Origin of the sequence: Bacillus sp. FSL K6-0255 (genome assembly GCF_045040725.1) — a bacterium.
GTDB classification, from domain to species: domain Bacteria; phylum Bacillota; class Bacilli; order Bacillales; family Bacillaceae; genus Bacillus; species Bacillus subtilis.
In genome coordinates this window covers 751,739-1,213,111 of the sequence record NZ_CP150278.1, presented here as the reverse complement: position 1 = coordinate 1,213,111, position 461,373 = coordinate 751,739, and the positions used below count along the sequence as shown (strand labels likewise).

Sequence of the window (461,373 nt, the reverse complement as noted above, 5' to 3'; positions counted from 1 at the left end):
ACAGCGCTTAATGCAGCTGTCTTGACAGTAGCTCTCACCTCCATTGCAGATGGCGTTATTGCTGAATTAGTCGCACAAGATTTATTGCAGCTTACAGCTAACAAGCAAGTAAACCGCCAGAAACTTCTTATCGAATGCTCCCGCGGCGTAAACGTCACAACAGTAGATGCCGATATCGCAACCCTTGTCTCTACAGCTACAAACGTTCTGATCGCTGTCCTAGTCATCACTCTTGTCCTCTAGAACCTAAAAGCAGAGCTAAAAACGCTCTGCTTTTTCTTATTTTCCAAGCATATGATGAATATATAGACGTTCACCCACACCAAGTGGGGCACGGGTACATATGTTGTTAAGGACTAAAGTCAAATACCCTATAAAGAAGGAGCTGAAATCAATGAGCTGCGGAAAAACCCATGGCCGGCATGAGAACTGTGTATGCGATGCAGTGGAAAAGATTTTAGCAGAGCAGGAGGCAGTTGAGGAACAGTGTCCGACTGGCTGCTATACAAACCTTTTGAATCCGACAATTGCAGGTAAAGACACAATTCCGTTTCTCTTGTTTGATAAAAAAGGCGGATTGTTCTCCACATTCGGAAACGTGGGGGGATTTGTGGATGATATGCAATGCTTTGAATCCATTTTCTTCCGCGTTGAAAAATTATGTGATTGCTGCGCAACACTGTCTATTTTACGCCCTGTCGATGTTAAAGGCGATACCTTAAGTGTTTGCCATCCTTGCGACCCGGATTTCTTCGGGCTAGAAAAAACAGATTTCTGCATTGAAGTGGATCTCGGATGCTTCTGCGCGATTCAGTGCCTGTCACCAGAGCTAGTTGACAGAACATCGCCTCATAAAGATAAAAAGCATCATCACAATGGATAAACACTTGTAAAGAGGAATCCCCTTCCAAACTCTATTACAGGTGCAAATCATTCAGCTGCTTCCTGCGTGAGGCAGCTGACTCTCCATCATTTCGCCAGTCTCAAATTTATAAGGCAGGAGGGATAATATGAGCCAGAAAACATCAAGCTGCGTGCGTGAAGCTGTAGAAAATATTGAAGATCTGCAAAACGCTGTTGAAGAAGACTGCCCGACCGGCTGCCACTCTAAGCTTTTATCTGTAAGCCATTCGTTAGGCGACACAGTGCCTTTTGCAATATTTACATCAAAATCAACGCCATTAGTCGCCTTCGGAAATGTCGGCGAACTCGATAACGGCCCTTGCTTTAATACAGTATTTTTCAGGGTCGAAAGAGTGCATGGAAGCTGCGCAACACTGTCATTATTAATCGCATTTGACGAACACAAACACATTTTGGACTTCACCGATAAAGATACGGTGTGTGAAGTGTTCCGACTCGAAAAAACGAACTACTGTATTGAAGTTGACTTAGACTGCTTCTGCGCAATCAACTGCTTAAATCCTCGATTAATCAATCGTACACATCATCATCATTAATCATAAGCTGGAAAAGCTTGCAGGCCTGCAGGCTTTTCTCTATGTAAAAAAGCTGTCCGGCAACATCAGCCGGGCAGCTTTTTTCTTTTTCGTTAAAAACCGAGCGGGTGCAAAGAGGTAATATCATCGATTGCCAGTTCGGTTGGGGCTCCGTTTCCGGTTGTTCGAAGCAGGACGGAATCATTTCTTCTTCCGACAATCACGCCCCTGTACGTTCTTCCATTGGCTTCAATCAAACAAAGCGCTCTCGGCATGTTATGAGGCAGCTTTGTTAAAAAATCAATTTTTTCGTGGATCGTCATCTTGCTCATCGGTTTTTTCACTTTTCGTGCCGGCGGTGCTTTTTCCTCCGCTTTATCAGCACTATGGACAGCTTCCGGTTCTTTCTCAGGCTTCCGGGCCTCAAGTGCAGGCTCTTCCTTTTTTTCTGCTTTCGGGGGCTCGTGTTCGACGGTTTCTTCTACGGCCTGCGGCTCTGCTTTCTGTTCCTCTTGGCTTTTTATGTTCTCTGGCTCTCTCACCTCTTGTATTTGCTGACTCACTGGTTCGGCTGCAGGCTTTTGGTCTTCTTGCAGGACATCCTGTGCCACAGCTTCCTCCTGCTGCTTCTCATGGTAAGCCGGCTTTTCCTCAGCTTTTGGCGGAGCGGGTTTGTCGGCCTTTCTTTTGATGACAATCTCCTGCATGGATGACCTTGTAGTTTCTGCATAATCCGGCTGAACAATATACATGAGCGGTTTTTTATCCGCGTTTCTTTTCTTATTAGACATCTTCATCCCTCCGATTGTGTCATATTCTATCTATATGACAGAAAGCTGAAAATCAGAAGAAATAAAAAAGCAATCCCTATTCGGGATTGCTTGAAATAGATCCTGCTTAGCGGGCAGTGATATGGAAACCTGAATCAACGTGAAGATTTTCACCTGTAATCCCGCGGGACATATCGCTGAACAAGAACGCAGCTGTATCGCCCACTTCTTCAGGTGTTGTCGTGCGGCGAAGCGGTGCACGCTCTTCGATGTCTTTTAAGATAGAGTTGAAATCGCTGATGCCTTTAGCAGATAATGTTCTGATCGGGCCGGCAGAAATGCTGTTAACGCGGATATTTTCTTTTCCTAAGTCAGCAGCTAAATATTTCACACTTGCATCAAGAGAAGCTTTTGCTACACCCATGACGTTGTAGTTTGGCATCACAAGCTCTCCGCCAAGGTACGTCAAAGTGACAATGCTTCCGCCTTCAGTCATCATCGGACGTGCCGCTTTGACAACAGCAGTCAGAGAATATGAGCTGATGTTATGAGCCAAAAGGAAGCCGTCACGATTTGTGTTTAAGTATTCGCCGACAAGCTCTTCCTTGTTGGCAAACGCGATACAATGCGCGATACCGTGGATTACACCGACCTGCTCCTTAATGCTTGCGAAGCAAGTTTCGATTTCTGCGTCGTTTGTAACATCGCAAGGAAGGATGATGGAATCGTTGCGGTCTAATGTTCCAGCAAGCTCGTGAACGGATTTCTCCAGGCGTTCACCAGCGTATGTGAAAATCAAACGTGCACCCGCTTCATGTAAAGAACGCGCAATGCCCCAGGCGATGCTGCGTTTGTTGGCTACCCCCATCACAACAATGTTGCGGCCTTCAAGTGAAAAATTCATATGTATAAAGCCTCCTATATTTAATAAAGACATAGTATTAGTACCTGATCTTAATTCCTATCATATCATAACCTTGTCCAGATGAAAAGCGCATACCGTAGCAAACGCAAAAGAGATCACCATCAGCTGGTGATCTCATCGGCTTGTATTTAAGCTGTTTCGTTTAAAAGCGAAATGGTTTGTCGGCCCGTGTCCCGACCCGATGCCGAGCGTATTTTCCACCGCTTCACGGACAAAGTTGGCCGCAACCTCAAATGCCTGATGGATGCTGTCTCCTTTAGCCGTTTGGGCCGTTAAAGCCGCAGCAAAGGTGCAGCCTGTGCCATGCGTATGCTTCGTATTGATATAAGGATGGGTGATTTGCATAAACATGCTGCCATCAAAAAGAAGGTCAGTAATGTGATTGTCCTCAGGCTGGTGCCCGCCTTTGATAATGACATGCTGCGCACCCATCTTGACGAGCTGCTCCGCTGCTTTTTTCCGGTCATCCAGCGAGCTGATTGTCATTCCTGTCAGCGTTTCTGCTTCCGGGACATTCGGCGTAATCGCGTAGCTTCTTGGAATGAGCAACTCCTTTAAGGTGGCAACTGACTCATCACGCAGCAAGGATGCCCCGCCCTTTGCGATCATAACCGGATCAACAATTACACGATTGAATCCGTACTCGTCAATTTTTCTTGCCACTTCTTCAATCATGTCGGCATTCCAGAGCATTCCCGTTTTGACTGCATCCGGTCTCAAATCCTCAGCAACAGCGTCAATTTGCTGTCTCAACGCCTCTACAGTCAGCGGATGCACCCCATGAACGCCAAGCGTATTTTGAGCGGTTACCGCTGTAATCGCAGACATTCCGAATACATCAAGCTCCTGCAAGGTTTTAATATCAGCCTGTATCCCTGCGCCGCCGCCTGAATCTGATCCGGCGATTGTCAATGCTTTATATATACTCATTACACTACACTCCTTTTATTACCCGATCCATTTATGATAAATGGATTTTGCCCGGGCAATATCATTTGTTCCATGGATCAAAGCTCTGCCGTCCCGGAACAGCACCATTTTCATATCATCCGAGCGGCAGGAAATTAAATACGGGTTCGCAGCTACTTCAAGCCCGGCCTGCCTCAGCTGACCGGCAAGCGCTTCAAGATCCGCTTCTTTCGTAATAGATGATCTGATCTGCACCGTGTTCCTGCCGCACAATACAGCCGCTTTTGTTTGATTTTCATATGACAAAAACGGAAAATCCTTTGTGCCGCAGCTTGGGCATGCGTCATGTTTGAGACTGGCCGCTCTCACTTCTGACCGCTCATTTTTCCACAAATCAAAGGAGCGCAGCACCGGCTCGCACTCCTCTCCCGTCAGCAGCTTCAGTGCATCTGTTACCTGAAAGACTGCTACCTGCAAAACAGCCGGACTGATGATGCCGGCTGTGTCACATGTTGCTCCGCCAATCGGAAGTGTATCGAGCAAGCAATGCAGGCAAGGGGTAGATCCCGGCACCACGGTAAAGGTGAGGCCGTAGCTCCCTACACAGGCACCGTAAAGAAAAGGAATCCCTTCCTTTACCGCAGCATCATTTACGATCAGGCGGGTTTCAAAATTATCAGCCGCATCCACAATAATCGATGCATCCCTAATCAGCTCGAAGATATTTTCTGCTGTCACATCCATGACAAGTCCGGTCACATCAACATCGCTGTTAATCGAACGGAGACGGCGCTCCGCAGCGGCTGCTTTCGGCATTTCTTTTTTGACATCATCTTCTGTATAAAGCTGCTGGCGCTGGAGGTTGCTCCATTCAACATAATCTCTGTCGGCAATTTTCACAGAGCCGACTCCCGCTCTCACCAGCATTTCTGCACTGGCTGTTCCGAGCGCGCCGGCGCCGATAATCACGGCGCGCGCTTCTTTCAATTTTTTCTGGCCGAATGGGCCGATCGGAGCAAACAGCTCCTGCCTTGAATACCTGCCTGTCATACAGGAAGACCTTCTCCCGGACTGCTTGCCGTTCCGTATTGCTTAAGCGGGATGCGGCCCGCCTCATAAGAAAGGCGTCCTGCTTCCACTGCGAGCTTCATGGCACGAGCCATTTTCACAGGATCGTCAGCGCCCGATACAGCCGTATTGAGCAGTACGCCATCCGCTCCAAGCTCCATTGCGTATGCCGCATCTTTAGGCGAGCCGATTCCCGCATCCACGATGACCGGCACTTTCGCCTGTTCAATAATAAATGACAGATTCAAAGGATTTAAGATTCCTTGTCCTGATCCAATCGGAGATGCACCCGGCATGATGGCATGAACGCCGAGCTCTTCCAGCTTTCTCGCCAGCACAACGTCATCCGACGTGTACGGGAGCACAATAAAGCCTTCTTCAAGAAGCTGTTCAGACGCTTTTAATGTCTCAACAGGGTCAGGCAGCAAGGAACGGCTGCATCCGATGACTTCAACTTTAATCATGTCACAAAGGCCTGACGCTTTTGCCAGCCTTGCAATCCGAACCGCTTCTTCAGCACTGCTGGCGCCCGCTGTATTCGGCAAAAGCGTATATTTGGATAAATCAAGCTGTTCCAGAAAATTCGGCTGAGATGCTTCAAAGATGTTCATTCTCCGCACAGCAAAGGTTAAAATATCAGACTCGGAAACAGCTACTGCTTCCTTTTGAATGTCAAACGATGGGTATTTCCCCGTGCCCAGCAGCAATCTTGATTGAAATGATTTTCCGCCAATTGTTAACATGCTCATCCGCCTCCTACAAAATGGACAATTTCAATGACATCACGATCACAAAGCTCAACCTCGTGATAGCGTTCTTTCCCGATTATTTCTTTATTTCTTTCCACGATAACAATTTTATTTTCAAGCTGATAAGACGCCAGCAGGTCTTGAATTGTACCTGTGTCTTTTTCCCACTTCACGTCTTTACCGTTCAGCTGTAGCATCATATCTGAACCGCCTCCTTGCGATCAATTCGGAATGCGTGCAGCCAGTCTTGGTTGACCTCTTTATTCATGATGAGATCACTGATCAAAGCGCCCGTTGCGGGAGCAAGCAGGATCCCATTTCTGAAATGGCCCGCCGCAAATAAAATACGGCTGTCCTCAGGATGTCTGCCGATGTACGGTTTTCCATCCTTTGTTCCCGGCCGGAGTCCCGCCCAAAAACGATCCACCTTCATATTCTGTATAGCCGGCAGCATCGTTTTTGCTTTTTTCATAACCGATTCCAATCCGCCAAGATCCGGTGTTTCACTCCAGTCCCCCGGCTTCATTGTCGCGCCGACAACCAGTTTGCCGCTTTTTCTCGGTACGATATAGCAGTGATCATGGTAAAGCGTTTTTGTCAGCGGGATATCATCATTCCAAACGGACAGGCACTCCCCTTTTACAGGGAGAAAAGCATTGTTCAGTCCAAGCTGTTTAAAAAACATTCCGCTCCACACCCCGCTGGCAACGACAACATGATTAGCCCATACGTCTCCGCTAGGGGTCTTGATGGACAGGGCTTCACCGTCACGTTCGACATGCAGGACGGGCGTATGCTCAAAAATCTCCGCCCCAAGCATTTTTGCTGCTTTCACATATGCCTTGCAAACAAAATAAGGCTCCACATGCACATCATCCTGAATAAAAGATGCACCAAAGATGTCACCAGACGCATACGGCTCTTTTTCTAACACCTCTTCTTTTGAATACCAGCTGACAGAGTCCAAATCGTCCATCTGTCTCAGCTGCAGCACATCTTCTTCAGAAAATGCAAGTTTAAACATACCGCCGTTATGCTGCCTGATATCCACACCGGATAATGCATAAAGCTCTTCTCCAAGACCTTTGTACAGACGCTGGCTGTGCATGGCGAAATCAAAAAACGCGTCACGTTCCTCGCATTCGGCATGGGCGCCCAGCATTCCGGCAGCGGCACTTGTCGTTCTGCCGCCCATTGTTCCGCTTTCAAACAATGCGGTGTTTTTGTTTTCCTTTGCCAAATAATAAGCAATTGCGGAACCGATAATTCCGCCTCCAATCACCACTGCTTCATAATGCCTTTTCATAGCGCATCTCCTTTAGCTTGCGGGAATATCGTCTGGCTGCTTCCAAAGGTTCAGCGGAAGAGAAAATTCCTGACATAACAGCAATGCCGTCTGCCCCTGCTTGTTTTACGTCTCTTAACCTGTCCGGCATCATCCCCCCGATGGCTATAACCGGGATGGAAATCCGCTGTTTGATATCTGACAGCAAAGATACTCCTCTGCCTTCAAGACCCTTTTTGCAATCCGTTTCAAACACATGGCCGAACAGCACGTAGTCCGCGTCTTCCTTTTCTGCTTGAACCGCTTCCTCCAGTGAATGCACCGACCTCCCGATATGAAGGTGTGGAAATCTGGCTCTGATCTGCTTCGGTGAAAAGCTGCCGCTTGGCAGCTGCACGCGGTGAATAGTAGAGAAAAGTGCAATATCCACGCGCCCGTTCATCACCAATTTTCGTTTATCTATACCGCCTTCAAAAATAAGATCGAGCAGTTTCAAAATATCCGCCGCCGATTTTGAGCGTTCCCGAATGTGAATAAAATCAACTTCATTCTGAATCGTAATGATGATTCTCGCTAGCTCTTCTACCGGCTTGCTGTCATCCGTTATGGCGTGAAGCTCCACATTCCTCCACCTCTTTTATGGCGCTGTCAGACCAGCCTTCTTTTCGATAGGCCATTCCCCAAAATTGATATTCATAGTAGCTGGAGATGACAAAATTCTCTTTCATCTTGGCACGCACTTCCTCCGTGCTGTTTTCCGCCAGCTCATCAAAGCGGTTGATTTGCTCCTCGACCTGTTGTCTAAACCAATCACCGCCATATGTGCCAATCCACTTCTGATAAATTGGATGCCCCGGATCACAATGCAGCAATTTCTCACCAACCTCGTAATAGAGCCAATAGCATGGCAGCAGGGCCGCTAAGATTTCTGCGAAATTCCCGCTCAAAACCGAACGGTACATATGGGATGTATAAGAGTACGCCGTAGGAGACGGCTTAAACGCCTTACGCTCTTCCTCGCTGATTTCCAACAGCTCGGCAAACTCGCGATGAAGCGCCATTTCCGCCTCATATGTACCTTGGGCATGGCTTGCCATCCGCCCCGTTGTATAAAGATCCTTCGCATAAGCGGCACCAAATGACTGCACCTTTGCAAAATGCGTTAAATAATAGGAATCCTGAAGTACGTAGTATTTAAAACGGTCAATCGGAAGCGTTCCGTCACCGATTCCTTGAACGAACGGATGGACAAAGCTCCCCTCCCACCATTCTGCGGCTGCACTGCGGCATTCTTCTGAAAACTTCACAAATCATTCCCCCTCTGAAAATAAAAAAACCACTTTCCCGCAAGGAAAAGTGGTTTGGAATTGGCATAGTAAAATAACACAAATACCGCTCCACTTCCCTACGCAGGTCTGAACCTGTTCAAGTTATGAGGGTCTAAAAGTCACACTTTTATCTCAGCCCTTATGAAGGACACCCCTAGTGGTTAAACGAATACATATTGAATTGTTCTGCACCTCTATATTAACACGAATCCTTATTTGGTCAAGATTTATCCTTCCAATGTTTTCTTAAGATCCGTTACGTACCCCCGAGATCCGGTGACAATTAAACGGTCTCCAAGTTTCAGCCTCGTATCCCCATGAGGAACGATGCTGTCCACACCTCTGAAGATCCTGACAAAGATGACGTCACCTGTTAAAGGGAATTCCCGTAAAATGACACCATCATATTTACTGTTCTCCATATTAATTTGATACAGCGAAGACTCTTGGTTCGTGAGCAGCTTCATGACGCCAGGCGCTTCAATCAGTGCGCGAAGCAGCGTTTTTGTCGACAGCAGAATAGAAAAGATGCTGATTCCCTGCTCCTTCAGAGCTGCTTCATGCTCCGGTGATCCTACGCTTGCAATGACTCTTTCTGTGCCTTTATCTTTTGCAAGTAATGCAATGTCTGCATTCATATCTTCATTTCCTGTCGCCACAACGAGGATATCCGTTTCAAAAATGCCGAGTGATTCAAGCGTCTCGTGTTCATAGTCAGAAATTGTTTCAACAGCAAACACTGATTCTGACAGCTTTTCCTCCGCATTCTCTTGGTAGACGTGTACAACACGCACGTCATACTCTTCCTCTGGCAATTCGAGTGTGACAGGCAAAGTCATTTGATTGGCGCCAATGAACGTAATCGTCTTTTTCTCCTCCGGCTGCTCTTCCCGTTTGTATAATTTTTTAAAACAGATCGGCGTAAAAATACTTGCAATGACGGCTACTAAAATTAGCGCTCCTGACATATTTGTACTGATCACGTGAAGCTGCTGGCCGATTGTTGCAGCAGCAATCACGAGCGAAAGCGTTGATGTCAGCAGGAAACCAGACGCGAAAATGGTTCGGTTATCATACCACTTCTTTAAGTACATGACAGGAATGATTTTGCTGACTAACAGCGCAAGCAGCAGGAGCGGAATCATGATTAAAATTGTTTTATCCTGGAAAAGAGTCCAAATATCAAGCTTCACACCGACCATCACGAAGAAAATCGGTATTAAGAACCCATAACCGAATGAGTCCAGCTGCTGAACAAGTTCTTTGTTTGGCGAAAGCAGGGAAACAAGAACCCCCGCTAAGAAAGCGCCGAGAATATTTTCCGCCCCAAGTGATTCAGACAGGGCAACGAGTACAATGATTAACGTAAAAATGGCACGCGTCCCGATCTGGATCGTCCCTTTTGACATGGATTGAACAAAAGAGCGATGTTTGAAGACCCGGCCGAAAAAGTAAAGCACCACTCCGGCCGCAAACAGAATCATCAGGAGCCACATGTTTCCGCTGTCCTCTCCGTATAAAGAAGAAAAAACAGCAAGAAGAATCATCGTGGCCAAATCAGCAATAACAGCAACAAGCAAAATAATCTGCCCGATATTCGAATTCATGATCCGTTCTTCTTTTAATGTTGGAACGACAACGCCTAATGAAATCGTTGAAATAATCAGGGTCATCAAAAATGCATTTTGGATAAATCCGGCCAAGACGAACCCATAGGACAAGAGCAATGATAAAATAAAAATACCGACGAAAATAACAGATGCCGCAGCAAACGTATTCGGCGCTTCCTTGCCATTCGGCAGGAACTGCTTTTTCTTTCCTTTCTCAAACGACGAAAAATCAATTTCAAGCCCGCTTAAAAACATTAAAAAGATAAATCCGAGCATAGAGAGTGTCTGGAGCCAGGTGTCACCCTCCACAACTAAATTAAGGCCGCTTTTCCCAATTATCAGCCCCATAATGATTTCAGCAACAACAACCGGGATGCTGAGTTTAAACCGATGCAAAAGGATGGGTGTCAAAAATGCAACGATAAGTACAACAACTAAAGATGCGACAGATGTATGCGCCATAATCAGAACCTCCTTTTTAAGTCAGGGTTATGCTAGTTCTCACTCAGAGAACAAAACCTCATTTTTAAAAAACATAACGCGATTTTAACAAGGGTGATGATGAAAAATAAAGTGATAAGGTCTTAATCCTGTTTAGAAAATGATTCTTCTTCTATAATTTGCACATAAAAGCTTGTGATGACTCACAACACTTTGCTTCATAATAAATAAAACAATCGGTAAGGAGGAGACCGCATGGCTTACGATATCATCAGCGATATTCATGGCTGCTATGACGAAATGACTGCATTAATCCAAAAGCTTGGCTATACAATCAAAAATGGAGTACCTGTCCATGAAGAAGGCAGGGTGCTTGTTTTTGCCGGAGATTTAACTGACAGAGGGCCCAAATCGATAGAGGTCATCCGATTTGTAGCCGGCGCTTACGAAAAAGGCGCTGTGCGTTATGTCCCGGGAAACCATTGCAATAAATTATATCGTTACTTAAAAGGAAATCCGGTAAAAGTGATGCATGGTCTCGAAACAACAGCGGCAGAGCTTGAGGAACTTTCCAAAGATGAGAAAAAATCAGTCAGCGAACAGTTTATGAAGCTGTACGAAACAGCGCCGCTTTACGACATCTTACATAATGGAGAATTAGTTGTCGCCCATGCTGGCATAAGAGCTGACGATATCGGCAAATATACCCGCAGAGTGAAGGACTTTGTGCTTTACGGTGACGTGACGGGTGAAACATATCCGGACGGCAGACCCGTCAGACGTGATTGGGCGGCAGCCTATAACGGAAAGGCTTGGGTGGTATACGGTCATACACCTGTGAAAGAGCCTCGAAAGGTCAATCGCACCATCAACATTGATACAGGCTGCGTGTTCGGAAATCAACTGACAGGCTTTCGCTTTCCAGAAATAGAAACCGTCTCTGTTCCAAGCTCCTTGCCTTACGACGAATCAAGATTTCGCCCCATATAAAAAAGGAGAGAATCAATGATTCTCTCCTTTTATCAGTTTTCTCATGTCCTGAGGCAGTGGAGCATGAAACGTCATGTTCTTCTGTGTCAGCGGATGGATAAAAGAAAGATGCTCGCTGTGCAGAGCCTGCCGGCCAATTTCCTGTCTCGTACCGCCGTACAGTGTATCGCCGCACAACGGGTGCCCGAGATAACTCATATGAACACGAATTTGATGGGTTCGTCCAGTCTCAAGCTGCAATGCCACCGAGGTCATGTCGTCATTTGCACATGTGACGTAAAAATGAGTAACAGCCTTCTGGCCGTCTGGCGTTACCGTCCGTTCAATAATACTGTCAGGATGTCTGCCAATCGGAGCATCGACTGTTCCCTCCATCTGTGCCATCCGCCCGTGAACCACTGCTGCATACCGGCGTTTCACAAGGCCGTTTTTTTGCGCAGACGATAAAATGGAGTGGGCAAATCGATGCTTGGCAACAAGCATGACACCTGATGTATCCCGGTCTAGCCGGGTGACAAGATGTACTGTCGCCCTCACTCCGGTTGTTTGATAATGATCAATAATTCCATTGGCAATGCTGCCGGAGGGGTGCTCTCTCGAAGGGATTGATGACACATACGGCTGCTTGTTTATCACAAGCACATGTTCATCCTCATAAAGGATATCGAGCGGAACAGGCTCTGCCAGCAGCGTCTCGCTCACCTGTTCCTCAGGAAACTTCACGATAAGAAGATCTCCCTCTTTCAAAACGTATTTGACCGTCACATGCTCACCGTTAATCTGCAGGTCTCCCCCGCCAAACTTAATATCGGTCAGCAGACGTTTCGAAATTCCCATTTCACCGGCATATTCTTTTACAGTCATCCCGTCCTCAGCGGAAGTAATGTTCTTTCTGATAAAAAAATGCTCCACGATATGTCCTCTTTCTATTCACCTTTTCCAATAAACGAATCCTGGACTCTTTTCCAAAATGGAAACGGACGGAATCTCGCAAACCGCACTTTTTCGGATGCAACTTGGCAGCGGATCGACTTTACATCCTTATGGAGAAGGGTTAAATGGTCAATCGTCACTTGAAAGTCAACTTCGTTTCTCGGCTTAATCATGCAATCATGATGGGATGGGAGAAGCAGAGGTGACCCGACCGTACGGAACACGCGGTTATTAATTGAAGCCATTTCCGCAAGCTGGATCGCCCTGATAGACGGATGGATAATCGCTCCGCCCAGCGCCTTATTGTAGGCTGTGCTGCCTGATGGAGTTGACAGGCAGAGGCCGTCGCCCCGGAAGGTTTCAAAGAGCTGCCCTTTGATTTCCACATCAGCAACAAGGCTTCCTTCGATGCTTTTAATCGTACATTCATTCAAAGCTAAGTATCTTTCTTCCCGCTCGTTTTCGTGATAGGTCACAATGACTTCGAGAAGCGGGTATTCGACTGTATGATACGGCGTTTTCGCGATGGCAAGAACAAGTTTTTCAATTTCATGAGGAACCCAGTCGGCATAAAAACCCAGATGACCTGTGTGAACGCCGACAAATGCTGTTTTGTCCAAGCGGTCGCTGTATCTGTGAAAAGCATACAAAAGCGTTCCGTCGCCTCCGACTGAAATAACGATTTCCGGTTCATTTTCATCCAGTTCCATATCAAAATCCAATAAATACGCCTGTATTTTGCTTTTCAGCGTATCAGAAACTTGATCTCCTTTTGATGATACGGCAAATTTCATGCTCTTCTTCCCCTTTACCTATTGTTGCTCGCTTCCTTTTTTCTTTCTTGAAAAGGCAGCTTGAGCTTCCTGTACTTCACCCCTGATCTCCGACATCTCTTCATCAAGCCGGGAAGCCGCTTCAGAAGCGCGCTGAAGCCTTAGTTTTACTTTTTCAGGAATGTTTCCGCTGTATTTATAATTCAATGAATGTTCAATGGTCGCCCAAAAATTCATCGCCAGTGTACGGATCTGTATTTCTACGAGAACATGCTTTTCTCCGGATACCGTCTGCAAAGGGTACAGCACAACAAGATGGTATGATCGGTATCCGCTCTCTTTATGTTCCGCAATATAATCCCTCTGATCCACAACGGTGAAATCTTTTCTGGCAAAAAGCATCTCTTTTACGATTTGGATGTCATCGACAAATTGGCACATGATTCTAAGGCCAGCAATGTCCTGCATGGTTTCAATTTCATGCAGCGGTATGCTTTTCCGTCTCGCTTTTTCAAGTATGCTCGCCACAGGCTTGACGCGTCCGGTCACAAATTCGATCGGTGAATGGTCGTCCTCGTATTCATATAGTGTGCGGATCCCCTTGAGCTTCACTTTCAACTCTTCGACAGCCTGGCGGTACGGCACTAAAAAACGCTCCCATTGTTTGTCATCCATCATACATCCCCCAATTCCGAACCAGTTTCTATAAAAACACGCGTTTCACTTTTTCTTCCATTTCTTCTCCATAGTTTGCATTATCTTTTATATTTTCTAAAAGATATTCCAGCTCCTCATGCAGGCCTGCCAGTTCAATTGTTTGGTCTCCTGCCTCTAAAACAACCGGTATTTTTTGTGCATGGGCCTGCTTCAGTTCCGGCCATACATGTTCCTTTATAATGACATATTCAAAAGAATCAGCTAATTCAAGTATGTATACAAAAGCAAAGTGGTCAGAATCAACAAGCATTTGACCTGACGGCTTGCGTTCCGCTTCGTTTCCTTCTGTCTGACAGGCAAGGCGAAGCTGATCATCCGATAATGTTGCATTCAAAATTTCGATTCTGTTTTGCATAATGCTCTCCTTTTTTAAACAAAGTACAGATTCATTTTATCATATCGAGCTCGATATTGATAAACCTAACATCTAAAGAGATAATAGTAAAAATAAGATTTACAGGGCGGAAAGGAAGAGCATCATGAGCCAAGAGATTGAAATCGAATTTAAAAACATGCTGACCAAACAAGAATTCAAAAACATAGCATCGGCACTCCAGCTGACAGAAAAAGATTTTACAGATCAAAAGAATCATTATTTTGATACAGACAGCTTCGCGCTGAAACAAAAACATGCTGCGCTTCGTATCCGCAGAAAAAACGGAAAGTATGTCCTTACATTAAAGGAGCCGGCTGATGTGGGGCTTCTGGAAACGCACCAGCAGCTTTCAGAGGTATCAGATCTCGCTGGATTTTCAGTTCCCGAGGGCCCTGTGAAGGACCAGCTGCACAAGCTTCAGATCGATACGGATGCCATACAATACTTTGGATCTTTAGCAACAAACCGTGCGGAAAAAGAAACAGAAAAAGGCTTAATAGTTTTAGACCACAGCCGATATTTAAATAAAGAGGACTATGAAATTGAATTTGAGGCGGCGGATTGGCATGAGGGCAGACAAGCCTTCGAAAAGCTGCTTCAGCAATTCAGCATTCCTCAGCGCGAAACCAAAAATAAAATTCTGCGTTTTTATGAAGAAAAACGAAAGTCTATATAAGGTGGAATGACATCGTGAATGTAACGAATTGGGCAGCATTACTTCAGCTTCAGGCATTACAGTCCATATCTAATGCACGCAGCAGCTCGGACACTCAGAATACGGAAAGCCCGCTTTCAAGTTTCAGTTCTTTGCTCAGCCAATATACAAACGGTCTGACATCTCAGCAATCAGCACCTTCTTCATCGCCAAGCCCGCTCAGCATGCTGAACAGCGCGAATACAACAGCGCCGTCACTGCTTTCAGCGTATGGGCTTAACTCATATACGAGCAGCAATTCAGGTTCAGTCACAAAAGCGGCAGAAAGCACTGAAACAGCTGTTGCAGATTCAGCTTCAAACAAACATGAAGCAAATCAGATCCGTTCGGGAGACTTCTCTATTGACAGTGCGATTAAAAAAGCCGCTGATAAATATGGCGTTGATGAAAAACTGATCCGCGCCGTCATCAAACAGGAATCAGGCTTTAATGCAAAAGCGGTCAGCGGAGCAGGTGCGATGGGCCTCATGCAGCTGATGCCGTCAACAGCAAGCTCACTTGGCGTTTCCAATCCGCTTGATCCGCAGCAAAATGTGGAGGGCGGAACGAAATATTTAAAACAAATGCTGGATAAATACGACGGCAATGTGTCTATGGCATTAGCGGCTTACAACGCCGGACCGGGGAATGTTGACCGATACGGAGGCATTCCTCCTTTCCAAGAAACGCAAAACTATGTAAAAAAAATAACTTCAGTTTATTACGCGTAACCAGAGGTGCTCTTTCCCTCTGGTTTTTTTGCGAAGTGAAATCTTACGCATTCCTGATTTTTATGTGATATGATATGAAATACAAACCCCGGCTGTCAGCCGAAATGAGTCATCAAACGCATAAAAGGCAGTTTGTTTGTAGAAATGATGCCTTGTTGCTAAAATAAATCTAGATGAAACAATGAAATACAGAAAATTACTTTTTGCAATAGGATTTATGATTCCTATTAGCCATATTTAAAGGAGTAGTCAACATGGGACAATCGTTTAACGCACCTTATGAAGCGATTGGAGAGGAACTTCTATCGCAACTTGTTGATACTTTTTATGAGCGTGTCGCGTCTCATCCTTTGCTGAAGCCGATTTTTCCAAGCGATTTGACAGAAACCGCCAGGAAACAGAAGCAATTCTTAACTCAGTATTTAGGCGGGCCTCCTCTTTATACTGAGGAACACGGCCATCCTATGCTCAGAGCAAGGCATCTTCCCTTTCCAATTACAAACGAGAGAGCTGATGCGTGGCTCAGCTGTATGAAGGACGCAATGGACCATGTAGGGCTGGAGGGCGAAATTCGTGAGTTTTTGTTTGGCCGGCTGGAGTTGACAGCAAGGCATATGGTGAATCAAACGGAAGCGGAGGATCGATCATCTTGACAAACTATCAGCATGAGCTATACTTCGCCCATTGCCACGGTCATCCAAAAAAACCGCTTGAAATTTATATGTTTGTAGACCCTTTATGTCCTGAATGCTGGTCCTTAGAGCCCGTCATCAAAAAGCTGAAAATCAGATACGGACGTTTTTTCACCTTACGCATTATCGCTTCCGCAAGCCTTACCGCTTTAAATAAAAAGCGAAAAAAGCATCTTCTCGCAGAAGCATGGGAAAAGATCGCGAGCCGCTCTGGCATGTCATGTGACGGCAATGTCTGGTTCGAACAGGATCAGCCGCTTTCATCGCCTTATATGGCTGCTCTCGCTTTTAAAGCAGCCGAACTGCAAGGACGAAAAGCCGGCATGCAATTTCTCAGAAATATGCAGGAGAGCCTATTTGTTTCAAAGAAAAATATTACGGATGAAAACGTGCTTTTGGAGATTGCTGAAAATACAAGTCTCGATCTTGAAGAATTCAAAAAAGATCTGCATTCTCAAAGCGCGGTCAAGGCGCTTCAATGTGACATGAAAATTGCTGCCGAGATGGATGTTTCTGTTAATCCGACACTGACGTTTTTTAATACGCAGCATGAGGATGAAGGGCTTAAAGTTCCTGGCAGCTACTCATATGATGTATATGAAGAAATTTTATTTGAGATGCTTGGCGACGAGCCGAAGCCGTCGGAAACACCGCCTTTAGAATGTTTTATTGAATATTTCCGCTTCGTTGCCTCGAAGGAAATTGCTCTTGTATATGACCTGAGCCTTGAAGAGGTAGAAAAAGAAATGAAAAAACTGGCGTTTGCTAAAAAGGTTGCCAAAGTGGAAGCCAAACACGGAATGTTTTGGAAGTCTCTCAGCACTTATTCTGATGAATATCAATCATGTGAAAAATAGCCGCAGGCGTGCATATGCTTGAGGCTGTTTTTTTATGCCATAACCAAACGTACGTTCCATTTTTAGCACTAAAGAAACCGCGCCGGGATAAGCGCGGTTTCATATGTCTTAACGACAACAAAGGGGATGGGAGAAATTTTTCACGGTCAAACAAAGGGGTAATGTTTGTTTGTGATCAATTTCACATCCTTATGATAACAAAAGATGTCGACTTTTGACAACCTCTATGCTTAATGTTCATATTTTTGTCACAAAACATAACGAAGTGCATTCACTCATATCCTTATAAGGAAAAAGGACGAGGAGGACCGCCATGATGTCTACTTTGATCTCAATTGTGTGCATTGCTGTTTTTTTCTGCTTGAATATCTTAGGCATGATGCATATGCTGCCGCTTTATATTACCTCTCCTCTGCTGTTTCTGTCTATTTTGTTTACCCTCTACCGCTTGAATCACCGGAAAACCTTTAAAGGGTTTTAAAAAAGCCTGTGCGTCATTTCCGCACAGGCTTACTTTTTTAAGACTGCTTGACTTTCATCAGCAGCTCTTCCATTTCATCAAGTTTTTCTTCAAACATTTTGCACGCGGCTTCGATTGGCTCTGGAGACGTCATATCAACACCCGCTTTTTTCAGGACATCAATCGGGTATTGTGAGCTTCCCGCTTTCAGGAAGTCAATATAACGGTCAACCGCCGGCTTTCCTTCCTTCAAAATCTGGCTGCTTAATGCTTGGGCAGCGCTGTAACCTGTCGCATACTGATACACATAGTAATTGTAATAGAAGTGCGGAATACGCGACCATTCAAGGCCGATTTCCTTATCAATCACCATGCCGTCTCCAAAATACTTTTTATTCAGGTCGTAATAGACATTTGTCAGAAGCTCAGGTGTAAGCGGCTCGCCTTCTTGCGCCTTTGTATGAATCAGATGTTCAAATTCAGCGAACATCGTTTGTCTGAAGACCGTTCCCCTGAAGCCCTCAAGCATATGGTTGAGAATATATAAGCGCTGTTTTTCATCCTCTAAATTGTTCAGCAAATATTCGCCAAGGAGCGCTTCATTTGTCGTAGAGGCAACTTCCGCGACAAAGATGCTGTAATTGCCGTATGGATAAGGCTGGTGCTTTCTCGTATAGTAGCTGTGTACGGAATGTCCAAACTCGTGCACGAGCGTAAAGAGATTATTGACGTTATTATGCCAGTTCATCAAAATATACGGATTCGTGCCGTAAGCTCCTGATGAATAAGCCCCATTGCGTTTGCCTTTATTTTCGTAAACGTCCACCCAGCGGTTTTCCAGTCCTTCTTTTAGGATAGAGGCATATTCTTCCCCTAAAGGTGCGAGGCCTTTCAGCATGTAATCTTTGGCTTCCTCGTATGTCACCTTCATCCCAGCATCTTTCACAAGCGGTGTATACAGGTCATAGATATGCACTTCATCAAGCTCAAGCACTTTCTTTCTTAGCGCAATATAGCGGTGCAGGAGCGGCAAATGCTTATTAATCGTCTTAACAAGGTTATCGTATACTTCCTCAGGAATACTGTTGTTAGAAAGCGCAGCCTCACGCGCGGACTTGTACTTTTTCACTCTCGCGTAGAAGTTGTCCTTTTTCACAGTGCCGCTTAGCGTCGTGGCCATTGTGTTTTTATATTGTCCGTACGTTTTATACACTGCGTCAAACGCATTTTTGCGGACTTCACGGTTTTCACTTTCCAAGAAATTAATAAAGTTGCCGTGAGTGATCTGTTTTTCATTCCCATCTTCGTCTTTAATGGATGGAAACGTTATATCTGCGTTATTTAACACGCTGAATGTATTTGAAGATGACCCCAGTACCTCGGAGGCTTCAGCAAGCAGCGCCTCTTCCTTCTCGCTCAGCACATGCGGACGTTCCTTTGTAATCTCCTCAATCGCATGAGAGTACAGCTTCAATTCTTCTTTTTCAAGAATGAACTGCTGCAGTTTGTCTTCTTCTATGGATAAAATCTCCGGAACCAAATAAGCTGTCGCGCTTGCGGCCTGTGTATACAGGTTTCCCGCCTTGTCATTCAGCCCCTGGTAAAAGGAGTTCCCAGTATCCTGGTCAGAGCGCATATGCGCATATGTGTACAGCCTACCTAGCCGCTCCATCACTTTATCTTGATACGTAAGAGCCTCGTATAAATGATCAGCTGAATCTGCCAGCTTTCCTTTATACTTAGATAAATTCGGAATTAATTCTTTTACAGCTTGAAATTCTTTATTCCAGGCCTCATCACTAGGAAAAATATCCTCAAGTCTCCATGTGTCTTCTGCCTTTACCTCACTTCTGTCAGGCAGTTGGTTTGCTTTTTTTTCCTCAGCCATGGTGATCCCCCTCGTCTTCTTTGATTCAAGCCAATTGAAAAAACAGCTGTTTCTCAATAAACTTGTGTTGTGAATATCTTCCGGTTTTTCACTGCCTTTTGTCAAATCATATGCAGTAATGAAGAGAACGAATGCCAAAAAAGCAGTAAAAACACGAAAAACCTTTCCTTTTGTGCCTTTCACAGCCTGCCCACCACCTTTGTCTTAGGGTGAGCCAAATAAGACAAACTCATTCTATAAAACAGCTGCGGTCTCTTTCTATGAGATCCTGCATGGAGTGTATGCCTCCTGCAGGCTGATTCAGCACATATACTTCTTTCTGAGTCTCCCTTAAAAATCCCTTCTTGCACAAAAAATCAATATACTGTTTAACCGCTTCTGAAAGACACTCTTCGCTGCATTCGGACCTGAGTGCAATGTTCTTATTATGAATGTGCAGTTTGCACTGCTGCAAAACGGCTGAAAAACGAATTGGCGCACGTTTACCTCCAAGATCCGTCATAAACAAATAAAGAAACCCCTGCCACACAAAAACCGGACTCTTAAAAACTGCCCCTTTTCTAACAGGAACAAACACTTCAGTCGGCAGAAAAGAAAAAGGCGTCTGTCGTTTCTCATAAAACAGCAGCCTAAGGCGATTTGTTTCCTTTGAGTTAAACCGATGGGGTTTATGGCGAAAACGGTGAATCGCTTTCGTCCAGCCTGAATATTGAATTGAGGGTTTCGGTTCAGTGAAAAAAAGATCGCCTGCACCTGCCCGATGGATAGGGATCGTTTGGACTGAGGAATAAGAATGGTTTGTGTAGAATGGAATGATGTGGCTGAGCCGGAGAAAAGAACGCCTTTCAGGACAATAACATATCAGTTCTCTGTATGGACTTGCATTGATAAACTGCCAATGAAAAGTTGAAAGCTGATAAAAGGACGAAGCAGTCCGTTTTAAGCGGCTGTATCCCATAATCCACTGCGGGATGATTCCTTCTTGTTTGAAGCCCTCTGTCCGCTTTTGAAAGACATCTGGAGCGATAGTGGCGCATTGATATTCAACAGCAAGCATATGCTCCTTGATTCTTGCCATGACGTCCGGTCTTTGGTTGATTGTCCTTATATACGGCTCCAATATTGGTGAAGCCCGTTGCGTTTTCAGCCATACATACAGCTGTCTTTTTCCTTCTAAGTGGTAGGCGCTTTCCGGCTCGATGTCTATGGCGCAGGACTTGTTCTGTTTATGGGCAAAATGCGGCGCTTTTTGAAGTCCGAGCTTCACAGCTAGCTCTCCCCCGCATACCGGACAGAAGAACCGTCTCCGCTTTAATTTCTGGTTTTGCTGAGCGCCTAGAAGGTGAAACATTTGGCCGTCTTCAGTCACAGCACTAAACAATTGTCATCTCTCCTTTCCAGATGAAGTATACTTTCTGGAAAAGATGATCAACTCCTGTTCGCTGTATTTTCTGCTTGTCTATATGTTTTTGATTTTTCACATCTCTAAAATGGCATTTTCGTGCATAAAAAAAACCGATTTCCGGAAGGAAATCGGTTTGCTATGATGCAAAGTGTTTTTTTATCGTTTCTAGAGCATGCTCTGAAATAATCAGCTTGCCGTACTCTTCAAGACGGTGTATGCTGATTGAGGATTCAGTTGCGTACTCCAGCAGGATGCTTAGCTGATTTTCAACCTCTTCATCAGTCATATTGCAAAAATCTACATATAAATAATATCGGTTCTCAAACGAATATAAAGTCGTTTTGCTTCCGTTAACGTTCAATTTAGATAGAGAAATAACATCCTCAAAATCGCCAAATCGCAAGACAAATTGAAGCTTTTGCTCCTTCTCTTCCTGATTGACGGCTTGCTCTTCTTTCTGGAAATCATCCAGCAAGGCGTCAAGATCCTCAGATGCTGGTTCTTGCTTTTTATCCTCAGGAATCGGCAGTTCGAGCTTTTGTCCGTCTTTGGAAAGCTGGGCTTTTGTGACGATGATTTCTAATCCTTTGTCCAGTGCCTGAACTTGAATCCAAAGTGGGCCTTCCACAGCGAATTCCTCTTCTTCATGAACTTCATCCATGACTTCCCAGAAAAGTTCTTCACTGCGCTCACGGTTATACCAAATTTCTTCTCTGTCAAAACCGCGATCTTCAATATCTCCGTAAGACATATAAAATTTTACTGTATGCTCGTTAATTCTTTCAATTTCCATTTGCCAACCTTCCCTTCTATATAAGATGTTGAAGGGACATCTAAGCTCCCGATTAATTGTACTTTACTACACTTTACCCATTCCGTCCACATCTTAACCTTAACCAAGGCCAGTGTGAATTCCTTTGTATTTCTATTTTATGATAAAACAGTCACAAAAGAAATAAAAATGCACCTTTGCCTAAAAAACGGCAGATCAGGCGGCTGATATCATAAAATATGACCTGTCTCATATAGTAGTAGTACAAGCGAAGGACTGAAAGCGAGGTGCCGCTTCATGGAGCATGACTATCTGATTTCTCTGCTCGTCATTGTTGGGATTGACCTGATCCTCGGCGGAGATAACGCGGTTGTTATTGCCATGGCCAGCAGACATTTGCCGGACAAGCAAAGACAGCAAGCCATTATTCTCGGAACATTTATTGCCGTTGCCATGAGAATCGGATTAACAAGTGCAGCAGTATATCTTTTGAACATTCCGTTCTTGCAGTGCGCCGGCGGAATTTTCCTGCTGTATTTAGGATATCAGCTGCTGATTGAAAAAAAAGACACGAAACACATTAAAAGCAGCACCTCCCTGTGGAGAGCGATACGAACGATTGTGCTTGCAGATCTCTTTATGTCGCTGGACAACGTCATCGCAGTTGCGGGAGCTTCACACGGTGAGTTTTCTCTCGTTGTTATAGGATTGTGTGTATCGGTTCCGGTTATTATTTGGGGCAGCAAACTCATCCATATTGCACTAGAGAAAATACCGCTTCTGATTTACGCGGGAAGCGGGCTGCTTGCTTATACTGGCGGAGAAATGATTGTCAGAGACAAAAAGCTGTCTCTTTTTATGGCGCAGCACGGCACAGTTGAAACGCTCCTCCCCATTTTGACGGTTGCGTTTGTCATCCTTGCGAGCATTTATTACCAGCAGGTTGAAAAATAAAAGAAGGCTGATGACTCAGCCTTCTTTTGATGATACGATCTATTAGTTTGCCAAACGCTGTGCTTCTCTTAATTGGAAAGAGCGAACTTTTCTTGGCAGGAAACGTCTGATTTCGTCTTCGTTATATCCGACCTGCAAACGTTTTTCGTCAATGATGATCGGACGGCGAAGCAACCCTGGATGCTCGTTGATCAAGCGGTACAAATCTTGCAGCGGCATAGATTCAACGTTCACATTCAGTTTTTGGAATACTTTTGAACGGGTTGAGATGATTTCATCTGTACCATCCTCAGTCATTCGAAGAATTTGTTTTATTTCATCAATTGATAAAGGTTCAGAGAAAATATTTCTTTCTACAAATGGAATATCGTGCTCCTCGAGCCACGCTCTCGCCTTTCTGCATGAAGTACAGCTTGGTGATGTGTATAGTGTAACCATTTATCTTCACTCCTCTAATTAGTAGGATGAACATCTATTTTATTCTTAAATTGAAATTACTCTAAAAAAGGAATCTTTACAGGTATTATACTATAAAAAAGTAAGTGTGAACAGTATCCTAAGAAAAAAATGTGTCAATCCAGCAAATTTTTAATGTTCATGATATGTTCTAATTCTCAATTAGCTTAACTGATCGAAAATATTTTTTTGTTTTTCTTCATCAATGAGTTTCAGGACTTCATCCGTTTTTTCGTACGATTCCCCGTACCATTTCTCGTCTTTATAAGTATGAATGTTTTCATATGTTTGTTTCATGGCTTCAAGAATTTCTTCTTCTGATTCTGTTTTTGGTGACCAGTACAGAATCTCCATCTTGTTTACTTCATTCGTAGCCAATGACCGGCGCCGGTACCCAATTGACTGAGCATGCTTGAAATGCTCTCTTTGATAAAACCTCAGGCGTTTTTCTGTATCAGTATCATCTTCATCCACAGGTTCCACCTCGAGCAATATGGGCTTATTTTTCTTTTTCAGCTTCGCGATCAATTTGCCGCCAAGCCCCTGCCCTCTTGCATCCTTAGACACATACAGATAATCAACGAAGATAAAAGAATCGAACTCCGCAAACATTAAAATATGATGTTTGCCTTCATCTTTATGATAAATATCGCTTCGCTCTTTCAGAAGAGCTTCCATATGCGCTTTTGATTTCATTTCTTCAATTGGAAAGTACTCGCTAAGCTTTTCATACCAGTTCATTGATTTGCTCCTTATGAGTTCGTTGTCTTCATACTTTTAGATATACCCCATTTCTTCTTGTTTAAACAGCCTTACATCTATAAAGACGTGCGAACTTCCGCCATGGTTTCATTTTTTTTTCAGCAAAAACCGAGCCAGCTGCTCCGTTCATTTTGAAGTGTATCTCATTGAACTCGATTTTCTCGCCTGTAATGAACCAGGCGGGGCTGCGCCAGTGCAATCAGAAATGTCATGATATATAATGCAGCAGCCGCGATAAAAGCTATTTTCGCACCAGCAGCATCAGCCACTAGCCCCATAATGGAGTAGGTGACGCCTGACCAAAGAGTCAAAATCGCATTTTTTGCAGCCATGATTCCGATTCGTTTCTGCTCGGGAATAACCTCCTGCAGCATGGTTTCCTGGCAAATATCACGCACCTGATAAAAAGGCCCCATTGCAGCACAAGCCAGAGCGCATAAAAATGGGACTGGAGAAAATGAAAACAAAAGGGTCAGCGCCGACATTACAAGCGAGCTGAACATAATGGCATAGCCCATATTCCGCTCAAAAAAAGAAGAAAAACGAATGGCAATCACACTGCCGACAATTGCGCCTATAAAATAGGAAGCGTTAAACATCCCCCACCACACCTCTGTTTCATGCAAAACAGCCGCAGTAAATGCGAGGAGAATAGCAGATGACCATACGGAACCCGCCAAAGCTTCTATCATGTCCATTACAGTAATGTCTCTTACAATAGGGATGATCATTAAATCCTTCCATATACTTCTGGCAGATGCTGTTTCAGCAGTTCCTACAGCCTCTTCTTCATTTACATGCAGCACACTGATGGAAGCTCCCGATAGAACAAACAGGCAAATAGCAGCGCCGACAATGAGTTCAAAAGGGACGGCGTACGTCAGAAGGCCTCCAAGGCCCCAGCCTGCTGTTAAGAATAATTGATTCGAGAGAGAGATCACACCATTCGCTTTTACATATTGCTTCTTTGGAACAATAATCGGCAGCAGCGCAAATCTTGCCGGCTGAAAAAAAGCGCCCGCGAAGGAAAAACAAAACACAAACAGCAGCGAAATCCAAAAGAATGCCTGTCCGTGATGAGTGACGCTGTATGCCATCAGGATTGTAAAGACCGCTCTCAGCAGATTCGCTCCCACAAGCACCTTTTTAAAACCGAGAATGCGAAGCACCGGAGAGACGCAAAAGCTTGCTGCTATACTCGCAAACGACATGAACGATAAAATAAGGCCCGCCAAAAAAACAGAGTCAGTCATTTGATAGACCCGGACCATTAAAACGATTGTGACGAGGACTCCTGCTAAAGATTGAAAAGATTGAGACAGCAATAGTGCAAAAACATTTTTGTTATGCAGAAATTGAATCGTATTTCGCCTCCGTTTTTTTCCTCTAATTGTAAATGTTATCATTCTCACTTTCTATGAGGACGCAAAAAAACCCTTCAAGAGAAATCTCTTGAAGGATTGATGAATCATGAAAAAGCTTTAAATTCGGCTTCCGTGCACATCACAAAATGTCCCGGTTTGACTTCACGGAATTCCATCGTTTCCCCATCCTTTAATTGATGGACGGACGGATCATATTTCTGGCGAACGCGATTTCTCTCATAGTCTGGATCTGGAAGCGGAATCGCAGAAAGCAATGATTTTGTATATGGGTGAAGCGGATTTTCATAAAGCTCATCTGCCGGCGCAAGCTCAACCAGTTTCCCGAAATACATGACGCCAATGCGGTCACTGATGTATTTGACCATCGATAAATCGTGGGCAATAAACAGGTATGTGAGCCCTTTTTCTTTTTGCAGTTCTTTCATTAAATTCACGACCTGCGCTTGAATGGATACATCCAAAGCGGAAATCGGCTCATCCGCGATAATGAATTCCGGATCAACAGCAAGAGCTCTGGCAATCCCGATTCTTTGGCGCTGGCCGCCGGAAAATTCATGCGGATAGCGGTTCGCGTGTTCCTTGTTTAAACCAACTGTTTCCAATAGTTCATGAACCCTCTGCATCCGCTCTTTTTTCGTTTTTGCCAGCTTATGAATATCAAGACCTTCAGCAATAATATCAGCAACTGTCATTCTCGGATTCAGGGATGCATAGGGGTCTTGGAAAATCATCTGCATTTTGCGGTTGAATTCCAGCAGCTTTTTCCGCGATTTTCTCCCGTGCACATTTTCACCGTTAAACAGCACCTCACCATCGGTTGCTTCGTACAGCCGGATAATGCTTCGGCCTGTTGTCGATTTACCGCAGCCAGATTCACCAACCAGCCCTAATGTTTCACCTTTATAGATATCAAATGATAAATCATCTACAGCCTTAACCGTTCCCCTCGGCGTGACAAAGTGCTGTTTTAAATGTTTGATTTCTAATAGTTTTTCAGTCAATTCATTCACCTTCTCTCACTAAGACAGGTTTTTCAAACGTGTTTGCCAGTTTACGCATTTTCGCTTTTACCGCTTCTGGCGGCTCTACCTTTGGCGCGTCGGGATGAAGCAGCCACGATTTGACATAATGAGTATCAGATACCTTAAACATTGGCGGCTCCTGTTCAAAATCGATTTTCATCGCATAAGGGCTCCGCAGGGCAAAAGCATCTCCTTTTGGCGGGTTTGTCAAATCAGGCGGTGTGCCCGGAATGGCAGTCAGCTCTTCCTCTCCTGAACTTTCCAGTGTCGGCATGGATGCAAGAAGCCCCCAAGTGTACGGATGTCTCGGATCGTAGAAGATTTCGTCTACCGTACCGGTTTCTACAATCTGTCCCGCGTACATGACAGCGACCCGGTCAGCAACGTTAGCCACAACACCAAGATCGTGTGTGATAAAGATGATGGACGTGTCAATTTTCTTTTGCAAATCCTTCATTAATTCCAAAATTTGCGCTTGAATCGTTACATCAAGAGCAGTTGTCGGCTCATCGGCGATCAGAAGCTTCGGATTCGCTGCAAGCGCCATGGCAATGACAACCCTCTGTCTCATCCCGCCTGAAAATTCATGCGGAAATTGGTTCACCCGCTTTTCCGGCATTGGGATACCGACTAATTCCAGCAGTTCAACCGCGCGTTTTTTAGCCGCTTCATTCGAGATCTTTTCGTGTTTAAAAAGCACTTCCGTAATTTGTTTACCGACCTTCATCGTTGGATTTAAAGAGGTCATCGGATCTTGGAATATCATGCCGATCTCTTTTCCCCGGACATTTTGCATTTCTTTTTCGGACAGCGGCACCAGATCCTTTCCTTCAAACAGGATCTCACCGCGTTTGAAATAACCCGGAGGCATTGGAATCAGCTTCATAATCGCTTGAGAGGTTACACTTTTTCCGGAACCTGATTCTCCAACAATGGCCAGCGTCTCCCCTTTATCCAGATGGAAATTCACTCCGCGGATCGCCTGGACCTCTCCGCCATATGTTTTAAATGAAATTGCTAAATCTTTTACTTCTAATAGGCGTGTCACCCGTATCACTCCCTTATTTACGTAACTTAGGATCCAATGCATCTCTTAATCCGTCGCCGACAACGTTAAAGCCAAACATTGTAACGCAGATAAATCCGGCAGGGAAGAATAAACGCCACGGATAATAGGTCAATGCAGGCAATCCGTCAGAAGCCATCGTTCCCCAGCTTGCCAGCGGAGCCGGAACACCGAGTCCCAAATAGCTTAAAAAGGCTTCTGTGAAAATCGCAGTAGGAACTGTCAATGTCATCGTGACCAAAATGGAACCCATTGCGTTTGGCACGATATGTTTAAAAAGCAGACGGGATGTTTTTGCACCCAGTGTCTGTGAAGCAAGCACATACTCTTGATTCTTCAGCTGCAGCACTTGTCCACGCACGATTCTGGCCATGTTAATCCAGCCCGTAATCGTCATGGCAATAATAATCGTAAATAGCCCTTTCGGAAGAACAACCATCAGTAAGATAACCATTAATAATGAAGGAACTGCCCAAAGGATGTCAGCGATACGCATCATGATTTCATCTGTTCTTCCTCCGCGGAAGCCTGAAATGCTCCCCCAAATGACACCGATCAGCAAATCAAGAACAGCGGCTGCAACACCGATAAAGATTGAGATTCGCGCCCCTACCCATGTACGGACGAAAATGTCCCGTCCAAGATCATCTGTTCCGAACCAGTGATCTTTTGAAGGCGGCTTATCCGCATTTAAGAGATTAGTAGTTGAATAATCATACCTTGAGAACATCGGCGCAAAAATTGCCATAAGGATAATAAGTACGATAATGATAAGCCCGACCATTGCAAGCTTATTGCTGCGGAAGCGAAGCATCGCATCTTTCCAGAGGGAAAGGCTCTTTTTACTTATTTTTTCTGCATCGCCGGCATTCGCTGCGGCTGGTTCAAACATGTTTTTTGGAATGTTCTGCATGGCCTAGGCTCCTTTCTTTGCTTTGGAAAGCTTGATTCTTGGATCAATAATGCCGTATAACACATCTACGATTAATACACACAATAGCAGGATGACACTGAAGAACACCGTTACACCCATAATGACCGTATAATCACGGTTTGTAATACTGTTGACGAAGTGTGCACCAAGCCCCGGGATCCCAAAAATGGTTTCAATAATGAAGCTCCCCGTTAAGACCTGTGCGGCCATCGGGCCCATATATGTAACAACCGGCAAAAGTGCGTTTCGAATGGCGTGCCGCACTGTAACCGCTGGGCGGGACAGCCCTTTCGCTTTCGCTGTGCGGATATAATCACTGTTTAACACTTCGATCATGCTTGAACGGGAAAGTCTGGCAATAAACGCCATCGGCATGGAAGCAAGTGCGATTGAAGGCAAAAAGGTGTATGCCCAGGAATCCCACCCCGCGACCGGAAACAGCCCAAGCTTCATGGAGAACACATATTGCAGAACAGCCGCCATGATAAAGCTCGGAACCGAAATACCAAATATCGTTAAAATCGCGACGGTATAATCCTGCCACTTATTATGGTAAAGGGCTGCAATGACCCCAAACAATACACCTAACGCTAAAGCGAGGAGAATAGCTTCTGCTCCAAGAGTAAATGAAACGGGGAAACCTGAACTGATCAGGTCGTTAACACTCTGACCTTTATATTTAAATGACGGTCCGAAATCCCACATTGCAACTGATTTCAAATAACTGACATATTGTACAAACAGCGGCTTGTCCAAGCCATAATGCGCATTTAAATTTGCTTCAATTTCAGGCGGAAGCTTTTTCTCACCTGAAAATGGCCCGCCCGGTGCTGCTTGCATTAAGAAGAATGTCACAGTTACAATCACAAATAGTGTGATAATCATATAGACTAAGCGTCTTCCGATATATTTTAGCAAGGGGGAACACCTCCATGGTTTTTACATTTTTATACTCCATCAGTAAGAAAGGTATATGGGGCTTTTCTCCCCATATACCTTGAGGTCTTTTATTTTCAGACGTAGCCTTATTTAAAATATGCGTTTCTGAAATAAACCTCACCAGTACCTGGCATGATAACACCTTTTAGGTTTTCATCCTGTACCCAAGTATCAGTATAGAAATAGATTGGGGCAACCGGCATTTCATCAATGAAAATACCTTCTGCTTTTTTCAGCAGCTCTGCACGTTTTGTTTTATCTGTTTCAGTTTGTGACTGATTCAGAAGCTTTTTGAATTCTGGATTTTCCCAGCCTGTATCGTTATTTCCTCCGTTTTTGTCACGGAACAATTCAAGGAAGTTGATAGGATCATTGAAGTCGCCGAGCCAGCCCATACGGCCGATTTGATAATCTTGGCTATGGAGCTTATCAATATAGACATTCCACTCTGAGTTATCAAGCTCAACATCAACGCCTAAATTTTTCTTCCACATTTCTTGTACTGCTTGAGCGATTTTCGCGTGTGCGTCATCAGTGTTGTAAGACAATTTGATTTTCGGCAAATCAGATGCCTTGCTTAAGCCCATTTCTTTTAGGCCTTTTTCAAGGTATTCTTTTGCTGTTTTGACATCATTGTCTTTGAAGTATCCTTCTTTGTTATCCTCAAATCCCTTCATTGTAGGCGGCACTGCAGCCATTGCCGGGATTTGCTCTCCTTGCGTAACGTTTTTAACAATCGACTGACGGTCAAGCGAATATGTTAAAGCTTTACGGATATTGACGTTGTCTAATGGCTTAGCTTCAGTGTTGAATTTGTACCAATACACTCCTGCAATCGGCTCAACATGTAAAGAACCGTCTTTTTTCAGGGTCGGCAGGGATTCTGTCGGAAGCTGTCCGAGCGGCATACCGGCCCAATCAAGTTCGCCAGCTTGGAATTTTTTTAGTTCCGTATTGTTATTGTTGATCATAACCATATCGATTTTCTTCAGTTTGACTTTGTCTTTATCCCAATACTGGTCATTTTTTTCGAGAGTAATAGAGCCGCTGTGTTTCCATGCCGTCATTTTGAACGGCCCGTTTGATACATAATCATCTCCGGCATTTGTATTCCACTTTTTATTTTTCTCTGCAATTTTCTTATTGATCGGCATATACGTATAGAACGCAGTTAATTCAGTGAAATATGGAGTCGGGTTATTTAATTCAACCTTCAGCGTTTTGTCATTCACAGCTTTTACTGCCACATCGTCTAGGCTGCCTTTTCCGGTATTCGCCGCTTCAGCACCTTTTATGTAGTAGAGCTGGTAAGCGTATTGTGATTCGTTATTAGGGTCAAGCGCCCATTTCCAAGCATATTCAAAATCTTGTGCAGTTACAGGGTCTCCATTAGACCATTTCACACCATCACGAATGGTAAATGTATATGTCTTTCCGTCCTTGCTCGTTTCAATCTTAGAAGCCATGCCTTCTTCAGGCTCACCATCTGCATTGATACGTGTCAATCCTTCAAAAGTCTGACGGATAACACCGCCTGATACTGAATCATTTGCCAATCCCGGATGTAAGGAGAACGGCTCAGTTTTAATATTAATGTTAAGTGTCGTCTTTCCTTTACTGTCCTTTTTCCCTTCACCGTTTGATCCGCTGCCGCCAAAGCCGCACGCGCTCAGCACGAGAGTGAAAATGAGCATCAACGTGACAATCGACCAACGTTTTTTCATATTCGCAAACCCCCTAATAATAATTTTTCAGCTCCTTACGGCTAAATCCTCAGAAATATCAGACAAATGAACCTGAGTTTCCACAACTTTTATTCTGTTCCGTCTTTTCTGATTATTTTTGTAAAAAAGCTGTAACAATAGAGTGAACAAGTTCATTATAATGAAACAAATAATTTATTGCAATATTATTTTATCAATTTAAAATATTTAAACTTCGTTAGTTTTTCTTCCATGAACATAATATCCTTCTACCATTTAAAGCATAAATTGATTAAAAACTTTTTCATGTGTTTTCTGCCCATATTGCTTTTTACATATAATATCTGCCTGTTTTTACGCTGATAGCAGTTATCATTTAAGGATTTTACAGCACTCGTGTTATTTATATTATTACAATTTTACTGGAAAAAAGAATGTTTTTTCATGATGACAATTGGTTATAATTGATTTATAATGAAGCAATCAAAAGAAAAGCTTGCTATGAAAAAGAGTAGTACACGTTTCACCTGTTTGAAGAGAGTCTGCGGTGCTGGGAGCAGATAACGGGCAATGTGGAATGGACTTTGGAGCAGCTGACCGAACTGGAAAAAAGTAGGCTCAGCCGGAGCAGTCTCCGTTACAAACGTCAGAGTGATTTCATTTTAATGGAATAATCAGGGTGGTACCACGGTTCATTCGTCCCTTTTTTACAGGGGAAGAATGAGCCTTTTTTATTATGTTTTAAGAAATGAGGTTGATGTTTTCATGAAACAAACGATTTTTTCAGGCATTCAGCCAAGCGGCTCAGTGACGCTCGGCAACTATATCGGTGCAATGAAGCAGTTTGTCGAACTGCAGCATGATTATAACAGCTATTTTTGCATCGTGGACCAGCATGCGATAACTGTTCCTCAAGACCGGCTTGAGCTTAGAAAGAATATCCGCAATCTCGCGGCGCTTTACTTAGCTGTCGGACTTGATCCAGAAAAAGCAACATTGTTTATTCAGTCAGAGGTCCCCGCGCATGCGCAGGCCGGATGGATGATGCAGTGTGTCGCCTATATCGGCGAGCTTGAGCGGATGACTCAATTTAAGGACAAATCCAAAGGCAATGAAGCTGTCGTCTCCGGCCTGTTAACGTATCCGCCGCTGATGGCCGCTGATATTCTGCTGTACGGAACGGATCTTGTACCTGTCGGCGAGGATCAAAAGCAGCACCTTGAACTGACGCGGAATCTTGCAGAACGCTTCAACAAAAAATACAACGACATCTTTACGATTCCGGAAGTGAAAATTCCAAAAGTCGGTGCACGCATCATGTCTCTGAATGATCCGCTGAAGAAAATGAGCAAATCTGATCCAAATCAGAAAGCTTATATTACCCTGCTGGATGAACCGAAGCTTCTTGAAAAGAAAATCAAAAGCGCTGTGACAGATTCTGAAGGCATTGTGAAATTTGACAAAGAAAACAAACCGGGCGTTTCCAACCTTCTTACAATTTATTCAATCCTCGGCAATACGACAATTGAAGAGCTTGAAGCAAAGTACGAAGGAAAAGGCTACGGCGAGTTTAAAGGTGATTTGGCAGAAGTCGTGGTGAACGCATTAAAACCGATCCAGGACCGCTATTATGAGCTGATAGAATCTGAAGAATTAGACCGGATTCTTGATGAAGGCGCGGAACGGGCGAACCGGACAGCAAACAAAATGCTGAAAAAAATGGAGAATGCCATGGGTCTTGGAAGAAAAAGACGCTGATCAAAAAACCGCTCTTTGCAAAGAGCGGTTTTTTTCAGTTGACCTTTGATTCGTTTTCCATTTCCCAAAGCTTTTCGAAAAAAGGCTGTCCTTTTATTAGGTTTTCGCAAAAAGCTAGGTGTTTGTCCGACCAGCCTTCAATTGTTTCGTTATACAGCATGTCCCAAATCTCTTCAAAGCTCATCCTTTTGATTTGTTCATACATATGCGGATTCCACTCTGTGTACCAGTAGCCGATTTCAGCCCGGTTTTTCAGCCCTTTTAATTGGTCAAGCGCCATAAACATCAGCTGCTTAATTTGCCGTTCTTTTCTAGTCAGTCCTCTGACATGTTCTGGTGCTAATGATAAGATGTGATATTCCTTAGAGGATTCCAGCTTCTTTGGCTCAAATTCATATGTTTCAGGCTCTACATCTTTTACCATTTCATAAACGAGCTGCTCCTGTCTTGGGATCAGACGGCTTTTTCTGACAGGGATCGTGTAGCCGATCGTGTCGACAGCTAAAATGCCGATTCCGTCTGTTACGACAAAACAATACTCAAGCTTTGTCCGCTCATGATTTTTCCGAATGTACGATTTCTGATGTACGTCTTCAAGCAAACCTTTCGGAAGCTCTGACAAATCGTTTTCTATGTAATGAAACAGTACTGACGGCACCCTTAACAGCGGCACCTGATCCAAAAGCTCAACCGTATCTTCCTTGCGCCATTCGTGAAAGTGGCATACATTGTAGCCATTTTCTTCCCCTTCAAACCAATTGACCCACACATCATGAAGAAATAACATCTCTAACCCCTCACTTTTATAAAAACTGTTGTCCACAGTATAGGCAAGGGATAGAGAAATTATTCCAAAGAGATTGAGGAAATCTGGAATCACTGGATTTATGTAAGAATCACAAAAAGCAGATCTCTTTGTATATTTTCTGACAAAAGGAGACCTGCTTTTTTTCTGATTTGGTGATATTTTATTACAGATATTATATTCATTTTTATTTAATATTTTTCGGGTCAAGCGCATCCCGCAGGCCATCACCGACAAAGTTGAAGCATAAAACGGTCATTAAAATAAATAGCCCGGGAAATAACGGGTACCACCATGCTTGAATCATTACTGTGAAATTCTGTGCGTCTTGAAGCATGTTCCCCCAGCTAGCGATTGGCGGCTGGATTCCAAAGCCCAAGTAGCTTAGCGCCGATTCAGCTAGAATAACAGACCCTACTTTCAGCGTAGCTGACACGATAATCGGCCCTAACGCATTGGGCAGGATATGAGAAAAAATAATTTTGTGCGTTTTTGTTCCAATTGTTTTAGCAGCAAGAACATATTCCCTTGAACGGAGCGACAAGAATTCTCCCCTTACTAATCGTGCTGTTGTGGTCCATCCTGTGAGACAGAAAATTAAAATCAGTTTGTCCACACCCGGCTTGAAGATGGTGACCAGCGTGATCAACAAGAAAATATCAGGAATGGATAACACAATGTCAACTACACGCATAATGACAGCATCCACTATTCCTCTGAAATATCCGGCTAATGCTCCTAAAACCGTTCCGATCAAAATTGAACCGACTACGGACGCAAATCCAACCAATAAAGAGACACGCGCTCCATATAGGATCCGGCTGAAAATATCACGTCCAAATTTATCCGTTCCCATCAGATGTTCAAGGCCCGGCGCCTTATATTTATCAAGCAGGCTTTGCTGCTCTTGGGGATAAGGTGCAATTAAAGGGGCGAAAACAGCCGACATAATAATGATAAAAAGAATAACGGCACCTAAAATGGCCAGTTTGTTTTTCGAGAATTTTTCCCAGAAAATCTTTGTCATTGTTTCTGGCTTTTTCGAAATATTTTCTTTCAGCCTGATCTCCGGCGAGGGAGTTGTTTGCAGCTCTGACATCTCTGTTTCCCTCCTTTTAATATTCGATCCGCGGATCAACAATCGCGTAAAGGATGTCTGCAATGAGGTTTCCGACAACGACAAGAACCGCCGAGATCACAGTCATTGCCATGATAACCGGATAATCGCGCTGGAATGCTGAATCGACAAACAGCTTTCCTAATCCCGGCCAAGTGAAAATTTGTTCGACAACGACAGATCCGCCGATAAATGAAGGAATCATCAAACCGAAAATTGTAATGACGGGTAATAATGCATTCCTCAATCCATGTTTAAATAGCACTCTGTTCTCTTTAAATCCTTTTGCTCTCGCTGTGCGAATATAATCTTGATTTAATACATCAAGCATATTGGATCTCGTGTATCTCGTCAGTCCGGCCATGTCAGCTGTAGCTAGAACGAATGCAGGCAGAATTAAATGATGAATCCGGTCAAATATATTGAATTCGGTATTCAGTGTCTCGACACCCCCAGTTGGAAACCAGCCGAGATTTACCGATAACACCATAATCAAAATTAATCCAAACCAAAAGTTTGGAATAGCCAGGCCTATAAACGAGGTAAATGTAATGCCATAGTCGATTTTTGAATACGGCCGCTTTGCCGACAGGACACCGAACGGAATAGAAATCATAAGAGCCAAAATCGTTGAAACCAGCATCAGCAGGAGCGTATTGGGTAGTCTTGCCATAATCAATTCTGAAACAGGCGTTCCTTTTCTGACAATAGACGTTCCGAAATCACCCTGCACCATGTTGCCTAGCCACTTTAAATATTGAACGTACTGAGGATCATTCAGACCGTATTTTTCAATAAACTGCTCTCTGTCAGCCTGGCTGATTTTCGGGTCCATCATTAATGTCATCGGATCTCCGGGCGCGGCTTTCATGATAACAAATGATAAAATCGTAATTCCCAATAAAATCGGGATAGACATTAAGGTTCTTCTGATAATATATGCAGCCATATACTTGTCCCCCTTTACTTTCCTTATTAAAAACAGAAGAGGGAGAAAACGCTCTCCCTCCCCTTTAAGGGAAATTTATTTTGCAAGCCACCATTTTTCAATATTATACAAATCACGTTTCGGATGATATTTGTATCCTTCAAGATTTTCCGGCATTGCCATATGGTTGTTAGGATAATACAAGAACGTATACGGCTGATCTTCCGCAATTTTTTGATAGATTTGCTCATATTCTTTTGAATACTGCTTTCTGTCACTGATTGATTTTGCATCTTTCATGAGTTTATCCGCTTCGGCATTTTTATACCAAACGTAGTTCAAACCCTTTTTAATCTGGCTTGAATGGAAAATATCATATTGATCCGGGAATGTGGATAAACTCCATCCCATGACCATTGCATCAAAATCCCAATTCGGAGGATTCATTTGTTCAACGAGAGCGCTCCATTCAACGATCTGGGTTTTCACTTCAATGCCGATTTTTTTCAGCTGTTCCTGAACGACGACAGCGATGTCTTCACGGACTTTGTTTCCTTGGTTCGTTTTAAGGGTAAACGAGAATTTCTTTCCGTCTTTATCCAGAATGCCGTCACCGTTCGTATCTTTCCAGCCGGCTTCTGCAAGCATCTGTTTCGCTTTTTTCTCGTTGTACTCAAATTTCGGAACATCTATATCTTTAGGATAGTTCCAAGATAAAGGGCTTTCCGGAATGTAAGCTACCTCGCCGTCTCCATCTAATACTTGGCTGACGATTGACTCGCGGTCAAGAGCGGTTGTTAGCGCTTGACGAACCTTTTTATCCTTGAATAATTCATTTTTTTCATTCCACCCGATGTACACATAACTTAATGCCAAATCAGTAACGATTTTTAGGTTGTTGAATTTTTCAGCCGTTTTGTAGTCAGTGGCGGGCACATTAAAGAAATTAATATCGCCTGCCTGCAGCTGAGCAACGGCAGCATTTGCGTCAGGAATGACTTTATACGTCACAGTATCTAAATACGGTCTTCCTTCAAAGTAATCATCATTCGCTTCGAGCTTAATATATTGGCCCTGCTTCCATTCCTTAAACTTAAATGGTCCTGAACCGATTGGTTTCTTTCTGTTAAACTCATTTTCTTCTAAATCAGCAATCGGAACATTACCGAGAATATGTTTCGGCAGAATAGCTGTGCTGTCTAACGCATTGTTGTAGAAATTACCGTCTTTATATTTCAGCTTAAACAAGACTTCGTAATCGCCTTTTTTTTCTACGGATTTCAGCATTTCATATGTTGAACCGCGTTCTCCCTTGTAATCTTTGCTTAAAGGGACACTGTACGTAAATACGACGTCGTCTGCAGTCAGTTCTTTTCCGTCATGAAACTTAACGCCTTTTTTAATTTTCACATCATATGCAAGGCCGCCGTCTAATTCTTTAATGCTTTCAGCGAGTGACAATTTCACATTTAGTTTTTCATCCGTTTTCGTTAAAAAGCTGTACAGCATATTTTCAATATCCGTACTTGCGTCATCGGTAGAATACAGAGAGTTAAAAAGTGTGGGTTCTCCGATTGAACCAACAACCAAATCCCCGCCTTGCTGCGGTTTGCCTGCTGATTTTTTCGCGCTGCTGTTGCTTGATTTTGATCCCGAGCAGGCTGATAAAAAGATGGCCAGAACCATCAATACACTTAGCATCATCAGTGCGGTTTTCCGTCTTTTCATTAGATATTCCCCCTCTTGAAATGTTCGTTCTTCTCAGCTGTTGTTTATGTAGTGTGCATACCCCCTCTCAAAGCTGTGCGGGCAACATTAGCTATAAAGGTGACAAGCCACAAAGTGGCTGGGAGCAGCTTCTTTAAATTCTGGTATTTGTTCCTTGCATATCGGTTTTGCAACAGGACATCTTGTGTGGAATACGCAGCCTTTTGGCGGGTTGGCCGGACTAGGCAGTTCTCCCTTCAGGACAATGCGTTCACGTTTGACAGATCCTCTTTTTCTTGTAACCGGAACGGAGGATAAAAGCGCTTGGGTATATGGGTGAAGCGGGTTGTCATAAAGCTCATGCTTGCCGGTCAGTTCCATCATTTTGCCAAGATACATTACTCCGACTCTGTCGCTGATATGGCGTACGACACTCAGATCATGAGAGATAAATAGATACGTAAGATTAAATTCTTCCTGTAATTCCTCCATCAAGTTAATCACTTGGGCCTGAATGGATACATCAAGTGCGGAAACCGGCTCATCTGCAATGATCAGCTCTGGATTCAAAGTGAGTGCTCTGGCAATGCCGATCCGCTGGCGCTGGCCGCCTGAAAACTCATGGGGATAACGGCCGGCAAACGACGGGTGAAGCCCTACTCTTGCAAGCAGCTCTTCAACTTTTTCGTTTCGTTCACGCATGGTATACATGTTGTGCGTATTAAACGGCTCCTTTATGATGGAACGCAGGGTCTTTCTCGGGTTTAACGAAGCAAATGGATCTTGGAAAACCATTTGAATATTTTTGCGGACACTCTTCCGCAGCTTCTCCTCTGACAGATTTGAAATATCCTGCCCTTTAAAAAGAATTTGGCCCTCTGTCGGTTTGTACAGTCTGATCATCGTTCTGCCGGCAGTCGATTTTCCGCAGCCCGACTCTCCAACGATTCCGAGTGTTTCTCCTTTTTTTAACGAAAATGAAACACTATCCACCGCTTTTACATCACCGACTTTTCTTTGAAAAAGGCCTGACCGGATCGGAAAGTATTTTTTTACGTCACAAAGCTCTAAGATTGTTTCTTGATTAGCTGCTGTCATGATTGTTCGGCACCCTCTTCCTCATATAAAAAGCATCTCACCGTTCTTCCGCTTTTGTGTGTCAAAAGCGAAGGCTGATTTGTCCAGCACTTATCCATAGCTTTCGGGCACCTTGGGGCAAAACGGCACCCCGGCGGCAGATTATCCGGTGTAGGCACACTGCCTTTAATCGCATTTAATTTATCAATCTCTCCATCTATAACAGGAATTGACGTAAGCAGGCCTTCTGTATACGGATGAAGCGGTTCTAAAAATAAGTCATCAACAGTGGCGTTTTCTACGACTTGTCCGCAGTACATGACAATCACTCTATCGGCAGCCTCAGACACGACACCTAAATCGTGTGTGATGAGAAGAATTGATGTATTGAACTTCTGACAGAGATCTTTCATGAGCTCCAGCACCTGGGCTTGTATTGTCACGTCCAGCGCTGTCGTTGGTTCATCGGCAATGAGCAGTTTAGGATTACAGCTCAGTGCGATGGCAATCATCACCCTCTGTCTCATACCGCCGGACAGCCGATGCGGGTACTCCTTCATAATTTGCTCCGCCCGGGAGAAACCGACCATCTGCAAGAGTTCAACAGCTCGTTGACGGGCTTCTTTTTTCTTCATGTTTTTATGGTAAATCAGCACTTCGGTAATTTGTTCTCCGATTGTTAACACCGGATTAAGGGAGGTCATTGGTTCCTGAAAGATCATGGATACTTCGTTACCGCGGATTTTGCAATAATCGTTTTCAGTGAATGAGGTGAGGTCTTTGTCTTCGAGTTTAATAGAGCCGTCCATGATTTTTCCGCCTGAGCTTTGGACGAGGCCCATAATTGATAAAGAAGTAATGCTTTTTCCGGAGCCCGATTCACCTACAAGCGCGACGGTTTCGCCTTTGCTGATGTGAAAATCGACTCCGTCAACCGCAGGGATCGGCTCCTTTTTCCTGAAAAAATATGTCTTTAAATTATTCACTTCTAAAAGTGTGCTCATGCTAGCTCCCCTTTCCCCCCTCTTGTTGTCAAACGTTTTCAAGAGAAAGCAATCCCCTTATTCAGAAATAATAAATAATATTGAATTATCGAAAAATTTTATAGTTGTATATTATTACAATCATTTTGCAAAATCAAGAATTTTTTAGGATAAATGTAATATTATTAATGAAATTCCATTATTTTATCCTTTTAAAGCATTGCATCCAAAAAGGTCTCAGCAGGAATGGACAGCCCGTCTGCGGCGCTTACCTTGCTGGCAGTTAAATATTTTTTTACAATATTGAATCCAACTGCGTATCCAAGCATTTTTGGCTGATATCCTTTGCCGAATAACAGCTGGGGAAATAATCGATTATCCCGTTTGATATCCCGATGGGGCGCAATCTTTTTTTCATATAAAGCCTGAAGCTGCTCCGGTGTATACCAAGTCGTCCACTCAGCCGTTTGACTTCGGCCAAACCTCTCATAAACAGCATATTCCGCCAGCCCTTCCATGATGATTGTATCAAGTAATGTGACATCCTTTTCCTCTTTTGTCAGATGACCTAACCGGCAAACGTGATGATACTCATGCGTCATAAGGGCAGATACTGACCCAAAATCTAAATCTGACGAAAGAAAAAGGAACATTTTGTCTTGAAAGGCGAGTCCTGATTTTGATCCGAACTCTAAACGGATTCTCCTGTTTCGTTCATCAACCGGCAGCGTAACAATTGGTACATCAGGACCTTGCCATTTGTTTTTGAGGTACTGTTCTTCCTTTTGAATATGTCCGTAAAAACCTTTTTCCTTCAGCTTGGAAACCGTCTGAATACCCTCTTTTATGTTTTTAAACATCCCATGATGCTGAAGGTGTCCCAGAATGCCCTTCCAGTTCTTTTTCTCCGCACCTGAAAAAAGCGGGATAATGTAGTGCGCCAAATCATCTATTGAACCGGCCTTCCTGAGCCAGCTATATGTTTGTTCTACACTCATGTGATCGCCTCCTCTTTTAATCCTATGCACACAAAAAAAACCGGCTACCCTTTAAGGGCAGCCGGTTTGGCTTGATTATGATTGATATTTCTTAAAGATTAATGTTGCGTTGTGTCCGCCGAATCCTAATGAGTTGCTGAGAACATAATTAAGTTCCTGTCTGCGGGCTTCATCAGGCACATAATCCAAATCACATTCTTCGTCAGGTGTTTGAATATTGATTGTCGGCGGAATCACGCCTTCTTTAATGGCAAGGATAGAGAAAATGGCTTCAATACCGCCGGCTGCTCCTAAGAGGTGGCCTGTCATCGATTTTGTAGAGCTTACCGCAAGTTTATGCGCATGCTCGCCAAAAACGGTCTTAATCGCCATTGTTTCGTATTTGTCGTTGTAATACGTGCTTGTCCCGTGAGCATTGATGTAATCAATTTCCTCAGGTGCAATGCCTGCATCTTTAATGGCTTCTTGCATCGCTCTCGCTCCGCCTTCACCGTCTTGGGCCGGCGCTGTGATATGATAAGCGTCTCCGGTTGAGCCGTAGCCGACAATTTCTCCGTAAATTTTAGCGCCGCGGGCCAGGGCATGCTCAAGTTCTTCAAGAACGATAATCCCTGCACCTTCCCCCATGACAAAGCCATCACGGTTTTTATCAAACGGGCGGCTCGCTGTTTTCGGATCTGGATTAGTAGACAGCGCTTTGTTGGCACTAAAGCCGGCGAATGACATTCTTGTCAGCGGCGCTTCTGTTCCGCCTGTGACCATCACGTCTGCATCACCGCGCTGAATAACCTTAAACGCGTCACCGATGGAGTTCGTTCCTGTAGCACATGCTGTAACCGTACAAGAGTTCACCCCTTTTGCTCCTAATGCAATAGAAATCTGGCCTGTCGCCATGTCAGGAATCATCATTGGCACGAAAAACGGGCTTACCCGTCTTGGGCCTTTTGTTAAGAAGATTTCAAATTGAGACTCTAGTGTTTCAAGTCCTCCGATACCGGAGCCTACCCAAACACCGACTCTCGGCGCGATCTCATCGGTAATGTTAAGATCTGCATCTTCAACCGCCATTTTCGCAGCCACAACCGCATATTGTGTAAAGCGGTCCATTTTTCTGGCTTCTTTTTTATCCATATAATCTTCAACATTAAAATCTTTTAATTCAGCGGCAACTTTTGCCGGATATTCTTCAGCGTCAACACGAGTGATCGGACCGATTCCGGACACACCGTTGATTGCGTTATTCCAACTTGTATCGACGTCGTTGCCAAGTGGAGATAATGCTCCAAGTCCTGTAACAACTACTCTTTTTTTAGTCATCTTGTGTGCACCTCACCTTTTTTTATCGGCCCCAGCGGATTGCAATGGCGCCCCATGTTAGTCCTCCGCCGAACCCTACCATAACGACCACATCGCCGTCTTTGATTTTACCGGCTTCCAATTCTTCTACAAGAGAGATCGGAATGGATGCGGCAGAAGTATTTCCATATTTATGAACAGTTTTAGACATCTTTTCGACAGGAAGCTCTAAACGCTCGCGAGCAGCTTCCATGATGCGGATGTTCGCCTGATGCGGAATCAAAAAGTCGACATCCTCTTTTGAAAGTCCGGCTTTTTCAATGACATTTACGCATGATTCTCCCATTTGGCGGACTGCAAATTTGAAAACTTCTCGTCCATTCATGATTGTATGTCGTTTTTCATTCAGATACAAGTGCTGACCGCCTGTGCCGTCGGCTCCTAGTTCAAATGAAAGGATTCCTCTGTCATCACTGACTGGCCCGACTACCGCAGCGCCTGCTCCGTCTCCAAACAGAACGGCTGTATTGCGGTCTTCCCAGTCGGTAATGCTTGAGAGCTTCTCTACACCGACAACTAGAACATGCTTGTAGGTTCCGGATTCAATAAATTGTTTACCGGTTACAACCCCGTACATGAAGCCCGCACAAGCCGCGCTGATATCCATAGCACACGCTTTCTTCGCGCCGAGCTGTTCTTGAATCATACAAGAGACCGTAGGAAATGACTGATCAGGTGTAACAGTTGCAACCAAGATCATATCCAGATCCTCAGCAGCCACTTCAGCTTGTTCCAGCGCATTTTTCGCTGCTGCAACAGCCATATGTGATGAAAACACATCATCTGCTGCGATTCTTCTTTCTTCTATTCCTGTTCTTGTACGAATCCACTCGTCAGAAGTTTCAACCATTTTTTCAAGATCATGATTTGTTAAAACCTTCTCAGGAATGTAACGTCCAACACCAAGTATTCCAGCTTTCATAAGGGAAGACTCCTTTATATCTTAAATTTAGAAGATCAATCAGGTTGTGATCAATTATTAGTATCAGGTACTAATTCTATCCTATTTTTTTTCACATGGCAATATATTCGTCTAAACTATCAGTTCATCTTACTCATAGAGTATGGTATATGGAAAGGAGGCGTATGCAGTTGGATGTGTTTTCAAGAATGATGTTCGGCGATGCAGCAAAACCAACAGAAGAGAAGGAGGAGGAACAGCAAGAGGAAGTTTCTCAGGTTTCTCAGACAAACGACGAAGAGACGATTAATTACATGCATATTATGGACCAAATCGGTTCAATTATGAACTCTCTTGATCAAATCAAGCCTGCTTTAAAGGAGCTTGCGCCCATGCTCTCCGCTATTAAAAAGAAAATCATGTGAAAAGCCACTTTCAAAAAAGTGGCTTCTTCTTATTCTGTTTCAGATTTAGCGTCAGACTTGCCAAGCTCATAAGCTTCCGCCATTACCGTTGTAAATAGATTCATAAACGGCTGGATGGCCTCCATTGAGAGCTCAATGCCTGATTTCTCAAGCTGTTCTTTCGCTTCAGGGAGATATTTCATGGCAATTTGCAAGAATTCAAGTGATTTTTCGTGCTGCATGTGACGTCACTCCATTACTCGTTTTTTGGCAGCTCGCCTGTTTTGTTGTATGTTTTGATCAGCTTGGCGATTCTTTGCTGAAAGTCTTTGTCGACGAGCGGGCTGAATGTTCCCATCTCAACGACTCCCGTATTCAGGTCGTAGTAATGATCGCCGCCCTCAAGGTTGCCTTTATTAAATTGTTCAGCAATGATTTCATAGGCCTTGTCCACATTTTGCACCGTGCTGGTTAATACGGTATTCTCGCCCAGATCCGATTGATCTGTGACGTAGCCAATGGCATAAAGACCGTCTTTTTTGATTTGCTGAATAACAGGAACATTATACCCGTCTCCGGCGGGATACACAACATCCGCGCCTTCGTTCTTCATTTTCTGATAAAGCTTTACTGCTGTTGTATCATCATCCCAATGATCCGTATATTTCGTATTTACCTCTATATCCGGATTTTCATACTTGGCCCCTTTGATAAAACCGTCAACCTCAGGCTGCCACGTAAAGGAAGCAATTACACCGACCTGATTCGTTTTCGACATATGGGCAGCAGTCATTCCTCCAAAAAAGCCCATTGCTTCCCCGCTAAAATGGACACTCGTTACATTATCAGCTTTCGCTTTCGCATTGGAAATGACGAATTCCATATCTGGATAATCTTCGCCGACCAAGTTAAACACCTCAGCATATTCACTCCCATGGCCGTAGAGCAGATTGACGCCCCTCTTATGAAAATCCTCAATCGCATTTATGATATCTTCTTCTGTTTTAACGCCTTCTTTATAATAGACGTCCACATTGTATTTGGATTGTATATTCAGTAATCCTTTATACCCTTTTGTGCCCCATACGAGGTCATTAATCGTATCAGGAAAGAGCATGCCGACCTTCTCAATTTTTCCTTTGAACGGAGTTTGTCCACATCCACTCAATAAAAGGAGGACAGAAAAGATCATGACAAGCCTTGTGATCAAGTCATGTTCAACTCCTTTTGACAAGCTATAACATGTTTATTTTTATACGTTTATTGTATCTAGAAAACTCGAAACATGGAAGGTTTTTCTTAATATTTGTCGAAAATTGATGAAAATTGTCTTTTCCACTCGATAATTTTTGTTTTTGCTTCTTCTTTTGAGATTTTCTCTGTGACTTGCAATTCAAAAAGCTGATCTTTGCTATGACGGCTTGGTTCTAACAGGAATCTCAGCAACTCGTCAGCGACGTCGTTTGTGTAATAGCCGTCTTCCTCTGTTTCTTCTTTCCATGGCCCATACATTTTCGGCAGGATCACGGTTTTTTCCGAGCCTGTTTTTTCACGTTTTTCCCATTCTTTGCGGTCTTCTTCATATACTAAAATATAAGGAGAATCACATTGGTCTAAAGGCAAAAAACTTCCGAACTGGATACAAATTGTATCATACTTTTGATCTCCAATGTGTTCAAGCTGGCGAAAGAGTTCATTTCTCCCAAGCCACATGAGTCTTTCTTCTAAGTACATTTGTCTCATTTTATCTTCTGTTTCCGCCAGAACAACGTCAACATGTATGCCTTCATCCATCATTCGCTCACATAATGAAAGGCCGAAAAATTCGTCCGCACCTACAATCAGCGTTGATTCCATTGCATCTGCCGCCCTTCCGGTTTTTCATTTCCCAAAACAAAACAGCCTCCGCAAAAGAGAAGGCTGTTGTCATTATATTCTCTATAATTCTTTTTCATGACTGTGAAAGAATTTGCAAATTGATGCATAAATTCTGCTTGGATGCTCAAATAAATGAAATGTCATGTCGACCGGTGAGCCTTGCTTTTGCTGTTTTTCCTTGAAAACTTCTGCATGTACACTGTAGGGATATGGAGCTCCGGTCATACGCTGCCATATATGAACCGGTACGCCGCTCGGGTAGCTTTGAATTGTTTTATAACGAAGCGCTTCCGCTTCTTTTTCAGAAATTCCGTAGCTTTTCGAAACTTCTTTCAAAAATTGCTTATAGAAAAATTTATTTTCTTTTTCCGATTCATAATGTGCCTGAAGATCGAGACAAGGATTCAACATTGCGGCTGAGCGGATATGATCCGGGGAAAAACGAAGCAGTTCATCGGCCACGAGAGCACCCATGCCTTCTGCTAAAATATGAATCTTCGGATTGAGGATTTCCTGCTTCAGCACAGAATGTATCAGCTGTTTGGCATAGGTGACTGCTTTTTCCGCCCCCCAATGCCTTCCGAACAGATTGCTGTTAAAAAGAGTATATCCTTCATTCATCAACATGCTCAGAAGCTGATTTCTGCCATAATGCTGCTGCCAAAAGCTTGAATCATGTCCGACAAAGTGGGTTCTGTCCCCCAAGATAAAGATGCCGAAGCCGTTCGGGCGATAGGGCAGATGAATGACATTATGCTCCGTTCCCAGTTGAAAGTATCTTTCCGTTATTCCCATCGCTTGCCCGCCTCCTTTCACACTTCATCTCACGCTATCTTATGTAAACAGAAAAGAAACGAATAAGGTAAAGTCCTAGCCTTTTACATTTTTGGCTATTATACTGATTGACGTTTTATATTTTACCATTAAAGTGTGACGAATCAGACTCTTTTGTCACCTCACTTTCTGCTAAAATTGGATTCCCCCTTCGCTTTTTGTATGGTATGATAACTTTTAGAATAGAATGAGAAGGACGAGGTGGAAACGTGCGATATATTATTGCCTTTATTTGGACGTTCCTTTTATCACATATGGCATGCTACTTGGTTGCAAGCATGAACAGCGTTACGTATAATTTCAAAACATCATCTGTCATTGCTGTTGTACTGTATGTCTTAATCATTGTTTTAGCAGAAATCATGCCTATGAACAAAAATGCAAGCCAGCATTAAAAAGCCAAAAACCCAAAACATTTATTGTTTTGGGTTTTTTAGTGGTCACGGCTTTCTTTTGTAGGTCCACAGCCGGTTGTGGTTTGATGTTTCGGGGAACATTTCCCCTGCTGACAGATGGACCTTTTGAGGGTTTTTAACCATGCTCCCTGTCTCGCCGATTTCTACGTAGACACCGTTATTAGGCGCTTTCTGTCCGGGCCGGAATTGGTGCTGCTGTCCCACTGTTTTTCCTCCTTTTCCTTTTTGCTGTAGTATGCGCCTAAGCGGCTGTGAATATGTTCCCATCAAAAAAACTGCTGAGTTTGGCTCAGCAGTTTTTTGATGATTCCCCTTTGTATAAAATGGCCTTCAGCAATGCTTTTTGCACATGAAGACGGTTTTCCGCCTGCTGGAACACTGCAGAGTTCGGCCCGTCAATAATCTCCGCAGTCACTTCTTCCTCGCGATGCGCAGGGAGACAATGTAAAAATGTATAGTCAGGCTTGGCATGGCTGACCAGCGCCGCATTCACCTGATAAGGCGCAAAGACAGCAAGACGTTCTTGCTCTTCCGCTTCCTGCCCCATGCTTGTAAACACATCAGAATAAATTACGTCCGCGTCTTTTACAGCTTCAATCGGATCATCTGTCAGCGTGATAGAAGATCCGGATTGAAGTGCATATGTTTTTGCCGCTTCAGCTGCTTCATCTAACACTTCATATCCCTTTGGCGAAGCGATCGAGATATCACAGCCCATTTTCGCGCAGCCGATCATCAAGGAGTGCGCCACGTTATTTCCGTCACCGATGTATGCGACTTTTACGCCTTTAAGCTTCCCTTTTATCTCCTTAATCGTCAAGAGATCCGCCAGCGCCTGGCATGGGTGGTATTTATCGGTAAGTCCATTGATCACCGGAATGTCAGCTTCTTTGGCAAGTTCCTCCACCTTTTCATGTTCAAAGGTCCGGATCATGATGGCATCCACATAGCCTGACAGCACTTTTGCCGTATCAGCGACAGTCTCACCGCGCCCCAGCTGCAGATCTTTCTGGCTTAGAAAGAGGGCGTTCCCGCCGAGCTGCGCCATGCCCGCTTCAAATGAAACACGGGTCCGCGTTGATGATTTTTCAAAAATCATCGCCAAGGTTTTGCCATGGAATATAGGCTGAATTTTGTTTTGTTTCAGCTCACCGGCTTCTGCGAGCAAGGCGTTTATATCCTCTTCACTAAGGTCCTTTAACGTTAATAAATCTTTTCCGTATAAACTGGTTTGCGTCACTGTGTGCATGTTGCCACTTCCTTTTTATAGAGGTCTTTGAGAGATACAGGCTGCGGATGGCCTGAACCGCTTTGTAAAAACGCCCGCACAGTTTCTTCTTCTGTAAAGACGGGGATGCCGTGCGTCATGGCTTCCAAACGTTCTTTGCGTGCTTCTTCAGAACCGCTCAGATTGATGTGGAGCGATTTCCCTTCCTGTTCCATCCAAGAGGCAAATGCCCCTTCATGAACGGTAAAACCTGCGTTTTCTGCTAACTCCTGCACATCTTCCGGAACGTTTTGCAAATAAATGCTTCCTTTTTGACTCCAGACTCTTGTATAGATTTTTTTCAAGGCGCTGTTAGAATCATATGCGACACACATGCCTTCTCCCGTTGATTTCATTTCCGGCCCAAGCTTGATATCCACATCCTGGATCGCATGAGAAGAAAAAACAGGGAACTTCACGGCAACTCCATGATGATTTTGAACTGCCGGATTTAGATCTTTTAAGGACGCTCCCGCCAGCAGTCGTGTGGCGAGCGGAATCATCGGAACGCCCATTACTTTGCTGACGACAGGAACCGTGCGGCTCGCTCTCGGATTCACTTCAAGAACGAGTATGTTTCCATTGTCGATCACAAATTGAATGTTCATGATGCCTTTAAATGAAAGTTTTCGGGCAATTTTTTGTGCCGCATCTTTCATGCCCTGCTGCAGCCCGCTCGTGATGGACGGCCCGGGAAGAATGGCAAAGCTGTCCCCTGAATGGACACCTGCCCGTTCAATATGCTCGGTATATGTCGGGATAAAGACATCCTCGCCGTCGGAAATCAAATCAATTTCGACTTCCTTTCCAGACACATACTGATCAATCAAAATCGGATATGGCATGCTGTCCTCATCATTCAGCAGCTGAGAAAGCTGGGCTTGCGAGTCAACAATGATCATGCCCATTCCGCCGATAACGTAAGATGGGCGGATTAACACCGGATAGCCGATCTCACTCGCTTTTGAAGCGGCTTCTTCTTTTGTATAAGCAATTTCTCCTTTTGCGTGCTTCAATCCCAGCTCGTCAAGAAGCTGATAGAATTGATCCCGATCCTCTAACACGTCGAGCGTTTGAAATGATGTGCCAAGAAGAGTAATGCCGGCTTTTTCGAGCGCTTCAGCAGCATTGATTGCAGTTTGGCCGCCGAATTGCACAATTGCAAAATCAATATTTTCCTGCTCCGCCACGTTTACAATATGCTCCGTTGTCATTGGTTCAAAATACAGGCGGTCCGCAATTTCATAATCGGTGCTGACCGTTTCCGGGTTATTGTTAATCATGATGGTTTCGAATCCAAGCTCTTGCAGTGTCAGCACACCGTGAACAGCACTGTAATCAAATTCAACGCCTTGGCCGATCCGAATCGGGCCTGATCCGATAATGAGCGCGCGTTTTTTCTCTTTGCGGCTGATGTCTCCATCGGTTTCTCCGAAATATGTGGAGTAAAAATAGTTTGTTTTCGCATCAAACTCTGCCGCGCATGTATCTACGATTTTAAAGGAAGGCGTAATGCCCATCTCCTTGCGAAGCGCGCGCACCTCTTCCTCTGTTTTGCCGATCAGTGAGGCAATCGTTGCGTCTGAGAATCCCTTTTCCTTTGCTTTCTTCAATAATTCAAAAGAGAGATCGCTCCCTGCTTCCATCAGGCGGTTTTCCAATTTGATGATGTTGTCAAAGGTATGAAGGAAAAACGGATCAATTTTTGTTTTTTCATGGATGTCATCAATCGAGACGCTGCGGCTCAACAGCTCCATGACAACGAAAAATCTGCGGTCATCCGGAGTGATTGCCAAATCCCATAGCGTACCAATTGACAACCCGCTGAGCTCTGGAAGGTGTGTCCCGATATTTTTTAATTCAAGCGACGCGGCTGCCTTTTGTATCGCTGCTTCTAAATTCCGTTCAATCGCCATCACTTCACCGGTGGCTTTCATTTTTGTGCCAAGCTTGCGGTCTGCGTTTTTGAATTTATCAAACGGCCAGCGCGGAAATTTGACGATCACATAGTCCAGTGCCGGTTCAAAGCTTGCGTAAGTCGACCCTGTGAGCGGATTTTTCAGCTCGTCAAGGGTGTATCCGACTGCCAGTTTCGCGGCCATCTTCGCAATCGGATAACCGGTCGCTTTAGACGCGAGAGCCGATGACCGGCTTACACGCGGATTCACTTCAATGACGTAATATTGCTTGCTGAATGGATCAAGCGCGAATTGAATGTTGCAGCCGCCTACAACATCAAGTGCTGAGATGATCGTCAGACTTGCTGTCCGCAGCATTTGATAGTCTTCGTCTGTCAATGTTTGTGACGGCGCCACAACAATAGAGTCACCTGTATGCACGCCGACCGGATCGATATTTTCCATATTGCAGACGGTAATGCATGTGTTATTGCTGTCACGCATGACTTCATATTCAATTTCTTTAAAGCCGGCAATGCTTTTTTCGACAAGGCATTGATTGATCGGGCTTGCTAATAGCGCCTGCTTAATCATAGCTGTAAAGGCTTCTTTATCAGGGGCGATTCCTCCGCCCTTTCCGCCTAATGTGTAAGCCGGTCTGATAATAACAGGAAAACCGATGGATTCCGCAAAATGGAGGGCATCGGCCTCGTTATCAACAATTTCACTCTCCGGCACGGGCTGTTTTAATTCATTCATTAACGAACGGAATTTTTCCCGGTCTTCTCCTTTTTGTATCGTTTCAACGGATGTGCCGAGGAGTTTGACGCCGTGCTCTTTTAAAACACCCGTTTCTTCAAGCTCCACCGCTAAATTCAATGCGGTCTGACCGCCTAAATTGGCAAGAAGCCCATCAGGCCGTTCTTTCTTAATGATGGCTGTCAGGCTTTCTGCTGTCAGAGGTTCAAAATAAATTTCATCAGCGAAGGCTTCATCGGTCATAATTGTCGCCGGATTGCTGTTGACGAGAATCACCCGGTAGCCCTCCTCCTTCAGCGCGATGCACCCTTGAGTGCCTGAATAATCAAATTCTGCCGCCTGCCCGATAATGATCGGGCCTGAGCCGATTACTAATATGCTTGAAATACTGGTGTCTTTAGGCATGCGCGATTTCTCTCCTTGCTGGTATCACATTCTTTAAATAATCATCAAAAATCCATTCGCTTTCCGCAGGTCCGGGATGGGCTTCCGGGTGGAATTGAACACTCATGACAGGCAGTTTTTTATGGGCAAGCCCTTCAACTGACGTATCATTGACATGATGAAACCTGATCGTGAGCTCTTCTTCATTAATCGACTGTTCATCAACCACATAGCTGTGGTTTTGGCTTGTCATAAAGACCCGTTTCGTCTCACGGTCGATGACCGGATGATTAGCTCCCCTGTGTCCGAATGGCAGCTTAAAAGTATTCCCTCCGAACGCGAGCGCGATCAGCTGATGTCCGAGACAAATGCCGAGAGTCGGAAAGCGGCTGATGATGCTTTTGATCTTTCCTAAATATGGCTGGATTGCTTTCGGATCTCCAGGTCCGTTCGATAGCACAATGCCATCGGGTTTGATGTTGTATACGGCCTCCATTTGCTGGTATGGCACCACGGTAACCTTGCAGCCTCGTTTGACAAGTGATGATGCGATTGACTTTTTATAGCCAAAATCAATGAGAGCGATATGTTTATTCCCGTCGCCGAATGTGCTGATTTCCTGGGCGGAAGCCTGCTCTGCCACATTCTCTGGTTGAAGAGCAATCTCAGCTCCTTCTTTAGAGGCTGTGACTGTCGCACCCATCGTCCCGTTTGCCCGGATTTTCTTCACGACAGCCCTCGTATCAACATGGGTTAACAGCGGAATATTCCATTTCTGTAGATACTCCTTGAGGCTGTATACCGCTTCATAATGAGAAAAGTGATCACACGCCTCATAGACAACCGCGGCTTTTACTTGCGGTTTCTTGCTTTCAAAATCCTTTTCATTTATGCCGTAGTTGCCAATCAGCGGGTAGGTAAATACAATAATCTGTCCCTTATATGATGGATCTGTCAGCACTTCCTGGTAGCCTGTCATTCCTGTGAAAAAAACAGCTTCTCCCGTGCAGTTTTCATGACCGTCCAGCTCGCCGCTGAACGATGTCCCATCTTCTAACACTAAATAACCTTCCATCTAACAGCCCACCTCTTGATGAATAATTAATTATAAAAATGAATTTTTATGCCTTTATATCGAAAAAAAATCACTGGTTTACAGCGGAATGATGAGCGATTGCCTGTTTCAGCTTGCTGACGGCTTCTGCTATTTCATCCTTAGTCACGGTGAGCGGCGGCAGCAGCCGAATCACGTTCGGGCCGGCCGGCAATACAAGCAAGCCTAATGTCTGCAATTCAGCAATAATGTCAGCAACCGGGCCATCACACTCAATTCCAAGCATTAATCCTTTACCTCGGATTTGTTTAACAAAAGGGCTCTTTAGCTCTGCCTCAAGCTGTTCTTTTAAAAACGCCCCTTTGTCAGCAGCCTCTTGCAAAAAGTCAGGCTGGAATACAATTTGCAATGTGGCATTCACAGCAGCCATCGCCAGCATGTTTCCTCCGAAAGTCGTTCCGTGAGAACCAGGGTTAAACGCTTCTCCAAGCTGTTTCTTTCCGATGACAGCGCCGACCGGAAAGCCGTTTCCCAATCCTTTGGCGACTGTGATGATATCCGGTGAGAGTCCGAAGTGCTCATATGCGAAGCCTTTTCCCGTCCGTCCGATGCCGGTCTGGATTTCATCAATGATGAGAAGGGCTTGCTTTTCCTTGCAAAACGACTGTACGGCTGATAAAAATTCAGCACTCGCCGGATTGACTCCTCCTTCTCCCTGCACTGTTTCAAGCATCACCGCGGCAATATCGCCTTCCTCCCCAAGAGCTTTAAAAGCAGAAGGATCATTGTATGGCAGGTAGTGAAAGCCTTCAAGCATCGGGCCGAAGCCTGTTTTGATTTTATCCTGTCCGGTCGCAGCCATCCCTGCATACGTGCGGCCATGGAACGACTGAAGAAAAGTGATGATTTTTGTTTTTCCAGTTGCTTTTCGGGCAAGCTTTATCGCACCTTCATTCGCCTCCGCGCCGCTGTTGCAGAAAAAGACAAGATCTCCTGCACTATGCGCTGCCAGCTTCTGCGCCGCTTGCTCTTGGAGACTGTTTTGAAACAGGTTTGATACGTGCCATACGCTGTCAAGCTGTTTTTTGACTGCCTCTGTCACCGCTTCATGGCAGTGTCCTAGATTTGATACCGCAATCCCCTGAATGAAATCAAGGTACGTTTTGCCGTTTTTATCCTCAACGTACGTTCCTTTTGCTTTTTTGAGGTCAATATCCCAACGGCCGTAGGTTTGAAACAAGCTGCTCATGAAACAGCCTCCTTTGCTTTGACGATTTTTGTCCCTTGAAAGGTTTGTTCTGCGAAGAATGATCCTTTTCCGTTTACGATCATGACTTCAGACACCTGATCTGATAAAGCTGACAAGGCTGAATTGACCTTCGGGATCATCCCTCCTGTGATCACTTCCTGCTTGATCAGCATCTGAATCTCCTTAGGGGTCAGGACGTTCAGACGCTGCTTTTCCTTCATGATTCCATCGACATCCGTGACGAACATAAGCTTATCGGCTTCAAGCGCTCCGGCGACTGCTGAAGCAGCCAGATCAGCATTTACATTCAGCGTTTTACAGTCGCTTGTCATAGACAGCGGCGCAATAACGGGGATGATGCCATTTTCCATCAGCGCGTTCACCATGGACGCATCGACTTTTTTGATTTCTCCCACTTCTCCGTATGTTTCCGGATCTAGATAATCAGCCTCCAAAAGACCGCCATCCTTACCAGAAATGCCCGCGGCTCGCAGTCCGTGTTTGGCAAGCTCAGCAACGAAAAATTTATTGACAGAACCGGATAAAACCATTTCCGCTACTTCCAGCACCGGCTTCGTTGTTTTCCTCTGTCCGCCCGAAAACTCTGTCTTGATATTTAACCGTTTCAGCATATTTGTGATTTCCGGTCCCCCGCCATGTACGATCGCCAGCTTCCAGCCTGACGCCATCAGCTCTTTCAGATTTTGAAAAAATTCTTCCGACAGCTCACGGATTACACTTCCCCCGCATTTAAAAACGATTGTCTTCTTCATTTCGCTCCCCTTATTACGTGCGATAGCTCGCGTTAATTTTGATATAGTCATAGGTCAGGTCACAGCCCCACGCTCTCCCGTTTCCGTCCCCTTCATCCATCTTGATGACAATGGTGATTTCATCTCCTTCAAGGTATTCCTTAGCGAGAGATTCAGAGAATGGCTGAGGTTCGTTATTCTTAAACAGGCATTGGCCGCCAAGATAAACCTCTACTTCTTCTGCCGTCACCTGTGCTGCGGAGTGTCCGATGGCTCCGATGATCCGCCCCCAGTTGGCATCTGTTCCGTATACTGCCGTTTTTACAAGATTTGAGCCGACAATCTTTTTGGCAATGACGTTTGCATCAAGATTGTTTTTCGCTCCCTGTACTTGGGCTTCAATTAGTTTTGTCGCGCCTTCTCCGTCTCTGGCAATCTCTTTAGCCAGATCCTCACAAGTGAGCAAGAGCGCTTTTTTAAAGACCGGCCAGTCTGGATGGTCTTCTGTCAGGCACTCGTTTTCGGCGCAGCCATTCGCCATAACTAATACCATATCGTTCGTGGATGTTTCTCCGTCAACTGTGATTTGGTTAAATGAAACGTCAGTGATTTCCCGAAGCGCCTTTTGCAGCGCTTTTTCTTCGATTGCCGCGTCAGTTGTCACAAATCCCAGCATCGTGGCCATGTTCGGGTGTATCATCCCAGAGCCTTTGGCCGCTCCGCCGATCGTGACTGTTTTGCCGCCGATTGCCAGCTCATAGCACGTCTGCTTAATCACCGTATCAGTTGTTAAAATCGCTTCCTCAAAATCGCCTGATCCCGCAGGTGTTTCTTTCAGAAACTCGATCCCCGCGTGGATTTTTTCCATGTCTAAATGCTCGCCGATGACACCCGTTGATGAAACAGCGACAAGCTCCGGCTCAATGCCAAGCTGTGAAGCAAAGCTCTCCCGCATTGTGTATGCGTCCTTTAAGCCCTGTTCTCCCGTGCAGGCGTTGGCAATGGCGCTGTTGACGATGACGGCTATCAGTGTCGGTCCGTGCTTTAAGCTGTCTTGTGTCACTTTGATCGGAGCAGCCTGAAAGTGGCTTTGGGTATAAACCGCTGCGCTCACGGCCGGTGTCTCGCTGATAATGACGCCGAGGTCTTTTTTTGAGTAACGCAGCCCGCAATGCACACCCTTTGCCTGAAATCCTTTTGGCGAGGATACATCACCTGTTACTTTTACAATTTGATCTTCACTTAACTGAATCATGGTTCGATTCTCTCCCGTTCTATGGATAAATTGGCGTGATGGTGAGTCCAGTTTCTTCATTCCAGCCATTCATCAAATTAAAGTTTTGCACTGCCTGACCGGCGGCACCCTTCATTAAATTATCGATTACCGAGACGATCGTGACTCTGTTCGTTCTCTCATCGAGGGTCACGGCGATATCACAGAAATTGCTGCCGTACACTTCTTTCGTTTGCGGGTACTGACCTTTTGGCCTCACTCTCACAAAATATGAATCTTGGTAAAATTCCGAATATAAATCATGCAGGTCATCTGCGGATAGATCACAGGTTAATCTGGTATACATCGTCGCCATGATGCCCCTTGTCATCGGAACCAAGTGAGCCGAAAATGTAATGGGCTCGAGGCCTGGCTGCCATTCATTCAGCGCCTGCTCAATTTCCGGCGTGTGCTGATGTTCATTGACTTTGTAAATTTTAAAATTGCCGTTCAGCTCAGAAAAATGGGTTCCCATGGATGCTTTTCTTCCCGCTCCGGAAACACCCGTCTTCGCGTCAACGATAACGAAAGATTCATCGAGCAGTTTCTTTTGAGCCAATGGCGCGAGGCCAAGCAAAACAGCTGTTGGAAAACAGCCTGGATTGGCAATGAGTTTCGCCTGTTGAATTTGCAGTTGATTCAGTTCTGCCAGACCGTATACCGCCTCTTGAATCACCGCCTTCGGTGCCGCTGTCCGTTTATACCATTTTTCATATTCAGCCGATTCTTGTATCCTCAGATCACCTGACAGATCAATAACCGGAATTCCCGCGTCTGCCAGCTTTGGAGTCAATTCACTTGATACTCCGGGCGGCGCAGCGAGAAACATGATATCTATTTCGTGTTTGATCGTATTCATATCAATCGGCTTCAGCTGCTGATCCGCTAAGCCGGTAAGATGAGGATAACCCTCGCTATAGACATTCCCTTCTCCGCTGGATGAATAAAGTATGCATTCCTCTGCATGAGGATGATGCGAAAGAATCCTGACAAGTTCGGTGCCTCCATATCCTGTAGCACCTACAATTCCTATTTTCAAAACAAGTTCACCCTCTTGGTCTTTGTGAAATTATTTAACATTATAACATGAATAAAAATTAATTCAATCGTATATTTAATATTTTTATTCATTTATAAATTTTCTGTTCAATGGAAATTCCGCTCAAAAAAATCAGCACGACTCCAGCACAAAAACGTTGATGCGGTGCCGCATTTCAGCCGCATAAAAAAACAGGCTGACCGCGTCAGCCTGTTTTCATCATCATCAATCCACTCAAAAAATATAGAATAGAGCTTGCATAAAAAATCATTTGCACTGTGAAAAAGTCAGCGAGAAAGCCCCCGAGCATAATGGCTGCTGCTGAAAAGACAGCTGTCCAAAAATGGTAATTCCCAATCTTCTTTCCACGCTCTCCGCTGTCTGTAAAATTAGCGATCAGCACTTTTTCTCCATGCTTTTGCATCGCTCCAAAGAGCCCTAACAGCACTTGGACGATATACACTTGAACGACGCTTCCGATATGCGGGACATATAAAAGCAGAACAGCCATCCCCCACGAGTTCAGAAGCAGAAAATAACGGCTGTCAAACCTTTCAGACAGCCGTCCGAGGAGCGGGTAAATGAGCGCTCCGCTCAACCCAAACAATCCGTAGGAAAAACCGAACTGTGTGTAGCTTGAGCCTATATTTTTCACAAACAGAATATAAAACGGAAAGATTAAGCTGCTTGCGAAAAACACGCTGCTTTGTGATAATGTCAGCCATTTTAATTTGTTTTTCCCCATTATTTATACCTCTGATAAAAGTAATTCATAAAGCGCTCATCCGGGTCATAGGTTCGTTTTTTCTGAAAAAACGCTTCACTTTTCGGATATGCCTGTCTCATTTGCTCTTTTGTCTGGTAGGTCATATAAGGCAGATAATAGCTGCCGCCGTGCTTGATGGCAACGTCTGTCATGCGCCTGATGATTCGGGCAGTATCTGCCTGGTCTTCTTTTGAAAAGCCCTCGTTTATTAATAGCACGAGCGAAAACATATCGTCCTTCGCATAGGAAAGGTCGGCCTTTTCATTTTTCTGCACGTAGCGGATCGTAATGTTCAGCAGGTTCAGATCTTCGTCCGACAGCGTTTGTCTCAGGTCATCAATATAGGACCCATACTCCTTCACGGGCACAAAGTATTCTTGCAAAACATCTGTGTTGTCATTGTTTTCATACTCAAGAAACTTTGATTCGGACCGCATGACGTTATTGCGTGAAATCTCTGTGCCGTTTTGGCTCAGGAAATAGGATTGCTGTGTGTCCCACAGCCAATTCCTGCCCCATTCATACCGTCTTGACAAACCGAGTGCAAACTTTGTGGCTCCCGTATACTCATCTTCTTTGAGATCGCTGTATGATGGCAGCTGATCCTGATGATCAGCCAATACGTAATTTGTGACATACATGTCTTTCAGAAATCCTTTTTTCGCTGTTGAAATTCGCGCCAGATGCATTCGGACATCTGGATTTCCTTTTACATGCTTTGAAAAATAGTCTGAGTATGTGCTGTAATTCATTTTTTCTGTCTTCATGACATACAGCTCATCATCTGTCAGCTCAAGCGTTACATCAAGAATCACGCCAAAAAGGCCGTACCCTCCGATGACCGCCGTAAACAAATCATCTTTTGGAGTGACAGTGATAATCGTCCCGTCAGCTTTTAAAAGCCGGAATGATTTGACTGTATCAATCAGCGAGCCGTAGCGAATATCACGTCCGTGTGCATTTGCGCTGAGAGATCCGCCGATTGTAAAAATGTTTTGTGACTGCATGACTTTTACCGCGAGTCCGTATGGATTCACGTATTTCTGGATATCATTCCACGTTGCACCGCTTTGCACCCTGATGGTTTTCTTCTCTTGATCGAGTGACAGGATTTTGTTGTAGCCCGTCATGTCGAGAACGATGCCGTCCTCATAATATGTATGGCCGCCCATGGAGTGCTGGGCCCCGGCGATTGAAATTTTTATGTTTTTTCGATTTGCCTCTTTGACTGTGTCAATGAGCGTTTCCTCTTCCTGCCCTTTCACTGTCTGCTTTATTTTTACAGGCATCAGGCGGCTGACATCCGTCATCTCGCTTGTGTCTGTTTTTTGCTCTGAGTGCACAGAGTACGCAAACAGGGCCGCATACGCGCCAGTACAAAGCGCGAATGCAAGCAATTTCTTTTTCATAGTGCTCTCCCTGCTGTTTTTATGACCATTATACCATGACTGCGTCCTCATTTTTCCAAATTATCTTCTTGCCCGTTTTTCGGCACGGCGGTCTGCGACGATAAAGCAGGCGTGAATCGCGCCCGGCAGCCAAAAGATACAGGTCAATATGAGATTCAGCAAGGCCTGAAACGGTTTTCCCGAAAACAAAACAGCAAGCGGCGGGCATAAAACTGCCAGCAGGTACATCATTCCCTTTCACTCCTTTCAGCTGTAAAAAAGGACAGCCTCACATATCAGGCTGTCCTCTTTTGTTTTATTGAATGCCAAGCGCAATTTTTGCGTATCTGGACATTTTATCCCTAGTCCAAGGCGGATTCCATACAATGTGAACCTCTGTGTCTTTCACTTCAGGAAGGTCCGCTAATGCTTTTTTCACCTCATCCACGATAATCGGCGCTAAAGGGCATCCCATTGATGTTAGCGTCATGGTGATGTGCGTCAAGCCATCTTCATCCATATCAACGTCATATACCAAGCCGAGGTTCACGATATCAACGCCAAGCTCAGGATCGACAACCTGTTCCAGGGCGCCCATGATGTTTTCTTTTAATGCTTCTTCCACGTTCCCTCACTCCTTTTTTCTACAGTATAACGTAAATTCAGCTCTTGTTAATAACTTAGTGCTTTATAAGTACGTTTCAAACCATTCAATCGTTTTTAACACAGCTGCCCGCGGGACTTTATGGTCAGCGTTTTCATCTCCGATAAATTGCAGGCGTTCCGGCTGCTCGCTGTAATGGGATTTGATCGTGTCATAAAATTTCCGGGTCGGCGCGTAAGGCACAACCTTATCTTTTGCGCCGTGCCAAAATAAAAGCGGGCGCTGTTGCAGTTTCTCCGGCTGAAGGCTGAGATCCCGCAATTCGAGACGTTTCATCAGCTGCTGCACCTTCTCTTCCGGCACATCGATTTCAATGCCCTGAGATTGAATATGGTCAATCTGCTGCTGAAACAGCTCCACGTAATTCGGGCTTCCCATCAGGCTGACGCCGGCTTTTATCCAATCATATGCAGTCAAAGCGCCAAGCGTTGTGATGCCGCCCATTGACGTGCCTGCGAGACCGATGCGGCCGCCGTCTATCAGGCCCTCTTTTTCAAAATGGTTTTTAAGTACGCCGATCTCTTCAATCTCGTTTAGGACGATATCCCAAAAATGCCCCGCCAGCTCTTCGACAGCCATTTCTTCTCCCCGTACCCCATGGTGCAAAGCATCCGGCAGAACGGCTCTAAAACCCTTCTCCGCAAGCAGATAAGCAATATGAAGGTTGTGTTCCTTCGCGCTTGTAAAACCATGTATAAAGATCACGAGAGGAACAGCGCGGTGCCTGTTCTCTTCCTTTACAATATGTAAAAACGGAATACCGGAAACGGTTTGATTCTCAATTTGTATCACAATGTGCCCCTCCTTAGGATAACCATAATCATAAGTGTAACATGTAGACAATAAAGATGGTAAAAAGCTACACTGTAAGTAAGGAAAAACAAGCAAAATCTAAGGTTAAAGGAGCTTTTCATGGAGACAAAACCCTATTTAATCGCATTAGATTTAGATGGAACATTATTAAAGGATGATAAAACCATATCTGAAAACACCCTTCAGACGATACAGCGCCTAAAAGATGACGGGCATTATGTCTGCATCTCAACAGGCCGTCCGTATCGTTCAAGTTCCATGTACTACCAGCAGATGGAGCTGACAACGCCAATTGTCAATTTTAACGGAGCATTTGTCCATCACCCGCAAGACGACAGCTGGGGACGGTATCATACGTCACTGCCGCTTGATGTTGTCAAACAGCTCGTGGATATCAGCGAAAGTTACAACGTACATAACGTGCTTGCTGAAGTGATTGACGACGTATACTTTCATTACCATGATGAGCACCTGATAGATGCCTTTAATATGAACACAACAAATGTAACGGTCGGAGACTTGCGGGAAAATCTTGGTGAAGATGTGACGTCTGTACTCATACATGCAAAAGAAGAGGATGTGCCGGCAATACGCTCATATTTATCGGATGTGCATGCCGAGGTAATCGACCATAGAAGATGGGCCGCACCGTGGCATGTCATTGAAATTATCAAAAGCGGCATGAATAAAGCGGTCGGCCTGCAGAAAATCAGCGATTATTACGGCGTGCCGAGGGAGCGGATCATTGCTTTCGGGGATGAGGATAACGATTTGGAAATGCTTGAATTTGCAGGCTGCGGCGTTGCAATGGGAAATGGAATTGACGCGGTCAAGCAGATTGCCAACCGAACAACGGCTACAAATGAAGAGGACGGCGTTGCAAGATTTTTGAAAGAATATTTCTCATTTTAAAGAAGGTCCGTATTAATTTTTCCCACTCATAAACCTTACTTTGCCCCACCATACTATTGAAGACGACTCATCTCGTCAAAGTATGGAAGGGGGCAGTCTCAAAATGGGTAAACGAAGCAAATCCAGAAGGTTTATTCAGCAGGGTAAAGACTCCATCGGGCTACACGCCGCAAGATTTCCATATCGGTCTACTTTAGAAGAAGCTCACCAGCATGCCGCGGCACGAGACTCGGCCGAAAGCCAGGTTGAATATTAAATGAGAAATGAACTGTTTCAGCAGGCAAAATCATTTGTTCAACAGGCGGTCATGGTGACAAACGGCTTTGAGGAAGGCGATCAGGAGCAAGCGATTCTGAGAGCCAAAAATGCTGTATCTTCTGCGTATGCCAATTCGACAGATGCGGAACGTCAACAGCTGCATCAATTTCAAAATCAGCTGGACAAACTCCAATAAAAAAAGGCTATGGCGACTCGCCATAGCCTCTTATTTGACTTCAAACTGCTGAACAGCCTGAACCTGCTTGAGATTTTCCGCCCTGCCCTTAAATGTCACCTTTACCTCATAGGTTCCGGGCTCCGGGACTTCCTTCCACACATCAGAGAAATCATATGTTTCTCCAGATTCAAGCGTCAGGTTTTGAAAAGCCTGCGTAAACATTTTGTCTTTCGAATAACGGTATCTTTCTTTGTGCTCAGAATCATACACGACAAGTTCAAATTTTTGCCCTGTGCTGAATTGAAACTCAATAGCACGTTCGCTTTGGTTCTTCAGCGACATGTTAAACTTGATTTGTTCAGGCTCCTGAATTGCGTCAATAGATAAAACAACCTCTTGATTCTCCATTCCGCCTGATACCTCCTTATCGGGTTCTGTCTGCTCATCTTTCCCGCAGCCTATCAAAAGCAGCACGGGGAGGAGCATCACAAGCAGCCGTTTCACGACTTCCACCTGCTTTCGTCAGTCTTTTCTAAAGAAACCAAAAATCCCTGTCGTTTGAACGATGTTCGTAAATGCTTTCGGATCAACTTCTTTGACGATCTTTTCTAAATCGTACAGTTCATACCTCGTGATGACGATAATCATCATTTCTTTCTGTTCGTTCGTAAAAGCTCCTTTTGCCGGAACAGTTGTGATGCCGCGCACCATTTTTCCGTAAATGGCTTCCTTGATTTCGTCCGCTTTTTTCGTCACAATCATTGCCGTAAGCTTCATGTGGCGAGTGTGAATGGCGTCGATCACCCTCGTTGTCACATATAGTGTAACCAGGGTATATAATGCTTTCTCCCAACCTTGCAATAATCCTGCCGTCAAGATGATAATCCCGTTCAGAATGAAGAAATACGTGCCGACGGGTTTATCCTTCCACTTTGCAAGCACCATGGCGACGATATCAAGCCCGCCTGTCGAAGCTCCGTATTTTAATGTTAAGCCGATACCGACTGCGGAAATGACGCCGCCGAACACCGCGTTCAGCAAAATGTCATGTGACAGGCTTGTTTCCGGCAGGATCCCCATAAACAGAGTAGTGAGTGCGACACTTAAAATGCTGTACACTGTAAACGATTTGCCGACCTTCAGCCATCCTAAAATACCGACTGGAATGTTTAAGAGGAACAAGAGCGTTCCCGTCGATATGTAAAAGGGGGCATATTGATCAACGACGCTTGATAAAAGCTGGGCAACACCTGTAAATCCGCTGGCATATACATCTGCAGGTATCAAAAATAAGTTCAGCCCGGCAGCATTGAGTAAAGCGCCGATGATGACGATGAGTAATTTTTTTGTTTGATCTAGTACCATGGCATGTTCCTCCGCTCTTTCTTCTTTATTATGTTTTCCCTTAAAACAAATATTTGAACACGATTTTGGCAAATTAATATGATATAGTTGGCTTAACTCTCATGATAACGAGCGATAACGGAAAGAAGGGAAGCAATATGACAGTTCATCTCATCGCTGACAGCGCCACTGATTTGCCTCGTTCTTATTTTGAAGAAAAAGGCATTGGCTTTATTCCGCTCAGGGTTTCTCTCGGCGATAAAGAATTCGAAGATGCAGTCACAATTCATGCGGATCAAATATTTGAAGCGATGCAAAATGGAGAAACGCCTAAGACATCCCAAGCCTCACCGCAAACAATTAAAAATGTGTTTTTGCAATATGCCGAAACAGGTGATCCCGCTCTTTACATTGCCTTTTCCTCAGGTCTCTCCGGCACGTATCAGACAGCTGTAATGATCGCCAATGAAGTGAAGGAGGAATTCCCCGATTTCGATTTGCGGGTCATTGATTCCAAATGCGCTTCATTAGGATACGGTCTGGCTGTCCGGCATGCTGCCGATCTCTGTATCAACGGGAATACAATACAAGAAATTGAAACGTCTGTAAAGAACTTTTGCAGCCAGCTTGAACACATTTTTACCGTTGATGATTTAACATATCTCGCGAGGGGCGGCCGGATATCCAAAACGTCCGCTTTTGTCGGCGGCCTGTTGAATATTAAACCGCTGCTTCAGATGGAGGACGGCAAGCTTGTGCCTCTGGAAAAAATCCGCGGACAGAAGAAACTTTTCAAACGGATCATCGAGCTTATGAAAGAGCGCGGGGATGATTGGAGCAATCAAACCGTCGGGATTAGCTACGCCGCGAACAAAGAAAAAGCCACGGACATGAAACACCTGATTGAGGAAGCGTTCAAGCCGAAAGAAATCATTATGCATCCAATCAGTTCAGCAATCGGCTCGCATGCCGGCCCAGGTACATTGGCGATATTCTTTTTAAGAAAATGAGCAAACAAAAACAGTCAGACTCTGTGTCCTGACTGTTTTTGTTTGCTCATAGAATGCCGACAGCCTCATACGCCTTTTCGACTGAAACTGATTGCTTTGAGCCTTCACCGTATAAATCATTGGCAGCTTCAATCGCCGCTTGCTTCATCATGCTGAAATCTGTAGATGCCGTTACATAATATGTTAAAGCCCGATAGTAAATTTGTTCACTTGCTTCACGCCCAATCCCTTCAACCTGTACACCGTGGTGCACGCCTCCTTCTGCAAGAAGATAAGCTGCTTTATTGTGAATGGACGAATTGATATGGACTCCGCCATAATCCTCTGTTCCTGTGTAGCGGTTCGAGTAATGATCTGGATTTCCCTGCTTAGATGGGTCCTCCAATGACCGCAATGAATCTCCTGCAATACCAGGAGTATAGACATCTTCGCCGATCTCCCAATCATCACGGTCAGCCATCGCGCCCATAATGTCAGAAATGGACTCATTTAATGCACCGGGTTCTCCTTGATATAAAAGACCGGCGGAATACTGTGTGACTGCGTGTGTGATTTCATGCGCGACAATGTCGAGCGATCCAGACAGCGGCTTAAATTTCGAACCGTCTCCATCCCCGTATACCATCTGGACACCGTTCCACGCAGCATTGTTCCATTGTTTGCCGACATGCACGGTAGACGTAATCCTTGCTCCGTTTTGATCAAAAGAATCACGGCCAAATGTCTTGCTGTAATAATCGTAAACGGCTTGCGCATTTGCGTGTGCGTCTACAGCCGCAGGTTCATTAAATACGGACGTGCTGCTGACTATTTCTTTGCCCGTATACCCGATCAGTTGAGACAAAAGCGTAAACAAGGTTTCGTTCAGGTTCTTCGCATCAAATGTATTGATCCCTTTTCCCCTTGTTTCGTCAGCCAAATAAAAGCGCCCATTTTGTTCTCTGACGTCAAAGCTTTTTTCATCACCTGATACGCCGATTCCTGTACCTGCCGTTTCATGAATGGCATTAAAGGACTCAATGACCTTTCCGTTTTTGGCATCGATGAAATAATGCCAATAGCCAGGCTCAGGTTCAGATGTCGAGAGTCTCACAAGGTAGGCGAGATCATATTCACCGTCGTGTGGATAGATATATAATTCGCCTTTTGGTTCCCCATCAAGATATTCGATTTTTCCAATGGAAGCCTCGAGCTCACGCCTTGCTGCATGTATTGCTTTTTTCTCAGAAATAGACGGTGTGATGGAGACGTCCTTGATTTGCGGATGCACCTTTCCAAAGAAACTTTTCACTTGTTTGTTTTCCTTCATCGCGACCGCTTGTTCAAAGCCGTAAATCGGAATTCCTTTGTAAACCTCCGTTAATTTAAAAAACGTTTGTTTTGTCTTTGGATCCTTTATGGTTTTCGAAACACGAAAATGGCTGTTCGCATTCCCTTTGAGCTTAAACTGCGTTTGATGCTTGTCAAGATAGGAAAATAGCGATTCTTTCTGGGTTGTGTTTTGTACCGGCTTCTGCGGTGACTTTTCGATGATGTATGAAGGGGTTTGATACGTATGGTCGTATTTGATGCTTTGATCAGCTGAGGCATGTGTTACAAAAACCATTTGGGCCGCCGTGCATAAGCCGGCCAGTAATAGAGATGTCTTGGTCAGGTTGCGCAAAACACCACATCCTTCCTATTTTGGAATCTACCATTTTTCTTCATCCTATCAAAAATACAAAAACTTGTATGTGGTGCTTCGTTCTTATTTTCCCAAAAAAGAAGGGCAGAGATATTTCGCTCTGCCCTTCTTTTTCTACTCTACTAATTTTTTATTGACATAAATAATAACCCCTGCTCCATATGCCAGTATAAGCGGAGGTATGAGCTGCTCCTGACCTTGAAATGAGATAAAACTATTCAGCAAAATGAACAAACCGGAATTCAAGAAAAAGTAGCCTGCTATTCTGGCCAGCCGGTCTTTATCCCGTATACGCGCCTCGTTAAACCCAGCCAGCATCCAGGTTTGTTTTTTGATTCCGACAAAATAGGCAACCACAAAGAATAAAAGCGCGATGACAATTAATAGATAATTGATGCTGATTTCCATCTTACAGCCTCCTACAAGATTACTTGATGTTAAGAAAAAGAAAAAAAGCGGCGCAGCTTACTGCAATCAGCAGCAGGACGACAAGCGCATTGAGGAACGGGCTCAAAAGAAGCACCACTGCTAAAAACAGCAGATAAACCGCACCGACTCGCGAAATCGTAACAATCTCCTTTTGAGAGCGCATTTTGTTTTTTCTGACACCTGCAAACATCATCAATTTTTTCCGCTTCCATACATATCCGGCGAGCACCATTAAATAAACAGCCAGCGGCAGATGTCTGAAGTCGGACGGCAGCAGCGGCAGGGCGATAATCGTGACAATGAGAAGGACCGAAAGCCAGCTTTTGCCCAATAAAGACCTCCTCCTTTTCGTCTCTCCCCCATCACCCATCATCAATTCGGCAAGCTCCTTCGGATGAGAAAATTCAGATTCAACAGCTTCCTGCAGTTCCTCTTCACTAAGGCCGGCTTTGATTCTGTCTTGAACGAAAGCGGTGATATGCCCCTTTAATTCGTCGATAGCGTTTTCTCTCTCTACATCAGGCATATTCGCCAGCTCTGCATTTAGTTCCTCCATGTATCGGTCAATGATAAGCTGTCCATTCATAGCAAATCCCCCGATAAAGACAGTAAGGCTTGATGGGTTTCCAGGTATTTCTCCAGCCGTTCTTTTAACATTTCTTCTCCTTTTTGCGTCATTTTGTAATACTTTCTTTTCGGGCCGTCCAGTGAATCTTCCCAAAAAAATTCGATCCATCCCTTCTCGGTCATACGTTTCAGAATCGGATAAATCGCTCCCTCTGAAATAGCCAGCGCCGAGGTGGTTTTTAAGGATGACGTCAGCTCATAACCGTACATCGGTTTAGAACGCAGTAGGGATAGGATGGCCAGCTCGAAAATCCCTTTTCGAAATTGAACAATCCAGCGGTCATTAACTTGATTCGTTTTCATGGTTTAAATATATCGAAAAAAACACTATATATCAATCACATATAGCAGTGTAAAATGTCCTGTTTTTCCTTTTAACAAAAATGGAATTTCTCATACTTTTTAACCTTTTTATTACATAAATGTTTTTATATTATGAAAAGTGTAAAAACGATTCTTCAGGTTAAAAGGAGCAGTCGAATGCAGAAATCGATATCATTTTTTGTCATTTTTTCAATCCTTTGGGGTTCGCTATTTCTGTTTTCTATTATTGGCAGCTTAGGGACAACCCCGATTCCGCTGACAAAGGACTCCAAATTTCTCATGTCCAGCATCCTCCCTCAGGGCTGGGGCTTTTTCAGCAAAAATCCGCGTGATACTGCAATCGGCTTATATGAGGCTGAAAATGCCAGCGCCAAGGTCAGATGGCCCAATATGAGGGCTGACAACCTATTCGGCCTATATCGGTATGGGCGGTCACAAGGCGTTGAAATGGGCGTGATCTACAGCCAAGTCGGCAAGGAACAGTGGACAGCATGTAAAGAAAAGGACCTCGGCGCATGCAAAAGCAAAGCCAAAACCGTGCAATTAAAAACACCCGCTCCCCGCCCGCTGCTTTGTGGCAGCTACTATTTGACGAAAGAGGATATTGTTCCTTGGAGCTATTCTAAATACACCCCTTCGTCTTATCAGGTAAAAAGCATAGTCAAGGTTGTGATCTCATGCTCGAAAACATAAAACAGACCATCACCAGATGGGACGAAAGAAACCCGTGGACAAATGTATACGGCCTCGCGCGAAGCATCATTGCGCTATCCAGCCTGCTGACGCTGCTCATCAATCACCCGAGCCTCATTATGAAGCCAGCCAGCGGGATCAGCAGCTATCCAGCTTGTAAAATGAATCTCAGTCTCTTTTGCCTCGGCGAAAATAACTATATGATGTTAAATCTTTTCAGATGGGTCTGCATTGCCATTCTGGTGCTTGTTGTCATTGGCTGGCGCCCCAGAATCACCGGGGTTCTGCATTGGTATGTCAGTTACAGCCTGCAGTCATCGCTGATCGTCATCGACGGAGGCGAGCAGGCAGCAGCCGTCATGACCTTTTTATTGCTTCCCATCACGCTGACCGATCCGAGAAAATGGCATTGGAGCACGAGACCTGTAGAGGGCAAAAGAACACTTGGAAAAATAACAGCTTTTATTTCTTATTTTGTGATCAGAATCCAAGTGGCGGTGCTTTATTTTCACTCTACCGTCGCTAAGCTGTCTCAGCAGGAATGGGTGGACGGAACGGCCGTCTATTATTTCGCCCAGGAAAAAACCATTGGCTTTAACGGCTTTTTTCAGGCGTTAACGAAGCCAATTGTAACAAGTCCGTTCGTGGTGATTCCGACATGGGGGACGCTGCTGGTTCAAATTGTCATTTTCGCGGCGCTGTTTGCGCCGAAGAAGCATTGGAGATTGATTTTGATCATCGCTGTTTTTATGCATGAGATTTTTGCAGTCATGCTGGGCCTCATCAGTTTTTCGATTATCATGGCCGGCATTTTGATATTGTATCTCACTCCTATCGATTCCACGATTCAATTTACATATATTCGCAGACTGTTGTGGAATAAAAAACACAAGAAGGGAGAGGTTTCAGTTTGAAGAAGGCGTTTCTAGTATTTTTGTCGGTTGTATTGGTGACGACTGTGTTTTTGGTAAAGCAGCAAGAAAGTGTGGCACAGGCAAAGCAGCTTGAGTATTCAGGTGAGGAAATTTTTAAAGGCTTTGTGTTTGCCCAAGGGGAAGTTGGCAAACAGCTTCCAGAGGTCTTTAATAAAGCGATGACAGACAAACTCAACACAAAACAGGCAAAGGCTTTTGCCAATCAGGTTGTCGCTGATATTAAAAAAGAGGATGCTGACTTTTTTGATAACCTGAAGAAAGCTGTTTACAGCAAAGATGCATTGAAAGTGGATGAACTGCTGAAAAAAGCAGGTCAAATCGTTGAAGAAAAAGTAGAAGCTGCAAAGGAAATCGCCGCTTCTAAGGATGATACATCCAGAGTTCAGGCCGAGCTTGTCAACACTGTTGATACCGCTAACTATTTCTATTATGTTTCTTATGTTGCTGCAGCAGGTGCCCTGATTCTGATCATTCTCGCCATTGATATTACGCCGATTGCGATTTCAGACAATGTGGATCGCGAAATGGCAATCAGAACGCTGGTTGATGAATTAAACTAGACATAAAAAAACGGCTCGCTCCGCAGTCTGCTGCAGGCGAGCCGTTTTCATGCTATTTTTTCTCGTATGTCCATCCATTTTCCTGATACACTTTTCCGTTTTTCATCAAATGGCCCAGCGCGCGTTTAAAGGCGGCTTTGCTCATATTAAAACGTTCTCTGATATCGTCAGGCTGGCTTTTGTCACTGTATGGCATGGCACCGTTTCTCATTCTCATATACGTTAGAATGCACTCAGCATCAACTGACATTGCATCCTGTTTTCTTGGAAGCAGCGACAAGTTGACTGAACCGTCTTCTTTCACTTGAATCACCCGGCCTGTGACTCTTGAACCGAGTCTTGGCTCCTCTTTTCTTTCTGACGGGTGAATAAAACAGCGGATACCGTCATCCGTGATCACGAATGAACCCGATGCGATCAGCCTGTACACCGTACCTGTCAGCTCTTTATTCATCAGATCTTCTGAAGCGTCGGTAAACAGTTCGCTGATGATATCTTCCGGCGCTGGTTTCGCAAACATGCGCCCCCGGTTCGTCACCTTCAGCATACAGTAAAGTTTGTCCCCTTTTTGCGGCCAGACATCTTCGTACGGCGGCAAATGCTCAGTTGCGACTAGTGCGTCCTTCGATAAACCGACATCAACGAAAACGCCCATATCTTCCACTTTATCCACCACTTCAACCCAGCCATATTCATCCGCGCTGATGATCGGAATTTTCATCGTGGCCGCAAGCCTTTCCTGCTGGTCTACGTATATAAAGACTTCTACTTCGTCTCTGTCCTCGATATCCTCAGTCATTTCACTGTTATGTAAGAGAATCGTATCTTCCCCATCGGTTAAAAAGTAACCGAAGTCGGTTTGGTGATCTATACTCAAGGTTAATTGCTGCCCTGGTCTCATGCTATCGTCCTTCCTGTTCCGCTTATTCTCTGCGGATTTTGTTAACATTTTTTCCAATCATCACAAATTGATTCTTTGTTCTGTTGGAAGTTTCTCTTTATTCTACTATAATCAACACATAAGTTAAATGTTATGGAGGTTTTCATATGGCAAAAGAAAGCTCATTTGATATTGTATCCAAGGTAGAATTGCCTGAAGTGCAAAACGCAATCCAAATCGCACTGAAGGAAATCAGTACCCGATATGACTTTAAAGGCAGCAAAAGCGACATTTCTTTAGATAAAGAGGAGCTGGTCCTCGTTTCCGATGACGAATTCAAATTAAGCCAGCTGAAAGATGTGCTGGTCAGCAAATTGATTAAACGAAACGTACCGACAAAAAACATTGAGTACGGCAAGGTTGAAAACGCGTCAGGCGGAACGGTACGCCAGCGTGCAAAGCTTGTTCAAGGCATTGACAAGGACAACGCAAAAAAAATCAATACGATCATCAAAAACTCCGGACTGAAAGTAAAGTCTCAGGTGCAGGATGATCAAGTGCGTGTCACCGGAAAAAACAAAGATGACCTGCAGCAGATTATCTCAGCTGTGCGGGGAGCAGACCTGCCAATTGACGTTCAATTTATAAATTTCAGATAAATTTTCTGATTCCTATTGATTATTGTCTTTATTTTCGGTAAATTTGGAGAAAGGGAAAAACGCCAGGTATCTTTTGGCACTTCCTGACACGAAAATTTCATATCCGTTCTTATCAAGAGAAGCAGAGGGACTGGCCCGACGAAGCTTCAGCAACCGGTGTAATGGCGATCAGCCATGACCAAGGTGCTAAATCCAGCAAGCTCGAACAGCTTGGAAGATAAGAAGAGACAAAATCACTGACAAAGTCTTCTTCTTAAGAGGACTTTTTTTATTTCTCTTTTTTCCTTGCTGATGTGAATAAAGGAGGCAGACAATGGGACTTTTAGAAGATTTGCAAAGACAGGTGTTAATCGGTGACGGCGCCATGGGGACGCTCCTCTACTCCTATGGCATTGACAGGTGTTTTGAGGAGCTCAATATTTCAAAGCCGGAGGAAATTCAGCGCATACATAAAGCGTACGTTGAAGCGGGAGCCAACATTATTCAAACGAATACGTACGGGGCCAACTATATTAAATTATCCAGACACGGTCTTGAGGATGACATCAAAAAAATGAATCAGGAGGCCGTAAAGATCGCGCGGGCTTCAGCAGGCGATGCATACGTGCTTGGAACGATGGGCGGCATACGGACATTTAATAAAAATGCGTACAGTCTTGACGAAATTAAGCGCAGCTTCCGCGAGCAGTTGTATCTGCTGCTGCATGAAGAGCCGGATGGCTTACTGTTAGAAACATATTATGATTTGGAAGAAGCCCGTGAAGTGCTGAAAATCGCGCGCAAAGAGACTGATCTTCCGATTATGCTCAATGTCTCCATGCACGAGCAAGGCGTATTGCAGGACGGAACGCCGCTTTCTGACGCATTGCGCTCGATTGCGGATCTCGGAGCTGATATTGTCGGCATTAACTGCCGCCTCGGCCCTTATCACATGATTGAAGCGCTCAGCGAAGTGCCGATTTTTGATGACGTATTCTTATCCGTTTATCCGAACAGCAGCCTTCCTTCGCTTGAAGAGGGACGGCTCGTCTATGAAACAGACGACACGTATTTTCAAAACAGCGCGTCAGAATTCCGTAAGCAAGGCGCGCGGATTATCGGCGGCTGCTGCGGCACAACGCCGAATCACATCAGGGCGATGGCGGAAGCGGTTGGCGGGCTGGCTCCGATTACGGAAAAAGAAGTCAAAACCCGGGCAAAAGAATTCATTTCTGTTCATCACGAGCGAACCGAGCCCGGCCTGGATGAGATCGCGGCGAAAAAACGCTCTATTATCGTAGAACTGGACCCGCCGAAAAAACTAAGCTTTGACAAATTTCTATCGGCGGCTGCTGAATTAAAAGAAGCGGGAATCGATGCCCTGACACTCGCCGACAATTCTCTGGCGACCCCGCGGATCAGCAATGTTGCCTGCGGCGCTCTTGTCAAGCAGCAGCTCGATATGCGTTCCCTTGTCCATATTACGTGCCGTGACCGTAACATTATCGGCTTACAGTCACATTTAATGGGCCTTGATACGTTAGGGCTGAATGACGTGCTTGCGATTACAGGCGACCCTTCTAAAATCGGGGATTTTCCTGGTGCGACGTCTGTATATGATTTAACATCTTTTGATTTAATCAGGCTGATCAAACAATTCAATGAAGGTCTGTCTCTATCTGGAAAACCGCTCGGCAAGAAAACGAATTTCTCAGTTGCCGCCGCATTTAATCCTAACGTCCGCCATCTGGATAAAGCGGTAAAACGGCTTGAGAAAAAAATAGATTGCGGCGCAGATTATTTTGTTTCTCAGCCTGTCTATTCCGAGCAGCAGCTTGTCGATATCCATAACGAAACAAAACATCTGAAGACGCCGGTCTATATCGGCATCATGCCGCTGACAAGCAGCCGGAATGCCGAATTCATCCATAATGAAATTCCCGGCATTAAGCTGTCTGATACGATTCGCGAAAAAATGGCCCGTGCCGGTGAAGATAAAGAAAAGCAAAAGGCGGAAGGCCTTGCGATTGCCCGCTCCCTGCTGGATACGGCATGCGAGCTGTTTAACGGCATCTACTTGATAACGCCTTTCCTCAGATCTGACTTAACCGCTGAGCTTACTTCATATATTCAGCAAAAAGATGAGCAGCGCCAAAATATCTTTTTGCATTAATCCCTTAAAAGACTGTCTGATCCAATCGGGCGGTCTTTTTCAACGGGATTCGTGTTACGATATAGAAAAACAGTCATGAGGAGGAACATTATGCTCGAAGTCAAAACCATTTCCGCGGAAGATACATATGAAATCCGGCACCGCATTCTGCGTCCCCATCAATCCATTGAAGAATGCAAATATGAAGAGGATCATGCAAAAGGCTCCTTTCATCTCGGCGCATTTTTTGAAGGGAAGCTGATCAGCATCGCTTCTTTTTCCCCGCAAAATCAGCCATTAATAACAGAATCCCCAGCATATCGGCTGAGAGGCATGGCAACGCTTGAAGGGTATCGCGATCAAAAAGGCGGTAGCACGCTGATCAAACACGCGGAGCAGAAACTGGCAAAGAACGGCGTTCAGGCAGTCTGGTGCAATGCCAGAAGCCATGTGAAAGGCTACTATTCAAAGCTTGGCTGGGAAGAACTCGGCGAACCGTTTGAGATTCCCGGCATAGGCACACATATCATCATGTATAAAAAACTCGAAACAAGCAGGTGATCTGTATGAGGGTAATCGATGAGCTGATTAAGCTTCATGAAGAACATATCCCTAGTCTATTGCGGCTTTGCAGGCAAGCCGGGTGGCCGGATTACGGCGAACAAGAGCTGGCACTGCTTGTCCAGCAAGGACACTTTTTCGGCTATCAAAATGTCAGCGGTGATATTATTTCCTGCATCGGCTTGTTTTTGTTTGGCCGTCTTGCTTCTATCGGCCTCGTGATCGTGGACAAAGAATATCAACGGCTCGGTCTCGGCCGGCGTATGGTAAACGCCTGTATCACCCAAACAGATGAAAACACCGCCATCAGACTTTGCGCCACAAAAGAAGGTTTGCCGCTTTATGAAAAAGCAGGTTTTCATACGGCAGGTTCAGTGCGAAAGTACAGCTGTCACAGTTTTCAACCTTATACAAAAAAGCTTGATGCTGAACTGACATCCTTTAGAGAACAAGACTTTCACGACTTAACCGCGGCGGATCTGGCTGCCTTTGGCGGAGATCGATCAAACCTTTTGCAGCAGCTTATTTCTGCTTCATGCGAATGTATCATCGCCCGAAATCAGGACGGACAGCTCATTGGCTACGGACTTTCTGTACAGACACCGGCCAATTTGAAATTCGGCCCCATCATCGCTCCATCATCAGATGTTGCAGCACAGATAATTAACAGGCTGGCGGCCGGCAAACAAGGGCCGATGCGAATCGATATACCGAGTGAACACACGTCTCTGCATGACAGCCTGATAGAAATGGGATTTCGTAAAGATGATGAACCTCCGCTTTTGTTCTATCAGAAAAAAGCGCCTATTCAAAATGGACACATATATGCTTTGATTTCACAGGCTCTCGGTTAACCCTCTTTTTTCCCGAACAGGTATCTTCTGTTCGGTTTTTTGCTGTCTGATCGCTGAATAAACGAAGCCATCAGGGACATTCTAAGCAGAAGAAAAGGAGTGTGCTCTGAGATGGAATCATCAAAACAAAATAACGGAATGACGATTGTAGCAATCGGTTCAATCCCTTTAATATTAACCCTAGGAAACTCGATGCTTATTCCGATTTTGCCAAAAATGAAATCTGAACTTCATTTATCACAATTTCAAGTCAGTCTCGTGATCACAGTATTTTCCTTGATTGCAGCATTTGCGATTCCGATTGTCGGTTATCTCGCAGACCGATTCTCAAGGAAAGTCATCATTATTCCCTGCTTAATTTTGTATGGTGCCGGCGGTTTGTTAGCCGGGTTTGCGGCAGGTTTTTTTGACAATGCCTACCCTTGGGTCATGGCAGGACGAGCGTTACAGGGAATCGGGGCAGCCGGAACCGGCCCAATTGCCATGGCACTGACGGGAGATCTGTTTAAAGGCGCCCAGGAGAGCAAGGTGCTCGGCCTTGTTGAAGCTTCAAACGGCATGGGGAAAGTGCTATCGCCGATCATTGGCTCGCTGATCGCCCTGCTTGTCTGGTATGGCGCGTTTTTTGCCTTTCCTGTGTTTTGTATCATTTCGATCGTACTGACTTGGATTTTTATTAAAGAAAAGAAAAAGGAAAAAGAACCGCCACCAATCGGAAAATATGCAAAAGGGCTGTTAAGTGTCTTTAAACATGAAGGCAGATGGCTGTTTACCGCTTATTTAGCCGGTGCGACCTGTTTGTTTACTTTATTCGGCATCCTGTTTTATCTCTCAGATGTTCTTGAAAAAACATACGACACCGACGGCGTGAAAAAAGGCTTAATTTTAGCGATCCCGCTTTTGGTTATGTGTGTGACGTCCTACACAACAGGAAGCAAAATCGGGCAAAAGCAATCGTTAATGAAAAAGCTGATCGTACTTGGATTGGCGTTCATGACCGTATCCTACGCGGCACTGTCATTCATTGAAAATCTTGTCCTTTTTATCAGTGTTCTTGTACTGAGCAGTATAGGCTCAGGTCTTGTCCTTCCTTGTGTGAACAGTTTCATTACCGGGGCTGTCGGCAAAGAAAGACGGGGATTTGTCACCTCGCTGTACGGCTCTGTACGTTTCTTAGGGGTAGCGATCGGTCCTCCGATTTTCGGCCGCCTGATGCAATGGTCCAGACCCGGCATGTTTTTAAGCATCGCGGGATTGACTCTCGTTGTCGGGATTCTTGTGATGATGCTCATCCATGTGAAGCAAAACAATGAAGAAACAAAAGAAAAAGAAGACCCTAAAATGGCTGGCAATCGGCTCCAGCCCGCTGAGGAAAGGTAGCACCCAGTGTGAAAATTGTACGGATTGAAACCTTTCCGCTATTTCACCGATTAGATAATCCATACGGAGATGCCAATGGGTTTAAACGATATCGGACTTGTTATCTCATCAGGATTATCACCGAAAGCGGGATAGACGGCTGGGGAGAATGCGTTGATTGGCTCCCTGCTCTCCATGTCGGTTTTACGAAGCGGATCATCCCATTTCTATTAGGAAAACAGGCTGGCAGCCGCCTGTCATTAGTGCGCACGATTCAAAAATGGCACCAGCGGGCGGCCTCCGCTGTAAGCATGGCGCTGACAGAGATTGCAGCCAAAGCTGCGGATTGTTCGGTTTGCGAATTATGGGGCGGGCGATACAGAGAGGAGATTCCTGTGTACGCGTCTTTTCAATCGTACTCAGACTCCCCGCAATGGATCAGCCGCTCAGTCTCCAATGTTGAAGCCCAGTTGAAAAAAGGTTTTGAGCAAATCAAAGTCAAAATTGGCGGGACTTCATTCAAGGAGGATGTCCGGCACATCAATGCGCTGCAGCATACAGCAGGCAGCTCCATTACGATGATTCTGGACGCAAACCAAAGCTACGATGCCGCTGCGGCTTTTAAATGGGAGCGCTATTTCTCCGAATGGACGAACATTGGCTGGCTTGAGGAGCCTTTGCCCTTTGATCAGCCGCAGGATTACGCTATGATTCGAAGCCGTTTGTCTGTTCCTGTTGCCGGCGGAGAAAACATGAAAGGCCCGGCGCAATATGTGCCTCTCCTTTCACAGCGCTGTTTGGATATCATTCAGCCCGATGTCATGCATGTCAACGGAATTGATGAGTTTCGGGACTGCCTCCAGCTCGCGCGTTATTTCGGCGTCAGAGCATCCGCCCATGCATATGACGGATCGCTCTCACGGCTCTATGCTTTATTTGCACAAGCCTGTCTGCCCCCATGGTCTAAAATGAAGAACGATCACATTGAACCGATCGAGTGGGACGTCATGGAGAATCCTTTTACAGATCTCGTCAGCCTGCAGCCTTCAAAAGGAATGGTCCACATCCCGAAAGGAAAAGGCATTGGCACAGAGATCAATATGGAGATCGTCAATCGCTACAAGTGGGATGGCTCAGCCTATTAAGCTGGGCCATTTCTTTATTTTGAGACATAAATAATGGACAGCCTCATAAAATGAAAACAGCGGACAAGTCTTTTCATAAAGGAGCAAATGACTTAATGGCTGAACTGCTGATGAAAGCAAAACTTACGTTTATGATTGTCGTAGGCGGCGTACTACAGGGACTCGGCATGTCCTTGTTTTTATTTCCGCATGATATTCCGACAGGCGGTGCAGCAGGTATTGCGGTGCTATTGCATTATCTGTTTCAAATCCCCCACGGATTTTCAGTGTGGGCTGTGAATGTATCAATGCTTTTTACCGCTTTAAAATGGCTGGAGATGAGAACATTCACCGGCACCCTCGCTTCTATCACCGTCACCTCTGTCTCGGTATTGATCTTTGATGCAGTTTTTCCTGATATCACATCTAACCTGTGGCTTGATCTGGCAAGCGGCGCAGTGTTATTGGGACTCGGAATCGGACTTTTATACAAATATAAAATTTCGAACGGAGGATTCGGAGCCCTTGCTCTGATGATTTCTATCTACCGCGGCGGGAATCCTGGAACGATCCTGCTCATCATGAATTGCATCATTTTTATGGTCACCGCGTCTATTATTGACTGGGGCATCGTCATTCAAGCCCTCATATGCCAGGTGATATCGACAAGAGTCATCGACTTCATCTACAACATCCGCCTGACCTCACTTCCCTATCTCACGCCTATGTACCGCCATAAAAAATAATAGGCAGAGGCTCTCTTCACGACGAGAGCCCCGCAGCCGCTATTTTACAGAAAAAAGGTATCGGATCTTAGCCCTAAACGCAGCGTTTCCAACGCGATGGCATCATGAAATGGAATATTGGCCAGATTCACATTCGGCCCGATTTTTTGAATAAACCCTTGCTGAAGCGTTTTGTTAGGCGCTTCAAAAATCAGCCTGTTGATATCAATATCCGAGGAAATGATGTCGTCAACAATTTGAAACCTGACATCGCCGCTGCTGGAACAGATCCCTCCCGTTCCGCTTTCTCTGGCTTCTGTAATCACTTTTTCCGCGCCCGCTTCCATATCCTCAACGATATATTCAAGCCATTCCTCAGAGCTTTGCCGGCTTGCTAATTCCGCATCCTTGCTGCCCACCTCACTGAGCACAAGAAATTCATCAGAAAAATCGGCAATGTAAGCCGCTTTCTCTTTATTTGTCATCGGGAGCGTACCGTTTGAAATCTCAATATATTCACAGCCGAAATAGGTGCAGTACCGATGAAATTCATTCACTTTTTTCTGGCTTACGTACTTTTCAAACAGTGTGCCGCCAAAGAAAAATGTAATGTCATGTTCTTTCAGTGTGCTGATTTTTTCTTCAAGATCTTTCGTAAGTAATGATGTGCCCCAGCCGAATTTCACAAAATCAATATAGTCGGACGCTCCGGCTATCGCATCTTTGAAAAATTGCAAGGGATAGCCGTTATCAATTAAAATGGACTGCCCGGTTTCTCTCGGCTTGTTTGTTCTCACTGGCAATTCTAGTGAAAAATCATTCATATTATGACCCTCTCTATCGTTGGAACTTCTCCATCTTGTTTCACTTTCATCACGAAATCGCCCGTCAGTTCTTTTGTACAGTAAACGATGTCTTCCGGATCAAACAATGGCTGGCGGCTGTCAAAAAACTTCTCCGCAACAGAAGAGCGTTTTATTCTTTCAATCGCCTCCGCAGCCGTTACCGCATTTGTCCCTTCAATGATGCCTTTGATATACTCCGCACACGCCATATCGTCATCACCGGATGGATGGGAAGCCACAATGTTTATGACACAATCGTTTGCGGCGAGCTTTTTCACATGCTGTGCCGTTGTTTTGGCATTGGAAAATCCAGTTACGAACAGATGCTTTGCGTTCAGCGCCCCCAATGCTGCTGTGACGCCGTTTGTTGTTTTCTGGATCAGGCTTTTATCCGCCATATTCTGCACAGCCATGCGCTTTGGAGAATTATCTAAATCAAATCCGCTGATACCGACCCCCTTTTCCTCTCCCGTCAATACATAATCCGGATAGGTGTCTTTCAGCGCAAAGGCTTCATCAGCTGTCCGGACCAACAAAATCTCTTTCGCCCCGCCGATAAACGCATAATGGGCGACCGTAAATGCTCTGATGACATCAATGACGATGTTAATATCAGCCGGGGCAAGCGAATGATGATGCCCCTGATAAATGGCAATCGGCATACTACCTCTCCTTGGGCATAAAACCATTTTGCTAAAAAGCATATTCAGCCGGGCTCTTAATGGTTCCGCACCTCATTTTAGGCGGGCGCAGCCCCTAAAAACCCTGAACCTTTATGCAAAAAATGAATAGTCTGCCTATAACTCGATCAATAGATAAAAAAAGCAGATGCAAACGGGGGGAAAACATTGAACGAAACCATCACATATGACACATGGAACGACATGCTGTCCAAACGGATAACGGATCAATTGATCGATGAGCTCGATGTGTTGAAATGGGCTTACCGAACGTACGGAGAAAAGATTGTGTACGCCTGCAGCTTTGGCGCAGAAGGAATGGTGCTTCTCGACTTAATATCAAAAATCAACAAAAATGCACACATCATCTTTTTGGATACCGGGCTTCATTTTCAGGAAACATATGAGCTGATCGAGACCGTCAAAGAACGATATCCGGGATTTGCAATCCAGATGCTCGAACCCGAGCTGAGCTTAACAGAACAGGGGACGAAGTACGGCGGAGAGCTGTGGAAGCATAACCCGAACCTCTGCTGCCAATTGCGGAAAATCGAACCGCTCAAAAAGCACCTGTCCGGCATGACAGCTTGGATTTCAGGACTGCGCCGGGATCAGTCACCAACGAGAAAGCATATTCAATACGTAAACCTGGACCAGAAGTTTGAGCTCATCAAAATTTGCCCGCTCATCCACTGGACATGGGATGACGTTTGGACGTACATCCGCCTGCACAATTTGCCTTATAACAAACTGCACGATCAACATTACCCGAGCATAGGCTGTGAAATGTGTACATTGCCTTCCCCGGACCCGAACGATGAGAGGGCTGGAAGATGGGCCGGACGGGAGAAAACAGAATGCGGCCTGCATCAGGAATAGCGGACGGCAGGTTCTGGCTATGAGAGTCGAAATGATGTTGAGGCGCTGATGTCAAACTTTCATTAACTGCAGCAAAGAAAACAAGGAAACGTATAAATGGAGGTTGAACACGTTGAATGGAAACGAACCCCACGGAGGGGTATTAATCAACCGTTGTGATCACGCATGCCATTTTGAAGGGTGCACGTGCGAAGCGGAGCTGGATCAGCTTGCACTGAGCGACCTGGAGCTTATTGCGATCGGAGGCTACAGCCCGTTAACAGGTTTTTTGGGAGAAAAAGATTATCATTCCGTTGTGAAAGAGATGAGGCTGGCAAACGGCTTGCCGTGGAGCCTGCCGATTACGCTGCCTGTCGGAGAAAAAACAGCAAGACAGCTGTCTGCCGGAGATCACGTCAAGCTTGTGAAAGACGGTGTTACCTACGGCATGATCACAGTCACCGATATATACCATCCTGATAAAACACAAGAAGCACTTTCTGTTTTTAAAACAAACGATCCTGCCCACCCAGGCGTAAAAAAATTGCTGGCGCGCCCGGATTACTATATCGGAGGGCCTATCACGGTCAGCCGCCTGCCTGACAAATCTTTCGAACAGTTTTATGCAACGCCCGCTGAAACAAGAGCCGCCTTTAAAAAACTCGGCTGGAAGACGATTGTCGGCTTTCAAACCAGGAACCCTGTTCACAGAGCGCATGAATACATTCAAAAAACAGCGTTAGAAACGGTCGACGGTCTGCTGCTTCACCCGCTTGTCGGAGAAACAAAGTCAGACGATATCCCCAGCGATATCAGAATGGAGAGCTATCAGGCTTTGCTTAATCACTATTATCCAAAGGATCGTGTCATGTTATCGGTTTTCCCTGCCGCCATGCGTTATGCAGGTCCGCGGGAAGCGATTTTCCATGCGCTCGTCCGAAAAAATTACGGCTGCACCCATTTTATTGTAGGCCGTGATCACGCGGGTGTCGGCAGCTACTATGGAACATACGACGCCCAAAATATTTTTCAATCATTCACAGAGGAAGAGCTGGGCATCAAGCCGCTGTTTTTTGAGCACAGCTTTTATTGCCGAAAATGCGGAAACATGGGCACCTCCAAAACATGTCCGCACAGCCCGAGAGACCACATCCACTTATCAGGCACAAAAGTGAGAGAGCTTCTCCGCCAAGGCAAAAAGCCGCCTAAAGAATTCAGCCGGCCTGAGGTCGCAGCCGTGCTGATCAAGGGACTTCACCAACAGCCTGTTGCCATCAAGCAAAACAGCGGGGAATTGCAATGACACACAATCCGAACATCATTTGGCATCCCGCTGCCATCTCAAAGTCTGACAGACAGTCCTTAAACGGACACAAAAGCTGCGTCCTCTGGTTTACAGGTTTGTCCGGCTCCGGAAAATCGGTGCTGGCCAATGCAGTCGATGAAAAGCTTTACCGCAAGGGCATTCAGAGCTACGTGCTTGACGGTGATAATATCCGCCACGGCTTAAACAAAGATCTTGGATTTCAGACTGGTGACAGGATTGAAAACATCCGCCGGATCGGGGAAGTGGCGAAGCTGTTTGTCGACAGCGGGCAAATGATTTTAACGGCTTTTATTTCTCCATTCAGAGAGGATCGGGACATGGTTAGAGCGCTCTTTCCTAAAGGTGAGTTCTTCGAAATTTATGTGAAGTGCCCGCTGCATGTTTGTGAACAGCGCGATCCAAAAGGGCTTTATAAAAAAGCGCGAAACGGAGAGATCAAACATTTCACCGGGATCGATTCTCCGTATGAAGCGCCGCTTTCACCCGATTTCATCATTGAGTCTGACCAGACCTCTATTTCCGATGGAGCTGATTTCATCATTAACGCACTGCAAAACAGAGGAATTATATAAAAAACCCGATCAATGTCGGGTTTTTTCTTATGAGTTGGAGAACTGCGCAATCAAACTGTTGATCTTCTCTTTTTCCTCATAAAATGCTCCGTGCCCGCTGTTTGCAAACGGAACCAATTCCGACTGTTTGATGCCGCGCTTCAATTCTTTCGCAAAATCAAACGGCGCAATTCTATCCTTTCTCCCGTGCAGAATCAGCGTCGGCACCTTGATTGCAGCAAGTTCCTTTCTGAGATCTTCGTCTCTTAATGCGATGCCCGAGTGGATCGTCCCGTAGGAGGAGGCCTCCAGCATCAGATTGAGAAACCACTGTCTAAGCTCTGGAGACACTTTTTTCTCAAAAAACTGTTTCCCTAAATCAGCCAGTGTTTTGGGCCGATCAGCTTTGAACAATTCAATCATATCGTCAATATCCTGCTTCCTCATCCCGTACGGATAACCCGGGCGTTTTGTAAACGCGGGGGCCGCTGCAGACAGTAAAATCAGCTTATCAACATCGGCTCCTTCATGCCTTGCCATATAACGGATTGCAATTGCGCCGCCCATTGAAAAACCGGCAAGAATCGCATTCTCAAGCTGCAGCGTATAAATGACTGCTTTCACATCATCGGCCATCGTGTCATAATCGTAGCCTTCCCAAGGGCGGTCAGATTGCCCATATCCCCGTAAATCAACGCCGATAAAACGAAATCCCCTTTTCGGAAGCTCATTCATTTGATATTCAAACATCTTATGATTCAACGGCCACCCGTGCAAAAAGATGATCGGCCTTCCATGTCCGATATCCTCTACAAACAGTGTCACATGCTCCTCGGTTTTGATGTAATGCCCCATTCCGCATTCCTCCTGTTCCCTTTGGCTTTTTCGGCCTGTAAACGCCTTGACGTATAGGAAGCTTTCCATTTATGCTTACAAAACAAGCGGGCTGCTGTACCAAGAAAAGGCTCTTCACGATTTACTATATGTATCAATTTCCTTAACGATCTATTAAATTGAACCCGGAAGCCTCTGTTTTTCGGGCAGCAAAGGATGTCATGACATGAATAAAATCGCAATTCAAAAACCGAACATACCGGAAAACCTGCAAACCGCAGATTTTCATGATGCCGTGACGCAGGATGATGTAATCAGCATGCATTTGTTTGAAGATTGTACAATCTGCGGCGAAGATATCGAAAGACTCTGTGTGGAAAAAACGGTATTCAGAAATGTCGTCTTTATCGATGTGTCTTTTCGGCATATTGAACTGACCGATGTGATCTTTGAAAAATGCGATTTATCAAACGCCGATTTCAGCGGGGCTGTCATTCACAGAACTTCAGTTAAGCAGTCAAAAATGGTTGGAATGAATGTGGCGGAAGCAACGCTCCGGAATGTTTCATTCGAGGAATGCCACGGACATTTCAGCTCATTTTCGTATTCAAATATGAAACAAGTTCGATTTGATCACTGTGCTCTTATGCAAAGTGAATGCAGCGATACGGTGCTCCAGCAGACACACTTTGACGGATGCGAATTGGAAGGCGCCAGCTTTACCGGCACGTCCCTTCAAAACATGGACATCAGCACGTGCCGTTTTGAACAGCTTCATGTCTCCCTCGACAAATTGAAAGGCTGCAAAATCGCACCTGAGCACGCGATTGCCTTCGCCAGGTCACTGGGAGCTGTCATCGTATAACCAAAGCTTAGGACATCATCAGGCGGCGTGCTGTTTCAGCTGCCGCTTTAATGCCAGTTTCCAAATCTCCAAGAGATGCATAGGAATATGACAGCCTGATGCTGTTTCGGTCTTCACCGTCATAAATGCAGCCGGGATTCACAAGCACCTGCCGTTTCAGCAATCCATAAAAGAAACGGCTGACAGGCAGGTTTTTGTGAAATGTCACCCAAATATAAAAGCCGCCTGCGGGAATCCGCCACGTGGCAATGTCCCCGGCATACCGCTCGAGAAAATGAACGGCGGCGTCTCTCCTTTCTTTAAGCTTCCTGCGTACCCAAGTCAGATGCTCTTCATAATACCCCTGTGACAGCCACTCGGCAGCCGCCCACTGGGACAGGCCGCTTGATCCGTAGTCTGTCTGCATTTTAATGTCCGCCAGCCTTTCAATAACCGGCTCCGGACCGGCAAGCCAGCCGATTCGCAGACCAGGGCTAACCGTTTTTGAAAACGTGCCCAGATACAGAATATTGCCCTCATGATCCATTGCTTTCAACGGCTGCGGAGGTTTTTCTTCAAACCATAAATCACCGTACGCATCATCCTCAATGATGGGCAGCTGCTCTTTTTTTGACAGGCTGATGATCTCTTTCCTTCGCTGCTCTGACATGACTGTGCCTGTCGGATTATGAAACGACGGAATCGTGTAAAGCAGCTGTCCTCCATATTGTTTTCGATTAGAAGAAACAAGCCCCGCTTTGACCCCTTCATCATCCATCGGCAAGCCGCGAAGCCGCATCCCAGCTGATTGAAATACATGCAAGGATTGAAGGTAGGACGGCTTCTCCGTCAAAATGACAGAATCTCGTTTTAAAAGTCCAATTGAGATGAGCTGAAGTGCCTGAAGTGCACCGGACACAATTAAAATTGCAGACGGTGACACATGGATCTTCTTTCCTTTTAAATGGTCGGCCACTGCCTCCCGCAGCTGACGGTTTCCTTTCGGCTGCTCATATCCTAAAGACAGGACGCCCGGATTGATTTGCTGAAACATCCGTCCAATTGTGTCAGCAGGCACAAGATCCGGTGAAAGTTCTCCAGTTCCTAATCTGATGATATCCGCTCTTGGTTCGTTCTGATTAATAGCTTGAATGATGGAAGAATTGGCGCGATGAATGCCCGAACGGACGTAATCGCTCCAATCAAGCGGAGGCTCAGCCGCCAGCACGCTCCAAGTACTGTTTACAACCTTTGTACCGCCGCCTCTTCTTCCCTCTAACAAGCCTTGAGACGTGAGTTCATCTATGGCTGCTGTGACTGTGCTGCGGTTGACCTGAAACATGCCGGCCAGCGTTCTCTGTGAAGGGATTTTCGTCCCTACAGCCCACTCTCCGTGAAGAATCTTGTCTTTCATATATTGTTCGATCTGCCGATGCAGCGGAACATCTGACTTTCGGCTTGGCTTCCATTGCGACAAGGTCATGCCCCCCTTTTTTCACATTATACATTTGGCTGGCTCCATACCCAACCAAATGGCTGGAGACTTTGGTAAACTTCTCTTTTATGATTGAAAAAAAGATGTGAAAGGAGCTTTTTTCAGCATGAATGCAATCATTCACGGAATTGTGCTCGCGTTTGGCTTAATTTTGCCGCTGGGTGTGCAGAATGTGTTTATTTTTCAGCAAGGCGCGTGGCAAAAGCAAGTTTGGCGAGCACTCCCCGCCGTCATCAGTGCTTCAGTCTGCGACACCCTGCTCATTGTATTAGCCATTGCAGGCGTATCTGTCATTGTGCAGCAGCTGCCCATGTTTAAGGCAGCAATGATGGCTGGCGGATTTTTATTTTTGCTTTATATGGGATGGGTGACTTGGAACAGCCGTCCAAAGACAAGCCAAGATGAGAAACATGCGTTTACAGCAAAAAAACAAGCCGTGTTTGCGGCCGCTGTTTCTCTTTTAAACCCGCATGCCATTCTGGACACGATCGGCGTCATTGGCACGAGCTCTCTTCAATATTCGGGGCTTGAGAAATGGCTCTTTATGGCCGCCTGCATCGCTGTGTCTTGGATTTGGTTTATCAGCCTTGCGATAGCGGGCCGGCTGTTTCAGACGATAGATACGAGCGGCAGGCTAATGGTGATCGTAAACAAATGCTCTGCAGCGGTAATGTGGGCAGCGGCAGGATATTTTGGGGTGTCACTCTTTTGCAATTGAAGGAGAAACAAATGAAAAAAACGAATTTCTTAGAAAAGGGGGCATACTGATGACTGATGCAAAACAGTTTTATGACTATCATTCTTGGGCAAACAAGAAAATATTTACCCATATCGAAAACCTGCCGGAGGAAACTGCCTATCAAGAAGTAAAGAGCGTATTTCCTTCTGTCAGCGACGTGCTGCTTCATATGTGCAGGGCTGACTACATTTGGCTGAATGTTCTTTCGGGAGTGGCCTACCAAGAGATTATAGACAGCGCAGGCAAATTAGAGTCCGCGCAAGGTAATATGGCAGCGATTAAACAGCACGCTGCCGAGCTGGAGTCACAGTATCATGATTTCTTCAGCCGCCAGACGGACTTAGAACAGACCTTCACAATGCAGCATCCGAAACTAGGTACACTGGAATCAACCTATGCAGACACCATCCTGCATGTCGTCAATCACGGCACTTACCACAGAGGAAACGTAACCGCCATGCTGAGACAGCTGGGCCATTCTGGCGCACCTACTGATTATATGTACTATTTATATGAGAAAAGAGAAAGCAAGGGCTAAAAATGTCCTTGCTTTTTTTTGCGGAAAGCCTAAAATGCAACATATTAGCTTTTACATACCTGTATAAGCGCGCTTCACATCTAGCTGTACCGGCCTGCCGCTTCGAAAGGAATTGGTTGCGGCGATACCCACTTCTAAATTGATCGTCGCATCAATATCTGTCACAATCGGTGTTTTTCCATTCCGGACACACTCGGTGAAATGCTGAAGCTCCAAGCAGTAGGCTTCATGAAAACGAGTTTGAAAGTCTGGAATGATATCAAAACTGCTCCCTTTAGCCGATAGGATGGTCACATGTTGATGTCTCAATGTCCCTATGAAAATACTGCCCTCTGTCCCGATAACCTCCGCCCGGATGTCATGTCCGTATGGAGAGGTTCTGCTTGCCTCGACGTCCCCCGCTGCGCCGGAGTCAAATTCAATATACGTCAGCGCCTGATCCACATCGCCATACTGCTCCATAAACGGATTGTTCAGAATCCTGCCGTGTCCTGAAACAGAAGTAATTTCCGCCCCTAGCAAATAACGGGCAATATCATAGTCATGGATGGAACAGTCAATAAAAATCCCACCGCTGTGTTTGATAAATTCTGCGGGAGGCGCGCCTTGGTCGCGCGTAAAGCCTTTATAATAGATAGGTTTGCCGATTTCTCCAGCGTCGATCCGCCGTTTGGCATCTGCGTATGCTGGATCGAACCGTCTCATAAAGCCGACTTGGCAGATGACACCTGTCTCCTGCACTTTTTCAGAAACTGCTCTAGATTCCTCAAGGCTTAATGTCAGCGGTTTTTCAACAAAGATCTGTTTGCCGTTCTCGGCAGCTTTGATGATCATATCACCATGTGTGCTTGTCGGCGTTACGATAATGACAGCGTCAATGCCGGTATCTTCTAACACTTCATACGGGTCCTCTGACCATTTTTCGATACCGAGTTCTCTGGCAACCTGCTCCGCTCTCCCTTTTAACGGATCACCGACACAAACCAGCTTTGCCCCCGGCACACTGGTGACGAGATTTTTCGCATGATAATAACCGAGCCTTCCTAATCCCAATACTGCGCACCTTACTTGATGTTCCACGTCCCATCCTCTCCTTTATCTCATTTCGGGCTCGCTTCGGGAAAGCGCTTTCTCTTAACAGCTAAAAAAACAGCGGTTCTATCCGCTCTGCCATTTTGCGCAAGCGCTTTCTCAAAAGATGGTTTCATTTTACACTGCCTTTGGTTTACACGCAATATGTTTTTTTGGCTTCAACTGTCATAATGAAAAAACCCGCTCATTAGCGGGCTCATGTGTTGAGCGGTGATGTAGAATGTCTGACTACAAGCTCAGGCGGGAGCACTATTTTTTGTTTCGCCTTTCGTTTTCCCTCTATTGCTTCTGCCAGCAGTTCGATGACGCTCCGCCCCATCTCTTTTATCGGCTGGGCTACGGTTGTCAGGGGCGGAGCCGCCATTTCTGCGAGTATCGTATTATCAAAACCAATGATAGAAAGATCATCCGGCACTTTTATGCCTCTTATTCTCGCAGCTTGTATGGCGGCACAAGCCAATACGTCGTTGAAGGCAAAAATAGCAGTCGGAGCGTTTCTGTCGAGCAATTTTCCCGCTTCTTCCTTGCCGCTTTCCAAGGAAAACCGCGTCTGGATGATAAGTGATTCATCAATGGGCACGCCCGCTTCCTCCATCGCCTGACGGAAGCCTTTGATTCTATTTTTTTCGCCTGTCGTTGACCCGTCTCCAATAATGCAGGCGATGTTCGTGTGGCCGAGTGACAGAAGATGCTTGGCAGCCTCATATCCGCCACGAACGTCATCTATCACAACAATATCCATCGGAAGAAGCGGCTTATCCTGAGAAATCATGGCAATCGGAATGTGTTCACTGGCGATTTCCTCCAAAGCAGACATACTGTCATGGCTTTCAATCCCTGTTGCAAAAATAATGCCATCCACCTTTTTCTGTTTCAGCACAGAAAAATACTTTGTTTCTTTTTTCGGATCGTAATCGGTGCTGCAAATCAACATTTGAAAACCGAGCTCATCCGCTCTTTCCTCAATGCTTTTGGCCAGTTCGCCGTAAAACGGATTTGAAATATCAGGCGCCACGAGAGCAATCATATTCGTTCGTTTTCCCGTTAACGCCGCGGCGTGAACATTGGGCGTGTATGCCATTTCATTCATGACATTCATGACCTTCTGCCGTGTTTTATCGCTGATTCTCCCCGTATTGTTAATCACACGCGACACAGTTGTGATAGAGACACCCGCCGCCTTTGCCACATCGTAAATTGTTGTTTTCATGTTCATCCCTCGTCTGGTTATTGAACTTTCCGGCTGACAATTTTCCGGTATTCAATTGGTGAAATGCCTTCTATCTGCTTAAAGAGTTTTGAAAAGTATGTCGGATCTTCCATTCCGACCGTTTCCGCAATAACGCCCATTTTATCATTTGTAGAGGATAAAAGACGCTTCGCTTCCGTCATTCTCACCCGGTTCGTGTATTGTGCCGGAGTTACGCCGAGCACCTGCTGCATGCAGCGGCTCACATAATCCTGATGATAGTGAAGGGCGAGCGACAGATCCTTGATTGTCGTCTTTTCCTTATAGTGCTCCTGTAAGTACCGGGCCGCCTCCCAGGCTACCCGCTCTTTCGCAGACGGTATTTGGAACGCTTCTTTTTGAAGATGCAGCATTAGCTCCTCAAATAAGATTTGCTTTCTGAGGGGCAAATCAGAGTTTTCCGCGGAGTAATCGATCAGCTTTTCAAACTGCTGCGCCATAAACTGCGGGCGCTGCACCTTGCCTTTTCTCGGCAAAGCCAATCCGTAGCGGGCCGGCTCTTCGAAGCTCCCTTTTTCCTGCTGAAGCTCAGACCAGTTGCTGCCTCCCTTTGCCGTAAATTCATATCGATGTTCATCGAAGTGAAGCCAATAGTAGGAGGTTGCTTCATCACTGCCCTTCGTCCCGTAGTGTTCAAGACCGGGAGAAAGCAAGATGTACTCGCCGCCTTCAACAGAAAACGATGTTTCATTTTCCGTTATATATAACGTTCCCTGTTTGACATATATCAGATCAAACACGGAGAATACACGTTTCACATGGGTTTCTCCTTTTTTAAAAACCCCTTCCCCAGCTGCGATAAATACCGGAAAAGGCGGGACTGTAAACAGGATGCGAGGCATTTGAATCATCCTCCTTTTTAAGTCGGATTTTTACAAGAAGTATCGTTTCTATCCCTTTTTATTATAAGGAAATGGAGGTACACTTTAAAACGTTGATTTTATTTACGAAAGGGGTTAGACACTATGAAACAAGCTGTCTTCAAATCAACTGCTTTGAAAAAACCCGCTGACAAAACGTTCTCATTATTTTCGCTTACTTGGCCGATCTTTATTGAGGTCTCATTATATATGTTTATGGGTAATGCCGATACACTGATGCTCAGCCAATACTCGGATAACAGCGTGGCAGCAGTCGGCGTCAGCAACCAGATTTTAAATTTAATTATCGTGATGTTCAGCTTTATCGCAACAGGAACGACCGTTATCATTTCACAATTTCTAGGCTCACGGCAAAAGAAAGAAGCCATGGAAGTCGCTTATGTGTCAATCGGCGCCAACTTCTTCATCAGCCTGGCCATCAGCGCCGTCGTCTTTTTCGCAGCTGTACCTCTGCTTCATATGATGGGATTATCAAACGCACTGATGCCTGATGCGAAAGTCTTTTTACAAGTTGTCGGAGGTCTGTCCTTTATTCAGGCTTTAATCATGACATTCAGCGCGATCTTAAAAAGCTACGGCTATACAAAAGATACAATGTTTGTCACTATCGGCATGAACATTTTAAACATTGCCGGAAACTTTGTTGTGATTTTCGGTTTGTTCGGCTTTCCTGTTCTCGGCGTTGCCGGTGTGGCCATGTCCACATCTATCGCCCGCGTCATCGGATTAATCGCGATGATTGTGATTGTCAACAAACGCATCCAGCTGAAGATGTCGCTGAAAAAAGTCTTTCATATGCATAAAGAGCATTTGCGCAAGCTGCTGAAAATCGGCATTCCTTCTGCTGGAGAGCAGCTTTCATACAACCTTTCGCAAATGATTGTCACGTATTTTATCGCCATCATGGGTGCACAGGCGTTGACAACAAAAGTGTATACGCAAAATATTACGATGTTTATTTTGCTGTTCGGCACTGCGATCAGCCAGGGTACACAAATCTTAATCGGCCGTTATATCGGCGGCAAACAATTTGATGCCGCTTATGAGCGCTGCATGAAGAGCTTATATTGGGCACTCGGAATTGCTGCGGCTACCTCTGTTTTGATGACGATCTTTTCAAAAGACCTGATCGGACTCTTCACACAAAGCCCTGACATTATAGCAACTGCAAGCCTATTGATTGCCATGACCATTATCCTTGAACCAGGCCGCTCGTTTAATGTCATTATCATTAACTCTCTGCGGGCCGCGGGGGATGCGAAATTCCCGGTTTACATGGCAATGATTTCAATGTGGGGCATCGGCCTCCCGCTTGCTTATCTTTTCGGCATCCACCTCGGTTTCGGTCTTGCCGGCATTTGGATTTCTTTTATCGCGGATGAATGGGTCCGGGGAATCTTAATGTACAGAAGATGGCGCTCACGTATCTGGATACAAAAAGGTATGGCGTAACACCCGGCTCAATCAAGGCCGGGTGTTTTTTAGATATCAGACAGAATCTGCTTCACTTCGGTCTCTGTGAAAGCGAAGTGATGTTGAAATACATCGTGCTGCTTCGCCCGAATTTTTTCTAAAACAGCCCGGTGCAAATGAAGAGCGGCTTTCACCGTTTTTTGAGAATACTGCGGAAATAGCGGCAAGGCATCCTGACACTCTTCAAGGTAGGCTTCTGTTTCAAAAGCGATATACTCCCACGTCATTGTGAACGCTTTATTTACGGTGCCTTTTTGGAGATCAGCCTCTGTATAGCCGAATTGCTGCATTACCTGACGGGGAATGCGGTTTTTTTGCTGATCTGTGCCAAGATCACTTAAGAAGCGAACCAGCTGTATGGCCAAGCCGAGAGAGACGGCTGCTTGTTTGAGCTGATCTTGTTTTCGGCGTGTCAGTATCGGCAGCAGCATCAATCCGGCAGCACCGCCCGTCCGATATGCGTACATGAGCAGTTCATCAAGGTCATCATACGGCTTGGCGTCTTCTTTTTGTGCGGCAATAAACTCCCGAAAAGGTTCGCTTTCCAATGTAAAGGTCCGATACGCATGATCAAAAGCCTTCCATAGATGTTGATTACCGTTATTTGTCCTTTGGTAAACATGATCAGCTTTAGCTTCAAATGCGGGCAATACCTTTTCGTCTGCACTGGCCGCCGTGTGGCAAAACGACAATACTGCCCAAGAGGCTTGTCTTTGCTTTAGTGGGAGATATGATAATGCTTTGAAACAGGCTGGCGCGTATTCGCCAACAATCTGTCCGCATTGCTGGTAAGCTTCTTTTATCTCTTTCATTTTCTCACTCCTATGTATCACTGCTTCTTCAAGTCTAGTATGTTTTTTCCTAATTGTATATGAAGAAAATGCCGATTCTTACTTTGTAAAAGTAACAAGACGCACAGCATCATCGACGAGATATGCATTATTATTTTTAATGCCATACAACAGGTAGAATGTAAACATTTCTCAATCATCACTTCAATAATAGAGGAATCACGGAAAAAAGGGCTAATTGTTATGATACATGATAGTATTGGAGTGAGTTCAGTGATAAAATTTTTTGAATATAACTGGCAGGTTAGAGATCAATGGTTTACTTGGTGTCATCAACTAACCACTGAAGAATTACTTAAAAACCGTCTTGGCGGAGTAGAGAATATTTTATATACCCTTTTTCATATTATTGATGTGGAATATAGTTGGATTCGTGCTATCCAAGGAAAAGAAGATATCGCTGTTCAGTTCGCTGATTATCAAACACTCAATAAAGTGAAATCTCTCTCAAATACATTCCGAACTGAAATAATTGATGTTTTACAAACACATTCAGATCAAATAAAAGATGAACTTGTAAGCGTTCCTTGGGAGACAGGTGTTTTATATACGCGAGATGAAATATTACACCATATCATTGCTCACGAAATTCACCATATTGGTCAACTTTCTGTATGGGCTAGGGAATTAAAGTTAAGCCCGGTATCAGCTAGTTTTATCGGCAGAACATTAAAACCTATTCATTCTTATTGAAGGAATGCGGGCGCAATTCGATAGTGCGTTGTACAAAAAAGGATAGATAGAGCATATATTTCCCTGCTCATCTATCCTTCTTATTTAAATCTATACATCTCTGGCTTTTAATCACATTTGTATTGAACCTACCTCTCGTCAATATCAATGCGATACGCTTCAAACCATGTATGAATTTGAGCAAGATGGGCGATCAGCTGAGGCCCCTTCATGAGCTGCCCGAACCACGGCACCTTGAAGGAGGAGCCTTCCGTTTCTAAAAGCTGATCTAATTGTTTTCTGTCCAGTAAGGTATGGAGCACGGAGTCCTTTTGGCTTCTGATCGTTTTCAGCCATTCGCTGACGCCTTTTGTATATTCCGGATGATGTGTTTTCGGATACGGGCTTTTTTTGCGATACAGAATGTCATCAGGCAAAATACCTTCAAGCGCTTTGCGTAAAATGCCTTTTTCCCGATTATCATGCATTTTCATTTCCCACGGAATATTCCAAACATATTCCACAAGCCGGTGATCGGCGAACGGCACCCGCACTTCCAGGCTCGCCCCCATGCTCATGCGATCCTTCCGATCCAAAAGGTTCGTCATAAACCAAAGCATATTTAAATAGAACAGCTGTCTTCTTGCTTTATCCACACCCGTTTCACCATCTAATAATGGCGTTTCTGCCAAGGTTTCTTCATATTTGGCATTTACGTATTCTTTCAGATTCAATTTTTTCTGCCATGAGTCAGAAAGCAGCTTGATCCGCTCCTCCGTTGATCTCATCCATGGAAAGCCAGACTCAACATCTGCCGTATGGAACCACGGGTACCCGCCGAAAATCTCATCCGCGCACTCTCCCGATAGGCTGACGACAAAGTCCTTTTTGATTTCCCGGCAAAACCACAGCAGGGATGAGTCGACATCCGCCATTCCCGGCAAGTCTTTGGCCAGTACAGCTTCCTCCAAATGATCAACGAGGTCTTTTTGGCTGATGACGCATTTGTGGTGCGTTGTGCCGAAAGCCTCTGTCATTTTTTCAATCCATGGTCCGTCATCATTCGGCTGAAAAGCGCTTGCTTGAAAATATTTATCGTTCTCTTCGTAATCAATCGAATAAGTATGAAGCGGTGCTTTTCCTTCCTTTTCAAAATGGCCCGCCGCAATCGCTGTAATCGCGCTTGAGTCCAGACCGCCTGATAGGAATGTGCAAACAGGCACATCCGACACAAGCTGCCGCGTCACCGCGTCCTGAAATAACGATCTGACATTGGCAACCGTGTCATCAAAACTGTCCGTATGTTTTTCGCTTTCAACATTCCAATAACGCCAAATATTAAGTCCGTCTTTGGAAAATGTCAGCGCGTGAGCCGGGCGGATTTCTTTTATACCTTTAAATATGCCAGTGCCCGGGGTTCTGGACGGTCCAAGACCGAAAATTTCAGAAAGTCCCGTTCTGTCCACTCGCGCTTTTATATCAGGGTGCGCGAGGATTGCTTTGATTTCCGACCCGAAGAGAAATGAAGAGCCTTCCTTCGTGTAAAAAAACGGCTTTACACCGAGACGGTCTCTCGCGGCAAACAGCAGATTACGCTTTTCATCCCACACAGCGAAAGCGAATATGCCATTGAGATGGTCGACACAGTCTTCCTGCCACTCGATGTAGCTGTGCAGAAGCACCTCGGTATCTGACGTACGCTCGAATTGATGGCCCCGCGCCCGCAATTCTTTGCGCAAATCTTCCGTGTTATAAAGCTCGCCATTGTAAATAATGGTGTACGTATCCCCTTTATAGGTACACGCCATCGGCTGGCGTCCGCCTTCAATATCAACAACCGCAAGTCTTTTATGTCCGAATAAAACATGGTGCTCTCCCCAAACGTTTGAATCATCAGGCCCTCGTTTGGAAAGAGTGTCTGTCATTCTGTCCATCGTTTGTTTTTCCTGGACGAGCTGCTTTTTAAAATCGACCCAACCCGTAATTCCACACATGTGACATCAGCTCCAATCCCGTTTCTTTCGTAACAATTTCGTTTCTTTCAGCACCTTAGTAAGTTTATGCATCTATAGGCAGATAGTTGATTTGTCCATAAAAGAGTTGTATGGGACAGGCTTGAATTGGAAAGAAAAGAGAGGAATGAAGAAAAAGGAGACAGCATGGATGAAACGGAAACAATTGTTATATACAGAGGAACGAAAGTGGGAATACGGCACCATCCTCATTGAAGACGGCATCTGCTTAATCGAAAACGGTGAAGGCGATATACTGCTGGCGGACAGTCTCCAACACAGCCCAATCTGGATCCATCATAAAGGAAAGTGGGAGCAAGCCGGCTTTCAGGACAAGTTGGTTTTGGCATGCGGTGCAGAAAACATCTCCCTTTCCGGCGGAGAACGCATCCGCTATGAGAAATCAGTCAAGCGGCCGCTCATGGCGCTTTTGGATTCGCTTGACGACGAAACCTTTCTCGCATTTCTGCAGCACTTGCACAGCTTTGGCTTATCGGTATTCGATTGCGTCTTTTCTTATAATAAAGGAGTCTTTTCGAATACTTCGGCGGGGCAGGGTGTGTCCTTTTATCACTTTTCAAATGACACCGCACAATGCGCGATGCAGCATCACTACAGCAGCGAAGGGACAGGAGACCGTTTTGAATGGACGGCTTCAAACGGAAAGCGATCCATTATGTATTCAGCAGTCCAACGGGGGCGCAAATAAAAAAGCGGTGCATCGAGCACCGCTTTTTGGTTACTTTTCAACAACAACTTTTGCTTCCTTGCTTTCTTTTTTATCTGTATCCACAGCCGTGACGTACAGCACCGTTCCGGCTTTTTGTTTTTTGATTTTCACCGAAAACGTTCCTTTTGCGTCAGCTTTGGCAGAAGCAATGACTTTCTTTGATTTGTTTTTCACTCTGATCATCGCTTTGCTGTTTGCCTTCCCTTTTACTGCCGTATCCTTCGTTTTCACAGCGTTTACTTTCGGTGTGCCGGAAGGTTTTCCTTTGACGACGACAACTTTATACGATGTTTTCGCATCGCCTTTTGTTGCTTTCACATACAGTACTTGATCCTGTTTTTGAGTCGCGATATTCACCTTGAACGCATTGTCTTTTCCGGCTTTGGCGCTGCCGAGTTTCTTTTTGCCGTTCATCACCTCGATAAGTGTGCCTTCCTTCGCGTTTCCTCTGACAGCTGTTTGAGTGCTTTCCAGCTTGTTGACCTTAAGCTGTAAATCAGCTGCGCTGACAGCCTTCATGACGTTCAGCCGCCCGTAGCCTGAATGCCAGTCTACACCAGGTGTCTTCGGAATTTCAATCGGATCGCCATAATCGTCATACAACTCTTCTTCTCCGCCATCGACACTTTCAAAGGAAATATCATCTGCCGTCTTTTTCAACATATCCTCAACTTCTGTTCTTTTCAGCTTAGGATTTTGAGCAAACAGCAATCCTGCAGCAGCGGCAGCATACGGCGTCGCCATAGACGTTCCGCTCATGTACGTGACATTTCCGTTCGGCACTAAGCTCGGGATATCAGACCCTGGAGCAGAGATGTCCAGACCTTTTCCATAGTTAGAGAAATCAGCGGTCATATCCATGCGGTTCGTTGCGCCGACTGACATCACATATTTAGAAGATGCAGGATAAGATAAGGCATTTTCTCCATCATTCCCGCTGGCTGCGGCAATCAAGACATTTTTGTCAGCTGCGTACTTCAAAGCAAATTCAAGCACGCGGCTGTAGCCTCCGCCTAAACTTAAATTAATCACCTTTGCTCCTTTGTCAGCAGCATATTTGATGCCGAGAGCAATTTGTTCAGTATCTCCGGAACCTGCGGAATCAAGCACTTTTACAGGGATGATTTTTGCTTTGGCATTCAATCCAGTCATTGAATAGCCGTTATCGCTTTGGGCTGCAATAATGCCTGCGACATGCGTCCCATGCCCCTGATCATCCATTGCATTGTTATTTCGTCCGACAAAATTGTGTCCGAGATCTGTTCTTACTTTTCCTTTTAAATCGGCAAGCGTACTGTCTACGCCTGTGTCTACTACTGCAATGAGTGTATCGTTAAGCTTGCGTTTGGACAGCAATGTGTTGGCAGGCTCATATTTCACATCCGCATTTTTGACACCGCCGTTTTCACCGTTGTTTTTAAGCGGCCATTGATAAGGGTACTGAATATCGTTTGCCAGGCTTTTGTATTCCTGGACGGGTTCCGCAAACTCTACATTGGACATCTTGGATAGTGTCGCAGCAGCGCTTTTGACCCTTTTGGCGCTTGCCGTATATGCGCCGTTCTGTTTCTCATCTTTCGGAAGTTCAAATGAATACAGATTGTCAAACAGTTTCTTTGCCTTTTTCACATTGGATATGTCTTTTTTCGATTGCGCGCTTGCAGAAAAGCCCTTCATTTCATTATGTACGGATGAGAGGCTTTTATTGTCCTTCACCTTGAAAATAACCTTTGTTGTCTGAACTTCACTTTTTGCTGCAATATTGTTTTCTGTTAAAATGGTTCCGGCTGTTTTGCCTTGCAGCTGCTTCATATTTAGTCGGTCCGCTTGTTTCTTTATCTCCTCTTTAAGGAATGACGGGACTGATTGTAAAGCTTTATCATATAGCCGGTTGATTGCTTTTTGATCCTTTTCAGTGACCTTATACGAAGATGATGCTCCGTTTTCTGACACATCGTCAAATAACGGCTTTAATGTCACAAGATCCTGATAGATTTCATTTCTTGCTGTTTTATTGAGTGCGAGTTTTGCAACGATAAACGGTGCTGCTTTGTAATAAAGGCTTGTCAGTTCTTTGCCTTCTGCTGTTTGGCTCAGCTGCTCATCACGAATCGATCTCAACTTATCCAGGATGCCTTTTCCTGATTTCTTCTGATCGACACTCATTTCAACCGGACAAGCTTCTTCCTCTTCTAAATCTGACGGCTGTTTTTTGGTGCCTTTATACCCAATCGTATACTTGGCTTCTGCAGCTGCTTCTGCCGTTCCGCCGTCCTCTGGCTCTTCTTCTCCGAGGTATTCAACTTTTACATAGTAAGGGCCGCTCCACGCGTATGGAAAAATGACTTCGCTTTTTCCATCCTCCGCTGTGAAAGAACGGTACATCTCAAACGTCTCATCTTTAAGCGCTTTTTCCTTACTTGGATATACAGATACATTCAGTACTGAATCACTCTTTACGGTCAGTGCCATATGTGAGTTTTTCTGAATATCCGTTGCTCCCGGGGTCACTTTGTACCATTTCACCTGTTCCGGCTCCTTCATGGCGCCTGTCTGCTCTTTGCCGTTTTCCAGAGCAGCCGCCTGATCGATCGCGCCGGCCGCTGCAGCTTTGGTTCCCGGAGAAAAAAGGCTGAAAATCAGTGCAAAAATAAGCACTGCCGCCACAACCGAGCTGAATTTTCTGCGTTTCATGTTATCCCTCCTGCAAAATAATGAATCTCCTTGAAGGTATCATAATTTCATAGGACGAGATACCGCTTACAGGGAATTTTAAGGTTATTTTAAATGATTTGGAATATAAGGGGATAAATATAAAAAAACCCAACTCTATCAAAGAGCCGGGTTCATAGGTTTTTCTATTAAAACAATTGAAAACCGATTGGCAAATGCAGACCGAGCAGCACTGTCAGCAAAAGGACAACGACGAAGCCGATCCACAGGCCTCCTGTTGATTTTTCTTTTTTCTTGCGGATGAGGAGCATTTCCATCAGGCCGATGGTGATAATGCCCAGAATCATTTTGCCGGCGTATTCTCCGTTCCAGTTGGCGAAACGGACAAACAGCTCAGCTCCTGTCAAAATAATAAGGATATAGAATAACCGCAGAATCATATGAGTGATTTTTGCGCCCTTTGCACTTCCTGACGAATACAGCGAGTAGCTGACGAAAAGCAGAATCAGCGCTACCACCCATGTCGTAATATGTAGGTGTGTCATATATGTTCCCCCTATCAGATAAATTACCCCACTTATAGTACCATGAACTTGTCCTCTGCCACAAAGATGATTATCAGAAAAAACGGGCGGGTCCGGGTCCGCCCTCCAGTTTTATTCAGCCAATTTGGTTTGACAGCGTTCCGATCGGGTCAATTGTAATATCAATTTTGTCACCTGACCGCAAGAATTTTGGAGGCGTAAACCCCTTGCCGACACCAGACGGCGTACCGGTGGCAATGATGTCGCCCGCTTCAAGCGTCATCCCCTTTGAGAGGGTTTCAATTAATTCCGGAATGGAAAAGATCATATCGCTTGCCGAACCGGATTGGCGCAGCTCGCCGTTGACTCTTGTTTCAACCTTGAGGCGCTCTGGCTCCTGAATCGTTGATTTATGTACAAGCACGGGCCCCATCGGACATGTCGTATCCAAGCTTTTTCCGATAAAAAACTGCTTATGCCTTTTTTGCAGATCACGCGCCGTGATATCATTCACAATCGTATATCCGAAAACATGGTCATATGCATCTTCTTTTGAAATGCGGGTCCCGCTTTTTCCGATCACGACAGCAAGTTCTCCTTCATAATCAAGCTGAGAGGTAACCTCTTCATGGCTCTTTACGATATCACCATGCCCCGTAACCGTTACCGGCGATTTTGTAAATACCATCGGATGCTCCGGAATATCAGCCTCGCTTCCCATTTCAATCGCGTGATCCCGGTAGTTTTTGCCGATGCAGATGATATTTTTTGATGGCTTCGGAATGGGTGCATGGAGCTTCACCTCAGATAATGAATACATAAATGATCCCAGCTCATCATTCGGTTTCTTTGCCCACTCGGCCAGCTGCCTTGCATGCGCAACGAATTTATCCCCTTCTGCGATACATTCAATCAGCGATCCCGGAATCGTCTCAAGTTCAAACAGTTTTTTTTCAGCCTTCTGCAAATCCATAATTTTCTCATCGTCAATGATCAGGCCGACAAACATTCGGTTGTAAAGTTCCCCTGTCGCAAATTTCATGTTATTCCTCCATCATCTTTTAAATCAGAATGCTCCTTCATGTATTCTCTGTCGAATGCTGAAATCCCTTTTTCTCCTTTCCGTTTTCATTTCGTTTCAGGACGGGCTTGCTCTACATATCATACAAATGTCGTTTTGAGAAGGAGGAAAGAATATGGAGCGCGTGCATTTATTTTTTCATCGGGAGCAGCTAAAAAGGAAAGGTACTGCCAAGGGGCTTTTCGTAACAGATCGATCTGTTTCTCCCATTCTTCTCACACAGCGTGACAGAGCGGAAAAGGCATCCTATGAAATCAGCTGGGAAAAGTCTCTGCTTGGTGAAAGGACACTTTTTTTGAATGCAGAACAGGATGATCCGTCCCTGATGCGGCGCAGACTCGCCTATTGTTTTTTTGACAAGATCGGCGTACCTGCTCCCGCTGCCTCGTACAGCTTTCTGACCATCAATGGCCAGCCTGAAGGCATTTATTTGAACATCAAGAACCATCAGCCAGCCAGTAAAACGAGTTACGGAGTGAAGACGGCCGATCCAAGGGTTCCGTTGTCCCTTTTTAACAATGATTCCTCGGCATTCTTACATGAATTTTTCATACTGATCCGCACAGCCGGAGATGACGAATTGGCTGAAAGGATTAAATTGTATCTGAATGTCAAGCTGTTTTTTTTGTGGCTGATCGGCAACGCCTGCACCAATCAATGCTTTTACTACACATTTTGTTTAAACGAATCCGGCCGGCTTTACGTTTCCCCGATGGAGACAAGATCGCTTGCCGTACAAGAATGGTATGAAGAAGACCCGCTTCTGACAAAAGGAAAGACGCTTTCGTCAAGGCTTCTATCCATTCCCGCCTTCAGGTCGCAATATCACACCTTAATGAAAAACGTGCTGAAGCGGTCGTTTACTATTGAACGATTATCTCCTCTCATCAACGAATGGCACCTTGACATTTGTCAAAGTGCTGCTGATGATCCTTTTATCAAAAAAAGCCCCTTTCAGATCGAAAAGGAGCAGACAAACATACTTAGAGAAATTGAGGAACGGCAGGACTTTTTGCAAGCACACTTAGCAAGACTTTAGTCCTTTCTCCATTAAAAAGGCCGCAGCAAAAATTGTCGCTTTTTTAGTCAAATTGACGAAAGGCAACCTTTTGAGCCAAAATAGGTTATACTAACGATATCCTGTATTTATATCAAAATAAAATCTAGAATTGGAGATAGCGTAATGAACAGTAAAATTGAAGAAATGAGGATCACACTAATTGAAACCGCACAAAAATACGGCATGAATTCAAAAGAAACGATTCAATGCAGCCAAGAGCTGGATATCCTGCTGAATACCCGGATTAAAGAAGAAATGATTTTTGGGAGATATCTTGAAAACTCCCGTATGTAAATCATTTTCTATAACAATTAGAATACACCACATGTAACTCCGCTTTTTGCTCAGCACTTCTGGGATATACCTCAGGGCGAGAATGTGCCCGCCCAAAAATCGAATACCGCAGCACGACATACTCCAAAAAGCATTCTACACGCAAAAACATCAAAGAAATAAACAAAAATCACCATAGGCGGATAGCGGCATCCTTCGCCGCATTTCCGCTCAATTTATACCCAACATCCTCTTTTGCCATGTTTAAACATAACGGCCCGAAAAAATAAAACGCTTTCATCAAGAGCCGATATGTCCCCTTTAAATTTCTCTCACACATATGTGCGTTTGTCATAAGCTATCGTGAATAGCCCAATTGAAATCAGAATTGTCATTTCACTTTACCTGTCTTTTTTTAATTTTTCAACAAAGGATGTGCTCGTATGCCGGCCATTGTCGGAGCGTTTAAAATTAATGCGATTGGTACGAGCGGAGTCGTTCACATCGGGGACTGCATTACGATTTCTCCTCAGGCTCAGGTCAGAACGTTTGCCGGTGCTGGCAGCTTTAATACCGGCGACAGCCTCAAGGTGATGAATTATCAAAACGCTACGAATGTGTATGACAATGATGCGGTTGATCAGCCGATCGTGGCCAATGCGTAAAAGGAGTGAGGCTCATGAACTTCTATATTAATCAAACCATTCAAATCAACTATCTCCGGCTGGAATCAATCAGCAACTCCTCCATTCTGCAAATCGGGAGCGCCGGATCAATCAAGTCACTGTCAAATTTGTATAATACAGGAAGCTATGTAGAACCGGCACCAGAAGTTTCTGGCTCAGGGCAACCGCTCCAGCTGCAGGAGCCCGACACAGGTTCATTGGTCCCGCTCCAGCCTCCTGGCCGTTAATCATATGAAAGAGGTGAAGAACATGTATGATCAATCTGTTTCCTCTTACCTGCAAAACTTGAATTCCTTCGTTCAGCAGCAGGCGATTCACATTCAGCAGCTCGAACGTCAGCTGAAAGAGATTCAAACTGAAATGAATACGATGAAACAGCGGCCGGCCACTACCATTGAGCGTGTGGAGTATAAATTTGATCAGTTGAAAATCGAAAGGCTCGACGGGACTTTGAACATCGGTTTAAATCCGACTGACCCGAACAGCGTCCAAAACTTTGAAGTCAGCCAGTCGACACCGCAAATCGGGATGATGCAGCAGGAAGAGAGCGCTCAGCTCATGCAGCAGATCCGCCAGAATGTCGACATGTACTTAACCGAGGAAATCCCAGATATTTTGGAACAGCTTGAAAACCAATATGACAGCAGACTTGACGATACAAACAGACATCATGTTATTGAAGACATCAGAAAACAAATGGACAGCCGAATCCATTATTATATGTCCCATATCAAAAAAGAAGAACATACACCGCCTGCACAATATGCAGAACATATCGCTGAGCATGTGAAGCGTGATGTCATCCGCGCTGTAGAACACTTTCTGGAGCATATTCCATCAGAAATGAAAGGAGATGAGCAAGCATGATCTTTACAGTCATCAACCGCAGCTTGGAAGTCGGGGACATCCGGATGAACGGTGTGTCCAGTTCCTCCGTTTTCCACATCGGAGACACTGAATCCATTTACCTGTCTTCTATTTTTGATACACCGCCTGAATCTCTTATTATTGGGCCGTTTGCTCCGCTTGCGCCAGAATAATGCTTAAACGCATATCGCGCATCAGACTAGTTAAGTTTAATTCCCTCGGGATCGCAAGTGTGTTTCAAGTTGGCGACACAAATGAAATCGATATGAGTGTAAAAGTATTTGCTGTGCAGCGTTCTCTGTCCACGTTTTACCATAATGAAGGCTCATTTAACAAAAAGGAGTATCAGATCTTTCAGCAGCAGGCCGTGAAGCCGCTCCCCGAAACAGGTGTACAAAGCGCTTTTTGCCACGAGGTGCCGGCTATTTATGTTCGCAGCATCAAAATTCAAGGGGTCTCAGCCTCTTCTGTTTTACATGCCGGATCAGCTTCGCTTATTCGCGGTGATGCGAGACTCAAACATATCAGACAGATTCAGTCTCCGCGCTCACAATCGCCCGCCAAGAACATATAATAAACAGAGACTTCGATAAAGGGTGTCGTTTATGCCAGCAATTGTCGGGCCTATAGCTATCAATTCCATATCGGGCGGAGTCGTAAACTTTGGTGATTCCTTTTACCTTTCTCCGAAAAGCTCTTCAAAATCTGCGCTCGGTTCGGGAGCAGGAAACACGGGAGATTTCCTTCTATTAAATAACGCAGTCAACGCGACAAATTATATAGACCCCGATGTCAACGATCAGGATATGGTTGGAAACGGATAAAAGCAGCCGCTCTGCAAAGAGAGGGCTGCTTTTTAGTCATTTTTTCTTTTTTCGTTCATTTGATTTCTTTGTTTTGATCAGCTTCTCAGGCGGCTGTTTTCTGATCCATTTGACAAACCGGGCAAGCTCTGGATCGCTTCTGAGTTCAGCCATTCCGTTTAAACGTACGGCGAGCTCTTGATTGGTATATAAGGCATGAATCTGTTTATGGCAAGGAATACAGAGCATCGCTGTCGGCAAAAACGTTCCGCCTTCCTCTTTCGGTGTGAGATGATGCTCTGTCAGCTGGACATTGCTCCGGCCACACAGCTCACATATTCCGGCAGTCTGCTTTGCCATATCCGCTCCTCCCTTACATCAACTCAAGTGATACCCGCGTACCGCGGCCGCTCGGTTCAGCCGGATGGACGATCAGCTTTTTCGGAAGCCGTGCACGCAGTTCCTGCACATGGCTGATGACACCGACAGCCAGATTGTCTGACTGAAGTTTTTCCAAGGCCGTTACAACCGTATCAAGCAGATCTTGATCCAGTGTGCCGAAGCCTTCATCTAAGAAAAAGAACTGAAGCGGGTATTCCCCGCGAAGCTGAATCTGCGCAGACAGCGCAAGAGCAAGTGAAAGCGAGGTGAGGAAGGTCTCTCCTCCAGACAAACTGGAAACCGGGCGTCGTACGCCTCCATTCGCATCATCCCGCATCACGAAGCCGCCTTCTGAATCTACTTCGATGGCATAGCGCTGTCTTGTCAGCATACTGAGTCTTGCTGAAGCGTCCCTCGCAACGCTTTCAAGCTGCTCCTCAGCTAAAAATTCGACGAAGGTATTGCCTTTAAACACAGCTTGCAGCTTGTCCAGCCTGTCGATATGCGTCTGCCATTTTTTCAGTTCAGCTTCAATTTCATTAAACCGTTTATGATGGTCGCGAATGACAGCCAGTGCTTTTGCTGCCGCGCCTTTTTCCTCTATAGCAGCGCCAAATGCGTCCTCAGCTTTTTGTAATGCTGCAACGGTTTCGTTCCATTCGCTCTCTGATAATGCTCTGCCGGCAAGTATCTCTGCTACTCGTTTTAAGTTTGCAGCATTTTGCTTCAGTTTATCCATAAACTGGTCTATGCCGGTTTTCATCTTTTCAAGTTCATCAGCTGGGATGAGACTTTGTTCAACCTCCTCAGTCCGGGTAATGGAGGTGTTTTTTGTATGCTCAAGCCAAGCAGCTTTTGCTTTTTCGAATCTGCCCTTCGCCTCTTGAAGAGTGAGCTCGCTTGCCGAAGCGCGGCTTTTCGCCTGGTTGAGCTTCATTTGGGCGCTTTGCAGTTCTTCATATAAAGATTGTTCTTTTTCCTTTAACAGCTTTAGATCCTGCTGGACAGAGCGGAGTTTGATTTGAATCGAATCTCCTTTTGCATAATCTCCGAGTTCGTGCTCATAATCAGCTATCACGCTCTTGATGCGTTCAGCCGCATAATGAAGCTCCAGCTTTTCCCGCTCAAGCCGGTGTCCCGATTCCCGCAGTTTTTCCTTTTGTGCTTCATGCTCAGCAAGAAACGTGATACTCTTCTCAATTCGTTTTTCACATTCTTCTGCAGCCCGGTCCTTTTCTTCAATGGCTTGCTGCCATTTTTCTGCTTCGTCCACAGATTGATTCTGAAATGCTTCTTTAAACATGTTCAGACTGCCGTCCATTGAGGATTGAAGCTCGCTGATGATGCTTTCAATACGGTCAGCTTCTCTTTTTTCAAAACCGATTTTTTCATTAAGCTGCTCGGCCTTTTTTAAAGATTCCTGATAGGCGCCGATCATTTGTGCCATTCGTGTCTTAACAGAAAGAATGTCCTGCTTGATTCGTTTCCATTCGAATTTGGCAGTTTCAAATGCTTCATACACCGGCTGATGTTCGAAGGAAGCTGCCGCTTCAAGGTTCTGTGCTTGAATTGTCTGCAAAAACGGACACTGTTCAATAAAGCGCGCGGACTGTTCTTCAAGCGTAATTTTGGCTGAAAGAATCTCCTGGCTGAGAGCTGCAGCTTCCGTCAATAACACATCTGTCCGTTTGATGTCCTCTTCAAGATGGCTGTCGGCTTCATACGTTTCATGTACTGAGGCAGATGGATCATGATCGGTTGAACCGCATACCGGGCAAGGCTTTCCGGCAGTCAGCTTTTGGGCTAACTCTTTTGTCAGCAGTGCCACCCTTGCTTTTTCACGCTGTAAGTGAAGCGTGTGTTGACTCTTTCTAGCCTCTTCCGTCATATGTGTTAATGAGCGTTCCGTTTCGCACACCAAATGGTACACAGTTTGTACAGCCTCATATGCCTGAATGATGTTGTTTTCTTCCGCTTCCGTCTTTTGAACGAGTGTATTCTTCTCTTCATTCATCTTCTGCAGCACGAGGTTCAATTCTTCACTTCGTTTTTTCTCTTTTTTGATTTGCTCCTCGGTTTGTCTGATGCGCAATGCCATTTCTGCAGCCTGATGGCAGCTTTTTCGCTCATTGGATGTCACCTGCAGGGATTTGAGCTGCTGTTTCAATTCTGTCTGTCTGTTTTGCCCTCGTGTCAGGCGGTCTGTTACGGTCTCCAATTCATTCATGACAGATTGAAGAGCCTCTTCTTTCTGCCGAAGGTCAGCCTTTTTGCGCTCTTCCTCTTGCTTGGCCTCACTCAGTTTGATTTCGATTTCCTGCAAGCGTGAAAGCTGTTCCTGTTTGGCTAAAAGCTCAGGCTCTTTCTCGCTTTTATGCTGGCGCCACGCTTCATACTCTTCATGTTTTTGCTGAAAGAAAGCTGTCCGGTCTGCTAAATCCTTTTGGGCTAGCGTTTGTTCCTTTTCAGCTTGCTCCTCATGCTGGATCGCTTCTGCGTACCGGTCCGCATAGGGCTTAAGGGCTGCTGCTGTTTCTGCTTCCAGCAGGCGTTTTTGCATGCTGTCTATATGCGGCTGTTCTTCTGCGAGACGTTTTTCCTCTTCTTCATAAGCGGATTTTTCCTTTTGGACATTCCATATCTCCTGATGCTCTGTAAACCGCTCCTTCGCCTGATCACGGTTCTTCCTCATCGCTTCCAGCCGGGCTTCAGCTTGTTCGAGAGCCTTTTCAGCCTGCTCCACTGCCTCTGAGCTCGCCTCACCGAGACCGGACTGTTCAGCAAGCATTTCATTTTTTCTCGCATTGGCTTCCTGCGCCTGCCGTCTCAGCTTTTTCACAAGCCTGTCTCCATATTGCTCCAAATTAAATAAACGCTGAAGCATATGCCTGCGCTCTGCCCCTTTTAAAGACAGAAATTCAGCAAATTTCCCTTGGGGCAGCACCACCGCTCTCGTAAAATCGTCGATCGTCAGCCCTAAGAGCTCCTCAACTCTTTTATTCACTTCGCTGGCTTTATCAGCCAGCACCGTATGCTCGTCCTTGATTTCGATGAAGCGGCAAAGTGCCGTTTTTACCTTCATTTCATCCGTTCTCTTAAACACACGCTCGACTTTGTATGAGATTTGGTGATTCGTCTGAAGCGCAAAGGTAAAGGAAACAGACAGCGTATCTTCCGCCTGGTTTAAGATACCGTGCGTATTATTCGCCGCCCGTTCCACCTTTCCGTATAAAGCAAGCGTCATTGCGTCGAGAATAGAGGATTTACCGCTTCCTGTCGGGCCGAAAATGCCGAAAACACCGGCACCGGAAAGGCCTTCAAAATCTATCGTCTGCTCCTCTCTAAAGCTGTGGAGCCCCTTAATGCTTAAGGCGATCGGCTTCATTTCGCATCCTCCTCTTCAACGCCTGATGCAAGCTCTAAAAACAGCTTCACCATTTCTTCATCCGGCACCGCACCGCCAGTTTGTTTTTCATAAAATTTCTTAAAGCGGTCCTCGATTGAGACATGTTTAACCTCGATCCGTTTCCGGTCTTTGTTCTGTTCTTCAAAAACCGGCCTGATATGGATAAAGCCCGGGTGCGCCTTCCGCAGCCTGTGAATCTCTTCAAGTGACAGCTGGTCCGCGACACGGATTTCCAAGTCAATCCAAGCATTCTGATCTCTGCCTTCATCCAGCCAGCTGTACACCTCACTTAATCCATTTGCCGCTTTCCACTTCACAAGTGGCTTGCCGCTTGATAATAACACCTCTTGCCAACTGGCCTCTTCCCCAGGCTTTGCGTCCACAATCGTCACTGATTTAGCGTAGCCCGCTTCAGAAAAGCTGTAGGCGAGCGGAGATCCTGAATAACGCGCAAGCGTCCTCGCCCGCTTGATCGTTTGCGGGCGATGCAAATGGCCGAGCGCAACGTAAGCGGCATCTGCCGGCAGGCTTTCAGCAGCCACCGTGTATGCACCGCCGACTTCAATCGGCCGCTCTGAATCGGTTTGGTTTCCGCCTGCCACATAAATATGGCTGGCGGCAATCTTCACTGCATCGGTCCGGAACCGGCTTGTCATATGCTCAAACGCCTGCCTGATTTTCACATCATAGTGATCACGGAGCAGCTTTTCATCAAACGTATCGGATAGCACTTCATTTAACCGCGCTTCAGATGGGTACGCCAGCGCTCCAACCGCCAAAAGCTCTCCTGCTGAAGGCACTTCAATATGAATCGGCTCTGTTGTCGGATAACCGATTAAATGAATGCCGTTTTCATGTGTCAGCGGTGAAGCGGCGGACAAACGGTCAGGATTATCGTGGTTTCCGGCAATGACGACGATCGGGCGCTTTCCTCTGTCGCTAAGCGCAGACAGGCTTTCATAAAACAGCTGCTCGGCTAAAGCTGGCGGGTTTACGGTGTCAAATGCATCCCCCGCCATTACAATGGCATCGATCTGCTCATCCTTTACAATCGTATTTATTTCATCCAGCACATCGGCCTGTTCACTCAGCCTGCTTCTTCCTTCAAGCGTTTTTCCAAGATGCCAGTCAGCCGTATGTAAAATCCGCAAATGCTTTCACCTCTCTTTTATATAGAAAACGAGACCCGCTCCGCCTGAAATTCCGGAGCTTTTGGATCTCGCTATAATGTCAGAATGTGCCCTCCGTCAAAGAAATAAAGCGCACATCCCTTTACCTTTGTTTTTGCAATTTGCTCCACTGCCTTCGTGTACAGCTGAATTTGCGTTTCATATCGTTTCTTCAAGATCGGGGCCGCTCCTTCAAATCCATGCTGGAATTTGCCCTCAATCCGGTCCGACTTATAATCCAATAGATATAATCCGTCCTCAGTTTCATAGAGACAGTCAATGATACCCTGCACTAAAAGCGGCTCATCTGCCTCCTGTGCATCAGGATAGATCTCCTTGGCCGGAAGCGCTAAGCTGAATGGTATTTCCCTGTCCTTCCACTTTGCGCCGATCAGCTGTCCGCCGATTTCTGTATGGAAAAATTGCACGATTTCTTCTATATCAATTGCGTCTTTTTGTTCTTCAGTGAGAAGCTCTTTTTCATAAAGCCTGTGAACCGTCTGCTCAGCTTCTTCTATCGACGGCACATGTGACAGCGGGATATGCTGCATAACCGTATGCATGGCAGTCCCTTTCTCTGCCGCTGTCAGGCCTTTTTTCATCATAAAAGCGGGACGTCTGTACAGAATGCTTCCATCAGCCGGTTTTACAGGGGCCCTGCCGCTGTATTCATCCTCGTACTCTCTTTTTCTTTTGATCTCAGAAACCGATTGCTTTGTCCGAATTTGCGTCACCTCGTGATGCGGGTATGTCCAGCTCAGCTGCTCGCGGACTTTTTCATCAAACGCAAACGAGCCGGGAACTGATTCACCTCGGCGGATCGCTTCTAGGCGCTCGCTTTTTTCTTCCATTCTTTCTTCCAGATCATCATCAAGCAAATCATAGGAATGGATCATTTGAACGGCAAAACGAGCCGGGTGATCTGAGATGTCAGCGTGTGCTGGCACACCAGCCAAATCCTCCAAGTCTCTGTGCCTGGCAAGAGCCGGCCCGATGAAATCTAGATACGTTTTCGCCTGATAGCGGTCAAATTCTGGCAGAAGCCAATCCGTTTGGGACGCGGATGCCTGCCATTTTGCAAGCTGTTTCTGATGATCCTTACATGAGCCAATCAGAAACAGCTTTTCCTTCGCTCTCGTTAATGCAACATAGAGAACACGCAATTCCTCTGACAGCAGCTCCCTGCGCATTTTTTTCTTCATCGCAATGAGCGGAAGTGTCGGATAGCTGATGCGTAATTGCGGATGAATATACTTCGTGCCAAATCCGAGCTCCTTATCCAGCAGGTACGATTTGTTCAAATCCATCATGTTGAAATTCCGGCCGAGACCTGCTGCAAACACGACTGGAAATTCGAGCCCTTTGCTGCTGTGAATCGTCATTAAGCGGACAACATCCTCCTGCTCGCTGAGCGCTCTCGCCGTACCAAGATCATCGCCCCGCTCCTGCATGCGTTCGATAAACCGCAGGAAACGGAACAAGCCGCGAAATGCCGTTGATTCATATTGACGCGCCCTGTCATAAAGAACACGCAAATTGGCCTGGCGCTGTTTTCCGCCCGGCATCCCGCCGACATAATCCATATATTTGGTGTCGCGGTACACTTCCCAAATCAGCTCAGATACTGAGTGGTTTTTCGAAAACGCGCGCCATTTTTGCAGATGTCCGTAAAACGTATTTAGCTTTTGATAAAGCTCATCGTTCCGGTCACCAGCAGCCAGGTAGTCTTTCATCGCCTCATAGTACGGCGCTTTTTTATTTTCAAGCCGGATCAAAGACAGCTCGTTTTCATCTGCTCCGACAATCGGTGAGCGCAGCACAGAGGCAAGCGGTATATCCTGATACGGATTATCAATCACCTTCAGCACAGAAAGCGCGACGGCGACTTCGACCGCTTCAAAATAGCCTGACGTTAAATTGGCGTAAACCGGTATGCCCTGTGCTCTCAGCTCCTCCATGATTTGCGGAGCCCACGGCATCGAACGGAGCAAAATCACGATATCTCGGTATTGAATATTGCGATGTGTTTTCTTTTTTCCGTCATACACCTTAAATGGCGATGAAATCAGCTTGCGAATTTCCTTAGCGATGGCTTTTGCCTCAAACTGCACCGTTTCAAGCTCTTCTGCTTCCTCGCTTGCATCCGTATCTTCTGCGTTGTCGATCAGCAGCAGCTCTGTTTCCGTCTCGTCATTGTCCGGATACGCTGCACCAAGCTTCAGCTCAGCCTGCTCGTCATAATCGACCTCACCGATTTTGCCGCCCATCAGCTGTTTAAATAAAAAGTTTGTGCTGTCTAAAATATCAGCCCGGCTTCGGAAATTTTTATTTAAATCGATTTTCCGCCCCGTGCCTTCTCCGCTCTCTGTAAACCGTTTGTATTTAGAGAGGAAAAGAAGCGGCTCCGCAAGCCTGAATCGATAAATCGACTGTTTGACATCTCCTACCATAAACAGGTTACCAGTCTCCTCCGGACCGCTTGTGACGAGCTGCAGAATCGATTCCTGCACGAGGTTGGTATCCTGATATTCGTCAACGAGCACCTCATGAAACTGTTTCTGATAAAACCTTGCAGCCTCGCTCGGCTCACGTTCACCTTTGTCATTCTCAGCTGTCAAAATCGCTAAACAGTAATGCTCCAAATCCGAAAAATCGATGATTGATTTTTCCTGTTTCGCAGCTTCGAATCGTTTTCCATAGCTGATGACAAGCTGTACGAGCGTTTCAATGACAGGCTTCATCTCGGCTAGGCTTTTCAAGTGCTGTTCAGGACTTCGCGTGAAGTAGTCGGTTTTGAGCTTTTCAAGCAGTTTTTTTGCGCCGTTCCTCAAATCTGTCGCCTCATCAAGGAGCGCTGGATCGAACTCATCCCCTTTTACTGCTTTGGCACGCTTAAAAGAGACGGCGGGCACCCGCTTATATAGTTCACTGAAATCGTCCTGATGCTGAATCAGTTCATCAATCTGAGCAAGATCATCAAGAAAATTGTCAGCACGCGGCGCCGGGCCGCCCGGCGCTTTCGTCAGCTCAAGCGCGCGCAAGAGCTTTTCCTTCGCCCCGTTAAGCACCATTGCAATATCTTCTTTGACATATTGATAAAACGGCAGCTCCTCGATGGCGCTCTTTTCTGATACATCATACAAATGAACAAAGCTTTCCAGCCACGCCTCCGGGTTGGGATGGGATCGGGAATACTCGTACACCTGTTTAACGAGAAATTGCAGATCCAGATCATGCCGGTCTGTCGTATAGCGGTCAACAAGCTCAAAAAACGCCTTTTCACCCTTTGCGTATTCGTCTTCAAACAGCTCGTCAAGCACTTCATCCCCGAGCAGCTCGCCTTCCGTCTGATCAGCTATCCGAAAGCCCGGATCAAGATCGATCAAGTAGTAATATTTCTTCAGCACTTGCAGGCAAAAGGAATGGAGCGTCGAAATGCTGGCCCGGTTTAAAAGAGACAGCTGGCGTCTAATATGCAGCGAGCCGGGGCGCTGTACAAGCTCTTTTTCCAAGGCTTCCGCGATTCGGTGCTTCATCTCTGCCGCTGAGGCGTTTGTAAATGTCACAACGAGAAGACGGTCTACATCTATTGGGTTTTCCTCCGCGGTGATTTTCCGAATCATTCGTTCAACGAGCACAGCGGTTTTACCAGAGCCCGCAGCCGCTGCCACAAGAATATCCTGGCCGGTTGAAACAATGGCATTCCATTGGTCATCTGTCCATGTGCTGTCTGCCGGTTTAGGAATGTTCATTGCCATCCGCCTCCTTTTTTATCCACTCAAGTATTGTCTTGTCCTTTTCAGCCTTTAATGGGCGATACTCGTTTTCTTCCAGTGATTCATCAAATTGGCATACTGATTTGAACGCACAGTATGTGCACGGCGTCTTGTTCTTCATTTTGTACGGCTCAATGGATACGCGCCCGTCGGTGATTTGTTCGCCCGCTTCCTGGAAGGTGCGGCGCACATGCTTTGTCAAAAGATCAAATTCCTTTTCACCGACTGCTGCCGAGTCTGATCTAAGAGATCCGTCTTTTTTCAAGCCGGCGTTTATGATATTTGAACGTCCCTCTTGAAGGGTTGTATCCATGAGGCGAACCACTTCCTGATCACCGAGGAGCAAGCCCTTCATTTTAAATTTCTTAAAAATCTCCTGTTCAATCTCGTCAAGCCCAAGCGGGAGATTAGATTGAATCATCGGGTCATGAATATGGAAATACAGCACTCCGGCAGGCGTCGCCCTCATCCCGAGCCAGTCAGCTGAATGTGTGATCGATAAATCAAGGTACGTCAGCATTTGCAGTGCCAATCCGTAATATACTTCCGCTAAGTCAAGGCCTTTGTCGCTTGATTTATAATCGACAATCCTGAGGAGCAGGCCTTTTGAGCTTTCAGCCTTATCAACACGGTCAATTCGCCCGACGAGTTCCATCGTACAGCCGTTTTTCAGTTGAAAGGTCAGCGGCGGAAGCGGCCCTTTTCCTCCAAAGCCCAGTTCAAGCCCGATCGGTACGAATCCGCTCGCTTTCGCATGCTCGCTTAAAATGCCGGACACACGTGTCACAATTTTTTGCAGTTTTTCCTTCACATAATAATGCCGGTTTGAGCTGAGCAGAATTTCCTTTTGCAGTTTCGGTGCCAGCCGCTCTACCGCATCATAGGAAAACAGCTCGCACTGCTCCTTCGTTAAATCGCGCCAATCCAGCTTTTGCTCACGCAGCCTGTCAGAAATCAGCTTTAAGCTGGAATGAAACAGCTGGCCGATATCCGGTGCTTCAAGCTTGAAGAATTGCCGTTCCTTCAAATGCAGCCCGTGTGACGCAAAATGGGAAAACGGGCATGCGTTAAAGGTTTCCATTCTCGATACACTGCCCTGAATGCGTTCACCATAGAGCTGTCTCGACACGCTGCGTTCAAGCTGCTTCACTTCATTCCGGAAAAACAGGCTTGAGAACAGCTTTTTCGATTGCAGCCTGTCCGGCTCACTCATCAGCACGTTGTACGTGCTCCACCAGACGTCGCTGATGTCGTATTCCCGAGTCCATAACCTGAGCTGGCTCGCGGTAAAGGACTGTGCCACGCTTTTATTCACAACATACATCAGCTGTTCCTCATCGCTGACCTGTTCAGGTTCATTTGTTAACAGGCGCTCCTTATGATGCGGAAACAGTTCTTCCAGCCGCTTAACGATCATCGACGGCAAAAGCGTTTTTCCTTCCGCATCAGCAATCGGATACGATACGTAAAGCCGGTCAGACGGACTTGAAAACGCCATGTAGATGAGGAAATGCTCATCAAGCAAACGCTCCCGTCCGCCTGAGGATAGCTCAACCCCAATCGTTTTCAGCCATTCCCGGTCATCATCCGACAGGACCCCGTTTTCATCAGGGCGTGCCGGCAGAACGCCGTCGTTTGCCCCGAGCACAAAGGTGCAGGAGGTGCCATACATTCTGGACAAATCCATATTGCCGACAAACACCTGGTCAAGCGCAGGCGGAATTAGAGAAAATGTAAGCGACTCCGCGCCGGTTTCTATCATTTGCTGAAACAAATCAAGAGAAATCTCATCATCTCCCATCATTTCAACAAACTCCTCAAGCAGCTGAATGACTGCGTCCCACGCCTGCTGATGCTGCTGCGCTTCAATGATTCTGCCGTCTTCCTCAGCACGCTGCCTTTCCTGATCCAGCTTCAGCGGCACATCCGTCTCTTCTAAATAACGATAGAGCGCCTCCGCCTTCTCTTGAACCGTCTTCGCTTTTTTCATGCGTTTTTGAAGCTGAAAAAGCGGCGGAACAATCCAATCGCGGGTGTCATTCAACATGTTTTCCATTTCGATTTCCTGATCAGTCTGCGCAAAATCATCATCCAATGACACAAAACGCCTGTATTGGAACCGATCGCCCTTTGTCCAGCGGTCGCCTTTAATACCATAGGCGATACAGTAATTTTCGAGCTGATCGACCTGTTCTCTCACTTTGGCCTTCGGTTCATTGAGCGGGAATAGCAGTTCGGTTTTCACGCAGCGAAACACCGCTTCATAACGCCAATTCCCTTTCAGAACATCAAGGCTTGACCGGATAAATTCAATTAACGGATGGTTCAGCATGGATGCTTTTCCGTCAATGAAATAAGGAATCTCGTAATCTGCGAAAACTTCCTTCACCATATCCTTGTAGTCTTCCGGCTGGCGCGCAAGAATGGCTACATCCTTATAGCGATATCCCTTCTCTCTGACTAGGGCGTGAATTTCCCGGGCAATGCCTTCCAGCTCAGCTCGTCTGTTTGCGGCCTGCATCACAGTAAGGGCTTCTTGTTTTTCTGCGTATGGAACGGCCGGACGCGCTTCATACTGTGCCTCTAGATGCGCCAATTCCGGCGTCTTTGTATGCCGCTCAGTCCCGCTCAGCTCTTTATACGTAATGTCCAAATTCAGTTCCTTCGCCTTCTGATGCAGGCGGTAATAGGTTTTCCCCGTCATTCTGAACAATTCCAGTTCATGCGGCTCCCGCTCATATGACGGCTTGTCCGCTGTGAGCGAAAACGTGATATGCTCCGCATGAACCATAAGCTGCTCCAACACCCTGAATTCCTGCGGTGTAAACTGATAAAAGCCATCCACATAGATATGGGCGCCTTTTATATCTTCCGCAAGCGGGATATGCTCTGCCAGCAATGTCAAATAATCCTCAGAGTGAAGATATTGATCTGCGAGGCTTTTTTCCATTTGCTGATACAGAATTGATAAGTCATGGAGCTTTTCAGATAAAACACGTTCTCCACGATACTCGGAAGCCGTTCCGCTTTCCGCCATCCGGCGGATATCCTCCGGTTCCAGACAATAGCGCTTAAACTCTGTCAGCATCCGCTCAACCTGTGCGGTAAACCCGCTTTTGTCACTCGCTTTTTGATAGACTTTGAACTCCTGTTTATGCTCCTCAATGAGCTTCCGCAGGAGCATTTGTACGCCGGTGCTCGTCAGAAACGGCCTGCTCATTCCTCCCGTATGCTGGAGGACGCGCCAGGCCAATCGTGAAAAACTGAACACTTGAGCGCGTATCATCCCGCCCATATCTGGCGTTTTAGCAAGCTCGTATTCCATTAAAAACGTCATTTGATCCGGGACTAGAAAAATGATCGGCTTCCCGAATGGAGCCCGGCGCAATTCATCCTGAATGCTGTTGATGATCAGCTTCGTTTTTCCACTCCCGGACCTGCCTACTAAAAACTCTGCTCCCAAATTAGAATACCCCTCTCTTTTTATCTCTATATATTTTATCGAATGTTGACCAAAATGACCAATCTGATCTATTGGTAAAAACGGCCTTTTCACATATAAAAAGCTGATTACCTCCGCACATCTCTCCCTGCCCAACATATACTTTTACAGAAGCCCAATTCCTAAGAATGGAGTTGAATCCCCTTGCATTACAGCTACTATCCCTATCCGGTGCCATACAGGGAAGATCCTGGTTTGATTCGGAATTTGCAGAAGGCCATCAACGGAGAATTCAGTGCCATTCAATGCTACCGCAAGCTCGCCGAACTCGCCCACAGCGATGAAGTCAGAAAACAGATTGAAGAAATCAGGCGTGACGAGATTCGCCACCTCCGTGAATTTTCCACACTGTATGGTTCAATTACCGGCAAACACATCATGCCGAAACAAACGGAAGAATGCCCGGACAATTTCACAAGAGGACTGGACGCCGCTTTTAAAGATGAACAAGAAACCGTCGACTTTTACTTGCGTGCGGCCGAGGAAACGTCAAACTTAAAAGCGAAAGGCGTCTTTACGCGCGCAGCACGTGATGAACAAAATCACGCTGTCTGGTTCCTATACTATCTGATGGAACGTTAGATATACCCGTTCAGGGTATATGTACATATCCCCTTAGCTAAAAACACACTCCCCTGTTTTTTTCAAATGCAGCCGGGAAACATAAAACCATATACTGTCATACAGGGGGAATCAACCATGGAGCAATATTCTGAAGCTTGTATTGAGGCTTGCATCGATTGCATGAAGGCTTGCAATCATTGTTTCACTAAATGCTTGGAAGAAAGCGTGCAGCATCATCTCAGCGGCTGCATCCGGCTTGACAGGGAATGCGCGGATATTTGCGCGCTGGCGGTCAAAGCCATGCAAACGGACAGCCCGTTTATGAAAGAAATTTGTGCACTTTGCGCCGATATTTGTGAAGCATGCGGCACTGAATGCGGAAAGCACGATCATGATCATTGCCAAGCATGTGCGAAAGCCTGCTTCACCTGTGCTGAACAATGTCGCAGCATGGCAGCGTAAAAAAGAGGGTTCAAAAAAGAACCCTCTTTTTATTTGGACAGCCATACGGAGTACAAATCAATCCATCCCTCTTCATCAAGCACCAGGCCTTTTACATTTTTACTTGATGTCACCTGGAGCACATTTTGATACAGCGGGATCGCATTCAGCTCCTGTATCATCTGCCGGTCAATGTCACGCAGGATGTTGATTCTCGAACAACGGTCAGGCATGGAAAACATCTGCTCTGTCATTCCTGAGCATATCTGTGTCAGCTTTTCAGATAGATGCTGATACAAGAAACTGTTCTCCGACAGCAGCAAATGCAGAAAACCAAACTCGCTGTCTTGATAAAACGTCGCACTGTCATGAATGATATCCGCCATCTGCACGATTTCCGGCCGTCGCAGATCAGCAGCATCACAGAATTGAAGTGTAAGCCTGATACCGTGCTGGGCGCAAATATTTTGAATCCATTCGGCGTCCTCACGATGATCCGTTTCCGAAAAGGTATAAAGCACGATTGTTTCGCCCTCGTATCCGCTTTTCTTCAACAATTCAGATGGTGAAACGCCCTCACACTCAAAAGAACTCGGTTGCAAAAAGGACGTAACCGGGATTCTTCGGTGCCCTCCCGCTTCACGAACGAGCCGTTCAGAGGAAATCAGCAGCCGGAGCGCTTTTCTAAAGCTTCGGTGCTGAAGAGGCCCCTTCTTTTTTAGATTAAGCGACAAATACTGAACATGCCGCTCATCAAAAACAGTTTGCTGCTCAGGGCATGTTTGTTTTTCTTGAATGGTAAAACCGTTCATCTCTCCGGCTTGCTCAGAAAAAACAAACTCAACGCGATCCAAATAGGGGCGTCCCTTGAAGTAGCGCTCATTGGCTTCAAGCACAAGCATCCCGCTGTGTTGCTGATTCACCTGAAAAGGCCCTGTTCCATTTTTCCCGCCGCCCTGTTCTGCCGGCAGTATGGACAGCCGTTCATCACAAAGAGCATACGGCAAAAGCGCATTCGGCTTATCGAGTATGAGTTCCACACAATAAGGGCCCTTTTCTAAGACTTGTTTCACTCCGTGCAGAAGCCATTTATACGGGTTGTCACCCAGTTCCAAAAAGCGCTGAAACGTAAACGCAACGTCCCGCGATGTCAGCTGCTGTCCATTATGAAATGACACACCTTTTCGAAGAAAAAATCTCCATTGTTTTTTTCCGACCTCTTCCCATCCATGAACCAAATGAGGCTTCGGCTCCTGCATATCCGAATCAAACGTGAAGAGTGTATCAAATATCTGTTTGACGAAATGGCCCTCAGACCGCAAAAATATTTGGCATGGATCCAAACTGCTGACAGATTCAGGCGCGATGAACAGCCGCAGAACATCCTTCGTCCCATTCTCGCCCGTCTCCGTCACAAATCCGAACACCTCTGAAAGCCACATGTTATATTCGTTTTGAAGCCCCGGAAATGCGGACTGATACTGCTGAAGCAGCTCCTTTGCCTTTTTAAGCTTTCCTGACATGGTATATTCCTTGGCAGTTTGAAGAAGCAATTCCTCAGGCCTCCGAAGAAACGCGATTTTAGATTTACGGCCGCGCCCCGCCCCGCTTTCCCGGATAATCCAATTGCTGTTCTCCAGCTTATGTAAAATGAGCTTTGCATTTCTTTCTGTACAAAATAAACAGTCGGCAATCTCAGTAAGCGTCATTTCGTTCATTTGCCCATACTCGGCGCAGCCTGTTTTTACAAGCGCCACGTAGTGCTCTATCAGCTTCAATCCCCGCACCTCCCGACAAAAGGGGAACTTTTATCTCTTCTTTTCTTCACTTTTTGGGCCGCCGCCCCTTCTATACACTACTACTATATCAAACAGCGAAAGGCGGCGATCACATGTTGACCAGTTTTCACTCTATAAAATCGAGATATACCGCTCCCGTTCGGCTCCGCTTTTTCGGCGAATTGCTGACAAGCCTGACAGGTGCAATGATGGGACCTTTTATGGTGCTGTATCTGCATGAACAATTAAACGGCAGTATCATGATACCAATGCTGATCATCAGCCTTCAGCCATTTGCTGATATTTTCCTGACGCTCGCTGCAGGAAAGGCGGCGGACCGGATTGGGCGGCGCACAGCGATTTTGACCGCATTGCTTCTTCAATCAGCGGCAATGACAGGGTTTGTATTTGCTGAGCATGCGTATGTTTTCGCTATTCTCTATGTCATGAATGGCATCGGAAGATCGTTGTACATTCCCGCTTCCCGCGCCCAAATCGCCGAAAGCACGCCGGAAAGCAGACGTTCGGAAGTGTTTGCGGTCATCAATGCGATCTATTCGGCGGGACTGACGGCAGGGCCGCTAGTGGGGATGCTGCTGTACAATCATAACCCCGTGTGGATATTCGCATTAGATGCCGCAGCATTGTTTATCTACTTTCTGATCGCTGCACTGAAACTGCCTGAGACAAAGCCGCTACACCCAGCTGTTACCCCGAAAATGTCCGCGAGCTTTACGATATACAGGCCTGTCCTGCTTCTTTTGCTGCTTTCTCTCCCCATCAGCATGTTATATGCACAAACAGAAACAACATACAGGCTGTTCAGCAAAAACATGTTTTCTGATTATCTGTCCATGCTGACCATCTATTCAGCAGCAAAAGCTTTATTCAGCTGTGTTCTCCAAGTACCTCTTGTCAAAGGGACCGAAAAGCTTTCAATGAAAACAATCCTCTTCATTACTTATATTTGCTACTCCCTTGCGGCTGCCGGTTTTGCATGCTCAACCTCCCTGACAATGCTTTTAGTGACGGCAGCGGTGATGACGGTTGGCGAAAGCATCGGGCTAACCCACATCCAGACCTTCATATCGAAATTGGCGCCGCCTCATTTGCTGGGCCAGTTTTATGCTGTCTATGGTCTGCATTGGGATATATCCCGCTCAATCGGACCGCTGGCAGGCGGGCTGATCCTGACATCATTTGGCGGAGAAGTGATTTTTTACGCTCTTGCCGTGTGTCTGCTGACAGCGGGTTTATCTCTGACTTACACAATAGAAAAGCTCGAACACAAGGTCATAAGAAAAGTGAATCGCTTATAGAAAATAATTCATAATTTCTTTATCAACAAAAATATACTATAGTAATAAATACATTCACTACGTGAACAATTGGAGTGTTACGTGAAAAAGGAAGAAGGGTTTTACATTGAAGAAAGACGAAAATCTCCTCAAAGATCTATGGTTTATCGCAATCAGTGCAGCCGGGGGGTTTATTCTTTCATTAACCGGAATATCAATTGGATGGATGATCGGAACACTGATTGTCGCCTGCTGCCTCGCCATGATACGGCCGGCATGGCTGATGATGGCACCAGACCAAAAAGGAATTAACCGACGATGGCTCGCCCTCGGGCAGATGATCCTCGGCATCGAATTGGGCCAAAAGCTGAATTTATCCGTTCTCTCTGTTCTCAAAGACCATTGGTTTTCAGTCGGCGTTATGCTGATATTGTCTATCCTGCTGGCCATGCTGTCAGGATATGTGCTTTGGCGTTTCAGCAAAACGGATATGATGACTAGCTTTGTCGGCACCGCTCCCGGCGGGCTTTCCGCCATGCCGAGCATCGCACAGGAAGTAGGCGCCAATACCGCTATAGTCAGCCTCGTTCAAATGATGCGTGTGCTGCTCGTGGTGCTTTCCATTCCGTTTTTAGTCATTCTGATCTATACAAAACAAGATCGTACCGCAAGTGCCGCAGCAGAGACGATTTCTTCTGCAACGACAGATTTTAGGCTCGCTCCCGTTTTGTGGACCGTCATTCTTATTCTCGCTGCCTGGGGAGCTTGCAAAGCTGCGAAATTTTTAAAATTTCCAGCTCCATGGCTGCTCGGCAGCATGCTCGGTGTAGCAATTGTACATGTTGGCGGAGCTGCGGTGACAGGGCACGACATGACGGCATGGTGGCCGTCACAAGCTAACCATGTATCACAAGTATTTCTCGGGGCAACGATCGGCTCTAAGATGTACAAAAGCATGTTTGCCGGCGTCACCCGTATTATCATCGTCGGGTTTGTCTCGTCCGTCGGTTTAATCGCAGCAATGTTTTTGAGCGCCGTGATCGTTTCCGAGCTGACAGGAATTTCGCTCATCACTTCTGTTCTGGCATTTGCGCCCGGCGGGATTGCAGAGATGGCGACGACGTCAGTTACCTTACACGCTGATTCCACCTTTGTCGTTGCGGTTCAGGTCATTCGCGTCATTCTGGTTATTGCCCTGCTGCCGCCGTTTTATCGTCTGCTTCACCATCTTCATGGTGAAAAAAAAGACAAAAAGAGCTCAATCAGCGGCAGTAGTGCCTAGTTGAAAAAAAGGTTCAAGAACTTTTAATTCGCAAACCATCGAGATGGGGAAATATAAGCGGATATTTCGTTGTTAATGGATCAGATTTGAAGTGAGTGCTGCCAGAGGGTGAAATGAAAGAAATAATTGACGACTTACGATTGAAAAAGAGGTTAAAATGAATAACCTCTTTTTCTTATATAAAGATATAAAATGTTAAAGGGAAATCTATCGTTACGTTGATTCTCTTATAATAAGCTTTGTTGGCAGTTTAATAATTCTTCTGTTTAAAGAGGCATTACCCGAAATGGACTCGATGATTTTCAACACAGCCTGTTGGCCTAATTCTATTACGGGGATATCAATTGTTGTTATGGTCGGAGTAACGACTTGGCAAATCAATTGGTTGTCAAAACCAATTACAGCTAAGTCTTCTGGAACTTTAAAGCCATTTTTCATCGCCTGTTTAATAATCCCTGCGGCGACTTGATCATTTCCTGTAAATATTGCTGAGGGTCTGTCCTTTAGATCCTTTATCTTATGAAAAACACGAAAGCCATCCTCGATATTAAACATTTCGCCGAATATCCATTCGCTTCTATGATGTAAATTGTAATCTTGTAAAGCTTTCAAATAACCCTCTTTCCTCTGACATTGAGCTTCGCTATATGGAGTATCAAAACAAAACCCAATTTTTTTATGCCCTCTTTCAATTAAATGTACTACCCCCATGTATGCGGCTTCAAATTCATCATACCCAATTATCGTGATGTCCGCTGAGTGATGATATTCATTACATAATAAGATAGGACCATACTTTAAGAAAGGGGATATCTGATCCCATTCATTTTCTAAAGTCCCAAGAATAATGCCATCCACTTCTTTATGCTTCAATAACTCTAGTAATTCTAGCTCCGTCTGTTTGTCATAAAAGGTCTGAAATACAATTACCTTGTAATTCTTAAACAGTGCTTCATGAGAGACCCCTTTTATTAATTGAGCAAAAAATGGATGGTCGATACTCGGAACTGATAAAGCTATCGTTTGTGTCTTATTTCTCCTAAAATTCCGAGCTAAATAATTGGGAGTGTAGTCAAGTTCGTTAATAGCCTTTAAGATCATATCTCTTTTTTCTTTCGACACATAAGGATGATTATTCAATACTCTTGACACTGTGGTTTTAGACACATTGCATAATTTTGCTATTTCATCAATTGTAGGCATATTTTCCCTTCCTTAAAAAAGTTGTTGACATGTTACCGATTTCAGAAATTAGGATAAATTTGTAATAAATTTTTAGATTATAAAATCATTGGAGGTACTGTTCATGCAAAAACAGGTTAAGATTTCAGGTAAAAGCAAAGAAAACATGTCACTACTAAAACACTTAAAAGGTGACGTACAAGGAAAAGAACTTGTTATTGAAGACAGTATTGTAAACGAGCGGTGGAAACAAGTATTAAAAGAAAAGATAGATATTGAACATGATCTTTTCAACTATCAAAAAAATCGTGAAATCAGTAAAGTCCCTTTTTTGCCTGTAGACAGATTAATAACCAATGATGAAGTGGAAGATATCTTAAATACATTAACTGAAGTTTTGCCAACTGGAAAATTTACGAGTGGTCCCTATTTAGAGCAATTCGAAAAAGTTTTATCTACATATTTACATAAAAGGTATGTAATTGCAACCAGCAGTGGAACCGATGCTATTATGATAGGTTTATTGGCTTTAGGGTTAAACCCAGGGGATGAAGTTATCATGCCGGCTAATAGCTTTTCAGCTACTGAAAATGCTGTGTTAGCTTTGGGAGGCGTTCCTATCTATGTAGATATTAACCCACAAACATTCTGCATCGATCCTGACAAAATTGAAGAAGCAATAACTCCTTATACAAAGTTTATTCTACCTGTGCATTTATACGGAAAACATTCAGACATGCAGCATATCCGTCAAATCGCAAATCGTCATAAATTGAAAGTAATTGAAGATGCCTGCCAAGGAATTGGACTGACAGACTTAGGAAAGTATGCAGACATCACTACATTAAGTTTTAATCCCTATAAGAATTTTGGTGTATGTGGCAAGGCTGGAGCAATAGCAACTGATAATGAAGAACTCGCTAAAAAATGCATTCAATTTAGTTATCATGGTTTTGAAGTAAATGTGAAAAATAAGAAAGTCATCAATTTTGGATTTAATTCAAAAATGGACAATTTACAGGCAGCAATTGGTTTAGAGAGAATGAAGTACCTTTCATTAAACAACTTCAAAAGACTGTTCTTGGCGGATAGATATATTACCCAATTAGCAGAGTTGCAGAATAAAGGCTATATTGAATTACCAGAATTAAGTGAAGATCATGTATGGCATCTATTTCCTATTAAGGTAAGAACAGAAGATAGGGCAGATATCATGACTAAATTAAATGAAGATTTTGGTGTTCAAACAGATGTATATTATCCAATACTGTCTCATATGCAAAAAACTCCTTTAGTACAGGACAAGTATGCAGGACTCCAATTGGTTCATACGGAAAAGGCTCATAGTCAGGTACTGCATTTGCCTTTATATCCGTCATTTACTTTAGAAGAACAAGACAGAGTAATGGAGGGACTGTTTCATGTTATTAAGCAAGAAATCGGAGTATAAAACGTTATCCACGGTTGAACATCCTCAGTATATTGTTTTTTGTGATTTTGATGAAACGTATTTTCCGCATACAATCGACGAACAAAAACAACAAGACATCTATGAACTCGAAGACTATCTAGAACAAAAAAGTAAAGATGGGGAGCTAATAATCGGATGGGTTACTGGAAGCAGTATAGAATCTATTCTCGATAAAATGGGACGAGGAAAATTTAGATATTTTCCTCATTTTATAGCTAGTGATCTTGGAACTGAAATTACGTACTTTTCTGAGCATAACTTCGGACAGCAAGATAATAAGTGGAACAGTCGCATAAATGAAGGGTTTAGTAAAGAAAAGGTTGAAAAACTTGTGAAACAGCTACATGAAAATCATAACATTCTTTTGAATCCTCAAACTCAATTAGGAAAGTCACGGTATAAGCATAACTTCTACTATCAGGAACAAGATGAAATAAACGACAAGAAAAACCTATTAGCAATTGAAAAAATCTGCGAGGAATACGGCGTTTCAGTAAATATAAATCGGTGTAATCCCTTAGCAGGCGATCCAGAAGACAGCTATGATGTAGATTTTATCCCCACAGGGACAGGAAAGAATGAAATTGTAACGTTTATGTTAGAGAAATACAACCTAAATACCGAAAGAGCTATCGCATTTGGGGATAGTGGAAATGATGTTCGTATGCTACAGACAGTAGGGAATGGATATCTGCTCAAAAATGCAACACAGGAAGCCAAAAACTTGCACCACCTTATAACTGATAGTGAGTACTCAAAAGGAATTACTAATACCTTAAAAAAATTAATTGGATCATGAGGAGGAAATAAAAATGAAGAAGATCGGCATCATAGGTGCAGGTGGTATTGCAAGAGCGCATGCAACTGCTTTATCTACAATAAAAAATGCAGAGTTAGTAGGGGTATATGACATAAATCAACAAAATGCGGAAAGCTTTGTGAAAACTTTCGGCGGGAAGTCATTTGAAAACGTAGATGAACTAATTGATGCCTCAGAAGGTTTAATTGTAGCATCACCAAACTTTTGCCATAAAGAACATGCTTTGCAAGCATTAGCAAAACATAAGCATGTATTGTGTGAAAAGCCTATGGCTATTTCTCTTGAAGAAGCAAGCATAATGAAAGATACTGCTGAAAGGTTGAGCGTAAGAGCCAGTATGGGATTTAATTATAGATATTTATCTTACGTAAATATCTTAAAAAGCTTAATTATCAATAATGAACTAGGTAACATACTGTCCATAAAAGTACACTTCAAGAAAAATAGTGCACTTAGGCGTAAGAAGTTTACTTGGAGAGATGACGCTAACAGTAAGAAGACGAGTGGATCATTGGGGGATCTGGGTATTCACCTTATTGACATGGTATGGTATTTGTTTGAGAGTGATTTCATCACAGAATCAGTAAGGGCAAAAATGAACACAAATGTAAAAACAAAAGAGGATAAACAGGTACTCGTAGATGACTATGCAGAAATTTATGGCCAGCTGAAGAACAAGGTATTTGTAAATATCATCACATCAAAATGTTCTGTACCTGAAGACTGTGGTTTTAGCATTGAGGTAGTTGGACACAAAAAAGAGTTTAAATACCACACAGGTAATCCTCACGTTTACAAGCTCATAGATGGCTTGAACGTGGTAGACTGCCCAGTACCGCAAAGCCTATTAAACGATCCGCCAAACGAGTTTTATGGATGGGCTGATTCTTTTAGAAGCGAGTTAATCAATTGGATTGCATCAACTCAGAATGATTGGGTTGAGATCCCTTCTTTTAGTGATGGTTTTAGATCTCAGGAAGTATTAGAAATGTTCTTTGAGAAAGACAGCAACTCTCAACCAATGTCTGTTTCAGCAGTCAACTAGTATTTCAAAGAGAGAAGTTACTAAAAAAGCAGGAATTTATTTTCCTGCTTTTTCATATAGGGGTGTAATGAATGTTAAGAGGGACATATTTATTTGGATATGCTTTCTTTTTTACAGTAGGTATTATCCATATATCAACAGGGAGTTTGACACCATTTCTATTAGAGGCTTTTAACAAGACAACAGATGATATTTCGGTCATAATCTTTTTTCAGTTTACCGGATTTCTAAGCGGAGTATTAATCGCACCGTTAATGATTAAGAAATACAGTCATTTTAGGACACTTACTTTAGCTTTGACAATAATGCTTGCAGCGTTAAGCATCTTTTTTCTAACTAAGGATTGGTATTATATTATTGTAATGGCTTTTCTCTTAGGATATGGAGCAGGCACATTAGAAACGACAGTTGGTTCATTTGTTATTGCTAATTTCGAAAGTAATGCAGAAAAAATGAGTAAGCTGGAAGTTCTCTTTGGATTAGGCGCTTTATCTTTCCCATTATTAATTAATTCCTTCATAGATATCAATAACTGGTTTTTACCGTATTACTGTATATTCACCTTTTTATTCGTCCTATTCGTAGGGTGGTTAATTTTCTTGTCCAAGAACCGAAAGTACGCTAAGAATGCCAACCAACAAGTGACCTTTCCAGATGGAGGAGCATTTCAATACTTTATAGGAGATAGAAAAAAATCAAAGCAATTAGGCTTTTTTGTATTTTTTGCTTTCCTATATGCTGGAATTGAAACAAATTTTGCCAACTTTTTACCTTCAATCATGATAAACCAAGACAATGAACAAATTAGTCTTATAAGTGTCTCCTTTTTCTGGGTAGGGATCATCATAGGAAGAATATTGATTGGTTTCGTAAGTAGAAGGCTTGATTTTTCCAAATACCTCCTTTTTAGCTGTAGTTGTTTAATTGTTTTGTTGATTGCCTTCTCTTATATAAGTAACCCAATACTTCAATTGGGTGGTACATTTTTGATTGGCCTAAGTATAGCGGGCATATTTCCCATTGCTTTAACACTAGCATCAATCATTATTCAGAAGTACGTTGACGAAGTTACAAGTTTATTTATTGCCTCGGCAAGTTTCGGAGGAGCGATCATCTCTTTCTTAATTGGATGGAGTTTAAATCAGGATACGATCTTATTAACCATGGGAATATTTACAACTATGGCGGTCATTCTAGTAGGTATTTCTGTAAAGATTAGGGGAACTAAAACAGAAGACCCTATTTCACTTGAAAACAAAGCATCAAAAACACAGTAGAAAACGTATAAAATAAAGATACTAATAGACATATCGTATAAGCAGTGCAAATTCCTGAACATCTTGAATTTCATTCTTCAAGAGGAAATCTGATTTACGTTACAGCCTTGAAAAAGATAGAAAAAAGCGAAAAACACGCACCGCAGTGCGTGTTTTTTATTTAAAAATGCTCGGGAGACCCCCTTCAATTTCTTCTGACGACGGATACCATTTTGTCACCAGATCCCGAAACAGCCGTTCCGCAAAAAGAATCTCTTCCTCGGTATAGCGGTCAAAAAATGACAGAAAACGCTGTTCAGCCTTCTGATGATAATATTTGTGCAAACTGTGCAGCTTTTTTCCAGCAGGCGTCAATCGGAAGTAGACCTCCTTTTTATTATCGCTGAGCTGTGTTCTGTGAAGGAAGCCTGCGCCGAGCAATTTTGTGCTGATGCGTGATACAGTCGCTTTTGTCGTATTCATTTTTTCTGCTATCGACGTGACATTAATTGGTTCATTGTCCCCGACACAAGATAGAACATGAATTTCTGTCATCGTCAATTGAGATTTACTCCCGTGCTCTACATCCAGCTTCCTCAATTCGTCAGATAAAAAGGCTTTAATAAGCCCCTCCCATTTCTCCTGCTGATGAATGAGCTCCGCATACAATTCAAAAAGATTGCGTTTCGTATGATCTGTGTTCATCGGGTTTTCCATCCTTTTTCATTCGATTGTTTCTTCTATCATACCGTTTTGTTACAGATGAAACAATTGAATTGAATTATACTCGGCTGGTGACGGAAAACCAGCGGCTGATTCCTTTTTGAATCACCTCGGCACAATCGGGCGCTGATGCATCCACCGCCCAGGCTACATGTCCATCGGGACGAATCAATATGGTATGCACATCCCGCAACTTTTCATTCGGTTCTGCAAGCGAGGCGGTTACCGTACGTAAGCCTTTCACTTCGATATGATCATCAGCTTCCTGCCTCAATGACAGCAAAACGAATGTCCCGTTTTGGAGAAAGCTGTACAGCCGTTCCGAATTGCCGTCGGAAAGAATCAGTTCCATGTCAGGGAGCCTTGCCCCGTTCAAACGATTCGGCGGCATGGTACGATCAGCTTCATATCTGACATCGAGCGCAGAAATTTGCCCTGCTACATATCGATTGACATCAGGGAAGGCCAGCAGCTCCGACATCATGCTTCGCAAATGGAGGCCTGCTTGAGTGAAATCGATCAGCTTTGTCTGTGCCTCCGTGTTTCTGAGGAGCCCTTCCGCTGCCGGATGCCGCTCGTCATGGTAGCTGTCCAAAAGCCACGAAGGCGCAGAGCCTTTGATGGCCGCCGCCAGTTTCCACCCGAGGTTCATTGCATCCTGAAGGCCGACATTCAGTCCTTGCCCGCCCGCCGGAAAATGAATATGCGCGGCATCACCCGCAAGAAAGATTCTGCCGTCCCGATACCGTTTCGCTTGGCGCGCGGCGTTCCCGAACCGCGACATCCACGAAGGGTCGCTTAAACCAAAGTCAGTTCCGCAAATTCGCAGGAGGTCAGCTTTCAGCTCTTCCTCAGTCACAGGCACATCTTTCGGCGTTTGCGTGCGATAAGGGCTGATCACAACGACACGATATCGGTCTGAAGATAACGGAACAATCATAACACCGCCCTCTTTTGTGCAAAGGGACAGCACGCCTGACGGCGGCGGAGAAAGGAGCGCCACATCCCCAAGCGCAGCGGTGACAGTGCTGTCTGTTCCCGGAAACTCAATTTTTGCCTGTTTCCGGACGGTACTTCCGGCGCCATCTGCCCCAACGGCAAACTTGCTTGTGATCGTCCGTACACTGCCGTCCCGATCCTTAAAAATCGTTTGGACCGCTTCCCCGTTTTGCGTAACCGCCAGCGCCTCTGCACCCCGAAACACCTCTGTTCCCAGGCTTCGTGCATGATCTTCAAGAAGCTTTTCTGTTTTGGACTGCGGAAGCAAAAGCGTGTAAGGACAGCTCGTATCCAAGCCTGAAAAATCCAGACGGGTACCCAGCATTGAAAAATGTCCGGAGGGTATCTTGCTTCCCTTGGATACGAACCGCTCTAAAATCCCTCTCATCTCAAGGAGCTCCAGCGTTCGGGGATGCAACGTCAATGCCTTGGAATGCGGAACAGGTTTTTCAAGCCGTTCAATCACACATGTTCCCACTCCGGCCATCGCAAGCTCAGAAGCCAGCATAAATCCAACCGGCCCTCCTCCTATAATCACTGCTTCATATTTCATCATCATTCACCACTCCTTTTGTTTCATGAAAAACGAACAAAAACCAATAAAAACGGCCCTCTAATCAAAAAATATATAAATTTTGTTACATAGGTAACAATTTTGATTATAGCTCCTTACAAATTTTTCTTCAACACATTTTTCCAAACGGCATACAAAAAGACGCCTCTTCAATTAGCGTCTTTTTATTCGGCATCAGAAATCACACCGACAATATTTTTTTCTCTTATCGGACCAAAATGCCGGCTGTCGAAGCTGTATATGCGATTATCTCCAACGACAAAATATTTTCCTTTCGGCACCTTGCTTGTTCCCGTCACATCTTTCAAAGAAAAATCACCCGTTACATGGCTGCCGGCAGAAACAGATTTCAAATGCTTCAAAAATGGCTCAGCAACCTGCTTTCCGTTCACATACAGCTGATCATCTTTATATTTGATCGTTTCACCGGGCAAGCCGATTACCCGTTTAATCAGCACTTTATGATCAGGGCCTTTAAAAAGGACGATGTCAAAACGATGGATGGTTTTAAATCGATGCGAAAATTTATTGACCAACAATTCGTTTCCTTCCTGGAAGGTCGGGTTCATACTGACGCCTTCTACCTTGTAATCAATAAAGACAGCATTTTTAACCTGAATGGCGAGAACAACGGACACTACACTGGCAAGAAACCAAAACCGTTTTTTCATGTTACTGTCTCCCTCCATCATGCTCACGCTGACTGGCTCTTACATGCAGATACCGCTCCACCTTTTTGCCGACATACCATAAGACAGTGATCACCAATACGGCGATGACCGTTCGAATCGGCTGTGTAATCAGCGCGTGCAGATCATATCCGATGAAGCTGATCATAAAAATCATGACAAGCTTCCCCGAGGCTGCCGCCAAAATAAACGGCCGCGTTCCGATCCTTGACAAACCGGCAACAACATTCACCGCGGCTGACGGTGTAAATGGAAAACAAAGCAGAAGAAACATGGGACCGAAGCCGTGTCTTTCCACCCATAACATCAGCTTTCTGACAGACGGATGACTGCGGATAAATCCAAGCAATTTTCTCTGTCCGTATTGACGGACAATCAAAAAGACGAGAATGGAACCAGCAGTTGATCCCGCCCAGGACAGGATGAATCCTTCCCACAAGCCAAACGAGTTCGTATTCGCCACCACAAACACGATCAGCGGCAAAAACGGGAGAAATGCTTCAATTAAAGGCAGCAGCACAGCAATGAGCGGACCGAAAGCCCTATAGCTTTGAAATAATTCAGTTAAATGTTCTTGTGTCAAATAGGATAAAAAATGCTCCAACATTTATACTCCTTACCGGGTTTGTCTATCCTTATTCTACACATTATCAGCAGAAAACTAAAAAGTTTTGGTGATTTTTTCTGTCTTGAAACATTTCACCAGCCGATATAGAATACAAATAGAACAAACGTTCCCTTAGAAAGAAGGAGTCAACATGCCAAATCTGCAGGAGGAAATATACGATTTAATTGAACGGGCTCTCTTTTTGCCCATGGCCATTACGATTTTTAACCGTGATCTCGCCGGAATTGAAGAAAGCACATTAAAATTGAAGCATCCTTATAAACAGCTTATCAGCGAATCATTAAAAATAGCACAAAAGGATTTGATGGAGGTCAGAAAAGAACTGAGGAAAAGAAAAATTGCAATCCGCGAGACGGAACGCGATGAGGCCTTTACACTCTATACATTTGTCATCGACGGTTATGAAGAAAACCATCGCTATTTTAATCCGCGAATCCGTGAGCAGGTCAGCGAATTATTAACATACTATCTATTTGCCCCAAACAGACTCTGAGCCTTTTGAATCATACTGCCCGTTCCCTCTTCGGGCGATTCAGAGCATTAATTTCAGACAATTCACACTATACAAACAAAATAAATTTATTTATAATTCGAACCACAGCCTTTCACCCTAAAAAGTGACATGTGCTTCCATATCTGCGACATCATTTTCAGTACGCTTAGGCTTGTACACCCCAATCCTAAATAGAAGGAGGATTCTATGAAACTGATTCACGTTCTTGCCGCTTTGCCCTTTATCGGAATCTTACTCGGCATCCCTTTTGCAAATAAGGTGACCCCCTATGTGTTCGGCATGCCGTTTATTCTTGCCTATATTGTGATGTGGGCTCTTTTGACCTCTGCGCTGATGGCGATTGTGTATGTCCTCGACAAGGAAAATAAAAAGGAGGAAGCAGAATGAATGCAGCTCTCATCATCATCTTCGGTGTCCTGCTCTTGAGTATTTTTCTCGGTATACGCGCCCAAAAAGGAAAAGACATGAACCTGGAGCAGTGGACGGTCGGAGGGCGCGGCTTCGGAACTGTTTTCGTCTTCCTTTTGATGGCAGGCGAAATTTATACTACTTTTACGTTTCTCGGCGGCAGCGGCTGGGCCTACGGAAAAGGCGGTCCAGCCTTTTATATCATCGCCTACGGATGTCTGGCCTACATCCTTTCTTACTGGCTTCTTCCAGCAGTTTGGACGTACGCGAAACAGCATAAACTGATGTCGCAGTCTGATTTTTTCACAAAAAAATACAACAGTCCGCTGCTTGGCATTCTCGTTTCACTGGTCGGCATCGCCGCACTCATTCCCTATCTTGTACTGCAGCTGAAAGGCCTCGGGCTGATTGTATCGGAAACCTCGTACGGCAAAATCACCCCGACCGCCGCCATCTGGATCGGCGCCGTTTCCATCACGGTTTATGTTATGGTTTCAGGCATTCACGGGTCTGCCTGGATATCGGTTGTGAAGGACATCATGATTCTGGTAGTCGTTCTGTTTTTAGGTGTGTATTTGCCAATTCATTACTACGGCGGATTTCAAGACATGTTTCAGCAGATTGAAACGGCAAAGCCTGGCTTTCTTACGCTCCCCGAATCGGGACAAAGTGTGGCCTGGTTCAGTTCAACCGTACTCTTGACAGCGCTCGGGTTTTACATGTGGCCTCACACGTTTTCCGCTTCGTATTCAGCCGAAAACCCAAAAGTGTTTCGTAAAAACGCCATCATCATGCCTTTGTACCAGCTGGTCCTGCTCTTCGTCCTTTTCGTTGGCTTTGCGGCTATCCTGCAAGTTCCAGATCTGAATGGCGCAGACGGGGATTTGTCGCTTTTGAGACTGTCTCTGCAAGCATTTGACCCTTGGTTTGTCGGAATTATCGGTGCTGCCGGACTGCTGACAGCACTTGTGCCAGGGTCTATGATCTTAATGTCCGCCTCCACACTGTTTGCAAAAAATGTGTACAAGGTAATCGCGCCCCGCACGACAGAACAACAGGTATCGGCGCTTGCTAAGTTTTTAGTGCCGGTGATTGCGTTGATTTCGGTGTATTTTACCTTCAAAGGCGGGAATACCATCGTTACGTTGCTTTTGATGGGCTACAGCCTTGTCACACAGCTATTCCCCGCCCTTTTGTTCAGCCTGTTCAAGCATAATATGGTGACAAAGCAAGGAGCCTTCGCCGGCATTATTGCAGGTGTCGGAGCAGTTACTTATATTACAATGACGGAAACGACGATCGGCACTTTATTTCCGGCGCTGCCGCAAGCCGCAAAAGACCTGAATGTCGGCATCGTTGCCCTGCTTTTGAATATCTCGGCCATGATGGCAGTCAGCCTTATGACAAGAAAGGCGAAAAGCGCTGCGGCCGATCAGGCTGCATAAGCATAAAAAAAGCAATCTGGACACCAGATTGCTTTTTCTTATTTACCGTTCACAGGCGATAAGATCTTTATCGCGGTCTTTGTTTTTATTGGCATCGTAAAGCGCCTTAGAAACGTAAGGCTTGTACTTCGTTTTTCCGCCTTTGTTTTTCACCTTCGATGTGCGGGCCACTCCGCCTTTGTATACTTTGTTTAACTCCTTGCAGTTCTTATAGACCTTCACCTTTGTTTTGGCTTCCGCCACATGGTCAGCTCCGTATGAAAAACCGAAAACGAGACCGAGTGACAGCAAAACCGCCACCGCTTTTTTCATGACGATTCACTCCCTCAACACCCAATATTTAGTTGATTTATAGCTCGAATTTATCATAATTCATATAGTCTTATTTGACAAGATAAATATGGAAGAAGGCTTTGTTTTTTCTTGTTTTCTTTTTCCTTCACTATTCAAACTGCCAAAACATGTTTTTCTGCTTATGCTCAGGGGTACACATACGAATGTACACCAAACAGAAAAGGAGCGTTGCTGATGTCTGATTCAAATCTTACGAATCCTATAAAAGCATTTTTTCATGATGAATTTCCCGAACAATATCAAGAACCGCCAGGCCTGCAAAAGAACATGAAGCCTGTCCCTGATTGCGGAGAAAAAAGCTACAAAGGATCAGGTAAACTAACGGGTCGAAAAGCGCTTGTCACGGGCGGCGATTCCGGTATCGGCCGCGCTGCCGCGATTGCTTACGCCAGAGAAGGTGCCGATGTGGCCATTAACTACTTGCCCGAGGAACAGCCAGATGCTGAAGAGGTAAAAGAGCTGATTGAAGCAGAAGGCCGAAAAGCAGTGCTGATCCCCGGAGATTTGAGCGACGAATCCTTTTGCCAAGATCTAGTCAAACAGTCGCATCACGAACTCGGCGGACTTGATGTGCTAGCGCTCGTTGCAGGCAAACAGCAAGCGGTCGAAAACATCGAAGATCTGCCTACTGAACAAATTTATAAAACCTTTGAAGTGAACGTCTTTTCCCTTTACTGGGTTGTAAAAGCAGCGCTTCCGTATTTGCCGGAGGGAGCTTCAATTATCACAACTACCTCAGTTGAAGGCTATAATCCAAGCCCGATGCTGTTAGATTACGCAGCAACGAAAAACGCCATTATCGGCTTTACCGTCGGACTGGGAAAACAGCTGGCTTCCAAAGGCATCAGAGTAAATTCAGTTGCGCCCGGACCAATTTGGACACCGCTGCAAATTTCCGGCGGACAGCCGACGGAAAACATCCCGAAATTCGGACAAGGCACGCCGCCAGCTCCATTAAATCGCGCTGGGCAGCCAGCGGAATTGGCCGATGTTTATGTATTTCTAGCTTCAGAGAATTCAAGCTATGTGACATCTCAGGTATATGGCATCACCGGAGGAATTCCGACGGCATAGCTTTATGAAAGGAGCTGCCCTGTTCGGTCAGCTCCTTCCTATTTTTCTAATACCGTTCCCCGAGCTCACGCAAAATAAAATCATAAATCATCTTCGTCCGCTCTTCTTTCGGGTACAGCATAAATTCCTGTCTTTTCGGCACGCGGTGGTCGATTCTGTCTTGGAATTTGGTTCTGAGCCACGCTGTTCGGTATACCTGGTTCTCGAACGAATTATAAGAGATCGGCAGCTCCATCGTTTTCCCATTTGAAAACGTCACTTCCGTATCGTCAAATTCAGTCGCTTTGAATTCTTTTACATGCACATGGGAAATCCAGCCGCATTGGGGTCTTGTCGAAGAAAGTGTAGGGAATAAAAAGATTTGGTTCGAAGGGTCCACCATGATCGGCGGCTTGTGTGAAATTTTTGTCACTTCATAAGTTCCTGCTTTTCTTCCCGCATAGCTTGATCCAAAAAATCGGCAGCTTCTGTCGACAATTTGCAGCGGCTTCATGTTTACATAAAACACGCAATCTTTTTCAATAATTCTGGAACAGATTTTGCCGTCTATTTCTTCTGGCAGCACGGCAATTGTTGCGCCGTTCACTTCATACGATTCTAAAGGTGCGTCTGTTTTCTGACTCATATTATGGCCTCCATCCTTTTTCTGCAAAATTTATACTAATAATCTATCATCTGTTTTTGTAAAACGACAGGTTTTTTTAACATTTAAGATAAAATCATCTTTTAATGATATTTAATGGTACTAAATAACTAGTAATAAACCGATTTTACTTTCATAAGACTTGCCGGTTTACGGCATTTTGCAGGATATGTCGATAGATTGCCAAGTATTAGTTGTCTAAAAATTATAAAAATTTATTGATTTTTTCGACCGTTATCCATATACTATAAAAAAGGCATTGGGGGGATTCTTTATGAAAGAGAAAAAATCGTACACTGAGCTCATGAAGTCCCGCAACACGCAAAAAACAAAAGAATTCGATGTCACAATGACGGATATTTACATTCAAATGGTGCTCGATGAATCCTTGTATAACCGTCGGCTTGCCATGCTGACGGACCAAATTAACAAAGCCTTGGACGAAAAAGATAAAGATGCGTTTCTTACGCTCTCTAAAGAATATGCAGCGCTCAAGCAGAGCGAATAAGCCAATCCTTCAAGGATTGGCTTTTTATTATCCGTTCACAATTGTTCCGCCATTGACGTGAATCGTCTGCCCTGTGACGTATGTGGAATCGTCGCTGGCAAGGTATAGATAGCTTGGCGCCACTTCGACCGGCTGTCCCGGGCGTTCCATCGGCACGTCTGAACCAAACACTTCCACGTCTTTTGCGGCAAAGCTGGCCGGGATAAGCGGTGTCCAAATGGGACCCGGTGCCACTGCATTGACCCGTATGCCCTGCTGAACAAGCGACTGGGAAAGGGACCTTGTAAACGTAACGATCGCGCCTTTTGTCGCTGAATAATCGATCAGCGTTTTATTGCCTTTATAGGCGGTAATTGAAGCGGTATTAATAATAGAGCTCCCTTTTTTTAAATGAGGCAGCACTGCCTTTGTTAAGTAAAACATGGAAAAAATGTTTGTTTGGAAGGTTCTGATCAGCTGGTGGCTGGTGATTTTTTCAATGCTGGGCTGGACATGCTGCTCAGCTGCATTGTTAACCAATATATCAATGGATGGAAACACTTGGCTTGCCTGCCCGACCACATCATTGCAAAACGCTTCATCCCCAACATCTCCTGCAATCAGCAGGCATTTTACCCCTTCCTTTTCTACATACTGCTTTGTTTCCTCGGCGTCCTGATGTTCATTCAAATACACAATGACCACATTAGCTCCTTCTTTTGCGAATAACACCGAGACAGCGCGTCCAATCCCGCTGTCTCCTCCAGTAATAATAGCGGTTTTGCCCTCTAATTTTTTCGCTTTCTTCGGCTTATCAAAAACCGGACGCGGGTCCATCAGATATTCAAAACCAGGCTGCTGGTTCTGGTGCTGAGGCGGTAATGTTTTCTTTTTTTGATTCGCCAATGAAATCACTCCTTTTCAACCTTATTATGTTATGAACAATGCCTGCTTCCTATGTATGAAAAGATAGAATATGGAAAAATTAAGAATAAATCTGATTGGAGGTATAACGGCTTGGCTAATCAACATTTTGCAAAGGAAGCACCTGAAACATACTGGAAAACATCAACTGACCTGCCTTCTTTTCCTGCGCTTCAAGAGGACACTGAATGTGACGTCACCATTATCGGAGGCGGGATTACAGGAATCACAACGGCATATGAACTTACGAAGAGAGGCTTCCGTGTCGTTTTGATTGAAGCAAATCAGGTTCTTAACGGAACCACTGCGCATACAACTGCTAAAGTTACCGCACAGCATGACATGATATACGACGAATTTATCCGCCATTTCGGATTAAACCATGCGAGGCTTTATTATGAAGCAAACCAAAACGCAATTGATTACATAAAAGGCATTGTGGATGAACATCAAATTGATTGTGAATGGATCGAGCAAGACGCATATCTTTATACGGCAAATGAAAACGCTGTTCAAAAAATCCGCACCGAGCATGAGGCATACACAAAGCTCGGAATTGAAAGAGACCTTATCAAGGATCTTCCAATTCCCTTAGGTTCTAAGCTGGCGCTTGTCATGAAGAATCAAGCTCAATTTCATCCGCTTCAATACTTAAAAGCGCTTCTGGAGCAAATTGTTCAAAAAGGCAGCCGAATTTATGAAGAGACCGTTGCGCTTGATATCAAAAAAGGCGAAAGGCCCGAAGTGGTAACAAAAAGCCGGCACGCCATTAAGAGCCGCTTTATCATATGCTGTTCCCACTTCCCTTTTTATGACGGAGGCGGATTATATGCTGCGAGAATGTACTCCGACAGATCTTATGTCCTTGCCATCAAGCCGAAGATCGAGTATCCCGAGGGCATGTATTTGAGTATCGATCAGCCGTCAGTGGCGCTCCGCTATACGGTTGTAAACGGTGAAAAGCTGATTCTCTTCAGCGGAGTAAGCCATAAAACAGGCCAGGGAAAAGCCATGTCTACACATTATGAAACACTGAGACAACTGGCCGAAAGCACCATCGGCATCGAAAGCATTCCATATTATTGGTCCACACAAGATCTAGTGACGATCGACAAAATCCCGTTTATCGGACCGATGTCGGAAAATGAGGACAATATTCTAGTAGCGACCGGGTTCAAAAAATGGGGCATGACGTCCTCAGCAGTCGCAGCCACTCTATTGTCAGACCTTGTGGAGAAAAAAGACAATCCATACGAAAGCATTTTCACTCCGTCCCGTTTCCATCTGAATCCCGGGTTGCAGAAAGTGATTTCCTACAATGCCGATGTCGCCAAGCATTTGATTAAAGGAAAGCTTGAAAAGCCTGATGTCCAATTTGAAGACATTTCGCCAGGAGAAGGGAAAGCCGTCACCATAAACGGCAGGCGAGCGGGAGCATTTCGGGATGAGACAGGCTGCCTCCATCTCGTTGATACGACTTGTACCCATTTAGGCTGCGAGGTCGAGTGGAACGACAGTGAGCATACGTGGGATTGTCCGTGCCACGGATCACGCTTTAAGCCATCTGGCGAAGTTGTAGAGGGTCCGGCCATTAAACCATTAAAACAAATAGATCTCGATTAAACCGTTCATTTTAATGAACGGTTTTTCAAATATTTTTCATCTGCAGCTTCATTCATGTTTCTCTTGGCCGATAAAAAAGAAAAAGGCTTAAAAAGCCAAAAAGTAAAAATTATATTTTTCCCAAGGGGGATCATTGTATTGTTATTTAAAAAAGACAGAAAACAAGAAACAGCTTACTTTTCAGATTCAAACGGACAGCAAAAAAACCGCATTCAGCTCACAAACAAACATGCAGATGTCAAAAAACAGCTCAAAATGGTCAGGTTGGGAGATGCTGAGCTTTACGTGTTAGAGCAGCTTCAGCCACTCATTCAAGAAAATATCGTAAATATCGTTGATGCGTTTTATAAAAACCTTGACCATGAAAGCTCATTGATGGATATCATTAATGATCACAGCTCAGTTGACCGCTTAAAACAAACGTTAAAACGGCATATTCAGGAAATGTTTGCAGGCGTTATCGATGATGAATTTATTGAAAAGCGTAACCGAATCGCCTCCATCCATTTAAGAATCGGCCTTTTGCCAAAATGGTATATGGGTGCGTTTCAAGAGCTCCTTTTGTCAATGATTGACATTTATGAAGCGTCCATTACAAATCTGCAAGAACTGCTAAAAGCCATTAAAGCAACAACAAAAATCTTGAACTTAGAACAGCAGCTTGTCCTTGAAGCGTTTCAAAGCGAGTACAACCAGACCCGTGATGAACAAGAAGAAAAGAAAAACCTTCTTCATCAGAAAATTCAAGAAACCTCTGGATCGATTGCCAATCTGTTTTCAGAAACAAGCAGATCAGTTCAAGAGCTTGTGGACAAATCTGAAGGCATTTCTCAAGCATCCAAAGCCGGCACTGTAACATCCAGCACTGTTGAAGAAAAGTCGATCGGCGGAAAAAAAGAGCTAGAAGTCCAGCAAAAACAGATGAACAAAATTGACACAAGCCTTGTCCAAATCGAAAAAGAAATGGTCAAGCTGGATGAAATCGCGCAGCAAATTGAAAAAATCTTCGGCATCGTCACAGGCATAGCTGAACAAACAAACCTTCTCTCGCTCAATGCATCTATTGAATCCGCCCGCGCCGGAGAACACGGCAAAGGCTTTGCTGTCGTGGCAAATGAAGTGCGGAAGCTTTCTGAGGATACGAAAAAAACCGTCTCTACTGTTTCTGAGCTTGTGAACAATACGAATACACAAATCAACATTGTATCCAAGCATATCAAAGACGTGAATGAGCTAGTCAGCGAAAGTAAAGAAAAAATGACGCAAATTAACCGCTTATTCGATGAAATCGTCCACAGCATGAAAATCAGCAAAGAGCAATCAGGCAAAATCGACGTCGATCTGCAAGCCTTTCTTGGAGGGCTTCAGGAAGTCAGCCGCGCCGTTTCCCATGTGGCCGCTTCCGTTGATTCGCTTGTCATCCTGACAGAAGAATAACCATCAAAAACCGGTCTGCCATACGGCCGGTTTTTTTGCGTCTATTATGTAAACTTAAATTAAAAATCAGTTGACATAATAATTGCCTGCATTTATTGTATAACCATATTTGATTACTGTTTGGAGGATTTCACATGCTGAAATTAATCGACATGATGCATATTGCGATTTTCACCGCACTGATGGCAGTGCTCGGCTTTATGCCCCCTCTCTTCTTATCCTTTACACCCGTTCCGATTACATTGCAAACGCTTGGTGTCATGTTGGCAGGCAGCATCCTCAGGCCAAAGTCTGCTTTCTTAAGCCAGCTTGTCTTTTTGCTGCTCGTCGCCTTCGGAGCGCCGCTGTTGCCCGGCGGACGAGGCGGTTTTGGTGTGTTTTTCGGACCGAGCGCAGGCTTTTTGATTGCTTATCCCCTCGCTTCATGGCTGATCAGTTTAGCCGCTAACAGGCTGCGGAAGGTGACAGTATCGCGTCTCTTTTTCACTCATATCGTATTCGGCATCATCTTTATTTATCTGCTTGGTATACCGGTACAAGCTTTTATCATGCATATTGATTTGTCACAGGCCGCCTTCATGAGCCTTGCATATGTGCCTGGTGATTTGATAAAAGCGGCTGTATCTGCATTTCTGGCGATAAAAATCACTCAAGCCTTGTCTCTTTCTGATACGATGTTTACAAAAGGAGGATGACACTACATGACAATTACCCATACCTATTCATCTACCGCCGAAACATCGCCCGGCCGTGTAGCGATCCAGACTGAATCGGAGCAAATCACGTACCAAGATTGGGATCGGCTTGTCTTTCAAACCGCAAATTGGCTGCGGTCACAGCCGAGCATGCCGAATCGTGTGGCGATCCTGCTCCCAAATAGTCTGGCGTTTTTACAGCTGTTTGCCGGAGCCGCAGCGGCTGGATGTACGGCAATTCCCATCGACACACGCTGGAGCGCGGCAGAATGTAAGGAGCGGCTGTCCATAAGCAATGCGGATCTTGTGGTTACTTTAGCCTTTTTTAAAAACAAACTGACAGATAGCCAGACACCTGTTGTTTTGCTGGATAACTGTATGGCAGATATTTCTGAGGCAGCCGCTGATCCCTTGCCTACCATTGATCCGGAGCACCCTTTTTATATGGGATTTACGTCGGGCTCGACAGGAAAACCGAAGGCCTTTACGCGATCTCACCGCTCATGGATAGAGAGCTTTACCTGTACAGAAACAGATTTTTCAATTTCATCAAATGACACGGTATTGATTCCCGGGACGTTAATGTCCTCTCACTTCTTATACGGGGCAGTCAGCACTTTGTTTCTCGGAGGAACCGTTTGTTTGCTGAAAAAGTTTTCTCCTGCCAAAGCGAAGGAATGGCTGTGCCGTGAATCCATCAGTGTTCTCTATACCGTACCGACGATGACAGACGCCCTCACAAGGATTGAGGGTTTTCCCGACAGTCCCGTCAAAATCATTTCATCCGGCGCAGACTGGCCGGCAGAATCCAAGGAGAAGCTTGCCGCTGCATGGCCTCATCTCAAGCTGTACGATTTTTACGGCACATCAGAGCTTAGTTTTGTGACGTTTTCTTCACCGGAAGACAGCAAACGGAAACCGCATTCAGCGGGCCGCCCTTTTCATAATGTCCGGATCGAAATCCGCAACGCTGGAGGAGAACGCTGCCAGCCAGGGGAAATCGGAAAAATATTTGTCAAAAGCCCGATGCGGTTTTCCGGCTATGTGAACGGCAGCACACCAGATGAATGGATGACAGTGGATGATATGGGCTATGTTGATGAAGAGGGCTTTCTATACATATCAGGAAGAGAAAACGGGATGATCGTGTACGGAGGATTAAATATTTTCCCAGAAGAAATTGAACGTGTGCTTCTCGCCTGCCCAGAGGTTGAAAGCGCGGCTGTCGTTGGCATTCCCGACGAGTATTGGGGAGAAATCGCTGTAGCTGTCATTCATGGAAACGCTAATGCCAGAACACTGAAAGCCTTGTGTAAACAGAAATTAGCCTCCTATAAAATTCCGAAAAAATGGGTGTTTGCAGACAGCTTGCCGGAAACGAGCAGCGGAAAAATTGCCCGTTCCAGCGTGAAAAAATGGCTGGAAGAGAGTATACAGTATAAATGAATGCGGTTATTGTTGATGCAAAACGAACGATCTTTGGAAATCAAAACGGACTGCTGAAGCCCTTCCTGCCGGAGGATTTGTCAGCTCCCATCATCCGCTGTCTCAGCCGAAAGCTAGAGGATCAAATTGACGAGGTCATTCTCGGAAACGCTACCGGCAGAGGCGGCAACCTCGCCAGACTGTCAGCCCTTCAAGCCGGACTGCCTTTATCGGTTCCCGGAATGACAATTGACAGACAGTGCGGCTCCGGCCTTGAAGCTGTGCGCTATGCCTGCAGCCTTATTCAAGCGGGAGCCGGCACGATGTATATCGCGGGCGGCTCAGAAAGCAGCAGCCAATCCCCTTTTTCAGAACGGGCCCGCTTTTCTCCAGATGCCATCGGCGATCCAGACATGGGCATTGCGGCAGAATATACGGCTGCACGCTATTCCATCAGCAGAAGCATGCAGGATGAGTACGCGCTTCTCAGCCATCAACGCAGCAGGAACGCGCATGATGAAGGATTTTACCGTGAAGAAATTGTTGCTCTTGGGGAATTGGAGATGGACGAAGCATTTTTGAAAACGCGGCCGATAGAAGCGATTATTCCCCGTGCAAAGCCGGTTTTCGACACCAGCTCCGGAACAGTCACAGCAGCCAACAGCAGCGGCATAGCAGACGGAGCAGCCGCTCTTTTGGTAATGGAAGAAGAAAAAGCGGCAGCCCTCGGACTTAAGCCTGTGCTTCGGTTTATCGGCAGCGCTGTCAGCGGCATTCACCCCAACTATCCGCCCGCGGCACCGGTTGATGCGATCCGTAACCTCTTACATACACACGATGTAACACCTGAGGATATCGGTTTATTTGAAATCAATGAAGCCTTTGCCGTCAAAATTTGTGTCTGCTCGCAAGAACTCGGCATTCCCTTTTCAAAAATCAATGTGCGCGGCGGCGCCTTAGCTCTTGGCCATCCGTACGGTGCATCAGGTGCAGCTCTGGTAACCAGATTGTTTTATGAAGCGAAAAGACGGACAGACTGTCAATATGTGGTTGCAGCCATCGGAAGCGGCGGCGGAATTGGACTTGCTTTATTATTTGAAGTTCTTGCATAGGCTTTTTCATAGGACACACGCTTTCGATTTAGTATAATAGCGATATGAATAAAGTCAGGAAGGGGATTTTATGACAGCCGTTTGTTTAGTAAGACATGGAGAAACCGATTGGAACCTGCAGCAAAAATGCCAAGGCAAAACCGATATTCCGCTAAACGCAACAGGTGAACGCCAAGCAAGAGAAACCGGAGAATATGTAAAGGACTTTTCTTGGGATATTATTGTGACGAGCCCGCTGAAAAGAGCGAAAAGAACCGCGGAAATTATTAATGAATATCTGCATCTTCCGATAGTCGAGATGGATGATTTTAAGGAACGCGATTACGGCGACGCGGAGGGCATGCCGCTGGAGGAACGGACAAAGCGCTATCCAGATAACATCTATCCGAATATGGAAACGTTAGAAGAACTCACTGACAGGCTGATGGGCGGTTTGGCAAAAGTGAACCAGGCGTATCCAAACAAGAAGGTGCTGATCGTGGCGCACGGTGCGGCAATTCACGCCCTGCTGACGGAAATATCCGGCGGTGACCCGGAGCTTCAAAGCACCCGCCTCGTCAACGCCTGCCTCAGCAACATTGAATTTGCAGAAGAAAAATGGCGGATAAAAGACTATAATATCAACAGCCACTTATCCGGCTTTATCAAATAAGAAAAAGACAGGCGTTTGCCTGTCTTTTCTTTTATTTCTTAGCAGCCGTCATCTCTTTTTGAAGCTCGTCCAAAATGGCATTCGCCCCGTCTACACTGCGGCGCAGAGACCACACCGCACGATCCACGTGGTATACATGCCCGTTTTTCACTGCCTTCAGTTTTTTCCAAAGGACATTCTTTTCGATCGGGCGTTTACCGTCGGCGTCGAGGTCATCTGTTTTTCCTGTCATCAGGATGATCACATCCGGATCTGTTTTCAGCAGCTGCTCCAGTGTCATTTTCATATTCACAGAGTCGCCGCCATTGCTTGAATCGCTATTGCCTGACGTACTGATTGCATATCGATAGCCGACCTGTGTTAAAAGTCTCGATGTAAAGAAGTTTTCATCCCTGGCCATAATCGTATCATTTGTATTTCCGATCAAAAGCACGGACTGGCTGTTCGCGCTGATTTTCTGCTTTGTCTCGCTAAGCTTTTCTTCATGCGCCGTCAGCTTTTTCTCCATTTCCTTCTCCTTGCCGACTGCTTTTGCAATCGTAAGCGAAGCGTCAATTGTATCCTGATAATCAGCATTTAAATTATTAAGCGCAATCGTCGGCGCTATTTTTTTCAGCTGATCGTACACCTTCTTATGCCGGGTCGTGTCAGCAATAATTAAATCGGGTTTTAATGAAGCGATTTTTTCCATGCTTGGCTGTGAGCGAGTGCCGACAGATGTGTAGCCGTCAATTTTCTTCAGCACATCCTTGTTGATCAGCTGCTTCGCTTTGTTGTCATCGGCAACCCCGACAGGCGTAATGCCGAGATCAAGCAGTGTATCAATAAAACCTAGCTCAAGAACAACAACCCGCTTCGGATGCTCAGGCACATTTGTCTTCCCTAAATCATGTGTTACCGCCACTTTATGTTCTTTACTGTTTTGATTGCCGCTTGAAGACGAGCAAGCAGCCGTTAAGACAGAAAGAAGTAAAACTGTAAGAATAATCAGTGTTTTTTTCATATGTTCCAGTCTCTCCTGTTGGTAGTTTCTATGGTTAAGATGTCCAAGAGTAGTATAACACGGAATGAGAATCATTATCACCAATTATTTTTAAAATGAGAAGAGAAAGTTCGGCTTACAGGAAAATCTTGTTTCGCGACACAGCAGTTCAGCAGCTGATCATCCTGTCCACAAAAAAGCTTGCAGAAAAATAACATTCTCTGCAAGCTGATCCTGTTAAAGCTTCACAATCACTCTTCCTTGAATGCGATTTTGCAAAATATCTTTTAACGCACCCGGCGTTTCTTCCAATGATACTTCCCTGTCCACGATGGTCAGCAGCTGATCAGGCTTGAGATCAGAAGACATGCGCTCCCAAACAGCGGCTCTGACGTCCATCGGACAATATACTGAATCGATTCCGAGCAGGCTTACTCCGCGAAGAATAAAAGGATACACGGTTGCCGGAACTTCTCCTCCGCCGGTTAAGCCGCTCACTGCGACAGATCCGCCGTATTGAATTTTGCTTAAAAGCGAGGCAAGCTGTTTTCCGCCGACTGGATCAACCGCTCCCTGCCATTGCTGCTTGGACAGCGCCTTAAGCGTTCCGTCATAGACATCTTCCCTGCTGATTACTTCGCTTGCACCAAGCTGTTTCAAATAATCAGCCGCCTCCCGGTTTCCGGTACTTGCCACCACATCATAGCCCCGCTTGTTCAGCATCGATACCGCAATTCCGCCGACACCGCCAGTTGCTCCTGTGACTAGCACGCTGCCTTTTTCCGGAGACAGACCGTTCTGTTCAAGCCGATGCACTGATAACGCCGCAGTAAATCCCGCCGTTCCGTACACCATCGCTTCTTTTAACGAAAGATTCTGTGGCAAAGGCACCAGCCAGTCACCAGGCACCGAAGCGTATTCACTTAATCCGCCATCACGGGAGACACCGAGCTCATAGCTTGTCGCGATCACCTCATCCCCCTCCGCAAAACGCGGATCATTGGAAGAGACGACCGTACCCGCAGCATCAATGCCTAAAATAAGCGGATACTCTCTGACGATATTGCCTCCTGCTTTTCCGGCCAGACCATCTTTGTAATTGATGCCGGAATAAGCAACTTTAATCAGGACACCATCCTTCGGCAAATCCTCTGTTGATATGGTTTTCACATGGACTGAAACATCATAGGCATTTTTTTCTGCCTGCAATGCTTGAAATAACGTTGACATTCGGCACACTCCTTTTCATTTATATCGTAACCGAAGAACGTTCAAAAAACCAAATCATCAAGCCGCCATTTTCACTTCGCCGGCACATTGAGACGATAATGGACAAATCCGGTATCCTCTTCATAGCCGTTTTGCTCATACAAGCTTCTTGCCTTCCGGTTGTGGTGCTCAGTCTGAAGTGTTAAACATTTTGCCCCGTTTTCCTCTGCATAATCCTTTGCGGCAGAAAGAAGCCGGCCGCCGGCTCCCTTTGTACGCGCATGAGGAACGACAAATAAGTCATTTAATATGTAGATCCTTTTCATTGACACAGAAGAAAACGTTGGATAGAGCTGGGTAAAGCCTATGAATTCTCCATTTTCTTCTGCTATCAAAATAACAGACTCGTGATTTTCCAAACGAGCTTTCAAAAAAGCCTCTGCCCCTTGCAAATCGGATGCCTGTCTATAAAATTCCCGATATTGGTTAAACAGCGGCGCAATGGCGGCCGCATCTGATGTCTTTGCTTGGCGAATGTTCATCTTATTTCTTCCTCCCTCTCAATAATTTTTTCATTCTATCCCTTTTCTGTAAAGTTTATTTTTCAGAATACTTTTATCATCATGCTTTGAAAAAATATCACGATAATATCCATTGTTCTCACGGAAGCACACGCAGGTCATTTGAACGAATTTTTTCGACAGGAATTTGCCGGGACTCAGGAGCATTTAACCTAAAAAAGCATGACATTTCAGCATAATGAATATTTACTCATGTCTATTTTCGTTCTTTTCTGTATGAAAATAGTTATTTCGAGTCTCTACGGAAATAGCGAGAGATGATATACCTAAATAGAGATAAAACCATCTCAAAAAAATGGGTCTACTAAAATATTATTCCATCTATTACAATAAATTCACAGAATAGTCTTTTAAGTAAGTCTACTCTGAATTTTTTAAAAGGAGAGGGTAAAGAGTGAGAAGCAAAAAATTGTGGATCAGCTTGTTGTTTGCGTTAACGTTAATCTTTACGATGGCGTTCAGCAACATGTCTGCGCAGGCTGCCGGAAAAAGCAGTACAGAAAAGAAATACATTGTCGGATTTAAGCAGACAATGAGTGCCATGAGTTCCGCCAAGAAAAAGGATGTTATTTCTGAAAAAGGCGGAAAGGTTCAAAAGCAATTTAAGTATGTTAACGCGGCCGCAGCAACATTGGATGAAAAAGCTGTAAAAGAATTGAAAAAAGATCCGAGCGTTGCATATGTGGAAGAAGATCATATTGCACATGAATATGCGCAATCTGTTCCTTATGGCATTTCTCAAATTAAAGCGCCGGCTCTTCACTCTCAAGGCTACACAGGCTCTAACGTAAAAGTAGCTGTTATCGACAGCGGAATTGACTCTTCTCATCCTGACTTAAACGTCAGAGGCGGAGCAAGCTTCGTACCTTCTGAAACAAACCCATACCAGGACGGCAGTTCTCACGGTACGCATGTAGCCGGTACGATTGCCGCTCTTAATAACTCAATCGGTGTTCTGGGCGTAGCGCCAAGCGCATCATTATATGCAGTAAAAGTGCTTGATTCAACAGGAAGCGGCCAATATAGCTGGATTATTAACGGCATTGAATGGGCCATTTCCAACAATATGGATGTTATTAACATGAGCCTCGGCGGACCTTCTGGTTCTACAGCGCTGAAAACAGTCGTTGATAAAGCCGTTTCCAGCGGTATCGTCGTTGCTGCCGCTGCAGGAAACGAAGGTTCGTCCGGAAGCTCAAGCACAGTCGGCTACCCTGCAAAATATCCTTCTACTATTGCGGTAGGTGCGGTAAACAGCAGCAACCAAAGAGCTTCATTCTCAAGCGCAGGTTCTGAGCTTGATGTGATGGCTCCTGGCGTATCCATCCAAAGCACACTTCCTGGAGGCACTTACGGTGCTTACAACGGCACGTCCATGGCGACTCCTCACGTTGCCGGAGCAGCAGCGCTAATTCTTTCTAAGCATCCGACTTGGACTAACGCACAAGTCCGTGATCGTTTAGAAAGCACTGCAACATATCTTGGAAACTCTTTCTACTATGGAAAAGGGTTAATCAACGTACAAGCAGCTGCACAATAATAGTAAAAAGAAGCAGGTTCCTCCATACCTGCTTCTTTTTATTTGTCAGCATCCTGATGTTCCGGCGCATTCTCTTCTTTCTCTGCATGTTGAATCCGTTCCATGATCGACGGATGGCTGCCTCTGAAAATCTTCACAAGCACCGGAGGATCAACCTGGCTCAGCCCCGTCACGGCCAAATCCTGGAACGTTTTAACAGCGGCTTCTCTGTTCTCTGTCAACTCGATCCCATACTGGTCAGCCTTATTCTCCTGATAACGCGAGACAGCATTAGAAAAAGGCGTAACCGCAAAGCTCAAAACAGAAAACAAAAGCAATAACAGCGGAAGTGCCGCAAGATCATGCCGCCCTTCTATATGAAACATGCTGCGGGTTAGGCGAACCGTCCGCTTGTAAAGCTTATCAATGACATAAAATCCGGCGAGCGACACGAGCAAATAACCAGCCAGACCGATGTAAACGTGCTTCATGACATAATGGCCCATTTCGTGGCCCATAATAAACAGAATTTCTGAATCGTCAAGTTTGTTCAGTGTCGTATCCCACAATACAATCCGTTTATTGGCCCCAATACCTGTAACATAGGCATTCAGCGCATTTGTTTTTTCTGACATGTTCACTTCATATACATGGTCAGCCGGAATATTGGCTTCATCTGCCAGCTCTAAAATTTTGCTTTCAAGCTCTTTGTTTTTCAGCGGATAAAATTCATTGTATAAAGGATCGATAATGACCGGCTGAATAAAAAACAGAAAAAGCGAAAACGGCACTGTTAACAGCCAGGCGTATAACCACCATTTTTTTTCATGCCTTTTGATCAGCCAATAAAAAACGAGAACGCAAAGCGCAAAGATTGGGAAACTGATCCAAAAGCTGATAACCTGATCCTTAGCCCAGCTGGCCGTTGTCTGTGTGGAAATGTTATAGTCAAGCGATACTTGATAGCCTATCCAATCTAAAGGCAGCGTCACCAATGTTGTAATCAGCGAAAGCACAAACACAAAACCTACAGTCTGCAAAAACCGAAAAGGCACGGCCGCTTCCATCCATTTCTTGATTTTCTTTGAAACACCGCTGACCAGCAGAACAAAAAACAGAAACCAATCAAGTGGTACCCCGATAAAAAATAAAAAATTCTTGACATTCGAATACTGCTCGGCCACTGCCAACTCAGACGGCTTCATGAAAGAAGCCGGATCAGCCTGCGTCCCTTTTACGGTTTCCGGTATTGCAGAATCACCCGACAGGAAAAAATACCAATAAAAAAACAGCCCGTACAGCACGTAAGCAAGTCCTGCTGCCGCAATCCACTTGCGCATAACGCCTCACTCCTCACATCAACCCGTTACTTCTATTGTAATCATAAATTCAAATTCTTAGAACCAAGCTGTGTTCCGCACTTTTCCACCCTTTTAAGCATGGAAAGCCCGATCGCTGGGAAAACTAACAATGTTTGGAGTGATGCAAATGAAAAAAATAGTGGCAGCCATCGTGGTAATCGGTCTTGTGTTTATCGCATTTTTTTATCTTTACAGCCGATCAGGCGATGTGTATCAATCGGTAGACGCAGATTTGATCACACTGTCTTCAAGCGGCCAGGAAGATATCGAGATTGAAAAAAGACAGCACGTCAAAGATATGCTGGATATTATGAATCAGGGAAAACAGGTGAAGACAGAAAAAACATCAGCCCCTGATTACGAAGGGACAATCAAGTTTCATAAAGACCGGTATGACTCATTCAGACTATGGATTGACGGCAGCCAGCAAGCCGTTTTTTTGAAGGATGGCACATACTACAAATTAAGCAAAAATGATACAAAGGCGCTGCTAAATATTATTAAAAAAGAAGCAAAGGATTGAAAATGAAAAAGCGAAGCTAACCGCTTCGCTTTTTCATTTTATTGGGGCAAAATATCTCTCAGTGCCCGTCTGAGCATTTTCCCCGTCGCATTTTTCGGAATATCGTCAAGAAACGTAATGGCGGCAGGCCGCTTGTATTTTGCCAGATGCTTTTCACAGTGCTGCATGATGTCCTCCTCTGTTACCCCAGAGCGTTTCGGCACCACAAATCCCTTTACCGCTTCCCCGCTTTGGGGGTCCGGCACGCCGATGACAACCGCCTCCTTGACGTCCGGATGGCTGTACAGCACCTCCTCCACCTCCCGCGGATACACATTGTATCCTCCTACAATGATCATGTCTTTTTTCCGATCAACAATGTAAAAATAGCCGTCCTCATCCCGTCTTGCCAAGTCCCCCGTATAAAGCCACCCGTCTTTTAATGCATGCTCTGTTTCCATCGGCATTTTATAATAGCCCTTCATCACATTGGGGCCTGTCACGATCAATTCGCCGACCTGGTGAGCGGGCAGCTCGCGTCCGAGCGGATCTACGACCTTGTTTTCGACATGTAAGATACTTGTCCCGATGGAGCCCGGCTTTCTGCCCCTGTCAAATGGGTTAAAGCACGTGACGGGTGATGCTTCCGAGAGCCCGTAGCCTTCCAAAATGGTAACACCGAATTTTTCTTCAAACGCCGTCAGCAACGCGACTGGCATGGCCGCGCCTCCCGAAATGCACAGCTGGATCGAAGAAAAATCATCTTTCTTTCCGTTTTCATGCTGAAACAAGTAGTTATACATTGTAGGCACACCGGCAAAAATGGTCGCCTGCTGCTGCTTAACAAGCTTAAAAACAGATGCCGGACTGAATTGAGGCTCAATCAAGACAGTTGCGCCGCTCATCAGCGGTGCATTCATACAGACGGTTAAACAAAACACGTGAAACATGGGAAGAGCGCAGACCACATTGTCCCTCTCATCCATTCCCAAATAGCCTGCGACATCGTTGGCATTGCTGTACAAATTCTGATGTGTCAGCATCGCGCCTTTCGGTTTTCCAGTCGTTCCTGACGTATATAAAATAACCGCGGTATCATCAGGTACAGGTTCTTGGTTTTGTTTAGCGGCAGATGTCGGCCGCAATATTTTTGCAAACGTTGTCATTTTCATCCTGACCTCTGGGTCCGCAGCTTCCGGCTCCTCCTCCCCCGTCTGGCATAAAATGACGAGCTCAACCTTTGGCAGCGACTCATGCATGCTCTCATAAAGCGGCAAAAGCTGGCTAACGCCCACTATTGCCTTTACATCGCCATTTGTCAGCATATAACCAATTTCTGTCGGCGTGTACAACGGATTGATGGGAACAACCACGATCCCAGCTTTTAAAGCGCCAAAAAACGCGATGATAAAATCAGGCGAATTGCCAAGCAGCAAAGCTAGATGGTCCCCTTTCTCCATACCGGCTTCCTGAAGGCCGTCCGCAAATCGCTGAATATGTTCATTCAGCTCTTGATACGTCATCATGTGATCTTTAAACCTGCATGCGATGCTGTCGGGCTTCTCAGATGCTGTTTCTTCCAATTTTGAAACAAGATTCATTCTCCCACCCCTTAAAGTGAATGAATAGTCATTCATTATTGAAGCCAAGCTTTCTCCTCCATTATAGAGAAACAGAAAAAAACACTCAAGAGCAAAAAGCCCTGAGTGTCAGTACTGTCATAGTTTCTTCAATGCTTCGGCAATCGGCGTATCTCCTTCTGCCAGATCAAAGGCCCGATTTTCCGTATTCTTCTCATCTAAAGAGGCAATGACCGTTTTTGCAACGTCATCACGGGAAATAAATCCCCGCTCCAGATCCTTCGCTGCTGAAACAGTTCCCGTTCCAGGCTCATTGCGAAGGCCTCCCGGACGGATAATCGTATAGGTTAAACCGCTCTCTTCCAGAATTTTATCAGCATAATGCTTGGCCACATAATAAGGCTTGAGTGCCTCATTCCAATTTTCACGGTGATGGGCTTGCAGGGCGCTGACCATAATAAACCGTTTGATTCCGGCAATGTCCGCAGCTTCAATGGCTTTTGCCGCTCCATCGAGATCCACCAGCAGCGTTTTATCATAGCCTGTGCTGCCGCCGGAACCGGCTGTGAAAATGATCGCGTCACAACCTTTTGCCGCAGCGGCGATTTCTTCCGGGCTGCCCTCCAGATTCGCAAGCACAGCTTCTGCACCGGCAGCTTCAAGAGACGCTTTCTGTTCTTCTTTTCTGACCATCGCTCTGATGGAATGATCAGGATTATCTTGGAATAAAGAGACGAGTCTTTGCCCGATTTGTCCGTTCGCTCCGATTAAAAACACTTTCATGTGAATCCCTCCTGCCTCCATTATTTCAAAAACACAACCGCTCTTTCAAACGTTGTGTTTTGCCTTAATAAATCAGATCAAGGAAATCCTCTTTCGTAATGTTCCCGAAGTAATGCTTGAGATTCACACCTTCGAGCACATCAGCGATGACGCTGCGTTCGTATTGTTTTCCGACCAGCAGGTTTTCAATTTCAGATACATCACCGACACCGAAGAAATCTCCGAAGATTTTGCAGTCCTCGATTTTGCCTTTCTTGACCTCTAGGCGCAAATCGATCGATCCAACCGGATAACGTTTCGAATGATTAAGGTTAAATTTCGGCGAGCGGCCGTAGTTCCAATCCCAATTCTGATAGCGCTCTTTCGAAATTTGATGAATGGTCTCCCAATCTTTTTCCGTTAGCTTATACTCCGGCACGTTTCCAATGTCGTTTGTGTTAAAAATATGGCGAAGCAAATGGCTGCGGAATTCTTCGGTGGTCATTTTATCATCGAGAAACTCACTGATGTTTGCTACTCGGCTTCTGATCGATTTGATGCCTTTTGATTCAATTTTATCCTTTTTCACCTTTAATGCTGATACAACATGATCAATGGCTGAATCAAACATGAGGGTGCCGTGGCTGAAAATACGGCCTTTCGTTGCAAACTGAGCGTTTCCGGATATTTTCCGGCCATCCACTACAATGTCGTTCCGGCCGCTTAATTCGGCTTCAACCCCAAGCTGATGTAACGCCTGAATCACCGGCTCAGTGAATTTTTTAAAGTTATGAAAGCTGTCCCCGTCATCCTTGGTAATAAAGCTGAAGTTCAAGTTCCCCAGATCATGGTACACAGCGCCCCCGCCTGATAAACGGCGGACGACGATAATCCCGTTTTCCTCTACATATTTTGTATTGATTTCTTCTATTGTATTTTGGTTTTTCCCAATGATAATAGACGGTTGATTCACATAAAAGAGCAAATATTGCTGTTCAGGGTCTAAATGCTTTACACAGTACTCCTCGATAGCAAGATTGATCCGCGGATCATTGATATTTTGATTGTCTATAAATAACATGGTGCTCCTCCTTTATCCTTCCCACACAAAACCTGATTTCGCAATATTCACTTCTCCGTTAAAAACGGTTTTCGCTTCTTTGCGAAGGTTGTCATGCACGCCAAAATGCGGCAAATGAGTCAGCAGCAGTTCTCCCGCTCCCGCTTCTTTTGCAATGCGCCCCGCTTCCAGGCTGTTCATATGGCCTGCACTTGTTCCGTCTTGATCGGCATAAAAATTGCATTCCGAGATCAATAAATCAGCATCTTTCGAAAACGGTATAAATGAATCCTGATAGCTGGAATCAGCAGTATAAACGACAGTGTGGCTGCCGTCAGTAATCCGCATGGCATAGCACGTCACCGGGTGAATCGTTTTTAAAAAGGTGATCGTAAACGGACCGGCAGTCAGCGGCTGATCCGGCTGATAGGCGATCCCTTTTGTATGTGTTTTATATGTAAGCTTTTGAAACTGTTCTATATCAGCATCATGTCCGTAAATCGGAAGCGTATGCTCTCCTTTACCGAGAAACGAACCGACTTGCTTGGCAAATTGCAGCGGCCCGATATCAGCGATATGGTCATGGTGATAATGAGACAGAACGACCGCATCCAGCTTTTCCGCCGGCACATATCCGAACAGCTTAGACAAAACGGCACTGCCGCAATCAACAAGCAGAGAGTAATCACCTGACTGAAACAAATAGCCTGACGTCGCTTCATTTGCGGCCGGAAAACCGCCATAGCATCCGATAACTGTAACTTTCATAATGTCCTCCTATCTTTTCAAAAAAATTGATCCTCCTTCAATATACCCATTTTTCTTGAAAAAAGCATGTTTTAAACATTGTATCAAAACAGTTATTGATTTTTGTAATCTGTTATATTACAATGAAATCACTACAAAGGGGAAAGAGGGATTGGTTATGCTGGGGAAAATCACAGAATTTTTTAGAAACCTGCCTTCGAAAAAGTGTGCGGAATGCGGAAAAAAGATAGAAGAGCAGCATGAGTGCTATGGTAATATCTGCAATGACTGTATAAAAGTAAACGATTTGTAATGAGCGAAAATCCCGCGCCTTACGCGTGGGATTTTCTTATTTTTTCACATATCTCTTAATTTTGAAATAATAGTCAGGTTAGGTCAAAGCTCACCTGTTTTTAGATAATTCTGGTGATTATCATAATGTCATTGAATATTCTTTATTTTCGAAATATAATTTACTATAGACGAATTGATTTCTTATCTATTATAATTTGATCTAATAGTGAGATTAAATATATGTCTATTCATGATATATGTTGATACTTTGTTTTTTGGGAGGTAATCTATGAAAAGAATTAAGTTTGGATTAGCCACACAAATATTCGTTGGACTTATTCTAGGTGTCATTGTTGGCGTCATTTGGTATGGCAACCCAGCATTGCCTACTTACCTGCAGCCAATCGGGGATCTCTTTTTACGCTTAATCAAAATGATAGTGATTCCTATTGTTGTCTCCAGCTTAATCATCGGTGTAGCCGGTGCAGGAAATGGAAAGCAAGTCGGTAAATTAGGCTTCAGAACGATTCTGTACTTCGAGATCATCACGACTTTTGCCATTATTCTCGGACTAGCCCTTGCAAACATCTTCCATCCGGGTACAGGAGTTAATATACACGAAGCTCAAAAATCGGACATCAGTCAATATGTTGAAACTGAAAAAGAACAAAGTAATAAATCAGTGGCAGAAACGTTCCTCCATATTGTGCCGACAAACTTCTTCCAGTCATTGGTCGAAGGGGATCTTCTAGCCATCATTTGCTTTACAGTACTATTTGCATTGGGTATTTCCGCAATCGGTGAAAGAGGCAAGCCTGTATTAGCCTTTTTTGAAGGTGTATCCCATGCCATGTTCCACGTTGTAAACCTTGTGATGAAAGTGGCGCCATTCGGCGTTTTCGCTCTTATCGGAGTGACTGTGTCTAAATTCGGACTCGGTTCTCTTATCTCTCTCGGAAAGCTCGTCGGATTGGTTTATGTCGCGCTTGCTTTCTTCTTAATTGTTATTTTCGGGATTGTCGCAAAAATTGCCGGCATCAGCATCTTCAAGTTCCTTGCTTACATGAAGGACGAAATCTTACTGGCGTTCAGTACGTCCAGCTCTGAAACGGTTCTTCCGCGCATCATGGAAAAAATGGAGAAAATCGGATGTCCGAAAGGCATTGTTTCATTTGTCATTCCGATCGGTTACACGTTTAACTTAGACGGTTCCGTTCTCTATCAATCGATTGCCGCACTCTTTTTAGCACAGGTATATGGCATTGATTTGACGATTTGGCACCAGATTACGCTTGTGCTCGTCTTAATGGTGACATCTAAAGGGATGGCTGCCGTGCCTGGTACTTCTTTTGTTGTCTTGCTTGCAACGCTTGGCACCATCGGCGTTCCGGCTGAAGGACTTGCCTTTATTGCCGGCGTAGACCGCATCATGGATATGGCACGAACAGTTGTCAACCTGACTGGTAACGCGCTTGCTGCCGTTGTGATGTCTAAATGGGAAGGCATGTTTAATCCTGCGAAAGCAGAAACTGTTATGTCCCAATCGAAAACAGAACAAAACGCAACCATTTCTGGTTAATGAAAAGCCTGCGGGGTTCTTGCCCCGCAGGCTTTTTTAATCTTTAACAAGCACAAACAGTTCTGTAATCAAAACAGTATCCTCATTCAGCTCCAGTTCACCGCTTTTGATCAGTTCCGCCCATGCCATCCGATGATCCTCTTGAAACTCCTCAATTCGGTCTCCATTGCCCTCTCCTTTGACTAACCTCATATCAGGCGCACCAAAGGTGGTTTCAAAGACATCTGTCACTTTTATATTGCATCTTGGATTGTCATGTTTATCATAAACGGTAACAAGCTGACCCGCTGTTTGATAAACGTCCCTCAATTCATCTTTTGAATACAATGATTTCGGCGCGCACGTGGCGGTTTTTTCTCCGGCAAGGATCTGCTGAATCAGCTGTTCTCCCAACCCGTCATCACCTTCCCAACCGAATGTGCTTTTCAGCTTATAAATCTTCATTGGTCCCCCCCTTATACCATTGGTGACTGTACATAGTAATACAGAAGCTTAGCGGTATGGCGAAGAGATGATTTATGGGTGCGTTCAAATGCATGGGAAGCGTCAATTCCCGGCCCTATGAGGCCATGCACAATATCATGCCCGGATTTGATCGCTGCTGACGCATCAGACCCGTAGTACGGATATATATCAAGCTTATAGTCGATATGATGCTTCTCGGCTAATTGAACTAAATGCTTTCTGAGCTGATAATGATACGGCCCGCTCGCATCCTTCACACAGATTGATACTGAATATTCATCTGTCGCCTGCCCGTCACCGATAGCGCCCATATCAACCGCCAAATATTCAACTGTTTCAGGAGGAATATTCGAATTCCCGCCGTAACCGATTTCTTCATTATTGGAAATAAGAAAATGGGTTGTATACGGCAGCTCAATGTCTTCTGTTTGAATTTCATGAATTAAGCGGAGCAATAAGGCGACGCTTGCTTTGTCATCCAAATGGCGCGATTTAATAAATCCGCTTGATGTGATCTCAACACGTGGATCAAACGACACAAAGTCTCCGACGCCAATGCCAAGCTCCTCCGTATCTTTCCGGCAGTGAACAGGTTCATCTAGGCGGATCTCCATATTCTCTTGATTCCGCTCAGCCTTTCCCGCGTCTTTGTATACGTGCACAGACGTTTGATGCATTAAAATGGTGCCTGTGTACGTTTTTCCCGATGCGGTTTCAATTTGGCAATACTCCCCCTCAATCGAGTTGTAGCGGAACCCGCCGATTAAGTCGATTTTCAGCCGGCCGTCCGCTTTAATTTCCTTCACCATAGCGCCGAGGGTGTCAACGTGCGCTGTCAGCATGCGATGCCGGGATGTGTCGCGTCCTGGAAGCGTTGCAATTAAGCCGCCCTTGTGGTTCCGAACCGTTTCTACCTTCCATTCTTTTAAAAGGCTTTCAATATAATTGATCACCTCATATGTATTTCCTGTCGGGCTTGGGATCGATACAAGTTCTTTAATGAGCTCCATCGTTTTACGTACGGACGTCATAGGGCATTCCTCCTTTTATTTTCTACTTAAAATATACTCTTTTCCCGAGGGACCCGTCCAATCTTTTCCTATCAATCTCTCATATGCTGTAGAGAGCATGGGAAGAGGAGGGATTTCTATGTGCTGTCGTCATTCACATGAACAGAAATGTCGTTGTCACGATTGGTTCGATGATTTTTGGTTCTTTGACGAGTGGTTCGATAAAGATTTCCACGACCATTGCAAGAAAAAGAAAGAATGCCATGACCCTTGCGAGAAGAAGAAAAAGAAACACCATTGTTTCTCTTGTAAAAAACACAGACATTCTTGCTGTCATTGCTAAAGACTGAATCAGAAATATTCTGATGACCCATGCTTAATGAATATTTCCATTCACATTTTTCCAAGCGGGCATTGCTGCTGCTTGGACCTTTTATTGAAACACCCTTTTTGCTTTTACAATCCAATAAACTGATAAAGCCGCTATAAGAGCAACAATGATTTCAACAGCTGCAGCATGCTCTATGATTCCTCTTTGATATAAAACCGCCGGGACATTAAACAGTGCATGTAAAAGAATAGAATACAGCAAAAACAGCGGCCGGCGGTTTTTAACCGCGTACAAAACAAGCAGAGACAGACCAATCTGGACGGCAATGGCACTGATTCTTTCTATTCCGCCCAGCATCCATTCATACGAAGGAGTATGCAGCAGCTGCTCCTGTATCGGCAAAAGCGCCTGTTTGACGTCGCCATTGACCAAAAGCTGTTCAAACGTCCCGCTATTGATTGCAAATGCGTATACAATAAGTGAGATAGAGGACAAGCCTGTAATCAGGATGGCTTCAAGCCCGCCATGGCCTGCCCCGAAAGCCAGACCATCTGCCCAAGTATGATGGCGCTTCATAAAAAATCGCATCATCAAATACCTTCCGCACTCCTCAAAAATGCCGGCCATCAAGCAGCCGTAAATGCCATACCATAATGGATGCTGCATCGCTTCTTTCGTCATTTCATTCACTTGCAGTACATAAACATGAACGCCGCCTTCCAGCAGCTGAGCGAAGACAAAAAACGTGAGAGCGCCAATAAAAAACACTTTAAGCGAGGCACCATACTTTCGCTTAAACCATACAATCAGCCCGATTGGCAACAGAAACGCAATAGCCCCGGATAATGCCAAAAAGACTACTGCTTCTTGACTGACCATTTTTCAGCCTCCTTTTTCTTTTTCATAGATTCCTATCTACACTTCTCTTTTTTTGTAAAAAAACCTTCTTTTTAGTACCAGATACTAATATCTAGTGTTATAATCTGACCATAAGGAGTGATTCATATGTCAAAAGCAAAAATTACAGCTATCGGCACCTATGCGCCGAGCAGACGTTTAACCAATGCAGATTTAGAAAAGATCGTTGATACCTCTGATGAATGGATCGTTCAGCGCACAGGAATGAGAGAACGCCGGATTGCGGATGAACATCAATTTACCTCTGATTTATGCATAGAAGCGGTGAAGAATCTCAAGAGCCGTTATAAAGGAACGCTTGATGATGTCGATATGATCCTCGTTGCCACAACCACATCCGATTACGCCTTTCCGAGTACGGCATGCCGCGTACAGGAATATTTCGGCTGGGAAAGCACCGGCGCGCTGGATATTAATGCGACATGCGCCGGGCTGACATACGGCCTCCATTTGGCAAATGGATTGATCACATCTGGCCTTCATCAAAAAATTCTCGTCATCGCCGGAGAGACGTTATCAAAGGTAACCGATTATACCGATCGAACGACATGCGTACTGTTCGGCGATGCCGCGGGTGCGCTGTTAGTAGAACGAGATGAAGAGACGCCGGGATTTCTTGCGTCTGTACAAGGAACAAGCGGGAACGGCGGCGATATTTTGTATCGTGCCGGACTGCGAAATGAAATAAACGGTGTGCAGCTTGTCGGTTCCGGAAAAATGGTGCAAAACGGACGCGAGGTATATAAATGGGCCGCAAGAACCGTCCCTGGCGAATTTGAACGGCTTTTACATAAAGCAGGACTCAGCTCCGATGATCTCGATTGGTTTGTTCCTCACAGCGCCAACTTGCGCATGATCGAGTCAATTTGTGAAAAAACACCGTTCCCGATTGAAAAAACGCTCACTAGTGTTGAGCACTACGGAAACACGTCTTCGGTTTCAATTGTTTTGGCGCTCGATCTCGCAGTGAAAGCCGGGAAGCTGAAAAAAGATCAAATCGTTTTGCTTTTCGGGTTTGGCGGCGGATTAACCTATACAGGATTGCTTATTAAATGGGGAATGTAACAAAAAAAGAACTTGTTTCCAAGGAAACAAGTTCTTTTTCTTTATGAAGCCGGCTGTTCTTCTGATGTTTCTTCCTTCCGGCTTAACATTGTAAAGTAAGTAATGCTTAGTGCAATCATGACGAGGGCAATGCCGATTAAGACGCCGGCCATCTGCCACATGTAGCCAAAGTCACCGTTTGAAATGACTGCTCTGAATCCGTTAATGCTGTAGGTCATCGGCAATGCGCCGTGGATGACCTGATAGAAATTCGGAAGCAATTCCAGCGGGAAGGTTCCTCCGCTCGCTCCCAGCTGCAGCACTAAAATAATGACTGCGATAAATCGCCCCGGGTTGCCCATCGTTGTAGCCAAAAATTGAATTATCGCCAGGAAAGCGAGACTCGTAATGATCGTAAACACGTAAAATCTCCACGTGCTCTCTACCTCAAGACCAATTCCCAATAGAAGAACCGTCGCCACAATCAATGATTGAATGATTCCTACAAGCATCATGACATTGAATTTGCTGAAGAACCACTCAAAACCGTTTCTCGGACGTCCTGACGCTTCCTTCAGCGGGAAGACAACCGTCAGCATGATGCCGCCGACATACAAGCCCATTGACAGGATATAAGGTGTCAGCCCTGTTCCATAGTTAGGAACGGAATGAATGGCATCATCTTTGGTTTTAACCGGATCCGCAAACATGCCGTATGTTTGATCATCAGCATCGATATCTCCTGTTTGGTCAGCCGCATCCTTCAGCTTACTAGACAGCTCTCCTGTGCCGTCCAATAGCTTGCCTAAACCTGTATCAAGTGATGCAGATCCGTCTGCAAGTTTTGATGATCCGCTTTGGACCTGTTTAGACCCGTCTAACAGCTTAAACAATCCGCCGGATACTTGGCTGCTTCCTGTCACCAATTGCTCTGAGCCCGCTTTTGCTTTTGCGAACTGCTTATTATATTCACCGATGCCCGCTGTCAGTTTAGTTTGGCCATCTGTCAGCTTCTGAGAACCGTTGTATATCTTATCAGCTCCCTCAGTTAATCTGTCAATCGCATCTTGGATTGTTTTTGCGCCGTTATAAAGCTTAGATGTAGCTTCCGGCATGGCTTTCACCTGCGCCACCTGCGCTTTCACGTCTTCAAGAGAGCTTTTTATCGTTGCGATGTCAGGCAGCTGATCAGCTGTAGGTAGCTGGCTTAATATTTGATCAAAATCAGGCGCATCAACTTGCGGAAGCTTTTTCTCAACAGAATTAATCAGCTGGCTTTTTTGCTCCGCTGTTAAGAAGTCACTCGAATTGATGACATTTTTAAATGCCTGATCACGGTTTTTCAAACTGTTTTCAAAGTCAGTCAGCTGTTTTTTGAATTCCTTCATCGCAGTTTCTGACTTTTCCAGATTGTTTACAGCAGTTTCAAGCTTCGTTAAATCGAGCGCATTAATGATCTTTTCCGCTTTTGCCGCTTTCTCAGAACCTTCTTGGACTTTACTGTTGAGCTGATCCAACCCGTTAGTAAGATTAGGCGTACCCTTCTGCACATTTTGAAGTCCGGCAAGAAGTTCATTCATCTTGCTTGTCAGCTCGCCTGATCCTGCTGCAAGCTGACTAGATTTATCATAAATCTGGTTGCTGCTGTCCTGGAATTTACCGAGCGAGCTGTCAAGTGATTGGATGCCGCTCGTCACCTGAGCCGCTCCATCTGCAAGCTGCGCTGTTTTGTCACTGATGGTAGCGGTGCTTTCCTTCAGCTTCGCCAGATTTTCTTTCAGCTGGGCGCTTCCGTTTTTCGCATCCTTTGTGCCGTCATCAATTTTTTTCGCGCCGCTGCTCGCGTCGCTCAAACCTTTTGCGATATCTTTAAAGTTATCAAAAATAACTTTCGTATATTGCTCGGTCACTTCTTTTGAAACAGAGGCTTTCAGTTTATCAATCGCTTTTTCGCCGATCGTTGCCCCTACATAGTTAGAACCTGCATTTGTATGGTATTTCAGATCCAATTTTTTCGGATTTTTGTCTAATACAGTGCTGGCATTCTTAGAAAAATCCTCAGGAATCTCGACAACTAAATAATATTTTTGATTCAATAAGTCCTTTAACGATTGGTCGAGATCATTGGAAAAATGCCAATCAAAGTTGTTATTATCCTTTAATTCTTTGACCAGATCATCACCGATTTGAAGTTTTTCTCCTTCATACGTTGCTCCCTTGTCTTGGTTGACGACAACGACAGGCAGCTGGTCAACTGTGCCGTACGGGTCCCAATAAGCCTTTAAGAATACGCCGCTGTAAATAAGCGGGACAAACAAAATGGCGATGATGGGAATCAATAATTTTTTACTTGTTACGATGTCTTTCCACTGACTTCGTATTGTGTTCATCCTGATGCCTCCATTCTAAAACTGACTCATCATAAAAAATGGTCATTTTCTTGCAAAGAGAAAGGATTATCTAGTTCGCTGACAATCCTTTGACAACATACAATTCAAGCAGTCCCGCAATTGTCTCTTTATCAAGCGGGGGGTGTTGTTTTTCCCAGTCAAAAATGAGCGCGATATAAAGCTTCAGCATCACAAAGGCTGTCAGCTCAGGGTCGCACGGCTTGATTGCGCCGCTTTTGATCCCGTCTTCAATCTTGCTTTTGATATAAGACAGGATGGATCGCTCCATTTTCTGGATCACTTCCTGAACTGCCATTGTACCAATCTCGGCATTCTCTTGGAAAATTTTAATCGTCAGCTGATGTGTTTTCCTGAACTCCAGAATGGCAAACAGCGCTCTGTGCACATTTTCATGGAACGGAAGGCTCGGCTCCATCGCTTCATCCGCTTTTTGCTTCATTTCCTTTAATAAAGTAGTGAAAATCTCGTCAAACAGCTCTTCTTTGTTTTTGAAAAAAGTATAAATGGTTCCCTTCCCCACGTTCGCAAGTTTTGCGACAAGATCCATTGTCGTCGCTTTATACCCGAACTGCGTGAAAGACTTTGTAGCCGCCTCCAAAATGAGCTTTTTTCGATCTATTGACATTGTATTCACCTCGAAACTGACCGTTTGAACATTTTAGTCATTAAGTACATATGCAAATGTATCATAACCTGCTGTTCAATTCAATCATTTTTTACACAATATTGCCATTGCACATCAAAAAAACCTCCGCGATAAAGCGGAGGTTTTAGCTGAATAAATAGGTAAGCGCGTCAGACACGGCAGCTTTTCCTTGATCAATGCAGTCGGGAATGCCGACACCTTCGAAAGAAGCGCCTGTCATATAAACACCCGGATACGCAGATGCAAGTGCTTCACGCAGCTCCTTGATACGCTGCTTATGGCCGACATGGTACTGCGGCATGCTTTCATGCCATCGGGTTACACATGTCATTTCCGGCTCGCCGTTTATGTTCATGACTTTCTTTAAGTCTTCTAACACAATGTTGATAATGTCATTATCTGATAGATCGACAATGGATTCGTCTCCGGCTTTTCCGACATATGCCCGATGCAGCGTTTTGCCTTCCGGCGCTGCGTGCGGCCATTTTTTATTCGTCCACGTACAGGCTGTGATCGCAAAGTCACTGTTTCTTGAAATGACAAAACCCGTGCCCTCATGCTCCATTTGGACGGAGCCTTCAGGGAAACCTAAAGCGACGTTTGCCACGGATGTGGAGTGCATATTTTTCAAATGAGAAATGGCAGGAAGCTCAGAAAGCATTCCCGCAGCCGCTTTATGCGGAGCAGTCACAATTACTGAATCAGCATCAAGTGTGACGCCGTTATCCAGTTCGAGCGAATAGCAAGAGCCGCTATGGCTAAGTTTGGTCACTTTTGTGCCTTTATACACCTTCGTCAGCTTTAACTGCTTTTCGATCTCTTCTACAAGGGTCTGCAAACCGGTTGACAGAGTTTGGAACTGCCCTTGTTTTTTTGCCGTCAGCTGCTGGCCTGAGCCTTGAGGCCTTGTTTTTTTCATGCCGAGAATCAGGCTTCTATGCTTTTGTTCCGTCTGATAAAATTGCGGAAATGTCGACATCAGGCTGAGCTTGTCAATGTCGCCTGCGTAGATCCCTGATAGTAGCGGCTCGATTAAGTTCTCGACCACTTCATCTCCGACACGTCTGCGGAAGAATTCTCCCAATGACTGATCATCCTTTGTTTTGCTTGCAGGCAGGATGAAATCCATAGCAGCTCTCGCCTTCCCGGACAAGGAAAACAGACCCGTAGAAACAAACGGCGCAATTTTTGTCGGTATCCCCATTACAGCGCCCTTCGGCATTGGATGCAGGGTGCGGTTTACAAGCACATAGGATTGCCCGGTCGCATTGTTGACAAGCAAATGCTCAAGACCTAAGTCTTTAACAAGCTGCGGGGCGCTTTTCTTTCGTTCCAGAAATGAGTCTGGCCCTCTTTCGATGATATAGCCGTCTTTCTTGACAGTCTGGATTTTCCCGCCGACTCTCGGACTTGCCTCAACAAGTGTCAGCTCAAGCGGCAGATTCTTTTCTTTGATTTCTTTTTCCATATAGAAGGCGGCGGCTAAACCGGTAATGCCGCCGCCGATGATGACTACATGTTTTTTGCCGTCACTCATGTTCATCGCCTTCTTTAACGTCCTAATTTTTTTAATACGACTGTTGCCAAAGCATCAATAAATTCAGGCTTGGCATTTGGCATTTCCGGCCGGTAATAGCTTGCGCCGATATCGTCAGTAACCACTTTGCATTCATAATCATTATCATAAAGCACTTCTAAGTGATCCGCGACAAACCCAACAGGAACATATACAAATGCTTGATAGCCTTTTTGTTCGAATAAATCACGTGTTAAATCCTGAACATCGGGTCCGAGCCAAGGATCAGGCGTGTTCCCTTCACTTTGCCAGCCGACAGCATATTCGGAAACGCCTGCGCCTTCAGCAATTAATTTCGCCGATTCATGAAGCTGGTCCGGGTACGGGTCTCCAAATTCTTTGATTTTTTCCGGCAGGCTGTGTGCGGATACGATGAGCATTGCGTTTTCTCTTTCATCCTCAGGCATTGACGCATATGTTTCCTTCACTCGGTCAACCCAATATGTCACGAACTTCGGTTCATCGTACCAGCTTTCAACTGACGTAATCGTTAAGCCGCCGAGTTTTTCAGCCTCTTCTTTGGCGCGTTTGTTGTAGGACTGAACGCTGAACGTGGAGAAATGCGGCGCCAGCACGATGCTGACTGCTTCTGTAATGCCATCCTTATGCATCTCTGCTACGGCGTCTTCAATAAACGGCTCGATATGCTTCAGTCCGATATACGCTTTAAACGTAATCTCATCCTGAATTTCATTCAAGTGCTGTTCCAGATTATGCGCCTGCTGTTCTGTGATTTGGGCAAGCGGTGAAATGCCGCCAATCGCTTCGTATCTGTCTTTCAAATCTTGAAGCATTTCAGGTTCAGGCTTTCTGCCTCTTCTGATATGTGTATAATAACGTTCAATATCTTCTTCCTTATAAGGCGTGCCGTACGCCATCACGAGAAGCCCCATTTTCTTTCTACTCACTGTTTACACCCTCTTTAATGATCTGATACAAACATTTTGACAGGATATCATTAAGATACCAAAAGATATGCTTAGGAATATTGACCCATTTTTTTGTTTTGTGAATATTCATGGACAAATGCTGTCAGTTTTTTCAAAACCTCGGGACTGACATCAGGAAATACCCCATGGCCAAGATTGAAAATGAAGCCGTCTGACTCCATACCCTGATCAAGTATTTCCTTCGTTTTCTGCTCAATGACTTCCCATGGCGCAAGCAAAATGGACGGGTCCAGGTTGCCCTGCACTGTTTTAGTAATTCCTTTTGATCTGGCTTCATCAATGCCGAGTCTCCAGTCAAGCCCGACAACATCGAGAGGAAGGTCATGCCAATCACCTGCAAGATGGCTTGCGCCAACGCCAAACATGATCAGCGGCACATTCTCCTTTGCGAGCTCTGAAAAGATCCGGTTCATCACGGGTTTGATGTATGTTCTGTAATCTGCCTGATTCAATGCGCCGACCCACGAATCAAAGATTTGAATCGCTTTTGCGCCTGCCTCAATCTGCGCTTTCACGTACACGATGATCATGTCGGCAAGCTTGGACATCAGCAGATTCCATGCATCTGGCATGCTGTACATGAAGGCTTTTGTTTTATTGTAGTTTTTCGACGGGCCGCCTTCGATCATATAGCTTGCAAGCGTAAAAGGCGCACCTGAGAAACCGATGAGCGGGACGTTCAGCTGCTCATTGACAAGCAGTTTAATCGTCTCAAGCACGTACGGCACGTCCTGTTCCGGATCAATCTGGCCGAGTTTTTCAATGTCCGCCAGAGACCGGATTGGCTGATCAATCACAGGACCGATCCCGTTTTTGATTTCAACATCCACACCGATTGACGGCAGCGGCGTCATGATATCTTTATAAAGGATTGCAGCATCGACTCCGTATTGCTCAACCGGCAGTCTTGTGACATACGCACAAAGTTCGGGCTGATGTGTGATCTCAAACAATCCGTACTTTTCCTTCAGCTTGCGGTATTCCGGCTGTGAGCGCCCTGCTTGCCTCATATACCACACAGGCGTGTGATCCGCTTTTTCTCCCCGCGCAGCTTTTAAAAACGTCTCGTTAAACGTTTCTCGTTTACTCATCTGATTTCCACCTTTCATACGGCAACCATACGTTCGTATTTCTTGACTTATTACACTATACCTTGTTTTAGGCAAATGGTATAGAAATGTAGCTCAAAGTTCAAAAAATCGCCGAATTCCATTAAGAGGAAAACAATTTTGGCTGAACGTAATCGGTTCCTTCCCCTTCTCTTTTTGTCTGTGTATTATAAGGCACAATTTTATAAGACGCGCCCGAAAATAAGTTGGCATAAGGAATTTCATAGCTTCCCTTCCCTTCAACCGAATCAAGAAGCGTCTCCTCGCCGTCCTTGTTTACATAAATTCTGTATACGGCCCGATCATCCTCTTGAGCGTCCCACTTTAATTCAATAGTAAAGAGCCCCGCTGCTTTAAATGTGTAATCGGCTGTGAGTGTTTTGACCGGCTTCAGCTCAATCGGGCTTTCCAGTTCTTTAACGTTTTTAGGCTTTGTGAACACATGACCGGTTTCTCCTGCCTGTGTCAAAATATCCTTAAACAGCCGCGTCGGGTATGAGCTCCCGGCTTTCAAATAATGGTTTTGATCCGTTTTGTCATAGCCCATCCAGACTGCCCCGGTTATTTTCGGCGTATAGCCTGCAAACCAGGCGTCCTTTGTCGCGCCGGAGACGCCTGTATAAGATGTTGAACCTGTTTTTCCCGCCAGGTCGCCGTGATAGGTGCCGGACGTGGCCGTTCCCTTTTTGACTACCTGCTGCAGCATTCTCGTCATATTCCAAGACGTCTGCTTGCTGAATACCCGCTTTCCTTCTTCTTTATGATCGGCTATTGTTTCTCCGTCTTCATCTATTATGCTCGAGATAAAGAAGGGTTCAGTATACGTTCCATTCGCGGCAAATGTATGAAACGCGCCGGCAAGCTGGAGCGGTGAAACGCCTTTTTCCAAGCCGCCTAGAGCAAGAGCAAGGCCTTCATCAGGGATATCAATGCCGTTTGCTTTCAAATAAGATTTCCCTGTTTCGACGCCGATCTCATTCAGCGTCCAGACAGCCGGCGCGTTTTTGCTGTACGTAATGGCGTCAGACATAGTGACTTCGCCCTCATACCGGCTGTCGTAGTTTTTCGGCGTATAATCTCCGTAGGACTGCAACTCATCCTTCAATAGAGAATATGGCTTAAATTTCTTTTCCTGCATCGCCGGTCCGTATACAGCAAGCGGCTTAAATGTGGAACCCGGCTGGCGGACAGCTGTGACACGGTTATATCCTTTGGATGTGTAATCCCTTCCGCCGATGGCCGCTTCTACACCGCCTGTCTTGTTATTAATAAAGACCGCGCTTCCCTCGGCATTCTGATCTGTTCCGGGATAATAGCTTCCCTCTTTCATCACCTGGTAAGCCGTCTTCTGCAGCTTCGAATCGAGCGGCACCTTGATCGTGTATCCGCCTTGAAGAAGCTGCTCTCCGGAAATGGAATACTTGTCTTCCGCCTCTTTGATCACAAGGTCAATGTAGCTGTCAAACCAAGGTGTTTCCGACTGTTTCTTCACATGCAGTCCAAGCGTCCGGCCCTGTGCGGTGACAGCCTCTTTCGCACTGATATAGCCTTGGTCATTCATCATACCTAGAATTGTATCACGCCGCTCCTTATTTTTATCAGGGTGCAAAATTGGAGAGTACGTAGAAGGCGCCTTCGGAATAGCGGCCAAAACAGCGCCTTCAGATACAGTCAAATCTTTTACTTCTTTATTAAAATAATAGTGGGACGCCGCTTGTATGCCGTAAACCCCGTGTCCGAAGTAAAGCTGGTTTAAATACATTTCAAGCAGCTTGTCCTTGCTGTAATCCCGTTCAAGATTAATCGCAATGATCACTTCTTTTGTTTTTCTTAGAAATGTTTTGTCATGTGTCAGAAAAATATTTTTGGCAAGCTGCTGGGTGATCGTGCTTCCGCCTTCCACCTTTCCGCCTGCTAATATATCGCGGTACACTGCCCTTCCGACGGATTTTGCATCAATGCCGTGATGCTCATAGAACCTTTTATCCTCAACAGCGATAAACGCTTCTCTGACCTGCTTTGGAATCTCATTGATCGAGACCGGTTCGCGATTTTCTGTATACAGGCTTGCAACCTCATCTCCGTTTTGATCAACAATTTTTGAAGAAGCATGAAGTATCAGCTTTTTTTCATCTATGACATAATGGCCGAGAAAAATAATTGAAATATATCCTATTAAAGCGAGAAAAGCAGTTAACACTAAAATAATGATAGGTATAAAAAGTTTCTTTTTCTTTATCTTAAACATGAACTCACCTCGCCTTTCTAAAGGTAGTATGGGAAAAATTGTTTGGAATTATGTTCGAAGCACTCGCCAATAGAAACTTATACCATTGTTTTGATATACTAGCAAGCAGGAGGTGGCTGATATGAAGGTTTATATTACATATGGGACAGCCGATTTTTTAAAAACGATCGTACAGAAGCATCCCTCAGAAAATATTCTTTTGATGCAGGGGCAGGAAAACGCCATTTTGATTCATGAAACAAACGGAGATACCGTTTTCCAGGCACCACACGCTTATGAAGTCATTGACCAAGTCGGAGAGATCAAACATCCCGGTTTTGCAGTATTGAACAATATTGCCGTCACTCAGGAAGGGCGTCCGCTGTTTGAAAACAGATTTAAAAACAGAGCGGGAAAAGTCGAAAACGAGCCTGGCTTTGAAGCAATTCGAGTGCTCCGTCCGATCGACAGTGACACCTATGTCATTCTGACCTTGTGGGAAACGGAAAGCGCCTTTCAAGACTGGCAGCAGTCCGGTTCTTACAAAGAAGCCCACAAAAAACGCGATACATCTGCCGGAATTGACACAACGTCGATCTTCTCCCGGCCTTCCTATGTCACCACATATTTCGCTGTCGAATAGCTGCCGGCATGTCCGGCAGCTTATTTTATTGGGAGGAAAGCAAAATGAAGCATACTTGCCCAGTCTGCGGGTTTAAGGGATTGGCTGAACCGCCATATGATCATGAAGGCAATCATTCTCATGAAATCTGCCCGTGCTGCGGTTTTCAGTTCGGATTTGATGATTACGAGATGCAGTACGAGGATGATTCATATTTAGAGCCATCGGAAAGCATCATCGCCTATAGAAAAAACTGGCTTGCTGAAGGGTGCGTCATTTTTTCTCCTGAATGCTTCCCAAAACATCTGCAAAAAGCGAATAGAGTATTAAGGCATCATCTGATTGAGCAGCTGAAACAGATCAATGTTCATCTTCCATCATAACCCTCCCCTCTGTCCCGGCACCTTCCGCCCGCCTATGAATAATCTGTAAGCGGAAGGAGTGATCGATGATGGAAGTCGGGATTTTGTCTGTCCATGTTCTGTATGTGTTTTTTATTGGTGCAATTATCCTATTTATGCTGCTGAGAAAAGACACGACATTTATTTCTCTATTCGGCATTTTTATCATATCGCTATGGGCCAGCCATTCACTTTCAGCTTCTGTCAGCAGTTTATTCCACAGCTTTATCTATGCGGCCGGCGAACTGCTGCCCACGATTTTCATCATTTGCTTTATCGTTTCAATGAGTGATTTGTTAACAAAAACAGGGATAAATGAAGCGATGATTTCTCCCTTTGCAAGCCTTGTGAGAGGGCCTGTGACTGCCTATTGGCTGATTGGAGGCCTGATGTTCGCCATTTCTCTCTTCTTCTGGCCTTCTCCAGGTGTCGCTTTGATCGGCGCCGTCCTGCTCCCCGCAGCCGCACGTGCCGGTTTGACGCCTCTTGCCGCGGCCATGGCCATGAACTTATTCGGACACGGTTTTGCCCTGTCAGGAGACTTTGTCATTCAGGCGGCGCCAAAGCTGACTGCGGATGCAGCAGGCATTCCAGTCGGTGATGTCGTCTCGGCCAGCATTCCGCTTGTGCTGATTATGGGTGTGACAACAACAACCGCTGCCTTTATCATGATTCAGCGCGAACGCAAAAAACAGGAGCATCCCGCTTCTTTTTCCCCCGTTCTTTCCGGCGAACAAGACAACTCGCTGTACTTACCAAAACGCCTGCGGTCCATACTGGCTTTTTTGATTCCGCTTGCCTTTCTTGCAGATATCGCCTGTATGCTCTTGTTTAACCTACAAGGAAATGATGCCACCGCGTTAATTGGCGGGTCTGCAATCTGTATCCTCCTTACCGTTCATTTTTTCGTGTATAAGCATAAAGGGCTTGAAAAAATCACCGGCTATTTTATTGACGGATTTAAGTTCGGTTTTAAGGTTTTCGGCCCCGTCATCCCGATTGCCGCTTTCTTTTATCTTGGCGACTCAGGCTATGAGAGCATACTGGGCACTTCACTCCCTAAAGGTTCCCACGGCATTGTCAACGATCTTGGCATTGCTTTATCCCATATGATGCCTATGTCAAAGGAGCTTGCCGCCGCTGCAATAACTGCCGCTGGAGCCATAACAGGCCTTGACGGCTCAGGATTTTCTGGCATTTCTCTCGCCGGCTCCATCGCAAAGCTCTTTTCGTCCGCTCTCCATGCCGATCCCGCCGTTCTGACCGCGCTCGGACAAATCTCTGCCATCTGGGTGGGCGGAGGAACACTGGTCCCATGGGCGTTGATTCCCGCCGCGGCCATTTGCAAAGTTGATCCTTTTGAGCTTGCCAGAAAAAACTTCATTCCCGTCGCGATTGGCCTTTTGGTGACAACCCTCGCAGCTGTGATGATGCTTTAAAACAGCATGAGTTGAAATATTCAGACTTTTTCTATACAATCATGGAAAACATAGAAAAGGGGGAAGCGGCTTTGTCCATATCCACACTGCAGAAAGAGATAAACAAACAGCTCGACGGCTGTTTTGAAGAAATGGTTGAGATCAGGCGCCATTTTCATATGTATCCTGAGCTTTCATTTCAAGAAGAAAAAACCGCCGCATTTATTGCTTCCTATTATGAATCGTTAGGAGTCCCAATCCGCACAAACGTTGGCGGCAGAGGGGTTTTAGCATATATAGAAGGAAGCGAACCCGGCCCTACAGTCGCTTTGAGGGCCGACTTTGACGCTCTCCCCATTCAAGATGAAAAAGATGTCCCTTACGCCTCCAAAGTGCCTGGTGTCATGCATGCATGCGGCCACGACGGCCACACCGCAGCTCTTCTCGCAGTGGCCAAGGTCCTTCACCAAAACAGACATGAACTGAAGGGAACATTTGTGATGATCCACCAGCATGCAGAAGAATATTATCCGGGAGGCGCAAAGCCAATGATTGATGACGGCTGTCTCGAAAACGCGGATGTGATATTCGGCACTCATCTTTGGGCAACTGAGCCGCTCGGAACTATTCTCTGCCGCCCCGGCGCCGTAATGGCGGCGGCGGACCGATTTACGATTAAAGTTTTCGGAAAGGGCGGCCACGGCGCTCATCCGCATGATACAAAAGACGCCGTCCTGATCGGTTCGCAAATCGTTTCCTCTTTGCAGCACATTGTCAGCCGCAAAGTCAATCCGATTCAATCCGCCGTCATTTCGACAGGCTCCTTCATCGCCGACAATCCGTTTAATGTCATCGCAGACCAAGCAGTACTCATCGGCACAGCGCGTTCTTTTGATGAAAATGTCCGGGACATTCTGGAGAAAGAAATTGAAGCGGTTGTAAAAGGAATATGCAGCATGCACGGCGCGTCCTATGAGTACACCTATGAACAGGGTTATCCGGCGGTTGTGAACCATCCTGCAGAAACGAGCCACTTGGTGAGCACCGCAAAGAATACCGAGGGCGTTCAGCAGGTCATTGACGGTGAACCGCAAATGGGCGGCGAGGATTTTGCTTATTACCTACAAAACGTGAAAGGCACTTTTTTCTTTACAGGTGCCGCTCCCGAACAGCCAGACCGAGTTTATTCCCACCACCATCCGAAATTTGATATCAACGAAAAAGCCATGCTGACAGCGGCCAAGGTCCTTGCCGGCGCTGCGATCACCTATCATCAGCTATAAAAAAACAGCCGGAGTGTTTATTCTCCGGCTGTTTCCTTTAATATCCTCAGATGAAAAACATGTCTTGCCGTTTCTCCAAGCTGAGCAAGCAGCTTATAATTGGCAATTCCGCCGACTGCCGCTCCTACGCCCGGCAAAAGCTGAAAAAGCTTCACGACGTCGATATAATCTCGATATTCCTGCTGGAACACTCTCCAGTCGATGCTCTTTTTCTCCGTCTCCCAATTTTCGATGACAGAAAAAAGCGATTTACGGCCATCATCACTCGAAAACGCAAGCTGAAACACGAGGAGCAAAAACATCCTTTCTTGTGCATCCTTGACATCAAAGCCGTAAATGGAAGACAAGGTAAATAAACACTTCATCTTAATTGAAAGCAGCAGCGGAAAATCAGCAATGCCTAAAAAAATGCCGCCCGCTCCGGTGCCGACTCCCTCAGCAGCTGCCACTTTCTGATAAGAAACAATCGTTTTTTTCGCCAATTCGTTTTTTTCACTGAGCGACAGTGCACTTGTATCCTTTTTATAAGTAATGATATTGGAGCCGGCCATTGTCGCTTCTACCATTTTTTTCACACTCTCGGTGACGACCGTATGGATTTTCTCAGGAATCCGTTCATTCACCTTCGTCTGGACACGCTTCGAAAAGCGTTCAAACATGGAATCCTTTCGCAAAAAATGCATTTTCCAGTCCAAAGCTTCCTGCATCAGCAGCTGATTATCTGTCATTTGATTACCTCTTTTCAGTTCACAGCTTTCCGTGCTTTTTCAGCCTGGTTGTCATATAAGCAGGCAAAACAACAAAAATCAGAACGGCAGAACCGATCAGCGCGTACAGAAAACCGGTCAAGCCGGCTGCATAGGCAGATGCAACAGACATCAGCAGCGCTTGAATACTAAGTGCAGTTTTTAATAGAGAGAAATAGCTTTTCAGCTTTGTTTCTTTTTTCACAGGGTACAGCTCTTGAAGCGCCAGATGGTCAAAGTGGCCGAAGAGCGGCAGAAGCTGAATGCCCGTAATGAAAATGGCAAACACAGTCAAAACCGCTGCAATCAGCGGGCTAGCTGAGACATACATAATGATCAGCGCGAAAACGATCGTTAATCTGACAAGAATGCCCAAATAATCGCTCGAACGCAAAAAGGCGCGGGTGAACATATAGGCAAATGTTTTGCGCTGTTCAAACGGCACAAGCCGCAGCAAAAAGTCGAGATAAGCTCTGCGTTTGGCTTGCTTTCGCAAATGCGGCACATCAGTAAACAGGTTGGCAATCCGATAGAAACGCTGCTTTCGTCTCAATTCGGACTCAATATGGCTTTCCCATTTAAATGTTTTCCGTTTTGCTGCGGAAGACATATACAGATAAAGAACAGCCATAATGACATAGACGAGAAGCGCATACATATAAACAGATTGGAAAACAAAATAAAGAACGAGTGTATTCGCCGCAAAGCGAATGATGACGTCCATCCGTTTCATGCTGCGGTCGTTTTGGAAAGTCGTTCGCCATTCCATTACCTGATTCCACGCTTTCAGCAGCAACAGTTGGACAAAGACCGCGGCATACGATACGAGCGAAGCCCCCGGTGTGACTGCGAAATAAAGCGGCATCGCAACGATGCTCAGCGCAATAAGCGGAAACAGCTGAGACACATAGCTGTAGACAAACGCCTGCTTCAAGTAAGGCTCCATTTTTGCTTCAAGAGGCAATAAGAAAACAAGGTCAGCCTCCTTCAAAAGCGTTCGCACATAAGAGCTTGTCAACACGAGCGAAAACAGCACGGCCATCACCCAAAAGGATGGAAAGTGAGCGGGAATGTCCCGTATCCATTTGCTGTACCAGCTTGCAGCGCCCGCTAGAAAAAAAATCAAAACAATGACGAGGTGATCATTGAGCATATATTTCATGTATGTTCTTGTTTCTTTGATATGCTCCTGCAGCCGCGACTGCCAAATATCAAGCATATTATTCATGGCCAGCGTCTTCCTTTGTAAGCTCAAGATACAAATCGTCCAGCGCCGCGTCCTTCATTCCAAACTGCTCTCTGAGCTCTGACAGCGTGCCGCGCGCCCGCACCTCGCCGTTATGTAAAATAATAAACGAATCGCAATAGCGTTCTGCCGTTGCCAAAATGTGTGTTGACATCAGCACGCTCGCCCCGCCTTTTTTCGCTTCATTCATCCGTTCAAGCAGCGCGTTAATGGCAAGCGGATCAAGCCCTAGAAAAGGCTCATCAATAATGTAGAGCGCAGGCTCTGCCAAAAATGCGCACATAATCATAACTTTCTGCTTCATTCCTTTAGAAAAATGGGCCGGGAACCACTTCAGCCTCTTTTCCATTCGGAATTCCTTTAGTAGCGGAGGCAGCCTTTTCTCCATTGTTTCTTTTGACAGTCCATATGCCATGGCTGTTAGTTCAAGATGCTCCATCAGCGTCAATTCTTCGTATAAAACAGGTGTTTCAGGTATATAGGTAAATTGTGAACGGTAGCCTTCCGGATCCTCAGCAAACGTTTTACCGTTTAATTCGATTGAACCTTTATGCGGGTCCATCAGCCCGATGATGTGTCTGATTGTTGTACTTTTACCAGCACCATTCAGCCCGATTAATCCGACAATTTGATTCGGTTCAAGGGTGAATGATACGTTTTTTAAAACCGGATTCCTTGTATATCCGCCGGTCAAGTCTTTTACCGATAGCAGAGACATAGTTTCTCCCCTTATAGTGTTTTTCTTCATAGTACCAAAAACAAGGCCTGATTTGAAACAATTCCCTTTTAACAAATGATGAATTTGCTGTCATAAAGAGACAGGGTTCTGGACATCATAATAGTTGTAGAGGAAAAGCATATCAACTGAAAAATGAGGTGTTTGTCAAAGACGTCTTAGAAACAGTTGGATAGAAAATAAACATGTCCAATGCTCAAACCATTTCTCTTCACTGAATTGATGAATTCTTCATGTATGAAGCAAATTGTCAAATGAGGTGTTTATCGCAGGAATCGTTAGGCATTAAACAAGTCTTCATTTTATTGACAAATGAGGTGCTTACCAAAGGCATAACACATTTTCTTCATATAAGCTCTTCCTCTGCATTCAGGGTGAACGCTCGCCGTTCATCCTGTTTTCTATTTTCTGCATTTCTGTGGTACGATGAGTGTATACATACTAAACAATTTCATAAGGAGGAACCCTCATGCATTGTGCAGAAAATTGTATCTTTTGTAAAATTATCGCCGGCGACATTCCATCCGCGAAGGTGTATGAAGATGAACATGTACTTGCCTTTCTTGATATCAGCCAAGTGACAAAAGGCCATACGCTTGTCATTCCGAAAACACATATTGAGAATGTATATGAATTTACAGATGAATTAGCAAAACAATATTTCCATGCTGTTCCAAAAATCGCCCGCGCTATCCGGGATGAATTTGAACCGATCGGCTTAAATACGCTGAACAATAACGGCGAAAAAGCTGGACAATCTGTGTTCCACTACCATATGCATATTATCCCTCGCTACGGAAAAGGAGATGGATTCGGAGCGGTTTGGAAAACGCATGCTGATGATTATAAACCGGAGGATCTGCAGAACATCTCTTCCTCTATCGCAAAACGCCTGGCCTCATCATAAGATGAGGTTATTTTATTTTGTGAACATTTCGCAAACATCCGTCAATTTCTTTTGATAATTCTAATTTTTTATCAAAAAACTGAATTTTTGTGATAGGATAATTGTATTATTTTATACATTAACGTGGAAAACAGGGAGAGATCATAATGGAACGTACAACGAATTTTAACGCAGGTCCTGCAGCGCTGCCACTGGAAGTTCTGCAAAAAGCACAGAAAGAATTTATTGATTTTAACGAATCCGGCATGTCTGTTATGGAGCTTTCCCACCGCAGCAAAGAGTATGAAGCGGTGCACCAAAAAGCGAAAAGCCTCTTAATCGAACTGATGGGCATTCCGGAAGATTACGATATCTTGTTTCTTCAAGGCGGGGCAAGCCTTCAATTCTCAATGCTTCCGATGAACTTTTTAACACCTGAAAAAACCGCACATTTTGTGATGACAGGCGCTTGGTCTGAAAAAGCACTGGCAGAAACGAAACTGTTCGGGAACACGTCTATCACCGCTACTAGTGAAACAGACAATTACAGCTATATTCCAGAGGTTGACCTTACGGATGTAAAAGACGGCGCATATTTACATATCACATCCAACAATACAATTTTCGGCACTCAGTGGCAGGAGTTTCCGAATTCTCCTATTCCGCTCGTAGCCGACATGTCCAGCGATATTTTAAGCAGAAAAATCGATGTGTCCAAATTTGATGTGATCTACGGAGGCGCCCAAAAGAACCTCGGCCCTTCCGGCGTGACTGTAGTCATTATGAAAAAAAGCTGGCTGAAAAATGAAAATGCGAACGTCCCAAAAATCCTGAAATATTCCACACATGTCAAAGCGGATTCACTCTACAACACTCCGCCGACATTTGCGATTTATATGCTGAGCCTCGTTCTGGAATGGCTCAAGGAAAACGGCGGTGTGGAAGCTGTTGAACAGCGCAATGAACAAAAAGCGCAGGTTCTCTACAGCTGTATTGATGAAAGCAACGGCTTCTATAAAGGTCATGCCAGAAAGGACAGCCGCTCACGCATGAATGTCACCTTCACGCTTCGGGATGACGAATTAACGAAAACATTCGTCCAGAAAGCAAAAGATGCGAAGATGATCGGCCTTGGCGGACACCGTTCGGTGGGAGGCTGCCGCGCTTCTATTTATAACGCGGTCTCTCTCGAAGACTGTGAAAAATTAGCTGCGTTCATGAAGAAATTCCAGCAGGAAAATGAGTAAAAAGTCTGGCTATGCAAACCGTCCGTTTGGTATACTGTTTGCATAACACATTCTGTAAAGCCTTCGCAATAAATGATGAGCATATTATTGGAGGGCAAAAAGCTTAGCAGAGGAGAGCATAGTTATGAAAACAAAAGAGTTAGTCATTATGGCTCTGTTTGCCGCAATCGGCGCAGCGCTTCATTCCATTATTCCGCCCTTTTTAGGCGGCATGAAACCAGATATGATGCTGATCATGATGTTCATGGGCATTCTGCTGTTCCCGCGGGTGCAAAATGTACTCGTCATCGGGATCGTGACCGGAATCATTTCCGCGCTTACAACCGCGTTTCCAGCCGGACAGATCCCCAACATCATTGATAAACCCGTATCAGCGTTTCTGTTCTTCTCCCTGTTTCTCTTGTTCAGAAAGAGCCGAAAAACAGGTGCAGCCGCTGTGCTGACAGTGATCGGGACCATCTTATCAGGAATTGTGTTTCTATCGTCAGCTTTATTGATCGTCGGTTTACCGGGCGGTTTCGCCGCATTGTTCGCTGCTGTTGTTCTGCCGGCCGCTGTGCTGAATACAATCTCAATGATCATTATTTATCCGATTGTGCAAACCATTTTAAGGCGTTCAAGCTTTATGGAAGCTGCTAAATAATTGTCACACAAAACCTCTTCCGCTTCCGGGAGAGGTTTTTTTGAACAGAGCGCCCGCAGCATGTCAGCATGTTTTAAGCGAGGAGTTTTGTGAAAAAGATAAGACATAGTGTAAAGGCGGTTCCGGTTGAACAAACAAGCGCTTTCTGCCGGATAACCCTCTTGGGCGGATAAGAAGCAGCCTGGCTGAGAAGTTTGATATAGTAAACAGCGCCTGAAGCGAAGGCAAGTGTGATGCAGGATAATACAATCAAAAAGACAGACAACCTTCTCCCTCCTTTTCACTTAAAAAATATGCTAAAATAAAGCAAGCTATGTATAGAAGTTCAGGCTTTCAACAAAAATGAAAAATGCTGAATGAATCCTATTTTGAAGAAAAAGACGGGGTGATTGTAATGGCGAGCGGACGTTCTCTATTAACAGGACTATTCGTAGGCGGCATCATCGGAGGAGCAGCGGTTCTTCTTACTGCACCTTCCTCAGGAAAGCAGCTGCGTGAAAAAATGAAAACCAATTATGATTCTTTTGAAGAAACAATCAAACGCTTAAAGTCAGACGGGCTTGCATTAAAAGACCAGCTGATCAAAGCGGCAAAAGAAAGCACGGATGTTATTAAAGACGTGGGCGGCGAGCTCCAAACGTCAATTAAAAAATGGCAGGAAGAGATCAAGCCTCACCAGCAGGATCTGCAAAAAGAAATTGCCGATATCGAAGAGAAAATCAGACAGCTGGAGAAAACCTTACAAAACTAATATCCTATTCAAAAGAAAAAAATGCGGGCCAAAATTGGACCCGTATTTTTTTTGGCCGAAAAACCCTTCCGCCGCAATGGTTTGTGAATTTATTAAAAAATTCTTACATTTTCATCTTTATTAATCTTTATTTTATTGGCATAATAGAGAAAAAGAAAAAGAGAAGCAGGTGACGTAATGAATCGAGTGGAACCGCCCTATGATGTGAAAGAAGCTCTGGTCTTCACCCAGAAAATGGCTCAGCTTAGCAAGGCGCTTTGGAAATCAATCGAGAAGGATTGGCAGCAATGGCTCAAACCGTATGACCTGAATATTAATGAGCATCATATTTTATGGATTGCGTATCAATTGAATGGAGCTTCCATTTCTGAAATCGCGAAGTTCGGGGTCATGCACGTATCAACCGCATTCAACTTTTCAAAAAAGCTGGAAGAACGGGGATATTTAAGGTTCTCCAAACGGCTGAATGATAAACGGAACACATATGTCCAATTGACTGAGGAAGGTACCGAGGTATTCTGGAGCTTGCTTGAGGAATTTGATCCGACACGCAACGCTGTTTTTAAAGGGTCACAGCCTTTGTATCATTTATTCGGAAAATTTCCTGAAGTGGCAGAAATGATGTGTATGATACGCCATATCTACGGCGATGATTTTATGGAAATTTTCGAAACGTCACTCACCAATATTGACAATGACTTTGAAAGCGTAAACGGAAAACTGAAGAAAAAAGCAAAGGACAGTGCGGCGGATGAACCGGCTGAAGAGCTCGAACCTGTAAACAGTTAATCAAAATGCTTCATGATGTCGATAAAGACTTCCATCAGCTCTTGATAAAGCCCCTGCTCATACAGGGCAAAAATTGTTTCATGAACATCTAATTTTTCATTCAGCTGTCCGGCAAAAAGCGCAAGGAGCTTATCAAAGGTTACAAATCCTTGCGCTTTTTGTGTTGCCAGCTCTTCCGACAATTCGTCGCATATCCTCATAACCGCTTCCCCTTCTTCCTTGCTCAGCCCTTTATCAATGAGAAGCGCATAGAAGGGGTACCTGTCCATATCTACTGTTTTCACTAATAATTGTATGTAATATTCTAATCGCTCAATGCGATGATCCATCGAATCCATCCACACCACTTCTTTCTATCTTTAATCTTATTTTAGCTGATAATTCACTGAGAAGAAAGTTCTAACCCCATATTTCGCAGTTTGTTTGCTTGTTTCAAAAAAATACCTGCAGGATGATATTTTTTCTTAAAAAAGCATTGATTTTTTCTCTTGGGAGGAGTAAATTATTTTGAGATTCTATTCAAGATGTATGGAAGGATGACTTTGATGAATTGCTGGAAGACCATAAATCTCATGAAGGATTATGGCGCCGTTCGCATAATATTAACTGCTGTATGTTTTATGATTTTGGTTTTTATATCTACCTTTTTAGCTTTTGAGCTGCTGCGGCCTGGCACAAGCTTAAGCGATGAATATGTATCTTTATTCGGCGGTTTGCTCGTCGTTATTTTATTTGTACATAAAGTCATCCATGTCCTGCCAATCATCTGCAAAAAAAGAAAAATAGAAAAAAAGTTTTACATATTGCGCATGCGCACATGGAAACGTATACCAAAAACAACAATGCTGATTTCACTCGTCAGCCCGTTCTTGCTGATTACACCGGTATTGTTTTACGCAGCACTGGCATTTCCGAATCACGCTCATTATTTTTGCATGATCTCGGGCATTCACGCCGGCTACTGTCTGCCTGATTTCCTGCTGGCTCTCAAGCTGATAAAAGCACCGAAAACCGCTTTTATTGATCAGGAAGCTGACGGCTTGGATATTCTTGTTGAAAAGTAGTCAAACCCTGGTGCTGGTGGCGATTTTTCAATTTGCATTCTATCTTTTTTAATAAATATTTGGTAATGTAATATGGGACAGTTCAGAGAGAGGGGGAATCTCCCATCATTTTATTCTATTTTATCGTGGCTGCCGTGTTTATTTTATATTTCATAAACAGGCTCACCAATACATTATGCCTTGTCAGAGAGATTCCTGAAGAGCGGCAAGATAAGGTATTCCGATTTATTAATGTATCTATATTAATTTTACTGATCTCTTCGTTTGTGGAGATCTCCTTTACAGTGTAAATACGAAAGAAAGCATAGCTGCTGATTAAGCAGCTATGCTTTTTTATGTTGATTAGTACAGCCAAGAAGCGCCGATGATAATCAATAAAATAAATAACACAACCAATAAAGCGAATCCGCCTGCAAATACTTCACCCATCTTAAATAGCACCTCCTGTAATAAGCTTTATTTACCAATTACATGTTATGCAATTCATGTTTGAAACGATTAGGCGCTAGTGAAAATAAAGGATCGCTTATGTTGCAAGCGATCCTCGGGCTGCTTAGTAGATGTAAGCTGCACCTACGATGATAAGCAAAATGAACAGTACTACGAGCAACGCGAATCCGTTAGAGTATCCTCCGCTCATGTTACATACCTCCTTTTCTTGATCAATATATAAGTATGTCATCAGCAAAAGTTTGACTAGACGAATGCCCTTTATTTAAAATCTTTTTACAGAAAGCCACAATATGTTATGATACGCATAGGTAATTTAATTTGGAATGATTAGGAGTGTTTGAAAACAATGAAGAAAATCGCAATAGCAGCTATCACTGCTACAAGCATCCTCGCTCTCAGTGCTTGCAGCAGCGGCGACAAAGAAGTCATCGCAAAAACAGACGCAGGCGATGTAACAAAAGGCGAGCTTTACACAAACATGAAGAAAACAGCTGGCGCAAGCGTACTGACACAGCTAGTGCAAGAAAAAGTATTGGACAAGAAGTATAAAGTTTCGGATAAAGAAATTGACAACAAGCTGAAAGAATATAAAACGCAGCTTGGCGATCAATATACTGCCCTCGAAAAGCAATATGGCAAAGATTACCTGAAAGAACAAGTAAAATATGAATTGCTGACACAAAAAGCGGCTAAAGATAACATCAAAGTAACAGACGCCGATATCAAAGAGTACTGGGAAGGCTTAAAAGGCAAAATCCGTGCAAGCCACATCCTTGTTGCTGATAAAAAGACAGCTGAAGAAGTAGAGAAAAAGCTGAAAAAAGGCGAGAAGTTTGAAGACCTTGCGAAAGAATACTCAACAGACAGCTCTGCTTCAAAAGGCGGGGATCTTGGCTGGTTCGCAAAAGAAGGCCAAATGGACGAAACATTCAGCAAAGCTGCATTCAAATTAAAAACAGGTGAAGTCAGTGATCCTGTCAAAACGCAATACGGCTACCATATCATTAAAAAGACAGAAGAACGCGGCAAATATGATGATATGAAAAAAGAACTGAAATCTGAAGTGCTTGAACAAAAATTAAATGACAACGCAGCTGTTCAGGAAGCTGTTCAAAAAGTCATGAAGAAGGCTGACATCGAAGTAAAAGATAAAGATCTGAAAGACACATTTAATACATCTTCAACAAGCAACAGCACTTCTTCATCTTCAAGCAATTCTAAATAATAAAAAAAGCTGTGCGGCTCATTGAGCCGCACAGCTTTTTTTATGCGATGGAATGGTTTTGATTTTCTTCTTCATGCTGCTGAGAACTGCGGCGTTCTCGCTCCTTTTCCATCCTCTCCATATAAATCTGCCCTTCTTTTTCAATAAAAGCCTGGTCTACTTTTTCTTCCTCTTTGGCTGCCGCCACAAGTTTATATGCGCTGAAAATAATGCCTACAATACAAAGATACACCCACCACGGAAAAAATAACACGGGCTCCTCCCCCTTTGCATAGATTCTTTATTCTTAACCATATGCGGGAATGAGACGAGTTATGTGCGGGAAAGACGCATCAAAAAGGACTGAGCTGAATATGTCAGCATCAGTCCTTTTTAAGTTATTTATGAAATGTCGGTTTATAAAAGGAACGGTTTTCCAGTGCAAATACACGTTCAGTATACTCGCCAGGCTTCACGCGCTCAAGCGCTCTGTCCATCATATTCATTTTTGCATCCAGATTGTCTATATAGTGAAGAATTTCCGCTTCTTTCACCATCGGCGGTTTCGGGCTGCCCCATTCTGCTTTGCCATGGTGACTCAAAATCAAATGCTGAAGAATTAACACCTCTTCAGAATCGATTTGAAGCTCCTCAGCCGCTTTTGAAAGCTCTGTCACCATGATTGAAATATGACCGAGCAAATTACCTTCAACCGTGTACGAAGTGGAAACAGGGCCGGACAGCTCCTTCACTTTTCCAAGATCATGCAGGATGACACCGGCATAAAGCAGATCACGATCAAGAGACGGATATAAATCTGCTATTGCTTTCGCCAGGTTCAGCATAGAGACAACATGATACGCCAAACCTGAGACAAACTCATGGTGGTTTTTCGTAGCCGCCGGATAATCCATAAACTCAGCTTCGTGTTTTTTAACCAAAAACCTTGTGATTCGCTGGATATTCGGATTTTTCATTTCAAATATATATTGAGTGATTGTGTCCATCATTTCATTTTTCGGAATCGGCGCGGTTTCTAAAAAATCATCAATATTGACGTTTTCTTGCTCGCTTACCGGTCTGATATTTCTCAGCTTCAGCTGGGTGCGTCCGCGATAATGGTGAACATCGCCGACGACCTTGACAATCGTCTGCGGCGCATAGGTCACTTCATCACTTTGCTTGGCATCCCACAGCTTCGCTTCAATATCGCCTGACTGGTCTTGCAGCATCAGCGTCAAAAACGGTTTTCCATTGCTTGCAATCCCTTTCGTCGAGGATTTAATCAATAGATACTGGTCCACCTGTTCGCCAACCTCATGTAGCATAATCCCTTTAGCCATTCTATTAAAGCTCCCTCCGTATCTTACATAATACCAGTATATCACATACCGATTTTCAGCTATAGAACCTCTTTTATGACACCAAATGGATGATTTGGCTGCTATGAAATGCATCTTTTACGTGCTCATGGCATGTAAAATACAAAATCTGCCTACCGCCTTCAGATAAATCATACAGAACATGTAATACACGTTTCAGCCTTTCCTGATCAAAATGAACAAAACTGTCGTCAAGCTGGAACGGAAGCTTTGACCCATCCTGGCGCGTAACGGCCAAAGCAAAGCGGATCGCTGTATACAGCTGTTCACACGTCCCTTGTGACAGCTCTTCCGCATGATAGACAGTGCCATCGCGATGCATAACCATGATCGAATCATCCGTTTCGGAAAAATAAATGGTTTGGTAGTTTCCGTCAGTCAGAGGACGGAAAAATTCTCCTGCCGTCTCCAGAAGGCGCGGAAGCTCGATTTTTTTATGCCGCTCCAATTTGTTTCTGATCACCTGTTTGACCATTTGTATGGAGGCCCATTTTTTAGCCGTTTCTTTCACACGTTCTTTTTGCATTTCGGTTTGAAGCTTGAGGTCTGAGACCATTCCCGAAGCCTCTAATTGTTCCTGTTTGACTGAGAGCAGTGCGATTTGGCTGCGGAGCTGCTCGATCTCCTCAGTCAGCCGCTCTTTTCTTTCATTCTCAACAAATTGCTTATCTTTCAATTCAGAAAGCGTATTGGAATCCGCCAGTTCAAGTTCCTCCGGGTACCCGCCTTGAAGCTGTGCGTTTACGTGATGAAGCTTGTTCTCCGTATCCTTCAATTGCCTGCTGATGGCGGCTATGGCAAAAAACGCATCTCTGTCTTTTGCAGCAGCCGCGGCAAATAACTGTTCAATCTGTGCGTGGAAATACTGTATTTCTTGCTCAAGTTCAAGCATCTGTTCCTTTGTATAATGAATATCTGTTTCAATTTCCTTTTTTTGCTTCTCAATTTCTTTTTCACGTTCAATGTTTTTCCGCAATGTGTGAAGGGCGTCCGAAATGGAGATATCCTGACTCTGATTCACGGGAAGAAGCATACTGACGCGTTCTTCGAATGTTCTCCGGTGCTTTTTCAGCCTGCCTGCTTCTATGGTCAGCTCATGCTTTTTCTTCACTTCTTTTTTAACATCCTTCATTAAGCTGTATGCATCAAGCAAAAATGATGGATCTTCCTTAAATCCGAGCTCATTCATAAAACGCTCAACCTGTGTAAAGGACGGCGCCATTTCGGCTTCCCACTGTTCAAACTGCTGGATGACCCTTTCATACGCCGCCTCTTTTTGCTGGAGCGCTGCACGCTGTGTGAGAAGGTGCTGCTTATTGCGGTCATCCTCCCATAACGCTTCTCTAAGCATTTCAGCTTCTGCTGGTGAAATATCCGTCATGGGCTGTCTTGTCTCTCGGCTGTTTCGAGAAGACGACTTTCCTGAAACAAGCCAATACACAATAAGTGCAGCGCCGAAACTTATGGCGGGAATCCATTGCTGCAGCAGAGAAAAGAGAACGATGAACAACATACCAGCTGCAATGACAGTCTTTTTCTGTTTAGCCTGCTGTCTTTCAAAAAACGTTAGCTGTTCTCTGAGCTTCGCTTGCTCTTGGTGCTGCCCCTGTGTTTCATCATATGCTCTAAGAGCTGCTTCTTTATCTTTTCTTTGGCTGTTTTCAAGAATCGCGGACGAAGCGGCACGAACGGCCTTTTCCGCGTCTTCCAGCTCTTGCCGGGCAAGTTCAAACGTCTCGTCAAGCTGCCGTTTTCTGTCTCTTGCCTGTACATATTGCTGCACCGCTTGCTGAAGCTGCCATTCATAATCATATGAGGTGTTCATATTCAGGAGCTCATTTTCATCCGTTTTATTGAGCTGTTCCAGCCCTGCCGCTGTCTGCGCAGACGTCTGGCGCAGCTGTGCCTGAATGGCTGCCAGCTGTTCTCCCCAGGATTGGTACATATGAAACGCTGCCGAAAGCTCTTGTATCAGCGTTTCTTTCGCCAATAGTTCTTTATCGGGGATAAGCTTTTGCCTCTGTTTGTCCAACTCCGCCATCTTCACCCGAAGCGCCTCAAGCTGTGCTGATTTCGGGTGAAGATGGGATTCATATTTTTCCAGCTGATGCAGTCCGTCAGCAGGAAATTGTCCTGCGTGTTCCGGAAATTCTGCAATCACCTGTTCGAGTGTCGCTTTTTCATTTAGCAGCGGCTTTCGCTCAATCGCTCCCTCAATCATTCGGATATGTCCCGCCGTCTCTTTCAATTCGGTTTCCGCGGCTGCAAGGCGGGCTTCAAGCGTTCGTTTTTCCTCGAGAAGCTGATGATAGCCCGCTTCCTCTGCTTCAGCCTGTTTTAGCTTAACTGCCAGCTGCTTAAGCGTTTCCAGCTCCTGATTCAATTGAGGGTTTCGCCCATTTGGTTTATAGAGCCTTTCGCTTTCCTTCGTCAGCCTTGAATCAAGCTTTGATACGGCTTCAGCACCAAACAAGCTGGAAAAGAGCAAAAATTCCCCTATCTTGTCCCGATTAAAGGCGTGAATTTCCTGCAGCCCGAATACGTCGAACGAATATATGGCTTTGTACAACGACCTGTCTGTGCCCTGGAACAGCTGCTTTAAAACATCTCCCTGCTTTACTTCGCCCTTTTCTGTGTACACGCTTAGTTTTTCGGCAGTCCCTTTCGTCCGTTCGATCTTCAGCACCCCATACTCAGGATGTTCAGCTTCAAGAACACCGCCGTAGACACCGCCTGTTTTCGGTTCATACTTTTTCGTTTTCGGAAAACCGAACAGCATGCTTTCAATGAATGACATCATCGTCGTTTTTCCTGCCTCATTTAATCCGTAGATGACTTGGACAGGAGAGGCGGAAAAGTCAAAGGTCCGATTGGAAAATTTTCCGTATTGGTAGATATGTAAAGATATAATTCGCAAAGCTGTCACCGCCTCATGTATCAAGCACCTTAAGCTGTCTTTTCAATATTATCTGTGCCTGCTCTTTTATTTCCTTTACCTCCTCTTGGCTAAACCGGTCCGCGTGCCTTCTATACACTGGATGCCGCTCAAGCCCTTCCAGCACGTCTGACAGATCGCTGCGATCAATGTCTTCAAATAAACCGCCAAAAAAAGGATCAAGGTTTGTTAGGTTTGCTTCGTTTTCTGTCTCATCGTCCAATCTAAGAGGCCAAACGAAATGTTCCTCTTCCGCTTCTTGTTCCTGAAGAGCTTCAAGAAACTCATCCAAGGTGCCTTTTGGCGCCTCCAGCAGCCATTCCGGCGCCGTCCCTTGTAAAACAAGCCTTACACAAACAGGGCTCCCCTTTTTCCGCAGCTTCGAAAACGTGTCCTCCACCATTTGGAAGAGGGCTGTCATATTCTTTGCCTCCGTCACATCAACCGCCGCTTTTTCCCACAGGACATCATGCGCTCTCTGAAATTCATAAGATATATCTCCGTTTGTCACATGAACGAGATAATAGCCTTTATCTCCCGTCTCCTTTATATGGCGTGCTTGCGTGTTTCCCGGGTAAATGACTGCCGGATGCTCGGCAGATAGAACCTGGCGTTTATGTATATGGCCAAGCGCCCAATAATCCATCCCGCTTTTCACGAGGTCGTCATGTGTAAACGGGCAATACGGATCGTGTCCTTCAGATCCTGACAGCGTGCCATGGAGCATGCCGATATGAAACGGTGCGTCAGTTGATCTCCGATAGCGGGCGGCTTGGTTTTCCGTCACTGCTCTGGCTTGATAGCTGAAGCCGTAAATGCTTGCTATGCGCCTGCCTTCTTTAAAAAACGATTTTTCTTCTGGAACAGCGGACGAAAAAATATGGACATTCTCAGGCCATTCAATCGGCGTCCACTCCCCGCCAAGATGATCGTGATTCCCAAAGATGACGTATACCGAAATCCCGCACTCTCTGAGTCTTTCAAACTGTTTTTTCAAAAAGAGCTGAGCCTTTAAGCTTCGATTGGCTTCATCAAACAGATCTCCCGCAAGTAAAATGAAATCAACGTGCTCTCTCACTGCGACGTCTATCATATGTCTCACGCTTGCAAACGTGCTTTCTTTAATCCGGGCAAAAATCGGCTCCGGCAGATGCGATATCCCGTAAAACGGGCTGTCAAGATGAAGATCTGCCGCATGAATAAAGGTTAGATCAGTCAACATTCTGCTCCTTTCCAGGATGAAGTACCCTTATTTTAGCACCGAATTCTTGCGAATGCACGTTCTGTCAATAAAGAAACAGCCTGAGAATCCCCAGGCTGTTTTCCAATCAGTTTTTCGCTAAACGAAGCGCTTGTTTGATCGCTTTGAACGCGCTTGAATTGCCGTAAATTAATACACCGCCTTTATAAATTCTGGCGCCGATAACGGCCAGTATGACAATGGTGAGCAGTGTGATTCCGATTCCGACAGCCGCCTGCCAGAATGGAATATCAAGCATGCCGACGCGCAGGAACATAATCATTGGCGTAAAGAACGGAATAAATGAAGTTACCGTAATAAATCCTGCGTCAGGCGCATTCAAACCGAACATCGCGATCATAAAACCGGCGACAACCAAAAGCGTCATCGGCGTGATCGTTTGCTGCACGTCCTCTATTCTGCTGACGACACTGCCGAGAAACGCGGCAAGTGTCGCGTACAAAAAGTATCCGAGCAAAAAGAAAATGACAGCATAGATGACAGTGGTTGCAGATACGTCGGTCAAATTAAGGAATCCGCCGACAGATGAAGCCGTTTCGCTCTTTTGGTTCAGCTTAAGCGACAGAGAGCCGGCTCCTATAATAATAGCAAGCTGTGTGATCCCGACAAGCCCGATACCAAGCAGCTTTGCAAACATTTGCTGGATCGGCGGCATACTTGAGATCAGGATTTCCATAACTCGCGAAGATTTTTCGGTAGCGACCTCCATCGCAATCATGCTGGCATACATAATCACCGAGAAATAAATGACGAACAGCATAATGTAAACAAGCCCTACCGTCTGGCCAAGCTCTTCTTCAGACTTCGCCCCTTCTTTCAGCGCCTTCTGCCCCACAGTAACGGGCGCATAAAGGCTGCTGATCGTTTCCTGCGACACGCCGAGCTCCGCTGTTCCGACAGCTGTTTTGGTTTGCGTCAGCGCCTGCTGCAGTGTTTGATACGTGCTTTCATCAGAAATCGTTAACGCTTTATATGTTCCTGAAATGGTCCCTTTTTCATCTCGTTTGATGATGAGCATGCCATCAAGTGATTCATCTTTGACTTGCTTTGTGACCTCATCCTCCGATTGCTTCGACAGCTTCACATCAAGATCGCCGTCTGTATCCACCGCTTTCATCTGCTTAGAAAAAACCGGATATAATTCGTTTGTTTCATCAACAACGGCGATTTTTTCTTTCGCATCGTCACCTTGAAACAAAGAAATGATCGACTCCAAATTCGTTACAACTAAAACAAGCAGCACCGTGATGACAGTCGAAATAATAAAGGATTTTGCCATAATCTTATTTTTGTATGTATGAGAAAGCATGATCCAAAATTTATTCATAGACGGCCCCCACCTTTTCTATAAAAATATCATGCAGTGACGGCTCTTCAAGCTCAAACTTTCTGATAAACCCTTTTCCTTGGAGCATCGCAAAAATCTCTTGAGAAATGTCTTCATTGGCAATCTGCAGCTTGACGCCGTCTGCCGTTTCCTTCCATTGAAGAATGCCTTCATGGGACTGCAAAAAGCGCAGATCGTCATCGGAGTGAATGGTAACATTCTTTTTACCGAAAGAACGCTTGATCTCCTTCAGCTTGCCTTGTACAACCGGTTTTCCTTTCTGCAATATGCAAAGGTTCTCACAAAGCTCCTCCACATGTTCCATCCGATGGCTTGAAAATAAAATAGAAACACCGCTGTTTTTCAGCGAGATCACGGCCTCTTTTAGCAGCTCAACATTGACAGGGTCCAAGCCGCTGAATGGTTCATCAAGAATCAGGAGCTCTGGCTTATGCAAAACTGCCGAAATGAATTGGATTTTCTGCTGATTCCCCTTCGAAAGCTCTTCCACCTTCTTATTCTCGTAATCTGTAATATTGAAGCGTTCAAGCCATGTCCCGAGCTCTTTTACAGCCTCTCGCTTCTCCATCCCTTTTAATCTGGCAAGATAGACGAGCTGATCCCTTACCTTCATTTTCGGATAAAGGCCCCGCTCTTCCGGCAAATAACCGATTTTGTTGCTGATATGATAATTCACAGGACGGCCCTTCCAGCTGATTGAGCCCTCCGTAATGCTTAATAATCCTAGGATCATGCGAAACGTTGTTGTTTTTCCCGCTCCGTTTGCGCCTAATAGACCGAACATTTGCTGTTCCGGAATATCTAAGTCCAATCCGTCAACGGCTTTATAATCTCCAAATGTCTTCGTTACGTGATCAATTGTAAGCACTGAATCTCCTCCTTCCCTGACCCATTATATACTAATTTTGGATAAAGCATAATAAAGGATTTTGATTTCCTTTTTAGAATATAAATGAAGAAAGACTGATAAACCTTAAAATGGAGGAGAAACCTGATGGCTGATTATTTCCTTACCGTATTTGATCCTTCGGGGAACACGCTGGTAAACGAGCGATTCGAGGCAGAACATGAAGAAGCGGCAAAAACGCATGGTGAAGCCCTCTTAAAAGAAAAAGAGCTTCATAGTCATACTCATCGTTTAGTCAATGCAGCCGGAAAGCTGATTTTGTTTCACAGATGATCAGCTTTCCGGCTGATCTGTTACGCTTGAAACTTCGGCTCCCGTTTTTCTAAAAAGGCACGGATTCCTTCTTGGTGATCCTTGGTCCTTCTCATTCTCTCTTGGGCGCTGCGCTCAAGGGATAGCACTTTTTTCAGTTCTTCAATTTGGAGGCTTTGAAAAATACCTTTCGTTTCGATCATCGCCAAAAGAGGGGAGGCCAACAGGGTTTCGATAATGGGTCTTGCGCCTTCGGCAGGGTCTCCGGCAAATGTCCCATCAAGAAGCCCCATATCGGCAGCTTCCGAGGCAGATAGTTTTTTTCCGCTCCAAATCAGTTTTTTCGCTTTTGCTTCACCGATTCTTTTCTTCAGCAAATAATGTCCTCCGCCGTCCGGAACAAGCCCAATGCCGATAAAATTCATCGCGAGAACGGCGTTTTTTTCAGCGAGCACAATGTCCGCACAAAGCGCCAAACTCAGGCCCAGTCCCGCAGCAGCACCATGAATGGCTGCAATTGTCACTTTCTTCATCTGATATAAATTCAGGGTGACAGCCTCAATCGTATCCATCAGCCGTTTAAATTGGTCAGGGTCATGCTCTGACGTCATCATCCTGATATCACCGCCGGCCGAAAAGCCTTTCCCGCTTCCTCTCAGGAGAACGATGAGCGCCTCGCTTGCAGCCGCCATTTCGACTGCCTCCTTCAATTCAGACAGCATCTGTTCATTCAGGGCGTGATGGGCATCAGGCCGATTCAGGATAATCTCTGCAACGGCCCCATTACATGCATATTGAACAAACTCCATTAAAAGCACCTCCATGTATGCGCTTACTTTTTTCTTTCTCCTATACATTCCCCGCCATCCCCAAATAAACCTTTTTATTTTTCAAGGTCAATAGATACTGAAAAATGCATATTGTTTGAATGGAAACATAAAGTTTTATATAGTGAAAAAGAAGGGATATCTTGATGAGAAGGGAGGAAAGGACATGGATAAATTGCTGATCAGTTTTCTGTTAAGTTTATTTATGGTGTACTTTCCCCCTTCGGACGTGGTTCTGCCTTCCCAGTTTGAAGCAAGCACTGACAGCTATGTGCCTATGTCCTCATATCCGCAGGAAACACAATCGGCAAAAACGCCGTCGCCGGGCAGCATTCACCCGGCTGAGCTGATCAAAGAGTACAGCCCGCTGGCACAGTCTGTCAGGCATCTCTCTGTCAAACCACTTGACGAACCGCTGATAAACAGGCTGGAAAAGGCTTGTGCCGTCCCTGTCAAATACCAGTCTAATTACCTCCGAATATAATTTGCTCAAGTTTTATTTGTAACTCACCCCATACTGCCAACACTACATTCGGAGGGATTTTCATTGAATATTAAAGAAAACGATCTGCCGGGCATCGGCAAAAAGTTTGAAATCGAAACAAGAAGCCACGAAAAAATGACGATTATCATTCATGATGACGGAAGAAGGGAAATTTACCGGTTTAATGACCGGGACCCGGATGAGCTTCTTTCAAATATTTCATTGGATGATTCTGAAGCAAGGCAAATTGCAGCTATTCTCGGAGGCATGGTCTATAAACCGCAAGCTCTGGAGTCCATCGAAATGGCCTTCAGCGATCTTATTATTGAATGGTTTAAGGTCGAAAAAGGCGCCAAATCGATCGGGCGCACACTCGGAGAGCTTGATGTTCGCCAGAATTACGATGTCACTGTGATTGCCATTATCAAACACAACCAGGAAAAACTCCTAAATCCCGGAGCCGATTCGATTATTGAAGAAAATGACACCCTTGTCCTCTCAGGTGAGAGAAAGCATCTGAAGAAACTGATTCACGATTTTCTTTCTGGAGAGGGCGTGTGAGCCCCGATGGACCATCTTGTATTTGAAGTCGGAACTGCACTTGTCCTTGTGGCAATCGCCAGTGTGATCGCCAATAAAATTAAATTTTCGATTATTCCGTTTCTGATTGTGCTGGGAATGCTTGTTGGACCGCACGCGCCGAAAATGGGGATTATTGATCTAACATTTATTCAAAGCAGTGAAATCATCGAGTTTTTCGGGCGAATGGGCGTACTGTTCCTTCTCTTCTATCTCGGACTCGAATTCTCTGTCGGGAAGTTAATCAAATCAGGAAAATCAATCGCGGTCGGCGGGACGATTTATATTTTGATTAACTTCAGCCTCGGACTGCTTTACGGGTTTATCACCGGATTTTCCTTTCTGGAAGTCCTCATCCTCGCAGGCGTCATCACAATCTCGTCAAGTGCGATTGTCGCAAAAGTGCTCGTTGATTTAAAAAGAACCGCCAATCCGGAAACCGAATTGATTCTCGGCATCATCATGTTTGAAGATATTTTCCTTGCCGTATATCTGTCCGTTGTTTCCGGCCTTATACTAGGTGATGCGACATCCGTAGGGAGTGCACTCTTGTCCATTTTGATCGCCTTCGGTTATATGCTGCTGTTTTTTATCGCAGCAAGAAAACTCCCGCCGCTGTTGAACAAACTGTTGGACATTCGCTCAAACGAAGTGTTTATTATCGTCATTTTCGCAGCACTCTTTTTTATCGCCGGGTTTTCAGAGACGATTCATGTAGCAGAAGCAATCGGCGCGCTGCTGCTCGGTTTGGTCTTTTCAGAAACAGAGCATTCCGATAGGATTGAACACCTCGTTGTTCCGTTTCGCGACTTCTTCGGTGCGATGTTCTTTTTCAGCTTCGGCCTCAGTATCGATCCGTTTTCGCTTGGTGAAGCGGTTTGGCTTGCGTTGGGTGCAGTGATTTTGACCATTCTGGGAAATTTTATCGCCGGAATGGTGGCAGGACGACGCGCAGGGCTTTCTCATAAGGCTTCATCGAATATCGGGCTGACGATCGTATCGCGGGGAGAATTTTCGATTATCGTTGCGAATCTCGGAATAGCCGGCGGACTGTCAGCCACATTAAAGCCGTTTGCCGCATTATATGTCCTCATTCTGGCGATTTTGGGACCGCTTGTCACAAAGGAATCAAAACGAATTTACCGCTTGCTGAACAAGGTATTTAAATGGAAGCCTGAGGTTCAGCCCGCAAAAAAACAGGGATAAAAAAAGCAGCACTGTAATCAGTGCTGCTTTGTCGTTTTTTCAAAAATCTGCTCTAAATATTTGATTTTTTCGTCCGTGTAGTGCTCGAAGCGCTCATTGTACGATTTCGGATCTTTCGGATTCGCAAAATGCGTGATTTTCCCTGTATCCCGATCAATAAATTTACTAGCAGCGCCGCAGCCGATTCCGATAATCGTCTGGACCTCTTCCATAATCATAATGTTGTAGATGCTTTCTTGTCCCGGCAAAGAGTATCCGACGTTTTCAAGGTTTCCAAGAATGTTTTTCTGGCGGTATAAATAATAAGGCACGTACCCATGCTCTTTCGTCCAGGCTACCGCGTCTTCCATCATTTGAGAAACCTCTTCCCTGCCGGCAACTTTGTACTTATGCTTGTTTCTCGTCATTTCTGACGCCCGTTTAAATGAAAGAGTATGAACGGTAAGGGATTCCGGCATCAGTTTTTCTGTTTCTGAAAGACTGTGCCTGAACTCCTTCACGCCTTCCCCAGGCAAACCAATAATCAAGTCCATGTTGATATTATTCATGCCATGCTGGCGTGACAGATGATATTTCTCAATGGTCTCTTCAACCGTATGGTGCCGCCCGATCGCCTTTAGCGTTTCGTTTTCGTAGGATTGCGGATTGATGCTGATCCGATCAATGTCATATTTGTTTAAAACGGCGAGTTTTTCTTCTGTAATCGTGTCAGGACGACCGGCCTCCACCGTAATCTCACGAATGTTTTTCACATCCGGGAAGGAGCGGACCATTTCTTCATACAGCAGATCCATCTCCTCCGCTGTAATGCTTGTCGGCGTCCCGCCGCCAAAGTAAATGGTTGTAACCTTAACATCATGCTCCTTCAGCCATTCACCGATTTTCTGCATTTCGTAATGCAGTCCCCATAGGAATGAGCCGACTCTGCCCGCCTGTCCTTGGATAGCGTACGCAGGGAATGTGCAATACGCGCATTTTGTCGGGCAGAACGGAATGCCGATATAAATGCTGACTTCATCCTTTACTCGGTACAAATCCGGCACTGCCGCCAGCTGACGGTCAACAATTTCCTGCATTAGCATGATTTTTTCATCATGAATTAAATAGTCTTTTTTCAACTCAGCATGCGCTTGCTCCTTGGACATTCCGCTTTGCAGTTTTTTATGAAGCAGCTTTGTGGGCCGGATTCCTGTGAGGATTCCCCACTTCTGCGTAATGCCCGTATGCGCCTGAAGAAGATTGAGATACACATAAGAAATTGTGTTTTTCACTTGCTTAAAAGCTTCTTTTTCAGTCATGTCTGGAGAAAAGAATTTTGTATGCTGTTCCTTTATGCCAGTACCCTTCACTTCTCCAGAAACCGTCACATGCTCATCCGTTTGTGACAACGCTAAAGAAATGACAAAATCTGCGGGCTCCTCTCCGCCATACGCAAGCTCGCACTCTTCATAAAACAAATTTGCAATATTTTGCAGAGGCCGATGCAGGCGGTCATCATGTATGCCTTCTATTTTAATTTGCAACTTCATCACCTAATTTATCAGATTCAAAACTTTCTTTAGTGTACAGAAATAAACTGCTAAAATCAATCCGGCAAAAAAGCCGCCGCACCTGTCAGGGCGCGAGCGGCTTTTTTACACACGTTTCATGTGGAACTTATCAAGAAATCCTTTTCGCTGCTGCATTCGGAAATATTCCTTCATCATATAAGCGACACCTTGCTCGTCATTGGACCTTGTAACCCAATCTGCCTTTCTCTTAATTTCCGGAACGGCATTCCCCATCGCTACCCCAAGACCGGCAAGTTCGATCATCGGCAGATCGTCATACTGATGCCCAATGGCCACGACATCATCCATACTCAGGCCCAGCTCTGAAGCGACGAGGGCCAAACCCGCTTCCTTCGAGACACCTTTCGGGACGATATTCAGCTTCTCATCGTTTACGCGAATCACATCCACTGCAGGGAAGGCTTTTGTAATCGTTTCTGTAATGTCATGCTGAATGTCGTGCTCCGTGTACACCTCGATGACGGGTGCACTCACCGGCTCATCCATGAGGAGATCGCTTAATGATTCAACGAACTGGACTGGATAAAAGATCGGGTCAGACGGATGAATGAGTGCTTTCCCCAATAAATTCGAATTCACCTTTTTCTTGTTTCCGATGGAATACTTTTCGTGAAGAAGCCGAATATTACATTGATAGCTCTCCAGCACTTGAACAATGTTAAAGGTATGATCATCAGAAATTCTTTTTTCAAAAAACGGGGCGTCAATTTTCTCAGCGATATATGCCCCGCTATGGGTGATCAGCTTGGCATCAAGCTTTAGCGATTTCGCTATTTTCTGTGCTGAGCGAAAATGACGGTTGGTCACAAGTGTGACGTAAATCCCTTTTTTCTTTACATATTCAATCGCGTCTTTCGTTGCCTGATGAATCTTCCCGTTCGACCGAAGCAGCGCTCCATCTATATTTAAGGCAAGCAATTGTTTTGACACAGAGATGTCCCCCTCCTTGATGACTGTACTTGTGTATAGGATATGACCCTGTCTCTGTGTTTAGAACAACCTTTTCTTAAAGCAAAAAAAGCCTGGCTCAGCAGACTTTATGTATGGCTTGTTGATAGGATACGATCGAAGCAGCCATTCTCCCTAATATCGTTATTTCGATTTACGAAAAATCATGTATCAGGAACCCCTTGTTTGACCAATGATGCGCTCCGAACACTTACTCTCTGTTGCTTATCCCCTCTATATAACGGCATGATATGCGACCGTATCCATTTGAAATAGGTAAGTGTAGGCGCTTTCAATGTTATTATCTCAGTTTTCTTTTCCGATGACAAGGGTTTTTTTAACTAAAAAAAGTAACCAACTTTTGTATATCCGTGGTAGGATCAGTTGTTAATTTTTAGGACTATACACTTGATCCAGAACGTACATTCCCATACAATATAAATAATAAACGAAAAAGCGGTGTTTATATGGCTGATTTAAAAGAAATATATAATGAAGAACTGATATCTCAGTTGATCCATCATGTAAGGTCATCCTATCCTGATTTTAACAAAAACAGATTCTTGGATACATTACGGCTGGAGGACTGGCCTGAACTCACTTTAAAAGAGCGGATGCGCCGCGTGACAGTTTCTTTATACGAAACTTTGCCAAAACAATACGTTGAAGCGCTCACAATTTTACGGGATACAGCCCCTCATTTTAAAGGACTCAGCGGAATTTTATTTCCAGATTATGTGGAACAGTACGGGTTAGCGCATTGGGAAGAATCAATAAAGGCATTGGAATACTTTACGCAATATTCGACCTCAGAATTTGCTGTAAGGCCTTTTTTGCTGTTAGATCAAGAAAAGATGATTGCACAATTGCTTGCATGGTCTGAGCATAAAAATGAACACGTGAGAAGACTTGCGAGCGAAGGCAGCAGGCCCCGCCTGCCATGGGGAAAATCGATACCGGCTTTGAAATCGGACCCTTCCCCCGTATTGCCGATCCTTGAAAAGCTGATGCAGGACGAGTCCTTATATGTAAGAAAAAGCGTGGCCAACAACCTTAATGATATATCAAAAACGCATCCTCATTTACTGAGAAAAGTCGCAGATCAATGGTACGGAACACATCCCCATACAGACTGGATTATCAAACACGCCTATCGGACCTTATTAAAAAAGGGTGATAAACAGGCCTTAGCGCTTTTTGGTTATGAAAATGCTGATTCGATACAACTACATGATTTAACATGCCAGCCCAAACGTATAGTTATTGGCGAAAGCCTTGAATTTTCTTTCTATATTCATTCAGACAGGGATCAAAAAGTAAGAATTGAGTACGCAATTGATTTTGTAAAAGCAAGAGGCCAGCGTCATCAGAAAGTATTTAAAATAACAGAAACAAATATACGAAAAAACGAAACGAAATCATACACAAGAATCCAATCCTTTAAGGATTTAACCACCAGAAAGCATTACAAAGGAATTCATACATTATCAGTGATCATCAATGGAGAGGTAAAAGATTCATTGGATTTCCAAGTTTGCTGAATGAATAAAAAATCCCTTCTTATCCAAGAAGGGATTTTGCTTATTAGCCTTCAACACTGCCGTAAAGCTCTTCTAAAGGCTTCATAATGATTTTGTTCAATTCACCAATCAGCATGCTCATGCGCTGCTCCGCTTCCATCAGCTGAGAAATTTTTTCGTGCTGCTGTACAAGCGCAACTGTTTTTTGAGCCTGCGTCACTTCTTCTTGTGTAATCTCTTCTCCTGCCATTTGTTTTTGCTGGAGTCTAAGCTGTACATCACGGAAGTTTTCGAACATGCGCTTCGCTGATTCATCTGCGTTAACTTCGTCGTAAAGGTTTTTTAAACGGGTGAACTCTTCGCTCCCTCGTAATGCATTTTCCAGATCATACGCTACATCATAAAAATTAACAGCCATTGTAAATAGCTCCTTTCATCATTGCCGTTTGACATACCACTCCACTATAACAGACTATGGAGATCCTTTCATTAATCAAAAACCATTTCTTCTTAAAAAAGGATGACAAACAATGCTTGAATCGCGCCTATAATTCCGCCGAGAAGGCCCCCCAAATAGGTAATCATTTTAAATTCTTTTTTTGAAATGGACAGCACCATTTCTTCAAGACGCTCCACCGGGAACTGATCCACCTGCTCCTTGACGATTTCCTCAAGACGCAACCGTTTTAAGACACTTTCAAGGTTGGACGAAATCCCTTCAAGCAATTTGTCTAACAGTGCCGGCAGCATTTGCTGGGTCAGCTCAGATTCATAGCGGACGGTAAGCGTGCCAATCGTATTGTCGAAGAAAGGGGCAGTCGAAAATGCTTGCAGCATTCTTCGTTTCAAACTGAAAATGAGCGCCTTTGCATTCCATTTTTCGTCTGCTTCATTAAACGTATACTCCCTCAGCTTGCCCCATTCGTTTTTTAAGAGATCAGAAAGCAATTTATTTGTTTCCTCATTGCGCAAGAATTTCAGCAGCTCCGGCAGCACGCGATCCGCAAGGCTTGAATTGCCAAGAAACATTTGCACCATGCTTCCAAGCATGCCGCGCTCTTTTAAAAAGTCATCAATCATATTGCCAAGACGGATTTTTCCTTCATCACTTTCAAAATAACGGACACTCCGTGACAATATATATCCTGAAATCATCGGAATTTTATCCTCAAGCTTTTCCTGCACCTCTATAGGCACCAGCTCTTTTAACGATTGGTCCCCGTATTGGCGGAAAAGCTCATTCAGCTTATCATCGGTCCAGCTGCTGATCCATGCATCAGCAGCTTTTTCGGGGCGCTTTATCCCGGCTTTTTCAAGCGCTTCTTTTACTGTCACTTCAGAAAGTGACAGCCTTTGAATCAGCTGTTCCCCCACTCGAAGAGCCTGCGTTTTGGCTGCATCAGAGACGAGCCGCTTTTTAATGCCTTCAGGGGTTAAGAGATGATTGACTACCATCAGTCCCATTTGTTTTGCAAGTTCATCTCGCCGTCTTGGAATCAGCCCGGGCGTAAAAGGAACTCGTTTCCCAAACAAATAGTACGCTTTATACGGCCTAAACAGCATTTGAATTGCTAAATGATTGGTCACCGCTCCAATGGCAGCGCCGATCACGATCATAAAAATAAAGGTTCCTGCAATACCCATTCCTATTCATCTTCCTCCATCTGTGCTTCAGCTTTTTTCATATAGATTATGTACCTATACGTATTATAGAGGCTCATGCAATCACTTAGCAAACGAGGAGACAAATTCCTGTTCTTAGAAAATCAGCTTGTTCTTTTGGAATAGGGCAAGGTGGAGAATCGTATTCTGTAAAGTAGAATACCGTCAGCTGCGTTCGTCTTACATGTATTTAGTGTAAAGCTGCGGACACCCGCCGGCAGCTTTTGAATAAAAGGGGGAGTCTCACCATGATAACACTCGGTTTTATGTCCTTATCCCGCCAGCATGAAGCGGATTATTCCGCAGAACTGGCCAAAAGAGCACCCGAATTCGGCATACGTTTCATCCGGTTTACACCATTTGATATTTCACCTGACACTTTGCGTGTCAAAGCATCGGTCTATCATTCGGCCAGCAGCACATGGAACGAAACTGAAATGGCGATTCCAGATTATATTTATGATCGCTGTTTTTACGGCAAGGATTCACATTCCCAAAAAGCAAAACCAATCGTTGAGTGGCTCAAAAAATATCCGAAAACGGAATTTATCGGGCGGGGTCTTCCCGATAAGTGGACCGTCCTTCACGATTTGCAGCAGCACTCTGTAATCAATCCCTATATTCCCGAAACAATAAAGGTGAACCGCTACGAACAAATTCACTCCTTTTTATCCAAAGAAAAAGCCTGCATCCTTAAACCGGCATTCGGCGCGGGAGGCAGAGGCGTGATTCTTTTGAAGCTGGGCAAGAAAAACATCACTGCTACTTATCACATCGGAAAGGATAAGCAGACAAAAACGTTTTCCAACCAGACTTCTTTTAAGACATGGTGCAAAAAAGTGCTTCAGCATCAATATTTGCTTCAGCCTTACTTAAACATTCAAGATAAGGAACAATACCCTTGTGATATTCGCCTGTTTATGGAAAAAAACGAAGCAGGTGAATGGAATACAGTCGGAAAGGCAGTAAGACGCGGATACAAACACGGGCTGCTCGCCAATTTGTCAGGCGGATCTGATGCGCTGACATTTGACTCCTGGTTTGAAGATATACCGAAAAAACAGCAAGTGGTTTTACTAGATGATGTGTTTTCGATTACCCAATCAGTTCCGTATTATCTTGACGAGCGCTACGGGCCGTTGTTTGAACTCGGTCTTGATATATGTCTTGCTAAGGACGGGAGAATTTGGATTTTAGATATCAATTCTAAACCAGGCAGAAAGTCAATCCTGCGTGTCTCTCCCGAGCAAAAAGAACAGCTGTACACTTGTCCCCTAAAGCGCTGCCAATATCTGTTTTCTGAGCAAAGCCAGAAAGGAGTTCTTCCGCGTGAATCCTAAACGGTTTTTGATCGGCATAGACAAAACCAGTGAAAACACCCTGTTTCTGCCCTCTTCGCTGAAGCAAGACGGACTTTTGCATGCGGCATTCGGAACGAAGGTTGTCAGATGCCACGTTGCTTACAGACGGTATCTGGAACAAACCGTGCTTCTCTCTGAAAATCTGTTTCATGAGCTTTTGCTTCCCCACCGAAGCAGGGCAGATATACTGATTCATGATCATACAGTGCATATCGGGCCGTTAGTCGGCATCTTTACGGCAGGGTTTACTGTATCTCTTGAACGCCCATTTAAGGATCGTTCCCTCTTTTTTTCTAAGCTTGTCACGTTACACGAGCAAGCCGGAGGCTACTGCTTCGTTTTTGGCGCGCACCAAATCAATTGGGAGGAAGGCACGATTGAAGGCCTCCTTTACAGGGAAAACGGCTGGGAGAAAAAAATCGTTCCATTGCCGAACGTCGTTTATGACCGTTTGCCGAACCGAAAAATTGAAGATTCACTTCTCTTGCAACATACAAAAAAGAGGCTGATCGATGAATATCAGATCCCATGGTTTAATAAAACGTTTTTCAATAAATGGAACGTTCATCAATTGCTCGAAAAAGATCCGAGAACGGCACCCTTTTTGCCTAGATCCGAGCTGACACCGTCTGTGGAGCTGATTGATGAGCTCTGTGGCGCATACAAAAAAGTCTATATCAAACCGGCAAATGGAGCACTCGGCACCGGCATTTATCAGCTGACAAGAACAGATGACGGCCTGACGGTAAAGCATACGAATGACGCCAAAACTTTTACTTCGATTGATTATTCCGATGCCGCCTCATTCCTTGCAGAATTTCAAAAACATCACAACCCGTCCGACTTTCTCATTCAGCAAGGTGTTGATCTCATCGAATTTCAAGGCAAACCAGCGGATTTCCGTGTCCATACCAATAAAAACAGAAAAGGAAAATGGACAGTGACAGCAATCGCCGTAAAAATTTCCGGAAAGAACAGCATTACAACACATCTTTCTAACGGCGGCACTGTAAAGACACTTGCGGAAGTATACGATGATCCCGCTGAAAGAGTTGAGGTCATTAAAAAGCTTTCTGCAGCGGCACTGACTGCAAGCCATGTCCTTCATGATCATATCGAGGGGTTTATCGGGGAGATTGGTTTCGATTTTGGCATTGATCAGAACGGTAAAGTATGGATGTTTGAAGCGAATTCGCGCCCGGGCCGAAGCATTTTTTCTCATCCAAATTTGCATCATGTTGATTCTCTTACAAAACGAAGAAGTTTTGAATACGCGTCATATTTATCTGAGAAGGCAATCACATCTCCTGAAGCATTGTGGCCTTCGTAACCTGTCCGCTTTTTTAATAAAGTGGGCTTATCTTTATCCAAAGCTGGGACAAACTGCATATTTAGGCCTCTTCAATGATGTTCTGAAACAATGATACAATGAACATAAGCCGTTTTTATTTAGGTCAATTGATACCAAATGTAAGGAGCGTGGCCGTAATGATTTCTCATTTCAGCTGGAAACCTTTGTTCCCAAAAGAAAAGCTGCCCGGATGGAAAATTTCATTTTATTATAAAGGGACCCATTATGAAGGCATCTATCATAAGAGCGGTGAAATTGAATGGGGAGACTTGTTTCCCGCCCGCGCTGACGAGCCTGCTCTTACAAACGAGATACATGAACTGATGCTTTTTCATATTTATGACTAGCTTAGCCTAAACGGCTAAGCTTTTTTTCTTTCTCAAGATTTACCACACAATTCTCCGCATGAGTTTCCGGCAATTTTAACATAATACGTAGTAACAAGCCGGCAAAGCATTGGGTTACGCCGAGGCGGCAGTGACACCCGAGAAGGGTTCACAGATTGGTGCAACTCCAGTTAACCCAACCATACTAAATAAAAAGGAGATTTTACACATGGCTAACCAAAACTCATCAAATGACTTACTAGTTCCTGGCGCAGCTCAGGCTATCGATCAAATGAAACTTGAAATCGCTTCTGAATTCGGCGTTAACCTTGGAGCGGACACAACTTCTCGCGCTAACGGTTCTGTCGGAGGAGAAATCACAAAACGTTTAGTATCTTTCGCTCAGCAGCAAATGGGCGGCAGAGTTCAATAACAATTCAATATATGGCTATAGAGGGCGCGGTTTCCGCGCTCTCTTTATTTTGTCACCCTTTTTTCCTGCTCCACATATCCTAGAAAAAAAGGGAGGGAATCGGGGTGTCATTCATCACCATTGTGAATTGGGAGCTGGTTCAGTTCGTAAGTGTATCCATGATTCATGAATATGTTTCCCATCGTTCTGTTTATTTGTACAGGTATTCTTTCCCGCGCTGTTCAAACTGAGAACATCCTTTTATAATGAAAGGCGAGGAGGTTTTTTGATGAAAATCGCTTTATTAGGAGCCAGCGGCCGCGTCGGACAAGCCTTTTTAACACAAGCCTCAGCAGATGAAAGATTTGATATTTTCGCTCTGATCAGATCTCAACATGCTGATCTTCCCCTTTCAAAAGACAGAACCGTTATGGGGAACGCCCGCCGCTTAGAAGATGTGAAAAAAATAATGGAGAATGCTGAAATCGTGATCAGCTGTCTAGGCACAGATGGTGATGATACCTTGTCAACTGCTATGGCACACATTCTCTCCGCTATGGAGGAACAGCATATCAAACGGCTTATTACGATCGGCACCGCAGGGATCCTAGATTCTCGACATGAACCGGGAAAATACCGGTTTGAAACAAATGAATCGAAACGAAAGCAGACCCGCGCAGCCAAGGAGCATGCAAAAGTATACGAAATGCTTAAACAATCATCATTAGACTGGACAATCATCTGCCCCACTTACCTCCCGGACGGAACAGCAACCGGCGTTTATCGTACGGAGCGTAACGTTTTGCCTGAGGGCGGCACAAGCATTTCGGTCGGCGATACTGCGGACTTTTTATATCGTGAGCTTGTTACAGGTAAGTATGTCGGATACCGTGTCGGACTGGCTTATTGACTACATAAACCAAAAACCCAAAACACGATTGTTTTGGGTTTTTTGAGCATTATGCAATGGAATGTTTCTGTCCCTTTTGCAGTTCATACATTTGATAATATTGGCCTTCTAATGCCATCAATTCCTCGTGGTTCCCTCTCTCAACAATTTCTCCTTTATCAAGAACCAAAATCTGATCAGCATTTCTGATTGTTGAAAGCCGGTGAGCGATGACGAAGGTGGTGCGTCCTTGTTTGACGACATCAAGCGCCTTCTGGATTACGGCCTCTGTCTCTGTATCAATATGCGCCGTTGCCTCATCTAAAATCAAGATCGCGGGATCAAACGCCAAAGCTCTAGCGAAAGAAATTAACTGCCGCTCTCCAGAGGATAGCGTGCTGCCTTTTTCAATCACGGGCTCATTAATGCCCTTCGGAAGCTTCTTAAGAAGAGGCTCAGCACCGACTTGCCGCAGTGCATTTTTTATTTCTTCTTCAGTCATTCTTTCGTCATCCAGACTTACGTTAGATCCGATTGTGCCCGAGAATAAGTACGGGTCCTGAAGCACAATACCCATATGGGATCTGAGTTCCTGTCTTGACATGTTGTAAATGCTTTTTCCATCAATTAAGACATCACCTTTTTGCGCATCATAAAAACGAAACAGAAGATTCAAAATCGAGCTTTTTCCTGATCCGGTATGGCCGACGAGCGCTACGGTTTCGCCTTTTTGCGCAGTAAAGGAAATATGCTTTAATACCTCTTCACCTTCTTGATACGCAAATGACACATCACGAAATTCAACCCGTCCCAGCGCGCGCTCCTTCGCCGGTTCACCCGCTTCTTCCGTATTCTTTTCTTCAAGCAGTTCAAAAACACGCCCGGCGGAGACCCTTGCAAGCTCCAGCTTTGAAAACTGATTGACGATGCCTGTGATCGGCTGAAATAACCGGTTCAAATAATCGACAAACGCGTACAGTACACCGATAGAAACAATCCCGGCCGCATTCAGGCTCGCACCGCCAAAATGCCAGATCAGACAGACGAACGCAAGATTGCGGATGACATTGACCAAATTATGGGACATTAAGGAGTTTAAATTCAGCATCCTGTTTTGGAAATAAAAATGTGATTCATTTAATTCCTCAAATTCTCTCATTGTTTCCTTTTGATGGCGGAAAGCCTGAATAATGGTCATGCCTTGAATTGACTCATTCATTTTTGCGTTAATGTCACTGTTGATCGAGCGGATTTTTTGGTTGTAATATGACGCATATCTCCGGTATATGACTGACCACAGCCAGATAATCGGCACAATTGCCAGACATACAAACGCAAGCTTCACATCAAGCAGAAACAAAGCCGTGAATATCCCGAACATATAGATTCCGCTTGTCACAAATGTGGAAAGCACTGTGACATATAAATCCCTGATAGCCTCCGTATCATTGGTAATCCGCGCAACGACTTTTCCGGCCGGAAGGTTGTCAAAATAGCGAATCGGCATTCTCTGTATGTGCGAAAACACGTCCTGCCTCATCTTTTGAATAATCCGATTGGCGCTCATCTGCAGCAGATAATGCTGTCCGTATTGAAAGAATACTGAAAACACAAGCAAGCCCCCATACAGGCAGATCAGTAACACCATTCCCTTTATTTCCGGCTGATAGAACTGGAAAAGTTCCTGCTTAGTCAGCTTTTCGGCAGCATATGTCCGGCTCTTGTCTCCGTTTGTGATCGTCAGCTTCCCGTCAGAAACTGTTCTATTCCCGTCGAAGCTGACAGCCTGATCAACAAAATAGAACGCCATTCCCACTTGATAAATATGTGCTTCTTTTGCTTTTGAAACAGGCTCCTGCAATCGGTCCTCTCTGACATATGAGACGCCGTGAAACTGAACGGCATTTTTATCTTTTTCCGCAGCTTCATACCATGTTTTCTCAATGCCGAGGATATGGTCGTCTATCATTTTCTTGCCGATAAACGGCCCGGTCAGTTCTGCACCGACGGCGACAGCTAGCAATAGGACGGCCGTGATCAGCAATTTTCGATAAAGGAGTGCGTATCTCCATAACGTTTTTCCTATTTTCATGCCCCTGCTCCCCCTTCTTCGGCCGTGAACAGCTGCTGTCTTTCATATTGTTCCCGGTACCACCCATTATTGGCCAGCAGTTCTTGATGCGTGCCTCTCTCAACAATGACGCCGCCGTCCATCACAAGGATCAGGTCAGCGTGCTCAACCGCGGATAATCGGTGCGTCAAAATAAATGTCGTTTTTCCTTTGCGGTTTTCTCTGATGTTCTTGATAATTGCAGCCTCTGTTTTGGCATCTACAGCGGAAAGTGAATCATCCAGAATCAAGATTTCCGGATTCGCCATGAGTGCTCTCGCAATCGAAATTCTTTGTTTCTGCCCGCCTGACAGTGCCACGCCTTTTTCACCGACCATTGTCTCCAGACCGGACGGAAGCATGTGCAAATCTTTTTCAAAATGTGCTTCGGCAATGGCTTGCTGAACCTCTTTATCAGTTGCATCCTGTTTTCCGTATAAAATATTTTCTTTTACAGTCCGTGAAAACAGTAAATGATCCTGCGGCACATATCCGATCCATCCGCGGAGCTGGTCAAGAGGGATTTGCTGAATCGGTACGCCTGAAAATGTAATGCTCCCTTCACCTGGAGGGTACTGGCGCAAAAGCTGCTTAATAATTGTCGTTTTTCCGCTCCCGGTTTTACCGGCAATCCCGACAGTCTGCCCTTTTCGCACCGTAAATGAAATATCCTGAAGATTGTCACTTGTTGAGCTTGGATATGTAAAGCTGACATGACTGAAAACGATATCTCCAGGCTCTTTAAGATCAGCGGGCTGTTTTGGATCTGTCACATCCGTTTCATAAGAAAGAGTTTCATTTACCCGATCTAATGACGCATTGCCGCGCTGCATCACATTAATGAGTTCACCGATTGCAAACATCGGCCAAATCATCATGCCGAGATAAACGTTAAAGGACACTAACTCTCCAAGCGTCAGCTCGTTCCGGAATACAAGAAACGCTCCGTAGCCGAGCCCAATCAGATAGCTTGCGCCGACAAGCAGTTTTACCGTCGGCTCAAACAGTGAATCAATAAAAGCCACTTTCATATTTTTCTGATAAACATCAGCGGTCATTTCATTAAACCGGCGAACATCGTTTGTTTCCTGAACATACGCGCGAATCACCCGCACGCCTGAAACAGATTCCAGCACTCTGTCATTCAGCGCCCCGAACGCGTTTTGGGCCTCAGTAAACCGCTCATGAATTTTACTTCCATATAGACTGATTGCAATCGCCATGACTGGAAGCGGGATAATGGCGGCAAAGGTCAGCTTCCAGCTGATCAAAAACCCCATTGTCAAAAAGATCGTCATCATAAACATCGTAGAATCAACTAACGTCAAGATGCCAAACCCTGTGGTTAAACTGACGGCCTGAAGATCATTTGTCCCTCGTGCCATTAAATCGCCTGTTCGGTTTTTTTCATAAAACGGCGGCGACATAGTCAGCAAATGCCCCATCAGCTTCGTACGAAGAATTTTCTCCATCAGATTCGCTCCGCCAAACAGCTGATGCATCCAAAAATAAGACATGATATACACGGCCGCCGTCAGCACAAAAAAGATACCGATATAAAACAGCAGCCCTTCCGCAGTAAATGCCCCTGCTTTCATATCATCTATGGCGTTCCCCAAGAGCTTAGGCGGAAACATTTCAATGACATTGACTGCTAATAAAAGGACAATCGCAATCGTATAGCGCAGCCAGTACGCCTTAAAAAACCAGCCAAGCTTTTTCAAAACTGAAAACATCTATCCCCATCTCCTCATCAGCCGCCTTCTATTTTTTCCTTGCAGCTTTTTTCATCCAGTTTGGCACGAACTGCCCTCGCCTCTGTATTTGTCTTCACATCCCATACACCTGTCTTTCCTTAGATTTTGTATATAAAAAAGGCATGAAGCGTCAGCTCCATGCCTTTTTTAACCGATATGTTACGCACAGCGCTTTTCAGCGCGCGGTCCGACCTAAAAAACCGTTCACGAAAACAGAACAAAAGGTTTGCCGCGCCAATATGAAACTGTTTGATAAACACGCAAATTCCTTGGCATAGCAAACCCTCCTTCCATTCTGATTTCATCTTTTTATCATCATATAAACAAAACCTTTTATTGTCAATCATTACTTGAATAGGAAAAGGTTAATTGTGCTCAAATTCGGGTAGTAGTGTTGTAAGACGCTTTGAAAGGGTGAGAAGGATGTTCCATGCTGACCGTATCATTGTTGCGTTTGACGGAAGTGAAAATAGTAAGAAAGCGCTTCTGACAGCCATTGATCTTGCTAAAACCGTAAATGCCGCTATTACCGTCGCCCATTCACATGATATGAAAGACAATCAGACCGTCATCGACCCGCCCAGACCCGCAGCTGAGGCAAGCTATATCAGCGGAGGCATGACAAGTGTTCCTGATCCGCTGATATCGGATGTAACATCACCTGAGCCAATGATCTATGAAGACCGTACGGAAGAAGTCATCGCCGAAGCCAGAATGATGCTGAATGAACAGCAGGCAGATGGAGATATCGATATATTAGAAGGCGATCCGGCTGAATCAATTATCGAGCATGCAAACCGCATTTCTGCCGATATGATCGTAACCGGAAGCAGAGACCAAAACAGGCTGAAAAAGCTAATATTCGGAAGTGTAAGTGAAAAGCTTTCAGCGAAATCGGATATACCCGTCCTGATTGTAAAGTGAGCACGCCCTGTGCTCACTTCTTTTATATTCATAATTGTGAAAAAACATAGATTTTCGTTTTTTTCTGTTATAATGCTTTCGTGCCCAAAAGCACAAAAGCATTAAAGATAAATATGGGGTGTTATTTTGGATTCTCAAAAAAAGCTGACGTTTCCGTTAGCCGTCGGTTTATTTATATTCATGTTGTGCATTATTATTTCTTGCTTATTCTTGCTTCATGTAGAACCTCATATCCCGCTGTTTTTAAGTGTTGTCATGCTTTCAGCAGCAGCTTTATGGTTTGGATTTCCCTGGAAGAGCATTGAAAAAGGGATTGTAGACGGGATCAAAAACGGCGTACAGCCGATTATTGTTCTAGCGCTGATCGGCATCTTAATCGGCGCCTGGATGTACAGCGGCGCAATACCGACTATGACAGTTTATGCCCTATCCTTTATTGAACCAAGCCACCTTCTGTTGACTGCTTTGTTTTCATGTATGATCATCAGCACACTTGTTGGCTCAAGTCTGACAACTGTAAGCACAATCGGAGTAGCGCTGATCGGCGTGGCGAGCGCGGCTGGCGTTCCGCTTGAATGGACAGCAGGCGCAGTCATATGCGGCGCTTGTTTTGGGGATAAAATGTCGCCGATGTCGGACACAACCAACTTTGCAGCCGGAATAGGCGAAATACCAATCTTTGAACACATTCGCCATATGATGGGCACAACCATTCCAGCTTTGCTCATCACTGTCGTTCTGTTTTACTTTCTCGGTTCATCAGTGTCAGCGGACGCTGCTTCAACCGATAATATTCAGCAGGTCATAACCGGAATAAAAGATGCTGCAAACGTGACACCGTGGGCCCTTCTTTCTCCGCTCTTAGTCGTTTTGCTGGCAATGAAACGGGTATCAGTAATCCCCGTTCTGACTGCCGGAATTATTTCCTCGGGAATTTTGACTGCTATTTTTGTACCCGACAGCAGCCTGCAGGCGTTTATGACAGCTTTACAAAATGGCACAACTTTCGAAACTGACAATGAGGCAGCCGCTAAAATTATTAACAGAGGCGGACTGCAATCCATGATGGGCTCTGTCTCTCTCATTATGATTGCTTTTGCACTCGGCGGATTGATGGAGAAAATCGGATTGATTTCTGCACTATTGGAAGGCGTCATGAAAGGCATCCGCTCAAAAGGCCGTCTTGTTGCAGCAACTGTCTGCTCAAGCATCGGCGTCAACTTGGCAACGGGCGAACAGTATTTATCGATATTAATACCGGGACAATCATTTAAATCTTTATATGACAAACGAAACATCCAGCGAAAATTTCTGACAAGATCATTAGAGGACGGCGGAACATTAATTAACCCATTGATTCCTTGGGGCGTCAGCGGCGCATTTATGGCGAGCGCACTTGGTGTTCCAGTCATAGACTACATCCCATTTACGTTCTTCCTCTATATATCGCCAATGATCTCCATTTTGATTGGATTTGTTAAAAAATAAAAAGAGCCCCGCTGTAAAAAGCGGGCTCTTTTCTTCGTTCATTTATGAAATGCTAGCAGCCTGTTGAATGCTTTCTTGAAAAGCAGCCTGAAGCTGTTTGGTCACCGGTCCGGGTTTCCCGCTTCCGATCGATTGTCCATCGAGCGTCACGACCGGAATAATTTCTGCCGTCGTTGACGAAATAAAGATCTCTTCCGCCTGTTTCAACTCTTCTTCACTGACAGGAGTCTCATCCAGTTTGATCCCATTCTTCTCAATCAGTCCTAAAATATTCATCCGTGTAATTCCATTGAGAATGAGCCGATTAGCCGGATGTGTTCGCACTGTGCCGTTGATAACGGCATAAACGTTAGAGGATGTACCCTCCGTAACAACGCCGTCCCTAAGTAAAATGGCTTCAAATGCTCCGGCTTCATAGGCCCTTTGCTTCGTCATGACATTATACAGTAAATTCAGACTTTTGATATCACATCTTAACCAGCGAAGATCCTCATCTGTAATGGCCGCCACTCCGTATGCCTGCTCTTGCTCCGGTTTTTTCACCGTAAACGTATAGGCAGTAGTCTGCGGCTCGAGGCCGGCTTCATACTGGTGTTTTCGCGGGGCCACACCTCTTGTTGTCTGAATGTATACCGCTCCCTCACTGACCGCATTTTCCTGTACAAGCTTTTGCAGGTCCCACTCGAGATCTTCTATACTGAATGGCAGTGAAATTCCGATTTCAGCAGCACTTCTGAAAAAACGCTCTGCATGCTCACGTAAGCCGAACAATACTCCTTTGTACACCCTGATCACTTCATAGATGCCGTCACCAAACTGATAACCGCGATCTTCCAAATCGATTGATGCTTCACTGCGCCCAATCAGCCGGCCATTGACTAAAACCTTCATAAAAGCCCTCCCTTTTCGAGATGTCCCTGATGTCATTCAAGCTGTCATTATCACTAATTCTACCATATTGGACAAGCTGAAAAACAGAAAGATCAAGAGATCTATAGCGGAAAGGAGTTTATTTTTTCCTTAAAATCTGACATTTCGACAAATTTTCTATGTGCTTTCCAGTTTTATTCCTGTATACTTGACTGGTAATACATAGGTTGTAAACATAAGGCATCTTCATAAGCTGCCTGCTGTACAGCATTATGTAGAGATTTTATGCCAATGGAGAGATTGTTATGCGACAAACGAGAGGAGAGGCTTCTCCTTCTGCAGTTTCGCTTGCTTTTAAATTTGCAAGTTTAGCAGTTTTATGTGTGCTGCTTTTGCTTATGGTGATTTTGGGTTATTCCAACAGTTCAACGAAAGCAAAGGAAGTCACTGTCACAACAAACGGCCAGCTTCGAGATGAGAAGGAAAGCCTTAAGCTGAAAAACGACTCCCCCGATCTCCTGATAAAACATCTGCAGACAAAGCAGAACATGGGAGATAAAACGGTTTACTTAACCTTCGACGACGGCCCTTCAGCCGTTACAACCCGCTTGCTCGACGTACTGAAAAGCGCTGATGTAAAAGCGACGTTTTTTATGCTGTCACCGCGGATGAACGAATTCAAGCAGGCTGTGAAAAGAGCAGAAAAGGAAGGCCACGCACTCGGTTTACATGGCGTTACCCACAATAACAGATTGTTCTATCAAACACCGACATCTCCGCTAAAAGAAATGCAGGAGGCGCGTGACACGCTGCAGGACATTACAGGATATAAAACCGATCTTGTCAGAACGCCATACGGAAGCAAGCCGTCACTAACCGCCTCACAAATTCGCAATCTGGAGAAAGATGGGTTTGTGTACTGGGATTGGACGATCGACAGCATGGACTGGAAATACCGGAATTCACAGTATGTGACCGCCGTATTACAGCAGCTTGAGAATATGGAACACAGCTCTTCAAGCCGCCCAAATGTAATTCTCATGCATGATCTTCCTGCTACTGTAAATGCGCTGCCGGTACTAATCAATAAATTAAAAGAAAAAGGCTATTCCTTCGGAGTGTTAGAGGACACAATGGTTCCTGTTCATGAATAAAAAAGTGAGGCGCATAAAGCGGCTCACTTTTTCATGCCCAAACTTCGGGCAAACTCGCCGATTTTTTGATGGATGACCATGTCAAACAAGCTGTCGCAATACGTTGGTTCAAGGTTTATGATGACTTTCTTCATGCCGGGAATCAGGCTTGAATCCTCAGGCACAAATCTAGCCGGAGCCACTTCGAGAGACGTGCCGATAACCAATAAAAGATCTGCTTGATCCAGCTTTTCATAAAGGGTGTCAAAGTGCATGACGGCATCGCCAAAGAGAACAACATCGGTTTTTAATACCGTTCCGCAAATGTCCCCATTGTTTCCGGCCGCCGTGCACTCCGGCACCTCCCGCTCCAGCAAATGGGGAAGATCATATCGGGCGCCGCATGCCGGACAAGCTGCTGTCTGGATAGAACCATGCAGTTCGTACACATGCCTGCTCCCCGCTTTTTTATGAAGACCGTCAATGTTTTGCGTGAAAATATCGACCTGCTTCCCTTGCTTCTCCAGCTCAGCTAAAAGCAAATGGCCTTCATTCGGTTCAAAGCTGCCGCTCATTTTCATCTGGAACAATTCTTTGAATTTGGGCCAAAACAGACGCGGATAACTTAAAAAATAATCAAGGCTCATCGCTTCCATTCTTGAGGCATCCTCCGTCCAAATGCCCCCTGCTGAACGAAAGTCGGGGATCCCTGATTCTGTGCTCATTCCCGCTCCGGTCAGCACAACAATTCTCTGTGCTTCATGTAGAATACTTTTGAATGTTTCCAACTCAACACCGCCTTTTTCTCTTATTTTACCATGAAAAAGACTCCGCCTCTGTCAGACGAAGTCTCTCTTTTAAGCCCGTTCCTTTTCCTCTTTATTTAGATTCACCTGGAATTGGTCGCTTTCGTGCTTTTGCTTGACAACAACCATTTGGCCGGGATATGCAAACTGAACGCCTTCTGCACCTAAAATCTCAATAATTTTATAGTTGATATCCTCTCTAATATTAAGGTTTTCAGCCCAAACCGTCGTTTTTGTATAGAAGTTAAAAAATAAATTGTAGTAGCTGTCGGCAAACGTATCAAAGTTGACCATGATTATTTCATTATCAACGCCCTCATGCTCTAAGAGCATTGTTCTGAGAGAATGAATGGAGCGTTCAAGGTTCTCAATCGGCGTAGCGTAGGACACATGGATGGAAAACGTAATCTGGCGTTTGGTCATTCTTGTCCAGTTCGTGATCGCTTCCATCGACAGCGTAGAGTTCGGCACCGTTACAAGCGCCCCCTGTGCTGTTCTGAATCTCGTGCTCCTAAAGGTAATATCCTCGACTGATCCTGTTACTGTCGACGTCTCCACCCAGTCACCAATTGTAAACGGCTTTTCAGTAATAATGATAATACCGCCGAAGAAGTTGCTGATGGTATCCTTCGCGGCAAGCGCAAAAGCCAGTCCGCCAAGACCAAGGCCCGCTACAAATCCGTTGACATCATAATTGAATTCCTGAGCGATCACACTGACACTGAGCGCAATGATCACAAAACGGAGCAATTTGGATAAAAACGGGGCCAGAATGTCATCCATGTCAAGCTCGAAGCGCTGGTTCACCTTATGGAAGATAAACGACGATGTTGCGGTCAAATTACAAAGACCCCAACACAAGAGCGCCACAATCAGTGAGCGGTATATTTTGCTGATGACCGGCATTTGCTCATCTAAAAACGGTGAATACCGGATCGCTAAAAACAGCCCAAGGGCAACAAAAAACCATCTGGCCGGCTTATCAAACGCCAGAACCACCTGTTTAAAAATTTCTGTTTTCGGCCGGTTTGTCAAATTAAAAAGCAGGTTAAAAAAATATCTTGTGAATAATTTTCTAAGTATAAGAAACACCAGCAAAATCGCCAAGCTGATGCCGATTTGTATGATGTTATCAAGCGTAAAATACTGCTGCAGATAATCCGGCATGACTGTCTCCCCTCTATCCCAATCAATTGTTTATTATACTAAAATATTCGTAAGGATGTTCATTTAAATGTCTTATGCAGCACAAAACCCCGGCGAAACGCCGGGGTCATTTCTCAATTCATCTATCAGCCAGATTCAATAGGGACAGTCACTTACCTTTTTTCGTTTGTGTCTGATCAAGGAGAGTTGCTTTTTGCATTTCAGCATCCGTTTCGGCTTTAATTCTTTCCTCCACTCTGATTCTCCCTTTTCCCATGATCTCGCCTCCTTTTTTGCTATTATAAAGGATCATATTTTGTTGTGAACATGTCGAAAGACCTAATTTTCTGACGAAATGTGTTCTGATACGCTGAGTGTCTTTTTTTAGTTATACGCATTCCTCAGCCCGGACCATTCCGATATGGCAGAAAAAATTCACCAGTTTGTATCGCGGTGCATATATGGATTTGATACAATAACAGAAATGCCCATACGAGGAGCTGACTTAGCTTGTACATCATTGCCCATCGCGGAGCATCCGGCTACGCTCCGGAAAATACGATTGCCGCATTTGACCTTGCGGTGAAAATGAATGCAGATATGATCGAACTGGATGTCCAGCTTACAAAAGACAGGCAGATTGTTGTGATACACGATGACAGGGTTGACCGAACAACAAACGGATCGGGCTTTGTTAAGGATTTTACCTTGGAGGAATTGCAAAAACTCGATGCAGGAAGCTGGTACGGTCCCGCTTTTCAAGGAGAGCGTATTCCAACCCTGGAAGCGGTGCTCAAGCGCTACCACAAAAAAATCGGCCTTTTAATTGAACTAAAAGGCCATCCGTCTCAAGTCGGAATTGAAGAAGAGGTGGGACAGCTATTAGGGCAATTTTCTTTTTCTATCAATAATATTGTTCAATCCTTTCAGTTCCGCTCCGTCCAAAGGTTCCGCGAGCTTTATCCTTCGATTCCGACAGCGGTCATTACAAGGCCCAACTTTAGCATGCTGTCCAGAAATCAGATGAAGGCCTTCCGCTCTTTTGCAAACTATGTCAATATAAAACACACACGGCTTAACCGTCTGATGATCGGCTCCATCAATAAAAATGGCTTAAACATATTTGCATGGACTGTCAACAATCAAAAGACAGCGGCAAAATTACAAGCCATGGGCGTGGACGGCATCGTTACAGATTACCCGGATTTCATCATAAAGGATGGCAAACATGAAAATATATAGCGCGGTTTTTATCGGAGGCGCGCTTGGCGCCTGCCTCCGATACGGATTAAACTTATGGATACACACCGGTCAGTTCCCGGCGGCAACCTGGCTGGAAAATGCGGCAGGCAGCCTTCTATTAGGCATTTTGACCGGATTTTTTATGATCGGGGCAAAACGGCCTCTGCTGTCGGCTTTTTTAGGCACCGGCTTTTGCGGAGGCTTCACAACAATGTCCACGTTTTCTAAGGAAACGGTGATGCTTTTGCAAGGACAACCCTCATTGGCTCTTTTATATGTGGCAGCCTCATTGATATCAGGGATCATATTTGCACTGATTGGTGTTTTTGCGGGACGGCGCATAGCAGGCATTCAGCAAAGAAAGGGGCTGCAGGAAAGATGACACTAGCGGGTATTTTCATAGGGGGCGGACTTGGCGCAATGCTTCGGTTCTGGCTTGGCAATGTCATAACCGCCAAAACCAAAGGTCTGAGCCTGCCCATTGGCATACTGACAGTCAATATTCTCGGAGCTCTCGGGCTCGGAATATTTACAGGACTTCACGTTGCAAATGCTTCGGTCTCGCTTATCATCGGCACGGGGTTTTTTGGCGCCTTTACGACCTTTTCCACCTTCAGCGTTGAAAGTATTCAACTCCTTATGGCCAAACGTGTAATAGAAAGCATCTTGTACATCGCCCTGACACTTTGTGGGTCGCTTTTGGCATTTTGGTGCGGCTGGACAATCACAATATAAAAAAACCTTGAGCTTATTTCTCGCTCAAGGTTGCACTGTTCAGCATCACAGGCTCAGGCAGCGGCAGCTTGTGGTGCGCCATAATCCCGGTTGTGTTGCCGGCTTCTTCTTTTATATCGATTTGCTTGATTAATCGGCCGTCCATCTTCAGCACCTTTATCGTATATGAACCGATGCGAATGGATTCACCAGCCTCAATATCGATGTTTTCTTTTAATATCAGCCCGCCGATCGTATCGACGTCTTCTTGAATCGATGCGCCAAGAAGGCTGTTCACCTGATCGATCCGAACCTTTCCATCCATCACATAATGGCCGTCGCCAAGCTTTTGGATCAGCGGCTGTTCATCTTCATCAAATTCATCTCTGATCTCTCCGACAATTTCCTCAAGAATATCCTCTGTCGTCACAAGTCCCGAGGTTCCTCCGTATTCATCCGACAATATAGCCATATGAATGCGCTCGCGCTGCATTTTAATCAGCAAGTCATGAACCGGGATCGTTTCAATCACTTCGATGACCGGCCTCACATACGGATGGATCGTCATCTTCATTCGTTCTTCTTCTGTCATAAACAGCAAATCAGAAAACAAATGCTTCGTATTGACCAAACCGATCACACTGTCTTTGTCTCCATCTGTGACTGGCCAGCGCGTGTATTTTTCCTTCAGCATGACTTCAAGCATCTCGGCCATCGTCATCTCAGTTGACACAGCAGCCATTTCCTTCCGCGGTATCATAATCTCTTTGGCGATCCGATTATCAAATTCAAAAATCTTATTCACATATTTATATTCAGACGGATTAATCTCTCCGTTTTTTAAACTCTCAGATAACAGCATCCTGAGTTCTTCCTCAGAATGGGAACCATCATGTTCTGACGCAGGCTTCAAACCGAACATCCCGCATAAAAGCCGCGCCGATCCATTGAGGATCCAAATAAACGGAAACAGGAGCAAATAGAATAAACGCAAAGGGCCCGCTATCAGTAAAGTCAGCTGTTCTGCCTTTTGAATCGCGACCGTTTTCGGGGCCAGTTCACCTACAACAACGTGCAGGAACGTGATCAAGCCGTACGCGACTGCAAAAGAGGCTGCATGTGAAACCGAGTCCGGCAAGCCGAGCGGTTCAAACAGTGGATGCAGCAGCCGTTCAAAGGCCGGCTCACCCAGTACGCCAAGCCCGATTGATGTCAATGTAATGCCTAGCTGGGATGCGGATAAATATTCATCCAAATCTGTAATGACACGCCTTGCGAGTATCGCCCGTTTGTTTCCTTCTGTGATAAGCTGATCTATTCTGGATCTCCTCACTCTAACAATCGCAAACTCGCTTGCAACGAAAAACGCGGTTAAAGCAATGAGCACGCCAATTAAAATCAGACTGTCAATATCGTCCATTTAACCCTATCCTCTCAACAAAGGATAAGGAGTCACCTCCTGATATAATCATTTTTCCTTAACATTGAGGTACGCGGTGTATTGTTGCCTAAGCAGATGGCCCCATCATACCACCTCCAAAAGTCAAAGTTTGATTATAAATTGTATATTTTATTGTAACACAACTCATTCCAAAAATGATTTTTAATTTTTAGACTTTTATCATGAAGAAAACCTTAACTGCATGCCTGCTTGTCAATTCTGCGCCTGTCTGGATTGGAAGAGGAAGGATTTTGCGGATATAAAAAGAAAACAGCCTTGAAAACTGTTTTCTTTTCTTTGCCTTCTTAAGCAAAATCTTTATATAAAGAAATGAAAATGTCCCGTGAGTTTTTAATCTGCTCGATCGGCACACTGAAGGATAATCGGAAATGCCCGCTCATACCAAAACCGCTGCTCGGCACAATTAATAATTTGTATTTTTGGGCGGCATGCACGCAAAATGCAACTTCATCTTCAATCGGCGATTTCGGAAAAACAAAGAAACCTCCCTTTGGCATTTCAAATTCAAAACCGGCTTCTTTTAAAATGTCTACCATTAAATCCCGGCGCTCTTTATAAGCGCTCGCGTCTACTCTTAAATCATCCATTCGTGCCACAGCCCGCTGCATCATGACAGGGGCATTCACAAATCCAAGCGTTCGATTACAATACACAAAAGCGTTGATCAAAAGGTCCGCATCCGGCATTCGGCTGTCCAATCCGATATATCCGAGCCGCTCCCCGGCTATGCCGAGATCTTTACTGAATGAGCTGGCCAATATCACACGATGGTACGATTGAAACGGATTTGCCAGCTCTTCATCATAGATTAATTGACTGTACGGTTCATCAAACAGCACATAAATCCTCTGGCCGCTCTTCTCTTCTATTTCTTTTAATAAAGCGCCTAAATCGTCTATATTTTTCTGGCTGAGAACCGTGCCTGTGGGGTTATGCGGTGTATTGAGGATCAGCCCTTTCGTCTGTGGAGTGATCGATTGCCTTACCGCATCAATGTCGATCTCAAACCGGCCTGTCAACGGGCAGCTGACGGCCTTTCCCCCGTAGTTCTCAATATACAACTTATATTCAGCAAAATAAGGTGCGAGAATAATGACCTCTTCCCCAGGGTTTACGATGCTTTTTAACGCAACATTCAAAGCGCCTCCCGCGCCCACCGTCATGACGATACGCTCCGCTGAGAAATCAGCTTCAAAACGCGACCCCAGAAATTGCGCGACTTTTTCTCTCGCTGCAGGAAGCCCTTGGTTTTGTATGTATCCGTGGCTGCCTTTTTCAGCTTCCTCTATTAACGCTCTCTTAAAAGCTTCAGGCGGTTCAACAATCGGGTTGCCGAGTGAAAAATCAAATACCTGGTCTTCCCCGAACTCCTTCTTCAGCCTTGCACCTTCATCAAACAGCTTGCGAATCCATGATCCTTTATTTAAGTTTTCTTCAACTTCCCGGGATAACCCAGCCAATTTCATCTGTCCCTTCCGCATATAAAAAATTTGAAAATTCTATCTTCCTATGTTACTTCAATCAGATGATGAATTCCACAACTTCCAATTCCGGTCTAAAAAAAACAATAAACTTGTGCAAGACACCATTCATATATTAAACTATTCTCATAACTATAACGTGATGGTTGGGAGGGATATAGATGGGGCTGAGACTTATCGCATCAGTGAACTAGCGGCACTCGCCGGAGTAACGAAACGGACAGTTGATTATTATACGAATCTCGGTCTGCTTACGCCGGCCAGATCCTGTTCAAATTACCGTTACTACGACGAAAATGCACTCAAACGACTTATATTTATTGTAGATTGCAAGAAGCAGCGATTGGCCCTGTCCGATATTAAAGATCGACTGGAGAACCAGTTTCCCTCTTCAGCTAAACTTGATGATGAAATTGGAAATCTGGCATTAGAAATTGATCATATGAATCAAAACATCTCCGGAATCTTGCATCGGTTTGAACGGCTGAAGCCCGAGGATCGTGACAAGCTGAAAAGCAAACTCCCGCCTGAAAAGCTCGCCGTGTTCCAATCATTTATGCTGCTGTTAAGTTAAAACCATTTTATCTAACAGGAGGTGTTACCTTCATTCTCATTGCTAGAGTGAAGGTTCTAATTGGACATAGTGAATTTGATTTTAGTTGCTGTTTTAATCGCCCTGACGGCATTTTTCGTGGCATCTGAGTTTGCCATTATCAGAATCAGAGGCTCACGGATCGATCAGCTGATCGCGGAAGGAAATAAAGCAGCAATAGCCGTAAAAAAAGTGACCACGCATCTTGATGAATATTTATCTGCGTGTCAGCTCGGAATTACATTGACTTCCATCGGATTAGGGGTTTTAGGTGAATCAACGATCGAAAGGCTGCTTCACCCGCTTTTCGTCCAAATGAATGTTCCAGGTTCCCTTTCACATGTCATATCGTTTATTTTTGCGTATGCCATTATCACGTTCTTACACGTTGTTGTCGGAGAACTTGCACCTAAAACAGTCGCTATCCAAAAGGCGGAAGCAGTGTCTATGCTGTTTGCGAAACCGCTGATTTGGTTTTACCGCATCGCGTTCCCATTCATTTGGCTTTTGAACAATTCCGCACGGTTATTGACCAAAGCATTTGGCCTGGAGACCGTTTCAGAAAACGAACTGGCACACTCAGAAGAAGAGCTGCGAATCATTTTGTCTGAAAGCTATAAAAGCGGTGAAATCAACCAATCAGAGTTTAAATATGTGAATAAAATCTTTGAATTTGACGACAGGCTCGCGAAAGAAATTATGATTCCGCGGACTGAAATTGTCAGCCTTCCGCATGATATCAAGATTTCTGAAATGATGGACATCATTCAGATTGAAAAATATACCCGCTACCCTGTGGAAGAGGGCGATAAAGATAACATTATCGGGGTTATTAACATTAAAGAAGTGCTGACCGCCTGCATCAGCGGTGAGGTATCTGTTGATTCCACCATTTCTCAATTCGTCAACCCGATCATTCATGTCATTGAATCTGCGCCAATCCAAGACCTGCTTGTCAAAATGCAAAAAGAGAGGGTCCACATGGCCATATTGTCTGATGAATACGGCGGTACTGCCGGGCTTGTGACGGTTGAGGACATCATTGAGGAAATTGTCGGTGAAATCCGCGACGAATTTGATATTGATGAAATTAGCGAAATCCGCAAAATCGGCGAAGGCCATTATATTCTTGACGGAAAAGTGTTAATTGACCAAGTAAACGACCTGCTAGGCATTCATTTAGAGAACGAAGAAGTCGACACAATCGGCGGCTGGTTCCTTACTCAAAAATACGATGTTGAAAAAGATGATTCCATCATCGAAGAGGGCTGCGAATTCATCATTAATGAAATTGACGGCCACCACGTCGCATATATTGAAGTGAAAAAGCTTCAAGAAGAAGAACTTCTGGAGACAGCTAACCAGCAGGAAGCATAATAAAAAGCACCTTGTATAAGGTGCTTTTCTTATTTTCACAGTTCAAGGCAATCTCTCAGAACGCCTTATAGCTGATCAAGTTTATTCTCTAGTTCTTTAATCCGCTGATTCAAAGCCTCTGTCATTGCTGCAAGTCTTTCCTTTGAAGGCAGGTGGGCAAAATCAGCCTGGTGAAGAGGCTCACCGATAATCAGCTTCATTTTTCCTTTTTTGAATAATTCTTTTCCGCTTGAAGGGCCCTGATATGCAGCGGGGACAAGCGGCGCTTTCCCCATTTGCGCAATCGTCACCGCACCTCTTTTCAAAGGCACATCCTCAGAGGTTCTTGTTCCGCTTGGGAAGATACCGACGATCTCTCCTTCTTTCAGCAGCTTAATCGGCGTTTTAATACTGCTTGGCCCGGGATTTTCCCGATCTACCGGAAAGGCATGAATTTTCTTCAGAAACGAACCGATCCATTTATTTTGAAAAAGCTCTTTTTTCGCCATGTAGTGTATTTGATAAGGAAGAATCCCGACTCCGAGTGTAATCACATCAACCCAGCCGGAATGTGTACACGCGATGACAAAACCTGAATCGGCCGGAAGGTTTTCTTTGTTATACACCTTCACTCCTCCGCGAAGAGAAAGAATAACTTTTAAAGCATTTGCACAAAACTTATACATATCGCACTTCCTTTGTCGTAATCAATGATTCTTTCTGTCATCTATTATAACAACATTTTTTATTACCTGGTACTAATTTTTAAGATTTCTCCCGTTAAAACGCCAAAAAGCTGAGGATTCGCCCTCAGCTTTTGTTACATTTCCTCTCTGGTCGGCGGGGCCATAAACTCCGGTCCGACAGGGTCTGATATCGTATTTTCCAATATAGTATTGATATCTTTCTGATCTTCACTGTTCAACGTCCAGCCTGTAATCTCAGATAGGGCCTCAAGCTGCCCAGGCTTTCTTGCTCCCCAAAGAGCGATATCCGCTCCCGGCTGATCTAAGATCCATCTGACAGCCAAGTGAATCACTGATTTTCCATAACGTGTCTTCGCCAGCTTATCCAATTGATTCACAGCAGAAAGATACTCTTTAAAGCGGGGCTTCTGGAATTTTGGATCGTGATTACGCAGATCATCGCCCTCAAATGTATATTCTTCAGTCATTTTGCCTGTTAACAGCCCTCTGCATAAACTGCCGTATAATAATGTTGTTATCTTGTTATCTTTCGCATAAGGAAGGACACTCTCTTCCATCTCTCTTTCAAACAGATTATATGGAGGCTGAATCGTATGGAGAGGTGCGACGGCGCGAAATGTATCCATTTGCTCAATTGAAAAATTGCTGACGCCAATCGCCCGGATTTTTCCCGCATCATATAATTCCTTCATGACTTCAGCCGTTTCTTCAATTGGCACAAGCGGATCGGGCCAATGCACCTGATAAAGATCAATATAGTCTGTTTGAAGCCGCTTCAAAGAATTCTCAACTTCCTCTACAATTCTCGCTCTGTTCGCATGGCGGAACAGCTGGTTGTTCTTCCAGTCCAGAGCCGTTTTCGTTGCGAGAATCACCTGGTCTCTTTTGCCGTACTCTTTGATTGCCTTTCCGACGATTTCCTCGGACTGCCCGAAGCCGTAAGCCGGCGCGGTGTCAATCAGTGTAATCCCCTGATCAAGAGCGGCGCGGATTGTTTCAATCGATGTTTTTTCGTCAGTGCCTCCCCACATCGTTCCGCCAATGGCCCATGTGCCGAGGCCGATTCTGGAGGCTTCTATTCCTGTATCTGCTATACTGGTATATTCCATTGTGCCACTCCTTCACTTTTTCACTATCTTTTCCCCTCTGGAAAAAATGTTAAACATTTCTCCGCACTATCTTTTGCGGCCATTTTTGGGTACTATATAGTAATGGTGTTTGATTAGGTATAAAAAAGCCGTTTGCATGTAATGTGCAACTTTAAACCTTTCTTATGCGTGTATAACATAGAGGGGAGAAAAGGCAGTGACGATCGATGAAATTTACCAAATGTACATGAATGATGTTTACAGGTTCCTGCTCTCCATGACAAAAGACAAGCATCTTGCTGAAGACTTGCTGCAGGAAACCTTTATGCGGGCATACATACACATTCACTCCTATGATCACAGCAAAGTAAAGCCCTGGCTTTTTCAAGTGGCGCGAAACGCCTTCATTGATTACGTCAGAAAGCATAAGAAAGAAGTAACCATTTCTGATGACTTAATCGGAAGCCTCTTTCAAAATGCTGTTCAAAGTCCTGCCCATCAGGTAGAGATAAAGGAAGTGCTGACTGGTTATATGTCCGAGCTCCCCGATAATTATCGGGAGGCCTTAACGCTATATTATTTAAAAGAGTTAAACTACAAAGAAGCATCCCATATTATGAATATTTCAGAGGCGAATTTTAAAAGTGTTTTATTTCGTGCCAGACAGCGGCTGAAAGCACTTTATAATAGAGGTGTTAATGATGAATGAAGAATTTAAAAAGCGTTTTGATCAATATAAAAATGGGGAAATGAGCGACCAGGAAATGACTGCATTTGAGGAAGAACTTGAGAAGCTCGAAGTATATCAGGAACTGATTGACAGCGAACTAGAGGACGATAACGATTGGGATCTCAGCATCAGTCCTGAAAAACAAAAAGCGATTTTAGCCTACGGCAAACGCAAGTCTTATTTGCGAATTTCTGTGCTTGCCGTCATTTCGACATTGATGATTTTGCCGCTTTGTACGCTGGGAAGCTACCTCTATTACGGAATGGGTGGGAAACACAGCACCGGCAATGAGTTTATGGAAACTGCCGCAGTCACTGTAGCCCTGACCATGCCGAATGTTCTTGTTGATACTTCCGGACTGAAAAGCCAAGTGAAGCTATTTGGAATGAATACGGAATTCCCGCTGCAAAAGCAGATTGGCACGAAGACGGCTGCCGTAGGGAATGAACGGGTTGAAATGTTTTATAACAAAGTAAAAGCGCCGGCAGTAAACTACTATGACTTAGAAGTGAATAAAACCGGACATTACTTTACACATCCTTCAAACAAGTCTGAACAAACGACCGCAAAAGCAGAAAAAACGTTAAGCACATTGCCTGAAGGAACGGTATCAGAGGTCTACCTTTCATATGACCGTGCATATCCGACAAAAGACGTGTATAACAAATTCAAAGGCTATGATGTGAGCTTTTTGTGGAACGCAATCGAAACAGAGAAAAACACAAATAAGACAGCTTCCACAGAACCTCTTGGCTATCCTGGAAAGGATTCAAAGTTCTTGGCCGCCCTTAATACAAAAGGCAAGTCGAATGGCGATCAGTTTATCAACGCCCTAAAATTCATGTCCAAACACGAAAAATGGGCTCAGGTCATTTCAAAACGGAAAGACCTGAATGTAGATAACCGATTAGATTATGTAGAGAAAAACGGTGTCAATGTATACGGTTCGGTCGTTACAGGGCCAACCAAGGAAATCCAGCGCATGCTGAAAAATAAATCTGTAAAATCAGCGAATGTCGGCGAGGTGGAATTATGGAACTGGTAAGAATTTTTAAAGAACACAATGTATTCGGCTGGATCTCTGTCGGGACAGCGGTTCTGTCCCTGCTGTTGCTGAATTTGGCCATTATCAGCAACGTCACGTTTTATTCCTATCAAATGCTTCCGTTCGCCATGGCTGCCGTTCCGTTCGGCGTTGTTGAACTCTTCATCAAGAGAGGGCGCACAGGTCCAGGCCTGCTCGGCGTCATCCTTAATCTCTTTGTAATTATTTGTGTGTATACCATTGTATCTGTAGATACGAATTTACAGTTTGGCTTTTAAAAAAGACGCCTTTTCAGGCGTCTTTTTTTCATTACACCGGTTTTTGGAACAAATAACTTTCTATAGTAAAACCCATTTTATCTGTATAAAATCGATGTGCGTCTTTACGCTGAAGGCCAGATGAAAGACTGACAAAACCAAGTCCGGCTTTTCTCGCCCAGTCTGAGGCATAATCCAAAAGCATTTTGCCGTATCCCTTTGATCGGCAAGGTGCCGTTGTAACAAGATCCGCAATCCACAAGTGCTCTCCTTTATGAATGGAAACTCTCGGCAGAGCCCCGCACAGCGCTCTGATTGCTGTATCTTCATATAAGGCAAACAGCATATACGATTCTTTCTGCACACAGGCTTCAAGCCTTTGTAAATACGTCTCTATATCCAGTTCTGTTCTCAATTCACTCATAATCGGATACGACTCAGCCCATTCTTCTTTCGAGGTTAATTGTTTCATATGGATCATCTTCTCAATCCCCTTTCCTTTCGTTACAATGATCATAGCTAATAAATGGCATTTGCCAAATAGCCAATATAAGAAAAAATAACCATGCCAGATAAAAAGGAGACACGAGATGGATATCACGCCGTTTCTTGATAAAAAGAGCAAAACACCGCTGTATGAACAGCTTTATACCTTTTTTAAACAAGAAATTTCACATGCGCGAATCACAAAGGGAACAAGACTTCCGTCAAAACGCAGGCTCTCCAGCTTGCTCGATGTCAGCACGGCAACTATAGAACGAGCTTACGAGCAATTAACTGCTGAGGGCTATGTCAAAAGCAAGCCAAAAATCGGCTGGTTCGCGGCGGAAGTAGAACCAGGCTTCCCGACAGCTCCTGACCATTTTCAGCAGTCTGTACAGCCGGGATTACATGAAAAGAACGCACCTGCTATTGACTTCCATCAAGGCAACGTTGATCCGACCCTCTTTCCCTTTAACGCATGGAGAAAAAGCATAGTAAAAAGTCTTGATCGCTATTCCGGATCGTTTCACACCTCTGGCGACCCTCAAGGAGAATACGAACTCAGGCACATGATTGCCCGATTCGTCAGGCTGTCTCGGGGAGTAAATTGCGAGCCCGGCCAGATTATCATCGGCGCAGGAACCACCGTGCTTCTGCAAATTCTTTGCCTTTCGCTAAAGCCAGGTACAAAAATCGGCTTTGAAGAACCGGGCTTTCACCGTTCAAGAAGGATGTTTGAAGCAAATCACATGGATGTCACTCCGATTTGTTCTGATGCAGAAGGCGTCCTGCCGGATGAGCTCTACCGTCAGAATCCTTATCTCATGTATACGACTCCTTCGCATCAGTTTCCGATTGGGACCATTATGACGATTACCCGCAGACAGGAGCTGCTGGCATGGGCGGCAGAAACAAATTCATTCATTATAGAAGATGATTACGATGGAGAATTTCGCTACAGCGGCCATCCCATTCCGTCTTTACAGGGGCTTGATCCGAATGGCAGAGTCATATATCTGGGCACTTTTTCAAAGTCACTTCTGCCTTCCTTGCGGCTCAGCTTCATGATTGTGCCCCCTGAACTCATGGAACCGATCAAAAACAGTGCTCAGTTAATGAAGCAGACCGTCTCTGTCCACTCGCAATTGACACTGGCAGACTTCATCGAAACCGGAGAGTGGCAAAAACACATAAATAGAATGAGAAGCTTATACCGAAAAAAACACGCTATCCTGTTAGAAACCATCCGCTCTGAACTGGGAAACACCGTTGAGATTCTCGGTAAGAACTCGGGGCTTCACATCCTGCTGCGCCTTTTGTTTCCAGCAAGTGAGGAAGAAGCAATACAAGCAGCTGCAGACCACGGTGTAACCATCTATCCCGTGTCTCCCTTATATATAGAACAGACGGCTTTTACTTCTGTCTTAATCGGTTATGGCGGTTTGTTAGAAGAGGACATCAGGCTCGGCATCCAAAAACTGAAAACGGCATGGGCACCGTTGATATCATCTTATTAAATAAAAAACAGGCCCCGGAAACGGAGCCTGTTTTTTTAAAATGATAAAATTCCGATTAAATTTAAGAACACGATAATAATGGCAAGCGGCACGATAAAACGAAGCAAATAAAACCACGTGTAAAAGAATGCTTTACCTGCATTTGATCCATTTCGCATTTCAGCCAAGAGTTCGCTTTTCGAAATTTTCAGCGGGATAAATAGAGAAATTAACAGAGCGCCTGAAGGCATCAAAACATTGCTGACGGTAAAGTCGGCAATATCAAAAAATGTTTTGCCAAATAGGTGCACATCACTCAAAACGCCATAAGACAAGCAGCATGGGATTCCGACCAAAAAGATCAAAAGCCCGCTCGTCCATGACAGTTTTTTTCTCTTCTTTTCGTCCCCTTTTCCGATTGTGGCAACGATAATTTCAACCATAGAAAATGCTGAGGTTAAGGCTGCAAATAAAAATGCAACGAGAAAGCCGATAAAAAACAACGTGCCGAACGGAAGCTGTTCAAAAACGGCCGGAAGCACTGTAAACAGCAATGTCGGTCCTTCATTTGGCTGAAAACCGAATGAGAAAACCGCCGGAAAAATAGCCAAACCTGCCAAGAGTGTCACAATGATATTCATCAAGACAATGGAGGCTGCCGAACGAGGGATATTTTGTGTTTTCGGCAAATAGGAGCTGTAGGTCACCATCACCGAAACCCCCAGTGTTAACGTAAAGAAGGCCTGTCCCAGCGCGAATAATATGGATTCCGGAGTCAGATCGCCGAAATGAGGCACAAGCAGAAACTTTACGCCTTCCATTGCACCATTAAGCGTAAGAGACCGAAGAACGAGCAGAATAAACAATAAAAACAAAATCGGCATCATCACCGCGCTTACCCGTTCAATCCCTTTTTGAACCCCTCTTGCGACAACGATGACAGTAAGTACCATAAAGACAAGCTGAGCCGCGAGCGTCTGCACCGGATTTTGGATAATAGAAGCAAAAAGAGCGCCATACTGTGCTTGAGAAAGCCCGGACAGTGAGCCTGACGCCGTTTTTACGATATACAGCAAAATCCATCCCCCAATTACACTGTAAAACGACAGCACTAAGAAACACGCGGCTACGCCGATCCACCCCGTAAGAAACCAAGCTGATCGCGGCGCTTCTTTTTTATATGCATCAATGGCATTCGTCTGGTTCCGTCTTCCAAAAATAAATTCCCCCACCAAAAGCGGATAGCCTAAGAGGATGGTAAATAACACGAAGATAAGAAAAAAGGCTCCTCCCCCATTGGTCCCCGCTACGTAAGGGAACTTCCAAATCGCGCCCAAGCCGATAGCCGAGCCGGCCGCTGCCATGACGAAACCGATTTTCGAAGCCCATTGGACTGGTTTTTGCTCAGACAATAAACGTCACTTCCTTTCCAGCCTATATTATCTCTTATTTTTGTCTTCATTTCTATAGATTCATTTGCCAAGAACAGAAAAGAGAGCGGCCTGTATGGACGCTCTCTTTATCAAAAGGTTATTGATTTAATTTTGAATGCTTTCTTGAATACAGAAAATAGATTACCAAGCCGATTAACAGCCACACTAGGAAGCGGACAATCGTCACCCATCCCAGATTTAAAATCAAGAACAGGCAGAACAGAATCGCCAGGCCTGGGATCACGGGAACTCCCGGGCATTTAAAAGCTCTCGGAAGATCAGGCTGTTTCTTTCTCAAAACGATAACTGCCACAGAAATCAGGACAAATGCCGACAACGTTCCGATGTTTACCAGCTTTGCAAGTTCATCCAGCGGAACAAGTGAGCCGAGAAGCGCCGACATCGTTCCGAAAAACCAAGTGGCTACATAAGGTGTTTTGTGCTTTGGATGCACTTTAGAAAGTGAGCCCGGCACAAGTCCGTCACGCGACATGGCAAACATGACGCGTGTCTGCCCGTAAAGCATCACGAGCATAACTGTTGTCATTCCCAACACGGCGCCAATATCAATGATGCCTGCCACCCAATTTTGCCCTGCGCTTTGAAGAACTAGAGAAACCGGATGATCTACACCCGCAAATTGAGCAAACGGGATAACCCCAGTCATGATCGCTGATACGGTGACATATAAAATCGTGCAAACCAATAAAGAGAAAATAATGCCTTTAGGCAGATCCTTCGCGGGATTTTTCGTTTCTTCCGCAGCAGAGGATACAGCGTCAAATCCGATAAAAGCAAAGAATACGAGCGCCGCTGCACTGAACACGCCGCCAAAGCCCATTGGCATAAACGGCTGCCAGTTGTGCGGCTTCACGTAAACGGCTGCCACCGCGATAAACAGCAGAACAACCAGTATCTTCAAGATAACCATGATATTGTTGACTCTTTTTGATTCTTTGATGCCTAAATAAAGCAAATATGTTATCGCCATTACAATGACGAATGCAGGAAGATTAAACAGGGTAAAGGTGCCTTTCACTGCGCCCGGTGCCGCTGTTAAAGCAACCGGAATATGAATGCCGAGCCCTGATAAAAACGATTGGAAATAACCAGACCAGCCGACCGACACTGCACTTACCGCCAGCATGTATTCTAAAATTAAATCCCACCCGATAATAAAGGCCATAAGCTCTCCCAATGTCGCATAAGTGAATGTATACACCGAACCTGAAACAGGCACACTTGACGCAAATTCCGCGTAAGACAGGGCGGCGAATAAACAAGCCAGCGCCGCCACAACAAATGAAATCGTCAGCCCGGGACCGGCCGTGACTGCACCTGTTCCCGTCAGAACAAAAATCCCTGTGCCAATAATGGCGCCGATTCCAAGCAACGTTAAATCAAATGCCCCTAATTCTCTTTTTAAAGACTTTTCACCGCTCGTCGCAGCGATTAAATCCTGAATGCTTTTCTTCCTAAAAACGCTCCCTTTCATTCCCCTTCAACTCCCGATCATCTATTTTTATATATTTTATTTGAATTTTCTGAATTCATGAGCAACAATGGTCATTTTTCTTTTTTTCTACTATATTTGTACTGGTCGCGAATCATTCCTTTCTCCTACTCAATATTATATATAAAATTGCAAAAATGAAAACAAAATTGTTAGAAAAATCGACAAATTTTTTATTTTTAATTTTTTACCGCACAAAAAAACCAGCTCTAGAGCTGGTTTTTCGTTGATTACGTTGAAATAAAACGGCCGCCATTCACATGAATGGTCTGCCCTGTCATATAGGAAGATTCGTCAGACGCCAGCAGAACATAGGCGCCTGCATGCTCAACCGGCTGTCCCGGTCTTCCCATTGGGGTATCCAAGCCGTGCTGTTTCACTTTTTCCTCAGGGAATGTCGCCGGAATAAGCGGTGTCCAAATCGGACCGGGCGCCACCGCATTCACTCTGATGCCTTTATCTGCAAGCGACTTCGCCATGGAACGCGTAAAGGAGACAATCGCACCCTTTGTGCTGGAATAATCAATTAACGCCGTATCCCCTTCATAAGCGGTAATCGATGTCGTATTAATAATGGCACTCCCCTCTTCCAGGTGAGGCAAAGCTTTCTTCGTCATATGAAACATGGAAAAAATATTTGTGCGAAAGGTTTTTTCCAGCTGTTCTGTTGAAATTTTGAGAATGCTGTCCTGCGGATGCTGTTCAGCGGCGTTATTCACTAAGATATCAAGTTTACCAAAATGGTCCACTGTTTGCTGCACAGCTTGTTCACAATGGTTCTCGTCCCCGACATCTCCCGGGATAAGCAGGCAGCGGACATTCTCCTTTTCGATCCGTTTACGTGTTTCCTCTGCGTCCGAATGCTCGTCTAAGTATAGAATGGAGATATCAGCCCCCTCTTTAGCAAAGGCAATAGCTGCTGCTCTCCCTATTCCGCTGTCGCCTCCAGTAATGATCGCGACTTTTCCTTTCAGTTTTCCGCTTCCTCGATAATCCTCGTCCTCTGACAGCGGCAGCGGGTTCATTTTTGATTCAATGCCCGGCTGTCTGTCCTGATGCTGCGGTTCTTGTCCTTCTGTTTGTCTGTCCATTGGGTTCACATTCATCACTCCTAGACATGTGGTTGATACTGAACGTTACCACACGACAGAAATGAATAAACGCCAAAATATGTTATGAAAGAACTTCCTCGGGAATGGCACCAGTATATTTCGCTGACGGGCGGAAAATCATGTTGTTTTCTGCCTGTTCCAGCACATGGGCGCACCACCCTACCATTCGGCTTGCTGAAAAGGTCGGAGTAAACAATTCATCGTCAAAATCGATGGCCTTCATCACTGCAGCTGCGTAAAATTCAACATTTGTGTACAGCTTTCGTCCCGGTTTGTAGATTTCAAGCAAACGAATCGCTTCTGCTTCTACATGCAGCGCAAGATCAAGATCACGGTCATTGCCGGCCACCTCTTCTGCTTTCTGTCTTAAAGCTTCTGCCCGCGGGTCTTTTGTTTTGTACACCCTGTGGCCGAATCCCATCAAGCGCTCTCCTTTTTCGAGTTTTTCTTTCAGATATGCTTCAGCATGTTCTTTTTCTCCAATGTCTTCAAGCATTTTTGTCACCGCAGAAGGAGCGCCTCCGTGCAGCGGACCTTTCATCGTGCCGAGAGCAGACGTGACGGCTGACACTAAATCACTCTCTGTTGATAACGTGACTCGTGCCGAAAAAGTGGATGCGTTCATGCCGTGTTCCATGGCCAGAATCATATAGGTTTCAAGCGCTTTCTTTTTTGCCTCTGAAGGTTGTTCACCTGTGAGCATATAATAGTAGTTTTCGACATGTCCGTACTGGGAAGAAGGTGCAATTGCTTGTTCACCGCGCGTCCATCTTTTTCTGTATGCGATGATGGAAGGCGTGATTGCAATCAGCCGGATTGCTTCCTCTGTTTTCGGATGGAATATGTACGTATTTACCCCCAATGCTGAAACAACCGTTCTCAGCACCGACATATCGTCCATGTTGTTTGGCAGTGATTGAATCAAGCGCTCAATGTGTTCCGGAAGATTCCGTTCCGCAGCCAGCTTATCTTTAAATACCTGCAATTCTTCAGTTGAAGGCAGTTTTCCAAATAAAATCAAATAAGCCGCTTCTTCAAAGCTATGATTCAGTGCGATGTCTTTTGCATGATGTCCTCTGTAAATCAGACGCCCTTTTTCACCATCAATATGGCTGATGGATGTTTCTACACATGTAATTCCCTTTAATCCGTAATGTACCATTTGTATTCCCCCTATCCTTTTCTGTTATTATAGTAAATATAATATTTAAAAAATAATGAATATTTTAAAGGGAATTAATTAAAAATATTAATCAGAGGGAGAATAGAAATGGATTTCAAATGGCTTCACACCTTTGTGACCGCTGCAAAATATGAGAACTTCCGAAAAACGGCGGAAACGCTTTTCTTATCTCAGCCTACTGTGACCGTACATATCAAGCAATTAGAAAAAGAAATCAGCTGCAAGCTGTTCGAGCGTAAAGGCAGGCAAATCCAGCTGACTGATGAAGGCAGGGCGTATTTGCCGTATGCGCTCAGGCTTCTTGATGATTATGAAAACAGCATGGCAGAGCTTCACAGAGTGAGACAAGGCTACTCTCAAACCTTACAGCTCGCGGTTTCTCCGCTTATTGCAGATACTGTGCTTCCTTCTGTCATGAAACGGTACACAGCAATGAATACGGAAACAGAAATGGCGGTTACAATTTTCGAATCAGCGGAAATCGCGTCACTGATTAAAGCCGGGGAAGCAGATATCGGACTAAGCGGTTTAAAGGTACAGTCTTCATCTTTAAGCTGCCACTGCCTATACAAAGACCCTGTCGTCCTTGTTGCCCCGCCCGATAAGCGTTTCATAGAAGACAACGAAATTGATGCCAAAGAGGTGCTCGAACAATACCTGCTTTTGACCCACAATCACCCTGATTACTGGGACGACTTGCTCCGTCAAGTCAGAATGACTTTTCCATTTGTGAGAACAATGAAGGTCACTCAAACACATATAACGAAACGGTTTATCAAGGAAGGACTCGGAGTTTCATTTCTGCCTTTATCTACAGTAAAGCGTGAGTTAGCAGAGAAACAGATGATCAGAATTCCTTATCAGTCTGTACAGCTGCCCTATGCCGGCGCTTACGCGATTGCCCTTTATGAAAATAAGAAAGAAAAAAAGTTCTTGGATTTTTTATCACATTTTCATTTTTAGGAGCAACCAAAACGCCTGTGCTCCGTCTAATGAAAAAAACCCGTTCCAATGAACGGGTTTTCTCTAAAAATTAGAATCTTTTCGCACCGAGGTAACGAGGCTTCCAGTAGCTGTTGTTCAGGCTGCTGATTTGTACGCCGTCAGATCCTGCATGAATGAAACTGTTGTTTCCAATGTAAATCCCCATGTGAGAAGGGCCGGATTTATATGTTGTGAAGAAGACGAAATCACCAACAGACGGGCTGGCAATGCTCTTCATAGAACTCCAGTATCCTGCAGTGCTTGTTCTGCCCACACTTGTTTGTTTATTCAGTACGTACCAAATGAATCCGCTGCAGTCAAAGCCTGAAGTTGTCGTTCCGCCCCATTTATATGGCGTTCCGACTAACGCTTTTGCATCAGAAACCAGCTTGCTCACATTAAGTGATGTAGATGACGTTTTGCTGCTTGAAGACGATGAAGATGAAGCAGGTTTTGAGCTGCTTGTGCTTGTTCCTTTCACCTTCAATACTTGGTTGACATAGATTACATCTGATTTTAAGCCGTTTAAGCTTTTTAATTTGCTAACCGTAGTGCCGTATTTGCTCGCAATTTTAGAAAGGCTGTCTCCGCTCTTCACTTTATAAGTAGAAGTTGAAGACGATGACACTTTTGATGAGCTGGAGCTGCTTGAACTAGTTGAACCTTTCAGTTTCAGGACTTGTCCAACACGAAGCAAATCTGATTTTAAGCCATTCAGCTTCTTCAGTTCATTGATTGTCATGCCGTATTTTTTTGAAATTTTCCAAAGGCTGTCCCCGCTCTTTACTTTGTATGTAGAAGAAGAGGAAGAAGAACTGCTGCTTTTTGAACTTGTAGATTTGCCGTTAATCGATAAAGTTTGTCCCACATAAATAATGTCTGAACGAAGGTGGTTCTCTGATTTAATTTTACTGATCGTTGTGTCGTATTTTCTTGAAAGATCCCATAACGTGTCGCCTTTTTTCACCTTAATGCTTTGTGCAGATGCCGCTCCTGCAAATAACGTCGATCCTAAAACAACTGCTGTCGTAGCTGTAATGATTTGCTTTTTCATATTTTCCTCCCCAAATGTTAACTCTCTATATATGTATCTCTTTTTTTAAATTAATCTTATTGATTTCTATTATAAGGATAGATTCCCATCAGAAATAGTCTTGACTTCATGTGACAAATTTCTTAATTATTCGTTCTAAAAAAAAGTTTTTAAGGGTATTAAATATTTCATTTTCATTGCAAAGGTGACAAAAAACGAGTGCTTTTGTCATGTTTTATGGGATGTTTTTCAACATAAAGGAAATAAATGAAAAACTTTCGGGGTCGGCTCATATATCGGAAAAATGAGTGATAAAGTATATTCGAGGAGAGCTGTGGTTATCCGCAGTTTTTTTATTTAAACAAACATATCATGCAAAGACAGAGAGGTAAAGATTTTTCTGAAAAATGAATGCTTTACATCAAATAAGGCAAGATAACGAAAAGCGTTTTTTCATTTCCTTACAAGGCTTTACTTATTGTTTACATGATCAACAGCCGCATTTAACAAAGTTTCCCTAACATGATAAACGGAATACATTAAAGGAGGCATGAAAAAAATGAGTTTGTTTCAAAATATGAAATCAAAACTTCTGCCAATCGCCGCTGTTTCTGTCCTTACAGCTGGAATCTTTGCCGGAGCTGAGCTTCAGCAAACAGAAAAGGCCAGCGCCAAAAAACAAGACAAAGCTGAGATCAGAAATGTCATTGTGATGATAGGCGACGGCATGGGGACGCCTTACATAAGAGCCTACCGTTCCATGAAAAATAACGGTGACACACCGAATAACCCGAAGTTAACAGAATTTGACCGGAACCTGACAGGCATGATGATGACGCATCCGGATGACCCTGACTATAATATTACAGATTCAGCAGCAGCCGGAACAGCATTAGCGACAGGCGTTAAGACATATAACAATGCAATTGGCGTCGATAAAAACGGAAAAAAAGTGAAATCTGTACTTGAAGAGGCCAAACAGCAAGGCAAGTCAACAGGGCTTGTCGCCACGTCTGAAATTAACCACGCCACTCCAGCCGCATATGGCGCCCACAATGAATCACGGAAAAACATGGACCAAATCGCCAACAGCTATATGGATGACAAGATAAAAGGCAAACATAAAATAGACGTGCTGCTCGGCGGCGGAAAATCTTATTTTAACCGCAAGGACAGAAACTTGACAAAGGAATTCAAACAAGCCGGCTACAGCTATGTGACAACTAAACAAGCATTGAAAAAAAATAAAGATCAGCAGGTGCTCGGGCTTTTCGCAGATGGAGGGCTTGCTAAAGCGCTCGACCGTGACAGTAAAACACCGTCTCTCAAAGACATGACGGTTTCAGCAATTGATCGCCTGAACCAAAATAAAAAAGGATTTTTCTTGATGGTCGAAGGGAGCCAGATTGACTGGGCGGCCCATGACAATGATACAGTAGGAGCCATGAGCGAGGTTAAAGATTTTGAACAGGCCTATAAAGCCGCGATTGAATTTGCGAAAAAAGACAAACATACACTTGTGATTGCAACTGCTGACCATACAACCGGCGGCTTTACCATTGGCGCAAACGGGGAAAAGAATTGGCACGCAGAACCGATTCTCTCCGCTAAGAAAACACCTGAATTCATGGCCAAAAAAATCAGTGAAGGCAAGCCGGTTAAAGATGTGCTCGCCCGCTATGCCAATCTGAAAGTCACATCTGAAGAAATCAAAAGCGTTGAAGCAGCTGCACAGGCTGACAAAAGCAAAGGGGCCTCCAAAGCCATCATCAAGATTTTTAATACCCGCTCCAACAGCGGATGGACGAGTACCGATCATACCGGCGAAGAAGTACCGGTATACGCGTACGGCCCCGGAAAAGAAAAATTCCGCGGATTGATTAACAATACGGACCAGGCAAACATCATATTTAAGATTTTAAAAACTGGAAAATAAAAAGGATGCAGAACGCTGCATCCTCTTTTTTATAAATATCTGCGGTGAACACCTTTTCCGTCGTACGAAAACATGACTTCCTTATCCTCAAGCACAGACTCAATGTGCACGCTTCTTCCCCAAAGCTGGAATAAATAAGGAAGCACTTTCTCCAAATATTTCAAATCCAACTCTATGCCCTCATACCAATGCTTAATATAGAGTTCGTTATTTTTCATATAATCGCCGTCGTTTACTGTCAAATATGGAAAACCGCCATTTACCCGCATGCTTACGAGCTGGTCGCGCACCGACTTCCACTGTTTATCGATGATTTTATAATCTCGGCCCTGTTTTTGAAATAAATAAAGATCCTCGCGCATGACTAATTCTTTGGTTAAATAATTGCGGATGAAAGAGATATCGGATTCAATCTCCCTGACCTCAAACATTTTCTCCCGGCCGGAGTCAGGCTGCACGCCCATTTTCTTCATTTCCTCCGTCGGGTTGTTGTACCTCTTTTCAATGTCTTCAAATATTTTCAGCCCTAAATAATAAGGATTAATGCCTGTTTTGGACGGCTGAACGACACCTGCATTCAGCTTGGCGAACTCGATCGCTTCATCAGAGGTTAAATCAAGCTCACGTATAATTCTCTGGTGCCAATAGGAAGCCCAGCCCTCATTCATAATCTTGGTTTCCAGCTGAGGCCAGAAATAAAGCATTTCCTCTCTCATCATCGTTAATATATCACGCTGCCATGGCTCCAGCTCCCGGGAATGCTCCTCGATAAAAAGCAGGATATCTTTTTCAGGCCGCGGCGGGAACGGTTTTTTCGATTTTTTCACTTGTTTTTTCGGTTTCTTTTCATCTAAAGACCATAGATCATCGTAAGGCGTGGCTGCCTCTTCAATCTCCTCTTCCTCATCATCCACACTCCATTGGAGCTTTGGTCGGACCAACGACGGATCGATATGCTCCTGAATCGAAAGGATTGCATCTAAAAAAGATTCGACTTCTTTTATCCCGTGAACCTGTTCATAGTGTTTTATCCGTTCAGCTGTTGCCGCCATGCTTTCCACCATATCGCGCTTCGTGTTTTGGAAACGGCAGTTGTTTTTGAAGAAATCGCAATGAGCAAGAACGTGTGCGACAATCAATTTATTTTGGATCAGTGAGTTGCTGTCCAGCAAAAAAGCGTAGCATGGATCTGAGTTAATGACCAGCTCATAGATCTTACTTAACCCTAGATCATAGTGCAGCTTCATCTTGTGAAACTGCTTGCCGAAGCTCCAGTGGCTGAATCTTGTCGGCATCCCGTACGCGCCAAATGTATAAATAATTTCAGCCGGGCAGATTTCATATCTCATCGGGTAGAAATCAAGGCCGAATCCTTTTGCAATTTCGGTAATTTCCTCAATTGCCCGCTGTAATCCCTTCTTCTCCTCCGCGTTCAACCGAATCCCCCCTACTTGGACTTATCTATAATGTATGAGCCCGCCAGACAAAAGATGATAGTCTCACTCGGGCAAGAAAAAATTCCCCCGGCACATTCATCTGTTTGCTTATTGGATAAGTGGGTAAACACACACCATACTACGAAAAAGGAGCGATACCAATTGAATGTAGCAGACGTGTTTTCTTCTTATCTCAGTAAGCTGCCAAACGTAATCATTGCTTTACTCGTCTTATTAATCGGCTGGGCTATTGCTAAAATCATTGAAAAAGCGGTATACAAAGGACTCAGCAAAACAAAAATCGACGACAAGCTCTTTGCTGGGAAAAAGCCTTCACGCTATTCCTCGGAAAAAGTCATAAGCAAGGTCGTTTATTTTATCGCACTGATCATCGTCTTTATTTTATTCTTTAACATTTTGCACCTGACAACAGTGGCATCGCCGTTTGTCAGTATGCTTTCGGCGATTGCAGCTGCGATCCCAAGCGTGCTGAAAGCCGGACTCATTCTGCTGTTAGGATGGGCTGCAGCTTCTGTTTTGAGCTTCCTTGTCAAAAAAATCGGGATGAAGCTGAACACGAGTGACAAACTGCGCAAGTGGAATTTGGTGTCTGAAGGAAAAGATATTCACCAGGCTGTCAATACCGCTTCACAAATTGTCTTTTATCTCGTGCTGCTTGTTTTTCTGCCAGGGGTCTTATCTTCTTTGAAAATCAGCGGCATTTCAGGTCCTTTTACAAATATGATGGAAAGCGTGCTCGCTTTTCTGCCGAAATTATTTGCAGCGGCGCTTATCGTATTAATCGGATGGCTTGTTGCCCGCCTTGTCCGTGATATCATTACGAATTTCCTTGCAAGCATCGGCACCGAAAGATTCGCGGCACGTATGGGTTTATCAATTTACTTAAAAGACACAAGCCTTTCAGCAGTCATCGGAACAATCGCTTATGTGCTCATTATGATTCCGGTGGTCATTTCAGCGCTTGATCAGCTGGATGTCGCCGGCATTTCAAAACCAGCTGTCTCTATGCTGAATACGATTTTAAACATGCTTCCGAACATCATGATTGCCATCGTGCTTGTATTAGCGGGTATCTGGGCAGGAAAATGGGTGAAATCCATGGTGTCCGGACTGCTCCATCGCGCAGGCTTTGATTCTGTCTTAGGGAAAATGGGCATGGAAGCCGGAACGCCTGCAAAGCTGTCCTTGTCTCAAGTTGTCGGTATGATTGCGCAAATCATTGTCATTCTGCTCTTTACAGCTGAGGCGCTTCAAATTGTTCGGCTGCACTTCCTCGTAGAAATTGCCACCGGCATCATCGCGTATCTGCCGAATGTCCTTGTCGCAGTATTCATTCTCGGACTCGGCCTTTACGCAGGAGAATTGGTGAGAAAAGTGCTCGCAAGCATGATAAAAGGTCAGGAATTCAAGTCTTTAGCGCCTATTGCTAAATATACGATTATCGCACTTGCTTTCTTTATGGCCCTGGATCAGCTGGGTGTCGCTGCGACAATCGTCAATTCCGCGTTCATCATCGTTCTTAGCGGCTTCGCACTTGCTTTTGGTTTATCCTTCGGCCTTGGCGGTAAGGATTTTGCATCACGTTATCTGTCTACATTTGAACGCAAAATGCAAAACACAGAAATCGAAAAAAACCGTAAAAACCAAAATCCGCCGAATGACATGTAAGCAAAAAACATGCACCCAGCTGGGTGCATGTTTTTTAATTCCTTTTTTTTCATTTTTCAATCGATTATGATAAGATATAGAAAATGTCTTATTCTGAGGTCTTATTATGAAGTTAACCAATTATACAGATTATTCATTAAGAGTGTTGATTTTTCTGGCTGCAGAGCGTCCCGGAGAACTTTCAAATATAAAACAGATTGCCGAAACGTATTCTATTTCAAAAAATCATCTCATGAAAGTCATATACAGGCTCGGCCAGCTCGGCTACGTAGAAACGATACGCGGACGGGGCGGCGGCATACGATTAGGCATGGACCCTGAAGACATCAACATCGGTGAGGTTGTCAGAAAAACGGAGGACGATTTTAATATTGTTGAATGTTTTGATGCGAACAAGAATCTCTGTGTTATTTCCCCGGTTTGCGGCTTAAAACATGTGCTGAATGAAGCGCTTTTAGCCTACCTCGCAGTTTTAGACAAATACACACTGCGCGACCTCGTCAAAAACAAAGAAGATATCATGAAGCTTTTAAAAATGAAGGAATAGATTAAGATTCCTTCTTTTTTTATGCCCTTTTTCCCCCTTATTGTTAAGATAATTTGGCTATTTTTATAAAAAGGCAAAACGATGAGACAAATGTGCCGATATAAAAAAGAAACAGCAAATGCAAAATCATTGGGGGAAAAAGGAGAGCTAAGATGAAAAAGAAATTAGCAGCAGGGCTGACAGCATCTGCGATTGTCGGCACAACTTTAGTAGTGACACCAGCTGAAGCAGCAACGATTAAGGTCAAAAGCGGAGATTCTTTATGGAAACTGGCCCAAACCTATAACACAAGTGTGGCGGCCCTCACATCCGCCAATCATCTTTCGACTACTGTTCTGTCGATCGGCCAGACGCTTACTATTCCAGGCAGCAAATCCAGCACTTCTTCATCTACTTCAAGCTCAACAACCAAGAAGAGCGGAAGTTCTGTTTACACAGTGAAAAGCGGAGATTCACTTTGGCTGATCGCAAATGAGTTTAAAATGACGGTGCAGGAACTGAAAAAATTAAACGGACTAAGCAGCGATTTAATTCGTGCTGGGCAGAAATTAAAGGTGTCCGGTACTGTTTCTTCAAGCTCTAGTTCCAGTAAAAAAAGCAACTCTAATAAGAGTTCAAGCTCCAGTTCAAAAAGCAGTTCTAATAAGAGTTCAAGTTCTTCATCTTCTACGGGAACATATAAGGTGCAGCTTGGAGATTCACTTTGGAAAATTGCAAACAAAGTCAATATGTCCATCGCTGAATTGAAGGTCTTGAACAACTTAAAATCAGACACCATTTACGTGAATCAGGTGTTGAAAACAAAATCAAGCGGCTCTGATACGTCTTCTAAAGACAATTCATCCAAATCGAACCAAACTTCAGCAACAACTAAATATACCGTTAAAAGCGGTGATTCCCTTTGGAAAATCGCAAACAACTATAACCTGACTGTACAGCAAATCCGAAATATCAACAATCTGAAATCAGATGTGCTGTACGTTGGACAAGTATTGAAGCTGACAGGTAAAGCATCTTCAGGCTCTTCATCATCGTCGTCTTCTTCGTCAAATGCAAGCTCCGGCACGACGACTACATACACGGTGAAAAGCGGTGATTCCTTATGGGTGATTGCTCAAAAATTTAATGTAACAGCTCAGCAGATTCGTGAGAAAAACAATTTAAAAACGGATGTCTTGCAGGTTGGCCAAAAGCTGGTCATTTCCGGAAAAGCTTCATCATCGTCTTCATCCGGTTCTTCAAACACCACCAGCTCAACGAGTGCGAAGATTAACACAATGATTTCGGCAGCTAAAGCGCAGCTTGGGGTTCCGTATCGCTGGGGAGGCACGACACCGTCCGGGTTTGACTGCAGCGGATTCATTTACTATGTACTGAACAAAGTCACATCCGTATCTAGATTAACGGCAGCGGGATATTGGAACACAATGAAATCAGTTAGCCAGCCTGCTGTCGGAGATTTTGTTTTCTTTACAACATATAAAGCCGGCCCTTCCCACGTCGGAATTTACCTAGGCAACGGGGAATTCATAAATGCCAACGATTCCGGAGTTGTCATTTCCAATATGAACAACTCTTACTGGAAACAGCGCTATCTCGGTGCAAAACGATATTTCTAAAAATAGAAACTGTGCGGCCTTAACGGCTGTACAGTTTTTTATTAGAGCCTAAAGACGTTGATGCTGATCATATGATTTGTCACCGGATGAAAATAGACTTCGGCCCGAACAGAAAAAGTGTCATCTTTCTGTCTGACTGTCACCCGAAAGACATCTTTCGTCTGCTGATCATTCACCTCTGTACGCCCCATATAAGCATAATCAGAAAATGAAGCGCCCTTATATTCATCCTGAATTTTGCTCCAGGCAAGCTGTTCCCACTTTTGAACGGACTCGTCTGTGTCCGTTGAATGACCTTTTGCAGCCATTGACACGATAATCAATCCGCAAAAAAGAAGCGCGATGGTATACGGCAGGGATTTCATTTTTTCAGTCTCCTGTACCCAGAATATGTTCCCTCATAGGTTTACCAAAAGCGATATCTTCATTCAGGCATTTTGATTTTATGTCTCCCTCATATTGCTACCCCTTTACTGCCGCAGACGCCAAGTTTTGCCCCGTCAATAACAGAGGATGCGGCATAAACTAATCATGAACTTCTCACCCAAGAAAGGAGAAGCGATTCATGGATTATGCCGATTACGATAAAGCGCTTTATTACACCCATCGTTCTCAATGGGATAATTTATTAATTTTAATGGTGCGTACAGAGGACGATTTGTTATCAAAACGAATTGAGCATTTTCTGCATGCGTATCATTTTGAACAGGATTACGCCGTTTTAGAAAAGATGCTGTATTCCCTTCTCCGATATATTGATCATGCCACAGAGCTGACTTATGAAGATCAAATAGCCCTTCTCACATAAACAAATCCCGGCGTTTAGACGCCGGGATTTCCTGCTTTTGCGAACATGCTGAGTTCTTCGACAAGCTCTTTTATGCTTTCCTTAATGTTTTCAGCTACCGTAGCATTTTCAACATCAATATGCACCGGATCAAGCACCAGCTGCTTCGGAATGACATTGGCGTAGACACCCCGCATCACAGTTCTCATATTGTTCAGCGCATTGATGCCGCCTTTTCCGCCTCCCGCTACTGCCAATAATGCAACGGGCTTATATTTGAATTGTTCGCTGCTTAGAAAATCCAAGGCATTTTTTAAAGCGCCGCTCATGCCGCTGTGATATTCAGGCGATAATAATACAATCGCATCCGCTTTCGTAACGCGTTGCTTAAGCTCCTGTACCTTCAACAGTTCAGATTGATCCGCTTCACCGTTAAAAACCGGCAATACAAACTCGCTTAGATCAATCAAATCCATGTGATACAGAGCTGCAATATAGGATGCTGCAATTCTTGTTCTGCCATGTTTTCTAGGCGTGCCATTTATGACTAACATGTTCATTTTGAGATCTCTCCATTCAGGTTATATTTCACTGCGAAAAGCGCTGCTTGCGTGCGATCGGCCACTTCAAGTTTTGCTAAAAGATTCGATACATGGGTTTTTACTGTTTTTTCTGAAATAAACAAGGCTGCTGCGATTTCTTTATTGCTTTTCCCGTTCGCTATTTCAGTCAGGACGTCTTTTTCCCTTCTTGTTAATTGATAGTATTTTTCTTTTTCCGGGTCGTGCTGATTTTTCATATGTGTTAGCAAATGGGGCATAATAGCTGTAGAAAGCTTGTATTCGCCACCATGCACTTGTCTTAGTGTTTTCACCAATTCCTCGGGCTCCGTATCCTTTAATTGATACGCCTTCGCGCCTGCCTGAAGCGCGGGGATGACGTGCTCCTGATCAGAGTAGCTCGTCAGCACAATGATATTCGTCTCCGGAAATTGCTGTATTGCTTTTTTAATGGCTTGAATGCCGTCCATTTCGGGCATAGACAGATCCATTAGCACAAGATCCGGCTTTGTCTCTTCGATGACACGGAGAGCTTCTATTCCGGTTGCAGCTTCTCCGACGACTTCAATATCATCCTGGGTGGCAAAGAAAAAACGCAGACCCTTTCTGACAACATGATGATCATCAGCAATGACAATTTTCATACCGCCCCTCCTTTTCGGCTTGTTAGCGGAAGCCTGATGGACAGCTTTGTTCCTGTTCCAAGCGCTGACTCAATCCAAAACTTAGCTCCGGCTTTTTCCGCTCGCTCTTTCATACCCTTGATGCCAAGTGAAGGCAGATCGGCATGCGCTTCATAGCGAAATCCCGCCCCATGATCGATGATATCCAGCTCCGCATGGCACAAAGAAGCAGTCAGACTAACATATGCCGTATCCGTTCCGGCATGCTTTTTGCAGTTATTTAAAGCTTCCTGTACGACACGCCATAGCATATGCTCCTGCTCATCAGTCAGAACAGGACAGCCTTTTTGTGTAAAAATGATCTTCAATCCAATGAGCGCACCATAGCTTTTAATGGCTTCAGCCAGCCCTTTTTCCAATCCTCCGGGGCGAAGCTGCCAAATTAACGCTTTCATTTCTGCGAGCGCGTCCTGTGATAGGTTTTGAATGAAATCAATCATCTGCTGTAAATTTTCATCTTTTGTTAGTGTCTTCGCAGCTTTGGCAGTTAAACTGACGGAAAACAGCATTTGATTGACTGAATCGTGAAGCTCCTGAGCGAGGCGGTTACGCTCCATTAAAAGAGCATTTTTTTGTTGATATTCAGAAAGCCTCATACGCTGGATTGCCGTTCCGATCTGAAAGGCGACAGACTCGAGTAAATGCAGCTCTTCCTCATCAAACATGGTTTTTCCGGCCGCCGCTACATTTAACAATCCGAATCTTCTGTCCCCGTCTTCTAAAGGCACAGTTGCATGATGCGTAATCCCTTCTGTGTCAAAACAATGCAGGTTTTCTGCTGATTCGATGCGTTTGCAGTTCATGATATTTGCAGCCTTTCTAAGCCCTCCGTTATTGAATTTCGTCAGGCAGTAACACTCCCCTTCGCACATCAGCACTTTTTCCTTGCGGCTTAAAGCCGGGGGCAGATAAGCGTCGGCCGCTAACGTATAAGACCCATCTTCTTCGATCAGAAAAATCCATCCGGATTGAAGGTTTGTCAGACTCAGCAACTCTTTTAAAACCTCATCCAGTGTTGCTTTGATATCGTGCCCTTGATTTAAGGTTTCCGCAATCGTTTTCAGTGTTTTTAATTTTTCCATCCTCGTTTTGCTCACGTTTCTCACTCCGGCATTGATCTTGTATTTAAGATTATACCAGTTTTTTGTATTTCATTACTTCACTGATGGGATGATTTTCTTTCAGACTTTTGGATGAGAAAAAGAAAAAGCTGGATCATTTACAATGACCCAGCTCATACTTGAATTATTTTGCCGTCGACTCAACAATTTCATCAACCGTCTTCATTACATCTTCAGAAAGGACGGCAAGTCGCTTTTCACTGTCTTCCAAAGATGACCCTTTTACGGCGAAATAAAATTTCACCTTCGGCTCAGTTCCAGAAGGACGAAGACAGAACCAAGACCCGTCTTCCAGGAAGTATTTCAGTACATTTGATTTTGGCAAGTCGATAGCTTCTTCTTTGTTTTCAGTCAGAAGCGTCCGTTTGCTTACAGCGTAATCTTCTGCTGTGACAACCTGTTTGCCCGCCATTTTCTGCGGCGGATTTTGTCTGAAGGAAGCAAGAATCGCTTCAATTTGCTCTGCTCCTTGTTTGCCTTTCAGCGTCAGGGATTTCAGCCCTTCACGATAAAAACCATACTCGTTAAAGAGATTGATGAGCGCCTCATACAAAGACATTCCCAGTTTTTTATAGAACGCGCAAACTTCAACTGCCAAAAGCGCAGCCTGAATGGCGTCCTTATCGCGGGCAAAATCCCCGATTAAATAACCGTAGCTCTCTTCATAACCGAATTGGAAGGTATACTGGCCTGATGCTTCGTATTCCTTAATCTTTTCACCGATAAACTTAAAGCCTGTCAGCGTATCAATCGTATCAAGGCCGAATGAAGAAGCTACAGCACGGCCGATTTCGCTTGTGACGATCGTTTTGAGAACAACACCGTTATCAGGCAGGATGCCTTGTTTTTTCTTTTCAGAAAGCAGGTAATGAAGCAGCAGCGCTCCGGTTTGGTTTCCTGTCAGCACTGTATATTTGCCTTGATCGTTTTTCACCGCGATGCCGAGGCGGTCAGCATCAGGATCTGTCGCGATGAGAATATCTGCATTCTGCTCCTCCCCAAGCTTAATGGCATATTCGAATGCCGCATGCTCTTCCGGGTTCGGCGATGTAACAGTGGAGAAGTTTGAATCCGGCAGTTCCTGTTCTTTGACAACCGTTACATTTTTGTAGCCGAGTGCTTCAAGACCGCGTCTGACCGGTTTATTTGCAGTTCCATGCAGCGGTGTGAAAACAACCTTTACATCTACTTCTTCCGATAATTCAGGATGTACAGAAATGGACGTCAGTTTTTCTGTATAAACTTTATCAATATCTTCACCGATGATTTTGATTAAGCCTTTTTCTTTTAACTTATTTTCTTCGTCCACTGTGATCGTCAGCTCATTTTCAATCGCGTTTACCTGCTCAATGACGATGTCCGCTTCCTTTGGAGGCAGCTGACCGCCATCATCCCCGTATACTTTGTAGCCGTTATATTCAGGCGGGTTATGGCTTGCCGTTACCACAATTCCACCATAAGCGTTCAGCTGTCTGACAGCGAATGACAGCTCTGGCGTCGGGCGAAGCTCATCAAACACGTATGTTTGGATGCCTTGTGTCGCAAGTGTTTTTGCCGCTTCCATCGCGAACTCCGGAGATTTATGGCGGGAATCATAAGCAATGACAACGCCCCGTTTTTTCGCTTCCTCACCTTGCTTCGAGATGTATGCCGCAAACCCGGCCGATGCTTTGCGCACAGTGTAAATATTCATCCGATTTGTCCCGGCGCCGATTTCTCCGCGCATTCCGCCGGTACCGAATTCAAGGTCTTTATAGAAACAGTCCTCAAGGGCCTGTTCATCTCCCTCTAATTCAATAAGGCGCTCTTTTAATTCCGGATCTAAATGTTCTGTCTGTTTCCAGCGTTCATAGCTCTTTCTCCAAGTCATATTCGTCCTCCTATGTATCAGCTTATGCCATTATTTTATATGAAGCGGGTGCCTCTGTCACTTGATAACCTGAGATCTGGCCCTTTCCACGTAAAAAGAAATAACGGGCTGCAGACAGCCCGTTATGATTTATTGCTCAAGCGGTACGACCGCATCGTGTAAAAGCTTGTTGAGGTTTTCTGTATGTTTGTTTTTCGCCTGCTCATCCCATTGGAATCGCTCGCTCATAAAATCAATAACGGCATCTTTATATGTTCTTACCCAATTGATATCAAAAAATAAACGTCCCGTTCTGCGGACAAAGAAGTCAGCAGGGGTTGCAGTCATCTCTTCTTCTATACTGTATTCTGCCTCAGCAAGAATATGAACCGGAATGTTGCGTTTCGCGGCCTCATCTTTCAGCGCTTCTACCCGGTCAAAGACGCGATCTACGTTAGAGCCGTATCTGATCGCAAGCTGTTTTGAGTCTTTTTCTGATAAACCGGCTGCAATTCCTTCTTTTGTTTTCGCGGTAACGAAGGACATAAGATTTTTCGAACCGCCGACGTGCCCGCCAGAGATTGGCATGTTTTTCGTTTTACATGGTCCAAAATCCTTTTCGCCTTCTTCTTTTAAGCGATCACGGACAAGATCAACGATGTGCTCCGCCATTTTTCTGTATCCAGTCAGTTTTCCGCCGGCAATGGTGATCAGGCCTGAGTCAGATGTCCAAATCTCGTCTTTCCGTGAAATTTCAGAAGGATCTTTGCCTTCTTCATGAATCAGCGGACGCAGCCCCGCCCAGCTGGATTCGATGTCATTCGCAGTGATATTCAGTTCCGGGAACATGTAATTGATTGAATTGATGACATAATCACGATCCTCCGTTGTCATCCGCGGATGCTCCAGCGCCTCTTTGTAAACAGTGTCTGTTGTTCCCACGTATGTTTTGCCTTCACGAGGAATCGCAAATACCATCCGTCCATCAGGTGTATCGAAATATACAGCCTGTTTCAGCGGAAAGACAGACTGGTCAAATACAAGGTGAATGCCTTTTGTATGCTGCAAATGCTTTCCGTTTTTCGAATGGTCTTTTTCTCTGAGCTGATCGACCCACGGGCCTGTAGCATTGACAATTTTTTTCGCATACACTTTATATTCTTTCTTTGTCAGCACATCTTGAATTAATACGCCGACGGCTTTGCCTTTTTCGTAAAGAAGCTCCTTCACTTTGGAGTAATTCACAGGCTCTGCCCCGAATTTCACCGCTTCCTTCATGACTTCGATGGTCAGTCTCGCATCGTCAGTGCGGTATTCCACATAGTACCCGCCGCCTTTTAAGCCGTCTTTTTTCACCAAAGGCTCTTTTTGCAGCGTTTCTTTTGCTGAAAGCATGCTTCTTCGTTCTGACTTTTTCACACCTGCAAGGAAGTCATAAACCCTTAACCCGATAGATGTTGTAAATGAACCGAATGTGCCGCCTTTATGAAACGGAAGCAGCATCCATTCCGGTGTAGTGACATGCGGGCCGTTTTCATACACAATCGCCCGCTCTTTTCCTACCTCAGCGACCATTTTCACTTCAAATTGTTTTAAATAGCGCAAGCCGCCATGTACCAGCTTCGTTGATCGGCTTGATGTTCCCGCCGCAAAGTCCTGCATTTCGCTTAGTGCGACCTTCATTCCCCTTGATGCCGCGTCAAGAGCTGTTCCGGCTCCTGTAATTCCTCCTCCGATAATAAATAGGTCATATGTTTTTTTCGTCATGTCTGTCAGCATGCGATCTCTTTCAAGACTTGAAAATTGATGTTTCATCATTACGTTTCCTCCTTGTTGTCACGGTAAATAGAAAAAGAGACCACAACAGCCAAAGTGCATGCTTACACTTTGGTGCTGTGGTCTCTCCTCATCTCAGGACCGTTCTTATTAACTTGTAACCATTATACCATAGTATTACTTTATTTAAAAGCCATAGCTGCTTTCACGGCTTTTTGCCAGCCTTTATACAGCTCATTTCGTTTTTCTTCTTCCAATTCAGGCTCAAACCGTTTATCCAGATTCCACTGGTTCGCGATTTCAGAACGGTCCTTCCAGAATCCCACAGCGATACCCGCCAAATAAGCCGCGCCAAGTGCAGTCGTTTCATTAATTTCCGGGCGCTCCACAGGAACATTCAGCAGATCTCCCTGGAACTGCATCAGGAAATTGTTTTTCACAGCTCCTCCGTCTACACGAAGCGTCTTTAATGAAATGTTTGAATCTGCTTCCATTGCGTCAAGCACATCTTTTGTCTGATAAGCCAATGACTCCAGTGTCGCACGGATAAAGTGCTCTTTTGTTGTCCCTCTTGTCAGGCCGAAAACCGAACCGCGCACATCGCTGTCCCAGTAAGGCGTTCCCAGTCCGACAAAGGCCGGAACGACATATACGCCGTCAGTTGAATCCACTTTCTCTGCATAAGATTCGCTAAGCGAAGAGTCCTGAAACATTCTCAATCCGTCTCTAAGCCACTGGATGGCAGAGCCAGCGACAAAAATGCTTCCTTCTAACGCATAGTTCACTTTTCCGTCAATGCCCCAAGCGATTGTTGTCAAAAGCCCATGTTCGGACTTAATTGCTTTTTCCCCGGTATTCATCAGCATGAAACATCCTGTGCCGTAAGTGTTTTTCCCCATGCCTTCTTCAAAGCATGCCTGGCCGAACAGCGCGGACTGCTGGTCGCCTGCCGCTCCCGCAATCGGGATATTTTTTCCGAAGAAGTGATAATCAACAGTCTCCGCATACACATGGGAGGATGGCTTCACTTCAGGGAGCATGGATTTCGGTACACCTAGAATGTCGAGCAGTTCATCGTCCCATTTTAAATCGTAAATATTAAACATCAGTGTTCTTGAGGCATTGGAGTAATCGGTCACATGCGCTTTTCCGCCTGACATTTTCCAAATGAGCCACGTATCAATCGTTCCAAACAGCAGCTCGCCTTTTTCCGCTTTTTCTCTTGCGCCTTCCACATTGTCTAAAATCCACTTCACCTTCGTGCCGGAGAAGTATGGATCGATTAAAAGCCCGGTTTTTTCTCTGAATTTATCATTATATCCTTTTTCACGAAGTTCCTCACAAATGCCGGACGTCTGTCTGGACTGCCAAACGATTGCATTATAGACGGGACTTCCTGTATCTTTATCCCACACAACCGTCGTCTCGCGCTGGTTCGTGATGCCGATGCCGGCAATTTGAGAAGCGCTGATACCTGATTCAGAGATGACTGAGGCGATAACCGCGAGGACAGAGCCCCAAATTTCATTGGCATTATGCTCAACCCAGCCAGGATGCGGGAAGTATTGTGTAAATTCCTTTTGAGCAGAGTGGACAATTTTGCCTTCTTTATTAAACAGAATCGCTCTTGAACTTGTCGTCCCCTGATCTAAGGATAAAATGTACGTTTCCATAAGATGTCTCCCCTTTGATTAAATATATTTTGAATTTGATAATGTTTTAGCAGAATGTGATTTCGTATAAACATAGAGTCCTAACAATACCACAACCAATATAACGCTTACAATCCAGAAGCTGCTTGTGATGTGCCCTTTAAATGCAGCGTTGTAAAATACGCCGCCGAATGATCCGCCTAAAATCGGGCCGACTACCGGAACCCATGCGTATTTCCAGTTTGATGAGCCCTTCCCCGGAATCGGAAGAAAAGCGTGGGCTATCCGCGGACCTAAGTCACGTGCAGGATTGATAGCATAGCCGGTGGTGCCTCCCAGAGAAATACCGATTGCTACAATGAGGAAACCGACGATTAAAGGATTAAGTCCTTCTGTAAATTGATTTGCACCTATGGCCAAGATTCCAAGTACAAGGACAAATGTCCCAATCACTTCGCTTAAAACGTTTGCAAATGTATGCGGAATGCTGGGCCCTGTTGAGAAAACACCCAGCTTGGCAGCGGGATCATCCGTTGACTTCCAGTGCGGGAGGTAGTGCAGATAGATAATCACCGCTCCGATGATCGCTCCGATCATTTGCGCCGCAATATAAACCGGAACCTCTTTCCAAGGAAAATCTCCTACAAATGCAAGCGCTATCGTTAGCGCCGGATTCAAATGGGCACCGCTGATGCCGCCAACCGCGTATGCCGCCATCGCAACACCCAATCCCCATCCAAATACAACAACAATCCAGCCAGACTGGAATGAAAGCGATTTCTTTAAATTGACACCTGCACAAACACCTGCACCAAAAATGATAAGCAGCATCGTACCGATGACTTCTCCCCAAAATGCTGTCATAGCACATTCCTCCTAAAGTCACGATTAAAAAGCATGATAGAGAAGAAGAGAATAAAAAAACCACAACAAACCGCTTTACGGGTGCATAAACATTTGCCGTAAAGAGCTGCTGTGGTCTCCGAGTTCTCCATCACAATGTATTAACCTAGTGCAATTGTATCAGTGCATGAAAGCGGTGTCAATCACTTTCTGTCAAAAAGTTTTCATATTTTTTCCACAATTTGGTATTAGATGTTGTGACAGCTACAGCCCCCGCTTTCAATGCCTGCTCTACATCCTCTTCCGTACGGATGAAACCCCCGGCAAAGATGGGAATCCCTGTTTTCTCTTTTATTTCCTGAATGAGTGACGGAACGATGCCGGGAAGCACTTCGATGAAGTCAGGCTTATGCTTGCCGATAAACTCCATGCTTTTCTCCATCGCGCTTGTATCAAGCAAAAACAGGCGCTGAATGGCATAAATTTTCTTCTGCTTCGCTTTGGCAATCACATTCGATCTTGTGGAAATAATCCCAGCGGGCTTGATATCCTGACATATAAATTCCGCACCGTATTCGTCATGCTTAATCCCTTGAATGAGATCGACGTGCACCATCATGTTCTTTCCGTGCTTTTGCGCTTCTTTGATCACGCCCTTCAGCTGGCCGAGATGAATATCAAGAATAACACCGTAAGAGAACGAACTGTTCAAAAACTCATCAAATTGTTTCATATTGCGAATAGCCGGTAAGATCGGCTGGTTGTGAAAACTCATCATGTGCTCCTTTAATAAATCACTTTTATATTATATCGTTTGAAAACTTTCTTTCACCGTTTTCACGATAAAGGAAAGGTCCTCTTCTGTCAGGCAAAATGGCGGCGCAAGCTGGATGACATTGTTGTAGCCGGCGACTGTATCGCCGTTTTTGCCGATGATCAGCCCTTTTTCTTTGCACGCCGCAACCACTTGGTTTACTTTGGCGGCATCAGCCGGCTCTTTAGTCAATTTGTCTTTGACGAGTTCGATTCCGATCAGCAGCCCTTTTCCTCTAACATCTCCGACTGCCGGATGTTCTCTCAGAGGTTGAAGCTCACCTAAAAGCTTTGCTCCAAGATCGCGGGATCGCTGAATCAGCTGTTCGTCCTCCATAATTTGCAGGTTTTTCAACGCCAAGGCACAGGCAGCCGGGCTTCCGCCGAACGTGTTCACGTGGCGGAAACGGTCATAAGGAGCTTCCCCCTGATACGCTTCGAAAATGTCCCGTTTCACAGCAGTCGCTGACAATGGCAGATACGCGCTTGTGATTCCCTTTGCCATCGTAATGATATCAGGCTTCACACCGTAGTGCATAAACCCGAACGGCTCACCTGTCCGTCCAAACCCGCAGATCACTTCATCGCAAATCAAAAGGGCTCCGTGGCGCCGGCAAATGTCCTCCACCTTTTTCATATATCCGTCCGGCGGCATTAATATGCCTCCGCCTGTAATGATGGGCTCCATAATGACCCCGGCAATCGTTTCGCTTAATTCCCATGTCATGATGCGGTCGATTTCATTTGCGCTTTCAAGCGTGTCTGCATCATCAGGATTCCGGTATATATCTGGCGGAGCTGCATGCAGGAACCCTTGGCTCAAAGGCTCGTATTTATATTTCCGCTGCGCCTGTCCGGTAGCTGAGAGCGCTCCCAATGTATTGCCGTGGTATGCCCGATATCTTGAGATGAATTTATAACGGCTGTGGTCGCCGTTTTGCAGATGGTACTGGCGGGCAATTTTAAAAGCAGTTTCGTTTGCTTCCGATCCGCTGTTGGAAAAAAAGATAACATAATCGCCGCCAAGCCATTCATTCAGCTTTTCCGCCAGTTGAATTGCGGGTGCGTGACTTTGCGTTAACGGGTAGTAAGGCAGCTCCTTTAGTTGCTCATAGGCAGCCTCCGCAAGCTCCTTTCTGCCGTAACCAATGTTGACGCACCACAAACCGGACATCGCATCCAAATAGCGGCGTCCGTCTATGTCGGTTACCCAGGCCCCATCGGCCTTCTGGGCTATCAGGCTGTCCGCTTGATGCGCTCCCTTCATGGCATGCCACACAAATTGCTCATCTTTTTGCTTTAATCCCTGATTTTGCTGAATGTTTTCCATCCCCATCATCTCCATTTCATTAGCGTTCCCTATAATGCCAATTCAATTGAAACAGACCTTCTCTTTATGTGATGTCTTGGTGATGATTTCCCTGCCTTCAATATAAAGCCAGACCGGGTCAGAGTCAATAAACCGCGTAAATAATAAAATATCCTCTTTCTCAAGAAGAAAGAGGATGCAGCATCCAAAGCAAAACAGGCAAGGTCACAATGCTCAGCATCGTACTGATAAAGGTCACACTCGAAACAACTTGGACAGCCATTGCAATAGCAATGTGAAGCCTAGCCGTTTTCTGTATGATATAGGAAATGGCGAAAATACAGAAACTCCATAATGCACCTCCACTATACCTACTTTTATTTTAAAGATAGCACCTAAACAATTCCGCTTTTGTTTTAAAAAACCCGCCAATTCAGGCGGGTTATTTTGGGAATTATTTTTTATATTGAATATGATAAATATCACGCCGTCTGTCTTTTAGCTGGCGCACTGTACCGTTTTGGCGCTGTCTTCTGAGAATTTCCAGGTCAACATCGCCGATGACGACCATTTCAATATTCGGGTTTGTTTCGCCGACAATGCCGTCACGAGCGAATTCAAAATCAGACGGGGCAAAGATGCCTGACTGGGCGTATTGGATATCCATGTTTTCCGTTTGCGGAAGGTTTCCGACCGTTCCAGAGATAACCGTATAAATTTGATTTTCAACCGCTCTAGCCTGCGAACAGTATCTGACACGCAGATAGCCTTGACGGTCTTCTGTACAAAATGGCGTAAAGATGATTTTGGCTCCTTTATCAGCCGCAATCCGGGCAAGCTCAGGAAATTCAATGTCATAACAGATCTGGATCGCGATTTTCCCGCAGTCCGTATCAAACACGCGAACTTGGTCTCCTGCGCTGATCCCCCACCATTTGCGTTCATTCGGCGTAATATGGAGTTTGTATTGCTTCTCGATCGTTCCGTCCCGTCTGAACAGGTAAGCGATATTATAGATCTTGCCTTCCTCTTCGACGAAATGAGATCCGCCGATAATGTTGACGTTATACTTCACAGCCAAGTCAGTAAACAGGCTGATGTAATCTTCTGTATACTCGGTAATTCTCTGCACCGCCAAGCTCGGTGACCGTTCCTCAAGGAAGGACATCAGCTGGGTTGTGAAAATTTCCGGGAACACCGCAAAATCAGATCTTGCGTCGGAAGCAACATCGACATAGTATTCTACTTGATTCGCAAATTCCTCAAAGGAATAAATTTTCTTCATTTCGTATTGGATCACACAAATTCTAACAGGGAACGCCGATTTATAATAGCGTTTTGTCTGCTGCGGTAGATAATCGACATTATTCCATTCCATCAGCGTCGCATACTTGATCGAAGCTGTATCATCCGGGAGATAGTTCGGGTTAATTCGCATAAGGGTAAAGCCGTTCATCAGCTGAAAAGAAAGAACCGGATCGTATATTTGGTGGCGTGTCACCTGTTCAACATACTCTCTCGCTGTCATTTCCTCTGCATATTTATGATAGTTTGGAATCCGACCGCCTATGATGATGCTTTTCAGGTTTAAGCGTCTAGCTAAGTCCTTTCTCGCCTCGTACAAACGGTGGCCGATTTTCATTCGTCTGTATTTCGGGTGCACCATGACTTCAATTCCATACATATTCAAGCCGTCAGGATTATGGTTGGTGATATAACCGTCATCTGTAATGTCCTGCCACGTATGGCGGTCATCATATTCATCAAAGTTAATCAGGAGACTTGAGCACGAACCGATAATTTCACCCTCGAATTCTGCACAAAACTGTCCTTCTGGAAAATGCTCCAAATGGCTGATTAAATGCTCCCGCTTCCAAGGCTCCATTCCTGGAAAGCAGTCCTTTTGAAGATCGATAATCTTGTCGATGTCTTTCTCTTCGATATTGCGGATAACCATTTTCTTTTCAAACCGGGTCAAATCTAATTTCTCAGACAACCTACTCGCTCCTTTCTAGTTTTGTGAGTTCAGATGATCAAGCAATAGGGCGAGCTCCATTTCCGCCATTGATTCAAGCCTGTGATCATAGTCTTCAAACATCAAGGTACCCGTTACTTTATTCGGGACAATGACACACTTCATGCCTGCACGTTTCGCAGCAATCGAACCATTGACAGAATCCTCAAACGCGAGACATTCCGCTGGCGATACCCCGAGGTTCTTTGCCGCCAATAAATAGAGTTCAGGATTCGGCTTTACCTCTTCCACATCATCAGCAGTTTGAATAACTTCAAAATCATCAAACAGGCCGATTTGCTTCAAATGGCCGGACACCCATTTATAATCAGAGCTGGAGGCAAGGCCTATTTTTAAACCTAAATCCTTTGCCGCATTCAAATACGCTTCGACACCAGGTCTCGCTTTTTCTGTTTCCATGCGTTTGGCGAACCGCTCTCTTCTCAATTGTGTGAGCTCTTCATGGTTCAGCTTTTTCCCGATCTGCTCTTCTAAATAGTCAAAAGGCCGGAAACCCGCAGCAGTTCCGATGACCTTTCCCCAGACAGATAACGGCAGCACTGAGCCGTGCTCTTCAAATATTTCCTGAAGAACCTCATATTCGTGTGTTTCTGTATCTAGAATAAGCCCGTCAAAATCAAAAATTAACGCTTTAATCACTGGGTACAACTCCTTTAGTCCGAATTGAGACATATGTATACACTCAACTATACCCCGAAACAAGTCTGCTTTCAAAAAGTAAAGCTTTATGTGAAGAAAGAGCCTGCACACTGCAAGCTCTTTCTTATTAATGAATGTTTTGGTGAGAAATGTTTGTCAGCGCTGATCCCGCAGACTCGTTCGACATCTGATTGACTGCCAGGTCTCCAAGCGCAACGATCCCGACTAGATTGTTTTGATCTACAATAGGAAGGCGGCGGATTTGGTGCTGGGCCATCAGCTGCGACGCGTCTTCCAGACTCATATTAGGGTTTCCTGATACGAGTTCTGTTGACATCACTTCTGAAACGGGTGTCTGGCCATCACGGCCCTGAGCTGTAGTTCTTAATGCAATGTCACGGTCAGTCAGCATTCCTTTTAAAACACCTTGCTCTACAACGGGGATCGCCCCGACGTTATGCTGTTTCATTAGAGAAGCCGCTTCCTGAATCGTTTGATTCGGAGAAACGGTTGCCACCTGCGTTGTCATTGTATCTTTAACTGAACTCATTGTCAGCACCCCTTTCAATCATTAGTATGTTCAGACACGAGCCGTTTAAAAAGGGAGTTAGAGGAAAGGTTTTATGATATGATTTCTCTGATACAAAAAGAGCTTTTCTAAAAATAGAAAAGCCCTTGCCGCATGATTATATCAGCCTTCTTTGACCGAAAAAGGCTTTGTTAGTCTTCTTTTGAAAGTCAGAAAAAGCAAACGGAAAATAAATCCCAAAATCATTCAGCATCTTGCTGTTTTTTTCAAAAATCGCCTGATCACTCAAATCAGAGTGCGGTGAAGGCTTGGTCAGGATAATATGTATCATTTGCAGACAAGCCATAATTTGAAATGCTTCTTTTAATGTTCCTTGGTAATAATGGTTATTTAAAGACAGAACGCCTTTCTTTTTAAAGCGCTGAATGTCCAGTTCGGAGAAATAAAGAGGAAATACATCATGGATCAGCTCCATAGACAGCTCCTTGATAAAGCTCTCCTGTTCTGCAGTTGCTGCGTTCACAATTCTCACGTCAATCACCTTTCTTGCCATCGAATATCCTAAGTCTTACTCAAGAATAGCACAGAAAAAAACGCGAAAGCTAAGGTAAGTGTTTCCTATGAGAAACAGCAGCCTTCCGCTTCGAAAAGGAGCCATTTAACATGAACCAAAAAGGCAGAGGGCTTGAGATCCTCATCAATGAAAAACAGGACGGCCAATGGCTGTTTTCCGTACTCAAAACAGCGCTCAAAGCTTCTAAACCAGTGATACAAGACTGGATGTCCCATCAACAGATAAAGGTCAATCACGAATCCGTCTTAAACAATATGATTGTAAAAAAGGGAGACCGTGTCTTCATTGATCTTCAGGAAATTGAAGCATCTTCGGTCATTCCGGAGTATGGCGAGCTTGATATTTTATATGAGGACAATCATATGCTCATCGTCAATAAACCCGCTGGCATCGCGACGCATCCGAATGAGGATGGGCAAACCGGCACACTGGCTAATTTGATCGCTTATCATTATCAGATAAATGGCGAAACATGTAAGGTGCGCCACGTCCATCGTCTTGATCAGGATACATCTGGCGCTATCGTTTTTGCCAAGCATCGTTTGGCACACGCCATCTTAGACCAGCAGTTAGAGAAAAAGACGCTGAAGCGTACGTATACCGCCATCGCTGAAGGTAAGCTACGGACGAAAAAAGGGACAATTAATTCACCAATCGGCAGAGACCGGTCACACCCGACAAGACGCCGGGTTTCACCAGGCGGGCAAACAGCCGTCACTCATTTCAAGGTAATGGCCAGCAATGTGAAAGAACGGCTGTCGCTCGTTGAATTAGAGCTGGAAACAGGCAGAACACACCAAATCCGTGTTCATATGGCGAGCATCGGACATCCGTTGACAGGAGACTCGCTTTACGGAGGCGGGAGCAAGCTGCTAAACAGGCAGGCACTGCACGCCAATAAAGTACAAGCGGTTCACCCGATAACAGACGAGCTCATAGTTGCTGAAGCCCCTTTCCCGGCTGATATGAAAAACCTTTGCCGCACATATTTTTCATGAAGAAAAGCCGCAGGCACTGCCTCGGCTTTTTAAGTCACTCGTTTTCCATATATAATATAGCGTTTCGGGGCATTTCCGACGTATGAAAACGGATAGCAGGTCGTCAGAATAAGCTCTTCCTTTTCATGCTGAAGCGTGATAATAGATGTGTCATCCTTATCGACAATTTTTGTTTTTACAATTTCATATCTGAATTCTCCATATGACAGGAGAAGACGGAGCTGATCCCCCTTTTCCAGCTCTCCCGTCCGGCGAAACACGGTATCCCGATGCCCTGACAGCACAATTTGTCCGTTTTCATCAGGATAATAGCTGTCCTTGTAATGCCCGACACCTTTTTCTAAATCATCAGCATCGGTGCCCTCCACGATCGGAAGCTCTGCATTGATTTTCGGTATTTCTAAAATGCCGCTCGCTTGGCCGGTCTCAGGCTTAAATGATGCTTTGTTCTTTGCTTGATCTGTGCTATTTTTCGTCCCCAAAGGTTCCTGCGGCGGCTTTTTAGCCGCCAGTTTTGCTTCTTTTAGTGTCTGTTCCGTTTTCATATTCGTATCGATCAATTTAAAGCCTCCATAGCCTGCGATCACTAGGCCGGCAGCAATGATAAATAGTGGAATAATTTTTTTCACGTTCTGGAGGCGCTCCTTTTTCTTCTGACATATAGATAAGTTCCTGACAATGTCACCGCCGCACCGATTATCATAAAGTTATAGTAGTTTGCTGATGTATCTGGAAGCGGATGCTCAGACCCGCTTTCCCCGCCCTCGTTTCGTAACGGCAATGTGCTGATGCTATTAGCAGTATCAGCGGTTTTTGTGTTGTTGATTGGTATTTCATTGAATCTCGAAATGGCTGAAGGCGGCAGCTGATGAACCGGTGCTGTTCCCGGAGTTTCTTTTATATCAGGCAAATCTTCACCTGGCCTTGGATCCTCTTTAATCGGATCCTCCGTCACCGGATCATCTCCAGGCTCTTCCGTAATCGGGTCTTCTGTTACAGGGTCTTCAATATCACTGGCTTCAGCAAGCTTAATTCTTCCCTCTTTTGTATACGCAATTGGCTCATCAAAACTCTTCACGTACTCAACTGTCGCTTCCAAATCCTCAGGCCCTGTCACCGGATTTTTTCCCAGCAGTCCGATTGGCTGATATTTGGTCCCTGTCGCCGTCGCCATAAAGTTGTTGACAGTCAATGTATATGTGGCATCGGGCTGGATCTCGGTGCCATCTGCCATTTTCATATCAACTGCTTTTCCGGTTTCTTTATCCCACGTATACGTAAACCCGCTGATGCTGTAGTCAGGCCCAAAAACCGGCGAGATTTGAGCATTGATAATCTCTCTTAAATCTTTTCCTTTAATCTCAAGCTTCGTTAACACATTTCCAAATGGCTGAATATTGTAAAGATCTCCCCACGTAATTGGACCCTTCTTCAGCGCTTCACGTATGCCGCCGCCATTCATAAGGGCAAAATCCGTTTTCATGGCAGCTCTCATACCATCCGCAATCAGGTTTCCAAGAGGTGTATCGCCGTCATTTGAATACCCGCCTTCCATATCAACAGCGGCTTCGCCGACTACCTCGCTGATAATCGGTTCCGCAATTGTTTCGTATTTCTTTAAAATGGCTGACGCGCTGACATCCGGTTCGATTTTACTTTGATCAACATATACGATTTCCGCGGACTTTTTGACAATGTCTTTTGTCGTTTTATCGATCTCTACATCAACGACACCTATCGCTTTTCCATATTCAAACGCTTGAACAATCAGTTTTCCATTCACTTCACCGTTAACAACCTGATGATTATGCGCGGCAAAAATCACGTCAATTTCAGAATCTGTTTTGTTTGCAAGATCAGCAGACTCACCGGTAATGGCGTTGCCGTTTTGTTCAGCTGACATATGTGCGAGAACCGCGATGGCCTTCACGCCTTTTTTCTTGAGCTCTTCGGCCGCCTTATTCACCGCTGTTGCTTCATCTGTAAACTCGATATTTTTTATTCCTTCAGGCATAACCATGCCAGCTGCCGACTGTGTGACAACTCCGATAAAAGCAACGGGTACGCCCTCCACATTTATGATGTCATAAGCCGGCAAAAAGGGCTCTCCAGTTGATTTCATTTTACAATTGGCACATACAAGGGGAAAGTTCTGTCCATCATATCCGCTTGTGCCTTTCGGATGATCACCTCCATTTAAGATCCTCAGAAGTTCATCCGTGCCTTCATCAAATTCGTGGTTTCCCACGGTTCCGACATCAAATCCGATGTCCTCCATCAGTTCTACAGTCGGTTCATCCTGAAGAAGAGAGGAAACTGGAGAGCTTCCGCCGATCATATCTCCCGCGTGCACAATCAGCGAGTTTTTCTTTTCAGCCTTTTTTTCTTTTAAATATGCGGCGGCATAATCCATGCGTCCAAACGTGCCGTCTACAGTTCCATTTCCATCAAGATCAAGCTCATATTGCTGATCGATTTTGCCATGCAAATCATTCATGCTGAGAATTCTAAGCGGCACATGTTCTTGAGGTGCCGTTTGCCTTTTTTTATATCCCGCGCTCTCCGCTTCACTTGCTGAGGCGAAGAAAATTCTGTTTTCCACAGCTATCTTCTTCCAGTCAGCTGGCTGCACATATGTTTTATTCGACGAGTCCCCAACATATCTTGTCAGGCCTTTCCCTTGCTCTCTGGCTCTGAATTCAAACGGCATTTCCATGAGGGGATCGTTTTCATTCCAAATTCCTTTTTGGTCTTTTTTTGCAGCGGCTACTGCGGCCTGAAATTGCTGATAATCCTCTTCATTGTCAACCGGCCAAATAAAATACGTCGGAGCATAGCCGTTTTTTACAAGCTCTAAGTTTACGTTGGAACCTGATTCGGTTATGACTTGTCCGAGCAATCTGCCATAGCTGTCCTTGGCTTCACTCCCGACCTTGACAGTAATTTTATCACCCGGGGACAGAACCGTTTTTAGATAGTCAGATGCTTTTTTGCCAAATCTTAATTGATTTTCATCTGCGTCGTTTTTTGGTGTGTGATATGTTTCGGGTGTATCTACATTTACAAACCGGATTTTTGTCGTTCCAAGCACCGGAGATTTGAGATGAATGGTATCGCCGTCAACTACCCGGTCAACAATCCCTTCATATTCTCCCTGCGCAGACGGAGGTGCGGGCTGCTCTTCAAGCAGCTTCAGGTCAGCCGATTTTCGCGGAAGCAGTTGGAAGGTTTGGTATCTGCTTAACACACCGGTAAATTCATACCATTTGCCCTCATCAAGCTCGTTTATCACCCCTGTTTCATTTATAACCCGGAGCGTCATTGCATGATGGTCGTCATCAATCATTGTTACATTGTAACCGCCGCCGGCAGGAGAACTTGGAATTGAGGAAACAAAAGCGGTTAGTTTCACAAGGCTTCCTTCATACTGATCACCTAGGCTGCCGTTAATAAGTTCATTGATTGTTAAGTGTTTGGGGGCGGGGAGGGATTGATTTGACTGGTTGATTTTGATGCCTGATGAGCTTGGAACGATTTCTTTCAGCCCCTGGTAAGACGTGATTTTCCCTGTCACCGTGACATCCATACCCTCTTTTAATTCGGGAAATTGTTCAGGGGATGGCGAATAAATGTTAATGCCTCCGGTTTCATCTTGCAAAAAGGTCGACAGCTTCCCGCCTCCGATTGCGTTTTGATCAGCTGTAATGATCCCTTTTATCGTTACTTCTTCATTCAGCCTTCCCCGTGCTTCATTTATGGTCACTTGCTGTTCAGCCGGCGGAGTTTTCGTGTCATCGGTTACGTTCATCGACTGAACGTTTTTAAGTCCTGTCGTGTTAAAGTAATTTTCAAGCTTTCCTTGAACCGTTATCTTTTTCCCAAGAAGAAGCGGATTAGTTTGCAGCCCAAATTGGCTTCTGAAGGCGGAGGGGATTTGCACAGGAAGGATGTGTTCGGGCGATGTCTCGTTTTTACGGTCTGCCAGCGCAACATTATAATCATTTGAAAAAGGGCTTGTCAGCTTATAATGCTGCGGGGAAACAGCCTGGCCGACTGCATATCCTTCGACAAGCGCCTGTCCTTCTTTTTGCTGTATTGCCTTCTCAATCGATATAGGCTGTTGCGGTTCAGCTGCAGCTGCCTTTACAGCTTCGCACGTGTACATTACATTTAAGAACATCAATGCCGTGATCAACACAATATGCAGAATACGCCTCATCATATTTCCTCCCTTAATATACACATAATGACAACGATTTTGTCTGCTTATCATTTCGACAGACAGCATATAATTCCTTTCAGGCTTCTGCATAATACACGGCAGACTGACACAAAATACAGCTGATCTGAAAAAAAAGGAGGAATTCGGTTTGGATCAGTTCAATCAGCAGCAGCAATCCCAAATGAACAAAGGTATTCCTGGCAAACCGCATAAAAACCACGGCGGACATGAAATGTTTGATATGCATGAGGTGCTTTCCGGAACACTTACTGTGCTAGATCAGTTTATGATGCTGAGACAATTCTGTAAGGATCAAGAATTATTAAACATCCTTGATCGTCAACATCAATTCATTACATCTCAATACAATATAACTGCAGAATGCTTCAAAACAGGCAGCGAACCTTCACAAAAAACAGCAACTTATATGATGAAGGAGGACAACCAGGCTGTTTACGGCATGCAGCCGTCACAGCCTAAAAAACCTGTTCAATCCATGAATGATATTGATGACAGCATCATCAGCCGACAAATGCTTTGCGCGATTAAAGCACAAGCTTCTATGCTGACGATGGCTTCTCTGGAAATGACAAATCCGGCCGTAAGACGCGTACTGTCTGCGCAAATTCAGGAGTATGTTGAAATGGCATTTGAAATTTTCCTATACCAAAACAAACACGGCTATTACCAGGTTCCTCAGCTTGATGCGCAGGATATGGAACAGCTGAGAAATTCATTCGCCCCTGCCCAAGGACAAATGCCTCCAACACAAGGCGGAATGGGTCAGCAAGGACTTCACTAATAACAAAGGCATTGGATAGATACTATCCAATGCCGCACTGTTTTTTTCAAATTTTTTCTTGAAATCTTTTTCAAATTGATCAAGACTTTCCTTTGTTGCTGATTTAAACCCTTTTTCAAAGTCCCCTTTTTTTGCTGTTTCCTTAATCATTTCTGAAATAATGTCTTTCCCATATTTGTCCGTCAGCTCATCGATCATATAAAAGCTTTGCAAATAGACATCAGTGTCATATTCGGCTCTGGCTTCCTGCCAGTCTCGATCAGTCTGCAAACGGTCAAAGGGCACGACAGAAAACGTGATCGGATCTATGAGCAATTCATAGTTTGCAATCCACTCGCTTAACCCTTCATGAAACCATAACGGAAACTCATCGGGATCCGTCTCAAGCTCCTTCAATTTCTGGTGAAACGCATGGTGCGAGTATTCATGAATCAACAATCTCTGGTACAAATAAACCGCTACCTCGTCCCCTTCTAACAGTTTCTTTTTCTCTTCAGGCAACAATCCGATCAGCTGCTCCCGTTCAGAATAAAAACCAACTACATCCAATAAACCGGAGTAAGCCTCCATCTGTTTTTCATTAGGAAAAAAAATAATGTCAATAGGCTTTTGATTCGAATATCCAATCATAATCTGATTAATACTGACCGCATATTCAAGCGTTTCTTTCGTTAATGGCAGTAAGGACTTTTCCTTAGAAGTGTAATAAATATCGGCCTGTTTGAATGACTCTTTCTTCATGTGCTTCGTCACTTGTTCTTTTGTTATTCCAGATGCCTGACCTGGAAAAGACAGGATATACATCGCGCTTGATACGATGGCTGAGCTCACAGCCAGCATCACAAGGACTCCGCACAGGAATAGAGCGGATGCCGCACGCTTTCCTATGCCATCCCGCAAACGTCTCCCTCCCTGAGCCGGTCCGTCTTGTACCTTTTTATTTTTACTCTATGCAGCCTGAGTTCGCAGTGTGTCATTAACGCAAAGAAAAAGCCGCACAAATTGTGCGGCTTTTTTTATTTATTCAGCGTTAGGGAATACGCGCTGTACAGTTTGTGTAAATTCATCAAATAATCCGGCGATTGGGTCACCATTTTGAATACGTTTTCCATATCCTTGCATACGCTCTACAAAATCAGGGTTAGCTGAAACGTAAACATTATCAATGTTTTTGTCAGTAGATCTTACCTTTTTGGCTATTTTTTTCTTCAGATTGTTTTCTACTGCACCTTTATTTCCATTGGTTAAAACGACTGCAACGTAGGCTTGATTTCCAGCCACAATGATATCGGCATGCTTTACTTCTTTTAGGTCTGTTACTTTATCAGCTGCTTCATCAGCAACCTCAAGTTTTCGGTCGTTGTTATTATCGTCATTTACACGATTGTTATTGACATTATCATTAACATTATTGTCAACGTTATCCCGATTGTTTACATTCCGCATATCGTCATTGGCCGGATTTCGATAATTTACGTTTCTTACATCATTATTATCACGTCTGCCCTCACCTTGGTCGGCCACACCGCAGCCAGTCATAAGCAAAGGGATAAGAAGCACAGACGCAAGGACTTGTTTTTTTCCAAACATGTGAATTCCTCCTTTATCACTTTACTTATAGGTTTTTCTAACTGGCTTTAATTATGCATGCAAATCTGGAGGAAATGCTTTCCCGGGAAATATAACGGTTAATTTGTCTAACGAGGGGGAAAATATGAATACACTGCAAAGGAGGGATCATGTTGTTCAACCAGCGAAGAGGAATCAGCCCCGCAGCATTGATCATAGGATCAACTATGCTTATTGCTGCATTATCACCTCAGATCCGCCACAGAATCAGCGGGTTTATCACAGGACAAATGAATAGACGAAATTCAGAAAATAACACGTTTGATGCTTCTACTGTAGGAAACATGGTCAAACAAGCATTTAGCGGAAGCAGCGGTGATAACCAGGACCGTTCGCAGCATCAAAGCCAGCGGCAAAATGGCCGTCAGCACCAGCACGCCGGACAGCAGCAACCACAGCATCAGCATACACAGTCTCAAACTAGGCAAACTGAGACACCCGCGAAAAAAAGACAGCCGCATTATGCTGAACCCATTCATTTTGAACAAAGCGCAATGAATGTCATGGACGACAACACGATGATGGAAATGCTGGAGGACTTAGAACCCGGCCGTTAAAAAAACGTGTAATCCTTGTTTGGATTACACGTTTTCATATGTTACGCTTCTTCAGCTTCAATCACTCTGGATTGATCATGAAATGCCCCTTGATCAATTTCCTTTGTGACCTTACTTGTAATAAGACCGGATGTCATGCTTCCGCTGACATTCAAAGCAGTACGCCCCATGTCGATTAACGGTTCAATTGAGATTAACAAACCGGCGAGCGCGACAGGCATGTTTAATGATGATAAAACAAGAAGCGCCGCGAATGTCGCTCCGCCGCCGACTCCGGCAACCCCGAAGGAGCTGATGGCAACGACTGCGATAACAGTGATAATAAACACCGGGTCAAATGGATTTTGGCCGACAGTCGGAGCAATCATCATCGCCAGCATCGCAGGATAAATGCCGGCACATCCATTTTGGCCGATCGAAAGACCGAACGAACCGGCAAAGTTTGCGATTCCCTCCGGTACACCCATGCTTCTCTGTGTTTTAATATTCAGCGGTAAAGCACCTGCGCTAGACCTTGACGTAAATGCAAATACAAGTACAGGCACCGCTTTTTTCAAATAAATCACCGGATTCAAGCCGCTGAACGTCAGCAGCAGCAAATGAATGATAAACATAGTGATTAACGCGGCATATGATGCAATCACGAACATGCCCAGTTTTAGAATGCTGTCAAGATCACTCGTTGCAATTGTTTTTGTCATGATGGCCAGCACCCCATAAGGCGTCAGTCTCAAAATGAGTGTGACAACACGCATGACAATGGCATAAACGGCATCAACCAGTTTTTTAAATGTTTCTGCCTGTTCCGGCTGTTTGTGTTTTACGCCGAGGAATGCCACTCCAAGGAAAGCGGCAAAAATAACGACAGCGATCGTTGAAGTCGGTCTAGCTCCCGTAAAATCTAAAAACGGGTTTCCAGGCAGCAGTTCAACAATCTGCTGCGGCAGCGTTTTCGCTGTCATATCCTCTGATTTCTGCTGAAGCTCCTGTCCCCGTGAAAGCTCTGTACTTCCTTGGTCAACCTGAATCGCCTGCAGATCAAATGAAAGCGCGGACGCGATACCGACAGCTGCAGCAACTGCTGTTGTTGCTACTAAAATCCCGATAATCAAACCGCTGATTTTCCCAAGATTTTTTGTCAGCTTCAGCTTTGTAAATGCGCCGAGAATCGAAATAAAGACGAGCGGCATGACAACCATCTGAAGCAATTTGACATATCCGCCCCCGGCAATATTAAACCAGTCGGCTGTTTGAATGACTATATTTGAAGTCGGGCCGTAAATCAGCTGAAGCGCAAATCCGAATACAATTCCCAGCCCCAGCGCAGTAAATACACGTTTAGAGAAGGAAACATGTTTTTTCTGCATAACAAAGAGCCCTAAGATAAGTAAAAATAAAATAAATACATGTAATACAACCAGTAAAGTCTCCAAAGCAGGTAAACTCTCCCTTCAAATTTTCTCATTTACTATATTACACTAATTCCGATGGGTCAAGTGCGAATTATTTTAACTTATCAATTCAAGTAAAAAAACCTTATATAATGCCTTTTTTGTTCTTTTCTTTCCCTTCCATCTTTAGTACCTTATATAAGGGTGATAATATTTGCTGAAAGAACTGTTTGTAAATTTGACCATTTTAATCACATTTAATTATCTCTTCACCCACCTGTTTAAAGAAAGGCTAGTACATAAAAAAGACAGCATATCTTTTCAAGCTGTTAAAGGACTGGCCTGCGGTTTGCTCGGGGTTATTCTGATGGTTTTTGGATTTACCTATCAGCATTCAATTATTGATCTTCGAAATATCCCTATTATGATTGCCGCTCTTTATGGAGGCTGGGTTTCAACGGCAACGGCCCTAGCCATGATCACTGCAGGCCGCTTGCTGATTACGATGAACACATCTGCACTATACTCGGTTATTATCATTTGTATCGCTGCCATTCCGTCACTCATTGTTTCTAGAAGAAAAAAAGTTCAACTAAAACATGCTTTCTATCTTTTAATAATCACAAATAGCTTGATCTCCTTTTCCTTTTATTTTCTTATAGATTTACATTCATACGAACTTCATTTGTATTTTTGGATCATATCAATAGCGGGCGGCATGCTCAGTTTATATATTATTGATCATGAAACAAATGCACATCTTCTTTTTAAACAATATAAGTTTCAGGCGCACTTTGACTTTTTAACAGGCGTGTATAACCGAAGAAAGTTTGAAGAAACCACGAAAGCTCTGTATCAGCAGGCGGCCGATACCCCGCATTTTCAATTTGCACTGATTTATATGGATATCGATCATTTTAAGACCATCAATGACCAATATGGCCATCATGAAGGAGATCAGGTGCTCAAAGAGCTGGGGTTACGTCTGAAGCAGAGCATCCGAAATACAGATCCTGCCGCTCGGATCGGCGGTGAAGAATTTGCCGTGCTCCTGCCGAACTGTTCTCTTGATAAAGCAGCCCGGATCGCTGAACGGATCAGGAGAACTGTAAGTGATGCACCGATTGTATTAACAAACGGTGAAGAGCTTTCAGTTACGATATCACTAGGGGCCGCTCATTACCCCAATAATACGGAACAGCCAGGATCCTTGCCCATTCTTGCCGATCAAATGCTTTACAAAGCGAAAGAAACGGGACGGAACAGAGTGTGTTTTTCAGAAAAAAAAGAATGAATTCAATGTTCGAATTCATTCTTCCAATCTGAAAGACGTTTCAAAGGCAGAAAAGCCGGGACAAGATCTCCCTGGTATTCTTTTTCTATAAATGCCGCTGTATCATCAGCTTGATAAAGCTCAAGAATGGTTTGCAGCGCTTCCCGATCTTGATCCTCCGCTCTGACAACAATCAAATTCATCTCTTCCCCAGACATGGGTCCGCCGCTCTTTAGCGTATGCTTTTTCGGGTTCAAGCCCGCTTTTTTTGCTTCTGATGGTTTCATGACAAACACGTCGGCACCGCTCACTGCATCCTGTTGCCGGACAGCTTTTAATTTCAGGTGTCTCGGATTATCTTTAATCATATCAACTGAACCTGTTCCGTTAAATCCGTTTTTCAGCGTTAGCAAACCCGCTTCCTGGAGCACCGTAAGCGCCCTGCCAAAATCGAACGCTTTATCCGGAACAGAAACGACAGCTCCCCGCGGTATATCTTGGATTCGGTCATATCGTTTTGAATAAATGCCCATGGGCGTTATGTATGTCGTCCCGAGCGGTGCCAAATTAAGTTTGTATTTTTCAGTGAACGACTGAAAATATGAAATGGTTTGAAAGGCGTTTGCATCAATTTCTTTGTTAGCAAGTGCGATATCAGACTCCGCATAATCAGAAAAAGGGATCAGCTGAATATCCAGCCCTGCCTCTTCAGCCTTTTGAGCAATATAGTTCCATATTGCCCCGTCAGACTCAGCAATCCCGATTTTTATCGATTCATGTTCTGCAGACGGTGAACATGCAGTAAATGAAACGAGAAGAACAAGGACAAAACTGCATATAAGCCACTTTTTCATTGTGACCATACTCCTATCTATGTATTAGAGCATGCAAGCAATATCAGACATAAAAATCATACGCTCTCTTAGTTGATAAACGTTGTCATTTGTAATATTGATTAACTTTTACCTTACTCATATCCAATAAGGTTGTCAATTCCTATTACTTATCTTCCCAAAATGAAGAAATACTAAGGCAAACGTATGATCACATATCGAGAAAGCAGATGAATTTCCGCAAATAAATATCAAATTGAAAAATAAATATGGTATTTTCCGAAAAAAGTTTCAATAAGCAGTTGTTTTTTCCGAAGATTACTGGTAGAGTAAAGGTAATTATTTTTGTTCGAACTATCTTTAAGAAGAAAGTTTTGTAAGAGTTTTCGTCTTGAAAGTTTGTTAAGAGCAAGAATAGTGAATTTAAGCGTTATGATCGCTTTAGGAGGAAATTTCATGTTAGAAGGTAAAGTAAAATGGTTCAACTCTGAAAAAGGTTTCGGATTCATCGAAGTAGAAGGTCAAGACGATGTATTCGTTCATTTCTCTGCTATTCAAGGCGAAGGCTTCAAAACTTTAGAAGAAGGCCAAGCTGTTTCTTTTGAAATCGTTGAAGGAAACCGCGGACCACAAGCTGCTAACGTTACTAAAGAAGCGTAAGCATAAATTGATATGAAAAACTGCAGGTGCAAACCTGCAGTTTTTATTTTGACAATAAAGCTGTTTTGCTTATGCAAAACAGCTTTATTTATTAGTTTGCAATATCCCGCTTCATGAAGATTCCGAAAGCAAGCAACAGGAAGATGATAAAGTAGATCGCCAGCATGACGAGAGAAAACGTCATAGTCATCCCTTTTATTAACGGTGTGCCATCCACATACTGAGTCAAGTCGACATTAGCAAACAATATATACTTTGCCCAGTCAAACTTCGCTGCAATAAATGCAGTTGCAGTCGTACCGGCAACCAACAAGAAGATGGAAAAACCAACCGCAAGAGAGCTGTTTCTGAATACCGCAGACAGCATAAACGCCATCGTCGCCACCATTAAAGCCGAGACGGATTCAGAAAGATACGTTGTGGCCAAATGCCCCATCATGTTTTGCTCAATGACATGGCCATCCTTATAGATTAAATGAATATTCGCGGCGGTTTCACCACCCGTCCCGAAGAAGATCAACCCTAATAAAGTAGAACCGATAAATAAAATCAACAGCAACAGGAGCCCAAACAGGAGAACTGTAATATATTTGGACATCAAAATTTGAAAACGACTGAGCGGCCGAATCATTAATAGCTTAATCGTTCCCCAATTAAATTCGTTCGCGACAATTCCGGCCGCGATGATAATAGTAAACAGACCGGTAAGGATGGTAAAGTTTGCTGAATCCGTTACATAAGACCATACCGTATAGCCCGTGTCACTAGGGATATTATGCTCGATGCGATAGTCGTTGAGTGTGATTGTTTCTTTATACCCATCTTTCAGTGAAGGATCTTCTTTGATTTCTTTCTTTAATTCGGCGTTTTGTGCTTGAAGTTCTTGTTTCCAATGGGAATTTGATTCACCAGCAGAAAAATGATTCGCCAAAAATGCAAATCCAACCATTGTCAGCCCCAGAATTCCGATCATCACCCATGTTCCGGCTCGGCTGAAAATTTTGAGCCACTCATTATAAATCAAATTAAGCATGCTGAACCTCCTCTTTTGTTTCACCTGTCATTTCTAAGAAACGGTCCTCTAATGATTTTGTTATGACCTTGACCTCATAAATACGGATTTGCTGCATCACCAGCAATTCAATAACCGCAGGGACTTCCTCTTTAGCCAGTTTGATTTCTACACCATTTGTCTTACTCAGCAAATCGTACTGATTTAAAACAGTAGCGGCTTCACTCGGCTGCTCAACCTGGAAGAAATATGTATCATTCTCATCAATGTTTTCATCTTTTACATTTTGAATATCGATCAGCTTTCCTTTTTGCAGAATCGCAATTCGATCACACATCAGTTCCATTTCTGACAGCAGGTGGCTTGAAACGATGACAGCCATTCCTCTTTCTCGGGTCAGCTTCTTTAAATGATCTCTGATTTCTCTGATCCCCGCCGGATCAAGGCCGTTTGTCGGTTCATCCAAAATCAGCACTTTCGGATCGTGCAGAAGGCATTGTGCCAAGCCAAGACGCTGTCTCATCCCTAGAGAATATGTTTTCACCTTGTCGTGGATTCTGTCTGTTAAACCGACCAGCTCAACAACTTCATCAATTTTTTCCTTCGTGACACCCTTGACCATCCTTGCGTATTGCTGGAGATTTTTATATCCGCTCAAAAATTTATACAGCTCGGGATTCTCAACGATCGCTCCAATATGCTTAATCGCCTTGGCATATTCTTTCGTAATTGATTGGCCGCAAATGAGGACATCACCTTTCGACAGCTTCATTAACCCCACCATCATCCGGATGGTTGTCGTTTTCCCCGCTCCGTTTGGTCCCAAAAAACCGAATACCTCGCCTTCACGAATCGTAAAACTGAGATTATCAATGATCGTTCGGCCTCTGATGTTTTTAGTCACGTTTTTCAATTCCAACACTGTTTTCATCATATTCCTCCTCTTTCTAGCAAACTTCCATTTTTGATTTAAACCATTGCAAAACAGACATGCCTTCCTGTTCACGAATATCTTCTACTTCACGCTGCGCAACTTTTTCTCCATTGGCGAGGATGATTACTTCATCTAACAAAGTCTCAATTTCATCAATTTCATGTGTCGCGATCACGACAATCTGCTGCTCAAAATCAATGTACGACACAAGGCTGTTTACGATGGAATCCCTGACCATCGGATCAAGCCCGGAAAAAGGTTCATCAAGCAAGATGACGTCTGCCCGTCTCGCTAAAGCAAGAACGATTTTCAGCCGGCCCCGATTTCCTTTTGATAGCTTTTTGATCTTTTTTTCCGGATTCAGCTGCATCTCATTCAATAGCTTATAAGCCTGTTCTGTTTGAAAATCAGGAAACTGCGACTGATAAAAATTCACCATATCTTTAACAGTGAAATGCGGATAAAACATATCAAGCTCAGTAAGATAAGCCGTTTGACGCACCATTTCTCTCGTAACCTGCTCTTCATCAACTTTCACAAATCCTGAAGTCGGAAACAGAAGGCCAGCCATCATTTTCAGGGTCGTTGACTTGCCGCTGCCGTTCGGTCCGATCAGGCCATAAATCCGTCCGGATGATAGGGTGATTGACACATCATTGACGGCCGTATGGCGGCCATATTTTTTTGATACATGTTCTAGCTTGATTTCCATTTTAGCCTCCCTCTGTGAATGTTTTAATCCCTTCTACCATTTCCTCTTTCGTTAGCCCCAGCTCTTTCATTTGCTTGACAAAGCCTTCCAGCACCTCTCGTGTCAGCTTGTCTTTCAGCTCGTCTACGATTTCTGCTTTTTCCGCAATAAACGTCCCTTGACCTCTTCTTGTCTCCACAATACCCAGCCTTTCCATCTCACTGTAAGTTCTTTGAATTGTATTGGGATTTACCTTAGTTTGAATCGCCATTTCTCTTACTGAAGGAAGCTTGTCTCCTGGGAGCAGCTCCTTCCTGACCAGCCTATAAAAGATCTGATCAGCGATCTGCAGATAAATCGGTTTCGAGGATTGGAATTGATTGTCCATATTTACACCTCTACTTTACGATCAAGCAGTTTTGAAGCCATAATAAGCAGCAAGAATGTGATGACTAAAGTAATAGGCAACCCTAGCACAGACAGATGGATAGGTTTTAATTCCAATCTCCAAACATTGTGGAAGTGGAAATCAAAATTGCAATAGACTGTTACAGGCCAGAAATGCTTTTGAGATTCAACCAAAGGGCTTATGATGTATTCATCGAAGAATAACCACACTGCAACCAACAGAACCATCGCAGCCCACCGCATTCCGCGCCAATTTCTGAGAGAGTGAAAAACAGTCCAAAACACAATGACTGTTACTGACATATCTAACGAAGAAATAAGCCCATACATATTCAGCAAAGCCACTGTACTCGTTATATCAACTTGATGCTCCAGCAGATTTTTTACAGAGAGCATATGATACATCCATATGCCATAGGCTGTTAATGCCAACTGAATCACAAATTGATAGAGCAAAGATGCTGCCAATTTAGAAGAAAACAACCATAAGCCGCCATTTGGATTGTACAGCCAAAGCTGTGATTTCCCTTCCTTGCGAAGGTGATAAAACACAAAAACAGGAGATAAGAAAAGCAGAAAAAAAGCAACTGCAACAAAAAAACCAAAAATGACTAGAGGTTCTTTCGTGCGAGAAGCTATAATATGGCCTGTTCCCAATAAGAAAATGATTCCGCATATCCATACTAGCAGCCACATTCTTGAAAGCTTGATATCTTTCTTTAATAAACCTAAAAAAGAATTCATGTCTTTACCTCCCGGAAAAAATCCTCGGTGTATGAGTAACATAGTACACTAGATCAAGATGGAATACAACATATTCCATGGATTTATTTGATAAAAACATAATTGATGGAAACAGCAAAAAAGGCAAACCCGCATGAGTAAACGGATTTGCCTTTTTCATTACTTTTTCTTATTTTTCATAGAGAGCAGCGCATCACGATAGCTGCGGTCCTGCATTTTGTCACTTTCCTCAGTGACCTCTTCTTCTGCATGAACTTCATCAGAATGCTTAAACTTTTGCAGCGCCTGCCTGTAAATATCATCACCCATTGTGTCACGCTTCTCTTTTGGAGAATCGTTTTTGACAACGGATGGCGTATGCTCGGCAGCCCTTGCTTCAGCAGGGTAATGCGCTTCGTTTTTTTCCTCTTCTGGAGGTGCAATTCTATCAGTTGCTTCTTGCTTCTCAGGTCCAGGTGAGGCGTTGCGGACGTTAAATGTAATAAGGGCCGCAATGACAATGACAGCAGCAATTATTGCTATAATAATGGCCATTTCAACCTCTCCTTACTGTCCTGCTGTTAGGTTTCCTGTAACTTGGCTGACACGTCTTCCCAACGCGCGTCCAAGCTGAATACCTTCCTCAGACATTAACTCATCACTGTCTACCGGACAAGTGACACCTGCTCCGTAATAAGAGCCATAAAGTGCGTTTTCAGGCACGTTGCCAGGCAGTCCGACAACAATCATGCCTTGGTGGAACATCGGCGTGATTAAATTGTGCATTGTCATTTCCAAGCCGCCGTGTGTTGTTGCCGTTGTGCAGAAGACAGCACCGACTTTGTTGATCAGCTCGCCTTCAGCCCACAAGTAGCCAAGTCTGTCGATCCAAGTTTTAAGACCGGAGCTGATTGTTCCGAAATGCCCTGGGCATCCCCAAATAATCGCATCCATATCTTTAAGCTTGCGGATATCAGCCTGATCTACATGGTCGATGAACACTTCAGCCGCGTCGTTTTCTCTCGCGCCTTCAGCAATCGCTTCTGCAAGCACTTTAGTATGTTCGCCTTCACTATCATACACTACATAAATTTTCATTCAGGAAACCTCCCTGTACAGATTAAGATTCCTTAGCTTCTTTTGGAGCAGGAAGTAATGAAAGCTCCTCTTTTTTCTTCTTACGCAATTTATCTTTTCTGACGTCACGCAGGAAGATACTTAAAATCAAACCTGCTACACAGAATAAGGTTGCCCACATAAAGGCATCATTTATCCCCATGACATTGGAATCGAGTGACGCGTGTTTATAAATATGTGAGTACACATATGTTTTCGCCGTATCATAAGACACATTCATATTCACCATTAAATTCGAAACTGCATTTTGGAACGCATGGAGGAAGTTCGGGTCCGCCGTGCTTGTTTTATCTGCAATTTGTGAATAATGGAATGTCGTCCGGTTTGTATAAATCGTCGTAATTAAACTTGTTCCGATTGATCCGCTGATTTGGCGAAGCGTGTTGCTCATCGCCGTTCCGTGGCTGTTCAGACGGGCAGGAAGCTGGTTCATCCCGGCTGTCATGACTGGCATCATTAAGAGAGACATACCAAATGCACGAATTGAATAGATCAGCATGATGTGTGTATATGGTGTATCAATTGTCAATTGCGTGTATTGATATGTTGTTACCACTGTCACGAGAAGCCCGATAATCGCAAGCGGTCTCGGTCCGAATTTATCGAACAAAATACCTGAGATCGGTGACATAATCAGCATAACGATCGCACCCGGAAGCAGAAGCAGACCGGATTGAAGCGCCGTAAAGCCGACCAGGTTTTGCAGATAGATCGGTAAAAGGAACATACCAGTGTAAAGTGCCACTGTTATAATGATATTAATGACACTCGAGAGTGAGAAAATGTCATATTTAAACACTCTGAAATCAAGCATCGGATCATCATGACGCAATTGCTGAACAACAAAAGCAACAATTGCAATGGCTCCGATAATAACTGTAGACAATACAATCGGGTCGGTCCAGCCGTCAGACCCGGCTTCACTGACTCCGTATAATAAGGAGGCGAATCCGACAATCGATAGGATTGCGCCAAGAGTATCGAGTTTGATTTTTTGCGGCTCCACCATATTTTTAAAGATGAAGAAAGCCACAATGATAACAATTGCGCCGATCGGCACAAGACCGTAAAACATAATGCGCCATGTATAATGCTCAATAATCCACCCGGAAAGAGTCGGGCCGACCGCTGGAGCAAACATCATCGCTAGCCCGAAAATCCCCATTCCTTTCCCCCTGCTTTCAGGCGGGAAAATTAACAGAATGGTTGTCATAACGAGCGGCTGCAAGATACCTCCGCCCACGGCCTGAATCAAACGGCCGATCAGCATTGTAGAGAAGTTAGGTGCGATACCGCAGACTAACGTACCGAGCGTAAAACAAAACATCGCGACGAGAAAGAGACTCCGTTGGCCAAATCGTGTAATCAGGAAAGCAGATAACGGAATCAATACACCGTTAACAAGCATGTAACCTGTTGTCAGCCACTGAATCGTCGTTGCACTTACGCCAAATTCAGTCATTAAGTGTGGCATTGCAACATTAAGCAGTGTTTGGTTTAGGATTGCCAAAAATAAACCCGCCATTAGCACAATCAGCAATGACATAGGGTTTTTTGCATTTTTTTCTTTGCCTGTAGCCATCTAAGACAACCTCCTTTCATGGTTTGATGACTGATCTGTTTTACTCAGAAATTTTAACAGATGCATTCATTCCAGGAAGCACCTTATCAGATGGGTTTTTGATTGAAATTTTCACAGGAATTTTTTGTGTTACTTTTGTGTAGTTTCCGCTTGAATTTGTAGATGGAAGCATATCAAAAGTTGAGTTAGTCGCATAGCCAATTTCTTCTACAGTACCGTCAAATGTTGTATCAGGGTCTCCGTCAACTACTACGTCTACACTATTTCCTACTTCAATATCCGCAATATCTGTTTCTTTAATATTTGCTGTGATGTATAGGTTGTCCATGTCAATCGTTTGTGCAATTGTTGTACCAGCTTGTACGGTTTGTCCGTTTTTCACTTCGTTTTTCACAATTGTTCCATCCATAATGGATTTTACGTCAACAGTTTGTTCGCCTTTGATTTTTGCAACTGTGTCGCCTTTTTTCACTGTTTTTCCTTCGTCCAGATCCCAGTCAGATACTTTACCTGCCGCTGGAGCAGTAATAGCAGCCATATCGCCCGCTACTTTTGCTTCATCTGTTTTTACGTAGTTTGTGCTTTGATAATAGTAGTAAGCACCTCCAGCTATAATTGCAAGAACAACAATCAAACCGATAATGTTGGTCAGAATTAAACGTCCTCTGTTCATTTTGTTTTCTCCTTTCGTTTCATCCTCTATCATTTTGCGGAAAGCTGGTGAAAATATGTGAGAAGTTTTTAATTACCGCTTTTTTCTGAACAGCCTTCAGCAAGCTTCGTTAAACTTCCGGCTAGTTTGCGCAAATACTGCAGCTGGGAGGTATCAAGCTTTTGGTACAAGCCAGCACCCATTTTTGCATATTGCACAGCGGCTTTTTCTATCAGTTCTTCCCCCTCTTCGGTTAACTGAATCATGACGATACGGCGGTCATCCGGACTGTCATATCGATTCATCAATTGGCGCTTATACAGAATATCTGTCATCCGCGTCACAGAAGCAGGCTTAAGATCAAGCGACATTGCCAGCTTGCTTAGCGGGGTGCTTCCGCTTTGATGAATTTTAAACATCAGCAAATATTGAAGGACTGTAATATCAAAAGGCTCAAGCACAATCTCCAATATCTTCTTCTGTTTTTTATATATCGCCCGAGACGTATCGAAGAGCTGTTCAAAAGTGAGCAAAGCACGTTCTGATTCAGTCAACTCCTTTTCACCTCATTCCTCAATAATAGTTCACAAGATAAAATATTAATAAATGAAAGAAGATTTGTCAAAGGAAAAATTTCTTTTTCTCTCGTATTTTTTTCGCAAGCGTTTTCTTGCTTTTATTAAATAAAAAAAAGCCCTGAAATGGGCTTTTTATTACGAAAATTGATGGCTTACACCAGACTCTTCATTTCTGAAAAAGTTCTTTAGAGCCTGAAAAACATCAGATTTCTGTTTTAAAATATAGTACTTAAATTTCTCATCTTTTACATTTTTATATGCAGACATTAACGTTGAATGCCTGTTGTACTGATTGACCTCGCCGTAGCAAAACAGATTGGCCTTCTTCATAATATCATTGACCAGCTTCACACAGCGCGCGTTATCAGATGTCAGGTTGTCACCGTCAGAAAAATGAAACGGGTAAATGTTATAGCGGGCGGGATTGTACTTTTCATCAATAAGCTCAAGCGACTTCCGATATACGGAAGAACAAATGGTTCCGCCGCTTTCTCCCTTTGAGAAAAAATCCTCCTCCGAGACCACTCTTGCTTCTGTATGATGGGCAATAAATTCAATTTCCACAGTCTCGTATTTTGTCCGCAAAAAACGGGTCATCCAGAAAAAGAAGCTTCTGGCCATGTATTTTTCCCAAACCCCCATACTGCCGCTTGTATCCATCATGGCTAAAACGACGGCTTTTGATTCGGGCTTTGTGATGTCATTCCACGTCTTATATTTCAGGTCCTCCGGATAAATTGGGTAGAACGACGGTTTTCCTGACATTGCGTTTCGTTTAAAGGCTGACATCATCGTTCTTTTCTTATCAATATTACCGGTTAACCCTGTTTTACGGATATCATTAAACTCGATATCTGTATGAATGATATTGTCCCGCTCTTTTTGCTGGAGATTCGGAAGCTCTAATTCTTTAAAAAGCGCTTCTTCTAAATCCATTAATGAAACTTCCGCTTCATAATAATCCTCGCCTGCCTGATCACCGGCACCCTGCCCTTTTCCAGGCCCTTGTTTTTTGTCTGATCCATCCCGGGCCACAACATCTCCAACCTGGCTCTCGCCGTCTCCTTGCCCTACATGTTTATTTTTATCATAGTTATAACGGATTTTATACTCATCAAGTGAACGGATTGGGATCTTCACTACATCTTTTCCATTAGACATAATAATGCTTTCCTCAGTTACGAGGTCCGGAAGATTGTTTTTGATCGCTTCCTGCACTTTTTTCTGGTGGCGCTGCTGGTCATCGAAGCCTTTGCGATGGAGGGACCAGTTTTCCTCAGAAATCAAAAAATGGCCGCTGTCATTTTGGGACATGAATTCCCCTCCTTAACCATTTGTGGTCGTGATACATACGTATTCCGGCTTGTGCCAGATTATGAAACAAGTCTTTCGAAAAGATTTATATTCATCATATGCACATATGCACGTTTAATTGACAAACTATTTAGAAAATGGGACAAAATAACCCGCCCTATTCGGACGGGTCACGTTGCTTATCGGTTCAGCAGGCTGCCGACATATTTCAGCAGCTCATTGGCGCTCGTCGAGTTGTAGCCGTGCTCATCAATTAAACGGGCCACGACTTCATTTACCTTTTTCAGCTGCTGCTCATCCGGCGTTTTTGTTGAGGTCGTAATTTTAACGACATCCTTCAGATCAGCAAACAGCTTTTTCTGAATAGCTTCACGCAGTCTTTCATGGGAATTGTAATCAAACCGCTTGCCTTTTCTCGCATAGGCTGAGATGCGGATTAAAATTTCTTCGCGGAACGCTTTTTTGGCGTTTTCCGAAATGCCGATCTGCTCTTCGATGGATCTCATCAGCTTTTCGTCAGGGTTCATTTCCTCTCCTGTCAAAGGATCACGAAGCTTGTTTTTATTGCAATAAGCCTCTACGTTATCGAGGTAATTGTCCATAAGTGTTTTTGCTGATTCTTCATACGAATACACAAACGCTTTTTGAACTTCCTTTTTCGCAATGTCGTCATATTCCTTGCGGGCGGCAGAAATAAAATTCAAATACCGCTCCCTGTCCTCGTTTGAAATTGATGGGTGCTGATCAAGACCTTCTTTTAAGGAGCGAAGGACATCGAGAGAATTAATCGATTCCATATTTTTTCTGATAATCGTTGAAGAAATCCGGTTGATGACGTACCGCGGATCAATGCCGCTCATGCCTTCATCATTATATTCTTTTTTCATATCCTCAACGTCGACAGAATTATATCCTTCCACACTTTCTCCATCATACAGTCTCATTTTCTTGACCAGATCAATATCCGACCGCTTCGGCTCTTTTAACCGGGTAAGGATTGAGAACATCGCGGCGACCTTCAACGTATGCGGGGCAATATGAACATCCGCCACATCGCTTTCTGCGATCATTTTTTCATAAATTCTCTCTTCCTCAGACACTTTTAAATTATAAGGAACTGGCATCACGATGATTCTTGAGTGCAGGGCTTCATTCTTTTTATTAGAAATAAATGAGCGATACTCTGTTTCATTCGTGTGAGCCACGATCAGCTCATCAGCAGAAATTAACGCAAACCGCCCAGCTTTAAAATTCCCTTCCTGTGTCAAGGAAAGCAAATGCCAGAGAAATTTCTCATCACATTTCAGCATCTCCTGAAACTCCATCATCCCGCGGTTCGCTTTATTCAGCTCTCCGTCAAACCGATAAGCGCGCGGATCTGATTCTGAACCGTACTCGGCGATTGTTGAGAAATCAATACTCCCCGTCAAATCGGCAATATCCTGAGATTTCGGATCAGAGGGACTGAATGTTCCAATTCCCGTACGCTTATCTTCTGAAAAGAAGATGCGCTCCACCTTCACATCCTCAATTCTTCCTCCGTACTCTTCCTCCAGCCTCATGACATTTAAAGGAGAAAGACTTCCTTCTATTCTAATGCCGTATTCTCTGTAAAAGTCATCGCGTAAATGATGGGGGATTAAATGTAGAGGGTCCTCGTGCATCGGGCAGCCTTTAATCGCATATACAGCGCCATTATCTGTCAGCGTGTATGCTTCGAGACCTTTTTTAAGCATTGTGACCAGCGTGGATTTACCGCCGCTCACAGGCCCCATCAGCAATAGAATCCGCTTTCTGACATCTAGACGTTTGGCAGCCGGATGAAAATACTCTTCCACAAGACGCTCCAGAGATTCTTCAAGCCCGAACAGCTCGCGGTCAAAAAAACTGTACTTCTTGCGCCCGTCAATCTCCTCTATCCCGCTGTCTTTTATCATATTAAAAACTCGAGAATGAGCAGATTGCGCGACCATCGGATTTTCTTTAATAATCTCCAAATAATCGGCGAAAGTTCCTTCCCATTTCAGCCGCTGCTCTTCCTCTCTGTACTGTTCAATTTTCTTTAATATATCCATAAGGACCTCCTCTATCATGTTTGATACACTATGCAAATAAGGTACTTTGATACAATCTATGCCGCCATCTCGTGATACATGCTTTGGTTTCTTAAAAATAAAGATACTTATACATCGTTGACAAGGCAGACCGCGACCGTTCATAATAAAGAAAAATACAGAATCATCCAGACTCGGACAGCACGGAAAAATTGAAGAGGGGGAGAGACGGTGAAAACAATCATCATGATGGGTGTCATTGTCACTTTTTTAGTATCAATTTTTACCGCAGGATACGATAGCAAGCCTGGAAAAGAATAAAAAAGGGTGCTCCTGAAAGAGCACCTTTTTGTATAACAGAACAATGTTTTACAGTTTTGTTTTTTCTTTAATCTGTGAATGCGGATCGCATTCACATTTGTTTTCGTACTCAATCGTTCCGATGCTGCATCCCGGCCCGATGATCACTTCTTTTCCCCTGACAACTGCCGCTTCGGTATTATCCAAATAAACCCGATCGCCTTCTATGACATCGGCGATCAGCTTCCCTTTCTTCCGGCTAAAAAAACTCGCGCGTCTTTTCACTGTAATTGTTGTTCCGCCGATTTCCTGCACATGGCTTATATCATGGCTCAATCTCAGCTTGATCTCACCCGAATTTAATAACCCCGATACATCAACACAGCCTGTGACATGGAACATTTCTGTTTCACAATCACCTATTACGCTAAGCTTCCCTTTCACATCGCAGGATTCTCCAGTCATATTCCCGCCAATTTCAGTCTGGCCTTTCAGATTGAATCGATCAAATTGAAGTGAGCCGCTGACTTTCATTGTCCCATATATATTGATTTTGCCGGCTGTCAGATCGCCTTTACATTCACTTTCTCCGAGCACACGCAGCCGCTCAGTCTCTGCTTTTCCGAGAAAAAGGCCCGTTCCGTATATGCGGCAGCCTACAGCAGACAGCCCGTCTCCAACTACACCTTCTCCTTTGATGCTGACATTGTGATACGCGCCTCCTGCAGCATGCCCAGCGCCATATAATTTTAAATTTCCCAGTTTTGTTGTCTCCATTACGATCCTCCTTACAACTTTGTGGATGTTTCAACCGATGCGCTTGGATCACAGGTATAGTCCCCGCTGTATTCGACGGTTTCAATCTGGCAATCCGGGCCGATGACCACTTTATTTCCGCGCACGGTTTTCGCCTTTGTATTTGTCAATTCAATCACGTCACCTTCGATCAGCTCTGCTGTTAGAACAGGCTGCGGCATCAATCTGAGCAATGACAGCATTCCTTTTCTGCAGGTCACTTGAAGATGGCGGCAGCCGATCTCCCGCGCATAGCTTTCCCCTGCAGAAAGCTTAATGATCACCTGGTCTGCATTTAAAAGCCCGCTGATTTGGCATTTCCCTTCTGATTGAAAGGTTTCCGTTTCACAATCTGCTTCCATGACAGCTTTTCCGCTAATGTCAATGCCATCAGCCTTGACAGTGCCGCCAAATGTTGATGATCCAGCGATTTTCAATTGTTTTGCAGATACCTCTCCTTGGATAAAACCAGTGCCATTCATCCGGATAGATTCTGCTTCAACGTCTCCATGTATCTTTCCTGAACCGCTGATGGTTACCGCTTTCGCTTTGACGCTGCCGTCAGCTTTTCCGTTTCCATTAAAAGAAAAAGTGTCACACTCCACATCCCCGGCCACTGTCCCGCTGCCATTAATCTCAACAGATTGAAATGTTCCTCCCTTTGAACTTCCTGATCCGTTTATCACCAGCTTTTCCACTACATCCATCGATGGCCCTCCTGCATAAATGTTGTTTTTAATTCCTCTGAAGCTTTTAATAAATCTACCCGTTCCACAACCTTTACGGATGATTCAAACAAAATGCTGTCCGCCGCAGCCGCTATAAAACAAGTTGTGACACCGAGCTTGCGGAGCACAATCAGCTCCGTCTGTTTTTCAATCTCTTCAGTATCATGCTTCTTTAATACCTCTGCAGCCATTTTTGCTTCTGCAAGGCTGACATTTCCAGACTGCAGCAGTCCCTCAAGCACATACAGCGAAAGCAAATCCCTGGATGAGAAAACCGGACTTCCTCCGTCTTCTGAATAGGCTTCAAGAGCAGGCCTTGAAACCAAACCTTTATGAAGCAATTCATCAGCGGTCATGCTGACATCCTTCATTTTCGGCGACAGCATTTCCCTCATTTCATCCAAAGACAAATTTTCTTTCATCTTTTGAATCATTGATATACGCTTTAAAATCTCCTCTCTCGGAAAAAACGTCTCTTGCCCTGTAAATGTGGATTTACGAATAAACCATTCCTCAGGTATTAAGTTTTTCCGCTTCCATCGATACAGCTGACCGTATGAAATCGATGTTCTTTCAAGTAATTCTTTTTTAGAGATTAATTGTTCTTCCATAAGTCCAGCTCCTTTGATGGGTACATTGTAACATAACACTGTTACGTTGTTAAGCCCAAAAACGAAACAAAGCATTTCAACATCCGCAAAAAAACCCGCCCATCATCGATGAGCGGGTTTTTTCACTATTTTAAATCACGGTAATTTTGCTGGCGCAGCGCTTCATAAACAAGAATCGCGGCAGTATTGGACAGGTTTAACGATCTGACGTGCTCTGTCATCGGAAGACGCAGGCAGCGGTCCATATTATTTTGAATTAAATCCTTTGGCAAACCGCTTGTTTCTCTTCCAAACACGAAGAAATAATCCTCGTCAAGATCAGTGTAATCAAATGATGTATGAGGCTGCTGGCCAAATTTTGTAATAAAGAAAAACTTGCCTTTTTTATATGCCTCAAACAATTCTTCTAACGAATCATGATACACAACGTTAACAAACTCCCAATAATCGAGTCCGGCACGCTTCAGCATTTTATCATCCGTTGAAAAGCCGAGCGGACGAATCAGGTGTAGCGTTGTATTGGTTGCTGCACAAGTACGTGCAATATTCCCTGTGTTAGCGGGAATTTCTGGTTGATATAAAACGACATGTAATGCCACAATGTTCACCTCTGTTTTTCTTATCCGCCCATCATTATAACATTAATTACTCTTTTGTCGTATCATCAACGATATGAAAAAAGGCATATCGTATTGACGGCGTGTATGCCGTAGAATCCTCATATGACCAATACCTCATCCTGCTGTCATAAGTCTGGGCGTTGACAAGCGGCATATTGCCTTTGTCCTTTGCCACGACAATCGTTGTATGATTAAACCGGCCGTCTCCTTCGAAGTCATAGCAAATCACATCGCCCGGCATCAGTTCTTCCGCTGATTTCACCCGCACCGCACGCAGTCCGGCCTTTGAATTCGACAAATACATTTTCATAGAGTGAGCCACCGTCCAGCTGTAGCTCCATGAGCTTTGTTTCATCCACCAGCCTGATCCCCTGTTCGGATGACCGCGCATCGGCGCGCCTCCTGCATGAAGACACTGAGAAATAAAATTTGTACAGTTATCGCTGAAATTTTTATAAGCAGGATTGCGCTTGTTCCAAAATTTCTCGGCATATTGGACAGCGCCGAGACGATCGTATTGAAAAGCCCTGCCAAACGCTTCTCTTTCCTCTTCAGCTTCAGAATAGTCAATAATACTGGTCCCTTCATGAAATCCAGCCGGCTTTTTCGCAATTTCCTGATCACTAATCAAAATGTGATCATACAGGAAAGCCATTCGCTCCTCTATGTGCTCTTCTATATACAAGCTGTCATCTTGTTCCTTACACACGTATTCGTAATGAATGGTATACGAAAGGCAGGTCGTTCCGTCATCCTCAACCCGCACATGATTAATCACGGCCTTTGCTTTCGCTTTTATGATGTCAACTTTACGTTTTTCCAGAAGCTTTTTCTTACGCTCCATGACTTTAAGGTCTCCGACTTGAGACTCCTGTCTCATAGCATGCCCGTTAACCAGAAAGCCCAGCCGCTCCTCCGCTAATTGTTCTAAAATGTACTTCAAGCTCACCCCACCCGCCATACTTTTTTATAGAGAAAAAACACTTGGATGATCTCAAGTGTTTTTTCCTTCTGCTCTATACGTATGTCAGGACAGGCCTTGTTTAGTCATGCCTGAAGCTTTTAGCAACTCAATTCCTTTTTCAATTTCCAGCTTTGCCTCTTCATCCTTCTCTTTTTCCAGCGCTTTTTCAAGCTCTTCCGCGTAGGCGGGGTCTCCGATTTTTCCGATTGCCCATGCGGCTGTCCCCCTGATGACAGGACGCGGATCCTTGTGCATCAGTTCCGTCAATTCAGGCAGTGCGGAAGCATCCTTAAAATGCGCAAGCGCGAGAATGGCGTTTCGCTGAATCGGTTTTTTCCCGCGCCAAGAACCTGAGACATGCCCGAATTTCTCCTTAAATTCCCGATTGCTGATGGTCAAAAGCGGCTTCAATAACGGTTTGGCAATCTCAGGATCAGGCTCCATTTCCGGATGAAGATGAAAATCCTTCCCTTTATTGAGAGGGCATACCGTTTGGCACGTATCGCACCCGTACAGGCGATTTCCGATTTTTGTCCGGAATTCATCAGGCAAAAATCCTTTTGTCTGGGTCAGAAAAGAGATGCAGCGCTGCGCATTAAGCTGCCCGGGATTAACCAGTGCTCCCGTCGGACAGGCGTCCAAACATTTCGTGCAGGACCCGCACATATCTTCAATCGGCACATCAGGCTCAAAAGGGATATTTGTGATCATTTCCGCCAAATACACATAAGAGCCATACTCGGGTGTTGTGATCATACAGTTTTTCGCACTGAATCCGATTCCGGCACGTTCCGCAACGGCGCGATCAGACGATTCACCTGTATCAACCATTGACTTCGTTCTGATATCCTCATGCTTGCTTTTTAGAAAATCCTCCAGCAGATCAAGCTTTTCCCTCAGCACATCATGATAGTCTTTTCCCCAGGAAGCTCTGCAAAAAATGCCCCTGCGCTCAGTTCTCGTGCTTCTCGGCGCATCCTTCATTCTGGAAGGATATGCGAGAGCAATTGCCACTATTGATTTCGCTTTCGGCAAAAGAAGCTTCGGCGTCACCCTTTTTTCGATATCTGGCTCTTCAAAGCCGGAGAGATAGCCGAGTGATTCTTGAAGAATCAAACGGTCTTTTAAACTGTCAAAAGTATCAGCGGTCGTAAAACCAATCTTGTCTACGCCAATGCTTTTCGCGTATTCAATTAATTCTTCTTTGAGCTGATAAACGTTCATGTTTTGCACAGCCTCCTTTCTTTGTGATAAAACGACACAGCGTTTATAATAGGTTGATATCACGTAACTGGAGTGAATGCTAGTGAATATCAAACTTGATTCTGTTATTACTGAACGTGCGGCCGGCTTACATGCAGCTGCTGTCATTTATGAGAATATCGAAGTCGGCTCCTCACCGCAAATGCTGAAAGGCAGACTCCGCCTGTTTCAAGAATCCTTGTTTTTCGACTATGCGGACGGCGGTATATCCGATGAATCCTTCGTCAAGGAATGGCAGAAACTCTTTAAACAGCTTAACCCTTCATTTGAGGGAGAAACAACCCCAATGGAGGACATGCTGGTCCCGATATCCAAGGAACAATTCATGGAAAGTAAAGACTCGGCCCATGACACAATCGATTTTTTCGCATTAAAATATTCTCTGCCTATTATGATTTATGATGCCGGAAAGCTTCATGAGCCGGTCCGGATCTCATTGGGAGAAAAAGAAAACATACTGCTTTTCTCTGATGAAAACGGCATTTTTGGCGATTTCAAAAACAGCGTCAACCACTATCCCGTTTCAAACGAGACTAAGAATATGCTGCAAATCATTTTTTTCCCGCCATCGATTGAGAAAAGCAGCGCTGTTAACCTCTTATCATCATTAACGAAAATGTTTGAACAAATTCACGGCGGCACCCATACAGTACATTGGCTTACGTAAAAGAACACGAATACCGTGTTCTTTTTCACATAAAAAAACGCAATACTTCGTTTATCTGAGAAACGAAACACTGCGTTAATAACGTATGTATGGAGCGGGTGATGAGAATCGAACTCACGACATCAGCTTGGAAGGCTGAGGTTTTACCACTAAACTACACCCGCATTTGTGATTGTCAGCAACAGTACCGCTCTGACTTTTTTTATATTACATGTTTATTTATTTTTCGTCAAGGGAATATAAAAATTTTGTCGAAAAAAAGTTATCTTTTTGTAAAGTTGTTAAGTTCCATTTACATAATGTTAAGTATACTATACAATATAATCAATCGAGATTGTGAAGGGGACAGACGTCATGATGAAAAATAAAGTAAAAGAGCTGAGGGCACGCTTCGGCTATTCTCAGGAAAAACTCGGAGAAACGGTCGGCGTCACAAGACAGACTGTGGCAGCGATTGAAAAAGGCGATTATGTTCCCTCACTGCTGTTAGCACTGAAAATCTGCAAAGCCTTCTCCATGAAAATGGAGGATGTCTTTTGGTTAGAGGAGGAAAACTAAGATGAGCATGAAAACAAAAGCAGCTTTTCACCTTGTTTTATTTGGCCTTGCATGCTGGGCGCTGATTTCATACTTTGAAGCCTCAGAAGGCATAGCATCTTTTTTCGGCACAAAGAGCGGCGGGATGGTATTTGATTTAAACCTCACTCCCTTTATTCTGTTTGTTGCGGCGTCTGCGGTTTATTTGTACTTACAGAAAAAAAGCCGCCCTGCCAGAAAGCAGCTACTTCTGCCTGATGAGTTTGAAGAGCAGGATGAAAGAGAGCAGATGATGACGGCAAAAGCATGTCGCGCGTCATATATCGCTGTCTACTTCTCGCTGCCTGCCGCAGCGGTTCTTCTCATTTTTTATCCGCTATTTCAATCGCGCATTCCGTTTTTCCCTATTATTATTGTGTTTATCATCATGATCATCCAGCACCTTTCCTACGTCATCTCTTTCAAGAAAAACGAAAAAAACTCCGGCGCGCTGTAATCGGCCGGAGTTTTTTCTTACCAGCTTGCTTTTTTCACACCGGGAATCTGGCCTTTATGGGCCAGCTCCCTGAAAGCGATTCTGGACATTTTAAACTTCCTCATATATGCTCTCGGGCGCCCCGTTACCATGCAGCGGTTGTGAAGCCTTCCCGGTGCTGAATCTCTTGGCAGCTTGCTGAGTGCCTCGTAATCTCCTTTTTCCTTCAACTCGCGTCTAATACCAGCGTATTGCTCAACAAGCTGTTGGCGTTTTAACTCTTTTGCCACTTTTGATTTTTTAGCCAAGTCACATAGCCTCCCTTTAAATCGAAATTGTTACGATTTAAAATGTATCATGCACCATTCAAAAAAGCAAGCATACCGCTTTGTAAAACAGACGGCCTGAAGCCGCCCATTCTAATGATGCAATTCCACATAATACAGTAACGCATCTTGATGCTTAATGAGCTCTTTTTTATGTTCAGAGGTGTGCATTGTCTCGTCAGTCCCTCTAATACTGCTGCCGATCAAAGCAGGCTTCTCGAAAGTAATCGGTTCCGGCGATGAAATATTCTGAGTCATTTCCTGTGTTGTGCTATCGTCGCGTTTCACCGATGAATCAGCCGCTATAGTTCCCTGTTTATCCACAATGCCAAAATGAATGGTGGTATGTTTATTCTTTCCTTCCCCCTCTTCATTCTCAAAATAAACAAATTGTATGGTATCAGTTTTTTCCTCTGAATAATCTGCACGAACCGGTCCAAACCTCTCAACAAGCTTTCCCTTTTGATAATGTTCGATGTACATGTCAGCTGAAGAAATACCTTCACCGATATTGACGGCTTCGGCAGTGAATGCCTGTGAAGCTGCGACATCCATTCTGTTTTTTTCAAGATCTGATATGTCCGCCGCTTTGATTTCCATCTGTTTTGAATGTCCGCATGCTGACAGCATAGCTATGAGGCAAATGACTGCCGCGCTTCTCAATGTTTTCAGAAAAAAAGCCCCCTTTTTTTGAATATCATACCATGTTCGGGGGGCTGTATTTTAGTTAAACTCATGCATTTTTCTCTTTGACAAAATAAGTGTTTCCTACCGCTTCTCCCCTTTTGTTCTGAAGCTTTCTCGTCCGATCATTTTCAAACGGCAAAAGCGGAAATACAAGCTCTGCAAAATAATACGCTTCTTCTAAATGCGGATAGCCGGAGAATATAAACGATTCTATGCCGAGTGCCTGGTACTCCGCTATCCGGTCGGCAATCGTCTGCGGATCACCGACAAGAGCTGTTCCTGCCCCTCCTCTGACCAGGCCGATCCCCGCCCACAGATTCGGGCTGATTTCAAGCTTCGTCCGATCGCCTTGATGAAGGACGGCCATCCGCTGCTGGCCTGAAGAGTCGTAACGGCTCAAAGCTGCCTGCGCTTTGGCAATGGTGTCATCATCCAAGTGGCTGATCAAGCGCTCTGCCGCTTCCCATGCCTCTTGTTCAGTTTCACGGGCAATGACATGCAGCCTAATGCCAAATCGAACGGATCTCCCTTCTTTTGCCGCTTGCTTTTTGACTCTTTCTATCTTTTCTTTTACTTGTTCAGGCGGCTCACCCCATGTCAAGTACACGTCTGTATGCTTTGCGGCAGCTTCAATTCCAGCCTGTGACGAACCACCGAAATAGATGGGCGGATGCGGCTCTTGCTGCGGCGGGAAAAGCAGATTGCTGTTTTCCACTTTTATATGCTTTCCTTCATAGGAAACCGTTTCTCCCTGCAAAAGTCTCCGCCAAACGGTTAAAAATTCGTCTGTTGCCTCGTAGCGCTCATCATGGCTGATAAACAGGCCATCGCCTGCCAGCTCATACGGATCGCCCCCTGCCACAACGTTGATCAGCAGCCGGCCGTCTGAAATGCGGTCTAGGGTGGATGTCATTCTGGCTGCCAGAGAAGGCTGCATTAAACCAGGTCTTACCGCGACTAAAAACTTTAAGTCCTTTGTTTCTCCTGCCAGTGCCGACGCTGTAAGCCACGGGTCCTCGCACGATCTTCCCGTTGGCAGAAGAACTCCTGTATATCCCAGCCTGTCTGCCGCCTGCGCGACTTGTTTAAAGTAAAGATGATCCGCAGTCCGTCCATCACTTTCAGATCCTAAATATCTCGCGTCTCCATGAGTCGGTATAAACCAAAGAATTTCCATATTCATCTCCCCTTTATATCTTTTATCCTTCGTAGCTGTTTCTCCACTTTAACAGCTTTCGTTCAAGCAGCCTGACGAAGGAATCCGTCAGCTTTCCAACCACTGCAAAAATGATAATCCCTGCAAAGACTTTATTCGTTTGTGAAAACTGTCTCGCATCCATGATCATATAGCCGACTCCCGAGCTTGAGCCCATCAGCTCTGCCACAACGAGCCCGAGCCATGCAATGCCGAGCGATAAGCGAATGCCTAGCAATATATTGGGCAGGGCTGCCGGCAATATCACTTTGGATATCTGCTGATGCCATTTAAATTCAAGCACCCGGGCGACTTCAAACAGCTTCGCGTCAACCCCGCGGATGCCGTTAAACGTATTGATATAGACAGGAAAGAAGGCACCGAGCGCAATCAGCAAAATTTTAGATACTTCGTCAAATCCGAACCATAAAATAAACAGCGGCGTGACGGCCAGATGAGGTACGGTTCTAAGCATTTGCAACGACGGATCAAGATACAGCTCCGTCCGTTTGGAAAATCCGGCCAAAATCCCGATCATCAATCCAAGCCCCGCGCCAAGCAAAAAACCAAGCGCCGCCCGATAAATGCTGATTTGCAGATGGCCGAACAGTTCGCCGGACAAAATAAGCTCCTTAAAGGTCAGAACAATCGTAACAGGTGTAGGCAGCACTGTAGCAGACACAACCCCCAGCCCGCCGATGACCTGCCAGATGGCAATGATGACAGCGGGCAGTAAAAGCCCCTTCATCCAGCCGTATCTCTTCCTTCCGGGCTTTTTTCGCACCGCTTCCGCATTCGTTTTGAGCAGCGAGCCCGCAGCCTCTGCTTTCATCATTGATCACCTCCTGAGGAATGTTCCTTTAATGCTTTTTTGATAAAAGTGTTATCGACAACATCCTTCACATCAATCTTCTTATCTATCGCCTTTGTTCGAAATTGAAAATCTGCTGTTTCCTGCTGCGCTTTCACAATGTCGTCACTGATGACCTCATTCAGAGGTTCAGTATTTTTCAGCACATTTTCGACGACCTTTTTATCGAGATCTTTAATGTCAGAATACAAGTCCGCTGCTTCATCCAGATGTTCCTTTTGCCATACAACGGCTTTATTAAACACCTTCAGAAAACGGGCCACTTCGTCTGGATGCTCTTCTGAAAACTTTGTTCTTACTAAAGTAAAACCCGGTGAATATAAATCTGTGCTTTCTCCGTTCACAAGGATTTTTGCTCCGTGTTTCATTGTTTCTAAGGACAAGTACGGCTCCCAAATGGACCAGGCATCAACAGATCCGTTTTCAAATGCGGAAGCTGCTTCATCAGGCTGAAGCTGAATAATTGTCACATCGTTAGCTGACAACCCCACTTGATCAAGCGCTTTATACAAAAAATCAAACCCGCTGCTGCCTTTGGCGACTGCAATTTTCTTCCCCTTTAAGTCCTTAACGTCTTGAATGCCGCTGTTTCGATTGACAAGGATGCCGTTTGCTTTCAAGCCGTCCTGAGACAAACCGATTTCTTTAAAGTCAATGCCTGCCGCCTGTCCAGCGATCACAGGCGAATTACCGACTTGAGAAAAATCAAGTTTGTCTGCCGCAAGGCCTTCAAATTGGGGCGGACCGCTTTGAAACTCCACCCATTTCACTTTGATGCCTTCTTTTTCAAATGCATCTTCGAACCAGCCTTTTTCCTTTGCGATCAAAAGCGGGCTTAAGCTTTGCTGAATACCAATACGAATTTCCTTCAATTGTTTGTGGTCACCGCTGGCTCCATTCGCTCCACAGCCTGCGAGCAGAAAAATAACGGCTACCAATACAATGAGTCCTTTTTTCATTTCCGCTTCCGCCCTTTCTATATCCCTGATCCATCTGCGTACTCCAAATCTTCTGTTTTCTCGAATTCCGACAGCACTCTCTGTCTGATCGCCTGGAAATCCGCAGTCGTCCGGTTTCGCGGATACGCCAGCTGAATGGGCATCAGCTTATGGATTTTCCCCGGTTTGGCCTTAAGGATCGCAAGCTCATTTCCTAAATAAACAGATTCATCTATATCATGAGTCACGAGAATCATCGTTGTTTTTTTCCTCCTCCAAATATCCAGCAGCACGTCCTGCAGGTGTTTTCTTGTAAAAGCGTCGAGTGCACCAAACGGTTCATCTAAAAGCAGCACCTCAGGCTCCCGCAGAAGGGCCCGGGCGATGGCTACTCTTTGTGACATGCCGCCTGACAGCTCGCGCGGATATGCTTTTTCCGATCCTTTCAATCTGACAATCTCGATCAGTTCATTCACCTTTTGTTTGACTTTTGGGTCCTTCAAATTCAAGTCGGTGGCAATATTCTGCTCAACAGTCAGCCAAGGAAAGAGGCGGTGTTCCTGAAAAATAAATCCTTGCTGAATACCCGGAGCTGTTACGCTGCGGCCGTTAATTTCAACACTCCCGTCATATTCAGAATCAAGCCCTGCAATAATCTTTAACAGGGTGCTTTTTCCGCACCCGCTCGGTCCGATAAGCGTTAGAAATTCGCCTGGTGCGATTGATAATTCTATGTTCTCTAAGACCGTGTTTTTGCGGCCCTCTTGAACAAATGCCTTTTCTTTGATGCTGATGGTCACAGCCACTTTTATCCCTCTCTTTCTGCCAACCCCGCCTTCAAAAAAACAAAAAGGCCCCCATCTCTGTTCTTGTAGAGATGAGAGCCTTCGGCGGTCCGATCAGCTGCCCAATTGTTTTTTTGTTTGAATAACATGTTAATTCAAATTATTCCGATATGTCAACTCTTTTTTAAATACGATTTTTGATATCCTTGTTTATCACTTACTCTGCTTGTTTCGCAAATAGAGAAGGAAAAATTATTTCTCCAAAAATTATTAAGTGTCATAAAAAGCTGTTACAACAAGGTTTTTCAACAATTTCGATACTATATATCGATTAATAGAGATAACTATTTTATAATAATTATAAAATAATATTGACTTTTTACTTAGAGATGATATTATGTTCTTATAAATTCCAAGAGGTGATAACATGAGTTCAAATAAACTGACAACTAGCTGGGGCGCTCCGGTTGGAGATAATCAAAACTCAATGACTGCCGGTTCTCGCGGACCAACTTTAATTCAAGATGTACATTTACTCGAAAAATTGGCCCATTTCAACCGAGAACGTGTTCCTGAACGTGTTGTTCACGCCAAAGGAGCAGGCGCACACGGATATTTTGAAGTGACAAACGACGTAACAAAATACACGAAAGCCGCTTTCCTTTCTGAAGTCGGCAAACGCACACCGTTGTTCATCCGTTTCTCAACAGTTGCCGGTGAACTTGGCTCTGCTGACACAGTTCGCGACCCGCGCGGATTTGCTGTTAAATTTTATACTGAAGAAGGAAACTACGACATCGTCGGCAACAATACGCCTGTATTCTTTATCCGCGATGCGATTAAGTTCCCTGATTTCATCCATACACAAAAAAGAGATCCAAAAACACACCTGAAAAACCCAACGGCTGTATGGGATTTCTGGTCACTTTCACCAGAGTCACTTCACCAAGTGACAATCCTGATGTCTGACCGCGGAATTCCTGCAACACTTCGCCACATGCACGGCTTCGGAAGCCATACATTCAAATGGACAAATGCCGAAGGCGAAGGCGTATGGATTAAATATCACTTTAAAACGGAACAAGGCGTGAAAAACCTTGATGTCAATACGGCAGCAAAAATTGCCGGTGAAAACCCTGATTACCATACAGAAGACCTTTTCAATGCAATCGAAAACGGTGATTATCCTGCATGGAAACTATATGTGCAAATCATGCCTTTAGAAGATGCAAACACGTACCGTTTCGATCCGTTTGATGTCACAAAAGTTTGGTCTCAAAAAGACTACCCGTTAATCGAGGTCGGACGCATGGTTCTAGACAGAAATCCGGAAAACTACTTTGCAGAGGTAGAACAAGCGACATTTTCACCTGGAACACTCGTGCCTGGTATTGATGTTTCACCGGATAAAATGCTTCAAGGCCGACTGTTTGCTTATCATGATGCACACCGCTACCGTGTCGGTGCAAACCATCAAGCGCTGCCAATCAACCGCGCACGCAACAAAGTAAACAATTATCAGCGTGATGGACAAATGCGCTTTGATGATAACGGCGGCGGATCTGTGTATTACGAGCCTAACAGCTTCGGCGGTCCAAAAGAGTCACCTGAGGATAAGCAAGCAGCATATCCGGTACAAGGCATCGCTGACAGCGTAAGCTACGATCACAACGATCACTACACTCAAGCCGGTGATCTGTATCGTTTAATGAGTGAAGATGAACGTACCCGCCTTGTTGAAAATATCGTTAATGCTATGAAGCCGGTAGAAAAAGAAGAAATCAAGCTGCGCCAAATCGAGCACTTCTACAAAGCGGATCCTGAATACGGAAAACGCGTGGCAGAAGGCCTTGGATTGCCGATTAAAAAAGATGCTTAATGTAGAAATGCAAAAACCCGCTGTAATCAGCGGGTTTTTTTCTATTTAGTTACACATTGCGTATGCTTCTCATCAATCTTCATATAAATTTCTTCCATGAGCTCCGCGCTGTTTATAATCTCTCGTTTGTTTTTTTCAATCAGCAGCTCAAGCGGCAAAATCTGATTCCCGTAGGTTTTTCGCTTCCTGAATCGTTTTCTCCCCTTTTCTTTTTTGACTCCCATCAATAATCCCTCCTTTTTCATACAAAAAAGGCCCTTATCTAAACGATAAGAGCCTTCGGTGTTCCGATCAGCGCGATAAATTTGAAAAATTTGTACTGACCATGTTAATTCATACAATACCGACCTGTCAACTATTTTTTAAGGGAGTTGACACTGTATCAGATTGCATCCCCGCTTTTTCCTTATACACTCTTTTCCCCTGACGCATAAGCTAGAGAAACTAGAATACGAGAGAAAGAGATGTGGGAGTGTGGAAAAGACAAAATTGACCGGACGTATCGTGACACGGGATGATCCGGACTATAACGAAGCAAGAACCAATATTAACCTAAGCTTAGAAAGGTATCCTGACATCATTGTGTTTTGCCAAAACAAACAGGATGCACTCAATGCGCTGAAATGGGCGCGTGAAAACCGTGTGCCTTTCCGTATTAGAGGCGGCAGACACAGCTATGAGAACTTTTCCCTTTTAAATAACGGTCTTGTTATTGATTTAAGCGAAATGAAAAAAATAACTGTGAATCAGGATAAAAAGCTGGCCTATATTGAAGCGGGGGCTGAATTGGGAGAAGTCTATCGGACACTCTGGCAATACGGCCTGACGCTTCCCGCAGGCACCATTGCTAATGTAGGGCTCACAGGTTTAACTCTCGGAGGGGGAATTGGACTTTTAACAAGGGCTGCCGGCCTTACTTGCGACAGCCTCGTGCAGCTTGAGATGATCGTAGCAGACGAAAAAGAGGGCGCTGATCTGATTACAGTCAGCTGTTCAAATCATCCAGACTTATTTTGGGCGTCTCAGGGAGGCGGAGGAGGCAATTTCGGCATAGTCACCTCCATGACATTTAAAGCAGTGCCCATCTCTCAAGTGTCGATTTTTTCTATAACATGGGGATGGGATGATTTTGAGGAAGTATTTAACACGTGGCAGCACTGGGCCCCGTATACAGATGACCGGCTTACATCATCAATAGAGTTTTGGCCTAAAGAAGTAAACCGCATAGAAGCCCTCGGCCAATTTGTCGGGCCAAAAACAGAGTTAAAAAAACTGTTAAAGCCTTTATTGAAAGCAGGAAGCCCAACAAGCGGAATTTTAAAAACAATGCCGTTCATCGAAGCGGTAACCTTTTTTAACAGCCCGGGAGGCAATCAGCCTCAAAAAATGAAACGCTCCGGCTCTTTCATTGAAAAGCCATTATCAGAACGTGCGATTTCAACAATAAAACACTTTTTAGAGCACGCTCCGAATCAAAACGCCAGTGTCTGGCAGCAAGCACTCGGCGGGGCAGCCGGACGGATCGCTCCCGACCAAACGGCATTTTATTATCGTGATGCAATCATCGCCCAGGAATACTTAACAAACTGGACATCTCCTGAAGAAAAAAGACAAAATGTCCGCTGGATTGAGGGGCTGAGAACGTCCCTTTCGAGAGAAACGATGGGAGACTACGTAAATTGGCCAGATATCGAAATCAGAAACTGGCCAAGAACATATTACGGCGAAAACGTTGAACGACTCCGCCGTGTCAAAACGAAATATGATCCCGAAAATGTTTTCCGCTTTGAACAGAGTATTCCTCCGCTTCGACGCTCTCTGTTTTTCTAAAAAAATGAAGATGGAGCATTCTCCATCTTCATCTTTTTTATTGATATAAATTGCTTCCCGTATCGACAAACTCTTTTGCTTTTTCTTTTAATCCTTTATTTATGGCTTCTGCTTCACTGAGATCGTTTTTCTTCGCATAATCCCGAATATCCTGTGAAATTCTCATGCTGCAAAATTTCGGACCGCACATGGAACAAAAGTGAGCGGTTTTTGCTCCTTCAGCAGGCAGAGTTTCATCATGGTATTCAAGGGCTCTCTCCGGATCAAGAGATAAATTAAACTGATCCCGCCAGCGGAATTCAAAACGGGCTTTCGATAACGCATCATCCCGGGTTTGTGCTCCGGGATGCCCTTTTGCAAGATCCGCAGCGTGCGCAGCGATCTTATATGTAATGACTCCTTCACGAACATCATCACGATTTGGCAGCCCCAAATGCTCCTTCGGCGTTACATAACAAAGCATTGCTGTCCCGTACCAACCGATCATCGCCGCTCCGATCGCTGAAGTAATATGGTCATATCCCGGAGCAATATCCGTTGTCAACGGCCCCAATGTGTAAAAAGGCGCTTCTTTACAAATGTCCATTTGTTTATCGACATTCTCTTTGATTTTATGCATCGGAACATGGCCAGGACCCTCAATCATCACCTGAACATCATGCTTCCAGGCAATTTGCGTCAGCTCTCCAAGCGTCTCTAATTCAGCAAACTGCGCTTCGTCATTGGCATCAGCAATTGATCCGGGACGCAAACCATCCCCAAGAGAGAAAGCAATATCATACATTTTCATAATCTCACATATTTCTTCAAAATGTGTGTATAAAAAGCTTTCTTGATGATGAGCCAGACACCACTGCGCCATAATCGCTCCCCCGCGTGACACGATACCAGTTGTCCGTTTGGCAGTCAGCGGTACATACCTAAGCAAAACACCCGCGTGAATCGTAAAATAATCCACTCCCTGCTCTGCCTGCTCGATTAGCGTATCACGATAAATCTCCCACGTTAAATCCTCAGCTACGCCGTTTACTTTTTCAAGCGCCTGATAAATCGGAACAGTTCCCACAGGCACGGGGCAATTGCGGATAATCCATTCACGCGTCGTATGAATATCTTTTCCGGTAGAGAGATCCATCATCGTATCCGCTCCCCAGCGGATGGCCCACGTCATTTTTTCCACTTCTTCTTCAATGGATGACGTAACCGCTGAATTCCCGATATTTGCATTAATCTTCACATGAAAATTCCGGCCGATAATCATTGGCTCACTTTCAGGGTGATTAATGTTTGAAGGAATAATCGCCCGGCCGCTGGCTACCTCGTCTCTGACGAATTCAGGAGACACATGCTCACGAATGGCGATAAATTCCATCTCAGGTGTAATGATCCCCTTTTTTGCATAGTGCATTTGTGTGACATTTTGACCTGCCTTCGCCCTCAGCGGTTTCCGCTTTAATCCTGGGTAGCTTACGTTTGGATTTGCTTTTTTATAACCGTTATCTTCTGGTTTTATAGCCCGACCTTTATACTCTTCCACGTCACCGCGCTCTGTGATCCATTTTTGGCGGAGCGGCTTTAATCCTTCTTGAATATTAATGGTTACTTCAGGGTCCGTATACGGTCCGCTTGTATCATAGACACGCACAGGCGCGTTTTCCTCTTCGCCGAACGATCCCGTCGTCGGACTCAATAGGATCTCCCTCATCGGTACTTGGATGTCCGAAGAAGATCCCTCCACGTATACCTTCTTGCTGCCTGAAAAACTTGACATAATGGAAATGTTGGCTTGCTGCACTGAATTGTTTTGCATTACTTTTCCTTCCCCTCTCTACGTTTGAAAGGACAAAATCAAGCCCATAACCAGCACAAAAAACCGGATTCATATAAATGAACCCGGTTACAGTCAGAAAGAAACATATTATTGCCCAGCACGACAATAACAAAAACAATTCCTCTACTTCCCCACGCTGGTACGAACCAGATCAGGTCCAAAGGGTTAAGAAGCTTACCTTCTCTCTCAGCCCGAAAGCGGGCACCCCCAGTAACTATTGATTTCGCACTCATCTTATCATAAAATCAATCTGAAAAAAAGAGGAATATAGATAATATTCAGCCAATTTCACCCTAAATATTTGACCGGCAACGGGATTTCAGCTATTTCATGTTCAGCCATCATCACCCGATATGCCTTTGCACCCGACCTTGAACTCACAGTCTGAAACAGCTGATCATTTATGAAATGGAGAGCAGCCCCATCATCCGCTGCATAGCCACTGCATAAGAACTTGTTAGATATCAGCTGGTGGTATGCCGGTCTCCGATCCTTTTCCCCGTCATAATGGGGACAAAAGCTCCCTTGCAAAAACCTAAACTTTTCAAACTTGTCAGCGGTCCGGCTGAATCTGTCACCCCTTCTTCAAACCAGCAGATCGCACCGGCACTTATTCCAGCTAAAACCACACCGTTCTTCCATGCTTCCCTGAGAATATGGTCAAGCCCCCACTCTTTCCATAACACAAGTAAATTCCGCGTATTTCCCCCGCCAACATAAATCACGTCCATTTCCATAACAAAAGAAGCTAAATCTGATGATGGCGGTTTAAACAAAGATAAATGAGACGGCACGCAATCCAATGTTTGAAATGCATGATAAAACCGCTGAATATAGTTTTGGGAATCTCCGCTCGCCGTCGGCAAAAAACAAATACGAGGCTGCTCTCGTTTTGATTGATTGAGGATATATTGATCGAGGGACAAATTATCCGGCTCCATCGAAAAACCCCCGCCTCCCATCGCAATAATCTGCTTCATCATCACACCCCCCAACAAAATTTGTTGCTTATTATAGCATTTTGTATAGAAGCAAGAAACAAAGCCAAATACTTTCTTATCAGGAGCTGCTAAAAAAACAAAGGAGGTGGTTTCCCATTGAACAAAGTCTTTGTCCCAAAGATATTCTTGATTTGTTAACAACAATAAAAACCAGCATTAACAAATACACTGTCGCAATAACAGAAGCCGAAAATCCCCACATCAGAAGAGCATTGCATGATCAATTAGATACAACTGTTTATCTCCATGATGAACTGTCAGATCTTCTGTTAGAAAAGGGGTGGCTCGGGTGAGCAATTACGCTTTTATCTTGCAGTAAAGACCACAAAAAGAGACGGGATCTCAAAGATGAGATGCCGTCTCTTTTTTATTGCTCCACTCTTCTTAAAGCCTCATTTACCGTTTCTTTTATAAACGCGTCTTCACCGCTTAATCGGTCTAAACTGAGATCGCCGTTTCTCAGCCTTTCGGAAATATTGTTTATATCCTCCTCTACTGTGATTTGCAGCTCACCAGCCAAAAACATTCTGTGTAATTCATCTGCAACCAAACTTTCTTTATTCACTTCCATCCACTCCTTTATTTTCAATATTATTCTTAGTCTGTCCCTAGGCCGAGACGAATAATAGGAAAAAAGTATGAATCAAACGAATCTTTTTTCCTCCTTCTTACGTATATCTGTTGAGAAAAAAGAAAAAGGGGAAGATCTAACATGTCATTTTTTAAGAAGCTTGCGGCAAGTGCCGGAATTGGAGCTGCAAAAGTAGATACAATTTTAGAAAAAGACGCATATTTTCCAGGAGAAGAAGTACAGGGAACGGTACATGTCAAAGGCGGAAAAATCGCTCAGGACATCCGTTATATCGATTTACAGCTTAGCACACGGTATGTCATTGTAAAAGACGATGAAGAGCACCGGAAATACGCTACAATTCATTCTTTCCGGGTCACTGGTTCATTTACCATACAGCCTGGTGAAGAGCATCAATTTCCGTTCACATTCACTCTGCCTCTAGATACGCCGATCACTGTAGGGAAAGTAGAGGTTGCCGTGGTGACAGACCTTGACATTCAAGGCGGTATCGATAAATCCGATCATGACCGCATTTTCGTTGAAGCGCACCCTTGGATTGAAAATGTGCTTGAAGCAATCGAAAACCTGGGCTTCCGTCTTAACGAAGCAGACTGCGAACAAGCGCCCTACTTCCAGCGTCGTCTTCCGTTCGTTCAAGAATTCGAATTCGTTCCGACTTCCGGATATTATCGTCAGATGCTTGATGAATTAGAGCTCATTTTCCTTTTAGACGAAGACGGTTTGGAAATCATTTTCGAAGTCGACCGCAGAGCAAGAGGACTCCGAGGGTGGTTGGAAGAGATGTATAATGACGGAGAACAGCTTGTACGCGTCCGTTTCAGCCAATCAGAGCTTGAAGATACAGAAGAGCTAGAAGAGGTGCTAGAAGAGATCCTAGACCAATACGCTGAGTAAGTATAAAAAGGAGCCTCGGCTCCTTTTCTTTAATAAAAAATAAAAACCCGTTTCTGTTAAGAAACGGGTTTTTCAGTATACCGGTGGTCGGGGTCGAACCGACACTCCAGAAGGAACACGATTTTGAGTCGTGCGCGTCTGCCAATTCCGCCACACCGGCAAGTTTTACATCGTATCTAACCGACGAATATAAATATATCATGGATCTCATAAAGTGTCAACGTATTTCAAAAAAGTTTTTATGGAAATATAAAATAAAAGTGTTGAAAGACTAGCTATACAGCCGCTTTATAATAGGCCTCGGAACTTAACTTGTTATGATAAATCAAAGCATTAAAAAAATGATCTACTTATGTAGATCATTAATATGATTAGTTATAATGATAAAACACAAACACCAATTCAACTTACCATGTAAGTAAAATTGGTGCCGAGGGCCGGACTTGAACCGGCACGGTAGTCACCTACCGCAGGATTTTAAGTCCTGTGTGTCTGCCAATTCCACCACCCCGGCAATAAGAAGGCGACACCCGGATTCGAACCGGGGATAAAGGTTTTGCAGACCTCTGCCTTACCACTTGGCTATGCCGCCGTAATTGGAGCGGAAGACGGGATTCGAACCCGCGACCCCCACCTTGGCAAGGTGGTGTTCTACCACTGAACTACTTCCGCATTTTTAATGGACTTAATACATTATATGCAGTTGATATAAAAAGTGAGACTGGGCTAGCTGGATTCGAACCAACGCATGACGGAGTCAAAGTCCGTTGCCTTACCGCTTGGCTATAGCCCAATGATAATATGGGGCGATTGATGGGAATCGAACCCACGAGTGCCAGAGCCACAATCTGGTGCGTTAACCACTTCGCCACAACCGCCATAATCTCAAGATGTCATAAATTTGGCAGGGGCAGTAGGAATCGAACCCACACCGGAGGTTTTGGAGACCTCTGTTCTACCGTTAAACTATGCCCCTATAAATGGTGGAGGGGGGCAGATTCGAACTGCCGAACCCTGAGGGAGCGGATTTACAGTCCGCCGCGTTTAGCCACTTCGCTACCCCTCCACATTAAATTTTGAAAAAACAGTGCCGGCAAGAGGACTTGAACCCCCAACCTACTGATTACAAGTCAGTTGCTCTACCAATTGAGCTACACCGGCATAGGTGGTGGCTCGGGACGGAATCGAACCGCCGACACACGGATTTTCAGTCCGTTGCTCTACCAACTGAGCTACCGAGCCTAAGTATTCAAATGGCGGTCCGGACGGGACTCGAACCCGCGACCTCCTGCGTGACAGGCAGGCATTCTAACCAACTGAACTACCGGACCATTTTAAAATTTGGTTGCGGGGGCAGGATTTGAACCTGCGACCTTCGGGTTATGAGCCCGACGAGCTACCGAACTGCTCCACCCCGCGATGATATAATGGTGGAGGATGACGGGCTCGAACCGCCGACCCTCTGCTTGTAAGGCAGATGCTCTCCCAGCTGAGCTAATCCTCCATCATATAATGACCCGTACGGGATTCGAACCCGTGTTACCGCCGTGAAAGGGCGGTGTCTTAACCGCTTGACCAACGGGCCCAGACTTTCAATTGTAATTATGTATAAGTATCAGTGGCGGAGAGCAAGGGATTCGAACCCTTGAGACGGAGTTGACCGCCTACACGATTTCCAATCGTGCTCCTTCGACCACTCGGACAGCTCTCCAATAATGGCTCCGCAGGTAGGATTCGAACCTACGACCGATCGGTTAACAGCCGATAGCTCTACCACTGAGCTACTGCGGAATGAAGTCTGCCTGGCGATGTCCTACTCTCACAGGGGGAAACCCCCGACTACCATCGGCGCTGAAGAGCTTAACTTCCGTGTTCGGCATGGGAACGGGTGTGACCTCTTCGCCATCATCACCAGACAATTTCAGTGACATTTAACATTATACTATGTATTCTTGAGAAAATCAAGTGTTTTTTTGAAAAACTTATTCTCTCAAAACTAGATAACAGGTGTGACATCATTCAAAAATATGGTTAAGCCCTCGATCGATTAGTATCTGTCAGCTCCATGTGTCGCCACACTTCCACCTCAGACCTATCAACCTGATCATCTTTCAGGGATCTTACTTCCTTGCGGAATGGGAAATCTCATCTTGAGGGGGGCTTCATGCTTAGATGCTTTCAGCACTTATCCCGTCCGCACATAGCTACCCAGCGATGCCCTTGGCAGAACAACTGGTACACCAGCGGTGCGTCCATCCCGGTCCTCTCGTACTAAGGACAGCTCCTCTCAAATTTCCTGCGCCCGCGACGGATAGGGACCGAACTGTCTCACGACGTTCTGAACCCAGCTCGCGTACCGCTTTAATGGGCGAACAGCCCAACCCTTGGGACCGACTACAGCCCCAGGATGCGATGAGCCGACATCGAGGTGCCAAACCTCCCCGTCGATGTGGACTCTTGGGGGAGATAAGCCTGTTATCCCCGGGGTAGCTTTTATCCGTTGAGCGATGGCCCTTCCATGCGGAACCACCGGATCACTAAGCCCGACTTTCGTCCCTGCTCGACTTGTAGGTCTCGCAGTCAAGCTCCCTTGTGCCTTTACACTCTGCGAATGATTTCCAACCATTCTGAGGGAACCTTTGGGCGCCTCCGTTACCTTTTAGGAGGCGACCGCCCCAGTCAAACTGCCCACCTGACACTGTCTCCCCGCCCGATAAGGGCGGCGGGTTAGAAGGTCAATACAGCCAGGGTAGTATCCCACCGATGCCTCCACCGAAGCTGGCGCTCCGGTTTCCAAGGCTCCTACCTATCCTGTACAAGCTGTACCAACATTCAATATCAGGCTGCAGTAAAGCTCCACGGGGTCTTTCCGTCCTGTCGCGGGTAACCTGCATCTTCACAGGTACTATAATTTCACCGAGTCTCTCGTTGAGACAGTGCCCAGATCGTTGCGCCTTTCGTGCGGGTCGGAACTTACCCGACAAGGAATTTCGCTACCTTAGGACCGTTATAGTTACGGCCGCCGTTTACTGGGGCTTCAATTCGCACCTTCGCTTACGCTAAGCGCTCCTCTTAACCTTCCAGCACCGGGCAGGCGTCAGCCCCTATACTTCGCCTTACGGCTTCGCAGAGACCTGTGTTTTTGCTAAACAGTCGCCTGGGCCTATTCACTGCGGCTCTCTCGGGCTTGCACCCTAACAGAGCACCCCTTCTCCCGAAGTTACGGGGTCATTTTGCCGAGTTCCTTAACGAGAGTTCTCTCGATCACCTTAGGATTCTCTCCTCGCCTACCTGTGTCGGTTTGCGGTACGGGCACCTCTCACCTCGCTAGAGGCTTTTCTTGGCAGTGTGGAATCAGGAACTTCGCTACTATATTTCGCTCGCCATCACAGCTCAGCCTTATGGGAAACGGATTTGCCTATTTCCCAGCCTAACTGCTTGGACGCGGATATCCAATACCGCGCTTACCCTATCCTCCTGCGTCCCCCCATTGCTCAAATGGTGAGGAGGTGGTACAGGAATATCAACCTGTTGTCCATCGCCTACGCCTTTCGGCCTCGGCTTAGGTCCCGACTAACCCTGAGCGGACGAGCCTTCCTCAGGAAACCTTAGGCATTCGGTGGAGGGGATTCTCACCCCTCTTTCGCTACTCATACCGGCATTCTCACTTCTAAGCGCTCCACCAGTCCTTCCGGTCTGGCTTCACAGCCCTTAGAACGCTCTCCTACCACTGTTCGAAGAACAGTCCGCAGCTTCGGTGATACGTTTAGCCCCGGTACATTTTCGGCGCAGAGTCACTCGACCAGTGAGCTATTACGCACTCTTTAAATGGTGGCTGCTTCTAAGCCAACATCCTGGTTGTCTAAGCAACTCCACATCCTTTTCCACTTAACGTATACTTTGGGACCTTAGCTGGCGGTCTGGGCTGTTTCCCTTTCGACTACGGATCTTATCACTCGCAGTCTGACTCCCAAGGATAAGTCATTGGCATTCGGAGTTTGACTGAATTCGGTAACCCGGTAGGGGCCCCTAGTCCAATCAGTGCTCTACCTCCAAGACTCTTACCTTGAGGCTAGCCCTAAAGCTATTTCGGAGAGAACCAGCTATCTCCAGGTTCGATTGGCATTTCACCCCTACCCACACCTCATCCCCGCACTTTTCAACGTGCGTGGGTTCGGGCCTCCATTCAGTGTTACCTGAACTTCACCCTGGACATGGGTAGATCACCTGGTTTCGGGTCTACGACCACGTACTCATGCGCCCTATTCAGACTCGCTTTCGCTGCGGCTCCGCATCTTCTGCTTAACCTTGCACGGGATCGTAACTCGCCGGTTCATTCTACAAAAGGCACGCCATCACCCGTTAACGGGCTCTGACTACTTGTAGGCACACGGTTTCAGGATCTCTTTCACTCCCCTTCCGGGGTGCTTTTCACCTTTCCCTCACGGTACTGGTTCACTATCGGTCACTAGGGAGTATTTAGCCTTGGGAGATGGTCCTCCCGGATTCCGACGGAATTTCACGTGTTCCGCCGTACTCAGGATCCACTCAGGAGAGAACGAAGTTTTGACTACAGGGCTGTTACCTCCTATGGCGGGCCTTTCCAGACCTCTTCATCTACCTCGTTCTTTTGTAACTCCGTATAGAGTGTCCTACAACCCCAAGAGGCAAGCCTCTTGGTTTGGGCTAATCCCGTTTCGCTCGCCGCTACTCAGGGAATCGCATTTGCTTTCTCTTCCTCCGGGTACTTAGATGTTTCAGTTCCCCGGGTCTGCCTTCTCATATCCTATGAATTCAGATATGGATACCACTCCATTACGAGTGGTGGGTTTCCCCATTCGGAAATCTCCGGATCAAAGCTTGCTTACAGCTCCCCGAAGCATATCGGTGTTCGTCCCGTCCTTCATCGGCTCCTAGTGCCAAGGCATCCACCGTGCGCCCTTTCTAACTTAACCGTTAAAAAGAATCACTATGTGATATCTTGTGTTACTAATTGAATGTGATGTCTACTGTTATCTAGTTTTCAAAGAACACGTTTCGAAGGAATGATCCTTCAAAACTAAACAAGACAGGGAACGTTCTGTTTATAAGACCCAAGGTCTTATATTCCGTATAATATCCTTAGAAAGGAGGTGATCCAGCCGCACCTTCCGATACGGCTACCTTGTTACGACTTCACCCCAATCATCTGTCCCACCTTCGGCGGCTGGCTCCTAAAAGGTTACCTCACCGACTTCGGGTGTTACAAACTCTCGTGGTGTGACGGGCGGTGTGTACAAGGCCCGGGAACGTATTCACCGCGGCATGCTGATCCGCGATTACTAGCGATTCCAGCTTCACGCAGTCGAGTTGCAGACTGCGATCCGAACTGAGAACAGATTTGTGGGATTGGCTTAACCTCGCGGTTTCGCTGCCCTTTGTTCTGTCCATTGTAGCACGTGTGTAGCCCAGGTCATAAGGGGCATGATGATTTGACGTCATCCCCACCTTCCTCCGGTTTGTCACCGGCAGTCACCTTAGAGTGCCCAACTGAATGCTGGCAACTAAGATCAAGGGTTGCGCTCGTTGCGGGACTTAACCCAACATCTCACGACACGAGCTGACGACAACCATGCACCACCTGTCACTCTGCCCCCGAAGGGGACGTCCTATCTCTAGGATTGTCAGAGGATGTCAAGACCTGGTAAGGTTCTTCGCGTTGCTTCGAATTAAACCACATGCTCCACCGCTTGTGCGGGCCCCCGTCAATTCCTTTGAGTTTCAGTCTTGCGACCGTACTCCCCAGGCGGAGTGCTTAATGCGTTAGCTGCAGCACTAAGGGGCGGAAACCCCCTAACACTTAGCACTCATCGTTTACGGCGTGGACTACCAGGGTATCTAATCCTGTTCGCTCCCCACGCTTTCGCTCCTCAGCGTCAGTTACAGACCAGAGAGTCGCCTTCGCCACTGGTGTTCCTCCACATCTCTACGCATTTCACCGCTACACGTGGAATTCCACTCTCCTCTTCTGCACTCAAGTTCCCCAGTTTCCAATGACCCTCCCCGGTTGAGCCGGGGGCTTTCACATCAGACTTAAGAAACCGCCTGCGAGCCCTTTACGCCCAATAATTCCGGACAACGCTTGCCACCTACGTATTACCGCGGCTGCTGGCACGTAGTTAGCCGTGGCTTTCTGGTTAGGTACCGTCAAGGTACCGCCCTATTCGAACGGTACTTGTTCTTCCCTAACAACAGAGCTTTACGATCCGAAAACCTTCATCACTCACGCGGCGTTGCTCCGTCAGACTTTCGTCCATTGCGGAAGATTCCCTACTGCTGCCTCCCGTAGGAGTCTGGGCCGTGTCTCAGTCCCAGTGTGGCCGATCACCCTCTCAGGTCGGCTACGCATCGTTGCCTTGGTGAGCCATTACCTCACCAACTAGCTAATGCGCCGCGGGTCCATCTGTAAGTGGTAGCCGAAGCCACCTTTTATGTTTGAACCATGCGGTTCAAACAACCATCCGGTATTAGCCCCGGTTTCCCGGAGTTATCCCAGTCTTACAGGCAGGTTACCCACGTGTTACTCACCCGTCCGCCGCTAACATCAGGGAGCAAGCTCCCATCTGTCCGCTCGACTTGCATGTATTAGGCACGCCGCCAGCGTTCGTCCTGAGCCAGGATCAAACTCTCCGATAAATGGATCACAGGTTAAGTTCACCGCATCCTGCGGCGACACCTGTGTGACCTGCGTCGTGCAGGCCCTAGTTTGACTGACTACGCACATCGCTGTGCGATTTTTTAAAAACTGAATTAACAGGTACGTTTTGTCTTGTTTAGTTTTCAAAGATCATTTTCACTTCTTATTGAAGCGACTTTATTAATATAACATTTTGACTTTCTTTTGTCAAATGTTTTTTTGATTTATTTTCCCGCCGCTGTGAGCTTGTTTTCTCAGAAGCGCATCAGCGACGTTTAATAATATAACACGGTCAAGAATCAGAGTCAACACCTTTTTTAAAAGAATATCCTCGGTGATAGACAGCCTGTCCTTTCGTTTCTATCTGGCAGACGTTGATAAGTCCCTTTTCCGTCAAGTAATCAAGCATAACGCCAAGATCTTGGGTAAAGTGCTTTAGGTCATGATGTTGAAGAAGCTCACCGAATTGCCAAATGTCTTTTTCTTTCATTACTTCGAAAAGATGCGCCGAACCGATCTCGGCTTTGGAATGGATGAGAAAATCATTTGCTAAGAATAATAATTCAAGTCTTTTTTCCAGGCTCTCATGACTTTCAATCAGCTCGGAATATAATTTGTACACTTGGGGCTCCATCTGGCGCACTTGGCTCCACACCGTGGTTTCGGGATGGAATCCTCTGTCGATTACTTCAATACGTGCTAAATGATGCAGCGCATGAACAACGGCATTGTAGGCATCTAAAAATTGATTGGCTTCAAAAAAAGCTTTCCCTTCAACATACCTTCTGATTAATTTGCCGTATTCGAGTCCGATCTTCAGTTTACGTTCGGCAAACGGAAATGTATTCAGCCTGTCAATCAGTTCAACTACGTATTCATTACGGTCAAACAAGACTCTGCCATTTACAATCCAATCTATGATTCTTCTATTTGTTCCAAGCAAAATCCATTCTTGAATCTGAGAATCTGTTACCACATGCAAAGAAGCTGTTTGATGATCAAATTCATAATGCTTTATAAAAACTGGCTCATCAGCATCCTTTACAATCACCAGCAAAGCTGCATCAAAGTTATCTGTTAAGGAAGATGTTTTGTTTCTTCTCTCAATCATAATGACAGCCAATGTATTGGGGTGACTTGCTCTTTCTTGGTAAATTGGACGGAGAAGATTTTCCATCACTATTCCTCCAATGCAATTGTTCAAATTTTTTTATTCTCTATTTGATTCAATTCTATGGTTAAAACGAAATTCCTTTTTTCTAAACACATTGAACTATTATAAACAATTTCACAGTAACTCTCCATATGTAAATTCCAGTTCAACCGAAAACATGAAGAAAATCCCATCGGGTTTGTGCTATAGTTAAAACAGAGGGGGATGGACATGGCGAAATACTCCAGCAAAATTAATAAAATCAGAACATTTGCGTTAAGTTTGGTTTTCGTTGGGTTTATCATTATGTACATCGGGATCTTTTTCAAAGAGTCAGTTTTGCTTTCTAGTTTGTTTATGATACTTGGGCTTTTATCCATCGGTCTCAGCACGGTAGTTTACTTTTGGATCGGAATGCTTTCGACTAAAGCGGTTCGCGTCATTTGTCCAGGCTGTGATAAAGAGACAAAGGTTTTAGGAAGAGTCGATATGTGCATGCATTGCCGAGAGCCGCTGACTTTAGATAAGGGATTAGAAGGAAAAGAATTTGATGAGTCTTATAATAAAAAGAAAATGTCGAAATAAAATAAGCTGACCGTTTCGTGCGGTCAGCTTATTTTTAATGATTTTCTTTTTTCGAACACTCTTGGCAGACGCCGTAAATTTCTAAACGGTGGTGGCTTACCTTGAAGCCCGTGACGTGGGCAGCGAGCTGCTCCACTTCATCAAGGCCCGGGTAGTGGAAGTCCACAATTTTACCGCAGTTTTCGCAAATCGCGTGATAGTGATCGGATGTGACAAAATCGAATCTGCTGGAAGCATCACCGTATGTGAGCTCTTTTACCAAACCTGATTCCCGGAACACACGCAAATTGTTATATACCGTCGCTACGCTCATGTTAGGAAATTTCCCTTCCAGAGCTTTATATATATCGTCCGCTGTTGGATGAGCCATAGAGTTAACGAGATATTCCAGAATCGCATGACGTTGAGGAGTGATGCGAACTCCGGTTTCCTTCAACGTTTCTAAGGCTTCTTTTAGTTCATGTGCAGCCATCCGTCATGCACCTCTCTTCTAAAAAAAATTCTTACATTGTAATGTTTATAATTAGTGTAACTCTTTCTACGATAATTTGTCAATTGATATCAGGGTAAAAGTAAGCATAGGCTCATAGAGATTTACTTTTCCGACATATCTTTGAGGGTTTGAAGCGCTTCGGCTACATGGTCCTTTACTTTTACTTTTCTCCATTCTTTAATGAGCCGGCCTTCTTTATCAATTAAAAAAGTGGAACGCTCGATTCCCATATACTCTTTTCCGAAATTTTTCTTCAGCTTCCACACATCAAATGCTTCCGCCAGCTTATGCTCGTCATCAACAAGAAGCAGAAATGGAAGGTTATGCTTCTCTTTAAATTTTCCGTGTTTTTCCTGGCTGTCCGGGCTGACGCCGATAATGACGGCATCCAGTTCAGCGAAGCTTTCGCGACTGTCCCGAAAATCGCATGCTTCAGTTGTACACCCCGGTGTCATGTCCTTTGGATAAAAATAAAGCACGATGTACTTTCCTTTATAATCCGATAATTTTACTGTTTCCCCATGATCACCTTTTAACTCAAGATCAGGCGCTTTATGTCCGATTTCTATAGTCATTACGTTACCTCCGGATGTTTTTTATTAAGCGTATCCAATTCTTGTCCAGATTACAACCATCTCAGCTGAATCTGAAGCCCGAAGCCATTGTTCTTGTTCGGAAGCATGCTACAATAGAAAGGACGCATGGAGATATAGGAGGTTTTTATTCTTGCATACAAAATCAATTGAACTTCACAATGAGGCATTACAGCACATTGTCGGCGGTGTAAACAGCCCGTCTAGATCATATAAAGCAGTCGGCGGCGGTTCTCCTGTTGCAATGGAGAAAGCAAGCGGCGCTTATTTTTGGGATGTGGACGGCAACAAATACATCGATTATTTAGCGGCGTACGGTCCGATTATTACAGGACATGCCCACCCGCATATTACAGAAGCGATTAAAAAAGCGGCAGAGAACGGTGTATTGTATGGAACACCAACGAAACACGAGGTTACATTTGCAAAGATGCTCAAAGAAGCCATTCCCGCTATGGACAAAGTAAGATTCGTCAATTCGGGTACAGAAGCCGTTATGACGACCATCCGCGTGGCTCGCGCATATACAGGCCGGACAAAAATCATTAAATTTGCGGGCTGCTATCACGGGCATTCGGACCTTGTGCTTGTCGCCGCAGGCTCCGGCCCGTCTACTCTTGGCACACCAGACTCAGCCGGTGTACCGAAAAGCATTGCAAACGAAGTGATCACAGTACCATTTAATGATATCGATAGCTATAAAGCGGCTCTTGATAAATGGGGCAGTGAAATCGCGGCGGTTCTCGTTGAACCGATTGTCGGCAACTTCGGTATCGTGGAGCCGAAAGAGGGCTTCTTAGAAAAAGTAAATGAATTGACACATAATGCAGGCGCTCTCGTTATTTACGATGAAGTCATTACGGCTTTCCGCTTTATGTATGGCGGCGCGCAGGATCTCTTACAGGTGAAACCAGATTTAACAGCACTCGGGAAAATTATCGGCGGCGGACTTCCGATTGGCGCCTATGGCGGCAAACAAGAAATCATGGAGCAGGTAGCTCCGCTAGGACCTGCTTATCAGGCAGGAACAATGGCAGGGAACCCCGCTTCCATCCTATCAGGCATCGCTTGTCTGGAAGTGCTCAAAGAAAAAGGCGTGTATGAAAAGCTTGATCACCTTGGCGCTATGCTTGAGGAAGGTATTTTGAAGCACGCAGAAACACACGGCATCACCATTACGGTCAACCGGTTAAAAGGTGCGCTCACGGTATACTTCTCTGATGAGAAAGTCGAAAATTACGAGCAGGCTGAACGGAGTGACGGAGAAACATTCGCTACGTTTTTCAAGCTGATGCTGGAACGCGGAATTAATTTAGCACCTTCTAAGTATGAAGCTTGGTTTATTACCACAGCACATACAGAGCAGGATATTAAAGACACGCTTGCAGCGGTCGAGGATGCTTTTAAACATCTTAAAAACTAGAATCAGATACCTTGAACAGGAGCTTTGAGCTCCTGTTTTTTTTATGGAATAAAACAACGTGTAAGATTTTGGTCTTTTTCTAGAAAAATAGCTTGAATATTTGTATCGATCCCTGTATATTACTTAATTGTTTAGCAAATAAACTAACCGGGAATTTTAAGGATTAGCCCATTTGCTATGTCACACAATTTACTATAGAAAGGAATGCACGCACAAACCAATGAAACTTGGTGCCCGCATTTTCAAAACCGGGATTGCGATTACACTTGCCCTTTATTTGGCTTCGTGGATCGGGCTTCCCGCACCGATTTTCGCTGGAATTGCAGCGATATTTGCGATCCAGCCGTCGATTTACCGCTCTTTTCTCATTATTATTGACCAGGTTCAAGCAAATATCATCGGAGCTGTGATTGCCACAGTGTTCGGCCTTATTTTCGGACCCAGCCCGATTATGATCGGGTTAACAGCAGTTATTGTCATTACAATTATGCTGAAACTTAAAATTGAACATACAATTTCAATTGCTCTTGTAACAGTCATTGCGATATTAGAATCTGCCGGTGACGACTTTTTAATGTTCGCGCTGATCAGAACAAGCACAGTCATCTTAGGGGTGCTTTCTTCCTTTATCGTCAACCTTGTGTTTTTGCCTCCTAAGTACGAAACAAAGCTGATTCATAATACCGTCGAAAACACCGAAGAAATTATGAAGTGGATCAGATTGTCCATGCGGCAGTCGACAGAGCATTCGATTTTGAAAGAGGATATTGAAAAACTGAAAGAAAAAATGATCAAGCTTGATCAGACATATCTTCTATATAAAGAAGAAAGAAGTTACTTTAAGAAAACCACTTATGTGAAATCAAGAAAGCTTGTCCTGTTCAGACAGGCCATTATTACTGCAAATCGGGCGCTTGATACATTGAAGAAGCTGCATCGTCTGGAAAACGAGATCTATCATATGCCGGAAGAGTTTCAGGAAACATTGACTGAAGAACTTGATTACCTGCTTTACTGGCACGAACGGATTTTGATGAGGTTTGTCGGAAAAATCAAGCCGCATGATGACGCGGTTGAAGAAGGCATCCGGTATAAGCAGCTTTTAACAAAGTCATTTTTAAAAAATCAGCAGAATACGGATGAGGAGCTTATTGATTACAACATGCTCAATATTATGGCAAGCGCCGTGGAATATCGCGAGCAGCTTGAACATTTAGAAACACTTATCACAAGTTTTCAAACGTATCATCCGAAAGACTGCGAAATAGAAACAGAAGAGTAACCCGGTTAAACAGCCGGGTTTTTTTATATACAAAAAAATCTTATATCCTTCGTTAAAAGGATATAAGATTGATGTTTTAGTTCAAATTTTGAATGGTAAATAAGTGCTTGTATTGGCTCTCATAGTTCATGAGTTCATCATGGGTTCCGATTTCAATGATTGTCCCGTTTTCCATGACAACAATCTTATCCGCATGGGTGATTGTCGATAAACGGTGGGCGACAACAAAAGTTGTTCTATCCTTCGCCAGTTTGTCCATCGCTTCTTGAATGTAATGCTCACTTTCCAAATCCAGAGCTGATGTAGCTTCATCTAAAATGAGGAGCGGCGGATTTTTCAGGAATACCCGCGCAATTGAGATCCGCTGCTTTTGTCCGCCTGAAAGCTTAACGCCTCGTTCTCCCACCCGGGTCTCATATCCTTCTGGAAAACTCATGATAAATTCATGGGCATTTGCAGCTTTGGCGGCTTCGATTATCTCTTCAAGTGTGGCATCAGGCTTGCCGATCGCGATATTTTCCCGAATCGTTTCACTAAATAAAAAGGTATCTTGAAGCACCATACCAACCTGGTTGCGAAGGCTTCTTGCTTCATAATCGCGAATATCCGTCCCATCAATCAGCAGTCTGCCGCTTGTTACATCATAAAATCTTGGGATCAGGCTGACGAGCGTTGATTTTCCTCCTCCGCTCATGCCGACGAGAGCTACAGTTTCTCCTCTATTTACTTTTAAGGATACATCATGAAGAATATTTTCTTTGTCCTTCTCATATTGAAACGAAACGTTTTGAAACTCCACTCCTCCGCGAATCTGATCGGCCTTTATCGCATTTGGTTTGTCAGTGAGTTCATAGGGCTCGTCAATAAATTCAAACACCCTGTCCATTGATGCGATTGACTGTGTCAAAGTTGTAGAGGAATTGATCAGCCTTCTAACAGGGTTGTACATTCTGTCAATATATCCGACAAACGCGACCATTGTTCCGACTGTCAGCGGTCCATTAATGACAAAATACCCGGCGCACGCTATGACGATGAGCGGCGCCAAATCTGTAATGGTATTAACGACCGCAAAGGTTTTCGCGTTCCAATTCGTGTGGCGGATGGCTTTATCTAAGAAATGACCGTTTTTCTCATTAAATTGAGCCTGTTCATGATCTTCTATCGCAAAGCTTCTGATGACAGGCATGCCTTGAATGCGTTCATGCAAATGCCCCTGCACTTGAGCAAGAGCCTGTGAGCGCTCCCTTGTCAGCTTTCGTAAACGGCCGTAAAAATACTTCACTGATATTCCGTATAATGGGAATAAAACGATAGAGATCAGCGTTAATTTAACGTCCAGTGTGAGCATGATAGAGATTACAATCAAAATCGTCAGCATATCGAGCCATATATTCATCAGCCCTGTGATGACGAAATCCTTTGTTTGTTCTACATCATTAATCACTCGGGAAATGACTTCCCCTGTTCTTGTATTCGCGTAAAAACGAAGGCTCAGTTTTTGTATATGGTCAAACAGCTTAGCTCTTATATCATAAAGCACCTTGCTGGCAGTCCACTGGGCAAAATATTGCCGGTAATATTCAACAGGCGGGCGCAAAATTAAAAATAAGGCGAACATGATCGCCATAATCGTGAACAATGACGTGGTTTTGTCACTGGCCGTGCCGCCTCCTTGAATAATGTCGTCAACTACGTACTTCAGAAGCAATGGGAGAGCAAGCGGAATGGAGAATTTTACGATCCCGATTAACACTGTAACGAAAATTTGCTTCTTATAAGGTTTGACGAATTGCATGTAGCGTTTCATAACCCCCACGGTTGATTCCCCCTCTCTCTTTATCATGATGTGTGTGAGCCCATGTGAAAAACCTGTTGTACCCCGCAACAGGTTTTTACGTAACCATTATTTTGTATAGCGCAAATACCGTTCATACCACATATCGACAAACTCGGGCGCAAACGGTCCCTGACGCTGGTGAATCCAATGGAGCAGCGTATTTAAGTAGTCTCTTAAAATACTGTCGATTTCTTTTGGATAATTCATGGCTTTCCGATGATCATCATATTCGTCTTCATCGAGAATATTGTAGGTCATGTCAGGAAAAACCTTAACATCTAAGTCATAATCAATATATTTAATTGCTTCGCCATCATAGGCAAACGGAGAACTGATGTTGCAATAATAATGAACCCCGTCTTCCCTCAGCATCCCGATGACATTAAACCATTGTCTTGCGTGAAAATAACAGATTGCGGGCTCTCTGGTTATCCATGTCCGGCCGTCTGATTCGGTTACCATCGTCCGGTCATTGGCTCCGATGACACACATTTCTGTACTTTTTAAGATTGTTGTCTCATTCCAAATTCTATGAATCAGCCCGTTGTGCTTATAGCTGTGAATTTGAATGGTTTCTCCTTCCTTGGGATAGCCCATATTTCTCCCCTACTTTCTATAAAGCCCTACAGTTAGTATGTCCAAATTTGCTTACCGACAACGTCTTTTACCTATTATAACGTTACAAATTGAAAAATGAAAATAAAAGAGCCATTCCGGCCGGGGAATGGCACATTCCTGCACTACACAAAGGAAGACGGCTTTTCTGAGCTGCGATATGAACGAATGACCTGCTCTGTCTGCTTTTGAAACATATCCTGTATATCGGCAAGGTGTTTCCGTTTTACCGCAATTTCAGCCTGAATCCCACGCAGCCTTGCATCCCTTTCCAAATGCCGGAGTTCCGCCTCAATTTGTTTGCAGCGGTCGAGCTCTGATTGGAGATCGAGAAGCTTATCCATCGTTTTCATCTGTTCACTTACCAGCTTTTCAAATTCGGTCATCGGTTCCTCCTTCAGCCTGATGAAAGTATAAACATTTCCTCCTTTAATCATTTCGATCTCCATAAAGCAAACCCTTTGACTCATTCTGTAGACCTTCCACAAGTTTTGTCGTTTTTCAAACAGAAAAAAGCACTTCCACCCGAAGATGAAGTGCTTTTTTCTGTTTCAGTGATTAGCTGTTTTGTTGTTTGTTTTGTTCAGCAGATTGGTTTTGCTGTCTTACCTGCTGTGCGTCAGTTTCACTAGCGAATTCAGTGCCGAATTGACCTTGTTGTCCAGCTGATTGCTGGTTTTGTTTTCTGACTTGCTGAGCGTTTGTTTCGCTAGCAAATTCAGTGCCAAATTGACCTTGACCAGCAGCTGATTGTTGGTTTTGTTTTCTAACTTGTTGAGCGTTTGTTTTGCTGAAGTTATTTGAGTTAGCCATTGTTATCACCTCCACGGTCATTAGAATGTGCAGGTGATCGTATAGCTATTCCTCTTTTTTAAAAATTTTTAAACGAGCAGTGAGCGTCCGCCGTCAACGATAATTGTCTGTCCGCGGATCATGTCAGCCTTGGAAGACACTAGAAACTCCACAGTATCAACCATGTCTTTAATTTCGACCATGCGTCCCGCCGGCGTATTTTGGCGCGCATCCTCAAGCAGATCTTCTCTATTCGGGAAGTGCTTCAGCGCATCTGTGTCGATCGCTCCGCCTGAAACAGCATTGACGATAATTTGTTTTGGTGAAAGCTCAACGGCAAGATAACGGGTTAAAGCCTCTAACGCTGCTTTTGATACACCGACCGTGGTGTAGTTTTCAAGATAGCGGATAGAGCCTAATGAACTAATGCTGACAATATGCCCGCCACCGTTCTTCTCCATTAGCTTGGCAGCTTCCTGAGCGCAGAAAAGCAATGCTTTCGCATTAATGTTCATCGTCCAGTCCCAGTGTGTTTCTTCTAATTCCATGACAGGTCTTAGTACTCCTGAAGCGGCATTATTGACAAAAACATCAAGTCTGCCGAACGTTTCATCAATTTGCTGAAACATTTCTTTGATTTTTGCAGGCTGTCCTACGTTTGCTTTTACGACAAGCACTTTAACGCCAAGCTTTTCGATTTCTTCCGCTGTTTCTAATGCTGCTTTTTTGCTGCGTGCATAGTTAATGACGATGTTATAGCCGTTCTCAGCAAGTCTGATCGCGGCCGCTTTTCCGACACCGCGGCTGCTTCCTGTTACGAGTGCACATTTATTTTGTTCCATTTTTCCTCATCTCCTTGTAGCGTATAGTTCTTTTATTTCCACAAACAATAATGGCAAGAACTTTAAAGGGGGTCTTCTGTTATGTATGTCGGACGTGATATGAGCGAATTGAACATGGTTTCCAAAAAAGATTGGAAGAACAGTGAACTCGCTTATTTTCATCATGCCTTTCAGCAAATTATGCCTTATTTGAACGAAGAAGGCCAATCAAAATACCGGGAATTAACGCAAGAAATTGAAGCGCGCGGCGGAATGAAGCGCAATGAAGCGGACTACAGCCACGGCACGCGCGTCTCTTACGATTAAGAATGGTTTACGGAGCAGCCGAGATGGCGGCTGCTTCTCCTGCCATCTTCCAGATTTTTTGATGTGACACCGGGAACGCAAATTGTTCGAGCTCTTCTTTCGTTACTTTTTTCAGCTTGCTGGTATCCGACACTTGTTTTACTTTACCGAAAAACACTGAAATATTCCATACCAGGTGGGTGAAAACATGCTCGACTACACCTTGCAGATCACTGATATCAGCTTGTATGCCATATTCGTTTTCTAAGAAAGCAATGAGCTGTTCACGCTCAGTTTTGATCCCTTTTTGTGTTTCAAGATTCGGGAATTCCCACAGGTTGGCGAGCAAACCTTTAGACGGCCGTTTGTGGATATACACTTGTCCGTCTTCATCAGTCAGTACGATCGCGGCCATGGTTTTGATCCCGGGCTTTTTCTTTTTGCTTTTTACCGGAAGCTCCCGTTCAGTGCCTTCTTCAAATGCTGAGCAATGCTGCTGAACCGGGCAAAGCAGGCATGAGGGTGATTTTGGCGTACAGATCAAGGCTCCAAGCTCCATCAAGCCCTGATTAAATTCAGATGGTTTTTCTTTGGAAATAAAAGCTCGTATGGCGTCTTCAAAGATCGTTCTTGTTTTTGGTTTGGCAATATCATCCCAAATAGATAGAATCCTGGACATGACACGCATCACATTTCCGTCAACCGCGGGAATGGGTTTATTGTAGGCAATGCTGAGCACCGCTCCCTTTGTATAAGGGCCGACGCCTTTTAACCCGCCAAAATCTTTCTCGTCTGGAGGAACAATGCCGCCGTATTCCTGTTTCACTTCTTTTACCGCGCTTTGCAGGTTTCTGACTCGCGAATAATAGCCGAGCCCTTCCCATGCTTTCAGCACCTTTTCTTCATCAGCATCAGCGAGCGCTTCCACTGTCGGGAATTGTTCTACAAACCGGAGAAAGTAAGGAATCACTGTCTCTACTCTCGTTTGCTGCAGCATCACTTCAGATACCCACACCTTATATGGATCTTGGTCCTCTCTCCACGGCAAAACGCGCTGCTCTCGTTCAAACCATGAGATTAAATCATCGCGAAATTGCTGTATGTCTTTTTGTTTTAATTTGTCTTCAAGTACGTTCATATGTGTTTCTCCCCAGTCTTTCGCGCCCCGCTTTTCTTTAGACTGTTTTTTGTTGTACACTAAGGGCACAGTACGATAATATGTTACATTAAATAGTAATAAAGAAAAAGCGGAAACATATGAGAACGATTGAATCAGTTTAAAAATTGGGTATATGAAAATGGGGAATTTCTTACAAAGTGAATGTGCAGGATCACCCTGCAAGGAGGTCACCTATGGATACGGGCACACATGTCGTTATGGGCATCGCACTGGGCGGTATTGCGACGCTTGATCCTGTTGTCGGATCAGATCCGGCAATGGCTCACGCTGTTATGATCGCAACGCTTGCGGGCTCTCAGGCTCCGGATATTGATACTGTGTTAAAGCTTAAAAACAATGCTGTTTATATAAGGAATCACAGAGGATTTACCCATTCAATTCCCGCCGTTTTGTTTTGGTCTGTCATCATCCCGGCGATTCTGTATTTATTTTATCCTCAGGCCGATTTTCTGCACCTGTGGCTGTGGACACTGCTGGCAGTCGTTCTGCATGTCTTTGTTGATATATTCAACGCCTATGGAACACAAGCCATTCGTCCGTTTTCGAAAAAATGGGTTGCGCTCGGGCTGATTAATACGTTTGATCCGTTTATTTTTATCAGCCATCTGGCAGCTATCGCGATTTGGTATGCAGGCGGGAGTCCCGGCATCACGTTTCTCAGCTTATATATCATATTGGTAGGCTACTACTTGGTGCGCCTGATCATGCAGCTGAGAATTAAACGGAAGCTTCATGAGATGATTCATGATGAGATCGAAAGCATTATTATTTCTCCAACGATGAAATTCAGGCAATGGCGAATCGCAGTGACGACAGCACATGCTTTCTATGTAGGAAGAAGCATGGAAGGACATGTCGTGATTCTGGATACATTTAATCGGGTGCCTGTTCCTGAAACCGATGTAATGCATGCGGCAAAGCAGGATGATAACATCGCGGCGTTTCTGTCCTTTTCTCCGGTATACCGGTGGGAAGTGGATACGTTTAAAGATCATTATGAGGTGAGATTTATCGACCTGCGTTATCGGAGCAAAGGCCATTATCCGTTTGTCGCAATTGTTCATATCGGCCATGATCTCACGATTCGTTCATCCTATACGGGATGGATATTCAGCGAAGAAAAACTTCAGAAAAAATTAAAGCTCGGCTCTATATAGAGCCGGGCTTTTTACGTCTTATATAAAAAACAGCAAGCAGCAGACTGACGAGAGATATGATCGCCGATATTTTGAAGTATGGCGGATAGTAAGTCAGCTCAATGTGATTGTCTCCCTTTTGCGCCTTGAAGCCTATAAAAGCATAATCCGCTTTTTCGATCTTCTGTGTTTTTCCGTTGATCTTCAGCTCCCAGCCTTTTTCATATGGGATCGGAAGCATGATGTACTGGTCTTTTGACAGATGATAGGCAAAGGTCAGTCGATTTTTGTTCCAATTCAGTTTGTCTGCTTTCTCTGTTTTATTTTGCATTACAGCGTTTTTCAGCGTTTGGTAATTTTCTTCATAGAGCGCTATGTTTCTCAGCTCATAGGTTCCTTTCGGAAGATTGATTGAGATATGGCCTGATTTAGGCACTCTTACCGTTATATTATTTACTCCGGTTTTATAGATCGATTTGTTCGATTTCCTTGTTGTGACATAATCATTTACCTTTAACGTAAATCCTTTGTCTTTTGCTTTGTTTTTCAAATAAAAGCTGACATAGTAGTCTCCCGGAGCGGATGATGGCTGTTTCGGGGTGATGATCAGCTCTCCTCCGTTTTCTCCAGTTACGGTTAGCAGCCCGTTTTGATACTGGGCTTGTTTTGCGGTGATGTCCGACTTGGTGATCAAATTGGACGGTTTTGGTGTCTGCTCCGTTTTTCCTGATGGATCTTTTAATATAATTCCTTTCAGCATCGCCTGTTCTTTCGCAAGAGCGGGCAATCGATCCAGCTCACTTTCGCTGTATATGGCATCCGCTGTTTTAACGAATGGAAGCATGTACTGATTCTCATAAACTGCATAATGCTCTGTTTCTAAATGCTTTTTGAAGCCGTACGGGACGCTGGCTTCGTTTGTTTTTTCGGTCATATAATATTTGCCGTAAAGCAGGCTGTATAAATTCGCCCTGTCTCCCAATGACGCGTAACGGCTGACGCTTTCCCTGCCCATATCGATGCTTAAATCATTCCAATAGAAGGCCAGCAGATCTTTGTTTAAAATGCTGGAATACGCGCTGAAGCCATTAAATCCGTAAATGATTGGCGTATTATTGCGGACCCCGTTCATCCAGTCGATTCTCATGAGCGGATCATCGTCTTCCTTCTGTAAACGTCTGATGAGCTCAGATGATTCCCGCCCTCTGTATTCCTCACTTGTAAGATATTCTTTTGTCACACTATCCAAATCGCCGCCTTCTGAGAGCGCGTATTTTTGATAGGAGTTGGCGACAAACAGCGAAGAAAGAATGATTATACCGTACACAGCCATTTTTGCCCGTTTTTTCGCAAAAGCTGCAGCAAACAAGGCTGCGATTGTCATGAGTAAGAGCAATAGAATACTTTCATTCGCAGGCTTCCATATATCGAGCTTATACCTTTGAATATGATACAAGTAAAGAAGCAGGACGACAGCTGCGGCCGGGAGCAGTTCTTTCCGTTTCAATTCAGACAGCTGTGACAAACCAGCCGCAGCTGCTCCCGCAATGGTAAAGGCCAGAACATATTCAAACCGGTTTTGCGGGGCGGAAAAACCGTTAAAGACGCTTGCCGCATACGGACTGAAATGAAACAGAATGAACAGCAGGCTCAACCCGGCAAAGAGACGAAACACACGGTTTTTGTAAAAAGAAATAATAAACAAAAACAGCAGAAAAGCGGCCGGCACAATGATGATCCGGCTCGAAAATAAGATATTATCATCGAAATTGAGCCACTCTATTTTCTGGCTGTATGGAGGGCGCAGGTTGTTTAAAAAACCGTATACTACCGGCACAAACGCCGCCGCACTGATGCCAAAAGAAATGAAGCCTGAAACGAGAAATAATCTGATTTGAATCCATCTTTTCTCTTCATGTGGTTCCAAACGGATCAGCCATCTGAACAGCACATAGATTCCGATGAATATAAGGTTTATGTATGCAAAGTAAAAATTGTTGATTAACGTCAGCGAACACGCAACGATAAACCACGCCGGACGCCGCTCTCTAATAATTTTTTCTGCACCAAGCACAAGCAGCGGAAGCCAAACCATTGTATCGGTGAAAAATTCCCAATACGCTTCGTGACGGAAATAAATAATTGAGACGCCGTATAACACGGCTCCCGTGAACGATGCCGCCCTGTGCTTAAGAAGATAATGAAAAACAGAAGCGGACGTAAAGATGATCAAGCTCAATTTAAAAATACTGATGAAAACAGCTGACTCTGCCCAAAAAAGCGTATCCGCTTCTCCGATCAGCTGGACGGCTTGAAGCAGCCAAACAGCGGCGGACACAGCAAGAAAAAGAAAAGACGCGGAAAAATAATAGCCGAGCTGACTGAATGTGCCGCCGCCAAGTCCGAATGAATAATTGTAGAAAAAATTCCCGTGTGTATATTGGTCAAATAATAATTTTTTAAATACGATCATTTGCGCAAGCCCGTCACCCGGACCTGTCATATACCTGCCTTCCGCCCATTCTTTCACAAAAAAAGCGTGTGCCAGAACGGACACCAGCAAACTGGCCGCATAGATCATGATATGTTTTCTTTTCATATAAATTCTCCAGTCTTGCTTTTAAGATAATAGACACGCAAAAAAAGCACTGCCAATGGCGCTTGGTATTTTCAGTGCATTTTTGTCAGACGCCGCATGCTTTTTAATTCGTTCGTTTCAGGCAGGTCTTTGTTCGGGATATTCGCCTCTTTGATCAAATAATGCGGGCGTTTTTTTGTTTCATAATAGATTCGGCCGATATATTCACCTATAATTCCAAGGCTTAACAGCTGTACTCCGCCGAGAAATAACACTGCTGAGATAATGGTGAAATACCCAGGCACAGAAATACCGTTAGTCAGAATTTTAACGAATGTGGCAATGATATAAATGATGGAAAGCAGCAGGATGAAAATGCCTGTATAAAAACATAATCTCAGCGGCTTATGATTAAATGAAACGACGCCGTCCATTCCGTAGTTAAACAGACTGCTGAACGACCATTTGGAGGTGCCGTTTTTTCGTTCGACATTTTCATAAAATACAATTTTCTGATCAAAGCCAATCCAGCAAAAAAGGCCTTTTGAAAAGCGGTTTCCTTCGCTCAGCTTCAAAAGTGCATTCACAGCTTGGCGGCTTAACAATCTGAAGTCACCGACACCGTCACGCAAATCGACTTCCACCGCTTTATTAATGAACTTGTAATACATAGATGATAAGAGTGAGCGGACAAAGCTGTCCCCTTTTCTGTTCCTTTGGGCAATGACTTGGTCATACCCTTCTTCGTAGCCTTTGATAAATTCCTTCAGCAAATATGTCGGATGCTGCAGATCGGCATCCATTACAATAACCGCCTCGCCCTGAACATGCTCAAAGCCCGCCAAAATTGCGGCTTCTTTTCCAAAGTTTCGAGAAAAAGATATATATTTTACCCGGCTGCACGTCGCTGCCAAGTCTTTGATCTGCTGAAGCGTGTCATCAACACTTCCGTCGTTTATGAAGAATATTTCATAGTCATAATAAATGTTTTTAAATTCCTTTTTTAAAGATTCATGAATGAGTTTGACATTATACCCTTCATTGTAAGACGGGATAATAATCGAGATTAATCCTTGCTTCATTAAGGCACCTTCTTTTTATTATTCTTTTTAAGTATTGCCTTAGGGGAGTTTTACACAAATCTTCAGTAAGGCTATTCCTTTTTTTAAAGTCGTTTAAACCTGTTTTTTGTTACAATTTTATGGTGACATTCATGATTTTTAATGTTATTTTGTCATGTTTAAAACAGACTATGAAAAAAACGCACAGAAAAAGTCTGCCATTATGACAGACGGATGGAGAGAAATTTTAGCTTATTGATTCTTAAGATATTCCAAAATCAGCTGATTGACGATGGCTGGCTTTTCGTGGTTAATCCAATGGGAAGCTTCATCAACAAAGATGAGATGTCCATTCGGGCAATGCCTTTCCGTCTCTTTCGCAAGCTTCCTGCTCAAAAAGCGGTCTTCCATTCCCCAGATCATTCGGTAAGGTACTGTTTCGTAAGAGGGTTTCTCTGCCAAGCTTCCTTTTCTGAGGGCTCTGTACCAGTTCAGCATAGCTGTCAGTGCGCCCGGCTGTTTCCACGCTTCTTTGTACCTGCTGACATCCTCGGATGTAAAAAGCGCGGGACGGTCGGATAATCCAATCGCTTTGTCTAATGTTTCATAATCATTTTCCTTTAGTGATGCCTCCGGTATATCGGGGAGCTGGAAGTATGCGATATACGAGCTTTTCAGCCATTGCGGCGGATAAAGCGGCGTTACGGTTTTCATGACGTGCGGGTGCGGAATATTGATCGCGATCAGTTTTTCAAGATATTCCGGGCGTGTGGAAGCCAAATGCCATGCAACAGCCCCTCCCCAGTCATGCCCGATGACAATTGCTTTTTCATCAGTGAATTGCGTAATAAGCCCGATGATATCATCTCTTAATGTATCAATCCGATACGAATCAATTCCTTCCGGTTTGTCACTGAGATTGTAGCCCCGCTGATCAGGAGCAATGACCCGGTAACCCGCATCAACAAGCGGTTTGATTTGATTTTTCCAGCCGTACCAAAACTCAGGAAATCCATGGAGCAGGACAATTAACGGGCCGTCTTCCGGTCCTGCGGCTGCAACGTGGAGCGTGATTCCGTTCGTATTGACAAACTGGCATTTAACTCCGTCCACTTCTATCTCCTCCTTGACTGTGCGTCATGATTTTCAGCCTTTTCTCCGTTAGCATAAATGTTATGACACTGGCGGCAATCAGCAGGATAAGCTGAAGAATAAACAAGTTTGATCCCAGCAGCAAACCCATTCCCGCAATCACCAAGCCTGACAGGATCATTAATGATGCACTGTAACGGTTCGCTTCATTCCATAATCTTTGATCTGACATTGAGCGTCTCGTTCTGTATCCGTACACACTGTTGATCGATTTGGGAGGAAACAGTTTGATCAGTATGCCCGCAATGATCATAAGCCCTCCGCCGACTAAACCCGTCATATCATCATCTCCTTTCTCATTGTTACGTGCAGAAAGAAGAAATGTTTCATGCATAGGCAAAAAGACAAGCCTCGGCCTGCCTTTTTATCGCATTTGTAAATCCTTTGTGTGAATATAGCCTTTAACTCCGCCATAATCCACGAACCCCCAAGTGAAGTCAAATCCGCCGTTTTCACTGAATCCCCACCCAAGTATTGTCACCTCTGTTCCAGATGAGAGCTGTTTAGCTTTTCCATTTTCGGGCGTCGGTGCATAGAAGGCTGTCTGTTTCGTTGTTTTCGCTTGGCTTGCGGTTTTCATTAAAAAGTGAGTTGAAATATATGCTTTCTTTCCTTTGAAATGAATTTGAGCCCAATCGGCATTTACGAACCTATCGACTTTTACCTTTTGTTCTGATGATACAGTGCCGAGAATATCACCTTCATGATTTGGCTCAGTCCGGACATTCAGTTTTCCTGCTTTTATGATGTAAGTATCGGATGATGGCATGCTGACAGATATGTCGTGAAGGGGCGCAGCTTTTGCTGCGGGAGCGGAATGAAGTGCTGTCAAACCCAGTCCTGCGGCAGCTGTTAAAGCGAGCATTACTTGTTTCTTTTTCATATAAAGCTCCTCCTCGCATTTTGACAAGATATAAGTGGTATTCCCTGATTGACAGGCTGGTGAAACATGTTTTGTTTATGATTTCTTCCTGTTAAGGTAATTTTAAGAAAATGAAAAAACCTGCCGGTCGTTAACGGCAGGTTTTTAGTGCAAAAGGCCTCTGCTTTGATTTAAGTAATCATTCACGTCGTTACGGGAGCTTTGAAAAAGGTGGAGCTGGCCGCCATAGTTTTCAATCCATTGTGTGACGATTTTTTCAGTCATTTTTTCACCTTGATAGGCGTGTCCGGCTTTTGCATAGGTTGCTTCGAAATCGCTCCATAACAATTCCACCCACGTTTTTGCCTGTATATAGCTGATCATCTCGTTCTTTTCCAGAAGCAGATTAGTCAGTTTCTCAATGTACATATTCATGTGTGCAGTCTCCTTTCTTCAGGAAAAAAATAACGCTTTATTACGTGGTGTTCTCCATATACTAACCTTACGTCTTCATCTGGAAAGACGCAACTTTTTGATCTCGAATCTAGGGGGATATGACATGGTCCGAAATAAAGAAAAAGGATTTCCTTACGAAAACGAAAACAAATTTCAGGGTGAACCGAGAGCAAAGGACGACTATGCTTCAAAGCGTGCTGACGGATCTATCAATCAGCATCCTCAAGAAAGAATGAGAGCCTCAGGCAAACGGTAAAGAAGAACAGCTGCATACACTGCAGCTGTTTTTACCCTTTATTGACTTGATATTCGTAGACGCTCTTCTTTTCTGATAAGTGTGCGAAGGTAGAAAGCACAAGTCCGCATGCAGTCATAAGCGCACCTCCTGCAAACAGCCAGGAATAAGAGCCTGTTCCGTTTAAAATCATTCCGCCGATCCATGCACCAAGGGCATTGGCAAGGTTAAATGCTGATACGCTGACAGCTGCGGCAATGGTTGTGCCGCCCTCAGATGAGGAAATGACCTTTGTTTGCAGAAGAGGCGGCGTGCCGAATGCGCATGCCCCGAATAGGAACGTTGCCACAATGGCTGCAGCCGGGTAAATGGCGATGTAAGGAAATACAGCCAGAACACCGATTAAACCGATCATTACGCCGATCATCGTCCGAGTCAGCAAAGGCAGCGGTACTTTTCCAGCAAAGAAATTCCCGGCAACGCCTCCCAATCCATACGCAAAGAGAGCACCTGTAATGCCAACCGTGCTGAATCCGGCTGAATGCCTCAAAATGGGTTCGATAAAGGTGTAGGCGATAAAGACACCGGAATAGCCTAAAATGGTAATCGCGAAGGAAAACAGCACTTGTTTGTGTTTAAAAACCCCCCACTCATTCATAAGCATTGGGATCACTTTTGGTTTTCTGTTCGGCACGGCAGCCATAAGGCCTAAAAATCCGATGACACCAAGTGCCGTAATGATGGAAAACACCGCTCTCCAATTCAGGACATCTCCGAGATAAGAGCCGAATGGAACACCAAGCATTAGAGCCACTGTCAGTCCGCCGTTCATTGAAGCAGCAGCTGCAGCACGCTTTTCCGGCGGAACCATTTCACTTGCGAATACCATGGCAATCGCGAAGAAAGCGCCGTGAATGGACGCAGATAAAATTCTTGAAATGGCCAATACCGCAAAATTCGGCGCCAGTGCGCTCATCAGGTTGGAAAGGATAAAAACCGTCATCAGCCCAAGAAGCACAGGCTTTCTCGGAAGCTTGACGGAAATGATGGTGACGAGCGGCCCTGTCAAACAAACGCTTGCCGCATAAGCCGTGACAAGAAGCCCTGCGGATGAAACCTGTATATGAAAGTCATTGGCAATCGACGTCAAAATACCCATCACCGCGTATTCTGTATAGCCGATTGAAAATGTACAAATCATAAGAACAAATATAATAAATTTTACAGATGGGTTTTTGATACTCAACGTCATCGCCTCCTTTGATTTTAAAAAACAACGAGTTTCATCTTAAAAGATTTTTCAAGTGAATTCAATGATTTTTTCTTTAAGAATTCGTGTAAATGTGCTGCAAACAAAAAGAGGCTGATCATCAGCCTCCCCGTTACGCTTTATTCTTTTTCTTTCAATACTGAGATTGGCAGCGCTTCCTCTTGCTGAGGGGAAGAGGTTCTGTATCCCCATGCGAAAACGCCATTTAAATAACTAATGGTAAACTCGTCCTCAGTGTTTTCCACACGATATGTTTCTCCCGGTGAGTAATCTTCCGGGTTCAGCAAATATGCTTTTGCCATCGTAATTTTCCGTTCGAGCACTGCCAGTTCGTTTATGATTCCATGCTGTTCGGCTTTTCTTGCTTTTTCAGAAAGTAATGCGATTTCGGTATTGAGTTCGTGAGGTGTCATTTGACTGTATCGTTTCTCCATTTCAGTACTCCTCTTCCTGCAGTAATTGCTCGATTAAATCGAGTGAGAATCCTTTGCGGAATAAAAATTGTTTGACCTTCATGGCGCTTTCATATGAGCCGTCATAGCGGTATTTTCTAAACGCTTTTTCCGCGTGAAGGCGCAGCGCTTCTTTCTCTGTGTCTTCATCATTTTCATATTCAATCTGATCCATCGCCGCGCTGATAACATCAAATGAGAAGCCCTTGCGCTGAAGCTGCAGCTGGGCGCGCTGTTTGAGTTCTTTCGTCGAAAGCTTTTTATCTTTTTTGAGAAGCTTTTCAACATGCTTGACCGCTTCCTTTGTCTGATCTTCAAAGGAAAAGGAACTTAGCGCCTCCTTAATTGTATCGTCATCAATTCCCTTCGCTCTTAGCTCTCTGAACAAAACATCAGGGCCTTTTCCGTTTGTTTTTTTGTGAGTGCTGACATAGGCTGAGGCAAATTCCTGGTCGTTTAAGTACTTGTAATCGTTAAGCCGATGGATGACTTCCGCAATGACGGGGGGCGAGGTTTCTTTTTTCTTTAAGTGGTCCTCGACCTCTTTCGTCGACCGCATTCGATAGGATAAAAAGTCAAGCGCACGGTTGAAGCCTTTCTTCACTTCATCGCCGTATTGAATTTCAATGATGTCAAGATCATCGAGTTCTTTTCCCTTCTTGAGCTCAAATTTCACGAGCACATCCGCGTCCACGCTGAAGGCGTATTTATCATCCAGAAAAATATTGAAGCGTTCCGTATTCTTTTTTTGCGTTGATATTTTTGTAATAAACGGCATCTTAATCTCCCTTCTCAGGCCTGAAACGCGTTTTCTTTTATTACAATGAGGTAAAGTATATTTATTAGAACGATGAGGAGAGATGTTCATGAATATCGCAATGACGGGCGGAACCGGTTTTCTCGGCCAGCATCTGACAGGCGTTCTTACCCGCCAGGGACACCATGTTTATATTTTATCAAGAAACGCAAGGGAAACTGAACAAAAAAATATGACATATGTCCAATGGCTGTCGGAAGGAGCCGCACCGGAGCAGGAACTTCCTCATATTGATGTCTGGATAAATCTTGCGGGAAAATCGATTTTTGGCCGCTGGACAGAAAAAACGAAGCAGCACATTCTCTCCAGCCGTATCAATGCGACGCGTGAAGTGCAGCGGCTTATTCAGAAACAGAAGGAGAAGCCGAAGACATTGATCCAAGCCAGTGCCGTGGGCATTTACGGCACAAGCCTTGAGAAAACTTTCACAGAGGATTCTGCAACGTCAGATGAGGATTTTCTCAGCCATACTGCACACCTGTGGGAAAAGGAAGGACAGCATATTGAGGCGATGGGCATCAGGACGGTTTATGCGAGATTTGGCGTGATGCTTGGAGAAAAAGGCGCTCTCCCGCTCATGATTCTCCCCTATAAGTTTCTGGCCGGCGGAACGATCGGAACGGGAAGGCAGTGGCTGTCATGGATTCATGTCGAGGATGCGGCCCAGATGATCCGATATGCGGTGGAAAACGCCGGCATCTCAGGCCCAATGAATGTCACCGCGCCCAATCCTGTGGACATGAAGCAATTCGGAAAAACGATTGCACGGGTGAAGCACCGCCCGCACTGGCTCCCCGTCCCGGAATTCTTTTTATCAAAAGCATTGGGTGAAATGAGTCTTTTGATTGTGAAAGGACAGCGCGCTCTTCCGAAAAAAGCGATAACCTCTGGATTTCGTTTTACATATTCGGATCTTGAATTTGCACTCTCACAGCTCATAGCGGACCGAAAGACTGTATAAAAACAGCAGGATGCGTCAACCTTAAGAATAACATGGTTGAAGGAGGTCCTTTTTATGGAAAAAAAGAGGGAGAAGCACCAGCAAGGCGCCAACCTGAAGAAAATGCAGGAAGTTCTTTATTCAGGCGAATTTAAAAAAGCGGAAAAAGCTGCTAAGCGGAAGTAGGAATACATAGCCCCTTAAAACCAAATACTATATTTGTTTGATATCACTTTTTAGGGGGAATTTGATATGGGCAGAAATCATATCCACAAAAACCGTGATAAAAACAAACAAAAGCTTCCACAAGTTCCCGATGCATTAAAAAGGGAAACTGACGGCGTTTACGAAGAATATTCAACCGAGCTTGCTGATGCAGATGACCGCGAAGCGCAAGAGCGTGCGAAAGCAGCCGACAACAGAGCGAAAAAGAAATCTCGTTAATGAAAAACCCCTTGTCTCCGTTTGAGACAAGGGGCTTTTTACATTTCAGTAAACCGGTCGCGGATCGGTGTGCGTTTTTTCACTTCCGGCGCCTCGTCAGGATAACCTGTTTGTATGATGGCGGCGAAACGCTCATTATCCTGCAAACCAAAGGCCTGATGGACTTCTTTGTCATAAAGGATTTTTCCGCTTTTCCAAACCATGCCGATTCCTTTTTCCCAAGCAAGAAGCTGAAGATTTTGAATTAACGAGCTTGTTGCCGCAAAATCGTCGTCCCGCGCTCTTTCGTTTTCATCTTCCTGAAACACGACGAGGAGAAATCCCGGAACGCGCCCAAGTGTGTTTTTGAAATTTTGAAGCTTTTCCTCTGTCATATCCGGCTTGGATTTCATAGAGAACGCTGCAAATGTATTGATGAGGTTCGCTTTACCTGTCTCACTGGAAACGTAAATAAATCTCCATGGCTCTGTCACTCTGTGATTTGGCGCATATTTTGCCGTTTCAAGCATGTCAAGAATGACTGCTGAAGGTACTGGCTCTTGTTTAAACTTTCGAATCGATCTTCTGCTGCGTATGATGTCCCGCAGTACTGAATGCTGATGTATTTGTTCGGTTTGAGGCATACCGTCTCACCTTCCTATGCAATTGAAAATGATTATCATTTCATAATAATAACGGAAAGTGCATCTTTTTGTAAACCATCATCCGTATTAGAATTTAAGAATACGGGTTTCTGAGTAAACGGCTGTTCCTGTCATGTTCACTTTCACATGGCCGCCGGCTTCGTTCATTTCGATCTCCACTTTTCCATCTTTTCCAATTTCCTGCCCTTGTTCAATGATAAATTTATGCTGCTCGGCATTTCCATAATGTTTCATATAAGCCCCCATCACGCCGGATGCTGTGCCGGTCACGGGGTCTTCAATCGTTCCCGAATACGGGGATGAAAAGTGGCGTCCGTGCAGGTCGCTGTCGGGATGAACGGTTTCAAAGGTAAACGGATGGACTGAAGCTTTTGGCAGATCAATTAACACTTCCGGAAATTGTTTGTTATCTGGCACCATTTTTTTGGAAGCCTCCAATGATTTAAGTGGAACGATGGCTGTCCATATGCCAGTGCTGCCAAACACAATCGGAAGGTCTTCATGAAAATCCTCTTCGGTGATACCCAGTGCGTCCGCAAGTTTTTTCCGATCGCCTGTAAATGGTTTGAATTGCGGAGAGGCCTGTTCAAGCGTGATATGAATACGGCCATCTTTTTCAGAAATCTTCACAGGCAGGATACCCGCTTTCGTTTGGATGCTGTACGTTTTACCGCTCTCCAGCATTCTTTTCTCACATAATGCGTAAAGAGAAGCAACTGTCGCATGACCGCACAAATTCATTTCGTGTCCAGGTGTAAAGTAACGGAGTTCAAGATCGGCCGACTCGCTTTTTCGGATAAAGGAGGTTTCTGAATACCCGGCACGCTCAGCTATGATCTGCATCTCGTCTTCCGTATAATCGTCTCCCTGCAAAACGACGCCTGCGGGGTTTCCTTTGCCGGGACTGCTTGTAAATGCTTCATATTTTAATACCTCTGCTTCTTTCATTCATCTGCCGCCCTTTCTTTATCAATGTCTCTGTCAGTATAGCAAAAATAATTACGAATCTTCAGTCATTATCAAAAAAACCCATTTTCTTTTTTAAGAAAATGGGTGTAACGATTAAGAATTTCTTGTTTTATAGAGCAAATAAATAAAATAAGGTGCGCCGATAGCCGCTGTAAAGACGCCGGCCGGCACTTCCACCGGAGCAAATAAGGTTCTGCCGACGATATCAGCTGTTAAAACGAGCAGAGCTCCAATAAGTGCCGACGCTGGGAGCAGCGCGCCATAAGATGAGCCGACAAGCCGTCTTGCAATATGGGGCGCCATCAGCCCGACAAAACCGATTGTGCCGGCAACTGAAACTGCACAACCAGTAAGAGCCGTACTCAAAAGTAGCAAGAAAAAACGATTTCGCTGCACAGCGCTTCCTGCACCCGCCGCAATATCTTCACCCAGCACCTGTATATTCATATTTTTTAGCGCGACAAAACAAATGAATAAGAGAATGACAGATAAGATAATAGCTATTTTTACATGCTGCCAGTTTGACCCATAAACTGACCCAGTGATATACACATTGGCTTGTGATGCTCGGTAAATCGGGCCTTTGATCATCAACAGGGTAGTCATCGCCTGCGCCGACATTGAAAATCCGATTCCGATAAGCACCAGCCGAAATGTGGAGGCGCCATTTTTGTATGCCAGTAAATAGACGATGAGCCCGACAGCCGATGCGCCGATAAATGCGGCTGCTGGAAGCCATGACAGACTGATCGTAAGTGAACTGCTGCGGTCTGAGAAGAACATCATTAAAAGCACGACCGCTACCGCCGCTCCTCCTGTTATTCCGATAATATCCGGAGATGCGAGAGGGTTTCTGACGAGCCCCTGCAATATCGCGCCTGCCGCTGCCAAGCAGACACCGGCGCATAAAGCCGTCAAAATTCTTGGCATGCGGAACGACATGATCATCAGTTCATCCAGCTTGGAACCTGCACCAAAGAATGTTTTTGCTACATCCCAGGGAGGAATAAACCTTTGTCCGAGACCTGCGCTTATGATGAGTACAGCAGCTGTTAACCCCAGTAAAATTAAAAAGACGATCCATGCTTTCTTTTCAGCCGCAGTAACGCCAAAACGAAGTTTCATAGCTTCGCCCCCCTTCTTGCGATGTACACAAACACAGGCATTCCGATGATGGCGGTCATGACCCCGACAGGAACTTCCTGAGGCATAATGATATATCGTGCACCGATATCCGCGCAAACAAGCAAAATGGCACCCAAAACAGCGGAAAATGGCAGAACCCAGCGATAATCATTACCAACGACAAAGCGGGCAAAATGCGGAATAATGATGCCGATAAAAGAAATCGGCCCGGCAATGGCGACAGCGGACCCTGCAAGCATGACAACACAAAGCGCCATCACAAATTTCAGCAGGCCTGTTTTTTGGCCGAGTCCTTTTGCCACATCTTCTCCCATAACGAGGAGATTAATTTTTTGGCCGAGAAAGAAGCAGATTACCAGCGCTGCCGCTGCATATGGAAACATCGTCATCAACAGATCCAGACTCCGGCCCTGCACAGAGCCAGTCAGCCAAAAAAGCACCTGGGCAAGCTCGAGTTCGTTGACAGACAGCAAGCCCTGTGTCAGAGAAGAAAACATGGCTGCCATGGCAGCTCCCGCCAGCGTCAGTTTGATTGGCGTCAGCCCTTCTCTTCCAAGCGAGCCTGCTGCATAGACGATCGCAGCGGTAAATGCTGCCCCCAGAAACGAGCTCCATACTAATGCCTGAGGTGACTGAATATGCAGAAAAAACGATCCGGCAACAATAAAAAAACCTGCACCGGCGTTAATCCCGAAAATCCCCGGTGACGCAAGCGGATTTTTTGTGAGCGCCTGCATGAGAGCGCCCGCGGCTGCAAGCGAGGCGCCGACGACTGTCGCAACCAAAGCGCGCGGAAGCCTGACATCCTTGATGATGACATGCTCATTTGTTCCATTGAAGGAAGTAAACGCCTGATAGACCTGTCTCCATGACGTACCTGTATAGCCATACACGACGCTTGCGCAGACAGCCGTCAGTAAAATGAAAATCAGACATACTAACACAATCCATTTTGAAGATGCCTTTTTGCAGATCATGATCTAATTCTCCTAGTTATTTACTATGTAATGTTTGTTTTTGAGAATAATCCTCAATTAGGGATTGACACTCTTAACACTGCTTATTATGATCTAAATGATAATGAATTTCAATATTGGGAGGAAAAAGATGAAAAAGCATATCAGCATGCTATTCGTATTTTTAATGGCCGTTATGGTACTTTCTGCCTGTAATAGTTCAGAAAGTTCAAGCAACAGCGAGGTGTCAAGCAGCAAAACAAGAACGGTCAAACATGCAATGGGGACATCAGACAACATCCCCGCCAATCCAAAACGGATTGTTGTTTTAACTAATGAAGGAACAGAGGCGCTCTTAGCGCTTGGCATTAAGCCGGTCGGAGCCGTAAAGTCATGGAAGGGCGACCCGTGGTATGACTATCTGAAAGATGACATGAAAGGTGTTAAAAACGTCGGTCTTGAAACGGAACCGAATGTGGAAGCCATCGCAGAATTAAAGCCTGATTTGATTATTGGAAACAAAGTGCGCCAGGAAAAAATTTATGATCAGTTAAATGCGATTGCGCCGACTGTTTTTGCTGAATCTTTGGCCGGGAACTGGAAGGATAACCTGACTCTATACGCCAACGCGGTGAATAAGGCGGACAAAGGCAAGGAAGTCATTGCCGATTTTGATAAACGTGTTTCTGATTTAAAAAACAAGCTGGGCGACCAGACAAACAAAACCGTTTCAGTCGTACGCTTTTTATCCGGTGAATCAAGAATCTATTATACCGATTCATTTCCTGGGATTATTTTAGACCAGCTTGGCTTCAAACGCCCTGAAAAACAAGTGGAACTGTTTAAGAAACAAAAGGACCAATTTACGTTCTCAACCGACAGTAAAGAATCTATTCCTGATATGGATGCTGATGTGCTGTTTTATTTCACTTATAAAGCCGATAATGCAAAAGAAAATGAAAAATGGGCCAATCAGTGGACAAGCAGTTCACTATGGAAAAACCTGAAGGCCGTGAAGTCAGGTAATGCACATGAAGTCGATGACGTCGTATGGACAACCGCAGGCGGAATTAAAGCCGCAAACTACCTGCTTGATGATATTGAAACCTACTTCTTAAAAACGAAATAAAAAAAGACTCCGTCTTATTAGACGGAGTCTTTTTTGCTTTTGCCAATCAGACGTGTAACGAGGAACATGGTGACAGAAAGAGATCTGTTTTTCCGATACGCTAAGTATTTCCCTCGCCACTCCGGTTTATATTTTTCTTTAAAGGCTCTTAGGCCGCTGAAACTGTACATGTATCTGACATTATTAAAAATGACAGCGGCAAACCTTTCGGACCAGAAGGATGTAAAGGCAGTGCCGACATTGGCCAAGGGTGCCATCCCCATATTAAATGACGTACAGCCCTCTTCCTTTGCCCATAAAAACATACGGATAAACAATGCGTCCATAATGCCATTTGGAGCGTCGCCGCGATAGCGCATCAGATCGACCGATATCTCTCCTTCCTGGTACATCGGCATGACATTTGCGAATGCAACGATCTCTCCTTCTGCATTTTTCATATAGGCGATCGGCGCTTTCTGTAAATAGGAAGGATCAAAAAATCCGAGCGAGAATCCCTTCTCTTTTTTCGAGCCGAGCCATTCGTCTGAGATTTGCTTCAGCTCCTCCAAAAACGCATCAGAAAATGGGGGATGATCCACATGGAAAGTATACTCCTCCCGCTCAAAGCGGTTATTGATTGCCCGAAGGCCGGCTTTTTTCTTCCCAGTCAAGGTAAATGTATTTAAATCTACATATGCTTCCTCACCCAATTTAAAGAAGTTGTAGCCAAAATCGTGATACAGCGCCATGTCCTCTCGTTCAATTTGATAGAACAAAACACTGAATCCCTTCTGATGCGCTTCGTTCAGAAATTCTTCCAGCACGAGCGGGAATGATTCTCTTTGGCCAGATGGATCGCCGAGCACGACCAGCCTTCTGGCGATTTTCCCAAACAGAAGCAGTGCATTTCCATCGCTAGAAAAATAAAACCGCTTATCTCCAAGAAAACCAAGATGGCTCAGCGCGTTGCCGCCTTTTTCATTGAGAAACGCAGCAAGACGCTCAGGGTCAGCTTTCTCTCCGATCGGTTTCGTTCTCTTATGATAGACCACTGTAAATATCAAGAAGAACAGCGGCACAATGATGATCGCCATGATGGTTGCATGTGTAATATGCGAGGTGCTGTGGACGAAATATTCGTGACGCAGCACCTTCTTCATCCGGTCCCAAATAAAGCCCGCGATCAGATTGTAGTTAAAGAGCGCCACAGTAAACAGCGCCACAGCGAATATCAATTGTCCCAGTGTATAGGATGCCTGTTCGCGGACAAATTGTTTTTTCAATAGCACAAGCAATACGATAATCATCGGCAGTACGAATATCGCGCTGATGTTAAGCCCTTTTAAAAAGCTGAACACAAAGCCGCCGACAAGCGCTGTAATGGCCATCGTGTAGGAACGTTTTGTCCGTTTATAAAGCTCGATCGGCAAAATGAGCAGAATGAGCGCTGAGCTTAAGGACAGGCCGTTGAACAGCAAAAGCGCCGGGCGCGGAATGTGCGGTATAACCGTCAGCCTGTCAATCGGCAAGGAAACTGAGGCCAAGACAATCAGACCTGCTACGAACACAATAAGGGAAAGCGAGCCTTGCAAAATTCTCACTAATACCGCACGCTGAACAACAAGCAGAACGTTTGTCGTCTCAATTGCCGGTGCGATGCGCGGGTTCGTTTCGAGCCGCTTCATTGTATTTTCCGTCAGGTCGCCGGCGGCAAAGAACAGTCCCAAGATAAATGGGATAAATGAGTAGGCGAGCCTGTACAACACAATAGAAGTAACGATGGCCTCTTGATGATAGCCAAGCTGCTCCATCCCCAGCAAAAATAAAAGGTCAAACGAGCCGAAGCCGCCCGGCACGAGGCTGATCATTCCTCCGATCGCCGCAATGACGAACACCCCGAACACATACCTGATATCTGCATGAATGCCCATAGCGAACAAAGCAAAATAGATGACGGTCCCGGCCATGAGCCATTCAACAACTGAAGCTCCAATATATGCGAAAATCGGATTTTTCACTTTATCCGCATTCTCTTCGTCCCCAGCTTTGCGGTCTTTTATTTTGGACACCGCTAAAGATAACGGCAATATCAGTGCAAAACCGATAACGACCGCCCACAGCCAAGGCTTCTCATGAATCACTTCATCAACTGGCAGCACTCTCGCAGCAACGAAAATGCTGAAAACAGATAATCCGAGCAGCATAGATGATGTGAGCCAGGCGATTCCTTTCACGAGTGCCTTATGGTCTTTCGTATGCTCCTTATAGAACATCATTCTTAACCCGACTCCGGCTAAACCGCCGAATCCCAACACATTATTAAATGAATTGGCGATCCAGGAAACCCTGAAAACTTTTCCGTTTGTGATCGATAGGCGCAGTGAGTACTTCAGGACGTAATCATACAGCGACATAGCCGCAACAGCCAGCAAGCCGATCAACACAAGCATGAATAAATCCGTTCGTTCCAGTCCGTTGATGACCATGAGCGTACGTTTGAATGACAGATTTGTCAGTTCTTTTTTCGATTGATAAATAACAAATAGCAAAACAGCAATAGGAAAAACGATTTTTAATATTGATAAAGCATTCTTTTTAATCAGCAATGGTCTCTCCAATCATATTCTAGTTCGATCCTCTCCCCCAATAATCTCCAACTCATTATACACTACCGTTATTTTACGGACAAAGTCCCGCATGCGGTTTCTGCTCACTTTCTTTCAGGAGTGAAAATCGAGTAATATGGTAAGAGGAGTGAATGATGAGGAAGTGATGAAATGGAATATAATTTACACGATACAACAGTCTTAAACGAAAACATTCTTTCATCGGAGGAACGGGAAATATGGGTGCTCTATATGAAAGTCTTAACGTCCGCCGGGCTCGGTGATGTGTCCGAGTGGATGAAACTGGATATGAGCATGCCGCAAATGAAGGTGCTGATGCTATTAAACAACCATGGAACATTGAAAGTGAGCGACATTGCTGAAAAAATGGGGGCTTCCCTGTCCAATACAACTGGGCTGCTTGACCGGCTTGAAAAATCAGGATTTGTCAAACGCTCACATTCTGAAGAGGACCGCCGCTCTGTAGTTGTTCAGTTGACAGAGAATGCGAAAAAGATTTTCCGGGGTTTGTATGAAAAGGGCCACCTGAAATTGAAGCGTTCATTAGAGCTGCTGTCCCCTGAAGAAAAGCAGGCTGTTTACGAAGGGCTGTCTATCCTTTCAAGAGCATTAGAGAATGCGAAAAAAGAATAAATCAGTAAGTCTGTCATCCGCAAACTGCGGGAGCAGGCTTTTTTTATTTGACATTTAGTTCATTTAAAATGAATAATATATTTCAAGTGAACTAAAAGGAGTTGACGAAAATGTCTGAAGCATTAACAGAGCAGAAAAGCCAAAAGTGGGCAATCAGCCTGTTTACGATTGGCGTGTTTATGGCTGCTTTAGATAACGGAATTATTTCGGCTGCTTTAACAACGATAAACGAGTCGTTTTCCGTTTCCCCTTCCTGGGGATCATGGGGCATTACCCTTTATACGCTCGGTCTTAGCGTCAGTGTGCCAATCGTCGGAAAACTTTCCGACCGCTACGGCAGAAAAAAACTCTTTCTCATTGAGGTTTGCCTGTTCGGACTTGGTTCTTTGCTTGTTGCTTTGAGCCAAAGCTTCCCGCTCTTTCTGATATCGCGGCTGATTCAGGCGCTTGGAGGCGGCGGGATTTTCATCATCGGCAGCTCTCACATTCTCGCGACCCTTCCAAAGGAAAAACAGGGGAAGGCGCTTGGGCTGCTTGGCGCAATGAACGGGATGGCCGCTGTGCTCGGGCCAAATATCGGAAGCTTTCTGCTTGATTGGACCGGGTCTTGGCATTGGCTATTTTTGATTAATTTGCCGATTGCCGTGCTATTGGTTGTTTTCGGCGCATGTTTTATCGCGGAAACAAAAGCACCTGAGGCTAAGCGCCTCGATGCGGCCGGAATCTTCCTTTTGTCCCTGTCGATTTTAGCTGTGATGTACGGCATGACCAATCTTGACGGGGCAAATCTCTTACACAGCTTGGGGAATCCGGAGGTTTATGGATGTATTATTTTTGGCATACTCTGTTTTGCAGCGCTTATCTCGTATGAAAAGAGAGTTGAAATGCGAGGAGGCGATCCCATTTTGGCGTATTCTCTGCTGCGAAACCATATGTTTCAGCGCACGCTTATCATCGGTTTGTTATCCGGGGGGCTCTTGGCGGCAGTCATTTTTATCCCGTCATATGTCGAACAGTATTTGGGTGTCCCTGCCGCAAAAGCAGGCTATTGGATGACACCGCTTGCGTTGGCTTCCGGAATCGGCGCTTGGCTTGGCGGAGCACTTACCGACAAAAAAGGTCCTGTAAAAACCGTTATTCTTTCGGGAATCATCTCATGTGCGGGGTTTGCTTTATTTCCGCTCTGGGTCACGGAAAAATGGGAGTTTGTGATCGCAAGTGTGGCAGCTGGGATCGGTTTTGGCTTTCTGTTAGGCGCTCCGCTGAACGTCCTTGTATCAGAAGCGGCAAAAACAAATAAGGGTACAGCTCTTGGCACGCTTTCATTAGTAAGGCAAATTGGACTGACCTTGGCGCCTACTCTTTATGCAGGTTTTATCACAGCCGGGTTTGACCAAATAGGTGATGAGATCAACAGCCGCTTATCGGACAGCGGATATTCAGAAAAGGCGATGCAGATGATTCCGGAGATCGACAGTTCTGAAGTTTCTTCTTTACAAGAACAAATCGAACGCATTCCCGTTCCTGAAGTCAAAACCGCGATAAGCGACGCCATTCATGCGAGTGTCGCCAGCGGCTATGATCATTTATATGCAGCGGCTGCTGTGGTCTCACTTCTGGTGATTGCTGCTATCAGTATTCCGGCTTTCCGCCGGCAAAAGCGTTAAGACCACCCCATCCGTCTGGAAAGCTCCGTAATATGAGCGATATGGTGATGTGAGTGCCAGACATACAGGCCGAGCGCGTTCTCCAGGGTAATGATCTCCTTTGTATCAGGGTGATAAAATCCGCGCTTAAATTGCTGATCCGTCAGGGTGCGGAGCAGAGCCGTCCATCTTCCGTGTAGCTCCTGCAAAAGCGAAAGTGAGCCGCTCGGATCTGCCGTTTTCGAGTCTTTTAGCTCCGACCATGCTTTTTCATCATACGGACGGATAGCCGGTGTCTCCTCCGTCAAGCTCAATTTAAAACGAATATAGCTGTTCATATGACTGTCAGCCAGATGATGAATAACTTGCCGAACGGTCCATCCACCGTCCCGGTACGGTGTGTCAAGCTGGCTGTCCGTCATGACCTCTACAGCTTGCTTCAATTTTGCCGGCACTTCTTCAAGTACTTGAATCCATTTATCTTTTTGCTCCTTCGATATGGATTCCCTCGGCTTGTATTCTCCTATTGGGTAGCTTAGATTGACTGATGTCATGAATGTTCTCCCTTCTATTCAATCTTCTCCTTTATTTTACAAGAAAAAGATTGTATATTGTGTCTTTTTCCCATACAATTAAAAACGACACTAGTGTCATTTTAATAATCAGGAGGATGAATCATGGAAAAACCGTTGTTTCGCAATCAAAAAGGACTGATGACACTGTTAGCCTCGCAAACCATTTCTTCACTTGGAGACTGGCTTCACATTTTGGCCGTGCTAACATTAGCCGCTTTTCAGCTTCATGCTTCTCCATTAGATATGTCGCTTTTAATGATGTCGTTTGCTTTGCCTGTCATTGTACTCGGACCTGTATCGGGTCTGCTTGCCGACCGTTTTGACAGAAAAACGATCATGTTTCTATCTGAAATCGGCCGTGCCCTCACTGTTATCAGCTGCGTTTATGTCAGTGAGCTTTGGCAGCTTTACGTATTGCTATCCGTTCAGAGCTGTTTTTCTTCACTTTTTTTACCTGCTAAAAACGGAAAGCTTAAGGAATTGGCTCCGGAAGCACACATTCAGCAGGCCGTTTCCGTCAGCAGCATCATTGATAACAGCTCAAAAATCTTCGGCCCTGCCCTTGGCGGCACGCTGATCGCTGCTTTCTCGATACACTCTGTTTTTTATATAAACGCCGGCGCCTTCTTTCTTTCCGCTGTCATTTTGTTTTTCCTTCCCAGAGATGCTTTTTTACAAAAAGCCAATACACCTCAAGAAAAAACAGCAGCACTTACTTCTATCAAGGAAGGCCTTCAGTTTTTGAAACGGATGCCGCTTCTATTAACAGGCTTACTAACAGCTTGTGTCGTTCTCTTTGTTTTGCAGATTGGTGATTCCCAAGCGATTATTCTTATCCGCTCCTTTTCAGGAGCTCCGCCCGAGCTGGCAGGCTGGTGCATGGCCGTAAGCGGAGCCGGGATGCTCCTTACAGCGGCCATTACCGGCAGACGGCGAATCACTTCTTATTTGCTTTATTTCTCAGCTGGAACCCTTCTTCTTGGACTAGCAACTGGAGGTGCGCCATTCCTAAGCGGTATGGGAATTGCCGGCATCACTCTCTTTATATTTGCTTTTTTCATCATGGGGGCGGCTTTCGGCCTCGTCCATATTCCATTTCAGATTCTCGTGCAAACAACAGTGCCTGTCGATTACAGCGGTAGGGTGTTCGGCGCTATTCAGAGTGCGACAACCCTCGCCTCTATCCTCGGCATGGCGGGCGGGGGCGTGCTGGCGGAATGGATCGGTGTATCACTTGCTTTTCTTGTCTGTGGCTGCTTGCTGATCATGATTGGGTTGATTACACTTATAGGTAAGAAAATTGCAGAAAGCAGGCGATATCTTGTCACCAAAAGTAACAAAGGAGCACAAGGATAAACGGCAGGCAGAGATTTTAGAGGCTGCCAAAACGGTTTTTAAACGAAAAGGATTCGAATTAACGACGATGAAGGATGTTGTAGAAGAGTCAGGTTTCAGCCGGGGCGGTGTCTATCTTTATTTTTCAAGCACTGAGGAGATGTTTCGCCGCATTATTGAAACAGGGCTGGATGAAGGACTCCGAAAGCTTGATAAATCAGCTGAACACCAAAGTGTTTGGGCCTCCATTTCCAGCTATTTGGATGAACTGACTGAGGGCCTGCGAGATGTAGCAGATACGCTGGCGCCGGTGCAATTTGAATATTTAGTGACAGCTTGGCGCAATGAAGAACGGCGGCAGTATTTGGAGAAAAGGTATGATCTTTTTGTGGAAAGGTTTTCAAGGCTATTGCAAAAAGGGATCGATCAGGGAGAGTTTCAGCCGGTTCAGCCTCTTGCGACTATCGCCAAGTTTTTCCTCAATATGAATGACGGCATCATTCAAAACGCCCTGTATTTCGATGAAGAAAAGGCTGATGTATCTGGACTTGCTGAGTCTGCAAAACTATATTTAAAAACAGTTCTGCAAGCGGATGAGAAGTAAAGAAACGCGGCAGGAGCCCCCCTGCCGCTTGTTTTTCACCCTGCGTGATCACGCACTTCGACTGTTACCTTCTTCTGTTTTGGCTGATAAATTTTCCCCACAAATAAATACCCGTATTTGAATTTATTCAGTGCCCACGAGGTCAGAATCGGGCCGGCTGTACACACGGCAAACAGCAGGAGAACAGCCGGTACGGCAGGAATTTCGGGCATATTCAAAAGCAACACGTAGCCTATAATCATAAAATAGGCATGAAGCAGATAAATCGAAAAGGAATAGTTGCTGATAAACATCATGATTTTCGGCACATGCTTCATTTTGGAAAACAAGTGAAAACACAGGAAAATCATGCTTGTTGAATACAGCATGATATCAGGCCGCTTCGAGCTGATCATGCCGATTTCACCGACATAAGAAACAGTGACAACCAGCGCCCCAGAAGCAATTGCAGCGCCGTACACCACCCAGCGGTATTGGTTCAGCAGCGCTAAAAAACGCTTGTATTCTTTTCCGCAATAGTAGGCTAGACAAAAGTAGAAAAGCCAGCCTGCGAACGGAACCCAGAAGAACGGAAATGCCCCGCCCTCTTCAGAAGCAGGAGCCAGGCTGGCTGCGGAGAAATAGCCTAAATAAGCGGCTGTCACCACAAATGAGATAGACAGCACCCATTTCGGCGATGCTTTTTTCAAGTACTCATGAAACATCATATGCAGCATGTAAAATTGAAAGATGACGAGAATGAAGTATCCGATAAAGTTTCCTAAGAATACGTTCGACAGATATTTTTGCACAAACGCGAGAAAGGTTACCTCTCCCCCCATCGCACTGGTCATCAGCAGCGCATCGATGGCCGCGATAAATAAAAAAGGAACAAAAATCACTTTTCCCCGCTTCTTTAAAAAACCGTCAGGCACCCCATCAGGATAAGAACGGGCCAGTAAAAATTCAGAGATGAAAATAAAAGCGGGCGTGCTGAACATCAGGAGTGTTCGGAAAGAATCAACAGTGTGAGAAATATCTGCAAGAGCTTCTGCCTGAAGCATCAGGACCATTGAAATGATATGGAGCAAGACGACACTTAAGCACGAAATGCAGCGGATCATAAAAATTTCTTTAATTTGCATAACAGCGCTCCTTTTATTTCAAATTGATAGAAATCGATGGTTGTACCTTAACATGTCCGCTCTATTTGAAAAAGTGCCTGATGTCATAAATTGACGTATGCATGATAGACTAAGGTCATAAGACCCTATGGCTTTCTCAGACGAAAAAACCCACTGTAACGGAGACAGCAGGTTGTTTTTTGAAGATATTAATTTGTATTGAGGCCTCCGCCATTCAGCCCTTCTTTGATATAGCCGTTCACTTGGCTATTAGAGAGCAAGCCAATATGACCGATGCCATAAAGCTGGATGTTTCGCGCTCCTTGTAACCGAGACAAGCTATTGATGACAATTTGATCATTGAGACTGTAAATAGATGTATAGAGGATCTTTTGATCAGGATCTGTACCCGGCAGCGCGGTTGATGATACTAAACCATTAGCCCCTCCAAGCGTTACGACATTTTGAATCTTATTGCCCCCGCCTAAATATTTAATATAGTACAGCGTATTGGCGCCTCCCATACTATGAGCCACAATATCTACTTTTTTTGCCCCCGTCTCTTTTAAAACACGGTCAACATATGAAGCAAGCTGCGGGCCGTTATTTAGGTTATTTCCTGTTTTATCATAAAAATCAATTGCGTATAGTTTGTTGCTTTGCCAGCCTTGAGAAATTAAGTAGTTTTTAATAGCGAAAAAGTTGTATGATGCACCACTTATTCCATGAACAAGAACGACAGGATTATGTACTGATTCAGCTTTTGCGCCAGACGGCGGAGCGGCTAAAACAGATAGAATCAGCGATAAACAAATAATGAATGCCATAAGTACTTTTTTCACGTTTATTCCCCCTTAACATGTTCATACCACCAATTTCCTATTATACATAAAAAATCAATATGGTTACTATTTTTTCTGAAAATTAAATTTAAATCTCTTTTATATTGACGGAGATAAATCGGATACCTTCTGACAAACCTTTTATCTTCATTTCCAAAGAGCCCGGTTGTGTTCCCTTCCTCCCTTTTCTATAATAAGGGGAATAGGCAGTTAGAATCACAGTTGAGCACCGGCTCATCTGTTTTGCGAAACAGCCAGACACGGAGGATAGCATGAGAGTATTAAAATACGCCATATTAGGGCTTTTGCGAAAAGGCGAATTGAGTGGATACGATATTACGAGTTATTTTAAAGAGGAGCTCGGCCAGTTTTGGAGCGCCAAGCACAGCCAGATTTACCCTGAGCTCAAAAAGCTGACGGATGAAGGATTTATCACGTTTCGGACAACGATTCAGGGCACAAAGCTGGAGAAAAAGATGTACACCCTGACAGACAGCGGAAAGCAGGAGCTGCATGACTGGCTGATCCGCCACCAGCCGATACCCGAGACGGTGAAGGATGAATTTATGCTGAAGGCTTATTTCATTTCTTGTCTATCGCGCCAGGAGGCTTCTGATTTGTTCAAAGACCAGCTGCAAAAACGCCAGGCCAAGCTTTCTGACTTACAGGGAAGCTATGAAAAGCTTATGGCTTCAGCAGAGCCGATGTCATTTTCTTCACCGGACTTCGGCCACTATCTTGTGCTGACGAAAGCGCTGGAGCGGGAGAAAAATTACGTTTCTTGGCTGGAATCAATTTTAGCTATGATAGATAAGGATTAACCGCAGTTCAGGCTACACCCATACGGATGTACCCACATGCAAAAAAACATCTGCCTAAACGGCAGATGTTTTTTAGGCTCGGAGCGCTTTCAGCCCCGCTGCGAAAGTGATCGCAGCAAATGCAAGCAAAATGCCGCAGATCCCGAGAATATCTGTGACGTGGGCACCGTTAGAGATAATCTCCGTCAGCCCGCTCATCGCCCACTTTTGCGGAAGAAATTCAGCGATGGATTGCATAAATTTCGGTTCAATGTCGATCGGCCAATACATCCCGCTCACCATACATGTTGCGATGACAAACAAGTTGCCGAACGCAAGCTGCTGTTCTGGCGTTCTGACGTTGGCCGCAATCATCAATCCAATGCCGACAACGGTCAATAGAAAAAGTGACACTAATACAATAACTGCAGCCGGATTCCCCCAGTTGATGCCAAACAGCCAATGGGTGGAAAGAAGCAATATGCCAAATTGAATCCAGCCAATGACAAAGAAGGACAGCACATACCCAGCACCGATTTCAGCTCGGCTGACAGAGGCTGTAAGCAATCTGGACCAGACGCCGTTTTTTCTTGCTTCTAAAATGGTTCCAGCCGCTCCCATCATGGTCAGCATGACAAACAGGATGGAAAAACCTGCTGCTCTGGAGGCTGTGTCACTTGCTTCCGCACCCTCTTTTTTATCACTGAGCATCTGTCGTTTTACAGCCGGAACCGTATCTTCATGTTTTTTGGCGAAAACGGTTTTATACGCCGCCTTCCAGTTTTCTCCCGCAGTCTGAGATGCCGTTTTCGCCGCGGTCACCTGAATATTGAGCGTTGCCAATGTGCTTTCTGCATATTGTTTGACCATCGGCGCTTCCGCCAGCTCAGGGCCGTGACGGAAAATCAGCTCAGGATGTTTGCCTTTTTCCAGCTGTGTCTGGAACGAGCGGGAAATGACGATGATCCCGGCAATTTTCTTTTGTTTCAGCTTTTCTGACGCTTTGTTTTCAGGCACGTTTTCGAATGTATACATATCATCGTGTGCCTTCAGCTGCCGAATATAATGCTGTGAGAGAATCGTATCGTCCTGATCAACGATTGCAAGCCGCACCTTATCATCATTGCCGCCGAGCATACTCCCAAATACAAAGGTAAGCAAAAGCGGGGCAGCAAACATGATCAAATAGTTCTGTGGCTTCTTAAAAATGAGAGAAAGCTCAATGCCGCAAATGGCTATGATTTTTTTCACCTTTTGTACCTCCTTATCTTGTATGAAGCCGTCTGATACCAATTACAAGTGAACAAAGACCGATCGCCGCAAAAAGAAGCACAGGCTTTTGAAGGTCAGCCCAGCCTCCCCCTTCCATTAAAGAAAGAAAGCCGTCAAGCGCCCAGCGATTTGGCACCGCTTTGGATACAGACTGCAAGACGTCCAGAAATTGGTACAGCGGCAGCATGGACCCGCCGAGAACCGCAAGCAATTGAATGCCGAAGCCGCCTATCGAGTCTGCAGATTTCATATCGCTGATGCACGACGCAAGCAGCATTGAAATACCAGATACAGCTGCGGCGTAAGAAAGCCCGAGTACACTCACAAACAGCAGATTACCGCCCCAGTCCACACCAAATACATTGATTGTGACGATCAGAAATATGAAAAATTGTATGATGGCAAACAGATACGTCCCAAGCCATTTTCCGAAGAGAATGACGGATTTTTGCGCAGGCGTCATCAGCATTCTGGCAAGCGTCTCCGTATCCTTTTCCTGTAAAAACGATTTCGCCCCGACTGTGATATGAAACAGCATAAACATGCAAAGCATTGCCGCCGAATAGTATTGAAAACTGGTAACGGCTTTGCTGCCGACAGATTTTTCCGCAATAGTCAGCTTGTCACCTGTTTCTTTTTCTAACGTCTTTGCCAGCTTTTCTGCAAACTGTGCAGGGTCAAGTTTTCCTTGCTGTACAGCTTCCGTTTTGCTGATGTAGTCCATTGAGGCTGACGCGGCTTCCTTTACCGCTTTATATTGCTCTATAAAAGAGCTGGCAGCTGTTTCGATGATGGAACTTTTCAATGTTTGATCAGGTGCGGCATAAACAACAGCTGAGGTTTTGCCGGCTTCCCAATGGTTCGGGATGACGATGCCTACATCGATTTTCTTTTCATCAATCAGCTTCTTCATCTTGTCTTCGCTGCCGGCTTTTGTGGCCTTTATCGACTTCATTTTTTTGAGAACATCTTTTGTAAACATGTTCGTTGCATCTGACTGGTCTGATTGAATGTAGCCGACTTTGATGTCATCAATCCGGCTGCCTCCGTCAACAACTGATCCGAGCGCCGCCCCTAAAATACATGTTAGGATGAGCGGCATTAGGATAAGCAGCATAAACCCTTTTCTGTCCGTGATTCTGATTTTGACATCTTTCCAGGCGATCCATATACTTTTTTTCATAGCCGTCCCTCCTAATCCCGCAACGTGCGGCCGGTCAGATTCAGAAACAGGCGCTCCAGATTCGGTTCCTGCACCTGAAGGGACAGCAGGTTTATATGATGAGCAGCAGCTTCAGCAAGCAGGCTGGTGACGACTTTCTCATGATGAGCCGCAGAAATATCAATTTTGAGCTCTAATTCATGTACTGTTACATCATTCACATGGGCCAAAGCTCGGATCGCCACAAGAAACGCTTCATTGATCCCGCTGACCGTGAGCTGAATGATGGTATCGCCCCCAAGGCGGCTGCACAAATCAGTTTTTGTGCCAATCGCAATCATTTCCCCCTGATCAATTATCCCGATCCGGTCGCATAAAAACTCAACTTCTTCCATGTAATGACTCGTATAGATCACCGTCATGCCCGTTTCGTTGAGCTGTTTGACTGTTTCTAAAATGTGATTTCTCGATTGAGGGTCAATACCGACAGTCGGTTCATCCATAATCAGCAGCTCGGGCTTATGCATTAAAGCCGCACCGATGTTGATTCTTCGTTTCATCCCCCCGGAAAATGTTTCAATCTTATCTTTAGCCCGCTCAGTCAGACCGACATATTCAAGGACCTCAGCCGCTCTTTTTTTGGCCTCACCGTGCGTAAGTCCGTACATTTTCCCCCAAAACATAAGATTCTCATGAGCCGTCAGCGTCGGATATAATGCAATTTCCTGCGGAACAATGCCGATTTTTTGTTTCGCTTTGGCCGTTTCTTTTCCGATAACATAGCCGCCCACCGTGATGTTCCCGCTGTCATGCGGCACAAGGCCGGAAATCATCGAGATGGTTGTGGATTTCCCCGCACCGTTAGGCCCGAGCAGACCGAACGACTCCCCCTTTTTGAGGGAAAAAGAAATGCCTTTCACGATTGTTTTTTTTCCGTATGCCTTTTTGATGTTTTCTGCTTGCAGCACGTCGTCTCACTCCTTTTTTTGATCCATTGCCATTGTAGAAGAAAGAAAGGCGTGCGGCATGTAGCGGCAGATAGAACATAGGGCATGAAAAAAAGGCCTGTAAAAGGCCTTTTCAGAGAAGCGTATATGCAAAACGTCATATGTCAAAAGACAGATACACCATATCTGACCGAGTAAATGGCGGCTTGGGTTCTGTCCCTGACAGCCAGCTTGCTGATAATATTTGAAACGTGGTTTTTGACTGTGCCTTCTGTAATGTAAAGCTTTTCGGCAATTTCTTTGTTATTCAGCCCGTATCCCAGCTCAGCCAGAACTTCGATTTCGCGCTCGGTCAGGTCGAGCAGCTCGTTAGGTTTTTCTATCTCATTTATTCCTTTCAGCTGTTTTTCACGCTTCCATTCATTCAGCATTTGGGCAGTCAATTCCGGCGGAAGCACCATTCCGCCAGAATGAACAGTCATCACTGCTTTTACAATCGTATCTGCAGACATATCCTTCAGCAGATACCCGCTTGCTCCCTCTTCAAGCGCTTCAGCAATCAGCGCTGAATCCTTAAAGGTTGTCAGCATCAAAACCTTTACGCTTGGCAGCGAGCTTGTGATTAATTTTGTTCCCTCCACCCCGTTGGAAACCGGCATGCGGATGTCCATTAACACGATATCCGGCTCCAGCTCTTTCGCCTTTTCGAAGGCTTCCTGTCCGTTTCGCGCCGTTGCGATCACATCGAGCTCTTCTCGGAGCTGGAGCAGGGATGCCAGCCCTTCTCTGACGATATCCTGATCGTCGGTAATGATGATCTTAATCATGATAAACTCTCCTTTTGCTGCACGGGCCCGAAGCTCCATTTTTTATTGGCAAGTGAAAATTCTGCATTTACAGTAAATCCTTGATCCCGTTCGCTTTCAAAGCGGATCATTCCGCCATGCTCCGCTGCCCGCTTTTTCATATTCAAGAGACCAAAACCAAGTGCTGCCTCAGGATTGCCTTTGCCGTCATCCTTAATGACAAGGCTGATGCTGTCCGTTGTGCAGGCAAGCTGTATCGAACAGGCTGCGGCGCCGCCGTGCCGTTTGGCATTGGTCAGTGCTTCCTGCACCGTTCTGATCAGGGTCGGATGGAGAGACAGCGGGATGATTGCAGGATCACCGCTGACCGCAAATTCTGTTGTGACTCCTGCATTTTTGCAAAAGTCCTCTGTCAGCTGTTTCAGCGATTCGATTAGCGAAGGATCGTTTTCAGTTTGCAGAGTGCGTACTGATAAGCGGACATCATCAAGCGCTTCACGGGCAAGTGTTTCACAGACACCTACTGTCTCATCCGCTTTTTGGCTGTCTCTTTTTTGCCATTCACGCAAAAGCTGCAGCTGGACGAGAAGGGCCGTCATTTTATGCCCCACTGTATCATGGATTTCACGCGCCATTCTGTTCCGCTCGTAAATGGCAGTCAGCTCTTCAACCTGCTTCGCATATAAATGGAGCTCCTGATGTGCAGCAGACAGCGCCAGATGGGACTCCGTCAGTTCCTGAAACTGCTGTTTTGCCGTATCCTGCGCATCCAACAGCTTGCGGATTAATTTGCCCACGACACCGCAGAAGACAACGAATGTCATGCTAGTCAAATGATCAATGACAAATTCATTGCCGAACATCGCATATGTACGGATGAGGACGGTCAAAAATAAAATAGAGGAAAGACATAAGACAGACCATGCTGTTCTTTTAGGAAACCCCCGCAGAAAAAAGGCGACCGCAACCGGACAAAGCATAATAATGAACAAACCTGTGCCGGGAAAGATAAATCCGAACGAAAAGCCGATTGCAATATCAATCAGGCAGAACCAGATGGCATTTGTCTCTTTTGTCAGCAAAACATGATTGGCTGCATACATGGCAGCACCTGCTGCTATAAATACATATCCAAACCAGTTATCCTCTTTCACAATGGACAGATACATTAAACAGCTCACCATCAAGGTGAACATTCTCGTAAAAAAAAGAGCTTTCACGCTCATCACTCCCGATACCCAATTCCCTTCTTATCATACCTGCCTCAGGGCATTTTTGACAGGAGTTTCTGGAAAATAAAAACCGCATATGAACTTTATGTCATATGCGGCGCATTCCCTCATTTATTTAAATTCAACCCAAACTGACCCTTGGTTTGCCGAGCGCACGCAGTTCTCAATCCAGCGAATGCCCTCGATCCCTGCATCAATGTCAGGATAAACCAAGTTGTTCAAGATTTCTTCATCTTCACGGTTTTTGGCGTCTATCGCAATGGCAAATTTAAGATAAATATTGGCCCATGCTTCGGACAGCCCTTCGCTGTGTAAGGCGCCCAGTCGTTCATCGGCGTTGCAAACATCATCTAAATACGGCATGCCGCGAACGAGTGTCTGGCCCGGCTCTCCCTGCACTTCATACGTCAGTTCATTTGGCTTGCTGTCCCACCACTCAATGCTTGCCTTTGAGCCGACAATCCGGATTCTATGGCCATCCATACATCCGGCATTGATTGACGATGTCCACATCGTTCCGACCGCTCCATTTTCATAATGCATCAGCACATGGGCATTATCCTCTAGCGGTGCGCGGCTGCCGACGAAGCTCTGTCGGTCACACAGCAGCTCCTTAATTTTCATCTTTGGCATAATAAGCTGTGACATATAATACGTGTGGGTAGATAAATCGCCCAGCACAAAGCTTGGCCCGGCGATCGCAGGGTCGACACGCCATTTCTGTGCAGCGCTTATCTTTTCACCTTCATCTGTTGCACAAAAACCGTGTGTGTACTGCAAGTCAACCACGCGAATATCGCCGATCATTCCTTGTTCAATCATCGCACGCATTTGAAGAAGCATTTGATTGCCTGAAAAACCGTACGTCACGCCGACAATTTTCCCTTTTTTCTCTGCGAGCGCTTTGATTTCCTGCCCCTCTGCTGAAGTGAAGAACAGCGGTTTTTCACAGATGACATGCACTCCTGCTTCAAGCGCCGCCTTACAAATCTCATAATGAGTGCCGTTCGGAGTGGCAATCGATACTACCTCTATGCCATCCTGTCTTTTCGCTTCCTCGGCAAACATGGTTTGATAGTTGGGATAACAGCGTTCCGCATCCACTCCAAGGTTCACCCCGAAATCTTTTCCTCTTTCGGCATCGATATCAAAAGCGCCAGCAGTTAATTGAAAAGCAGTATTGTCTCTCAGCGCTCCAATACGATGTTTATATCCAACCTGGCTGAGCCGCCCGCCGCCTACCATTGCCCAGCGAAGCGGCTTAGAGATGATTCTTTCTCCATTTAGCATCATGAAAACCTCCTATTGGCTGATGGTTTGTTTTAAAGCTTCTACAGAAGTACGGATGCCCGCTTCAGGTGACATCGTCAGATCCTCCATTTCTAAAGAAACCTCACCTTCATATCCCATCATTTTTACAACTGAAAAAAATTCCTTCCACCACTGTAAATCCTGTCCACAGCCGACAGCTACGTAATTCCACGCCCGGTTTGCAGGATCTGTCACTTCTTTTGTTTCTAAAAGTCCGTTGACCGCCGATAAATATCTTTCAATTCTGACATCTTTCCCATGGACATGGTGAATGGCTGAGCCGAGCTCCCTTGCTGCGATGATCGGGTCTGCGCCCATCCATAACAAATGGCTCGGGTCAAGATTCAAACCGACCATCGGGCCGACTGCATTTCTGAGCCGAAAGAGAGTCTCAGGATTATAGACTAATTGAGAGCTGAAGTTCTCAAGCGCTATTTTCCCCACGCCGCAGGCCTCCGCTTTTTTGACAAGCTTCTTCCAATATGGGATCGCAACGTCTTCCCATTGATAGTTGAGGATATCTTTTAAAACGGGAGGCCAGCTTACTGTGTATGTGATCCAGTTCGGCACTTTGTCGTCCGGGCCGCCGGCTGGCAAACCGCTCATCATGATCACTTTTTTGACGCCTAATAATCCAGCCAGCTCCATCGTTTTGTCAGTTATGTCTCTGTGCGATTTGCCCAATTCACCCGGATCTAAAGGGTTCCCCGAGCAGTTTAATGCGCAAAGTGTCATGTTCCGCTTTTCCAGCGCTTGTGAAAATTCTTTTCTTTTTTCGCTGCTTTGCAGCAATTCATCAAGATTCAAGTGAGGTGCCGGCGACCAGCCCCCGGTTGTCATTTCAAGTGTATCGATCCCAAGCTTTGCGGCAAAATTGAGCATGTCTTCAAAAGGCAAATGCCCTAGGCTGTCTGTTACATAAGATAGTTTCATTGATAGATTCCTCCTGGTATCTCAGGTTACGATAAGTGAGTTGTTTGATTTTGGATTTCCTGATCAGCGCGGCGGCCATACTGGCGAAAGGAATGCTTAAGCTGTTCAAGTGACCGCCCTTTTGTCTCAGGCACATATTTTTTCACAAATAGAATCGCTAGGATATTCATAGCGACAAAGATAAAAAATGTCGCCGACATCCCAATATGATTGAGCAAAATGGGAAAGGTGAATCCAATGAGAAAGTTAGCTGTCCACAAGCAGAAGGTGCTGATCCCCATGCCAAGCCCCCGCACATGCATAGGAAAGATTTCCGAGAGCATCAGCCACGTCACCGTAGAAATGGCAGTCTGCTGAAACGCAAGAAACAAAATGGTCAAACTCAGCACAACATACGGCAGGGCGGGTGTTCCTTCAAGGACAATGGATAAAATCCCGATCAGCAGAAGGGCTGTCATCGTGCCAATCTGTCCGATGATCAGCATGGGCCGGCGACGGACTTTGCCGAGAAGCCATATCCCAAAAATGACCGCAATAACTGAAATAACACCGTTTGCAATATTGCCGATTAATGCAGCTTCTGTTTGAAAACCGGCTTCTCTCAGAATTTCTGTCCCATAGTACATAATCGAATTGACACCGGTAATTTGCTGTACGATGGCGATTCCAATCCCAATGAATAGAATGCGCCTTATCCACGGCTCTTGAAAATCATGAAAGCCGGCCTTTTTTGCTGTGCCCTCAATCGCATGTTTGATTTCTTTTATTTCCTGCTGTGCCTGACTGTCTTCACGGATTTGCCGAAGCACCCGCAGGGCGTCACCCATTCTGCCTTTAGCTGCCAGCCAGCGCGGGCTTTCAGGCACGATGAGCATTCCGAACCATAACACAACAGCCGGAAGTGTCGCGATGACCAGCATATACCGCCATACATTTGCGCTCTCCCCCATTGTGCTGCCAATAATGGCGTTAAAGGTGTATGCCAGAAGCTGGCCAATTACGATCATCAGTTCATTTTGTGTCACGATTCGTCCCCTGCGTTCTGCCGGCGAAATTTCCGCTAAAAAGGTTGGAACCGTTACAGAAGCGCAGCCAACCGCCAGTCCAAGCAGAAAACGAAAGGCAATCATCACGGACGCGTTTGGTGAAAAGGTACAGCCAAGTGTGGCTGCGATGAAGAGTAAGGCTAAATAAAGGATCGTTTTTCGGCGGCCGTGCCGATCGGACAGACGTCCTCCAAACATCGCCCCGAAGGCTGCCCCGAGAAGCAGGGAACTCGCAACCAGTCCTTCTGTAACAGGTGTAAGATTCAGCTGACCTGCAGTTGCCATAAAAGGAAGTGCCCCATTAATGACACCCGTATCATAACCGAACAACAGGCCGCCGAATGTAGATACCAATGTAATCGTTCGTAAAAGCCCTTTATGAGCTAAGCTTTCTTTTCCTATTACAGCCTCTTTCTTTTTTGTACTCACGGCTTTCTTCCCCTTCTTTCAAGAATGGCAGAGCACCCGACACCAAGCATAAGCCAATGCATCCCTCCTTCAGCAATACCCCTTGTTGTAACCGCTTTCTAAAAAGATTATAAGACAACGAGATTTCTCGCGTCTTTATCATATGAAGACATTGTTTTGTCATTTCAGGACATCTTATTCGTGCGGCTTGGCCTGTTCGATTTTTTGAAAAGGTTTATTGATTTGAAATGCGGTCATTTTTGAGTCTTTATAAAGGGAGCGGAAAAGCCCTGGAGAGCTGCCGATTTTAGCGGAAAAGACGCGAGTGAAATAATGTACTGAGAAACCGATTTCTTCCGCTATTTCTTTAATCGACAAATTCGTTGATTTCAGCAGTTCGGCAGCTTTGTTTATTTTTTCATTTTGGACAAATTCTGAGTAGCTGACGCCCAGTTCTGCTGCAAATAAACGTGATAAATGCCTCCCTGAGATATGAAAGTGGCTAGCGACATCCGTCAGCTTTAACGGCTGTGACAGATTGTCTTTTATGTGCAGTTTCACCTCTGTCAGCAAAGCAGAAGATGTGTGAATGGGCTGCTTTTGTTTCGGGCGTTGGGCGTACGGGAGAAAGGTTTGGATTAATGACAGGATCAATGCATGCGACAAATGAGATAGGATCTCTTTGTCAAAAGCATTGACAGGTTGCGCTGCTTGCAGCATTAACGTTTTCCAAAGCAGGCCCGGCGGTTCGCCATCTTTCAATTGCATTGTGATAAAGGGGCTTTGTTTCACTTCTTCCATCACTTTGATCCATTCGGCGCTTGACTGATCCTCGCTCAGCTCGAAAGCGACGTAAAAAAGGAACAGCCCTGTTTCACTTTTGATTTGGTGCAAATGCTCCGGCTTTGACAAAAAAATCGTCTGTTCACGAAGCGGATATGTACGATCGCCTTCAAGGTAATATCCTTCACCTCTTACCACGTAACAAATTTCATAAAAGGAATGCTTATGAAGCAGTGTGTTATAGTGGTTCGTCATCGCTCCCCAGTAGTGGACGTAAAATGAAACATCCTTTTGCTCTAAGCGATGCACATATTGATTTAATGCTATTTTGCCCGTCACAAGGTGGTTGAGTTCCATGTAAACGCCTCCTAACAAGTTGGTTCTCTCATCATAACAAGGCGGACAAAAATAAAAAATCCCCCTGCCGTTATTTCGGCAAGGGGATTGCAGTTAAATCACAAATGTAATATAGGCGCCGGAAACAGGGTCTTTCACACGAAAGCTGTTTTCCGTCTCTTCAATCGAATACCCGGCATGTTTGACTCGGTTTGCCACCAAATCCAGCTCCTCTTGGTGGGGCAGGACAACAGTATAATAATCTAGTCCGCTGGCATTTGTCGGTTTAGGCGGCGCATTTCTTCCCGCCCAAATGTTTAAGCCGATATGATGGTGGTACCCCCCGGCTGAAACGAAGAGGGCGGACATGCCCGCATAGTTTCCGACAATGTCAAAGCCCAGTACATCTGTATAAAACGCCTTTGCTTCTTTCAAATCACTGACATGCAGATGAATGTGTCCGATGATTGTATCGTTCGGAAGCGATGTTTTCCGCTCATCTCCTGCCTCTTCCAGAAGGCCCTCAATGTCAACAGCGGTTGTCGTCATGACGTAGTTTCCTTCCCGATCACGCTGCCACGTGCTGCGGGGGCGGTCAGCGTACATTTCAATGCCGTTTCCGTCAGGATCAGACAGGTAGAGCGCTTCGCTGACAGCATGGTCTCCATGTCCGATAGCAATGCCGTGTTCAATCAGGCGGGCGAGCGCGATCCCAAGTTCTTTCCTGTCCGGAAGAAGAATCGCAAAGTGATAAAGGCCTGTCACAGACCGTTCAGGCAAGACGACAGCGCTCGGATTTTCTTCAAGAATAAGCAGTACGCGTTTCCCGTCAGCCGTTAATTCCGCTTGGCGGTCCGTCTTTTTTAAGACTTGAAAACCGATGACGTTACAGTAGAACTGAAGCGAACGCTCCAGACTGCGAATTGTGAGTTTGGCATAGCCAATGTGTGTATCCTCATGAATGCTGGTCATGCTGCATGCCTCTTTTCTTATGCTGAAACGTTTCCGTTCTTTTTTCCTTTAAACACAAATGGGTCCAGCGCCAGGAATCGACTTCCAGTAAGCGCCAGGTGAATGGATGTCAAAAGCAGAAGGTAATCAAATTCTGCATTGCCCATGAATGGCGCTTTCAGCTTAACAGTGATGATGGCGCCGATCAGTGTAAGAGCGAACAGTACACCGACAATACGTGTAGCCAATCCGAAGAAGACAAGCACTCCGCCAATCAGTTCAATCGCTGCGATGACATACGCCATAAAGCTTGGAAGGCCTATGCTGCCGAAAAATTGGATGGTGCCCTCCATTCCCTGAAACTTTGATAAACCGTGAACAAAAAAGATAATACCTGTAATAACTCTTAAAAGTAATGTGCCAATTTCAAATGATTTATTCATTTTATCCTCCTTGATAAATGTTATCACTTACTTAATGTAAGCTAGTATATATACATAACTTGTTTACGTCAAGTAATTTTGTTACATTTTACGAAAATGAAATAAAAGTACTATAAAACTGTAACAAAAAAAGACCTCTGTGCAGGACAAAGGTCTATTTCTCAAATTGGCTTTCATATAAGTCACTGTAAAATCCTTTTTGCCGAATCAGCTCGTCATGGCTGCCTTTTTCAATCATTTCACCGTTTTTTAGCACCACAATCTGGTCCGCTCTTTGAATAGTGTTCAGCCTGTGGGCAATGATGACGCTTGTTCTTCCTTCCATTAAACGGGCGAGCGCTTCTTGAATGTTGACTTCTGTAACGGTATCAATGTTGCTTGTCGCTTCATCCAAAATGAGAAGAACCGGATCGGCAAGCACCGCCCTCGCTATAGAAATCAACTGCTTCTGCCCTTGACTGATGCCCGAACCGTTTTGCGTCAGTACGGTGTCATACCCTTTTGGCAGCCTTTCAATAAAACTATGGGCATTCGCTGTTTTTGCAGCGGCTTCGACTTCCTGATCAGAAGCATCAAGCCTGCCGTAGCGAATGTTTTCTCTGATCGTTCCCTGAAATAAGAAAGAATCCTGAAGAACAAACCCCATGTTTTTTCTTAGGCTTGCTCTAGTAAGGGTTTTAATATCTGTACCATCGATTAAAATTTTTCCATCGTTAGGCTCGTAAAAACGGGCGAGAAGGTTAGTGACGGTTGTCTTCCCCGCCCCCGTCGGTCCTACAAACGCGATGGACTGCCCCGCAGGCACGGTAAACTGTAAATGCTTCAGTGTCTGCTGCCCTTTATCGTAACCGAAGGACACATCCCGGAATTCAATGCTGCCTGTTTGGATGGGCTGATGCACGGCGTTCTTTTCATCCTCGCGCTCTTCTTTTTCATCAAGCACGTCAAACACCCGTTCAGCGCCGGCGATTGCGGACAGCATCGTATTAAACTGGTTGGCCAGATCGTTTAAAGGGCGTGTAAATTGTCTTGAATACTCGGCAAAGACAACGATGGAGCCGATCGAGATCCAGCCTTTCAGCGCAAACAAACCGCCGATTGCCGCAATCATTGTAAAGCTTAAGTTATTCAAAGAGTTCATGACCTTCGGAATAAACCCGGAAATCGTCTGCGCCCAAAAGCCCGACGTCTTGAGTGCAGCGTTTTTTTCGAGGAATTCAGCAGTAATCTGCTTCTCACGTGAATATGCTTTGATGACCTTTGCGCCTGAAACAGATTCCTCAATATACCCATTCAGATCACCAAGGTTTTTCTGCTGTTCTTTAAACAGCTTTCCCGTTCGGTTGGTGATCCATTTCAGGCTCGCTGCCATCACCGGAATAATGGTCAGCGTAATCAAAGTAAGGAGCGGGCTCATGTACAGCATCACCGCAATCGTCCCGACAAAGGTGATCACACTTGACAAAATTTGAATGACTGACGTGTTTAAGGTAGAACTGACATTTTCGATGTCATTCGTCACCCGGCTCATCAGCTCGCCGTGCCGCTGTTTATCAAAAAATGGAATCGGCAGCTCATGCAGATGGGTGAACAATTCGCTTCTCATTCTGAAAACCGTGCCCTGCGAGATCGTAATCATCCAATAGTTTTGAAACCAAAGCGACAGGGACTGAATGATATAGATAGCGAGCAGAAGAAGCAAAACAGGAATCAAGCCGCTGACCGTTTTCCCGACGATAAAATGGTCGATGGCCTTTCCGATCACAAAGGGACCAAGGAGTCCGAATATGGCGCTGATGACAACCATTAGCATGACAAGTATGAGCAGTCCTTTTCTTTCAGCCAAGTAAGACCAGATTCGTCTCAGTGTGCCCTTTGTATCCTTTGCTTTCGCCCGCTTTTTCGCGCCTTCTTTTTTGTCAATTGGCAGTTTGGGATATTGGAAAGGCTTGCGGATGTCTTTTAGCATGACTCGCTCCCCTCCCTTCCGAATTGTGACTCGTAAATGCGCTTGTATAACTGAGATTCAGAAAGCAGCTCACTGTGAGTGCCTTTTTCAATCAGTTCGCCGTCCTCAAGCAGCAAAATCTGATCAGCTTTCATCGCCGTGGTTATTTTTTGTGTAATGATCAAAGTTGTGCAATGGTATGTGCTGATTGCTTCAAGCAGCTTCGCCTCCGTTTGCAGATCAAGCGCGCTTGTGCTGTCATCTAATAGAAGGATAGCCGGTTTTCGAATCAGCGCCCGCGCAATGGAAATCCGCTGCTTTTGGCCGCCGGACAGGTTGACGCCTCTTTGCCCCAAAACAGTGTCATATCCATTTGGGAGCTTTAAAATCGTTTCATGAATTTGCGCAAGTTTTGCCGCATCCATTATTTCATCTAGTGAAGCATTTTCTTTGCCCCAAGCGATGTTTTCTTTGATTGTGCCGGAAAACAAGAGGACTTCCTGCGGTACATATCCAATTTGCCTGCGCAGCCCTTCAGCCGGAATATCTTGAACCGGCTTTTCATCTATGTAAATGCGGCCTGAATCCGGCTGATAAAGCCGCGGAATGAGCTGAAAAAGCGTGGACTTGCCCGAGCCCGTCGCACCGAGAATCGCGATCGTTTCTCTTGGCTTTGCGGAAAATGAGACATTCCTGAGCGCTTCTCTGTCCATTTCAGGATAGCGAAAGGATACATGCTGAAACTCAATCCGTCCTGACAAACGATCAGATATGGTGCCTTCCTCCCGCTCGTCGCCTTCTGTTTCAAGCACCTCACCGATTCTATCCCCTGAAGCCTTCGCCCGGGTGAAAATCATAATCAAAAACGGAAACATCGAAAGCGCGCCTGTAATTCGTGTTGCGTAGTTAATTATCGCAACAACATCGCCAACCTGAGTGCTTCCGCTCGTAATACTGTAGGACCCCGCCCACAAAATCAAAAGGATGCAGAGATTCATCAGCAGCATCAGTACAGGCATCGTGAATTCCACAAGCTGAAAGGCCGAAACCGTTTTTTCCATCAGCCTTGTGTTGGCTTTGATAAATCGTTTGACTTCGTGGCTGCCGCGAAGCAGCGCTTTGATCAGCTTGATTGCAATTAAATTTTCCTGCATGATGGTGTTCACTTGATCCAGCCTTTTCTGCACTGAGCGGAACAGTGCCCCGCCTTTCCTTAATACCCATAGCAAAAACAAGATCAGGATCGGAATGGTCACAAGCAGAAAAAACCCGAGTTTCACATTAACGGCAAGCGACAGCACAATGCCGCCTGCAATCATTAAGGGAGCCCGCAGCATAAACCGCAAACTCATAAAAATCATATTTTGAACCTGTGTGACGTCGTTTGTCAGCCTTGTAATATAAGAAGAGGACGAAAACTGTCCAAATGTGGAATAGGAGAAGGACTGGATTTTTTGAAAAAGCCCTTTTCTCGTATCATAGGAAAAGCTTTGGCTGACATGGGCGGCATAAAAGGAATTCAGCATCCCCGCCGCAAAGGATAACACGGTCAGCCCGATCATGACCGTGCCCCATATCCATACATGCCGCAGATCTTGCTTCAATATCCCATCGTCGATGATTTTTGCAATCAATAAAGGCTGCATCAGTTCAACTGCAAGCTCCGTCAGCATAAGAATCAGAGCAATTCCCGCCAGCAATGAATATGGTTTTAAAAACGACAAAGCCTTTTGCATGTAAAAGCCTCCAAACCCCTTTTTACTCGATTGTCTCTTTCTTTACTTTACTATGGCGGTCTTTTTGACGGCAAACGAAAACCCTCCCGAAAAGGAGGGCAGTCTTTATTGATTCAATATTTTTTCCACACGCTCCCGCATCTGCGGCACGCTTAATCCGATAATTACCTGAAACGCCTTCCCGTTCCTGACAACGCCGTGTGCGCCAAGCGCGCGGAATACGCTGTCGGGTTCAACCTTTGTTTCATCCTTGACACTGACTCTGAGGCGGGTGGCGCAGTTTGTGACTTCAGTGATGTTGTCTTTTCCGCCCAGCGCTTCAATATACAGAAAAGCGGTGTCATCAGCCGTTTCAGCAGCGGAGGCCGTTTCATCCTTGTTTTTTCGTTCTCTGTATTCCTTTTTCGAATATAGCTTTGTTTCCTGCTGTTCATCCTTTTCCCGTCCTGGTGTAGCGATATTGAATTTGAGGATTAAAAATCTGAAGACGAAAAAATAAATTGCTGTAAACGAGAGCCCGATCAAAATTTGATACACATATGTCATACCGTGGCTGCCAAAGAGCGGAATCCAGTTCAAGGTTACCGCCTCAATCAGTCCGCCTCCCATATTTCCGACGACGCCGGCCATATACATAACTGTCGACATTGTGGCGGCAAGCACGGCGTGAACCGCAAATAAGAAAGGTGAAATGAATAAGAACGTAAACTCAATCGGCTCTGTAATACCGGCGACAATCGCTGTCAGTGTGACAGGAATCAGCAGCCCTGCGACGAGTTTTTTCTTTTCCTTTTTGGCTGTCACATAAAAAGCCAGGGCGATACCCGGAATACCGAAGATTTTCGAGTTGCCGTGAAGCGCGAATCCGCCTTGCGGAAAGAGCTCCTTCAGCGGTTTGGCGCTTTGCGAATATTCGCCGAGATGCTGTGCCCAATACGTGACGATCCCGCCTTCCGCTACAGCCGGGCCATAAATAAACGGCGTGTAAATAAAGTGATGAAGGCCGGTCGGAATTAAAATCCGTTCCAAAAACGTGTATATCCAAACGCCCACCGCCCCAGAAGCAACCAGGAAGCTTTGAAGCGAGCCGATTCCCGATTGAACCATCGGCCAAATATAAGACACAGCCAACGCAATTGGGATCATAATAAAGAAGGAAATCATCACGATATATGTTGAGCCTTGAAAGATGCCGAGAAAATCGGGCAGTTTTTTATCAAAATAGCGATTATGCAAAAAGACGACAATCGAAGAAATAAAGATGGCTCCGATGATGTTGGTATCGAGCGTTTTTATGCCCGCAATCATCGTTAACCCGCTCGTTCCGCCGACCTCTTGATTCATGTCGACGCCAAATGCTCCTCCCCATACCGTCAATATCGCGCTGACAAAATAGTTGAATGTCAGGTAGACAGTAAGCGCTTCCAAACAGGCGCGTGCCTGAGCTTTCTTCGCCAAAGCAACCGGGATGCCAATGGCGAATAAGAGCGGCATTTGGTTAAAAACAGTCCAGCCGCCCTGCTCAATGATATACCAGCACTGATACCAAAAACCGTCAGGATCGGCGAGCGGTCCCATGAGGGTTTTATTTTTAAAGAGCGTGCTGATACCGACGATAATGCCGGCGAACGCGAATAATAAAACAGGCACAAACATCGCGCTTCCAAAGCGCTGAATTTTTTGCATCATACCAGAACCCCCTGCTACTCATTGTCATTTTTTTCTGCCTCTTTGTAATCAACATATGCGCGGAACAATGCTTCGCCAACGAGAAAAAACGGTGCAAAAGCGACAATTTCCGTTCTATCGCTTAATGTCACAGGTTTGCTTGTCGCATAAAGATTATGCGGAGTCAGCTGGGCGAGGACATTGTTTTTTAAATTCGTAATGGAAATAAAGGGAATACCCTTTGCAGAAAGCATTCTTGCCTGAGGAATCAGCTCCGGTGTTTCTCCGGAAAGAGAAATGATGATAAACAGATCGTTCACTTTAAAATCATCGCGCATCAAATTAAATTCATTTGTGTCTTCAATCAAAATAAGATAGCGATGGCGCGGAATAAACATTCTTTGCAGGTCGCGGGCGCATATCTTTTGCGCATTTCCAGAACCGTAGACGAAAATGCGGTCAGCTGCATCAATCAGCTGGCACATGTCCGTCATGTCCTTTGTCCGTAAAAACTTCAAATTTGCTTCAATATCATCAAGCAGCTTTTCAAAACTCATACTCTCGCCTTCTTCCGGCTGATCTTCCCACTTTAAAAAGACGCGAAATTCACTGTAACCGCTGAAACCGAGCTTTTGGGCAAGCCGTAAAATTGAGGAACGCGATACACTGCAAGCTTTGGCCAGCGCGTCGATTCCAAGGTGATAGCATGTGTGCTTATGATTCAATATATATTTTAAAATATGAAAATCGTTGTCATTCAATTTGCTGTAGTGCTGATTGATCAGTTCTTCGAGCTGCATATCAGATCCCCCCATTTTCTTTCTATTATATACAATTACAGATTCGAAAATGGGGGAATTTCATTTATGATATGCGGGTTGGGCTTTGATCAAGCTCAGGCCAGAAGTCTTTGTTGGCCTCCACTAAATCCTCAAGAATGAGTCTTGCCACACGCGCGTTCGGCACTGTTTTTGACAGGATCAGCGCCTGCCACAGCTTTTGGAACGATTTCTCTGCCCACGCTTCAACAGTCAGCTTCTCAACGGATACCTGCTGCTCCATGAGCCCTTTCTGGAATTGCGGAATGGTGCCAACGGTAATCGGTTCAGGTCCATTTGAGCCGACGATGCATGGCACCTCAACCATCGCAGTCGGGTCAAAGTTCGCAATTGCACCGTTATTTTCAACAATCAACAGCATTCTTTCACCTGTGTTGTAGGCAATCGCCCGGGCAAGATCAACGATATACGATGCGTGGTCATCGATTTTAATTTCGCTGTTTTCCGAGGACTGTTCACGTGTGATCATGTCACATTGGCTGAAAATAAAAGCTTCGCGCCCTTCCATGACTTCATTCGCCCGCGTATGATTCGGATTTGATTTTTTCACCATATCATCTGGGAACAAATAATATTGCAAATACGTATTCGGCAGTGTGTCAGGATCTGCAGCCTGCACGTCACGCGCTTTGGCGAACGTGTCATTCCAGCTTGCCTCCACAGCTTCAGCCTCTGTTTTCGGAATATAACCGTATTGGGATACATGTTCCTTCAGCTTCGGCATTAAATCGTTGCCCTCTTGATCCTGAATCGATGTCCACCAGCCGAAATGATTCAATCCGTAATAGCGGACCTTCATTTCTTTTCTTGAGGATAAGCCAAGAATTTGCGCCATCCGGTCTTCGATCCCAACCGGCATATCACAGATATTGAGAATTTTAGAATTCGGTCTAAGGCGTCTCGTAGCTTCAGCCACAATTGCCGCCGGATTGGAATAATTGAGCATCCACGCATCAGGCGAGTATTTTTCCATGTAATCTAATATTTCAAGCACACCGCCGATCGAACGCATACCGTATGCGATCCCGCCCGGCCCGCACGTCTCCTGGCCGACAACTCCGTACTTTAACGGAATTTGCTCATCAAGCGCGCGCATCGCGTATTTCCCTACTCTGATGTGCGCCATAACAAAATCGACATCTGTAAAAGCTTCTTCCGGGTCAGTCGTCGCTGCAAATTCAATATCCGGCGCTTTTTCTCTGATAAAAACGTCACAGGCGCCTGCAATTCGATCCTGTCTCTCCTTATCATTATCATACAGCTTCAGCTTTCTGATCGGAAACTCCTCCAAATGGTCCAAGAGCATGAGTACGATCCCTGGAGTGAAAGTGCTCCCTCCGCCCGCTATTACGATTGAGAATGATTTTTTCTTCATATGACGACCTCCTTGATAACGTTTACAATTCCATTTATACCATGAGATAGCTCGTCCCGTAACACGTTTGGCGCACTTAGGTCATTTGATCAACTTTAGTGTTTTTTCCCATAGAGCGGGAAATTTCTCATTTGCCTTATGTCTGAGAGATTTGGTTTTTTTACCTTTTTTGTAATCTTAAAGTCTCACCAACTGTGAATTTTAAGTGAATATACGCCCTTCCAATTCTTATGAAAAGGTTCTTTTGTACGATTCGGATACATGCCGAATTATTTATAATCATTTATATAAAACATCCAATTGTGCGTGAATTTAGAAAAGGCAGGGGACAAAAGTTGGACTCATATAAAGTCATTGAGCTGGCAAACAAGTATAGTGCGGCCGCAGAAGAGGTCAGAAGCTCCAAAATGCTGCTTGAATCCCGGTTATCTGCATTGGGAGATGCTTGGCAGGGCAAAGCAAGAGATTCGTTTGACCAGGATTTCGAGGAAACGAAAGCCGCCTACGATCAATTCGAACAGGAGCTGCTTGAAACAAGCCAAGAGCTGAAGGCTGCCGCTGTCAAAATAGAAGAACGAAAAGCTGAAATTGCCAGAATGGAAGAACTGGAGCGTAAAGCAAGAGAGGAAAGACATAAACTCGGGAGGTGAACGGTGTGTCAGGAAACATTGCAGTTGATCCGGATAAGCTCGAACAGCTTGCAAATGATGTAGTCACTGAATTAACTGATATGGAAAACAAATATAAGGACCTGCATGTGGAGCTGGGGCAGATGATTTTGCAATGCGATCCCCGCTACAGCAGCTGTTTTTCTGGAGTGGGCGATGCGTGGAGCTCAGGAAAGGCGCTCGTCACTAAGCTGAGTGACAATGAGATTTTCATCAGAAAAACAGGCGATAAATTTGTGGAACAAGATGATATTTTGCGAAAGCTCTACAATGCCTACGACAAATACGGTACGATGACAAGCTTAACCGCTCTTATGCTGACGCAGGGAAAATATTACGGATTAGGGCTTACGAAATTTGTGAAACAACCAAGCGGCTTGCATACAGCCCAGCACTCAAAACTGCTCTTGGATATTTCCAGGGCCGTTGACAGCTCACGTTATCAAAAAGCGGCAAGAGTGCTTTTGAATCCTAAATATTTGTTGAAAAAGACAAACCGTCCATTTTCAGATTTGGTACATAAAAAGTTTACAAAATACTTTCCTCAGGACACGGTGGATTTTTCAAACAGCGTCAGAAGCTACACAAAAGGATTTCTTAATGAAGCCGGCGTACGCTCCACTTTGAAGGATGTGGGAAAAACGGGCTTGAGATTCGCGAAAGGAAATGCCATTACCGCCACACTGATTACCGGAGCGACCGAAACATTCGGAGCAGGCGTGAAAATTGCTGAAAATTATGCAAAATACCAGGACAAACCCGAAGTTCTCAAGCGTGAAAACGCCAAGGCCGTCGGGAATGCTGTGAATAATACGATTTTTGTTGCCGGCGGTGCCACAGCTGGTGCTGTTGTGGGCGGTGCAATTGGAAGCTTTGCAGGACCTGTGGGTACTGTCCTTCTTGGGGCAGCAGGTTCATACATTGGCGGAGTCGTCGGAGAACAAATCGCCAAATATACAGCCGGTTTTGCCGAAAAAGCAGCCTTAAAGCTGAAAGAACCGATCCATGCTGTCGTTGATACAGCCAAAAAAGGACTGGAATCAGCCGGCAAAGTCGTCAAATCAGTGAATGACGGCATAGATGCGGCGAATAAAACGATACATAAAGGGATAGACAGTGCGAAAAAAGGAATGGAAAAAGCAAAGAAAACAGCGGATTCGCTCATACACGGCGCAACCCATTTCCTTAAAGGGAAATTTTCATTTGGATAGGAGAATAAACAATGAAGCAGTTTACAATCAGTATAGAAGAACTCTTGTTTTGTTTTTACAGCGAAGGGTTTTTCGAACAGGGAATGGCCTTAAAACAAGCCTATTTTCCCGAAATAGAAGATGAACAGCTCGGCGCTTTGTTCGAAGCAGCTTGCCGCTCACTCTTAGCTAAGGATGCAGCGGAATATCGGAACCATCAATATCGGTTAAAGGACGAGTACTGTCCGTTTATCCATGTATTAAACGACGCTGACTATACAGTGAAGCTTTCTAAATTTAACGGGCAAGGCGCCGAACAGAATGTGTCCTGCCATGTATCAAAATTCGGCACCTACTCTCACGAACTCCTTTTTGATGAACAAGTCCATCGCATTACAAAAATGGAATCAAGTGAAGGGTTACTTGCTAAGACAGATGAGTTTTTACATATAATAGATACAGAGGATAAAAGAGAATCGATTGTGACATTGACATCAAATGAATTTGAAAAACTCTTGGAGGGCGCTTCAGACAACCCTTCATATCTAAAAGAGTTCCTTGAAAAACATGACCACCAAGAGGACGTTACCCGATTTGCAAATGATCTGGCTTTGCGGAAAGGGAAAATGGATACACTTATGCGTCTGGCATATGGCAAAGATAACACTCCTGAAGTGGCTGACATGGCATTCGTCCTGCCGGGGGCCCACCATACTTGGCTTGTCACAGGCATCACCCAGAATGAATTTTCTATCCTCCCTGCTCATAAGGATGTTGTAAATCAAATCATTTCAAAATGATAAGAATTGAATTAACAAAAGGAGAAAAGCATTGAAAAACCAAGAAATCATTGAAGTCAAAAGCAAAATGTTCCTGAGAATATGGGCTTTTGTCGGATCTGCCGGTATAGGATTAGCATGTTTGTGGCTCTTTTATATGGGTATTACGTTTCAAACGAAATATTACCTATTAGCCATTCCTGCTGGCTTTCTGTTCACCTTGTTTTGTTTATATTTATTTATCATCTTCTTTCCGGCTTTCACCCCGCGGGGAAATACCATTTTCCGCATCAAGACAGGAAAAAATGGAGAAGTGTTCACTGACAAAGTGTCTGTTACGTTTACTGATATCAAGAAAATTGAGATGAGCCGCCATAAATTTAGTCTAAAAGGAATTTTCCAAGAAGATATATTGATCCAAACTGTTGATCAGAAGACCATTCGCATTCCCACTTGGAACATCATTCCGAATCCGTTGTTTTTCGAAGCGGTTGAACGCTATATCCTTCCACATCTGAATGAAGAGGCGAAAAGCAATTGGATCGGACAGTTTACAGACATCCAACGCAGTGCGTATTTGAAGGAATTTGAGAATCATCCGAAGCTTTAGGGGCAGCACATGATTGAAGTAAAAAGCATGATGTTTCTAAGGGCTTGGCTGTTCCTCGCTACAGGGGGCGCCTTTATTGTGGGAGTCTGGCTGGTGGCTGAAGCTCTCACGTTTGAATCTAAATATGCCCTGCTTTATTTGGGCGGCGGATTACTGGCGATAATTTATGGATTGATCACATTCTTTATGGCTTTTCCTGCGTTCACAAGCCGTGGAAATGTCATTTTCAGCATAAAGACCGGACCTAGTGGCGAGATCTTCTCGAGAAAGCGCAGCGTGCTGTTTTCCGAGGTGAAGCGGCTTTATATGGGACGCCATCAATACAGTTTGAAAGGGATCTTTTTTGAGGATATTATCATAGAGAAAACAGACGGCAAAATCGTTCGAATCCCGACCTGGAACATCATCGCGAATCCGCTGTTTTTCGAAGCGGTTGAACGCTATATCCTTCCCCATTTGAATGAAGAGGCTCAAAACAATTGGATCAGCCAATTTACAGAGGTTCAGCGAAAAGCGTATTTGAAGGAATTTGAGAATCATCCGAAGCTTTAAAAGCTCCCCTCCTCTATAATGAAAGATAAATGCAAATTGAGGAGTGCTCATGATGCTGATTACCATTCTTTTATTTCTCGCGGCAGGGCTTGCCGAAATTGGCGGCGGATATCTGGTTTGGCTATGGCTGAGAGAGGCAAAGCCAGCCGGCTACGGAATCGCCGGGGCGCTGATCCTCATTGTATACGGCATTCTTCCGACGTTTCAGTCCTTCCCATCTTTCGGCCGTGTATACGCCGCTTATGGCGGAGTATTCATCGTGCTTGCGGTCCTGTGGGGATGGCTTGTTGACCGAAAAACACCTGATCTGTATGACTGGATCGGCGCATTCATTTGTCTCATCGGTGTCTGTGTCATTTTATTTGCGCCGCGCGGATAACAAAATGGCCTGCTTATGAAGCGGGCCATTTTTGTTTAATCCTCTTTTAAGCTGTTCAGCTGCACTTCATGCTCCTCTTGCGGTTCGTCAAGCGGATAAATTCTTGCTGTTCCAGTTTCTTCATTTACGTGCTGAATGTAAATAGGAACGCCGTTATATGTTACTTTCTTCATGTCGGGAGATTCTACAATTTCTTTCGCCCTTTGAATATTCATCGTAACACCCTCCTTCAATACATAACGTTTCCATTTCCTGAAGGAAGTATGCTTTATGATTCAGCGGACAAGTTGAATTTTTTCAGGCGTTTGTAGAAAGTGCTTCGGGGGATCCCGCTGATTTTTGCGGCTTGAGAGACGTTTCCTTTTGCAGATTCAAGCGCTTTGATCATCATATCCTTTTGGATTTGCTCACGAAAAGTAAGCACGCCGGCAGCAGCCGGCTTTTTTTCTGCAGAGCTGGCCGGCAATCCAGCGGCTTCCAGTAAAGCGGGAAGCGATTCATCTCTCAGCCGGCCGTCCGGAAATCTGATAGAAAGACGTTCAAACACATTAAACAGCTCGCGGATATTCCCCGGCCACTTCCATTGCTTCAGCACATTACAAAAATCAGAAGGAAGATCGCCTGGCCAATGATTCTTCTGTTTGTAGTACTCAAAGAGATCCGGGATATCCTCGGTGCGATCGCGTAATGGAGGGAGTTCAATTGGATAGACATGAAGACGGTAAAACAAGTCCTCTCTGATTTTTCCGTTTTCGGCAAGCTCGCGTAAATCACAATGTGTGGCGGCAATAACTCTGATATCAACCGGAATTTCTTTCGTCCCGCCGATTGGCGTTATCTTGCGTTCCTGAAGCACCCGTAAAAGTGCAACCTGCATCGAGTGGGAAATTTCTCCGATTTCATCTAAAAATAATGTGCCTTGATTCGCTTTTTGAAAGGCGCCTTTATAGCCATTTCGTTTCGCTCCCGTAAAAGCGCCCTCTGCATATCCGAACAGTTCGCTTTCAATCAAATCAGACGGAATCGCTCCGCAATTGACAGCAACAAACGGACCGTGCCGTCTCTCACTGTTCTCATGAAGCGCGCGAGCCGCGACCTCCTTCCCCGTACCCGTTTCACCCGACAAACAGACCGATGCATCCGTCGCAGCTGCTCGTTCAAGGTGCATCAGCATCGCTTGCGATCGGCCGCTTTGCCCGATCACTCCATTGAATCGAAACGCCTTCTTTTTCTTTTGTTCCGAAAGATAAAAACAAGTGCCGCCATCTCCTATGGTGACAGCATTTTCGATTGAATAGCCCCGTTCCTTCAACTCGTACAGGTGCCGGCCCTGCCAATCCGGCATTGAGGTTCGAATCGGCATGCTCGCACTGATGATGTGCTGCTTGGTATTACAGAGCACCATCGGCACACTGGATGCAGCTCTCTCCCCAAAACGGCTGATCAGCTCCAGCTCTTTCTCACGGCTTTTAGCTGCGAGTTCCCGTTCAGCGGCATAGGCAATCGCCGTGGCAATACCAAGCATATGAGGATGCGCGCCTGCCGCCGGGCATGATATGTCAATTACACCCGCAAGGCTGCCATCCTCATGGTGAATCGGAGCAGCTGAACAGTTCCAAAGATGGGAAGCGATAGAGTAATGCTCTGATCCTTGTATTGCAACCGGCTCGCTGATGTGGAGCGCCGTGCCAATCGCATTTGTTCCGACAGCCGTTTCTGTCCAGCATGCCCCTTCGACGAAATTGATGCGTTTGGCTTCATAGAGCGCGCGCGGATGGCCGTCCAATGCCAGAACAACACCGTCTGAATCAATTAACAGCGCCATCATTTCCATTTCTTTTATGGCAGGCAGCAGTTTTTCGAGGTAAGGCTTTGCGGTCGTCAAGAAGAATGAATGTTTTTTTGACTGCTGATCCAGCTCCGTTTGCTGTAAAACCTTCGGGCCTTTTTCTAAATAAGGATTGACCTCAGCTTTTTTGCAGCGATGCCATGACTCTGCAATCCGTTTTCTTAATCGGGCTTCGTCAAGCACACCGTCTTTCACAAAACGTTTCCAGGTTTGCAAATCGTTTGGGACCGAATTCATTTCCTTGATCGCTCCTCCCTTACACGCCGTTTTCATCTATTGTAGGGGAAAAATAAAGCGCTTTCAACAATAAAAAAGCAGGCGCCTTATATCCATGCGCCTGCTTTTTCCTTTATTATGCATGTACCGCAAGGCCGATCGTGCTTAACAGCGCCTCATGCAATGTTTCCGATAAAGTCGGATGGGCGGCGATAAAATGCTCCGCCATATCTGCCGTCATCTCACCATTCATGATCGCTGCCGCTTGGCCGATGAGCTCGGTTACATCCGGGCCAATCATCGAGACACCCACGATTTCGCCGAATTCCGGTTCAGCCATGATTTTGACCTTTCCTTCCGCTTGCTGTTTAATGAGCGCCTTGCCGTTTGCGGAAAATGAAAATTCGCCGATCTTCACATCCCCGTATATGCTTCTTGCCTGTCGTTCTGTCATTCCGATACACGCGATTTCCGGGGACGTATAGATGCAGCGCGGCACATGTTTCTCATTGATTTTGACATCCCTTCCGGAAGCATGAGAAGCAGCGATGATGCCCTCATGGAAAGCGGCATGCGCGAGCTGAATGCCCCCTATAGCATCTCCGCACGCGTAAATATGAGGCACGTTCGTCTGCATGTGCCCATTCACCGGAATGCCCTTTGGAGAAAAATCAACTCCGGCCTGTTCCAGCTGCAATCCGTCAAGACGGGGTTTTCTGCCGATCGCCACCAGCACATAATCGGCCTTCGTTTTAAACTCTCGCTGACCGCTTTTCCATATTGCCGTTTTGGCCGTTTGATCCACCCGCCCTAATCTGGATGAAGTATGCACTTCGACACCGTCTTCCTCAAGTTTCTCCTGAAAGAGACGGGCAATATCTTCATCTTCAGCCGGGATCAGCTGGTCCGCTGTTTCAATGATGGTCACCTGCGATCCCAATCTGGCGAACAGCCCTGCATACTCACACCCGATGACACCGCCGCCGACAATGACTAGTGAAGACGGAATCTCGGAAAGAGAAAGCGCGTCTTTGCTGTCGAGGATCCATTCGCCGTCAAATGGGGCAAAAGGCAGCTCGATTGGCTCTGACCCGGAGGCAATCAATACTTGGTCCGCCTCTCTGATTTCTTTTCCGTTTTCTCCTTCGATCAAGAGCTTTCTTTCAGAAAGAAAGGAGGCTGTTCCCTTTACAACCTGTATTTGATTTTTCTTCATTAGGTACTGAACGCCTTGGACAAGCTGACTGACAACCTGTTGTTTTCGGCTTTGCATTTTACTCCAATCGACTGATATCGCACCTGCCGGAAGTTCGATTCCAAAGCTGTCGGCATGCTTGATTTTATCAAGAACGTTTGCGCTTTCTAACAAAGACTTTGTCGGGATGCAGCCTTCATTCAGGCAGGTCCCCCCAAGCTTGCCTTTGTCAATGAGCAGCACGTTTCTGCCCTGCTGTGCCGCGGAAACCGCAGCCGCATAGCCTGCAGGTCCGCCGCCGATAATGGCTAATGTCATGTCGTTTTCACCTGCTTTTCCTATAAAATTAATGCTGCGGGTTCTTCCAAATATGTTTTCATCGCCTTCAGGAATGCAGCGGCAGGGGCGCCGTCACACGCTCTGTGATCAAATGTCAGGCTGAGTGGCAGGATCGTGCTTCTGACGATCTCCTCCCCTTGATACACCGGTGTGTCATAGCTTGCTCCGATGCCGAGAATGCCTGTTTCCGGCGGATTTAGTATCGGTGTGAAATGCTCAACTCCAAACGCGCCAAGGTTTGTAATGGAGAAAGTAGATCCTTGCAGTTCTTCGCTTCCCGCACGTCCCTCGCGTGCTTTTTTGGCATTTTCTGAGATGGATTGAGCCAGTTCAATCAGCGATAGCTTTTCAGCATGGCGGATGACAGGCACCACTAAGCCATTTTCCAAGGCTACAGCCATACCAAGGTGCACATGGGGATGTGTGATGATGCGCTCATTTTGATAAAAGCTGTTCAGCACAGGGTGAGCTTGCAGAGCGAGAACGGCGGCTCTTGAGACAAAATGAGTGATCGTCAGTTTTGTGCCGTATCTCTCTTCCGCAGTTGGTGAAAGCTGTTTTTGAAGAGTGGCAAGCTTGGTGATATCAGCTTTCATCGTGATCGTCAGCTGCGCGCTGTTTGCCAGGCTTTCCTGCATTCGGGCAGCGATGACCTTTCTCATGCCTGTCACCGGGATTTCCTGCGCTTTCTGCTCCGAAACAGGCTTTGCTTGATCTTTTTTCTGTTCAGCAAGAGCCTTTGTTACGTCATCCTTCACGATTCGTCCGCCTGGTCCAGTTCCTTTCAGTTGTTTTAGGTCTAATCCTGCTTTTTCTGCTATTTTCCTGGCGACTGGAGATATTTTCATTCGATCTTTTTTGGAGGCTGCGGGTTTGTTTTCTTGTTTGACGGGCTGGACGGCTTGCGGCATATTGTCTTCAGCAACAGGCGCCCCCGCCTCTTCCTGCACCGACTCATTGGCGTCCCCGATATAGCAGATAGCTGTGCCGGGCGGAACCTCTTCTCCCTCTTTCACTTTGATATCGATCAGCGTTCCTTTTTCAGGCGCTTCGATCTCCATTTCAATTTTCTCCGATTGAATGCTGGCAATGCTTTCTCCCTTTTCAACCGGGTCGCCTACTTTTTTATTCCATATCGATACTTCCCCTTGTTTCATGGCCATTCCCAATTTTGGCATCACTACTTTTACCGCCATTTGTGTCCCCCCTTTAATTCAATGCCGGCTCGCCAAGCAATTCAAGCGTGACGCTGACAATTTTATCTGGTGTCGGCAAATATTGATCTTCAAGCACTGGTGAAAACGGAACCGGTGTATGCGGCGCTGTAATCCGTTTAATCGGCGCATCAAGCAAATCAAAGCCCTTGTCAGCGACAAGCGCAGCAATATCCGTGGCAATGCTGCATCGCGGATTGGCTTCATCAATGATGATCAGCCGGTTTGTTTTTTCTAACGATGTGAAAATCGCATCCTCATCCAGAGGAGACAGACTGCGGGGATCAAGGACCTCGGCTTCGATGCCCCTCTCTGAAAGCTGTGCAGCCGCTTCAAGCGCAGTATTGACCTGCTTGCCGACTGCAAAGAGCGTAACATCATTGCCTTCGCGTTTGATATCCGCTTTTCCGAGGGGAATTGTATAATAATCTTCCGGCACCTCGCCCTTCATGTTGTAGGACGTTTTGTCTTCAAAGAAAAACACCGGATCATTATCTTCTATTGCTGCAAGCAAAAGACCTTTGGCATCATACGGATTGGATGGAACAACTGTCTTCAGTCCAGGGATGCTCGTGAAAAGGCCATACAGCGATTGTGAATGCTGGGCAGCGGCCCGGAACCCTGCTCCGTATGTGGTGCGGACGGTAATCGGCACTTGCGCTTTTCCGCCGAACATATAACGGAATTTCGCCCCTTGGTTGATCACCTGATCAAAGCACGTGCCGATAAAATCGTTAAACATCAGCTCGGCAATCGGTCTCAAACCGGTTGATGCCGCAGCCATAGCCGCTCCCATATAGCCTGCCTCAGAAATCGGAGTGTCCAGCACTCTTGTACGCCCGAATTCCTGTACGAGTCCCTTTGTGACCCCTAATACACCGCCCCATGCTTCATCATCCTGCAAATGATCGACCGCCGCTCCCCCGGCGACATCCTCACCGATCAAAAGCACATTTTCGTCTTTTCTCATCGCAAGCTTCATTGCTTCATTGATCGCGTCTGACATGCTTATGACTCTCGCCATCTCTTACATTCCTCCTTTTTCATATGACACATACACATCTGTCAGCAGCTCCGAATCTTTTGGATATGGGCTGTCTTCGCTGAACGAGACGGCTTTTTCAATCGATTCGCTGACACGCTGTTCAATGTCTGACAGCTTATTAGCATCTGTTTCTTTTAAAAGGTAGTTTTTAAAACCTTGAATGGCATCTTTTTCTTCAAGGTGCTCAACTCTTTCATCCTTCGTTTTATAGGTTTGGGCATCTCCTTCGAAATGGCCGTAGTTTCTGTAGGTCATACATTCAATCAAAGACGGGCCGCCGCCGTTTCTTGCTCTTTCTATCGCTTCCTCGGCTGCCTGGTAAACTGCTAAAATATCTTTGCCGTCAACTGTAACCCCCGGCATGTTATAAGCAGCCGCCCGATCGGCGATTGAATCACAGGCTGATGCGTACTCAAATGGGGTAGCTTCGCCATAGCCGTTGTTTTCAGCAACAAATACGACAGGAAGGTTCCATACAGCCGCTAAATTCAGCCCTTCGTGGAAGGTACCTTGGTTATTTGCCCCGTCCCCGAAAAAGCAAACGCTTACATTTTTAGTCTGTTTATATTTAGCCGTGAGCGCTGATCCGCATGCGAGCGTAAAGCCGCCCCCGACGATTCCATTTGCGCCTAACATGCCTTTATCAAGATCCGCAATGTGCATAGAACCGCCCTTGCCTTTGCACAATCCGGTCGCTTTCCCGAAAATTTCCGCCATCATGCCGTCCAGGTCACAGCCTTTGGCGATACAATGTCCATGTCCCCTGTGGGTGCTTGTAATGCTGTCGCCATCATGTAAATGAGCGCACACCCCTACAGCCACGGCTTCCTCACCGGCATATAAATGAACGAATCCGGGAAGCACTCCCTGGGCGAACAGTTCATGCACTTTGTCTTCAAAGCCCCTGATCTCCAGCATCTTTTGGTACATCCACAGCGCTTTTTCCTCAGTTAATGACAAGCCTTCTCGTTTTAACAATTTCATTTTGTGCGCCTCCTTCTATTTAGGGTTCACCATTATAAATGCAAGAAGTGTGCCAGTCTTTTGAGCCCGTAAAATCAGTCTTCTCATCTTCACTTTGGAGACAGTTTGAGACGTGTGTCTCGTTTTGTCTCAAACTGATTCATTTGTCTCGTTTTACAGCATGCAAAAAAAAGACCGGATATCACCCGGCCTTTGACAATGATCGACGTATTTATTTCCTTGGAAATCTTTTTAACTTCCTAGTTCCTCTGCATCGTTTGACTGAATAGCTGCTTTTGAAAGAAAATCAATTGAATATTTGACATATCCAATACCGCCGTCCCCGTCCTTCTGCATACAGTCTATCGTGCCGTTTGAGTATGTATATCCCTTTTCATTAAGCGTTTTTCTGACCGTTTCCGCCATCTTTGCGGCATCTGTTTTTGATAACCCGCTGGCGTCTAACTGAATCGTCATGCTCATAGGCGCTTTTTCAGCCAGCTTTTTGTTCCATTTTGTATCTAACGTGAACTGTCCGTTTTCGATACTCAAAGCAGCATCAGCTTTTATAAATCGAGGAACCGCTTTTTTCAGATCTGCTTCGATTGCCTTCGTTGCTTCTTCATTTACATGTTTTGCTACTGATTCGGTATACGCTTCTTCAATTCCATCGCACGTTACTTTAGGATGCAGAAATCCCTTCGTACACATTGGGTAGCGATGAGATTGGGAGGTTGCTTCAAATACATATTCAGACGTTTTAGCGTTATATACCCCATTCGTGATCTTGATTTCTTTCTTAGGATAGGTTTGTTTCACATAAGACACTAGCTTCTGTTCTGCAGCATTTTTCGAAAATGGATCACCGAACCATACATGATAGATATATAGTCCGCATCCGAATAACACAATGGCAAGCAAGCCAAACACAAGTTTTTTCATGTTCCCACTCTTTTCCTCATATGTACGTGCTACAGTTCATGCTTTTCTTCAACAGCCCGGTTCAGCGCTTGGAGCATGTAGCCTATGCCTTTGTATGATGATAGCGGCCAGCTGATATGCTGGTGTTCTCCGATGACGGCGTTTAGAATGCTTCGATATTTTTTTCCGCCAAGCATGACTAGCTCTTCGATATCAGAAAAGCCTTTTTCGTGAAATTGACGGCCTAGCTCGTCCGCTGTCATGATTTCCGGATGACCGGTGCCAAAAGTGACATCGTAATTTCCCGAAACGAGATCACTAGGGCGAAGAAAGCCATGCTTCGCCGACAAAATCACCCACTCATCGAAAAATGCTTTCGCATACCGCTCGCACGCCTGATGAAACGGGCTGAGATAAGCGTCCTCTGCTCTTACCGGCCCGGCATCAGGCTGGACGTCCCAGATTTTTTTCTTGCCGCAGGGGATGATGCATAGCCGTTTCATTTTTCTCTCCCCCTTTATAAGATATCTCCACTAAATATACCATTATTTTCTTACAATAAATTAGAGAAAAGACAGGCTGAGTAAAGCTGCGTACAAAAAAGACCCGGATTTACCGAAAATCCAGGTATTTTAGTCAAGAATTGTGTAAAAATCCCTTTATTTTGTTAGCCTTTTTTGAATCAAGCACTGCAGTTACTCTATCCCATCAAGATACTTTCTCTCAAAGTCGTCGAGCAATGCACGCACTTCATCTGTTGACTTTGTGTTCATGCATTGATTTCTTAATTCACTTGCCCCTCGGAACCCGCGGAGATAAATTTTGAAAAAGCGAGGAAGAGGCTTGTACGGACGGGCTTCTAATGCTGAATATTTATCATGAAGATCCAGATGCAGCCTTAAGAGATCAAGCAATTCCTTGCTGCTATGCTCTTTCGGCTCCTTTTCAAAGGCAAATGGATTTGTAAAAATACCACGCCCAATCATAATTCCATCAACACCGTATTGTTCAGCAAGTTTCAAGCCAGTTTGGCGGTCAGGGATATCCCCGTTTATTGTTAACAATGTATCTGGTGCCACCTCGTCACGAAGTTTCTTAATCTCCGGGATGAGTTCCCAATGCGCATCTACTTTGCTCATTTCTGCTCTTGTGCGCAGATGAATAGAAAGATTGGCAATATCCTGTTTCAGTATGTGTGTCAGCCACTCGCGCCATTCGTCTACATCCGTGAAACCAAGTCTTGTTTTTACGCTTACGGGCAATCCCCCTGCTTTTGCTGCTTGTATTAACTCTGCTGCAACTTCCGGCCGGCGGATAAGACCGCTTCCCTTACCGTTCTGTGTCACATTAGGCACAGGACAGCCCATATTGATATCTAGTCCTTTAAATCCTAACTCTGCCATGCCAATACTCATTTTACGGAAGTTTTCAGGCTTATCTCCCCATATATGGGCCACAATTGGCTGTTCATCCTCTGTAAAAGTCAAACGGCCGCGCACGCTATCCTTCCCATCCGGGTGGCAATAGCTCTCTGAGTTTGTGAACTCTGTAAAAAACACATCCGGTCTGCCTGCTTCACTTACTACATGCCGGAAAACAACATCTGTCACATCTTCCATTGGTGCCAGTACAAAAAATGGCCGTGGCAATTCACGCCAGAAATTTTCTGTCATAACAAAAATCAAATCCTTTCATTAGAGGATACAGCTAGACCTGTATCTCAATATTAAAAAACTGACCATGCTTCTTTTTACACTTATCGCATGCGAAAGCATTTCTTATCAATCTATAGTAAATTTTGAACATTTCACGTGGGATAATTATCTACCCTATTTTTTATATTGTGGTTAACTCGCGCTGACCTTCGTCTTTCTTAGTGGCCTTACTTTTGAACTTTTGGATAAAAAGGATTCCAACCTAAATAGAATATCATATGAGTTCTCCATATTACCAACGCAAAATAATTGCCCTGTTATTGAAGATAAGATATTTAACACTACACCATATCCGTATCTCTATATCATATTTGCGGAAAAACTAATAGAGATAAAGCAAATTGAGTTGGGGGTGGTATAACTGAGTACTCAAGAGAATAAAAAAAACTCTACTTAAGCTGCTACCACTTGTGAATCACATGGAGTAAAGAGGATGAGAAGAGAAAATAAATCCTTATTTAAAAGAATTCAAGAACTTCAATCTGAATCATTTGGGATTTGCTCATGATTTAGAAAATAACCAACGCAGCAAGTGGCAACCTACTATATATTTGTATAGGGTTATAATTCGGTAATCCTGATCCAGAACCATAAAATAGACTGCTGACTAAGTGTCGCAGTCTTCACTCATAAGATAATTAAGAAAGTGTTCATTTTCTTTCATCATTAAATAAGGCATCAAAAGTTATTGCTTTAATTTCGAATATCCTTTGTTACCCCTGTAATTATTTGTATAATAGTGAAAACTCCCAAGAAAACAGTAATAATATTAAACCATGGATTATCATAGAATGAAAGATATGTTTGAAAGAAATCTAGTTCAACTATGTTTGCTGGGAATCCATTCATTTCTCTATACTTAGGACCCCATCCCGTTAATTCTACAAAATTAAAATAAAGCTGAGATACTAAAAATGCCAAAAATGTTTGAAACCAACTTCTTTTATATAACGGTCGTTTTTTATATACTTTATCCATTTAGTTATCCATTTCCTTCTCTGCAATACTTTTTAGCCAAGTGTCAATCTAAATTATTATGAAGCATGATTGTCGCAAGGATATAACCATTGTAGGTATTACTGTAATAGTTGTTATCGTCGGCACTATTATTTAATTGTTGTAGTGCTCATACGTTATTCATTTTAAAATGGGGTTGGCCATCATTTTCACCTCTTTCATTTAATTACAATGTTTCAACTTTTTACATCGAATGACTCTTGAAATGATATACGCCATACTTTCCTTATATTCCTATCATCAATATTTCACACATAATAACTGCAAGTCAATATATAATTTTACAAATTATGAAAATACATCTATGATTTTACATCATTCTACTCATGTATTTTAAACATACTGGGAGGATATTTTTCCGGTTAAATAACGCTTTTTTTCACCTGCTTTTCAACACGTTTTTTCAATTCTTTTCGCCAGTTAAAATAAAGATCTCCGAGAATGAGAAGGAAGATAAAATTGAGAAAAGACAGTTAGGACAAGGGCTGCACATGAAAAAGACCTGGAAATCGGAATTGTTTATTTTACCGAAATCCAGGTCTGATTAGGTATTGTTTATTTTAGTTGGACGATTTTAATACAAGCCTCGCCACTGCTTCAACATGCGCCGTCTGCGGAAACATATCGACAGGCTGAATATAGTCCACGCGATAGTCCTTCGAAAGCGTCTGCAAATCTTTCGCAAGCGTGGATGGATTGCAGGAAACGTAGACAAAGCGTTTCGGTTTGACTTTTTTGATCGTGTCCAAGAACGTGCTGTCACAGCCCGTTCTTGGCGGGTCTACAATGACGACGTCCGGGCGGAAGCCTTCTTTCGTCCATTTCGGGAGCCAGTGCTCGGCTGTTCCTGTTACGTATGTGGCATTTGCCATGCCGTGTTTTTTGGCGTTTTTCTTAGCATCGTCAATTGATTCCTTGATGACGTCCATGCCGCGGACTTCCTTTGCTCCGTCCGCCACCCACATGCCGATAGTGCCGACGCCGCAATACGCATCAACGACTTTTTCTTTTCCGGTCAGCTGCGCCGCTTTTTTCACTTCATCATACAGCTTGACGGTCTGTTCCGGATTGAGCTGGAAGAAAGCGCGGGCGCTCAATTCAAAAGATACGTCGCCCAGCACTTCTTGAATTACTGTTTTTCCGGCGAGCTGTTTTGTTTTCTCGCCAAAAATCACTGAAGTTTTCGCCCCGTTTACATTCTGAATAATGGATTTGACCTCTGGCAATCGCTTTTGAATCGCTTTGACGATTTCTTCCTTGTGCGGAAGCGTTTCTTTTGCGGTTACAAGCACGACCTGCACTTCGCCTGTTTCAAAGCCGACTCTCGTCACGATCGTGCGAACGTCGCCTTTTCGTTTTCTTTCATTATAAACAGACACATTGAAGTCCTCTAAAATGCGGCGGACGATGCCTGTTGTTTTGTTCGTTGCCGGATGCTGAACGATACAGTCTTTAATCGGAACGATGTCATGAGAATCAAGGCCGTATAAGCCGGCGATGATGCTGCCGCTTTGCGAGCGCCCGATCTGGAATTGGCTTTTATTGCGGTAATTCCACGGGTTGTCCATGCCGATCGTTTCTTTGATTTCCATGTTTTCAACTTTAAACTTCGTATGGCGTTCAAGAGACTGAATGACGATATCGCGTTTTTCCCGAAGCTGCTGGCTGTATGCAAGGTGCTGAAGCTGACAGCCGCCGCATTGTTCATAAACAGGGCAAGGCGGTGCCACCCGGTGCTCAGATGCCTTGCGGATTTTCTTAATGCGGCCCTCCGAAAACTTCGGCTGGACCTTTGTGGCCTGCACAACAACTTCTTCGCCAGGAAGCGCGCCGGGCACGAAGACGACTTTTTTCTTAAAATAGCCAACACCTTCTCCGTTAATGCCGAGACGCTTAATCGTCAGCGGAAAAGTTTGTCCGACCTTCAGTTCGACGGGCGCCTGTTTCTTTTGTTGGTTCACGTTGTTCTCTCCGTTTCTATATGAAGCTTTCTGCGGATGGCAGAAAGTGAAATGGTTTTTTCACATCTTTCTAGTATAACACGTTTGCAGGATTTCCTTCATTGTCAGACGAATTATTCTATACTCCTCCACAAATACAAAGACGCATAGCTTAAATAAGGCTCCCACTCCTTGCTCATCGCCAGCATGACATCCTTTGCCGGCTTATCGTCCAGCTGAAAGTGGCGTTTGATGGCATTCTGGAGGCCGATATCGGCAAGCGGGAATAAATTGGGACGGCCAAGTCCGAACATGAGGACGTTTTGCACGGTCCACGGGCCGATACCCCTGATTTTGATCAGTTTCTTCATAATGTCTTCATCCGCCATATGCGGCAGCTCTGACAAGCTGAGTGTGCCTTCTGCGATCATCCTTGATGTATCAATGGTGTATTCCGCTTTTCTCATGCTGAATTGCAGATCACGCAGATCCTGATAATCGAGTTCCGCAATCGTTTCCGGCTTTGGATAGCACCACACGCCATCCTTCTGCTCGCCAAACGCATGAACAAACCGTTCTGTTAGCGTGTAAGCGAAGGAAAGATTAAGCTGCTGGTGGATAATGCATTTCATCATGCAGTTGTACACGCTGTAGTCCAGAACAAGCGGCGTCCCGGCATGCTCTTCAAAAATGGCGGACAGGCTCGTTTTTGAAAAATGATCCAGAACGTGCTGCAAATGATTTTCCCATTGAAAAATCCGCTTGATTTCCTTCATCATTTCTCCCTGATCCGTTTCCCCGCTGACGAGGAACTCAGGCTCGCCCGCATGGCCTAACGCCTGTACCTTTACAATACATACGTCCCCCGCTTGATTTCTGATTGGCACACGGACTTCCCTCGCCTCTCGATCAACAGCATTGAGGGGGTCTAAAGACAGCCTGTCCAGCACGCGGTCAAAATGATACGGAGGCGTGACAGATACTTTTTCCTTCCACATGAGATCCACCCTTTTTTCCGTTTTTGTTCAGTATAACATGCCGCTTGAATTAGGCAGAGAGTACCGTATACTTTTCTCATAAAGACCGCATGATATAATGGCAGGTGGAGGGTTGTTTATGATCAACATTACCGCAATCACAACAGAGCATCAGCTGCTGAAAAATATACCGATCGAACGAGTGGAACAGCCTGATATTGCATGGTACTGGGTTGATTTTTACGGCCCGGAGGATACGGAAACGGCGTTATTGAGAGATTTTTTTCATTTTCACCCGCTTGCCATTGAGGATTGCTTCCAGCATATGCAGCGGCCGAAGCTTGACCATTATGACGGCTATCGTTTTTACGTGATTCATGCGCTGAATAAGGAAACACTTGAGACGGAGGAAGTCGATATCTTTCAAGGCGAAAAATTTGTCGTCACCTTTCATTTACACGAAACGCCCGGTATCGCTAAAGTCCGGGAGCGTTTGTATGCTTCACCGGACATATTGAAAAAAGGACCCGGGCATATTTCTTATATGATCATGGATCAGCTTGTTGATGAATATTTTCCTCTCGTGTATAAAATCGAAGACCGGCTGAATGAAATTGAAGAAAGCCGTCCCCACAAAACGTATGGAACGCTGATGAATGAGGTGTTTGATCTCAGAACAGACCTATTGCATTTGAGACGGACGATTATCCCGATGCGTGATTTGCTCTATCGGATTTTAAGCCTTGACCATGTGAAAGAGCAGCGGGAAACGAAAGCCTACTTCAGCGACATATATGATCATTTGTTAAAGTTGTCTGAAATTGTGGAATCCAACCGTGACATGACGTCCGACTTGCGTGACAGCTACGTGACGCTAAACTCAAACCGGATGAATGCGATTATGATGACACTGACGATCGTATCAACCATTTTCATCCCGCTCACCTTTATTGCCGGTGTATACGGTATGAACTTCGACTTTATGCCGGAACTGCATTGGAAATACGGATATTTCGCTGTACTTGGCCTGATGGCCGCGCTTGTGATTGGAATGCTGATTTGGTTTGTACATAAAGGATGGTTCAATATTTTTAAATGAGGACAGCGAGCAGCTGTTCTTTTTTGTTGTAAGCCGATCGCTATGCATATTCTGTTCATATTGTTTATAATGGAAAAAATATTCAGGGAGTGATTAGATTGAAAATTGCTGTCATCGGACTCGGCAATATGGGACAGCCCATTGCCCGAAATGTTCTTCAAGCAGGCTACGAATTGACTGTCTATAACCGGACGAAACAAAAGACAGAAGACCTTGTCACAGAAGGCGCACAGGCAGCTGATACGCCGCGGCTGGCGGCAAAATCCGCTGATATTGTCATCACAATGCTTGCAGATGATGATTCTGTCAGCACCGTGACATTCGGAGAAGACGGGCTGCTTGAAGGATTAGCAGAGAACGGCATTCACATCTCGATGAGCACAATCAGTGTTGAGTTCTCAGAAAAGCTCGCAGCGGCTCATGCAGAGAAAGGACAATTTTTTCTCGCCGCTCCTGTCCTTGGCAGACCGGATGCCGCAGCCAAAGCCGCGCTCCGTATCATAACAGCCGGACCGGCGGAAGCAAAGCAAGCTGCCAAGCCTCTGCTCGACAGCCTGAGCCAGCAGATATTTGACGTCGGCGAAGAAAGCAAGATAGCAAATGCAGCGAAAATCAGCATCAATTTCTTACTCGTGTCTATGCTGGAGGCGTTATCTGAATCTTTCTTAATGATGGAGAAATACGGCTTAGAACAAAAACAATTTTTAGAAATTGCCAGCGCGCTTTTCGGCTCCCCTGTCTACCAAAATTACGGAACCATCATGGCCGAGCAGAAATTTGAGCCGGCCGGTTTCAAAATGTCATTAGGGCTGAAGGATACCAACCTGGCACTCGCCGCCGCAAAACAGGTTTCTGCAAATCTTCCTCTTGCCGAGCTGGCCAAGAGCCATTTTGAAAGCGGGATTGAACAAGGCTTCGGAGATCTGGATTGGGCCGCACTGATTAAATGTATAAAATAAAGAAAAGCCTCTCCGTTTCAGGAGAGGCTTTTCTCATTACAAGGACGGCATCTTCATTTCTTTCTCAAACATCAGATCATCAATGCTTTTAAAAGTGTAGCCTTGTTTTTTCAGGTCTGTGATCGCATCATCCAGTGCTTCAGCATTGTCCCTTGATACAGTGTGAAGCAGGTAAATAGCTCCCGGGTGCGCCTGCTTGATCATATGATCGTAGGCATATTTCTTCCCCTTCTGGTTATTGATTTTCCAATCAACAAAAGCGACTGACCAGAAAACGGTTTGATAGCCGAGGCGTTTCGTTTCTTTCAGTACGTACTCACTAAACACGCCGCGCGGCGGGCGCAAGTACAGGTTGTCCTGCTTTCCCGTAATTTTATAAACCTCTTCGTTGACTGAATCAAGCTCATCCTGAATCTGATCAGCTGTTTTTGTCGTTAAATCCGGATGGTGAAAGGAATGGTTGCCGATAATATGGCCCTCATCTGACATTCGTTTAATCAGCTGAGGCTGGTCCTTTACGAAATGCCCGGTGACAAAAAACGTTCCTGTTACGCGATGTTTTTTTAAGACATCAAGCACTTTTGGCGTATAGCCATTTTCATATCCGTTATCAAACGTTAAGTAAATCGTTTTTTCCTTTGTATTCCCTAAATAAAACGCGTCATATTTTTCAATCAAACTGTTCAGCTGCTTCCCGGCATCTGGCGGCTGATGATTGACACTTCGTTTAAAGCCCCAATTAATCGGCTCATTCGGCACCGCTTCCGCCTGTGCTGCACCTCCGGCAAGCAATACGGCGGCGCAGCATATTGAACACATCCACTTCATGGCCAGCGCTCCTTCTGCATTTTTTCTTATTTTACAGATAGGGGCTTTGTTTTATACTGTTGCTTTATGCCAATAAAAAAACCGCGGCGGGCACGCGGTTTTATTCCCAATCTTTTTTAAAACGTTCGTATTTGGCTTCCAGGTCATCAAGCATACTGATAAGCCTGTCTATATCTTCAACGTCGGTTGCTTCAGGGTCTAATGAATCGATGACGTTCATAAACATGTCAAGTCTGTTCTTTAAATAATCAATCTGCTGATCTTTATTGTTTACGGCGTTCCCCATTCTGTTCCTCCATTCATTTTTTATTATGGTAGCTCATTTTTTGCCGTTTTTCAATCGCCGCGCTACTTGCGATCTTGGCAAATCAGGTCTAAAATTAACTGTTGGCAGCGTTAGTATGCCCATTTATAAAGGAGTTAGATAGTCATGACACAAAACACGAAGCTGCGTCCGATTACGCCCGAGTTTGACCCTTGGGAAGCCTATATGGATGTTGACCAATACGGAGACATGCAGCTGACAAACGTTGAATTCACAACGACGACACTGTGCAATATGAGATGCGAGCATTGTGCTGTAGGCTATACATTGCAGCCTAAAGACCCGAATGCTCTGCCAATAGATCTTCTGTTAAAACGGCTGGAGGAAATCCCGCGCCTCAGATCCATCAGCATCACAGGCGGAGAGCCGATGCTTTCGTTGAAATCAGTAAAAGAATATGTTGTTCCTTTATTGAAATATGCCCATGAACGGGGTGTGCGGACACAAATTAATTCAAATCTGACCCTCGACATCGAGCGGTACGAATGGATCATTCCGTATCTCGATGTACTACATATTTCTCATAACTGGGGTACAGTTGAAGATTTTGCTGAAATCGGCTTTGCCATGATGGACAGAAAACCGACCTTCGAACAGCGCGCGCGCTATTTTGAAAAAATGATCGAAAACAGCCGCACGCTCGTGGATGCCGGAGTAATGGTATCTGCGGAAACGATGCTGAACAAACGAACTCTTCCGCATATTGAGCATATTCACCGCCAAATCACAGAAGATATGAAATGTCAGCGTCACGAGGTCCACCCAATGTACCCAAGCGATTTCGCAAGCGCTCTTGAATCCCTCAGCCTGAAAGAGATGAGACAGGCCATTCACCGCTTGCTGGATATTCGTGATGAAAATACGTGGATGCTGTTCGGAACGCTGCCGTTTTATGCCTGCAGTCCGGACGAAGACGACCAAAAGCTGCTTCGCCGGCTTCGCGCGGCGAAAAACGTCACAGTGCGAAATGACCCTGACGGCCGATCCCGCCTGAATGTGAACATTTTCGACGGAAACATTATCGTGACCGATTTCGGTGATACCCCGCCGCTTGGCAACATTCAGACGGACAGCCTCCCTTCTGCCTATGAAAAGTGGAGAGAGACCAAGCTTGCGAAAGAACTAAGTTGCCACTGCCCGAATGTCCGGTGCCTCGGACCGAATGTTCTTGTCAAAAACAGTTATTATCAGGATACAGACTTCACAAAACGTCAAGCCAGGAGTTAGATGCGGATGAAAGAAACACTTACGGAGGTTTTTCAAAATAAAATCGTCGATATTCTCCTCGTTGCCGTTATCCTTTGGATCAGTGTCTTTATCATCAACCGGCTGGTACAGCTATTTTTTAAACGGACGGATTTTATTGAAGAAAAAAAGGAAAAAACGATTGAAAGCCTTGTCCGTTCTGTCACCCAGTATACGGCGACAATTGGTTTTATCTTTTACGTTATTTCTTTATTTGTGCATGATTTCGGCAAGATATTGGCCGGGGCGGGCGTAGCAGGTATCGTGATCGGTTTTGGCGCCCAATCGCTGATCAAAGATGTGCTGGCTGGTGTGTTCTTAATATATGAACGCCAGCTGCACAAAGGCGATTATGTCACCGTCAACAACTTGTTCAACGGGACAGTGGAGGAAATCGGCCTCCGCTCGCTGCAAATCCGGGAATGGAGCGGGAAGCTGCTCACCATCAGCAACGGCGAGGTCAGACAAATAGAGAACTATAATATTGATTTTATGCGGATTACCGAATCCTTTCTTATCAGCTTTAAAGAAGATCCGGACCGCGTGTACAGCGTGTTGGAAGAGGCATGTGACATGCTGAATGAAGAGCTTCGTGATTCATTGAAGCGGGATGAATTCGGCAATCCGACAGAACCGTTTCAAATCCACGGCATCACCGCATTGAATAAAATCAATCGCGGCGTCGAATTTACGGTTAAAGGCATGGTGAAAGATGATGATTATTTCAGTGCCAGCCTTGCAGTCAGACGGGTTCTCGTTCGCCAGCTCTACCAAAACAATGTGCAAATGCTTGAGGAAGCGGTCCGAATCGAGAGAACCCAATAAACAAAAAAACTGATTCCGAGTTGGAATCAGTTTTTTATTTATCTTGGCAGTGAGGAAAGCTGAAAGCCAAATGTGACATGATCTTGAACCGGAATCCACGCGCCGATGCCCTGTGACGTGACATTTTTCACGACGAGTTTTCGTTTATTTCCTTTCAGCACTAAGTACACTTCTCCGTAAGTCACTTTTCCTTTTTCATTCACAGCCGGTGCATATGCATGTAAATAACCGATTTTTTTAGGAGCGACTTTATAAATCTGATCCCGTTTTGTGCCAGCCCCGATGACCGTCTCAAATGCAAGCGGAAGGTTCGTTTTCTTCATTGCTTTTTGCATCATCATGCTTTTGACATCTTCAGCATTTGGAACTTTAGCTGTGAGGCCGCCCTTCACTCTGTACTGCTGTTCCTGGGCATAATGCATTTCAGCCGTTTCTTTCCCGCCGCGGTTATCCGCACGGTTTGTATTGATTTTTTTATATTCCCAGTTTGCGACTGTTTCATTTGATTCATAGCCGAGCGCCCATTTCCCGAGAAATATTGTCGCCCGGTACCCTACTGCAAGCGGTGTGCCGGATATGTTGGATTCATTCAGCATTTTGATGAGATGCGGATTTTCAATCTTCACCTCAGAATGATCGAGCAATTCCTTTGCCAGCTTGCTCGGCTGAAGCATTGGCTGATCCTGTGAAGCATTCGGATACGTGTTTTCCTTTGAAATGCTTGCGACAGAATTAGGAACCTTAAACTGCTTTTTCGCGTGGATGGGCTGAACACCGAAAAAACTAAAGAATAACAACACGATAAGTGTGGAATGAAATAGCTTTTTCATCATATCACTCTTTCTATGGCATTTTCCCTTAGTCTTTTCATCCCGCTTTGTTGTTATCCATCATTTTTTCAGGTTAAAGAAGGAAAAAGCCGATCGCCATAATGACATATGCAGCAAGCAGTGTCGCCCCTTCAAACCAGTTGGAATCCCCGTCATTCGAAATCGCGATCATCAAGAGAACCGCTGATACCATCGCGACGAGCTCCGGCAATGTAAATACAAGCGGCATGCTTGTCGGAAAAAAGATAGAACAGATGACGAGAACCGGTGCGACAAACATAGCGATCTGCAGCGTAGAGCCGACTGCAATTTCAACCGCAATGTCCATTTTATTTTTGAAGGCCATAATAATCGCTGACGCGTGCTCCGCCGCATTTCCTACAATCGCCACGATGATGACCCCGATAAACAGCTCGCTCCACCCGAACTGTTCAGCAACCGAGTGAAAGGTATGGACCAGGTTTTCGGATATGTATGCAACCACAATCGTTGCCGCAAACAAGACAATCGTCGCAACCTTCCCTGACCATTCCGGCTCTTCCTCTTCTTCAGACTGAGCGGCATTATTCGGCTGATAAACGCCCCGATGCGTGACAAGTTTAAAGTACAGCGCCGCCACATACAACAGAATCATAATGATGCTGATGCCGATGCTTAAATTGAGCTTGCTGGCGTTTCCCATACCAACAGAGAATACCTCCGGAATCACAAAGGCGACAATGATGGCAAAAATCAGAAGCCCGGAGTTATGGCGGGCATCATGGATATTAAATTCCTGCCGCTTATATTTTAAACCGCCGACAAAAAACGATAGGCCCGCTACCAGCAGCAGGTTCCCCAGCACTGAACCGGTTAAAGAGGCAAGCACGATTCCTGTCAGGCCTTCTTTTAATGCAAAAAGGGAAATAATCAGCTCCACCGCATTCCCGAAGGTTGCATTCAACAAACCGCCGATACGCGGTCCTGCAATGATGGACAGTGATTCTGTCGCCCTCCCCATATAGCTTGCAAGCGCGATAATCGTCACGCAATAAACTGCAAATAGAACCGCGGAAGGCCAATGCATCAAACTGCCAATCACAGAAAGCGGAACACCGGCCGCCACTAAAATAAAAAAGATACGATTCATGGTGAAATAGCTCCTTTTTTATGACTTGTTTTATTTTTATTCTTCACAAAAACCTTCATGATTACACGAGGGCAAATGTATAGCGTGATATAGGCTTTTTTCAGGTTGCCTGCTTTTGGAAAACATTGTACGATCAACATAGATTCCACATAAGGAGAACTGACACGATGTCACGATTTCATTTCTTTATCCTTGTCTTGCTCGTATCCATTTCCGGGTTTTCACAAGGCATGCTACTGCCTGTCATTTCAATCATTTTTGAAACAAATGGAGAATCCGCTGCTATCAACGGCCTGCACGCGACCGGGCTGTATATCGGTGTGCTTTTGGCTTCGCCGTTTATGGAAGCGCCGCTCAGAAAGCTCGGGTTCAAGCCACTGATCGTCATGGGCGGAAGCATTGTCATTTTAAGCTTATTCGGATTTATTTGGCTTCAGTCAGTTTGGGTTTGGTTCCTGCTTCGCCTGTTCATTGGAATCGGCGACCACATGCTTCACTTTTCTACGCAAACGTGGGTGACCTCCATGTCATCAAAACAAAATCGCGGAAGAAACCTGTCTATTTATGGGCTTTCCTTTGGCCTTGGCTTTGCCGCAGGCCCGTTCATGGTGCCGCTTGTCAAACTGAGTCCGTCGCTTCCTTTTATCGTGTCCGGCTGCATCAGTCTGTTTGCGTGGCTTTTTGTTTTCTTTCTACAAAATGCATACCCGGAAACCAGTCCTCATGAAACCAAATCAGACAATAGTTTCAGGCGATTTTATCAGGCCATGTTGTTTGGGTGGGTTGCCTTTATGCCTACATTTGGCTATGGCTTTCTGGAAACGGCGCTGAACGGAAGCTTTCCGGTGTACGCGCTCCGTTTGGGGATATCAGTAGACGCAGTAGCGATCATCCTTCCCGCATTTGCGATTGGAAGCATTATCTTTCAGTTTCCGCTCGGCATCCTCAGCGATAGATACGGCAGGCGGAATGTGCTGCTGGTGATTTTGCTGACTGGGGCTCTTTGCTTTTTCATCGCCGGTGTATTTCCTTCGCCTTACGTGATCGGCGGCTGCTTTTTTATTGCAGGAATGGCAGTCGGATCAACCTTTACACTTGGCATCAGCTATATGACAGATCTTCTCCCGCCTCACCTCCTGCCGGCGGGAAACCTGCTTTGCGGCATTACATTCAGTCTCGGCAGCATCCTCGGCCCGGTTGCCGGCGGCTGGTATATGCAGACATTTGAAAGCGCAAACTTGTTCTACTTCATTACTCTCACGCTTAGCGCTGTGTGGCTGGCCCTTGTGCTGGGCAAACCGAAAAGCTGGTCACCGGCTGAAACCTATTCTTCATCTTCTTAATCAAAAAGCCTCCCGACATCATGTCAGGAGGCTTTTATGCTAATGGTAGCCGTTTTGTCCGTTGGCGCTTCCGCTTGTTTTATGGCTCGATTTGCTTTTCGAATTTTGTTTGTTATGGCTTCCGCCTTTTTTCGTATGCTTGGTCATCACGATATCCCCCCGACTTCTTTTTGAACCGAAGTTCGTTTATAGGGTGCGCTATTGGTAGGGATTTTCATCAGGAAGCTTTTTACGTTTATGTAAAAGAGCGTTGATTTCTCCGCCTAGGATAATTAAAATGCCGCTCAAGTAAAACCAAATCATCAGAACGATGATTCCCCCGATGCTCCCGTAAGTGGCGCTATAGTTCGCAAACGTGCTGACGTAAAATGAAAACAATGTGCTGACAATGATCCAGCCGATAGTCGCAAAGACCGCACCCGGCATGACAAACCGGAGAGACAGCTTTTTGTTCGGCGCAATCACATACAGCGCGGAAAAAACAATCAAAAGCACAAGCGGGCTGACACCCCAGCGAATGGCGGCCCAGACGGATAAAAACAGATCCGACGCACCGACAAAGTCAGAAGCGAGCCTTCCAATCTCCCGGCCAAATACCGGCAGAAGCAAAGCCACTAAAATCGTAAATACCATGGCAATCGTCAAAAAAATCGAGGTTAGACGAACAATGATAAAAGAGCGGTTTTCTTCCACATCATACGCGTGGTTTAGCGACCGGACGATCGCGTTCATTCCATTAGACGCAGACCATAATGCGGCGATAATCCCGAATGACAGCAAACCGCCATTTCGATTATTTAAGGTTTGATGGGTAATGGATTCAACGAGAGACATCGCACTGGCGGGAGCATATTGTTCTATGACTCCTAAAACATCATCGGTAGAAAGCGGAAGATACGCGGTGAGCGTCAGCATAAAAATCAAAAACGGAAACAGTGACAATAGAAAAAAATACGCCAGCTCCGCTGATTTACTTTGTCCTTCATGAAGGGTGTATCTGCTGAAAAGCTCTTTCAAAAAACTCATGTCGTCTCACCTCGCATGTTTGATCATTTTTTTGAAAAATGCTCTTTCGTTTCTTGCACGAGTTCCATCACTTGCGGCGTTGTTTTCTTCAGCTCTTTCACCTGCTGGTTCACAAAGTCGACTTCCTTTGAAAGCGTTTGGGCGAGCTTTTTGGCCTCATCCACTTTTGTGATAACAGTGTTTTTTAACAGCTCCGGATTGCTTTTATACAGTGAAAGTTTATGCTTGCATGTCAGCCATCTCATGCCGCACGCCTGTCTTGTCGGCTTATGGAGCAGTGATAACGCCGCACCTGCCGCAGCTCCGAGAAATATCCCTTTCAGCATTAAACGTTCGTTGTTCATGCAAATTCTCCTTTCACTCACAATTGTTTTTCTTTTTGAATAGACGCAAGCAGATGCTCACAGCCCGATTTGATTAATTGGCAGACTTCTTCAAAATTCCCTGTGTAGTAAGGATCGGGAACGTCGGCAAGATCTGAATCTTCAACATAGTCCAAAAGCCTTTTGATATGTGAGGTGTTTTTAAATCCCGCCATGCTTCTGAGACTTCCGATATTTTCTGCATCCATTGCAATGATGTAATCAAAATCGGCAAGATCCTGTTCGCTGACTTGACGCGCCAGCATGCCATCAAAACTGATTCCTTCTCTGCGCAATATCTCCTGCGTTCCCTCATGCGGCGGATTGCCGATGTGCCAGCCGCCGATTCCCGCTGAGTCCGCCTTGATTTTCTCCTCTAATCCTTTTTTGGCTGCAAGGTCCCGAAAAATCGCTTCCGCCATCGGAGACCGGCAAATGTTTCCTAAACAAACAAATAACACGCTTATCATGTTGTCCAACCTCCCTATTCTTTGCCCCTATTTCTCTAAAAAGAAACCTTCATGAATATCTTAGTAGGATGTTCATTTTCTTTTCAACTGATGTCTTCACTTTTTTGGAATGAACAGCCTGCTTTTAGAATAGGGTTTTTTTCTGATGGAATTCTGTTAGAATAAAACATACCTATATTGCGCATAGAAAGGATGGAACCCTTTGTCCAGCCCAAATACAGAAACATTAACTCAAATGATTGAAGAGATTTCCCAAAAGCTGAACATGCTGAACGTCGGCGTAATCAAAGCGGAGGATTTCAGTGATGAGAAGATTGAAGACCTCACGTACCTTCACAGAATGGTGATGAGAAAAGAATCATTCAGCCCAAGTGAAATGCAGGCGATTGCTCAAGAATTAGCCTCGCTTCGTAAATAATGGAGACTGGCCGGAAACTCGGCGAGTCTTTTTTATCATTTCCCCAAACCAAAACAGCAAAGTGTTCGAATAAGATTTGAAGGAGTACAAGCATGCAAACGACATCTATCAAAACAGCATCCGGAATGTATATCAACTACTTCTTTCTGGGGATGGTCAACATCATTCTCGCATCCAATATGTCTTCATTAACAAAACAGTGGAATACCGATCCGACCGGCATCAGTTATGTCATTGCCGCTATCGGGTTTGGCAAACTGCTGACATACGGCATTTCCGGCGTTCTATCAGATAAAATCGGCAGAAAGCCGCTTGTTGTCGCTTCTGCGGGAATTATGGCCGTCTTTTTAGTCGGTATTCCTTTATCACCGAGCTATGAGCTGGCGTTTGTGTTCGCCTTATTAGCCGGAGTCGCAAATTCAGCGATGGATGCCGGAACATATCCGGCCCTAACCGAGCTCTTTCCGTCTGCTTCCGGTTCGGCGAATGTCTTGGTCAAAGCCTTTATGTCTGTCGGGGCCGCACTTTTGCCGCTTTTGATCACATTTTTAGCAGACCACAGCATGTTTTACGGATTTGCTTTTTATCTGCCGGCAACGGTCTATCTCCTGAATATTATTTATTTATCAACACTTTCGTTTCCTAAAAAACATAAGAAACCAACTAATAGCGGCCAACAGGAATCTCCCGTTTTCTTGTCTGAACCCGTTTTTCAGAAAGAAGGCACTGCACTGATTATCATCGGTTTTACATCCACGGCTTTATTTACGGTTTCTCAAATCTGGCTCCCGAGCTACGCGCAAAAGGCAGCCGGTTTAGCTGAATCAGCATCTGTACAATTGCTGAGCTATTATAGTATAGGATCTCTGGCATCTGTTTTATTATTAGCCGTTTTGCTGAACAGATGGGTCAAACCTGTCTTCATAACGCTCTTATATCCTATTATTACTTTATGTACGCTCGCAGTCATGCTAACCGTTCATATCCCAGTTGTGCTGAACATCACTGCCTTTTTCTTAGGCTTTTCAACTGCGGGTGTGTTTCAAATTACCATTACGTTAATGACAGAGCTTTTCTGGAAGCGAAAAGGAACCGTTACCGGAATTGTAGCGACCGCTTCAAGCCTTGCATCGATTCTGCTGCCGATTGCAACAGGGCTTATCGCAAAAGCGGGGGGCATCGCCCATATTTTCATATTCGACTTCGGCATTGCGGTCATCGGAACGGCTGCAGCTGCTTTCTTGTATTACAGGTACAAGAAACTGACAGGTGCTCAAGCCTAAGCAACAAAAAAACGGACGCCCAAGAGCGTCCGTTTTTTCTTATTTCTCAAGCAATGCCAATGACTCGCGGTTAAATGCCGGTATATCGTCCGGTGTGCGGCTAGTGACCAATTGATCCTGGCAAACAACCACTTCCTTGTCCACAACGTCGGCACCGGCGTTTTCCATGTCAACACGAATGGACGTATAGCCCGTCGCTTTTCGGCCGTCGAGCGCTTTCGCATTGATTAAAAGCTGCGGGCCGTGGCAAATGGCGAATACCGGCTTTTTGTCAGTCATAAACGCTTTTGTAAATTGGACGAAACGATCGTCAGCGCGAAGCTGGTCTGGTGAAAATCCTCCGGGAATCAAAAGCGCATCAAAGTCTGAAGGATTTACGTCGTCAATGGACGCGTCAACCGTCACTTCCGCTTTTCCCTGCTTGCCTTTTACTGTTTTTCCTTTTTCATTTTCGATGACAGTCAGTTCATGTCCCGCTTCTTTAAAGGCTTTCGCAGGCTCAGTGTACTCGCTGTCCTCAAAATAATCTGTTAAAACAACTGCAATTTTTTTCCCCATGATTCATAACCTCCCGCTTTAGATGTCTACATAAAACACTCTACCCCAGCCACACTAAAATAAACATTCCGCGATTGTGACAAACGATAAGCATAAATGCCCAGTATTTGTCGTTTGATACTGCTACATAATACTCATTTTTCTCCCTTTTACAATAATCATAAAGAAACACCTACAAATAGTTACAAAATATTCTTACAATAGGAGCTGTAACACAAATTTCGTTGAAAGGTGGAGAACTGGTGAGAATACAGAAAAGACGAACACACGTCGAAAACATTCTCCGTATTCTTTTGCCCCCAATTATGATACTTAGCCTAATCCTCCCAACACCACCCATTCATGCAGAAGAAAGCGCGGCTCCTCAGGTGCATCTGAGTATTTTGGCTACGACTGATATTCATGCCAACATGATGGATTACGATTACTACAGCGACAAAGAAACGGCGGATTTCGGTCTGGCGAGAACAGCGCAATTGATCCAAAAGCACCGCGAGCAAAACCCTAACACCCTGCTTGTGGATAACGGCGACTTGATTCAAGGGAATCCGCTGGGTGAATACGCGGTGAAATATCAAAAAGACGACATTATCTCCGGCACGAAAACCCATCCGATTATCAGCGTCATGAATGCGCTGAAATACGACGCCGGAACGCTTGGCAATCATGAATTCAACTACGGGCTCGACTTTCTCGACGGCACAATCAAAGGAGCCGATTTCCCGATTGTAAATGCCAACGTCAAAACAACTAGCGGCGAAAACCGTTATACGCCGTATGTGATTAATGAAAAAACCCTCATTGATGAAAACGGTAATGAGCAGAAAGTAAAAGTCGGCTACATAGGCTTTGTCCCGCCGCAAATCATGACATGGGACAAAAAGAATCTCGAGGGGCAAGTTCAGGTGCAGGATATCGTAGAATCCGCCAATGAAACGATCCCGAAAATGAAGGCGGAAGGCACAGATGTCATTATTGCCCTCGCCCACACCGGCATTGAAAAGCAGTCACAATCATCAGGTGCAGAAAACGCCGTGTTTGACCTTGCCACTAAAACGAAAGGCATTGACGCGATTATCTCGGGCCATCAGCACGGACTCTTTCCTTCCGCGGAGTATGCGGGTGTTGCTCAATTCGACGTGGAAAAGGGAACAATTAACGGCATTCCTGTCGTCATGCCAAGCAGCTGGGGCAAATATTTAGGCGTGATTGACCTCAAGCTTGAAAAGGCGGACGGCTCATGGAAGGTAGCAGATTCCAAAGGAAGTATTGAATCTATTGCTGGCAACGTCACATCAAGAAACGAAACCGTTACAAACACCATTCAGCAAACACACCAAAACACACTGGAGTATGTCCGAAAGCCAGTCGGCAAAACCGAAGCAGATATTAACAGCTTCTTTGCACAGGTCAAAGATGATCCTTCCATTCAGATCGTGACTGACGCGCAAAAATGGTATGCCGAAAAAGAAATGAAGGATACCGAGTACAAGAACCTGCCGATTTTATCCGCTGGAGCGCCGTTTAAAGCAGGCGGCAGAAACGGAGCCAATTACTATACAAACATTCCAGCCGGAGGTCTTGCGATTAAAAATGTCGGTGACTTGTATCTTTACGATAATACTGTTCAAATCGTCAAGCTGACAGGCAGCGAGGTCAAGGACTGGCTGGAGATGTCAGCAGGCCAATTCAATCAAATTGATCCAGCCAAAGGCAGCGATCAGGCCTTGCTGAACGAGAATTTCCGCTCCTATAATTTTGATGTGATTGACGGTGTCACATATCAGGTCGATGTGACAAAACCGGCTAAATACAATGAGAACGGAAAAGTGATCAATGCGGATTCATCCCGTATCATCAATCTTTCCTATGAAGGCAAGCCGATCAGCCCAAGCCAGGAATTTCTCGTAGTCACCAATAACTATCGTGCGTCCGGAGGCGGCGGGTTCCCTCATCTGACGAGCGATAAAATTGTCCACGGCTCTGCAGTTGAAAATAGGCAGGTGCTGATGGATTACATTATTGAACAAAAAACAGTCAATCCAAAAGCAGACAACAACTGGTCAATCGCGCCTGTTTCCGGCACGAATCTGACGTTTGAATCCTCGCTTTTGGCCAAGCCATTTGCCGATAAAGCAGACGACGTCGCTTATGTAGGCAAGTCTGCGAATGAAGGCTATGGTGTGTATAAGCTGCAATTCGATGATGATTCAAATCCAGATCCTCCTAAAGACGGACTGTGGGACCTGACCGTCATGCACACCAATGATACGCACGCACATCTCGATGATGCAGCAAGACGAATGACGAAAATCAACGAAGTACGCAGCGAAACAAATCACAACATTCTCCTTGATGCGGGAGATGTGTTTTCCGGCGATCTGTATTTTACAAAATGGAACGGTTTGGCCGATCTGAAAATGATGAACATGATGGGCTATGACGCCATGACCTTCGGAAATCATGAATTTGACAAAGGCCCGACAGTGCTTTCTGATTTTCTAAGCGGAAACAGCGCAACCGTTGATCCGGCGAACCGCTATCACTTTGAAGCGCCGGAATTTCCGATTGTCAGTGCAAACGTAGATGTGTCAAATGAGCCCAAGCTGAAATCATTTGTCAAAAAGCCGCAAACCTTTACGGCAGGTGAAAAGAAAGAGGCCGGCATTCACCCTTACATTCTGTTAGACGTTGACGGGGAGAAAGTCGCCGTATTCGGCCTGACAACAGAAGATACAGCCACCACATCAAGCCCGGGCAAAAGCATCGTATTCAATGATGCCTTTGAAACAGCACAAAACACCGTCAAAGCGATTCAAGAAGAAGAACAGGTAAATAAAATTATTGCTTTAACCCACATCGGGCATAACCGGGATCTTGAGCTAGCCAAAAAAGTAAAAGGCATTGATTTGATCATCGGCGGACACACTCACACCCTCGTAGACAAAATGGAGGTCGTGAACAACGAAGAACCGACGATCGTGGCACAGGCAAAAGAATACGGCCAATTCTTGGGGCGCGTTGATGTCGCGTTTGATGAAAATGGCGTTGTGCAAACAGACAAATCAAATCTGAGCGTGCTGCCAATTGATGAGCATACAGAAGAAAACGCAGAAGCAAAACAAGAGCTTGATCAGTTCAAAAGTGAATTAGAAGACGTAAAAAATGAAAAAGTCGGCTATACGGATGTGGCGCTTGACGGCCAGCGTGAGCATGTGCGCACGAAAGAAACGAATCTCGGAAACTTCATCGCGGACGGTATGCTGGCAAAAGCGAAAGAAGCAGCCGGCGCCAGAATAGCGATAACAAATGGCGGCGGCATCAGAGCAGGCATTGACAAAGGTGATATCACACTCGGCGAGGTGCTCAACGTGATGCCGTTCGGCAATACGCTTTACGTGGCCGATTTAACCGGAAAACAAATTAAAGAAGCCCTTGAACAAGGCCTAAGCAATGTGGAAAATGGCGGCGGCGCTTTCCCTCAGGTGGCCGGAATCGAATATACCTTTACATTAAACAACGAACCTGGACACCGTGTGTTAGAAGTGAAAATTGAATCGCCTAACGGAGACAAAGTTGCTATAAATACGGATGATACCTACCGCGTGGCAACAAATAATTTTGTCGGTGCCGGAGGAGACGGATATTCTGTCTTTACAGAAGCCTCCCATGGTGAAGACCTTGGCTACGTTGATTATGAGATTTTCACCGAACAGCTGAAAAAACTAGGAAACAAGGTCTCTCCTAAGCTTGAAGGACGGATCAAAGAAGTATTCCTGCCGACAAAGCAGGAGGACGGCAGCTGGACACTTGATGAAGACAAATTTGCGATTTACGCTAAAAATGCCAACACGCCGTTTGTCTATTATGGAACACATGAAGGATCTCAAGAGAAGCCTATCAATCTTAAAATGAAAAAAGATCAGGTCAAACTTTTGAAAGAAAGAGAATCAGATCCTTCATTGACTGTGTTCAACTACTGGTACAGCATGAAAATGCCAATGGCGAACCTTAAAAACGCAGACACTGCAATCGGAATCAAGTCGACGGGAGAATTGGATGTGTCACTGGCAGATGTATATGACTTTACAGTGAAGCAAAAAGGAAAGGAAATAAAATCATTCAAGGAGCCCGTTCAGCTTTCGCTTCGCATGTTTGATATTGAAGAAGCCCATAACCCTGCCATTTACCACGTCGACAGGAAAAAGAAAGCTTTCACAAAGACAGATAACGGATCAGTTGACGATGATATGGTGACAGGATATACAAACCACTTCAGCGAATACACGATCTTAAATTCCGGTTCGAACAACAAACCGCCGGCATTCCCGTCCGACCAACCGACAGGCGGTGATGACGGCAATCATGGCGGAGGCTCCGACAAACCAGGCGGAAAACAGCCAACTGACGGAAACGGAGGAAATGATACGCCTCCTGGCACTCAACCGACTAACGGCTCTGGAGGAAACGGTTCGGGCGGATCAGGAACAGACGGTCCGGCTGGCGGCCTGCTTCCGGACACAGCCACATCCATGTACTCGATCCTATTGGCCGGATTTCTTATCAGCGCCCTCGGAACGGCAATGTACTTACATCAGAGGAGAAAACAGAATAGAGCGAATCAGGCATAAAAAAAGAGCTGCTCGCTAAGCGAGCAGCTTTCTTTATTTAAACCCACTTCACAACATCTTCAACAGCAGATCTTGTTTTCGGACGAGGGTCTCTCACTCTGTAGCCAAATGCCACCATCACAGAAATATCGAAGCTTCCGTTTTCCAGAAGGCCTTCTTCTTCAAGAATACGGTGAATGTGATCGTACTGGAAGCCTTCTATCGGGCAGGAATCAACACCGATTTGCGCAGCGGCAGTCATCATGTTGCCAAGCGCGATATAGGTTTGTTTTGATGCCCAGTCAAACAATGTTCTGTCACTTTCAAGCAAATGCAAATCGTTTTTCTGGAATTCTTCTGTTTTGCTTAAATAGCCTTCGTACACGTCTTGCGGCATTTGTTTTACTTCTTTTAAATGACGTTTGATGTAGTCCGCATTATATTTGATATCCTTCGCTGTACGCGCAAGAATCAGGACGAAATGGCTTGCGGTCGGCAGCTGCTTTTGCGCGCCCCATGTGTATTCACGAAGCTTCTCGCGGAACTCCGGATTTTGGACGACGACAAATTTCCAAGGCTCAAGGCCGAGTGAGCTCGGAGACAGTCTTCCTGTTTCTAAAATAAATTCAAAATCGCTGTCTGACACTTTTTTATTCGGGTCAAATTCCTTAGTCGCATGCCTGAAATTGTATGCATCCAGAATTTGTTTCTTTAGATCTGCCATGTAAAACACCTCTCCTTTAGGTTACTCTCATCTCTATTGTAGCCATTATGATAAAAAGTAAAAGTACGCACATTTTTGTTGGATAGTATCAATTTTGATACCAAACAAAAAAGCGCGCTGCCGCAGGCAGGCGCCTCTCTCATTTCCCCCGCCGCGCAAAATCAACAAACCGGAATTTGTCGAGACGGTGTCTGCTTTCCGTATATTGAAACAAACTGGTATCCTCCAAAAAGACGTAGTTTCTCACCACGACCATATGGTCATAGCCGCGTAAATCGAGCAGCTCTCTGTCCTCGTCCGTACACGGCTCGGCGACAATTTCTTTTTGGGCGTAACTGATCGAAAGACCGAGCTCTCCTTCTATATATTCATATATGGAGTTTTCACAAATTTCTTTCGTCAGGTGAGGGACATGCTTTCTGAAAAAATAATCCTTGTCCAAAATCACATGTTCCCCGTCAATCTTTCTAGACCTGATGACTTCCCACATGTCGTCATCCAGATTGGCCCGGAGCTGTTTTTGGATCAGCTCTGACGGAGGCTCCAGCCCGAATTTGTGTACAGTTGTTTTCGTTTCTTTGCCAAGCGTTTGCGCGAGCTCCTTGAAGCTGACAAGGCCCGAAACGGGAAACTGCATTTTTTCACGATTGAGCACGACGGAGCCTTTTCCCCTGATTTTCTGGATATAACCGTTTTGCGCGAGCATATGAAGCGCCTTTCGGACCGTTTCTCTTGATGTACCGTACTGTGCGGTCAACTCATGTTCAGACGGAAGAATCTCCTCCGCTTTCCATCGGCCGCCTTCAATTTGCTGTGCGATGTCTTTATAAATTGTGATGAATTTATTCACCTTCATTATGGACCACCCAGCTTAGTTTAACACGGTTTCGTTAAACGATAAACAATGGACTCATACGGGCGAAGCGTCATGTTCTGAAGCCCTTCCCTTGCTTCATCGTTCGTCAACAGCACCTCTGCCTTCCATTCGTCAGGCGCTAAAGAGTCCGGCAGTGTAAAGGCCGCCTCTGTCCCGTAAAAATTATTGATCACGAGCAGCTTTTCATTGCTGCCGTGTCTGAGATACGCAAAAATGTTCGGGTCATCCTTTGCAATTATCTCATACGTACCCTCTGTCACAATGTCATACATTTTGCGAATCTGAATCAATTTTTGATAATGGTAAAACACCGAATTCTGATCCCTCAGCGCCGCTTCAGCATTGATTTCCCGGTAATTTCCTGCAACCGGTATCCATGGTGTGCCCGTTGTAAAACCACCATTTTCCGTAGCATCCCACTGAACGGGGGTTCTGGAATTGTCACGGGATTTCGCCTGTAAAATGGCTGTAATATCTTGATCAGCCATTCCTTTTTCCTTAAAGGCGTGATACATGTTCAGCGATTCGACATCCCGATAGGAGCTTATGTCAGTGAACTTCGGATTCGTCATCCCCAGCTCCTCGCCCTGATAAATATAAGGCGTGCCCTGCATCATATGAATGGCCGTAGCAAGCATTTTCGCCGATTTCACCCTATATGCGCCATCGTCTCCATATCTTGATACAACGCGCGGCTGATCATGATTGCACCAGAACAGAGCGTTCCATCCTCCTCCTGCGTGCATCCCCGTTTGCCAGTCAGATAGGATCTCCTTCAGCTTCAAAAAATCAAACGGCGCCAAGGCCCATTTTTCGCCGTTAGGATAGTCAACCTTGAGATGATGGAAGCTGAATGTCATATCAAGTTCTTTATTGTCAGGATTCGTATACCGGATGCAGTGGTCTACGGTTGTTGAAGACATCTCACCGACCGTCATGCTGTCATAATGTGAAAACACCTTTTCGTTCATTTCATGCAGAAATTCGTGCACCCGCGGCCCGTCAGTGTAAAAAGAGCGGCCGTCGCCTTCCTCCGCATTCGGAAAGCGCTGATCTTTAGAAATCAGGTTGATGACATCAAGCCTGAAGCCATCTATTCCCTTTTCAAACCAAAAATGCATCATGTCATAGACATGCTTTCTGACCTCTTCATTTTCCCAATTCAAATCAGCCTGCGTCACATCAAACAGATGCAAATAGTATTGGCCCGACGCTTCGTCAAGCTCCCATGCCGAGCCGCCGAATTTCGATTCCCAGTTCGTCGGAACAGAACCGTTTTCCTGCGGGTTTTTCCATATATAAAAATCACGGTACGGACTGTCTATTGAAGAGATCGCCTCGCGAAACCATTTGTGCTCTGTTGACGTATGATTGACAACAAGATCCATGACGACTTTCAGGTCTCTTTTATGTGCTTCGGACACTAGCCGCTCAAAATCCTCCATCGTTCCGTATTTAGGATAAATCGAGTAATAATCACGAATATCGTACCCATTATCATGCTGGGGAGAATCATAAATCGGCGTCAGCCAAAGCACATCCACCTGTAGCGTTTTTAAGTAATCCAGCTTTTCAATAATGCCGTTCAGATCGCCAACACCATTTCCCGTCGTATCATTAAAGCTTTTCGGATAAATTTGATAAACCACAGCTTTTTTCCACCATGGCGTTTGTTCTGTTTTCATCTGTCTCCACCACCATATTTAAATTGAAAACGGGAAAAGGGAACGTTCAACACGTCCCGCTCCCCACTTGTTATTTATGTTTGAATCTCGCATACGCGTATGTTCCGGCAAACGGCACGATCAATACAATAGCCATCCCGATTGCAAACGCGCCCCAGTACTGGCTCATGATTGAGAAAATCCCCGGCACGCCGCCGACACCGACGGAGCTTGCCAGCACACCTTGAGAAGAAATATACATTCCGGCCAGGCCAGAGCTGACCATTGCAATGATAAACGGGAATCTGTATCGCAGATTCACCCCAAAGATGGCAGGCTCTGTAATGCCAAGATAAGCAGAAATCCCTGATGTGAGGGAGAGGCCTTTTTGTTTCTCATCCTTCACGATAAACATCATGGCCAGAGCCGCCGAACCTTGTGCGATATTAGAAAGCGCCAGCATCGGCCATAAAAAGGTGCCGCCGAGCTTTGAACCGATGAGCTGCAGGTCGACTGCAAGAAACGTGTGATGCATACCGGTAATCACGAGCGCTGAGTAGAAACCGCCATATAACAGACCGCCCAGTGCGGCAAAAGAACCAAACACCGAGATAAGCCCTGAAGTCAGTACATTACCGATCGCAAATGTAATCGGGCCGATAATGATAAAAGAGGCAAATCCTGTTAAGAGAAGCGTAATTGGTGCGACAACGAGCAGCTGTATGCCCTCAGGTGTGCGTTTTGTTAAAAATACCTCAATCTTCGCCAGCATATAAGAAGCAAGCAAAATTGGGAGCACCTGGCCCTGATAGCCGACTTTCTGCACCTCTAGGCCGAATAGATTCCATACCGGGATCTCTCCGCTTTGTTCTGCCGCGCCATATCCCCACGCATTCAGCAAATCAGGATGCACGAGCATAACTCCGAGCACAATGCCGAGAAGCGGATTGCCGCCGAACCGCTTGACGGCAGACCATCCGATTAACGCAGGCAAAAACGTAAAGGCCGTGCCTGCAATCAGGTTAATCATATTAGCAAGATCCGCCCACTGCGGATAAACCTGCACAATCGATTTTGTGCTGAAGAAAATGCCTTCCGCCGTTAAAATGTTATTGATCCCCATTAAAAGACCCGCCGTGACAATCGCAGGCAATATTGGAATAAAAATATCTGCAAGCGTTTTCACAGCACGCTGCAAAGGATTCATATTTTTTTCTGAGGCCTTCTTCACTTCATCCTTTGTTGACTCGCCAATCCCCGTTTCCTTAACCAGTTCAGCATATACTTTATTGACAGTTCCCTGGCCGATTACGACCTGAAACTGTCCGTTTGTCGAGAATGATCCCTTTACCACATCAATTTGATCAAGCATCTCTTGGTCAACCTTGCTTTTATCTATTAAAGCAAAACGCAAACGTGTAACACAATGAGTTGCCGCTGCAATATTTTCTGCACCGCCGACTGCTTCGACAATCTGACGTGCCGATTTGTTCAGTTCCCCCATGCCAACCCCTCCGTATCCGTTTTTATAACTTGTATATACAACTTATAATCATATTGTATTCCTGTATATACAGGTAGTCAACACTTTTTTATAGCGCTTTCATCCTAGTCTGAATTATATGAAACAGACAAGGTTACCCTAAAAGTCACAAGCACTTATTGAATATGACATTAAAAAGCAGGGTGAGCCTCTATGAATAAACGCGACAAAGCGCTTCAGCTCATCAAAGAGCTTGAAGACAATCAGGACAGACCGATCTCTCCCGATTTGAAGGAAAACCTCGATAATCTGACCTTATTAACAGAAGGCTGCTCAGACATCGTATTTAGACAATTTGACTTTGGAAACGGGCTGTGCGGATTTATTGTTTATATCGAATGAATTGTAAAATCTGAACATATTCAGGATCACGCCCTCCGCCCTTTCTTAATGCATTTGACGGAACAAATAAATGAACATGAAGAGGCGCTGCAAAATACTCTATCAATTTCAAGTGTTGCAATAGAAACGAGTATGAGCAAAGTGGCTGCATCCATCATTGAGGGGAACGCGGTTTTATTTGCCGACGGGCACTCAAAAGGGCTGATCTTAAATATAAAAGGCGGACAAAGAAGAAGCATTGAAGAGCCGATAACAGAATCGACCATCAGAGGGTCAAGAGAGGGCTTCACTGAAAGCCTCAGGGTCAATACCGCTCTTGTGCGCTTTCGCGTCAAAACGTTTCAGCTTAAAATGATCTCGTTTAAAATCGGCACGAAAACCAAAACCGATGTTGTCTTGGCCTATATTGACGGGCTTGCCGATCCAAAGGTCATTGACAAAGCAAAAAAAAGAATCAAAAAGATAAAGATTGATGCTGTCTTAGAAAGCGGATATATTGAAGAATTTATCGAAGACGACACGTACTCGCCATTCCCCCAGCTGCAATACACAGAAAGGCCGGACACCGTCGCCGCCCAGCTTCTCGAAGGCCGATTTGCCATTTTCACAGATAATACGCCCTTTGTCTTAACAGGCCCGATTACGTTTTGGCAGCTTATGCAGGCCAGTGAAGATTACTATGAGCGTTATTTGATGTCTAACTTAATCCGCTGGCTTCGCTATATGTTTTTATTCGTTGCTTTATATTTGCCGGCTATTTATGTTGCCGTTATTACATACCATCAGGACTTAATGCCGACAAACTTAATGTTCAGTGTGGCCTCTGCGCGTGAACCGATTCCTTTCCCCGCCATCATAGAAGCATTGATTATGGAAATTTCTTTTGAGGCTCTCCGTGAGGCGGGAGTGCGCCTGCCGAAAACCATCGGCCAGACCGTCAGTATTCTCGGGGCCCTAGTCATTGGGACAGCAGCTGTTGAAGCGGGAATTGTGTCTGCCCCCATGGTGATCATCGTATCGTTAACAGGGATCGCGTCTTTTACAATTCCGCGGTTTAACTTAGCTATCTCCATCAGGATGCTTCGTTTCCCGCTTATGTTTTTGGCGAGTATTTTTGGGATATTCGGCATTATGCTCGGCACGATTATCTTAGTGCTTCATTTATGCAAGCTGCAATCTTTCGGCATTCCTTATTTATCCGGGATTTCTCCGTTTAAACGAGATGAAGTAAAAGATATTTTTGTCAGGGCGCCTTGGTGGACGATGACCAGAAGGCCGGGCACGTATTCGCGCGGCAACGGACAGAAGGGAGCGAAAAGAGAGGACCCAAAAGATGAAGAAAACAATATATAAGTGTGTTTTGCCGCTTCTCATTTGTATCCTTCTAACGGGGTGCTGGGACCGGACAGAAATCAATGACATTGCATTTGTTGTCAGCTCAGCCATTGATAAGAAAAAAGATCAGTATCGAGTGGCCATGCAGATTCCCTTGGTCGGCCAATTAGGCGGACAAACAGGGGGCGGCGGCGGAACTGCCGGTTCAAAAACATGGTATGTTGATTCAGCTTCCGGCACTACGATCAGAGAAGCGAACAACAAGCTGCAAACCTCCTTGTCACGGACAATCAATACGTCCCACAGACGTACAGTCATTATTGGAGAGGATATGGCGAGAGACGGCGTTGCCCCAGTCTTTGATATTTTAACGCGAAATCCGCAGAACAGATTAACGGCGCTCATTTTAGTCAGCCGGGGAGAAGCGCGGGACATTTTAAATACCGATGTTCAGCTTGAACAGTTTCCGGCGGAAATGATTCGGGAGCTGGCCATTATCGCAACGAGCCGCCCCGTTTTCTTAAGCAGATTCATGTCTGATCTAGTAGAAATAGGCAGTGATCCGTATGCACCGGTCATCTCTGCATCTAAAACAAAACCTGGAGGGAAAGGCAAATCTAATTTGAAAATTGACGGGCTTGCGATCTTTAAAAAGGACAGATTGATGGATATTTTCAAAGATGAACACATGACAGCAGCCCTGATGTTGCTGAATCAAGCCCGCCAGCCAGAATTCATAGTAGACCTGCCGAATCAAATGGGGCAAGCATCCATTCAGCTTCAAAAGTCCAATGCATCCTTTCATGCCGCTGAAAAAAACGGAAAGCTGTCAATGACAATCGAGATCAGAGCCAAAGGAATTATTATGGAAAACCAATCAACCTATGAGACGAGAGAAAATGACCAGTATTACATCATTCAAAAAGCACTAAACAGAACCATAAAGAAGGACGTGATCAGCACCGTTCATCGTTTGCAAAAGCTAAAGGCGGACCCGGCCGGCTTTCAAGACAGGACCATCAGAAGCACGGCAACCACGAAGAATCTGCTGAAAAAGGAATGGGAAGAGGTATATAAGGATATGGAGGTTCACGTCGTCCCAATTGTGACGATTGAGCAGGGCGGTGTCCTATACAAAACGATCAGCCATTAATGGAGGTGCGTCAGCATGATCAGCTATATCGTACAGACATTGATTGTGTGCATTGCCATATACGCATATGAATGGAAGAATTTTCGTTCCGCTAACAATCTAACAAAATGGGCCTTCAGCCTGCTAATTGCAGGAAGTGCTTTTCTATGGATTTATATGAGAGTGAATCCCCTGCTTCCGCGGCTGGGGCACCTGTTTAAATATATTCCGTTTTGAACATGACAGAAAGGATGTGCTTTATGGACAAGACCTCTGCATACCAAGGATTATTTTTCGGAGCTCTGTATACGTTAGCAGTCGGATTAAAGCATGCTCCGATTCTCATGATCGAATCAGCAAAACAAAATGCCTGGCACAGCTACATCCTCGGCGTTGTCATCGTGATTCCGGCACTCTGGCTCATGCATAGGCTGATGAAAAAGCATCAGGATAAAAATATCTATGAGCTGCTGAGCGATTCCTCACCAATCGCAGGCCGGATTATCATTTTACTGTTTTCTTTGTATTTCCTGTTAATCAATGCTCATGATATACGTTTTTTCATCAATTTGATTAACATTTTATTTCTCCCGAGAACACCAATGGCTGTTCTTGGCGGTGTTATTATCTTTGTGGCGATCTGTATTGCCAGAGAGGGAAAAGAAACATTGACCAGAATGGCGCAGATATTCCTATTTCCATTCGGCATCCTGGTCTTATTCCTTCCATTTACGCTGGCCACACAAATTGAGCTTCAAAACTTGACACCTGTTTTTGAAGGTCTAATCCCATACCTTCAATCAGGCTATTACGCGTTTGGGACAATGGGGGAATTGATTATCCTTCCGCTTCTCTTCTCAAACCGGAGCGTCCCGCTAAAATACACCATTTTCGCGATACTGCTGGGCGCTTTATTGCTGGCCGTGATGTTATTTTCTTCAATTTCTGTCTTTGGTCCCAACCTGACATCTACTTTCTTTGATCCTGCTTATATGGTCATCAGGCAGATCCGCATTACGGATTTTCTGGATCGCTCAGACCTGATCATCGCGGCTTTTTGGATTCCGGTCATTATGGTGAAGATAGCAGGTTCCCTATATATCGTGGTATACGGCCTTTCGTTTTTACACTCAAAAATCGACCCGAAAGCCATGTATACACCAACCGGCATGTTCTCAGTCGTATGCGGCTTTTGGTTCTTTTTAAATACAAATCAGCTAATCGACTTTAACAGAATCAAACCAATCATTAATGTAGTGATTTCTCTTTTGCTGCCTTTACTCATTTATTTGATCATAAAAAGCAAAGCGTTGTTCAGCGCCAAAGCAAAGCACTAGGAATTTTTAGCTTCTTTTGTTTGATAAACAGGATTCTGTTTTGTTTTTCTTATATCTTTCAGGTAGTACTGTTCAGATGTAAAGAATTCGGTGTACAGCGCTTTTACCTTTCTGCTCAATAACAACAGCGCAATCACATTTGGAACGAGAATAAAAGCCAATGCTAAGTCCAAAAAGCCCCAAATGGCTTTTGCTCCGCCTGCGGCACCTATGATAATAGCCGCTAAATAAACGAATTTGATCACGTGTCCTGCCAGCCGCCCGAACAGAAATTCAGCTTGCTTTACGCCGTAAAAAATGACAACCATAATGGTTGATACGACAAAGAAGACTAGGGAAACCGAAACGAAGTACCCTCCGCCAGAACCGAAATAATGCTGAAATGCAGCCGTCGTCAGTGCTGCCGGGTCAATTGAGGCGTTCTTCCCTGTCCAGACACCAGATGCAAGAACGACAAAAGCGGTGGTCGTGCAGATGATCAAGGTGTCAATGACAATGCCGATCACAGACCAAAACCCTTGCCGCACAGGATGATCAGTCATTGCTGCCGCATGTGCAATCGAGGCTGTTCCCATTCCGGCTTCATTAGAATACAGCCCGCGGGCAAATCCCCAGCGAACGGTTTCCGCCAACGCAGCACCTGCGAACCCTCCAACTGCTGAAGAAGAGGTAAACGCATTTGAAAAGACGAGAGAGAAAAACGCCGGCACTGATGATAGATTCATGAGAACAATCAGGAGACCGGCACCTGCGTATGCCCCTGCCATAAGAGGCACGACAAACTCTGTTACTTTTCCGATCCGCTTTACCCCTCCTATCACCACTAACCCAATCAAAAATGCAATTCCGATTCCTGCGTATATTTTATTGAAAGAAAACGTCTCGGCAAGCGAGACTGAAACCGAATTTCCCTGAACCATAATGCTGGGAATCAGCTCCACAATCAGCGCAACAGAGAAGAATACGCCGAGCCATTTCATGCGCAGCCCTTTTGTTATGTAATACATCGGTCCCCCGACGTATTCACCCTGCTCATTTTTTTCTCTGTAATGAACAGCAAGAACACTTTCAGAAAACTTAATCGCCATGGCAAATAAGGCAATAAGCCACATCCAAAAAACCGCTCCTGGTCCCCCAAACATAATAGCGGCGGGCACACCGACAATGTTCGCTGCACCGATCGTTGAACTGAGGGCTGAGGTCAATGCCTGAAGCGGTGTGACTGTGCCTTCTCCCTTCGGCTTTTTTCCTACACTGCCGATTGTCTGTTTGAAAATGTATAAAGGATAGCGAAATTGAAAACCTTTCAGCAAAATAGTGAAATACAAGCCCGTCCCCGTCAGCAGGATGATTAGCGGCGGACCCCACAGCCAATCAGATATATGCTCTATCCATACTAATAGTCGTTCCATCCCATCACCCTTTTTTCGTTTATGAATCATTTCCCATAGATGGAAAAACATAAACCTTTTGACATAGAACTTGGAACATAAAAAGGATGGCTTTTATCAATCGCCATCCTGCAGACAAGACAAATCAGCTGGAAGAAGGTCTGTTTCGTCCAAGCCGGTCATATACTTTATTCTTATAAAAAGCGGATGCTGGCTTTGAAAACATGCCTTTTTTGTCGACAAGCTTATCAAGCAGCAATTGCTTTTCAGATTTTTTTCTGATTAATTGCTCGCGTTCTTTTTCGTCATAGCACTTTTCGATTAAATGGTCGATGGTCATAAGCTCTTTTTTGAGCGCGCCCTCGTCCTCTGCCATTCCCGCGTTTTTCAAAATACGATAGCCCATGCGCAGCGATTCCGGCAAGTGTGCCGCGTCATCCTTCGGCAGCGGCTTCCCCATTCCCGGGAGGTTTTGAAAGTCCCCGTCTTTGATGGCGCGCTTAATTTTATCTTCAGACACAATATGGGAAAAATCCATCATTTCACCTCTTTTTATCTATACCTTATATTTTATCATACAATTCTCAATGTACCATTTTATTCCTTTATTTCTAGAAAGATACCTTGTTTTACATTTGGTAATATCAAAGCGAAACGTTGATTCGACGGCGTTTTTCGCCACTTTCTCCCTCATACGATTTTCACTTTTCTAATCTGCTGATTCGTGTTATATTGGATACGTTCGTTTTTTCTATCGTTTCGCTCGAACTGGATCGGAAAAAAGGAGTGTAACAATGAAAACATTTATAAAAGAAAGAGGACTGGCCTTCTTCTTAATTGCGGTCGTCCTGTTATGGATCAAAACGTATGTCGGTTATGTCCTGAACTTCAACTTAGGAATAGACAACACGATACAAAAAATATTGCTTTTTGTGAATCCTCTTAGCTCAAGCTTGTTCTTTCTTGGCTTTGGACTCTTGTTCAAGAAAAAATTACAGCAGACAGCCATTATAGTGATTCATTTTTTAATGTCTTTTTTACTGTACGCCAACATTGTGTACTACAGATTTTTCAATGATTTTATTACAATTCCGGTCATTATGCAGGCTAAAACAAACGGCGGCCAACTCGGTGACAGCGCATTTTCGCTGATGAGACCGACTGACGCCTTTTACTTTATCGATACGATCATCCTGATCATCTTGGCGATCAAAGTAAACAAGCCTGCCGAAACGTCAAGCAAAAAATCGTTCCGAATTATTTTTGCGTCTTCAATTCTTGTGTTCTTGATCAACCTGGCAGTTGCGGAATCAGACCGTCCTGAATTGCTGACAAGATCATTCGACCGGAACTATCTTGTGAAATACTTGGGAACATACAATTTCACGATTTATGACGCTGTACAGAATATCAAGTCCAACAGCCAGCGCGCGCTTGCCGATTCCAGCGACGTAACGGAAGTAGAAAACTACATGAAAGCCAATTACGATGTGCCGAATAACGTGTATTTCGGCAAAGCGGAAGGAAAAAACGTCATTTACGTTTCACTTGAATCTTTGCAGTCATTTATCATCGACTATAAAATTGACGGCAAAGAAGTGACACCGTTCTTAAATAAACTGGCACATGATAACGAAACGTTCTACTTTGATAACTTTTTCCACCAAACGGGACAAGGTAAAACATCTGATGCTGAATTTATGATGGAAAACTCTCTGTACCCGCTGGCTCAAGGTTCAGTTTTCGTAAACAAAGCGCAAAACACGCTGCAATCCGTTCCGGCGATTCTGAAGTCTAAGAATTACACATCTGCTACTTTCCACGGGAACACGCAGACGTTCTGGAACCGTAACGAAATGTACAAGGCGGAAGGCATTGATAAATTCTTTGATTCTGCTTACTATGACATGAACGAAGAAAACACGAAAAACTACGGCATGAAAGACAAACCGTTCTTCAAAGAATCAATGCCGCTGCTGGAAAGCCTGCCGCAGCCGTTCTATACGAAGTTCATTACCCTGTCTAACCACTTCCCATTCGGAATGGATGAGGGGGATACAGACTTCCCGGCTGGAAACTTTGGTGACTCTGTCGTCGATAACTACTTCCAGTCAGCCCATTACCTTGATCAGTCCATTGAACAATTCTTCAATGACCTGAAAAAAGACGGGTTATATGATAAATCGATTATTGTGATGTACGGAGACCACTACGGCATCTCTGAAAACCACAATAAAGCGATGGCGAAAGTGCTTGGCAAAGATGAAATCACTGATTACGACAACGCCCAGCTTCAACGGGTGCCGCTCTTTATCCACGCTGCCGGCGTGAAGGGCGAGAAAGTTCATAAATATGCCGGAGACGTTGATGTGGCTCCTACCATTCTGCATCTGCTCGGAGTGGATACGAAGGACTATCTGATGTCCGGTTCTGATATTTTATCGAAAGAACACCGTGAAGTGATTCCGTTCCGAAACGGAGACTTTATTTCACCGAAGTACACGAAAATATCCGGTAAGTATTACGACACGAAAACCGGAAAAGAACTCGATGAATCCGAAGTCGACAAGTCAGAAGACTCGCTCGTCAAGAAGGAACTTGAAATGTCCGATAAAATCATAAACGGAGACCTGCTGCGGTTCTACGAGCCGAAAGGTTTTAAGAAGGTGAATCCTTCTGATTATGATTACACAAAACATGACGAAGATTCTTCCGAAACGTCAAAGGATAACGAAGATAAATAAGAAAAAGCGGAGAGGTTGCCCTCTCCGCTTTTTTTATTTGACAGCAGCTCTCAATTCTTCCGCCGCAAATTCCACATTCGGGCCAATAATGACTTGAACCGATTGCCCGCCCGATTTGACAACCCCTTTTGCGCCTGCTTTCTTTAGCAGCGCTTCATCCACCAAAGCGGTATCCTTCACAGTCAGTCGCAGCCTTGTGGCGCAATGATCAATGGTTTGAAGGTTTTCTTTTCCGCCGAGCCCTTTCAGCATGATGTTTTCATTTACATCCTGAACAGTATTTTCATCCAGCACTTCATCTACATCATCGTCTTCCCGTCCAGGCGTTTTTAAATTCAAAGCCTTAATCAGTACATAAAACACGATAAAGTATACTGCCGCATAGCATATACCTACCAAAAGCAGAAGCAGCGGTTTTTCTGCGATTCCATAGCTGAGCACATAATCGATAGCTCCGGCTGAAAAAGAGAAGCCTGAGCGGATGCCGAGCCAGTTGACGATAAATAAAGATAACCCGGTTAAGACCGCGTGAACAGCGTATAAAAGCGGAGATAAAAACATAAATGCAAACTCAATCGGCTCCGTAATCCCTGTGATAAACGCCGTTAAAGCAAATCCAATCATCATTCCAGCCGTCGCTTTCCGTTTAGACGGCTTCGCAGTCACAACCATAGCCAGACACGCCGCCGGAAGACCGAACATCATGATTGGGAAAAATCCGGTCATATATGTGCCCGCAGTCGGATCTTTCGCGAAAAAGCGCGCCAAATCCCCTGTCACTCCGTTATATTCTCCGAATTGGAACCAGAAAATATTGTTCAGCACATGGTGAAGGCCAAGCGGAATTAACAGCCTGTTGAATAGGCCGAATATGCCTGCCCCGATGCCACCGAGCCCGAGCATCCACTCTCCAAACGAGTTGATACACGATTGAATCGGCGGCCAGACCACTCCGAATATGCCCGCTAAAATGATCGTAATAATGGCTGTTAAAATCGGCACAAGCCGTCTGCCACTGAAGAACCCGAGATATTCAGGCAGCTTGGTATCCTTGAAGCGGTTATAGGTGTAACCGGCAATTAAACCGGCAATAATTCCCCCAAACACCGCCATGTTATTTGTTTTATCAATTGTCTTTGTTGCCGCGTCAAGCATCAGATACGATATCGCCCCTGATAAACCCGCTGCCCCATTGCTGTCTTTTGAAATGCCGATGGCAATACCGATCGCAAAAATAAGCGGCAGATGATCAAAAACCGCCGTCCCCGCCTGATAAACAAACGGGATATTAAATACATCCTCTCTGCCAAGCGCAAGGATAATTCCAACCGCAGGCAGAACCGCAATCGGGAGCATAAATGACTTCCCGAGTTTTTGTAAAAATGAAAGCATACCCATCCCCCTCATACCCTTTTTTTTCAAATATACCATATAAGATATCTAGTGATCTATACCAATTTTCCCGGGGTATTTCTTTTTTCCCAGGTCCGTGTGTTTCCTATTTTTAAGACAGTTGTGGTAAGCTTAATCTAGATTATTTAAAAAGAAAGCGGGAATGACAGATGATTGTAACAAACGATCAAGAATTAGAAGGCCTGAAAAAAATCGGAAGAATCGTCGCGCTTGCGCGTGAAGAAATGAAGCGGAAGGCAGAGCCCGGCATGAGCACAAAAGACCTTGACCTTATCGGAAAAGCTGTGCTTGATGAGCATGGCGCCGTTTCAGCTCCTGAGAAGGAATACGATTTTCCAGGCGTGACATGCATCAGCGTAAATGATGAAGTGGCTCACGGCATACCAAGCACATCCAAAATTTTAAAAGCAGGGGACCTTGTCAACATCGACATCTCCGCTGAATTTGGCGGCTTCTATTCCGACACAGGCATCTCATTTGTGCTCGGTGAAGGAGAAGAACGCCTTCATAAGCTTTGCCAATGCGCGGAAAACGCTTTTCAAAAGGGGCTTCAGCAGGCAAAAGCGGGCAAGCGCCAAAACCAGATCGGAAGAGCCGTTTATCATGAAGCACGCTCTCAAGGCTTTACCGTCATCAAAACCCTGACCGGCCACGGAATCGGCCGAAGCCTGCATGAAGCGCCGAATCACATCATGAACTATTATGATCCGTTTGATAACGCACTGTTCAAAAATGGCACAGTCATCGCGCTTGAACCGTTTATTTCAACGAAAGCAGAAACGATTGTTGAAGCTGGAGACGGCTGGACGTTCAAGACGCCGGATAAAAGCATGGTTGCCCAAGTTGAACACACGATCGTCATCACAAAAGATGAACCGATTATCCTGACGAAACTGTAAAACACATTCCGGGCTTCCGGCAGGTTTAACCTCCTCCAGTAGCAGGTAAAACATCATTATTCTGCACGAGGAGGTCTTGCAATGAACAGAGATCAAGAAAAAATCCAAATTGAAAACGAAATGAACGCGATGCATGGCACAATAAAAGAAGACATTTTAAAAGACTTTGAGGAATTTAAAGGCTACCTGAAAAAACAAGTCAACCGAGGCAAAAAGCTGGGATTGGATGACGGCAAGCTTGTGAAAAGCGCTGCGATCCTGGGAGACTACCTCGCAAAGCATGAAGAGCCGCAAAACGGTGAAGAAATGCTGCTGCAAGAGCTTTGGAGCGTTGCAGACGAAGATGAGAAAGAACATTTGGCACAGCTTCTGGTCAAATTGGTTGATAAACAATAAAACATGAGCCGGGCGATATGCGCCCGGCTTTCTTGATATTGTCACAGCCCGGCTCTTTCAGATATGCTACACTACTATTATGTCTGTGAAAGGAGCCTTTATCTGCATGTGGTTTATTATTTTCGGCATCATTTTTTTCATTGAAGGCATCATTATAACCGTTTACGGCGTTAAGAAAAAAAACGGGATGCTCACATATATCGGCATTGTTTTCGCCATTATGACATTTGGCGTTGTCATGATCAAACTAACCGGCCATTAAATCATATTCGGCTTTTGCTCCGCATATACATACAGAAGAACATTCGTACATCTAGTTCGAAAGGCTCAGTTTTCCCCGCATCTCTTTTCAGCATCTTTTTATAGATGTTACAATGCCAATCGTTTCGAAATCAGATAGGGAAAGGAGTTTTCTGACATGCATTACGGCAGTAAAGGCTGGTATGTGGCAGAACTAAAAAAGCAGGGGATCACGCACCATGAAGGAAGAAAGCTTCAAAGCTATAAAACCTATTTTCTTGCCAACCTGCTTGAATCAAAGAAAAAACAATCTTAAATATGGCAAAGCCGCGCACGTTGATATGCGCGGCTTTTTTCTATTCAACCGGCAGCAGCCTGTCCTTTTTTTTCATAAAGGACGCTCTCCAGCTTTCCGATAGTGCAGCCTCACTTAAAATCCGTTCAATGGCGGTGAGATTTTTTGCATCATGGTAGTTGATGCGGTTCGCGAACTGGACGGATATGCCTTTCTCTCCTCTGGACAGCAATTCAAGGTTCGCGCCGGGAGACACCCTGCCCTCCTCCAGCACGCGAAAATAAAACCCTGTATAGCCGGTTTGCTGGACCTTCAGCACCATTTCTTTTACACCAAACTTTTTCGCCAGCTTTACACACGGCTGGCGCGGCTGGCTGACCTGAACAACAGCTTCATCAAGTCTGAACACATCCCCGATGCAAACATTCTCCTCAGTCAGGCCCGCGACCGTCAGATTTTCTCCAAATGCGGCATTTGACAGCGGTCTTGAGAGGAACTCTTCCCAAAACGGATAATGCTCCGCCGGGTAGACACAGACAGCCTTATCAGGTCCGCCGTGGTTGACGAGGTCCGCCTGTCCGTCTCCTTCAAAATTCTCCCGATACAGCATGACGGCTGATTCAGCCGGCCGCTTCATGATGCCGGTTTCGATTTTCTTTCCGTCATATTCAAGCGTCTGCGGTTTTCCCAGATTAAGAGAAAGAACTGAATAGCGCTCTGGTTTCATACAAACACATCCCCTTTACAGGTTGTAAAATGATTGATTATCATAAAAAGAAAAGGTGGTTTTTACATGCTTCAATACCGAATCATTGTAAACGGCCGGGTTCAAGGTGTGGGCTTTCGCTATTTTGTTCAAATGGAAGCTGATAAGCGAAAACTGGCCGGCTGGGTCAAAAACCGTGATGACGGGCGTGTCGAGATTTTGGCAGAGGGTCCGGAAAACGCCCTGCAATCGTTTGTTGAGGCTGTAAAGAACGGAAGCCCTTTCTCAAAGGTTACCGACATCTCTGTGACTGAATCCCGCAGCCTTGAAGGCCATCATCGATTTTCTATTGTTTACTCATAAGGCTTATCTTGATAAAAGTAATTCGGCTTAACGATTGAGTTATCATAGGATCGGTGGAAGATATGAGTGGCAGCGGGTGAAATTGGCGGAATCAGCCACGTCCAGTCCCCCGTCAGCTTTCTGCCCGCTTCTTCCTCCTGTTCTTCAAACCGTTTAAACTGGCTTGCCGCTGTATGATGGTCAACGATGCTGACACCCTGCTTTTTATACGAGTGCAGCACTGCTTTATTCAATTCCACTAGCGCTTGATCCTTCCATAAATCCGTATTGTAATCAGCGGCGATGCCGATCACGGACGCTACTTTTTTCAGCTTGTCGTACCGCTTTTCATCTGCGAGGTTTCTCGCTCCGATCTCCGTGCCCATATACCAGCCGTTAAATGGCGCGGCATTATAATGAATGCCCCCGACCTCAAGCTTCATATCAGAAATAATAGGCACGCCGTACCACTTCAGCTCCAAATCAGAAAACGCCTCGATGTCGGGATGTGTGATTGGAACCTCGATCACAAGTGAACGCGGCAGCTCATACCAGACAGGCTGTTCGTCCCCTTTCATGCGAAAAATGAGCGGCAGCAGGTCAAAATCCGTTCGCTCTCCCCGCCAGCCGAGCTCTTCGCAGGCTGCTGTCAGGGAACAGGAAGCCGGGTCGCCGATTCTTTCTCCGTCTGACTCATATCCAGCGTACCGGATCAGCTGATGATTCCAGATCTCGACTTGCTTTTCACCCTTCTCTTCCGGAGGGAAAATCGTAATGGTCGGTCTGATTTTCCCGTTATTGGTGGCGGTTTCAATATGGTGAAAGAGGGCGTCACGCACTTCCTCCTTCGTCCGGACGTCTCGTCTGTCGATAACATTCAGCGAATTCCAGAACAATCTGCCGATGCAGCGGTTGCTGTTTCTCCAAGCCATTTTCGCTCCGTGCTCCAGCTCTTCCTTCGTATGTACATAGCTTCCGGTCAGGTCAATTTCGCTTTTAATGTCCTCGAGACGGTCTTTCACTTCCTCCTCCTTTCCCAATTCCTGATAGCATGCGGCAATAAACGCTTTCGCTTCGTTCCAGAGTATTTCTTTTTCTTCCAACAAACTCTCCCCTTCACATCACTTCATGCTTTTCATTGTATCGTTTTTAAGCGGCAAGACAAATGATTTTTCTGCAACTTCCTGGAAAACAATAAAAAACACCCGCGTGGTGCGGGTGTCAAATAGACGATAACCGATTTGCCAATTCAGTTAAGTCACTTCGAAAGTTTTTGCCGGTCATCGGTATGCCGTGCCCGGTCAATAACGCTTCCGGTTCAAGACCGGCCAGCTTTAGAATGGACTCAGCGGCCGTCTCTGTGTCAGGCGTGAAATAAGCCGGCGGCCCGTGAAGCTCCTGTTTTTGTATCAAGACGTCAGCCATTTTCTCCTGTTCCACTGTAATAACAGCATCACCTGCCACAAGCACGCGGCCGTCATCGCGGAATAACGAAATATGGCCCGGCGTGTGTCCTGGTGTCGCGATCCACATCCACTCGTCAAGAAAAGGAACTGAACCGTCTTCCGGCAGTGCCTGGACATGTGAGGAAATATCGATAGAGTGCCGCGGAAACAGCGGCGACAGCTTAGCGACCAGCCCGCTCTTGCTGTCAGGACGAGCCGGAGGATAATCCTCTTTACCTGTTACATAAGGCATTTCCCGAGAATGGATATAAACAGGCACATCCCAATGCTCAAGGATCTCTTCGATTGCCCCAATATGGTCAAAGTGCCCGTGTGTGAGGATAATCGCCTTCAGCTGAAACCCTTCACCGAATCTTTGTTTGGCTTCATTGACAATCACGCCGGCTGATTGGGGCATGCCGGCATCAATTAAAACAAATGAGTGAGGTTCAGAAGGCAGCTGAATAAAATAGACATTCGCAATTTGCACAGTCAGGCCGTGCACCCCTTTTGCCGCTTCGAACCCCGCTCCGCTTCTGACTGAAGTCAGCGGCATATAAGGATCACTCATAATGACACCTCCGGAATGTTGTATGCCGTTAGTGTGTGTCATTACGCCTGAATTATCATACGGAAATAGAGATCGCACCGATCAATAGAGCGATAGCCGTCATGACGATCACTGCGAGAACCGCCCATTTCAATGCGAATTTTTGATGGTCATCAATAGAAACTCCGACGAGTCCGACAAGCAAATGAGTGGATGGCACAAGCGGACTCAGCATATGAATCGGCTGGCCGATAATAGAGGCTCTGGCAATTTCCACTTTATCCACACCGTATGCGACAGCTGTTTCTGATAAAATCGGCAGCACCCCGTAGAAATACGCGTCATTCGGCATCAAAAATGTGAAAATGCCGCTTGTTAAGGCAACAATCGCCGGGATCAATCCGCCCATTTGTTCCGGTATCATTGACACGAGCGAGATCGCCATTTCATCAACCATTTTCGTGCCTGTCAAAATCCCCGTGAACACCCCCGCAGCAAAAATCATTGAACCGATAGCCAGCACGTTGCTGGAATGCGCCGCGATGCGCTGTCTCTGATGCTCGAGATTGGGATAATTCACAATCAGCGCAATACAAAACGCAATGACAAACAGTACGGTTAAACTGACTTTACCCGATACTAAACATCCTATTAAAGAAAGCGTTAACAATAAATTGAACCACCAAAGCTTCGGCCGCTTCCACTCATCTTCAACCGCAGCCGCCGGTTCATTGGCATTGGCTGGCTGTTTCAGTTCAATCACACCAAGGCGCCTTCGTTCCGCTTTTCCAAGCACATACGCAACCGCCACCATACAAAGCATCCCGCTTGCAATAACAGGAATCATCGGACCTGTAAGCTCAGCTGGATCAACCCCCAGCGCACTCGCCGCCCTCGGCGTCGCACCGCCCCATGGAATCGTGTTCATGATTCCCATGCCGACTCCCGCGATTCCTGCCAAGATAATTGGCCGGATGCCTAGCAGCAAATAGAGCGGAAGCATGGCGCTTGTCGTAATCATGTACGTTGTCGAGCCATCTCCGTCCAAGGCGACGAGCATTGTAAGAACCGCTGTCCCGACAACAATTTTTAAAGGGTCTCCTTTGACCATGCTTAAAATTTTGCCAACCATTGGATCAAACAGGCCTGTATCAATCATAATTCCAAAATATAAGATCGCAAACATAATCATGACCGCAGTCGGCGCGACTTGCTGAATCCCCGAAATCATCATGTCCCCAACTTCAGTAAATCCAAATCCGGCGATAAGCGCAAACACAATCGGCGTCAAAACTAATGCTGTTAAAACAGAAAGCCGTTTTGTCATGATCAATGCCATAAACACAAGCATCATGAGAAAGCCTAAGATTGCTAACACATCCATTCCCCCTTAAATGAATCCGCTTACATTTTTTTCTCCCTTACTCCCCTTTTTGTCTTGCCTTTTTGCCATCGTATGGGAAAACCAACCGCAAGTAAATAATTTGGTTTTTTTGTATTTTTAATTTTTTAAAACCGTTTTGTTCTTTTTGATCAATTTTCGGCATGAAAAAAATCCCGGGATGCCGGGATCTTAATTTCCTGTCATGATGCTTTGATAAAAAGCAGATTGCTCTTCTAAAAACCGTTTCGTTTCCCTGCTGTTTAAATAAAAGCTTTCCCAGTCCTGTTCGTTTATTTTCCGCTTCCATTCAGGTGAAGAGGTGACCTTCTTTAGCGCTTGATCCCAGTAAGAAATCTCTTCCTCAGACATATTTTTCGGGCCCAAAATCCCTCTCCAATGAGAAAAAACAAACGGGATTCCCTGCTCCTTCCACGTCGGTACATTTGGAAAACCGGGAAGTCTTTTATCAGATGTTACAGCGGCTAACGTGATATCGCCGTTTCGTTCATATGGTTTCGCTTCAGAAAGTGTCATGGAAGCCGCTTCTATCTCATGTCTGATCAGTGCCTGAATGAGCTGTTCGCTGCTGTCATACTGTGAGAATTGAATGTCAAACGGGTCAATGCCGTACATATCTGCCGCTCTGACGAACGAGAGCTGATCATCATTGCCAAACCCCGGGGCAAAGCCGATTCTCACCTTGCCGGGATGCATGTTGATCTCATTCAGCACATCTTTGCCATTTGTTAACGCTGATCCTTTTGGCAATGCAACCGTCTGCCATTCCTTGGAGAGAATGGCGAGCGGCGTAAAATCGGCCATTTTTAATTTGCTTTGCCCGAGAAGATCATTGCTCAATATTAAGCTGGACGTCATGCTGATGGTTTGTTTGCTGCTTTTGTTGACATATTTCCAGCCTTTCTCTCCCCCGCCGCCGGATTTATAGACGATATGAACATCATCCTTCACGATCTGCTTCTGTCTCAAAACTGATTGGATCGCCTGCGCTGTGACATCCCAACCGCCAGAAGGTTCGGCAGGGACGACAATTTCTATCGGCCCGTCCGGCAGGCGCGGCGCAGCCGCCTGCCTGATATCACCCTGCATAAAGATCAATAGAAAAATCAATAATATTATAGATTTTTTCATATCTAATCCGCCGCCAAATAATATTTTCTCTCCGGCCTGCCGATAATCCCGTATTCAAGCTCGGCTCTTGCTTCTTCCTTTGACACAAGGTACTCGGCATAACGGCGGGCAGTTGTTCGTGACGCCCCCATTTTTTCCCCAAGTTCCTCCGCTGTCAATCCTTCTGACGCAGTCTGAAGCGCTTCCTTAATTTTTCGCAGTGTAATCGAATTAATGCCAGTCGGCAAATCCTCTGCCGGCAAAGCTGTCTTCACACCGTTCCCAAAAATATGGTCGATCATGGATTGGCTGACCTCCGGCTGAGACATGAGCAGCTTCCTTTTTTCTTTATACTGAAGCAGCACCTGCCTGAACTTGTCAGCCGTTACGGGTTTGATCAAATAGTGGGCAATCCCTGCCCTTAGCGCTTCCTGCAAATGCCGGGTTTCTGTTGCCGCTGTGATAATCATAATGTCCACTTCAGGAAATCGGCTTCGTATATCAGGAATCAACGCGGTCCCAAGCTCGTCCGGCATATAAATATCCAGCAGAAGCAAATCAGCCTTGTGTTCCTTCAAAAGCGCCAATGTCTCTTTTGCGTTAGCCGCCTTGCCGATAATCTTGAATCCATCAAGCTGTTTAATCAATCTCTCATGGATTTGCGCAACTCGAAAATCATCCTCCGCAATCGCGATGTGAATCAAATGGATTCCCCCTTTGTTTCTCCTTCGGTATAAATACAGTGAATACCGCCCCGCCAGTTTTTTGATTCGCCAGTTCGATCCAGCCGCCCAGTTCACGCACTGAGTCTTTCACATTGGCCAGACCGTAGCCTCTCCTCATCCCCTTTGAAGAATAGCCTCTCTCAAACACAGCTTCTATTTTCTCTGGCGGCACACCGGGCCCTGTGTCTGATACTTCAATGACAATGTCATGGCCCATATCCGTGATAAAAAACAAAACTTCCTTCACGCTTTGCTCCGCTACAGCTTCGAAAGCGTTATCAATTAAATTGCCAATAATCGTAATAAGATGGGACAAGCCGATATGCGCAGGAAGAGGCGCGAGTGAGCTGTTCTCATCAATCACCAGCTTGACCTTCTTTTCCGATGCCTTGCTTATTTTCCCTAACAAAATGGCCTGCACCTGCTGCGAATGGATGTTATGGAATAAAAGATCATGCTGTTCATTTTGCATCGCATATTCCTCTTTAATCAGATCAATGGCTTCATCATACTCCCCAAGCTCAAGCAGCCCTAAAATCGCATAAAGCTTATTTGAAAATTCATGAGTCTGCGCCCTGAGATCCTCTGAATATTTGCGAACCTCTGTCAATGTGTCGATCAGCTTCTTCAGCTCTGTTTTCTCCCTGAAGCTGACGACAATCCCATACGCCTGCCCGCCTTGATTCATCACTTTCGTATTGATAATAAACACTTGATCGTTGACGCTTACTTCCTGGTTCGGCAGCATTTCTCCTTTTTCAAGCACAGACATCAGCCCTGCTCCCGGCATGACGTCATCTATAGGAAGATGGATCACAGGCTCGGGCAGCTTCAGCATCTCGGCCGCCGATACGTTCATCATGGTGACGACGCCTTCACGATTGGTGGCAATAATCCCTTCTCGAATCGCGAAAAGCATTGCGTTCCTCTCACGATATAGAGCCGCGATCTCATGCGGTTCAAGCCCGAGCGTATCCTTTCTGATGCTTTTCGCCAGCACGGCGGCGCCAATAAATCCGAGCAGCAGTACAAGCACAGCAATCACACTCAAATTTCTCAAATGCTTTTTGATGCTTTGCTCTGTCTCCGTTTGCAGAAAATCAACAGATACGCTGCCGATCACTTGGCTGTATCCCTTCTGTTCTTTTATAATCGGCGCGCTCCCTCTGATCACTCTTCGTCCATCCGCTTTTGTTTCAGAAACATACGAACCGCCAAACAAAATTTCTCTGCTGCGCTCCAGTTTCTTTAATCCGCTTTTTCCAGAGGCGCTGCGAATGTCTCCTTTTTCGTCCAAAACATAAATGGCAAACGCGCCAGTCTGTTCTTTCATTTGTTCAATGACCTCTTGCGTCTGAGCCGCATGTCCGCCTTTTCTCTCAATGAGCTCTTTAACCGGCGGCATATAGGAAATGGTTCTCGCCGTTTGAACCGCCAGCTGCTCTGCCTGTCTCCGTTCTCCCTGTGTATGCTGAACGGCTAACGTAATGGTCAGCACACCAATGACAAAGACCAGCAGAGCCGCAATCAGCCCCATTATTTTTGTTTGCAGGGAAAAATGGAACCGCTTTTTCACCACAGCACCAGCCGTCCTTTCTACCTAGATCATACCATTTTTCACAGGCAATTTTCTCATTTTTCAAAATCCATTTTCTTACGAAGGAGTGAAAATAAAAAAAGGCAGACCGCGTCTGCCTTTTTCTTTCTACCATATTCCTAGTACTTTCCACCATAATCCGCCGATCACAAGCCATACGATGATATGAACAATCGACAGAATAAATCCGATGGACCACCATTTGCCTTGTGGGATGTAGCCTGCTCCGAAGAAGACCGGAGCCGCTCCAGAACCGTAGTGAGTCGTTGACCCGAACAGGTTACTGATGAACGCGAGGCTCAGCGCTGCTAAAAGCGGCGGTGCGCCCGCTGCCACGACGACAGCCAAAAATGCTGAATACATCGCACTGATGTGGGCTGTCGCACTTGCAAAGAAATAGTGAGAGTAATAATACACAACAATTAAAATGATGAATGCCACAATCCAAGAGAACCCTGATACGGATGATTTCATGGCATTACTGAACCAAGACACCATGCCTAATTCATTCAAGAAGTTGGCGAGCATGACAAGCGCCGCAAACCAAGTGAGCGTATCCCAAGCGCCCTGTTCTTTCTTGATATCATCCCAAGTCAGAACTTGTGATAATAAGAGAACGGCCAAACCGATCAATGCGGTTGTGGTTGCGTCGATGTTGAAGCTGCCGCCAAAAATCCACAGCACAAGCACCAAAAGAAACACGATAACCATGGAAAGCTCCGATTTTTTGAACGGTCCCATTTCTTTCAGTTTTTCTGTTGCGATTTTCGCCGCATCCGGTGTTTCTTTGATTTCCGGCGGATACAGCTTGTAAATCACAAGCGGCGTGATGATTAAACTTACAAGTCCCGGCACAATCGCGGCAATTGCCCAGCTTGTCCATGTTAAGTCCACCCCTGCGACATCATGGGCCAGCTTGGCAATCAGCGGGTTCGCCGCCATCGCTGTCAGGAACATAGCAGATGTGATCAGATTCCCCTGAAAACCGGTTTTTAATAAGAATGCACCGATTTTTCTCTCTGTTCCATTTGCCGGGCTTGATCCGAATGTTTCGGATAATGATCTGATAATAGGAAATATAATGCCTCCTGCACGCGCCGTATTACTTGGAATAGCAGGTGAAAGTATTAAATCACTGAATAGCAGTGAATAAGAAAGTCCAAGGGTTTTTTTCCCGAATTTCTGAACGAATACATACGAAATTCTCGCACCGAGCCCGGTTTTGATAAATCCCCGGGAAATAAAGAATGCGATAACGATAAGCCAAATGGTCTTATTCCCGAATCCGCTTAATGTATCCTCAATTGATAGTGTTCCAGTTAGTGCAGTAACCGCCAATGCAAAAATTGCAATTGCACCCATTGGCAAGGGCTTGGAGATAAAGCCGATAATTGTTGCGACAAAAATCGCAAACAAATGCCAAGCTTTAGGTTCAAGTCCGGACGGAGCGGGAATAAACCAGATGATTAGTCCCACAGCGACAGTAATAAGCAATGGAACAAGCTTTACTGCTGACTGTTTTCCTGCGTCTTTTTCTGAAGCCATAAATAGGTCTCCTCCTATATACTTGTTTTCCGATCCCTTTTCCATTCTACTCCTTAACTAAGTTAATAAACATTTTAATTAATTAAAAAACACAAAGGTTAGCACCCTTTGTGTTTTTCACTTTCTTAATTTAATTTACCCGCACCCGCTTGATTTATGACATTTGATTTCACATTAGCAGAAGCATCAATCGACCCATGCAGAGACGGCGTCCAGCCGACAGAAGAGCTCAGCCCGTTTGCAGCCGATGCGTTGATCTGTGTGCCGTTCAGCAACGTGCCGGAGTCATATAAAGCCGTTCCCCCGCTGAATACGCTGATCGTTTTAGCAGCTGACAGTCCCGGTACGTCAATGACATTGTTTTGGGCATAGATTTTAGATGACTTTCCGATTCCCCATGCATAGCTAAAAGGATAACTTGAAGAGCTTGTGCTTCCTTCATAATAGTTGTTGTATACGTGCACTTGCCCGAAGCGGACTCTCGGCGCGCGCTGGACAATATTTTGATAGCGGTTATGATGCAGCGTAATTTTTAATTTGCCGTCATCGGAGGTTTTGCTGTCACTTGATCCGAAAATGGAGCTTTTATCATGATCGTGATAATAGTTATAGGACATCGTGATATAGTTAGCACCGTTGGAAGCATCCGTTTGGCCGTCATGGTGCTGATATTTTCTTCCATAATATTTCGGTGATGTGCTGTCCGGACGCGAACCGTCATTAAATGTACAGTGATCAATCCAGATGTGTGTGCCGCCGTTTATCGTGATGTTGTCGTATTGTGAGTTCCAGTTCCCTGAGCTTCCGTCAGTCGGATCCCATTGCGGAAAATAGTCATAGGCATCCTGGAATTCAATGTTGCGAATAATGACGTTATCACTCTTGATTTGGAAGTTTCCTCCCACGACTTTAGCGTTAGTCCCTGAACCGACGATCGTCGTGTTTGCAGGGATATCCACCATGACCCGTGCTTTTTGGTTTTTCTGAGAGCGTGCTCTCGCTTCTTCTTGTGTTCCCGACGGCTCTTTTTTGCCCCATGTGCTAGGATCATAGGCTTTCAAATATTTGTCCAAATCATACTCCGGATCTTTATAGTCATTTAGGCCAAGCGGCTTCAGATTGTCATCCACGTTCATGTCAATCGTTCCCTTGATATAAATGATTTTTGGCGTTGTGTTCGTTTCCTTCCCTAATGCCGAGACAAGCTGGTTTCTGTTGCTGACGGTATACACATTTGAGGAGGATGCTTTTGATCCGCCTGTCGTGCCGGTCGAGTACGCGCCCCAGCCATCATTGGATCCCAACGTCTGGTGGCCTAAATCAGCTGCGTTCGCGCCAGCTGGAGTCAATCCTAAAAACAAAGCCGTAGCTAACATCACTTTTTTCATCCACTATGTACCCCCATTTTCTATTTTGTGAGATTTTATTCCAATTTATCACAAAAATATAATAGCAAATTGAGGGACATTCAGAACCGAAAATGTTCCGCTATCCTATTGCGGCATTCTGCAAAATCCCACCGCAAAGACCGCAAAAAAACCAAAAGGCCGACATTGGCCTTTTGGTTTTTTCCTTGCTTTATGCCCAAGCTTTCACTTTTTCGTTATCTGTCACAAAGAGAAGCACTTTTCCTTCATCTAAGCGTTTTTCAAATTGAGCGGCTTCATCTTCAGAAAAACCGATTTCGTGAATTTTATTGCGGAGCTCGTCTCCTTTTTTATTGAAGATATTTCCCACCGCGTGCTTGAAACCTGTTTCTTTGGCTCCGATCGTATTGGCGTTCGTGTTGTCTGCCAGGCGTTCAGTTCTGTCATCGTCGTGAGCTAAGACGTATACATCCTCTTTCGCAACACCCATTTTCTGCAATTCCTCTACATCCTTCATGAGCTGTTCGTCATTTGTATACTCTTTTACAACTGGTTTCATGTCGATATTCCTCCTTCATGTTTTCTATATTTCTTTCATACCCGATCGTCTGTACCTGAAACAGATTCCAGAACATTAAAGAGAAAAACAGGAGGAATGGTAGTAGCTATTTGTTTTCCGTCCATGGTAAAGTGATAGGAACGGGACCTATTTTCAGAAAAATCAAAATTAAGGAGAAGCCGCTGCACGGAGCACACGACCATGAAACGCTGCCTTTATCCGTACGAGCAGGAGGTATGTCTAATGCAATACTTTTCACCAGAACAGAAATACAATGCTTGGATTGTGAGTGATTTAGTCAAACAGATTTTTCATAAGCGTGCCGGATGTTCACCAGGAATTCACGAACTTGCGGTTTTTGCCGAGGAACATTTTCATATCGATATCGACTTTGTTTTCTCGATTATCATGAATATCGGCGACATTGAATTTGCACTAACAGATGAAATAGAAAAGAAATTGTCCGGTTATCTCAGCACTCTCCTTCCTTATGTCACTGCTGATATGTTCGAAACCTCTAAAGCCAACGCCCATGCGTTTTTGTCTCGAAGACACGGTAACGCTGCATACCACTTATTTGTGTCTGATGATGCTTTCATGAGAAAGCAGTAAAAACGCAGCTTTCTTTACTAAAAAAATATTGACATGATAAGCCATGCTATTATAGTGTTACATGTGATAATGATTCTCATTACTAAATCTGAAAAAAGGAAGAATGACATGCGCACCTATTCTAACAAGTTGATTGCCATCATGAGTGTTTTATTGCTCGCCTGCCTCATTGTATCCGGCTGTTCATCAAGCCAGAATAACAACGGAAGCGGCGAAAGCAAGTCTAAGGATTCCAGAGTGATCCATGACGAAGAAGGAAAAACGACAGTAAGCGGCACACCTAAGCGGGTGGTTGTGCTTGAGCTTTCATTCTTGGATGCCGTTCACAATCTCGGCATTACGCCGGTGGGCATCGCAGATGACAACAAAAAAGATATGATTAAAAAGCTTGTCGGCAGCTCCATTGATTACACATCTGTAGGCACACGCAGCGAACCCAATCTTGAGGTCATCAGTTCCTTGAAGCCTGATTTAATCATCGCTGACGCTGAGCGCCATAAAAACATTTATAAACAGCTGAAACAAATCGCTCCGACGATTGAATTAAAAAGCCGTGAAGCGACATATGACGAAACGATCGACAGCTTTACGACCATTGCTAAAGCATTAAATAAAGAAGATGAAGGAAAAGAAAAGCTTGCCGATCACAAAAAAGTCATCAACGATCTAAAAGCCGAACTTCCGAAAGATGAAAACCGCAACATCGTTCTCGGCGTTGCAAGGGCGGATTCCTTCCAGCTTCATACATCATCATCCTATGACGGAGAAATCTTTAAAATGCTAGGCTTTACACACGCTGTGAAGTCAGATAACGCCTATCAAGAGGTCAGCCTAGAGCAATTGAGCAAAATCGATCCTGATATTTTGTTCATCTCAGCCAACGAAGGCAAAACCATTGTAGACGAGTGGAAAACGAACCCGCTCTGGAAAAATCTCAAAGCGGTGAAAAATGGACAAGTCTATGATGCGGACCGTGACACTTGGACAAGATTCAGAGGCATCAAGTCTAGTGAAACAAGCGCCAAAGATGTGCTTAAAAAAGTGTATAATAAATAGGACAAATGAGAAGCGAGGGGAAATCCTTGCTTCTTCGTTTTTGCAACCAGACGCAGTAAGGAAGTGAGACTGTTGTATCATTCAGCCAAACGGCGCTCATCATCAAGACTGATGATGTTCATCATTGCACTGATTATTTTTATATTTGGGCTTGGGCTGAATCTTTCAGTAGGAGCCTCAGACATCGGCATCATAGATTCATTGAAATATCTTTTTGTATGGGACGGTTCAAAGGAACAGCTCATCATCTCTACTCTTCGCCTTCCCCGCACATTAATCGGCGTTTTTGTCGGCGCCAGCCTAGCTGTAGCAGGGGCGCTGATGCAGGCTATGACCAGAAATCCTCTGGCTTCACCCCAAATTTTCGGTGTGAATGCGGGTGCATCGCTTTTTGTCGTTGCTTCTCTCGTCATTCTGCCGGCATCGCCCTATTCATCTGTTATATTCGCTTTTGCGGGTGCGGCAGCAGGCGGCGCGATTGTATATATGATTGCCTCATCCGGCGGAATGACACCTGTCAAGCTGGCGCTGTCGGGAATGGCCGTGCACTTGTTCCTCTCCTCTATGACACAGGCCATCATTATTTTAAATGAGTCAGGTGAGGATGTTCTGTACTGGATGACAGGCGCAATCGACGGCAGCAACTGGCAGGACGTCATAACCATCGCTCCGTTTTCTGTCATTGGCATCGGGCTTGCCCTCGTATTTTCCGGTTCTGTTTCTGTTCTCGGTCTCGGAGACGAAACAGCAAAAGGGCTTGGACAAAATATGAACGGCATCCGGATTCTGATCAGTTTGATTATTTTAATCCTTTCCGGCGCTTCCGTAGCCGTCGCCGGGCCGATTGGCTTTGTCGGGCTGCTCGTCCCGCATATTGTCCGCAAGCTGATCGGAGAACATTATCAATACGTGCTTCCGTTTTCGGCACTGTTCGGTGCCATTTTGCTGGTGTACGCAGATGTTCTGGCCAGATGGATTGCATTTCCTTATGAATCACCGGTCGGCATTGTCACCGCGATTATCGGAACGCCGTTTTTCTTATATTTGGCAAGGAAAGGGCGGCATCTGAAATGAAGAAAACAATTAGAAAACAAAAACGCCCCTTGCTGGCGATACTCATATTGGCCGTGATTTTAATCGTTCTGTCCGTCATCAGCATTGGAATCGGTGCATTATACATTTCACCTGATGCGGTAGTGACGAATCTGCTGGGACTGGATCATTCCTTTGAATTTATCATCCAGCAATATCGTCTGCCCCGCATTATATTAGCGATTTTGGCCGGTGCTGGGCTTGCCGCTGCCGGAGCGATTTTACAGGGTGTGATCCGAAATCCGCTCGCTTCCCCGGACGTTGTCGGCATTTCAAAAGGCTCCGGACTTGCAGCGATGGCTGTGATTCTCATCTTTCCTGAGTCGCCGGTATACGTGCTTCCGTTCTCCGCATTTGCCGGAGCCGCCATTATTGCTGTACTATTATTAATGATAGCCCGAAAAAAGAGCATTCAGCCCTCTTCACTGGCTTTATCAGGCATTGCTTTAGGCGCGGTCTGCCACGCCGGAATGCAATATATGATGGTCAAGTTTCCGGGCGACGTGAATGCTGCACTCATTTGGCTGACAGGAAGCCTTTGGGGAAGAAACTGGGAAGAAGTCAACCTGCTTGCGCCATGGCTTTTGATTCTTTTTCCGATCGTCTGCATTCTCATACCGAAGCTGGATCTTATGTCACTCGGGGATGAGCTTGCACAGGGTCTCGGAGAAAACGCAAACCGGCTGAGATTCATCCTGATTTTCACCGCGGTGGCGTTGGCGGGAAGCTGTGTAGCCGTCGTCGGCTCAATCGGTTTTATCGGCTTGCTTGCTCCGCATATCGCCAGACGGCTTGCCGGAGAAAAAGCTAAATATTTACTGCCTGCATCGGCATTGATTGGTGCTATTATATTATTAATTGCAGATACGTTAGGGCGCGGCATCATGCCTCCGGTTGAAATACCTGCCGGAATACTGACAGCCGTGATCGGCGCGCCTTATTTCTTATATTTATTGAAATTCGAAGCGAGGAAACAGTAGGGAGAGGATACCATGGGAAAACTGGCTGCAGACCAGCTCACTCTTTCATATGACAGTACAGTGATTATTGACGGAGTCGACTTAAAGATAGAAGAAGGAAAAATCACTGCGCTCATCGGCGCTAATGGCTGCGGTAAATCAACAATCCTCAAATCGCTCGCCAGGCTGATGGCCCCGAAAAGCGGTACAGTGCTACTAGAAGGAAAAGACATCCACCGCCAGCCATCAAAAGAAGTCGCAAAAAAACTGGCCATTCTTCCACAATCTCCTCAGGCTCCTGAAGGATTGACGGTAGAGGAATTATGCTATTTTGGCAGACATCCTCACAAAAAGCTGTTATCCAAGCATACCCAAGAGGATCATGACATGGTAGAGTGGGCGCTGGAAGCAACGGGCATGATTGAACTGAAGGATCGGACGCTGGATGCCCTTTCAGGCGGCCAAAGACAAAGAGCCTGGATTTCCATGGCACTTGCGCAAGGCACTGATTTGCTTTTGCTTGATGAGCCGACCACGTATTTAGACATCTCACACCAGATTGAAGTACTTGAACTGCTGAAAAAGCTGAACCGCGACCATGGCCGCACCGTTGTCATGGTGCTCCATGATTTAAACCAGGCCGCTCAATATGCTGACTATCTGATCAGTGTGCTGGACGGAAAAATATACAATGCCGGAACACCGGAAGATGTGTTCACCCAGCCATTTTTCCGTGAAGTCTTCGGCTTGGAATGCTGCATCATGAGAAGCCCGATCGACCAGAAGCCAATGTGCCTGCCGACGGGACTGTGCCCGAAATTACGGGCGAAATGAAAAGGAGAGGAAATCCCTAGGGCTGTCGAGAAACGTGACAGCCTTCATTTTCCCTTATAATATTTTATTCTCACATAATTGATGATAATCTTAAAAAACTCGTCATTCTTCTTATGTTCTATACGAGATACTCTTTTAACATAAAGTTAAATCTGTTCTTATTGACCAACTTGTTAAAGTTATTTCATCTATTCGAATCTTAACACATAGAAAAGCTGAAAGAATTATAGTAAGTCATCCTCGAAATGCGTGAAAAGACAAAAAAGAAAAGCGACAAAATTAGCTTATGTATCAGAAAAAGAATAATCAAAACAGATGCTTTGCTATTGCAGGCTCAGCTTAAAATCGAAATGCTAACTAACTGAATCTTCTATATTTCTCACAATAATATACAGAAGATCGTAATACCTAGCTAAGATCGAGCTTAATGGCTCTTTTTCTGATTCTCAATCCCTGATAATTATGAAAAGCATTTAAAATAAAATCTTGTAGAAAAAACATTGTTTTTTCTACAAGATGAACATTATTACACAATGCTAGTATACTTTTATCAAGTCTCTAACCTAGAATGATTAATAAATTGCTTTATTAGTAATTGGCCCATTAATTGATTCTCTAATTTTATATACTGGAATATTCTTTACGCATCTAATCCCCATTTCATTGTGTCGACAGAAAGGAATATCTTTTGCTCTAAAAGAAGGGAACATTAAGCCTGGATGAGAGAAGAATGATCCTCCTTTAAGAACGGCAAATGAGTTAACACTATTAAATGGTACATTCTCAAAAATAGGGTGGAAAGCTCTCTTTGTTTTAAGCTCACTTCTAGTCCACTCCCATGTTCCGCCGATCATACCGCATACTCCATAGGGACTTTCACCATTTTGTTCAAAAATATCACTTGTTAAATGATTTAATTCTTTATCAGCATGAGCTTTTAATAAATTTTCTCTCCAGGACTTTAAAGAAGTAATGGGTTCATTATAAAGACTTCCAGCATATTGAACCTTTGCAGGATCAAATTTATCTCCCCAAGGCCAGACATTACCCTTTTCGCCTCGAGCAGCTTTTTCCCATTGAAACTCGGTTGGCAATTCTTTCCCCTTATATCTTGCGTAAGCAAATGCATCATAAAAATCTATACCTGTAACGGGATGATTATCTAAATACCTATCATCCCAATATGTATTTCTTCTATGTTGTTTATTCTGCGGTTCATTAGGATGACAGAATATATGCCCATTTTCCTCTATGAACTCGGTAAAGATATCATAATCTTTATTTGTAACAGGATACTTATCGATAAAAAATGGAGGTAACCATACTTTTTGTCTAGGAACAGCATCTTTCCAATTAAATGTTTTGTCAGGAATTTCATTTTCATTTAAACCGAATTCAAAAAAGCCACCCGGAATTAAAATCATCCCATCTTCTTCTGTTTTTTCGAATTCCTCTATTAGACTTTGAGGAATTTTTTCTTCAAAGTCAAAGTTATTAGGAAGTATACCATTTTGATCAAAATAATTTTTTAGCATTACTAGCTCTTCATGTTTTTCAACACCGAATATATCTAATAATGTACTTAATACTTTTTGGGCCCCTAATCCCACAGGTTTTTTAGGGTAGCTTATACTCTCCCGGACATCATCAATAATCGAAGACAAATATGCTACAGATTCTTCAATTTTATGATTTGCACAGACATCCATAGCTTTAAAAGAAACTAAATCATCCGGATCCTGGGTTAGATTGATTATAGTTTCTACAGCAGAGAAATAAGGTACCCATTTTTCAACGAAATCAATTAATCTATACCTTATGTAAGTATTCGGATAAGCAATACACATCCCAAACACATTTTCCGCTGCTACAGGGTGTTGAATTTTATTTAGTAGAGTCATAATTCTATTATCGATTAAACTCTTAAAATCATTTTTTTTATTTTCTGGAACAGAAGTAATAAGTTCTTCAACTTCAATTAATATTTCTATATCTTTATTGTAAATTGATTTATGATCTTGCATTAATAGAGTCAAATTACGATAACCTCCCGATTTGTTTGTTGAAATAAGGAATAGCATTAAATGCTATTCCCTAAGTGTTTACCATTTTTCATTAGTATAAAGAACCGGGCTAACAATCGATTTTCTCCAGTTTTTTCTTAATTTTCTCATGGTTTTCCCCCCTTTAATAAGATATGTGGTTCCCTGAATATTGATAGAATAGTCAGAGAACTTAAATAAACAATAACAATAAATAGAATAAAAGTAAATAGTTTACAAGGAAATTTTTTCTTTACTTTTGTTGTTTTAAGGTGTTTAAATATGTTTAAGCTCTTTACCGAGAAAAATTATTCCAAGGGAGGATACATATGAGTAAAGGTTATTATTCTATTTTATTTAGCCAGACCACTACAAATTTAGGTTTTTCTCTATATACTATGGTAGTGATTTCGTTTTTGTTTAAAATGACCAATTCGACAACCATCGCCTCTATGGTGACATTAATAAGTATTATTTTTCGTATTTTTGGAAGTGCTATATTACCGTTAATAACAATTCGATTAAAACTGCCTCTTACAATAATTATTTCTCAATTGATACAAATGCTGTTATTAATATGTTTGTTCTATGCTTTATTAAGAACTTACTCTAATCAAACTCTCATTTTAGTCTTTATTATTATTAGCTGTATTTCCTTTTTTAATGGATGGTTCTCACCTTTAAAAAGTGCAATTATAGGGGAAATAATCTCTCCTGATAGAAGAGTAAAAGCAAATGGATTATTATCTACAGTGGACCAAACTTTTCAATTTGTAGGCTGGTCTTTAGGTGGTCTCATAATTGCATTTTTAGGTGAGGGATATACCATTATACTTACTATCTTTTTGTTGTTTACATCTCTTCTTTCTCTTTTATTTTGTCTACCACATGGCCACGCTAATTCTGTCATACGTGAAAAAAATTCTCCCAATAAGAGTATAGTAAGTGGTTGGCGGTATTTATTTAGCCAAAAGAAACTTAGAACAATTATTATTATGGATTTAATTGAGTCATGGGCAGGAATGATTTGGATAGGATCTGTCTCTTTAGCTTTCGTTAACGAAGTCTTGCATAAAGGAGAATCATGGTGGGGATTTATTAATGGAGCATATTATTTAGGTTCGATGATAGGGGGATTTATAATATATAAGCTGTCGGAGAGATTTCAAAATAAGTTAATTAATTTTATGTTAATTGGCGCTGTCTCATATGGAAGTTTAACTTTAATATATGGTTTTATAAGTAATTCATACTTAGCTCTAATTTTGGTTCTCTTTATGGGGCCGGCTTATATATTAAGAGATCTTACACAAGAAACACTTATTCAGAACATAACAACCGAGCAAACTCGAATTAATATAATGTCTGCAAGGTCTTCTTTAGTACAGTTCATTTTTATGTTTTCAATTCTGGCTATAGGGGCTATTTCAGATTTCCTTGGAGTTCGTTTAGTTTATGTTTCAGCAGGTATTCTTTTATTAGTGTCCGCAATATATGGATTTTCTCAATTACAATTCAAAAAAAAGGTAAATAAACATATAAGCTTTTAATAAATATATAAAATTTAATTATGTTTTCGTTTGCTTTTTCGCGTGTTTAATTAATAAGTAAACATTACTTTATTGACCAAAAGAAAATGGTTGAGTACCATCAATTATCTGTTTCAGAAAAACTCGGCATAAAAGGAAAAAATTGAACAAATCTTTGCTGATGTAAAAAAATCGCATAGACTTTGCTATTGCAGATTGATGCGAAAGCAAAATGTGAACGACTAAGCTCCCCCTCGCAGATGCTTGCAAGAATATGAAAAAGAATCGACATACACACTAGCCAATCTTAGCTAGGTGTACAGGAGCTCTTTTTCTGTTCTGTTTTCTAATAATGATAAATGACTAAAGAGAACTTTTAAAACAAAAGAGCTTGTAGAAAGCATAAGCTCATCTATAACCTTTTTTGTATGCCAGCTTACCTTTTGTATTTCCTCTCCTGTCCATGTTACAGTGGTGTCAACCAAGTGATAGGAGGATGAAAATGACAGCATCTCAGCAGCAAATTCAATTAGCAAGACGTCCACAAGGTATTCCTGTTCATGAAGACTTTCGCTTTGAAACCATTCCGGTTCCTGAACCCAAGCAAGGGGAAGTGCTTGTCAAAACGCTTTATGTTTCGGTTGACCCTTATATGCGCGGCCGTATGCAGGATACGAAGTCATATGTTGAGCCATTCGCCTTGGATGAAGCGCTTTCTGGCGGGGTTATCGCTGAAGTTGTGTCAGACGGGAATCATCTGAAAAAAGGCGATATCGCCATCGGAAATCTCAGCTGGCAGGAATTTTCCGCTGTGAGCGAGTCTGCCTTGCGAAAAATTGATACAAGCCTTGCTCCCGCTTCGGCCTATCTCGGCATTTTGGGAATGACCGGCTTAACAGCATACTTCGGATTGCTGGACATCGGACGCCCGAAGGAAGGCGAAACCGTGGTTGTCTCAGGAGCTGCCGGAGCCGTCGGTTCAACAGTCGGGCAAATTGCCAAAATCAAAGGCGCGCGAGTCGTCGGCATCGCGGGCTCTGATGAAAAAATCGACTATTTAAAACAGGAGCTTCAGTTTGACGAAGCCATCAATTACAAAACAGCGGATGATATCCAAAAAGCGCTTCAAAACGCTTGTCCTGACGGTGTCGATGTGTATTTTGACAATGTCGGCGGACCGATTTCAGACGCGGTGATGAATCTGCTCAATGAATTTGCCCGCATTCCGGTGTGCGGCGCCATTTCTTCCTATAACGCAGAAAGCGAAGCAGATGACATGGGCCCTCGTGTCCAATCAAAACTCATTAAAACGAAGTCGCTGATGCAAGGCTTTATCGTAAGCGACTACTCCGATCGTTTTTCTGAGGGAGCAAAACAGCTGGCCGAATGGCTGAAGGCTGGTAAACTCCATTACGAGGAAACCATCACAGAAGGCTTCGAAAACATTCCTGACGCGTTTCTCGGTTTATTTAAGGGAGAAAATAAAGGGAAACAGCTGATCAAGGTCAGTGATCCGAGCTGAATGAAGATGAAAACGGGAGGGCTTTTTGCCCTCCTTTTGTGTTTCGATGAGATCAGTTGCGAAGAATCAGCGTAAGAAAACCATCTTCATCAGGTTCCGTGTCTTCTAAAGTGAATCCTGCTGCTTGAAAGCAAGCTAAACTGATTCGATTGTCTTCTTCAATGCATGCCACCCATTCTCGCACGCTAGTAAAATCAGGTTCGGTCATCAGCTTTTGCAGTATCCGTTTTCCGTACCCTTGAAGCCGGTACAAAGGATTGACGATCAATCCAATATACGTCCGCTCCTCTCCGAACTCAATAACGACCATCCCTGCCGGCAGCTGTCCATCATACGCCATGATGACAGTATCGTGTTTATCTTTATTTACTCGTGCGTACCACTCATCTAATGGCAGCATCCCATCCATTCTCCGTCTGGTATCCTCATTCTCAAACCAGTGTTCAAGTATTTTCAGCTCTGGCTCCTGCATTACTTGAAACCTGTCTATTGAAGCCATTTTCCCACCTCCGCGCAAAATCTTTTCTATTATTTTACAACAAAAAAAGGGCTTTCCGCCCTCCTTTTTATTTCGTCTTCAGTTTTCCGCCTGCATACACAGCTTCACTCAGCTCAACACCAAGCTTCTTCGCCATTTTTTTCAGCTTTGATTCCTCCAATTTTGTCACAAGGCTCAGCACGTTGCCTTCTTTTCCGGCCCGGCCTGTTCGTCCTGATCTGTGGACATAGCCATCTTCATCTGGAATATCAGCATGAATCACGTATGGCAGGTTTTCAATGTCTAAACCGCGTGCGGCAATGTCAGTCGCCAATAAAAGAGGAAACTCTCCGTCTTCGAATGCGGAAATGATTTTTGCCCGCTCCATTTTTTTCGCTTCACTGTGCAAAACGCCGAGTTCAACGTGGTGATATGCCAGCTTTTCCGCATATACACTCAGGTTGCCGATGTCTCTCACAAATACGAGTGCCTGCATGCCTTCAAGCCTTGACAGCTTTTGCAGCAGCTTCACTTTGTCGCGCTGGTCGCAAATCAGGTATTGATGTTTCACTTTCCCTGCCTCCGCCTTGCTTCGCTGTACCTTCAACACCTCAGGCTCTTGCGCCAATTCGCGGAGCACATCCTCTGTTTCCTTTTTGAGTGTCGCGGAAAAACATAGAAGCTGGCGGTCTCTTAATGTCGTTTTAATAATTTGTTTGATCGTTTCGCGATGCTCCGGCAGGATAAGCTGATCCGCTTCATCAAGTACAATCGTTTTCACTTCATGCATTTTGAGTTTCTTTGCTTTAATCAGTTCAAATACCCTGCCTGGCGTGCCGACGATGATATGCGGATGTTTCTTCAGCTTTTCGACCTGCTTCTTCACATTCGCCCCGCCGATTAAGGAAGCCGCGCGCAGCTCTGAGCCCGCTTTCCAATCCTGAATCACCTGAAAAATCTGCATGACCAGCTCACGGGAAGGCGCTAAAATCACAGCCTGCGGATGCTTTTGCTCTGGTTTGATCCGCTCCAAGACCGGCAGCGCATACGCCAGCGTCTTCCCTGTACCTGTCGGCGATTCTGCAATGACGTCCTTTCCGTCCATGATCAGCTGGGCTGCCTGCTCTTGAACAGGGGTTGGCGTTTGAAAGCCGGAAGCATTCCAATTCTCTTGTATAAATGATTGTGCATTATGTAAAAATGGCCAAGTTTGCGTCATTTTGTTCTCCTCAATTCCTGAAATCTATTCCATAGTATCTCAAAACCTCGCCCGGAACGCAATTTTTCTTTTTCTTTCCTATACCTTTCAACATTCCGAATCCTCCTTTATAATCAAAAGAGTGAATATTACACGCCGATTGTGCGTGTTTGATAACGATAGAGGTGTAAACATGAGTATTTTATCTGTAAAGGATTTAAGCCACGGTTTCGGGGACCGGGCCATTTTTAATAACGTTTCCTTCCGCCTGTTAAAAGGCGAGCACGTCGGTTTGATCGGCGCAAACGGTGAAGGAAAATCAACCTTCATGAATATTATTACCGGAAAGCTTGAACCTGATGAGGGAAAAGTCGAGTGGTCAAAAAACGTCCGTGTCGGATACCTTGATCAGCATACCGTGCTGGAAAAAGGAAAATCCATTCGAGACGTCCTGAAAGACGCATTCCATTATTTATTTGCGATGGAAGAGGAAATGAACGAGATATACAACAAAATGGGCGAGGCTGATCCCGACGAGCTCGAAAAGCTGCTTGAAGAAGTCGGCGTCATTCAAGACGCGCTGACAAACAATGATTTTTATGTCATTGATTCCAAGGTGGAAGAAATCGCCCGCGGTCTCGGTTTGAGCGATATCGGTTTAGAGCGAGATGTCACCGATTTGAGCGGCGGACAGCGCACAAAGGTCCTTCTCGCTAAGCTTCTCCTTGAAAAGCCGGAAATTCTGCTTCTCGATGAGCCGACCAACTATCTTGATGAACAGCATATTGAATGGCTGAAACGCTACCTGCAGGAATACGAGAACGCGTTCATCCTGATTTCCCACGATATTCCGTTCTTGAATAGTGTCATCAACCTGATTTATCACGTTGAAAATCAAGAGCTGACACGTTATGTCGGCGACTACCATCAGTTTATGGAAGTCTACGAGGTGAAAAAACAGCAGCTTGAAGCGGCCTACAAAAAGCAGCAGCAGGAAGTCGCGGAGCTGAAGGATTTCGTCGCCCGCAACAAAGCGCGTGTCAGCACGAGAAACATGGCGATGTCCCGCCAAAAGAAACTCGATAAGATGGATATGATCGAGCTTGCGGCAGAAAAGCCAAAGCCGGAATTCCACTTTAAGCCGGCGAGAACGTCAGGCAAGCTGATTTTTGAAACGAAGGATCTCGTGATCGGTTACGATTCCCCGCTGTCCCGTCCGCTCAACCTCCGCATGGAGCGCGGCCAAAAAATCGCCCTTTACGGCGCGAATGGGATCGGAAAAACGACATTGCTGAAAAGTTTGCTTGGTGAAATCCAGCCGCTCGAAGGCTCTGTTGAACGCGGTGAGCACATCTATACCGGCTATTTCGAGCAAGAGGTCAAGGAAACAAACAACAATACGTGCATCGAAGAAGTATGGAGCGAATTCCCTTCTTATACGCAGTATGAAATCCGTGCCGCTCTGGCAAAATGCGGGCTGACGACAAAGCATATCGAAAGCCGCGTCTCCGTATTAAGCGGAGGCGAAAAAGCGAAAGTCAGATTGTGCAAGCTAATCAACTCAGAAACAAACCTGCTGGTGCTCGATGAGCCGACAAACCACTTGGATGCCGATGCCAAGGAAGAGCTCAAGCGCGCCCTGAAAGAATATAAAGGCTCCATTCTGCTCATTTCCCACGAGCCAGACTTTTATATGGATATTGCGACAGAAACGTGGAACTGCGAGTCTTGGACGACGAAAGTGCTTTAATTTATAAAAAAACCCGCCTGCTAAAGGGCGGGTTTTTTACTGCCATTTTTTCTGAACGATTCTCAAAAGCTCTCTGTCTTTTAAAATGAGCTGCAATGGAGATGTGAATTCATCAAGTGTCAGCTCTCTTTTGGCAGACAGCTCAAAATCCTCCTCATCTTCCCAAGCGGTAAACCACTCGACCGAGAAAAGCTGTTTTTCATGACGCTGTGTATGTATTGATAGAGCGTTTCTAAACATTTCTGATCATATTCGTCAGGTTTTGCCTTATCCATGGCAAACGTCCCCTCTACAGCATGAACCATCACTGAAATGGCAATCGTAAATGAACGGACACATTCTCAGCTTCTGCAAGATAAATCCCAGCCGCATCAATGCCTGACCGAAGCGGATGCCCTTTCCGCGAACGCCGTTCTTGCTGACCGAAAAAACCGGTTTCTAAAGGGAGTTTTCAGCCGGAAAATAGTAAAATTGTGTCATAAAGGTTGTCCTTTCCTGCACCAATTCGATTATGATGCATTATAACGAATAAAAAGACACTGCATATGCGCAGTGTCTTTCGTTATTAATGCCCCGCCTTAATTCCAGCAAGATGTTTACGTCCCATGAGAAGGACAAGCATGCCGACAAAAACGACGATTCCGCCTACTGTATATGGTGTGCTTGCAGTAAAGTGTTCTGACAGCATTCCTGCAATCCACGGGGCGAGCGCGCCGCCGATGAAGCGGACTGAGCTGTAGGCTGAAGACGCGATTGAACGTTCAACCGGCGCAGAACCCATCACAGCGGTTGTCATGATCGTATTCACCATACCGAGGACAGCACCAGCGACAACGATACATGTAATAATCAAAGTCTGATGGTCTGTCCAGATCCCCATAATAACGAGAATGGCCGCAAAGGCGATAAAGAGAACGACTAGCGAACGCACTGTGCCCAGCGCTTTGTGCACGAGCGGCGCCGTAAAGACTGACGTAATCGCCAGCAGAAGGCCCCAGCCGAAGAAGACATATCCAAGACCGTGTTCATCTAAATCCAGTACGAACGGAGAATAAGCTAGCAAAATAAAAAATCCAAAGTTGTATAGGAATGCCGATACCGCCATTGTCAGCAGGCCTTTATATTTGAGTGCCTTCATCGCATCAAACACACCGACGCGTTTCGCCGGTTTCGGCAGCTTCGGAAGCATGAAAGAAATCGCGATTAACGCAATAAACATCAGGACAGATACTCCAAAAAACGGTGCGCGCCATGAAATGCTTCCGAGCTCTCCGCCTGCAAGCGGCCCGACAGAAATCCCGAGACCGAGCGCGGCCTCATACAAAATAATCGCTTGGGCGCTTCCTCCGACTGATACACCGACGATGACCGCAAGCGCTGTTGAAATAAACAAAGCATTCCCTAATCCCCAGCCGCCGCGATAGCCGACTAACTGAGCGATTGAGCTTGAGCTGCCGCCAAACCCCGCAAACACAATAATAAAAATAAGTCCGAGAATTAATGTCCATTTCGCGCCGATGCGGCTGGAAATGGCTCCTGAGAAAAACATCATAAATCCGGTTACAAGCAAATAACTTGTAAACAAGAGTGATACTTCACTAGGTGAAGCATGTAATTGTGCGGCAATGGCCGGAAGAATTGGATCAACCAGCCCGATTCCCATAAAGGAAATCACACAGGCAAACGCGACAGCCCATACCGCTTTCGGCTGGCTGAGCAAGCCTGTTTTCTGATTCACTTGTGTTGTCTTATCCATTTGACCTGACCTCCATCTTTATTCCATTAAAAGAAACGCTACAAAAATAGCGTTTAACAAACTTTTCATTCGATTGATTGAATGGCGCGTTCCGCTTTGCCTTTCATGCCCTGCAGGCGTTCTTTAAAGCTTTGGAATGTGCGGATTTTCTCATCAATCAAATCCAGCTGGTGATTCAGGGTTTCCTGAATTTCCTCCAGTTTTTCTTTCCGTTCCTTAGGATCCAGTGACAACAAATACCCCTCTTTGTTTAACTCTAGCTGGCGGCTGGTTTCCATGAAATGCTGAAGCTCCTGAAGGGAAAAACCGAGCACCTCTTTTGTGCTGATGACTTTCTCAAGCTCCTCCATATCATCCTCTGAATAAAGCCTTACACCGCCGTCTGTCCGTTTCGGCGCCGGAATCAAGCCGATTTCTTCATAAAACCGGATGGTCCGCTTTGTCAGCCCGCTTCTTTTGGCCACTTGATCAATCTTCATCCATTCCAAGGTAAATCCCCCTTCGCCGTTTCTGTTACCATTATACACCTTTTGAACCTTAACGTAAACGTTAAGTTTTAAAAAACAATAAAAAAGACGAGCAGCATACAGCACCCGTCTTTCACTTTCCTGTTTAAGCTAAACTTCCCGCCACTGACAGAGACTCTTTTTGAAGGCTTTCAGAAAGCACTCGATACGCGATCACTTTCTTCTTGTACTGTTTCACGACGTCGATATGGTCGTCGTAGCGGTACACGAACAGCTTCACGTCTTTTTTTCCTTTTTTTGTATCTATCACCAGAGGCGTGCCGCCGTTTTCCGGATGTAAATAACGCTCTTCATCACCTGGATAGATATAATATTTTTCCAGGAAGATAGCTTCGTTAAATTGATCAATCACTTTCTGCTTCTCTGCACCCTCGAGGCGTTTTCCATCTAGAGAGAGACTCGCATTTTCGTCACTCAGCTTGGCGTGCACTTCAAATTTGCCGAGCAGCCATTCTATGACGCCTGTAGGAAGACAGGTTAATACGATTTTCACCAGACTCATGAGAATTAACATCACGATCGCCCATGTCATACTTCATCATCTCCGTTAGTTTTCCATGTGCCGCTGACACACAACTTTATCCTAACATAAGCAGGCCGGTTCGTTTTTGTCCATTATGTGAAAAAAAGCGCGGCCTGCTGCGGCCACGCTTTTTAGCTTTCCAGTTCTTCGATCATGAGGGACAATTCTGTCCAGCGGTCCATCGCAGCCTCAAGCTCTTCCGCCGTTTTCGCCTGCTCGGCCATCAGCTCTTGGATTTTGCCAAAATCACTGCCTGCTGCGGCGATGTCAGCTTCAAGCTGTTCATGCTTTTCTTCCAGCTGGGCAATTTTATCTTCGATGCCGTCCCATTCCAACTGGTCTTTGTAAGAAAGCTTTTTCCGTTTTTTCTTCGGCTCGGCTTCAGCCGTTTTTTCCTCAGCTGCCGGTTTTGGGGCCGCTTTTTTCGCTTTTGACTCCTCCATATAGTCGCTATAGGAGCCTTGAAAGCGGGAAATGACACCATTTCCTTCAAATACAATCAAACGGTCGACGACGCGGTCAAGGAAATAGCGGTCATGGGATACGGTGATGACGACGCCTGGGAACTGGTCAATATAATCCTCAAGAACGCTTAATGTTTCAGTATCCAAATCGTTCGTCGGCTCATCGAGAAACAGGACATTCGGCTCCTGCATGAGAACCTGAAGCAAGTATAAACGGCGTTTTTCCCCGCCGGACAGCTTGCGGATATACGTCTGCTGCATCGAACGCGGGAAGAGGAAACGCTCGAGCATTTGTTCAGCTGTAATCATATCGCCATCTGCCGTTTTTACGACCTCCGCCGTTTCTTTTATATAGTCAATGACTTTTAACTCACCGTTCATTTCACTATGATCCTGAGTATAGTAGCCGATTCTGACCGTCTGTCCGATCGTAATATCGCCTCCGTCCGGCGTATGACGGCCGGCAAGGGCATTTAACAGCGTTGTTTTCCCGATGCCGTTTGGCCCGATGATCCCGATCCGTTCACCTGGTATGACAAGTTCATTAAAACGGTCGACGAGCATGCGGCCGTCATAAGCGATCATGACGTTCTCCGCTTCAATAACCTGTTTTCCGAGACGGTGCGAGCCAATGGCAAAATCGAGTGAACCTGATGACTGAGGGCCTGTCTGCTCTTTAAGCGTCTCTACCCGGTCAATTCTCGCTTTTTGTTTTGTGGAGCGGGCTTTCGCTCCTCGTCTGAGCCAAGCCAGTTCGCGGCGCAGCAGGTTTTGCCGCTTCGTTTCCTTTTGCTCAGCCTGCGCTTCCCGTTCCGCGCGTTTTTCTAAAAACACTTCATAGTTGCCTTTGTAAGTGTAGAGGCTGCCTCTTTCAAGCTCATAAATGCGGTTGGTGACACGGTTTAAGAAATATCTATCGTGCGTCACCAGCATGACGGCGCCGGGATATTGGCTTAAATACCCTTCAAGCCACTCAATCGTTTCATTATCCAAATGGTTTGTCGGCTCGTCCAAAATGAGCAAATCAGCGGGCTGAATTAAGTTTTTGGCAATGGCCACCCGTTTTTTCTGGCCGCCTGAGAGCTCATTGACCGGTTTTGTTACGTCGTTGACGCCCAGCTTAGACAATACGGTTTTTGCCAAGGTGTTTGCATCCCATGCATTGTTCGCGTCCATTTTCGCTTGTGCTGCCAGCAGGTGTTTCTGGCGCTGTTCATTTTCGGGATCTTTCCCCAGTTCATACAGCGCTTTTTCATATTCACGCAAGGTTTTCATCACAGCCGATTCACCGGAATAGATATGCTCCAGCACTGTTTGCCCCGCAGGCAGCTCCGGGTCTTGATGAAGAAATTCGACCTGCACGCTTCCGGATTTCGTGATTTCTCCTTCTTCGATAGATTCCAAGCCGGCAATCACTTTCAACAGCGTTGATTTTCCTGTTCCGTTCGGCCCGATTAATCCGATTCTCTCATTCTCTTCAATATGAAAGGAGATATGGTCAAATAATGTTTTATCTCCGTATGTTTTATAAAGATTTTCCGCTTTTAATATGCTCATGGTTCCTATCAATCCTCACGTAAGTTCATGTGTACATTTTAAATCAGCCGCTGGAATAAAACTAGTAAAACGTCAGACGAATTTCATGGAAATGCAGGATAAGAAAAAGACCGGGGATGTTTGTCCCCGGTCTCTTACTCTTCCTCAAGCGCTTTTTCGGCCATTTTCGCAAGATGCTGCGCGCTTCCTGAAATCTCCTGCATCGTGGCGGAAATTTGTTCAACAGCAGCGGCTTGTCCGTCTGTATGCTGGTTAATCGACTCAATGGATTCCTCCAGCCCTTTCAGCAGGCTGTGGATTTTTTTCGTAATCTGGTCAATTTGGCCGACATTTTCTTTTGAATGCGTCGCTAGCTTTCTGATCTCATCTGCGACGACAGAGAATCCTTTTCCGGACTCCCCTGCTCTTGCCGCTTCGATCGCGGCGTTCAAGCCGAGCAGATTGCTTTGGTCCGAGATGCCTTTAACAGTTACTGAAATATCGGCGATTTCACCGGCGCTTTCGCTTACTTTTTTCGCCTGAGAGGAAATGCCCGACATTTGAGTTGAAAACCCGTTAATTGATTCAGAAATGTCGGAAATAGCCGCGGCTGTTTGTTCAACAACAGCTGATAAGCTTTCCGCGACATCATGCAGCTTTGACGACTCCTCAAGGCTCGTTCCGAGGCCGACGCCTCCAATGACTCTTCCATTCTCGTCGTGCAGCGGGATGGCACGCGCGATCAATGGGAAGCCGAACAATTCTTTCGGAACCATGCTCGTCTTCTTCTGATTGCTGCGGATGGCATCTGTGATGATATCCCCTTCCTGCAGCGGATCGCCGGCTTTTACGTTCAGCGAAAAGGTTTTGGCCGGTATATTCACGAGCAGTTTTTCCGTATCATAAATGCCGATTGTAATATCATCCTGAACCAGGCTGTTTAAATAAGGGGCTACTTTGATAAATGCGTCCAGAATATCTGCGGTTTCTTTTTCCGTATTTATGGTCAATTCCATTCACTCCTTTTCATTAATAAGGGAAGCTGCGTTTTTCGTGCTGGACCGAGATCCATTTCAGCGTTGTAAATTCTTCGAGGCTCCACTCACCGTTTAAACGGCCGAGGCCTGATTGCTTTTCACCGCCGAAGGCTACATTCGGTTCATCATTGATGGTCGTGTCATTGACGTGAATCATGCCTGTTTCAATGCGTTTCGCAAAAGCCACGCCGCGCTCAAGATTTGACGTATGTACGGCACCGCTCAAGCCAAACGGGGTTTCGTTTGCGATATCCACCGCTTCGTCTTCTGAATCAAACTTCATAAAGGAGACGACTGGTCCGAACAGCTCTTCCTTGGCAATGCTCATGAACGGTTTGACGTCTTTTAAGATCGTCGGTTCCACGATCGTCCCGTTAAATCCGCCAAGCTTCACTGGTACAGCGCCTTCTTCAATTGCTTGCTCTACAGTCTTCATCAGCCCGTCCGTCTGTCTGCTGTTGATTAATGGCCCGATAATCGTATCAGGGTCCATTGGGTCGCCGACTTTCAGCGATTCCACTTTTGCCTGGTACAGCTCAAGGAACTTGTCATAAATAGAAGAATGAACAAGCACGCGGTTGGCTGACATGCAAATCTGCCCTTGATGTGTAAATCGGCTGAACACCGCCGCATTGACCGCATATTCTATATCTGCATCCTCAAGTACGATGAAGGCGCTGTTCCCGCCAAGCTCAAGAAGCGGCTTTTTAAAATGCTTCATCGCAAGCTGTCCGATGTAGCTGCCGACTTTCGTAGAACCGGTAAATGAGATGATCCGCGGCACTGGATGCTCAACGAAGCTGTCGCCGATTTCAGCAATGTCTGTGACAACAACATTCAGCAGCCCCGCTGGAATTCCCGCGTTCTCAAAAATTTTCGCAATCAGCGTTCCGCCGCAAATCGGCGTTTCCTCATGCGGCTTTAGCACAACGCCATTGCCGGCTCCGAGTGCAGGCGCCACTGATTTCATAGATAAAAAGAATGGGAAGTTAAACGGACTGATGACACCGACAACGCCTGCCGGCACGCGATATAATCTGTTTTCCTTGCCATCTATTGTTGACGGAAGAATTTTCCCCTCCATGCGGATTGGGAACGTTGCCGCTTCTTTTATGATGTTTTTGACAAGACCGATTTCAAAAGCTGCTTTGAGCCTTGTACCGCCTAGCTCCTCCATAATCAAATAAATAATGGCTTCTTCATTTTCTTCAATATACGTGACGGCTTTTTCTAAAATGGTTCTTTTCTCGAACGGGTTGACCGCATCCCATTTTTTCTTTGCCAGCGCCGCTGCCCGATACGCTTCATCTACATCGTCAGCAGTCGCTTTACGGAATGTTGTGAATGTTTTTTGAGTATAAGGATTTTTGTTTTCCAATACATTTGGGCTGCTGCCCTCCTGCCATTTCCCGCCGATAAACTGTTTATTCAACTCTTCATATTGAAACATGGTCAGCATCTCCTTTATAACCGCAAATCAAAATATGGGCGAATCTATTTTTTCTATCGGTTCATCTTGCATAAAATTGAATATACGATTAGTAAAAATTACTATCCTATGATACGACAACGCTGTTTCGCTTCTATCATTTAAAGCAGAAAAATATTTTATTGACTACGTCAAATTTCGACAATATAATACAACAAGAACTGCATATAATGATTAGAATATTTTGAATATTTCTAGGAGGAACTTTTGATGAGTTCATTATTTAGAAAAAAACCGCTTGAAACATTGAGTGCGCAGAGCAAGTCAAAAAGCCTTGCCCGTACGTTAAGCGCATTTGATTTAACCTTGCTCGGTATCGGTTGTGTCATCGGTACAGGGATTTTTGTCATTACAGGAACAGTGGCAGCGACCGGTGCAGGTCCCGCCCTCATCATATCGTTTATTTTAGCGGGGCTCGCCTGTGCGCTGGCTGCTTTCTGTTATGCTGAGTTTTCGTCTTCCATTCCGATTTCGGGAAGCGTGTACTCATACTCATACGTGACACTTGGAGAGCTGCTCGCCTTTTTGATCGGATGGGATCTCATGCTTGAATATGTCATTGCACTGTCGGCGGTTGCCACCGGCTGGTCTTCATACTTTCAATCACTGCTTGCCGGCTTCAATCTTCATATTCCGGCTGCACTGACAGGAGCGCCGGGAAGCACGGCGGGCGCCGTATTTAACCTTCCGGCTGCGGTGATCATTCTCCTCATCACTGCGATTGTCAGCAGAGGCGTCAAGGAAAGCACACGCTTTAACAACGTTATTGTACTGATGAAAATCGCGATCATTTTATTGTTCATTATTGTCGGCATCGGCTATGTGAAACCGGACAACTGGTCTCCTTTTATGCCATTCGGGATGAAAGGCGTCATACTTAGCGCTGCCACTGTATTCTTCGCGTACCTTGGGTTTGACGCGGTTTCAAACGCATCAGAGGAAGTGAAAAATCCGCAAAAAAACATGCCCGTCGGCATTATTTCAGCTCTAGCCGTCTGCACGGTTCTGTACATCGCGGTATCGCTTGTGCTGACAGGCATGATGCCTTATGCCAAATTGAATGTCGGAGATCCTGTATCTTTTGCGCTGAAATTCGTCGGACAGGACGCTGTTGCCGGAATTATTTCTGTCGGTGCGATTATCGGGATTACGACGGTGATGCTCGCTTTGCTGTACGCTCAGGTTCGTTTGACATTTGCCATGAGCAGAGACGGCCTTCTGCCTGGATTGTTCGCAAAGGTTCATCCGTCATTTAAAACCCCGTTCCGCAACACATGGCTGACAGGGATCGTTGCAGCGGGAATCGCCGGCTTTATTAACCTCGGAACGCTGGCCCATCTGGTGAACATGGGAACACTTGCCGCGTTTACGGTCATTTCCGTTGCTGTCATTGTGCTAAGAAAAAAACATCCTGAAATCAAGGCGTCCTTCAGAGTGCCGTTCGTTCCGGTTGTGCCGATTATCAGCGCAGGCATCTGCCTTTGGTTCATGTACAGCCTTCCCGGCGTCACATGGCTTTCATTTGTCATCTGGATCGCTGTCGGAACGCTGGTTTACTTCCTATATTCGAGAAAACACAGCTTATTAAACAAATAATCTCTTTTCAGCCGGCGGTGCCTCACCCGCCGGCTTTTTCCTTTTTTTATGTGCTATACTTTGAATACATATGAGGAAAGGGAGACACACAGATGAAACGATACCGCACTTTATTATTTGATGTAGATGATACCATCCTTGATTTTCAAGCGGCAGAAGCTTTAGCCCTGCGTTTGCTGTTTGAAGATCAGAACATTCCTTTAACAAATGACATGAAGGCGCAGTATAAAACCATCAATCAAGGTCTCTGGAGAGCCTTTGAAGAAGGTAAGATGACACGGGATGAAGTCGTAAACACACGTTTCTCCGCTTTGCTCAAGGAGTACGGTTACGAAGCGGACGGCGCCTTGCTTGAGCAAAAATACCGCCGCTTTCTTGAAGAAGGACATCAGCTTATTGACGGTGCATTTGATCTCATCTCAAATCTGCAGCAACAGTATGATTTGTACATCGTGACAAACGGTGTGTCTCACACACAATATAAGCGTCTCCATGATTCAGGATTATTTCCATTCTTCAAGGACATTTTCGTTTCTGAAGACACAGGCTTCCAAAAGCCGATGAAGGAATATTTCGATTACGTATTTGAACGGATTCCTCAATTTTCAGCAGAGCACACATTAATCATTGGGGATTCACTGACTGCTGATATCAAAGGCGGACAGCTCGCCGGGCTTGATACTTGCTGGATGAACCCTGACATGAAGCCGAATGTGCCAGAGATCATACCAACCTATGAGATTCGTAAGCTTGAAGAGCTATATCACATTTTGAATATCGAAAATACTGTCAGCTGCTAATCAGGCTGACGGCGTTTCTTTCATAAGAGTCTTTTTTCCTCTTGATAAATTCTTCACCTTATGAATAATATGGTGGTATGCTTTGGTTATATATGTAAGGAGGAGACTCAATTGGCTATCGCCGCCCCGTTAAAAGAAAAAACAGTTCAAAAACCAGGCACCACGGTGTATCCGATTTTGATTATTATCGGAATTTGCCATATGCTCAACGATTCGCTTCAGGCTGTGATTCCGGCCATGTTCCCTATTTTGGAACGCTCCATGAGCCTGACGTTTACACAGCTCGGCATCATTGCTTTCACATTAAACATGGTGTCATCCGTCATGCAGCCTGTTGTCGGCTGGTATACCGATAAACGGCCGCGGCCGTATGCGCTGCCAGTCGGTTTGACCGCCAGCATGCTTGGCATTTTGGGCCTTGCATTTGCCCCGTCATTCATAACGATCTTATGCTGTGTGTTTTTCATTGGATTAGGCTCGGCCATTTTCCATCCGGAGGGCTCCCGTGTGGCGTATATGGCCGCCGGCACAAAACGCGGGCTCGCCCAGTCGATTTATCAGGTGGGCGGAAACTCAGGCCAGGCGATGGCGCCGCTGATCACCGCGCTGATCCTTGTGCCGCTCGGGCAATTCGGCGCTGTTTGGTTCACGCTTGTCGCCGCGCTTGCTGTTATGTTTCTCATGTATATCGCGAAATGGTACGCCTCACGTCTCGGCAGCCTTGCCCAGAAATCAGGCAAACAAAAGAAAACGGCTGAAAACACGGCCATCACCAAATCTGTTGTATCTGCTCTTATTATTATTATATTTCTCATTTTTGCTCGTTCTTGGTATACGAGTGCGATCGGTAACTTTTACACGTTTTACGCGATGGATACATATCACGTAAGCATTCAGCAGGCACAAAGCTATATTTTTGTCTTCTTGCTGTTCGGCGCAATCGGCACGTTTCTCGGCGGCCCGCTTGCAGACCGTTTTGGAAAACGCTTCGTTATCCTCGGTTCGCTGTTATGCTCGGCGCCGCTGGCGATTGTGCTGCCATTTGCCGGCCCGGTTCTCGCCTATGGCGTGCTCGCATTGATTGGCTTGGTTCTGATGTCGAGCTTTTCTGTAACGGTCGTCTACGCACAGGAGCTAGTTCCTGGAAAAATCGGCACAATGTCCGGTTTAACCGTCGGGCTTGCCTTCGGGATGGGCGCAATCGGCGCTGTGGCGCTGGGCGCTCTGATTGACGCCGCGGGCCTGACCCCGACGATGATCGCCATTGCCTTTCTCCCTGTTCTCGGCATCCTTGCCTTCCTATTGCCAAGTGACCAGAAGCTGAGAGAATGGCATAGCTGAAAAAACCCCTGCCAGGCGGCAGGGGGTTTTTTAATCCAGCTGGATAAAATGAGTGTCAGGCACTGCGTGCTTCGGGATAAAGCCATCCGCAAAGTCCGGAAACGCCGACTGTATTTCATCAATCCATCTTTTCAGATTTAATATATACGGCATATAAATCATCTCAATTGTCGCTTCGTCTTCAATCCGGTAGTACCAGCAAAGATTAAACTCTTTTTCTGTCACCAGTGTAAACCCAGAGAAATGATAGAAAATCAGCGGCGTTTCATCTATATACACGCGGCCGTCCTTTTGCCCGACCTTATAGTTTTCGATATTCCAAAGCGCTGTATTGGCTCCTATTGATTTGACAACATGAACACCTTTAAACTGCTCCGGCCATTTCTCCACATATCTTTGATCACCATATGTCTTTCGTTCCGTATCCATTTCGACCGTGCAAAATTCAATACAGTCCTGTCTCCACTGCCACACCGCTTCATATGCTTCCTTTGTATTACCGGCGCCGACAAAGCCTGTATTAAAGCGTCCGGTTCGGTCGTAGTAGGACATGAAGCGCGGCGAATTACGATGATCAGTCAAATACAGAGACGCCGTTGGGTTTTCTGCAAAAATACGTGCCGGATCAGAAAAGAAAAATAGATCCGTATCCATATGGGCAAAGTATTCAGCGTCATCCCACTTGCTCATCACATGAAACAAAAAGGCGGGCTTTAACGTCCAGCAATATTCATGAAACGTTCTGTTGCTTTTCGCTTTCAACAGCTCCGGGTCTTCCATTTCATGCAGCTGCACAAAGGTTACATGCTCCCATGGAACGTGCTGAAGCAATTCATACGCTTTCTGGTCGACACACAGCACATATAAATGAAAATCATCGCAATGCTCATGGAGAGAATGAATCATAGGCATGAGCTTAAAGATATGTGTCCTTGACACTATCGTTGAAAAATGAAATGTACTCACTTATACCACATCCAATGATCTAAGATCCACGTGCAGCAAATCGTTGACAAGCGCATACAGTGCGTTGGCAAAATCGTTCACGCCTAGCTTTTTCTTCGCCTTAGGCAGAAGCTTGCGGACAGTTTGCAAATCAAAGCTTTTCGCCGTCACCCTTGGGGATTTCTTTCGCCAATCCGGATCAATGTTGCGCTCTTTAACAACATGCAGAAGCTCAAGAAACAGATTCAGCAGCATATCATATTTCTGTGATTCCAGCAGCTTTTGAATATCAGCCATGATTCTGTTCGTCATGTCAGGCGGGAACGGCCCATTAAAAGCGAGATGAACGTCTAAGGAGCGGATGTTATTGTATTTATCGCACATATAGGCAATGTTTGCCCGAATATCGTCTACAGACTTACAATTGCTTGGATGTTCCTGATGAACACTGACAATATCACGGCGAAGCCTGAAGGTCAATCCGGCCTGATGAAGCCTGATCCCGAGGTCATAATCCTCAAACCCGTACCGCACAATGCCTTCGTCAAATAAACCGAGGTCAACCACATGCTTGCGTTTCACAGAGGAATTATTCGTGATAAAAAAGCGCCATGGCATATGATAGCCTTTCAAGTCATCGCCGTACTCATCTAAAATCTTCTTGAGCACGTCTATAAAGTCGGTATCGAGGTCAAAGCTTTTATCAAGAAAGCTTCCGTTTTTGATGTCCGCTTCCTCCAGCAGCTTTTGTTTGTCTTTCTTCGGCATTTCACCTGTGAGCTTTGCGAGCTGTTCCTTATGTTCTTCTTCAAATCGTTCATAGTAAAAACTGTAGATCCGTTTCCAAAACAACCCGCACACGACGAGATTCTCTTCGTTCTCATGGGCTTTAATATGTTTTGCCACAAGGTCCTTTGCCGCAAGCATATCGCTGTCATGGAAAATCAGGATGTCTCCTCTGGCATTGCGAAGCGCCTGATTTCGTCCGTACGCAATGCCCCTGTTTTCTTTAATCCGTGTAAAGATCAGCGGAAAATCAGCTTGAAATGACTCAAGCATCGAGAGCGTCCCGTCCTCAGAGCCATTGTCCGCTACAATGACTTCGAATTCTTCATCGCACTCCTGCTGGTTTAATGACAGAAGGCTGTTGTAAAGACGCTCCTTCGAATTATATGCAGGAATAATAACGCTTGCTTTCACTTCATTTTCACTTCCTGTATTTACTCATTTATTTGTTGTCATCTTTTGAAGCAAAACCGTTAAATTCAGGGTCTAACGTTTGCATGTGCTGAATGATATGCGGCAGTGTCTCTTGATACAGTTCATGCACAAACGGCAGATCTGTGCGGGTTGTTTCATGAATCTGTTTGATTTCATTGATGCTGACGATTCGGTATCCGCTGAAATGATAAAAGATCAGCGGACTGCCATCCTCCAGCACGATCCGGCCATCATTCCAGGAAAACGTATGCTGCCCATAATTCCAATGCCCGATGTTCACGCCGGGTGTTGTAATGTCACACACATTCGGAAACAGCTCAGACATATAATCCAAATAGCCCTGATCACCGAATTTTCCTTCACCCGGTGCATTTTTGCATTCCTCAAGACAGCGTTCCTTCCACCACCCCAAGCAATCCGTGCCTGCATCATCATGCTTGAAGCTGATAAACCCGGAATTATATCTGCCTAAAAGACGCTGCAGCATGTCAATCTGCTCTTTCTCAAAAGAAGGGATTACAATATCCCCCCGTGAAAGCAACACCGAGCAGTCCGGCTGGTTTTCAAAAATCGGCGATGGATCTGCATAGAAAAAGAGATCCCCGTCAATATACGTCACACGCTCCAGCTCAGGATTGCTGTTCAGCACAGCTTGCAGAAAGATCGGCTTCATCGTCCAGCAATACTCACTTTGATCTCTAGTTTCCTTCAGCTTCAGCAGCAATTCATTTTCAAGAGCGGCCACCGGCACAAGGTTCAGCTGCTTCATCTTCAGCTTCTGTAACACGCGGTGCGTATCTTCATCCATGCAAAGTATAAAAATGGGACTGTCTTGATCAACTTGCTCTAACGACTTAAACAAAGCGACTGCCTGATATAATCTTCCTTTTGATAAAACGGTGCAATACGCGCTGGTCACAGTCTTGTTCACCTCGTTTCACATTACTTTTTGAAGAATTCCGTATACCACTCAATCGTTTTTTCAAGTCCCTCATCAATAGTGTAGGCCGGTGTCCAATTCAGCAGCTTTCTTGCTTTTTCCGCGGATAAATATTGATGTTTGATTTCATTGCTTCCCTGATTCAGCACCTTAGGTTTCAGATTACTGTTCATTTTCTTTAATATTTTCTCTACCAGTTCAAGTACGGTCAGCTGGATCTCATTGCTGAAGTTAAAGGCCTCTCCGGCAAGATTGTTTTCTTCCATTTTTTCTGCAAGAAGCAGATAAGCCTGAACGGCGTCTTCAATATAGAAGTAGTCCCGTACAAATGTGCCGTCGCTTCGGATTTCCGGCGCTTCCCCGTTCAGCACAAGCTGAATCGTCTGAGGAATGATGCGGTTGAAGTTCAAATCTCCGCCGCCGTATAAGTTTCCGCAGCGCGTAATGCAGACCGGAAGCCCGTACGTGTGAAAATAGGTGTGGCTGATCAGATCTGCGCAGCTTTTTGAGACGTCGTACGGGTGCTTGCCTTGCAGCGGCATGTTTTCATCGTATGGAAGGTTTTCTTGATCGCCGTAAGCTTTATCACTTGAAGCGACAATGACCCGCTTAATTAACGGATGCTTGCGGCAGGCTTCGAGAATATTCCAGGTGCCGAGGATATTCGCTTCAAAGGTAGAAATCGGGTTGCGGTTTGCCACGCCGACAATCGCTTGTGCAGCAAGATGAAAGACTGTGTCGATCTCATACTCGCCAAGCGCGCGTTCAATCACAGCCAAGTCCTCAAGAGAGCCCCGCACGATGTTCATTTTCTTGATATGTTCTCCCTGATAAAGATTGGATTGAGGCACATGATCCCTGACTAGCCCCGTAACGTTTGCGCCCTGTTCGATCAGCTCTTTCACCAAATAGCTTCCTAAAAGACCTGTGCATCCCGTGACAAATACGTTTTTATTTTTCCAGAAACTCAAATCAATTCACCATACCTTCCATACTTGTTGTCCTTGATTCCACATTTTGTTGACTTCTAAGAGATTTTTATACGTATCGATGGCCGTCCAAAATCCGTAATGGCGGTACACAGCAAGCTCCCCATCTTTGGCAAGGTTCTTCAGCGGTTCATCTTCGAACATCGTGTTCCCGTCCTTCGGCAAATAATCGAAAACCTTTGGACTAAGAACGAAGAATCCGCCGTTGATGATTCCATCACTTGATGTCTTCTCAGAAAATGTTTTCGCCATGCCATCCTCAACTGTCAAGGTGCCAAACTGCGAGACTTTGTCAATGCCGGTGACAGTCGCGGCAGCACCTTTTGTCTGATGATAGCTGATGAGATGGAAAAGATTGATATTGGCCAGCCCGTCTCCATAGGTGAGCAGAAATGTTTCATCACCGATATAGTCTTTCGCCTGCAAGATTCTTCCGGCTGTCAGCGTATCTACCCCAGTCTCCAAAAACGTAATTTTCCACGTTTCAGGCTGCCCCAGCATCTGTACCTCTCCCGTAGAGCTGTCGAGTGTCAGGCTGTTGTGCTTCCATTCATAGTCGAGAAAGTATTCCTTGATTTTTTCTCCTTTATAGCCCAAAAGCAGAATAAACTCGTTTACTCCGTAGTACTGATAAATTTTCATAATATGCCATAGAATCGGTTTGCCGCCTATCATGGCGAGCGGTTTAGGAATGTCATTCGTGACTTCACTCATTCTCGTTCCTTTTCCGCCGCAGAGAATGACCGCTTTCATCTCTACCCCTCATCTCTATGAATATTGAGTTCGAAACCTGGTACATCTTCACAATCTATCAAGGCATTTCCCCGATAATTTGTCCGATTTCAATCCGGTTTCAAAATCTACTGTAATGATATGAGAGAAAGCCAGCCTTGGTGACCAAATGGAATCTATTTTTTCAAGTTGGTTGTATAACCAAAAAAAGAGCCTTGAGCGAAGGCAATGCGCCCGCTCAAGGCTCTTTTTCATCTTATTTGATTTCTTTCTCCTTGCCGTAATGATAGTCTGACGGATCAACGGCTTTGAAATCATTTAGTTTATGGAACCTCAGCAAGTCTTTGTACAGGACACTGTCTGAAAGGCTCAGCTGCTGGTTCACTCTTGTTTTCAGATTCTTCGTTTCTTCATTCGCTTTCAGTTTTTCACCTGTCTTCGTATCGTAAATGATATTGTCGACTGATGTGTACTTCGGCGTTACGAAGTCTCCGTTTCTGAATGCCACCGTATCGTCGTGGTCTTTAGAGAATAAATCAGTACCAAAGTTGATATATTTCTGAGAATCAATTCCTTCTAAGTGCAGAAGTGTCGGCATGACGTCAATTTCGCCGCCATACGTATGGTTCACTCCGCCTTTTTTGCCAGGAACGCGGATCATCAGCGGCACACGCTGGTTCTGTGCGTTTTGATAATCTGTGATCTCTTTTCCAAGAATCTCTTTCATCGCTCGGTTATGGTTTTCAGAAATACCGTTATGGTCACCGTAAATCATGATGACTGAGTTGTCATACAGGCCGGCTTCCTTCAGCTCCTTGAAGAATTGCTCAAGCGCTTCGTCAAGGTAACGCGCTGTCTGGAAGTAGCTGTCAACTGTGTTATCGCCTGTTGTCGCTTTTTTAAGAGACGCGTCTTTTTCATCAAGGTTAAACGGATAATGGTTTGTCAATGTAATCAAATGCGCATAAAATGGCTGTTTAAGAGATTCAAGCTTTGGAATCGATTCTGTAAAGAACGGCTTATCCTTAAGCCCCATATTAATCACATTTTCATCTGACATATCATACGTGCTTGCGTCGAAGAACTTGTCATATCCGATATGTTTGTAAATCTGGTCACGGTTCCAGAACGATTTGTAATCACCATGCAGGACGGCGCTTGTATAGCCTTCCTTCTGGTCTAAAATCGCAGGAAGCGACTGGTAGGTGTTTTCGCCTTTCGTCACAAACGCGGAGCCTTCAGGAAGACCGAAGATCGAGTTATCCATTGTCAGCTCGGCATCAGATGTTTTTCCCTGGCCTGTCTGATGGAAGAAGTTATCAAAATACGTCACATCTTCCCCGCCGTGCGCAAGTTTATTTAAGAAAGGCGTCACCTCTTCACCGTTTAGCTTGTAGTCAATCAGGAATGACTGGAAGCTTTCGAGGTGAATTTTAATGATATTTTTGCCTTTGGCAGAGCCGAAGTACTCGGCGTTTGGTTTCGCATAATGAGACGTCGTGTAATTCTCGACACTTGTTAAATCATCGCTGCTTGCATAGGCTCTTTGCGTCTCTGTTTGAGCCGTCTGTACACCGTCATAAATGGTGTAGTTGTATAAACCTAAATATTTCACAATATAATTGCGGTCAAACGTTCTTGTCAGCAGTTGCGGACGGTCTTTTTCCGCATAGTGCAGGTTGATGAAAAACAGTGCGATCCCAGAAAGGATCACTAAAGATGCAAAGCGTTTTTTCATTTTGTATTCTTTTAATTCAGGTCTCCAGATCAATACCGCAATCAAAATGATAATATCTAAGAAATAGAAAATATCATGACCGGCCATGATACTGAAAATCCCGTCTCCCATGTTTCCAACGTTTCCGGACTGTTTAATGTTCGGGAACGTCAAGAAATCGTCAAAGAAACGATAGAATAAAATATTTGCATATAACACAAATGTCATCAAGAAATCGATAATCAGCATAATAATGGCTGATTTACGCCCTTTCGCCAGCAAAGCCAGTCCTAAAAAGAAGACGGCGCTTGAGAATGGGTTAAATATCAGGAGGATCTCCTGAGTTGTGCCTTTTACCCCAAGATTAAACTCAGTCTTGTAGGATAAATACGTTTTTGCCCAAAACAGTATAACAGCCAGCACAAAAAAGCTAAGTTTGTAAGAAAAAAGTTTCTTCATGGCAACCTCTACTTTCTTAAACACTTTAAGTTCTTCATTCATATTTACCTGCTCTTTATATCCTGCCTTCCAATTCCTTCTTTCCAAACAAAATCAAGGCATCACACAACAATAAATACACCGCGGCAAGCCGGAATATTTATGTTTCGCACCATATCATTTTTATTACAACCATTTGGAAACCAATCACTGGACGAAAGAAACCTTCATTTCGTTTCACATTTTTTTCTCGGAAATAAAAAAAGGATTTCTTTTGTCATGTGTGCCTTTGAAAAAAGAAATAGATACCGAGTATAAGAATAACATAAACTAGCAAAAACGAAAAATAGGTTTTGCAGACAGCCCGCCCTTCCGGCGGACTGAAGTTATTGTATGCATCAATGTTTAGCGCGATCACCATTTTTTCGAAAGGACTAAAAAGACTGGATGTCTCCAGTCTTCTTTATCTATATCCCTGCCCAGACATCCTTAGCGTACATACCGGTATCCTGCAGATGTCTCAGCCAGTTTTGCGCTTCTTGTTCCCCGGTTCCATGGACAGCCTGATACGCTTTTTGAAGTGCCGCCTCCACATCCGGGGCCATTTTGCTGCCATCACCGCATACATAAAGCCTGCCACCGCGGTCAAGGATTGATATTAATGTATCTGCTTGGTCAGCCATGAGATGCTGGACATATGTTTTCGGCATGCCCTCTTTTCGGGAAAAGGCTGTGTGGACAGTGACGATTCCGTCTTTTTCAAACCGCTCAAGCTCATCTCGGTAAATAAAATCCCGATCGTTCCTGCATCCAAAATAGAGATGAGCCTCACCGAGCGTTTTGCCCTCCCGCTTTAAAACATCGCGGGCTTGAAGGAAACCGCGAAATGGCGCGACTCCCGTGCCTGGCCCGACCATAATAATTGGCGTTTCAGGGTCTTTCGGAAGCTGAAACCGGGATTCCGGTGTGCGGATAAACATCACGACATCATCACCGGCTTGACGCTCAGCTAAATCATTTGATGCCACACCCCTGTATTCGCCACGGCCGCTCCACGCCGGGCCGCGCACGACACCGACTGTGATCGATGCTTGCCGCGGATTCACTCTTGGAGAGCTTGAAATCGAATAATATCTCGGTTTTAACGGCCGTAAAAGCTCTAAAAATCGTTCAAACGGCATGTCGCACGCTTCATACTTTTCAAGCAAATCCAGCATGGAAATTCGTTTTTTCAATATTTGCTCCTGATAAACACCCTCTGCTGACAGTTCTTCTAATTCGCGCCTATGCGGCGGACACACTGTAAATGCCGCCAGTTCACGTATTTGCGCTCTTGTGGCTGCTTCCTGCACCTCGACGCTGTAGCTGAGAAGATCATGCAGGCTGACAGGACGGCCCAATGGCAGATGCCCCGCACTGCGGCCGCTTGCCGACAATGTCACTTGGTCGGTTCCCTTCAAACCGAATCTGTGAAGAATCCGGCTGACATTGGTTTGGCTGTTTTTTGGCAATACGCCAAGATGGTCGCCCTCTTGATATTCAACATCCGGCGGCAATGCGATTTCGATATGGCGGGTGCTTCGATCGCTGTCCGCAGACTGAAGTTCACGATTTTCAGCAATGGATGCGTGAGAGGCTTCGTACGATCTAGCCAGCGGAGACTCGCCCAGCCCTCTGACAAACTGAAGGCTCAGCGTGCTTCGTTCCTTATCGGCGTTTTCATTAAGCTCCAGTCCGAATGCCTTAATGGCGTCTGCCCACATGCTTTTTTTCCACTCGTCAAGCTGCCCTTCAAAATCACCGCTCACATCCCCTTCCCCGCGCGCAGAAAACCGAGTCGCGCCTTTCTCCGCAAGCTGCTCATCAATGAATCTCGGCACGTATTGATACGTGCTCGCCCAGTTGTGGTCGCCGCAGCCAAATACCGCGTAATGGACGCCCTCAAGCTCACCCGGTTTGATTTCTTGAAGCCACTGCACGAACTGTCCGGCATTGCTTGGCGGTTTTCCATTATAAGACGAGGTCACAATGACAACCGCTCCCTCTTTCGGCAGCTTTCCAATCCGGTCGTTCAGAGGTGCTGTCTCTGTCCTTACGCCGTGAAGACTGGCAGTATCAGCAAGCTCCCGGGCGACGCCTTCTGCGGTGCCGGTATCTGAGCCGTACAGCACGAGAAGCGGGCGGTTGTTAAGACCGATGACCGATGTGCCCTTTGCTTCCGTTTTCTCCTTTTGCTCATCAGACGCGGCTTTTTCAACTGCCTGAACGTCTGCATGAATGGCATCCTGATTACGGCTTTGAACCCTGATGTGAAAATCGCCCGGCTTAAGTGTTAAGGTTTGTTTGATATCAAGCTCATAATTCTCATGATCAATCAGTGTGAAATATTTTAGAATCATGCCTAACACAAGTGTGGCTTCATGAAGGGCAAACTGCATGCCGATACAGGCCCGTTGTCCATTTCCGAATGGTTTGTACGCATGATGAGGCACTTGGTCCTGATGCTCAAACCGTTCCGGCCGAAATTCTTCTGCGTCCTTTCCCCAAGCGTCTCGATCACGATGAAGCTGCGGAATCAGCACAGAAATTCTGTCATTCGTCGTGATCGGAAATTTTCCGCCAATGACTGTGTCTTCTTTTGGATAAAGGCTAAAAGCCGGAGCTGTCGGCCATAAGCGCAGTGATTCATTTAAAATCATCCGTATGTATGTAAGCTCCAGCACTTGTTTATAGGTCGGCGCTGCATCCGTCAGCACCCGATCGACCTCTTCATACGCCTTTTTCAGTTTGTCAGGATGCTTCAATAAAAAATAAGTCGCAAAGGAAAGCAGGCCGCTCGTTGTTTCATGGCCGGCAATCAAAAACGTAATGATTTGAAAGCGGATATTTTCGTCGTCGAGCTTTTCACCCGTTTCCGGATCTTCCACATTCAGCATGCGGGCGAGCAAATCTTTTTCATCCTGGTCTCCATTCGCCCTGCGCTCTGCAATAATGCTGTCGACTAACGAAAACATCGTTTGAATATCATGGCGGAATTGCCGCTTTGTTCTGACCATAAGCTTATCTTGAACATCAAGCCGCTGCATTTGATGCATCGCTTCATCAAGCGCCCGCACCATACTGTTGATAAACGGGTGGGGCGTTTCTCTGTAGTAACTGTTAAAGCGGTAGTTAAACCCGCATAGCCCAATGGTGTCGAGCGTCAGCCGGGTCATATCTCCCGGGACATCGACTGCTTCATTCGGATTGAGCCTTGCCCATTTTTGAATGAGCTGAACAGCGATATCAACCATTTTCTCATGATAGTCCTTCATGGCCCGCTGGCTGAACGTCGGCATCAGAATGTTGTGCGCTTTTCTCCAGTTAGGCTCATGCGTCCAGCTCGTAAACAATCCGTCACCGGAAAACGCGCGGACCTTTTCCAAGGCGCCTTCAATGCTTTTATCAAACCGTTCTTCATCACAAACCTCTTTCACCAATTCGTGGCCGGACACTACAATGGTCGTGCCCGCGGGTGTATGGATTTGAAAAATCGGGCCCTGTTCTTCCGCCAGTTTGATCAGCGAAAGCGTCGGCTTGTCTTTATCGATTAAAGGCAAATTGCCGAGCGGCCCAAACGTCTTCGGCTGAGGAATCGGGCTTGTTTCCTTCATCGAACCATTCCTTTCCGTATGAGATGCCTTCTATTTGACTACATTTCCCTTTCATGGTCATGATTATTCCGTTCTCCCAATTGACGCATGATCGCTGTTTTTTCTATACTTGAGAAGCTGTACAATACGCGAATAAGGTGAGTTTATATATGGATTTTGAAATTCGGTTTTTATCCTTTTATGTCATACAGGTGGAAGGCAAAGATGAGCAGGCGAACAAGCAGTTCAAGCACTTCCAGACCCTTGATACGGGCGAATTTGAAGAAAGCGAGCTGAAGGACTTTCTCGACGGGGAACTGAAAAAAATCGTCAAACGGAAAGCAGACCGCCATCCGCAGTCCGAGCAGGTGCCGACGAAAATCGGCCATTTTATCGTCGAGCCCGGCCACGAGCTCGATTCCAACCCAAACTACAACATGTTCAACCGCGCGCGTCTGGCGGAAACAAAAGAAGACTTCAATGAGCTGAGCGAGCAGTTCGTCCGCACGTACCTTGACACAAGCGCGGTTCGCGGCGGCGTGTTTCTCGTCGCTTCGGCCGTACCGAGAAAATACTTTGACGAGTCATTTGTCTTCATTATGAAATGTGATTTTGAGCCGAAGGTCGCCCGCATCTCTGACGCGTCTTCTCTCATTAAAAAAGTCGAAATGGCGATCACGACAAAAAACATGAAAAGCATCCAATACCCGTACATGCCAGAGGAAGGAATGGTCGAGGAAGGTGAACTGAAAATCCACCAGGCCTCACACGCCCGCTATTTTGAGGACTTTCTGAAATTCGTCGAGTACGGAGAATCGATGCCAGAAATCATGAAAAATCAGGTCATGAACATGGTACAAGAGCACGTCTACGAGACATTTGAAGACAACAGCGAAGAACTCAAGCAGTTCGAGCACGACATTGAGATTTGGGAAGCAAGCGAAAAACGGGAAATCCAAGAGCGCCTCGACACCCATCAAGTCATCGAAGCCTCCGCCCAAATCATCGAGCACACGCCAGAGGCCCAGCTGAAAATGAAAGTCGGAGAAACAGAGATTAAGGGATTGCTAGCGGATTTTGGCGATTCTATTCATCTCGCAAAAGTAAACGGGCGCTATGTCGCGCTGATTGAAGCCGAGACGATTTCGTTTGAGAAAGGCAGTTCACCGGTGGAGTTTTATAAGCCTGAGGGGCTGCATGAGGTGATTGAGCGGATAAGGAATAAAACAGAGCAAGACTAAAAAGTCCAGAAATCACTTTCTGGACTTTTCCTATTTAATACCCTTCCCTCAACACCGCATAGCACTCCCCAATCAGTTCTTCCGCTCCCGGCTCTCCTTTCAGCCCGCGGCGGACGATTTCCGATGATAGGTTCTGGACTTTGAGCGCTCGTGGGGCTCTTCTTTTGTAGTACGCCTGTAATGCTGTTTCGTGGTCGGCGTGGTTTTGGAGTTCTTCGGCGAGGACGATGGCATCCTCGATCGCCATTGCCGCTCCTTGCGCCAGGGTCGGCGCGCCGGCGTGGGCGGCGTCTCCTCCGATGACAACGCGGCCTTTATGCCATGGCTCCTGCACGGCGACCTGCTCCAGTTTGTTAAAGATGACAGGATGCTGTTTTGACATGTGCTTTGTGACAAAATCCAGCCCCCGAAAACCAGAAAGAATCTCTTTTACTCTATCAAACCGGGTATCTTCCTCATCCCAGTAATCGCTCGTGCAAGGCTGGAGGACGAAGACATAGCCAGCGTGTTCTGCCAACGGCACCACCCCGATTTGTGTGTCTCCGCTTCTGTACATCAATGTCGCGTCCTCAAATGTGTGATCAGGAAATTCGATATAAAAGCGCCACGCTCCCATGCCGAGATGCTCTTTTTCCGTCTCCTTTTGCAGCATTATATCGCGAACAACGGAGTGAATGCCGTCAAAGCCCGCCAGAATGTCAGCCTGCATCTTTTCTCCATCTTCACATACGGCAGTGACCGATTCAGCTGTTTCTTCATAAGCGACAACCTTTTTCCCCCACTTGATGTCTACACCCACTGCCTCGGCATGCTTCATGAGAATGTCATTTAACGTTTTGCGCAGGATATTATTGCGTCCCGGAAGTTTTTCATCTAAAAAGGATTCACTGACTTGAAACAGCAAATTCCCCTGTTTATCAAACGTTTTAAACCATTCTGTTTGAAAGCCGTGCTTACAGCAATCTTCGAATACGCCCAGTTCTTTCAACACCGCCAGTGCGTTTTGCGGCTGAAGAATCCCCGCACCTGTTTTTCGGTTTTCTGAAGCCGCTTCACATAAGGTGACGGAAAACCCTGCCTTACGGAGAGAAATGGCCGCTGATAAGCCGCCGATGCCGCCTCCTGCAATTAACATATGTTTCATATCAATAACCACCTTTTCAGCTCTATATGTATTAGTTAGGCGCCTAACTATATTACCTTACTATGTCCCAAGAAAAGCTGTCAATCATCTCCAAGCCAAGTTGCGTTATGGTTTTCCCTCCTTTATAATCGTGTCACAACGAATGTACGGGAGCTACTTGCGATGGAATTAAAACATTTACCGAAATATAAGCATATAACAGAGCACGCCGAAACGTATGCCAATATTGACGCCGGCTCTCTTGAATTGTTTTTATCTCTTTTTGATATTTCAAAAAAAATGAATCATGTGATGGAGCATTACTTTGCTGGCCGAGGGCTTTCAGAAGGAAAATTCAAAATCCTGATGCTGCTCTTTGATGCCAAGGATCATAGGTTAAGTCCGACAGAGCTTGCCAAGCGGTCAAATGTCACGAAAGCAACAATTACAGGCCTGCTAGACGGGCTGGCGAGAGACGGTTTTGTCAGCCGCAGGCATCACACAGAGGATAAACGAAAAATCAGCATTGAACTGACAACAGAAGGCAAAGCACGCCTGGAGCAATTTCTGCCCGGCCATTTCAGCAAAATATCCGCTGTCATGGAAAACTACAGCGACGAGGAAAAAGACATGTTCGTGAAGATGCTTGGTGATCTTTTTGAAAGGCTGAGCGTGTTTAAAGACTAAAAAACCCGTCCGATCCGGACAGGCTATAGCGTCTTTTCTTCTGCAGCCGGATACGCATCCGGCTGTTTTTTCTTTATGACCGTAACAAATATGCCGCCGATGACACATGCAATGCCGATGAAATGCACAAACTCAAATG

At 45.0% G+C, this 461,373-nt stretch carries 457 protein-coding genes, 17 tRNA genes, 3 rRNA genes, 7 pseudogenes, 3 riboswitches and 1 other annotated feature (2 of these 488 only partly in view); of the genes and pseudogenes, 176 read left to right on the top strand and 308 right to left on the bottom strand.

Annotated features, from left to right (window positions below; all coding sequences use genetic code 11):
* The 3 genes from cotX to cotZ all read left to right on the top strand — a co-directional run.
* Nucleotides 1-243: the 3' portion of a spore coat protein CotX gene (gene cotX, locus MHB62_RS06255; protein ID WP_015252341.1), read on the top strand. Its footprint begins 270 nt before the window's first position; the window shows 243 of its 513 coding nt (coding positions 271-513); the start codon falls outside the window, past its left edge; its stop codon occupies nt 241-243.
* A gap of 151 nt (nt 244-394) precedes the next feature.
* Nucleotides 395-883, top strand: a complete 489-nt coding sequence (gene cotY / locus MHB62_RS06250; protein ID WP_014479465.1) for a spore coat protein CotY — start codon at nt 395-397, stop codon at nt 881-883.
* Nucleotides 884-1,010: 127 nt separating this feature from the next.
* Nucleotides 1,011-1,460 carry a spore coat protein CotZ gene (cotZ, locus tag MHB62_RS06245; RefSeq protein WP_029317620.1) on the top strand — a complete coding sequence of 150 codons (450 nt, stop codon included), beginning with the start codon at nt 1,011-1,013 and terminating at the stop codon, nt 1,458-1,460.
* A gap of 92 nt (nt 1,461-1,552) precedes the next feature.
* On the opposite strand, the gene cotO is transcribed toward cotZ, so the two are convergent.
* The 10 genes from cotO to MHB62_RS06195 form a co-directional block, all read right to left on the bottom strand.
* Nucleotides 1,553-2,236, bottom strand: coding sequence for a spore coat protein CotO (cotO, locus tag MHB62_RS06240; RefSeq protein ID WP_080265338.1), 684 nt, complete (start codon nt 2,234-2,236; stop codon nt 1,553-1,555).
* A 100-nt stretch (nt 2,237-2,336) separates the two neighbouring features.
* Nucleotides 2,337-3,113 (bottom strand): enoyl-ACP reductase FabI, encoded by a 777-nt coding sequence (gene fabI / locus MHB62_RS06235; protein WP_003232896.1) that lies wholly within the window; start codon nt 3,111-3,113, stop codon nt 2,337-2,339.
* Between the two features lie 135 nt (nt 3,114-3,248).
* Nucleotides 3,249-4,064, bottom strand: coding sequence for a bifunctional hydroxymethylpyrimidine kinase/phosphomethylpyrimidine kinase (thiD, locus tag MHB62_RS06230; protein WP_032721356.1), 816 nt, complete (start codon nt 4,062-4,064; stop codon nt 3,249-3,251).
* A gap of 18 nt (nt 4,065-4,082) precedes the next feature.
* Nucleotides 4,083-5,093, bottom strand: coding sequence for a thiazole biosynthesis adenylyltransferase ThiF (gene thiF, locus MHB62_RS06225; protein WP_017695692.1), 1,011 nt, complete (start codon nt 5,091-5,093; stop codon nt 4,083-4,085).
* Nucleotides 5,090-5,860, bottom strand: a complete 771-nt coding sequence (gene thiG, locus MHB62_RS06220; RefSeq protein WP_003232902.1) for a thiazole synthase — start codon at nt 5,858-5,860, stop codon at nt 5,090-5,092. Before thiG ends, thiF begins: the two co-directional genes overlap by 4 nt.
* On the bottom strand, nt 5,857-6,057 hold the full coding sequence (gene thiS, locus MHB62_RS06215) for a sulfur carrier protein ThiS (RefSeq protein ID WP_072173897.1): 201 nt from the start codon (nt 6,055-6,057) through the stop codon (nt 5,857-5,859). The genes thiG and thiS overlap by 4 nt, the downstream gene beginning before the upstream one ends.
* Nucleotides 6,057-7,166, bottom strand: a complete 1,110-nt coding sequence (gene thiO / locus MHB62_RS06210) for a glycine oxidase ThiO (protein ID WP_029726273.1) — start codon at nt 7,164-7,166, stop codon at nt 6,057-6,059. Before thiO ends, thiS begins: the two co-directional genes overlap by 1 nt.
* Nucleotides 7,150-7,767 carry a thiazole tautomerase TenI gene (gene tenI / locus MHB62_RS06205; protein WP_032721354.1) on the bottom strand — a complete coding sequence of 206 codons (618 nt, stop codon included), beginning with the start codon at nt 7,765-7,767 and terminating at the stop codon, nt 7,150-7,152. The genes thiO and tenI overlap by 17 nt, the downstream gene beginning before the upstream one ends.
* Nucleotides 7,742-8,452, bottom strand: coding sequence for a thiaminase II (gene tenA / locus MHB62_RS06200; protein ID WP_003232909.1), 711 nt, complete (start codon nt 8,450-8,452; stop codon nt 7,742-7,744). Before tenA ends, tenI begins: the two co-directional genes overlap by 26 nt.
* A gap of 78 nt (nt 8,453-8,530) precedes the next feature.
* Nucleotides 8,531-8,639: riboswitch (TPP riboswitch) on the bottom strand.
* Between the two features lie 61 nt (nt 8,640-8,700).
* Nucleotides 8,701-10,545: a monovalent cation:proton antiporter family protein gene (locus MHB62_RS06195; RefSeq protein WP_003232910.1), complete on the bottom strand. Its 1,845-nt coding sequence runs from the start codon at nt 10,543-10,545 to the stop codon at nt 8,701-8,703.
* 234 nt (nt 10,546-10,779) lie between these two features.
* Here MHB62_RS06195 and prpE point away from each other — a divergent pair, with 234 nt between their 5' ends.
* Entirely contained in the window at nt 10,780-11,514 is a 735-nt protein-coding gene (prpE, locus tag MHB62_RS06190; RefSeq protein WP_003232912.1) for a bis(5'-nucleosyl)-tetraphosphatase PrpE, read from the top strand.
* A gap of 12 nt (nt 11,515-11,526) precedes the next feature.
* Here prpE and MHB62_RS06185 read toward each other — a convergent pair whose 3' ends face one another.
* The 4 genes from MHB62_RS06185 to MHB62_RS06170 are packed head-to-tail and all read right to left on the bottom strand — an operon-like array spanning nt 11,527 to nt 14,292.
* Entirely contained in the window at nt 11,527-12,426 is a 900-nt protein-coding gene (locus MHB62_RS06185) for an RluA family pseudouridine synthase (protein ID WP_003232916.1), read from the bottom strand.
* A gap of 14 nt (nt 12,427-12,440) precedes the next feature.
* Nucleotides 12,441-13,241 carry an NAD kinase gene (locus tag MHB62_RS06180; protein ID WP_003232918.1) on the bottom strand — a complete coding sequence of 267 codons (801 nt, stop codon included), beginning with the start codon at nt 13,239-13,241 and terminating at the stop codon, nt 12,441-12,443.
* 18 nt (nt 13,242-13,259) lie between these two features.
* On the bottom strand, nt 13,260-13,895 hold the full coding sequence (gene yjbM, locus MHB62_RS06175) for a GTP diphosphokinase (RefSeq protein ID WP_003245294.1): 636 nt from the start codon (nt 13,893-13,895) through the stop codon (nt 13,260-13,262).
* Nucleotides 13,896-13,923: 28 nt separating this feature from the next.
* Nucleotides 13,924-14,292, bottom strand: coding sequence for a hypothetical protein (locus MHB62_RS06170; protein ID WP_003232922.1), 369 nt, complete (start codon nt 14,290-14,292; stop codon nt 13,924-13,926).
* A gap of 124 nt (nt 14,293-14,416) precedes the next feature.
* Here MHB62_RS06170 and MHB62_RS06165 point away from each other — a divergent pair, with 124 nt between their 5' ends.
* The 5 genes from MHB62_RS06165 (at nt 14,417) to MHB62_RS06145 (ending at nt 17,768) form a co-directional block, all read left to right on the top strand.
* On the top strand, nt 14,417-14,989 hold the full coding sequence (locus tag MHB62_RS06165; RefSeq protein WP_003232924.1) for a CYTH domain-containing protein: 573 nt from the start codon (nt 14,417-14,419) through the stop codon (nt 14,987-14,989).
* A gap of 14 nt (nt 14,990-15,003) precedes the next feature.
* Nucleotides 15,004-15,738 (top strand): bifunctional muramidase/murein lytic transglycosylase, encoded by a 735-nt coding sequence (gene cwlQ / locus MHB62_RS06160; RefSeq protein ID WP_003245645.1) that lies wholly within the window; start codon nt 15,004-15,006, stop codon nt 15,736-15,738.
* A gap of 254 nt (nt 15,739-15,992) precedes the next feature.
* The gene (locus MHB62_RS06155) at nt 15,993-16,391 is read left to right on the top strand and encodes a group 2 truncated hemoglobin YjbI (protein WP_003232928.1); all 399 of its coding nucleotides are present in this window, start codon (nt 15,993-15,995) and stop codon (nt 16,389-16,391) included.
* On the top strand, nt 16,388-17,287 hold the full coding sequence (gene spxH / locus MHB62_RS06150) for a protease adaptor protein SpxH (protein WP_003245184.1): 900 nt from the start codon (nt 16,388-16,390) through the stop codon (nt 17,285-17,287). Before MHB62_RS06155 ends, spxH begins: the two co-directional genes overlap by 4 nt.
* A 313-nt stretch (nt 17,288-17,600) precedes the next feature.
* Nucleotides 17,601-17,768 (top strand): hypothetical protein, encoded by a 168-nt coding sequence (locus MHB62_RS06145; protein ID WP_003244944.1) that lies wholly within the window; start codon nt 17,601-17,603, stop codon nt 17,766-17,768.
* 37 nt (nt 17,769-17,805) lie between these two features.
* On the opposite strand, the gene pepF is transcribed toward MHB62_RS06145, so the two are convergent.
* Together pepF and coiA are read right to left on the bottom strand one after the other, a co-directional pair.
* The gene (gene pepF, locus MHB62_RS06140) at nt 17,806-19,635 is read right to left on the bottom strand and encodes an oligoendopeptidase F (RefSeq protein ID WP_003245178.1); all 1,830 of its coding nucleotides are present in this window, start codon (nt 19,633-19,635) and stop codon (nt 17,806-17,808) included.
* A gap of 229 nt (nt 19,636-19,864) precedes the next feature.
* The gene (coiA, locus tag MHB62_RS06135) at nt 19,865-21,016 is read right to left on the bottom strand and encodes a competence protein CoiA (protein WP_003245839.1); all 1,152 of its coding nucleotides are present in this window, start codon (nt 21,014-21,016) and stop codon (nt 19,865-19,867) included.
* A gap of 43 nt (nt 21,017-21,059) precedes the next feature.
* Here coiA and MHB62_RS06130 point away from each other — a divergent pair, with 43 nt between their 5' ends.
* A complete protein-coding gene (locus tag MHB62_RS06130) occupies nt 21,060-21,182 on the top strand; it encodes a hypothetical protein (RefSeq protein WP_003245684.1) in 123 nt (40 codons plus the stop codon).
* On the opposite strand, the gene mecA is transcribed toward MHB62_RS06130, so the two are convergent.
* Both mecA and MHB62_RS06120 read right to left on the bottom strand, forming a co-directional pair.
* A complete protein-coding gene (gene mecA, locus MHB62_RS06125; RefSeq protein ID WP_003245194.1) occupies nt 21,177-21,833 on the bottom strand; it encodes an adaptor protein MecA in 657 nt (218 codons plus the stop codon). The genes MHB62_RS06130 and mecA overlap by 6 nt on opposite strands.
* On the bottom strand, nt 21,800-21,940 hold the full coding sequence (locus tag MHB62_RS06120; protein WP_119122854.1) for a hypothetical protein: 141 nt from the start codon (nt 21,938-21,940) through the stop codon (nt 21,800-21,802). Before MHB62_RS06120 ends, mecA begins: the two co-directional genes overlap by 34 nt.
* 169 nt (nt 21,941-22,109) lie before the next feature.
* Between MHB62_RS06120 and MHB62_RS06115 the strand changes: the two genes are divergently transcribed.
* The gene (locus tag MHB62_RS06115) at nt 22,110-22,766 is read left to right on the top strand and encodes a TerC family protein (protein ID WP_003232944.1); all 657 of its coding nucleotides are present in this window, start codon (nt 22,110-22,112) and stop codon (nt 22,764-22,766) included.
* Nucleotides 22,767-22,808: 42 nt separating this feature from the next.
* Here the strand turns inward: MHB62_RS06115 and spx are convergent, their stop codons facing one another.
* From spx to oppA, 8 genes are all read right to left on the bottom strand, one after another.
* Nucleotides 22,809-23,204, bottom strand: coding sequence for a transcriptional regulator Spx (spx, locus tag MHB62_RS06110; protein WP_014476435.1), 396 nt, complete (start codon nt 23,202-23,204; stop codon nt 22,809-22,811).
* A gap of 180 nt (nt 23,205-23,384) precedes the next feature.
* Nucleotides 23,385-23,963: a GNAT family N-acetyltransferase gene (locus tag MHB62_RS06105; protein WP_003224597.1), complete on the bottom strand. Its 579-nt coding sequence runs from the start codon at nt 23,961-23,963 to the stop codon at nt 23,385-23,387.
* A 164-nt stretch (nt 23,964-24,127) separates the two neighbouring features.
* The gene (locus MHB62_RS06100; RefSeq protein ID WP_074794275.1) at nt 24,128-25,345 is read right to left on the bottom strand and encodes an MFS transporter; all 1,218 of its coding nucleotides are present in this window, start codon (nt 25,343-25,345) and stop codon (nt 24,128-24,130) included.
* A 107-nt stretch (nt 25,346-25,452) separates the two neighbouring features.
* Nucleotides 25,453-26,370 (bottom strand): oligopeptide ABC transporter ATP-binding protein OppF, encoded by a 918-nt coding sequence (oppF, locus tag MHB62_RS06095; RefSeq protein ID WP_003245567.1) that lies wholly within the window; start codon nt 26,368-26,370, stop codon nt 25,453-25,455.
* Between the two features lies 1 nt (nt 26,371).
* The gene (gene oppD, locus MHB62_RS06090; RefSeq protein ID WP_074794192.1) at nt 26,372-27,448 is read right to left on the bottom strand and encodes an oligopeptide ABC transporter ATP-binding protein OppD; all 1,077 of its coding nucleotides are present in this window, start codon (nt 27,446-27,448) and stop codon (nt 26,372-26,374) included.
* A gap of 4 nt (nt 27,449-27,452) precedes the next feature.
* Nucleotides 27,453-28,370, bottom strand: a complete 918-nt coding sequence (gene oppC, locus MHB62_RS06085) for an oligopeptide ABC transporter permease OppC (RefSeq protein ID WP_015715665.1) — start codon at nt 28,368-28,370, stop codon at nt 27,453-27,455.
* 3 nt (nt 28,371-28,373) lie between these two features.
* Nucleotides 28,374-29,309, bottom strand: a complete 936-nt coding sequence (gene oppB / locus MHB62_RS06080; protein ID WP_003245554.1) for an oligopeptide ABC transporter permease OppB — start codon at nt 29,307-29,309, stop codon at nt 28,374-28,376.
* Nucleotides 29,310-29,416: 107 nt separating this feature from the next.
* Entirely contained in the window at nt 29,417-31,054 is a 1,638-nt protein-coding gene (gene oppA / locus MHB62_RS06075; RefSeq protein ID WP_003232957.1) for an oligopeptide ABC transporter substrate-binding protein OppA, read from the bottom strand.
* 471 nt (nt 31,055-31,525) lie between these two features.
* Nucleotides 31,526-31,740: a binding site (T-box leader), on the top strand.
* Nucleotides 31,741-31,798: 58 nt separating this feature from the next.
* On the opposite strand from oppA, the gene trpS reads away from it, so the two are divergent.
* Nucleotides 31,799-32,791 carry a tryptophan--tRNA ligase gene (gene trpS / locus MHB62_RS06070; RefSeq protein WP_015483084.1) on the top strand — a complete coding sequence of 331 codons (993 nt, stop codon included), beginning with the start codon at nt 31,799-31,801 and terminating at the stop codon, nt 32,789-32,791.
* 34 nt (nt 32,792-32,825) lie between these two features.
* On the opposite strand, the gene MHB62_RS06065 is transcribed toward trpS, so the two are convergent.
* The 9 genes from MHB62_RS06065 to fabH all read right to left on the bottom strand — a co-directional run bounded on the left by MHB62_RS06065 (nt 32,826) and on the right by fabH (nt 42,684).
* Nucleotides 32,826-33,578, bottom strand: coding sequence for a YjbA family protein (locus MHB62_RS06065; RefSeq protein ID WP_003239298.1), 753 nt, complete (start codon nt 33,576-33,578; stop codon nt 32,826-32,828).
* A gap of 205 nt (nt 33,579-33,783) precedes the next feature.
* The gene (gene appC / locus MHB62_RS06060; protein ID WP_003232961.1) at nt 33,784-34,695 is read right to left on the bottom strand and encodes an oligopeptide ABC transporter permease AppC; all 912 of its coding nucleotides are present in this window, start codon (nt 34,693-34,695) and stop codon (nt 33,784-33,786) included.
* Nucleotides 34,696-34,711: 16 nt separating this feature from the next.
* A complete protein-coding gene (gene appB / locus MHB62_RS06055; protein ID WP_003245828.1) occupies nt 34,712-35,662 on the bottom strand; it encodes an oligopeptide ABC transporter permease AppB in 951 nt (316 codons plus the stop codon).
* A 75-nt stretch (nt 35,663-35,737) separates the two neighbouring features.
* Nucleotides 35,738-37,369 (bottom strand): peptide-binding protein, encoded by a 1,632-nt coding sequence (locus MHB62_RS06050; RefSeq protein WP_003245082.1) that lies wholly within the window; start codon nt 37,367-37,369, stop codon nt 35,738-35,740.
* An 87-nt stretch (nt 37,370-37,456) separates the two neighbouring features.
* A complete protein-coding gene (gene appF / locus MHB62_RS06045; RefSeq protein ID WP_404978348.1) occupies nt 37,457-38,446 on the bottom strand; it encodes an oligopeptide ABC transporter ATP-binding protein AppF in 990 nt (329 codons plus the stop codon).
* Nucleotides 38,443-39,429 carry an oligopeptide ABC transporter ATP-binding protein AppD gene (gene appD, locus MHB62_RS06040; RefSeq protein WP_003232965.1) on the bottom strand — a complete coding sequence of 329 codons (987 nt, stop codon included), beginning with the start codon at nt 39,427-39,429 and terminating at the stop codon, nt 38,443-38,445. Before appD ends, appF begins: the two co-directional genes overlap by 4 nt.
* A 191-nt stretch (nt 39,430-39,620) precedes the next feature.
* On the bottom strand, nt 39,621-40,406 hold the full coding sequence (locus MHB62_RS06035; protein WP_032721346.1) for a DUF2268 domain-containing protein: 786 nt from the start codon (nt 40,404-40,406) through the stop codon (nt 39,621-39,623).
* Nucleotides 40,407-40,481: 75 nt separating this feature from the next.
* Complete coding sequence (gene fabF, locus MHB62_RS06030; RefSeq protein WP_003244890.1) at nt 40,482-41,723, bottom strand: beta-ketoacyl-ACP synthase II; 1,242 nt, start codon at nt 41,721-41,723, stop codon at nt 40,482-40,484.
* Nucleotides 41,724-41,745: 22 nt separating this feature from the next.
* Nucleotides 41,746-42,684: a beta-ketoacyl-ACP synthase III gene (fabH, locus tag MHB62_RS06025; RefSeq protein ID WP_003232971.1), complete on the bottom strand. Its 939-nt coding sequence runs from the start codon at nt 42,682-42,684 to the stop codon at nt 41,746-41,748.
* A gap of 164 nt (nt 42,685-42,848) precedes the next feature.
* On the opposite strand from fabH, the gene yjzB reads away from it, so the two are divergent.
* A complete protein-coding gene (gene yjzB / locus MHB62_RS06020) occupies nt 42,849-43,088 on the top strand; it encodes a spore coat protein YjzB (protein ID WP_003232972.1) in 240 nt (79 codons plus the stop codon).
* A gap of 29 nt (nt 43,089-43,117) precedes the next feature.
* On the opposite strand, the gene comZ is transcribed toward yjzB, so the two are convergent.
* The 4 genes from comZ to MHB62_RS06000 all read right to left on the bottom strand — a co-directional run bounded on the left by comZ (nt 43,118) and on the right by MHB62_RS06000 (nt 45,740).
* A complete protein-coding gene (gene comZ, locus MHB62_RS06015; protein WP_003224559.1) occupies nt 43,118-43,309 on the bottom strand; it encodes a ComG operon transcriptional repressor ComZ in 192 nt (63 codons plus the stop codon).
* A gap of 14 nt (nt 43,310-43,323) precedes the next feature.
* Nucleotides 43,324-44,277 (bottom strand): transcriptional regulator Med, encoded by a 954-nt coding sequence (gene med / locus MHB62_RS06010; protein WP_032721344.1) that lies wholly within the window; start codon nt 44,275-44,277, stop codon nt 43,324-43,326.
* A gap of 89 nt (nt 44,278-44,366) precedes the next feature.
* Nucleotides 44,367-44,924, bottom strand: coding sequence for a hypothetical protein (locus tag MHB62_RS06005; protein WP_032721343.1), 558 nt, complete (start codon nt 44,922-44,924; stop codon nt 44,367-44,369).
* Between the two features lie 81 nt (nt 44,925-45,005).
* Nucleotides 45,006-45,740 (bottom strand): hypothetical protein, encoded by a 735-nt coding sequence (locus tag MHB62_RS06000; RefSeq protein ID WP_032721340.1) that lies wholly within the window; start codon nt 45,738-45,740, stop codon nt 45,006-45,008.
* A 248-nt stretch (nt 45,741-45,988) separates the two neighbouring features.
* On the opposite strand from MHB62_RS06000, the gene MHB62_RS05995 reads away from it, so the two are divergent.
* Complete coding sequence (locus MHB62_RS05995; protein WP_029317607.1) at nt 45,989-46,174, top strand: YjzD family protein; 186 nt, start codon at nt 45,989-45,991, stop codon at nt 46,172-46,174.
* Nucleotides 46,175-46,219: 45 nt separating this feature from the next.
* On the opposite strand, the gene MHB62_RS05990 is transcribed toward MHB62_RS05995, so the two are convergent.
* The 13 genes from MHB62_RS05990 to MHB62_RS05930 all read right to left on the bottom strand — a co-directional run bounded on the left by MHB62_RS05990 (nt 46,220) and on the right by MHB62_RS05930 (nt 59,480).
* Entirely contained in the window at nt 46,220-46,399 is a 180-nt protein-coding gene (locus tag MHB62_RS05990; RefSeq protein ID WP_003245356.1) for a YjzC family protein, read from the bottom strand.
* A gap of 85 nt (nt 46,400-46,484) precedes the next feature.
* On the bottom strand, nt 46,485-47,444 hold the full coding sequence (gene argF, locus MHB62_RS05985) for an ornithine carbamoyltransferase (RefSeq protein ID WP_032721338.1): 960 nt from the start codon (nt 47,442-47,444) through the stop codon (nt 46,485-46,487).
* Complete coding sequence (locus tag MHB62_RS05980; RefSeq protein ID WP_032721335.1) at nt 47,432-50,524, bottom strand: carbamoyl phosphate synthase large subunit; 3,093 nt, start codon at nt 50,522-50,524, stop codon at nt 47,432-47,434. The genes argF and MHB62_RS05980 overlap by 13 nt, the downstream gene beginning before the upstream one ends.
* Nucleotides 50,517-51,578, bottom strand: a complete 1,062-nt coding sequence (locus MHB62_RS05975; RefSeq protein WP_032721333.1) for a carbamoyl phosphate synthase small subunit — start codon at nt 51,576-51,578, stop codon at nt 50,517-50,519. Before MHB62_RS05975 ends, MHB62_RS05980 begins: the two co-directional genes overlap by 8 nt.
* Before the next feature lie 70 nt (nt 51,579-51,648).
* Nucleotides 51,649-52,806, bottom strand: coding sequence for an acetylornithine transaminase (locus tag MHB62_RS05970; RefSeq protein ID WP_032721332.1), 1,158 nt, complete (start codon nt 52,804-52,806; stop codon nt 51,649-51,651).
* A complete protein-coding gene (argB, locus tag MHB62_RS05965) occupies nt 52,803-53,579 on the bottom strand; it encodes an acetylglutamate kinase (RefSeq protein ID WP_015252370.1) in 777 nt (258 codons plus the stop codon). Before argB ends, MHB62_RS05970 begins: the two co-directional genes overlap by 4 nt.
* Before the next feature lie 13 nt (nt 53,580-53,592).
* On the bottom strand, nt 53,593-54,813 hold the full coding sequence (gene argJ, locus MHB62_RS05960) for a bifunctional ornithine acetyltransferase/N-acetylglutamate synthase (RefSeq protein WP_032721330.1): 1,221 nt from the start codon (nt 54,811-54,813) through the stop codon (nt 53,593-53,595).
* A gap of 19 nt (nt 54,814-54,832) precedes the next feature.
* Nucleotides 54,833-55,870: an N-acetyl-gamma-glutamyl-phosphate reductase gene (argC, locus tag MHB62_RS05955; protein ID WP_032721329.1), complete on the bottom strand. Its 1,038-nt coding sequence runs from the start codon at nt 55,868-55,870 to the stop codon at nt 54,833-54,835.
* A gap of 205 nt (nt 55,871-56,075) precedes the next feature.
* Nucleotides 56,076-56,615: an MFS transporter gene (locus tag MHB62_RS05950; protein ID WP_003232993.1), complete on the bottom strand. Its 540-nt coding sequence runs from the start codon at nt 56,613-56,615 to the stop codon at nt 56,076-56,078.
* On the bottom strand, nt 56,615-58,045 hold the full coding sequence (locus MHB62_RS05945; RefSeq protein WP_032721326.1) for an FAD-binding oxidoreductase: 1,431 nt from the start codon (nt 58,043-58,045) through the stop codon (nt 56,615-56,617). Before MHB62_RS05945 ends, MHB62_RS05950 begins: the two co-directional genes overlap by 1 nt.
* Nucleotides 58,046-58,105: 60 nt before the next feature.
* On the bottom strand, nt 58,106-58,276 hold the full coding sequence (locus MHB62_RS05940; protein ID WP_003232996.1) for a YqaE/Pmp3 family membrane protein: 171 nt from the start codon (nt 58,274-58,276) through the stop codon (nt 58,106-58,108).
* A 64-nt stretch (nt 58,277-58,340) separates the two neighbouring features.
* Nucleotides 58,341-58,649 (bottom strand): metal-sulfur cluster assembly factor, encoded by a 309-nt coding sequence (locus tag MHB62_RS05935; RefSeq protein WP_003232998.1) that lies wholly within the window; start codon nt 58,647-58,649, stop codon nt 58,341-58,343.
* Between the two features lie 63 nt (nt 58,650-58,712).
* Nucleotides 58,713-59,480: a prolyl oligopeptidase family serine peptidase gene (locus tag MHB62_RS05930; RefSeq protein WP_019712364.1), complete on the bottom strand. Its 768-nt coding sequence runs from the start codon at nt 59,478-59,480 to the stop codon at nt 58,713-58,715.
* 120 nt (nt 59,481-59,600) lie between these two features.
* On the opposite strand from MHB62_RS05930, the gene yitU reads away from it, so the two are divergent.
* From yitU to MHB62_RS05915, 3 genes are all read left to right on the top strand, one after another.
* The gene (yitU, locus tag MHB62_RS05925; protein WP_019712363.1) at nt 59,601-60,413 is read left to right on the top strand and encodes a 5-amino-6-(5-phospho-D-ribitylamino)uracil phosphatase YitU; all 813 of its coding nucleotides are present in this window, start codon (nt 59,601-59,603) and stop codon (nt 60,411-60,413) included.
* A gap of 103 nt (nt 60,414-60,516) precedes the next feature.
* Complete coding sequence (locus MHB62_RS05920; protein WP_017695668.1) at nt 60,517-60,669, top strand: hypothetical protein; 153 nt, start codon at nt 60,517-60,519, stop codon at nt 60,667-60,669.
* The gene (locus MHB62_RS05915) at nt 60,670-60,867 is read left to right on the top strand and encodes a DUF3813 domain-containing protein (RefSeq protein ID WP_003245613.1); all 198 of its coding nucleotides are present in this window, start codon (nt 60,670-60,672) and stop codon (nt 60,865-60,867) included. It abuts the gene before it with no gap.
* A 30-nt stretch (nt 60,868-60,897) separates the two neighbouring features.
* Here the strand turns inward: MHB62_RS05915 and MHB62_RS05910 are convergent, their stop codons facing one another.
* Nucleotides 60,898-61,353, bottom strand: a complete 456-nt coding sequence (locus MHB62_RS05910) for a BsuPI-related putative proteinase inhibitor (RefSeq protein ID WP_014479419.1) — start codon at nt 61,351-61,353, stop codon at nt 60,898-60,900.
* An 18-nt stretch (nt 61,354-61,371) separates the two neighbouring features.
* A complete protein-coding gene (locus MHB62_RS05905; protein WP_003245017.1) occupies nt 61,372-62,214 on the bottom strand; it encodes a YitT family protein in 843 nt (280 codons plus the stop codon).
* Nucleotides 62,215-62,351: 137 nt separating this feature from the next.
* Here MHB62_RS05905 and MHB62_RS05900 point away from each other — a divergent pair, with 137 nt between their 5' ends.
* Complete coding sequence (locus MHB62_RS05900; protein WP_003245785.1) at nt 62,352-63,203, top strand: DegV family protein; 852 nt, start codon at nt 62,352-62,354, stop codon at nt 63,201-63,203.
* 46 nt (nt 63,204-63,249) lie between these two features.
* On the opposite strand, the gene nprB is transcribed toward MHB62_RS05900, so the two are convergent.
* The 4 genes from nprB to MHB62_RS05880 form a co-directional block, all read right to left on the bottom strand.
* The gene (gene nprB, locus MHB62_RS05895) at nt 63,250-64,866 is read right to left on the bottom strand and encodes a neutral protease NprB (protein ID WP_019712362.1); all 1,617 of its coding nucleotides are present in this window, start codon (nt 64,864-64,866) and stop codon (nt 63,250-63,252) included.
* A 135-nt stretch (nt 64,867-65,001) separates the two neighbouring features.
* Nucleotides 65,002-65,295, bottom strand: coding sequence for a DUF3784 domain-containing protein (locus MHB62_RS05890; RefSeq protein WP_003233021.1), 294 nt, complete (start codon nt 65,293-65,295; stop codon nt 65,002-65,004).
* Nucleotides 65,296-65,314: 19 nt separating this feature from the next.
* Complete coding sequence (locus MHB62_RS05885) at nt 65,315-65,902, bottom strand: HAAS signaling domain-containing protein (RefSeq protein ID WP_015715661.1); 588 nt, start codon at nt 65,900-65,902, stop codon at nt 65,315-65,317.
* Nucleotides 65,899-66,246, bottom strand: coding sequence for a PadR family transcriptional regulator (locus tag MHB62_RS05880; RefSeq protein ID WP_003245674.1), 348 nt, complete (start codon nt 66,244-66,246; stop codon nt 65,899-65,901). Before MHB62_RS05880 ends, MHB62_RS05885 begins: the two co-directional genes overlap by 4 nt.
* Nucleotides 66,247-66,423: 177 nt before the next feature.
* On the opposite strand from MHB62_RS05880, the gene MHB62_RS05875 reads away from it, so the two are divergent.
* The 3 genes from MHB62_RS05875 to MHB62_RS05865 are packed head-to-tail and all read left to right on the top strand — an operon-like array spanning nt 66,424 to nt 68,455.
* Nucleotides 66,424-66,960, top strand: coding sequence for an SdpA family antimicrobial peptide system protein (locus MHB62_RS05875; protein WP_003245405.1), 537 nt, complete (start codon nt 66,424-66,426; stop codon nt 66,958-66,960).
* Nucleotides 66,945-67,874 carry a sporulation-delaying protein SdpB family protein gene (locus tag MHB62_RS05870; protein WP_015715660.1) on the top strand — a complete coding sequence of 310 codons (930 nt, stop codon included), beginning with the start codon at nt 66,945-66,947 and terminating at the stop codon, nt 67,872-67,874. Before MHB62_RS05875 ends, MHB62_RS05870 begins: the two co-directional genes overlap by 16 nt.
* Entirely contained in the window at nt 67,871-68,455 is a 585-nt protein-coding gene (locus MHB62_RS05865) for a sporulation delaying protein family toxin (protein ID WP_003244950.1), read from the top strand. Before MHB62_RS05870 ends, MHB62_RS05865 begins: the two co-directional genes overlap by 4 nt.
* A 52-nt stretch (nt 68,456-68,507) precedes the next feature.
* Here the strand turns inward: MHB62_RS05865 and MHB62_RS05860 are convergent, their stop codons facing one another.
* Nucleotides 68,508-69,404: a S1 RNA-binding domain-containing protein gene (locus MHB62_RS05860; RefSeq protein WP_010886474.1), complete on the bottom strand. Its 897-nt coding sequence runs from the start codon at nt 69,402-69,404 to the stop codon at nt 68,508-68,510.
* A gap of 98 nt (nt 69,405-69,502) precedes the next feature.
* Here MHB62_RS05860 and MHB62_RS05855 point away from each other — a divergent pair, with 98 nt between their 5' ends.
* From MHB62_RS05855 to MHB62_RS05825, 7 genes are all read left to right on the top strand, one after another.
* On the top strand, nt 69,503-69,994 hold the full coding sequence (locus tag MHB62_RS05855) for a YajQ family cyclic di-GMP-binding protein (protein WP_014479415.1): 492 nt from the start codon (nt 69,503-69,505) through the stop codon (nt 69,992-69,994).
* Nucleotides 69,995-70,100: 106 nt separating this feature from the next.
* A riboswitch (SAM riboswitch) is annotated at nt 70,101-70,218 on the top strand.
* A gap of 89 nt (nt 70,219-70,307) precedes the next feature.
* On the top strand, nt 70,308-72,146 hold the full coding sequence (locus MHB62_RS05850; RefSeq protein WP_032721324.1) for a bifunctional homocysteine S-methyltransferase/methylenetetrahydrofolate reductase: 1,839 nt from the start codon (nt 70,308-70,310) through the stop codon (nt 72,144-72,146).
* 90 nt (nt 72,147-72,236) lie between these two features.
* Nucleotides 72,237-72,686 carry a GNAT family N-acetyltransferase gene (locus MHB62_RS05845; RefSeq protein WP_032721323.1) on the top strand — a complete coding sequence of 150 codons (450 nt, stop codon included), beginning with the start codon at nt 72,237-72,239 and terminating at the stop codon, nt 72,684-72,686.
* A gap of 5 nt (nt 72,687-72,691) precedes the next feature.
* A complete protein-coding gene (locus MHB62_RS05840) occupies nt 72,692-73,540 on the top strand; it encodes a GNAT family N-acetyltransferase (RefSeq protein WP_032721320.1) in 849 nt (282 codons plus the stop codon).
* Nucleotides 73,541-73,651: 111 nt separating this feature from the next.
* A complete protein-coding gene (locus MHB62_RS05835; protein WP_003233041.1) occupies nt 73,652-74,920 on the top strand; it encodes an MFS transporter in 1,269 nt (422 codons plus the stop codon).
* A gap of 8 nt (nt 74,921-74,928) precedes the next feature.
* Nucleotides 74,929-76,044, top strand: a complete 1,116-nt coding sequence (locus MHB62_RS05830; RefSeq protein ID WP_032721319.1) for a mandelate racemase/muconate lactonizing enzyme family protein — start codon at nt 74,929-74,931, stop codon at nt 76,042-76,044.
* Nucleotides 76,045-76,139: 95 nt separating this feature from the next.
* Nucleotides 76,140-76,769: a YitT family protein gene (locus tag MHB62_RS05825; RefSeq protein ID WP_009966972.1), complete on the top strand. Its 630-nt coding sequence runs from the start codon at nt 76,140-76,142 to the stop codon at nt 76,767-76,769.
* A 44-nt stretch (nt 76,770-76,813) separates the two neighbouring features.
* Here the strand turns inward: MHB62_RS05825 and MHB62_RS05820 are convergent, their stop codons facing one another.
* The gene (locus MHB62_RS05820) at nt 76,814-77,572 is read right to left on the bottom strand and encodes a phosphosulfolactate synthase (RefSeq protein WP_003233048.1); all 759 of its coding nucleotides are present in this window, start codon (nt 77,570-77,572) and stop codon (nt 76,814-76,816) included.
* Entirely contained in the window at nt 77,569-78,255 is a 687-nt protein-coding gene (locus MHB62_RS05815) for a 2-phosphosulfolactate phosphatase (RefSeq protein WP_032721316.1), read from the bottom strand. The genes MHB62_RS05820 and MHB62_RS05815 overlap by 4 nt, the downstream gene beginning before the upstream one ends.
* A gap of 186 nt (nt 78,256-78,441) precedes the next feature.
* Here MHB62_RS05815 and MHB62_RS05810 point away from each other — a divergent pair, with 186 nt between their 5' ends.
* The 3 genes from MHB62_RS05810 (at nt 78,442) to cysC (ending at nt 81,030) form a co-directional block, all read left to right on the top strand.
* Nucleotides 78,442-79,152: a phosphoadenylyl-sulfate reductase gene (locus tag MHB62_RS05810; protein ID WP_015715655.1), complete on the top strand. Its 711-nt coding sequence runs from the start codon at nt 78,442-78,444 to the stop codon at nt 79,150-79,152.
* A 112-nt stretch (nt 79,153-79,264) separates the two neighbouring features.
* Complete coding sequence (gene sat, locus MHB62_RS05805) at nt 79,265-80,434, top strand: sulfate adenylyltransferase (RefSeq protein ID WP_015715654.1); 1,170 nt, start codon at nt 79,265-79,267, stop codon at nt 80,432-80,434.
* Nucleotides 80,431-81,030, top strand: coding sequence for an adenylyl-sulfate kinase (gene cysC / locus MHB62_RS05800; protein ID WP_032721314.1), 600 nt, complete (start codon nt 80,431-80,433; stop codon nt 81,028-81,030). Before sat ends, cysC begins: the two co-directional genes overlap by 4 nt.
* Nucleotides 81,031-81,057: 27 nt before the next feature.
* Here cysC and MHB62_RS05795 read toward each other — a convergent pair whose 3' ends face one another.
* Nucleotides 81,058-81,864: an alpha/beta fold hydrolase gene (locus tag MHB62_RS05795; protein ID WP_003245141.1), complete on the bottom strand. Its 807-nt coding sequence runs from the start codon at nt 81,862-81,864 to the stop codon at nt 81,058-81,060.
* Between the two features lie 205 nt (nt 81,865-82,069).
* Here MHB62_RS05795 and MHB62_RS05790 point away from each other — a divergent pair, with 205 nt between their 5' ends.
* Nucleotides 82,070-82,708, top strand: coding sequence for a pentapeptide repeat-containing protein (locus MHB62_RS05790; RefSeq protein WP_032721312.1), 639 nt, complete (start codon nt 82,070-82,072; stop codon nt 82,706-82,708).
* 7 nt (nt 82,709-82,715) lie between these two features.
* Here MHB62_RS05790 and MHB62_RS05785 read toward each other — a convergent pair whose 3' ends face one another.
* Nucleotides 82,716-84,170, bottom strand: coding sequence for a PLP-dependent aminotransferase family protein (locus MHB62_RS05785; protein WP_080287601.1), 1,455 nt, complete (start codon nt 84,168-84,170; stop codon nt 82,716-82,718).
* Between the two features lie 80 nt (nt 84,171-84,250).
* Here MHB62_RS05785 and MHB62_RS05780 point away from each other — a divergent pair.
* Nucleotides 84,251-84,900 (top strand): annotated as a pseudogene (locus MHB62_RS05780) (LysE family transporter).
* A 49-nt stretch (nt 84,901-84,949) separates the two neighbouring features.
* Nucleotides 84,950-85,459 carry a DinB family protein gene (locus tag MHB62_RS05775; RefSeq protein ID WP_029317591.1) on the top strand — a complete coding sequence of 170 codons (510 nt, stop codon included), beginning with the start codon at nt 84,950-84,952 and terminating at the stop codon, nt 85,457-85,459.
* A gap of 51 nt (nt 85,460-85,510) precedes the next feature.
* Here MHB62_RS05775 and iolX read toward each other — a convergent pair whose 3' ends face one another.
* The 3 genes from iolX to MHB62_RS05760 all read right to left on the bottom strand — a co-directional run bounded on the left by iolX (nt 85,511) and on the right by MHB62_RS05760 (nt 88,642).
* Nucleotides 85,511-86,539 carry a scyllo-inositol 2-dehydrogenase gene (gene iolX, locus MHB62_RS05770; protein WP_032721310.1) on the bottom strand — a complete coding sequence of 343 codons (1,029 nt, stop codon included), beginning with the start codon at nt 86,537-86,539 and terminating at the stop codon, nt 85,511-85,513.
* 208 nt (nt 86,540-86,747) lie between these two features.
* Entirely contained in the window at nt 86,748-87,761 is a 1,014-nt protein-coding gene (degA, locus tag MHB62_RS05765; protein ID WP_015715647.1) for a transcriptional regulator DegA, read from the bottom strand.
* Nucleotides 87,762-87,778: 17 nt separating this feature from the next.
* Complete coding sequence (locus MHB62_RS05760; protein ID WP_003245539.1) at nt 87,779-88,642, bottom strand: AraC family transcriptional regulator; 864 nt, start codon at nt 88,640-88,642, stop codon at nt 87,779-87,781.
* A 123-nt stretch (nt 88,643-88,765) separates the two neighbouring features.
* Here MHB62_RS05760 and MHB62_RS05755 point away from each other — a divergent pair, with 123 nt between their 5' ends.
* A complete protein-coding gene (locus tag MHB62_RS05755) occupies nt 88,766-90,133 on the top strand; it encodes an MATE family efflux transporter (protein WP_014476390.1) in 1,368 nt (455 codons plus the stop codon).
* A 29-nt stretch (nt 90,134-90,162) separates the two neighbouring features.
* On the opposite strand, the gene farP is transcribed toward MHB62_RS05755, so the two are convergent.
* On the bottom strand, nt 90,163-90,987 hold the full coding sequence (farP, locus tag MHB62_RS05750; RefSeq protein WP_404978347.1) for a farnesyl diphosphate phosphatase: 825 nt from the start codon (nt 90,985-90,987) through the stop codon (nt 90,163-90,165).
* 231 nt (nt 90,988-91,218) lie between these two features.
* Between farP and MHB62_RS05745 the strand changes: the two genes are divergently transcribed.
* The gene (locus MHB62_RS05745) at nt 91,219-91,698 is read left to right on the top strand and encodes a DinB family protein (RefSeq protein WP_021479592.1); all 480 of its coding nucleotides are present in this window, start codon (nt 91,219-91,221) and stop codon (nt 91,696-91,698) included.
* Nucleotides 91,699-91,826: 128 nt separating this feature from the next.
* On the opposite strand, the gene asnB is transcribed toward MHB62_RS05745, so the two are convergent.
* Nucleotides 91,827-93,671: an asparagine synthase (glutamine-hydrolyzing) gene (gene asnB, locus MHB62_RS05740; RefSeq protein ID WP_032721307.1), complete on the bottom strand. Its 1,845-nt coding sequence runs from the start codon at nt 93,669-93,671 to the stop codon at nt 91,827-91,829.
* Nucleotides 93,672-93,816: 145 nt separating this feature from the next.
* Here asnB and MHB62_RS05735 point away from each other — a divergent pair, with 145 nt between their 5' ends.
* Entirely contained in the window at nt 93,817-94,398 is a 582-nt protein-coding gene (locus tag MHB62_RS05735; RefSeq protein ID WP_072692655.1) for a DUF2777 domain-containing protein, read from the top strand.
* Nucleotides 94,399-94,428: 30 nt separating this feature from the next.
* Here the strand turns inward: MHB62_RS05735 and wprA are convergent, their stop codons facing one another.
* The 3 genes from wprA to MHB62_RS05720 form a co-directional block, all read right to left on the bottom strand.
* A complete protein-coding gene (gene wprA, locus MHB62_RS05730) occupies nt 94,429-97,113 on the bottom strand; it encodes a cell wall-associated protease WprA (protein ID WP_032721306.1) in 2,685 nt (894 codons plus the stop codon).
* Between the two features lie 167 nt (nt 97,114-97,280).
* Nucleotides 97,281-97,637, bottom strand: coding sequence for a YisL family protein (locus tag MHB62_RS05725; protein ID WP_024573535.1), 357 nt, complete (start codon nt 97,635-97,637; stop codon nt 97,281-97,283).
* A 115-nt stretch (nt 97,638-97,752) separates the two neighbouring features.
* Nucleotides 97,753-98,658 carry a fumarylacetoacetate hydrolase family protein gene (locus MHB62_RS05720; RefSeq protein WP_003233084.1) on the bottom strand — a complete coding sequence of 302 codons (906 nt, stop codon included), beginning with the start codon at nt 98,656-98,658 and terminating at the stop codon, nt 97,753-97,755.
* Nucleotides 98,659-98,812: 154 nt separating this feature from the next.
* Here MHB62_RS05720 and MHB62_RS05715 point away from each other — a divergent pair, with 154 nt between their 5' ends.
* The 8 genes from MHB62_RS05715 (at nt 98,813) to MHB62_RS05680 (ending at nt 102,407) form a co-directional block, all read left to right on the top strand.
* Complete coding sequence (locus MHB62_RS05715) at nt 98,813-99,736, top strand: CotH kinase family protein (RefSeq protein ID WP_032721302.1); 924 nt, start codon at nt 98,813-98,815, stop codon at nt 99,734-99,736.
* Nucleotides 99,737-99,880: 144 nt separating this feature from the next.
* On the top strand, nt 99,881-100,051 hold the full coding sequence (yisI, locus tag MHB62_RS05710) for an aspartyl-phosphate phosphatase YisI (RefSeq protein ID WP_003233086.1): 171 nt from the start codon (nt 99,881-99,883) through the stop codon (nt 100,049-100,051).
* Between the two features lie 422 nt (nt 100,052-100,473).
* Nucleotides 100,474-100,695, top strand: coding sequence for a spore germination protein (locus MHB62_RS05705; RefSeq protein ID WP_003233088.1), 222 nt, complete (start codon nt 100,474-100,476; stop codon nt 100,693-100,695).
* A 14-nt stretch (nt 100,696-100,709) separates the two neighbouring features.
* Complete coding sequence (gene gerPB, locus MHB62_RS05700; RefSeq protein ID WP_003233090.1) at nt 100,710-100,943, top strand: spore germination protein GerPB; 234 nt, start codon at nt 100,710-100,712, stop codon at nt 100,941-100,943.
* A 22-nt stretch (nt 100,944-100,965) separates the two neighbouring features.
* On the top strand, nt 100,966-101,583 hold the full coding sequence (locus tag MHB62_RS05695; RefSeq protein ID WP_014479393.1) for a spore germination protein GerPC: 618 nt from the start codon (nt 100,966-100,968) through the stop codon (nt 101,581-101,583).
* Nucleotides 101,580-101,756 carry a spore germination protein GerPD gene (gerPD, locus tag MHB62_RS05690; RefSeq protein WP_003233093.1) on the top strand — a complete coding sequence of 59 codons (177 nt, stop codon included), beginning with the start codon at nt 101,580-101,582 and terminating at the stop codon, nt 101,754-101,756. The genes MHB62_RS05695 and gerPD overlap by 4 nt, the downstream gene beginning before the upstream one ends.
* Nucleotides 101,756-102,157 (top strand): spore germination protein GerPE, encoded by a 402-nt coding sequence (locus MHB62_RS05685; RefSeq protein ID WP_010886467.1) that lies wholly within the window; start codon nt 101,756-101,758, stop codon nt 102,155-102,157. The genes gerPD and MHB62_RS05685 overlap by 1 nt, the downstream gene beginning before the upstream one ends.
* A gap of 31 nt (nt 102,158-102,188) precedes the next feature.
* Nucleotides 102,189-102,407 carry a spore germination protein gene (locus tag MHB62_RS05680; RefSeq protein ID WP_003233096.1) on the top strand — a complete coding sequence of 73 codons (219 nt, stop codon included), beginning with the start codon at nt 102,189-102,191 and terminating at the stop codon, nt 102,405-102,407.
* Nucleotides 102,408-102,443: 36 nt separating this feature from the next.
* Here the strand turns inward: MHB62_RS05680 and hlpB are convergent, their stop codons facing one another.
* From hlpB to addB, 5 genes are all read right to left on the bottom strand, one after another.
* Nucleotides 102,444-102,746 carry an HNH nuclease-like protein HlpB gene (hlpB, locus tag MHB62_RS05675; RefSeq protein ID WP_015252406.1) on the bottom strand — a complete coding sequence of 101 codons (303 nt, stop codon included), beginning with the start codon at nt 102,744-102,746 and terminating at the stop codon, nt 102,444-102,446.
* A gap of 13 nt (nt 102,747-102,759) precedes the next feature.
* Entirely contained in the window at nt 102,760-106,152 is a 3,393-nt protein-coding gene (sbcC, locus tag MHB62_RS05670; RefSeq protein WP_032721299.1) for an exonuclease subunit SbcC, read from the bottom strand.
* On the bottom strand, nt 106,149-107,324 hold the full coding sequence (gene sbcD, locus MHB62_RS05665; protein ID WP_032721297.1) for an exonuclease subunit SbcD: 1,176 nt from the start codon (nt 107,322-107,324) through the stop codon (nt 106,149-106,151). The genes sbcC and sbcD overlap by 4 nt, the downstream gene beginning before the upstream one ends.
* Nucleotides 107,325-107,395: 71 nt before the next feature.
* Nucleotides 107,396-111,094: a helicase-exonuclease AddAB subunit AddA gene (gene addA / locus MHB62_RS05660; RefSeq protein WP_032721294.1), complete on the bottom strand. Its 3,699-nt coding sequence runs from the start codon at nt 111,092-111,094 to the stop codon at nt 107,396-107,398.
* Nucleotides 111,081-114,581: a helicase-exonuclease AddAB subunit AddB gene (gene addB / locus MHB62_RS05655; protein ID WP_032721292.1), complete on the bottom strand. Its 3,501-nt coding sequence runs from the start codon at nt 114,579-114,581 to the stop codon at nt 111,081-111,083. The genes addA and addB overlap by 14 nt, the downstream gene beginning before the upstream one ends.
* Before the next feature lie 183 nt (nt 114,582-114,764).
* Here addB and MHB62_RS05650 point away from each other — a divergent pair, with 183 nt between their 5' ends.
* Nucleotides 114,765-115,202, top strand: a complete 438-nt coding sequence (locus tag MHB62_RS05650) for a ferritin family protein (RefSeq protein ID WP_029317584.1) — start codon at nt 114,765-114,767, stop codon at nt 115,200-115,202.
* Nucleotides 115,203-115,319: 117 nt separating this feature from the next.
* Nucleotides 115,320-115,646: a four-helix bundle copper-binding protein gene (locus MHB62_RS05645; RefSeq protein WP_009966950.1), complete on the top strand. Its 327-nt coding sequence runs from the start codon at nt 115,320-115,322 to the stop codon at nt 115,644-115,646.
* Between the two features lie 29 nt (nt 115,647-115,675).
* On the opposite strand, the gene MHB62_RS05640 is transcribed toward MHB62_RS05645, so the two are convergent.
* A complete protein-coding gene (locus tag MHB62_RS05640) occupies nt 115,676-117,403 on the bottom strand; it encodes an ABC transporter substrate-binding protein (protein WP_404978346.1) in 1,728 nt (575 codons plus the stop codon).
* A 113-nt stretch (nt 117,404-117,516) separates the two neighbouring features.
* Between MHB62_RS05640 and MHB62_RS05635 the strand changes: the two genes are divergently transcribed.
* Nucleotides 117,517-118,722 carry an MFS transporter gene (locus MHB62_RS05635; protein WP_032721289.1) on the top strand — a complete coding sequence of 402 codons (1,206 nt, stop codon included), beginning with the start codon at nt 117,517-117,519 and terminating at the stop codon, nt 118,720-118,722.
* Nucleotides 118,723-118,828: 106 nt separating this feature from the next.
* Nucleotides 118,829-119,983, top strand: coding sequence for an AbrB family transcriptional regulator (locus MHB62_RS05630; RefSeq protein ID WP_003233112.1), 1,155 nt, complete (start codon nt 118,829-118,831; stop codon nt 119,981-119,983).
* Between the two features lie 213 nt (nt 119,984-120,196).
* On the opposite strand, the gene ntdR is transcribed toward MHB62_RS05630, so the two are convergent.
* Nucleotides 120,197-121,186: an NTD biosynthesis operon transcriptional regulator NtdR gene (gene ntdR, locus MHB62_RS05625; protein ID WP_003245736.1), complete on the bottom strand. Its 990-nt coding sequence runs from the start codon at nt 121,184-121,186 to the stop codon at nt 120,197-120,199.
* Nucleotides 121,187-121,289: 103 nt separating this feature from the next.
* Between ntdR and ntdA the strand changes: the two genes are divergently transcribed.
* The 4 genes from ntdA to glcP all read left to right on the top strand — a co-directional run bounded on the left by ntdA (nt 121,290) and on the right by glcP (nt 125,778).
* On the top strand, nt 121,290-122,615 hold the full coding sequence (gene ntdA / locus MHB62_RS05620; RefSeq protein WP_019712355.1) for a 3-dehydro-glucose-6-phosphate--glutamate transaminase: 1,326 nt from the start codon (nt 121,290-121,292) through the stop codon (nt 122,613-122,615).
* Nucleotides 122,587-123,435 (top strand): kanosamine-6-phosphate phosphatase, encoded by an 849-nt coding sequence (ntdB, locus tag MHB62_RS05615; protein ID WP_032721285.1) that lies wholly within the window; start codon nt 122,587-122,589, stop codon nt 123,433-123,435. The genes ntdA and ntdB overlap by 29 nt, the downstream gene beginning before the upstream one ends.
* Before the next feature lie 13 nt (nt 123,436-123,448).
* Entirely contained in the window at nt 123,449-124,501 is a 1,053-nt protein-coding gene (gene ntdC / locus MHB62_RS05610; RefSeq protein WP_024572384.1) for a glucose-6-phosphate 3-dehydrogenase NdtC, read from the top strand.
* Between the two features lie 71 nt (nt 124,502-124,572).
* Entirely contained in the window at nt 124,573-125,778 is a 1,206-nt protein-coding gene (gene glcP / locus MHB62_RS05605; RefSeq protein WP_032721283.1) for a glucose/mannose transporter GlcP, read from the top strand.
* Between the two features lie 156 nt (nt 125,779-125,934).
* Here glcP and MHB62_RS05600 read toward each other — a convergent pair whose 3' ends face one another.
* From MHB62_RS05600 to MHB62_RS05585, 4 genes are all read right to left on the bottom strand, one after another.
* A complete protein-coding gene (locus MHB62_RS05600) occupies nt 125,935-126,462 on the bottom strand; it encodes a MarR family transcriptional regulator (protein WP_003245853.1) in 528 nt (175 codons plus the stop codon).
* A 76-nt stretch (nt 126,463-126,538) separates the two neighbouring features.
* On the bottom strand, nt 126,539-128,038 hold the full coding sequence (locus MHB62_RS05595) for a monooxygenase (RefSeq protein ID WP_080287599.1): 1,500 nt from the start codon (nt 128,036-128,038) through the stop codon (nt 126,539-126,541).
* Nucleotides 128,039-128,217: 179 nt separating this feature from the next.
* On the bottom strand, nt 128,218-128,724 hold the full coding sequence (lepB, locus tag MHB62_RS05590; protein ID WP_032721278.1) for a signal peptidase I: 507 nt from the start codon (nt 128,722-128,724) through the stop codon (nt 128,218-128,220).
* Between the two features lies 1 nt (nt 128,725).
* Nucleotides 128,726-129,349, bottom strand: coding sequence for a TVP38/TMEM64 family protein (locus MHB62_RS05585; protein ID WP_010886465.1), 624 nt, complete (start codon nt 129,347-129,349; stop codon nt 128,726-128,728).
* 151 nt (nt 129,350-129,500) lie between these two features.
* On the opposite strand from MHB62_RS05585, the gene MHB62_RS05580 reads away from it, so the two are divergent.
* The 3 genes from MHB62_RS05580 (at nt 129,501) to MHB62_RS05570 (ending at nt 131,737) form a co-directional block, all read left to right on the top strand.
* Nucleotides 129,501-129,863 carry a hypothetical protein gene (locus MHB62_RS05580; protein WP_024571727.1) on the top strand — a complete coding sequence of 121 codons (363 nt, stop codon included), beginning with the start codon at nt 129,501-129,503 and terminating at the stop codon, nt 129,861-129,863.
* Between the two features lie 207 nt (nt 129,864-130,070).
* Nucleotides 130,071-130,271 (top strand): DUF3311 domain-containing protein, encoded by a 201-nt coding sequence (locus tag MHB62_RS05575; protein WP_003224377.1) that lies wholly within the window; start codon nt 130,071-130,073, stop codon nt 130,269-130,271.
* Nucleotides 130,268-131,737, top strand: a complete 1,470-nt coding sequence (locus tag MHB62_RS05570; RefSeq protein ID WP_032721274.1) for a sodium:solute symporter — start codon at nt 130,268-130,270, stop codon at nt 131,735-131,737. Before MHB62_RS05575 ends, MHB62_RS05570 begins: the two co-directional genes overlap by 4 nt.
* A 42-nt stretch (nt 131,738-131,779) precedes the next feature.
* Here MHB62_RS05570 and MHB62_RS05565 read toward each other — a convergent pair whose 3' ends face one another.
* Nucleotides 131,780-132,049 (bottom strand): excalibur calcium-binding domain-containing protein, encoded by a 270-nt coding sequence (locus tag MHB62_RS05565; protein ID WP_017695342.1) that lies wholly within the window; start codon nt 132,047-132,049, stop codon nt 131,780-131,782.
* A 216-nt stretch (nt 132,050-132,265) separates the two neighbouring features.
* Here MHB62_RS05565 and MHB62_RS05560 point away from each other — a divergent pair, with 216 nt between their 5' ends.
* Nucleotides 132,266-133,165 (top strand): SDR family oxidoreductase, encoded by a 900-nt coding sequence (locus MHB62_RS05560; RefSeq protein ID WP_032721273.1) that lies wholly within the window; start codon nt 132,266-132,268, stop codon nt 133,163-133,165.
* A gap of 46 nt (nt 133,166-133,211) precedes the next feature.
* On the opposite strand, the gene comK is transcribed toward MHB62_RS05560, so the two are convergent.
* Nucleotides 133,212-133,790 (bottom strand): competence transcription factor ComK, encoded by a 579-nt coding sequence (comK, locus tag MHB62_RS05555; RefSeq protein WP_029317573.1) that lies wholly within the window; start codon nt 133,788-133,790, stop codon nt 133,212-133,214.
* A 292-nt stretch (nt 133,791-134,082) separates the two neighbouring features.
* On the opposite strand from comK, the gene MHB62_RS05550 reads away from it, so the two are divergent.
* Nucleotides 134,083-134,316 carry an IDEAL domain-containing protein gene (locus MHB62_RS05550; RefSeq protein ID WP_003233142.1) on the top strand — a complete coding sequence of 78 codons (234 nt, stop codon included), beginning with the start codon at nt 134,083-134,085 and terminating at the stop codon, nt 134,314-134,316.
* Between the two features lie 27 nt (nt 134,317-134,343).
* Here the strand turns inward: MHB62_RS05550 and MHB62_RS05545 are convergent, their stop codons facing one another.
* Entirely contained in the window at nt 134,344-135,201 is an 858-nt protein-coding gene (locus MHB62_RS05545; protein WP_003245662.1) for an SDR family oxidoreductase, read from the bottom strand.
* Nucleotides 135,202-135,312: 111 nt separating this feature from the next.
* Between MHB62_RS05545 and MHB62_RS05540 the strand changes: the two genes are divergently transcribed.
* The 7 genes and pseudogenes from MHB62_RS05540 to phoE all read left to right on the top strand — a co-directional run bounded on the left by MHB62_RS05540 (nt 135,313) and on the right by phoE (nt 142,163).
* On the top strand, nt 135,313-136,842 hold the full coding sequence (locus MHB62_RS05540) for an FAD-dependent oxidoreductase (protein ID WP_019712353.1): 1,530 nt from the start codon (nt 135,313-135,315) through the stop codon (nt 136,840-136,842).
* 54 nt (nt 136,843-136,896) lie between these two features.
* Nucleotides 136,897-137,523, top strand: a pseudogene (locus tag MHB62_RS05535) (protoglobin domain-containing protein); the annotation flags it as partial.
* 240 nt (nt 137,524-137,763) lie between these two features.
* Nucleotides 137,764-138,279 (top strand): methyl-accepting chemotaxis protein, encoded by a 516-nt coding sequence (locus tag MHB62_RS05530; protein WP_326255844.1) that lies wholly within the window; start codon nt 137,764-137,766, stop codon nt 138,277-138,279.
* Nucleotides 138,280-138,413: 134 nt separating this feature from the next.
* The gene (locus MHB62_RS05525; protein WP_019712351.1) at nt 138,414-138,974 is read left to right on the top strand and encodes a biotin transporter BioY; all 561 of its coding nucleotides are present in this window, start codon (nt 138,414-138,416) and stop codon (nt 138,972-138,974) included.
* A 6-nt stretch (nt 138,975-138,980) separates the two neighbouring features.
* Entirely contained in the window at nt 138,981-140,420 is a 1,440-nt protein-coding gene (locus MHB62_RS05520) for an acyl-CoA synthetase (protein ID WP_019712350.1), read from the top strand.
* On the top strand, nt 140,417-141,511 hold the full coding sequence (locus MHB62_RS05515; protein WP_019712349.1) for an acetyl-CoA C-acyltransferase: 1,095 nt from the start codon (nt 140,417-140,419) through the stop codon (nt 141,509-141,511). The genes MHB62_RS05520 and MHB62_RS05515 overlap by 4 nt, the downstream gene beginning before the upstream one ends.
* Before the next feature lie 70 nt (nt 141,512-141,581).
* Nucleotides 141,582-142,163: a phosphatase PhoE gene (phoE, locus tag MHB62_RS05510; RefSeq protein ID WP_003233157.1), complete on the top strand. Its 582-nt coding sequence runs from the start codon at nt 141,582-141,584 to the stop codon at nt 142,161-142,163.
* 31 nt (nt 142,164-142,194) lie between these two features.
* Here phoE and MHB62_RS05505 read toward each other — a convergent pair whose 3' ends face one another.
* From MHB62_RS05505 to MHB62_RS05495, 3 genes are all read right to left on the bottom strand, one after another.
* On the bottom strand, nt 142,195-143,166 hold the full coding sequence (locus MHB62_RS05505; RefSeq protein WP_032721272.1) for an ABC transporter substrate-binding protein: 972 nt from the start codon (nt 143,164-143,166) through the stop codon (nt 142,195-142,197).
* A 216-nt stretch (nt 143,167-143,382) separates the two neighbouring features.
* Nucleotides 143,383-144,375: an acryloyl-CoA reductase gene (locus MHB62_RS05500; RefSeq protein WP_019712915.1), complete on the bottom strand. Its 993-nt coding sequence runs from the start codon at nt 144,373-144,375 to the stop codon at nt 143,383-143,385.
* A 71-nt stretch (nt 144,376-144,446) separates the two neighbouring features.
* Nucleotides 144,447-144,896 carry a GNAT family N-acetyltransferase gene (locus MHB62_RS05495; RefSeq protein WP_019712916.1) on the bottom strand — a complete coding sequence of 150 codons (450 nt, stop codon included), beginning with the start codon at nt 144,894-144,896 and terminating at the stop codon, nt 144,447-144,449.
* Nucleotides 144,897-145,329: 433 nt separating this feature from the next.
* On the opposite strand from MHB62_RS05495, the gene aprE reads away from it, so the two are divergent.
* Complete coding sequence (gene aprE, locus MHB62_RS05490; protein WP_015715621.1) at nt 145,330-146,475, top strand: subtilisin AprE; 1,146 nt, start codon at nt 145,330-145,332, stop codon at nt 146,473-146,475.
* Between the two features lie 38 nt (nt 146,476-146,513).
* Here the strand turns inward: aprE and MHB62_RS05485 are convergent, their stop codons facing one another.
* Nucleotides 146,514-147,794 (bottom strand): M48 family metallopeptidase, encoded by a 1,281-nt coding sequence (locus tag MHB62_RS05485; RefSeq protein WP_032721268.1) that lies wholly within the window; start codon nt 147,792-147,794, stop codon nt 146,514-146,516.
* A 148-nt stretch (nt 147,795-147,942) separates the two neighbouring features.
* Here MHB62_RS05485 and MHB62_RS05480 point away from each other — a divergent pair, with 148 nt between their 5' ends.
* Complete coding sequence (locus MHB62_RS05480) at nt 147,943-148,338, top strand: hypothetical protein (protein ID WP_003245187.1); 396 nt, start codon at nt 147,943-147,945, stop codon at nt 148,336-148,338.
* Between the two features lie 38 nt (nt 148,339-148,376).
* Here MHB62_RS05480 and lcfB read toward each other — a convergent pair whose 3' ends face one another.
* The 4 genes from lcfB to MHB62_RS05460 form a co-directional block, all read right to left on the bottom strand.
* The gene (gene lcfB / locus MHB62_RS05475; protein ID WP_032721266.1) at nt 148,377-149,918 is read right to left on the bottom strand and encodes a long-chain-fatty-acid--CoA ligase LcfB; all 1,542 of its coding nucleotides are present in this window, start codon (nt 149,916-149,918) and stop codon (nt 148,377-148,379) included.
* Between the two features lie 117 nt (nt 149,919-150,035).
* Nucleotides 150,036-150,680 (bottom strand): SDR family oxidoreductase, encoded by a 645-nt coding sequence (locus MHB62_RS05470; RefSeq protein WP_032721264.1) that lies wholly within the window; start codon nt 150,678-150,680, stop codon nt 150,036-150,038.
* A gap of 64 nt (nt 150,681-150,744) precedes the next feature.
* Nucleotides 150,745-151,740 (bottom strand): lipoate--protein ligase LplJ, encoded by a 996-nt coding sequence (gene lplJ, locus MHB62_RS05465; protein WP_014479356.1) that lies wholly within the window; start codon nt 151,738-151,740, stop codon nt 150,745-150,747.
* Between the two features lie 12 nt (nt 151,741-151,752).
* Nucleotides 151,753-152,487: an MBL fold metallo-hydrolase gene (locus MHB62_RS05460; protein WP_003233185.1), complete on the bottom strand. Its 735-nt coding sequence runs from the start codon at nt 152,485-152,487 to the stop codon at nt 151,753-151,755.
* A gap of 157 nt (nt 152,488-152,644) precedes the next feature.
* On the opposite strand from MHB62_RS05460, the gene yhfH reads away from it, so the two are divergent.
* Both yhfH and gltT read left to right on the top strand, forming a co-directional pair.
* Nucleotides 152,645-152,779, top strand: a complete 135-nt coding sequence (gene yhfH, locus MHB62_RS05455; RefSeq protein ID WP_003244802.1) for a protein YhfH — start codon at nt 152,645-152,647, stop codon at nt 152,777-152,779.
* Nucleotides 152,780-153,049: 270 nt separating this feature from the next.
* Entirely contained in the window at nt 153,050-154,339 is a 1,290-nt protein-coding gene (gene gltT / locus MHB62_RS05450; protein ID WP_003245579.1) for a glutamate/proton symporter GltT, read from the top strand.
* 36 nt (nt 154,340-154,375) lie between these two features.
* Here the strand turns inward: gltT and MHB62_RS05445 are convergent, their stop codons facing one another.
* Together MHB62_RS05445 and MHB62_RS05440 are read right to left on the bottom strand one after the other, a co-directional pair.
* Complete coding sequence (locus MHB62_RS05445; protein WP_003233192.1) at nt 154,376-154,783, bottom strand: ASCH domain-containing protein; 408 nt, start codon at nt 154,781-154,783, stop codon at nt 154,376-154,378.
* 11 nt (nt 154,784-154,794) lie between these two features.
* Nucleotides 154,795-155,835 (bottom strand): M42 family metallopeptidase, encoded by a 1,041-nt coding sequence (locus MHB62_RS05440; protein ID WP_014479351.1) that lies wholly within the window; start codon nt 155,833-155,835, stop codon nt 154,795-154,797.
* Between the two features lie 137 nt (nt 155,836-155,972).
* Between MHB62_RS05440 and MHB62_RS05435 the strand changes: the two genes are divergently transcribed.
* Nucleotides 155,973-156,164, top strand: a complete 192-nt coding sequence (locus MHB62_RS05435; RefSeq protein WP_003245634.1) for a hypothetical protein — start codon at nt 155,973-155,975, stop codon at nt 156,162-156,164.
* An 83-nt stretch (nt 156,165-156,247) separates the two neighbouring features.
* Here MHB62_RS05435 and MHB62_RS05430 read toward each other — a convergent pair whose 3' ends face one another.
* A complete protein-coding gene (locus tag MHB62_RS05430) occupies nt 156,248-157,024 on the bottom strand; it encodes a YhfC family intramembrane metalloprotease (protein ID WP_003233198.1) in 777 nt (258 codons plus the stop codon).
* Nucleotides 157,025-157,150: 126 nt separating this feature from the next.
* Here MHB62_RS05430 and fabHB point away from each other — a divergent pair, with 126 nt between their 5' ends.
* Nucleotides 157,151-158,128, top strand: a complete 978-nt coding sequence (gene fabHB, locus MHB62_RS05425; protein WP_003233200.1) for a beta-ketoacyl-ACP synthase III FabHB — start codon at nt 157,151-157,153, stop codon at nt 158,126-158,128.
* Nucleotides 158,129-158,169: 41 nt separating this feature from the next.
* On the opposite strand, the gene MHB62_RS05420 is transcribed toward fabHB, so the two are convergent.
* From MHB62_RS05420 to MHB62_RS05395, 6 genes are all read right to left on the bottom strand, one after another.
* Complete coding sequence (locus MHB62_RS05420) at nt 158,170-160,497, bottom strand: YhgE/Pip domain-containing protein (RefSeq protein WP_003245424.1); 2,328 nt, start codon at nt 160,495-160,497, stop codon at nt 158,170-158,172.
* Between the two features lie 70 nt (nt 160,498-160,567).
* Nucleotides 160,568-161,143 (bottom strand): TetR/AcrR family transcriptional regulator, encoded by a 576-nt coding sequence (locus MHB62_RS05415; RefSeq protein WP_003233204.1) that lies wholly within the window; start codon nt 161,141-161,143, stop codon nt 160,568-160,570.
* A gap of 145 nt (nt 161,144-161,288) precedes the next feature.
* Nucleotides 161,289-162,701: a protoporphyrinogen oxidase gene (gene hemY / locus MHB62_RS05410; RefSeq protein ID WP_032721263.1), complete on the bottom strand. Its 1,413-nt coding sequence runs from the start codon at nt 162,699-162,701 to the stop codon at nt 161,289-161,291.
* Between the two features lie 14 nt (nt 162,702-162,715).
* A complete protein-coding gene (hemH, locus tag MHB62_RS05405; protein WP_003244736.1) occupies nt 162,716-163,648 on the bottom strand; it encodes a ferrochelatase in 933 nt (310 codons plus the stop codon).
* Between the two features lie 71 nt (nt 163,649-163,719).
* Nucleotides 163,720-164,781, bottom strand: a complete 1,062-nt coding sequence (gene hemE, locus MHB62_RS05400) for a uroporphyrinogen decarboxylase (protein ID WP_009966929.1) — start codon at nt 164,779-164,781, stop codon at nt 163,720-163,722.
* A 121-nt stretch (nt 164,782-164,902) separates the two neighbouring features.
* Entirely contained in the window at nt 164,903-167,047 is a 2,145-nt protein-coding gene (locus MHB62_RS05395; RefSeq protein ID WP_003233213.1) for a transglycosylase domain-containing protein, read from the bottom strand.
* A 121-nt stretch (nt 167,048-167,168) separates the two neighbouring features.
* On the opposite strand from MHB62_RS05395, the gene hmoB reads away from it, so the two are divergent.
* The 4 genes and pseudogenes from hmoB (at nt 167,169) to sndC (ending at nt 170,750) form a co-directional block, all read left to right on the top strand.
* The gene (gene hmoB / locus MHB62_RS05390; RefSeq protein ID WP_032721261.1) at nt 167,169-167,669 is read left to right on the top strand and encodes a heme-degrading oxygenase HmoB; all 501 of its coding nucleotides are present in this window, start codon (nt 167,169-167,171) and stop codon (nt 167,667-167,669) included.
* A 44-nt stretch (nt 167,670-167,713) separates the two neighbouring features.
* Nucleotides 167,714-168,031, top strand: a pseudogene (locus MHB62_RS05385) (hypothetical protein).
* A 65-nt stretch (nt 168,032-168,096) separates the two neighbouring features.
* Complete coding sequence (locus MHB62_RS05380; protein WP_080287598.1) at nt 168,097-169,488, top strand: hypothetical protein; 1,392 nt, start codon at nt 168,097-168,099, stop codon at nt 169,486-169,488.
* Between the two features lie 71 nt (nt 169,489-169,559).
* Nucleotides 169,560-170,750 (top strand): N-acetyl amino acid acetylase SndC, encoded by a 1,191-nt coding sequence (gene sndC / locus MHB62_RS05375; RefSeq protein ID WP_029726312.1) that lies wholly within the window; start codon nt 169,560-169,562, stop codon nt 170,748-170,750.
* A gap of 17 nt (nt 170,751-170,767) precedes the next feature.
* Here sndC and MHB62_RS05370 read toward each other — a convergent pair whose 3' ends face one another.
* From MHB62_RS05370 to ecsA, 3 genes are read right to left on the bottom strand one after another with little or no spacing between them, the layout of a single operon-like run.
* Nucleotides 170,768-171,478 (bottom strand): EcsC family protein, encoded by a 711-nt coding sequence (locus MHB62_RS05370; RefSeq protein WP_029726313.1) that lies wholly within the window; start codon nt 171,476-171,478, stop codon nt 170,768-170,770.
* A gap of 19 nt (nt 171,479-171,497) precedes the next feature.
* The gene (ecsB, locus tag MHB62_RS05365; RefSeq protein WP_017695369.1) at nt 171,498-172,724 is read right to left on the bottom strand and encodes an ABC transporter permease EcsB; all 1,227 of its coding nucleotides are present in this window, start codon (nt 172,722-172,724) and stop codon (nt 171,498-171,500) included.
* The gene (gene ecsA, locus MHB62_RS05360; RefSeq protein ID WP_003233230.1) at nt 172,717-173,460 is read right to left on the bottom strand and encodes an ABC transporter ATP-binding protein EcsA; all 744 of its coding nucleotides are present in this window, start codon (nt 173,458-173,460) and stop codon (nt 172,717-172,719) included. The genes ecsB and ecsA overlap by 8 nt, the downstream gene beginning before the upstream one ends.
* 487 nt (nt 173,461-173,947) lie before the next feature.
* On the opposite strand from ecsA, the gene MHB62_RS05355 reads away from it, so the two are divergent.
* The 3 genes from MHB62_RS05355 to trpP all read left to right on the top strand — a co-directional run bounded on the left by MHB62_RS05355 (nt 173,948) and on the right by trpP (nt 176,254).
* Nucleotides 173,948-174,385 (top strand): HIT family protein, encoded by a 438-nt coding sequence (locus MHB62_RS05355; protein WP_003233231.1) that lies wholly within the window; start codon nt 173,948-173,950, stop codon nt 174,383-174,385.
* A 146-nt stretch (nt 174,386-174,531) separates the two neighbouring features.
* Nucleotides 174,532-175,611, top strand: a complete 1,080-nt coding sequence (serC, locus tag MHB62_RS05350) for a 3-phosphoserine/phosphohydroxythreonine transaminase (RefSeq protein ID WP_014479338.1) — start codon at nt 174,532-174,534, stop codon at nt 175,609-175,611.
* A 124-nt stretch (nt 175,612-175,735) separates the two neighbouring features.
* The gene (gene trpP / locus MHB62_RS05345; protein WP_003233236.1) at nt 175,736-176,254 is read left to right on the top strand and encodes a tryptophan transporter TrpP; all 519 of its coding nucleotides are present in this window, start codon (nt 175,736-175,738) and stop codon (nt 176,252-176,254) included.
* Between the two features lie 73 nt (nt 176,255-176,327).
* On the opposite strand, the gene MHB62_RS05340 is transcribed toward trpP, so the two are convergent.
* On the bottom strand, nt 176,328-176,519 hold the full coding sequence (locus MHB62_RS05340; RefSeq protein ID WP_003233238.1) for a hypothetical protein: 192 nt from the start codon (nt 176,517-176,519) through the stop codon (nt 176,328-176,330).
* Nucleotides 176,520-176,648: 129 nt separating this feature from the next.
* Here MHB62_RS05340 and MHB62_RS05335 point away from each other — a divergent pair, with 129 nt between their 5' ends.
* Nucleotides 176,649-177,005 (top strand): YtxH domain-containing protein, encoded by a 357-nt coding sequence (locus MHB62_RS05335; protein WP_003245875.1) that lies wholly within the window; start codon nt 176,649-176,651, stop codon nt 177,003-177,005.
* 177 nt (nt 177,006-177,182) lie between these two features.
* Nucleotides 177,183-177,794, top strand: a complete 612-nt coding sequence (locus tag MHB62_RS05330; RefSeq protein WP_003239501.1) for an HTH-type transcriptional regulator Hpr — start codon at nt 177,183-177,185, stop codon at nt 177,792-177,794.
* On the opposite strand, the gene MHB62_RS05325 is transcribed toward MHB62_RS05330, so the two are convergent.
* Nucleotides 177,791-178,132 carry a YhaI family protein gene (locus tag MHB62_RS05325; protein ID WP_009966921.1) on the bottom strand — a complete coding sequence of 114 codons (342 nt, stop codon included), beginning with the start codon at nt 178,130-178,132 and terminating at the stop codon, nt 177,791-177,793. The genes MHB62_RS05330 and MHB62_RS05325 overlap by 4 nt on opposite strands.
* 207 nt (nt 178,133-178,339) lie before the next feature.
* Between MHB62_RS05325 and MHB62_RS05320 the strand changes: the two genes are divergently transcribed.
* Together MHB62_RS05320 and MHB62_RS05315 are read left to right on the top strand one after the other, a co-directional pair.
* Nucleotides 178,340-178,858, top strand: coding sequence for a DUF3267 domain-containing protein (locus MHB62_RS05320; RefSeq protein ID WP_003245590.1), 519 nt, complete (start codon nt 178,340-178,342; stop codon nt 178,856-178,858).
* Nucleotides 178,859-178,965: 107 nt separating this feature from the next.
* A complete protein-coding gene (locus MHB62_RS05315) occupies nt 178,966-179,148 on the top strand; it encodes a hypothetical protein (protein WP_024571667.1) in 183 nt (60 codons plus the stop codon).
* Between the two features lie 52 nt (nt 179,149-179,200).
* Here the strand turns inward: MHB62_RS05315 and yhzE2 are convergent, their stop codons facing one another.
* Nucleotides 179,201-179,287 carry a sporulation protein YhzE2 gene (yhzE2, locus tag MHB62_RS05310; RefSeq protein WP_003155248.1) on the bottom strand — a complete coding sequence of 29 codons (87 nt, stop codon included), beginning with the start codon at nt 179,285-179,287 and terminating at the stop codon, nt 179,201-179,203.
* Between the two features lie 124 nt (nt 179,288-179,411).
* A complete protein-coding gene (gene yhzE1 / locus MHB62_RS05305; protein WP_003327753.1) occupies nt 179,412-179,498 on the bottom strand; it encodes a sporulation protein YhzE1 in 87 nt (28 codons plus the stop codon).
* Nucleotides 179,499-179,657: 159 nt separating this feature from the next.
* On the opposite strand from yhzE1, the gene prsA reads away from it, so the two are divergent.
* A complete protein-coding gene (gene prsA / locus MHB62_RS05300; RefSeq protein WP_003245079.1) occupies nt 179,658-180,536 on the top strand; it encodes a peptidylprolyl isomerase PrsA in 879 nt (292 codons plus the stop codon).
* A gap of 40 nt (nt 180,537-180,576) precedes the next feature.
* Here the strand turns inward: prsA and yhaL are convergent, their stop codons facing one another.
* The 6 genes from yhaL to MHB62_RS05270 all read right to left on the bottom strand — a co-directional run bounded on the left by yhaL (nt 180,577) and on the right by MHB62_RS05270 (nt 188,309).
* Entirely contained in the window at nt 180,577-180,789 is a 213-nt protein-coding gene (gene yhaL / locus MHB62_RS05295; RefSeq protein ID WP_003233252.1) for a sporulation protein YhaL, read from the bottom strand.
* A gap of 124 nt (nt 180,790-180,913) precedes the next feature.
* Nucleotides 180,914-181,858, bottom strand: a complete 945-nt coding sequence (yhaM, locus tag MHB62_RS05290; RefSeq protein ID WP_003245698.1) for a 3'-5' exoribonuclease YhaM — start codon at nt 181,856-181,858, stop codon at nt 180,914-180,916.
* Between the two features lie 73 nt (nt 181,859-181,931).
* Nucleotides 181,932-184,823 (bottom strand): DNA repair/recombination ATPase SbcE, encoded by a 2,892-nt coding sequence (gene sbcE, locus MHB62_RS05285; protein WP_080287609.1) that lies wholly within the window; start codon nt 184,821-184,823, stop codon nt 181,932-181,934.
* Between the two features lie 4 nt (nt 184,824-184,827).
* Nucleotides 184,828-186,054, bottom strand: a complete 1,227-nt coding sequence (locus MHB62_RS05280) for an exonuclease SbcCD subunit D (RefSeq protein ID WP_029726318.1) — start codon at nt 186,052-186,054, stop codon at nt 184,828-184,830.
* A 106-nt stretch (nt 186,055-186,160) separates the two neighbouring features.
* Complete coding sequence (locus MHB62_RS05275; RefSeq protein WP_029726319.1) at nt 186,161-187,420, bottom strand: ABC transporter permease; 1,260 nt, start codon at nt 187,418-187,420, stop codon at nt 186,161-186,163.
* The gene (locus tag MHB62_RS05270) at nt 187,413-188,309 is read right to left on the bottom strand and encodes an ABC transporter ATP-binding protein (protein WP_003233262.1); all 897 of its coding nucleotides are present in this window, start codon (nt 188,307-188,309) and stop codon (nt 187,413-187,415) included. Before MHB62_RS05270 ends, MHB62_RS05275 begins: the two co-directional genes overlap by 8 nt.
* 126 nt (nt 188,310-188,435) lie before the next feature.
* On the opposite strand from MHB62_RS05270, the gene MHB62_RS05265 reads away from it, so the two are divergent.
* The gene (locus MHB62_RS05265; RefSeq protein ID WP_015715596.1) at nt 188,436-188,621 is read left to right on the top strand and encodes a YhzD family protein; all 186 of its coding nucleotides are present in this window, start codon (nt 188,436-188,438) and stop codon (nt 188,619-188,621) included.
* A gap of 20 nt (nt 188,622-188,641) precedes the next feature.
* Here MHB62_RS05265 and MHB62_RS05260 read toward each other — a convergent pair whose 3' ends face one another.
* The gene (locus MHB62_RS05260) at nt 188,642-189,409 is read right to left on the bottom strand and encodes an enoyl-CoA hydratase (protein WP_003245167.1); all 768 of its coding nucleotides are present in this window, start codon (nt 189,407-189,409) and stop codon (nt 188,642-188,644) included.
* A gap of 164 nt (nt 189,410-189,573) precedes the next feature.
* Here MHB62_RS05260 and khtS point away from each other — a divergent pair.
* From khtS to khtU, 3 genes and pseudogenes are all read left to right on the top strand, one after another.
* Nucleotides 189,574-189,911: pseudogene (khtS, locus tag MHB62_RS05255) on the top strand (K(+)/H(+) antiporter modulator KhtS).
* Between the two features lie 63 nt (nt 189,912-189,974).
* Complete coding sequence (khtT, locus tag MHB62_RS05250) at nt 189,975-190,472, top strand: K(+)/H(+) antiporter subunit KhtT (protein WP_003233269.1); 498 nt, start codon at nt 189,975-189,977, stop codon at nt 190,470-190,472.
* Nucleotides 190,473-190,478: 6 nt separating this feature from the next.
* Entirely contained in the window at nt 190,479-191,696 is a 1,218-nt protein-coding gene (gene khtU / locus MHB62_RS05245) for a K(+)/H(+) antiporter subunit KhtU (RefSeq protein WP_003233272.1), read from the top strand.
* A gap of 17 nt (nt 191,697-191,713) precedes the next feature.
* Here khtU and MHB62_RS05240 read toward each other — a convergent pair whose 3' ends face one another.
* Both MHB62_RS05240 and MHB62_RS05235 read right to left on the bottom strand, forming a co-directional pair.
* Nucleotides 191,714-193,219 (bottom strand): coproporphyrinogen III oxidase, encoded by a 1,506-nt coding sequence (locus MHB62_RS05240; RefSeq protein WP_003245132.1) that lies wholly within the window; start codon nt 193,217-193,219, stop codon nt 191,714-191,716.
* Nucleotides 193,220-193,330: 111 nt separating this feature from the next.
* The gene (locus tag MHB62_RS05235; protein ID WP_003233277.1) at nt 193,331-194,197 is read right to left on the bottom strand and encodes a Cof-type HAD-IIB family hydrolase; all 867 of its coding nucleotides are present in this window, start codon (nt 194,195-194,197) and stop codon (nt 193,331-193,333) included.
* Between the two features lie 485 nt (nt 194,198-194,682).
* Between MHB62_RS05235 and MHB62_RS05230 the strand changes: the two genes are divergently transcribed.
* A complete protein-coding gene (locus MHB62_RS05230; RefSeq protein ID WP_015252449.1) occupies nt 194,683-195,756 on the top strand; it encodes a DNA alkylation repair protein in 1,074 nt (357 codons plus the stop codon).
* Nucleotides 195,757-195,799: 43 nt separating this feature from the next.
* Here the strand turns inward: MHB62_RS05230 and MHB62_RS05225 are convergent, their stop codons facing one another.
* Both MHB62_RS05225 and MHB62_RS05220 read right to left on the bottom strand, forming a co-directional pair.
* Nucleotides 195,800-196,153: a YlbF family regulator gene (locus tag MHB62_RS05225; protein WP_003224239.1), complete on the bottom strand. Its 354-nt coding sequence runs from the start codon at nt 196,151-196,153 to the stop codon at nt 195,800-195,802.
* A 92-nt stretch (nt 196,154-196,245) separates the two neighbouring features.
* On the bottom strand, nt 196,246-197,379 hold the full coding sequence (locus MHB62_RS05220; protein ID WP_029726322.1) for a DUF445 domain-containing protein: 1,134 nt from the start codon (nt 197,377-197,379) through the stop codon (nt 196,246-196,248).
* Between the two features lie 266 nt (nt 197,380-197,645).
* Here MHB62_RS05220 and spaC point away from each other — a divergent pair, with 266 nt between their 5' ends.
* The 6 genes from spaC (at nt 197,646) to MHB62_RS05190 (ending at nt 201,757) form a co-directional block, all read left to right on the top strand.
* Nucleotides 197,646-198,737 carry a spore coat associated protein SpaC gene (gene spaC, locus MHB62_RS05215; protein WP_003233283.1) on the top strand — a complete coding sequence of 364 codons (1,092 nt, stop codon included), beginning with the start codon at nt 197,646-197,648 and terminating at the stop codon, nt 198,735-198,737.
* Nucleotides 198,727-200,088 (top strand): spore coat associated protein YheD, encoded by a 1,362-nt coding sequence (gene yheD, locus MHB62_RS05210; RefSeq protein WP_029726323.1) that lies wholly within the window; start codon nt 198,727-198,729, stop codon nt 200,086-200,088. The genes spaC and yheD overlap by 11 nt, the downstream gene beginning before the upstream one ends.
* 149 nt (nt 200,089-200,237) lie before the next feature.
* On the top strand, nt 200,238-200,456 hold the full coding sequence (locus tag MHB62_RS05205) for a YheE family protein (protein ID WP_010886462.1): 219 nt from the start codon (nt 200,238-200,240) through the stop codon (nt 200,454-200,456).
* A 208-nt stretch (nt 200,457-200,664) separates the two neighbouring features.
* The gene (gene sspB / locus MHB62_RS05200) at nt 200,665-200,868 is read left to right on the top strand and encodes a beta type acid-soluble spore protein SspB (protein WP_003233287.1); all 204 of its coding nucleotides are present in this window, start codon (nt 200,665-200,667) and stop codon (nt 200,866-200,868) included.
* 104 nt (nt 200,869-200,972) lie between these two features.
* Nucleotides 200,973-201,098 carry a hypothetical protein gene (locus MHB62_RS05195; protein WP_003245136.1) on the top strand — a complete coding sequence of 42 codons (126 nt, stop codon included), beginning with the start codon at nt 200,973-200,975 and terminating at the stop codon, nt 201,096-201,098.
* A gap of 38 nt (nt 201,099-201,136) precedes the next feature.
* Nucleotides 201,137-201,757: an SDR family oxidoreductase gene (locus MHB62_RS05190; protein WP_032721250.1), complete on the top strand. Its 621-nt coding sequence runs from the start codon at nt 201,137-201,139 to the stop codon at nt 201,755-201,757.
* 49 nt (nt 201,758-201,806) lie between these two features.
* On the opposite strand, the gene bmrD is transcribed toward MHB62_RS05190, so the two are convergent.
* From bmrD to MHB62_RS05175, 3 genes are all read right to left on the bottom strand, one after another.
* On the bottom strand, nt 201,807-203,828 hold the full coding sequence (gene bmrD, locus MHB62_RS05185) for a multidrug resistance ABC transporter ATP-binding protein/permease BmrD (RefSeq protein ID WP_029726326.1): 2,022 nt from the start codon (nt 203,826-203,828) through the stop codon (nt 201,807-201,809).
* A complete protein-coding gene (gene bmrC / locus MHB62_RS05180; RefSeq protein ID WP_032721249.1) occupies nt 203,825-205,582 on the bottom strand; it encodes a multidrug ABC transporter ATP-binding protein BmrC in 1,758 nt (585 codons plus the stop codon). Before bmrC ends, bmrD begins: the two co-directional genes overlap by 4 nt.
* A 119-nt stretch (nt 205,583-205,701) precedes the next feature.
* Nucleotides 205,702-205,863: a hypothetical protein gene (locus MHB62_RS05175; RefSeq protein ID WP_010886461.1), complete on the bottom strand. Its 162-nt coding sequence runs from the start codon at nt 205,861-205,863 to the stop codon at nt 205,702-205,704.
* A 163-nt stretch (nt 205,864-206,026) separates the two neighbouring features.
* Between MHB62_RS05175 and MHB62_RS05170 the strand changes: the two genes are divergently transcribed.
* Together MHB62_RS05170 and nhaC are read left to right on the top strand one after the other, a co-directional pair.
* Entirely contained in the window at nt 206,027-206,527 is a 501-nt protein-coding gene (locus MHB62_RS05170; RefSeq protein WP_003233299.1) for a universal stress protein, read from the top strand.
* A gap of 126 nt (nt 206,528-206,653) precedes the next feature.
* A complete protein-coding gene (gene nhaC / locus MHB62_RS05165; RefSeq protein ID WP_019712919.1) occupies nt 206,654-208,015 on the top strand; it encodes a Na+/H+ antiporter NhaC in 1,362 nt (453 codons plus the stop codon).
* Nucleotides 208,016-208,057: 42 nt separating this feature from the next.
* On the opposite strand, the gene dat is transcribed toward nhaC, so the two are convergent.
* Nucleotides 208,058-208,906: a D-amino-acid transaminase gene (gene dat, locus MHB62_RS05160; RefSeq protein ID WP_003233305.1), complete on the bottom strand. Its 849-nt coding sequence runs from the start codon at nt 208,904-208,906 to the stop codon at nt 208,058-208,060.
* Nucleotides 208,907-209,190: 284 nt separating this feature from the next.
* Here dat and MHB62_RS05155 point away from each other — a divergent pair, with 284 nt between their 5' ends.
* A complete protein-coding gene (locus tag MHB62_RS05155; RefSeq protein WP_003245705.1) occupies nt 209,191-210,039 on the top strand; it encodes a polysaccharide deacetylase family protein in 849 nt (282 codons plus the stop codon).
* A 23-nt stretch (nt 210,040-210,062) separates the two neighbouring features.
* Here MHB62_RS05155 and srtN read toward each other — a convergent pair whose 3' ends face one another.
* From srtN to MHB62_RS05140, 3 genes are all read right to left on the bottom strand, one after another.
* Nucleotides 210,063-210,806 (bottom strand): sirtuin NAD-dependent deacetylase, encoded by a 744-nt coding sequence (srtN, locus tag MHB62_RS05150; protein ID WP_032721247.1) that lies wholly within the window; start codon nt 210,804-210,806, stop codon nt 210,063-210,065.
* Nucleotides 210,807-210,875: 69 nt separating this feature from the next.
* Nucleotides 210,876-211,991: a small-conductance mechanosensitive channel protein MscY gene (gene mscY, locus MHB62_RS05145; RefSeq protein WP_003245529.1), complete on the bottom strand. Its 1,116-nt coding sequence runs from the start codon at nt 211,989-211,991 to the stop codon at nt 210,876-210,878.
* A 148-nt stretch (nt 211,992-212,139) separates the two neighbouring features.
* Nucleotides 212,140-212,247, bottom strand: a complete 108-nt coding sequence (locus MHB62_RS05140) for a YhdX family protein (RefSeq protein WP_009966908.1) — start codon at nt 212,245-212,247, stop codon at nt 212,140-212,142.
* Between the two features lie 233 nt (nt 212,248-212,480).
* Here MHB62_RS05140 and MHB62_RS05135 point away from each other — a divergent pair, with 233 nt between their 5' ends.
* From MHB62_RS05135 to crcB, 3 genes are read left to right on the top strand one after another with little or no spacing between them, the layout of a single operon-like run.
* Nucleotides 212,481-213,212 carry a glycerophosphodiester phosphodiesterase family protein gene (locus MHB62_RS05135; RefSeq protein WP_032721245.1) on the top strand — a complete coding sequence of 244 codons (732 nt, stop codon included), beginning with the start codon at nt 212,481-212,483 and terminating at the stop codon, nt 213,210-213,212.
* Complete coding sequence (locus MHB62_RS05130) at nt 213,199-213,594, top strand: CrcB family protein (RefSeq protein WP_014479308.1); 396 nt, start codon at nt 213,199-213,201, stop codon at nt 213,592-213,594. Before MHB62_RS05135 ends, MHB62_RS05130 begins: the two co-directional genes overlap by 14 nt.
* Entirely contained in the window at nt 213,591-213,947 is a 357-nt protein-coding gene (crcB, locus tag MHB62_RS05125) for a fluoride efflux transporter CrcB (protein ID WP_003233320.1), read from the top strand. Before MHB62_RS05130 ends, crcB begins: the two co-directional genes overlap by 4 nt.
* A gap of 13 nt (nt 213,948-213,960) precedes the next feature.
* Here crcB and MHB62_RS05120 read toward each other — a convergent pair whose 3' ends face one another.
* Together MHB62_RS05120 and MHB62_RS05115 are read right to left on the bottom strand one after the other, a co-directional pair.
* Nucleotides 213,961-215,346 (bottom strand): hemolysin family protein, encoded by a 1,386-nt coding sequence (locus MHB62_RS05120; RefSeq protein WP_032721242.1) that lies wholly within the window; start codon nt 215,344-215,346, stop codon nt 213,961-213,963.
* A 326-nt stretch (nt 215,347-215,672) separates the two neighbouring features.
* Nucleotides 215,673-216,854 (bottom strand): pyridoxal phosphate-dependent aminotransferase, encoded by a 1,182-nt coding sequence (locus tag MHB62_RS05115; protein ID WP_032721240.1) that lies wholly within the window; start codon nt 216,852-216,854, stop codon nt 215,673-215,675.
* Nucleotides 216,855-217,011: 157 nt separating this feature from the next.
* On the opposite strand from MHB62_RS05115, the gene cueR reads away from it, so the two are divergent.
* Together cueR and MHB62_RS05105 are read left to right on the top strand one after the other, a co-directional pair.
* Nucleotides 217,012-217,443, top strand: coding sequence for a Cu(I)-responsive transcriptional regulator (cueR, locus tag MHB62_RS05110; protein WP_010886460.1), 432 nt, complete (start codon nt 217,012-217,014; stop codon nt 217,441-217,443).
* Between the two features lie 60 nt (nt 217,444-217,503).
* Nucleotides 217,504-218,838, top strand: a complete 1,335-nt coding sequence (locus MHB62_RS05105; RefSeq protein ID WP_009966903.1) for a hemolysin family protein — start codon at nt 217,504-217,506, stop codon at nt 218,836-218,838.
* A 65-nt stretch (nt 218,839-218,903) separates the two neighbouring features.
* Here the strand turns inward: MHB62_RS05105 and MHB62_RS05100 are convergent, their stop codons facing one another.
* On the bottom strand, nt 218,904-219,503 hold the full coding sequence (locus MHB62_RS05100; protein WP_003233335.1) for a 1-acylglycerol-3-phosphate O-acyltransferase: 600 nt from the start codon (nt 219,501-219,503) through the stop codon (nt 218,904-218,906).
* Nucleotides 219,504-219,637: 134 nt separating this feature from the next.
* Nucleotides 219,638-220,633, bottom strand: a complete 996-nt coding sequence (akrN, locus tag MHB62_RS05095; protein WP_032721238.1) for an aldo/keto reductase AkrN — start codon at nt 220,631-220,633, stop codon at nt 219,638-219,640.
* A gap of 196 nt (nt 220,634-220,829) precedes the next feature.
* On the opposite strand from akrN, the gene sigM reads away from it, so the two are divergent.
* Genes sigM through MHB62_RS05080 form a run of 3 tightly spaced genes read left to right on the top strand, consistent with a single transcriptional unit; the run spans nt 220,830 to nt 222,665 of the window.
* Complete coding sequence (sigM, locus tag MHB62_RS05090; RefSeq protein ID WP_003224177.1) at nt 220,830-221,321, top strand: RNA polymerase sigma factor SigM; 492 nt, start codon at nt 220,830-220,832, stop codon at nt 221,319-221,321.
* Complete coding sequence (locus tag MHB62_RS05085) at nt 221,311-222,387, top strand: anti-sigma factor (protein ID WP_010886459.1); 1,077 nt, start codon at nt 221,311-221,313, stop codon at nt 222,385-222,387. The genes sigM and MHB62_RS05085 overlap by 11 nt, the downstream gene beginning before the upstream one ends.
* On the top strand, nt 222,375-222,665 hold the full coding sequence (locus MHB62_RS05080) for an anti-sigma-M factor (protein WP_003233341.1): 291 nt from the start codon (nt 222,375-222,377) through the stop codon (nt 222,663-222,665). The genes MHB62_RS05085 and MHB62_RS05080 overlap by 13 nt, the downstream gene beginning before the upstream one ends.
* Nucleotides 222,666-222,696: 31 nt before the next feature.
* Here the strand turns inward: MHB62_RS05080 and MHB62_RS05075 are convergent, their stop codons facing one another.
* Entirely contained in the window at nt 222,697-223,125 is a 429-nt protein-coding gene (locus MHB62_RS05075) for a GNAT family N-acetyltransferase (RefSeq protein ID WP_015252470.1), read from the bottom strand.
* Between the two features lie 109 nt (nt 223,126-223,234).
* Here MHB62_RS05075 and MHB62_RS05070 point away from each other — a divergent pair, with 109 nt between their 5' ends.
* On the top strand, nt 223,235-224,644 hold the full coding sequence (locus MHB62_RS05070) for a PLP-dependent aminotransferase family protein (protein ID WP_032721237.1): 1,410 nt from the start codon (nt 223,235-223,237) through the stop codon (nt 224,642-224,644).
* Between the two features lie 35 nt (nt 224,645-224,679).
* Here MHB62_RS05070 and MHB62_RS05065 read toward each other — a convergent pair whose 3' ends face one another.
* The 4 genes from MHB62_RS05065 to citA form a co-directional block, all read right to left on the bottom strand.
* Nucleotides 224,680-226,035 carry a sodium-dependent transporter gene (locus tag MHB62_RS05065; protein ID WP_003233348.1) on the bottom strand — a complete coding sequence of 452 codons (1,356 nt, stop codon included), beginning with the start codon at nt 226,033-226,035 and terminating at the stop codon, nt 224,680-224,682.
* A 118-nt stretch (nt 226,036-226,153) separates the two neighbouring features.
* Nucleotides 226,154-227,551 carry a branched-chain amino acid transporter BcaP gene (bcaP, locus tag MHB62_RS05060; protein WP_032721236.1) on the bottom strand — a complete coding sequence of 466 codons (1,398 nt, stop codon included), beginning with the start codon at nt 227,549-227,551 and terminating at the stop codon, nt 226,154-226,156.
* A 248-nt stretch (nt 227,552-227,799) separates the two neighbouring features.
* Entirely contained in the window at nt 227,800-228,669 is an 870-nt protein-coding gene (locus MHB62_RS05055; protein ID WP_032721235.1) for an SDR family oxidoreductase, read from the bottom strand.
* 73 nt (nt 228,670-228,742) lie between these two features.
* Nucleotides 228,743-229,843, bottom strand: a complete 1,101-nt coding sequence (citA, locus tag MHB62_RS05050; protein ID WP_032721234.1) for a citrate synthase CitA — start codon at nt 229,841-229,843, stop codon at nt 228,743-228,745.
* A 108-nt stretch (nt 229,844-229,951) separates the two neighbouring features.
* On the opposite strand from citA, the gene citR reads away from it, so the two are divergent.
* A complete protein-coding gene (gene citR, locus MHB62_RS05045) occupies nt 229,952-230,827 on the top strand; it encodes a transcriptional regulator CitR (RefSeq protein WP_032721233.1) in 876 nt (291 codons plus the stop codon).
* 70 nt (nt 230,828-230,897) lie between these two features.
* Here the strand turns inward: citR and lytE are convergent, their stop codons facing one another.
* Entirely contained in the window at nt 230,898-231,902 is a 1,005-nt protein-coding gene (gene lytE / locus MHB62_RS05040; protein ID WP_003244816.1) for a peptidoglycan endopeptidase LytE, read from the bottom strand.
* A 529-nt stretch (nt 231,903-232,431) separates the two neighbouring features.
* Here lytE and phoA point away from each other — a divergent pair.
* Nucleotides 232,432-233,817: an alkaline phosphatase PhoA gene (gene phoA / locus MHB62_RS05035; RefSeq protein ID WP_010886458.1), complete on the top strand. Its 1,386-nt coding sequence runs from the start codon at nt 232,432-232,434 to the stop codon at nt 233,815-233,817.
* 29 nt (nt 233,818-233,846) lie between these two features.
* Here the strand turns inward: phoA and spoVR are convergent, their stop codons facing one another.
* The gene (gene spoVR / locus MHB62_RS05030; protein ID WP_003233364.1) at nt 233,847-235,253 is read right to left on the bottom strand and encodes a stage V sporulation protein SpoVR; all 1,407 of its coding nucleotides are present in this window, start codon (nt 235,251-235,253) and stop codon (nt 233,847-233,849) included.
* 162 nt (nt 235,254-235,415) lie between these two features.
* Between spoVR and MHB62_RS05025 the strand changes: the two genes are divergently transcribed.
* The 3 genes from MHB62_RS05025 to lytF all read left to right on the top strand — a co-directional run bounded on the left by MHB62_RS05025 (nt 235,416) and on the right by lytF (nt 239,108).
* A complete protein-coding gene (locus tag MHB62_RS05025; protein WP_003245641.1) occupies nt 235,416-236,942 on the top strand; it encodes a mechanosensitive ion channel in 1,527 nt (508 codons plus the stop codon).
* A gap of 106 nt (nt 236,943-237,048) precedes the next feature.
* Nucleotides 237,049-237,489, top strand: a complete 441-nt coding sequence (nsrR, locus tag MHB62_RS05020; protein WP_003245378.1) for a nitric oxide-sensing transcriptional repressor NsrR — start codon at nt 237,049-237,051, stop codon at nt 237,487-237,489.
* Nucleotides 237,490-237,641: 152 nt separating this feature from the next.
* Nucleotides 237,642-239,108, top strand: a complete 1,467-nt coding sequence (gene lytF / locus MHB62_RS05015) for a peptidoglycan endopeptidase LytF (protein WP_032721232.1) — start codon at nt 237,642-237,644, stop codon at nt 239,106-239,108.
* Between the two features lie 41 nt (nt 239,109-239,149).
* On the opposite strand, the gene MHB62_RS05010 is transcribed toward lytF, so the two are convergent.
* The gene (locus MHB62_RS05010) at nt 239,150-239,473 is read right to left on the bottom strand and encodes a YqzG/YhdC family protein (protein ID WP_003233371.1); all 324 of its coding nucleotides are present in this window, start codon (nt 239,471-239,473) and stop codon (nt 239,150-239,152) included.
* Nucleotides 239,474-239,673: 200 nt separating this feature from the next.
* Between MHB62_RS05010 and MHB62_RS05005 the strand changes: the two genes are divergently transcribed.
* Nucleotides 239,674-239,916 carry a YhdB family protein gene (locus MHB62_RS05005; protein ID WP_003233373.1) on the top strand — a complete coding sequence of 81 codons (243 nt, stop codon included), beginning with the start codon at nt 239,674-239,676 and terminating at the stop codon, nt 239,914-239,916.
* A gap of 14 nt (nt 239,917-239,930) precedes the next feature.
* On the opposite strand, the gene yhdA is transcribed toward MHB62_RS05005, so the two are convergent.
* The 14 genes and pseudogenes from yhdA to MHB62_RS04935 form a co-directional block, all read right to left on the bottom strand.
* Nucleotides 239,931-240,455, bottom strand: a complete 525-nt coding sequence (gene yhdA / locus MHB62_RS05000) for an FMN-dependent NADPH-azoreductase (RefSeq protein WP_032721231.1) — start codon at nt 240,453-240,455, stop codon at nt 239,931-239,933.
* Nucleotides 240,452-241,099 carry a two-component system response regulator YhcZ gene (yhcZ, locus tag MHB62_RS04995; protein WP_032721230.1) on the bottom strand — a complete coding sequence of 216 codons (648 nt, stop codon included), beginning with the start codon at nt 241,097-241,099 and terminating at the stop codon, nt 240,452-240,454. Before yhcZ ends, yhdA begins: the two co-directional genes overlap by 4 nt.
* Entirely contained in the window at nt 241,096-242,235 is a 1,140-nt protein-coding gene (yhcY, locus tag MHB62_RS04990; RefSeq protein ID WP_032721229.1) for a two-component system sensor histidine kinase YhcY, read from the bottom strand. The genes yhcZ and yhcY overlap by 4 nt, the downstream gene beginning before the upstream one ends.
* A gap of 148 nt (nt 242,236-242,383) precedes the next feature.
* Nucleotides 242,384-244,129: a phosphoglucomutase gene (pgcA, locus tag MHB62_RS04985; protein WP_032721227.1), complete on the bottom strand. Its 1,746-nt coding sequence runs from the start codon at nt 244,127-244,129 to the stop codon at nt 242,384-242,386.
* A gap of 129 nt (nt 244,130-244,258) precedes the next feature.
* Nucleotides 244,259-245,926, bottom strand: a complete 1,668-nt coding sequence (glpD, locus tag MHB62_RS04980; RefSeq protein ID WP_032721226.1) for a glycerol-3-phosphate dehydrogenase — start codon at nt 245,924-245,926, stop codon at nt 244,259-244,261.
* Between the two features lie 140 nt (nt 245,927-246,066).
* Entirely contained in the window at nt 246,067-247,557 is a 1,491-nt protein-coding gene (gene glpK / locus MHB62_RS04975; RefSeq protein WP_003233384.1) for a glycerol kinase GlpK, read from the bottom strand.
* Nucleotides 247,558-247,575: 18 nt separating this feature from the next.
* On the bottom strand, nt 247,576-248,400 hold the full coding sequence (gene glpF, locus MHB62_RS04970; RefSeq protein WP_003233386.1) for a glycerol uptake facilitator protein GlpF: 825 nt from the start codon (nt 248,398-248,400) through the stop codon (nt 247,576-247,578).
* Between the two features lie 178 nt (nt 248,401-248,578).
* The gene (glpP, locus tag MHB62_RS04965; protein WP_003233388.1) at nt 248,579-249,157 is read right to left on the bottom strand and encodes a glycerol uptake operon antiterminator GlpP; all 579 of its coding nucleotides are present in this window, start codon (nt 249,155-249,157) and stop codon (nt 248,579-248,581) included.
* A 27-nt stretch (nt 249,158-249,184) separates the two neighbouring features.
* A complete protein-coding gene (locus MHB62_RS04960; RefSeq protein WP_080287597.1) occupies nt 249,185-250,537 on the bottom strand; it encodes an aspartate aminotransferase family protein in 1,353 nt (450 codons plus the stop codon).
* A gap of 145 nt (nt 250,538-250,682) precedes the next feature.
* Nucleotides 250,683-250,784 (bottom strand): annotated as a pseudogene (locus tag MHB62_RS04955) (AEC family transporter); the annotation flags it as partial.
* 171 nt (nt 250,785-250,955) lie between these two features.
* Nucleotides 250,956-252,497 (bottom strand): bifunctional GNAT family N-acetyltransferase/carbon-nitrogen hydrolase family protein, encoded by a 1,542-nt coding sequence (locus MHB62_RS04950; protein WP_003245514.1) that lies wholly within the window; start codon nt 252,495-252,497, stop codon nt 250,956-250,958.
* A gap of 15 nt (nt 252,498-252,512) precedes the next feature.
* Nucleotides 252,513-253,175 carry an HAD family hydrolase gene (locus tag MHB62_RS04945; RefSeq protein WP_003233396.1) on the bottom strand — a complete coding sequence of 221 codons (663 nt, stop codon included), beginning with the start codon at nt 253,173-253,175 and terminating at the stop codon, nt 252,513-252,515.
* A gap of 127 nt (nt 253,176-253,302) precedes the next feature.
* Complete coding sequence (locus MHB62_RS04940; RefSeq protein ID WP_003245462.1) at nt 253,303-253,725, bottom strand: CBS domain-containing protein; 423 nt, start codon at nt 253,723-253,725, stop codon at nt 253,303-253,305.
* 136 nt (nt 253,726-253,861) lie between these two features.
* Nucleotides 253,862-254,257, bottom strand: coding sequence for a YhcU family protein (locus MHB62_RS04935; protein ID WP_003233401.1), 396 nt, complete (start codon nt 254,255-254,257; stop codon nt 253,862-253,864).
* Nucleotides 254,258-254,367: 110 nt separating this feature from the next.
* Between MHB62_RS04935 and MHB62_RS04930 the strand changes: the two genes are divergently transcribed.
* On the top strand, nt 254,368-255,276 hold the full coding sequence (locus tag MHB62_RS04930) for an RluA family pseudouridine synthase (RefSeq protein WP_032721223.1): 909 nt from the start codon (nt 254,368-254,370) through the stop codon (nt 255,274-255,276).
* 29 nt (nt 255,277-255,305) lie between these two features.
* Here the strand turns inward: MHB62_RS04930 and srtA are convergent, their stop codons facing one another.
* Both srtA and yhcR read right to left on the bottom strand, forming a co-directional pair.
* Nucleotides 255,306-255,905, bottom strand: a complete 600-nt coding sequence (gene srtA, locus MHB62_RS04925; protein WP_032721222.1) for a sortase SrtA — start codon at nt 255,903-255,905, stop codon at nt 255,306-255,308.
* The gene (gene yhcR / locus MHB62_RS04920; protein ID WP_080287596.1) at nt 255,902-259,564 is read right to left on the bottom strand and encodes an endonuclease YhcR; all 3,663 of its coding nucleotides are present in this window, start codon (nt 259,562-259,564) and stop codon (nt 255,902-255,904) included. Before yhcR ends, srtA begins: the two co-directional genes overlap by 4 nt.
* 82 nt (nt 259,565-259,646) lie before the next feature.
* On the opposite strand from yhcR, the gene MHB62_RS04915 reads away from it, so the two are divergent.
* On the top strand, nt 259,647-260,300 hold the full coding sequence (locus MHB62_RS04915; protein WP_015715563.1) for a spore coat protein: 654 nt from the start codon (nt 259,647-259,649) through the stop codon (nt 260,298-260,300).
* Here the strand turns inward: MHB62_RS04915 and MHB62_RS04910 are convergent.
* Entirely contained in the window at nt 260,232-261,200 is a 969-nt protein-coding gene (locus MHB62_RS04910; RefSeq protein WP_032721219.1) for a hypothetical protein, read from the bottom strand. The two genes, MHB62_RS04915 and MHB62_RS04910, sit on opposite strands and share 69 nt — an antisense overlap.
* Before the next feature lie 120 nt (nt 261,201-261,320).
* The gene (locus MHB62_RS04905; RefSeq protein ID WP_003245125.1) at nt 261,321-261,890 is read right to left on the bottom strand and encodes a YhcN/YlaJ family sporulation lipoprotein; all 570 of its coding nucleotides are present in this window, start codon (nt 261,888-261,890) and stop codon (nt 261,321-261,323) included.
* A gap of 149 nt (nt 261,891-262,039) precedes the next feature.
* On the opposite strand from MHB62_RS04905, the gene MHB62_RS04900 reads away from it, so the two are divergent.
* Complete coding sequence (locus tag MHB62_RS04900) at nt 262,040-262,486, top strand: hypothetical protein (protein ID WP_029726350.1); 447 nt, start codon at nt 262,040-262,042, stop codon at nt 262,484-262,486.
* A gap of 41 nt (nt 262,487-262,527) precedes the next feature.
* Here the strand turns inward: MHB62_RS04900 and tcyP are convergent, their stop codons facing one another.
* Nucleotides 262,528-263,919, bottom strand: a complete 1,392-nt coding sequence (tcyP, locus tag MHB62_RS04895) for an L-cystine transporter TcyP (protein ID WP_003244685.1) — start codon at nt 263,917-263,919, stop codon at nt 262,528-262,530.
* 172 nt (nt 263,920-264,091) lie between these two features.
* Between tcyP and dgcK the strand changes: the two genes are divergently transcribed.
* Nucleotides 264,092-265,171, top strand: a complete 1,080-nt coding sequence (dgcK, locus tag MHB62_RS04890) for a diguanylate cyclase DgcK (protein ID WP_003233417.1) — start codon at nt 264,092-264,094, stop codon at nt 265,169-265,171.
* Between the two features lie 2 nt (nt 265,172-265,173).
* Here the strand turns inward: dgcK and MHB62_RS04885 are convergent, their stop codons facing one another.
* On the bottom strand, nt 265,174-266,004 hold the full coding sequence (locus MHB62_RS04885) for a MetQ/NlpA family ABC transporter substrate-binding protein (protein ID WP_029726351.1): 831 nt from the start codon (nt 266,002-266,004) through the stop codon (nt 265,174-265,176).
* Nucleotides 266,005-266,439: 435 nt separating this feature from the next.
* Between MHB62_RS04885 and cspB the strand changes: the two genes are divergently transcribed.
* Nucleotides 266,440-266,643: a cold shock-like protein CspB gene (cspB, locus tag MHB62_RS04880; RefSeq protein WP_003224086.1), complete on the top strand. Its 204-nt coding sequence runs from the start codon at nt 266,440-266,442 to the stop codon at nt 266,641-266,643.
* A 91-nt stretch (nt 266,644-266,734) separates the two neighbouring features.
* Here the strand turns inward: cspB and MHB62_RS04875 are convergent, their stop codons facing one another.
* From MHB62_RS04875 to queG, 19 genes are all read right to left on the bottom strand, one after another.
* Complete coding sequence (locus MHB62_RS04875) at nt 266,735-267,676, bottom strand: ABC transporter permease (RefSeq protein WP_003233421.1); 942 nt, start codon at nt 267,674-267,676, stop codon at nt 266,735-266,737.
* On the bottom strand, nt 267,669-268,586 hold the full coding sequence (locus tag MHB62_RS04870; protein ID WP_032721217.1) for an ABC transporter ATP-binding protein: 918 nt from the start codon (nt 268,584-268,586) through the stop codon (nt 267,669-267,671). Before MHB62_RS04870 ends, MHB62_RS04875 begins: the two co-directional genes overlap by 8 nt.
* Before the next feature lie 16 nt (nt 268,587-268,602).
* On the bottom strand, nt 268,603-269,301 hold the full coding sequence (locus MHB62_RS04865) for an ABC transporter ATP-binding protein (protein ID WP_015252494.1): 699 nt from the start codon (nt 269,299-269,301) through the stop codon (nt 268,603-268,605).
* Between the two features lies 1 nt (nt 269,302).
* On the bottom strand, nt 269,303-269,668 hold the full coding sequence (locus MHB62_RS04860; RefSeq protein WP_015252495.1) for a GntR family transcriptional regulator: 366 nt from the start codon (nt 269,666-269,668) through the stop codon (nt 269,303-269,305).
* A gap of 2 nt (nt 269,669-269,670) precedes the next feature.
* Nucleotides 269,671-270,432 (bottom strand): hypothetical protein, encoded by a 762-nt coding sequence (locus MHB62_RS04855; RefSeq protein WP_029726352.1) that lies wholly within the window; start codon nt 270,430-270,432, stop codon nt 269,671-269,673.
* A 4-nt stretch (nt 270,433-270,436) separates the two neighbouring features.
* Nucleotides 270,437-270,592, bottom strand: a complete 156-nt coding sequence (locus MHB62_RS04850) for a hypothetical protein (RefSeq protein ID WP_003233426.1) — start codon at nt 270,590-270,592, stop codon at nt 270,437-270,439.
* A complete protein-coding gene (locus MHB62_RS04845; RefSeq protein WP_003233427.1) occupies nt 270,592-270,966 on the bottom strand; it encodes a hypothetical protein in 375 nt (124 codons plus the stop codon). The genes MHB62_RS04850 and MHB62_RS04845 overlap by 1 nt, the downstream gene beginning before the upstream one ends.
* Nucleotides 270,967-270,978: 12 nt before the next feature.
* Complete coding sequence (locus tag MHB62_RS04840; RefSeq protein WP_003233428.1) at nt 270,979-271,509, bottom strand: NAD(P)H-dependent oxidoreductase; 531 nt, start codon at nt 271,507-271,509, stop codon at nt 270,979-270,981.
* Between the two features lie 22 nt (nt 271,510-271,531).
* Entirely contained in the window at nt 271,532-273,130 is a 1,599-nt protein-coding gene (locus MHB62_RS04835) for an MFS transporter (protein WP_003233429.1), read from the bottom strand.
* Nucleotides 273,131-273,170: 40 nt separating this feature from the next.
* The gene (locus MHB62_RS04830; RefSeq protein WP_014476241.1) at nt 273,171-273,836 is read right to left on the bottom strand and encodes an HlyD family efflux transporter periplasmic adaptor subunit; all 666 of its coding nucleotides are present in this window, start codon (nt 273,834-273,836) and stop codon (nt 273,171-273,173) included.
* 35 nt (nt 273,837-273,871) lie between these two features.
* Complete coding sequence (locus MHB62_RS04825) at nt 273,872-274,336, bottom strand: MarR family transcriptional regulator (RefSeq protein WP_003233431.1); 465 nt, start codon at nt 274,334-274,336, stop codon at nt 273,872-273,874.
* Nucleotides 274,337-274,495: 159 nt separating this feature from the next.
* Entirely contained in the window at nt 274,496-275,674 is a 1,179-nt protein-coding gene (gene yhbH / locus MHB62_RS04820; RefSeq protein WP_003233432.1) for a sporulation protein YhbH, read from the bottom strand.
* Nucleotides 275,675-275,853: 179 nt separating this feature from the next.
* Complete coding sequence (gene prkA, locus MHB62_RS04815; RefSeq protein WP_015715557.1) at nt 275,854-277,749, bottom strand: serine/threonine protein kinase PrkA; 1,896 nt, start codon at nt 277,747-277,749, stop codon at nt 275,854-275,856.
* A 348-nt stretch (nt 277,750-278,097) separates the two neighbouring features.
* Nucleotides 278,098-278,805, bottom strand: a complete 708-nt coding sequence (locus MHB62_RS04810) for a hypothetical protein (protein WP_015715556.1) — start codon at nt 278,803-278,805, stop codon at nt 278,098-278,100.
* An 11-nt stretch (nt 278,806-278,816) separates the two neighbouring features.
* A complete protein-coding gene (locus MHB62_RS04805; RefSeq protein WP_015715555.1) occupies nt 278,817-279,530 on the bottom strand; it encodes a polymer-forming cytoskeletal protein in 714 nt (237 codons plus the stop codon).
* Complete coding sequence (locus MHB62_RS04800) at nt 279,521-280,162, bottom strand: YhbD family protein (protein ID WP_015715554.1); 642 nt, start codon at nt 280,160-280,162, stop codon at nt 279,521-279,523. Before MHB62_RS04800 ends, MHB62_RS04805 begins: the two co-directional genes overlap by 10 nt.
* Nucleotides 280,163-280,287: 125 nt before the next feature.
* Nucleotides 280,288-280,770 carry a tRNA (uridine(34)/cytosine(34)/5-carboxymethylaminomethyluridine(34)-2'-O)-methyltransferase TrmL gene (gene trmL / locus MHB62_RS04795; protein WP_010886453.1) on the bottom strand — a complete coding sequence of 161 codons (483 nt, stop codon included), beginning with the start codon at nt 280,768-280,770 and terminating at the stop codon, nt 280,288-280,290.
* A 37-nt stretch (nt 280,771-280,807) separates the two neighbouring features.
* A complete protein-coding gene (locus MHB62_RS04790; RefSeq protein ID WP_010886452.1) occupies nt 280,808-281,743 on the bottom strand; it encodes an amidase domain-containing protein in 936 nt (311 codons plus the stop codon).
* Between the two features lie 66 nt (nt 281,744-281,809).
* Entirely contained in the window at nt 281,810-282,970 is a 1,161-nt protein-coding gene (gene queG / locus MHB62_RS04785) for a tRNA epoxyqueuosine(34) reductase QueG (RefSeq protein ID WP_404978345.1), read from the bottom strand.
* A gap of 82 nt (nt 282,971-283,052) precedes the next feature.
* Here queG and MHB62_RS04780 point away from each other — a divergent pair, with 82 nt between their 5' ends.
* On the top strand, nt 283,053-283,676 hold the full coding sequence (locus MHB62_RS04780) for a B3/4 domain-containing protein (protein ID WP_003245517.1): 624 nt from the start codon (nt 283,053-283,055) through the stop codon (nt 283,674-283,676).
* 90 nt (nt 283,677-283,766) lie between these two features.
* Here the strand turns inward: MHB62_RS04780 and MHB62_RS04775 are convergent.
* Nucleotides 283,767-283,840: transfer RNA gene (locus MHB62_RS04775), tRNA-Gly, on the bottom strand.
* Nucleotides 283,841-284,033: 193 nt separating this feature from the next.
* On the opposite strand from MHB62_RS04775, the gene MHB62_RS04770 reads away from it, so the two are divergent.
* Nucleotides 284,034-284,234, top strand: a complete 201-nt coding sequence (locus MHB62_RS04770; RefSeq protein ID WP_009966860.1) for a helix-turn-helix transcriptional regulator — start codon at nt 284,034-284,036, stop codon at nt 284,232-284,234.
* Between the two features lies 1 nt (nt 284,235).
* Complete coding sequence (locus MHB62_RS04765) at nt 284,236-284,709, top strand: lipoprotein (protein ID WP_003245008.1); 474 nt, start codon at nt 284,236-284,238, stop codon at nt 284,707-284,709.
* A gap of 17 nt (nt 284,710-284,726) precedes the next feature.
* On the opposite strand, the gene rpsN is transcribed toward MHB62_RS04765, so the two are convergent.
* The 6 genes from rpsN to MHB62_RS04735 all read right to left on the bottom strand — a co-directional run bounded on the left by rpsN (nt 284,727) and on the right by MHB62_RS04735 (nt 289,511).
* Nucleotides 284,727-284,996 carry a 30S ribosomal protein S14 gene (gene rpsN / locus MHB62_RS04760; RefSeq protein ID WP_003233455.1) on the bottom strand — a complete coding sequence of 90 codons (270 nt, stop codon included), beginning with the start codon at nt 284,994-284,996 and terminating at the stop codon, nt 284,727-284,729.
* Between the two features lie 111 nt (nt 284,997-285,107).
* Entirely contained in the window at nt 285,108-285,644 is a 537-nt protein-coding gene (locus MHB62_RS04755; protein ID WP_003245073.1) for a hypothetical protein, read from the bottom strand.
* A gap of 103 nt (nt 285,645-285,747) precedes the next feature.
* Entirely contained in the window at nt 285,748-286,878 is a 1,131-nt protein-coding gene (gene ssuD, locus MHB62_RS04750; RefSeq protein ID WP_003245787.1) for an FMNH2-dependent alkanesulfonate monooxygenase, read from the bottom strand.
* A gap of 22 nt (nt 286,879-286,900) precedes the next feature.
* Nucleotides 286,901-287,731 carry an ABC transporter permease gene (locus MHB62_RS04745; RefSeq protein ID WP_080287595.1) on the bottom strand — a complete coding sequence of 277 codons (831 nt, stop codon included), beginning with the start codon at nt 287,729-287,731 and terminating at the stop codon, nt 286,901-286,903.
* The gene (locus MHB62_RS04740; RefSeq protein ID WP_032721215.1) at nt 287,728-288,726 is read right to left on the bottom strand and encodes an aliphatic sulfonate ABC transporter substrate-binding protein; all 999 of its coding nucleotides are present in this window, start codon (nt 288,724-288,726) and stop codon (nt 287,728-287,730) included. Before MHB62_RS04740 ends, MHB62_RS04745 begins: the two co-directional genes overlap by 4 nt.
* Nucleotides 288,727-288,743: 17 nt before the next feature.
* Nucleotides 288,744-289,511, bottom strand: coding sequence for an ABC transporter ATP-binding protein (locus MHB62_RS04735; RefSeq protein WP_029726357.1), 768 nt, complete (start codon nt 289,509-289,511; stop codon nt 288,744-288,746).
* A gap of 406 nt (nt 289,512-289,917) precedes the next feature.
* On the opposite strand from MHB62_RS04735, the gene katA reads away from it, so the two are divergent.
* Nucleotides 289,918-291,369 carry a catalase KatA gene (katA, locus tag MHB62_RS04730; RefSeq protein ID WP_014476225.1) on the top strand — a complete coding sequence of 484 codons (1,452 nt, stop codon included), beginning with the start codon at nt 289,918-289,920 and terminating at the stop codon, nt 291,367-291,369.
* A gap of 41 nt (nt 291,370-291,410) precedes the next feature.
* Here katA and senS read toward each other — a convergent pair whose 3' ends face one another.
* Complete coding sequence (gene senS / locus MHB62_RS04725; RefSeq protein WP_029317517.1) at nt 291,411-291,593, bottom strand: transcriptional regulator SenS; 183 nt, start codon at nt 291,591-291,593, stop codon at nt 291,411-291,413.
* Nucleotides 291,594-291,843: 250 nt separating this feature from the next.
* Between senS and MHB62_RS04720 the strand changes: the two genes are divergently transcribed.
* Nucleotides 291,844-293,199, top strand: a complete 1,356-nt coding sequence (locus MHB62_RS04720) for an FAD-binding oxidoreductase (RefSeq protein WP_032721209.1) — start codon at nt 291,844-291,846, stop codon at nt 293,197-293,199.
* 37 nt (nt 293,200-293,236) lie between these two features.
* Here the strand turns inward: MHB62_RS04720 and thiC are convergent, their stop codons facing one another.
* Together thiC and MHB62_RS04710 are read right to left on the bottom strand one after the other, a co-directional pair.
* The gene (gene thiC, locus MHB62_RS04715) at nt 293,237-295,009 is read right to left on the bottom strand and encodes a phosphomethylpyrimidine synthase ThiC (RefSeq protein ID WP_032721208.1); all 1,773 of its coding nucleotides are present in this window, start codon (nt 295,007-295,009) and stop codon (nt 293,237-293,239) included.
* Nucleotides 295,010-295,141: 132 nt separating this feature from the next.
* Nucleotides 295,142-295,249, bottom strand: a riboswitch (TPP riboswitch).
* 69 nt (nt 295,250-295,318) lie between these two features.
* Nucleotides 295,319-296,013, bottom strand: a pseudogene (locus MHB62_RS04710) (Type 1 glutamine amidotransferase-like domain-containing protein).
* A gap of 38 nt (nt 296,014-296,051) precedes the next feature.
* Here MHB62_RS04710 and MHB62_RS04705 point away from each other — a divergent pair.
* Nucleotides 296,052-296,324, top strand: coding sequence for a spore coat protein (locus tag MHB62_RS04705; RefSeq protein ID WP_072692951.1), 273 nt, complete (start codon nt 296,052-296,054; stop codon nt 296,322-296,324).
* 74 nt (nt 296,325-296,398) lie between these two features.
* Here MHB62_RS04705 and MHB62_RS04700 read toward each other — a convergent pair whose 3' ends face one another.
* Entirely contained in the window at nt 296,399-296,602 is a 204-nt protein-coding gene (locus MHB62_RS04700) for a hypothetical protein (RefSeq protein ID WP_014479229.1), read from the bottom strand.
* A 141-nt stretch (nt 296,603-296,743) separates the two neighbouring features.
* Here MHB62_RS04700 and spo0M point away from each other — a divergent pair, with 141 nt between their 5' ends.
* Nucleotides 296,744-297,520, top strand: coding sequence for a sporulation control protein Spo0M (gene spo0M, locus MHB62_RS04695; protein ID WP_003233481.1), 777 nt, complete (start codon nt 296,744-296,746; stop codon nt 297,518-297,520).
* Between the two features lie 78 nt (nt 297,521-297,598).
* Here the strand turns inward: spo0M and MHB62_RS04690 are convergent.
* The 20 genes from MHB62_RS04690 to MHB62_RS04595 all read right to left on the bottom strand — a co-directional run bounded on the left by MHB62_RS04690 (nt 297,599) and on the right by MHB62_RS04595 (nt 305,373).
* Nucleotides 297,599-297,680: transfer RNA gene (locus MHB62_RS04690), tRNA-Leu, on the bottom strand.
* A 265-nt stretch (nt 297,681-297,945) separates the two neighbouring features.
* A tRNA-Leu gene (locus MHB62_RS04685) sits at nt 297,946-298,034 on the bottom strand.
* A 7-nt stretch (nt 298,035-298,041) separates the two neighbouring features.
* Nucleotides 298,042-298,112 (bottom strand) — tRNA-Cys (locus tag MHB62_RS04680).
* A 5-nt stretch (nt 298,113-298,117) separates the two neighbouring features.
* Nucleotides 298,118-298,192 (bottom strand) — tRNA-Gly (locus tag MHB62_RS04675).
* 49 nt (nt 298,193-298,241) lie between these two features.
* Nucleotides 298,242-298,313, bottom strand: a tRNA-Gln gene (locus MHB62_RS04670).
* Nucleotides 298,314-298,322: 9 nt separating this feature from the next.
* A tRNA-His gene (locus MHB62_RS04665) sits at nt 298,323-298,398 on the bottom strand.
* A gap of 24 nt (nt 298,399-298,422) precedes the next feature.
* Nucleotides 298,423-298,496, bottom strand: a tRNA-Trp gene (locus MHB62_RS04660).
* 5 nt (nt 298,497-298,501) lie between these two features.
* A tRNA-Tyr gene (locus MHB62_RS04655) sits at nt 298,502-298,586 on the bottom strand.
* 22 nt (nt 298,587-298,608) lie between these two features.
* A tRNA-Thr gene (locus MHB62_RS04650) sits at nt 298,609-298,681 on the bottom strand.
* 5 nt (nt 298,682-298,686) lie between these two features.
* Nucleotides 298,687-298,762 (bottom strand) — tRNA-Phe (locus tag MHB62_RS04645).
* Between the two features lie 12 nt (nt 298,763-298,774).
* Nucleotides 298,775-298,851, bottom strand: a tRNA-Asp gene (locus MHB62_RS04640).
* Between the two features lie 11 nt (nt 298,852-298,862).
* A tRNA-Met gene (locus MHB62_RS04635) sits at nt 298,863-298,939 on the bottom strand.
* A 9-nt stretch (nt 298,940-298,948) separates the two neighbouring features.
* Nucleotides 298,949-299,024 (bottom strand) — tRNA-Val (locus tag MHB62_RS04630).
* Between the two features lie 9 nt (nt 299,025-299,033).
* Nucleotides 299,034-299,105: transfer RNA gene (locus MHB62_RS04625), tRNA-Glu, on the bottom strand.
* Between the two features lie 34 nt (nt 299,106-299,139).
* A tRNA-Ser gene (locus MHB62_RS04620) sits at nt 299,140-299,231 on the bottom strand.
* Nucleotides 299,232-299,236: 5 nt separating this feature from the next.
* A tRNA-Asn gene (locus tag MHB62_RS04615) sits at nt 299,237-299,311 on the bottom strand.
* Between the two features lie 9 nt (nt 299,312-299,320).
* Nucleotides 299,321-299,436: ribosomal RNA gene (rrf, locus tag MHB62_RS04610) — 5S ribosomal RNA — on the bottom strand.
* A gap of 111 nt (nt 299,437-299,547) precedes the next feature.
* Nucleotides 299,548-302,475: ribosomal RNA gene (locus tag MHB62_RS04605) — 23S ribosomal RNA — on the bottom strand.
* A gap of 170 nt (nt 302,476-302,645) precedes the next feature.
* Nucleotides 302,646-304,195, bottom strand: a 16S ribosomal RNA gene (locus tag MHB62_RS04600).
* Together the 16S, 23S and 5S rRNA genes with 16 tRNA genes alongside form the textbook arrangement of a ribosomal RNA operon.
* A 293-nt stretch (nt 304,196-304,488) precedes the next feature.
* The gene (locus MHB62_RS04595; RefSeq protein ID WP_003243727.1) at nt 304,489-305,373 is read right to left on the bottom strand and encodes a nucleotidyltransferase-like protein; all 885 of its coding nucleotides are present in this window, start codon (nt 305,371-305,373) and stop codon (nt 304,489-304,491) included.
* A gap of 207 nt (nt 305,374-305,580) precedes the next feature.
* Here MHB62_RS04595 and MHB62_RS04590 point away from each other — a divergent pair, with 207 nt between their 5' ends.
* Nucleotides 305,581-305,934 (top strand): YgzB family protein, encoded by a 354-nt coding sequence (locus MHB62_RS04590; RefSeq protein WP_014479226.1) that lies wholly within the window; start codon nt 305,581-305,583, stop codon nt 305,932-305,934.
* 34 nt (nt 305,935-305,968) lie between these two features.
* Here the strand turns inward: MHB62_RS04590 and perR are convergent, their stop codons facing one another.
* Nucleotides 305,969-306,406 (bottom strand): peroxide-responsive transcriptional repressor PerR, encoded by a 438-nt coding sequence (gene perR, locus MHB62_RS04585; protein ID WP_003223285.1) that lies wholly within the window; start codon nt 306,404-306,406, stop codon nt 305,969-305,971.
* A 122-nt stretch (nt 306,407-306,528) separates the two neighbouring features.
* Entirely contained in the window at nt 306,529-307,002 is a 474-nt protein-coding gene (bcp, locus tag MHB62_RS04580; RefSeq protein WP_032723012.1) for a thioredoxin-dependent thiol peroxidase, read from the bottom strand.
* A gap of 151 nt (nt 307,003-307,153) precedes the next feature.
* On the opposite strand from bcp, the gene MHB62_RS04575 reads away from it, so the two are divergent.
* Both MHB62_RS04575 and MHB62_RS04570 read left to right on the top strand, forming a co-directional pair.
* Nucleotides 307,154-308,443 carry a glutamate-1-semialdehyde 2,1-aminomutase gene (locus tag MHB62_RS04575; RefSeq protein WP_015715541.1) on the top strand — a complete coding sequence of 430 codons (1,290 nt, stop codon included), beginning with the start codon at nt 307,154-307,156 and terminating at the stop codon, nt 308,441-308,443.
* A 220-nt stretch (nt 308,444-308,663) separates the two neighbouring features.
* Nucleotides 308,664-309,725, top strand: coding sequence for an aromatic acid exporter family protein (locus tag MHB62_RS04570; RefSeq protein WP_003233537.1), 1,062 nt, complete (start codon nt 308,664-308,666; stop codon nt 309,723-309,725).
* A 76-nt stretch (nt 309,726-309,801) separates the two neighbouring features.
* Here the strand turns inward: MHB62_RS04570 and MHB62_RS04565 are convergent, their stop codons facing one another.
* The 5 genes from MHB62_RS04565 to fabL form a co-directional block, all read right to left on the bottom strand.
* Nucleotides 309,802-311,544: an ABC transporter ATP-binding protein gene (locus MHB62_RS04565; protein ID WP_032723011.1), complete on the bottom strand. Its 1,743-nt coding sequence runs from the start codon at nt 311,542-311,544 to the stop codon at nt 309,802-309,804.
* An 87-nt stretch (nt 311,545-311,631) separates the two neighbouring features.
* Entirely contained in the window at nt 311,632-312,162 is a 531-nt protein-coding gene (locus tag MHB62_RS04560; RefSeq protein ID WP_003223272.1) for a DUF402 domain-containing protein, read from the bottom strand.
* 143 nt (nt 312,163-312,305) lie between these two features.
* A complete protein-coding gene (locus MHB62_RS04555) occupies nt 312,306-312,566 on the bottom strand; it encodes a YgaB family protein (RefSeq protein ID WP_003242708.1) in 261 nt (86 codons plus the stop codon).
* Nucleotides 312,567-312,738: 172 nt separating this feature from the next.
* Nucleotides 312,739-312,993, bottom strand: a complete 255-nt coding sequence (gene sspE / locus MHB62_RS04550) for a gamma type acid-soluble spore protein SspE (protein WP_003233541.1) — start codon at nt 312,991-312,993, stop codon at nt 312,739-312,741.
* A 68-nt stretch (nt 312,994-313,061) separates the two neighbouring features.
* Complete coding sequence (gene fabL, locus MHB62_RS04545; protein ID WP_003223262.1) at nt 313,062-313,814, bottom strand: enoyl-[acyl-carrier-protein] reductase FabL; 753 nt, start codon at nt 313,812-313,814, stop codon at nt 313,062-313,064.
* 81 nt (nt 313,815-313,895) lie between these two features.
* Between fabL and MHB62_RS04540 the strand changes: the two genes are divergently transcribed.
* On the top strand, nt 313,896-314,120 hold the full coding sequence (locus tag MHB62_RS04540) for a hypothetical protein (RefSeq protein ID WP_003233542.1): 225 nt from the start codon (nt 313,896-313,898) through the stop codon (nt 314,118-314,120).
* Nucleotides 314,121-314,127: 7 nt separating this feature from the next.
* On the opposite strand, the gene mutY is transcribed toward MHB62_RS04540, so the two are convergent.
* A complete protein-coding gene (gene mutY / locus MHB62_RS04535) occupies nt 314,128-315,237 on the bottom strand; it encodes an A/G-specific adenine glycosylase (RefSeq protein WP_003243838.1) in 1,110 nt (369 codons plus the stop codon).
* A gap of 215 nt (nt 315,238-315,452) precedes the next feature.
* On the opposite strand from mutY, the gene MHB62_RS04530 reads away from it, so the two are divergent.
* The gene (locus MHB62_RS04530; RefSeq protein WP_003244136.1) at nt 315,453-316,436 is read left to right on the top strand and encodes a metal-dependent hydrolase; all 984 of its coding nucleotides are present in this window, start codon (nt 315,453-315,455) and stop codon (nt 316,434-316,436) included.
* Here MHB62_RS04530 and MHB62_RS04525 read toward each other — a convergent pair.
* From MHB62_RS04525 to MHB62_RS04500, 6 genes are all read right to left on the bottom strand, one after another.
* Nucleotides 316,429-319,014 carry a YfhO family protein gene (locus MHB62_RS04525; RefSeq protein ID WP_003233545.1) on the bottom strand — a complete coding sequence of 862 codons (2,586 nt, stop codon included), beginning with the start codon at nt 319,012-319,014 and terminating at the stop codon, nt 316,429-316,431. The two genes, MHB62_RS04530 and MHB62_RS04525, sit on opposite strands and share 8 nt — an antisense overlap.
* Before the next feature lie 71 nt (nt 319,015-319,085).
* Nucleotides 319,086-320,075, bottom strand: coding sequence for a glycosyltransferase family 2 protein (locus MHB62_RS04520; RefSeq protein WP_003233546.1), 990 nt, complete (start codon nt 320,073-320,075; stop codon nt 319,086-319,088).
* A 231-nt stretch (nt 320,076-320,306) separates the two neighbouring features.
* A complete protein-coding gene (gene ephM, locus MHB62_RS04515; protein WP_003233547.1) occupies nt 320,307-321,167 on the bottom strand; it encodes an epoxide hydrolase EphM in 861 nt (286 codons plus the stop codon).
* Nucleotides 321,154-321,486, bottom strand: coding sequence for an SdpC immunity protein SpdL (gene spdL / locus MHB62_RS04510; RefSeq protein WP_032677433.1), 333 nt, complete (start codon nt 321,484-321,486; stop codon nt 321,154-321,156). The genes ephM and spdL overlap by 14 nt, the downstream gene beginning before the upstream one ends.
* Nucleotides 321,487-321,570: 84 nt before the next feature.
* A complete protein-coding gene (locus MHB62_RS04505; protein ID WP_032677434.1) occupies nt 321,571-322,089 on the bottom strand; it encodes an SH3 domain-containing protein in 519 nt (172 codons plus the stop codon).
* 144 nt (nt 322,090-322,233) lie between these two features.
* On the bottom strand, nt 322,234-322,503 hold the full coding sequence (locus MHB62_RS04500; protein WP_003243789.1) for a YfhJ family protein: 270 nt from the start codon (nt 322,501-322,503) through the stop codon (nt 322,234-322,236).
* Between the two features lie 124 nt (nt 322,504-322,627).
* Here MHB62_RS04500 and MHB62_RS04495 point away from each other — a divergent pair, with 124 nt between their 5' ends.
* The gene (locus MHB62_RS04495; RefSeq protein ID WP_003223241.1) at nt 322,628-322,780 is read left to right on the top strand and encodes a small, acid-soluble spore protein K; all 153 of its coding nucleotides are present in this window, start codon (nt 322,628-322,630) and stop codon (nt 322,778-322,780) included.
* A 31-nt stretch (nt 322,781-322,811) separates the two neighbouring features.
* Here the strand turns inward: MHB62_RS04495 and MHB62_RS04490 are convergent, their stop codons facing one another.
* The 3 genes from MHB62_RS04490 to recX all read right to left on the bottom strand — a co-directional run bounded on the left by MHB62_RS04490 (nt 322,812) and on the right by recX (nt 325,259).
* Nucleotides 322,812-324,005 carry an MFS transporter gene (locus tag MHB62_RS04490; protein WP_080010604.1) on the bottom strand — a complete coding sequence of 398 codons (1,194 nt, stop codon included), beginning with the start codon at nt 324,003-324,005 and terminating at the stop codon, nt 322,812-322,814.
* A 143-nt stretch (nt 324,006-324,148) separates the two neighbouring features.
* Nucleotides 324,149-324,463 carry a YfhH family protein gene (locus MHB62_RS04485; protein WP_003233553.1) on the bottom strand — a complete coding sequence of 105 codons (315 nt, stop codon included), beginning with the start codon at nt 324,461-324,463 and terminating at the stop codon, nt 324,149-324,151.
* Between the two features lies 1 nt (nt 324,464).
* Entirely contained in the window at nt 324,465-325,259 is a 795-nt protein-coding gene (gene recX, locus MHB62_RS04480; protein ID WP_003233555.1) for a recombination regulator RecX, read from the bottom strand.
* 88 nt (nt 325,260-325,347) lie between these two features.
* Between recX and MHB62_RS04475 the strand changes: the two genes are divergently transcribed.
* The 3 genes from MHB62_RS04475 (at nt 325,348) to MHB62_RS04465 (ending at nt 326,682) form a co-directional block, all read left to right on the top strand.
* Entirely contained in the window at nt 325,348-326,259 is a 912-nt protein-coding gene (locus MHB62_RS04475) for a TIGR01777 family oxidoreductase (RefSeq protein WP_003244332.1), read from the top strand.
* A 54-nt stretch (nt 326,260-326,313) separates the two neighbouring features.
* Nucleotides 326,314-326,424, top strand: coding sequence for a YfhE family protein (locus MHB62_RS04470; protein WP_003223230.1), 111 nt, complete (start codon nt 326,314-326,316; stop codon nt 326,422-326,424).
* 66 nt (nt 326,425-326,490) lie between these two features.
* The gene (locus tag MHB62_RS04465; RefSeq protein ID WP_003233561.1) at nt 326,491-326,682 is read left to right on the top strand and encodes a YfhD family protein; all 192 of its coding nucleotides are present in this window, start codon (nt 326,491-326,493) and stop codon (nt 326,680-326,682) included.
* Nucleotides 326,683-326,720: 38 nt separating this feature from the next.
* Here MHB62_RS04465 and MHB62_RS04460 read toward each other — a convergent pair whose 3' ends face one another.
* The 4 genes from MHB62_RS04460 to MHB62_RS04445 form a co-directional block, all read right to left on the bottom strand.
* The gene (locus tag MHB62_RS04460) at nt 326,721-327,305 is read right to left on the bottom strand and encodes a nitroreductase (RefSeq protein WP_032723010.1); all 585 of its coding nucleotides are present in this window, start codon (nt 327,303-327,305) and stop codon (nt 326,721-326,723) included.
* 87 nt (nt 327,306-327,392) lie between these two features.
* A complete protein-coding gene (locus MHB62_RS04455) occupies nt 327,393-328,274 on the bottom strand; it encodes a PhzF family phenazine biosynthesis isomerase (protein WP_032723009.1) in 882 nt (293 codons plus the stop codon).
* Nucleotides 328,275-328,388: 114 nt separating this feature from the next.
* Entirely contained in the window at nt 328,389-329,420 is a 1,032-nt protein-coding gene (locus MHB62_RS04450) for an iron chelate uptake ABC transporter family permease subunit (RefSeq protein ID WP_003233568.1), read from the bottom strand.
* On the bottom strand, nt 329,417-330,418 hold the full coding sequence (locus MHB62_RS04445; protein WP_003242478.1) for an iron ABC transporter permease: 1,002 nt from the start codon (nt 330,416-330,418) through the stop codon (nt 329,417-329,419). The genes MHB62_RS04450 and MHB62_RS04445 overlap by 4 nt, the downstream gene beginning before the upstream one ends.
* Nucleotides 330,419-330,548: 130 nt before the next feature.
* Between MHB62_RS04445 and MHB62_RS04440 the strand changes: the two genes are divergently transcribed.
* Nucleotides 330,549-331,526 carry an ABC transporter substrate-binding protein gene (locus MHB62_RS04440; protein WP_003242746.1) on the top strand — a complete coding sequence of 326 codons (978 nt, stop codon included), beginning with the start codon at nt 330,549-330,551 and terminating at the stop codon, nt 331,524-331,526.
* Between the two features lie 17 nt (nt 331,527-331,543).
* On the opposite strand, the gene mprF is transcribed toward MHB62_RS04440, so the two are convergent.
* Nucleotides 331,544-334,114, bottom strand: coding sequence for a bifunctional lysylphosphatidylglycerol flippase/synthetase MprF (mprF, locus tag MHB62_RS04435; RefSeq protein ID WP_003242495.1), 2,571 nt, complete (start codon nt 334,112-334,114; stop codon nt 331,544-331,546).
* A 171-nt stretch (nt 334,115-334,285) separates the two neighbouring features.
* On the opposite strand from mprF, the gene MHB62_RS04430 reads away from it, so the two are divergent.
* Together MHB62_RS04430 and MHB62_RS04425 are read left to right on the top strand one after the other, a co-directional pair.
* Entirely contained in the window at nt 334,286-334,768 is a 483-nt protein-coding gene (locus tag MHB62_RS04430; RefSeq protein ID WP_003244538.1) for a MarR family transcriptional regulator, read from the top strand.
* A gap of 110 nt (nt 334,769-334,878) precedes the next feature.
* Nucleotides 334,879-336,435, top strand: a complete 1,557-nt coding sequence (locus tag MHB62_RS04425; protein WP_003243108.1) for an MFS transporter — start codon at nt 334,879-334,881, stop codon at nt 336,433-336,435.
* Here the strand turns inward: MHB62_RS04425 and bstA are convergent.
* Nucleotides 336,432-336,968 (bottom strand): bacillithiol transferase BstA, encoded by a 537-nt coding sequence (gene bstA, locus MHB62_RS04420; protein WP_029726848.1) that lies wholly within the window; start codon nt 336,966-336,968, stop codon nt 336,432-336,434. The two genes, MHB62_RS04425 and bstA, sit on opposite strands and share 4 nt — an antisense overlap.
* Before the next feature lie 123 nt (nt 336,969-337,091).
* Here bstA and MHB62_RS04415 point away from each other — a divergent pair, with 123 nt between their 5' ends.
* Entirely contained in the window at nt 337,092-338,345 is a 1,254-nt protein-coding gene (locus MHB62_RS04415; protein WP_003242507.1) for an MFS transporter, read from the top strand.
* A complete protein-coding gene (locus MHB62_RS04410) occupies nt 338,311-338,928 on the top strand; it encodes a TetR family transcriptional regulator (RefSeq protein ID WP_003243967.1) in 618 nt (205 codons plus the stop codon). The genes MHB62_RS04415 and MHB62_RS04410 overlap by 35 nt, the downstream gene beginning before the upstream one ends.
* A 35-nt stretch (nt 338,929-338,963) precedes the next feature.
* Here the strand turns inward: MHB62_RS04410 and MHB62_RS04405 are convergent, their stop codons facing one another.
* Together MHB62_RS04405 and estB are read right to left on the bottom strand one after the other, a co-directional pair.
* The gene (locus MHB62_RS04405; protein WP_003233584.1) at nt 338,964-340,052 is read right to left on the bottom strand and encodes an acyltransferase family protein; all 1,089 of its coding nucleotides are present in this window, start codon (nt 340,050-340,052) and stop codon (nt 338,964-338,966) included.
* Nucleotides 340,053-340,240: 188 nt separating this feature from the next.
* A complete protein-coding gene (gene estB / locus MHB62_RS04400) occupies nt 340,241-340,873 on the bottom strand; it encodes an esterase EstB (protein ID WP_015715525.1) in 633 nt (210 codons plus the stop codon).
* A gap of 272 nt (nt 340,874-341,145) precedes the next feature.
* Between estB and padR the strand changes: the two genes are divergently transcribed.
* Entirely contained in the window at nt 341,146-341,694 is a 549-nt protein-coding gene (gene padR, locus MHB62_RS04395; protein ID WP_003233588.1) for a transcriptional regulator PadR, read from the top strand.
* Nucleotides 341,695-341,766: 72 nt separating this feature from the next.
* On the opposite strand, the gene lnrN is transcribed toward padR, so the two are convergent.
* The 16 genes from lnrN to glvA form a co-directional block, all read right to left on the bottom strand.
* Nucleotides 341,767-342,924, bottom strand: a complete 1,158-nt coding sequence (gene lnrN, locus MHB62_RS04390; protein ID WP_003233589.1) for a linearmycin resistance permease LnrN — start codon at nt 342,922-342,924, stop codon at nt 341,767-341,769.
* 13 nt (nt 342,925-342,937) lie between these two features.
* Nucleotides 342,938-344,128, bottom strand: a complete 1,191-nt coding sequence (gene lnrM, locus MHB62_RS04385; RefSeq protein ID WP_015715524.1) for a linearmycin resistance permease LnrM — start codon at nt 344,126-344,128, stop codon at nt 342,938-342,940.
* Between the two features lie 11 nt (nt 344,129-344,139).
* Nucleotides 344,140-345,075 carry a linearmycin resistance ATP-binding protein LnrL gene (lnrL, locus tag MHB62_RS04380; protein WP_015715523.1) on the bottom strand — a complete coding sequence of 312 codons (936 nt, stop codon included), beginning with the start codon at nt 345,073-345,075 and terminating at the stop codon, nt 344,140-344,142.
* 143 nt (nt 345,076-345,218) lie between these two features.
* Nucleotides 345,219-345,881 carry a two-component system response regulator LnrK gene (gene lnrK / locus MHB62_RS04375; RefSeq protein ID WP_003242530.1) on the bottom strand — a complete coding sequence of 221 codons (663 nt, stop codon included), beginning with the start codon at nt 345,879-345,881 and terminating at the stop codon, nt 345,219-345,221.
* Nucleotides 345,878-347,080, bottom strand: coding sequence for a two-component system sensor histidine kinase LnrJ (gene lnrJ / locus MHB62_RS04370; RefSeq protein WP_009966811.1), 1,203 nt, complete (start codon nt 347,078-347,080; stop codon nt 345,878-345,880). Before lnrJ ends, lnrK begins: the two co-directional genes overlap by 4 nt.
* A 123-nt stretch (nt 347,081-347,203) precedes the next feature.
* Nucleotides 347,204-348,385 (bottom strand): Gfo/Idh/MocA family protein, encoded by a 1,182-nt coding sequence (locus MHB62_RS04365; protein WP_010886447.1) that lies wholly within the window; start codon nt 348,383-348,385, stop codon nt 347,204-347,206.
* Between the two features lie 9 nt (nt 348,386-348,394).
* Nucleotides 348,395-349,336, bottom strand: a complete 942-nt coding sequence (locus MHB62_RS04360) for a sugar phosphate isomerase/epimerase (protein WP_003244504.1) — start codon at nt 349,334-349,336, stop codon at nt 348,395-348,397.
* A 26-nt stretch (nt 349,337-349,362) separates the two neighbouring features.
* Entirely contained in the window at nt 349,363-350,811 is a 1,449-nt protein-coding gene (locus MHB62_RS04355; RefSeq protein ID WP_080287658.1) for a sugar porter family MFS transporter, read from the bottom strand.
* 174 nt (nt 350,812-350,985) lie between these two features.
* Complete coding sequence (locus MHB62_RS04350) at nt 350,986-351,930, bottom strand: helix-turn-helix domain-containing protein (RefSeq protein ID WP_003243004.1); 945 nt, start codon at nt 351,928-351,930, stop codon at nt 350,986-350,988.
* A gap of 93 nt (nt 351,931-352,023) precedes the next feature.
* Nucleotides 352,024-352,881 (bottom strand): catechol 2,3-dioxygenase, encoded by an 858-nt coding sequence (catE, locus tag MHB62_RS04345; protein ID WP_003233597.1) that lies wholly within the window; start codon nt 352,879-352,881, stop codon nt 352,024-352,026.
* A gap of 17 nt (nt 352,882-352,898) precedes the next feature.
* Complete coding sequence (catD, locus tag MHB62_RS04340; protein WP_003244204.1) at nt 352,899-353,303, bottom strand: DoxX family oxidoreductase CatD; 405 nt, start codon at nt 353,301-353,303, stop codon at nt 352,899-352,901.
* Between the two features lie 154 nt (nt 353,304-353,457).
* Complete coding sequence (locus tag MHB62_RS04335) at nt 353,458-355,272, bottom strand: ABC transporter ATP-binding protein (RefSeq protein WP_003244082.1); 1,815 nt, start codon at nt 355,270-355,272, stop codon at nt 353,458-353,460.
* Nucleotides 355,266-356,987 carry an ABC transporter ATP-binding protein gene (locus MHB62_RS04330; protein WP_003243936.1) on the bottom strand — a complete coding sequence of 574 codons (1,722 nt, stop codon included), beginning with the start codon at nt 356,985-356,987 and terminating at the stop codon, nt 355,266-355,268. The genes MHB62_RS04335 and MHB62_RS04330 overlap by 7 nt, the downstream gene beginning before the upstream one ends.
* Before the next feature lie 105 nt (nt 356,988-357,092).
* Nucleotides 357,093-358,676: a PTS maltose transporter subunit IIBC gene (gene malP, locus MHB62_RS04325; protein WP_003233606.1), complete on the bottom strand. Its 1,584-nt coding sequence runs from the start codon at nt 358,674-358,676 to the stop codon at nt 357,093-357,095.
* A gap of 14 nt (nt 358,677-358,690) precedes the next feature.
* Nucleotides 358,691-359,455: a MurR/RpiR family transcriptional regulator GlvR gene (glvR, locus tag MHB62_RS04320; RefSeq protein WP_003233607.1), complete on the bottom strand. Its 765-nt coding sequence runs from the start codon at nt 359,453-359,455 to the stop codon at nt 358,691-358,693.
* Between the two features lie 64 nt (nt 359,456-359,519).
* Nucleotides 359,520-360,869 carry a maltose-6'-phosphate glucosidase gene (gene glvA, locus MHB62_RS04315; protein ID WP_003244008.1) on the bottom strand — a complete coding sequence of 450 codons (1,350 nt, stop codon included), beginning with the start codon at nt 360,867-360,869 and terminating at the stop codon, nt 359,520-359,522.
* 335 nt (nt 360,870-361,204) lie between these two features.
* Here glvA and MHB62_RS04310 point away from each other — a divergent pair, with 335 nt between their 5' ends.
* The 6 genes from MHB62_RS04310 to MHB62_RS04285 are packed head-to-tail and all read left to right on the top strand — an operon-like array spanning nt 361,205 to nt 365,047.
* Nucleotides 361,205-361,519: a WXG100 family type VII secretion target gene (locus tag MHB62_RS04310; RefSeq protein ID WP_003243177.1), complete on the top strand. Its 315-nt coding sequence runs from the start codon at nt 361,205-361,207 to the stop codon at nt 361,517-361,519.
* A gap of 5 nt (nt 361,520-361,524) precedes the next feature.
* Nucleotides 361,525-362,748 carry a hypothetical protein gene (locus tag MHB62_RS04305; RefSeq protein WP_032723008.1) on the top strand — a complete coding sequence of 408 codons (1,224 nt, stop codon included), beginning with the start codon at nt 361,525-361,527 and terminating at the stop codon, nt 362,746-362,748.
* 11 nt (nt 362,749-362,759) lie between these two features.
* Nucleotides 362,760-363,527 carry a hypothetical protein gene (locus MHB62_RS04300; RefSeq protein WP_003243767.1) on the top strand — a complete coding sequence of 256 codons (768 nt, stop codon included), beginning with the start codon at nt 362,760-362,762 and terminating at the stop codon, nt 363,525-363,527.
* A gap of 31 nt (nt 363,528-363,558) precedes the next feature.
* Nucleotides 363,559-364,116 (top strand): YfjD family protein, encoded by a 558-nt coding sequence (locus MHB62_RS04295; RefSeq protein WP_032723007.1) that lies wholly within the window; start codon nt 363,559-363,561, stop codon nt 364,114-364,116.
* A gap of 9 nt (nt 364,117-364,125) precedes the next feature.
* On the top strand, nt 364,126-364,668 hold the full coding sequence (locus tag MHB62_RS04290; protein ID WP_032723006.1) for a YfjD family protein: 543 nt from the start codon (nt 364,126-364,128) through the stop codon (nt 364,666-364,668).
* 49 nt (nt 364,669-364,717) lie between these two features.
* A complete protein-coding gene (locus tag MHB62_RS04285; protein WP_010886445.1) occupies nt 364,718-365,047 on the top strand; it encodes a YnfA family protein in 330 nt (109 codons plus the stop codon).
* 35 nt (nt 365,048-365,082) lie between these two features.
* Here MHB62_RS04285 and MHB62_RS04280 read toward each other — a convergent pair whose 3' ends face one another.
* From MHB62_RS04280 to MHB62_RS04225, 12 genes are all read right to left on the bottom strand, one after another.
* The gene (locus MHB62_RS04280; protein WP_003244276.1) at nt 365,083-365,262 is read right to left on the bottom strand and encodes a small acid-soluble spore protein H; all 180 of its coding nucleotides are present in this window, start codon (nt 365,260-365,262) and stop codon (nt 365,083-365,085) included.
* Nucleotides 365,263-365,315: 53 nt separating this feature from the next.
* Nucleotides 365,316-367,133, bottom strand: a complete 1,818-nt coding sequence (acoR, locus tag MHB62_RS04275; protein WP_003244100.1) for an acetoin dehydrogenase operon transcriptional activator AcoR — start codon at nt 367,131-367,133, stop codon at nt 365,316-365,318.
* Nucleotides 367,134-367,248: 115 nt separating this feature from the next.
* Nucleotides 367,249-368,625 (bottom strand): acetoin dehydrogenase complex dihydrolipoyl dehydrogenase, encoded by a 1,377-nt coding sequence (gene acoL, locus MHB62_RS04270; RefSeq protein ID WP_032723005.1) that lies wholly within the window; start codon nt 368,623-368,625, stop codon nt 367,249-367,251.
* A 20-nt stretch (nt 368,626-368,645) separates the two neighbouring features.
* A complete protein-coding gene (acoC, locus tag MHB62_RS04265; protein WP_003244059.1) occupies nt 368,646-369,842 on the bottom strand; it encodes an acetoin dehydrogenase complex dihydrolipoyllysine-residue acetyltransferase in 1,197 nt (398 codons plus the stop codon).
* 13 nt (nt 369,843-369,855) lie between these two features.
* Nucleotides 369,856-370,884: an acetoin:2,6-dichlorophenolindophenol oxidoreductase subunit beta gene (acoB, locus tag MHB62_RS04260; RefSeq protein ID WP_003243124.1), complete on the bottom strand. Its 1,029-nt coding sequence runs from the start codon at nt 370,882-370,884 to the stop codon at nt 369,856-369,858.
* 3 nt (nt 370,885-370,887) lie between these two features.
* Entirely contained in the window at nt 370,888-371,889 is a 1,002-nt protein-coding gene (acoA, locus tag MHB62_RS04255) for an acetoin:2,6-dichlorophenolindophenol oxidoreductase subunit alpha (protein ID WP_003242898.1), read from the bottom strand.
* A 231-nt stretch (nt 371,890-372,120) separates the two neighbouring features.
* Nucleotides 372,121-372,810, bottom strand: a complete 690-nt coding sequence (locus tag MHB62_RS04250) for a hypothetical protein (protein ID WP_003243897.1) — start codon at nt 372,808-372,810, stop codon at nt 372,121-372,123.
* A gap of 29 nt (nt 372,811-372,839) precedes the next feature.
* Nucleotides 372,840-373,292 (bottom strand): DUF6884 domain-containing protein, encoded by a 453-nt coding sequence (locus tag MHB62_RS04245; protein ID WP_019712688.1) that lies wholly within the window; start codon nt 373,290-373,292, stop codon nt 372,840-372,842.
* Between the two features lie 192 nt (nt 373,293-373,484).
* A complete protein-coding gene (locus MHB62_RS04240; RefSeq protein WP_015715509.1) occupies nt 373,485-374,462 on the bottom strand; it encodes a tRNA-dihydrouridine synthase in 978 nt (325 codons plus the stop codon).
* A 735-nt stretch (nt 374,463-375,197) separates the two neighbouring features.
* A complete protein-coding gene (locus MHB62_RS04235; RefSeq protein WP_015252550.1) occupies nt 375,198-375,482 on the bottom strand; it encodes a YfzA family protein in 285 nt (94 codons plus the stop codon).
* A gap of 599 nt (nt 375,483-376,081) precedes the next feature.
* On the bottom strand, nt 376,082-377,482 hold the full coding sequence (gene rlmD / locus MHB62_RS04230) for a 23S rRNA (uracil(1939)-C(5))-methyltransferase RlmD (protein WP_003233644.1): 1,401 nt from the start codon (nt 377,480-377,482) through the stop codon (nt 376,082-376,084).
* A gap of 113 nt (nt 377,483-377,595) precedes the next feature.
* Nucleotides 377,596-378,459 (bottom strand): DNA-3-methyladenine glycosylase, encoded by an 864-nt coding sequence (locus tag MHB62_RS04225; protein WP_003233646.1) that lies wholly within the window; start codon nt 378,457-378,459, stop codon nt 377,596-377,598.
* Nucleotides 378,460-378,577: 118 nt separating this feature from the next.
* On the opposite strand from MHB62_RS04225, the gene corA reads away from it, so the two are divergent.
* Both corA and MHB62_RS04215 read left to right on the top strand, forming a co-directional pair.
* Nucleotides 378,578-379,537 carry a magnesium/cobalt transporter CorA gene (corA, locus tag MHB62_RS04220; protein WP_003233650.1) on the top strand — a complete coding sequence of 320 codons (960 nt, stop codon included), beginning with the start codon at nt 378,578-378,580 and terminating at the stop codon, nt 379,535-379,537.
* 98 nt (nt 379,538-379,635) lie between these two features.
* A complete protein-coding gene (locus MHB62_RS04215) occupies nt 379,636-380,496 on the top strand; it encodes an NAD(P)-dependent oxidoreductase (protein ID WP_003233652.1) in 861 nt (286 codons plus the stop codon).
* Nucleotides 380,497-380,532: 36 nt separating this feature from the next.
* Here the strand turns inward: MHB62_RS04215 and pdaA are convergent, their stop codons facing one another.
* Nucleotides 380,533-381,324, bottom strand: a complete 792-nt coding sequence (pdaA, locus tag MHB62_RS04210) for a delta-lactam-biosynthetic de-N-acetylase (protein ID WP_014479173.1) — start codon at nt 381,322-381,324, stop codon at nt 380,533-380,535.
* A 100-nt stretch (nt 381,325-381,424) separates the two neighbouring features.
* Entirely contained in the window at nt 381,425-381,610 is a 186-nt protein-coding gene (locus MHB62_RS04205; RefSeq protein ID WP_003223132.1) for an SE1561 family protein, read from the bottom strand.
* A 144-nt stretch (nt 381,611-381,754) separates the two neighbouring features.
* Between MHB62_RS04205 and yfkAB the strand changes: the two genes are divergently transcribed.
* The gene (gene yfkAB / locus MHB62_RS04200) at nt 381,755-382,876 is read left to right on the top strand and encodes a radical SAM/CxCxxxxC motif protein YfkAB (RefSeq protein WP_003233655.1); all 1,122 of its coding nucleotides are present in this window, start codon (nt 381,755-381,757) and stop codon (nt 382,874-382,876) included.
* The gene (gene mscC, locus MHB62_RS04195) at nt 382,877-383,719 is read left to right on the top strand and encodes a mechanosensitive ion channel protein MscC (protein ID WP_003233656.1); all 843 of its coding nucleotides are present in this window, start codon (nt 382,877-382,879) and stop codon (nt 383,717-383,719) included.
* A 38-nt stretch (nt 383,720-383,757) separates the two neighbouring features.
* Here the strand turns inward: mscC and MHB62_RS04190 are convergent, their stop codons facing one another.
* Entirely contained in the window at nt 383,758-384,552 is a 795-nt protein-coding gene (locus MHB62_RS04190; protein ID WP_003233657.1) for a YfkD famly protein, read from the bottom strand.
* Between the two features lie 70 nt (nt 384,553-384,622).
* A complete protein-coding gene (gene cax, locus MHB62_RS04185; RefSeq protein WP_003233658.1) occupies nt 384,623-385,678 on the bottom strand; it encodes a calcium/proton exchanger in 1,056 nt (351 codons plus the stop codon).
* Between the two features lie 167 nt (nt 385,679-385,845).
* Between cax and MHB62_RS04180 the strand changes: the two genes are divergently transcribed.
* The gene (locus MHB62_RS04180; protein WP_003233661.1) at nt 385,846-387,021 is read left to right on the top strand and encodes an MFS transporter; all 1,176 of its coding nucleotides are present in this window, start codon (nt 385,846-385,848) and stop codon (nt 387,019-387,021) included.
* Between the two features lie 198 nt (nt 387,022-387,219).
* Here MHB62_RS04180 and MHB62_RS04175 read toward each other — a convergent pair whose 3' ends face one another.
* The 3 genes from MHB62_RS04175 to yfkJ are packed head-to-tail and all read right to left on the bottom strand — an operon-like array spanning nt 387,220 to nt 388,879.
* On the bottom strand, nt 387,220-388,047 hold the full coding sequence (locus tag MHB62_RS04175) for a YihY family inner membrane protein (protein WP_003233663.1): 828 nt from the start codon (nt 388,045-388,047) through the stop codon (nt 387,220-387,222).
* 23 nt (nt 388,048-388,070) lie between these two features.
* Entirely contained in the window at nt 388,071-388,391 is a 321-nt protein-coding gene (locus MHB62_RS04170) for a hypothetical protein (RefSeq protein WP_003233665.1), read from the bottom strand.
* Nucleotides 388,392-388,408: 17 nt separating this feature from the next.
* Nucleotides 388,409-388,879 carry a protein-tyrosine-phosphatase gene (gene yfkJ, locus MHB62_RS04165; RefSeq protein WP_019712686.1) on the bottom strand — a complete coding sequence of 157 codons (471 nt, stop codon included), beginning with the start codon at nt 388,877-388,879 and terminating at the stop codon, nt 388,409-388,411.
* Nucleotides 388,880-389,081: 202 nt separating this feature from the next.
* Between yfkJ and MHB62_RS04160 the strand changes: the two genes are divergently transcribed.
* Together MHB62_RS04160 and MHB62_RS04155 are read left to right on the top strand one after the other, a co-directional pair.
* Nucleotides 389,082-389,297 (top strand): DUF1128 domain-containing protein, encoded by a 216-nt coding sequence (locus tag MHB62_RS04160; protein ID WP_032723004.1) that lies wholly within the window; start codon nt 389,082-389,084, stop codon nt 389,295-389,297.
* 92 nt (nt 389,298-389,389) lie between these two features.
* Nucleotides 389,390-390,580 (top strand): MFS transporter, encoded by a 1,191-nt coding sequence (locus MHB62_RS04155; protein WP_032723003.1) that lies wholly within the window; start codon nt 389,390-389,392, stop codon nt 390,578-390,580.
* A 39-nt stretch (nt 390,581-390,619) separates the two neighbouring features.
* On the opposite strand, the gene yfkM is transcribed toward MHB62_RS04155, so the two are convergent.
* Entirely contained in the window at nt 390,620-391,138 is a 519-nt protein-coding gene (gene yfkM / locus MHB62_RS04150; RefSeq protein WP_003233673.1) for a general stress protein 18, read from the bottom strand.
* Nucleotides 391,139-391,380: 242 nt separating this feature from the next.
* Between yfkM and MHB62_RS04145 the strand changes: the two genes are divergently transcribed.
* Nucleotides 391,381-395,769: a multifunctional 2',3'-cyclic-nucleotide 2'-phosphodiesterase/3'-nucleotidase/5'-nucleotidase gene (locus MHB62_RS04145; protein WP_080287657.1), complete on the top strand. Its 4,389-nt coding sequence runs from the start codon at nt 391,381-391,383 to the stop codon at nt 395,767-395,769.
* 37 nt (nt 395,770-395,806) lie between these two features.
* Here the strand turns inward: MHB62_RS04145 and MHB62_RS04140 are convergent, their stop codons facing one another.
* From MHB62_RS04140 to treP, 4 genes are all read right to left on the bottom strand, one after another.
* Nucleotides 395,807-396,472 (bottom strand): NAD(P)H-dependent oxidoreductase, encoded by a 666-nt coding sequence (locus MHB62_RS04140; RefSeq protein WP_014476144.1) that lies wholly within the window; start codon nt 396,470-396,472, stop codon nt 395,807-395,809.
* 139 nt (nt 396,473-396,611) lie between these two features.
* Nucleotides 396,612-397,328, bottom strand: a complete 717-nt coding sequence (gene treR, locus MHB62_RS04135; RefSeq protein ID WP_032723001.1) for a trehalose operon repressor — start codon at nt 397,326-397,328, stop codon at nt 396,612-396,614.
* Between the two features lie 20 nt (nt 397,329-397,348).
* Entirely contained in the window at nt 397,349-399,034 is a 1,686-nt protein-coding gene (treC, locus tag MHB62_RS04130) for an alpha,alpha-phosphotrehalase (RefSeq protein ID WP_032723000.1), read from the bottom strand.
* 70 nt (nt 399,035-399,104) lie between these two features.
* Nucleotides 399,105-400,517, bottom strand: coding sequence for a PTS system trehalose-specific EIIBC component (gene treP / locus MHB62_RS04125; protein WP_032722999.1), 1,413 nt, complete (start codon nt 400,515-400,517; stop codon nt 399,105-399,107).
* 192 nt (nt 400,518-400,709) lie between these two features.
* On the opposite strand from treP, the pseudogene MHB62_RS04120 reads away from it, so the two are divergent.
* The 4 genes and pseudogenes from MHB62_RS04120 (at nt 400,710) to MHB62_RS04105 (ending at nt 404,702) form a co-directional block, all read left to right on the top strand.
* A pseudogene (locus MHB62_RS04120) lies at nt 400,710-402,251 on the top strand (spore germination protein).
* Nucleotides 402,232-403,386: a Ger(x)C family spore germination protein gene (locus tag MHB62_RS04115; protein WP_003243672.1), complete on the top strand. Its 1,155-nt coding sequence runs from the start codon at nt 402,232-402,234 to the stop codon at nt 403,384-403,386. The pseudogene MHB62_RS04120 and the gene MHB62_RS04115 overlap by 20 nt, the downstream one beginning before the upstream one ends.
* 15 nt (nt 403,387-403,401) lie before the next feature.
* Nucleotides 403,402-403,602 (top strand): hypothetical protein, encoded by a 201-nt coding sequence (locus MHB62_RS04110; RefSeq protein WP_003233686.1) that lies wholly within the window; start codon nt 403,402-403,404, stop codon nt 403,600-403,602.
* Nucleotides 403,603-403,625: 23 nt separating this feature from the next.
* Complete coding sequence (locus MHB62_RS04105) at nt 403,626-404,702, top strand: endospore germination permease (RefSeq protein ID WP_029726872.1); 1,077 nt, start codon at nt 403,626-403,628, stop codon at nt 404,700-404,702.
* Here the strand turns inward: MHB62_RS04105 and MHB62_RS04100 are convergent.
* The 3 genes from MHB62_RS04100 to MHB62_RS04090 form a co-directional block, all read right to left on the bottom strand.
* Complete coding sequence (locus tag MHB62_RS04100; RefSeq protein ID WP_029726873.1) at nt 404,699-406,114, bottom strand: sodium:alanine symporter family protein; 1,416 nt, start codon at nt 406,112-406,114, stop codon at nt 404,699-404,701. The two genes, MHB62_RS04105 and MHB62_RS04100, sit on opposite strands and share 4 nt — an antisense overlap.
* Nucleotides 406,115-406,238: 124 nt before the next feature.
* Nucleotides 406,239-406,631 (bottom strand): DUF1992 domain-containing protein, encoded by a 393-nt coding sequence (locus MHB62_RS04095; RefSeq protein ID WP_003233692.1) that lies wholly within the window; start codon nt 406,629-406,631, stop codon nt 406,239-406,241.
* An 18-nt stretch (nt 406,632-406,649) separates the two neighbouring features.
* Nucleotides 406,650-406,787 (bottom strand): hypothetical protein, encoded by a 138-nt coding sequence (locus MHB62_RS04090; RefSeq protein WP_010886442.1) that lies wholly within the window; start codon nt 406,785-406,787, stop codon nt 406,650-406,652.
* 100 nt (nt 406,788-406,887) lie between these two features.
* Between MHB62_RS04090 and ltaS the strand changes: the two genes are divergently transcribed.
* Complete coding sequence (ltaS, locus tag MHB62_RS04085) at nt 406,888-408,837, top strand: lipoteichoic acid synthase (RefSeq protein WP_032722996.1); 1,950 nt, start codon at nt 406,888-406,890, stop codon at nt 408,835-408,837.
* A 33-nt stretch (nt 408,838-408,870) separates the two neighbouring features.
* On the opposite strand, the gene nagE is transcribed toward ltaS, so the two are convergent.
* Nucleotides 408,871-410,229, bottom strand: a complete 1,359-nt coding sequence (nagE, locus tag MHB62_RS04080) for an N-acetylglucosamine-specific PTS transporter subunit IIBC (RefSeq protein WP_003243372.1) — start codon at nt 410,227-410,229, stop codon at nt 408,871-408,873.
* Between the two features lie 170 nt (nt 410,230-410,399).
* Here nagE and map point away from each other — a divergent pair, with 170 nt between their 5' ends.
* The 4 genes from map (at nt 410,400) to MHB62_RS04060 (ending at nt 412,101) form a co-directional block, all read left to right on the top strand.
* The gene (gene map / locus MHB62_RS04075; RefSeq protein ID WP_003233698.1) at nt 410,400-411,149 is read left to right on the top strand and encodes a type I methionyl aminopeptidase; all 750 of its coding nucleotides are present in this window, start codon (nt 410,400-410,402) and stop codon (nt 411,147-411,149) included.
* Between the two features lie 81 nt (nt 411,150-411,230).
* A complete protein-coding gene (locus MHB62_RS04070; protein ID WP_003242951.1) occupies nt 411,231-411,545 on the top strand; it encodes a DUF3243 domain-containing protein in 315 nt (104 codons plus the stop codon).
* A gap of 106 nt (nt 411,546-411,651) precedes the next feature.
* Nucleotides 411,652-411,807, top strand: coding sequence for a hypothetical protein (locus MHB62_RS04065; protein ID WP_032722995.1), 156 nt, complete (start codon nt 411,652-411,654; stop codon nt 411,805-411,807).
* 156 nt (nt 411,808-411,963) lie between these two features.
* The gene (locus tag MHB62_RS04060; protein ID WP_003233704.1) at nt 411,964-412,101 is read left to right on the top strand and encodes a YflJ family protein; all 138 of its coding nucleotides are present in this window, start codon (nt 411,964-411,966) and stop codon (nt 412,099-412,101) included.
* A 40-nt stretch (nt 412,102-412,141) separates the two neighbouring features.
* Here MHB62_RS04060 and MHB62_RS04055 read toward each other — a convergent pair whose 3' ends face one another.
* Nucleotides 412,142-412,807: an MOSC domain-containing protein gene (locus MHB62_RS04055; RefSeq protein ID WP_003233706.1), complete on the bottom strand. Its 666-nt coding sequence runs from the start codon at nt 412,805-412,807 to the stop codon at nt 412,142-412,144.
* Nucleotides 412,808-412,873: 66 nt separating this feature from the next.
* On the opposite strand from MHB62_RS04055, the gene MHB62_RS04050 reads away from it, so the two are divergent.
* Nucleotides 412,874-413,149, top strand: a complete 276-nt coding sequence (locus tag MHB62_RS04050; RefSeq protein WP_003233709.1) for an acylphosphatase — start codon at nt 412,874-412,876, stop codon at nt 413,147-413,149.
* Here MHB62_RS04050 and nosA read toward each other — a convergent pair.
* The 10 genes from nosA to MHB62_RS04000 all read right to left on the bottom strand — a co-directional run bounded on the left by nosA (nt 413,140) and on the right by MHB62_RS04000 (nt 423,428).
* Entirely contained in the window at nt 413,140-414,231 is a 1,092-nt protein-coding gene (nosA, locus tag MHB62_RS04045; RefSeq protein WP_003233711.1) for a nitric oxide synthase, read from the bottom strand. The two genes, MHB62_RS04050 and nosA, sit on opposite strands and share 10 nt — an antisense overlap.
* Nucleotides 414,232-414,349: 118 nt before the next feature.
* Nucleotides 414,350-415,144, bottom strand: a complete 795-nt coding sequence (locus MHB62_RS04040) for an MBL fold metallo-hydrolase (protein ID WP_009966790.1) — start codon at nt 415,142-415,144, stop codon at nt 414,350-414,352.
* A gap of 55 nt (nt 415,145-415,199) precedes the next feature.
* The gene (gene citM / locus MHB62_RS04035; RefSeq protein ID WP_019712683.1) at nt 415,200-416,501 is read right to left on the bottom strand and encodes a citrate transporter CitM; all 1,302 of its coding nucleotides are present in this window, start codon (nt 416,499-416,501) and stop codon (nt 415,200-415,202) included.
* A 43-nt stretch (nt 416,502-416,544) separates the two neighbouring features.
* A complete protein-coding gene (locus tag MHB62_RS04030) occupies nt 416,545-416,670 on the bottom strand; it encodes a hypothetical protein (protein ID WP_003233716.1) in 126 nt (41 codons plus the stop codon).
* Nucleotides 416,671-416,696: 26 nt separating this feature from the next.
* Nucleotides 416,697-417,656 (bottom strand): tripartite tricarboxylate transporter substrate binding protein, encoded by a 960-nt coding sequence (locus MHB62_RS04025; RefSeq protein WP_003233718.1) that lies wholly within the window; start codon nt 417,654-417,656, stop codon nt 416,697-416,699.
* 2 nt (nt 417,657-417,658) lie between these two features.
* A complete protein-coding gene (gene citT, locus MHB62_RS04020) occupies nt 417,659-418,339 on the bottom strand; it encodes a two-component response regulator CitT (RefSeq protein ID WP_003242754.1) in 681 nt (226 codons plus the stop codon).
* Entirely contained in the window at nt 418,311-419,939 is a 1,629-nt protein-coding gene (yflR, locus tag MHB62_RS04015; protein ID WP_032722994.1) for a two-component sensor histidine kinase CitS, read from the bottom strand. Before yflR ends, citT begins: the two co-directional genes overlap by 29 nt.
* A 126-nt stretch (nt 419,940-420,065) precedes the next feature.
* On the bottom strand, nt 420,066-421,502 hold the full coding sequence (locus tag MHB62_RS04010; protein WP_003233725.1) for an anion permease: 1,437 nt from the start codon (nt 421,500-421,502) through the stop codon (nt 420,066-420,068).
* Between the two features lie 125 nt (nt 421,503-421,627).
* Nucleotides 421,628-422,890: a pectate lyase gene (locus MHB62_RS04005; RefSeq protein ID WP_029726877.1), complete on the bottom strand. Its 1,263-nt coding sequence runs from the start codon at nt 422,888-422,890 to the stop codon at nt 421,628-421,630.
* A 190-nt stretch (nt 422,891-423,080) separates the two neighbouring features.
* Nucleotides 423,081-423,428: a general stress protein gene (locus MHB62_RS04000; RefSeq protein WP_003233729.1), complete on the bottom strand. Its 348-nt coding sequence runs from the start codon at nt 423,426-423,428 to the stop codon at nt 423,081-423,083.
* Nucleotides 423,429-423,671: 243 nt separating this feature from the next.
* Here MHB62_RS04000 and MHB62_RS03995 point away from each other — a divergent pair, with 243 nt between their 5' ends.
* The 5 genes from MHB62_RS03995 (at nt 423,672) to yfmF (ending at nt 427,981) form a co-directional block, all read left to right on the top strand.
* Nucleotides 423,672-424,040, top strand: a complete 369-nt coding sequence (locus tag MHB62_RS03995) for a YfmB family protein (RefSeq protein WP_032722993.1) — start codon at nt 423,672-423,674, stop codon at nt 424,038-424,040.
* 108 nt (nt 424,041-424,148) lie between these two features.
* Nucleotides 424,149-425,096 carry a Fe(3+)-citrate ABC transporter substrate-binding protein YfmC gene (gene yfmC, locus MHB62_RS03990; protein WP_032722992.1) on the top strand — a complete coding sequence of 316 codons (948 nt, stop codon included), beginning with the start codon at nt 424,149-424,151 and terminating at the stop codon, nt 425,094-425,096.
* Between the two features lie 72 nt (nt 425,097-425,168).
* Nucleotides 425,169-426,170: a Fe(3+) dicitrate ABC transporter permease FecD gene (fecD, locus tag MHB62_RS03985; RefSeq protein WP_015482945.1), complete on the top strand. Its 1,002-nt coding sequence runs from the start codon at nt 425,169-425,171 to the stop codon at nt 426,168-426,170.
* A complete protein-coding gene (yfmE, locus tag MHB62_RS03980; protein WP_003233735.1) occupies nt 426,167-427,168 on the top strand; it encodes a Fe(3+)-citrate ABC transporter permease YfmE in 1,002 nt (333 codons plus the stop codon). Before fecD ends, yfmE begins: the two co-directional genes overlap by 4 nt.
* Nucleotides 427,169-427,180: 12 nt before the next feature.
* The gene (gene yfmF, locus MHB62_RS03975) at nt 427,181-427,981 is read left to right on the top strand and encodes a Fe(3+)-citrate ABC transporter ATP-binding protein YfmF (protein ID WP_003233737.1); all 801 of its coding nucleotides are present in this window, start codon (nt 427,181-427,183) and stop codon (nt 427,979-427,981) included.
* A gap of 572 nt (nt 427,982-428,553) precedes the next feature.
* On the opposite strand, the gene MHB62_RS03970 is transcribed toward yfmF, so the two are convergent.
* On the bottom strand, nt 428,554-430,017 hold the full coding sequence (locus MHB62_RS03970) for a formylglycine-generating enzyme family protein (RefSeq protein WP_003244287.1): 1,464 nt from the start codon (nt 430,015-430,017) through the stop codon (nt 428,554-428,556).
* A gap of 335 nt (nt 430,018-430,352) precedes the next feature.
* Here MHB62_RS03970 and MHB62_RS03965 point away from each other — a divergent pair, with 335 nt between their 5' ends.
* Nucleotides 430,353-431,573, top strand: a complete 1,221-nt coding sequence (locus MHB62_RS03965; RefSeq protein ID WP_003233743.1) for an MFS transporter — start codon at nt 430,353-430,355, stop codon at nt 431,571-431,573.
* 481 nt (nt 431,574-432,054) lie between these two features.
* A complete protein-coding gene (locus MHB62_RS03960; protein ID WP_015715494.1) occupies nt 432,055-433,074 on the top strand; it encodes an NADP-dependent oxidoreductase in 1,020 nt (339 codons plus the stop codon).
* A 52-nt stretch (nt 433,075-433,126) separates the two neighbouring features.
* Here the strand turns inward: MHB62_RS03960 and MHB62_RS03955 are convergent, their stop codons facing one another.
* Together MHB62_RS03955 and MHB62_RS03950 are read right to left on the bottom strand one after the other, a co-directional pair.
* Nucleotides 433,127-433,573 carry a GNAT family N-acetyltransferase gene (locus MHB62_RS03955; protein ID WP_015252579.1) on the bottom strand — a complete coding sequence of 149 codons (447 nt, stop codon included), beginning with the start codon at nt 433,571-433,573 and terminating at the stop codon, nt 433,127-433,129.
* Nucleotides 433,574-433,640: 67 nt separating this feature from the next.
* On the bottom strand, nt 433,641-434,771 hold the full coding sequence (locus tag MHB62_RS03950) for a DEAD/DEAH box helicase (protein ID WP_015715493.1): 1,131 nt from the start codon (nt 434,769-434,771) through the stop codon (nt 433,641-433,643).
* Nucleotides 434,772-434,943: 172 nt separating this feature from the next.
* On the opposite strand from MHB62_RS03950, the gene MHB62_RS03945 reads away from it, so the two are divergent.
* Entirely contained in the window at nt 434,944-436,500 is a 1,557-nt protein-coding gene (locus tag MHB62_RS03945) for an ABC-F family ATP-binding cassette domain-containing protein (protein ID WP_003233752.1), read from the top strand.
* A 119-nt stretch (nt 436,501-436,619) separates the two neighbouring features.
* Here MHB62_RS03945 and MHB62_RS03940 read toward each other — a convergent pair whose 3' ends face one another.
* The 7 genes from MHB62_RS03940 to yfmT form a co-directional block, all read right to left on the bottom strand.
* The gene (locus MHB62_RS03940) at nt 436,620-436,775 is read right to left on the bottom strand and encodes a hypothetical protein (protein WP_010886440.1); all 156 of its coding nucleotides are present in this window, start codon (nt 436,773-436,775) and stop codon (nt 436,620-436,622) included.
* A 290-nt stretch (nt 436,776-437,065) separates the two neighbouring features.
* Nucleotides 437,066-438,256: an MFS transporter gene (locus MHB62_RS03935; protein ID WP_015715492.1), complete on the bottom strand. Its 1,191-nt coding sequence runs from the start codon at nt 438,254-438,256 to the stop codon at nt 437,066-437,068.
* A gap of 65 nt (nt 438,257-438,321) precedes the next feature.
* A complete protein-coding gene (locus tag MHB62_RS03930) occupies nt 438,322-438,744 on the bottom strand; it encodes a MerR family transcriptional regulator (protein ID WP_003243655.1) in 423 nt (140 codons plus the stop codon).
* A 124-nt stretch (nt 438,745-438,868) separates the two neighbouring features.
* Nucleotides 438,869-439,315, bottom strand: coding sequence for a YfmQ family protein (locus tag MHB62_RS03925; RefSeq protein ID WP_003243426.1), 447 nt, complete (start codon nt 439,313-439,315; stop codon nt 438,869-438,871).
* Between the two features lie 122 nt (nt 439,316-439,437).
* The gene (locus MHB62_RS03920) at nt 439,438-441,327 is read right to left on the bottom strand and encodes an ABC-F family ATP-binding cassette domain-containing protein (RefSeq protein WP_003244423.1); all 1,890 of its coding nucleotides are present in this window, start codon (nt 441,325-441,327) and stop codon (nt 439,438-439,440) included.
* Nucleotides 441,328-441,461: 134 nt separating this feature from the next.
* Entirely contained in the window at nt 441,462-441,866 is a 405-nt protein-coding gene (locus MHB62_RS03915) for a methyl-accepting chemotaxis protein (protein WP_369888597.1), read from the bottom strand.
* 469 nt (nt 441,867-442,335) lie between these two features.
* Nucleotides 442,336-443,793, bottom strand: a complete 1,458-nt coding sequence (gene yfmT, locus MHB62_RS03910; protein ID WP_003244104.1) for a benzaldehyde dehydrogenase — start codon at nt 443,791-443,793, stop codon at nt 442,336-442,338.
* Nucleotides 443,794-444,042: 249 nt separating this feature from the next.
* Here yfmT and MHB62_RS03905 point away from each other — a divergent pair, with 249 nt between their 5' ends.
* The 3 genes from MHB62_RS03905 (at nt 444,043) to MHB62_RS03895 (ending at nt 447,569) form a co-directional block, all read left to right on the top strand.
* Complete coding sequence (locus MHB62_RS03905; RefSeq protein WP_015715491.1) at nt 444,043-445,428, top strand: amino acid permease; 1,386 nt, start codon at nt 444,043-444,045, stop codon at nt 445,426-445,428.
* A 92-nt stretch (nt 445,429-445,520) separates the two neighbouring features.
* Nucleotides 445,521-446,228: a YjjG family noncanonical pyrimidine nucleotidase gene (locus MHB62_RS03900; RefSeq protein WP_015715490.1), complete on the top strand. Its 708-nt coding sequence runs from the start codon at nt 445,521-445,523 to the stop codon at nt 446,226-446,228.
* A gap of 111 nt (nt 446,229-446,339) precedes the next feature.
* Nucleotides 446,340-447,569 (top strand): MFS transporter, encoded by a 1,230-nt coding sequence (locus MHB62_RS03895; protein WP_003243467.1) that lies wholly within the window; start codon nt 446,340-446,342, stop codon nt 447,567-447,569.
* A gap of 30 nt (nt 447,570-447,599) precedes the next feature.
* On the opposite strand, the gene MHB62_RS03890 is transcribed toward MHB62_RS03895, so the two are convergent.
* The 7 genes from MHB62_RS03890 to cypD all read right to left on the bottom strand — a co-directional run bounded on the left by MHB62_RS03890 (nt 447,600) and on the right by cypD (nt 458,204).
* Nucleotides 447,600-448,535: a putative nucleotide-diphospho-sugar transferase gene (locus MHB62_RS03890; RefSeq protein ID WP_015252589.1), complete on the bottom strand. Its 936-nt coding sequence runs from the start codon at nt 448,533-448,535 to the stop codon at nt 447,600-447,602.
* Nucleotides 448,536-449,714 (bottom strand): glycosyltransferase family 2 protein, encoded by a 1,179-nt coding sequence (locus MHB62_RS03885; protein WP_003233779.1) that lies wholly within the window; start codon nt 449,712-449,714, stop codon nt 448,536-448,538.
* Between the two features lie 28 nt (nt 449,715-449,742).
* On the bottom strand, nt 449,743-450,654 hold the full coding sequence (locus tag MHB62_RS03880) for a putative nucleotide-diphospho-sugar transferase (RefSeq protein ID WP_015715489.1): 912 nt from the start codon (nt 450,652-450,654) through the stop codon (nt 449,743-449,745).
* 23 nt (nt 450,655-450,677) lie between these two features.
* The gene (locus tag MHB62_RS03875) at nt 450,678-451,646 is read right to left on the bottom strand and encodes a GDP-mannose 4,6-dehydratase (RefSeq protein WP_003244102.1); all 969 of its coding nucleotides are present in this window, start codon (nt 451,644-451,646) and stop codon (nt 450,678-450,680) included.
* Nucleotides 451,647-451,652: 6 nt separating this feature from the next.
* Nucleotides 451,653-452,417: a glucose-1-phosphate cytidylyltransferase gene (locus tag MHB62_RS03870; protein ID WP_003244408.1), complete on the bottom strand. Its 765-nt coding sequence runs from the start codon at nt 452,415-452,417 to the stop codon at nt 451,653-451,655.
* 235 nt (nt 452,418-452,652) lie between these two features.
* Nucleotides 452,653-454,572, bottom strand: coding sequence for a lipoteichoic acid synthase LtaS1 (gene ltaS1 / locus MHB62_RS03865; protein WP_003243930.1), 1,920 nt, complete (start codon nt 454,570-454,572; stop codon nt 452,653-452,655).
* Nucleotides 454,573-455,018: 446 nt separating this feature from the next.
* Entirely contained in the window at nt 455,019-458,204 is a 3,186-nt protein-coding gene (gene cypD / locus MHB62_RS03860) for a bifunctional P-450/NADPH--P450 reductase (RefSeq protein WP_003233791.1), read from the bottom strand.
* A 149-nt stretch (nt 458,205-458,353) separates the two neighbouring features.
* On the opposite strand from cypD, the gene MHB62_RS03855 reads away from it, so the two are divergent.
* Complete coding sequence (locus MHB62_RS03855) at nt 458,354-459,424, top strand: DUF3900 domain-containing protein (protein WP_003233793.1); 1,071 nt, start codon at nt 458,354-458,356, stop codon at nt 459,422-459,424.
* 34 nt (nt 459,425-459,458) lie between these two features.
* Here the strand turns inward: MHB62_RS03855 and MHB62_RS03850 are convergent, their stop codons facing one another.
* Nucleotides 459,459-460,568: an FAD-dependent oxidoreductase gene (locus MHB62_RS03850; protein ID WP_032677443.1), complete on the bottom strand. Its 1,110-nt coding sequence runs from the start codon at nt 460,566-460,568 to the stop codon at nt 459,459-459,461.
* A 162-nt stretch (nt 460,569-460,730) separates the two neighbouring features.
* Between MHB62_RS03850 and yetL the strand changes: the two genes are divergently transcribed.
* On the top strand, nt 460,731-461,234 hold the full coding sequence (yetL, locus tag MHB62_RS03845; RefSeq protein WP_003233796.1) for a transcriptional regulator YetL: 504 nt from the start codon (nt 460,731-460,733) through the stop codon (nt 461,232-461,234).
* A 23-nt stretch (nt 461,235-461,257) separates the two neighbouring features.
* Here the strand turns inward: yetL and MHB62_RS03840 are convergent, their stop codons facing one another.
* A protein-coding gene (locus MHB62_RS03840) for a DMT family transporter (RefSeq protein ID WP_003243771.1) crosses the window boundary here: on the bottom strand, nt 461,258-461,373 show its 3' end. 877 nt of this gene lie beyond the right edge of the window; 116 of the gene's 993 nt are visible here — the last part of the coding sequence; the start codon falls outside the window, past its right edge; its stop codon occupies nt 461,258-461,260.

Coding starts and splice junctions, on each gene's coding strand:
- cotY (WP_014479465.1), top strand. CDS start 395: ATGAGCTGCGGAAAAACCCATGGCCGGCATGAGAACTGTGTATGCGAT.
- cotZ (WP_029317620.1), top strand. CDS start 1,011: ATGAGCCAGAAAACATCAAGCTGCGTGCGTGAAGCTGTAGAAAATATT.
- cotO (WP_080265338.1), bottom strand. CDS start 2,236: ATGAAGATGTCTAATAAGAAAAGAAACGCGGATAAAAAACCGCTCATG.
- fabI (WP_003232896.1), bottom strand. CDS start 3,113: ATGAATTTTTCACTTGAAGGCCGCAACATTGTTGTGATGGGGGTAGCC.
- thiD (WP_032721356.1), bottom strand. CDS start 4,064: ATGAGTATATATAAAGCATTGACAATCGCCGGATCAGATTCAGGCGGC.
- thiF (WP_017695692.1), bottom strand. CDS start 5,093: ATGACAGGCAGGTATTCAAGGCAGGAGCTGTTTGCTCCGATCGGCCCA.
- thiG (WP_003232902.1), bottom strand. CDS start 5,860: ATGAGCATGTTAACAATTGGCGGAAAATCATTTCAATCAAGATTGCTG.
- thiS (WP_072173897.1), bottom strand. CDS start 6,057: ATGCTACAGCTGAACGGTAAAGACGTGAAGTGGGAAAAAGACACAGGT.
- thiO (WP_029726273.1), bottom strand. CDS start 7,166: ATGAAAAGGCATTATGAAGCAGTGGTGATTGGAGGCGGAATTATCGGT.
- MHB62_RS06195 (WP_003232910.1), bottom strand. CDS start 10,545: ATGGCGCATACATCTGTCGCATCTTTAGTTGTTGTACTTATCGTTGCA.
- prpE (WP_003232912.1), top strand. CDS start 10,780: ATGGCTTACGATATCATCAGCGATATTCATGGCTGCTATGACGAAATG.
- MHB62_RS06180 (WP_003232918.1), bottom strand. CDS start 13,241: ATGAAATTTGCCGTATCATCAAAAGGAGATCAAGTTTCTGATACGCTG.
- yjbM (WP_003245294.1), bottom strand. CDS start 13,895: ATGGATGACAAACAATGGGAGCGTTTTTTAGTGCCGTACCGCCAGGCT.
- MHB62_RS06170 (WP_003232922.1), bottom strand. CDS start 14,292: ATGCAAAACAGAATCGAAATTTTGAATGCAACATTATCGGATGATCAG.
- MHB62_RS06165 (WP_003232924.1), top strand. CDS start 14,417: ATGAGCCAAGAGATTGAAATCGAATTTAAAAACATGCTGACCAAACAA.
- MHB62_RS06155 (WP_003232928.1), top strand. CDS start 15,993: ATGGGACAATCGTTTAACGCACCTTATGAAGCGATTGGAGAGGAACTT.
- MHB62_RS06145 (WP_003244944.1), top strand. CDS start 17,601: ATGATGTCTACTTTGATCTCAATTGTGTGCATTGCTGTTTTTTTCTGC.
- pepF (WP_003245178.1), bottom strand. CDS start 19,635: ATGGCTGAGGAAAAAAAAGCAAACCAACTGCCTGACAGAAGTGAGGTA.
- MHB62_RS06130 (WP_003245684.1), top strand. CDS start 21,060: ATGATCAACTCCTGTTCGCTGTATTTTCTGCTTGTCTATATGTTTTTG.
- mecA (WP_003245194.1), bottom strand. CDS start 21,833: ATGGAAATTGAAAGAATTAACGAGCATACAGTAAAATTTTATATGTCT.
- MHB62_RS06115 (WP_003232944.1), top strand. CDS start 22,110: ATGGAGCATGACTATCTGATTTCTCTGCTCGTCATTGTTGGGATTGAC.
- spx (WP_014476435.1), bottom strand. CDS start 23,204: ATGGTTACACTATACACATCACCAAGCTGTACTTCATGCAGAAAGGCG.
- MHB62_RS06105 (WP_003224597.1), bottom strand. CDS start 23,963: ATGAACTGGTATGAAAAGCTTAGCGAGTACTTTCCAATTGAAGAAATG.
- oppC (WP_015715665.1), bottom strand. CDS start 28,370: ATGCAGAACATTCCAAAAAACATGTTTGAACCAGCCGCAGCGAATGCC.
- oppA (WP_003232957.1), bottom strand. CDS start 31,054: ATGAAAAAACGTTGGTCGATTGTCACGTTGATGCTCATTTTCACTCTC.
- trpS (WP_015483084.1), top strand. CDS start 31,799: ATGAAACAAACGATTTTTTCAGGCATTCAGCCAAGCGGCTCAGTGACG.
- MHB62_RS06065 (WP_003239298.1), bottom strand. CDS start 33,578: ATGTTATTTCTTCATGATGTGTGGGTCAATTGGTTTGAAGGGGAAGAA.
- appC (WP_003232961.1), bottom strand. CDS start 34,695: ATGTCAGAGCTGCAAACAACTCCCTCGCCGGAGATCAGGCTGAAAGAA.
- appB (WP_003245828.1), bottom strand. CDS start 35,662: ATGGCTGCATATATTATCAGAAGAACCTTAATGTCTATCCCGATTTTA.
- MHB62_RS06050 (WP_003245082.1), bottom strand. CDS start 37,369: ATGAAAAGACGGAAAACCGCACTGATGATGCTAAGTGTATTGATGGTT.
- appF (WP_404978348.1), bottom strand. CDS start 38,446: ATGACAGCAGCTAATCAAGAAACAATCTTAGAGCTTTGTGACGTAAAA.
- appD (WP_003232965.1), bottom strand. CDS start 39,429: ATGAGCACACTTTTAGAAGTGAATAATTTAAAGACATATTTTTTCAGG.
- MHB62_RS06035 (WP_032721346.1), bottom strand. CDS start 40,406: ATGAGTGTAGAACAAACATATAGCTGGCTCAGGAAGGCCGGTTCAATA.
- fabF (WP_003244890.1), bottom strand. CDS start 41,723: ATGACTAAAAAAAGAGTAGTTGTTACAGGACTTGGAGCATTATCTCCA.
- fabH (WP_003232971.1), bottom strand. CDS start 42,684: ATGAAAGCTGGAATACTTGGTGTTGGACGTTACATTCCTGAGAAGGTT.
- yjzB (WP_003232972.1), top strand. CDS start 42,849: ATGCAGTTGGATGTGTTTTCAAGAATGATGTTCGGCGATGCAGCAAAA.
- comZ (WP_003224559.1), bottom strand. CDS start 43,309: ATGCAGCACGAAAAATCACTTGAATTCTTGCAAATTGCCATGAAATAT.
- MHB62_RS06005 (WP_032721343.1), bottom strand. CDS start 44,924: ATGGAATCAACGCTGATTGTAGGTGCGGACGAATTTTTCGGCCTTTCA.
- MHB62_RS06000 (WP_032721340.1), bottom strand. CDS start 45,740: ATGGGAATAACGGAAAGATACTTTCAACTGGGAACGGAGCATAATGTC.
- argF (WP_032721338.1), bottom strand. CDS start 47,444: ATGCACACAGTGACGCAAACCAGTTTATACGGAAAAGATTTATTAACG.
- MHB62_RS05980 (WP_032721335.1), bottom strand. CDS start 50,524: ATGCCTAAAGACACCAGTATTTCAAGCATATTAGTAATCGGCTCAGGC.
- MHB62_RS05975 (WP_032721333.1), bottom strand. CDS start 51,578: ATGGAAGGTTATTTAGTGTTAGAAGATGGGACATCGTTCAGCGGCGAG.
- MHB62_RS05970 (WP_032721332.1), bottom strand. CDS start 52,806: ATGAGCAGCTTGTTTCAAACCTACGGCCGTTGGGATATTGACCTCAAA.
- argB (WP_015252370.1), bottom strand. CDS start 53,579: ATGAAGAAGACAATCGTTTTTAAATGCGGGGGAAGTGTAATCCGTGAG.
- argJ (WP_032721330.1), bottom strand. CDS start 54,813: ATGATTCAGTTAAGTGAAGATCAAATTGTAAAAGTAACAGGTGATGTA.
- MHB62_RS05950 (WP_003232993.1), bottom strand. CDS start 56,615: ATGGGGAAAAACAAATTAAAATGGCTGACATTATCACAAAGCAGCGTG.
- MHB62_RS05945 (WP_032721326.1), bottom strand. CDS start 58,045: ATGAAAAAGAAATTGCTTGCATTCGCGCTTTGTACTGGCGCGTATGCG.
- MHB62_RS05940 (WP_003232996.1), bottom strand. CDS start 58,276: ATGATGTACCTGCTGGCAGTTTTATGCCCGCCGCTTGCTGTTTTGTTT.
- yitU (WP_019712363.1), top strand. CDS start 59,601: ATGGAGACAAAACCCTATTTAATCGCATTAGATTTAGATGGAACATTA.
- MHB62_RS05920 (WP_017695668.1), top strand. CDS start 60,517: ATGGGTAAACGAAGCAAATCCAGAAGGTTTATTCAGCAGGGTAAAGAC.
- MHB62_RS05915 (WP_003245613.1), top strand. CDS start 60,670: ATGAGAAATGAACTGTTTCAGCAGGCAAAATCATTTGTTCAACAGGCG.
- MHB62_RS05905 (WP_003245017.1), bottom strand. CDS start 62,214: ATGGTACTAGATCAAACAAAAAAATTACTCATCGTCATCATCGGCGCT.
- MHB62_RS05900 (WP_003245785.1), top strand. CDS start 62,352: ATGACAGTTCATCTCATCGCTGACAGCGCCACTGATTTGCCTCGTTCT.
- MHB62_RS05890 (WP_003233021.1), bottom strand. CDS start 65,295: ATGGAAATCAGCATCAATTATCTATTAATTGTCATCGCGCTTTTATTC.
- MHB62_RS05885 (WP_015715661.1), bottom strand. CDS start 65,902: ATGAATGGACAGCTTATCATTGACCGATACATGGAGGAACTAAATGCA.
- MHB62_RS05880 (WP_003245674.1), bottom strand. CDS start 66,246: ATGAAAACGAATCAAGTTAATGACCGCTGGATTGTTCAATTTCGAAAA.
- MHB62_RS05875 (WP_003245405.1), top strand. CDS start 66,424: ATGCAGAAATCGATATCATTTTTTGTCATTTTTTCAATCCTTTGGGGT.
- MHB62_RS05870 (WP_015715660.1), top strand. CDS start 66,945: ATGCTCGAAAACATAAAACAGACCATCACCAGATGGGACGAAAGAAAC.
- MHB62_RS05860 (WP_010886474.1), bottom strand. CDS start 69,404: ATGTTAACAAAATCCGCAGAGAATAAGCGGAACAGGAAGGACGATAGC.
- MHB62_RS05855 (WP_014479415.1), top strand. CDS start 69,503: ATGGCAAAAGAAAGCTCATTTGATATTGTATCCAAGGTAGAATTGCCT.
- MHB62_RS05850 (WP_032721324.1), top strand. CDS start 70,308: ATGGGACTTTTAGAAGATTTGCAAAGACAGGTGTTAATCGGTGACGGC.
- MHB62_RS05845 (WP_032721323.1), top strand. CDS start 72,237: ATGCTCGAAGTCAAAACCATTTCCGCGGAAGATACATATGAAATCCGG.
- MHB62_RS05840 (WP_032721320.1), top strand. CDS start 72,692: ATGAGGGTAATCGATGAGCTGATTAAGCTTCATGAAGAACATATCCCT.
- MHB62_RS05835 (WP_003233041.1), top strand. CDS start 73,652: ATGGAATCATCAAAACAAAATAACGGAATGACGATTGTAGCAATCGGT.
- MHB62_RS05825 (WP_009966972.1), top strand. CDS start 76,140: ATGGCTGAACTGCTGATGAAAGCAAAACTTACGTTTATGATTGTCGTA.
- MHB62_RS05820 (WP_003233048.1), bottom strand. CDS start 77,572: ATGAATGATTTTTCACTAGAATTGCCAGTGAGAACAAACAAGCCGAGA.
- MHB62_RS05815 (WP_032721316.1), bottom strand. CDS start 78,255: ATGCCGATTGCCATTTATCAGGGGCATCATCATTCGCTTGCCCCGGCT.
- cysC (WP_032721314.1), top strand. CDS start 80,431: ATGACACACAATCCGAACATCATTTGGCATCCCGCTGCCATCTCAAAG.
- MHB62_RS05795 (WP_003245141.1), bottom strand. CDS start 81,864: ATGGGGCATTACATCAAAACCGAGGAGCATGTGACACTGTTTGTAGAG.
- MHB62_RS05790 (WP_032721312.1), top strand. CDS start 82,070: ATGAATAAAATCGCAATTCAAAAACCGAACATACCGGAAAACCTGCAA.
- MHB62_RS05785 (WP_080287601.1), bottom strand. CDS start 84,170: ATGACCTTGTCGCAATGGAAGCCAAGCCGAAAGTCAGATGTTCCGCTG.
- MHB62_RS05775 (WP_029317591.1), top strand. CDS start 84,950: ATGACTGATGCAAAACAGTTTTATGACTATCATTCTTGGGCAAACAAG.
- degA (WP_015715647.1), bottom strand. CDS start 87,761: ATGAAAACAACAATTTACGATGTGGCAAAGGCGGCGGGTGTCTCTATC.
- MHB62_RS05760 (WP_003245539.1), bottom strand. CDS start 88,642: ATGCCTCGCATCCTGTTTACAGTCCCGCCTTTTCCGGTATTTATCGCA.
- MHB62_RS05755 (WP_014476390.1), top strand. CDS start 88,766: ATGAAACAAGCTGTCTTCAAATCAACTGCTTTGAAAAAACCCGCTGAC.
- asnB (WP_032721307.1), bottom strand. CDS start 93,671: ATGTGTGGAATTACGGGTTGGGTCGATTTTAAAAAGCAGCTCGTCCAG.
- MHB62_RS05735 (WP_072692655.1), top strand. CDS start 93,817: ATGAAGAAAAAGGAGACAGCATGGATGAAACGGAAACAATTGTTATAT.
- wprA (WP_032721306.1), bottom strand. CDS start 97,113: ATGAAACGCAGAAAATTCAGCTCGGTTGTGGCGGCAGTGCTTATTTTT.
- MHB62_RS05725 (WP_024573535.1), bottom strand. CDS start 97,637: ATGACACACCTACATATTACGACATGGGTGGTAGCGCTGATTCTGCTT.
- MHB62_RS05720 (WP_003233084.1), bottom strand. CDS start 98,658: ATGAAATTTGCGACAGGGGAACTTTACAACCGAATGTTTGTCGGCCTG.
- MHB62_RS05715 (WP_032721302.1), top strand. CDS start 98,813: ATGGAGCGCGTGCATTTATTTTTTCATCGGGAGCAGCTAAAAAGGAAA.
- yisI (WP_003233086.1), top strand. CDS start 99,881: ATGAACAGTAAAATTGAAGAAATGAGGATCACACTAATTGAAACCGCA.
- MHB62_RS05705 (WP_003233088.1), top strand. CDS start 100,474: ATGCCGGCCATTGTCGGAGCGTTTAAAATTAATGCGATTGGTACGAGC.
- gerPB (WP_003233090.1), top strand. CDS start 100,710: ATGAACTTCTATATTAATCAAACCATTCAAATCAACTATCTCCGGCTG.
- MHB62_RS05695 (WP_014479393.1), top strand. CDS start 100,966: ATGTATGATCAATCTGTTTCCTCTTACCTGCAAAACTTGAATTCCTTC.
- gerPD (WP_003233093.1), top strand. CDS start 101,580: ATGATCTTTACAGTCATCAACCGCAGCTTGGAAGTCGGGGACATCCGG.
- MHB62_RS05685 (WP_010886467.1), top strand. CDS start 101,756: ATGCTTAAACGCATATCGCGCATCAGACTAGTTAAGTTTAATTCCCTC.
- MHB62_RS05680 (WP_003233096.1), top strand. CDS start 102,189: ATGCCAGCAATTGTCGGGCCTATAGCTATCAATTCCATATCGGGCGGA.
- hlpB (WP_015252406.1), bottom strand. CDS start 102,746: ATGGCAAAGCAGACTGCCGGAATATGTGAGCTGTGTGGCCGGAGCAAT.
- sbcC (WP_032721299.1), bottom strand. CDS start 106,152: ATGAAGCCGATCGCCTTAAGCATTAAGGGGCTCCACAGCTTTAGAGAG.
- addA (WP_032721294.1), bottom strand. CDS start 111,094: ATGAACATTCCTAAACCGGCAGACAGCACATGGACAGATGACCAATGG.
- MHB62_RS05645 (WP_009966950.1), top strand. CDS start 115,320: ATGGAGCAATATTCTGAAGCTTGTATTGAGGCTTGCATCGATTGCATG.
- MHB62_RS05635 (WP_032721289.1), top strand. CDS start 117,517: ATGTTGACCAGTTTTCACTCTATAAAATCGAGATATACCGCTCCCGTT.
- ntdR (WP_003245736.1), bottom strand. CDS start 121,186: ATGCCTACAATTGATGAAATAGCAAAATTATGCAATGTGTCTAAAACC.
- ntdA (WP_019712355.1), top strand. CDS start 121,290: ATGCAAAAACAGGTTAAGATTTCAGGTAAAAGCAAAGAAAACATGTCA.
- ntdB (WP_032721285.1), top strand. CDS start 122,587: ATGTTATTAAGCAAGAAATCGGAGTATAAAACGTTATCCACGGTTGAA.
- ntdC (WP_024572384.1), top strand. CDS start 123,449: ATGAAGAAGATCGGCATCATAGGTGCAGGTGGTATTGCAAGAGCGCAT.
- glcP (WP_032721283.1), top strand. CDS start 124,573: ATGTTAAGAGGGACATATTTATTTGGATATGCTTTCTTTTTTACAGTA.
- MHB62_RS05600 (WP_003245853.1), bottom strand. CDS start 126,462: ATGAACACAGATCATACGAAACGCAATCTTTTTGAATTGTATGCGGAG.
- MHB62_RS05595 (WP_080287599.1), bottom strand. CDS start 128,038: ATGATGATGAAATATGAAGCAGTGATTATAGGAGGAGGGCCGGTTGGA.
- lepB (WP_032721278.1), bottom strand. CDS start 128,724: ATGAAAAAACGGTTTTGGTTTCTTGCCAGTGTAGTGTCCGTTGTTCTC.
- MHB62_RS05585 (WP_010886465.1), bottom strand. CDS start 129,349: ATGTTGGAGCATTTTTTATCCTATTTGACACAAGAACATTTAACTGAA.
- MHB62_RS05580 (WP_024571727.1), top strand. CDS start 129,501: ATGCCAAATCTGCAGGAGGAAATATACGATTTAATTGAACGGGCTCTC.
- MHB62_RS05575 (WP_003224377.1), top strand. CDS start 130,071: ATGAAACTGATTCACGTTCTTGCCGCTTTGCCCTTTATCGGAATCTTA.
- MHB62_RS05570 (WP_032721274.1), top strand. CDS start 130,268: ATGAATGCAGCTCTCATCATCATCTTCGGTGTCCTGCTCTTGAGTATT.
- MHB62_RS05565 (WP_017695342.1), bottom strand. CDS start 132,049: ATGAAAAAAGCGGTGGCGGTTTTGCTGTCACTCGGTCTCGTTTTCGGT.
- MHB62_RS05560 (WP_032721273.1), top strand. CDS start 132,266: ATGTCTGATTCAAATCTTACGAATCCTATAAAAGCATTTTTTCATGAT.
- comK (WP_029317573.1), bottom strand. CDS start 133,790: ATGAGTCAGAAAACAGACGCACCTTTAGAATCGTATGAAGTGAACGGC.
- MHB62_RS05550 (WP_003233142.1), top strand. CDS start 134,083: ATGAAAGAGAAAAAATCGTACACTGAGCTCATGAAGTCCCGCAACACG.
- MHB62_RS05530 (WP_326255844.1), top strand. CDS start 137,764: ATGAACAAAATTGACACAAGCCTTGTCCAAATCGAAAAAGAAATGGTC.
- MHB62_RS05525 (WP_019712351.1), top strand. CDS start 138,414: ATGCTGAAATTAATCGACATGATGCATATTGCGATTTTCACCGCACTG.
- MHB62_RS05520 (WP_019712350.1), top strand. CDS start 138,981: ATGACAATTACCCATACCTATTCATCTACCGCCGAAACATCGCCCGGC.
- MHB62_RS05515 (WP_019712349.1), top strand. CDS start 140,417: ATGAATGCGGTTATTGTTGATGCAAAACGAACGATCTTTGGAAATCAA.
- phoE (WP_003233157.1), top strand. CDS start 141,582: ATGACAGCCGTTTGTTTAGTAAGACATGGAGAAACCGATTGGAACCTG.
- MHB62_RS05505 (WP_032721272.1), bottom strand. CDS start 143,166: ATGAAAAAAACACTGATTATTCTTACAGTTTTACTTCTTTCTGTCTTA.
- MHB62_RS05500 (WP_019712915.1), bottom strand. CDS start 144,375: ATGTCAACGTTATTTCAAGCATTGCAGGCAGAAAAAAATGCCTATGAT.
- MHB62_RS05495 (WP_019712916.1), bottom strand. CDS start 144,896: ATGAACATTCGCCAAGCAAAGACATCAGATGCGGCCGCCATTGCGCCG.
- MHB62_RS05485 (WP_032721268.1), bottom strand. CDS start 147,794: ATGCGCAAGTGGATTGCGGCAGCAGGACTTGCTTACGTGCTGTACGGG.
- MHB62_RS05480 (WP_003245187.1), top strand. CDS start 147,943: ATGAAAAAAATAGTGGCAGCCATCGTGGTAATCGGTCTTGTGTTTATC.
- lcfB (WP_032721266.1), bottom strand. CDS start 149,918: ATGAATCTTGTTTCAAAATTGGAAGAAACAGCATCTGAGAAGCCCGAC.
- MHB62_RS05470 (WP_032721264.1), bottom strand. CDS start 150,680: ATGAAAGTGTTTTTAATCGGAGCGAACGGACAAATCGGGCAAAGACTC.
- lplJ (WP_014479356.1), bottom strand. CDS start 151,740: ATGTTATTTATAGACAATCAAAATATCAATGATCCGCGGATCAATCTT.
- MHB62_RS05460 (WP_003233185.1), bottom strand. CDS start 152,487: ATGAAAGTTACAGTTATCGGATGCTATGGCGGTTTTCCGGCCGCAAAT.
- yhfH (WP_003244802.1), top strand. CDS start 152,645: ATGCTGGGGAAAATCACAGAATTTTTTAGAAACCTGCCTTCGAAAAAG.
- gltT (WP_003245579.1), top strand. CDS start 153,050: ATGAAAAGAATTAAGTTTGGATTAGCCACACAAATATTCGTTGGACTT.
- MHB62_RS05445 (WP_003233192.1), bottom strand. CDS start 154,783: ATGAAGATTTATAAGCTGAAAAGCACATTCGGTTGGGAAGGTGATGAC.
- MHB62_RS05440 (WP_014479351.1), bottom strand. CDS start 155,835: ATGACGTCCGTACGTAAAACGATGGAGCTCATTAAAGAACTTGTATCG.
- MHB62_RS05435 (WP_003245634.1), top strand. CDS start 155,973: ATGAACAGAAATGTCGTTGTCACGATTGGTTCGATGATTTTTGGTTCT.
- MHB62_RS05430 (WP_003233198.1), bottom strand. CDS start 157,024: ATGGTCAGTCAAGAAGCAGTAGTCTTTTTGGCATTATCCGGGGCTATT.
- fabHB (WP_003233200.1), top strand. CDS start 157,151: ATGTCAAAAGCAAAAATTACAGCTATCGGCACCTATGCGCCGAGCAGA.
- MHB62_RS05420 (WP_003245424.1), bottom strand. CDS start 160,497: ATGAACACAATACGAAGTCAGTGGAAAGACATCGTAACAAGTAAAAAA.
- MHB62_RS05415 (WP_003233204.1), bottom strand. CDS start 161,143: ATGTCAATAGATCGAAAAAAGCTCATTTTGGAGGCGGCTACAAAGTCT.
- hemY (WP_032721263.1), bottom strand. CDS start 162,701: ATGAGTGACGGCAAAAAACATGTAGTCATCATCGGCGGCGGCATTACC.
- hemE (WP_009966929.1), bottom strand. CDS start 164,781: ATGAGTAAACGAGAAACGTTTAACGAGACGTTTTTAAAAGCTGCGCGG.
- MHB62_RS05395 (WP_003233213.1), bottom strand. CDS start 167,047: ATGTTTAAGATAAAGAAAAAGAAACTTTTTATACCTATCATTATTTTA.
- hmoB (WP_032721261.1), top strand. CDS start 167,169: ATGAAGGTTTATATTACATATGGGACAGCCGATTTTTTAAAAACGATC.
- MHB62_RS05380 (WP_080287598.1), top strand. CDS start 168,097: ATGATGGAAGTCGGGATTTTGTCTGTCCATGTTCTGTATGTGTTTTTT.
- MHB62_RS05370 (WP_029726313.1), bottom strand. CDS start 171,478: ATGACAGATAATCAGCTGCTGATGCAGGAAGCTTTGGACTGGAAAATG.
- ecsB (WP_017695369.1), bottom strand. CDS start 172,724: ATGAATAATATGCTTGATATTTGGCAGTCGCGGCTGCAGGAGCATATC.
- ecsA (WP_003233230.1), bottom strand. CDS start 173,460: ATGTCTCTGCTATCGGTAAAAGACTTGACCGGCGGATATACAAGGAAT.
- MHB62_RS05355 (WP_003233231.1), top strand. CDS start 173,948: ATGCATTGTGCAGAAAATTGTATCTTTTGTAAAATTATCGCCGGCGAC.
- serC (WP_014479338.1), top strand. CDS start 174,532: ATGGAACGTACAACGAATTTTAACGCAGGTCCTGCAGCGCTGCCACTG.
- trpP (WP_003233236.1), top strand. CDS start 175,736: ATGAAAACAAAAGAGTTAGTCATTATGGCTCTGTTTGCCGCAATCGGC.
- MHB62_RS05335 (WP_003245875.1), top strand. CDS start 176,649: ATGGCGAGCGGACGTTCTCTATTAACAGGACTATTCGTAGGCGGCATC.
- MHB62_RS05330 (WP_003239501.1), top strand. CDS start 177,183: ATGAATCGAGTGGAACCGCCCTATGATGTGAAAGAAGCTCTGGTCTTC.
- MHB62_RS05325 (WP_009966921.1), bottom strand. CDS start 178,132: ATGGATTCGATGGATCATCGCATTGAGCGATTAGAATATTACATACAA.
- MHB62_RS05320 (WP_003245590.1), top strand. CDS start 178,340: ATGAATTGCTGGAAGACCATAAATCTCATGAAGGATTATGGCGCCGTT.
- yhzE2 (WP_003155248.1), bottom strand. CDS start 179,287: ATGGGTGAAGTATTTGCAGGCGGATTCGCTTTATTGGTTGTGTTATTT.
- yhzE1 (WP_003327753.1), bottom strand. CDS start 179,498: ATGAGCGGAGGATACTCTAACGGATTCGCGTTGCTCGTAGTACTGTTC.
- prsA (WP_003245079.1), top strand. CDS start 179,658: ATGAAGAAAATCGCAATAGCAGCTATCACTGCTACAAGCATCCTCGCT.
- yhaM (WP_003245698.1), bottom strand. CDS start 181,858: ATGGCTAAAGGGATTATGCTACATGAGGTTGGCGAACAGGTGGACCAG.
- MHB62_RS05280 (WP_029726318.1), bottom strand. CDS start 186,054: ATGTTGACTGATCTAACCTTTATTCATGCGGCAGATCTTCATCTTGAC.
- MHB62_RS05275 (WP_029726319.1), bottom strand. CDS start 187,420: ATGAATAAATTTTGGATCATGCTTTCTCATACATACAAAAATAAGATT.
- MHB62_RS05265 (WP_015715596.1), top strand. CDS start 188,436: ATGGCTGATTATTTCCTTACCGTATTTGATCCTTCGGGGAACACGCTG.
- MHB62_RS05260 (WP_003245167.1), bottom strand. CDS start 189,409: ATGGAGTTTGTTCAATATGCATGTAATGGGGCCGTTGCAGAGATTATC.
- khtU (WP_003233272.1), top strand. CDS start 190,479: ATGGACCATCTTGTATTTGAAGTCGGAACTGCACTTGTCCTTGTGGCA.
- MHB62_RS05230 (WP_015252449.1), top strand. CDS start 194,683: ATGGCTGATTTAAAAGAAATATATAATGAAGAACTGATATCTCAGTTG.
- MHB62_RS05225 (WP_003224239.1), bottom strand. CDS start 196,153: ATGGCTGTTAATTTTTATGATGTAGCGTATGATCTGGAAAATGCATTA.
- MHB62_RS05220 (WP_029726322.1), bottom strand. CDS start 197,379: ATGGGTATTGCAGGAACCTTTATTTTTATGATCGTGATCGGCGCTGCC.
- spaC (WP_003233283.1), top strand. CDS start 197,646: ATGATAACACTCGGTTTTATGTCCTTATCCCGCCAGCATGAAGCGGAT.
- sspB (WP_003233287.1), top strand. CDS start 200,665: ATGGCTAACCAAAACTCATCAAATGACTTACTAGTTCCTGGCGCAGCT.
- MHB62_RS05190 (WP_032721250.1), top strand. CDS start 201,137: ATGAAAATCGCTTTATTAGGAGCCAGCGGCCGCGTCGGACAAGCCTTT.
- bmrD (WP_029726326.1), bottom strand. CDS start 203,828: ATGAAAATAGGAAAAACGTTATGGAGATACGCACTCCTTTATCGAAAA.
- bmrC (WP_032721249.1), bottom strand. CDS start 205,582: ATGTTTTCAGTTTTGAAAAAGCTTGGCTGGTTTTTTAAGGCGTACTGG.
- MHB62_RS05170 (WP_003233299.1), top strand. CDS start 206,027: ATGTTCCATGCTGACCGTATCATTGTTGCGTTTGACGGAAGTGAAAAT.
- dat (WP_003233305.1), bottom strand. CDS start 208,906: ATGAAGGTTTTAGTCAATGGCCGGCTGATTGGGCGCAGTGAAGCATCA.
- MHB62_RS05155 (WP_003245705.1), top strand. CDS start 209,191: ATGCGACAAACGAGAGGAGAGGCTTCTCCTTCTGCAGTTTCGCTTGCT.
- mscY (WP_003245529.1), bottom strand. CDS start 211,991: ATGCCGGATTATCTGCAGCAGTATTTTACGCTTGATAACATCATACAA.
- MHB62_RS05140 (WP_009966908.1), bottom strand. CDS start 212,247: ATGGGAAAAGGGAGAATCAGAGTGGAGGAAAGAATTAAAGCCGAAACG.
- MHB62_RS05130 (WP_014479308.1), top strand. CDS start 213,199: ATGAAAATATATAGCGCGGTTTTTATCGGAGGCGCGCTTGGCGCCTGC.
- crcB (WP_003233320.1), top strand. CDS start 213,591: ATGACACTAGCGGGTATTTTCATAGGGGGCGGACTTGGCGCAATGCTT.
- MHB62_RS05120 (WP_032721242.1), bottom strand. CDS start 215,346: ATGGACGATATTGACAGTCTGATTTTAATTGGCGTGCTCATTGCTTTA.
- MHB62_RS05115 (WP_032721240.1), bottom strand. CDS start 216,854: ATGAAATTGGCTGGGTTATCCCGGGAAGTTGAAGAAAACTTAAATAAA.
- cueR (WP_010886460.1), top strand. CDS start 217,012: ATGGTTGGGAGGGATATAGATGGGGCTGAGACTTATCGCATCAGTGAA.
- MHB62_RS05100 (WP_003233335.1), bottom strand. CDS start 219,503: ATGTATAAGTTTTGTGCAAATGCTTTAAAAGTTATTCTTTCTCTTCGC.
- akrN (WP_032721238.1), bottom strand. CDS start 220,633: ATGGAATATACCAGTATAGCAGATACAGGAATAGAAGCCTCCAGAATC.
- MHB62_RS05085 (WP_010886459.1), top strand. CDS start 221,311: ATGATGAATGAAGAATTTAAAAAGCGTTTTGATCAATATAAAAATGGG.
- MHB62_RS05080 (WP_003233341.1), top strand. CDS start 222,375: ATGGAACTGGTAAGAATTTTTAAAGAACACAATGTATTCGGCTGGATC.
- MHB62_RS05075 (WP_015252470.1), bottom strand. CDS start 223,125: ATGATCCATATGAAACAATTAACCTCGAAAGAAGAATGGGCTGAGTCG.
- MHB62_RS05070 (WP_032721237.1), top strand. CDS start 223,235: ATGGATATCACGCCGTTTCTTGATAAAAAGAGCAAAACACCGCTGTAT.
- bcaP (WP_032721236.1), bottom strand. CDS start 227,551: ATGAAAGGGAGCGTTTTTAGGAAGAAAAGCATTCAGGATTTAATCGCT.
- citA (WP_032721234.1), bottom strand. CDS start 229,843: ATGGTACATTACGGATTAAAGGGAATTACATGTGTAGAAACATCCATC.
- citR (WP_032721233.1), top strand. CDS start 229,952: ATGGATTTCAAATGGCTTCACACCTTTGTGACCGCTGCAAAATATGAG.
- lytE (WP_003244816.1), bottom strand. CDS start 231,902: ATGAAAAAGCAAATCATTACAGCTACGACAGCAGTTGTTTTAGGATCG.
- phoA (WP_010886458.1), top strand. CDS start 232,432: ATGAAAAAAATGAGTTTGTTTCAAAATATGAAATCAAAACTTCTGCCA.
- nsrR (WP_003245378.1), top strand. CDS start 237,049: ATGAAGTTAACCAATTATACAGATTATTCATTAAGAGTGTTGATTTTT.
- lytF (WP_032721232.1), top strand. CDS start 237,642: ATGAAAAAGAAATTAGCAGCAGGGCTGACAGCATCTGCGATTGTCGGC.
- MHB62_RS05010 (WP_003233371.1), bottom strand. CDS start 239,473: ATGAAATCCCTGCCGTATACCATCGCGCTTCTTTTTTGCGGATTGATT.
- MHB62_RS05005 (WP_003233373.1), top strand. CDS start 239,674: ATGGATTATGCCGATTACGATAAAGCGCTTTATTACACCCATCGTTCT.
- yhdA (WP_032721231.1), bottom strand. CDS start 240,455: ATGAACATGTTAGTCATAAATGGCACGCCTAGAAAACATGGCAGAACA.
- yhcZ (WP_032721230.1), bottom strand. CDS start 241,099: ATGAAAATTGTCATTGCTGATGATCATCATGTTGTCAGAAAGGGTCTG.
- pgcA (WP_032721227.1), bottom strand. CDS start 244,129: ATGACTTGGAGAAAGAGCTATGAACGCTGGAAACAGACAGAACATTTA.
- glpD (WP_032721226.1), bottom strand. CDS start 245,926: ATGATGAAACATCAATTTTCAAGTCTTGAAAGAGATCGCATGCTGACA.
- glpK (WP_003233384.1), bottom strand. CDS start 247,557: ATGGAAACGTACATTTTATCCTTAGATCAGGGGACGACAAGTTCAAGA.
- glpF (WP_003233386.1), bottom strand. CDS start 248,400: ATGACAGCATTTTGGGGAGAAGTCATCGGTACGATGCTGCTTATCATT.
- glpP (WP_003233388.1), bottom strand. CDS start 249,157: ATGATGAGTTTTCACAACCAGCCGATCTTACCGGCTATTCGCAATATG.
- MHB62_RS04960 (WP_080287597.1), bottom strand. CDS start 250,537: ATGGAGATGATGGGGATGGAAAACATTCAGCAAAATCAGGGATTAAAG.
- MHB62_RS04940 (WP_003245462.1), bottom strand. CDS start 253,725: ATGAGTTCAGTTAAAGATACAATGACAACGCAGGTGGCAACCGTTTCT.
- MHB62_RS04935 (WP_003233401.1), bottom strand. CDS start 254,257: ATGGCAAGAAAGGTGATTGACGTGAGAATTGTGAACGCAGCAACTGCA.
- MHB62_RS04930 (WP_032721223.1), top strand. CDS start 254,368: ATGAACCAAAAAGGCAGAGGGCTTGAGATCCTCATCAATGAAAAACAG.
- yhcR (WP_080287596.1), bottom strand. CDS start 259,564: ATGCTGTCTGTCGAAATGATAAGCAGACAAAATCGTTGTCATTATGTG.
- MHB62_RS04905 (WP_003245125.1), bottom strand. CDS start 261,890: ATGTTTGGAAAAAAACAAGTCCTTGCGTCTGTGCTTCTTATCCCTTTG.
- MHB62_RS04900 (WP_029726350.1), top strand. CDS start 262,040: ATGTTGTTCAACCAGCGAAGAGGAATCAGCCCCGCAGCATTGATCATA.
- MHB62_RS04885 (WP_029726351.1), bottom strand. CDS start 266,004: ATGAAAAAGTGGCTTATATGCAGTTTTGTCCTTGTTCTTCTCGTTTCA.
- cspB (WP_003224086.1), top strand. CDS start 266,440: ATGTTAGAAGGTAAAGTAAAATGGTTCAACTCTGAAAAAGGTTTCGGA.
- MHB62_RS04875 (WP_003233421.1), bottom strand. CDS start 267,676: ATGCTTAATTTGATTTATAATGAGTGGCTCAAAATTTTCAGCCGAGCC.
- MHB62_RS04870 (WP_032721217.1), bottom strand. CDS start 268,586: ATGAAAACAGTGTTGGAATTGAAAAACGTGACTAAAAACATCAGAGGC.
- MHB62_RS04865 (WP_015252494.1), bottom strand. CDS start 269,301: ATGGAAATCAAGCTAGAACATGTATCAAAAAAATATGGCCGCCATACG.
- MHB62_RS04860 (WP_015252495.1), bottom strand. CDS start 269,668: ATGGACAATCAATTCCAATCCTCGAAACCGATTTATCTGCAGATCGCT.
- MHB62_RS04855 (WP_029726352.1), bottom strand. CDS start 270,432: ATGAATTCTTTTTTAGGTTTATTAAAGAAAGATATCAAGCTTTCAAGA.
- MHB62_RS04850 (WP_003233426.1), bottom strand. CDS start 270,592: ATGAAAAAGGCAAATCCGTTTACTCATGCGGGTTTGCCTTTTTTGCTG.
- MHB62_RS04845 (WP_003233427.1), bottom strand. CDS start 270,966: ATGGCCATTATTATAGCAATAATTGCTGCTGTCATTGTCATTGCGGCC.
- MHB62_RS04840 (WP_003233428.1), bottom strand. CDS start 271,509: ATGAAAATTTATGTAGTGTATGATAGTGAAGGCGAACATACTAAAGTG.
- MHB62_RS04835 (WP_003233429.1), bottom strand. CDS start 273,130: ATGGCTACAGGCAAAGAAAAAAATGCAAAAAACCCTATGTCATTGCTG.
- MHB62_RS04830 (WP_014476241.1), bottom strand. CDS start 273,836: ATGATAGAGGATGAAACGAAAGGAGAAAACAAAATGAACAGAGGACGT.
- yhbH (WP_003233432.1), bottom strand. CDS start 275,674: ATGTCCCAAAATGACAGCGGCCATTTTTTGATTTCTGAGGAAAACTGG.
- prkA (WP_015715557.1), bottom strand. CDS start 277,749: ATGGATATATTAAAGAAAATTGAACAGTACAGAGAGGAAGAGCAGCGG.
- MHB62_RS04810 (WP_015715556.1), bottom strand. CDS start 278,805: ATGGAGACAACAAAACTGGGAAATTTAAAATTATATGGCGCTGGGCAT.
- MHB62_RS04805 (WP_015715555.1), bottom strand. CDS start 279,530: ATGGATGTAGTGGAAAAGCTGGTGATAAACGGATCAGGAAGTTCAAAG.
- MHB62_RS04800 (WP_015715554.1), bottom strand. CDS start 280,162: ATGGAAGAACAATTAATCTCTAAAAAAGAATTACTTGAAAGAACATCG.
- MHB62_RS04790 (WP_010886452.1), bottom strand. CDS start 281,743: ATGGCGGGTGGGGTGAGCTTGAAGTACATTTTAGAACAATTAGCGGAG.
- queG (WP_404978345.1), bottom strand. CDS start 282,970: ATGAACGTTTATCAGCTCAAAGAAGAATTAATTGAATACGCGAAAAGC.
- MHB62_RS04770 (WP_009966860.1), top strand. CDS start 284,034: ATGAAAAATAAAGTAAAAGAGCTGAGGGCACGCTTCGGCTATTCTCAG.
- MHB62_RS04765 (WP_003245008.1), top strand. CDS start 284,236: ATGAGCATGAAAACAAAAGCAGCTTTTCACCTTGTTTTATTTGGCCTT.
- MHB62_RS04755 (WP_003245073.1), bottom strand. CDS start 285,644: ATGCTGTCAGCATGCGGACATTCAAAACAGATGGAAATCAAAGCGGCG.
- ssuD (WP_003245787.1), bottom strand. CDS start 286,878: ATGGAAATTCTTTGGTTTATACCGACTCATGGAGACGCGAGATATTTA.
- MHB62_RS04745 (WP_080287595.1), bottom strand. CDS start 287,731: ATGATGAAAGCAGAGGCTGCGGGCTCGCTGCTCAAAACGAATGCGGAA.
- MHB62_RS04740 (WP_032721215.1), bottom strand. CDS start 288,726: ATGAAAAAAGGACTCATTGTATTGGTAGCCGTTATTTTTCTGCTCGCA.
- katA (WP_014476225.1), top strand. CDS start 289,918: ATGAGTTCAAATAAACTGACAACTAGCTGGGGCGCTCCGGTTGGAGAT.
- senS (WP_029317517.1), bottom strand. CDS start 291,593: ATGGGAGTCAAAAAAGAAAAGGGGAGAAAACGATTCAGGAAGCGAAAA.
- thiC (WP_032721208.1), bottom strand. CDS start 295,009: ATGCAAAACAATTCAGTGCAGCAAGCCAACATTTCCATTATGTCAAGT.
- MHB62_RS04700 (WP_014479229.1), bottom strand. CDS start 296,602: ATGGAAGTGAATAAAGAAAGTTTGGTTGCAGATGAATTACACAGAATG.
- spo0M (WP_003233481.1), top strand. CDS start 296,744: ATGTCATTTTTTAAGAAGCTTGCGGCAAGTGCCGGAATTGGAGCTGCA.
- MHB62_RS04595 (WP_003243727.1), bottom strand. CDS start 305,373: ATGGAAAATCTTCTCCGTCCAATTTACCAAGAAAGAGCAAGTCACCCC.
- MHB62_RS04590 (WP_014479226.1), top strand. CDS start 305,581: ATGGCGAAATACTCCAGCAAAATTAATAAAATCAGAACATTTGCGTTA.
- perR (WP_003223285.1), bottom strand. CDS start 306,406: ATGGCTGCACATGAACTAAAAGAAGCCTTAGAAACGTTGAAGGAAACC.
- bcp (WP_032723012.1), bottom strand. CDS start 307,002: ATGACTATAGAAATCGGACATAAAGCGCCTGATCTTGAGTTAAAAGGT.
- MHB62_RS04570 (WP_003233537.1), top strand. CDS start 308,664: ATGAAACTTGGTGCCCGCATTTTCAAAACCGGGATTGCGATTACACTT.
- MHB62_RS04560 (WP_003223272.1), bottom strand. CDS start 312,162: ATGGGCTATCCCAAGGAAGGAGAAACCATTCAAATTCACAGCTATAAG.
- MHB62_RS04555 (WP_003242708.1), bottom strand. CDS start 312,566: ATGACCGAATTTGAAAAGCTGGTAAGTGAACAGATGAAAACGATGGAT.
- sspE (WP_003233541.1), bottom strand. CDS start 312,993: ATGGCTAACTCAAATAACTTCAGCAAAACAAACGCTCAACAAGTTAGA.
- fabL (WP_003223262.1), bottom strand. CDS start 313,814: ATGGAACAAAATAAATGTGCACTCGTAACAGGAAGCAGCCGCGGTGTC.
- MHB62_RS04540 (WP_003233542.1), top strand. CDS start 313,896: ATGTATGTCGGACGTGATATGAGCGAATTGAACATGGTTTCCAAAAAA.
- mutY (WP_003243838.1), bottom strand. CDS start 315,237: ATGAACGTACTTGAAGACAAATTAAAACAAAAAGACATACAGCAATTT.
- MHB62_RS04530 (WP_003244136.1), top strand. CDS start 315,453: ATGGATACGGGCACACATGTCGTTATGGGCATCGCACTGGGCGGTATT.
- MHB62_RS04525 (WP_003233545.1), bottom strand. CDS start 319,014: ATGAAAAGAAAACATATCATGATCTATGCGGCCAGTTTGCTGGTGTCC.
- MHB62_RS04520 (WP_003233546.1), bottom strand. CDS start 320,075: ATGAAGCAAGGATTAATCTCGATTATTATCCCGTCTTACAATGAAGGG.
- spdL (WP_032677433.1), bottom strand. CDS start 321,486: ATGACGGGTTTAGTCGGCGGAGGGCTTATGATCATTGCGGGCATACTG.
- MHB62_RS04505 (WP_032677434.1), bottom strand. CDS start 322,089: ATGAAAAAGAAACAAGTAATGCTCGCTTTAACAGCTGCCGCAGGACTG.
- MHB62_RS04500 (WP_003243789.1), bottom strand. CDS start 322,503: ATGAATATGTACATTGAGAAACTGACTAATCTGCTTCTGGAAAAGAAC.
- MHB62_RS04495 (WP_003223241.1), top strand. CDS start 322,628: ATGGTCCGAAATAAAGAAAAAGGATTTCCTTACGAAAACGAAAACAAA.
- MHB62_RS04485 (WP_003233553.1), bottom strand. CDS start 324,463: ATGGAGAAACGATACAGTCAAATGACACCTCACGAACTCAATACCGAA.
- recX (WP_003233555.1), bottom strand. CDS start 325,259: ATGCCGTTTATTACAAAAATATCAACGCAAAAAAAGAATACGGAACGC.
- MHB62_RS04475 (WP_003244332.1), top strand. CDS start 325,348: ATGAATATCGCAATGACGGGCGGAACCGGTTTTCTCGGCCAGCATCTG.
- MHB62_RS04470 (WP_003223230.1), top strand. CDS start 326,314: ATGGAAAAAAAGAGGGAGAAGCACCAGCAAGGCGCCAACCTGAAGAAA.
- MHB62_RS04465 (WP_003233561.1), top strand. CDS start 326,491: ATGGGCAGAAATCATATCCACAAAAACCGTGATAAAAACAAACAAAAG.
- MHB62_RS04460 (WP_032723010.1), bottom strand. CDS start 327,305: ATGCCTCAAACCGAACAAATACATCAGCATTCAGTACTGCGGGACATC.
- MHB62_RS04455 (WP_032723009.1), bottom strand. CDS start 328,274: ATGAAAGAAGCAGAGGTATTAAAATATGAAGCATTTACAAGCAGTCCC.
- MHB62_RS04450 (WP_003233568.1), bottom strand. CDS start 329,420: ATGAAACTTCGTTTTGGCGTTACTGCGGCTGAAAAGAAAGCATGGATC.
- MHB62_RS04445 (WP_003242478.1), bottom strand. CDS start 330,418: ATGATCTGCAAAAAGGCATCTTCAAAATGGATTGTGTTAGTATGTCTG.
- MHB62_RS04440 (WP_003242746.1), top strand. CDS start 330,549: ATGAAAAAGCATATCAGCATGCTATTCGTATTTTTAATGGCCGTTATG.
- MHB62_RS04430 (WP_003244538.1), top strand. CDS start 334,286: ATGGAATATAATTTACACGATACAACAGTCTTAAACGAAAACATTCTT.
- MHB62_RS04425 (WP_003243108.1), top strand. CDS start 334,879: ATGTCTGAAGCATTAACAGAGCAGAAAAGCCAAAAGTGGGCAATCAGC.
- bstA (WP_029726848.1), bottom strand. CDS start 336,968: ATGACATCAGTCAATCTAAGCTACCCAATAGGAGAATACAAGCCGAGG.
- MHB62_RS04415 (WP_003242507.1), top strand. CDS start 337,092: ATGGAAAAACCGTTGTTTCGCAATCAAAAAGGACTGATGACACTGTTA.
- MHB62_RS04405 (WP_003233584.1), bottom strand. CDS start 340,052: ATGCAAATTAAAGAAATTTTTATGATCCGCTGCATTTCGTGCTTAAGT.
- padR (WP_003233588.1), top strand. CDS start 341,146: ATGAGAGTATTAAAATACGCCATATTAGGGCTTTTGCGAAAAGGCGAA.
- lnrM (WP_015715524.1), bottom strand. CDS start 344,128: ATGAAAAAAAGTATATGGATCGCCTGGAAAGATGTCAAAATCAGAATC.
- lnrK (WP_003242530.1), bottom strand. CDS start 345,881: ATGATTAAGATCATCATTACCGACGATCAGGATATCGTCAGAGAAGGG.
- MHB62_RS04365 (WP_010886447.1), bottom strand. CDS start 348,385: ATGATGCTAAATGGAGAAAGAATCATCTCTAAGCCGCTTCGCTGGGCA.
- MHB62_RS04360 (WP_003244504.1), bottom strand. CDS start 349,336: ATGAAACTATCTTATGTAACAGACAGCCTAGGGCATTTGCCTTTTGAA.
- MHB62_RS04350 (WP_003243004.1), bottom strand. CDS start 351,930: ATGGAACTCAACCACCTTGTGACGGGCAAAATAGCATTAAATCAATAT.
- catE (WP_003233597.1), bottom strand. CDS start 352,881: ATGACCAGCATTCATGAGGATACACACATTGGCTATGCCAAACTCACA.
- catD (WP_003244204.1), bottom strand. CDS start 353,303: ATGAATAAATCATTTGAAATTGGCACATTACTTTTAAGAGTTATTACA.
- MHB62_RS04335 (WP_003244082.1), bottom strand. CDS start 355,272: ATGCTAAAAGACATCCGCAAGCCTTTCCAATATCCCAAACTGCCAATT.
- MHB62_RS04330 (WP_003243936.1), bottom strand. CDS start 356,987: ATGCAAAAGGCTTTGTCGTTTTTAAAACCATATTCATTGCTGGCGGGA.
- malP (WP_003233606.1), bottom strand. CDS start 358,676: ATGATGCAAAAAATTCAGCGCTTTGGAAGCGCGATGTTTGTGCCTGTT.
- glvR (WP_003233607.1), bottom strand. CDS start 359,455: ATGCAGCTCGAAGAACTGATCAATCAGCACTACAGCAAATTGAATGAC.
- glvA (WP_003244008.1), bottom strand. CDS start 360,869: ATGAAGAAAAAATCATTCTCAATCGTAATAGCGGGCGGAGGGAGCACT.
- MHB62_RS04300 (WP_003243767.1), top strand. CDS start 362,760: ATGAAGCAGTTTACAATCAGTATAGAAGAACTCTTGTTTTGTTTTTAC.
- MHB62_RS04290 (WP_032723006.1), top strand. CDS start 364,126: ATGATTGAAGTAAAAAGCATGATGTTTCTAAGGGCTTGGCTGTTCCTC.
- MHB62_RS04285 (WP_010886445.1), top strand. CDS start 364,718: ATGATGCTGATTACCATTCTTTTATTTCTCGCGGCAGGGCTTGCCGAA.
- MHB62_RS04280 (WP_003244276.1), bottom strand. CDS start 365,262: ATGAATATTCAAAGGGCGAAAGAAATTGTAGAATCTCCCGACATGAAG.
- acoR (WP_003244100.1), bottom strand. CDS start 367,133: ATGAATTCGGTCCCAAACGATTTGCAAACCTGGAAACGTTTTGTGAAA.
- acoL (WP_032723005.1), bottom strand. CDS start 368,625: ATGACATTAGCCATTATCGGCGGCGGACCTGCAGGCTATGCGGCTGCG.
- acoC (WP_003244059.1), bottom strand. CDS start 369,842: ATGGCGGTAAAAGTAGTGATGCCAAAATTGGGAATGGCCATGAAACAA.
- acoB (WP_003243124.1), bottom strand. CDS start 370,884: ATGGCGAGAGTCATAAGCATGTCAGACGCGATCAATGAAGCAATGAAG.
- acoA (WP_003242898.1), bottom strand. CDS start 371,889: ATGAAATTGTTAAAACGAGAAGGCTTGTCATTAACTGAGGAAAAAGCG.
- MHB62_RS04250 (WP_003243897.1), bottom strand. CDS start 372,810: ATGAAAAAACTTGTGTTTGGCTTGCTTGCCATTGTGTTATTCGGATGC.
- MHB62_RS04245 (WP_019712688.1), bottom strand. CDS start 373,292: ATGAAACGGCTATGCATCATCCCCTGCGGCAAGAAAAAAATCTGGGAC.
- MHB62_RS04240 (WP_015715509.1), bottom strand. CDS start 374,462: ATGACAGAAAATTTCTGGCGTGAATTGCCACGGCCATTTTTTGTACTG.
- MHB62_RS04235 (WP_015252550.1), bottom strand. CDS start 375,482: ATGGATAAAGTATATAAAAAACGACCGTTATATAAAAGAAGTTGGTTT.
- MHB62_RS04225 (WP_003233646.1), bottom strand. CDS start 378,459: ATGTGGAAGGAAAAAGTATCTGTCACGCCTCCGTATCATTTTGACCGC.
- corA (WP_003233650.1), top strand. CDS start 378,578: ATGATCAACATTACCGCAATCACAACAGAGCATCAGCTGCTGAAAAAT.
- pdaA (WP_014479173.1), bottom strand. CDS start 381,324: ATGAAGTGGATGTGTTCAATATGCTGCGCCGCCGTATTGCTTGCCGGA.
- MHB62_RS04205 (WP_003223132.1), bottom strand. CDS start 381,610: ATGGGGAACGCCGTAAACAATAAAGATCAGCAGATTGATTATTTAAAG.
- yfkAB (WP_003233655.1), top strand. CDS start 381,755: ATGACACAAAACACGAAGCTGCGTCCGATTACGCCCGAGTTTGACCCT.
- mscC (WP_003233656.1), top strand. CDS start 382,877: ATGCGGATGAAAGAAACACTTACGGAGGTTTTTCAAAATAAAATCGTC.
- MHB62_RS04190 (WP_003233657.1), bottom strand. CDS start 384,552: ATGATGAAAAAGCTATTTCATTCCACACTTATCGTGTTGTTATTCTTT.
- cax (WP_003233658.1), bottom strand. CDS start 385,678: ATGAATCGTATCTTTTTTATTTTAGTGGCGGCCGGTGTTCCGCTTTCT.
- MHB62_RS04180 (WP_003233661.1), top strand. CDS start 385,846: ATGTCACGATTTCATTTCTTTATCCTTGTCTTGCTCGTATCCATTTCC.
- MHB62_RS04175 (WP_003233663.1), bottom strand. CDS start 388,047: ATGAGTTTTTTGAAAGAGCTTTTCAGCAGATACACCCTTCATGAAGGA.
- MHB62_RS04170 (WP_003233665.1), bottom strand. CDS start 388,391: ATGAACAACGAACGTTTAATGCTGAAAGGGATATTTCTCGGAGCTGCG.
- yfkJ (WP_019712686.1), bottom strand. CDS start 388,879: ATGATAAGCGTGTTATTTGTTTGTTTAGGAAACATTTGCCGGTCTCCG.
- MHB62_RS04155 (WP_032723003.1), top strand. CDS start 389,390: ATGCAAACGACATCTATCAAAACAGCATCCGGAATGTATATCAACTAC.
- yfkM (WP_003233673.1), bottom strand. CDS start 391,138: ATGGGGAAAAAAATTGCAGTTGTTTTAACAGATTATTTTGAGGACAGC.
- MHB62_RS04140 (WP_014476144.1), bottom strand. CDS start 396,472: ATGGCAGATCTAAAGAAACAAATTCTGGATGCATACAATTTCAGGCAT.
- treR (WP_032723001.1), bottom strand. CDS start 397,328: ATGAAGGTGAATAAATTCATCACAATTTATAAAGACATCGCACAGCAA.
- treC (WP_032723000.1), bottom strand. CDS start 399,034: ATGAAAACAGAACAAACGCCATGGTGGAAAAAAGCTGTGGTTTATCAA.
- treP (WP_032722999.1), bottom strand. CDS start 400,517: ATGGGGGAACTGAACAAATCGGCACGTCAGATTGTCGAAGCAGTCGGC.
- MHB62_RS04115 (WP_003243672.1), top strand. CDS start 402,232: ATGAAGAAAACAATATATAAGTGTGTTTTGCCGCTTCTCATTTGTATC.
- MHB62_RS04110 (WP_003233686.1), top strand. CDS start 403,402: ATGATCAGCTATATCGTACAGACATTGATTGTGTGCATTGCCATATAC.
- MHB62_RS04105 (WP_029726872.1), top strand. CDS start 403,626: ATGGACAAGACCTCTGCATACCAAGGATTATTTTTCGGAGCTCTGTAT.
- MHB62_RS04100 (WP_029726873.1), bottom strand. CDS start 406,114: ATGGAACGACTATTAGTATGGATAGAGCATATATCTGATTGGCTGTGG.
- MHB62_RS04095 (WP_003233692.1), bottom strand. CDS start 406,631: ATGGATTTTTCCCATATTGTGTCTGAAGATAAAATTAAGCGCGCCATC.
- MHB62_RS04090 (WP_010886442.1), bottom strand. CDS start 406,787: ATGAGGGAGAAAGTGGCGAAAAACGCCGTCGAATCAACGTTTCGCTTT.
- ltaS (WP_032722996.1), top strand. CDS start 406,888: ATGAAAACATTTATAAAAGAAAGAGGACTGGCCTTCTTCTTAATTGCG.
- nagE (WP_003243372.1), bottom strand. CDS start 410,229: ATGCTTTCATTTTTACAAAAACTCGGGAAGTCATTTATGCTCCCGATT.
- map (WP_003233698.1), top strand. CDS start 410,400: ATGATTGTAACAAACGATCAAGAATTAGAAGGCCTGAAAAAAATCGGA.
- MHB62_RS04070 (WP_003242951.1), top strand. CDS start 411,231: ATGAACAGAGATCAAGAAAAAATCCAAATTGAAAACGAAATGAACGCG.
- MHB62_RS04065 (WP_032722995.1), top strand. CDS start 411,652: ATGTGGTTTATTATTTTCGGCATCATTTTTTTCATTGAAGGCATCATT.
- MHB62_RS04060 (WP_003233704.1), top strand. CDS start 411,964: ATGCATTACGGCAGTAAAGGCTGGTATGTGGCAGAACTAAAAAAGCAG.
- MHB62_RS04055 (WP_003233706.1), bottom strand. CDS start 412,807: ATGAAACCAGAGCGCTATTCAGTTCTTTCTCTTAATCTGGGAAAACCG.
- MHB62_RS04050 (WP_003233709.1), top strand. CDS start 412,874: ATGCTTCAATACCGAATCATTGTAAACGGCCGGGTTCAAGGTGTGGGC.
- MHB62_RS04040 (WP_009966790.1), bottom strand. CDS start 415,144: ATGAGTGATCCTTATATGCCGCTGACTTCAGTCAGAAGCGGAGCGGGG.
- MHB62_RS04030 (WP_003233716.1), bottom strand. CDS start 416,670: ATGCCGAAAATTGATCAAAAAGAACAAAACGGTTTTAAAAAATTAAAA.
- MHB62_RS04025 (WP_003233718.1), bottom strand. CDS start 417,656: ATGAAAAAATCTATAATATTATTGATTTTTCTATTGATCTTTATGCAG.
- MHB62_RS04010 (WP_003233725.1), bottom strand. CDS start 421,502: ATGGCTTCAGAAAAAGACGCAGGAAAACAGTCAGCAGTAAAGCTTGTT.
- MHB62_RS04005 (WP_029726877.1), bottom strand. CDS start 422,890: ATGAAAAAAGTGATGTTAGCTACGGCTTTGTTTTTAGGATTGACTCCA.
- MHB62_RS04000 (WP_003233729.1), bottom strand. CDS start 423,428: ATGAAACCAGTTGTAAAAGAGTATACAAATGACGAACAGCTCATGAAG.
- MHB62_RS03995 (WP_032722993.1), top strand. CDS start 423,672: ATGCAATACTTTTCACCAGAACAGAAATACAATGCTTGGATTGTGAGT.
- yfmC (WP_032722992.1), top strand. CDS start 424,149: ATGCGCACCTATTCTAACAAGTTGATTGCCATCATGAGTGTTTTATTG.
- yfmE (WP_003233735.1), top strand. CDS start 426,167: ATGAAGAAAACAATTAGAAAACAAAAACGCCCCTTGCTGGCGATACTC.
- yfmF (WP_003233737.1), top strand. CDS start 427,181: ATGGGAAAACTGGCTGCAGACCAGCTCACTCTTTCATATGACAGTACA.
- MHB62_RS03965 (WP_003233743.1), top strand. CDS start 430,353: ATGAGTAAAGGTTATTATTCTATTTTATTTAGCCAGACCACTACAAAT.
- MHB62_RS03960 (WP_015715494.1), top strand. CDS start 432,055: ATGACAGCATCTCAGCAGCAAATTCAATTAGCAAGACGTCCACAAGGT.
- MHB62_RS03955 (WP_015252579.1), bottom strand. CDS start 433,573: ATGGCTTCAATAGACAGGTTTCAAGTAATGCAGGAGCCAGAGCTGAAA.
- MHB62_RS03950 (WP_015715493.1), bottom strand. CDS start 434,771: ATGACGCAAACTTGGCCATTTTTACATAATGCACAATCATTTATACAA.
- MHB62_RS03945 (WP_003233752.1), top strand. CDS start 434,944: ATGAGTATTTTATCTGTAAAGGATTTAAGCCACGGTTTCGGGGACCGG.
- MHB62_RS03940 (WP_010886440.1), bottom strand. CDS start 436,775: ATGGATAAGGCAAAACCTGACGAATATGATCAGAAATGTTTAGAAACG.
- MHB62_RS03935 (WP_015715492.1), bottom strand. CDS start 438,256: ATGGATAAGACAACACAAGTGAATCAGAAAACAGGCTTGCTCAGCCAG.
- MHB62_RS03925 (WP_003243426.1), bottom strand. CDS start 439,315: ATGACATGGGCGATCGTGATGTTAATTCTCATGAGTCTGGTGAAAATC.
- MHB62_RS03920 (WP_003244423.1), bottom strand. CDS start 441,327: ATGAGCATATTAAAAGCGGAAAATCTTTATAAAACATACGGAGATAAA.
- MHB62_RS03915 (WP_369888597.1), bottom strand. CDS start 441,866: ATGTCGGGCATTTCCTCTCAGGCGAAAAAAGTAAGCGAAAGCGCCGGT.
- yfmT (WP_003244104.1), bottom strand. CDS start 443,793: ATGTTTCAATATGAAGAGTTGAATAAACAGTTTATCGGCGGGAAATGG.
- MHB62_RS03905 (WP_015715491.1), top strand. CDS start 444,043: ATGAGTTCATTATTTAGAAAAAAACCGCTTGAAACATTGAGTGCGCAG.
- MHB62_RS03900 (WP_015715490.1), top strand. CDS start 445,521: ATGAAACGATACCGCACTTTATTATTTGATGTAGATGATACCATCCTT.
- MHB62_RS03870 (WP_003244408.1), bottom strand. CDS start 452,417: ATGAAAGCGGTCATTCTCTGCGGCGGAAAAGGAACGAGAATGAGTGAA.
- ltaS1 (WP_003243930.1), bottom strand. CDS start 454,572: ATGAAGAAACTTTTTTCTTACAAACTTAGCTTTTTTGTGCTGGCTGTT.
- cypD (WP_003233791.1), bottom strand. CDS start 458,204: ATGAAGGAAACAAGCCCGATTCCTCAGCCGAAGACGTTTGGGCCGCTC.
- MHB62_RS03855 (WP_003233793.1), top strand. CDS start 458,354: ATGGATTTTGAAATTCGGTTTTTATCCTTTTATGTCATACAGGTGGAA.
- MHB62_RS03850 (WP_032677443.1), bottom strand. CDS start 460,568: ATGAAACATATGTTAATTGCAGGAGGCGGCATCGGCGGCTTATCAGCG.
- yetL (WP_003233796.1), top strand. CDS start 460,731: ATGGAATTAAAACATTTACCGAAATATAAGCATATAACAGAGCACGCC.